At 54.8% G+C, this 354727-nt stretch carries 315 protein-coding genes, 4 tRNA genes, 3 pseudogenes and 1 other annotated feature (1 of these 323 running past the window's edge); of the genes and pseudogenes, 125 read left to right on the forward strand and 197 right to left on the reverse strand.

What is annotated here, in order from left to right; translation table 11 throughout:
• The 3 genes and pseudogenes from AFL22_RS00570 to AFL22_RS24705 form a co-directional block, all read left to right on the forward strand.
• Positions 1–890 carry the 3' portion of a phage tail protein gene (locus tag AFL22_RS00570; RefSeq protein ID WP_052270571.1) on the forward strand. Its footprint begins 250 nt before the window's first position, so 890 of the gene's 1140 nt are visible here — the last part of the coding sequence; its start codon lies beyond the left edge, outside the window; its stop codon occupies positions 888–890.
• A complete protein-coding gene (locus tag AFL22_RS24700; RefSeq protein ID WP_347230929.1) occupies positions 890–1246 on the forward strand; it encodes a hypothetical protein in 357 nt (118 codons plus the stop codon). Before AFL22_RS00570 ends, AFL22_RS24700 begins: the two co-directional genes overlap by 1 nt.
• 23 nt (positions 1247–1269) lie before the next feature.
• Positions 1270–1479, forward strand: a pseudogene (locus AFL22_RS24705) (tail fiber assembly protein); the annotation flags it as partial.
• A 91-nt stretch (positions 1480–1570) separates the two neighbouring features.
• On the opposite strand, the gene AFL22_RS00580 reads toward AFL22_RS24705, so the two are convergent.
• On the reverse strand, positions 1571–2383 hold the full coding sequence (locus AFL22_RS00580; RefSeq protein ID WP_052270572.1) for a hypothetical protein: 813 nt from the start codon (positions 2381–2383) through the stop codon (positions 1571–1573).
• 227 nt (positions 2384–2610) lie between these two features.
• Here AFL22_RS00580 and AFL22_RS00585 point away from each other — a divergent pair, with 227 nt between their 5' ends.
• The 9 genes from AFL22_RS00585 (at position 2611) to AFL22_RS00620 (ending at position 10417) form a co-directional block, all read left to right on the forward strand.
• The gene (locus tag AFL22_RS00585) at positions 2611–3780 is read left to right on the forward strand and encodes a phage tail sheath protein (protein ID WP_052270573.1); all 1170 of its coding nucleotides are present in this window, start codon (positions 2611–2613) and stop codon (positions 3778–3780) included.
• A gap of 12 nt (positions 3781–3792) precedes the next feature.
• A complete protein-coding gene (locus tag AFL22_RS00590) occupies positions 3793–4302 on the forward strand; it encodes a phage major tail tube protein (RefSeq protein WP_010246672.1) in 510 nt (169 codons plus the stop codon).
• A gap of 58 nt (positions 4303–4360) precedes the next feature.
• Positions 4361–4657, forward strand: a complete 297-nt coding sequence (locus AFL22_RS00595) for a phage tail assembly protein (protein ID WP_052270574.1) — start codon at positions 4361–4363, stop codon at positions 4655–4657.
• Between the two features lie 14 nt (positions 4658–4671).
• On the forward strand, positions 4672–4797 hold the full coding sequence (locus AFL22_RS23000; protein WP_072123791.1) for a GpE family phage tail protein: 126 nt from the start codon (positions 4672–4674) through the stop codon (positions 4795–4797).
• Positions 4787–7249, forward strand: coding sequence for a phage tail tape measure protein (locus tag AFL22_RS00600; protein WP_052270575.1), 2463 nt, complete (start codon positions 4787–4789; stop codon positions 7247–7249). The genes AFL22_RS23000 and AFL22_RS00600 overlap by 11 nt, the downstream gene beginning before the upstream one ends.
• Positions 7250–7252: 3 nt before the next feature.
• A complete protein-coding gene (locus AFL22_RS00605; protein ID WP_052270576.1) occupies positions 7253–7780 on the forward strand; it encodes a phage tail protein in 528 nt (175 codons plus the stop codon).
• Positions 7777–8952 carry a phage late control D family protein gene (locus AFL22_RS00610; protein WP_052270577.1) on the forward strand — a complete coding sequence of 392 codons (1176 nt, stop codon included), beginning with the start codon at positions 7777–7779 and terminating at the stop codon, positions 8950–8952. The genes AFL22_RS00605 and AFL22_RS00610 overlap by 4 nt, the downstream gene beginning before the upstream one ends.
• 78 nt (positions 8953–9030) lie before the next feature.
• Entirely contained in the window at positions 9031–9246 is a 216-nt protein-coding gene (locus tag AFL22_RS23005; RefSeq protein WP_072123795.1) for an ogr/Delta-like zinc finger family protein, read from the forward strand.
• Between the two features lie 106 nt (positions 9247–9352).
• Positions 9353–10417, forward strand: coding sequence for a tyrosine-type recombinase/integrase (locus tag AFL22_RS00620; RefSeq protein ID WP_052270579.1), 1065 nt, complete (start codon positions 9353–9355; stop codon positions 10415–10417).
• A gap of 299 nt (positions 10418–10716) precedes the next feature.
• On the opposite strand, the gene AFL22_RS00625 is transcribed toward AFL22_RS00620, so the two are convergent.
• Genes AFL22_RS00625 through copC form a run of 3 tightly spaced genes read right to left on the reverse strand, consistent with a single transcriptional unit; the run spans position 10717 to position 12351 of the window.
• The gene (locus AFL22_RS00625; RefSeq protein WP_010670792.1) at positions 10717–11064 is read right to left on the reverse strand and encodes a YebY family protein; all 348 of its coding nucleotides are present in this window, start codon (positions 11062–11064) and stop codon (positions 10717–10719) included.
• Between the two features lie 28 nt (positions 11065–11092).
• Positions 11093–11968, reverse strand: coding sequence for a copper homeostasis membrane protein CopD (gene copD, locus AFL22_RS00630; protein WP_082239083.1), 876 nt, complete (start codon positions 11966–11968; stop codon positions 11093–11095).
• 5 nt (positions 11969–11973) lie between these two features.
• A complete protein-coding gene (gene copC / locus AFL22_RS00635) occupies positions 11974–12351 on the reverse strand; it encodes a copper homeostasis periplasmic binding protein CopC (RefSeq protein WP_052270580.1) in 378 nt (125 codons plus the stop codon).
• 151 nt (positions 12352–12502) lie between these two features.
• On the opposite strand from copC, the gene AFL22_RS00640 reads away from it, so the two are divergent.
• Positions 12503–12736, forward strand: coding sequence for a DNA polymerase III subunit theta (locus AFL22_RS00640; protein WP_010258692.1), 234 nt, complete (start codon positions 12503–12505; stop codon positions 12734–12736).
• Positions 12733–13404 (forward strand): exodeoxyribonuclease X, encoded by a 672-nt coding sequence (gene exoX / locus AFL22_RS00645; protein ID WP_022625523.1) that lies wholly within the window; start codon positions 12733–12735, stop codon positions 13402–13404. Before AFL22_RS00640 ends, exoX begins: the two co-directional genes overlap by 4 nt.
• On the opposite strand, the gene AFL22_RS00650 is transcribed toward exoX, so the two are convergent.
• Positions 13398–15461: a prolyl oligopeptidase family serine peptidase gene (locus AFL22_RS00650; protein WP_052270581.1), complete on the reverse strand. Its 2064-nt coding sequence runs from the start codon at positions 15459–15461 to the stop codon at positions 13398–13400. The two genes, exoX and AFL22_RS00650, sit on opposite strands and share 7 nt — an antisense overlap.
• 126 nt (positions 15462–15587) lie before the next feature.
• Positions 15588–16244, reverse strand: a complete 657-nt coding sequence (locus AFL22_RS00655; protein WP_010258682.1) for a DUF533 domain-containing protein — start codon at positions 16242–16244, stop codon at positions 15588–15590.
• Between the two features lie 166 nt (positions 16245–16410).
• On the opposite strand from AFL22_RS00655, the gene purT reads away from it, so the two are divergent.
• Positions 16411–17589 carry a formate-dependent phosphoribosylglycinamide formyltransferase gene (purT, locus tag AFL22_RS00660; protein ID WP_052270690.1) on the forward strand — a complete coding sequence of 393 codons (1179 nt, stop codon included), beginning with the start codon at positions 16411–16413 and terminating at the stop codon, positions 17587–17589.
• Positions 17590–17623: 34 nt separating this feature from the next.
• On the opposite strand, the gene AFL22_RS00665 is transcribed toward purT, so the two are convergent.
• Positions 17624–18262: a bifunctional 4-hydroxy-2-oxoglutarate aldolase/2-dehydro-3-deoxy-phosphogluconate aldolase gene (locus AFL22_RS00665; protein ID WP_031591424.1), complete on the reverse strand. Its 639-nt coding sequence runs from the start codon at positions 18260–18262 to the stop codon at positions 17624–17626.
• A 214-nt stretch (positions 18263–18476) separates the two neighbouring features.
• The gene (gene zwf / locus AFL22_RS00670) at positions 18477–19952 is read right to left on the reverse strand and encodes a glucose-6-phosphate dehydrogenase (protein ID WP_010258671.1); all 1476 of its coding nucleotides are present in this window, start codon (positions 19950–19952) and stop codon (positions 18477–18479) included.
• A gap of 364 nt (positions 19953–20316) precedes the next feature.
• Between zwf and AFL22_RS00675 the strand changes: the two genes are divergently transcribed.
• From AFL22_RS00675 to AFL22_RS00685, 3 genes are all read left to right on the forward strand, one after another.
• Positions 20317–21195, forward strand: a complete 879-nt coding sequence (locus AFL22_RS00675; protein WP_197276772.1) for a MurR/RpiR family transcriptional regulator — start codon at positions 20317–20319, stop codon at positions 21193–21195.
• Positions 21196–21302: 107 nt separating this feature from the next.
• The gene (pyk, locus tag AFL22_RS00680; RefSeq protein ID WP_052270582.1) at positions 21303–22745 is read left to right on the forward strand and encodes a pyruvate kinase; all 1443 of its coding nucleotides are present in this window, start codon (positions 21303–21305) and stop codon (positions 22743–22745) included.
• A gap of 84 nt (positions 22746–22829) precedes the next feature.
• Entirely contained in the window at positions 22830–24062 is a 1233-nt protein-coding gene (locus tag AFL22_RS00685; RefSeq protein WP_022625519.1) for an MFS transporter, read from the forward strand.
• A 120-nt stretch (positions 24063–24182) separates the two neighbouring features.
• Here the strand turns inward: AFL22_RS00685 and lpxM are convergent, their stop codons facing one another.
• From lpxM to znuA, 3 genes are all read right to left on the reverse strand, one after another.
• Positions 24183–25157 carry a lauroyl-Kdo(2)-lipid IV(A) myristoyltransferase gene (lpxM, locus tag AFL22_RS00690; RefSeq protein WP_022625518.1) on the reverse strand — a complete coding sequence of 325 codons (975 nt, stop codon included), beginning with the start codon at positions 25155–25157 and terminating at the stop codon, positions 24183–24185.
• A gap of 125 nt (positions 25158–25282) precedes the next feature.
• A complete protein-coding gene (mepM, locus tag AFL22_RS00695) occupies positions 25283–26614 on the reverse strand; it encodes a murein DD-endopeptidase MepM (RefSeq protein WP_010258653.1) in 1332 nt (443 codons plus the stop codon).
• 13 nt (positions 26615–26627) lie between these two features.
• The gene (gene znuA / locus AFL22_RS00700) at positions 26628–27575 is read right to left on the reverse strand and encodes a zinc ABC transporter substrate-binding protein ZnuA (protein WP_010670802.1); all 948 of its coding nucleotides are present in this window, start codon (positions 27573–27575) and stop codon (positions 26628–26630) included.
• A 77-nt stretch (positions 27576–27652) separates the two neighbouring features.
• On the opposite strand from znuA, the gene znuC reads away from it, so the two are divergent.
• Both znuC and znuB read left to right on the forward strand, forming a co-directional pair.
• Positions 27653–28408 carry a zinc ABC transporter ATP-binding protein ZnuC gene (gene znuC / locus AFL22_RS00705; protein WP_033769240.1) on the forward strand — a complete coding sequence of 252 codons (756 nt, stop codon included), beginning with the start codon at positions 27653–27655 and terminating at the stop codon, positions 28406–28408.
• Positions 28405–29190, forward strand: coding sequence for a zinc ABC transporter permease subunit ZnuB (gene znuB / locus AFL22_RS00710; protein WP_010258643.1), 786 nt, complete (start codon positions 28405–28407; stop codon positions 29188–29190). The genes znuC and znuB overlap by 4 nt, the downstream gene beginning before the upstream one ends.
• On the opposite strand, the gene ruvB is transcribed toward znuB, so the two are convergent.
• From ruvB to aspS, 6 genes are all read right to left on the reverse strand, one after another.
• The gene (gene ruvB, locus AFL22_RS00715) at positions 29191–30195 is read right to left on the reverse strand and encodes a Holliday junction branch migration DNA helicase RuvB (protein WP_052270583.1); all 1005 of its coding nucleotides are present in this window, start codon (positions 30193–30195) and stop codon (positions 29191–29193) included. It lies immediately after the preceding gene.
• An 8-nt stretch (positions 30196–30203) separates the two neighbouring features.
• On the reverse strand, positions 30204–30818 hold the full coding sequence (gene ruvA / locus AFL22_RS00720) for a Holliday junction branch migration protein RuvA (RefSeq protein ID WP_003849207.1): 615 nt from the start codon (positions 30816–30818) through the stop codon (positions 30204–30206).
• Between the two features lie 96 nt (positions 30819–30914).
• On the reverse strand, positions 30915–31442 hold the full coding sequence (ruvC, locus tag AFL22_RS00725) for a crossover junction endodeoxyribonuclease RuvC (RefSeq protein ID WP_003849205.1): 528 nt from the start codon (positions 31440–31442) through the stop codon (positions 30915–30917).
• A gap of 37 nt (positions 31443–31479) precedes the next feature.
• Positions 31480–32223 (reverse strand): YebC/PmpR family DNA-binding transcriptional regulator, encoded by a 744-nt coding sequence (locus AFL22_RS00730; RefSeq protein ID WP_010258633.1) that lies wholly within the window; start codon positions 32221–32223, stop codon positions 31480–31482.
• 284 nt (positions 32224–32507) lie between these two features.
• On the reverse strand, positions 32508–32939 hold the full coding sequence (gene nudB / locus AFL22_RS00735; RefSeq protein WP_010258628.1) for a dihydroneopterin triphosphate diphosphatase: 432 nt from the start codon (positions 32937–32939) through the stop codon (positions 32508–32510).
• Positions 32939–34717 carry an aspartate--tRNA ligase gene (gene aspS / locus AFL22_RS00740; protein WP_010670804.1) on the reverse strand — a complete coding sequence of 593 codons (1779 nt, stop codon included), beginning with the start codon at positions 34715–34717 and terminating at the stop codon, positions 32939–32941. The genes nudB and aspS overlap by 1 nt, the downstream gene beginning before the upstream one ends.
• A 211-nt stretch (positions 34718–34928) precedes the next feature.
• Between aspS and AFL22_RS00745 the strand changes: the two genes are divergently transcribed.
• The 4 genes from AFL22_RS00745 (at position 34929) to cmoB (ending at position 37990) form a co-directional block, all read left to right on the forward strand.
• Positions 34929–35750, forward strand: coding sequence for a DUF72 domain-containing protein (locus AFL22_RS00745; protein WP_052270584.1), 822 nt, complete (start codon positions 34929–34931; stop codon positions 35748–35750).
• A 69-nt stretch (positions 35751–35819) separates the two neighbouring features.
• Positions 35820–36215, forward strand: a complete 396-nt coding sequence (locus tag AFL22_RS00750; protein WP_010258617.1) for an MAPEG family protein — start codon at positions 35820–35822, stop codon at positions 36213–36215.
• Between the two features lie 81 nt (positions 36216–36296).
• Positions 36297–37025 carry a carboxy-S-adenosyl-L-methionine synthase CmoA gene (gene cmoA / locus AFL22_RS00755; protein ID WP_010258614.1) on the forward strand — a complete coding sequence of 243 codons (729 nt, stop codon included), beginning with the start codon at positions 36297–36299 and terminating at the stop codon, positions 37023–37025.
• The gene (cmoB, locus tag AFL22_RS00760) at positions 37022–37990 is read left to right on the forward strand and encodes a tRNA 5-methoxyuridine(34)/uridine 5-oxyacetic acid(34) synthase CmoB (RefSeq protein ID WP_010258611.1); all 969 of its coding nucleotides are present in this window, start codon (positions 37022–37024) and stop codon (positions 37988–37990) included. The genes cmoA and cmoB overlap by 4 nt, the downstream gene beginning before the upstream one ends.
• A 4-nt stretch (positions 37991–37994) precedes the next feature.
• Here the strand turns inward: cmoB and AFL22_RS00765 are convergent, their stop codons facing one another.
• Positions 37995–38615, reverse strand: coding sequence for a LysE family translocator (locus tag AFL22_RS00765; protein WP_052270585.1), 621 nt, complete (start codon positions 38613–38615; stop codon positions 37995–37997).
• Positions 38616–38769: 154 nt separating this feature from the next.
• Between AFL22_RS00765 and AFL22_RS00770 the strand changes: the two genes are divergently transcribed.
• Positions 38770–39867, forward strand: a complete 1098-nt coding sequence (locus AFL22_RS00770; RefSeq protein WP_052270586.1) for a glycerol dehydrogenase — start codon at positions 38770–38772, stop codon at positions 39865–39867.
• Positions 39868–39897: 30 nt separating this feature from the next.
• Here AFL22_RS00770 and AFL22_RS00775 read toward each other — a convergent pair whose 3' ends face one another.
• Complete coding sequence (locus AFL22_RS00775; protein WP_052270587.1) at positions 39898–40746, reverse strand: hypothetical protein; 849 nt, start codon at positions 40744–40746, stop codon at positions 39898–39900.
• 422 nt (positions 40747–41168) lie between these two features.
• Positions 41169–41921, reverse strand: coding sequence for a copper homeostasis protein CutC (gene cutC, locus AFL22_RS00780; protein ID WP_010258601.1), 753 nt, complete (start codon positions 41919–41921; stop codon positions 41169–41171).
• Positions 41922–42006: 85 nt separating this feature from the next.
• On the opposite strand from cutC, the gene AFL22_RS00785 reads away from it, so the two are divergent.
• Complete coding sequence (locus AFL22_RS00785; protein ID WP_052270588.1) at positions 42007–43152, forward strand: PatB family C-S lyase; 1146 nt, start codon at positions 42007–42009, stop codon at positions 43150–43152.
• Here the strand turns inward: AFL22_RS00785 and AFL22_RS00790 are convergent.
• Entirely contained in the window at positions 43149–43709 is a 561-nt protein-coding gene (locus tag AFL22_RS00790; RefSeq protein ID WP_010670812.1) for a VOC family protein, read from the reverse strand. The two genes, AFL22_RS00785 and AFL22_RS00790, sit on opposite strands and share 4 nt — an antisense overlap.
• Before the next feature lie 314 nt (positions 43710–44023).
• On the opposite strand from AFL22_RS00790, the gene AFL22_RS24610 reads away from it, so the two are divergent.
• The 6 genes from AFL22_RS24610 to AFL22_RS00815 all read left to right on the forward strand — a co-directional run bounded on the left by AFL22_RS24610 (position 44024) and on the right by AFL22_RS00815 (position 49122).
• Positions 44024–44146, forward strand: coding sequence for a hypothetical protein (locus AFL22_RS24610; protein WP_009089698.1), 123 nt, complete (start codon positions 44024–44026; stop codon positions 44144–44146).
• A 210-nt stretch (positions 44147–44356) separates the two neighbouring features.
• Positions 44357–46087 carry an arginine--tRNA ligase gene (gene argS / locus AFL22_RS00795; protein WP_010258588.1) on the forward strand — a complete coding sequence of 577 codons (1731 nt, stop codon included), beginning with the start codon at positions 44357–44359 and terminating at the stop codon, positions 46085–46087.
• 87 nt (positions 46088–46174) lie between these two features.
• A complete protein-coding gene (locus tag AFL22_RS00800) occupies positions 46175–47098 on the forward strand; it encodes a LysR family transcriptional regulator (protein WP_052270590.1) in 924 nt (307 codons plus the stop codon).
• A 220-nt stretch (positions 47099–47318) separates the two neighbouring features.
• Entirely contained in the window at positions 47319–48317 is a 999-nt protein-coding gene (locus AFL22_RS00805) for an aldo/keto reductase (RefSeq protein ID WP_052270591.1), read from the forward strand.
• Positions 48318–48391: 74 nt separating this feature from the next.
• Positions 48392–48709 (forward strand): type II toxin-antitoxin system RelE/ParE family toxin, encoded by a 318-nt coding sequence (locus tag AFL22_RS00810; RefSeq protein ID WP_052270592.1) that lies wholly within the window; start codon positions 48392–48394, stop codon positions 48707–48709.
• An 80-nt stretch (positions 48710–48789) separates the two neighbouring features.
• Entirely contained in the window at positions 48790–49122 is a 333-nt protein-coding gene (locus tag AFL22_RS00815) for a HigA family addiction module antitoxin (protein WP_039391120.1), read from the forward strand.
• A 162-nt stretch (positions 49123–49284) separates the two neighbouring features.
• Here AFL22_RS00815 and AFL22_RS00820 read toward each other — a convergent pair whose 3' ends face one another.
• The 18 genes from AFL22_RS00820 to otsB form a co-directional block, all read right to left on the reverse strand.
• Positions 49285–49677: a flagellar protein FlhE gene (locus AFL22_RS00820; protein WP_052270593.1), complete on the reverse strand. Its 393-nt coding sequence runs from the start codon at positions 49675–49677 to the stop codon at positions 49285–49287.
• Complete coding sequence (gene flhA / locus AFL22_RS00825; protein ID WP_052270594.1) at positions 49677–51770, reverse strand: flagellar biosynthesis protein FlhA; 2094 nt, start codon at positions 51768–51770, stop codon at positions 49677–49679. Before flhA ends, AFL22_RS00820 begins: the two co-directional genes overlap by 1 nt.
• The gene (gene flhB / locus AFL22_RS00830; RefSeq protein WP_010258565.1) at positions 51763–52914 is read right to left on the reverse strand and encodes a flagellar biosynthesis protein FlhB; all 1152 of its coding nucleotides are present in this window, start codon (positions 52912–52914) and stop codon (positions 51763–51765) included. The genes flhA and flhB overlap by 8 nt, the downstream gene beginning before the upstream one ends.
• A 188-nt stretch (positions 52915–53102) precedes the next feature.
• Entirely contained in the window at positions 53103–53744 is a 642-nt protein-coding gene (cheZ, locus tag AFL22_RS00835; RefSeq protein WP_003849160.1) for a protein phosphatase CheZ, read from the reverse strand.
• 9 nt (positions 53745–53753) lie between these two features.
• On the reverse strand, positions 53754–54143 hold the full coding sequence (gene cheY, locus AFL22_RS00840) for a chemotaxis response regulator CheY (protein ID WP_010258559.1): 390 nt from the start codon (positions 54141–54143) through the stop codon (positions 53754–53756).
• Between the two features lie 39 nt (positions 54144–54182).
• A complete protein-coding gene (locus AFL22_RS00845; protein WP_010258555.1) occupies positions 54183–55232 on the reverse strand; it encodes a chemotaxis response regulator protein-glutamate methylesterase in 1050 nt (349 codons plus the stop codon).
• The gene (gene cheR / locus AFL22_RS00850; RefSeq protein WP_010258551.1) at positions 55232–56104 is read right to left on the reverse strand and encodes a protein-glutamate O-methyltransferase CheR; all 873 of its coding nucleotides are present in this window, start codon (positions 56102–56104) and stop codon (positions 55232–55234) included. Before cheR ends, AFL22_RS00845 begins: the two co-directional genes overlap by 1 nt.
• 80 nt (positions 56105–56184) lie before the next feature.
• The gene (locus AFL22_RS00855; protein WP_010258548.1) at positions 56185–57861 is read right to left on the reverse strand and encodes a methyl-accepting chemotaxis protein; all 1677 of its coding nucleotides are present in this window, start codon (positions 57859–57861) and stop codon (positions 56185–56187) included.
• Positions 57862–57967: 106 nt separating this feature from the next.
• The gene (locus AFL22_RS00860) at positions 57968–59530 is read right to left on the reverse strand and encodes a methyl-accepting chemotaxis protein (RefSeq protein WP_022625501.1); all 1563 of its coding nucleotides are present in this window, start codon (positions 59528–59530) and stop codon (positions 57968–57970) included.
• A 194-nt stretch (positions 59531–59724) separates the two neighbouring features.
• Positions 59725–61398 (reverse strand): methyl-accepting chemotaxis protein, encoded by a 1674-nt coding sequence (locus AFL22_RS00865; RefSeq protein WP_052270595.1) that lies wholly within the window; start codon positions 61396–61398, stop codon positions 59725–59727.
• 161 nt (positions 61399–61559) lie between these two features.
• A complete protein-coding gene (gene cheW / locus AFL22_RS00870; protein WP_010258541.1) occupies positions 61560–62057 on the reverse strand; it encodes a chemotaxis protein CheW in 498 nt (165 codons plus the stop codon).
• A gap of 23 nt (positions 62058–62080) precedes the next feature.
• Positions 62081–64063, reverse strand: coding sequence for a chemotaxis protein CheA (gene cheA / locus AFL22_RS00875; protein ID WP_182504426.1), 1983 nt, complete (start codon positions 64061–64063; stop codon positions 62081–62083).
• 11 nt (positions 64064–64074) lie between these two features.
• Positions 64075–65016 (reverse strand): flagellar motor protein MotB, encoded by a 942-nt coding sequence (motB, locus tag AFL22_RS00880; protein WP_010258536.1) that lies wholly within the window; start codon positions 65014–65016, stop codon positions 64075–64077.
• The gene (gene motA / locus AFL22_RS00885) at positions 65013–65900 is read right to left on the reverse strand and encodes a flagellar motor stator protein MotA (RefSeq protein WP_003849139.1); all 888 of its coding nucleotides are present in this window, start codon (positions 65898–65900) and stop codon (positions 65013–65015) included. The genes motB and motA overlap by 4 nt, the downstream gene beginning before the upstream one ends.
• A 133-nt stretch (positions 65901–66033) precedes the next feature.
• On the reverse strand, positions 66034–66612 hold the full coding sequence (flhC, locus tag AFL22_RS00890) for a flagellar transcriptional regulator FlhC (RefSeq protein ID WP_010258532.1): 579 nt from the start codon (positions 66610–66612) through the stop codon (positions 66034–66036).
• On the reverse strand, positions 66609–66962 hold the full coding sequence (gene flhD / locus AFL22_RS00895) for a flagellar transcriptional regulator FlhD (RefSeq protein ID WP_010258528.1): 354 nt from the start codon (positions 66960–66962) through the stop codon (positions 66609–66611). The genes flhC and flhD overlap by 4 nt, the downstream gene beginning before the upstream one ends.
• Before the next feature lie 1019 nt (positions 66963–67981).
• Positions 67982–69418, reverse strand: a complete 1437-nt coding sequence (otsA, locus tag AFL22_RS00900) for an alpha,alpha-trehalose-phosphate synthase (RefSeq protein ID WP_010258527.1) — start codon at positions 69416–69418, stop codon at positions 67982–67984.
• A complete protein-coding gene (otsB, locus tag AFL22_RS00905; protein ID WP_052270596.1) occupies positions 69415–70203 on the reverse strand; it encodes a trehalose-phosphatase in 789 nt (262 codons plus the stop codon). The genes otsA and otsB overlap by 4 nt, the downstream gene beginning before the upstream one ends.
• A 454-nt stretch (positions 70204–70657) precedes the next feature.
• Between otsB and eptA the strand changes: the two genes are divergently transcribed.
• From eptA to AFL22_RS00935, 6 genes are all read left to right on the forward strand, one after another.
• Positions 70658–72286: a phosphoethanolamine transferase EptA gene (eptA, locus tag AFL22_RS00910; protein ID WP_052270597.1), complete on the forward strand. Its 1629-nt coding sequence runs from the start codon at positions 70658–70660 to the stop codon at positions 72284–72286.
• Positions 72286–72966: a two-component system response regulator PmrA gene (pmrA, locus tag AFL22_RS00915; protein ID WP_010670822.1), complete on the forward strand. Its 681-nt coding sequence runs from the start codon at positions 72286–72288 to the stop codon at positions 72964–72966. The genes eptA and pmrA overlap by 1 nt, the downstream gene beginning before the upstream one ends.
• Positions 72963–74021: a two-component system sensor histidine kinase PmrB gene (gene pmrB, locus AFL22_RS00920; RefSeq protein WP_022625496.1), complete on the forward strand. Its 1059-nt coding sequence runs from the start codon at positions 72963–72965 to the stop codon at positions 74019–74021. Before pmrA ends, pmrB begins: the two co-directional genes overlap by 4 nt.
• 310 nt (positions 74022–74331) lie before the next feature.
• Positions 74332–74898 carry a flavin reductase family protein gene (locus tag AFL22_RS00925; protein ID WP_197276773.1) on the forward strand — a complete coding sequence of 189 codons (567 nt, stop codon included), beginning with the start codon at positions 74332–74334 and terminating at the stop codon, positions 74896–74898.
• Between the two features lie 59 nt (positions 74899–74957).
• A complete protein-coding gene (msrA, locus tag AFL22_RS00930; RefSeq protein WP_031594591.1) occupies positions 74958–75491 on the forward strand; it encodes a peptide-methionine (S)-S-oxide reductase MsrA in 534 nt (177 codons plus the stop codon).
• 264 nt (positions 75492–75755) lie between these two features.
• Positions 75756–75843, forward strand: a tRNA-Ser gene (locus tag AFL22_RS00935).
• A 170-nt stretch (positions 75844–76013) separates the two neighbouring features.
• Here AFL22_RS00935 and phoH read toward each other — a convergent pair.
• The 5 genes from phoH to putP all read right to left on the reverse strand — a co-directional run bounded on the left by phoH (position 76014) and on the right by putP (position 82320).
• Positions 76014–76802 (reverse strand): phosphate starvation-inducible protein PhoH, encoded by a 789-nt coding sequence (phoH, locus tag AFL22_RS00940; protein WP_010258505.1) that lies wholly within the window; start codon positions 76800–76802, stop codon positions 76014–76016.
• Positions 76803–77373: 571 nt separating this feature from the next.
• Positions 77374–78651, reverse strand: a complete 1278-nt coding sequence (gene efeB / locus AFL22_RS00945) for an iron uptake transporter deferrochelatase/peroxidase subunit (protein WP_033778976.1) — start codon at positions 78649–78651, stop codon at positions 77374–77376.
• Positions 78652–78653: 2 nt separating this feature from the next.
• Positions 78654–79769 carry an iron uptake system protein EfeO gene (gene efeO, locus AFL22_RS00950; RefSeq protein ID WP_010670825.1) on the reverse strand — a complete coding sequence of 372 codons (1116 nt, stop codon included), beginning with the start codon at positions 79767–79769 and terminating at the stop codon, positions 78654–78656.
• Positions 79770–79821: 52 nt separating this feature from the next.
• Positions 79822–80646, reverse strand: coding sequence for an iron uptake transporter permease EfeU (efeU, locus tag AFL22_RS00955; RefSeq protein ID WP_010258496.1), 825 nt, complete (start codon positions 80644–80646; stop codon positions 79822–79824).
• Between the two features lie 189 nt (positions 80647–80835).
• Positions 80836–82320 (reverse strand): sodium/proline symporter PutP, encoded by a 1485-nt coding sequence (putP, locus tag AFL22_RS00960; RefSeq protein ID WP_010670826.1) that lies wholly within the window; start codon positions 82318–82320, stop codon positions 80836–80838.
• A 451-nt stretch (positions 82321–82771) separates the two neighbouring features.
• Between putP and putA the strand changes: the two genes are divergently transcribed.
• Complete coding sequence (putA, locus tag AFL22_RS00965; RefSeq protein ID WP_052270598.1) at positions 82772–86719, forward strand: trifunctional transcriptional regulator/proline dehydrogenase/L-glutamate gamma-semialdehyde dehydrogenase; 3948 nt, start codon at positions 82772–82774, stop codon at positions 86717–86719.
• Between the two features lie 1184 nt (positions 86720–87903).
• Here the strand turns inward: putA and AFL22_RS00970 are convergent.
• From AFL22_RS00970 to AFL22_RS01015, 10 genes are all read right to left on the reverse strand, one after another.
• Positions 87904–88989, reverse strand: coding sequence for an acyltransferase family protein (locus tag AFL22_RS00970; RefSeq protein WP_052270599.1), 1086 nt, complete (start codon positions 88987–88989; stop codon positions 87904–87906).
• A 464-nt stretch (positions 88990–89453) separates the two neighbouring features.
• Positions 89454–90206, reverse strand: a complete 753-nt coding sequence (gene tcyN, locus AFL22_RS00975) for an L-cystine ABC transporter ATP-binding protein TcyN (protein WP_010247571.1) — start codon at positions 90204–90206, stop codon at positions 89454–89456.
• Positions 90203–90871, reverse strand: coding sequence for a cystine ABC transporter permease (gene tcyL / locus AFL22_RS00980; RefSeq protein WP_003854540.1), 669 nt, complete (start codon positions 90869–90871; stop codon positions 90203–90205). Before tcyL ends, tcyN begins: the two co-directional genes overlap by 4 nt.
• Positions 90871–91671, reverse strand: coding sequence for a cystine ABC transporter substrate-binding protein (gene tcyJ / locus AFL22_RS00985; protein ID WP_010247584.1), 801 nt, complete (start codon positions 91669–91671; stop codon positions 90871–90873). Before tcyJ ends, tcyL begins: the two co-directional genes overlap by 1 nt.
• Before the next feature lie 113 nt (positions 91672–91784).
• Positions 91785–92771, reverse strand: a complete 987-nt coding sequence (locus AFL22_RS00990) for a D-cysteine desulfhydrase (RefSeq protein WP_010670829.1) — start codon at positions 92769–92771, stop codon at positions 91785–91787.
• Between the two features lie 218 nt (positions 92772–92989).
• Positions 92990–93493, reverse strand: a complete 504-nt coding sequence (fliZ, locus tag AFL22_RS00995) for a flagella biosynthesis regulatory protein FliZ (RefSeq protein WP_010247591.1) — start codon at positions 93491–93493, stop codon at positions 92990–92992.
• Positions 93494–93543: 50 nt separating this feature from the next.
• Positions 93544–94266, reverse strand: a complete 723-nt coding sequence (locus tag AFL22_RS01000) for an RNA polymerase sigma factor FliA (protein WP_003854529.1) — start codon at positions 94264–94266, stop codon at positions 93544–93546.
• Between the two features lie 144 nt (positions 94267–94410).
• Positions 94411–95379, reverse strand: coding sequence for an HNH endonuclease signature motif containing protein (locus AFL22_RS01005; protein ID WP_010247595.1), 969 nt, complete (start codon positions 95377–95379; stop codon positions 94411–94413).
• A 304-nt stretch (positions 95380–95683) separates the two neighbouring features.
• Positions 95684–96886: a flagellin lysine-N-methylase gene (fliB, locus tag AFL22_RS01010; protein ID WP_022625487.1), complete on the reverse strand. Its 1203-nt coding sequence runs from the start codon at positions 96884–96886 to the stop codon at positions 95684–95686.
• 158 nt (positions 96887–97044) lie between these two features.
• Positions 97045–98244, reverse strand: coding sequence for a FliC/FljB family flagellin (locus AFL22_RS01015; RefSeq protein ID WP_022625486.1), 1200 nt, complete (start codon positions 98242–98244; stop codon positions 97045–97047).
• A gap of 335 nt (positions 98245–98579) precedes the next feature.
• Here AFL22_RS01015 and fliD point away from each other — a divergent pair, with 335 nt between their 5' ends.
• The 4 genes from fliD (at position 98580) to amyA (ending at position 102359) form a co-directional block, all read left to right on the forward strand.
• On the forward strand, positions 98580–99992 hold the full coding sequence (gene fliD / locus AFL22_RS01020) for a flagellar filament capping protein FliD (RefSeq protein WP_052270600.1): 1413 nt from the start codon (positions 98580–98582) through the stop codon (positions 99990–99992).
• A gap of 11 nt (positions 99993–100003) precedes the next feature.
• Positions 100004–100411: a flagellar export chaperone FliS gene (fliS, locus tag AFL22_RS01025; protein ID WP_022625484.1), complete on the forward strand. Its 408-nt coding sequence runs from the start codon at positions 100004–100006 to the stop codon at positions 100409–100411.
• The gene (gene fliT / locus AFL22_RS01030) at positions 100411–100776 is read left to right on the forward strand and encodes a flagella biosynthesis regulatory protein FliT (RefSeq protein WP_033758046.1); all 366 of its coding nucleotides are present in this window, start codon (positions 100411–100413) and stop codon (positions 100774–100776) included. The genes fliS and fliT overlap by 1 nt, the downstream gene beginning before the upstream one ends.
• Before the next feature lie 101 nt (positions 100777–100877).
• Positions 100878–102359 (forward strand): alpha-amylase, encoded by a 1482-nt coding sequence (gene amyA, locus AFL22_RS01035; protein WP_033787598.1) that lies wholly within the window; start codon positions 100878–100880, stop codon positions 102357–102359.
• A gap of 100 nt (positions 102360–102459) precedes the next feature.
• Here the strand turns inward: amyA and yedD are convergent, their stop codons facing one another.
• Positions 102460–102933, reverse strand: a complete 474-nt coding sequence (gene yedD / locus AFL22_RS01040; protein WP_010247616.1) for a lipoprotein YedD — start codon at positions 102931–102933, stop codon at positions 102460–102462.
• Between the two features lie 254 nt (positions 102934–103187).
• Here yedD and AFL22_RS01045 point away from each other — a divergent pair, with 254 nt between their 5' ends.
• The gene (locus AFL22_RS01045; protein ID WP_008926858.1) at positions 103188–103511 is read left to right on the forward strand and encodes a DUF6388 family protein; all 324 of its coding nucleotides are present in this window, start codon (positions 103188–103190) and stop codon (positions 103509–103511) included.
• Between the two features lie 202 nt (positions 103512–103713).
• On the opposite strand, the gene iraP is transcribed toward AFL22_RS01045, so the two are convergent.
• A complete protein-coding gene (gene iraP, locus AFL22_RS01050) occupies positions 103714–104013 on the reverse strand; it encodes an anti-adapter protein IraP (protein ID WP_010247621.1) in 300 nt (99 codons plus the stop codon).
• Between the two features lie 174 nt (positions 104014–104187).
• Between iraP and AFL22_RS01055 the strand changes: the two genes are divergently transcribed.
• Positions 104188–104427: a DinI-like family protein gene (locus AFL22_RS01055; protein WP_003854508.1), complete on the forward strand. Its 240-nt coding sequence runs from the start codon at positions 104188–104190 to the stop codon at positions 104425–104427.
• A 38-nt stretch (positions 104428–104465) separates the two neighbouring features.
• Here AFL22_RS01055 and AFL22_RS01060 read toward each other — a convergent pair whose 3' ends face one another.
• The 3 genes from AFL22_RS01060 to AFL22_RS01070 form a co-directional block, all read right to left on the reverse strand.
• Complete coding sequence (locus AFL22_RS01060; RefSeq protein WP_010670837.1) at positions 104466–104732, reverse strand: hypothetical protein; 267 nt, start codon at positions 104730–104732, stop codon at positions 104466–104468.
• Between the two features lie 151 nt (positions 104733–104883).
• Positions 104884–105225 (reverse strand): hypothetical protein, encoded by a 342-nt coding sequence (locus tag AFL22_RS01065; RefSeq protein WP_010670838.1) that lies wholly within the window; start codon positions 105223–105225, stop codon positions 104884–104886.
• Positions 105212–105595, reverse strand: coding sequence for a hypothetical protein (locus AFL22_RS01070; RefSeq protein WP_031593416.1), 384 nt, complete (start codon positions 105593–105595; stop codon positions 105212–105214). Before AFL22_RS01070 ends, AFL22_RS01065 begins: the two co-directional genes overlap by 14 nt.
• Positions 105596–105731: 136 nt before the next feature.
• Between AFL22_RS01070 and AFL22_RS01075 the strand changes: the two genes are divergently transcribed.
• Positions 105732–106364, forward strand: coding sequence for a helix-turn-helix domain-containing protein (locus AFL22_RS01075; protein WP_022625481.1), 633 nt, complete (start codon positions 105732–105734; stop codon positions 106362–106364).
• A 65-nt stretch (positions 106365–106429) separates the two neighbouring features.
• Here AFL22_RS01075 and AFL22_RS01080 read toward each other — a convergent pair whose 3' ends face one another.
• The gene (locus tag AFL22_RS01080) at positions 106430–106678 is read right to left on the reverse strand and encodes a hypothetical protein (RefSeq protein WP_010247633.1); all 249 of its coding nucleotides are present in this window, start codon (positions 106676–106678) and stop codon (positions 106430–106432) included.
• Positions 106679–106997: 319 nt separating this feature from the next.
• Here AFL22_RS01080 and AFL22_RS01085 point away from each other — a divergent pair, with 319 nt between their 5' ends.
• A complete protein-coding gene (locus AFL22_RS01085) occupies positions 106998–107198 on the forward strand; it encodes a hypothetical protein (protein ID WP_010247636.1) in 201 nt (66 codons plus the stop codon).
• A 38-nt stretch (positions 107199–107236) separates the two neighbouring features.
• Here the strand turns inward: AFL22_RS01085 and AFL22_RS01090 are convergent, their stop codons facing one another.
• Positions 107237–108124, reverse strand: a complete 888-nt coding sequence (locus tag AFL22_RS01090; RefSeq protein WP_022625480.1) for a benzoate transporter — start codon at positions 108122–108124, stop codon at positions 107237–107239.
• Between the two features lie 466 nt (positions 108125–108590).
• Here AFL22_RS01090 and AFL22_RS01095 point away from each other — a divergent pair, with 466 nt between their 5' ends.
• Positions 108591–108947: a hypothetical protein gene (locus AFL22_RS01095; RefSeq protein ID WP_052270601.1), complete on the forward strand. Its 357-nt coding sequence runs from the start codon at positions 108591–108593 to the stop codon at positions 108945–108947.
• Positions 108948–109124: 177 nt separating this feature from the next.
• On the opposite strand, the gene AFL22_RS01100 is transcribed toward AFL22_RS01095, so the two are convergent.
• Both AFL22_RS01100 and fliE read right to left on the reverse strand, forming a co-directional pair.
• Positions 109125–109466 carry a hypothetical protein gene (locus AFL22_RS01100; RefSeq protein WP_033758052.1) on the reverse strand — a complete coding sequence of 114 codons (342 nt, stop codon included), beginning with the start codon at positions 109464–109466 and terminating at the stop codon, positions 109125–109127.
• Between the two features lie 223 nt (positions 109467–109689).
• The gene (gene fliE, locus AFL22_RS01105; protein ID WP_003854485.1) at positions 109690–110001 is read right to left on the reverse strand and encodes a flagellar hook-basal body complex protein FliE; all 312 of its coding nucleotides are present in this window, start codon (positions 109999–110001) and stop codon (positions 109690–109692) included.
• Between the two features lie 232 nt (positions 110002–110233).
• On the opposite strand from fliE, the gene fliF reads away from it, so the two are divergent.
• From fliF to AFL22_RS01180, 15 genes are all read left to right on the forward strand, one after another.
• Entirely contained in the window at positions 110234–111973 is a 1740-nt protein-coding gene (fliF, locus tag AFL22_RS01110; protein WP_010247649.1) for a flagellar basal-body MS-ring/collar protein FliF, read from the forward strand.
• Entirely contained in the window at positions 111970–112962 is a 993-nt protein-coding gene (gene fliG / locus AFL22_RS01115) for a flagellar motor switch protein FliG (RefSeq protein WP_010670853.1), read from the forward strand. The genes fliF and fliG overlap by 4 nt, the downstream gene beginning before the upstream one ends.
• A complete protein-coding gene (gene fliH, locus AFL22_RS01120; RefSeq protein WP_010247652.1) occupies positions 112955–113650 on the forward strand; it encodes a flagellar assembly protein FliH in 696 nt (231 codons plus the stop codon). Before fliG ends, fliH begins: the two co-directional genes overlap by 8 nt.
• Positions 113650–115011: a flagellar protein export ATPase FliI gene (gene fliI, locus AFL22_RS01125; RefSeq protein WP_010247655.1), complete on the forward strand. Its 1362-nt coding sequence runs from the start codon at positions 113650–113652 to the stop codon at positions 115009–115011. Before fliH ends, fliI begins: the two co-directional genes overlap by 1 nt.
• A 28-nt stretch (positions 115012–115039) precedes the next feature.
• Complete coding sequence (gene fliJ / locus AFL22_RS01130) at positions 115040–115483, forward strand: flagellar export protein FliJ (RefSeq protein ID WP_003854478.1); 444 nt, start codon at positions 115040–115042, stop codon at positions 115481–115483.
• Positions 115480–116748, forward strand: a complete 1269-nt coding sequence (locus AFL22_RS01135; RefSeq protein WP_052270602.1) for a flagellar hook-length control protein FliK — start codon at positions 115480–115482, stop codon at positions 116746–116748. The genes fliJ and AFL22_RS01135 overlap by 4 nt, the downstream gene beginning before the upstream one ends.
• A 127-nt stretch (positions 116749–116875) precedes the next feature.
• Positions 116876–117364, forward strand: coding sequence for a flagellar basal body-associated protein FliL (gene fliL, locus AFL22_RS01140; protein WP_033778945.1), 489 nt, complete (start codon positions 116876–116878; stop codon positions 117362–117364).
• A gap of 4 nt (positions 117365–117368) precedes the next feature.
• A complete protein-coding gene (gene fliM / locus AFL22_RS01145; RefSeq protein WP_003854473.1) occupies positions 117369–118376 on the forward strand; it encodes a flagellar motor switch protein FliM in 1008 nt (335 codons plus the stop codon).
• Complete coding sequence (gene fliN / locus AFL22_RS01150; protein ID WP_010247669.1) at positions 118369–118776, forward strand: flagellar motor switch protein FliN; 408 nt, start codon at positions 118369–118371, stop codon at positions 118774–118776. Before fliM ends, fliN begins: the two co-directional genes overlap by 8 nt.
• Before the next feature lie 11 nt (positions 118777–118787).
• Positions 118788–119186 (forward strand): flagellar biosynthetic protein FliO, encoded by a 399-nt coding sequence (fliO, locus tag AFL22_RS01155; protein WP_010247672.1) that lies wholly within the window; start codon positions 118788–118790, stop codon positions 119184–119186.
• Positions 119186–119917, forward strand: a complete 732-nt coding sequence (fliP, locus tag AFL22_RS01160) for a flagellar type III secretion system pore protein FliP (RefSeq protein ID WP_010247675.1) — start codon at positions 119186–119188, stop codon at positions 119915–119917. Before fliO ends, fliP begins: the two co-directional genes overlap by 1 nt.
• A gap of 26 nt (positions 119918–119943) precedes the next feature.
• Entirely contained in the window at positions 119944–120213 is a 270-nt protein-coding gene (gene fliQ, locus AFL22_RS01165) for a flagellar biosynthesis protein FliQ (protein WP_003854466.1), read from the forward strand.
• Positions 120213–120998, forward strand: a complete 786-nt coding sequence (gene fliR / locus AFL22_RS01170; RefSeq protein ID WP_010247683.1) for a flagellar biosynthetic protein FliR — start codon at positions 120213–120215, stop codon at positions 120996–120998. Before fliQ ends, fliR begins: the two co-directional genes overlap by 1 nt.
• A gap of 628 nt (positions 120999–121626) precedes the next feature.
• Positions 121627–122262 carry a transcriptional regulator RcsA gene (gene rcsA / locus AFL22_RS01175; RefSeq protein ID WP_010247685.1) on the forward strand — a complete coding sequence of 212 codons (636 nt, stop codon included), beginning with the start codon at positions 121627–121629 and terminating at the stop codon, positions 122260–122262.
• 141 nt (positions 122263–122403) lie between these two features.
• Positions 122404–124110, forward strand: a complete 1707-nt coding sequence (locus AFL22_RS01180) for a methyl-accepting chemotaxis protein (RefSeq protein ID WP_052270603.1) — start codon at positions 122404–122406, stop codon at positions 124108–124110.
• Positions 124111–124217: 107 nt separating this feature from the next.
• Here the strand turns inward: AFL22_RS01180 and dsrB are convergent, their stop codons facing one another.
• Positions 124218–124412 carry a protein DsrB gene (gene dsrB, locus AFL22_RS01185; protein ID WP_010670857.1) on the reverse strand — a complete coding sequence of 65 codons (195 nt, stop codon included), beginning with the start codon at positions 124410–124412 and terminating at the stop codon, positions 124218–124220.
• Positions 124413–124474: 62 nt separating this feature from the next.
• Complete coding sequence (locus AFL22_RS23015; protein WP_010247691.1) at positions 124475–124633, reverse strand: YqaE/Pmp3 family membrane protein; 159 nt, start codon at positions 124631–124633, stop codon at positions 124475–124477.
• A gap of 316 nt (positions 124634–124949) precedes the next feature.
• On the opposite strand from AFL22_RS23015, the gene AFL22_RS01190 reads away from it, so the two are divergent.
• The 3 genes from AFL22_RS01190 to AFL22_RS01200 all read left to right on the forward strand — a co-directional run bounded on the left by AFL22_RS01190 (position 124950) and on the right by AFL22_RS01200 (position 127576).
• Positions 124950–125183, forward strand: coding sequence for a DUF2525 domain-containing protein (locus AFL22_RS01190; protein ID WP_010247694.1), 234 nt, complete (start codon positions 124950–124952; stop codon positions 125181–125183).
• Positions 125184–125533: 350 nt separating this feature from the next.
• On the forward strand, positions 125534–126325 hold the full coding sequence (locus tag AFL22_RS01195) for a mannosyl-3-phosphoglycerate phosphatase-related protein (RefSeq protein ID WP_052270604.1): 792 nt from the start codon (positions 125534–125536) through the stop codon (positions 126323–126325).
• Positions 126326–126355: 30 nt separating this feature from the next.
• The gene (locus AFL22_RS01200) at positions 126356–127576 is read left to right on the forward strand and encodes a glycosyl transferase (protein ID WP_010247700.1); all 1221 of its coding nucleotides are present in this window, start codon (positions 126356–126358) and stop codon (positions 127574–127576) included.
• Positions 127577–127661: 85 nt separating this feature from the next.
• Here the strand turns inward: AFL22_RS01200 and AFL22_RS01205 are convergent, their stop codons facing one another.
• The 5 genes from AFL22_RS01205 to vsr all read right to left on the reverse strand — a co-directional run bounded on the left by AFL22_RS01205 (position 127662) and on the right by vsr (position 129927).
• Positions 127662–127841 carry a hypothetical protein gene (locus AFL22_RS01205; RefSeq protein WP_010247703.1) on the reverse strand — a complete coding sequence of 60 codons (180 nt, stop codon included), beginning with the start codon at positions 127839–127841 and terminating at the stop codon, positions 127662–127664.
• Positions 127842–128032: 191 nt separating this feature from the next.
• Positions 128033–128164, reverse strand: a complete 132-nt coding sequence (locus AFL22_RS24615) for a hypothetical protein (protein ID WP_258995237.1) — start codon at positions 128162–128164, stop codon at positions 128033–128035.
• Positions 128165–128197: 33 nt separating this feature from the next.
• Complete coding sequence (locus tag AFL22_RS01210) at positions 128198–129109, reverse strand: DUF808 domain-containing protein (RefSeq protein ID WP_033758176.1); 912 nt, start codon at positions 129107–129109, stop codon at positions 128198–128200.
• Positions 129110–129119: 10 nt separating this feature from the next.
• The gene (locus tag AFL22_RS01215; protein ID WP_010247711.1) at positions 129120–129395 is read right to left on the reverse strand and encodes a hypothetical protein; all 276 of its coding nucleotides are present in this window, start codon (positions 129393–129395) and stop codon (positions 129120–129122) included.
• A 52-nt stretch (positions 129396–129447) separates the two neighbouring features.
• A complete protein-coding gene (vsr, locus tag AFL22_RS01220; RefSeq protein ID WP_010247714.1) occupies positions 129448–129927 on the reverse strand; it encodes a DNA mismatch endonuclease Vsr in 480 nt (159 codons plus the stop codon).
• A gap of 190 nt (positions 129928–130117) precedes the next feature.
• On the opposite strand from vsr, the gene dcm reads away from it, so the two are divergent.
• The gene (gene dcm / locus AFL22_RS01225) at positions 130118–131494 is read left to right on the forward strand and encodes a DNA (cytosine-5-)-methyltransferase (RefSeq protein ID WP_052270605.1); all 1377 of its coding nucleotides are present in this window, start codon (positions 130118–130120) and stop codon (positions 131492–131494) included.
• 280 nt (positions 131495–131774) lie between these two features.
• Here dcm and AFL22_RS01230 read toward each other — a convergent pair whose 3' ends face one another.
• Both AFL22_RS01230 and AFL22_RS01235 read right to left on the reverse strand, forming a co-directional pair.
• A complete protein-coding gene (locus AFL22_RS01230; protein WP_010247717.1) occupies positions 131775–132056 on the reverse strand; it encodes an Arc family DNA-binding protein in 282 nt (93 codons plus the stop codon).
• Positions 132057–132127: 71 nt separating this feature from the next.
• A complete protein-coding gene (locus AFL22_RS01235) occupies positions 132128–132832 on the reverse strand; it encodes a phosphohydrolase (RefSeq protein WP_010670862.1) in 705 nt (234 codons plus the stop codon).
• Between the two features lie 611 nt (positions 132833–133443).
• Here AFL22_RS01235 and AFL22_RS01240 point away from each other — a divergent pair.
• The 3 genes from AFL22_RS01240 to AFL22_RS01250 all read left to right on the forward strand — a co-directional run bounded on the left by AFL22_RS01240 (position 133444) and on the right by AFL22_RS01250 (position 135255).
• On the forward strand, positions 133444–134121 hold the full coding sequence (locus AFL22_RS01240) for a hypothetical protein (RefSeq protein WP_010247721.1): 678 nt from the start codon (positions 133444–133446) through the stop codon (positions 134119–134121).
• A 178-nt stretch (positions 134122–134299) separates the two neighbouring features.
• Positions 134300–135076 carry a DgsA anti-repressor MtfA gene (mtfA, locus tag AFL22_RS01245; protein ID WP_197276774.1) on the forward strand — a complete coding sequence of 259 codons (777 nt, stop codon included), beginning with the start codon at positions 134300–134302 and terminating at the stop codon, positions 135074–135076.
• A 103-nt stretch (positions 135077–135179) separates the two neighbouring features.
• Positions 135180–135255, forward strand: a tRNA-Asn gene (locus AFL22_RS01250).
• 245 nt (positions 135256–135500) lie between these two features.
• On the opposite strand, the gene AFL22_RS01255 is transcribed toward AFL22_RS01250, so the two are convergent.
• A complete protein-coding gene (locus tag AFL22_RS01255; protein WP_033778939.1) occupies positions 135501–135758 on the reverse strand; it encodes a LysM peptidoglycan-binding domain-containing protein in 258 nt (85 codons plus the stop codon).
• A 157-nt stretch (positions 135759–135915) separates the two neighbouring features.
• On the opposite strand from AFL22_RS01255, the gene AFL22_RS01260 reads away from it, so the two are divergent.
• Positions 135916–136176 (forward strand): GlsB/YeaQ/YmgE family stress response membrane protein, encoded by a 261-nt coding sequence (locus AFL22_RS01260; RefSeq protein WP_010247728.1) that lies wholly within the window; start codon positions 135916–135918, stop codon positions 136174–136176.
• A gap of 26 nt (positions 136177–136202) precedes the next feature.
• Positions 136203–136583, forward strand: coding sequence for a YidB family protein (locus AFL22_RS01265; protein ID WP_010247730.1), 381 nt, complete (start codon positions 136203–136205; stop codon positions 136581–136583).
• A gap of 480 nt (positions 136584–137063) precedes the next feature.
• Here the strand turns inward: AFL22_RS01265 and AFL22_RS01270 are convergent, their stop codons facing one another.
• The 3 genes and pseudogenes from AFL22_RS01270 to AFL22_RS24710 all read right to left on the reverse strand — a co-directional run bounded on the left by AFL22_RS01270 (position 137064) and on the right by AFL22_RS24710 (position 140104).
• A complete protein-coding gene (locus AFL22_RS01270; protein WP_033778936.1) occupies positions 137064–137453 on the reverse strand; it encodes a barstar family protein in 390 nt (129 codons plus the stop codon).
• Positions 137454–137985: 532 nt separating this feature from the next.
• Positions 137986–138447, reverse strand: coding sequence for a hypothetical protein (locus tag AFL22_RS01275; RefSeq protein WP_052270607.1), 462 nt, complete (start codon positions 138445–138447; stop codon positions 137986–137988).
• Positions 138434–140104: pseudogene (locus AFL22_RS24710) on the reverse strand (polymorphic toxin type 25 domain-containing protein). The gene AFL22_RS01275 and the pseudogene AFL22_RS24710 overlap by 14 nt, the downstream one beginning before the upstream one ends.
• Before the next feature lie 535 nt (positions 140105–140639).
• On the opposite strand from AFL22_RS24710, the gene AFL22_RS01285 reads away from it, so the two are divergent.
• Positions 140640–140870 carry a SymE family type I addiction module toxin gene (locus AFL22_RS01285; RefSeq protein ID WP_033769361.1) on the forward strand — a complete coding sequence of 77 codons (231 nt, stop codon included), beginning with the start codon at positions 140640–140642 and terminating at the stop codon, positions 140868–140870.
• A gap of 310 nt (positions 140871–141180) precedes the next feature.
• On the opposite strand, the gene AFL22_RS01290 is transcribed toward AFL22_RS01285, so the two are convergent.
• The 6 genes from AFL22_RS01290 to AFL22_RS01310 all read right to left on the reverse strand — a co-directional run bounded on the left by AFL22_RS01290 (position 141181) and on the right by AFL22_RS01310 (position 159332).
• On the reverse strand, positions 141181–141552 hold the full coding sequence (locus AFL22_RS01290; RefSeq protein ID WP_033758207.1) for a hypothetical protein: 372 nt from the start codon (positions 141550–141552) through the stop codon (positions 141181–141183).
• A gap of 3 nt (positions 141553–141555) precedes the next feature.
• Positions 141556–154215, reverse strand: a complete 12660-nt coding sequence (locus AFL22_RS01295) for a hemagglutinin repeat-containing protein (RefSeq protein ID WP_197276775.1) — start codon at positions 154213–154215, stop codon at positions 141556–141558.
• 15 nt (positions 154216–154230) lie between these two features.
• The gene (locus AFL22_RS01300; protein ID WP_052270609.1) at positions 154231–155898 is read right to left on the reverse strand and encodes a ShlB/FhaC/HecB family hemolysin secretion/activation protein; all 1668 of its coding nucleotides are present in this window, start codon (positions 155896–155898) and stop codon (positions 154231–154233) included.
• A gap of 412 nt (positions 155899–156310) precedes the next feature.
• Entirely contained in the window at positions 156311–156466 is a 156-nt protein-coding gene (locus AFL22_RS24195; protein WP_010670871.1) for a hypothetical protein, read from the reverse strand.
• 147 nt (positions 156467–156613) lie between these two features.
• Positions 156614–157726, reverse strand: a complete 1113-nt coding sequence (locus AFL22_RS01305; protein WP_052270610.1) for a beta-propeller fold lactonase family protein — start codon at positions 157724–157726, stop codon at positions 156614–156616.
• 196 nt (positions 157727–157922) lie between these two features.
• On the reverse strand, positions 157923–159332 hold the full coding sequence (locus tag AFL22_RS01310; protein WP_022625464.1) for an EmmdR/YeeO family multidrug/toxin efflux MATE transporter: 1410 nt from the start codon (positions 159330–159332) through the stop codon (positions 157923–157925).
• Positions 159333–159796: 464 nt separating this feature from the next.
• Between AFL22_RS01310 and AFL22_RS01315 the strand changes: the two genes are divergently transcribed.
• Complete coding sequence (locus tag AFL22_RS01315; protein ID WP_052270611.1) at positions 159797–161251, forward strand: AMP nucleosidase; 1455 nt, start codon at positions 159797–159799, stop codon at positions 161249–161251.
• Positions 161252–161774: 523 nt separating this feature from the next.
• Entirely contained in the window at positions 161775–162128 is a 354-nt protein-coding gene (locus AFL22_RS01320; protein ID WP_052270612.1) for a hypothetical protein, read from the forward strand.
• Between the two features lie 211 nt (positions 162129–162339).
• On the opposite strand, the gene AFL22_RS23895 is transcribed toward AFL22_RS01320, so the two are convergent.
• Positions 162340–162597 (reverse strand): hypothetical protein, encoded by a 258-nt coding sequence (locus AFL22_RS23895; RefSeq protein ID WP_156311568.1) that lies wholly within the window; start codon positions 162595–162597, stop codon positions 162340–162342.
• A 75-nt stretch (positions 162598–162672) separates the two neighbouring features.
• On the opposite strand from AFL22_RS23895, the gene AFL22_RS24345 reads away from it, so the two are divergent.
• Positions 162673–163299, forward strand: coding sequence for a GIY-YIG nuclease family protein (locus AFL22_RS24345; RefSeq protein ID WP_082239088.1), 627 nt, complete (start codon positions 162673–162675; stop codon positions 163297–163299).
• A gap of 578 nt (positions 163300–163877) precedes the next feature.
• Here the strand turns inward: AFL22_RS24345 and AFL22_RS01330 are convergent.
• Positions 163878–165176, reverse strand: coding sequence for an NCS2 family permease (locus tag AFL22_RS01330; RefSeq protein ID WP_212685931.1), 1299 nt, complete (start codon positions 165174–165176; stop codon positions 163878–163880).
• Between the two features lie 422 nt (positions 165177–165598).
• Here AFL22_RS01330 and AFL22_RS01335 point away from each other — a divergent pair, with 422 nt between their 5' ends.
• Positions 165599–166342 carry a response regulator transcription factor gene (locus AFL22_RS01335; protein ID WP_052270614.1) on the forward strand — a complete coding sequence of 248 codons (744 nt, stop codon included), beginning with the start codon at positions 165599–165601 and terminating at the stop codon, positions 166340–166342.
• Here the strand turns inward: AFL22_RS01335 and AFL22_RS01340 are convergent, their stop codons facing one another.
• The 4 genes from AFL22_RS01340 to AFL22_RS01355 form a co-directional block, all read right to left on the reverse strand.
• The gene (locus AFL22_RS01340; protein WP_052270615.1) at positions 166343–167041 is read right to left on the reverse strand and encodes a D-lyxose/D-mannose family sugar isomerase; all 699 of its coding nucleotides are present in this window, start codon (positions 167039–167041) and stop codon (positions 166343–166345) included.
• Positions 167042–167085: 44 nt separating this feature from the next.
• Positions 167086–168024, reverse strand: coding sequence for an ABC transporter substrate-binding protein (locus AFL22_RS01345; protein ID WP_010247755.1), 939 nt, complete (start codon positions 168022–168024; stop codon positions 167086–167088).
• Between the two features lie 90 nt (positions 168025–168114).
• Entirely contained in the window at positions 168115–169095 is a 981-nt protein-coding gene (locus AFL22_RS01350) for a ribose ABC transporter permease (RefSeq protein ID WP_010670880.1), read from the reverse strand.
• A 10-nt stretch (positions 169096–169105) separates the two neighbouring features.
• A complete protein-coding gene (locus tag AFL22_RS01355) occupies positions 169106–170620 on the reverse strand; it encodes a sugar ABC transporter ATP-binding protein (protein ID WP_010247760.1) in 1515 nt (504 codons plus the stop codon).
• A gap of 147 nt (positions 170621–170767) precedes the next feature.
• On the opposite strand from AFL22_RS01355, the gene AFL22_RS01360 reads away from it, so the two are divergent.
• Entirely contained in the window at positions 170768–173383 is a 2616-nt protein-coding gene (locus AFL22_RS01360; protein WP_052270616.1) for an ATP-binding protein, read from the forward strand.
• Here AFL22_RS01360 and phnE (AFL22_RS01365) read toward each other — a convergent pair.
• The 15 genes from phnE (AFL22_RS01365) to fos all read right to left on the reverse strand — a co-directional run bounded on the left by phnE (AFL22_RS01365) (position 173337) and on the right by fos (position 185293).
• Positions 173337–174221 carry a phosphonate ABC transporter, permease protein PhnE gene (gene phnE / locus AFL22_RS01365; protein WP_010247767.1) on the reverse strand — a complete coding sequence of 295 codons (885 nt, stop codon included), beginning with the start codon at positions 174219–174221 and terminating at the stop codon, positions 173337–173339. The genes AFL22_RS01360 and phnE (AFL22_RS01365) overlap by 47 nt on opposite strands.
• Positions 174218–175078, reverse strand: coding sequence for a phosphonate ABC transporter, permease protein PhnE (gene phnE, locus AFL22_RS01370; RefSeq protein ID WP_052270617.1), 861 nt, complete (start codon positions 175076–175078; stop codon positions 174218–174220). Before phnE (AFL22_RS01370) ends, phnE (AFL22_RS01365) begins: the two co-directional genes overlap by 4 nt.
• A gap of 93 nt (positions 175079–175171) precedes the next feature.
• The gene (phnD, locus tag AFL22_RS01375) at positions 175172–176098 is read right to left on the reverse strand and encodes a phosphonate ABC transporter substrate-binding protein (protein WP_010247773.1); all 927 of its coding nucleotides are present in this window, start codon (positions 176096–176098) and stop codon (positions 175172–175174) included.
• A gap of 26 nt (positions 176099–176124) precedes the next feature.
• Positions 176125–176955, reverse strand: a complete 831-nt coding sequence (phnC, locus tag AFL22_RS01380; RefSeq protein WP_010247776.1) for a phosphonate ABC transporter ATP-binding protein — start codon at positions 176953–176955, stop codon at positions 176125–176127.
• A 78-nt stretch (positions 176956–177033) separates the two neighbouring features.
• Positions 177034–177804, reverse strand: a complete 771-nt coding sequence (gene phnP / locus AFL22_RS01385) for a phosphonate metabolism protein PhnP (RefSeq protein WP_052270693.1) — start codon at positions 177802–177804, stop codon at positions 177034–177036.
• Between the two features lie 65 nt (positions 177805–177869).
• A complete protein-coding gene (gene phnN / locus AFL22_RS01390) occupies positions 177870–178406 on the reverse strand; it encodes a ribose 1,5-bisphosphokinase (protein WP_033758248.1) in 537 nt (178 codons plus the stop codon).
• On the reverse strand, positions 178406–179542 hold the full coding sequence (gene phnM, locus AFL22_RS01395) for an alpha-D-ribose 1-methylphosphonate 5-triphosphate diphosphatase (protein ID WP_033778919.1): 1137 nt from the start codon (positions 179540–179542) through the stop codon (positions 178406–178408). Before phnM ends, phnN begins: the two co-directional genes overlap by 1 nt.
• Positions 179539–180252: a phosphonate C-P lyase system protein PhnL gene (gene phnL, locus AFL22_RS01400; RefSeq protein ID WP_022624938.1), complete on the reverse strand. Its 714-nt coding sequence runs from the start codon at positions 180250–180252 to the stop codon at positions 179539–179541. Before phnL ends, phnM begins: the two co-directional genes overlap by 4 nt.
• The gene (gene phnK, locus AFL22_RS01405) at positions 180253–181014 is read right to left on the reverse strand and encodes a phosphonate C-P lyase system protein PhnK (protein ID WP_052270618.1); all 762 of its coding nucleotides are present in this window, start codon (positions 181012–181014) and stop codon (positions 180253–180255) included.
• On the reverse strand, positions 181004–181852 hold the full coding sequence (locus AFL22_RS01410) for an alpha-D-ribose 1-methylphosphonate 5-phosphate C-P-lyase PhnJ (RefSeq protein ID WP_052270619.1): 849 nt from the start codon (positions 181850–181852) through the stop codon (positions 181004–181006). Before AFL22_RS01410 ends, phnK begins: the two co-directional genes overlap by 11 nt.
• Entirely contained in the window at positions 181845–182921 is a 1077-nt protein-coding gene (locus tag AFL22_RS01415; protein ID WP_052270620.1) for a carbon-phosphorus lyase complex subunit PhnI, read from the reverse strand. The genes AFL22_RS01410 and AFL22_RS01415 overlap by 8 nt, the downstream gene beginning before the upstream one ends.
• Positions 182921–183496: a phosphonate C-P lyase system protein PhnH gene (gene phnH, locus AFL22_RS01420; RefSeq protein ID WP_010247799.1), complete on the reverse strand. Its 576-nt coding sequence runs from the start codon at positions 183494–183496 to the stop codon at positions 182921–182923. The genes AFL22_RS01415 and phnH overlap by 1 nt, the downstream gene beginning before the upstream one ends.
• Complete coding sequence (gene phnG / locus AFL22_RS01425; protein WP_010247802.1) at positions 183496–183942, reverse strand: phosphonate C-P lyase system protein PhnG; 447 nt, start codon at positions 183940–183942, stop codon at positions 183496–183498. The genes phnH and phnG overlap by 1 nt, the downstream gene beginning before the upstream one ends.
• Complete coding sequence (gene phnF, locus AFL22_RS01430) at positions 183942–184655, reverse strand: phosphonate metabolism transcriptional regulator PhnF (protein WP_010247805.1); 714 nt, start codon at positions 184653–184655, stop codon at positions 183942–183944. The genes phnG and phnF overlap by 1 nt, the downstream gene beginning before the upstream one ends.
• A 239-nt stretch (positions 184656–184894) precedes the next feature.
• Positions 184895–185293, reverse strand: coding sequence for a fosfomycin resistance glutathione transferase (gene fos / locus AFL22_RS01435; protein ID WP_033772097.1), 399 nt, complete (start codon positions 185291–185293; stop codon positions 184895–184897).
• 256 nt (positions 185294–185549) lie between these two features.
• Between fos and AFL22_RS01440 the strand changes: the two genes are divergently transcribed.
• The 3 genes from AFL22_RS01440 (at position 185550) to AFL22_RS01450 (ending at position 189028) form a co-directional block, all read left to right on the forward strand.
• On the forward strand, positions 185550–186179 hold the full coding sequence (locus AFL22_RS01440; protein ID WP_010670891.1) for a Vat family streptogramin A O-acetyltransferase: 630 nt from the start codon (positions 185550–185552) through the stop codon (positions 186177–186179).
• A gap of 140 nt (positions 186180–186319) precedes the next feature.
• On the forward strand, positions 186320–186817 hold the full coding sequence (locus AFL22_RS01445; protein WP_052270621.1) for an AAA family ATPase: 498 nt from the start codon (positions 186320–186322) through the stop codon (positions 186815–186817).
• A 570-nt stretch (positions 186818–187387) separates the two neighbouring features.
• Positions 187388–189028 carry a methyl-accepting chemotaxis protein gene (locus tag AFL22_RS01450; RefSeq protein ID WP_052270622.1) on the forward strand — a complete coding sequence of 547 codons (1641 nt, stop codon included), beginning with the start codon at positions 187388–187390 and terminating at the stop codon, positions 189026–189028.
• Between the two features lie 184 nt (positions 189029–189212).
• Here AFL22_RS01450 and AFL22_RS01455 read toward each other — a convergent pair whose 3' ends face one another.
• Complete coding sequence (locus AFL22_RS01455) at positions 189213–190304, reverse strand: mechanosensitive ion channel domain-containing protein (protein ID WP_033758264.1); 1092 nt, start codon at positions 190302–190304, stop codon at positions 189213–189215.
• A 413-nt stretch (positions 190305–190717) separates the two neighbouring features.
• Here AFL22_RS01455 and AFL22_RS01460 point away from each other — a divergent pair, with 413 nt between their 5' ends.
• Entirely contained in the window at positions 190718–192904 is a 2187-nt protein-coding gene (locus AFL22_RS01460) for an EAL domain-containing protein (RefSeq protein ID WP_052270623.1), read from the forward strand.
• 108 nt (positions 192905–193012) lie between these two features.
• Here AFL22_RS01460 and AFL22_RS01465 read toward each other — a convergent pair whose 3' ends face one another.
• From AFL22_RS01465 to AFL22_RS01475, 3 genes are read right to left on the reverse strand one after another with little or no spacing between them, the layout of a single operon-like run.
• A complete protein-coding gene (locus AFL22_RS01465) occupies positions 193013–193699 on the reverse strand; it encodes an isochorismatase family cysteine hydrolase (protein WP_052270624.1) in 687 nt (228 codons plus the stop codon).
• A complete protein-coding gene (locus AFL22_RS01470) occupies positions 193680–194996 on the reverse strand; it encodes a cytosine permease (protein ID WP_033778901.1) in 1317 nt (438 codons plus the stop codon). The genes AFL22_RS01465 and AFL22_RS01470 overlap by 20 nt, the downstream gene beginning before the upstream one ends.
• Entirely contained in the window at positions 194993–196429 is a 1437-nt protein-coding gene (locus tag AFL22_RS01475; RefSeq protein WP_052270625.1) for an amidase family protein, read from the reverse strand. The genes AFL22_RS01470 and AFL22_RS01475 overlap by 4 nt, the downstream gene beginning before the upstream one ends.
• A gap of 367 nt (positions 196430–196796) precedes the next feature.
• Between AFL22_RS01475 and AFL22_RS23035 the strand changes: the two genes are divergently transcribed.
• Both AFL22_RS23035 and AFL22_RS01485 read left to right on the forward strand, forming a co-directional pair.
• Complete coding sequence (locus AFL22_RS23035) at positions 196797–197366, forward strand: hypothetical protein (RefSeq protein ID WP_072123792.1); 570 nt, start codon at positions 196797–196799, stop codon at positions 197364–197366.
• Positions 197350–197577: a hypothetical protein gene (locus tag AFL22_RS01485; RefSeq protein WP_029519618.1), complete on the forward strand. Its 228-nt coding sequence runs from the start codon at positions 197350–197352 to the stop codon at positions 197575–197577. The genes AFL22_RS23035 and AFL22_RS01485 overlap by 17 nt, the downstream gene beginning before the upstream one ends.
• Before the next feature lie 87 nt (positions 197578–197664).
• Here AFL22_RS01485 and AFL22_RS01490 read toward each other — a convergent pair whose 3' ends face one another.
• From AFL22_RS01490 to AFL22_RS01625, 27 genes are all read right to left on the reverse strand, one after another.
• Positions 197665–198507 carry an oxidoreductase gene (locus AFL22_RS01490; protein ID WP_033758272.1) on the reverse strand — a complete coding sequence of 281 codons (843 nt, stop codon included), beginning with the start codon at positions 198505–198507 and terminating at the stop codon, positions 197665–197667.
• A 95-nt stretch (positions 198508–198602) separates the two neighbouring features.
• Positions 198603–200384 (reverse strand): thiamine pyrophosphate-requiring protein, encoded by a 1782-nt coding sequence (locus AFL22_RS01495; protein ID WP_033767679.1) that lies wholly within the window; start codon positions 200382–200384, stop codon positions 198603–198605.
• A 62-nt stretch (positions 200385–200446) separates the two neighbouring features.
• Positions 200447–202405, reverse strand: a complete 1959-nt coding sequence (locus tag AFL22_RS01500; RefSeq protein WP_052270627.1) for a hydantoinase B/oxoprolinase family protein — start codon at positions 202403–202405, stop codon at positions 200447–200449.
• Between the two features lies 1 nt (position 202406).
• Positions 202407–204452, reverse strand: a complete 2046-nt coding sequence (locus tag AFL22_RS01505) for a hydantoinase/oxoprolinase family protein (protein ID WP_052270628.1) — start codon at positions 204450–204452, stop codon at positions 202407–202409.
• 18 nt (positions 204453–204470) lie between these two features.
• Positions 204471–204917, reverse strand: a complete 447-nt coding sequence (locus AFL22_RS01510) for a GNAT family N-acetyltransferase (protein ID WP_033772121.1) — start codon at positions 204915–204917, stop codon at positions 204471–204473.
• 270 nt (positions 204918–205187) lie between these two features.
• Positions 205188–205700 carry an Lrp/AsnC family transcriptional regulator gene (locus AFL22_RS01515; RefSeq protein ID WP_010247853.1) on the reverse strand — a complete coding sequence of 171 codons (513 nt, stop codon included), beginning with the start codon at positions 205698–205700 and terminating at the stop codon, positions 205188–205190.
• Between the two features lie 290 nt (positions 205701–205990).
• Positions 205991–207307, reverse strand: a complete 1317-nt coding sequence (gene gabT / locus AFL22_RS01520; protein WP_010670905.1) for a 4-aminobutyrate--2-oxoglutarate transaminase — start codon at positions 207305–207307, stop codon at positions 205991–205993.
• Between the two features lie 113 nt (positions 207308–207420).
• Positions 207421–208554, reverse strand: coding sequence for a M20 aminoacylase family protein (locus AFL22_RS01525; RefSeq protein WP_033767683.1), 1134 nt, complete (start codon positions 208552–208554; stop codon positions 207421–207423).
• Position 208555: 1 nt separating this feature from the next.
• Positions 208556–209482 carry a glyoxylate/hydroxypyruvate reductase A gene (locus AFL22_RS01530; RefSeq protein ID WP_052270629.1) on the reverse strand — a complete coding sequence of 309 codons (927 nt, stop codon included), beginning with the start codon at positions 209480–209482 and terminating at the stop codon, positions 208556–208558.
• Positions 209482–210324: a GNAT family N-acetyltransferase gene (locus tag AFL22_RS01535; RefSeq protein WP_052270630.1), complete on the reverse strand. Its 843-nt coding sequence runs from the start codon at positions 210322–210324 to the stop codon at positions 209482–209484. The genes AFL22_RS01530 and AFL22_RS01535 overlap by 1 nt, the downstream gene beginning before the upstream one ends.
• A gap of 11 nt (positions 210325–210335) precedes the next feature.
• Entirely contained in the window at positions 210336–211667 is a 1332-nt protein-coding gene (locus AFL22_RS01540; protein ID WP_052270631.1) for an FAD-binding oxidoreductase, read from the reverse strand.
• A gap of 135 nt (positions 211668–211802) precedes the next feature.
• Positions 211803–213467 carry an ABC transporter ATP-binding protein gene (locus AFL22_RS01545; protein ID WP_033788375.1) on the reverse strand — a complete coding sequence of 555 codons (1665 nt, stop codon included), beginning with the start codon at positions 213465–213467 and terminating at the stop codon, positions 211803–211805.
• A complete protein-coding gene (locus AFL22_RS01550; RefSeq protein WP_010247873.1) occupies positions 213464–214315 on the reverse strand; it encodes an ABC transporter permease in 852 nt (283 codons plus the stop codon). Before AFL22_RS01550 ends, AFL22_RS01545 begins: the two co-directional genes overlap by 4 nt.
• On the reverse strand, positions 214312–215268 hold the full coding sequence (locus tag AFL22_RS01555) for an ABC transporter permease (protein WP_052270632.1): 957 nt from the start codon (positions 215266–215268) through the stop codon (positions 214312–214314). The genes AFL22_RS01550 and AFL22_RS01555 overlap by 4 nt, the downstream gene beginning before the upstream one ends.
• 27 nt (positions 215269–215295) lie before the next feature.
• The gene (locus AFL22_RS01560; protein ID WP_052270633.1) at positions 215296–216903 is read right to left on the reverse strand and encodes an ABC transporter substrate-binding protein; all 1608 of its coding nucleotides are present in this window, start codon (positions 216901–216903) and stop codon (positions 215296–215298) included.
• An 82-nt stretch (positions 216904–216985) separates the two neighbouring features.
• A complete protein-coding gene (locus tag AFL22_RS01565) occupies positions 216986–218263 on the reverse strand; it encodes an FAD-binding oxidoreductase (RefSeq protein WP_052270634.1) in 1278 nt (425 codons plus the stop codon).
• Positions 218264–218273: 10 nt separating this feature from the next.
• Positions 218274–218942 (reverse strand): haloacid dehalogenase type II, encoded by a 669-nt coding sequence (locus AFL22_RS01570; RefSeq protein ID WP_010247881.1) that lies wholly within the window; start codon positions 218940–218942, stop codon positions 218274–218276.
• A gap of 28 nt (positions 218943–218970) precedes the next feature.
• Positions 218971–220440, reverse strand: coding sequence for an aldehyde dehydrogenase family protein (locus AFL22_RS01575; protein WP_052270635.1), 1470 nt, complete (start codon positions 220438–220440; stop codon positions 218971–218973).
• 443 nt (positions 220441–220883) lie between these two features.
• The gene (locus tag AFL22_RS01585; RefSeq protein ID WP_052270636.1) at positions 220884–222341 is read right to left on the reverse strand and encodes an NAD-dependent succinate-semialdehyde dehydrogenase; all 1458 of its coding nucleotides are present in this window, start codon (positions 222339–222341) and stop codon (positions 220884–220886) included.
• A 160-nt stretch (positions 222342–222501) separates the two neighbouring features.
• Positions 222502–223461 (reverse strand): HTH-type transcriptional regulator Cbl, encoded by a 960-nt coding sequence (gene cbl / locus AFL22_RS01590; protein ID WP_010247887.1) that lies wholly within the window; start codon positions 223459–223461, stop codon positions 222502–222504.
• Positions 223462–223646: 185 nt separating this feature from the next.
• Positions 223647–224099 carry a hypothetical protein gene (locus AFL22_RS01595; protein WP_010670915.1) on the reverse strand — a complete coding sequence of 151 codons (453 nt, stop codon included), beginning with the start codon at positions 224097–224099 and terminating at the stop codon, positions 223647–223649.
• The gene (locus AFL22_RS01600; protein ID WP_010247892.1) at positions 224096–224452 is read right to left on the reverse strand and encodes a tlde1 domain-containing protein; all 357 of its coding nucleotides are present in this window, start codon (positions 224450–224452) and stop codon (positions 224096–224098) included. The genes AFL22_RS01595 and AFL22_RS01600 overlap by 4 nt, the downstream gene beginning before the upstream one ends.
• A 12-nt stretch (positions 224453–224464) precedes the next feature.
• Positions 224465–224956: a type VI secretion system tube protein TssD gene (gene tssD / locus AFL22_RS01605; RefSeq protein ID WP_052270694.1), complete on the reverse strand. Its 492-nt coding sequence runs from the start codon at positions 224954–224956 to the stop codon at positions 224465–224467.
• Between the two features lie 826 nt (positions 224957–225782).
• Positions 225783–226700, reverse strand: coding sequence for a nitrogen assimilation transcriptional regulator NAC (nac, locus tag AFL22_RS01610; RefSeq protein WP_010247899.1), 918 nt, complete (start codon positions 226698–226700; stop codon positions 225783–225785).
• Between the two features lie 454 nt (positions 226701–227154).
• On the reverse strand, positions 227155–228180 hold the full coding sequence (locus AFL22_RS01615; RefSeq protein ID WP_174819610.1) for an ABC transporter permease: 1026 nt from the start codon (positions 228178–228180) through the stop codon (positions 227155–227157).
• Positions 228181–228203: 23 nt separating this feature from the next.
• On the reverse strand, positions 228204–229688 hold the full coding sequence (locus AFL22_RS01620) for a sugar ABC transporter ATP-binding protein (RefSeq protein ID WP_010247905.1): 1485 nt from the start codon (positions 229686–229688) through the stop codon (positions 228204–228206).
• A gap of 32 nt (positions 229689–229720) precedes the next feature.
• Positions 229721–230644, reverse strand: a complete 924-nt coding sequence (locus AFL22_RS01625; protein ID WP_031591254.1) for a sugar ABC transporter substrate-binding protein — start codon at positions 230642–230644, stop codon at positions 229721–229723.
• Positions 230645–231149: 505 nt separating this feature from the next.
• On the opposite strand from AFL22_RS01625, the gene AFL22_RS01630 reads away from it, so the two are divergent.
• Positions 231150–231225, forward strand: a tRNA-Asn gene (locus AFL22_RS01630).
• Between the two features lie 90 nt (positions 231226–231315).
• On the opposite strand, the gene AFL22_RS01635 is transcribed toward AFL22_RS01630, so the two are convergent.
• The 3 genes from AFL22_RS01635 to AFL22_RS01645 all read right to left on the reverse strand — a co-directional run bounded on the left by AFL22_RS01635 (position 231316) and on the right by AFL22_RS01645 (position 233363).
• Positions 231316–231618 (reverse strand): helix-turn-helix domain-containing protein, encoded by a 303-nt coding sequence (locus tag AFL22_RS01635; protein WP_010247918.1) that lies wholly within the window; start codon positions 231616–231618, stop codon positions 231316–231318.
• A gap of 4 nt (positions 231619–231622) precedes the next feature.
• Complete coding sequence (locus tag AFL22_RS01640; protein WP_010670918.1) at positions 231623–231976, reverse strand: type II toxin-antitoxin system RelE/ParE family toxin; 354 nt, start codon at positions 231974–231976, stop codon at positions 231623–231625.
• Positions 231977–232274: 298 nt separating this feature from the next.
• Complete coding sequence (locus AFL22_RS01645) at positions 232275–233363, reverse strand: YncE family protein (RefSeq protein ID WP_052270695.1); 1089 nt, start codon at positions 233361–233363, stop codon at positions 232275–232277.
• A gap of 395 nt (positions 233364–233758) precedes the next feature.
• Between AFL22_RS01645 and fhuE the strand changes: the two genes are divergently transcribed.
• Positions 233759–235921, forward strand: coding sequence for a ferric-rhodotorulic acid/ferric-coprogen receptor FhuE (gene fhuE / locus AFL22_RS01650; RefSeq protein WP_072123793.1), 2163 nt, complete (start codon positions 233759–233761; stop codon positions 235919–235921).
• A 76-nt stretch (positions 235922–235997) separates the two neighbouring features.
• Here the strand turns inward: fhuE and AFL22_RS01655 are convergent, their stop codons facing one another.
• From AFL22_RS01655 to AFL22_RS01670, 4 genes are all read right to left on the reverse strand, one after another.
• On the reverse strand, positions 235998–236399 hold the full coding sequence (locus AFL22_RS01655) for a cell envelope integrity TolA C-terminal domain-containing protein (RefSeq protein WP_052270638.1): 402 nt from the start codon (positions 236397–236399) through the stop codon (positions 235998–236000).
• 98 nt (positions 236400–236497) lie between these two features.
• Entirely contained in the window at positions 236498–236779 is a 282-nt protein-coding gene (locus AFL22_RS01660) for a hypothetical protein (protein WP_052270639.1), read from the reverse strand.
• A gap of 185 nt (positions 236780–236964) precedes the next feature.
• A complete protein-coding gene (locus AFL22_RS01665) occupies positions 236965–238278 on the reverse strand; it encodes an LLM class flavin-dependent oxidoreductase (RefSeq protein WP_052270640.1) in 1314 nt (437 codons plus the stop codon).
• A gap of 47 nt (positions 238279–238325) precedes the next feature.
• Complete coding sequence (locus AFL22_RS01670) at positions 238326–239396, reverse strand: iron-containing alcohol dehydrogenase family protein (protein ID WP_052270641.1); 1071 nt, start codon at positions 239394–239396, stop codon at positions 238326–238328.
• Between the two features lie 252 nt (positions 239397–239648).
• Between AFL22_RS01670 and AFL22_RS01675 the strand changes: the two genes are divergently transcribed.
• Together AFL22_RS01675 and AFL22_RS01680 are read left to right on the forward strand one after the other, a co-directional pair.
• Positions 239649–240194 carry an N-acetyltransferase gene (locus AFL22_RS01675; protein WP_022624974.1) on the forward strand — a complete coding sequence of 182 codons (546 nt, stop codon included), beginning with the start codon at positions 239649–239651 and terminating at the stop codon, positions 240192–240194.
• A 79-nt stretch (positions 240195–240273) separates the two neighbouring features.
• A complete protein-coding gene (locus AFL22_RS01680; RefSeq protein WP_052270642.1) occupies positions 240274–241584 on the forward strand; it encodes an MmgE/PrpD family protein in 1311 nt (436 codons plus the stop codon).
• A gap of 5 nt (positions 241585–241589) precedes the next feature.
• On the opposite strand, the gene AFL22_RS01685 is transcribed toward AFL22_RS01680, so the two are convergent.
• The 4 genes from AFL22_RS01685 to AFL22_RS01700 are packed head-to-tail and all read right to left on the reverse strand — an operon-like array spanning position 241590 to position 246461.
• Positions 241590–243875 carry a molybdopterin-dependent oxidoreductase gene (locus AFL22_RS01685; protein WP_052270643.1) on the reverse strand — a complete coding sequence of 762 codons (2286 nt, stop codon included), beginning with the start codon at positions 243873–243875 and terminating at the stop codon, positions 241590–241592.
• Positions 243876–243908: 33 nt separating this feature from the next.
• The gene (locus AFL22_RS01690) at positions 243909–244670 is read right to left on the reverse strand and encodes an amino acid ABC transporter ATP-binding protein (RefSeq protein WP_010670928.1); all 762 of its coding nucleotides are present in this window, start codon (positions 244668–244670) and stop codon (positions 243909–243911) included.
• Positions 244663–245586 carry an amino acid ABC transporter permease gene (locus AFL22_RS01695; RefSeq protein WP_033767719.1) on the reverse strand — a complete coding sequence of 308 codons (924 nt, stop codon included), beginning with the start codon at positions 245584–245586 and terminating at the stop codon, positions 244663–244665. The genes AFL22_RS01690 and AFL22_RS01695 overlap by 8 nt, the downstream gene beginning before the upstream one ends.
• Positions 245583–246461, reverse strand: coding sequence for an ABC transporter substrate-binding protein (locus AFL22_RS01700; RefSeq protein WP_154210390.1), 879 nt, complete (start codon positions 246459–246461; stop codon positions 245583–245585). The genes AFL22_RS01695 and AFL22_RS01700 overlap by 4 nt, the downstream gene beginning before the upstream one ends.
• Before the next feature lie 713 nt (positions 246462–247174).
• Here AFL22_RS01700 and AFL22_RS24620 point away from each other — a divergent pair.
• The 4 genes and pseudogenes from AFL22_RS24620 to AFL22_RS01725 all read left to right on the forward strand — a co-directional run bounded on the left by AFL22_RS24620 (position 247175) and on the right by AFL22_RS01725 (position 252770).
• Positions 247175–249096: pseudogene (locus AFL22_RS24620) on the forward strand (methyl-accepting chemotaxis protein).
• 953 nt (positions 249097–250049) lie between these two features.
• Positions 250050–251456: a fructose-specific PTS transporter subunit EIIC gene (locus AFL22_RS01715; RefSeq protein WP_052270646.1), complete on the forward strand. Its 1407-nt coding sequence runs from the start codon at positions 250050–250052 to the stop codon at positions 251454–251456.
• A 2-nt stretch (positions 251457–251458) separates the two neighbouring features.
• Positions 251459–252319, forward strand: a complete 861-nt coding sequence (locus AFL22_RS01720; protein WP_052270696.1) for a ketose-bisphosphate aldolase — start codon at positions 251459–251461, stop codon at positions 252317–252319.
• 229 nt (positions 252320–252548) lie between these two features.
• The gene (locus tag AFL22_RS01725; protein ID WP_155740519.1) at positions 252549–252770 is read left to right on the forward strand and encodes a hypothetical protein; all 222 of its coding nucleotides are present in this window, start codon (positions 252549–252551) and stop codon (positions 252768–252770) included.
• A gap of 533 nt (positions 252771–253303) precedes the next feature.
• Here AFL22_RS01725 and AFL22_RS01730 read toward each other — a convergent pair.
• Both AFL22_RS01730 and AFL22_RS23900 read right to left on the reverse strand, forming a co-directional pair.
• Positions 253304–253564, reverse strand: coding sequence for a hypothetical protein (locus tag AFL22_RS01730; RefSeq protein ID WP_010247965.1), 261 nt, complete (start codon positions 253562–253564; stop codon positions 253304–253306).
• Between the two features lie 13 nt (positions 253565–253577).
• A complete protein-coding gene (locus AFL22_RS23900; RefSeq protein ID WP_156311569.1) occupies positions 253578–253982 on the reverse strand; it encodes a hypothetical protein in 405 nt (134 codons plus the stop codon).
• On the opposite strand from AFL22_RS23900, the gene AFL22_RS01740 reads away from it, so the two are divergent.
• Entirely contained in the window at positions 253972–254670 is a 699-nt protein-coding gene (locus AFL22_RS01740) for an RluA family pseudouridine synthase (RefSeq protein WP_052270649.1), read from the forward strand. The genes AFL22_RS23900 and AFL22_RS01740 overlap by 11 nt on opposite strands.
• A gap of 16 nt (positions 254671–254686) precedes the next feature.
• Here the strand turns inward: AFL22_RS01740 and AFL22_RS01745 are convergent, their stop codons facing one another.
• Positions 254687–255226 carry a DUF2058 domain-containing protein gene (locus AFL22_RS01745; RefSeq protein ID WP_010247968.1) on the reverse strand — a complete coding sequence of 180 codons (540 nt, stop codon included), beginning with the start codon at positions 255224–255226 and terminating at the stop codon, positions 254687–254689.
• Positions 255227–255377: 151 nt separating this feature from the next.
• On the opposite strand from AFL22_RS01745, the gene AFL22_RS01750 reads away from it, so the two are divergent.
• The 3 genes from AFL22_RS01750 (at position 255378) to AFL22_RS01760 (ending at position 258319) form a co-directional block, all read left to right on the forward strand.
• Positions 255378–256010, forward strand: a complete 633-nt coding sequence (locus AFL22_RS01750; protein ID WP_010247970.1) for a TetR family transcriptional regulator — start codon at positions 255378–255380, stop codon at positions 256008–256010.
• An 83-nt stretch (positions 256011–256093) separates the two neighbouring features.
• The gene (locus AFL22_RS01755) at positions 256094–257476 is read left to right on the forward strand and encodes a D-arabinono-1,4-lactone oxidase (protein ID WP_052270650.1); all 1383 of its coding nucleotides are present in this window, start codon (positions 256094–256096) and stop codon (positions 257474–257476) included.
• Positions 257477–257488: 12 nt separating this feature from the next.
• Positions 257489–258319 carry a glycosyltransferase family 8 protein gene (locus AFL22_RS01760; RefSeq protein WP_033767728.1) on the forward strand — a complete coding sequence of 277 codons (831 nt, stop codon included), beginning with the start codon at positions 257489–257491 and terminating at the stop codon, positions 258317–258319.
• Between the two features lie 90 nt (positions 258320–258409).
• Here the strand turns inward: AFL22_RS01760 and AFL22_RS01765 are convergent, their stop codons facing one another.
• The gene (locus tag AFL22_RS01765; protein ID WP_052270651.1) at positions 258410–259531 is read right to left on the reverse strand and encodes a Gfo/Idh/MocA family oxidoreductase; all 1122 of its coding nucleotides are present in this window, start codon (positions 259529–259531) and stop codon (positions 258410–258412) included.
• A 333-nt stretch (positions 259532–259864) separates the two neighbouring features.
• Here AFL22_RS01765 and AFL22_RS01770 point away from each other — a divergent pair.
• From AFL22_RS01770 to AFL22_RS01785, 4 genes are all read left to right on the forward strand, one after another.
• Positions 259865–259940: transfer RNA gene (locus AFL22_RS01770), tRNA-Asn, on the forward strand.
• A 367-nt stretch (positions 259941–260307) separates the two neighbouring features.
• Positions 260308–260643 (forward strand): helix-turn-helix transcriptional regulator, encoded by a 336-nt coding sequence (locus AFL22_RS01775; RefSeq protein WP_052270652.1) that lies wholly within the window; start codon positions 260308–260310, stop codon positions 260641–260643.
• Complete coding sequence (locus AFL22_RS01780; RefSeq protein WP_033758331.1) at positions 260628–260939, forward strand: HipA N-terminal domain-containing protein; 312 nt, start codon at positions 260628–260630, stop codon at positions 260937–260939. The genes AFL22_RS01775 and AFL22_RS01780 overlap by 16 nt, the downstream gene beginning before the upstream one ends.
• On the forward strand, positions 260936–261958 hold the full coding sequence (locus tag AFL22_RS01785; RefSeq protein ID WP_052270653.1) for a HipA domain-containing protein: 1023 nt from the start codon (positions 260936–260938) through the stop codon (positions 261956–261958). Before AFL22_RS01780 ends, AFL22_RS01785 begins: the two co-directional genes overlap by 4 nt.
• Before the next feature lie 125 nt (positions 261959–262083).
• Here the strand turns inward: AFL22_RS01785 and katG are convergent, their stop codons facing one another.
• The 4 genes from katG to AFL22_RS01805 all read right to left on the reverse strand — a co-directional run bounded on the left by katG (position 262084) and on the right by AFL22_RS01805 (position 270127).
• Positions 262084–264303: a catalase/peroxidase HPI gene (gene katG, locus AFL22_RS01790; protein ID WP_033772171.1), complete on the reverse strand. Its 2220-nt coding sequence runs from the start codon at positions 264301–264303 to the stop codon at positions 262084–262086.
• 187 nt (positions 264304–264490) lie between these two features.
• On the reverse strand, positions 264491–267586 hold the full coding sequence (locus tag AFL22_RS01795) for an efflux RND transporter permease subunit (protein ID WP_052270654.1): 3096 nt from the start codon (positions 267584–267586) through the stop codon (positions 264491–264493).
• Positions 267583–268680 carry an efflux RND transporter periplasmic adaptor subunit gene (locus AFL22_RS01800; RefSeq protein ID WP_033758337.1) on the reverse strand — a complete coding sequence of 366 codons (1098 nt, stop codon included), beginning with the start codon at positions 268678–268680 and terminating at the stop codon, positions 267583–267585. The genes AFL22_RS01795 and AFL22_RS01800 overlap by 4 nt, the downstream gene beginning before the upstream one ends.
• 424 nt (positions 268681–269104) lie before the next feature.
• Positions 269105–270127 (reverse strand): LLM class flavin-dependent oxidoreductase, encoded by a 1023-nt coding sequence (locus AFL22_RS01805; protein ID WP_052270655.1) that lies wholly within the window; start codon positions 270125–270127, stop codon positions 269105–269107.
• Between the two features lie 208 nt (positions 270128–270335).
• Here AFL22_RS01805 and AFL22_RS01810 point away from each other — a divergent pair, with 208 nt between their 5' ends.
• The 4 genes from AFL22_RS01810 to AFL22_RS01825 all read left to right on the forward strand — a co-directional run bounded on the left by AFL22_RS01810 (position 270336) and on the right by AFL22_RS01825 (position 274355).
• Positions 270336–271298 carry a fatty acid desaturase gene (locus AFL22_RS01810; RefSeq protein WP_052270656.1) on the forward strand — a complete coding sequence of 321 codons (963 nt, stop codon included), beginning with the start codon at positions 270336–270338 and terminating at the stop codon, positions 271296–271298.
• Positions 271291–272064, forward strand: a complete 774-nt coding sequence (locus tag AFL22_RS01815; protein ID WP_052270657.1) for a PhnD/SsuA/transferrin family substrate-binding protein — start codon at positions 271291–271293, stop codon at positions 272062–272064. The genes AFL22_RS01810 and AFL22_RS01815 overlap by 8 nt, the downstream gene beginning before the upstream one ends.
• A gap of 185 nt (positions 272065–272249) precedes the next feature.
• Entirely contained in the window at positions 272250–273164 is a 915-nt protein-coding gene (locus tag AFL22_RS01820; RefSeq protein ID WP_052270658.1) for a ketopantoate reductase family protein, read from the forward strand.
• A gap of 129 nt (positions 273165–273293) precedes the next feature.
• On the forward strand, positions 273294–274355 hold the full coding sequence (locus AFL22_RS01825; protein WP_052270659.1) for a LacI family DNA-binding transcriptional regulator: 1062 nt from the start codon (positions 273294–273296) through the stop codon (positions 274353–274355).
• Positions 274356–274448: 93 nt separating this feature from the next.
• Here the strand turns inward: AFL22_RS01825 and tmaR are convergent, their stop codons facing one another.
• From tmaR to AFL22_RS01845, 4 genes are all read right to left on the reverse strand, one after another.
• Positions 274449–274775: a PTS system regulator TmaR gene (tmaR, locus tag AFL22_RS01830; protein WP_004571340.1), complete on the reverse strand. Its 327-nt coding sequence runs from the start codon at positions 274773–274775 to the stop codon at positions 274449–274451.
• A gap of 160 nt (positions 274776–274935) precedes the next feature.
• The gene (locus AFL22_RS01835; RefSeq protein ID WP_010670945.1) at positions 274936–275994 is read right to left on the reverse strand and encodes an FUSC family protein; all 1059 of its coding nucleotides are present in this window, start codon (positions 275992–275994) and stop codon (positions 274936–274938) included.
• Positions 275995–276258: 264 nt separating this feature from the next.
• Positions 276259–277422 (reverse strand): serine-type D-Ala-D-Ala carboxypeptidase DacD, encoded by a 1164-nt coding sequence (gene dacD / locus AFL22_RS01840; protein ID WP_197276776.1) that lies wholly within the window; start codon positions 277420–277422, stop codon positions 276259–276261.
• Between the two features lie 340 nt (positions 277423–277762).
• On the reverse strand, positions 277763–277999 hold the full coding sequence (locus tag AFL22_RS01845) for a hypothetical protein (RefSeq protein WP_052270661.1): 237 nt from the start codon (positions 277997–277999) through the stop codon (positions 277763–277765).
• Between the two features lie 1007 nt (positions 278000–279006).
• On the opposite strand from AFL22_RS01845, the gene sbcB reads away from it, so the two are divergent.
• A complete protein-coding gene (gene sbcB / locus AFL22_RS01850; RefSeq protein ID WP_033778828.1) occupies positions 279007–280434 on the forward strand; it encodes an exodeoxyribonuclease I in 1428 nt (475 codons plus the stop codon).
• Between the two features lie 58 nt (positions 280435–280492).
• Here sbcB and AFL22_RS01855 read toward each other — a convergent pair whose 3' ends face one another.
• The 5 genes from AFL22_RS01855 to ltnD all read right to left on the reverse strand — a co-directional run bounded on the left by AFL22_RS01855 (position 280493) and on the right by ltnD (position 285563).
• Positions 280493–281848, reverse strand: a complete 1356-nt coding sequence (locus AFL22_RS01855) for a GntP family transporter (RefSeq protein ID WP_052270662.1) — start codon at positions 281846–281848, stop codon at positions 280493–280495.
• Positions 281849–281973: 125 nt separating this feature from the next.
• Entirely contained in the window at positions 281974–282759 is a 786-nt protein-coding gene (locus AFL22_RS01860; protein WP_052270663.1) for an HPr family phosphocarrier protein, read from the reverse strand.
• On the reverse strand, positions 282759–283403 hold the full coding sequence (locus AFL22_RS01865; protein ID WP_010248031.1) for an aldolase: 645 nt from the start codon (positions 283401–283403) through the stop codon (positions 282759–282761). The genes AFL22_RS01860 and AFL22_RS01865 overlap by 1 nt, the downstream gene beginning before the upstream one ends.
• Positions 283396–284658 carry a 3-oxo-tetronate kinase gene (otnK, locus tag AFL22_RS01870; protein ID WP_052270664.1) on the reverse strand — a complete coding sequence of 421 codons (1263 nt, stop codon included), beginning with the start codon at positions 284656–284658 and terminating at the stop codon, positions 283396–283398. Before otnK ends, AFL22_RS01865 begins: the two co-directional genes overlap by 8 nt.
• Positions 284658–285563, reverse strand: coding sequence for an L-threonate dehydrogenase (ltnD, locus tag AFL22_RS01875; protein ID WP_052270665.1), 906 nt, complete (start codon positions 285561–285563; stop codon positions 284658–284660). Before ltnD ends, otnK begins: the two co-directional genes overlap by 1 nt.
• Positions 285564–285830: 267 nt before the next feature.
• On the opposite strand from ltnD, the gene ygbI reads away from it, so the two are divergent.
• Positions 285831–286592, forward strand: coding sequence for a DNA-binding transcriptional repressor YgbI (gene ygbI, locus AFL22_RS01880; RefSeq protein ID WP_045140278.1), 762 nt, complete (start codon positions 285831–285833; stop codon positions 286590–286592).
• Positions 286593–286640: 48 nt separating this feature from the next.
• Here the strand turns inward: ygbI and AFL22_RS01885 are convergent, their stop codons facing one another.
• Complete coding sequence (locus AFL22_RS01885) at positions 286641–287999, reverse strand: APC family permease (protein WP_010248042.1); 1359 nt, start codon at positions 287997–287999, stop codon at positions 286641–286643.
• A 405-nt stretch (positions 288000–288404) separates the two neighbouring features.
• Positions 288405–289823 (reverse strand): glutamine synthetase family protein, encoded by a 1419-nt coding sequence (locus AFL22_RS01890; RefSeq protein ID WP_029519400.1) that lies wholly within the window; start codon positions 289821–289823, stop codon positions 288405–288407.
• A 201-nt stretch (positions 289824–290024) separates the two neighbouring features.
• Here AFL22_RS01890 and puuD point away from each other — a divergent pair, with 201 nt between their 5' ends.
• Genes puuD through AFL22_RS01905 form a run of 3 tightly spaced genes read left to right on the forward strand, consistent with a single transcriptional unit; the run spans position 290025 to position 292638 of the window.
• The gene (gene puuD / locus AFL22_RS01895) at positions 290025–290792 is read left to right on the forward strand and encodes a gamma-glutamyl-gamma-aminobutyrate hydrolase (protein WP_052270666.1); all 768 of its coding nucleotides are present in this window, start codon (positions 290025–290027) and stop codon (positions 290790–290792) included.
• Positions 290785–291342, forward strand: a complete 558-nt coding sequence (puuR, locus tag AFL22_RS01900; RefSeq protein ID WP_010670955.1) for an HTH-type transcriptional regulator PuuR — start codon at positions 290785–290787, stop codon at positions 291340–291342. Before puuD ends, puuR begins: the two co-directional genes overlap by 8 nt.
• Positions 291343–291360: 18 nt before the next feature.
• Positions 291361–292638 carry an FAD-binding oxidoreductase gene (locus AFL22_RS01905; RefSeq protein ID WP_010248052.1) on the forward strand — a complete coding sequence of 426 codons (1278 nt, stop codon included), beginning with the start codon at positions 291361–291363 and terminating at the stop codon, positions 292636–292638.
• A 168-nt stretch (positions 292639–292806) separates the two neighbouring features.
• On the opposite strand, the gene AFL22_RS01910 is transcribed toward AFL22_RS01905, so the two are convergent.
• A complete protein-coding gene (locus AFL22_RS01910) occupies positions 292807–293634 on the reverse strand; it encodes an SDR family oxidoreductase (RefSeq protein WP_022625005.1) in 828 nt (275 codons plus the stop codon).
• Positions 293635–293813: 179 nt separating this feature from the next.
• Between AFL22_RS01910 and hisL the strand changes: the two genes are divergently transcribed.
• From hisL to AFL22_RS01965, 12 genes are all read left to right on the forward strand, one after another.
• Positions 293814–293861: a his operon leader peptide gene (hisL, locus tag AFL22_RS23905; RefSeq protein ID WP_100396937.1), complete on the forward strand. Its 48-nt coding sequence runs from the start codon at positions 293814–293816 to the stop codon at positions 293859–293861.
• Positions 293837–293957: a sequence feature (His leader region), on the forward strand. (Overlaps the previous gene by 25 nt.)
• A gap of 48 nt (positions 293958–294005) precedes the next feature.
• Positions 294006–294905, forward strand: coding sequence for an ATP phosphoribosyltransferase (gene hisG / locus AFL22_RS01915; protein WP_004571317.1), 900 nt, complete (start codon positions 294006–294008; stop codon positions 294903–294905).
• Positions 294906–294908: 3 nt separating this feature from the next.
• A complete protein-coding gene (gene hisD, locus AFL22_RS01920; RefSeq protein WP_010670959.1) occupies positions 294909–296213 on the forward strand; it encodes a histidinol dehydrogenase in 1305 nt (434 codons plus the stop codon).
• Positions 296210–297286 carry a histidinol-phosphate transaminase gene (gene hisC / locus AFL22_RS01925; RefSeq protein WP_052270667.1) on the forward strand — a complete coding sequence of 359 codons (1077 nt, stop codon included), beginning with the start codon at positions 296210–296212 and terminating at the stop codon, positions 297284–297286. The genes hisD and hisC overlap by 4 nt, the downstream gene beginning before the upstream one ends.
• On the forward strand, positions 297283–298350 hold the full coding sequence (hisB, locus tag AFL22_RS01930; protein ID WP_052270668.1) for a bifunctional histidinol-phosphatase/imidazoleglycerol-phosphate dehydratase HisB: 1068 nt from the start codon (positions 297283–297285) through the stop codon (positions 298348–298350). The genes hisC and hisB overlap by 4 nt, the downstream gene beginning before the upstream one ends.
• Entirely contained in the window at positions 298350–298940 is a 591-nt protein-coding gene (hisH, locus tag AFL22_RS01935; RefSeq protein ID WP_008926061.1) for an imidazole glycerol phosphate synthase subunit HisH, read from the forward strand. The genes hisB and hisH overlap by 1 nt, the downstream gene beginning before the upstream one ends.
• Complete coding sequence (gene hisA / locus AFL22_RS01940) at positions 298940–299677, forward strand: 1-(5-phosphoribosyl)-5-[(5-phosphoribosylamino)methylideneamino]imidazole-4-carboxamide isomerase (protein ID WP_052270669.1); 738 nt, start codon at positions 298940–298942, stop codon at positions 299675–299677. The genes hisH and hisA overlap by 1 nt, the downstream gene beginning before the upstream one ends.
• Positions 299659–300435 (forward strand): imidazole glycerol phosphate synthase subunit HisF, encoded by a 777-nt coding sequence (gene hisF, locus AFL22_RS01945; protein WP_010670962.1) that lies wholly within the window; start codon positions 299659–299661, stop codon positions 300433–300435. Before hisA ends, hisF begins: the two co-directional genes overlap by 19 nt.
• Complete coding sequence (gene hisIE / locus AFL22_RS01950) at positions 300429–301040, forward strand: bifunctional phosphoribosyl-AMP cyclohydrolase/phosphoribosyl-ATP diphosphatase HisIE (RefSeq protein ID WP_033778806.1); 612 nt, start codon at positions 300429–300431, stop codon at positions 301038–301040. Before hisF ends, hisIE begins: the two co-directional genes overlap by 7 nt.
• Positions 301041–301154: 114 nt before the next feature.
• On the forward strand, positions 301155–301631 hold the full coding sequence (locus AFL22_RS01955) for a YbaK/prolyl-tRNA synthetase associated domain-containing protein (RefSeq protein WP_022625009.1): 477 nt from the start codon (positions 301155–301157) through the stop codon (positions 301629–301631).
• Between the two features lie 66 nt (positions 301632–301697).
• Entirely contained in the window at positions 301698–302489 is a 792-nt protein-coding gene (locus tag AFL22_RS01960; RefSeq protein ID WP_052270670.1) for an ABC transporter substrate-binding protein, read from the forward strand.
• Positions 302490–302595: 106 nt separating this feature from the next.
• A complete protein-coding gene (locus tag AFL22_RS01965; RefSeq protein ID WP_033758378.1) occupies positions 302596–303894 on the forward strand; it encodes a succinylglutamate desuccinylase/aspartoacylase family protein in 1299 nt (432 codons plus the stop codon).
• A 110-nt stretch (positions 303895–304004) separates the two neighbouring features.
• Here AFL22_RS01965 and AFL22_RS01970 read toward each other — a convergent pair whose 3' ends face one another.
• From AFL22_RS01970 to wbaP, 29 genes are all read right to left on the reverse strand, one after another.
• Positions 304005–304397, reverse strand: coding sequence for a GtrA family protein (locus AFL22_RS01970; protein WP_052270671.1), 393 nt, complete (start codon positions 304395–304397; stop codon positions 304005–304007).
• 48 nt (positions 304398–304445) lie between these two features.
• On the reverse strand, positions 304446–306482 hold the full coding sequence (locus tag AFL22_RS01975; protein ID WP_156311570.1) for a hypothetical protein: 2037 nt from the start codon (positions 306480–306482) through the stop codon (positions 304446–304448).
• Positions 306472–307425: a glycosyltransferase family 2 protein gene (locus AFL22_RS01980; protein ID WP_052270673.1), complete on the reverse strand. Its 954-nt coding sequence runs from the start codon at positions 307423–307425 to the stop codon at positions 306472–306474. The genes AFL22_RS01975 and AFL22_RS01980 overlap by 11 nt, the downstream gene beginning before the upstream one ends.
• 130 nt (positions 307426–307555) lie before the next feature.
• Positions 307556–308965, reverse strand: coding sequence for an NADP-dependent phosphogluconate dehydrogenase (gene gndA, locus AFL22_RS01985; protein WP_045140292.1), 1410 nt, complete (start codon positions 308963–308965; stop codon positions 307556–307558).
• A 135-nt stretch (positions 308966–309100) separates the two neighbouring features.
• Positions 309101–310219: a glycosyltransferase family 4 protein gene (locus AFL22_RS01990; protein WP_052270674.1), complete on the reverse strand. Its 1119-nt coding sequence runs from the start codon at positions 310217–310219 to the stop codon at positions 309101–309103.
• Positions 310216–311364 (reverse strand): glycosyltransferase family 1 protein, encoded by a 1149-nt coding sequence (locus AFL22_RS01995; RefSeq protein ID WP_052270697.1) that lies wholly within the window; start codon positions 311362–311364, stop codon positions 310216–310218. Before AFL22_RS01995 ends, AFL22_RS01990 begins: the two co-directional genes overlap by 4 nt.
• A 40-nt stretch (positions 311365–311404) precedes the next feature.
• Positions 311405–312439 (reverse strand): GDP-mannose 4,6-dehydratase, encoded by a 1035-nt coding sequence (gmd, locus tag AFL22_RS02000; RefSeq protein WP_052270675.1) that lies wholly within the window; start codon positions 312437–312439, stop codon positions 311405–311407.
• Positions 312440–312481: 42 nt separating this feature from the next.
• Positions 312482–313660, reverse strand: a complete 1179-nt coding sequence (locus tag AFL22_RS02005) for an acyltransferase (protein ID WP_082239095.1) — start codon at positions 313658–313660, stop codon at positions 312482–312484.
• 15 nt (positions 313661–313675) lie between these two features.
• On the reverse strand, positions 313676–314575 hold the full coding sequence (locus AFL22_RS02010) for a GDP-mannose 4,6-dehydratase (RefSeq protein WP_082239097.1): 900 nt from the start codon (positions 314573–314575) through the stop codon (positions 313676–313678).
• Positions 314575–317550, reverse strand: a complete 2976-nt coding sequence (locus AFL22_RS02015; protein ID WP_082239098.1) for a glycosyltransferase — start codon at positions 317548–317550, stop codon at positions 314575–314577. The genes AFL22_RS02010 and AFL22_RS02015 overlap by 1 nt, the downstream gene beginning before the upstream one ends.
• 72 nt (positions 317551–317622) lie before the next feature.
• A complete protein-coding gene (locus AFL22_RS02025; protein ID WP_052270680.1) occupies positions 317623–319137 on the reverse strand; it encodes a methyltransferase domain-containing protein in 1515 nt (504 codons plus the stop codon).
• Positions 319134–320423, reverse strand: coding sequence for an ABC transporter ATP-binding protein (locus tag AFL22_RS02030; RefSeq protein WP_052270681.1), 1290 nt, complete (start codon positions 320421–320423; stop codon positions 319134–319136). Before AFL22_RS02030 ends, AFL22_RS02025 begins: the two co-directional genes overlap by 4 nt.
• A complete protein-coding gene (locus tag AFL22_RS02035; protein WP_052270682.1) occupies positions 320420–321214 on the reverse strand; it encodes an ABC transporter permease in 795 nt (264 codons plus the stop codon). The genes AFL22_RS02030 and AFL22_RS02035 overlap by 4 nt, the downstream gene beginning before the upstream one ends.
• The gene (cpsG, locus tag AFL22_RS02040; protein WP_052270683.1) at positions 321215–322594 is read right to left on the reverse strand and encodes a phosphomannomutase CpsG; all 1380 of its coding nucleotides are present in this window, start codon (positions 322592–322594) and stop codon (positions 321215–321217) included. It lies immediately after the preceding gene.
• 14 nt (positions 322595–322608) lie between these two features.
• Positions 322609–324024: a mannose-1-phosphate guanylyltransferase/mannose-6-phosphate isomerase gene (locus AFL22_RS02045; protein WP_052270684.1), complete on the reverse strand. Its 1416-nt coding sequence runs from the start codon at positions 324022–324024 to the stop codon at positions 322609–322611.
• A gap of 592 nt (positions 324025–324616) precedes the next feature.
• Positions 324617–325630 (reverse strand): UDP-glucose 4-epimerase GalE, encoded by a 1014-nt coding sequence (galE, locus tag AFL22_RS02050; RefSeq protein ID WP_010670976.1) that lies wholly within the window; start codon positions 325628–325630, stop codon positions 324617–324619.
• A gap of 42 nt (positions 325631–325672) precedes the next feature.
• Positions 325673–326575: a UTP--glucose-1-phosphate uridylyltransferase GalF gene (galF, locus tag AFL22_RS02055; RefSeq protein WP_010248118.1), complete on the reverse strand. Its 903-nt coding sequence runs from the start codon at positions 326573–326575 to the stop codon at positions 325673–325675.
• 278 nt (positions 326576–326853) lie between these two features.
• Complete coding sequence (locus tag AFL22_RS02060; protein WP_010248120.1) at positions 326854–328194, reverse strand: lipopolysaccharide biosynthesis protein; 1341 nt, start codon at positions 328192–328194, stop codon at positions 326854–326856.
• A complete protein-coding gene (locus AFL22_RS02065) occupies positions 328191–329414 on the reverse strand; it encodes a glycosyltransferase (protein WP_010248122.1) in 1224 nt (407 codons plus the stop codon). Before AFL22_RS02065 ends, AFL22_RS02060 begins: the two co-directional genes overlap by 4 nt.
• A gap of 4 nt (positions 329415–329418) precedes the next feature.
• Positions 329419–330681 carry a colanic acid biosynthesis pyruvyl transferase WcaK gene (wcaK, locus tag AFL22_RS02070; protein ID WP_010248124.1) on the reverse strand — a complete coding sequence of 421 codons (1263 nt, stop codon included), beginning with the start codon at positions 330679–330681 and terminating at the stop codon, positions 329419–329421.
• 159 nt (positions 330682–330840) lie between these two features.
• Positions 330841–333057, reverse strand: a complete 2217-nt coding sequence (locus tag AFL22_RS02075; RefSeq protein ID WP_010248126.1) for a phage tailspike protein — start codon at positions 333055–333057, stop codon at positions 330841–330843.
• An 82-nt stretch (positions 333058–333139) separates the two neighbouring features.
• Positions 333140–334174, reverse strand: coding sequence for a glycosyltransferase (locus tag AFL22_RS02080; RefSeq protein WP_010670977.1), 1035 nt, complete (start codon positions 334172–334174; stop codon positions 333140–333142).
• A 46-nt stretch (positions 334175–334220) separates the two neighbouring features.
• A complete protein-coding gene (locus tag AFL22_RS02085) occupies positions 334221–334973 on the reverse strand; it encodes a glycosyltransferase family 2 protein (protein ID WP_010670978.1) in 753 nt (250 codons plus the stop codon).
• A gap of 69 nt (positions 334974–335042) precedes the next feature.
• Positions 335043–335960 (reverse strand): glycosyltransferase family 2 protein, encoded by a 918-nt coding sequence (locus tag AFL22_RS02090; RefSeq protein WP_052270698.1) that lies wholly within the window; start codon positions 335958–335960, stop codon positions 335043–335045.
• 128 nt (positions 335961–336088) lie between these two features.
• The gene (locus AFL22_RS02095; RefSeq protein WP_010248137.1) at positions 336089–337225 is read right to left on the reverse strand and encodes an EpsG family protein; all 1137 of its coding nucleotides are present in this window, start codon (positions 337223–337225) and stop codon (positions 336089–336091) included.
• Between the two features lie 277 nt (positions 337226–337502).
• Entirely contained in the window at positions 337503–339680 is a 2178-nt protein-coding gene (wzc, locus tag AFL22_RS02100; RefSeq protein ID WP_010248139.1) for a tyrosine-protein kinase Wzc, read from the reverse strand.
• A 12-nt stretch (positions 339681–339692) separates the two neighbouring features.
• A complete protein-coding gene (locus tag AFL22_RS02105) occupies positions 339693–340127 on the reverse strand; it encodes a protein-tyrosine-phosphatase (RefSeq protein ID WP_010248142.1) in 435 nt (144 codons plus the stop codon).
• 9 nt (positions 340128–340136) lie between these two features.
• Positions 340137–341276 carry a polysaccharide export protein gene (locus AFL22_RS02110; protein WP_010248145.1) on the reverse strand — a complete coding sequence of 380 codons (1140 nt, stop codon included), beginning with the start codon at positions 341274–341276 and terminating at the stop codon, positions 340137–340139.
• A 287-nt stretch (positions 341277–341563) separates the two neighbouring features.
• Positions 341564–342997 (reverse strand): undecaprenyl-phosphate galactose phosphotransferase WbaP, encoded by a 1434-nt coding sequence (gene wbaP / locus AFL22_RS02115; RefSeq protein ID WP_010248148.1) that lies wholly within the window; start codon positions 342995–342997, stop codon positions 341564–341566.
• Positions 342998–343792: 795 nt separating this feature from the next.
• Here wbaP and AFL22_RS02120 point away from each other — a divergent pair.
• Positions 343793–345364, forward strand: coding sequence for a TerC family protein (locus tag AFL22_RS02120; protein ID WP_010248151.1), 1572 nt, complete (start codon positions 343793–343795; stop codon positions 345362–345364).
• Between the two features lie 30 nt (positions 345365–345394).
• Here AFL22_RS02120 and asmA read toward each other — a convergent pair whose 3' ends face one another.
• The 3 genes from asmA to udk all read right to left on the reverse strand — a co-directional run bounded on the left by asmA (position 345395) and on the right by udk (position 348532).
• Positions 345395–347215 (reverse strand): outer membrane assembly protein AsmA, encoded by a 1821-nt coding sequence (gene asmA / locus AFL22_RS02125; RefSeq protein WP_052270685.1) that lies wholly within the window; start codon positions 347213–347215, stop codon positions 345395–345397.
• 12 nt (positions 347216–347227) lie between these two features.
• On the reverse strand, positions 347228–347809 hold the full coding sequence (dcd, locus tag AFL22_RS02130; RefSeq protein ID WP_004571280.1) for a dCTP deaminase: 582 nt from the start codon (positions 347807–347809) through the stop codon (positions 347228–347230).
• Positions 347810–347890: 81 nt separating this feature from the next.
• Positions 347891–348532, reverse strand: a complete 642-nt coding sequence (gene udk / locus AFL22_RS02135; protein WP_010670982.1) for a uridine kinase — start codon at positions 348530–348532, stop codon at positions 347891–347893.
• Positions 348533–348815: 283 nt separating this feature from the next.
• On the opposite strand from udk, the gene AFL22_RS02140 reads away from it, so the two are divergent.
• From AFL22_RS02140 to yegD, 3 genes are all read left to right on the forward strand, one after another.
• Positions 348816–349430: a phosphatase PAP2 family protein gene (locus AFL22_RS02140; RefSeq protein WP_010248160.1), complete on the forward strand. Its 615-nt coding sequence runs from the start codon at positions 348816–348818 to the stop codon at positions 349428–349430.
• Between the two features lie 163 nt (positions 349431–349593).
• The gene (locus AFL22_RS02145; RefSeq protein WP_052270686.1) at positions 349594–352929 is read left to right on the forward strand and encodes a diguanylate cyclase; all 3336 of its coding nucleotides are present in this window, start codon (positions 349594–349596) and stop codon (positions 352927–352929) included.
• A 75-nt stretch (positions 352930–353004) separates the two neighbouring features.
• Entirely contained in the window at positions 353005–354357 is a 1353-nt protein-coding gene (gene yegD, locus AFL22_RS02150; protein ID WP_033788265.1) for a molecular chaperone, read from the forward strand.
• Positions 354358–354727: the final 370 nt, after the last annotated feature.

Raw genomic sequence — 354727 nt, forward strand, 5'->3', positions numbered from 1 at the left:
GCGGTTTCTGGATCCGCGAAATCGGCCTGTATGATGCCGACGGCGTACTGATTGCCGTTGCTAACTGCCCGGAAACCTATAAGCCGCAACTGGCTGAAGGCAGCGGCCGGACGCAGACCGTGCGCATGATTTTAATCGTGAACAGCACGACGGCAGTGACGCTGAAAATTGATCCGTCAGTCGTGCTGGCGACGCGCAAGTATGTTGATGACGCTGTGATCGAGGTGAAAGCATACGCTGACAGCGTAATGAAAAAGCATACTGACGCTGATAATCCACACAGCCAGTACCTGCAGATCGCAAATGCCCTGGCAGAAATCAAGGACGCCGGGCTGATTGCAGACCTTCTCAAAAACCTCGGTTTAGGAGAAGGTGCGCCCGTTATCGGTTCACCTTTCCCATGGCCTCACGCAAAAATGCCTAATGAACTTTTTCCCTCAATGGCGGGCATGGTCTTTCTGAAAAGTAACGGGGCGAGTTTTAGCGGCACGCTATACCCAAAACTGGCGCTGGTTTATCCGGTACTGAAGTTGAATGATCTACGTGGTGAGTTTATTCGTGGCTGGGATGACGGGCGAGGCGTGGATACAGGCCGCGCTTTGGGTTCCGCGCAGTTATCAACTGGCCTGCGAACGGCAGCGGTGGATTACCCCGGTATTGATGCAACAACATCAGGCGCAACTATAGGCACGGCATTTAACCAGCCTGATTCAGTCACAAAGATTCAGCCCGGAGATGCGAAAGCACCTGATAACGGTGTTTTGGGCGCGGTACTCAGTGACAATTCAATTCAGGCTACTCAATTGCAGTCTGGCATACAGGGCGGTTCTGCATGGATTACAACGCGCCCGCGTAACGTCGCGTTTAACTACATCGTGAGGGCTGCATAATGGCCAAGGTAACGCTTGATAAAAATGGCCTGGCTAAGTCGGCCGGCACACTGACTATATATAATTTTGATGCGGTAACCGGTGAGTTTACCGGCTCAAGCAATGAGTTTCTGGCGCAGGGTGTCGGCCTGCCTGCTAACGCATGTATCACAGCACCACCCGATGCTGAGGCCGGGCACGTAATGCTTTACCGTGATGAAAGCTGGCTGGCCGTTGCCGATCATCGCGGAAAAACGGTTTATTCAGTCGCAGACGGCGCAGCAATGCTGATTAACGCGCTGGGCGATTATCCGGCAGACACTACGCTACTTAAACCGGCACCGCCTGGGATAAATGGGATGGCACGAAATGGGTAAAAGACGCAGAGGCTGAACGTGAAGCAAAGATAATCGCCGTTGAGAAAGAAAGAAGTACCCGTATTGCAGAAGCTAACTCCGTAAGCGCAGCCTGGCAGGCGCAGTTGCTGCTGGGAATTATTTCAGAGGATGATAAGGAAAGACTGACGGCATGGATGGCTTATGTACAGAAAATCCAGCGTGTAGATGTACTTTCCACACCTTATGTCACTTGGCCAGACCGTCCTGTCTAAAATATGACAAGGTGCAGAAAGTAGCTTTTGCACCTTGCTATCTTAAAAATATTTTATCTGTAAATACAACCCCCTTTTTATATTTAGCTAATCAAAATGAAAGGGATAGGTTTTCATTTTTCACAATAACCCTTTTTTTATTAATGACTAGCAATGAAGTAGCACCTACCCCAGTAAAAAGAGCATCTCCCGTAAAGTAGTTTTGATCCTGATTGGCCGTCAAATGTCTGGCCATTTTCAAATCATCCCCCTGTAACATTACAGTTATATTTGACTTTCTCACTCCTATAAAGGTCATGCCAGCATCACTTAGCACTGGAGCCATGCCAGACAGCAAGAAAAATAAAAAAAATGCTATGCCACAAATTAATGCTGCCATTTTATTTTTTTTCTTCTTCTCTATTCTTTTATCAAAATAAATACTTGGAACAATCGTCATTAAGGAGGCTGTCATAATTACTGACAAAAAAACTGATAAGACATCGATATGCCTTGACCTTACAATTGTAAATAAAGCTATGATTGCTATAACAGATATTATGGCATGCGCCCAAGCGGGTTCGTAAATTTTCATTCTTCTCGCCATTCTCTTTGTTCCTTTAAAGGAGTGAAGTACCTTTGAACTTTTATTTACTTTGGCAAAAAATAAAGCAATCCTTATAAATGCAGCAGACACAATGACGGACATTGAATACCAGCAAAGGATAAAAAAACCCAAAATGAGTGAGAATGATGTTATAACCATCAGGAAAAAAATCGCATCCGATAACGTCAATCCGGTGGGGAAGAATTGTATTCTCATGCAATAGAACATAAAAACAACAACTCCTGCACCAGTCAGGCACAAGTAAATATTTTTTACGACCTCCATCTTTAAAGCACTTCTTAACGAAATCAACTTCATCTCCTTTATCTTATGAAAGAATAATAAAAAATTTACCTAAGCGTTTGAATAGCGAACCTACCCGTAATAATTCATATTATAGGTAAAAGTCTCCTCCGGTACATAGCATCCGAAAGGCAGCGCCAGATTATTAATTCTGTCTGCTGACTGACCAGCAAACCCTCATCAGATGCACTGCTAAACCTGACCTGACACCCTAAGCACACCCACAAAATGGAGTGCATCAGATGTCTGATTATCATCATGGTGTCCGCGTAGTCGAAGTTAACGACGGCACGCGCACCATTACAACCGTATCAACCGCAATCGTGGGCATGGTCTGCACTGCGCAGGATGCGGACGCGGCAACCTTCCCGCTTAATACGCCGGTACTTATCACCAACGTGCAGGCAGCTGTCGGCAAAGCAGGTAAAGAAGGCACGCTCGCCGCTGCGCTGCAGGCTATTGCCGATCAGTCAAAACCCGTGACCGTCGTCGTGCGCGTGGCTGAAGGTGCCGACGAAGCCGAAACCACGTCAAATATCATCGGCGGCACGGATGAAAACGGCCAGTATACCGGTATGAAAGCGCTGCTCGCCGCGCAGACTCAGCTCGATGTTAAGCCGCGCATTCTCGGCGTGCCGGGGCTGGACTCACTGGCAGTGGCGACCGCGCTTGCCAGCATCGCGCAGCAGCTGCGCGCCTTTGCCTACGTCTCAGCGTGGGAATGTAAAACCATTTCCGAAGCCCGCCTGTATCGCCAGAACTTCAGCCAGCGTGAATTGATGGTTATCTGGCCTGATTTCCTTGCGTGGAACACCGCGACCAGTAAATCCGACACGGCCTATGCCACTGCCCGCGCGCTGGGCCTGCGCGCCAAAATCGACAATGACACCGGCTGGCATAAAACCCTGTCTAACGTCGGCGTTAACGGCGTGACCGGCATTTCCGCATCAGTGTTCTGGGATTTGCAGCAGACCGGAACCGACGCCGACATGCTCAACGAGGCCGACGTCACCACGCTGATCCGTAAAGACGGTTTCCGCTTCTGGGGCAACCGCACCTGCAGTGACGATCCGCTGTTCCAGTTTGAGAACTACACCCGCACCGCGCAGGTGCTGGCTGACACGATGGCCGAGGCGCATATGTGGGCGGTTGATAAACCGCTAACGCCAGTTCTCGTTAAGGAAATTATTGCGGGCATTAATGCCAAGTTCCGCGAGCTGGTTAACGCCGGTTATCTGCTGGGTGCATCTGCCTGGTATGACGAAAGCGCCAACGATAAAGACACCCTGAAGGCGGGCAAGCTCTTTATCGATTACGACTATACGCCGGTTCCGCCGCTGGAAGACCTGACGCTGCGCCAGCGCATCACCGACACCTATCTGGCGAACTTCGCCGCATCCGTAAACAGCTGAGGAGCCGGATAAATGGCACTGCCACGCAAACTGAAGGGCATGAACCTTTTTAATAACGCCAACAGCTATCAGGGCGTCGTCACCGCCGTGACCCTGCCGAAGCTGGCGCGCAAGCTCGACCCGTTCCGCGCAGGCGGCATGAGCGGCGCGGCCTTTATCGATAACGGCCTGGAAGATGACGCGCTCGATGTTGAATGGAGCATCGGCGGCATTGATGAGCTGGTTCTCACGCAATGGGGCGCGTCTGACATTCCCCTGCGCTTTACCGGCTCTTACCAGCGCGACGATACCGGCGAGGAAATCGCGGTAGAGATTGAGGTGCGCGGTAAGCATCAGTCGTTTGATTTTGGCGAAGCCAAACAGGGTGAAGATACCGAAACCAAAATCACCTCCAAAAACACCTATTACAAGCTGACCTTTAACGGCAAAGAGCTGATCGAAATCGACACCATCAACATGGTGGAGAAGGTCAACGGTGTTGACCGTCTTGAGCAGCGCCGTAAAAACCTCGGCCTGGTATAAACCCTGACGCCAGCGCACGGCGCTGGCTTTAACTGACTACAGTGAACAGAGAATAATCATGGAAAAGAAAGATAACGTTGTTGAGTTTGAAACCCCGCTGATGCGCGGCGAAACCGAAATCAAAAGCGTGGAGCTGATTAAGCCGAATGCCGGAAGCCTGCGCGGCGTTCGCCTGGCTGATCTGTGCCAGTCGGATGTTGACTCACTCCTGACAGTGCTGCCCCGCATTACCCTGCCAGCACTGACAAAGGCCGAATGTAACGCCCTTGATCCGGTTGACCTGATTGCGCTGGGCGGCAAGGTGATTGGTTTTTTGCAGTCGAAGTCGGACGAATCGACTGGCCGCACGGCCTGACGGTCAACGACCTGATGGCCGACATTGCCACGATATTTCACTGGCAACCTTCCGAGATGTACGACATGCCGCTGGCCGAGCTGATGGGCTGGCGGCATAAAGCCTTTATCCGCAGCGGAGCAACTACGGATGAGCAATAACCTCAAGGTTCAGGTGCTGCTGAATGCTGTAGACAAAGCCTCGCGCCCCTTCAAAGCCGTACAGACCGCTGCCAAAAATCTGTCATCTGACATACGCCAGACGCAGACGACGATTAAGGAGCTGGATGCACAGGCGGGGAAAATTGATGGCTTCCGCAAGGCCAGTGCGCAGCTGGCCGTCACGCAGCAGAGCCTCAAAGATGCAAAACAGGAGGTAGCGGCGCTGGCCGTGCAGTTTAAAAACACGGAGCGCCCGACAACACAGCAGGCCCGCGCACTGGAAAAGGCCCGCCAGGCAGCGTCGGAGCTGCAGACGAAGTCCAACAGCCTGCGCCTTTCGGTGCAGCAGCAGCGCGAGGCGCTTAACGCGGCGGGGATTTCCACTAAAACCCTGAGCAGCGAGCAGCAGCGCCTGAAATCCGCCTCAGCGCAGGCAACCGTCAGTCTGAGTCGGCAGAAAATGGAGCTGCAGCGGCTGAATGCGCAGCAGGAGCGGCTGAACCAGACCAGCGAACGCTATCGCAAAGGGCAGGAGCTGTCAGGCAAGGTGCGGAACATGGGCGCGGCCGGTATCGGTGCTGCCACGGTTGGCGGCATGGCAGCAACCTCGCTGCTGATGCCGGGGTTTGATTTTGCACAGAAAAATTCCGAGCTGCAGGCCGTGCTCGGCGTGGGGAAAGAATCGCCGGAAATGAAAGCCCTGCGTGCGCAGGCGCGTCAGCTGGGTGATACAACCGCCGCCTCTGCCGATGATGCCGCAGGCGCGCAAATCGTTATCGCCAAAGGCGGCGGTGATGCCACTGCCGTACAGGCCGTTACGCCGGTTACGCTCAACATGGCGCTGGCAAACAAGCGCACGATGGAGGAAAACGCCGGGCTGCTGATGGGGATGAAGTCAGCCTTCCAGCTTTCAAACGATAAGGTGGCACACATCGGCGACGTGCTGTCGATGACCATGAATAAAACGGCCGCTGACTTTGACGGGCTCAGCGACTCGCTGACCTACGTCGCCCCGGTAGCGAAAAACGCAGGTGTCAGCATCGAGCAGGCGGCGGCGATGGTCGGCGCTCTGCACGATGCCAAAATAACCGGCTCAATGGCCGGTACGGGAAGCCGCGCCGTACTGAGCAGGCTGCAGGCTCCTACCGGCGAATCATTCAAGGCTATCAAAGAGCTGGGGATTAAAACGGCAGACGGCAAAGGAAATACCCGCCCGATATTCACCATCCTGAAAGAAATGCAGGCGAGTTTTGATAGACACAAGCTGGGAACAGGTCAGCGCGCCGAGTATATGAAAACCATATTCGGCGAGGAGGCCAGCTCATCGGCCGCCGTGCTGATGACCGCCGCCTCAACCGGTAAGCTCGATCAGCTGACCGCCACGTTTAAAGCCTCTGATGGTAAAACGGCCGAGCTGGTCCAGGTCATGCAGGATAATCTCGGCGGCGACCTGAAAGAGCTGCAGTCTGCTTATGAGGCTATTGGCACCGATCTCTTTGATCAGAACGACGGCAGCCTGCGCGCACTTACCCAGGACACGGCGGCACTGCTGCTGACGGTTGATAACTGGATTAAAGCTAACCCTGCGCTGGCAGGCGGTATAGCAAAAGTGGTAATGGGCGGGCTGATGCTGGCCGGGGCGCTGGGCGCAATCGGGCTGGTAGCCTGGCCGTTAATTGCGGGCGTGAATACCCTGATTGCCGGTGCGGGGTTTCTCGGCACGGCATTCAGCATCGCTGGCGGAGCTATTACGGCCGCGCTCGGCGCTATCACGCTGCCGGTGGTGGCCGTTGTGGCGGCAATCGTGGCCGGGGCGCTACTGGTGCGCAAATACTGGGAGCCTATCAGCGCCTTTATAGCAGGCATGGCCGAAGGGTTTACCGCAGCGATGGGGCCGATCAGTGATTCCTTCGGTTCGCTGAAGCCGGTTTTTGAGTGGGTAGGCGGCAAGGTCAAAGAGCTGTGGGACTGGTTCGGCAAGCTGCTGGAGCCGGTGAAATCCACGCAGACCGAACTTGCCGCCGCCGGAGACATGGGTAAGAAGTTCGGCAACATGCTGGCTGAGGCGCTGAAAATCCCGAGCCACGCGCTCGATCAGCTTATGGGCGGCATCAACTGGGTGCTGGCTAAGCTCGGCATTATCGACACGAAATCCGATGGCCTCAAAGACAAAGTCCCGTCCCCGGATCCGGTAGCAACCGGAGGCGCGGGCGCAGATACCGGCGGGCTGCAATACAACATCGCCTATGGTGGCGCGCCTTACCGCCCGGTTTCAGCCCCGTCAGCCGGGGGCGGATTCACTGACCGCAGCCAGAATACTTATCAGTATGAAATCAACATGCATGAGGGTATGACCAAAGACGACGCAATGGCGCTGATGGCGCAGCACCAGGCAAAAGAGCAGCGCAACCGCCAGGCGCAGAACCGCAGCAAAATGGGCTGGGAGGATTAAACGATGATGATGATTTACGGCATGATGCCGTTTATGCGACAGACCCTGCCTTACGGGGATATGCAGCAGAATATCGACTACCGCTGGCCCACTAACAGCCGGTTCGGGCAGCGTCCGGCGGCGCAGTTTATCGGGCCGGGCGATGAAAAAATCACGCTATCCGGGGAGCTGCGCCCGGAAATCACAGGCGGCTCGGTGTCGCTGATGACCGTCCGCCTGATGGCCGACGAGGGGATGGCATGGCCGCTGATTGGCGGCAGCGGCATGATTTACGGCATGTACGTGATCGAGAGTATTTCTAACACCTTCAGCGAGTTTTACCCCAACGGGACGGCCAGTAAAATCATGTTTACTCTGAGCCTGAAGCGCGTTGATGAGTCGCTCACCTCGATGTTCGGCGATCTGAAGAAACAGGCTGACGGGCTTATCAGCGGATCTACGAATCTGCCAGGGCAGCTCACGTCAGCAATCGACGGCGTGAAGTCGGCGGCCGGTAGCCTGCTTTCTTCTGCAGGGGGGCTGTTCGGATGATCGGGATAAGCAGCCTGCCGGTGCAGGCAGGGGCGCAGCTGACGCCTGATTTCATGCTGAAGGTTAACTCTAAGGATGTCACAACCAACATCCGTGATCGCCTTATCTCGATGACGCTGACCGATAATCGCGGCTTTGAGGCTGACCAGCTGGACATTGAGCTGGACGACGCCGACGGCCAGCTGGCTATGCCGGTACGCGGCGCAGTGATAACGCTGTTTCTCGGCTGGAAAGGCCAGACGCTTTTCGGCAAAGGTAATTTCACGGTGGATGAGGTAGAGCACCACGGCGTGCCGGACACCATGACAATCCGCGCCCGCAGTGCTGATTTCCGTGGCTCGCTCAATTCCCGCCGGGAGGTGTCCTATCACGACACCACACTGGGGGAAGTCGTGACGCAGATAGCCGCGCGCAATAACTTAAAGCCCATGCTGGCTGATGGGTTCGCCGGAATTGCCGTGGCTCACATTGACCAGACGCAGGAGACTGACGCTAAATTCCTGACGCGGCTCGCCACGCTTTATGGCGCTGTTGCGGCAGTAAAGGCTGGGCGGCTTCTGTTTATCCGGCCCGGTAACGGCGTCACCGCCAGCGGCAAGCCAATCCCGCAGATGACGATTACGCGGCAGGATGGCGACCGGCACAGCTTCAGCGTTGCCGACCGTGGCGCATACACCGGCGTCTCGGCAAGCTGGCTGCATACCAAAGACCCTAAGCCTAAGAAAGTTAAGATAAAGCGCAAGCCGAAAGAAAAGCATCTGCGCGCGCTGGAGCACCCGGCGGCGAAGAAGAAAAAGGCGACCGCGACCAAGACGCCGGAGGCCAGAGAGGGTGATTATCTGGCTGGCACGGAAGACAACATATTCACCCTGACGACCGTGTATGCGACGAAAGCGGCCGCGATGCGGGCGGCTAAAGCGAAATGGGATAAGCTGCAGCGCGGCGTCGCTGAGTTCTCGCTCACGCTCGCAATGGGCCGCGCCGACCTGTACCCGGAGACGCCGGTCAGGGTGAGCGGCTTTAAATCAGTGATCGATGCGCAGCCGTGGATTATCAGTAAGGTGACGCATAGTCTGAGCGGCAGCGGGTATACAACCACGCTTGAGTTTGAAGTTCTGCTTTCAGATATTGAATATCAGTCAGAAACAGAGGGTGAAACGGAAACTGCTTAATTCGGGTGTAATTTGCAAAACACGATTTGCATATTCAAACTAAGTGGCTCTCCCCTGCCCTTTTTGAGGATATTGATGATGATGCACTGCCCTTTATGCCAGACAGCAGCCCACGCAAAAAGCAGCCGCTATGTTTCAAAAGAAACAAAAGAACGTTATCACCAGTGCCAGAATATTAATTGCAGCTGCACATTCAAAACGCACGAGACCGTGACTGGAATGATTGTCTCGCCTGGGCAAATCAATAAGGTGCCACTCTACACCAGCCAACAGCAAGCTTCCCTTCTGCATTAATTTAGCCCGCTTAGCGGGCTTTTTCATGTTTGAAAATCCATAATCAAACATTGAATACTGTTTTTTATATACAGTAATTTAATCCCCTTTTATCAAGGGGGACTGCATGGCAATAAGGAAATTAAATACAGGTAAGTGGCTCTGCGAGTGCTATCTCAATGGAAGGGATGGTAAACGAGTGAGACGACAGTTCAGGACCCGTGCCGAAGCCATTGCCTTTGAGCAATACACTCAGGACGAAATGAAGGCTAAACCCTGGCTGGCTGAGAAAGAGGATAACCGCAAGCTTAGCGAACTTATCGAGCTATGGTACAAACTGCACGGTTGCTCGCTAAGTGACAGAAAAGGCCGACTCGGCAAACTCAATATTATTTGCAATGGCATGGGGAACCCCATTGCTGCCTCTATCACTTCGAAGGATTGGGCACATTATCGGGATCGGCGTTTACAGGGCCTCATACAGAATGGATACAAAACCAGTGATAAATCGTTAAAGGTCTCACCGGGTACCATTAACTGTGAACATGCATTCCTTCGCGCTCTTTTCAATGAGCTGGAACGGCTTGGCGAAATCAGCTACCCCAACCCACTTAAAAATATACGGGAGTTTGATCAGCCAGAAAAAGAAATGGCATGGTTAACTGAAGCCCAGATACAAAAGCTGTTTGCTGCCTGCAAAGTTCACGATAACCCTGATCTGACGCTGATTATCAAAATCTGCCTTTCAACCGGGTGCCGGTGGAGTGAAGCCGCGAATCTTAAAGCCTCACAATTGTCTCCAAACAAAATCACCTTCATCAATACCAAAGGCAAAAAGAACCGCTCAGTACCCATCGATAACGCCCTGTATAACGAATTAAAAGACAAAGAAGGCCGTTTTTTTGCAGAGTGCTATCGCCAGTTTTATCGGGTCATTCGCCTGGCCGGCATTGAATTACCAGAAGGCCAGATGAGCCATGTACTGCGCCATAGCTTTGCCAGTCACTTTATGATGGCCGGGGGAAATATCATAGTACTGCAGCGTATTCTCGGGCATTCCGACATCAGGGTGACGATGCGTTATGCGCACTTCGCGCCCGACCATCTTGAGGATGCAATTCGTTGTAATCCGCTGGCGTTGATGGCGAAGAAAAGTGGCGACAAAGTGGCGACTCAGAGTCCAGCAGAGTAGAACAGAAGGTAACAGGGTTGGGCTTAAATGATTGATTATATTGTAAGTTACTGTTTTTAAATGCCAACCAAAAAAAGACCGAATACGATTCCTATATTCGGTCCAGGGAAATGGCTCTCAAGGAGCCGTGCGCTAAAAGTTGGCATTTATGAAGGCGATGTCGCCTTGCCATTTAACATTAGAACAGCACGGTGGAATTGCCAGCAAACGGGAGGCGCAGGACCATAAACCGGATCAGTTTGTGATCGCAACGGCAAAAAAGAGGGGTTGGGCGCAGCGCGGTGCTGCACCCGACAGGTTTATTTACCGCACAGCGCCTGGGTGCGCTCAACAATCGGCTGCAGACTCATCATCTGGCCCGGATGCGCTTTGTCTTCGGCCTGAATCACGCTGATCGGCTGCGCTTTCACCTGTTTGTTTTTGAACAGTGTGTCGGCGATATCGTTCAGGGGGTATGTCATCAGCGTGCTCGGATTGATGGCAAACATCGCACCATCTTTCTCGCAGGTCAGCATCACCTCTTCACGGTTAAACGGCCACTTCTCTTTACCGATCTCAAAGCGGCTGACGGTAATGATTTGTGCCGCCAGCGCCTGGCCGCATACGGATAACAACAGGATTGCGGGGATCACTTTCTTCAGCAACATAACTACCCTTTTCTCTCTTAAACCACATTCAGGCTGGCGACAGCGTGGCAAATACGCTGACCAGCCCAACCACTCCACACGCCAGCAGCAGTTCAAGCTGCGTCATGCGAATAAATTTTTGCTGCGTCCCGCTGCCCGCCAGGCGGAATCGCGGCACCAGCCAGTATCGGTTAATCAGCGCCACCAGCACCATCAGGGCAACCAGCAGCACTTTACACAGCAACAATACAATGTAGCGTGAATCGTGCCACGTCAGCGTCCAGCCCGCGATCATCACGCTGTTTATCAGGCCGCTCAGCAGCGTTAACGCCACCGCCAGATGACCATAGCGCGAAAAGCGCATCATGGTGCGGATAGCGTCGGTGCGGCGATCGATCTGGCGCGCCTCCCGCATCAACAGCAACAGAGGCAGTAATCCGCCCGTCCAGAACGCCGCGGCAATCAGATGCAGTGCATGATTGAGCTGCTGAAACAATCCCGGCCAGCCATCGCGCATCGCGGCATGACCAATCAGAGCCATGCAGGCCAGTTGCAGCACGCCCGCCAGCAGTAACACCTGCTGACGCAGCCGCCCGGTCAGTAACAAACCGGCAACGGCCAGCAGGCTAAACAGGATTTCCCACAGCCACACGCCACCGAAGTGCGTGCCAATCACCGCCAGCCAGATATCGACATCGGCCAGATTGGCGCTGTCGCCGCTCATCAACACATTCTGGCAGGCCAGCATCGCCAGCGCACTCAGCAGCGCCAGCCAGGCGCTCCCTTTCACCAGCGGGTTTAATCGTCGCGCCAGCAGGGGTCGATAGCGTCCGGGTGCCAGCAGCGCACTGTAACAGGCGCTGCCGGTCAGCAGCATCACGGCGGCAAAATGCAGCGCGCGTAACAGGATCCAGAGGGTGGTCACCGGCGTTACTTCACGCTAAAGCGATAGCTTCCTGCGGTTTTATGCCCATCCACCGACAGCACATGCCAGTTAACCTGATAGCTGCCCGCTTGCAGCGGCTGAGACAGGCCCACAATCAGCCGGTTTTTCTGGCCAGATTCAACGCGGGCTTTAGCGGTGGCGACAGGCTTCTGTTTACTATCCAGCAGCGTGACGCCGCTGAATGCCGCTTCAATATCTTCACTGAAGTTCAGCGTCAGCGCATCGGTGGATGTCGTTACCTGCGCTTTGGCCGCAGGGATAGAAGACTGGAGATGCGCATGCGCCGCTGCCAGCGAACTGAATGTCATCAGTCCGGCTGCCGCCAGCGCAATAACCATGCGGGAAATCAGTTTTTTATGCATAAGATCATCCTTTTAACCGCCGCCAGGGCGATAAACGTGGCAAAAGGATACGCTGCTGTATTTGCACTGTCGAGGCCAGCGATGCGATCCTTTATCCTTGATTCAGACCGCCGAAAACATTACTTTTGCCCGCTATCGTCAGGAGAATATTATGAGCCATAACCTTGCCCTGCTGTCCCAGGAAGAGAAAGACAAAATTAATGTCGATTTGGCGGCAGCGGGTGTGGCGTTTAAAGAGCGCTATAACATGCCGATCGTCGCCGAAATGGTGGCGCAGGAGCAGCCCGAAGCGCTGCGTGACTGGTTTCGTCAGCGTCTGATGCATTACCGCCAGGCGTCGCTCAGCCTGTCGCGCCTTCCTTATGAACCGAAGATGAAGCAATGATATTTCGCGTTATTGATACCGAAACCTGCGGTCTGCAGGGTGGCGTAGTCGAAGTGGCGTCCGTGGATGTGGTCAACGGTCAGATTGTGAATCCGATGAGCGATCTCACCCTGCCCGATCGCCCTATCAGCCGTCAGGCGATGGCCGTGCATCGCATCACCGAAGCGATGGTCGCCGGTAAGCCGACCATTGAAGAGGCGATCCCGCGCTATCACGGCAGTGCTTTTTACGTGGCGCACAACGCCAGCTTTGATCGCCGGATGCTGCCGGAGATGTACGGAGAGTGGATCTGCACCATGCAGCTGGCGCGTCAGCTCTGGCCGGGCATTAAATATGGCAATCAGGCACTGCGTCATTCGCTGAAGCTGGATGTCACGCCGCCCGCCGACCTGCATGCCCACCGCGCGCTCTATGATTGCTATGTTACGGCGGCGCTGCTGATTCGTATTATGGAGACCTCCGGCTGGAGTGCCTCCGAGATGATTGTGCGGTCACAACCGGCAGCCCAGCGCGACGACGTTCTGCCCTTTGGCAAATACCGCGGCCAGGCGATCGCGGTGGTCGCGCGCAAGGATCCGGGCTATCTGAAGTGGATGCTGGATAACGTCAGCGATCTGCGCCCGCCATTGCGGCAGGCGCTGCGTAAGTACCTGACCGAATCTCAGTAATACTGGGCTGGCGGTAAGGTGCCCTGCGCCAGCCCCAGCAGGAAGGTGTATTCCATCGCGATCCCTTCATAGGCTTTGTAGCGCCCCGACTTGCCGCCGTGACCCGCATCCATGTCGGTGCAGAGCAGCAGCAGGTTATTGTCGGTTTTCATCGATCTCAGCTTCGCCACCCACTTGGCTGGTTCCCAGTATTGCACCTGCGAATCATGCAGGCCGGTGGTGACCAGCAGGTGGGGATAGGCTTTCGCCTCGATGTTGTCATAAGGGCTGTACTGGCGGATATAACGGTAGTACTCAGGATCATTAGGGTTGCCCCACTCGTCATACTCGCCAGTGGTCAGCGGAATCGACTCATCCAGCATCGTGGTCACCACATCCACAAACGGCACCTGGGCAACCACGCCGTGGAACCGCTGCGGTGCCAGGTTAATTACTCCGCCCATGAGCAAGCCACCCGCGCTGCCACCCATGGCATAGAGTCGTTCCGGGTGTCCGATGCCACGCGCCACCAGCGCGTTAGTGACATCGATAAAATCGGTGAAGCTGTTCATTTTGTTCAGCAGGCGACCGCCGTCATACCATTGCTGCCCCAGCTCACCGCCGCCGCGCACCTGTATCAGCGCATAGACAAATCCGCGATCCAGCAGGCTCAGGCGGCTGACGCTGAAATCGGCATCCATACTGCTGCCGTAGGCACCGTAGCCATACACCAGCATCGGATTCTGACCGGGCTGATAGTGTTTGCGGTGATAGACCAGCGATACCGGCACTTCGGTGCCATCGCTGACTTTGATCCAGTGATGTTCGCTTTTGTAATCTTCCGCGTTAAAGCCTTTCACCGCGCTCTGCTTCAGGATGCGGCGTTCGCCGGTATCCATATCCAGTTCAAACAGCGTGGTCGGCGTGGTCATCGATGAATATCCGTAGCGCAGTTTGCTGGTACGCGGCGTCGGATTGTAGGCCAGCCAGGTCACATAGGTCGGGTCGTCAAAGGCGATGCCGCTGGTTTCACCGCTGGCCCAGTTGATCTGCCGCAGGCTGGTTAAGCCGCGCTGGCGCTCCTCGACCACCAGCCAGTCCCGAAACAGCTGAAAATCTTCCATCACTACCTGTTCACGTGCCGGGATCAGGGTTTCCCAGCGTGACTCGTCCAGATAGCGGCTGCGGTAAAGCCCGAAGTTTTCGCCTTCCCGGTTGGATCGAATGAAGAACTGATGATCGTAGTGGTCGATGCTGTACTCATGATCGCGGCGGCGCGGCAGAAACACATGCGGCTGCGCGTCGGGGAAGTTCGCATCAATCAGCTGAATTTCGCTGGTGTTGGTGCTGTAGAGGGCAATCATGATGAACTGCTTGGAGGTGGTCTTATGTACGCTGAGATGATAAGTGTCATCCTGCTCTTCATAGACCAGCTGATCGTCGAACTGCGGCGTGCCCAGTTCGTGTCGCCATACCTGATAAGAAAGCAGCGTCTGCGGGTGTTTTCGCACATAGTAGAGGGTGCGCGAATCATTACCCCACGCGAAGCTGGAAGAGGCGTTGCTCAGCACTTCAGGGTACCAGCTGCCACTCTTCAGGTTACGGAAGCGGATGCCATATTGCCGGCGAGACAGGAAATCTTCAGCCAGCGCCATGACCCGGTTATCCGGACTGATATGCAGCGCGCCCATGGTATAGAAATCACTGTGCGAGGCGCGCTGGTTGGCATCCAGCAGCAGGCTCCACTCGCCAGACTCATCGCTCGCGGCGGGCTGGCGGTAATAGGCCGGGTATTCGTTACCGCTCTGGTAGCGGCTCTGATAACGGTAGCCATTTTTCACATAGGGCACTGAGTGATCTTCAGGCGGCAGCCGATCGATAATCTCTTTTAATACCCGGTCCTGCAGTGGCTGCTGTGACGACATGATTTTTTTGCCGTAGTTGTTTTCGGCACGCAGGTAATCAAGGACCTCGCTGTTTTCGCGCTTGTCGTCGCGCAGCCAGTAGTAGTCGTCAACGCGCGTCTCGCCGTGCAGCGTCATCTCATGGGGTATTTTTTTTGCGATGGGTGCTTTCATCCATCCGTCTCCGTGAACGTAATGATCTGTAAGCGTAACACTTCAGCAGCGGGAAGCCAGGTATAGGTTGAGAAGCAGCCGCTGGCGGATCACATCCTGTGACCCGCCAGCGGAATATCAGAGGGATTAACTGGCGGGTAAACGGGCTTTCTCAGCCTCAAGATCCTGCTGGATGCCGTCGCGAACATCCTGGGGGATTTTCAGCGCGTCGCCCAGCGCGGAGAGATAGCTGCGCTCCATGAAGTGATCAACGTCGATGGCGGCACAGCTCAGGAAGTAGAGCTCAAGCGCCTCCTCCTCGTTTTTCACATCGGCGGCCAGCCACTGCGGATCCAGCGGGCGGTTCATCGCTTTCTGGATCAGCTGTTCCGCTTCCTGACCGTAACCGGACTGATGAATATTCTGCTCAATGGCTGCCCGTTCCTGATCGTCAATGTGCCCGTCGCTTTTGGCGGCAAACACCAGCGCCGTCACCAGACGTTCGGCCCGCAGGTTAACCGGCGTCTGCGCCACGCCAAAGTCAGGTTCATTCTGGTGCGCTTCGCTGACCCGCTGCTTGTATTTGTTCCATAACACCGCGCCCGCAGCCGCACCGCCACCGATAATCAGCGCCTTGCCGCCATATTTTGTCAGCAGTTTTCGCGACGATTTACTGGCAATCAGCATACCGGCCAGGCCGCCCAGCGCACCCGGCGCCAGCATGTCGCTTAAGCCGCCGCCCGATTTGCCCTCACCGCCCTTCTTCGTCAGTACCGACTGAATTTGTTGCAACCAGTTATTCATCATCCACTCCTTTTAAGATGTCAGTCCGCTATCCTGACGAAAAGGATGTCAGGAAACGTCAGAGCGGGAAAAGTAAGGCAAAAGGTCGTGTCAGATGGACGAAAGATGAGAACGCAAACGTTTTCGTTTATACTTGCGCGCGAATTTTGACTGCTTAGGTGAAGAAATGACGACTCTCGGAACAGCGCTGCGTCCGGCAGCAACGCGTGTGATGCTATTGGGTTCAGGTGAACTGGGTAAAGAGGTGGCGCTGGAGTGTCAGCGTCTGGGTGTGGAAGTGATTGCGGTTGATCGTTACGCCGATGCCCCGGCGATGCACGTCGCCCATCGCAGCCATGTGATTAACATGCTGGATGGCGCGGCACTGGCTGCGCTGATTGCTGAAGAGAAGCCTGATTTTGTCGTACCGGAAATCGAAGCTATCGCCACGGAGACACTGGTTGAGCTGGAGCAGCAAGGCCAGCGCGTGGTACCGACTGCCCGTGCCGCGCGGCTGACCATGAACCGCGAAGGCATTCGTCGGCTGGCGGCTGAAGAGCTCTCTCTGCCGACCTCCCGCTATCACTTTGCCGATAGCAAGGCGCGCTTTGATGAGGCGGCTACCGAAATCGGCTTTCCCTGCATTGTGAAGCCGGTGATGAGTTCATCCGGCAAAGGCCAGAGCTTTATCCGCGATGCCAGCCAGCTCGATAACGCCTGGGACTATGCGCAACAGGGTGGCCGCGCGGGTGCCGGACGCGTCATTGTCGAAGGGGTTGTCGACTTCGATTTCGAGATCACCCTGCTGACCATCAGTGCAGTCGATGGCATTCATTTCTGTGCGCCGATTGGTCACCGTCAGGAGGATGGCGATTACCGTGAATCCTGGCAGCCGCAGCAGATGAGTGATGTGGCGCTGCAACGGGCGCAGGATGTTGCCGCGCAGGTGGTTAAGGCGCTGGGTGGCTATGGTTTGTTTGGCGTTGAGCTGTTTGTCTGCGGTGATGAGGTGGTATTCAGCGAAGTTTCGCCGCGTCCTCACGACACCGGCATGGTGACGCTGATTTCGCAGGATCTGTCAGAGTTTGCGCTGCACGTGCGGGCGTTTCTCGGTCTGCCGATTGGCGCGATTCGCCAGTATGGTCCGTCAGCGTCCGCCGTTATTCTGCCGCAACTCACCAGCCAGAATGTGCAGTTTGTGAATGTCGAAGCGGCGCTGGGTGCCGGTCTGCAACTGCGCCTGTTCGGCAAGCCGGAAATCAGCGGTCAGCGTCGTCTGGGCGTGGCGCTCGCCAGCGGTGACAGCACCGATCAGGCGATTGCGCGTGCCGTTGCCAGCGCAGCAGCGGTCACGGTTCAGGGATAAACGTGTGCGGTGAGCAGACGCTCACCGCCATAACTTACTTCGCGCCTTCAACAGCTTCGCGTGCCAGGCGGGTGATGCGATCCCAGTCGCCCGCTTCCAGCGCGTCGTTGGGCACCAGCCAGGAACCGCCGATGCACAGCACGCTTTTCAGCGCCAGATAGTCACGGTAGTTCGCCGGAGAGATGCCGCCGGTCGGGCAGAATCGCACCTGTGGGAAGGGTCCGCCAATCGCCTGCAGCGCTTTAACGCCGCCGTTCGCTTCTGCCGGGAAAAACTTGAACTCGCGCAGACCGTAGTCCATACCGGTCATTAACTCAGAAACGGTGCTGATGCCGGGAATCAACGGCACCGGCCCTTCAACGGCCGCTCTCAGCAGCGACTCGGTGACGCCAGGGCTGATCACAAACTGCGCACCGGCATCGGTCACTTCCTGTAACTGCTGCGGATTAATCACCGTTCCCGCACCAACGATCGCATCCGGCACTTCTTTGATCATCGCACGTAAAGCGTCCATCGCCACTGGCGTGCGCAGCGTCACTTCCAGCACTCTGACACCGCCTGCCACCAGCGCTTTTGCCATCGGCACGGCGTGTTCCAGTTTGTTCACAACGATGACCGGCACGACAGGTCCGGTGGTCAGAATCTGTTCTGCACTCGTTTTCCAGTTTTTCATCAGTTCCCCTTGCTTGATAACACCGGGATTGCGACCCGGTCATGGAGCATCGGCTCCTGCCCTGTAAATTGCGTCACTACCATACATGATCAGCTTCCTGAGCGTCTATCATCCTGCGACCATTTTGAAACGGCAGTTCAATTTTATTCGTGTTGGCTGGCCCGGATTAAGGGCGAAAAAAAAGCCCGCGTTGCGGGCTTCATCATCACTTTCGTTATTCGAACTCGTTCCACGAGCGGCCATCGCGGGTAATCATCGCCACTGAGGCCACCGGGCCCCAGGTGCCCGCCTGATACGGCTTGGAAGAGTCGCCATCCGCAGCCCAGGCGTCGATAATGGAATCGACATAGGTCCACGCGGCTTCCACTTCATCGCGGCGCACAAACAGCGCCTGGATACCGCGCATGCTCTCCAGCAGCAGACGCTCGTAAGCATCGGCAAGGTGCGACTGGTTAAAGGTCTCGGAATAGCTCAGATCCAGCTTGGTGGTCTGCAGTTTGTGCTTGTGATCGAGGCCCGGCACTTTGTTCAGGATCTCAATATCCACCCCTTCGTCTGGCTGCAGACGAATCGTCAGCTTGTTCTGCGGCAGCTCGGAGTAGGAGTCTTTAAACAGGTTCATTTCCGGGTTTTTGAAGTAGACCACGACTTCTGAACACTTGGTCGGCAAACGCTTACCGGTGCGCAGGTAGAACGGCACGCCCGCCCAGCGCCAGTTGTCGATATCGACACGTATTGCCACGAAGGTCTCTGTGGCGCTCGACTTATTGGCACCCTCTTCTTCCAGGTAGCCTGGCACTTTTTTGCCCTGCACAAAGCCAGCGGTGTACTGGCCGCGAACGGTTTTCTCACGCACGTTGGTCTGATCGATGCGGCGCAGCGAGCGCAGCACTTTAACTTTTTCGTCACGGATGCTGTCGGCGCTGAGATCGGACGGCGGCGACATGGCGATCATGGTCAGAATCTGCAGCAGGTGGTTCTGGATCATGTCGCGCATCTGGCCCGCTTTATCGAAGTAACCCCAGCGGCCTTCGATACCCACTTCTTCGGCCACGGTAATCTGGACGTGGTCGATGGTGCGGTTATCCCAGTTATTCACGAAGATAGAGTTAGCAAAGCGCAGCGCCAGCAGGTTAAGCACGGTCTCTTTGCCAAGATAGTGGTCAATACGGAACACCTGGCTCTCATCAAAGTACTCACCAACGCTGTCGTTGATCTCCTGCGAGGTTTCCAGTGAGGTGCCCAGCGGCTTCTCCATCACTACGCGCGCCGGTTTAGCATTCAGCTTCGCGGTGCCCAGACCCTGACAGATGGCGCCAAAGGTGCTGGGTGGCATGGCGAAGTAGTTGATGGTGGTGCGATTTTTCTGGTCCAGCATCTTGCCCAGTTTCGGGAAGTGCGTGGTGTCGTTGACATCGAGGTTGCAGAAGTCGAGACGATTGCTGAGTTTGTCCCACAGCGCTTCGTCAATCTTCTCCTTCATGAAGGTTTCCAGCGCTTCACGTACCACTTTGGTGTATTCCGCTTTATCCCACTCGGCACGGCCGACACCAATAATGCGGGTTTCCTCGTGGATCTGCCCCGCTTTCTCTAACTGGTACAGTGAAGGCAACAGTTTACGGCGTGCAAGATCGCCTTTGGCACCGAAAATCACCAGATCGCATGCCTGGGCTGTTTGTGTTACCGCCATTTTCCTCTCCTCGTTGCAGGATAGTCCGGTGGTGATGCATCCTCTGCCACCGGGTCCAGGTTATTATTTTCTTTGAGCACAATGTACTTTTTTCCCCGCGCCAGGTAAACCGACTCGCCGGGTCAACCGCATTAACTCTGTACCGGATGTGCTAAGCGCGTGTGATGACACGTGCGTATTGCCGGTTTTTTCTGTGTCTGTTGGTGTCAGGAAAATCAGGCACCGGTCAAAGTATCCCAAAAAAAAGGGCAATCGACTTGTCCGCCGTTGCGCCTGGCAGGTGCTGACACGATATAGTCTCTGTTAATCGACTCTGACGACAGGGATAATTGAAATTGGTAAAAGTGATTATGGTCATCGGCTTATGAATATGCTGGAAAAAATTGAGGCGCAGTTCGCCGCGCTCAGCAATGCGGAACAGAAAGTCGCCCGGCAGATTCTGGCTGCGCCGCAGGCGGCGATGCACTCCAGCATTGCGACCCTGGCGCGCGAAGCGTGCGTCAGCGAACCCACGGTGAATCGCTTCTGTCATCGACTGGGCGCGCGCGGCTTTCCCGACTTTAAGCTGCAACTGGCGCAGAGCCTGGTGAAAAGCAGCAACTGGGTCAGCCGGGGCGTGGAGGACGATGACAGTGTGGTGAACTACAGCCACAAAATCTTTGACTCGGCGCTGGCAGGGCTGCAGCGAGTGCGGGATCAACTGGATAGCGCCCAACTGCAGCAGGCCGTCACCCTGATTACTCAGGCTGACAAACTTGCCTTTTTCGGGCTGGGGGCTTCCGCTGTGGTGGCGCATGACGCCTTTACCAAATTTCTGCGCTTTAATCTGCCGGTCATCTGGTCAGACGATATTGTGATCCAGCGCATGAGTTGCATAAATAGTCGAGCCGGTGACGTTTTTGTTCTCATTTCGCATACTGGACGCACAAAAAATATGGTAGAACTGGCTCGCCTGGCCCGTGTAAACGGTTCCACCGTTATAGCCATCACCTCTGCCGATTCTCCCCTTGCCCATGAAGCAGCGATAGCTTTAGTGCTTGATGTACCGGAAGATACGGATATCTATTTGCCGATGGTATCGCGCCTGGCGCAGTTGACCGTGATCGATGTGTTGGCGACCGGTTTTACCCTGGAACGGGGTGCGCCCTTCCGGGAAAACCTGAAACGCGTGAAAGAGGCGTTGAAAGCGTCGCGTTACGAAAAGCACACCATTCGGGAAAAGGATGATCAGCAAAAAAATTAACATCACATTTACAATGTGAGTCGTATCACAACCCGTCGATCATATAGAATAGATAACCATGCTGTGTCCACAGACCAGGGCACGCTTAAATGTTTACGGAGTCCTCGATGTCAAGACGTCTCAGAAGAACCAAAATCGTTACAACCCTCGGCCCGGCCACCGATCGTGATAATAATTTAGAAAGAATCATCGCTGCCGGCGCGAACGTTGTACGACTCAACTTCTCTCACGGCACGCCAGAAGATCACCAGCTACGTGCCGATAAAGTGCGCGAGATTGCCGCAAAACTGGGTCGCCACGTGGCCATCCTCGGTGACCTCCAGGGTCCAAAAATTCGTGTTTCAACCTTCAAAGAAGGCAAAGTTTTCCTGAATATCGGCGACCGCTTCCTGCTGGATGCCAATCTGGGTAAAGGCGAAGGCGATAAAGAACGCGTCGGTATCGACTACAAAGGCCTGCCGGCAGATGTGGTGCCGGGCGATATCCTGCTGCTGGATGATGGTCGCGTGCAGCTGAAAGTGCTGGAAGTTCAGGACATGAAAGTGTTCACAGAAGTCACCGTGGGTGGCCCGCTGTCGAACAACAAAGGCATTAACAAACTGGGCGGCGGACTCTCAGCTGAAGCGCTGACCGAAAAAGATAAAGCGGATATCATCACTGCCGCCAAAATCCGCGTCGACTATCTGGCCGTCTCTTTCCCACGCTGTGGTGAAGATATGAATCTGGCACGTCGTCTGGCGCGCGAAGCGGGTTGTGACGCCAAACTGGTCGCAAAAGTGGAACGTGCTGAAGCGGTCGCCAGCCAGGAAGCGATGGATGACATCATTCTGGCCTCTGATGTGGTGATGGTGGCGCGTGGCGATCTGGGCGTTGAGATTGGCGATCCGGAACTGGTCGGCATTCAGAAAGCATTGATTCGTCGTGCCCGCCAGCTTAACCGCACCATCATTACCGCGACGCAGATGATGGAGTCGATGATCACTAACCCGATGCCGACCCGCGCAGAAGTGATGGACGTGGCGAACGCCGTGCTGGATGGCACCGATGCCGTGATGCTCTCTGCGGAAACCGCAGCGGGTCAGTATCCGGCTGAAACTGTCTCCGCGATGGCGAAGGTCTGCCTGGGCGCGGAGAAGATCCCGAGCGTCAACGTCTCCAAGCATCGTCTGGACGTGCAGTTCGACAATGTCGAAGAAGCGATTGCTATGTCATCCATGTACGCAGCGAACCACCTGCAGGGCGTTACCGCGATCATCACCATGACCGAGTCGGGCCGTACCCCGCTGATGACCTCACGTATCACCTCAGGCCTGCCGATTTTTGCCATGTCACGCCATGAACGCACACTGAATCTCACCGCGCTCTATCGCGGCGTAACGCCGGTGTTCTTCGACAGCAATAACGACGGTGTGGCTGCTGCACACGATGCGGTTAACCTGCTGCGCGACAAAGGCTTCCTGGTCTCTGGCGATCTGGTCATTGTAACGCAGGGCGATGTGATGGGCGCCACTGGCACCACCAATACCACACGTGTGCTGCGCGTGGATTAATTGAGCCCGGGTTTACAATGTCGGTGTAGAATAAACGACGCGACTGCCTGGCAGTCGCGTTTTCTTTTCTGACAAGGAGGCCAGATGGCCCGTTTCCACCCCATCAGCCAGCTTACCGGCCGAATTTTACTCTTTCCTCTGGCGTTAGTGCTGTTCGAGTTTGCCACCTATATTGCTCATGACATGATCCAGCCTGGCATGCTGATCGTCACCAGTGAATTTTCCGTCGGCCCTGAATGGGTCTCTACCTCCCTGACCGCCTACCTGATTGGCGGCGTGGTGCTGCAATGGCTGCTGGGTCCTCTCTCTGATAAGTTTGGCCGGCGACCGGTGATGCTCTTCGGCATCCTATTTTTTGCCGTCGCCTGCATGCTGATGCACTGGGTCAGCTCGATTGAGGAATTTGTCAGCCTGCGCTTTATTCAGGGCATCAGCCTCTGCTTTATCGGCGCGGTCGGTTATGCCGCAATTCAGGAAGCTTTTGATGAGGCGCTGGCGGTGCGCATGATGGCGCTGATGGCCAACGTGGCGCTGCTGGCTCCGCTGGCGGGTCCGCTTGCCGGTGCAGCCTGGCTCACCATTGGCAGCTGGCGCAGCATGTTCTGGCTGTTTGCCGCCTGCAGCCTGGTCGCCTTTGTGGTGCTATGGCGTGTAATGCCTGAGACCGCAGGCGACCGCAGTCACTCCATCGCCCTGCCCAATCTGGCCCGCAACTATGGCCGGCTGATGAAAGACCGGCTGGTGATGTTTGGTTCCTTCGCTATCGGGCTGGTGTTTATCCCGATCCTCACCTGGGTTGCCCTTTCGCCGGTGATCCTGATGCACGACGAAGGTCTGTCACGCATGCAGTACGCCCTGCTGCAGCTGCCGGTGTTTCTGGCGATGATCGCCGGTAACCTGACGCTGAGTAAGCTGGCGGGACGCGTGCCGATTGAACAGCCGGTGAAGTTCGCCGCCTGGCCGATTCTGATTGGTCTGAGCCTGGCGCTGGTGGCGAGCCTGATGAACAGCCACGGTTATCTGCTGATAACCGCTGGCCTGAGTCTCTACGCCTTTGGTGCTGGCATGGTCAATGCCGGACTGTATCGCCTGACGCTCTACGCCAGCAACGAAGGCAAAGGCAGCGTGGCAGCGATGCTGGGAATGATCAGTATTATGACGCTGGCGGTGGGAATTGAGCTGGCGAAAAGTGGCTACTTCAGCGGCGGCACGCTGTGGTTCTGCCTGGTCAACTTTATCAGCGGCGTGCTCTGGTTTGGCCTGGTGATCCTGTTTATGCGCGAGCGCAAACGTCGCAGCAGGCTGGAAGCGTTATAAACAGGCAGCCCAGCCACAGGTTTGCCCTGAGCAGGCCGCTCAGAAGCTCAAAGCGACGGGAGCATACGCCTGTAGCCAGCGATTAAGTGATAAGAAAAGGCCGCTTTCGCGGCCTTTTTGCTATTTGCGCGGATAGAGATCTTTGCGCGAATAGGGCTCGATGTCACCCTCTTTACGGGTCTTCAGCAGCTTGAGGATCCAGGTGTACTGCTCGGGATGCGGGCGGACAAACACTTCCACTTCTGCATTCATCTGGCGAGCCAGCTGGTGATCGTCGGCTTCCAGCAGATCGTCCATCGGCGGACGCACATAAATCTCAAGCTTATGCGTTTTGCTGTTATAAACCGGGAACAGCGGCACCACACGCGCGCGGCAGACTTTCATCAGTCGCCCTACCGCAGGCAGCGTCGCTTTATAGGTAGCAAAGAAATCGACGAACTCACTCTGCTCCGGGCCATGATCCTGATCGGGCAGGTAGTAGCCCCAGTAGCCCTGGCGGATTGAACTGATAAAGGGTTTGATTCCGTCGTTGCGCGCATGCAGCCGTCCGCCATAACCGCGGCGTGCGGTGTTCCACGCATAGTCCATCAGCGGATCGCTCTGGTTATGGAACATCGCCGCCATCTTTTGACCTTCTGACGCCAGCAGCATGGCGGGGATATCCACCGCCCAGCCGTGCGGCACCAGGAAAATCACATTCTGCTGCTCCGCTTTCATCTGGTCGATAATTTCACGACCATGCCACTCTACACGTTCACGGATACGTGCCGGATCGCGCAGCACCAGCTCGGTCATCATTGCCATCGCCTGCGGTGCCGTCGCAAACATCTCATCGACCAGCGTCGCACGCTGCGCCTCGCTGAGTTCCGGCAGACAGTAATAGAGGTTAATCAGCGCACGGCGCCGTGCACCCTTTGCCAGCTTACCGGCGAATTTGCCTAACCGACCCAGCAGAGGATCGCGTACTTTCGGCGGTAGCATCGCCATCGCGGCCAGACCACCAATCGCCAGCCAGCTGCCCCAGTATTTAGGTTTGAGAAAAGAACGTTCAAAAACGGGAATAAATTCAGTGTTATTTTTTTTACGGGTTTCCATGCACTCGCCTCAAGCAATGACCGGCTAATGATAGTGACGACCTGAAAATTTGCAATCATCCTGCGCCATATAGCAAAAAACCGACGGGAAACCCGTCGGTTTTTGCGCGATTTGACGAAATTCGCTTACTTCAGACCCAGCTGAGGCAACCAGGATTTAACCTGTGCCATGTAATCGCTGCGATCTTTACCGGTCAGGCCTTCCATCCGCGGCAGTTTCGCCGTTAATGGGTTGACCGCCTGATTATTGATCCAGATTTCAAAATGCAGATGCGGCCCGGTAGATCGTCCGGTGTTGCCTGACAGTCCAATACGGTCGCCACGCTTCACTTTCTGACCTGGCTTCACCAGCACTTTCTTCATGTGCATATAGCGCGTCATATACTGACGGCCATGACGAATGGCGACGTAGTTACCCGCGGCACCGCCGTTCTTCGCCACCACTATTTCACCATCACCCACTGCCAGCACCGGCGTACCGATCGGCAGCGCAAAGTCGACGCCTTTATGAGGCGCAATGCGGCCAGTAACCGGGTTAAGACGACGCGGATTAAAGTTAGAGGAGACACGATACTGCTTAACCGTCGGGAAGCGCATAAAGCCGCGCGCCAGACCGGAGCCGCTGCGATCGTAGAACTTGCCATCTTCGGCGCGGAAAGCGTAATAGTCTTTACCCCCGCTACGCAGGCGCACACCCAGCAACTGGCTTTGCGCACTCTTGCCATCCAGCATTTCGCGTGACATCAGTACGCTGAACTGGTCACCCGCACGCAGTTTACGGAAGTCCATCTGCCACTGCAGCGCTTTGATCACGGCGCTGGCTTCGGCACTGCTCAGTCCGGCACGCTGGGCGCTGGCGGCAAAACTGCCGCGCACTTCGCCCTGCATCACGCTGTTGCGCCATTCACCCTTCTGCATCTCCGCATCCATCTTAAAGCCACCTTTAGGGGTGCGCTCATAGGTGCGGGTTTCACGGCGGGAAATTTCCCAGCTCAGGGTTTTCAGGCCGCCATCATCATCCAGCGTCCAGCTCAGCTGCTGACCAACCTGCAGATTACGCAGGTCGCGGTCGCTCATCACCAGCGCATTAATGTCACTGATGTCGATGCCATACTGATTCAGGGCACTGCTCAGGGTATCGCCGGATGAAACGGTGTAATCATGAACCCCGGCCGTTTCGGGCACGTCGGTGTCCACATCGTCCGCAGGCAATTCTTCTTCCGGTTCCGGTGTGCTCTGATCGATAGGCTCACTGGCTTCCGGCAACAGCGTGCGGAACGTGTTTTTATCCAGTTCAATGTTTTTGACGATGGGCGTCACATCATCCGAAGGATGATAAACGTAAGGCCGCCAGACAGCGACGGCCAGAGTGACTACAGTTAAAGAACCCAGCATTACGCGGTGGGGGCGCGGCAAATTATTAAATGCGAGGGCGACAGAGCGGGCTATCTGCTGCACTTTTACCTATTCCTCATGCTCCATTCAGGCAGCTTTCATACTGGCTCGACAGTTGTGAGAGGAATTTCACATAGCTGTCTTTGGCTAAGCTGATGTCTGTTCCCAGGGGATCGAGCGTGCCTTTACGCACCTGCGTTCCGCGGGCGACAGCATCGATGACTGCTGGCCTGAATTGTGGCTCAGCAAAGACGCAGACCGCCTTTTGCTCAACCAACTGTGTTCGTATCTGATGTAAACGCTGAGCGCCCGGTTGAATTTCAGGATTGACGGTAAAGTGCCCGGTGGGCGAGAGACCGTATTGTTTTTCAAAGTACGTGTAAGCGTCGTGAAAAACGAAATATCCTTTATTTCTGACCGGAGCGAGTTGTGCGCTAACGCGTTTGTCCGTGTCCGCCAAAGCTACCTCAAACTGCTGGAGGTTGGCGTCAAGTTTGGCTTTATCTTGCGGCATAAGTTCCAATAATTTTCCATGGATTGCAACCGCGGTCTTGCGCGCAATCTCTGGCGACAACCACAGGTGCATATTAAACTCGCCGTGATGATGGTGATGGGCATCGGCGTCCTGTTCTTCGGATTTTTCCGCTGTGTGTTCATCTTCATCTTCACCACCGCTAATCAATAACGGTTTTACCCCGTCGATGTTCACCATCGCGAGGTTTTTTTGGGCCGGAAGTTCAGCCGCAGACTTCGCCATAAAGGCTTCCATTTCAGGCCCGACCCATACAACTAAGTCCGCGTTTTTTAAGCGTTTTGCATCTGAGGGCCGTAGGGAATAGTCGTGTTCAGAGGCACCGTCCGGTAGCAGAACGTCAACCGGTGTGACACCATCGGCAATGGCCGCAGCGATAAACCCTACCGGTTTGAGTGAAGCCACGACATTCGCCTGAGCTGGAAGGGTTAACGAAGCTGTAACGGAGAAAGCAGTTAAGGCGAAAATTGCGCCCTTTTTATTATGTAACATATTGCGTCATTCCATCGTGACCATGAAGTGGAATGTGATATTATAACATTCGAAATTCTGTGCAACCTGTAAATACTATGACCTCACTTGTCACACTCGATAATGTTTCGATAAAGTTTAACCAGCGCAATGTGTTATCCGGTGTCAGCCTGGCATTGCAGCCTGGCCGCATCCTCACCCTGCTGGGTCCTAACGGTGCCGGAAAATCAACGCTGGTGCGTGTGGTGCTGGGACTGCTCGCTCCCACCACCGGTAGCGTTAAGCGTGATCCCGCACTGCGAATTGGCTATGTGCCACAGAAGCTGCACATCGACCCGACCCTGCCGGTGACGGTTGAACGCTTTATGCGTCTGACTCGTGGCAGCAAAAACGCCGAGATCCTGCCGGCACTGAAACGCGTGCAGGCGGGTCACCTGCTCAACGCCCCGCTGCAAAAGCTTTCCGGTGGTGAAACCCAGCGTGTGCTGCTGGCGCGCGCCCTGCTGAATCAGCCTCAGTTGCTGGTACTCGATGAGCCTACCCAGGGTGTCGATGTGAATGGTCAGGTGTCACTCTATGACCTTATCAATCAGTTACGCGTTGAACTGAACTGCGGCGTACTGATGGTCTCCCACGATCTGCATCTGGTGATGGCCAAAACCGACGAAGTGCTCTGCCTTAACCATCACATCTGTTGTTCCGGCACCCCGGAAGCGGTATCGCAGCATCCGGAATTTATCGCCATGTTTGGTCCGCGCGGCGCGGAGGAGCTGGCGATTTATCGTCATCATCATAATCACCGTCACGACCTTCAGGGACGTATCGTTTTACGCAAAGGACAGGGTCCATCATGATTGAGTTGTTATTACCGGGCTGGATAGGCGGTGTGATGTTAGCGCTGGCTGCCGGTCCGCTGGGATCGTTTGTTGTCTGGCGCAAGATGTCCTATTTCGGCGATACCCTGGCGCATGCCTCTCTGCTTGGCGTGGCATTTGGCCTGCTGTTTAACGTGAATCCTTACTACGCGGTGATTCTGGTCACGGTCTGCCTGGCGCTGGGACTGGTCTGGCTGGAGCGTCGTCCACATCTGGCTATCGATACCCTGCTGGGGATTATGGCGCACAGCGCGCTGTCGCTGGGCCTGGTGGTGGTCAGCCTGATGAAGAACGTTCGCGTCGATCTGATGGCTTATCTGTTTGGCGATCTGCTGGCGGTGACGCCAGACGACCTCTGGATGATGGGTGGCGGCGTGGTGATCGTGCTGCTGGTGATGGCGTGGCAGTGGCGGTCGCTGCTGTCGATGACCATCAGCCCGGAACTGGCACAGGTGGACGGCGTCAATATCCAGCGTACCCGACTGATTCTGATGCTGGTCACGGCACTGACTATCGGAGTGGCGATGAAGTTCGTGGGTGCGCTGATTATCACCTCACTGCTGATTATCCCCGCTGCGACCGCTCGTCGCTTTGTGCGTTCACCGGAAGGCATGGCGGCCGTCGCCGTAGTCATCGGGGTGATTGCCGTCACCGGCGGCCTGACCTTCTCCGCCTTCTACGACACCCCTGCCGGGCCGTCAGTGGTGCTCTGCGCCGCCATCCTGTTTATTTTCAGCATGGTCCGGAAACCAGCAGTCTAATTACTCTTCGCGCGTAATGCCGAAGTGACGATAAGCGTGCTGCGTGGCCATCCGGCCACGCGGTGTGCGCTGAATGAAGCCCTGTTGAATCAGGAAGGGTTCAATCACATCTTCGATGGTTTCCCGCTCTTCACCAATGGCCGCAGCCAGGTTATCCAGCCCCACCGGCCCACCCATAAATTTGTCGATGATCGCCAGCAGCAGTTTACGGTCCATATAATCGAACCCTTCGCTATCTACGTTAAGCATATCCAGCGCGCTGCAGGAGACTTCACCGCTCAGGTCACCGTTTGCCCGCACCTCTGCGAAGTCACGAACGCGGCGCAGCAGGCGGTTGGCGATACGCGGTGTGCCGCGGGCGCGACGGGCGATCTCTAACGCCCCTTCGTCACTCAGCGCCAGACCCAGACAGGCGGCGCTGCGGCCCACGATGTGCTGCAAATCTTTAACCTGGTAGAACTCAAGCCGCTGCACAATCCCAAAACGATCGCGCAGCGGCGAGGTCAGCGAGCCAGCACGCGTGGTGGCGCCAATCAGGGTAAACGGCGGCAGATCGAGCTTGATTGAGCGCGCAGCCGGGCCTTCGCCTATCATGATATCCAGCTGATAATCTTCCATCGCCGGGTAGAGTATCTCTTCCACCACCGGTGAGAGACGATGGATTTCATCGATAAACAGGACGTCATGCGGTTCAAGGTTGGTCAGCATCGCCGCCAGGTCGCCCGCCTTTTCCAGCACCGGACCTGAAGTAGTGCGAAGATTAACGCCCATCTCGTTGGCCACGATGTTCGCCAGGGTGGTTTTACCCAGTCCCGGCGGCCCGAAGATCAGCAGATGATCGAGCGCATCGCCGCGCAGTTGCGCTGCCTTGATGAAAATCTCCATCTGCTCACGCACCTGCGGCTGACCGACATACTCGGTCAGCATCTTCGGGCGAATAGCGCGGTCAATAACCTCTTCTTCGCTGATACTGACAGCGGAGATCAGGCGGTCGGCTTCTATCATGAATTACCTCAAATGGCGGCGCGTAGCGCTTCGCGGATCAGGGTTTCGCAATCCGCATCCGGTCGACCGACTTTACTGATCATACGGCTCGCTTCCTGCGGTTTATAACCCAGTGATACCAGCGCTGCAACCGCTTCGGATTCCGCATCATTGGTTTCCGGCTCGGCGCTCGGCGTGGTCAGCGTAAAGGCAGAATCGCCGCCAAACAGGTCGCCGTGCATTCCTTTGAAGCGGTCCTTCATCTCGACCACCAGACGCTCTGCCGTCTTTTTGCCCACGCCTGGCAGTTTCACCAGTGACGCGATCTCCTCTTTCTCGACAGCGGTCACAAACTGCTGCGCCGACATGCCGGAGAGGATCGCCAGCGCCAGCTTGGGTCCGACGCCATTTACTTTAATCAGTTCGCGAAACAGCGCGCGCTCCTGCTTGCTGTTAAAACCAAACAGCAGCTGCGCATCTTCACGCACCACGAAGTGGGTAAAAATCACCGCTTCGTGCTGAAGCTCAGGCAACTCATAAAAACAGGTCATGGGCATATAAATTTCATAGCCGACGCCGTGTGCCTCAAGCAGCACCAGTGGCGGCTGCTTTTCCAGAATATTGCCCCGTAAACGACCTATCACCTGAACGCTTCCTTAACTAACGAATGTGGCGGATTTTATAACATAAAAAAGGCTGGATGAATATCCAGCCTGAGAGTGAGACCTGAGCGATGACGGCTAACCTGAGCGTAACCGTCCGCGCGTCAGCACCAGCTTGCTGTCACTCATGCGAGCTGCATTCTGAGCCACATGACAGTGCGTAATGGCAATCGCCAGCGCATCGGCGGCATCTGCCTGTGGGTTCGCCGGCAGCTTCAGCAGGGTTCGCACCATGTGCTGCACCTGACTTTTCTCGGCGCTGCCGATGCCAACCACGGTCTGTTTTACCTGACGGGCGGCATACTCAAACACCGGCAGATCGTGGTTAACCGCGGCAACAATCGCGGCACCGCGGGCCTGGCCCAGCTTCAGCGCGGAGTCTGCATTCTTCGCCATGAACACCTGTTCAATGGCGAAGAAGTCGGGTGAAAACTGCGTAATGATTTCACAGACGCCCGCATAAATCAGCTTCAGACGGGCGGGCAACTCGGTGGTATTAGTGCGGATACAGCCGCTGCCCAGATAAGTGAGCTGGCGGCCAGTCTGACGAATAACACCATAACCGGTGATGCGTGAGCCGGGATCAATACCCAGGATAATCGACATTACGCCTCTTTGGTTAAAGTGATTACGGTAGACGCCATTACAGCGTTTCCGCTACCTCGTCGGAGATTTCACCGTTGTGATAGACCTCCTGCACATCGTCGCAATCTTCCAGCATGTCGATCAGACGCAGCAGTTTAGGTGCGGTTTCCGCATCCATCTCTGCTTTGGTGGTCGGAATCATGGCCACTTCTGCAGTGTCCGCTTTCAGGCCGAGCGCTTCCAGTGCATCACGCACCGTGCCCATCTCTTCCCATGCGGTGAAGACATCAATCGCGCCGTCGTCATAGCTGACCACATCTTCTGCGCCCGCTTCCAGAGCCGCTTCCATCACCGCATCTTCATCCTGACCCGGCGCATAGGAGATCACGCCTTTTTTGTTGAACAGGTAAGCCACGGAGCCGTCGGTGCCGAGATTCCCGCCGGTTTTGGTGAAGGCGTGACGCACTTCGCCCACGGTACGGTTACGGTTGTCACTCAGGCATTCAATCATGATGGCCGAGCCGCCAGGACCGTAGCCTTCATAGATGATGGTTTCCATGTTGGCATTGTCATCGCCGCCCACACCGCGCGCGATAGCGCGATCCATGGTGTCACGCGTCATATTGTTCGCCAGCGCTTTATCCATTGCTGCACGCAGACGCGGGTTTGAGCCCGGATCGCCGCCGCCCAGCTTGGCCGCCGTCACCAGCTCACGAATGATTTTGGTGAAGATTTTGCCGCGCTTGGCATCCTGCGCCGCTTTACGGTGTTTGGTGTTTGCCCATTTACTGTGTCCTGCCATTTTAAATTTTCTCCGATCTTTTACAGGGTGCAGGCTATCCTGCTTGCGAGCCTGTTTACCGTCCGTACGCATACAGGTGACTGACAACCTGAATGCCCCGAGGGCGAGCTTCGCGAAGCATCCTCACGTACAACCGTACGCTGACGATATCGCGCGGGCGGTGAACAACCTCACGTTGCCGATTACGCCTGACTGTTCAATATGTTGGTGAAGTCCTGTTAAAACTCACCAGATTCATAAAATTTAATCTATCCGCCGCCGGAATACCGGGCGATGGCGAGCATTCAGATAAATTCTTCAATTGCCTGGCGGTTACTCCATGATCGGGTTAATGCTGCAGCGTCAGCGGGTGCCAGCCAGCGAAACGCCAGATGCTCGGTGAGCATCACATCGCGCTCCGTCGGCAGTTGCAGGCGAAACCAGTGCTCGTGATTATGGGTGACATCAGGGGCATAGCGATGGCGGAAATGGGGAAAGATTTCAAAGTCGATCTGACGCTGACAATCCTCCACCTCCAGCCGCTCGGCCAGCACGTCGATGCCGATTTCCTCATTCACTTCACGACACGCGGTCGCCAGCGGTGACTCTCCCGCCTCCAGGCTGCCGGTGACCGACTGCCAGAACGTGGGATCGTCACGCCGCTGCAGCATCAACACCCGGCCAGTATCGCGCGCCGAAATGACGACCAGCACTGAAACCGGGTGTTTATAGCCCATTATTTATTCTCAGGCTTTTCTTTTTTAACGACCTGAATGCCGAGCTCCAGCAGTGAAGCCGGATTGGCTTCGCTTGGCGCTTCGGTCATCATGCAGGCGGCCGCCGTGGTTTTCGGGAACGCAATGACGTCACGAATGTTATCGGTGCCGGTCAGCAGCATGGTCAGACGATCCAGACCAAAGGCCAGGCCCGCATGCGGTGGCGTACCGAACTTCAGCGCATCCAGCAGGAAACCAAACTTCTCACGCTGCTCATGCTCTTCGATACCCAGAATGCTGAACACCGTCTGCTGCATTTTGCCGTTGTGGATACGCACTGAACCACCGCCTACTTCATAACCGTTGATCACCATGTCGTAGGCATTCGCCACGGCACGGGTTGGATCGGCGGCCAGCTCTTCTGCGCTCATCTCTTTTGGCGCCGTGAACGGATGGTGCATCGCAGCCAGACCGCCCTCTTCGTCCTCTTCGAACATCGGGAAGTCGATTACCCACAGCGGTGCCCAGGCTTTCTCATCAGTGATGTTCAGCTCGCGGCCCACTTTCAGACGCAGCGCACCCAGTGCATCCGCGACCACTTTGGCGCGATCGGCACCAAAGAAGATAATGTCGCCATCCTGAGCGCCGGTGCGGCTCAGAATGCCTTCCACGATCTCTGCATTCAGGAATTTGGCAACCGGGCTCTGCACGCCTTCCAGGCCGTCAGCACGGACGTTAACCTTCATCCACGCCAGACCTTTGGCGCCGTAAATCTCCACGAACTTGCCATATTCATCAATCTGCTTACGGCTCAGCTGTGCGCCGGTCGGTACGCGCAGCGCGGCAACACGGCCCTTTTCATCGTTAGCCGGGCCAGAGAAGACCTGGAACTCCACGTTTTTCAGCAGGTCGCCGACGTCCACCAGCTCCATCGGGTTACGCAGATCCGGTTTATCTGAACCGTAGCGATGCATTGCTTCCGCAAAGGTCATTTGCGGGAACTCACCGAGATCAACGCCCTGCACGTCCTGCCACAGATTGCGGATTAAACGCTCCATGATTTCACGCACCTGTGGCGCGGTCATAAAGGAGGTTTCCACGTCGATCTGGGTAAATTCTGGCTGACGATCGGCGCGTAAATCTTCGTCGCGGAAGCATTTAACGATCTGATAGTAGCGGTCAAAACCGGACATCATCAGCAGCTGTTTGAACAGCTGAGGTGACTGCGGCAGCGCATAGAATTTGCCTTTATGTACCCGGCTTGGCACCAGATAGTCACGCGCGCCTTCCGGCGTCGCTTTGGTCAGCATCGGGGTTTCGATATCCAGGAAACCTGCGTCATCCATAAAGCGACGAACGAAGCTGGTGATTTTTGCGCGGGTTTTCAGACGCGTCACCATCTCAGGGCGGCGCAGATCCAGATAGCGGTACTTCAGGCGCGCTTCTTCGCTGTTGGTCTGATTCGAGTCCAGCGGCAGTGGCTCAGAGCGGTTAATAATGGTCAGTGCCTGGGCAAACACTTCCACTTCACCGGTCGCCATGTCGCTGTTTTTGTTCTTCTCATCACGCGCACGTACGGTACCGGTGATCTGGATACAGAATTCGTTACGCAGTTCAGAAGCCAGCTTAAATGCGTCCTGGCGATCGGGATCAAAAAACACCTGCACGATGCCTTCACGGTCGCGCATATCGATAAAAATCAAACTGCCCAGATCGCGACGGCGGTTTACCCAGCCGCAAAGCGTGACTTGCTGACCCACATGAGACAGATTGAGCTGTCCGCAATATTCTGTACGCATAACACTATCCTTTTAACTTCGCCGCTGCATCTGACAGCATCCGGCCGCGTTACCTGTTGCGATGCTGTCGCAAAAATGGCGGTCATTATAATGGAAAAAGCCAGACAGGATAAGCAGATCCGCGCCAAAGCGCCGATTTCCTCTGTGCATTTGCCCCCCAGCCTGACCATAGCGGATAATGGGGTATCTTAATCTGCAGCCAGGAGCGCGCGTGACACTTCGTATTGGCCTGCCCCAGTGGCAGCATTCACACTGGAAACGCTGGGGCATCGAAAGCCTGGCGGACTATGCCCGCTATTTCCATTGTGTAGAGGGAAATACCACGCTCTATGCGCTGCCAAATCCGGAAACGGTGATGCGCTGGCGCGATATGACGCACGATGCGTTTCGCTTCTGCTTTAAGTTTCCCAATACCATCAGCCATCAGGCGGCGCTGCAGCACAGCGATGACCTGCTGACCGATTTCCTGCGCCTGATGGAGCCGCTGGCCGATCGCATCGGTCAGTACTGGCTGCAACTGCCTGCCAGCTTCTCTCCGACGCAGCTCGACGACCTGTGGCGCTTTCTCGACAGCCTGCCGCGCCGTTTTCACTATGGCGTCGAAGTCCGCCATCCTGCTTTCTTCGCTAAAGGGGATGCCGAACGGGCGCTGAATCGCGGCCTGCTGGCGCGCAGCATCAATCGCGTGATGCTCGACAGCCGTCCGGTTCACTCCTCTACCTCGCAAAGTCCGGCCGCGCTGGTGGCCCGCGCGCAAAAACCCCGGGTGCCGCCTCATGCGCTGCGAACCGGCTCACAGCCGATGGTGCGGTTTATCGGCAGCGATAGCGTGGAAGAGAGCGTGCCGCTGTTTCAGATCTGGCGTGACAAACTGACAGAATGGCAGCAACAGGGCGACGCCATGCTGTTTCTGCACACGCCCGATATGGGTCAGGTTTTTCCGCTGGTACAGGCGCTCTGGCCGCAGCTGCAACAGATCGACCCCGGCATAGGTAGCGGACCGGACTGGCCGCAGCAGACGTCACTGTTTTGATTCCTGCCCAGGACAGCGGGCTGTGCGCCCGTTAGAATAGAAGCATTATGGACAGTCGCAGGGGTGGCAATGGTTAGCGCGTTATATGTGGTGATGGGTGCATTACTGGTGATGAAATTCACGCTGGACGTGGTCCGCTATCGCCGATTCTACCGTGTGGCGTATGGCGATGGCGGCTACCACGACCTGAAAATGGCGATTCGCATTCACGGCAACGCCATCGAAACCATTCCGCTGGCGCTGTTTCTGCTGGTAATGATGGAGATGAACGGCGCCGATATCTGGATGGTGCATCTTACGGGTCTGCTGTTCTTTATCAGTCGCCTGCTGCACGCCTGGGGTTTGCGCAGCAGCGCAATGGCAGGCCGCAAATATGGCATGCTGCTGACGCTGTTTTCCCTGTGCGGCATGGTGATTTTTAACCTGATCTATATGCCGTGGGAACTGGTGCTGACGCTGCATTAAGCTGGCCTGGGTTAAGGGGTGCAGCCCGCCCCACTTTCTGCGAGAATAGCGCCCTTTCCGTCGTCTCTTCGGATTTTCGATATGTCTGACCGCGATCAACTCTTCTCAGCGCCCATTGCAAAACTGGGCGACTGGACTTTTGACGAGCGTGTAGCTGAAGTCTTTCCTGACATGATTCAGCGCTCGGTGCCGGGCTACTCCAACATCATTTCGATGATTGGCATGCTGGCAGAACGTTTTGTTACCCCGGACAGCAAGGTTTATGACCTGGGCTGCTCGCTGGGCGCGGCCACCCTGTCGGTGCGCCGCAATATTCAGGTGCCGGGTTGCCAGATCATCGCAGTGGATAACTCCCCGGCGATGGTGGAGCGCTGTCGTCGCCATCTTGATGCGTTTCGCGCAGACACACCGGTAACGGTGCTGGAAGCGGATATCCGCGACATTGAGATTGAGAACGCCTCTCTGGTGGTACTCAACTTTACGCTGCAGTTTCTGGAACCACCTGCGCGTCTGGCGCTGCTGGAAAAGATCTGGCAGGGACTGAAACCGGGCGGCGCGCTGGTGCTGTCAGAAAAATTCAGTTTTGAAGATGCCGAAGTCGGTGAGCTGCTGTTTAACATGCATCACGACTTCAAGCGCGCCAACGGCTACAGCGAACTGGAAATCAGCCAGAAACGCAGCATGCTGGAAAATGTGATGCTGACTGACAGCGTTGAAGCTCATAAAGCCCGTCTGAAACAGGCCGGTTTCTCGCACGCCGAACTCTGGTTCCAGTGCTTTAATTTTGGATCTCTGGTGGCGTTGAAATGATCGACTTTGGCCGTTTTTATCAGCAAATTGCGGTGGGACCGCTGGCGAAGTGGCTGGAAGTGTTACCGGCGCAAATCAGCGAGTGGCAGCGTGAAAACCTGCATGGGCACTTCCGCGACTGGTACAAGTCGCTGGAGTATCTGCCGCTGCTGGAGCCTCAAAAACTTGACCTGCTGCACAGCGTTACTGCCGACCGCGATGACATCAGCGATCGCCATCGTCAGGGTATTGAGAAATTACTGCGCAACCTGATGCCGTGGCGTAAGGGGCCCTATTTCCTTTATGGCACCCACATCAACACCGAATGGCGATCTGACTGGAAGTGGGAGCGCGTACTACCGCACATCTCTCCACTGGCCGGCCGCACAGTGCTCGATGTGGGCTGCGGCAGTGGCTATCACATGTGGCGGATGATTGGCGCGGGTGCCCATCTGGTGGTTGGCATCGATCCAATGCAGCTGTTCCTGGTGCAGTTCGAAGCGGTGCGTAAGCTGCTGAACGACGATCGCCGGGCGCATATGCTGCCGCTGGGCATTGAGCAGTTACCGGTGTTGCAGGCATTCGATACCGTGTTCTCGATGGGCGTGCTCTATCATCGCCGTTCGCCGCTGGATCACCTGTTACAGCTTAAGAATCAGCTGGTCAGCGGTGGCGAACTGGTGCTGGAGACGCTGGTGATTGAGGGCGATGTAAATCAGGTGCTGGTGCCTGGTGAGCGATATGCGCAGATGCGCAATGTCTTCTTTATTCCGTCAGCTGAAGCGCTGAAAAGCTGGCTGGAAAAAAGCGGCTTTGTGGATGTCCGGATTGTCGATTTCGCCCTCACTACCACTGAAGAGCAACGCCGCACCGACTGGATGACCAGCGAGTCTCTGGCTGAATTCCTCGATCCCGATGACCCCAGCAAAACGGTTGAGGGCTATCCGGCGCCTCTGCGCGCCGTGCTGGTCGCCACCAAACCGTAATGCCCTAGCGGCGAGACAATGCCAGTTTCGCCGCAAATCCTATAAACACACAGCCGGTCAGGCGATCCATCACCTTCAGCACCCGCGGTTTGCGCAAATGACCGGCGAAATAGTGGCTGCCGCCAATCAGTACCGCATTCCAGATCAGCCCCAGCAGCATGTGTGCCAGCGCCATCAGACTACACCAGAGCGCCACCGACGCCCCCGCCGGGATAAACTGTGGCAAAAAACTCACATAGAAGATCCCCACTTTGGGGTTTAGCAGATTGCCCAGCAGCCCGCGGCTGAAGCAGGCAAGATAGCCCTGTTGCAGCGCCGGTTGTTGCGTGTCGATTGCTGTCTGACGGGGTTTCAGCAACAATTTCAGCCCCAGATAAAGTAACCAGGCGGCACCCAGCCATTTAAGCAGGTTATAGGCCATTTCGGAGGCCAGCAGCAGCGCGCCTAAACCGAATCCCACCGCAACACCCCAGACCAGACAGCCGAGCGTGATACCCAGTGCCGTCACGCTGGCGCGCTTTGCGCCCTGAGCGACTGCAGAGCGCAGCACCAGCGCGGTATCAAAGCCCGGCGTCAGCGTCAGTATGGTGATGGCAAACAGAAATGAAAACAGCGTGGTGGTCATGGCGTTCTCCCTGGAGGTAACAGCCGGTCAGCAGCGTATGGGTGTCCTGCCAGCGTAACAGGCCCGTCGAATTATCTCACCCTGAACACTCTCCCTGTTCGTCAGCGTGTGCCAGGCTAAGGGCGGTTTAACTTCATATTAAGGAGCTGTGATTATGAGTAAATTTATCTTCTCTTCACCCCGTAAATATGTGCAGGGCGCGGGCGTGCTGGATGAACTGGGTCCCTACGTGGCCGAACTGGGTGATAACGCTTTCCTGGTCGCGGATGATGTCGTCTGGAAATTGATTGGCGAACGCGCCCAACAGGCGCTGCAAAAGGCGGACGTTACCTTCAACTGGCACCAGTTCAACGGCGAGGCGTCGAGCAATGAGATCACCCGCCTTAGCCAGCTGGCAAAAAGTCAGGGCTGTAATGTGGTTGTCGGACTGGGCGGCGGCAAAACGCTGGATACGGTTAAGGCGGTGGCGGATGAGCTGAAGCAGCCGGTAGCCATCGTGCCTACGATCGCCTCCACCGATGCCCCCTGTAGCGCCCTGTCGGTCATCTATTCTGATAGCGGCGTATTTGAGAGCTATCGCTTCTACAGCAAAAATCCTGATTTGGTGCTGGTGGACACCGCAGTCTGCGCCAGTGCGCCAGCACGACTCTTTGCCTCCGGCATTGCCGATGGACTGGCGACCTGGGTTGAAGCGCAGGCGGTGGCGCGTTCGCATTCAAAATCGATGGTCAATGGTGATCCGACAATTGCCGGACTGGCGATTGCCCGTGCCTGTGAAGAAACGCTGCTTACATGGGGTTACAGCGCCTATGTTGCCGTCACCCAAAAACGAGTGACGCCCGCCGTGGAAGCGGTGGTTGAGGCGAATACGCTGCTATCAGGGTTGGGCTTTGAAAACGGAGGGCTGGCAGCTGCGCACGCTATTCATAATGGTTTCACCGCGATTGATGGTGATATCCACCATCTGACCCATGGCGAGAAAGTCGCCTACGGCACACTGACGCAGATGGTGCTTGAGAAGCGTCCGGATGAGGAAATTGCGCGCTATATCCGCTTCTATCGCTCGATCAACATGCCGACCACGCTCCGGGAGCTGCATCTGGAAAATGAGAGCTGGGAGAATCTGGTCAAAGTGGGTGCACTGGCGAACAGTGAGGGCGACACGCTGAAAAACCTTAATCCAAACCTTTCACCGGAAGATATTGCAAACGCGCTGCTGGCGCTGGATGCCTTTAGTCAGACGGTTAAATAACCACCCGACAGGCGATCATCCGATCGCCTTTTACTCCGCCGCCGCTGGCTGGTCCCAGTACTCATATTTGTAGGCGGAACTGAGATGGCGCTCAATAGTGCCGCGCGTGAAGATTTCGGTCTCATGCAGATAACTCAGGGTACAGTTACCTACCTGATCCCAGGACTGACACTCATCTACTGACCGGATGGTGCTCAGCGGTGTGGTCGCCGTGCCGTTGAGCCGCACTTCACGCCATTGAGGATCGTAGGTATAACTGTCGGTGCTGCGGGCCGATGTGGTGCGGGTCACCAGACCCTGCGGATTCCAGTGGTAATGATTTTCACCGTTGGTCAGGGGATCGCTGCCGCGTGCCACGCTCTTCTCCAGCCTGAACTGCCGATCATAACGGTAAGTCGTGTCGGTAAAGCCGCTTTTACCCATGCTGGTAAACCTGTCGGAGGCGCTGGTAATGTTGCCATGCTGACCTTTCTGCCAGTTAATCGTCCCCTGTCGGTTATCGACCACCACCTCTTTGCCCTCTTTCAGCACTTTTACCAGATACGCATATTCCGCCACCCAGCCGCCCTGCACGCGGGCAATGTGTTGCTCCATGCTGAGAATAACGTTGCGCTCACTTTTGTCATAGCTGACGTCGGCAACCGTCAGATCGCCACAGGCGTCAAACTGCCCCAGTACGCGCTTTTGCGAGTTCACATCTTTACCAAACTCGCCCGCAACCACCTGCTTGACCGCGCCTTTCGCATTCCCGCCCAGCAAAATCAGGTTATTGCTGTTAGCCACAGCAATGTTGTTCGGGCTGCATGCGCTGGCCGCAGCGCTGCCACTGCAGAGAGCAGTCAGGATCAGAGTCAGGACAGCAATCGGATTGGGTTTCATAGGATACTTTTCCAGGCGACGTTGCTTTCAGTGTAAACGCTGCGGTGATGAACAGCGGCAATCTGTGAAGATTTCAGCCTGCATCGCCTTTTAAGGTTTTAAGGACCGGAGAGGCGACACGGCATCAGCATAACGAATAAAGCAGGTGATTAAGTTGCTGCCGGGCCTGAAAGTCCTGGATGACATGTAATGATTAATAAGGAGCAGGTGATTTTTATCGAGCCAGGCGAAAGAGTGATAACTTCGCTGCAGCCAGATTTCAGATCCCTCTGACATCAATAATATGCCAGAGAAGCGCAAAACAATTTAACCGGGACGGAGTGTGTTTTGCACAAAAAGAACCCCAGCAAGGATACTGGGGTTTGGTACTTGCAAACACCACGTCAATGATCGGCGTGCTGCGCGGCAAAATCTGTTGTGATTCAGGCGACCCGAACGGTGCTCATCTGCATCACGCTTTTCATCGCCTCAACCACATCGCCGTCTACACAGTAGCGGCTGAACTCGTCAGTCTCGGCTTCTGAACACATGGAGACCCCCGCTTTGCGGTAGCGCATCGGCGACGCGACAAGGCGGCTGGCCGAGCTGTGAACTTCATCAATCCCCATGTCGAGAAACTTTTGCAGGTTGCTGAGACGTACCCCGGCACCCGCCATAATAATAGGACCGGTGCTGGCCTCATTTAGTTCCCTGAGTAATGCAATTCCGTTTTCAGCGCTCTGCTGCTGACCGGATGTCAGAATACGCGCCACTCCCAAATCCGTAAGTTCTTCCAGCGCACGCTTTGGGCTGTGACAGAGATCGAAGGCGCGATGAAAGGTTACGGCCAGGCCGTCACAAAGCGCCATAATCTGCCGCATCTGACCATGATGAATGTGAGCATCTTCATCCAGCATCCCAATCACCAGACCAGGAAAACCAAGTTCACGGATTAACGCCACATCCGATTTCATCGCTTCAAATTCGCGTGCGGTGTAACAAAAATCGCCACCACGTGGCCGGACAATAGGATGAACCGGAATCGAAACTTCTTGCCGGGCGGCATTCAGCATCCCCGCCGACGGGGTCAGGCCGCCTTCACGCGGTGCGGCACAAAGTTCAACCCGATCGGCACCCGCCTGTTGTGCGGTCACAGCGCAATCCACGCCATAGCAGCAAATTTCCAGTGTGGTCATTCTCTTCTCCTTTACATGACTCTGGTTCAAGGCAGATTCATCAGTTAGTCTGGCTGCTGGAATGAGTTTACCGGGAAAGTTAACTATGGCATTCAATTTCGACCAACGGATAGACCGTCGTCACAGCGATAGCCTTAAATGGAACAAATATGCGGACCAGGACATTCTGCCGTTGTGGGTGGCAGACACCGATTTCCGATCGCCTGACTGCGTCATCGATGCGATTAAAACCCGTGCCGAACATGGGATTTTTGGCTATGGCGACACGCCAGTTGAATTTATCGATAGCGCGATAGCCTGGCTCGCCTCGCGCTATCAGTGGCACGTTAATCCGGAATGGATTGTGGTTTTGCCGGGTGTCGTAAGCGGTCTGAATCTGGCAGTGCGCGCTTTCACCGCGCCTGACGAGCTGACGATTGCGCCAACACCCATCTATCCGCCGTTTCGCGGTGCAGCAAAACTGGCAGAGCGCGGTCAGATCACGCTGCCGCTGACGCTGCAACAGGGACGCTGGCTGCTGGATCTGGCTGCGCCGGAAGGTCAGCTGGACGATAAAGCGCGGCTGTTAATGCTGTGCAACCCGCAGAATCCGGGCGGCACCGTCTATCGCCGCGAAGAACTGCAGGCGCAACTGGAATTGGCGCAGAAGCACGATTTGATTGTCTGTTCCGACGAGATCCACAGCGATCTGCTGCTGGAACCCGGCGTTAAGCACATACCCTTTGCTTCACTGAGCGAAGATGCAGCCCAGCGTAGCGTGACGCTGATGTCGCCCTCAAAGTCCTTTAATATTGCCGGTCTTGGAGCTTCCATCGCCATCATTCCCAATGCCGGGCTGCGCGCGCGCTTTAACCGGGTACGACGCGGCATTGTGCCAGATGTTGATATTCTGGCACTCACGGCAGCAGCAGCGGCATGGCGCGAGGGTGAGCCCTGGCTGAATGCGCAGAATGCCTATCTGCGCAGTAACCGTGACTGGCTGGTGTCGCAGGTCAATAAGATGACCGGCCTGTCACTCGCCTCGCCGGAAGCGACCTACCTGGCCTGGATCGACGCCAGCGCGCTGGGTGTGGCCAGTCCGGCGCTCTATTTTGAAAAGCACGGGCTGGGCTTAACCGCCGGACGTGAGTTTGGCAATGACCAGTTTGTCCGGCTCAATTTCGGCTGTACCCGCGCGCTGCTCGACGAAGCTGTTGCGCGCCTGAAGCGTGCGTTAGCCGCCCGCCTTTAGTTCTGTTCGCTGGCGACAATCTCCTCCAGTCGCCACGGATGGAACTTGATTGTCGTCTGCCCATCCGTAACCGCCAGGGTCGGATTGGGCAGGCGCTCATTCTCGCCCTGCGGTGAACTGGTTTTAAATGAAATACCCGGCTGCGTCAGCGCCTCATCTGACAGCAAGGCCATCGCGCGCACGCCCAGCGTCTGATGGTCGCCCCGTAACACCACCTCAATATGCTCCCAGCCTTCATGGCGATAACGCTTTTCACCCGGCCATGGCAGTTCAACCACCTCAATCTGCCTGCCTGCGACAATCAGCGGGTCATGGAGTTTGAACAGACAAATCTGCCTGCCGTTGATCATCGCCGCCGAAAACTGCGTGCCAATCTGCTGCAAACCTTGCTGCCAGCGCATCGCCGTTGTGTCCTGATGGCAACGCACGGCGATATGGTCCACCTCCAGATCGGTAAGACGCAAACCGAGCCGCTGCGCAAAACTTTGCAACGATTCTTCAAAACGTCCTAAATCTGTCTTTAAATCATCCAATTCTGCCGGAAAAGATCTCTTCACTACCCCAGTTCCTCTCAATTTGTTTAGCATTTATAACCCGCCTGGCTTTTGGCGCGCCGCGTGCTGAGCATCACATAATGATAAGATTCATCTTATTTGGCCCGAAATTTAACGCTAATCCTTATAATAACATCTTTCATTTCGGATTTATCTCCTGTTTAGGACCATGAGTTCCTTGATGAAAGCATGTTAAATATATGATTATTATCAACTTCTTTAATACAATAAGATAACTCTCATTTACCTGGCAAACAATTGCAGCCCACCCCGCCTTCCTATAAATTTGACCTAACACAACCAAAAGGAATGGCTCTATGTCTATGCTCATCGTTGTCGCTGTCCTGATCGCACTGATGGGATTTGCAATCTCCCGCCATTGGAAGGTGCGTGAAGATAAAAGCGTAAAGAACCCACGCCGTCATCTGCGACGTCGTTAATGCCTCAGGGAAACATCTTATTCAGCTCTGTTTCCCCGCTTCATCCAACTGCTGACGCCCACTGACATTTCACGTATACTTTTCCCCTCATTTTTTTCCGTTTTGTCTGCCCCATCCGTTTCTGCCTCTCCGTGACGCGATGCGCTCAGGCAAGATGATGACAGCCCGGCTTTCTGGTCCGGGCGTTGCTCAGCACATGAAGGTAACTCGGTGAATATTCAGGCACTTCTTTCCGCAAAAGTCAGTCAGGCAATGGTTTTAGCCGGCGCACCCGCCGATTGCGAACCCCAGGTTCGCCAATCCGCCCGGGTTCAGTTTGGAGACTATCAGGCCAACGGCATTATGGCCGTGGCGAAAAAGCTGGGACAGGCACCGCGACAATTAGCGGAAACGGTGATTCAGCACCTCGACCTGACCGGCATCGCCAGCAAAGTCGAAATTGCCGGGCCGGGCTTCATCAATATCTTCCTTGACCACAACTGGCTGGCCAGCCATGCCCGGGAAGCGCTGCGTCTGCCGCGCCTTGGTGTGCAGCTGGCCGAACCTCAGACTATCGTCGTCGACTACTCCGCGCCTAACGTTGCGAAAGAGATGCATGTGGGCCACGTCCGCTCCACCATCATTGGTGATGCGGCGGTGCGTACGCTGGAGTTTCTCGGCCATAAAGTGATCCGTGCGAACCACGTTGGCGACTGGGGAACACAGTTCGGTATGCTGATCGCGTTCCTGGAAAAGCAGCAGAATGAAGATCATGCAGAGATGGCGCTGGCCGATCTCGAAGGCTTCTACCGTGAAGCCAAGCGCACCTATGATGAAGATCCTGAGTTTGCCGAGCGCGCGCGCAGTTATGTGGTGAAATTACAGGGCGGCGATGACTATTGCCGCCAGATGTGGAAGAAGCTGGTCGACATCACCATGAGTCAGAACCAGAAAATCTATGACCGCATGAACGTCACGCTGACGCGCAACGATGTTATGGGTGAAAGTCTCTATAACGATATGCTGCCTGGTATCGTCTCCGACCTGAAACAGAAAGGCTTAGCGGTAGAGAGTGAAGGTGCGACCGTGGTGTTCCTGGATGAATTCCAGAACAAAGAGGGTGAACCGATGGGCGTCATCATCCAGAAAAAGGATGGCGGCTACCTCTACACCACCACCGATATCGCCTGTGCGAAATATCGTTACGAAACGCTGAAAGCCGATCGTGTACTCTATTACATCGACTCACGTCAGCATCAGCATCTGGTTCAGGCCTGGACTATCGTCCGTAAAGCGGGTTATGTGCCGGAATCTGTTCCGCTGGAGCACCATGCGTTCGGCATGATGCTGGGCAAAGATGGCCGTCCGTTCAAAACCCGCAGCGGCGGCACCATCAAGCTTTCCGATCTGCTGGATGAAGCCTATCAGCGTGCCTACACGCTGGTGCGTGAGAAGAACCCGGAGATGAGCGAAGCGGAAGTGAAAACGCTGGCGGAAGTGGTTGGCATCAGCGCGGTAAAATACGCCGATCTGTCAAAAAGCCGTACCACCGATTACATTTTCGACTGGGACAACATGCTGGCGTTCGAAGGCAATACCGCGCCTTACATGCAGTATGCCTATACCCGCGTACTCTCCGTGTTCCGCAAGGCGGGCATTGATGCCGATTCGCTGGATGCGGAGATTGTGATCAGCGAAGAGCGTGAAGCGCAGCTGGCCACCCGTCTGCTGCAGTTCGAAGAGGTTATTACGCAGGTCGCTCGTGACGGCACGCCACACGTGATGTGTGCCTATCTCTACGATCTGGCCGGTCTGTTCTCCGGATTCTACGAGCACTGCCCGATTCTCACCGCAGAATCAGACACAACCCGTCTGAGCCGACTGCAGCTGGCCGCGCTGACCGCGAAGACGCTGAAGCAGGGTCTGGATACGCTGGGCATCGACACCGTCGAGCGCATGTAACCTCTGAAACGGAGAGGGGTTTCCCTCTCCGTTGCTGAATTCGTATATCCGCTCTGATCCCCCAAATCTTCGCAGCAGGATGGTGTTATGTCTGTAGCCGCGCACCTCATCAGCAGCCACCTTCCCACCATAAAACAGTTACAGTGCTTTCTGGCTGTTGCGCACGAGCTGAATTTTCGCCGGGCCGCAGAACGTCTCAGCATGACGCAACCTCCGCTGACCCGTCAGATTCAGAGTCTGGAAGATCTGCTGGGCCACTCGCTGTTCAGCCGCACGACCCATGAGGTAACGCTCACCGATTCTGGACGTGCGCTGGTCGCGAAGGCGGAAGCGATCCTGACTGCGCTGAATGCCCTGAAGCAGGATGCGCAGCCCGCAGCGGCACGGCTACGCATCGGGCTGACCCGCACGCTGAACTTTGAACTGATTGCGCCACTTAACCGGCTGCTCGCCGCTTTTCATGCCAGCGAAGAGATGGAGATGCCCCGCCTGACCTCCCCTCAGCTTTTGCAAAGCCTGGCCAAAAACAGTCTGGATTTAATACTTACCGGAGAAAAGGGGTCGGATGCGGAAGAGACCGTTCAGTACGCCTGGGTTTACCGTGAGCCGCTGCTGATAGCCATACCGTCGGCGCATCCTGCCAGTGTGGCGGAACGGGTCTCGCTGGAAGCGCTGGCCGATCTGCCGCTGTTCTGGTTTGCCCGCAGCGCCAATCCGCTGTTTTACGATAAATGCGAGCGCTACTTCGCCACGCTCAGCGTCACGTTGAAACGGGTGAGAGAGCCGGACGATTCCCTGCTGATGCTGTCACACATCGCCAGAGGAAAAGGGTTCGCCCTGATGCCGCAGTCAAAATGCACCTTTAATCAGGCAGGTCTCTGTTACCGCCCGCTGACAGAAGATGCGGCACAGCAGCTGGCGATTGATGTTTACGCGGCGATTCGCGCCGATGAAAAAAATGAGGCGGTTCTCAATGCGCTGAGAGAACTCTCTGATCCCGGGATGCGATAAAGTCCGCATGATGCTGCATCGCTGAAACGCAGCGAAGCATCCCCCTCTTCTTACTTGTTAATCCCCGCTCAGCCTGTTGCTGAGATCTTACTGTGTCGGCATGCCGGATGTATGTCTGAAGCGCTTTCATTCGCCTGATACCTTTTTTGCATGACGGAAAGAGCAATTCATTGCTTTCACGCGGAGTGAAACAATCGCGTCTCACATACGAGGAGCGACAATGAAAAAGCGAACGTTAACTCAGGGTCTGGACGTCAGCGCAATCGGCTATGGCGCGATGGGGCTCAGCGAATTTTATGGTCAGACCGATGACCGTCATTCCCTGCAACTGCTCAGCCAGCTGCGCGATCTGGATATCACCTTTATCGATACCGCCGATCTTTACGGTCGCGGTCACAACGAGCAGTTGATAGGTCAGTTTCTTGCCGGGCTCAATCAGGCCGAACGGCTGAAGTTCACCGTGGCCACCAAATGTGGCATTGAACGTCCTGCTGAAGAGGCCTATGCCCGCACCATCAACAATCAGCCGGACTACATTACCCGCTGCTGCCATGCATCACTGAAACGGCTAGGCGTTGAGCGTATCGATCTCTTTTATCTGCACCGGATCAGTCCGGCGACACCGATTGAGGAGAGCATGCAGTGTCTCAGCCGTCTGGTGCAGGAGGGAAAGATTGCCCGGATTGGGCTGTGTGAAGCATCGGCTTCAACACTGAATCGGGCGCAGGCGATCCATCCGCTGGCCGCGCTGCAGACGGAGTATTCACTCTGGACGCGTGACATCGAAGAGGAGATTCTCCCTATGGTGAAAAAGCTCGGTATCGGACTGGTGCCCTATTCGCCGCTGGGCAGAGGATTCCTGACGGGTAAATACCGTAAAAACAGCGATTTTGCCGAGGGTGATTTCCGCAAAAACAATGACCGTTTCCGGCAGGAAAATATCGATCACAATCTCCAGCTTCTTAACGCGGTGACGCCACTGGCTGAGAAATATCACGCCACCACCGGGCAGATTGCGCTGGCCTGGCTACTGGCACAGTATGACAAAATTGTGCCGATACCGGGCACCAAACAGATCGCTTACCTTACTGAAAATGCGCAGGCCGCAGATATCGAGCTGGAAGAGGAAGATATCGGGTTGCTGAACGCTGTGCATCAGCAGATTGAAGTTAAAGGCGGTCGCTACTCTGAGGAGGGAATGAAGGGGGTGAACGCCTGAATACAAACTACGCACTTGCGCACTGTGCATCGGTGCGTTAAATTGTTTTCAGTGTGATACAGGGAGGTAATGAGGTGGCGACGTTAAGGAATATTGAAAGTTTCAGGGATGACTGGCTTAAGGATTATTTTTTATATGGCAAATTTTCCAAAAGAATACCGTCAAGCCTCTCATCAGCGCTGGCGCGAAAGCTCGACATCATCAATGCGGCGATTAGCTATAAGGATTTAAAGTCGCCGCCTGGCAATCGTTATGAGGAGCTAAACCCGCCTCTCGAGGGATATGCTTCAATCAGGGTCAATGAGCAATATCGGCTGATCTTTAAATGGATAGAAGGTAAGGCCGTTGACCTTTATCTGGATGCTCATAGCTATAAAAAGCACAAGCGATGAAAACTGAGCCTGGCTGCATCAGGCGCTGTAAGACAGCATGTAACACATCAACCTCTGTCAGTAATAAAGAGAGCAAGACTATGAACCAGGCGACCCGCAAACCGACCACTGTCGGTGACGTATTACTTTACGAATATCTGGAGCCAACCGGCCTGAAGATTCTCGACTTAGCGGAGATGCTCAAAGTGCACCGCAACACCGTCAGCGCTCTGGTCAACAATAACCGGAAGCTGACGCCGGATATGGCTTTCAGGCTGGCTGCAGCTTTCGAAACCAGCGTTGAGTTCTGGCTTAATCTGCAAAACAGTGTCGATATCTGGGAAGTGATGCATGATGCCAGGGCACAGGAGGAGATCAGTCGCGTAACACCGTTGAAGGATTTTCTGGCGCAGAAAGAGAATCAGCTGGCGTGAAAAGCTTTATAACGCACTGGTCATGACGGGATTTGAAACGGGTCAATTATCTGTCAGCCGCTGGGTCAGGGTTAGCATCGGTTTACAGCCAGGGTCATCACGTAACAAGGGAGCCAGGAGGCGATCTCCGGCTCGCCTTCAGTCAATTCAGCAACGATACCCTTACTCGTAATTGACCATCACTTCACTGCTCACCACCCGTAATCCGGGTGGTAGCGCCCCGCTTCCGGCAAAACCAAACACCATGTGCAGGGTCTCACCGGCGCTCAGATGTGCCAGCCCGCGCGTGGTGCCGCTTGCCCCCTCCAGGGAAGTGCAGCGCTGTTCGCCGCACAAGCGCACCTGCAGGCCGGACGGGGCCGGTCTGCTCAGCTGATAACGCCAGTTAATAACGCTGACCTCCCCGCCAATGTCAGCGGGCGGCGTCAGCGGCTGCGCCCGTTGCCAGCTGCCGCGGTTCGCCAGCAGCGGCCCATTGGCCGAAGCGCTCCAGGCACCACCGGCCGCCTGCGCCATCAGTGGCAGCATCACGAATGCCATCACCAGCCAGCGCATTATTTGCCTCCGATGGTGGCAGTCATGCGGATCTGACGGTTGTCGCTCAGCTCCAGGTTAGAGAGCACCACCAGCTGTGGCAGATTGCGGCGCAGGAAGCGCGCCAGCAGCGCACGCAGCGGATGATTGACCAGCAGTACCGGCGGCGCGCCCAGCATCTCCTGACGTTGCAACGCTGCCTGTGCCTGACTTAACAGCCGATCGGCCAGACCCGGCTCCAGTCCGCCACCGCCCTGCAACGCCTGTAACAGCAGACGCTCCAGCGTGGAATCGAGCCCGATAACCTGCACTTCGTCATTACCCGGGAACCACTGCTGAGTAATCGCACGGCCCAGCGCCACACGCACCACGCTGGTCAGCTCCTGCGGATCGCTCTGTACCGGCGCATGTTCCGCCAGCGTTTCGATAATGGTGCGCATATCGCGAATCGACACCCGCTCCACCAGCAGGTTCTGCAGTACCTTGTGCAGGGTGGTCAGCGAGATCACTCCCGGCACCAGATCTTCGGTCAGCTTCGGCATCTCCTGAGTCACACGCTCCAGCAGCTGCTGTGCTTCCTGACGGCCAAACAGCTCGCTGGCGAACTGGCCAATCAGATGGTTAAGGTGGGTTGCCACCACGGTACTGGCTTCAACCACGGTAAAGCCCTGAATCTGTGCCTGCTCTTTCAGCGCGCTATCAATCCAGACCGCCGCCAGTCCAAAGGCGGGATCAACGGTCGCTTCGCCTGGCAGACTTCCGGCAGCCGTACCCGGGTTAATCGCCATCCAGCGACCAGGATAGGCATCACCGCTGCCAATCTCCACCCCTTTCATCAGGATGCGATAGCGTGCCGGTGGCAGCTCCATGTTGTCGCGGATATGCACTACCGGCGGCAGGAAACCGACATCCTGAGCGACTTTCTTACGGATACTGCGGATACGTCCCAGCAGCTCACCGTTTTGCTGATGATCGACCATCGGAATCAGGCGATAGCCCACTTCCATGCCCAGCGTATCTTCCAGCTGCACATCGGTCCACGACGCTTCGGTGGCGGCTGGCGTGTCCGCCGTTTTGGCGATGCCGCCCGTGACTTCCACTTTCTTCTTCGGCTGCATTTCGCGGCCGCGCAGCCACCAGGCCAGACCCAGTAAGGCGGCGGTGAACAGCAGGAAGACGAAGTTCGGCATGCCCGGCACCAGACCGAGCAGACCAATCACGCCGGCACTCAGCATCAGCACGCGCGGATCTTTGAACAGCTGGGTGACCATCTGCTCGCCGACATCCTGATCGGTGGCAACGCGCGTCACGATAACACCGGCTGCGGTAGAGATAACCAGCGCCGGGATCTGCGCGACCAGACCATCACCGATGGTCAGCAGCGTATAGGTCTCTGCGGCATGACCCACATCCATACCGTGCTGCACCACGCCCACCAGCAGGCCGCCGATGACGTTGATCACCATGATCATAATACCGGCGACGGCATCACCACGAACGAACTTACTGGCACCGTCCATCGAACCGTAGAAGTCCGCTTCCTGGGTCACTTCGGCACGGCGGCGTTTGGCGTCATCTTCACCGATCAGACCGGCGTTGAGGTCGGCATCGATCGCCATCTGCTTACCGGGCATCCCGTCCAGCACAAAGCGCGCGCCCACTTCGGCGATACGGCCGGCACCTTTGGTGATAACCATAAAGTTGATGATGACGAGGATGATAAACACCACGATACCGATGGCGAAGTTACCGCCCACCAGGAAGTGACCGAACGCTTCAACCACCTGTCCTGCCGCGGCGGCACCCGTATGCCCTTCCATCAGGATGATACGGGTTGAGGCCACGTTCAGCGCCAGACGCAGCAAGGTAGAGAACAGCAGAATGGTCGGGAACGCCGCAAACTCCAGGGTCCGCTGGGTGAACATCGCCACCAGCAGGATCATGATCGACAGCGCAATGTTAAAGGTGAACAGCAGATCGAGGATGAACGGCGGTAATGGCAGAACCATCATCGACAGGATCATCAGGATCAGTACCGGCCCGGCCAGCACCTGCCACTGCATATCTTTAAAGTTGCCCGGTAAACGTAGTTTTGCGGCCAGGTTATTAGCCATCGTTTTTGCTCTCTCCTGCAAAGTCCATCTCTGCCGGAACCGGCAGGTTTTTTGGTTTGGTTGGGATCAGGCCGCCTTCGCGCTTCCAGCGACGCGACTGCCAGACCCACGCCAGCACCTCGGCCACGGCGGCATAGAGCGCGCCGGGAATGTGCTGACCAATTTCAGTATGTCGGTATAACGCACGCGCCAGCGGCGGTGCTTCCAGAACCGGGATGCGGTGTTCGGCAGCCAGTTCACGAATTCTCAGGGCGATCTCTCCTGCGCCTTTCGCCACCACTTTCGGCGCACTCATCTTCTTCTCGTTGTACTGCAGTGCCACCGAGTAGTGCGTCGGGTTGGTGACGATGACATCGGCTTTCGGCACATCCGCCATCATTCGGCGTCGCGCTGCGGCCCGCATCTGCTGGCGGATGCGCCCTTTAACGTGCGGGTCACCTTCCTGCTGCTTATGCTCGTCGCGGATCTCCTGCATCGACATCTTCAGCTTTTTAAAGTGGCTGTGCAGCTGCCAGAAGACGTCATATCCGACCATCGGGATCAGCCCCAGCATCACCAGCGAACAGCAGACTGCGATCATCTCCATGCCGTGAATCAGCGCGGTGACGGGCGCTTCGCTGATCAGCCGCAGCATCTCGGGCCAGTGGCTCCAGATGTACCACCAGCCCACCGAGCCTACTAAGATGGTCTTGAGGATGCCTTTAAACAGTTCGGTCCAGGCCTGCGCCGCAAACATTCGCTTGAACCCAGCCATCGGGCTCATCTTCTTCAGGTCGAACTTGATCGATTTACCGCTGAAAACGATACCGCCCAGCAGCATGGGCGCGGCGATTGCCACCAGCACCAGACCGCCCATCAATGGCAGCAGCGCCATCAGTGCCTGCGTGATCAGGCTGCCGATGTGGCTGACGATAATTTTGTCATCTCTGACCATGCCGTGATCAAAACGGAGTCCGGTGGCGACCATCGCCGCCAGCCGGTGCGCCATCATGTTGCCGCCCATCCACAGGATCATGATGCCGGCCAGCAGCATCAGTACGGATGTGAGTTCGCGCGAACGCGGAATCTGGCCCTCTTCACGCGCTTTCTCAAGTCGGTGGGCCGTGGGCGATTCTGTTTTGTCTTCGTCGCTATCTTCAGCCACGACAAACCTCGGTTGGCAGGAATTCTGAGCATAGGATGCCAAATCTGGCTTAAGTTAAAGCGGAGATAAGATGAAGAAAACAGGCGTTCTTTCGGGGATGGGTCTGACAATGCGGAACGGGGCCACCCGAAGGTGACCCTGTTTATTATAACCTGCAGCTGTTTCACACGCCCGCAGGCGGACGAAACCTAGAACCCTAAGCTGTCCAGCAGGTCATCAACCTGATCCTGGTTCGCCACCACGCCCGGTGCATCGGCGTGAATCTGCGGACCGTTCAGCAGGCTGGTGCCTTCCTGACGCTTCTCAGCGCTGACTTCTGGCATATTCTCCAGCAGCACCATTAACAGCTGGCGCTCAATTTCCTGGATCACATCCATCATGCGCTTGATCACCTGACCGGTCAGGTCCTGGAAATCCTGCGCCATCATGATTTCAAGCAGCTGCTTGTTGGTAAAGGCGGTATGCTCTGGCACAGCGGTGAGGAATGCGCGCGTATCCGTCACCAACTCCCGCGCATCACCCAGTTCAATCGGGTTCTCAAACCACTCATCCCAACGCCCTTTCAGCTGGGTTGCCCCGGCTTCCATCTTATCCTGATGGGGTTGTGCTGCTTCAACACAGTTCAACGCACGGTCGGCGGCCTGCGCCGTCATCTGCACAACATAATCCAGACGGTCGCGGGCATCAGGAATGGCTTCAGCCGCATCGGCTATGGCTTTATCCAGCCCCAGCTCGCGCAGGCTGTCGCGCAGCATGCGCGTCAGAGAGCCAATACGTGAAATGATGTCGTGTGCCGCGGCATCCTCAGTTGGTTTCGGAAAGTCGCTCATCACATCCCCTTACATGCCCAGTTTTTCGAAAATTTTACCCAGCTTTTCTTCCAGGGTTGCCGCAGTGAATGGCTTCACGACATATCCGCTGGCACCGGCCTGGGCGGCGGCGATAATGTTCTCTTTCTTCGCTTCCGCGGTCACCATCAACACCGGCAGCGAACTCATTGCCGCGTCGGCACGAATGGTCTGCAGCAGCTGCAGGCCATCCATGTTTGGCATGTTCCAGTCGGAAATCACGAAGTCGAAACCACCCGCTTTCAGTTTGCCGAGGGCATCCACACCATCTTCCGCTTCTTCTACGTTATTGAAGCCCAGCTCTTTCAGCAGGTTACGCACAATACGACGCATCGTATTGAAGTCGTCTACTACCAAAAAGCGCATGTTTTTATCAGCCATATCTACTCCTGAGTTGTCTCGCCCGGCGGGACGGGCCTGTTAAATACGCAATGCCTGTCCGGCGCTAATTTTCGCCAGCATATGCTGGCTGATGTTGCTTAAATCCACGACTTCGCTCACGCCGCCTGTGGCAATGGCCTCACGCGGCATGCCAAATACCACACAGCTGGCTTCGTTCTGGGCGATAGTCCAGGCGCCTGCCCGATGCATTTCCAGCATCCCGGCGGCACCGTCGTTGCCCATGCCGGTGAGGATCACCCCCACCGCATTTCGTCCGGCGTAAGTTGCCACCGATTTAAACAGCACATCCACGGAGGGTTTGTGCCGGTTAACCGGTGGCCCTTCATTCAGTTTCACCACATAGTTGGCGCCACTTCGGGCCAGCTCCATGTGCATTGCGCCTGGCGCGATGTAGGCATGGCCCGGCAGAATACGCTCACCATCTTCAGCTTCCTTCACCGTGATCTGACACAGCTTGTTCAGACGCTCGGCAAAAGAGCGGGTAAAGCCTGGCGGCATATGCTGGGTAATCAGCAGTGCCGGGCTGGTCGCCGGTAACGGCTGCAGCACATGGCGAATCGCCTCGGTGCCGCCGGTGGAGGAGCCAATCGCAATCAGCTTCTCACTACTCAGCAGCGGACCCGCTTTCAGCGTCGCCGGCACCGGCATCGCTGCACGGTTGTGCAGTCGGGCCCGGGAGGCTGCACGAATTTTGTCGCCAATCATCTGGCTGTAAGACAGCATCCCTTCACGGATACCGAGCTGTGGTTTGGTGACGAAATCCACCGCTCCCAGCTCCAGCGCGCGCAGGGTAATTTCAGAGCCTTTCCCGGTCAGCGATGAAACCATCACCACCGGCATTGGCCGTAACCGCATCAGTTTTTCCAGGAAATCGAGGCCATCCATGCGCGGCATTTCCACATCCAGCGTCAGCACCTGCGGATTGAACTGCTTAATCAAATCGCGGGCGACCAGCGGATCGGGCGCCGTAGCGACCATCTCCATATCCGGATGGCTGTTGATGATTTCAGTCATCAACTGCCGCATCAGCGCAGAGTCATCTACGCACATCACGGTGATTTTGCTCATCATCTTTCCTTCGTCAGTCCATAGACGGTTTGCCCGCGCAGCCAGAACTCTTTACTGATCTGACTGAAGTTTTCTGAGTGACCGGCGAACAGAATGCCGCCCGGCTTCAGAAGCGGGACAAACCGACGCAGAATCTTCTCCTGCGTCTCTTTATCGAAATAGATCATCACGTTGCGACAGAAAATAGCGTCGAACTGACCCGGCAGTGCCCAGTCATTGGCCAGCAGGTTAAGCTGCGCGTAAGTGACCATATTGGTCAGCTCGGGACGCGCCCGCACCATACCGGCATGAGGACCGGTGCCGCGCAGGAAGTAGCGCTGCATTTGCGCGGGTGACAGCGTGCGCAGCTCCTCCTGGCGATAAACACCCGCCACCGCTTTTTCCAGCACCTGGGTGTCGATATCGCTGGCATGAACCTGGAACTTGCCCGGTCCGGTGCCCAGCGCTTCCGCCAGCGTCATGGCGATGGAATAAGGCTCTTCGCCGGTTGACGCTGCGGTACTCCAGACGCTGAAGTTGCCCTGTCGCTTACGTGCATGCTCCGCCAGAATCGGGAAGTGATGCGCTTCGCGGAAGAACGCGGTCAGGTTAGTGGTCAGGGCATTGATAAACGCCTGCCACTCGGCACTGTTCGGATCGGATTCCAGCAGCGCCAGGTAGCGACCGAAATCATCGATGTTCAGCGTACGCAGGCGACGAACCAAACGGTTGTAAACCATCTCACGCTTGTGATCGGCCAGTACGATACCGGCACGCTGATAGATCAGCTGGCTGATACGACGAAAATGCGTATCGGAGAGCGGTAAACGCTGCACCATTTGCGACAGCAGCGTTGTCGTCTCATTTTGATCTAAAATTGTCGATTTTTTCATCTCTGCACCTGGCCCGAACTCAATACATTATTTGTCTGCTGCGATGCCCGGCGGCTCAATAGCGGCCGGGCCACGGGCGTTTAAAAGGTTTCCCAGTTGTCGTCGCTGCGGGTAGCAGGCGAACGACCAACGGCTAACGGTGCATCTGACTGGAGAGTTTTCATCGCCGTTGTCTTGTTAACGGCCTGAGCGACAAATTCTTTACCAATATTGAACACTGATACCGCTTGTTTTAAGTGACTTGCCTGATCTTCGAGCGCTGCAGCCGCTGCCGCTGACTCTTCGACCAGTGAGGCGTTCTGCTGGGTGACGCGATCCATCTCGGTCACGGCAAGGCCCACCTGGTCAATGCCACGGCTCTGCTCGTCTGACGCTGAGGCGATCTCACCCATGATGTCGGTGACGCGGGTGACCGCGCTGACGATGTTGCTCATGGTGTCACCGGCGCTCTCTACCAGCACCGAGCCGGTATTAACGCGGCTAACCGAATCTTCAATCAGACCTTTAATCTCTTTGGCGGCCTGGGCGCTGCGCTGCGCCAGGCTGCGCACTTCACCGGCAACGACCGCAAAACCGCGACCCTGTTCACCGGCACGCGCCGCTTCAACGGCCGCATTCAGCGCCAGGATGTTGGTCTGGAAGGCGATGCCATCAATCACACTGGTGATATCGGCAATCTTTTTGGAACTGCCCGCAATTTCTTTCATGGTGGTGACCACGCCATCCACCACTTTGCCGCCCTGCTGCGCGGTTTCAGAGGCGGTCAGCGCCAGCTTGGACGCCTGACGGGCGTTTTCGGCATTCTGCTTCACGGTCGCGGTGAGCTGCTCCATGCTGGCAGCGGTCTGCTCCAGCGAAGCGGCCTGCTGTTCGGTACGCGAAGAGAGATCGTTATTGCCGATGGAGATTTCGCTCGCACCGGTATAGATGGCATCAGAGCCGTCTCGAACGGTTCGCACGGTACGGACCAGCTCCTGCTGCATGTGCTGCAGCGAAGTCAGTAACTCCCCGATTTCGTTACGCACGCTAATCTCAACCGGCTGGGTCAGATCGCCCCGTGCGATGTGCTGGATATGCTCAATGCTCTGACGCAGCGGACGGATCAGCACCGAGCGCATCACGTTCCACACCAGGATAATCATCAGCAAGGTCACTGCCAGCGTGGCGATAACGATAGTGATGGAGCGGGTATACGCGTGCTGGTTAGCTTCCACACCCTGCTGAGACAGCGCTTTATTGTGCTCAAGCCACTCGCTGTAATCTTTCTGGAACTTGTCCTGGTAGCTCTGGGTCGGCTGATCCACAAAACCTTTGAAATTGCCGGCGGTGAAGAAGACCATCAGCTCCGCCAGCGCATCGTGATAGGCCTTGTAGTTCGCCTGTAACGCCCGGACGTTTTCGGCCGTTTTGCCTTCTTCTGACAGGTTATCGTTGAATATCTGATAGCTGACTTCAGCCTGCTTCAGCTCCTCGCCCGCCAGGGCGACCAGCTCTTTCACGCTGGCACCCGAGCCCGACATCTGTGCATCCTGCAGAAAACGGATACCGGCGCGGTTAAGGGTGTTACGCGCCTGAACCAGCGAAACCCATGAGGTGCCCATCGCCTGTTGCAGAGTATTCAGGCGTTGGTTGTAGGCAAAATTCTCTTTATCTGAACTGACAGTTTTGAAAAACATTCCGCCGGAAAACAGCTGCAGCAGCGCAAACAGCGCCAGCACACACAGCAGGCCGGAGACGACTCGTACTCGACTAAACATAAACACCTCATTGGTTGGCGATTCGTGTGTATTTATCGGCGGAGACGGGGGGAACTTTATGCATGGCGACGGCTTTACGCCGCCGCCATGTTGAAAGAGGAAAAAATCAGGCGCGGGAAATTTTGAAAACGGAGACGGCCTGGGTCAGGACGCTGGCCTGCTGCTCCAGTGCGGCCGCAGCGGCGGCAGACTCCTCAACCAGCGAGGCGTTCTGCTGGGTCACGCGATCCATTTCGGTAACGGCCAGACCGACCTGCTCGATACCGCGGCTCTGCTCATCGGAAGCCGAGGCGATCTCACCCATGATGTCGGTAACGCGGGTCACGGCACCCACAATCTCATTCATGGTGCTGCCGGCGCTTTCAACCTGCAGTGAACCGCTGTTGACGCGTGACACCGAGTCTTCAATCAGGCCTTTAATCTCTTTGGCGGCCTGAGCGCTGCGCTGGGCCAGACTGCGCACTTCACCGGCCACCACCGCAAAACCGCGACCCTGTTCACCGGCACGTGCCGCTTCAACCGCCGCATTCAGCGCCAGGATATTAGTCTGGAAGGCGATGCCGTCGATCACGCTGATGATGTCCGCGATTTTCTTTGAGCTGCCGGCGATCTCTTTCATGGTTGTGACCACGCCATTCACCACTTTACCGCCCTGCTGCGCGGTTTCGGAGGCGGTCAGCGCCAGCTGGGATGCCTGACGGGCGTTGTCAGCATTCTGCTTCACCGTGGCAGTGAGCTGCTCCATGCTGGCGGCGGTCTGCTCCAGCGAAGCGGCCTGCTCTTCGGTGCGGGCCGACAGGTCGTTGTTACCGGCAGCGATTTCGCTGGCACCGGTAAAGATGGCATCAGAGCCGTCACGCACATTCCCCACCGTCATCACCAGCGACTGCTGCATCTCATGGATGCCTGCTGCCAGCTGGCTCATCTCATTACGCCCCTCAACCACAATCGGCTGGGTCAAATCGCCGGAGGCAATAGCGCGAATCTGTGCCAGCAGCTGTTGCAGCGGCTGAATCAGCACCTGACGCAGGCCAAACCAGCAGGTAATAATCACCGCAAGCACCGCAACACCAATCGCGGCCAGCAGCCACATCATCTGTTTAAAGGCTTTCTGGTTCTGCGCCATTCCCTGATCGGAAAGCTCAGTCTGACGCGCACGCCATTTGTTGTAACTCTCCTGCATCGCGACCTGTTTCTGCTCAATGTTCTGTTTGAACATCCCTTCCAGGTCGCGCGCCTGCAGGCTTTTTACCATCGCCTTCAGGCCGTTTTCGTAGTTAGCGTAATCGGCTTCAAGCGTGTCGCCCATGGTTTCGTCAAGACCTGACGTGGTTGGCAGATGGTAATAGATTTTAAAGTGGCGATCGGCTTCCGCTAACTGGGTATTGGCTTTGTTGATCAGCTCATCAAGCTGACCACCGTTCATCTGCGAGGCCATGCTGGTCTGTAAGCGCAGCATGCCGCGGTTCAGCGTGGTACGGCTGTTGTTCAGTGAAATATAGGCGTCAGTCATCTCGGTGACATTGCGATTAGAGACCTGCGACAGCGCAAAGGACTCTTTGTCTTTATTGAGGGCTGACCAGAAAAGGCTGCCAGCGACTAGCTGGAGCGCGCCGAAGATGACCAGGACTGCGATTAAACTGGTCACCACTTTTATTTTTTTTAACATCTTGTTCCCCTGCAGGTTAATTTAGGTGCAGCGGCTATATCGGCGATGTAACAGGATTAATTAACGCTATTCAGCGCTTTCAGGAGAGAAGTGGCTTTTGTAATTATTTTTATCAGCATGAGCTGCTGAGTTTGGCTTTACGCAGAGGAATCGCGAGGGGTTGCTGCGCATCCCGCAGGATGCGCAGCGTGACATCAGAAGGTTTCCCAGTGAGTATCACTGACCGGCGCCGTCAGGGCTTTGCGTGGTGCCAGCGCCGCCGTGGCGGGTGCGGCAATCGGCAGATGCTTTGTCAGCGTCTGCTGCAACGCGCCGCGTTTAATTTTGAAGACCGACACTGACTGACTTAACCGGCTGGCCTGATCTTCCAGCGAGGCGGCTGCCGCAGCGGACTCTTCCACCAGCGAGGCGTTCTGCTGGGTAACGCGATCCATCTCAGTGACCGCCTGCCCGACCTGATCGATACCGCGACTCTGCTCGTCCGACGCCGAGGCGATTTCACCCATGATGTCGGTGACGCGCGTAACCGCACTGACGATATCGCTCATGGTTTCCCCGGCGGTGCCGACCAGTTGCGAACCGACATTGACCCGGTTCACTGAGTCATCGATCAACCCTTTGATCTCTTTTGCCGCCTGGGCGCTGCGCTGGGCCAGATTACGCACCTCGCCCGCGACCACGGCAAAACCGCGACCCTGCTCGCCGGCACGCGCCGCTTCAACGGCGGCGTTAAGCGCCAGAATATTAGTCTGGAAAGCAATGCCATCAATCACGCTGGTGATATCGGCAATCTTCTTCGAGCTGCTGGCGATTTCGCTCATGGTTTTCACGACACCCGCCACCACGTTGCCGCCTTTTTCTGCGGTTTCTGAGGCGCTGAGTGCCAGCTGTGACGCCTGGCGGGCGTTTTCGGCGTTCTGTTTCACCGTGGCAGTGAGCTGCTCCATGCTGGCCGCCGTCTGCTCCAGTGACGCAGCCTGCTGTTCTGTGCGGGCAGAAAGATCATTGTTTCCGGCAGAGATCTCGCTGGCACCGGTGAAAATCGCATCCGAGCCGTCACGCACATTGGTCACCGTGCGCACCAGTGACTGCTGCATGTCATGCAGACTGGCCGCGAGCTGAGTCATCTCATTGCGCCCTTCCACCACAATCGGCTGGGTTAAATCGCCCTGGGCGATATGCTGAATGTGATTAATGCTGCTGTTGAGGGGTGTCATCACGATTTTGCGCAGTCCAAACCAGCAGAGCACGATCACCGCGACCACGACGGCCATGATGGTGGAGAGGATCCACATCATACGGCTGTAAGCAGAACTGTTCTCTTCAACACCAAGCGTAGTCAGGCGATTCTGATCGGCTCGCCATTCACGGTAAAGCGTCAGAAACGCACTCTGGCTTGGCGCCACCGGGGCTTTACCGGCCGCAATCAGATCGTTTGCCTGTAGCGCCGTCTGCAACTGATCCAGCGCAGCGCCATAGTCGCTGTAGCGCTGCTCCAGCTGGTTGTTTAACTCACTATTCTGTCCCGGCGTATCGGGTGTCTCTTTAAAGACTTTGAAAAAACCGGCGGCCGCCTGCTGAAAGTTTTTGCTGTCGTCAAACAGCGTGGCGACATCGGCCGTTTTGCCTTCCAGCTTACTGGTGGCGAAACGCAGCTGAATACGGGTCAGCAGCACCCGGCTCTGGTTAAGACTCATATAGGCGTCGTTGAGCGACTGCGTATTTTGCATCGCCAGCTGCGACACGGCGAAGCTTTGCTTGTCGTGGCTTAATGCGGAGTAGAAAACAGAACCGGAGAAGGCCTGTAACAGCCCAAACACCAGCAACACCAGTAACAGGCTGGTGACAACACGGATTTTCGTTAACATGAGTAACCCTGAAGAAAGTAGGTAATTAAAGTGACTGAGGGATTATCGGCAGGTGACAGCGGGAAATTAGAGTGCAATGCGGCTTTATTCTATGAATAGAAAGGAATTATCGCTCAGTGAAACTATCACGGGCCAGCCATAACCGGCCCGTGATGATTCAATTACGCGCTACGCAGGTTATCCACCAGCGCCATCTCGTCGCTGCTCAGCAGCTTCTCAATGTCGACCAGAATCAGCATGCGATCGCCCAGCGCACCCAGACCGGTCAGGTACTCGGTGGACATGGTCACAGCGAACTCAGGTGAAGGACGGATCTGATCCTGGGTCAGCGACAGCACATCAGAGACGCCGTCAACCACGATACCGACCACGCGATTTTCCAGATTCAGCACGATAACCACGGTGTTTTCATTGTACTCAACATCGGGCTGCGCAAACTTCACGCGCAGATCGATAATCGGCACGATAACGCCGCGCAGGTTAGTGACGCCGCGGATAAATTCAGGGGTATTTGCGATACGTGTTACCTGATCGTAACCGCGAATTTCCTGAACTTTGAGGATATCGATGCCGTACTCTTCGTCGCCCAGCGTGAAGACCAGAAACTCCTGACCCACGGTTTCGCCAGCGATTTTTGTCACGGTTGCCATTCCATTCATGTTATTTACCCTTTCGTTATCAATCAGGCGGCAGCGCCAGCCACACGTTTTTCACGGTTAAGTGATTGCAGTGCTGAAACATCAACAATCAGCGCCACGCTACCATCGCCAAGAATGGTGGCGGCAGAGATGCCCGGCACTTTGCGATAGTTACTTTCCAGGTTCTTCACCACCACCTGATGCTGGCCAATCAGCTGATCGACCAGTAGCGCGTAACGTTTGCCCGCGCTTTGCAGGATTACCACAATGCCCTGAGTGGCCTCGGTTTTGGCATCCTGCACATCAAAGACGTTCCACAGCTCGACCAGTGGCAGATATTCGCCACGCACTTCCAGCACGCACTCGCCACCGGCCAGCGGTTTCAGCTCTTCGGCGCGCGGTTGCAGCGACTCCATCACCGCATTCAGCGGCAGAATAAAGACTTCATCGGCCACACGAACGGACATCCCATCAAGGATGGCCAGGGTCAGCGGCAGCAGGATACGAATGGTGGTGCCTTTGCCCTGCTTCGAGGCGATTTCAACGTGACCGCCCATCTCCTGAATATTTCGTTTCACCACGTCCATACCGACGCCGCGTCCTGAAACATCTGTCACCTGCTCTGCGGTGGAGAAGCCCGGTGCGAAGATCAGCATGCCGACCTCTTCGTCGCTCATGTTCTCGTGAACCGGCAGGCCCGATGAGAGGGCTTTAGCCAGAATACGTTCACGGTTCAGACCGGCACCATCATCAGACACTTCAATGCAGATGTTGCCGCCCTGATGTTCCGCTGAAAGCGTCAGGTTACCGGTTGCCACTTTACCGGCCACCAGACGTTTTTCTGGCGTTTCGATACCGTGGTCAAGGCTGTTACGCACCAGGTGCGTTAATGGATCGATGATGCGTTCAATCAGGCTCTTATCGAGTTCGGTTGAGCTGCCCAGCAGCGTCAGTTCGACCTCTTTGCCGAGTTTGCTGGCCAGGTCACGCACCAGACGCGGGAAGCGGCTGAAGACATATTCCATTGGCATCATACGAATCGACATCACCGATTCCTGCAGATCGCGGGCGTTACGCTCCAGCTGACCCATGCTGTTCAGCAGGTCACCGTGCGCGACCGGATCGAGTTCGCCGGAACGCTGAGCGAGCATTGACTGGGTAATCACCAGTTCGCCCACCAGGTTGATCAGCTGATCGACTTTCTCCACCGCAACACGGATGCTGGTGGATTCGCTCGATTTGGCAGGTGCCGCGACGCGCTTACTTTCACGCTTCACTGCGGCCACCGGCAGTTCGGTGACGGTGGCGGTGTGAACGTCTTCCACCACCGGTTCGGCCTCGGCTGCAACAGCAGCTGGCGCGGCAACGGCTTCGTCAGCTGCCGGGAAGCGGATCTGTGCTTCGTCGATGACGAAGCAGAGCACCGCCACGATGTCATCTTTACCGACGCCATCAATGCAGACATCCAGCGTGGTGCTGCCCTTCTGCACGTTGGTCAGGGTGCCGAGATTACTCATCTCTTCCAGCATCAGATCGACCTCTTTCTCTTTGAGATCGATCAGCTGTACACGCAGGCCGCTGGTGCTGGCCGATTCTGCGCTGGCAGTGGCAACACTAACCGGAACATCAACCGGCAGACCTTTGGCCTCTAGCGCCAGCTGGCGCAGCGCTTCACAGATATATTTGAAGCTCTCCGCGTTAGGCTCCTGCGCGGTTTTATAAGCATCGAGCTGTTCCTGCATAATATCTTTGGTTTCCAAAAACAGGTTGATGATGTCGGTGCTGAGCTGCATCTCGCCGCGACGAGCACCATCCAGAATGTTTTCCAGGATATGAGTCGTTTCCTGTAATACCGTAAAACCAAAGGTTCCGGCCCCACCCTTAATGGAGTGAGCGGCACGGAAGATGGCGTTAAGCTGTTCCGAATCTGGCTCCTGCGGGTCTAAGCCCAACAGGTGTTGTTCCATATCCGCTAATAGCTCATCGGCTTCATCAAAAAACGTCTGGTAAAAATCGCTGATGTCCATACTCACGGGAATCACCTCGGCTGTGAGGGGGCTGCTGTATTCACCGCGCCGCCTGGTGTTGCAGGTGCGGTAATCTGTTCAATGGCCGCCGGATCGCTGATCTGGACGGCATCACTTTCTGCGTTCTCTTTTTCTATTGCCGCTTCGGTGTCGTGGTTCAACACCAGCAGGCTGATGCGGCGGTTAACGGCGTCATTACCGCCACGATTTTTCAGGCGCATGGTGTCGGCCATACCCAACACCCGTAAAATTTTTCCGCTGTCTAAGCCGCCCATCACCAGTTCACGGCGTGAGGCGTTAGCACGGTCTGTCGACAGTTCCCAGTTGCTGTAGCCTTTGTCACCGCTGGCATACTGAAAATCATCGGTATGTCCGGCCAGGCTGATGCGGTTCGGAATGTCGTTAAGGACTGGCGCTATCGCACGCAGAATATCGCGCATATAGGGCTCAACCTCGGCCCGACCGGTCTTAAACATCGGGCGATTCTGGCTGTCGATAATCTGAATACGCAGCCCCTCTTCCACCATGTTGATGATCAGATGCGGGCGCAGCGCTTTCAGACGCGGATCCGCTTCAATCAGCTGGTCGAGCTTTTCACGCAGCCGGTTAAGGCGAATCTCATCCAGCTTGCGTTTCTGGGCGTCCATATCGACGACTTTGTTCACTTCGCCAATCTTTTTGGTCGGATCATCACCGCCGCCGGGGATCGGGCTCTCGCTGTCGCTGCTGCGCGCCCCGCCGGTAATCGCTACCTTCAGCGGTGTTTTGAAGTAGTCTGCTATCTGCACCAGCTCCTGCGGGTTGGCGATTGAGAGCAGCCACATCACCATAAAAAAGGCCATCATCGCCGTCATAAAGTCGGCGTAGGCAATCTTCCACGATCCGTGGCTGCCTTCATGGCCTTTATGTTTGCGCTTTTTGATCAGCACAATTGGGCGATTGCCGTGTTTCATGAAGCCTCGTCTGAAGTCTGTTTAGCCGGGTTCTTGGCGTTACGTACGTGCTCTTCCAGTTCGCTGAACGACGGGCGCTCGGCGGAATAGAGTGTCTTACGACCAAATTCCACCGCAATTTGCGGCGCGTAACCATTCAGGCTCGACAGCAATGTCACCTTAATGCACTGCATCATCTTGGTGGTTTCCGCACACTTCTGACGCAGCACTGACGAGAGTGGAGAGACAAACCCGTAGGCCAGCAGGATGCCCAAGAAGGTGCCCACCATCGCATGCGCGACCAGCGCACCGAGTTCAGCGGCTGGACGATCGGCCGAAGCCAGTGCATGGACCACGCCCATTACCGCGGCGACGATACCGAATGCCGGAAGACCATCACCCACTGCAGCAATACTTTGCGCTGGTACGTCACACTCGTGTTCGTAGGTCTCAATCTCTTCATCCATCAACGCTTCGATTTCAAAAGCGTTCATGTTGCCGCTCACCATCAGGCGCAAATAGTCAGTAATAAAATCCACTAACTGTTTATCGGCAAGAATGCGGGGATAATTAGCAAAAATTTCACTCTGGCTGGGATCTTCAATATCGCGTTCCAGCGATAACATACCCTGCTGACGCGACTTCGCCATCAGGCGATAAAGCAGCGCCATCAAATCCATGTAAACCGCTTTGTTGTACTTGGAGCCGCGAAATAACTTAGGCAGCGCCTTCAGCGTTTTTTTAATCGACTTACCGTTGTTGCCGACTAAAAAAGCACCGGCACCGGCACCGCCGATCATTAATAATTCGGCTGGCTGATAAAGCGCGCCCAGATGGCCACCTACCAGCGCATATCCGCCCAACACGGAGCCTAAAACAATCAGGTAACCTATAATTATCAGCACAAAAAAATCCTTACGTCCGTAACGTGTTGGTGGAAGTTAAGCCAGAGAGCCGCAGATGTTATTCCTGAACCGCAAGCAAAAAAAAAGCAGCGGTATTAACCGCTGCTGGATGGCTTCCACAGTGCGAACAAACTTAAACGGCGTGTTTAACCTGTTCATCCAGCAGTTGTGGAAACATATCGGCAGGTTCTGCAGAAAGTTTACGTCTTTTTACTGCCCGTGATGGTGGCTGGCACAGGCTGCAGGTAAAGCTGCCAACCGGCTGATGCGCATGATTAATAAAGCTGCCGTTGCAGCTTTTACAATCTGCCAGTTCCAGCATACCGCTATCAACGAATCGGACCAGGGTCCAGGCACGAGTCAGCGCCAACAGCGGGCCCTCGTCCGATTGAGGACACTGTTCAAGATACAGGCGGTAAGCTTTAATCACGGCATCGACGCCGCTGCACAACCCGGTTTTCAGCAAAAACTTCCAGGCGTTACAGAACATAGAAGCATGAATGTTCTGCTCCCACGTCATAAACCAGTCCGTAGAGAACGGCAGCATACCTTTCGGTGGCGGACTGCCACGTAATTCTTTATAGAGCTTGATGAGACGACCGCGGCTCAGCTGGGTTTCGCTCTCAAGCATCTGTAAGCGGGCACCTAATGTGATGAGCTCCATCGCGAGATGAATATCACGTGCTTCCTGAACAATACTTTTCTCACTCATGACATTGCTCTCTTTTTAGCAGGTGCATCATCTTTAGACGCATTACGCAGTAAACGGCTCGATAATAAAATGCCGGTGTGGATTTGTTGTAAATCATCCACGCGTGATTCCTGCGTCAGGCGATTAATGGTGCTGCTATCGGTAAAACGAAACTGGCAAACCAGTTGATTGGTTTCCGCCATTTTTACCATCTCAGGCAATGTTAATTCAGATAATGCATTCGCCATTTTCTCGTCAATTCCGAGGCGAAACATTGCAGAAGCTTTATCCTGGTTAATTAAACGCTGCGCAAGCAGTAAATAAGACAAGTTGAGATCGTAAATATGTTTCAGTACTTCAGAGGTGCCCATTATTTTTCCATCCTGAGAGATGCGACGTAACTGTATCGCAGAATAAATCTGCGGTTCGAGCTGCTGTTTGTTAAATCAAAAGATGGCAAAAAAAACTTTATGTAACGTTAATGTCACCGTTTTCGCCTTCCATTTTTGTGTGGGTTTCAGACCCACCGAAGGTCGAAAATCCATGCCATTTTATTTTCGAGTTCTGGACATCTTCCGTGACGTCTTCTTACATTTTTTAGGACTATTCCGAAAACAACGCAAATCTATATCGTCTGATTTCGACATACAACGACAGTGATGTGAAATTTTAGATAAAGTGTGACGCAGATCACACTTTTAACGCAAATTTCTTCAGCAACCCTTTACCATTACTTACCGACTGGTCATTTTTTGAGCAAAAAAGCCCGATTTTAAGTCCAATTGGTCCTGAGAAAGGTTTAATAGGGGGTAAAAGCATCGCTATTCGACGCTTTGCGCAGTCCGGAATGAATATCGGGTGTTAATCGTTTTAACACCCTATTTAGAACCACCCAAAGAAAGGTTATCAGCATATTATGCTGCTGCGACCTTCAGGTATTTGCTTTTAAATTAGTTACTTAAGGGGAGTATCGCAGAGGGTGAGTAATGAAAGCGTTAAGGTTTATACGGCAGCAGGTCAGATTTCTGGCAACCTGACGTTAACAGTGGTGGCGGGGTGTACAGACTCTGATTCCCACTGTAACAAGGGGTTATATAAGAAAGTCGAATGAATTAACGAAGGGTTATGCGTTGGCACTATCACTATCGGCAGCCTGAAGAGAAACTTGAGTAAAGAAGGTAAAGAAAGAGGCAGGGGCTGACAGGACGGGGATTTCCGGGCTTACCTGCATTTATCGGGCCACTCCGGGCAGCCACTGACGTTATCAGCGTAGAATCGTAACAAACGGTCATTAACAGATAGCAGGCGAGTTTTCTGTGACCTGGGCCGAAAAAAAAGCAGCGACGCCGTAGAGGCGCCGCTGCTTTCATAACCTGAGTCAGAACAGATATCAGGCGAGTTTTGGGAAGGTCGCGACCTTGTTAACCGTGTTGTGGTCAACGCTGCGCGGTTCAATGCGTTCCAGGTCTTTCAGGAAGCCTTCACGCCAGGCGGTAATATCATTTTTACGCAATACCGCCATCATGTCGTTGTAGCGTGAAATCCTTTCGGTACGCGGCATAGTAATCGCCTTATCCAGCGCGGCGGCCACTTCATCACGGTCATACGGATTCACAATCAGCGCGGAGGTGAGCTCGTTAGCCGCACCCGCAAAGCGCGACAGCACCAGTACACCGGGATCATCAGGGTCCTGCGCAGCCACGTACTCTTTCGCCACCAGGTTCATACCGTCACGCAGCGGCGTAACCAGACCGACATCGGTCAGACGGAAGATTTTCATCAGCAGTCGACGGTCAAAATGCTGGTTAAGGTAGTAGAGCGGGGTCCAGCCCAGCGTACCGTATTTACCATTGATGCGCCCTGCTTCGGTCTCCAGCTGATGACGGATATCCTGATACGCCTGCACATCGCCGCGCGAGGTCGGAGCAATCTGCGAGTAGCGAATTTTGCCGCGATGCTGCGGGAAGTTCTCCAGCAGCGCTTCATAGGCAAGAAAACGCTCAGGCAGACCTTTGGAATAGTCGAGACGTTCGCAGGCAATAATATTGCGTGCATCGCCCAGCTCTTTCTTCATGGCGGCCATTTTCGGTGGCAGCGGCCCTTCGGCCATCTCTTTAATACTGTCTGGCTCAATCCCGATGGGATAAACCTCAGTCATAAAGGTGTTGCCAAAGGCGCGATGTTTTTTGTCGCCCTTATTCTGCAGCTGTGTAAGCTGGCTGACGCTGTCGAGGAAGGCAACCCGATCCGATTCGGTCTGGAAACCCAGCAGGTCATATTCGCACAGCATTTCCAGAAGCTCTTTGTGCGGGGGCAGCGCATTAAATATTTCAGGCGTCGGGAACGGAATATGCAGGAAGAAGCCGATGCGGTTATTAATGCCCGCCCGACGCAGCGCGGCTGCAAACGGTAAAAAGTGATAATCGTGGATCCAGACAATATCATCCGGCTTGATCAGCGGTTTTAAACGCTGTGCCACCGCATCGTTAACGTCGCAATACCCTTCCCAGGCTTCCCGCTGGAACTGAACCAGGTCAAGGCGATAATGGAATGCGGGCCAGATGACAGTGTTTGAGAACTGGCAATAGTAGAGATCGTAATCGTTCTGGCTCAGCGGGAACGAGGCATACTCAATACCCTCATGTTCCTGAACCGTGACTTCTTCTACCTCTTCGCCTGTGTACTCGCTGATTTCACCGTTCCAGCCAAACCACAGTCCACCGGTGCTTTTCAGTGCATCGAGAATACCGACGGCCAAACCGCCAGCGCTGGTTTTTGACCCATCGGGCATGGCGACACGGTTAGATACAACCACTAAACGACTCATAACCTAAACTCCTTACCGACGTTGTCTTGATCTGATAGTAATAATGTTCTTTCCAGCCAGCCGTAAACCGCATCGACATCATGAAGCCGATAATGGGCCTGGGTGGAACCTTCTCCGACTTTGATCGAGACGCCCTGCCGTGCGTTCACGGCCAGAAAGCCCTTCTCATCCGTCAGATCGTCGCCAATAAAGACCGGCGTACGTCCGGCAAAAGGGGGCTGCTGCATAAAGTCGCTAATTGCGGCGCCTTTATCGATACCTGCCGGTTTAATCTCTACCACACATTTCCCCGGCTGAAGCGCCAGTCCGGGAAAACGTTTCACTGACTGTTCAGCCAGTCGCATCACATCCTGCTCATGCTGCATCGCCTGGCGGTAGTGAAGTGCGAAAGCCATGCCTTTTACCTCCAGCTGGGTGCCAGGCCAGGATGCCATGGCATCCTGCAATTCCGCCCTGAGCGTTTGCTCCACCTCGACCGGCAGGCTGATGCGTTGCAGATTACCCTCTGCATCACGGCGCTCAGCACCATGTACGCCCGCAGCCGGGCCGTACCAGGGAGCGGCCAGCGCATCGAGTTGTTCTATGGGTCTGCCGGAGACCAGCGCAAGCGCGCCCTGCGAGAGTGCAGAGAGCTGCTGCAGTTGCGCGATGACCTGCTCAGGAATAAATACCGCTTCGGGACGGGACTGAATCGCTGCCAGCGTGCCGTCGACATCAAAAAAGAAGGCGTACTGCCCGCCGCTTAATGTCGGGTACCTGGCATGGGTGTCTGCCGCTTGGGTCACGTTACTTCTCCTGAAAATCGAATTTTAATAAAACATTGAGTTAAAACAAGAATGTCCTGACGCAGTCAGGTCAGCAAGCGGGAAATTCTGATAAAGCGGTGATTGAGGGATAAAACGCGGTAACGGGATAGGTCACTCTCCTCAAACTTGCAAGCGCATTGCTGACAATACTGGCTAACTGAGAACATCTTCACAGTAAGTGTAGTCATTAACAGGGGTTATGCCAGAAAGATGCAGGTTTCATGCCAGCCGCTGCGGTTAAGTCAGCATAAAAGCACCATTCAATCCTGCTGCGCTTCCGCTGATCAGGCCAGACACGATCCGCTGCTGACTGGAGTCACGCACGTATCGCACCCGGCAGAGTCGGCACTCCTCAAACCTTAAGCTTCTTAAGGTATTCCTAATATTGAAAGCGCATTCTCGTGACACTTTTATTACTCTGGTTCCTGCTCACATGGCGTTTACCCTGAAGAGGCCGCTGATTAGCCGCCTTACGTTGCTGATTCTGGCTGCGGTTTACATCGCGGTTTTCCTTAACGTTGCCTATTACCGTCAGGTGCTGGCGGTGATGCCGCTGAACGACCTGCACACCACGCTGGTCTTTTTATCGATGCCGCTGGTCGCCTTTAGCGTGATCAATATCGTGATTACGCTGGCCTCGTTTATCTGGCTGGATCGGCTGCTGGCCGCGCTGTTTATTCTGCTCTCCGCCTCGGCACAGTTCTTTATTCACACCTATAACATCGTGGTCGATCGCTCGATGATCACCAACATGATGGATACCACCGCCTCGGAATCCTTTGCGCTGATTACGCCACAGCTGCTTGTAACCCTGCTCACTTCAGGCGTGCTGATGACGTTGCTGCTGTTCTGGCCGCGAATCAAAAAACAGCAGTGGCGCGGCGTGCTGGCGCGACTGCTCAGCGTATTGCTGTCAGCGGCGCTGATTGTGCTGATCGCCCTGCTCTTCTATAAAGATTACGCTTCGCTGTTCCGTAACAACCGCGAACTGGTTAAAGCGCTGAGCCCCTCTAACAGCATCGCGGCGACGCTCTCCTGGTATAAGCATGAGCAGTTACAGAACGCGCCGCTGATACGCATCGGTGAAGATGCGCACCTGCAGCCCAGCCGCAGCAGTGGCAAACCTAACCTGACGATTCTGGTGCTGGGCGAAACCTCGCGTGCGCAAAATTTCTCGCTAGGCGGTTACGGTCGTCTGACCAACCCCTTACTGGCCAAAGATGATGTGATCTATTTCCCGCACACCACCTCGTGCGGAACGGCGACGGCGGTTTCCGTGCCCTGCATGTTCTCCAACATGCCGCGCGCCCACTATGATGATGTGCTGGCCGCCCATCAGGAGGGATTGCTGGATATTATTCAGCGCGCCGGGATCAGCGTGTTGTGGAATGAGAACGATGGGGGCTGTAAAGGGGCCTGCGATCGCGTTCCGCATCAGGACATGACCAGCCTGAACCTGCCCGGCATGTGTATTGATGGTGAGTGTTACGACGACGTGCTGTTCCACGGTCTGGATGAGTACATCAGCCAGTTAAAAGGCAACGCGGTGATTGTGCTGCACACCATTGGCAGTCATGGCCCGACTTACAGCCATCGCTATCCGCCACAGTTTCGTCAGTTTGAACCGACCTGCGACACCAACCAGATTCAGGACTGTTCGCAACAACAGTTGATCAACACCTATGACAATACGCTGGTCAATGTGGATCACATCGTCGATAAAGCCATTAACGTACTGCGTGCACATCAGGACCGCTTCACCACCAGCCTGGTCTATCTGTCTGACCATGGTGAATCCCTGGGTGAAAATGGTGCTTACCTGCATGGCCTGCCCTATGCTATCGCGCCGGACACCCAGAAACATGTGCCGTTGCTGATCTGGCTCTCCGATGATTATCAGAAACGTTATGCGGTTAATCGCGGCTGTCTGAATAAACTGGCGGCGACAGACGATTTTTCACAGGATAATCTGTTTTCAACCATGCTGGGATTAACCGGCACCGCGACCCACGAATATGTGCCTGCGGATGATATTTTGACGTCGTGTCGGAGCCAACCTTAATGAAGATACTGATTGTTGAAGATGATGCCCTGCTGCTGCAGGGTCTGATGCTGGCGCTGGAAGGCGAAGGCTACGTCTGTGATGGCGTTACGCGGGTGCGGGATGCTGAAGCGCATTTCGCCAGCGGCCTGTATAGCCTGGTGGTGCTGGATCTTGGCCTGCCGGATGAAGATGGACTGCATTTTCTGATACGACTGCGGCGGCAGAAGAAGATGACGCCGGTGCTGATCCTGACCGCACGCGACACCATCAGCGAACGCATTGCCGGACTCGACGCAGGCGCGGACGACTATCTTATCAAACCGTTCTCGCTGGATGAGTTGCTGGCGCGGATCCGCGCCCTGATCCGCCGCCACGTCAATCAGGGCGACAGTCATGTCAGAGTGGGTGCGCTGGCGCTGGATATGACCCATCGCCAGATTACGCTCAGCGACGTACTGCTGGATCTGACACCCAAAGAGTTTGCGATTCTGTCACGGCTGATGCTCAAGGCCGGGAATCCGGTTCACCGTGAAATTCTCTACCAGGATATCTATAACTGGGAGACCGAGCCTTCTACTAATACCCTGGAAGTGCATATCCATAATCTGCGCGACAAAATCGGCAAAAGCGCTATCCGCACCGTGCGCGGTTTTGGCTATGCGCTGGTGACGCAGGATGGCGTTCGTGAGGCAACATGATAAGACGTTTCGATCATCGCAGTATGCGCTTTCGTCTCATCCTGACCATCGGTCTGATCCTGCTGGTTTTCCAGGTGATCAGCGTGGTCTGGCTGTGGCATGAGAGCAAAGAGCAGATTCAGTTTCTGGTGGAAGCGCAGCTGCAGAAGCGCAACATGGACAGTCACGTTAAGCGTGAAGTGCATGAAGCGGTAGCCAGCCTGGCGGTGCCGAGTCTGGTGATGATTACCCTGACGCTGCTGCTCTGCTATCAGGCGGTGAAGTGGATTACCCGGCCGCTTTATCAGCTGCAGCGTGAACTGGAGAGTCGCAGCGAAGAGAATCTTGATCCCGTCGCCTGCCACAGTCAGGTTCAGGAGATCGATGCGGTGACGCAGGCGATAAACCAGCTGGTCGCGCGTCTGAACAGCAGTCTGGAGCGCGAACGGTTATTCACTGCCGACGTGGCACATGAGCTGCGCACGCCGCTGGCGGGATTGCGGCTGCATCTGGAGTTAATCGAACGTAACAGCGATGTCAAAGTTCAGCCGCTGGTGCAGCGCCTGGATCAGATGACGCACAGTGTGTCGCAACTGCTGAATCTGGCGCGCGCCGGACAGTCCTTTACCTCTGGCACCTATCAGAACGTGGGGCTGATTGAAGATGTGATCCTGCCAATGGAGGCAGAGCTGAGTATCATGCTGGAGGCGCATCAGCAGACGCTGGTGCTCGATCTGCCGCAGGAGCAGTTTGTGCGTGGTGATGCCACGCTGCTGAAGATGTTGCTGCGTAACCTGGTCGAGAACGCCCATCGCTACAGTCCCGATAACAGCACCATCAGTGTGCAGCTGGTGTTAACTCCTCAGCTGATGCTGGTGGTGGAAGATCAGGGTCCGGGAATTGATGAGAGTAAAAGTGGCGAGCTGAGTAAAGCGTTTATCCGGATGGACAGTCGCTACGGCGGTATCGGACTCGGGCTGAGCATCGTCAGCCGCATCGTCCAGTTACACCGGTTTCAGTTTTTCTTAGAGAACCGCCGCGACCGAAGCGGTTGTCGTGCCGTGGTGAAGTTTTAAGCGCTGAACCAGGCGGAGAGGAACAGAACGACCGTAGCTGCGGCAATCAGCAGTGCAGCATATTCACTCATCGGACGCGGAGCAGTCACAGTCAGGGCAACAGGAGCAGTTTTCATAGCATCATCCTCAGTTAAAGCAGGCAGTATCGCGATTGCATATTAAGGAAACCTTAAGCTCGCGACACTGCCGCTAAAAATGTCTGCGCTGCCGGACGCCGCCATCAACCTCGCATTTCTGCCCGCTGACACGCCTGCTGCATCCGCCCGGTGCTCTACACTTAATGGCTACGTTCCGTTTCAGGAGTTACGCCATGAGCCAACGCATGCACAAATATGCTTTTCCGGTCAGCAAAGCCCGCAAATATCTTGAGCCCGGACCGGTGCTACTGCTCAGTTCGCAGTACAAAGATCAACATGACATCATGACGCTCGGCTGGCACACGGTGCTGGAGTTTTCTCCGTCACTGGTCGGCTGCATGATTGCCGGTATGAACCACAGCCATGAGCTGATCCGCAACAGCGGTCAGTGCGTGCTGAACATTCCTTCTGCCTCGCTGATTGAAGAAGTTGTGGCAATCGGCAACAGCCACGGTGACAGCATTGATAAGTTTGAGGCATTTGGCCTGACGCCGGAACCCGCTCAGGTGGTTGGCGCGCCGATGATTGCCGAATGTTTTGCCAGCTTTGAGTGTCAGCTTTATGACGATTCGATGGTCGCTAACTACAACCTGTTTATTTTTGAGATTGTTAAAGCGCACGTTGCCGAGCAGCCGGAATATCCCACTACCCTGCACTACACTGGCGAAGGCCGGTTCAGCGTGATGAGCGACAAAATACTGGATAAGAGCGGCGATTTTAAACCGGAGATGCTGATCTAGTTGAAAGCGGTCTGCCGCGCCCCCATTCACCTCTTTCGACCTGACAGGAGTAAATTATTATGGCAATCGAATACGCAGTTATCGCTGGCGGCTGTTTCTGGTGTACCGAAGCGGTATTTAAGGATGTAATCGGCGTAGAGTCGGTAGAAAGCGGTTATACCGGCGGTGCCCGGCCGAATCCGACTTATGAGCAGGTCTGCAGCGGTGCGACCGGTCATGCGGAAGCGATCCGCATTGGCTTCGACCCGGAGAAAGTCAGCTTTGGCGATCTGCTGGATATCAGCTTTGTGACGCATGATCCGACCCAGCTTAACCGTCAGGGTAATGATATTGGCACCCAGTATCGTTCCGCCATTTTCCCGGCCAATGCAGAGCAGGAAGCGGAAGCACGCGCCGCCATTGCCCGCGCTCAGGCTGACCATGATGTGCCGGTGGTGACCACCATTGAGCCGCTGAAAGAGTGGTATCCCGCTGAAGCTTATCATCAGGATTACTGGGAAGGCGCGGGCCAGCGCAACGGCTACTGCATGGCGGTCATTCCACCGAAATTGCAGAAGCTGCGGAAAAGTTTCGCTAACAGAGTAAAGAGCTGATTCCGGCATCAGTCGGGGCAGCGTCTGACCAGTAACGAGGGTGAGAACGCCGCCCCGGTTTATTTGCTGCCATAAAACTCACCTGACCGGGTTCATCAGTATGGCGGGATGTGGCCGGTAAAACGGCGGGTTTTATGCCGCAGTAAATCGATTCGTTCAGAGCTTAAGCGAATAGATCAAAAGAGAAAAATAGTGCTTGACCGTTTTCAGTCGACTCCCTATAGTACCGCCCCGTTGACCCATCGCGGTCAGCGAAGTAAATCTGGTGAGGTGTCCGAGTGGCTGAAGGAGCACGCCTGGAAAGTGTGTATACGGCAACGTATCGAGGGTTCGAACCCCTCTCTCACCGCCATCTTCAAAGAAGAGCCTGAACTTTTGTTCAGGCTCTTTTTTTTGCATATTTCACTCTGAGAGAGCGTGATAACTCCCGCCGGGGAACGACCACGTGCGCAGCCGCTGCCCCACAATAAGAAAACCCGGCCGGAGCCGGGTTTGGGCGCTACACTTCTACTCAATCAAACGCTAGCTATACGCGTGCAGGGTGCGCTGACACAGCGCAGAACGCACACAATCTTCTTTGCCGAAGCGTACAATGCCAACCATCTCGTCCTCTTCGAAACGCGCCAGCGCGTCTGCGAGACCGGAAGGCACCCCAGCGGGCAAGTCGCACTGGGTAATATCGCCGTTAACAATGACCGTGACGTTTTCGCCCAGTCGGGTCAGGAACATTTTCATCTGCGCGGCGGTGACGTTCTGCGCCTCGTCCAGAATTACCACAGCATTTTCGAAGGTGCGACCACGCATATAGGCGAACGGTGCAATCTCTACCTTGGCAATTTCCGGACGCAGACAATATTGCATAAAGGATGCGCCAAGACGTTTAACCAGAATGTCATAAACCGGGCGGAAATAAGGCGCGAATTTCTCAGAAATATCGCCGGGAAGGAATCCCAGATCCTCATCTGCCTGCAGTACCGGGCGCGTAACGATAATCCTGTCGATATCCTTATTAATCAGGGCCTCAGCCGCTTTTGCGGCACTGATCCAGGTTTTACCGCACCCGGCTTCACCGGTTGCGAAGATCAGCTGTTTTCTCTCTATGGCGTTAAGATAGTGCGCCTGAGCTTCATTACGGGCTTCAATCGGCAACCGGTCACGCGTATCGCGCGCCATGCCAATGGCATCCAGTCCACTCATATGCACCAGCGAAGTGACCGACTCTTCTTCACGCTGACGATGACTTCTTGAGTCACTACGAAGCACTCTTCTTGCTTCACGACGCGCTTTGATCACTGCTTTCTGTCTTCCCATAGTGGCACCTTTCAGTTGGTTTCATTTCCTGCGTCAGGCCGGTGGCCCGTTGCGATAACGTGAACGCTTTAGAGGTTTCAGTTGGCTTCCTTTTGAGCCATGACAGGACAGGATAGTGGGTATGCAGCAGCGCAATAGCGTAGCTGAACACCGGATAAAACAGGATGCGATAAGACAAAAGAGATGGTTGAAGGAAGGAAGAAATAACGAGGCAGAATTGCCCTCGCGGTCAGGCGCAATCTATTTACTGACAGTGACTTTCCATTAAAGACTCGACCCATGCGCGAACTCCAGTGTGATACATCAACACATCCGATTACGCCTGTTTAATAAAGTGCACCATTTTGTTGGGCCTTTGCAATAGTAATTTTACCTGCTGGCAAAAGAATTGCTAATCACGTGTATGTATTTCTTTTAAGGCAAAATGTAAAAGCGTTGTATTACAGCGGATTAGCTTATTTTATATATGCCAGACAACCGCTAAAACTCAGTTTAACCTCAGCCAGCAAAGCACGAAAACCGTAAAACGTGGGCGACCAGAACAGGGACGCCCACAGTGGTTGAATTTTAATCAGGCTTCCAGCAACGACTGCGCTAAATAATGGCTGGCGTCTGGTACACCGGGCAAAACAAAAAAGTAACCGCCACCAAAAGGCCGGATATATTCTTCCAGCGCTTCGCCGTTCAGGCGCCGCTGCACCGTGAGAAAGCCGCGTTCCAGATCGTGCTGATAGCAGACGAATAGTAACCCCATCTCCAGCTGTCCCGATGCAGAGATACCCGCGGAGTAACTGTAGCCGCGCCGCAGCATCAGGCTGCTTGCCGTCTCTGGTGTGCGGGGATTGGCAAGACGGATGTGCGCATCCAGCGCAATCACTTCGCCGTCCGGATCACGGGCGTAATCCGGAACGTCGCGCTCATGCTGCATCCCCAGCGGCGCGCCACTTAATTTCTCGCGACCAAAGATAGTCTGTTGCTCGCCCAGCGGCGTGCGATCCCACATTTCGACGTGAAAGCGGATTAACCGTACAGCCTGATAGCTGCCATTGCGCGCCCAGACCGGTTCGTCCTGATCGTCGGTCACCCACAGCAGCTGATTCATCAGAGCAGGGTTGTGGGTATCCGGATTGGCGGTGCCATCTTTGAAACCCAGCAGGTTGATCGGGGTCTCCTGCCCCTGACTGCGCGCGGCGTGATCGGAGATAAAGCCTTCACGCCGCCAGCGTACGCCAAGCAGGTCAGGCGTATGCTTGATGATATCCCGCAGGGCATGAATCACCGTATCCTGCGTGTTGGCACAGAGCTGCAACAGCAGATCGCCATGACACTGACTGGCATCCAGCGAATCATTGGGAAAGCGAGTCATCGGCTGCAATTTTTTCGGTTTGTGCGGCGCCAGACCAAAGCGTTCATCAAACAGTGAATTGCCGACCGACACGGTAATCGTCAGATTATCAGGCGCGATAGTCGCCCCAAGAATGCCGGAATCCATTGGCGGCAACCGCGGATTGGTGACTACCGGTGCCGGACCGCCCGTGGTCAGGAAAGCGATACGCTGGGTCAGCAACCGGAACAGACGCACCAGCTCCGCTTTATCGCTGCTGAGCAGATCAAACGCCACCAGCATCATCGATGCCTGCTGTGGCGTCGTGATACCCGCCTGATGCTGACCATAAAACGGCTGCATCTGCTGTCGGGCCTGCGGCGTAACCGTCCCCGGCGAAAAGCTGTCGGCGGCGGCTGCATGGAACGGACAGCCGCCGCCCAGCGCTGCCGCGCCACCCAGCAGCCCCAGCCCTTTTAGTAACCGACGACGCGCAGGCTGCGCGTCATCTTCCTTGCGACTCATGATTAATCCAGACCCAGGGTGCCACGAAGTAATGAAAGATCTTCCGCCAGTGCGGTGATCGGTCCTTTCAGCGCGTTACGGTCGGCGCTGGTCAGTTTCTCATAGGATTCAAAACCGGTTTGGGTGCGGTACTTACTCAGGATCGCATCCACTTTTTTGAAGTTGGCGTCAACCTTGGCCAGCAACTGCGGATTGGCTTTGCTTACCATTGGTCGCAGCAGATCGACAATTTTCTGCGCGCCATCAATGTTCGCCTGGAAGTCCCACAGGTCAGTCCGGCTGTAGCGATCTTCTTCACCGGAAATTTTGCTGGAAGCGACCTCTTCAATCAGGCCGGCTGCGCCGCCGACCACTTTGGCTGGCGGGAAGGCCAGTTCGCTGATGCGCACCTGCAAATCTTTCACATCTTTATTCAGCTGCTCAGCGTAGTCCGCCATGCCTTTCGTGCTGTTATCAGCAAACAGCGCTTTCTCCAGACGGTGGAAACCGGTGAACTTTGGATCGGCCGCTTTCTTCTCATAGTCATCTTCACGGGCGTCAATGCTGCCGTCGAGATCGGAGAAGAGCTCAGCAATCGGCTCAATGCGCTCATAATACTGACGGGTCGGAGCAAACAGCGCTTTGGCTTTTTCAACATCACCCGCTTTAACGGCGTCAGTAAAGGCCTGGGTGTTGCTCACCAGCTGGTTCACCTGGTCGGTCACATAGGCTTTGTATTCGGTGATCGGGCCTTCCAGCTGCATACGTGCTGAGGTGCCACTTTTTGCCGCACCCTCACCGGCTTGCACAATCAGCTTGCCTTTTGGATTGCTCAGCAGCCCACAGGTCATCTCATATTCGCCCGCCTCCAGATTGGCGGTCAGTTTCTGACTGAAGCCCGGCGCGATATTCTCACGCTCTTCAACCACCATCACGCCTTTGAGGATCTCCCACTCCAGCGCTTTCTGGCTGTTGTTTTTAATCAGGAACTGGGTCTTACCGGCCTTGACCGTTAAGCTCATCGGCTCGCACTGCTTGTCGGTGACGCTTACGGTAACCTGAGGAACCGCCGCGGCCGCCGTTGCGGAGATTGCCAGCAGAGGAAGCAGCAGTGCCTTGCGGCGGAAACGCATTGTCATCTCTCTTTCCCTATCATGTTGCAGGCGTAAGATGCGCCCGTTAAATGTCAAATTACACAGTGGCCGACGCAGCAGAACGCGCAGGCATAAAGAAAAGAATCAGCGCCGGAATCAGGTAAGCGAAGTAAACGGTCACTTCACTGACGCTTGGGGACTCCTGATAACCCAGCACCCCTTCCAGCAGGGTGCCGAACAGCGAATGGGTCGATAAGGTATTGCTGAGATCGAAGGCGACATCCTGAAAGCGATTCCATAAACCCGCTTCGTGGAAGGCGCGGATGGCGCCCGCTGCCAGACCCGCGGCGACAAACAGGATGAATACGCTGGTCCAGCGGAAGAAATGGGCCATGTTAAGACGGATACCGCCCCAGTAGAGCAGCATGCCCAGCACGACCGCGGTTGCCAGACCCAGCACCGCGCCAATCGGCGGCGCATAACCGACATCCTGGGTAAACGCCGCCAGCAGGAAGAACACCGACTCCAGCCCTTCGCGCGCCACGGCAAGAAACACCATCAGCACCAGTGCCAGACCGCCACGACCTGAGCGTTGCAGCGCCTGATCCACCGCCTGTTCAAGCTCGACCCTGATGTTGCGGGCGACTTTGCGCATCCAGAAAACCATTGAGGTGAGGATCACCACCGCAATCAGCGCCACGATGCCCTCAAACAGCTCCTGCTCTTTCTGCGGGAACTCACCGGTGGTGGCATTGATGAACAGACCCAGGCCCAGACAGAGCCCGGCGGCAATAAACACGCCAGCCCACATCGCGGGAAACCATTGGGTGCGCTGGGTGCGTTTGAGATAGCTGGCTATCAGGCTGACTATCAGCGCGGCTTCAAGCCCTTCGCGCAGCATGATGAGAAAAGGAACAAACATCGCCAACCTCTTGAATGTTAAGCAGCGTCAATAAACAGTAAAATAAGGTAAAGTGTAAACGATACCGATTATCATTATCGCTGAGAAAAAAACAAGTTGCCGGTGGAGATAATTTCATCTTTGAGTGGTTTATCTTTGTAACAAAAAAGCCCGCCCCTTTCGGGACGGGCCAGGCGATTAACGCCTCGCTTATTTTGTCTGGAACTCCGCCTCTGCAGCGGCAAAGCGCTGCTGCGCTTCTGCTGATGGCTCACGGCCCATCAGCGTGAACACTACAATGGCGATGCTGGCGAAAATGAAGCCCGGGATGATTTCATACAGTCCCAGCCAGCCATACTGTTTCCACACCAGCACGGTCAGCGCACCGACGATCATGCCCGCCAGCGCACCGTTGCGGTTCATCCGCTTCCAGCAGACACCAAACAGTACTACCGGACCAAACGCCGCACCGAAGCCCGCCCAGGCGTAGCTCACCAGGCCCAGCACGCGGTTTTCCGGGTTAGCCGCCAGCGCGATCGCAATCAGCGCCACCAGCAGCACCATCAGACGCCCTACCCATACCAGCTCTTTCTGGCTGGCATTTTTACGCAGTAAGCCTTTGTAGAGATCTTCGGTCAGGGCGCTGGAGCAGACCAGCAGCTGACAGCTCAGCGTTGACATCACGGCTGCCAGGATCGCTGACAGCAGAATACCGGCAATCCACGGGTTGAACAGGATACGCGCCAGCTCGATAAAGACCCGCTCCGCATTGGCGTTAACGCCAACCGCCAGCGTCGGGTTGTTCTGGAAGTAGGCAATACCGAAGAAGCCCACCGCCACGGCACCGGCCAGACAGAGCACCATCCAGGTCATACCGATACGGCGAGCGGTACGGATTGAACGATGCGAATCCGCCGCCATAAAGCGCGCCAGAATATGGGGCTGCCCGAAGTAGCCCAGGCCCCAGCCGAGCAGGGAGATCACCGCGACGAAGTTCAGTCCCTTCAGCATGTCGAGGTTTTCCAGGCTCTTCGCTTCAATCACCGCCAGCGAATCAGACCAGCCGCCGACCGCGATAATCACAAACACCGGCGTCAGGATCAGCGCAAAAATCATCAGGCTCGCCTGAACGGTATCGGTCCAGCTCACCGCCAGGAAACCGCCCACCAGCGTATAGAGAATGGTCGCCGCTGCACCCGCCCACAGAGCGGTCTGGTAACTCATACCGAAGGTGCTTTCAAACAGACGCGCACCGGCTACCACGCCTGAGGCGCAATAGATGGTGAAGAACACCAGGATCACAATGGCGGAGATCACGCGCAGGATTTTACTGTGGTCCTCAAAGCGGCTGGTAAAGAAGTCCGGCAGCGTCAGGGCGTTGTTGTGATGTTCAGTCTGAACCCGCAGGCGACCGGCCACGATTTTCCAGTTCAGCCAGGCACCGATCGTCAGGCCAATCGCAATCCAGCTTTCAGAGATACCGGAGATGAAGATCGCACCCGGTAAGCCCATCAGCAGCCAGCCGCTCATATCGGATGCACCGGCAGAGAGTGCCGTGACCACGCTACCCAGACTGCGGCCACCGAGGATGTAATCATCAAAGTTTTTGGTCGAGCGATAAGCCACAAACCCGATTAATACCATCCCAAGAATATAAACCAAAAAGGTCACCAGCAAAGGTGTACTTACACTCATCTGTCTCTCCACTTATTATTTGATATCCCAGAGAAATCGCCAGCTACCCGCCTGCCGGAACGGGGCAAAGCGGGCCGATTTTCTTCGTCAGGGCGTCACTCATTTCCCAGCGGCGCGGTATCCTGCCGGAAAGGCGTTGTGCGCACAATGGATTTAACACAGGCGTTACAGTGATTTCACTAACCGTTTGTGAAAACGTGCTCATAGGTTGCACTCGCTCACAGTTATCCGGTTGCACCATCGTATTACCTGCCTGAAACCCGCTTTTCATCGGGTCTGCCAGACTGGCGAGGATCTTGCAGCAATATCCGTGCCGCATTGCGGGATTTAACAATCGTCGACGTTAAAAGGGTGTTAACTGGCTCACATTTAACACGGTTGCACAAAGTTGCAACTTAAGTGATAGTGCAGCCAACGCCGTATCGAACCACTATCAAGGAGCTCTGGAGTCATGGCTACAACTACCATGGGTGTAAAACTGGATGACGCGACACGCGAGCGCATCAAACTGGCTGCGCAGCGCATTGATCGCACGCCACACTGGCTGATTAAACAGGCGATCTTTAACTACCTGGGCCAGCTGGAAACCGGCGATACCGTGCCGGAGATCCCGCTTTCTGCCCAGGCAGCCGCGGAGTCCGACGACACCCAGCCAGAGGAGACGCACCAGCCGTTCCTTGATTTCGCAGAGCAGATTTTACCTCAGTCAGTGACCCGTTCAGCGGTGACCGCCGCATGGCGTCGTCCGGAGACGGATGCGGTGCCAATGATGCTGGAACAGGCACGTTTACCGGCGGCGCTGGCAGAGAAAACCCATCAGCTGGCTTACCAGCTTGCCGACAAGCTGCGGCACCAGAAAGGGGCAACCGGACGCGCTGGCATGGTGCAGAGCCTGCTGCAGGAGTTCTCACTCTCCTCCCATGAAGGTGTGGCGCTGATGTGTCTGGCTGAAGCGCTACTGCGTATTCCCGACAAGCCAACGCGCGATGCGCTGATCCGCGACAAGATCAGCAACGGCAACTGGCAGTCACATCTGGGACGCAGCCCGTCACTGTTTGTCAACGCGGCGACCTGGGGCCTGCTGTTTACCGGCCGCCTGGTCTCGACCCACAACGAGTCGAATCTCTCAAGCTCGCTTAACCGCATTATCGGTAAGGGTGGCGAACCGCTGATCCGCAAAGGCGTGGATATGGCGATGCGTCTGATGGGCGAGCAGTTCGTCACCGGTGAAACCATTGCCGAAGCGCTGGCTAACGCCCGCAAGCTGGAAGAGAAAGGCTTCCGCTACTCCTATGACATGCTGGGCGAAGCGGCCCTGACGGCAGGCGATGCCAAAGCCTATCTGCTCTCTTATCAGCAGGCGATCCATGCCATTGGTAAAGCGTCGAATGGTCGTGGCATCTATGAAGGTCCCGGCATCTCTATCAAGCTCTCAGCACTGCATCCCCGCTACAGCCGCGCGCAGTATGAGCGCGTGATGGAAGAGCTCTACCCTATTCTGAAATCGCTGACGCTGCTGGCCCGCTCCTATGACATCGGCATCAACATCGATGCAGAAGAGGCGGACCGGCTGGAACTGTCGCTGGATTTACTGGAGAAACTCTGTTTCGAGCCAGAGCTGGAAGGCTGGAACGGCATCGGTTTCGTGATTCAGGCCTACATGAAACGCTGTCCGTTTGTGATTGATGAGCTGATCGATCTGGCGCAGCGCAGCCGCCGTCGCCTGATGATTCGTCTGGTGAAAGGCGCGTACTGGGACAGCGAAATCAAGCGCGCCCAGATGGAAGGACTGGAAGGCTATCCGGTCTACACCCGCAAGGTTTACACCGATATCTCTTATCTGGCCTGTGCCCGCAAACTGCTGGCCGTGCCAAGCCTGATCTATCCGCAGTTCGCTACCCATAATGCCCACACCCTGGCGGCGATTTATCAGCTGGCGGGCAACAACTACTATCCCGGTCAGTATGAGTTCCAGTGCCTGCACGGCATGGGCGAACCGCTCTATGAGCAGGTGGTCGGCAAAGTGGCGGACGGCAAGCTTAACCGTCCCTGCCGTATCTATGCGCCGGTCGGTACCCATGAAACCCTGCTGGCCTATCTGGTGCGCCGCCTGTTAGAAAACGGGGCCAACACCTCGTTTGTTAACCGCATTGCCGATACCTCGCTGCCGATTGATGAACTGGTGGCCGATCCGGTGACTGCCGTCGAGAAACTGGGAGCCAGCGAAGGCGCCATTGGTCTGCCGCATCCGAAAATCCCCCTGCCGCGCGAGCTGTATGGCGATAACCGTGTTAACTCTGCGGGTCTGGATATGGCCAACGAACACCGCCTTGCCTCACTCTCCAGCGCCCTGCTGAGCAGCGCCGCACAGCCCTGCCTGGCCGAGCCGATGATCGACGGTGAAGCGGGTGCCGGCGAGTTGCGCGACATTCTGAACCCGGCAGCGCCTGGCGACCGTGTAGGTCAGGTCCGTGAAGCCACAGAGCAGGAAGTTTCTATGGCGCTGGATGCCGCGGTGAACAGCGGGCCAATCTGGTTTGCCACACCACCGCAGGAGCGTGCCGCCATTCTGGAACGCGCCGCACAGATCATGGAAGGCCAGATGCAGCAGCTGCTCGGCATTCTGGTGCGTGAAGCGGGCAAAACCTACAACAACGCCATCGCGGAAGTGCGCGAAGCAGTTGATTTCCTCTATTACTACGCCGGAATGGTGCGTGACGATTTCGACAACGAAACCCATCGTCCGCTGGGCCCGGTGGTCTGCATCAGTCCGTGGAACTTCCCGCTGGCGATCTTTACCGGTCAGATTGCGGCTGCACTGGCAGCGGGCAACAGCGTGCTGGCCAAACCGGCCGAGCAGACACCGCTGATCGCCGCACAGGCGGTTCAGATCCTGCTGGATGCGGGTGTGCCACCAGGCGTGCTGCAACTGCTGCCAGGTCAGGGTGAAACCGTCGGTGCACAGCTGACCGGTGACGTTCGGGTGCGTGGCGTGATGTTTACCGGTTCAACTGCGGTGGCGACACTGCTGCAGCGTAATCTGGCGGGCCGCCTTGACCAGCACGGTCGTCCTGTGCCGTTGATTGCTGAGACCGGCGGGATGAATGCGATGATCGTCGACTCTTCCGCGCTGACTGAGCAGGTGGTGATCGATATCGTCGCCTCTGCCTTCGACAGTGCCGGACAGCGCTGTTCTGCCCTGCGCCTGCTCTGCATTCAGGAAGATGTCGCCGACCATACCCTGAAGATGCTGCGTGGCGCGATGGCGGAGTGCCGCATGGGCAATCCGGAACGCTTCTCGACCGACATCGGTCCGGTCATTGATGCCGAAGCGAAAGCCAATATCGATCGCCATATTCAGGCGATGCGTAATAAAGGCTTCACGGTCTATCAGGCGGTGCAGGAAAACCCGCAGGACAGCAAAGAGTGGAATAGCGGTACCTTTGTTAAACCGACACTGATTGAGCTGGGTCAGGTCAGCGATCTGGATAAAGAGATTTTTGGCCCGGTGCTGCACGTGGTGCGTTTCACCCGCAATAACCTGCCGCAGCTGGTTGAGCAGATCAATGCGTCCGGCTATGGCCTGACGCTGGGCGTACATACCCGCATCGACGAAACGATTGCACAGGTTACGGCGAACGCCCGAGTCGGCAATCTCTACGTCAACCGCAATATGGTGGGCGCGGTGGTCGGCGTACAGCCGTTTGGTGGCGAGGGTTTATCCGGTACCGGTCCGAAAGCGGGCGGTCCGCTCTATCTTTACCGCTTGCTGGCGCATCGTCCGGATAGTGCGCTGCGTCTGACTTTTGATCGTCAGGATGCAGAACACCCGGCGGACAGCACGCTGCGTCAGTCACTGCTGGCACCGCATCTGGCGCTCAGCAACTGGGCTAAGGATAAGCCTGAACTGGCTGAACTCTGCCAGCACTATGGCGATCTGGCGCAGGCGGGCGTGGTCCGTCTGCTGCCTGGCCCGACAGGCGAGCGCAATACCTTCTCACTGTTGCCGCGTGATCAGGTGCTCTGTCTGGCTGATAACGAGCAGGATGCGTTAATCCAGCTGGCCGCGGTGACCAGCGTCGGCAGTAAAGCATTGTGGCAGGATGATGAGCTGCATCGCGCCCTGCTGGCCTCGATGCCGGATGCAGTGAAAGCGCGCATCACGCTGGCGCGTGACCCGTTAGCGGCAGAGTTTGATGCGGTGATCTATCACGGTGATGCCGATCAGCTGCGTACCCTGTGTGAACAGATTGCCGCACGTGAAGGCGCGATTGTGTCGGTGCAGGGCTTTGCCCGCGGCGAGACCAATCTGCTGCTGGAGCGTCTGCTGATTGAGCGTTCGCTGAGTGTGAATACCGCTGCGGCAGGCGGTAATGCTAGCCTGATGACCATAGGGTAAGGGGCGTTCGCGAGATTGTTCGCTGCGCGAACGGGCTGAGGTGCGGTGCTGAAGCTGGGATGGTTCGCTGCGCGAACGGGCTATGAGAAGGTTTCGTTCGCCTGGTAAGCCAGGCAGTTTCAGATTCGCCTCTGCAGGCGACCGACAAGGGGGCGCCAGTCGCCGCGCCCCCTTGACCCCGGGCTCCGGCCTGCTTCACCGCCGCTTCGCGGTTCCTTCGCTACTTCAGGATTTCTCACGGACCAGCGGGACGCGCCATCCATGGCGCGAACCCGCCTCTTCGCGACATCCCTGTCGCTCGTCCTGAAATCCCTCATCCGCTCAGCGGTTCTGACGGCCTCCCCACCCCCTCGCTGTTATCTTTTCTTTTTATGTTGGGTTCGCTGTCGCTGTGAGTTTGGAAATTGCCTATGACTTTCGGCTCAGTTAACAGAATGGCATTCAACTCGCCCGCTGTTATCTCTGCTTTTATGTTGAGTGCTTTTTCGCTGTAGTTTTTTTGGGATTGCCTCTGAATTTTTGCTCAGCAGACCGAATGTTATTCAACCCACCCGCTGTTATCTCTGCTTTTTATGTTGAGTGCTTTATCGCTGTAATTTTTTGGGATTGCCTCTGAATTTTTGCTCAGCAGACCGAATGTTATTCAACCCACCCGCTGTTATCTCTGCTTTTTATGTTGAGTGCTTTATCGCCGTGGTTTTTTGGGATTGCCTCTGACTTTCGGCTCAGCACATAGAATGGTATTCAACCCTACCCGCTGTTATCTCATTTTCAGGTCACTAAGAGTGTTGCGGTAAGCTTCCGGAATTGAGACTGGCTTTCGGATCACCAGACAACGCTGCACTAAAGAAAACACAAAGAAATCACCGGCAGGGGTTTGCCAGAGGCGTCCGCAGCGCTGAGGAACAACCGGAGGCCAGGATGAGCCGACAGGACGTCGGCGAAAGGACGGCACGAGCCAGGGATGGCGAGTCCGGACGGTCCGTCGGCCGCAGGGCGTGACGAAGGCACCCCGCACAGCGGGGCGCGCAGGCAGCCGGACGCCGGGATTGTTAAGGGGCGGGCGTCCGCCCCTTGACGCGTCCGCCTGCTCGGGCAACCTGAAACTCCTCATCGCCTGGCGGGCGAAACCCGCTCAGTGCTAACCCGCTGCGAAGCGTAATTTCCCCGCTGCCAGGCGTAACTTACCCACCGCTCACGCCGCCAGGCGCTCTTTTCATTAACGTCGGGAACACAAACAGCGACTGCCCGACTCCGCGATTGGTCAGCGACCAGATGGCAACTGAACAGAGCGAGCAGAGACCCACGATGGCCACCGGATAGAAACAGGCCCAGAGAAACGAAAACCACGCCTGCTCGAACAGATGATGCCGCTGCGCGAACAGAATCGCAGACATACCAAAAAACTCGATAAAAATACGATGGATGACATAAATCTGCAGCGTATTGCGGCCAACCCAGTTGAGATAGCGCATGCTGAAGTGCTGATTCAGCCACCGACAGGCCGCGATACTGAATAACACCGCCAGTACACACAGGAACAGACTCTTATCCAGACCGAATAGCACATGAATCCCGGCGGCTGCCGCCAGTAGCGCCCAGGGTATCAGATTCTCACGCCGCCATTCACTCAGGCGCAGCATCGTCTGGCTCCAGAATGCCCCTAACAGGAAGAACACAAAATATTGGGCCAGGCTCTGTGGTCCCCAGAACGGGATCACTTTTTCTGCCGCCAGATAATTCAGCAGGATCGCTACCGCCACCAGGGCCAGCTTATATTGACGGAAAACTTTGGCACAGAGGAAATAGAGTCCCAGCCCATACAGATACCACGAGGTACTCATGGCCATAAAGGTCAGCTTGAGAAACTCGAATAGCGAACCCGCATAGGCGGCATTAAGGTTCTGCGAAATACGCTGGCCGGTAATTTCAGTGGAGATACCGATAATTGACCACCACTGAATAAACCCCCACAGAATATAGAGATAAAAAAGATTGGTGATGCGACTGGTAAATACCTGCTTCCAGGGCCGGTTCAGAATGCCATTGGTCGCCAGTAATCCCGAGACAAAGAAGAAGGCGGGCATGCGCAGCGGCGACAGTACCGTATTAAACTGTATCCATATTTCGGCGGGGATCCATCCGGCAGAGAGATATTTCATCGTCCCTTCAAAGCCGGGTAAAACTGTGTGGTACAGGACCACCAGTAATATGCAGGCGCCCTTCAGGGTATCTACCCACAATATCTGATCTGACTTAGTCTGGTTCATTCAATGACTCCTGCTGTGTAGGTCAGAATGCTGGAAAGTAAAAGCGAGGAAATCAGTATTGCTTTTATGATTATCCGGCAATTATTCGCCATTGAACCGGTGATGAATGTAGCGAAACTCTTAAAAGCCGCTGCGTGGCCCTGTTACCACAGTTATTTACTCAGCAGAACGTTTCCTTACACTTATTAATATCGACGCAATGCGCTAATTAGCAGTGCCTCAGCCTGTTTAAAAGATAATATTGCTTCATAATTCAGAAAATATAATTAAGAGAAAGTGGCAACGGGAAAAGCCAATATATCCCCGATGAAAAGAAAAGATTTGTCAGATGTGCCAAAAGGTTTAACAGCGGCAGAGTTATTTATGATACTGCGCCTGCTAATAGCATGACCTTAGCCAGTTGCAGCTTAAAAAATGAGGGTTTGAAACAGGAGAAAACTGCCTTCCGGGGAAGGCAGTGTAGTTTACTGATTCAGAAATTTATCAAGGAACTGGCGGGTGCGCGGCTGCTGAGGGTTACTGAACAACGCTTTCGCTTCGCCCTGCTCCACAATCCGCCCCTGATCCATAAAAATGGCGCGGTCTGCCACATCGCGGGCAAAGCTCATCTCATGCGTGACGATGACCATGGTGCGTTTCTCTTCGGCCAGCGCGCGAATGGTGCTGAGCACCTCACCTACCAGCTCCGGATCCAGCGCCGAGGTCGGTTCATCGAACAGGATCACTTCCGGCCGCATCGCCAGCGCACGCGCAATCGCCACGCGCTGTTGCTGCCCGCCCGACAGACGGCGCGGATAGCTCTCTTCTTTGCCGTGCAGCCCGACCTTCTCCAGCAGCGTGCGGGCGCGGGCCACCGCATCCGCTTTCGCTTCGCCTTTGACGATAACCGGCCCTTCAATAATGTTCTCCATCACTGAACGATGCGGAAACAGATTGAAGTTCTGGAAGACAAACCCGACCTGCTGACGCAGACGACGCACCTGCTCTTTCTGCTTACTCTGTGCCAGCGCCGCATCAACGGTAATCTCTCCAACGCGGATGGTGCCGCTATCCGGCACTTCCAGCAGATTGATACTGCGCAGCAGCGTGGTTTTACCTGATCCGCTGGGGCCGATAATGGCCACCACTTCACCGGCGGCCACATCAAGGTCGATGTCGTGCAGCACCGTCTGGCCGTTAAAAGACTTCACCAGCTTTCTGACTTCGATGGCGCTCATTTCGACTCCGAATCCTGACGATTAACATGCTGTTCAAGCCGGTTCTGCAACGCAGATAACACCGTTGCCATCACCCAGTAGATCAGCGAGGCTGCCAGATACATGGTAAAGACTTCCAGCGTGCGTGAGGTAATCAACTGCGCCTGACGGAACAGCTCCGGCACCTGAATGGTCGCCGCCAGCGAGGTATCTTTTACCAGGCTGATAAAGCTGTTGCCCAGCGGGGGCAGCGCGGTGCGGGCTGCCTGTGGCAGGATCACCCGGCGCAGGGTTTGCCAGCGCGTCATGCCGATACTTGCCGCCGCTTCCCACTGCCCGCGCTCAATCGATGAAATCGCGCCACGCAGTGACTCTGAGGCATAGGCTGCGGTATTCAGGGAAAGACCAATCATCGCGGAGGGGATCGGATCCAGTTCAATGCCAAACTGCGGCAGGCCGTAATAGATCATAAACAGCTGGGCGATCAGCGGCGTGCCACGAAAGATCGAGACATAGATTCGTGCCAGCCAGCGAACCGGCCAGAAGCGCGACAGACGCATCAGCGCCAGAATAAAGCCCAGCAGCAGGCCAAAGAACATGCCGCCGATGCTGAGCTGCAGCGTAAACAGCGCGCCTTTTAATAAAAAAGGTGCTGAATCCAGCACCAGTTGAAGACTTTCCTGCATTATTTCGTCACGTCCGCGCCAAACCATTTCTGAGACAGCTTGCTCAGCGAGCCATCTTTCTGCATGTCAGCAATGGCCTGGTCGATCGCTTTCAGCAGGTCGTCGTTGCCTTTACGTACCGCCACGCCCGATTCCTGACGAGAGAACGCATCGCCCGCGACCGCCATGGTATCGCCCGTTTTCTTCACCAGATCCAGCGCGGCCAGACGGTCAACCAGAATGGCATTCAGACGGCCAGAGCGCAGATCCTGATATTTCGTCGGGTCATCATCATAGGTACGGATGTCCACGCCCTTCACATTCTCACGCAGCCACTGCTCGTAGTTGGTGCCCAGACCGACGCCCACTTTTTTACCGGCCAGGTCAGCAGGTTTGGTGATGGTGTTCGCATTGGCTTTCATGGTCAGCGCCTGAATGCCGGAGACCGTGTATGGCGTGGAGAAGTCATACTTCTTCTTACGCTCATCAGAGATGGTGACCTGGTTAATGACCACATCGATGCGCTTCGCGTCGAGTGAGGCCAGCATGCCGTCCCACTTGGTCGGTTTCAGGCTCGCCTTGACGCCCATGTGCTGTGCCAGCTGTTCCGCGAATTCCACTTCAAAGCCGGTCAGCTTGCCCTTTTCATCCTGGAAGCTGAATGGCGGATAGGTGCCTTCCAGACCCACCAGCAGCGTGCCGCGCTCTTTAATTTTGTTCAGCAGATTTTCCGCTGCAAAGGTTTTAACGTTGACGCCAGCAATCAGCGCCACGGCCATGACGCCCATCATCATCTGACGACCTGCACGAGAAAAGGACATATTCACCCCATTATTGACAGTATTGTGTGTGTGTTCTTATAAGGGCAGCACGGCTTGTCGCTGCCAGTCCAGAAGGATAACCCTCGGAGTATAAACTGTTTTATTCGCTTGTCTCAGACCGAAGGATGATAAGCAAATAACGCCGGTGCGCCACCCGTATGAATAAACAGCAACGGACCTTCACGGCGGAAACGATTCTGGCTCACGCCATCCAGCAGTCCGGCCATCGCCTTTCCGGTGTAGACCGGGTCCAGCAGGATCCCTTCCAGCCGCGCCAGCAGTTTCACCGCAGCCATGCCTTCATCATTGGGTTCGCCGTAGCGTGGCGCAAAGTAGTCATCCCACAGGGTAATCGGTGCCTTAGCCTGCACTTCCAGCGTCTCCGCCAGCGACTGACGCAGCCGCTCCACCAGCGGCAACTGCGCCTCAACCTGGCGTGAAACGGTAACGCCCACCAGCTCGGTCTCCGGCAGCAGATGCTCCAGACCCACCGCCAGTCCGGCATGGGTGCCGGCACTGCCCGAGGCCACCACCACGGCGGCGAAATCGACCACGCCTTCGCTCTGATGAGCAATCTCCTGCGCGCACTCTACATAGCCTAGTGCACCCAGCGCATTTGAGCCGCCGACCGGCACGATGTAAGGACGATAACCCTGGGCTTCCAGACGCGTGGCCTGTTCAGCCAGCTGTTCCGCAGGGTTATTCAGCGCATCCACCATGATCACTTCAGCGTCCATCAGATCCAGCAACAGACGGTTGCCGTTGCTCAGGTAATTTTCAGCGTGGGTGCCAATCGGGTTTTCCAGCAATGCCACGCACTTCAGGCCAAGCCGGGCCGCGACTGCCGCCGTCTGACGCACATGATTGGACTGGATAGCGCCCGCGGTCAGCAGCACATCGGCGCCTTCACGCAGCGCGTCCGCCGCCAGAAATTCCAGCTTGCGCAGCTTATTGCCGCCCATCGCCACCGGCGTGAAATCATCGCGTTTGATGAAAATATCGCGGCCCAGATAGTCAGAGAGCCGAGGCAGATGTTCTAACGGCGTGGGTGCACCCAGCAGTTCAAGACGTGGGAATTGGTGTAACAGATGTAAAGACAATGCTGCCTCCGTTCGGGCATTCAATTTATCCTTACAGTGTTGCAGAAGATGCGAAAAGGATCACCCTGATTCAGGTGTCAGCAGATGCGGTGAGACAGATGTGTAGTGAAAGTTGCAGGAGAAAGAAGCGCCGTGCTCCCCCTTCCCTTCTACCCGGCTGGCGGGCAAAAGGGGAACGTGCCGCAGGCACGCGGGGGAGCAATCGGTGCAGATCAGGGTTAACCCTGCTGCCAGCCTAAGAACTGATCGTACTTGCGCAGCGCGATGCGGTAATTGTTATTACCGGCATCGGGCAGATCGCTTTCCAGACACTGATGCCAGCTATTTCCCTGAAGCCTGTCGGCCGGGAAATTTCTGGCTTTCAGCATCTCATCCAGACGACGCAGCCGCACCACATATTCACGAATCGTGCTGGGGCTCATCTCTGTCTGTTCAAACAGATACTGTTTAAACGCCATTATGTCGAAGTAATTAGGATGGGTATTACAAAAAATATCACTGCAAAAACGACAAAGCGCGGTCAGTTCGGGCTGAAGTTTCAGCCACAGCTGCTCATCAATCATCTGGTCCATCCGAGCGATGGCCTCTTTATTGATGATCTGGCCACGAAAAACGAGCGCCATTCGATCTAATACCTTGCCACAGTGTGAACAGTTGCTCTGGCTGTGTTTATAGTCTTTAAGATAACGACTTAACGGTCTGGCCTTGGTCTTGGCTCCCATTACTGAGTCCCCGGTTTTTTATAATTTTGAATCGCCAGGAACTGATACTGCTAGCGCGCTCCCGCAAGTCGGGCACGCAGGCGTTTAATCGCCTGACTGTGCAGCTGGCTGACACGGGATTCACCCACATCAAGCACCGCCCCAATCTCTTTCAGGTTCAGTTCTTCCTGGTAGTACAGTGTCAGCACCATCTTTTCACGATCGGGTAATGCTTCGATCGCTTCAATGACGCGCTCACGCAGACTCCCTTCAAGCAACTGATGAAGCGGATTAGCCTCTTCATGGCCTTCCGTCACCAGCTCCGCGCTGTCGCCGTGCTCTTCCCGATACTCGTCGTAGGAGAAAAGTTGACTGTTGTTGGTGTCCAGCAGGATCTGCCGGTACTCCTCCATGGAAACATTCAGCTGCTGCGCCACTTCCTGCTCAGAGGCAGAACGCCCCAGCGACTGTTCCACTCTGTGCATTGCTCCGGCCACCTCGCGTGCATTACGACGCACACTGCGCGGTGCCCAGTCCCGACTACGAAGCTCGTCGAGCATGGCGCCACGAATACGCTGCACGGCATAGGTGGTAAAGGCTGTACCCTGGAGCGCGTCATAACGCTCTACGGCATTTAACAGCCCTATCCCACCCGCCTGCAGCAAGTCGTCAAGCTCAACACTGGCCGGCAGGCGAACCTGCAGACGCAACGCTTCATGGCGCACCAGCGGCACGTAGCGCTGCCAGAGCGAATGCTTGTCCATCACGCCTTCGGCGGTATAGAAATCGTTCACGTTGACTACCCTGCGTTAATGAAGTTATCGGCATGATTATCCAATTCTGTAGCGTTTTCGATTGGCTGAATAGGCGGGGTAAAACGAGGCTATTTCATTTTTGTTACGTCAGAGTGCAGATCCTTCTGCACTCTTCAGTGAAGATTAACGACGGGCACGCAGCCGTTGCCGGGTGGCGGGCGGCACTGCCGCCCACAGGCTGCAGACGCGACCTTCCAGTTCCTGATACCAGGGCGCAAGATGCTGCTGCGCCTCCTCGCCAGGATGCACCAGAATCTCGCCCGATTCACCATCAATGCTAATCAGTCGGTTAATAAACAGCCGCTGCAAATCACTGCGTAAAAACAGGCCGTTATCGATGCTGTTATCTGCCAGTACACCGTCATCCCCTTCCTGCGTGTCGATATGGCAGGCTTCCACCCAGGGCCAGTTATGCCGTTCGGTCAGCTCGGTACCGGTCATCACACAGGCGCCGTAGCGGGCTTTGACACCGGCGCTGAATTCCGCCTGGCTGGCGCGCTGCAGCACCCGGGCTTTAACACGACGCCCGACCTCAGTTCCCGGCATCACCGCCGCCGGGACTTTGTGCTGCGGCGTACTCAGCACCACGATGAACTGAATGCGCTGCGACTGCGGAAAACAGGGATCCGCCTGTGGATTGAAGAGCTGCCAGTAAGCGTCTTCATCATCCTGATGCATCAGCACCAGTTTATAGCCGCGACTGTTAAGCAGATTCTGTGCCGTGGCGGATTGGGGATCGATCATCGCGAAGACCTGGCTGCTGCCCATCACTTTCCACAGGTTGTCGCGCTTCTCGCTATCGCTGCGACGGAAATAGAGGAAGGAGAGATTCTGCTTAAGGTAGTGCTCAAAGCGACGCAGGTAATTTTTACGTTCGTTGTCATGGGAGATGAACAGCAGATCCTCCAGCGGGCTGTTGCTCTCTTCCTGCGCGAACACCGCGCGGATTTTCAGCGTGCGCAGCCCGGTTGACGGACTCAGCAAGGCGCGCGCCGTCAGCTCTTTATCATCAGGGTATTGCAGAGCATAACGCCGGGCGATCTCTTCAAAGGTCAGCCGCTCACCCGGTAACAGGTCATAATTGAAGCGCATAGACACTCCACAAAGTTAAAATCAAAAATGATGTTGTTCTGTGAGGAGTTATCGGCAGTCTGGAGGGGAACTGTAACGGGCTGGGGGATTGCCTGGGATTGAGAGACAGGCAGCCTGCAAGGTTGTGGTCAGGAAACCGGTTTGAAGGAAGCGGGTGTTAAATTGCGTTGCATTGCCTGGCGCTGCTGGCATAAAAATAAGCCAGCACACCAGCCGCAATTCTTTCAGCGATTAGCTAATGCCCGCCCGTAGCTATCAGGAACAAATGGGCGATGCCGATGATGCGAAACTGCATCGCCTCAGATCATTTAAGCAGATAAATCAGCGACAAATCGTCATTGACCTTGACCTTATCAATCTCGGCCAGAAACGCCATCACCGATTGTGGCGTATGTTTTGTTATTGAGTGGTAGCTGTAAATGATATTAATAATATCCTCTTCGCTGACGGTTCCGACCAACTCAACATTGGCCGCAATCAGTGATTTAAGCAGGAACCATTCTGCCGTCAGAAGATATAAGCTCAGTAACGGGCTGCGATTTTCGTTATTAGGGAAGAAATCATCATAAATGCGGTACTGAATATAGTTATTCATTATCCATGGCCGTTCAGCAAGCCAGGGCATAACCTGCTTCTGCCAGACGTTGTCCAGCCGGATCATTGGCTGACTGACGTCATCGGTTTTGGCCCCTTCGGCCTGAATGTAAATCAGCTTATTAACGTAGTGATTCAGGGTAGGAAAGGCGCGCTTATCGGCCATGGTGCTGAACCAGCTTTGCAATCTCAACAGTAAAGACCATTGCAGGTTATAGTCAGGTTTAACCTGATCAAGCTGCAGCCTGATTTCACCCTGTGTCAGGTTGTTGAGTACATCAGAAAAATGATGCTCCATCTGGACCAGCCAGTCTTCTTCAGGGCTTACTCTTTCCGCGCCCAGCAGAAAGCTGGCCAGCGCGTAAAACCCTTCATCAAGATGAATGCCGCTGAATTTAATGATGTTAAGACACATCAGATTCAGCAGTTTCTTTTGTTGATCGAGATCTTTAGCTTTATTGCCGTAAGGTTGTTGCCTGATGCTCTCCCCGAACAGCATCGCGTCAGGTGAGGCTAATAATTGCCGGGTCGCCTCCGGACAGGAGAGCGCCAACGTTTTTTGCTGTTCATATTTAAAGGTGTTCGCCGCTCGGGGATAGGTCGCACAGGTGTTGCTCAGTGCGGCAGCACCCAGCCGGGAATGCACTTTGCACAGGCGATTTTCATCCATAAATGCACAGTTGCCAGAAGCATTAAGCTTCATGGTTCCCCAACTGGCAAAGCTTTTGCGGGTGGTGGTGATGTTTTCAACTGCCAGCGTTTTGATTTCAATCAGCGAGGATTTTAAATAGCGATTGACCGTGGGCTTATCCAGGTGGATATCCCAGCCCTTACAGCAGTGATCGCGACACTCACTGCCAATACATTTGAAGGCGCTGACAAAGAGCGGTTCCACGACAGTAATATTTTTCATTATTTACCTGCTCAACAAAGGCATTTAAAAAAGAGTCTTACTGTGAGAATAAAGGAACGCGGGGAGATTGATTGGCAGAGAAACAGGGCAAAAACAGGCTAATCGCAGGCATAAAAAAACCCCGCCGAAGCGGGGTTTGTCTTTTATAAGTTGGGTGATTAGCCCTGCAGCAGAGACAGAACCTGCTGTGGAACCTGGTTAGCTTTAGCCAACACTGAGTTACCAGCCTGCTGTACGATCTGCGCTTTAGACATGTTTGAAACTTCAGTTGCGTAGTCAGCATCCTGAATACGAGACTGTGCTGCAGACAGGTTAGTCGTGGTGTTGTTCAGGTTAGTCACGGCTGAGTTCAGACGGTTCTGAATCGCACCCAGTGAAGAACGGAACTTATCAACGCTGGCAATCGCTTCGTCCAGCTTTTTCAGTGGATCAGAAGTTGAACCTGAGGTCACGTTAGACAGGCTCATGTTAGCCGTATCCAGTGTGAACGCAGCGGTATCGCCACCAGCAGTTGTTACTGCTGCCTTCGCATCAACTGCAACGTAGAAGTCCTGGTTTGCACCGTTAGCAATGTCAAAACCGTTCGCTTTCAGGCTGTTGGTTTCTGCATCGCTGGCTGATTTCACGTTAACTTTAGCGAACAGGTTGCCGTTGTCATCTTTATACACTTTATCTGCAGTAACAGTGACGTTAGCGGCTGCAACACCCAGGCGAGTCGCCAGGCTATCAGCTGTGCCTTCAGCAACAGTGGCTTTAGATACGTTACTGGTAGAACCGTAAACGCTCTGGAAGTCAGCAGCTGCAGCAGCAGTAGGTGTACCCTGTGGACCATTCACGTTGAAAGTGTTCAGTTTCAGCGTAGAAGAGTCAATTTTCTTCAGGTCGATGGTGATAGTTTCGCCATCGTTAGCGCCAACCTGAATTTTCATTGAGCCATCTTTAGCCAGCACGTTCACGCCGTTGAACTGAGTCTGACCTGATACGCGGTCGATTTCGCTCAGACGGGATTTGATTTCGTCCTGGATTGAAGATTTGTCAGAAGCTGAGTTGGTACCGCTTGAAGCCTGTACAGTCAGTTCACGAACACGCTGTAAGTTGTTGTTGATTTCTGACAGTGCGCCTTCAGTAGTCTGCGCAGCAGAGATACCGTCGTTAGCGTTACGAGCAGCCTGAGTCAGGCCCTTGATGTTAGAGGTGAAACGGTTGGCAATTGCCTGACCAGCAGCGTCATCTTTCGCGCTGTTGATACGTAAACCAGAAGACAGACGCTCCATTGAAGTAGACAGAGCTGACTGGTTCTTGTTGATGTTGTTCTGAGTGATCAGCGAGAGGCTGTTGGTATTAATGACTTGGGCCATGATGAATTTTCCTGTTAATCAAGTCTTTCGGTTAAGGTGTGGGCTTCAACCCGCCGGCTTCAGCGCCGTCAAAGTTGTTATCGTCTGCCGTTTAACAACCTTTAGAATTTTTTTAGTACCAGGCGAATTTTTCTGCTTCAACCTGTCACGTTTTAAGTTATCGCCACCCGCCCGAACTTCTTTAGGCTTAATTCATTAATTTTCTAGCCGCTGAATTACCCTTCTCTATAGTGCTTATTTACCTCATTACCCTAAGGCAAATAACCTTAAACTTTCCTTATTCAAGGCCGATAACCCAGGTATCAATTTTCTGTCGACCTTATAAAGGAATTAATATGGCTAGTATAAGCAACCTCGGTGTGGGTTCCGGCCTGCCACTCAGTACCATGCTTGACAGTTTGACCACCGCTGAAAAAGCTTCACTCAAACCTATTTCTACTCAGCAGACAGCTTATACGGCCAAGCTCAGTGCTTACGCCACCCTGAAAAGTTCACTGACAACTTTCCAGGCTGCTAATACCAAGCTGAACAGTGCTGACCTGTTTACCGCTACGACTGCGGCCAGTAGCTCCACAGCGTTCAGCGCGACCACTTCTGGCAGCACCGTGGCCGGTAAATATGCCATTAACGTCACGCAGCTGGCACAGGCGCAGGTTCTGACCTCAGGAGTACAGAGTAGCAACACCGCCGCGCTGGGCGACAGCTCCGTGGCCAGCCGCAGCATCGCGATTACCTTAAAAGATGGCACCAGCAAAAGCGTCACGCTCTCCAGCGATCAGACTTCGCTGACCGGCATGCGTGACGCCATCAACGGCGCCAATGCCGGCGTCACCGCCAGCATCATTAAGGTATCAGACGGCAGCTTCCGCCTCTCAATGAGCGCCAATAAAACCGGCAGCGACAATGCGGTGGCAACCATCGCCGTCACTGGTGACAGCACGCTACAGGGGATTGTGGGCTTTGACGCCAGCGCCAGCAGCAACGTGATGACCCAGAGCGTCGCTGCGCAGAATGCCAAACTGACGGTCAACAATGTTGCGATTGAAAACAGCAGCAATCAGATTAGCGATGCGCTGGAAGGGATTACTTTAAATCTGACCGCGAAGACAGTTGGCGATGAGACGCTGACGATTACCAAAGACACCTCAAAAGCCTCCAGCGCCATCAGTGCCTGGGTGGATGCCTACAATACGTTGCTGGATCAGTTTAATACCCTGACCAAATACACCAAAGTGGATACCAACAGCGATGCACAGGACTCCAGTAATGGTGCCCTGCTGGGTGACAGTACGTTACGGACGATTGAGACGCAGCTGAAAAGCATGCTCACCAATTCGCAGAGCACATCTACCTTTAAATCACTGAGTCAGATTGGTGTCACCACCGATCCCACCACCGGTTCCTTAAAACTGGATTCAACCAAGCTGAGCAGCGCACTGGATAAAGATGCTGCGGGCGTGAAAGCAATGATCGTAGGTGACGGTAAAACCGGTATCGCCGCTAAAATCGACAGTAAGCTGACTGACTGGCTGGCTACTAAAGGGATTATTCAGTCCGCCACCGATGGCGTGAGTAAAACACTGAATAAGTTAACCACCCTCTATAACACCACCAGCGATCGCATTGATGCCGATATCGCACGCTATAAAACGCAATTTACTCAGCTGGATATGGCCATCAGTAAACTCAACTCGACCAGCACCTATCTGACGCAGCAGTTCGACACGTCCGATTCGTCTAAAAAATAACAGGAGTGACCATGTACAGCGCTACAGGCACCAAAGCCTATGCAAAAATTGGCGTCGAAAGCGCCGTGATGAGCGCCAGCCAGCAGCAGCTGGTTGTGATGCTGTTTGACGGTGCCCTGAGCGCGTTAATCCGCGCCCGCTTGTTTATGCAGGATGGCAATATTGAAGGCAAAGGCAACTCGATCTCCAAAGCGATCAATATTATCGAAGCCGGCCTGAAAGAGGGCCTGACTGAAAACCGTGGTGATGAGCTGGCCGATAATCTGCTGGATCTTTACAACTACATGACGCGTCGCCTGTTGCATGCCAACCTGCACAATGATGTTGCAGCGGTCGAGGAAGTCGAAGGCCTGCTGCGCAATATCGCGGACGCGTGGAAAGAAGTGGTTCAACCTAACCTGATTCAGGACGCCGTTTAATGACTACTGCACCGCATCTGATTACCGTTTACCAACAGTTACTCGATCTCAGCCAGGGAATGCTGCGTCATGCAGCACAAGGCGAATGGGATGAATTGATCAGCAGGGAGATGGAGTATGTCAGTGCGGTGCAGAGCTTAGCCCAATCGACAGAAGCCGTGTCGCCGTCGGCACAGACTCAGGAGCAGTTACGTCCGGTGCTGCGCCGTATTCTCGATAACGAATGTGAAGTGAAACGTCTGCTGCAGGCGCGGATGGATGAGCTGGCCTCACTGGTGGGTCAGAACAGCCGCCAGAAATCGGTGATGTCCGCTTATAGCAATCAAGGCGGCGTTGTTATGGTGCCGCACGAAACCCTCTCCTGATCCCCTGCTCTGTCACGCCGCCAGATTTATTTTTCTGCGCGGCGTCTCTTTTTTGCCGCTTACTCCATACTTGATTTTCATCATCCCCTGGAGTGTGGTACATGCAAAACCCAACGTTATTACAGTTTTTCCATTGGTATTACCCGGATGGCAGCAAACTGTGGCCGGAAGTCGCCGATCGTGCGGCCTGGCTCAGCGAAATCGGTATCACCATGGCGTGGTTGCCACCGTGCTACAAAGGGGATTCGGGGGGCTATTCTGTCGGTTACGACAGCTACGATCTGTTTGACCTGGGTGAATTTGATCAGAAAGGCAGCGTTGCCACCAAATATGGCGACAAACAGCAGTTACTGGCGGCAACAGAAGCCCTGCGTAGTCACAACGTTGGGGTGCTGCTGGATGTGGTGCTCAACCACAAAATGGGTGCCGACGAGAAAGAGGCGATCAGCGTTAACCGCGTCAATCCCGATAACCGCGATGAAATCTACGACGAAGTGGTCGAGTGCGAGGCCTGGACGAAATTCACTTTTCCGGCACGCGCCGGGGAGTTTTCGAAATTTGTCTGGGACCACAAATGCTTTAGCGGCGTAGACCACATCGAAAATCCGGACGAAAACGGCGTATTCAAAATCATCAATGACTACACCGCCGAAGGCTGGAACGACCAGGTTGATAACGAGCTGGGTAATTTCGACTATCTGATGGGCGCCAACATCGATTTCCGCAACAACGCGGTCAGGGAAGAGCTGAAATACTGGGCGCGCTGGGTGATGGAACAGGTGCCCTGCACCGGTTTTCGTCTGGATGCGGTAAAACATATCCCGGCCTGGTTCTACAAAGAGTGGATCGATCATATTCAGGAAGTTGCTGAGGAGCCGATGTTTATCGTCGCGGAATACTGGTCGTTTGAAACGGAGAAGCTGCAGGAGTATGTGCATCAGGTGGAAGGCAAAACCATGCTGTTTGATGCGCCACTGCACATGAACTTCCACCAGGCTTCAACCGCGGGCAGCGCCTACGACATGAGCCAGATCTTTGCTAACTCGCTGGTGGTTGCTGATCCGTGGCATGCCGTGACGATCGTGGCTAACCACGACACCCAGCCGCTGCAGTCGCTGGAAGCGCCGGTAGAAGCCTGGTTTAAACCGCTGGCCTATGCGCTGATCCTGTTGCGTGAGCAGGGTGTGCCTACCATCTTCTATCCTGACCTGTTCGGCGCGACCTATGAAGATGAAGGCGGCGACGGCGAGAAGCACAAAATTGAGATGCCGGTGATCCCTGAACTGGAAGGATTGATCCGGGCGCGCCAGCAGTATGGCTGGGGCGTGCAGACCGACTATTTTGATCACCCAAACTGCGTGGCCTTCAGCCGCAGCGGCACCGAAACACAGCCAGGCTGTGTGGTGATCATGTCGAACGGCGATGCCGGTGAGAAAAGCGTGCCGATGGGTGAAGGTTTTGCCGGTAAGGTCTGGCGCGATCATCTGGGGAATCGGGAAGAGACCATTACTGCCGACGAGCACGGCACGGCGGTCTTTGTCTGTAACGGTGGCAGTGTCAGCGTCTGGGTGGTTGCAGAATAAGGTCGTTGCCGAAGAAATGACTCAAAACTAAACCCGCCCCGGCAGGCAGAAGCGTGAAGTGCGCTCTGCCCGTCGGGGCGGTTTTGTTATGGTCCGGCTGTTATGACTTCGCGTTGTTTTCTGTAATCGGTGTGCGCAGCAGTTGCGGTTCGATGTTCTGAATCACGGCGGCTTTCGGCTGTTTCGCCACCTCTTCCAGCGCCTGCTGACACTCAACGGTCGGACGCGCCACTTTACGCAGAGTCATCCTGTCATAGCTCAGCTCGCCATTCTCCACGACCAGCGGCATCACCCGTACCTGACGCGTGACGTTGACATAATCGCCGCTTAACCGGGTCAGTTTGCCCGGCTTCGCAATCACCCGCATCCACTGGCGGCAGTCCAGCGTGCTGCCATCCGCATTGATGATCACACTGGCTATCGCCTTATCGCTGATCAGGCTGCTCTGTGGACCGACGGTTTGCCAGGTTCCCTGCAGATCAGCGGGCGCCGGCGTTTGCACCGCATTTTCATAATCGTTGATTTGTGCACAGCCACTCAGTGCCAGCGCGGCAATCAGCATCCACTTTTTCATGTTTAATCCCTAAGATCCCATCAATGGCGGCTACGTTATAATTTTTCCACCGCGTTGCGCAAGGTATCTGGGTGTTCAAACACTACGCAGACCCTGATTGCGCCAGAATTTATCCCGCAATGAGCTCCACGGTCAGGTTTTTGACCGGAAGTTCAGAGGCTGAACTGATGCAAACTCCGGCCTTTGTCACGCCTGACAAGCGGAAGACAACCCGCTACACTGACGCGCTGCAACAGACTTTCAGGAATATGAATATGAAAACGCCAGAAGCCTACTATGCCCAGGCGCGCGAGATGTTTTTTACCGCGCATCCCGACTTTCAGTCTGCACTTGATGAATTAACGGAGAGCGATGCCCGTGCGGCTAACCTGTCACTGCGACAGCTGCGCGAATGGCATGCCGAACGCATCTATGCGGCCTTTTTGCGGCAGAAGAATCTGGATGGAATGATCTTTTCTATTCAGCTCGCTGAGCCGGATAAAGCGGTGGCGGCTGAAGCTATCGAGACTTATCTCAAATCTCATGCTGAGTCGCTGGGGATGAGCTGGGAAGAGTTTTGCATCAAAAACGAGCTCTAATCAGGGCCGCGCTGAAGTTGTATATTGCAAACACCTCCAACCAGTTCCGGCACTGCAGATTAAATTGTACTAACCGGGGGAAAGTGTATAACTTCGGCGTGCGACTCAGGTCGTGATTGTCCTTTAACGAATAGTGCTGATGCACTGCCTCTGCAGGTGTTGTCTCAATTCCACCTCCAGAGGCGAATTTTTTTATCCGCCCCTACCCTTCACCTTCCGTCGCTTTACCCTTTACTTCAACATAACTCGCTACCGCCAGCAGACGATTAATATGCGTCAGCAGCAGATCCACATCAGACTGCAGAAACTCGGTCGAAGATTGCGAAGCGGTAACAATGGCATCCTGCACCGTTTCTGAAATAGTCAGCGAGTTGTCCTGTTTCGCCTGCACCAGCAGCGCCGCAACCAGCAGGGACTGCGCTTCAAGTTGCGCCGTCAACTCTTTTGCATCGACGTCCATCTTTGCCAGTTTTAGCAGAATATCAATTACCAGTTGTCGCATCGCGGACCTCCTAAAAGTAAGCCGCCATTATGTCGCGATGCGTGCGCATTTTGCTAGTCGAAGATTGAGGTTTATGCGAGATAAAAATTTACACGAAATCAGGCGCGCTGCCTTGCTACTGTTTTTATTTACAGTATTATATGTCAGCGATTTTGCCCTGAATGGATTGCCATCATGTTTGTTGAGTTGATTTATGACAAGCGCAACGTTGCCGGTTTACCGGGTGCTCGCGAGATGATTCGTGAGGAGCTGGAAAAGCGGGTGCATCGGGTGTTTCCTGACATTGAAGTTAAGGTCAAGCCGATGGAACGTAACGCGATTGATACTGATTTGAGTAAGAACGATAAAGCGACGGTTGCGCGGATTGTTGAAGAGATGTTCGACGAAGCGGAAATGTGGCTGGTGGCCGATTAATCCCTTAACGGCCACCACATCAGTTAGCGGGAGATGACTTAGCTCTCCTGCTCGCTGTGATTAACTTCAATCTCGATGTCCTGAATCGCGGCATCCAGATCTTCCAGCAGTTTACCCTGCTTATTAAGCAACGCATCGATTCGGTCGGCGTTGGTCTTGTCTTTATACTCACCCGCATCAAACGCTAACCATTGGCTGGAAAGGGTTTCGGTGTTGGTCTGAGCATAGTGACGCATCTCTTTTAGCTGAGAAGTCACGTCACGCAGATATTCAGTTTTGGTCTTGGTTTCTGTTGAATCGCTCATGCTAAATTTCCTTCTGGTCATCTATCCAAAGTGAGTAGGCTTAGCGGTTCATCAACCGGCCAATCAGCGGGCCTGCATTCAGGTACAAAATGTTGCCCGGATATTTAAAACTAGTCGATAATAGCGAAGCCGCATTAAGAATAATCGGAAGTTATGGTTTATGACCGGATTTCACGGCTGGCACCTCACTCTCAGTGACGACCTCTTTGACTTTTATGACCGTTTTGTCGGCTATGCGATCCGGTATTGCATCCAGCTTATGCTGTATTGCTGCAACCTGATCGGTCAGCAGCTCCACTCTGTCATCACGCCGCGCCGCAATTAAGCGGTAATCCGCCCGAATCTCCTCGACCCGCTTGTTTGCGGTGTTACTGACGTAGAGAAAAATGATCGTCATCAGGATGCAAATCATCGAACAGCTCAGCAATACGCAGCCGAGGATAACTTTGCGCCGGTAAGACATAGGTGCCTTAGTGCTATTAATCGTGGCCATCACTGCGATCCTCCAGAGTTGAGATAAGCCGATCAATCTCATTACGAAATTTATCGTTCTGATCGGTTTCGGTCATTGCCAGTAAAATCCCTACCGCATTCTTGATTAACCGAAGATCCGTTTCGAGTGTCGAGATACGCCGCAGATTCCTGTCGTGCCGTTCGCGTAATTCATCGTTCTCCTCCCGTATCAGCACGTTGCTCTCTTTCAGCAACACCACCTGCTCTTTGTAGCTGGTAATAATTTCGCCGCCGGCTCGATTACTGGTAACGATTGACGCAATTCCCGCCAATAACGGTTTCCAGAACAGTGCTGCTGCCCCCCCACCCAGAACTAACGCACCCATACTGGTAATCAGACTACTTTCCATGCCACACCCCTTTGTACGGTAAGGTCTCTGGAACTTACTGCGTGCTGCTTAGCCACGTCCCCCGCATGAAATTTAAGATTGCTTAAATACCAGGCTTAAGTATACTTAAGTCACTCTCAACCAAAAAGTCAAGCTTATGAAAAACGAAACGCTGGGTGACCGCATCCGACTCCGACGTAAATCGCTGCAGTTAACGCAGAAGCAATTGGCGCAACAGGTAAAAGTGTCCCATGTGGCGATTTCGCAATGGGAAAAAGAGGAGACGCTGCCGCGCGGTGAGAACCTGCTGCGGCTCGCCGAAGCGCTGGGCTGCGCACCGGCTTTTCTGATAGATGGGGATGGTCCTGTTTTCAGCGAAAGCGCCTGGAGTGGTCTGCACCAGATCCCACTGCTTGCACAGCGCGACGTGCCGCGATGGCTGAGCGAGGCCGGTTCCGTCCGGCATGAACTGCTGATGCACAACGACATGGCGCTTTCACAGCAGAGCTTTGCCTTCCGGGTAGAAGAACAGGCGATGACGCCCGCGATTCTGCGGAATGATGTGGTGATCATCGATCCCACGCAGTCACCTCAGCCCGGCGACTGCGTGCTGGCATTGCAGCAGCAGGTCGTGCTGCTACGCACCTGGCGTCAGCGCGGCAGTGAAAATGGCGTCATGCAGTTTGAACTGGCACCGGTCAATATCAACTTCCCTGAGCTGCAATCCAGCCGGGACAGCCTGAAGCTGATTGGTACGCTGGTGGAACTGCGACGCTATCGCCAGCCATAAAAAAACCCGCCGGGCGCGGGTTCACTTTTCATCGTACAACAGTGGCTGAGATTATAGCCGGGCAACTACAGGGCATCGGTCAGTTGATCTACCACCACTTTGCCCTGCAGATCGGTCTGCATAATGCGGTAATTGACGGGCCATGAGCGGCGGGTACTGAGTTTATCGAACAGGGTTACGCCGCCTTTTTTAACACCCTGGCTATTTACAATAATCCATTCGGTGACCTCTTCCTGACCACGATTTTTCAGGCTCAGCGAGCGTTGTTCGATTAACTGATCTTCAGCTTCAATCTTTAAATAGTCTCTTAACATAATTTCTATCTCCTGGTAACGCAGGCCACTATATGCCTTTTACTAATCCGTTCAATCGAATTTATTTATCGATCTGTTTATCGACGGGAATGTGACCTGCCGCAAGCGACATGGCAGGTTTGTCCATTACTGCATCAGGGATTCCCGGTTAGCATGAACCTGCTGTACACACCCAAACATCGAAAAATGACGTGTTCAGTATGAGAGAAACTCCGATTAGCCCGCCGCTGGCGGGCTTTTTTTTCTTCTTTAATCCGCTGCGCATGCGGGATGTCAGTGCTGGTCTAAACTTAAGAGACTGGAATAAAAGGAGAGAGTTATGTTTAAGCACAATACGAATGAAGAACGTAAGAAAGAAGGTGATGTCAGCAAAAGCCTGCCGGAAGCCGCGCCAAACGCTGGTAATGCTTACGAGGAAGATGATCATCCCGCCACTGATGCGCCGAAAGATCATGGCGAAGTGCCGCGCAAAAATGATGACAGCCAGGATGACAAAAAAGATCCTTACAAGGCAAGCTGATGTGCGAGAGGCGCGCCCGCTGGGCGCGCTGGTCAGCGTTAAGATTTAATGAGATCGGCAAGCTGGTACTGATTTTCAACCAGCCAGGCTGGAAAATGTTCGGATGTTACCGGCACTATCTCCATCCTTCGCGGACGATTCCAGATATCAATATTGTTCTCAACGCAGCGCCGTATGTGATCCGGATTATTAAATTCGGGACAGTTACGTTCGGTATGAGAAATCGAAGACATTTTTTCACTGATGCGCTCATCGCTCATTACCCAGGAAAAATGCCACCCTGCGTTCTTAATGGTTTTCGTCCGGAAATTTAGCCACTTCCAGCGCAACCAGTTCTCGCGTATCGGTGTTCCACGACGCTTAACATTGCGAAGCAATTCCGGTTGTCCCATAAAAAAGTTTCGCAGCGTTTTACAGGTCACCATTTTTGCCAGGGTGGCACAGCGCGGTGTGCCGTCGTCATTTAAAACCCGGACATTAAATTTAAAATTGAAATATTGCTGATGCAGCGTCGTGCAAAGATGCTGATGACTGAATGCTTTTATCGCCTCGGGTCGGGGAATTTCATCGACGTCTGACACAATAACAATATCATCATCCTGCGCGCCGGCCAGCCCCTGCATAATCTGATTACGTGCAGTGGCTTCATTTTCCCAGGGATCAGTCTCACCCGCATTAACCAGAGAACTATTCGATTTAAAGGCTTCCTGATAAAATCTGGGCGCAATATCGTTAACAATATAAATAATTTTATCGCGGAAACGATCGAACTTCTCAATATCAAAATGAAGCTTTTCCCGGCGTTTTCCGGTAAAGGTATAGCGCGATTCCACAATGACAAACCGATCAACAACATGCTCAAGCGTGTTCAGACGCATCTCAAGCAAGATATCTTCATCGTAGTACAAAAAACAGTCATAAATCATAATATTCAGAGGTACTTAAGTAGTAAGGATTTTTATCAGGACACCTCAACATGCGTAACACAACAGAGGTATAACGCCTTTTACTGGGTTGTTTTTTAGTGAACCTGATGTGTGTGTAATGTACTGCGTAAAACTTTCCGTGTTTATAATAAGTTAGCTAACAAAGGCTGCAGGCAATGATTTTCGGGCATCCACCTCAAAGCAGACTAACGATATGATGAGCAACCATTCAGAGTGATATTTACCTGACATTCACCTGACAACGGTTAACACCAGCAGACAGCATGAGTCACCTGATGCGGGCTACTGAGTTCCTGTCCGTTGCTTACATCATAATGCGTTGCGCAGAATGTTACATATAGTCCGTAACGCCAGCAATATTAAGCGCAGATTTTTGATTAAAATGAGCGATACGATCAATATCCGGATATTATTGGTCAACAAAATAACTATGATGGTTTAGTTAATGAAGAAGATCATTATTGCCCTGAGCATAAGTCTGATGGGCGGATGCGTAGATATGGGACGGGTTGGATTACATCCGACAACAAAAACCACTTATTTCGACGGTCATCCTTTTCAGGTTGAATCCTGCCTTAGCGTAGCGGCACAGGATCAAAGACTCTATCTGGAGCAGGATGAACCTCTGCCGGATGGCACGAAGCGATATAATCTTGAGCAGGATGATGAAACCGTGGCCTGGGTTGAAATTGCAAAGTTCAGCCATCATCAGACCAGTGCGACATTTTACTATGCTCCAAAAGCATCAGATATCAGCACAGCAGTTTCAGCGATGATTGCGCGGTGCAAAACATCGAGTTAAATGCCGCGTCGGCATGGATGTGATGCAGGATGGACGACCAGAAGACAGAATAAGTTGTCAGACCAGCCCGAGCACAAGCGCTGGCCTGACAATCTTTCGCACTCTTCTATTCTAAGGCTTTTATCACGCCCGCTTCCGGGCTATGCCATGTTCAGGAGTGGGCAGTCAAAGCTCAGCCTATTTAGCCGGTTCGCAATCATAGGCACCTCGTATGCGGATCTGACTCTGGCTGGTGCGGACGATTTCAGCTCTTAACAGCCCTTTGCCCTCACGGTTCGTCAGCTCCATATCCACCATCCCCGGCGCTTTGCTGTTTTTCACCAGCAGTTTGACGGTCGCGTTGTCGTAATCGCCCTTCTCTTTCGCAAAAGTGACTTTCTGCGTTTTTGCGCGTTCTCCATTCACTGAGAACCAGCCGCTCTTGTCAGGTTTAAGATAGAACGGCCCGCACTGCGTGGCAGCAAAGGCTGGAACCGATAAGCTGATTAACGATGCGATAAGGATAAGTTTTTTTAGCATTGGGCTGGCGTCCTGCTGATAGGTGATGAGGGGTCGGGTCGTCTGCACCGAAGAGTGAGTTCCCTGCTGCACGGCTCGTAATAAAGAGCAGTATAGTCAATGACACCTGTATTATCGCCAGTACAGGGTCATAGACTCAGCAAAGGGATCGGCCTTGATGCTGGCAACCCATTACCCTAATCCACTTCCACGCAGGCGTGCCTTGTTCAGCGGAATCAGCTCACTAAACCTGCATATTCATAATTTCGCTATACGCCGACACCAGCTTGTTCCTGACCTGAATACCCATCTGCATTGAGATTGATGATTTCTGCAGATCGACCATCACATCATTAAGCGCGATACCGGGTTTACCCATCTCAAAATCCTGCGCCTGGGTGCGGGCGGTGGTCTGCGTCTCGCTGATCTTATCCAGCGCCGCTTTCATAGTTGCACCGAAATCGATCTGATTAGGGGCTTCACTGCTGCGGTTGCTGGCCTGCAGTGAGGTCGCCTGAAGCTGCTGCAGTACGCCGTCAATTGCCTGAATGGACATGAACGATACCTTATAAAGGAGGATGATATTCTTTCTGTGGGGAAAAGTTAGCACGTTGTCAATGAGACAAAGCCGCTAAATGACATCAAAAACCCTACCTTATCCAGCCATCGAATTTTCCTTATCACCTAATAATGCCTGGCATTGAAGTGGAAATTTTATCTACGCAGGTCAGGGAGTCTGTTTTGCCATCTCAACTTACCCGGTCAATTACGTCAGGCAGGAATCGGTCATGAATGCGAGTACAGCCGCCACAACAGAACAAGAAAAGAAAGGCTTCGGTGACCTGCTCGCTCGCCTGCGCGCAAATCCGCGTATTCCTTTAATCGTCGCTGCCGCCGCCGTTGTGGCGATAGTGATCGCGATGGTGCTCTGGGCGAAGCAGCCCAGCTATAGCGTCCTTTATAACAACCTTACAGATGAAGATGGCGGTGCCATCGTCACGCAGCTGACGCAGATGAACATCCCTTATCGCTTCGCCGAAAATGGCGGCGCGCTGATGGTGCCGGAAGCGAACGTGCATGAGCTGCGTCTGCGTCTGGCTCAGCAGGGTCTGCCGAAAGGCGGCTCGGTGGGTTTTGAGCTGCTCGATAAAGAGAAGTTCGGTATCAGCCAGTTCAGCGAGCAGGTTAACTACCAGCGCGCGCTGGAAGGCGAACTGGCTCGTACCATCGAATCACTCGGCCCGGTTAAAAGCGCCCGTGTTCATCTGGCGATGCCAAAACCCACCTTATTTGTGCGTGAGCAGAAAGCGCCATCCGCCTCTGTCACCTTAACCCTGCAGCCTGGCCGTGCGCTGGATGAAGGCCAGATTCAGGCCATCGCCCACATGGTCTCAAGCAGCGTCGCCGGTTTACCGCCGGGCAACGTCACCGTGGTCGATCAGACCGGTCGCCTGCTGACCCGCTCTGATTCCGCCGGTCGCGACCTGAATGATGCACAGCTTAAGTATGCCTCTGAAGTTGAAGCACGCTACCAGCAACGTATCGAAGCGATCCTGAATCCGATTCTCGGTCAGGGCAATGTGCATGCGCAGGTTACCGCGCAGATTAACTTCGACACCGCCGAGCAAACCGACGAGAAATATCAGCCTAACGCTAACCCGTCGAACTCAGCGATTCGTTCGCGTCAGACCAGCACCAGCGACCAGTCAGGCAGCCCTTATCCGGGCGGCGTGCCGGGCGCGCTCTCTAACCAGCCTGCGCCAGCTAACACTGCGCCGGTGACGACGCCGAACAACAATGCCGCCAATGGCCAGAACGCCAATGGTCAGAATGCTAACGGTCAGAACAACGCGGCGAATAACGCTAACCAGACCACCAGCACCGCAGCGGCCAGTGCCGGACCGACCAACTCGCGTCGTGACGACACGGTGAACTACGAGCTGGATCGCACCATTCGTCATACCAAGGTCAACGTTGGCGACGTACAGCGCCTGTCAGTTGCGGTCGTGGTGAACTTCCGTGCAGATGATAAAGGCAAAGCAGTTGCGCTGAACGAACAGCAGCTGAAGCAGATTGAAGATCTGACCCGCGAAGCGATGGGCTACTCCCAGAACCGTGGCGACAGCATCAACGTGGTGAACTCGCAGTTCAACACCACTGAACCGGTGACCACCGATCTGCCCTTCTGGCAACAGCAGTCGTTCTTTGATCAGCTGATGAACGCCGGTAAGTGGCTGTTGATTGCCCTGGTCGCTTTCATCCTCTACCGCAAACTGGTTCGTCCGCATCTGGTTCGCAAGCAGGCCGCAGAGAAAGCCGCCGCGGAAGCCGTTGCCGCCCGAGCGACTGAGCAGCCGGAAGAAGAAGCCTTTAATGTGCAGCTCAGCAAAGATGAGCTGGATCAGGAACGTAAGTCTAACAACCGCATGAGCGCAGAAGTGATGAGTCAACGCATCCGCGACATGTCAGAAAACGATCCGCGCGTTGTAGCGCTGGTAATTCGCGAATGGATGAGTAAAGAGCTATGAGTCTGACCGGAACCGAAAAAAGCGCCATCCTGATGATGACCATTGGCGAAGAGCGCGCCGCGGAAGTTTTCAAACACCTGAACCAGCGTGAGGTCCAGCACCTGAGCGGCGCGATGGCCAACATGCGTCAGGTGTCGCATAAACAGCTGACTGAAGTGTTGCGTGAGTTCGAAGCGGATGCTGAGCAGTTCGCGGCGCTGAGCCTGAACTCCAACGAATACCTGCGTTCGGTGCTGACCCGGGCACTGGGCGAAGAGCGCGCCTCCAGCCTGCTGGAGGACATTCTCGAAACGCGCGACACCACCAGCGGCATGGAAACGCTCAACTTTATGGAGCCGCAGGCTGCTGCCGACCTTATTCGCGACGAGCATCCACAGATCATCGCCACCATCCTGGTCCACCTCAAGCGTGCCCAGGCCGCCGATATTGTGGCGCTGTTCGACGAACGTCTGCGTCACGACGTGATGCTGCGTATCGCCACTTTCGGTGGTGTCCAGCCAGCCGCGCTGGCCGAACTGACAGAAGTACTGAACGGCCTGCTGGATGGCACCAACCTCAAGCGTGCGAAGATGGGCGGCGTGAGAACCGCAGCCGAGATTATCAACCTGATGAAAACGCAGCAGGAAGAGGCGGTTATCGAAGCCGTACGCGACTTCGATGGCGAACTGGCGCAGAAAATTATCGACGAGATGTTCCTGTTCGAAAACCTGGTGGCAGTGGACGACCGCAGCATCCAGCGTCTGTTGCAGGAAGTGGAGTCCGAACAGCTGCTGGTTGCACTGAAAGGTGCCGAACAGCCACTGCGCGAGAAGTTCCTCAAAAACATGTCAGCCCGTGCGGCGGATATCCTGCGCGACGATCTGGCCAACCGTGGTCCGGTGCGTATGTCCGCAGTGGAAAACGAACAGAAAGCGATCCTGCTGGTGGTACGCCGCCTGGCCGAGTCAGGCGAGATGGTGATTGGTGGTGGCGAGGAAACTTATGTCTGATGCATTTTCTGCGCGCCCCTGGCAGCTGTGGCAGCCCACGGATTTAGGCCGTTTCGATGAGCCTGCTGAACCGGAGCTGCAGCCAGAAATTTACGAAGCTGAAGATGGCGTTGATGAGCAGCAACAGCAGCTCGAACGCCTGCAGCAGCAGATGCGTAAAGAGGCACAGGGTCAGGGTTACAACGAAGGCTATCAGCAGGGTGTGACCGAAGGCCAGAAAGCCGGTTACGACGCTGGTTTTCAGCAGGGTCTGGCCGATGCCCAGCAGCAGCAGGCGCCACTTCAGGCGCGTATGCAGCAGCTGGTAACCGAGTTCCAGAACACGCTGGAATCCCTGGACAGCGTGATTGCGGCGCGTCTGATGCAGCTGGCGCTGGAAGCGGCACGTTCGGTGATTGGTCAGGCGACCACGGTGGATGGCACCGCCCTGCTGCGCCAGATTCAGGGTTTACTGCAGCAGGAACCGATGTTCAGCGGCAAACCGCAACTGCGCGTTCACCCGGATGACTTACAACGCATTGAGCAGACCCTGGGTCCGACGCTGGATCTGCACGGCTGGCGGCTGATCGCTGACAGCACCCTGCATCCTGGCGGCTGTAAACTCAGCGCAGAAGATGGTGACCTGGATGCCAGCGTCGCGACGCGCTGGCAGGAACTCTGCCGTCTTGCCGCACCGGGAGAATTGTAATGACCACTCGTCTGAATCGCTGGCTCGGCTCGCTCGATGCCTTTGAGAAACGCATCGCCCAGGTGCAGCCGGTGCGCCGTTATGGCCGCCTGACTCGCGCCACCGGCCTGGTGCTGGAAGCGACCGGCTTACAGCTGCCGCTGGGTGCGACCTGCGTAATCGAACGCAACGATGGCAAAACCATCAGTGAAATTGAAAGCGAAGTGGTGGGATTCAACGGTCAGAAGCTGCTGATGATGCCACTGGAAGAAGTGGACGGCATTTTACCGGGTGCGCGGGTCTATGCGCGCCAGAACGGAGAGAACCCGCAGGCAGGCAAACAGATGATGCTGGGGCCGGAACTGCTGGGCCGCGTACTCGATGGCAGCGGGCGACCGCTGGACGGCCTGCCGTCTCCGGATACCGGTTATCGCGCGCCGCTGAACACCCCGCCGTTTAACCCGCTGCAGCGTACGCCGATCACCGACGTGCTGGATACCGGCGTGCGGGCGATCAACGCCCTGCTGACGGTCGGTCGCGGGCAGCGTATGGGCCTGTTCGCCGGTTCGGGTGTGGGTAAAAGCGTGCTGCTTGGCATGATGGCGCGTTACACCAAAGCGGACGTTATCGTGGTCGGTCTGATTGGCGAACGTGGCCGCGAAGTAAAAGATTTTATCGAGAACATTCTCGGCGCTGAAGGCCGCGCCCGTTCGGTGGTGATCGCCGCCCCGGCCGATGTTTCGCCGCTGCTGCGTATGCAGGGTGCCGCTTACGCCACGCGTATCGCAGAAGATTTTCGCGACCGCGGCCAGCATGTGTTGCTGATTATGGATTCCCTGACCCGCTACGCCATGGCGCAGCGTGAGATCGCGCTGGCGATTGGTGAGCCGCCGGCCACCAAAGGCTATCCGCCTTCCGTCTTCGCCAAACTGCCAGCGCTGGTTGAGCGTGCCGGTAACGGCATCGATGGCGGCGGCTCGATCACCGCCTTCTATACCGTCCTGACCGAAGGCGACGATCAGCAGGACCCGATCGCCGACTCCGCGCGCGCCATTCTCGACGGCCACATTGTGCTGTCGCGTCGGCTGGGCGAAGCGGGTCACTATCCGGCCATTGATATAGAAGCCTCGATCAGCCGAGCGATGACCTCGCTGATCGATGAGAACCACTATGCGCGGGTGCGCCAGTTTAAGCAGTTGCTCTCCAGCTTCCAGCGTAACCGCGATCTGGTCAGCGTCGGTGCTTATGCCGCGGGCAGTGATCCGATGCTTGATAAAGCGATCACGCTCTATCCGCAGATGGAAGCCTTCCTGCAACAGGGCATCTTTGAGCGCAGTGATTACGACGACGCCAGCCTGCATCTGCATGCGCTGTTTGGCTAGTCACACGAATTAACGCGAGGTAACGGCAATGAAAACTGCAAATGCCATCGATACGCTGCGCGACTTAGCGGAGCAGGATCTCGAACGCGCTGCCATCTATTTAGGCGATATGCGTCGCGGCCAGCACGCCGCGAACGAGCAGCTGACGATGCTGCTCGACTATCAGGACGAATATCGCAACAAGCTCAACGATGACATGTCGTCGGGCATCGCCAGCACCCGCTGGACCAACTATCACCAGTTTATTCAGACGCTGGAAAAAGCGATTGAGCAACACCGCAACCAGCTTAATAACTGGAATCAGCGGCTGGAACAGGCGCTGATCAACTGGCGTGACAAACAGCAACGGCTGAACGCCTATCAGACGCTGATTACGCGCGCAGCGGAAAATGCATTACGACAGGAAAACCGTCTCGATCAGAAACGGATGGACGAATTTGCCCAACGGGCCGCATCGAGGAGAGGTGAATGATTACGCTGCCAAACATTGCTATGAAAGCGACGGTAAAAACCGACGCAGAACCCACAGTCTCAACTGACCTTGCTGCGGGTGCCGATGCCCTGCCGCAGGACTTTCTGACCGCACTGGGAAACCAGTTACTCGGCCTGGCTAAACAGCAGGGAAAAGCGGCGCAATCCGCTGACGTTAAAGCAGAAACTGCCGATGACGCCCGTCCGAAGGCCCCGCTGAATGCCCTGATGGCAGCACTGGAAAATCCTGCTGCGCTGACCGCTCTGTTTAAGCCGGAAAATATTAAAGGTGGGTCAAAATCAGCCGATGATAAAGACAAGCCGGACGTTGCCCCTTTAAGCGCCAGCGATATGCAGAATATGCAGGCACTGTTCGTCATGTTACCGGGTGTAGCGGCTGTTACAGCCACCACGTCGACCCCGGTCAGCAGTGAAGCGGGCGAGATGATCGCCCAGACCGATACCGGCCGGAAAAGCCAGAGCTCGCTGACGCAACTGCTAAACAGCGCGCAGCAGAGCCACGCACCGGGCGAAGATGAGAAGTCTGACGCCAGAAGCGACGCACAGAGCAAACCTGCCGTCACCACTGCCGCCAGCCAGAGCAACAACGCCGCGCAGAGTGCGACCAGCAGCGGCCTGACGCTCGACAGCAGTTTCCAGCAGGCGCTGAGCAACATGGTTAAGCAGGATGATCAGGCTGCAATTAAAGCCAGCATCAGCGATAACGCGATCAATGCTACGCCAATCGCCACCGCCAGCAGCCTGCCTGCGCCGGTGACCGCCTCCGCGACCACCAGCACACCGTCAACGCCGATGCTGAACTCACAGCTGGGCAGCGACGAGTGGCAGCAGGCGCTGAGTCAGCAGATTGTGATGTTCAGCCGCAACGGCCAGCAGAACGCGGAGTTGCGTTTACATCCGGAAGACCTTGGCGCTATCCAGATCAGCCTGAAACTGGATAACGACCAGGCGCAAATAAATCTGGTTTCCAGCCATAGCCACGTCAGAGCAGCACTGGAAGCCGCGATACCGCAGCTGCGCAGCGCGCTGGCAGAGAGCGGTATCAACCTGGGCGAGAGTCAGGTGAGCAGTGACAGTTCCGCGCAGGGCCAGCAATTCCAGCAGCAGCAGGAGGCGCGCCGCGATGGACAACATGGCCGCTTCTCCCTCACCCAGGACAGTGACACCGACATTACGCCGATCGCCGTTCCCGCCGCCCTTCAGGCTCGCGTTAACGGCAACAGCGCCGTCGACACTTTCGCCTGACAGCGGCAAACGCTGAAGGTAAGCGTAAAACCCGCGTCTTTTCTACCCATTGGTTTGACTTAAGACGCGGATAATCTGTCTCGTGAGCCGAGAGGCTTGCCCATAATTCACAGGAAGTAACTGCACCATGTCTGATAACGCGAAAGCAAAAAAAGGCAGCAAACGTAAACTCTTAATACCAGTGCTGCTCATTTTGACGCTGGCCGCTTGCAGCGTGGCAGGCTATGCAGTCTGGCGAATGATGAACAAACATGAGGGCGATAAGCCTGAGGTGGCGAAAGTTGAACCGCCTCCCGCTCCGGTCTTTTTTGCACTTGATACATTTACGGTTAACCTGGTCAATCCCGACAACGATCCCGACCGCGTGCTTTACGTAGGCTTTACCCTGCGTCTGGCCGATGAGGATACCCGGCGTCGGATGAATGACTATCTGCCTGAGGTGCGCAGCCGTTTGCTGCTGCTGCTCTCGCGTCAGAGCGCTGCGGCGCTGGCGACAGAGCAAGGAAAGCAGGCGCTTGTTGAACAAGTCAAACAGGCGCTGACACCCCCGCTGGTAAAAGGTCAACCTCCGCAGGCTGTAAACGATGTGCTGTTTACTGCCTTCATTTTGAGGTGAATCAATGGGCGATAGCATTCTCTCCCAGGCTGAAATTGACGCCCTTTTAAACGGCGACAGCGGCAGTGCGGAAGAAGAAAAGAAACAAAACGGACCGGAAGGCGATATTCGTCCTTACGATCCGAACACCCAGCGCCGTGTGGTTCGCGAGCGTTTGCAGGCGCTGGAGATTATTAATGAGCGTTTTGCCCGTAGTTTCCGTATGGCGCTGTTTAACCTGCTGCGCCGTAGCCCGGATATCAGCGTCGGGGCGATCAAGATTCAGCCGTATCACGAGTTTGCCCGCAATCTGCCGGTGCCAACCAACCTGAACCTGATCCACCTGAAGCCGCTGCGCGGCACCGCGCTGGTGGTGTTCTCACCGAGCCTGGTGTTTATCGCTGTCGACAACCTGTTTGGTGGCGACGGACGTTTTCCGACCAAAGTCGAAGGCCGTGAGTTTACCCATACCGAGCAGCGCGTTATTCGCCGCATGCTGAAGCTGGCGCTGGATGGTTACAGCGACGCATGGAAGGCCATTTATCCACTGGACGTCGAGTATGTACGTTCAGAGATGCAGGTAAAGTTCACCAACATTACCACTTCACCGAACGACATCGTGGTTAACACGCCGTTCCAGGTGGAGATTGGTAACCTGGTGGGTGAGTTTAATATCTGCATCCCGTTTTCAATGATTGAACCGCTGCGCGAGTTGCTGGTGAACCCACCGCTCGAAAACTCACGTCAGGAAGATAACCACTGGCGCGATAACCTGGTCAAACAGGTGCAGCACTCTGAGCTGGAACTGATCGCGCACTTTGCCGAAACCTCACTGCGTCTGTCACGGATTTTGCAGCTGAAACCCGGTGATGTGCTGCCGATTGAGAAGCCGGAACGCATTATCGCCCATGTCGATAGCGTCCCGGTCTTAACCAGCCAATATGGCACGATGAATGGTCAGTACGCGCTCCGTGTCGAACACCTGATTAACCCGATTTTGAATTCGCTGAACGAGGAACAGCCCCATGACTGACAGTAATAAACCGTCTGACGATATCTCTGCGGACGATCTGTGGGCTGAAGCGATGAATGAGCAGGTCGGCAGCGGCAGTGCGCCGCAGACCGACGAAGTCTTTAAATCATTCGACAGCGGCAACGTCGCTGGATCGCTGCAGGATATCGATCTGATTATGGATATCCCGGTGAAACTCACCGTGGAACTGGGTCGCACCAAAATGACCATCAAAGAGCTGCTGCGTCTGGCGCAGGGTTCAGTGGTGGCACTGGATGGCCTGGCGGGTGAGCCGCTGGATATCCTGATCAACGGTTACCTGATTGCTCAGGGTGAAGTGGTAGTGGTGAACGACAAATATGGCGTGCGCATCACTGACATCATCACCCCATCTGAACGTATGCGTCGCCTGAGTCGCTAAAGAGTTACATTATGAATAGCCAGAATCAAACGCTGCAACCGGCTGCACCGCACGCTCAGGCGATCTCGACCGGCTCCATGCTGGCCCAGGTCAGCAGCGTGTTAGCCGTGATTATCTTATTGATTCTGGCCTGCGCCTGGCTGGCACGCCGTGTCGGCTTCGCGCCGAAAAAGGTCAGCGGCCAGGAGCTTAAACTTACAGCCAGCGTCTCAGTGGGCCAGCGCGAGCGGGTGGTGATTGTCGATACCGCTGATGCGCGTCTGGTGCTGGGCGTAACCGCACAGCAGATTACCCATCTGCATACTTTGCCGCCGGGTGAACCGGTCTCTGTGACGCCGGTTAACAGTGCGCCACAGGATTTTCGTCAGCTGTTACAGAACCTGGTTAAACGTCCCGGAAAACCACAATGATGCGTCGACTGCTTCCTTTATTGCCACTGTTGTTACTGGCACCGGTTGCCCATGCCCAGTTGCCGGGTCTGGTGAGTCACTCGCTGCCGAATGGCGGTCAGAGCTGGTCACTGCCGGTACAGACGCTGGTCTTTATCACTGCGCTGACCTTTATTCCGGCCGTGCTGCTGATGATGACCAGCTTCACCCGTATCATCATTGTGTTTGGTTTGCTGCGTAACGCCCTGGGCACGCCCTCTGCGCCGCCTAACCAGGTGCTGCTCGGACTGTCGCTGTTTCTGACCTTCTTTATTATGGCGCCGACCTTCGACAAGATTTATCAGGATGCTTATCTGCCGTTCAGCCAGGACAAGATCAGCATGGAAGTGGCGATTGATAAAGGTGCCCAGCCGCTGCGCGAGTTTATGCTGCGTCAGACCCGTGAAGCGGATTTAGCCCTGTTTGCCCGTCTGGCGAATACCGCGCCGATTGCCGGTCCTGAAGCGGTGCCAATGCGTATTCTGCTGCCCGCCTATGTTACCAGCGAGCTGAAGACGGCTTTCCAGATTGGCTTTACCGTCTTTATCCCGTTCCTGATCATCGACCTGGTGGTTGCCAGCGTGCTGATGGCGCTGGGGATGATGATGGTCCCGCCAGCGTCCATCGCGCTGCCGTTTAAACTGATGCTGTTTGTTCTGGTCGATGGCTGGCAACTGCTGGTCGGTTCACTGGCGCAAAGCTTCTACTCCTGATCCCCCTTTTCTTACCGGAGCAACACATGACACCCGAATCAGTAATGGTAATGGGACAGGAAGCGATGCGCGTCGCCCTGATGCTGGCCGCCCCGCTGCTGCTGGCCGCACTGGTCAGCGGTTTGCTGATCAGCCTGATCCAGGCCGCGACCCAGGTCAACGAACAGACCTTATCCTTTATTCCTAAGATTCTGGCGGTTGCCACCACCGGTATCATTGCCGGCCCGTGGATGCTGAATCTGCTGCTGGACTATATCCGCACCGTCTTTACCAACCTGCCTTACATCATCGGCTGATGATTACTCTCGACAGCAGCCAGCTGGTTCAGTGGGTCAGCCAGTTCTTCTGGCCTCTGGTGCGCATCATGGCGCTATTCGCCACCGCACCGATCCTCAATGAACGATCCGTCAGCAAACGTGTCAAAATCGGTCTGGCGGTAATGATCACCTGGCTGCTGATGCCGCTGTTACCTGCGGTCAATGTCACCCTGTTTTCCCCTGAAGGCTTCCTGCTGCTGATTCAGCAGATGCTGATTGGTATTGCACTCGGCTTCACCATGCAGTTCGCTTTTGCTGCCGTGCGCCTTGCCGGGGAAGTGATTGGTCTGCAGATGGGCATCTCGTTCGCCACCTTTTTCGATCCTGGCAGCCGTCTTAACATGCCGGTGCTGGCCCGTTTTCTCGACATGCTGGCGATGTTGCTGTTCCTGACCTTTAACGGACACCTGTGGCTGATCTCGCTGCTGGCGGACAGTTTTCATACGCTGCCGATTGGCGGTCAGCCGCTAAATGCCAATGCGTTTATGGCGCTGGTGAAATCTGGCGGATTAATTTTCCTTAATGGCATGATGTTAGCGCTGCCCTTAATCGTTTTGTTACTCATGGTAAATCTGGTACTGGGTTTGTTAAACCGTGTTTCACCACAGTTATCAATCTTCGCAATTGGCTTCCCGATTACCTTATCAGTCGGAATTTTAACCATCAGCTTGCTGATGCCTCTGCTAGCCCCGTTCTGTGAGCATTTGTTCGGTGAAGTATTTGATTTACTCGCCGTGTTCCTGACAGAACTATCCCGTCCCTGAACATTAAGTTTCTAACTATCTTTGCATAACGATACTTAAGTATCGCAAAACCATCCGTGCATTTTCCGAACCATGTTTTCCAGAATGCAACTAAGGAAATTCTGATAAACGTGCGGAGAGTCTGAAAATAATTCTTATTAAACCGGGCTTCGCGTATTTTAGTGGGGTGGTTCACAGGAGCGGTCAGACTGTGAATGTGCAGGCAAAATCGACAAGACACTGAATTTACAAGAAAAAAATCTTTAAGTGATTTTTCTTGTTAAAAAATGTTTTTTCCGGCATTGTCAACGCACGCTGAGACATCACACTTTCGTAAAACAAATGTTTTTGAGAATTGTCCTATCAGAAAACTCCTCGTTTTCAAGGATAGTGACCTGGCTCCCAAAAAAATGAGTCTTACTTAACCTCCGACATTTCACTGGCATTCCCCGCCATGGCCGGAGAATGTGTGACGTCATGGCAGCACAAATTTTTTGCAGAACGGGTCAGGGATGAAGACTTTTACGGGCGTTTGCCTGTTGCCAAACTGCACGAGCAGAATAAAAAAGTACCTAAGAAATCTCTCTCGTACCGCAACGCGTATTCATCGTTGATTTAAACGGATAACAAATTGGTGAGGGTCGCTATTATGCCAACTATTATTATGGATTCCTGCAACTACACACGCCTGGGATTATCAGACTACATGTCTTTAAAAGGAGTTAAGAAGAAGAATATCTCTTCTGTCTCCGATATTGAGCAACTACAGCAAAAATGTGAGCAATTAAACCCTGGTGTCGTCTTTATTAATGAAGATTGCTTCATTCATGAATCCGATTCCAGTGAACGTATCCGCAGCATTATTACGCAGCATCCTGATACGCTGTTCTTTATATTCATGGCGATTAGCAATATCCATTTTGAGGAATATCTCTACGTTCGTAAGAACCTGATTATTACATCAAAATCGATGAAGACATCGACCTTGGACTCCTTACTCAGCACCTATTTGCAGAAGAAGCTTAACCAGTCTGCGCGTATCTCTTCGGGCATGGATGTACATCCATTAACGCTGAGCCAGACTGAGTCAAACATGCTGAAGATGTGGATGTCAGGTCATGATACCATCCAGATCTCAGATAAAATGCAAATTAAGGCCAAAACGGTATCGTCACACAAAGGTAATATTAAACGCAAAATCAAAACCCATAATAAGCAGGTTATTTATCATGTGGTGCGTTTAACGGATAATGTGACTTCAGGTATTTACGTTAATATCCGCTGATCATAACAGCTGAAGAACCGGCCTCTCTGGCCGGTTTTTTTTTGCCCTGAATTGCGATCCAGGTCTCACTCTTACTGCTAAGCCTTTACGCTCTTTTGCCGATGTTATGCCTTATAACAACAGCCTCAAGAGAGCAAGGATATGAACACTGCACGAGATAATAATGGACAAAAAAGCGCAGGCATCTGGCAGAATCTCCGCCTGGTGCCGCTGTTTAGCCTGATCTTCGGCGGCATTTTGCTGCTGTTCGCACTCTGTATTGGTGTCGCCAGTTACTTTCTGATTTCCGGCAATCACTCCCTCGATGATGCCACGGACGAAATTCAGGTTCGTATGGGCCTCTCTAACAGTTCAAACCACCTGCGTACTGCGCGCCTGACCATTATTCAGGCCGGTGCCGCCGCGCGTATTGGTGAAATGGACGAGTTTCGCGCCAATATTGCCGCCGCCGAAAAACGGATCCAGCAGGCAAAAGCTGGCTTCGCGATTTATCAGGCTCGTGAAGTTAAGACGCCCGCGGATATGGAACTGGATGCCACGCTGCAGGCTCGCTTCAACGATTACATTACCAAAGGCCTGATACCGATGATTGAATCCGGTAAACAGGGCAGCTTTGAGGGCATCATCGCTCAGGAGACCGATGTAACCCGCAAACTGGATGACGACTATAACGCGGTGTTGCTGAAGGCGATCAAGATCCGAACTGATCGCGCCAATGCCATTACCGCCCAGGCCGATCAACAGTCGCGCATCGGCTTTATCTCCATGGCCGTGGCATTCAGTGCCGCCCTGGTGCTGGTGCTGTTGACCTTTGTCTTCCTGCGCCGCGTGGTGATTAATCCGCTGCGTCAGTCGGTGCTGCGTATCGAACGCATTGCGCAGGGTGATCTGACCTCCGCTCCCCTGCCCCATGGCCGCAGCGAGATTGGTACGCTCATCCATAACCTGCAACTGATGCAGCAGGCGCTGGTAACCACCGTTGGTACGGTGCGTGAAGGCGCCGTCGCGATTTATCAGGGCTCCAGCGAAATTTCAGCCGGCAACACCGATCTCTCTTCACGCACCGAGCAGCAGGCTGCGGCACTGGAGCAGACCGCAGCCAGCATGGAACAGCTTACCGCTACGGTGAAGCAGAACGCCGAGAATGCGCATCACGCCAGCCAGCTGGCCGCGGATGCCTCGGGTAAAGCGCGCAGCGGTGGCGAGCTGGTGAACAGCGTCGTGAAAACCATGACCAATATTTCCGGCAGCTCGAAAAAAATCGCTGAGATCACCAACGTCATTAACAGTATTGCGTTTCAGACCAACATCCTGGCGCTGAATGCGGCGGTAGAAGCGGCGCGTGCCGGTGAGCAGGGTCGTGGCTTTGCGGTGGTGGCCAGCGAAGTGCGTAATCTGGCCCAGCGCAGTGCACAGGCGGCGAAAGAGATTGAATCGCTGATTGCTGAGTCCGTCACGCTGATCAATGACGGTTCGCATCAGGTTGGCGCAGCCGGTAGCACCATGGGTGAGATTGTCGAAGCCGTACGTCGCGTTACCGATATTATGTCGGAGATCGCGGCGGCGTCAGACGAGCAGAGCCGTGGTATACAGCAGGTGAGCCAGGCGGTCACCGAAATGGATAACGTCACCCAGCAGAACGCCTCGCTGGTGGAAGAAGCCTCCGCCGCAGCGGCCTCGCTGGAAGATCAGGCGGGTAAACTGACGCAGGCGGTCGCGGCATTCCGCCTGCAGGATGCCCCTGCAACCACAGGAGTGGCTGCTCGCGTCTCTTCACCCTTAAAGACACCGGCTCTGGCACCCCGTCCGGCGCTGGCAGGCGGCAGCGATAACTGGGAAACCTTCTGAAGTCATACCGGTAAACGTCAGCGGCTGATGTCAGCCGCGTAATCTCCGACAGCAAAAAGCCGCCTTTCCGGCAAACGGAAAGGCGGCTTTTTTATTGCGCGTCAGGCTCAGGCTTCGTGGTAAGGCTCCACGAAAATGCCATCCGGCTGGTGGGTCTCGTTAAAAAACCAGATGCCCAGCGGATAATCTTCCAGCGCCACCAGGAACATGGTGCCTTCATTAAACGGCTCCATAGCCAGAATGGTGCCAACACGACGCGGGCCGCCATCGGTTTTGACGCTGACGCGGTCATTTACCTTCATTTCGGTTCTCCAGATTATTGACTGAGTACAGTCTAAACGAAGAACCGTGGTGATGCAGCGCGTTAGCGACGGGCAATGACCCAGACGGCGTGGATGATACCGGGGATATAACCACAGAGTGTCAGCAGGATATTCAGCCAGAAGGCGCCGCCAAAACCGACCTGCATAAACACGCCCAGTGGTGGCAGCAGAATAGCGATAATAATTCGTAAGATGTCCATAACCATTCCTTTAGGTATTGATAAAAATCAGCTTTATCGCTAACTATAGCTGATTCTGCTCTGTTTAGTCGAAAAGTCAGGTAAATCTGAGTAAGGAGAAACTTTTGCAATTCCTTAACATTTCACCGCAAGACTTCTTACGCGTCAGACCTTTAAACTCTTCTCACTGCACCACCCCATAGGTGCAGCCAACCTGAAAGTAACAAGGATTTTGCCCGCGCAGCGCGGGCTTTTTTTTTGCCTGCGATCTCTTCGCTCCCGCCTTTCTGCCCTGCGTTCTATACTGATTACTCTGTTTGCTCTCAGGAGTCAGAAAATGACAGACGAAAAACAGCACGGCGATGCTCAGCCATCCGATCTGCAGATTGATGTCGAAGGTTTACTGGCGGCGATTCAGGCCAGAACGTCGGGAGAGGTACGGGAGTATATGGAGCAGGATCAGACGCCACGGCTGGAAGTAGAAGGCCGGGTTTTCCACTCCTATAGCGAACTGGCGGAGGCGTTTGAAATTGATATTTGTGATTATCGCGCCTATGAAGCGAACCGCTGAAATCGATTTCAAAAAAACCCGGCGGGAAGGCCGGGTAAAAATTCAATTCGTTACACCAGGGAATTCTTAACACCTCTGCAGATTACCCTTTCCCGACTCCGAAACAAGCATCAGATATGCACGTTTCTGCAACCGATCGGGTAATTATGGAGCGGCTGTTACCAAAAACACCGCGCCCGCCAGTCACTTAGCCCTGCACACTTCTTGCATACTCACTTTTACTGCGGTTTCGTTTTAAGAATTATCCTGGATTTCCAGCCAGCGTGGCAGGAAAAAAAGTGTGAGCCATATTCAACTATAATATTGAAAAATCGCCGCTTTAGCCGCGAATGTGTGAAAGGAGCCTGTAAATGCCCGATCTCCACCAGCCGTTAATGATAATTACCGATCTGGATGGTTCGTTACTCGACCATCATACCTATCGCTGGGATGCGGCCACCGAATGGCTCACCACGCTCAGGCAGTACGCTGTTCCGCTGGTGATCTGTTCCAGTAAAACGGCAGCCGAGATTATTCCGCTGCAAAAAAGGCTTGGCATCAGCGGTTCACCGTTTATTGCTGAAAACGGAGCCGTGGTGCAAACGCACGATCAGCAGCGTATCCGCCTGCCCGATAACACCCTGACCTATGACGCTATCTGCCAGCGGCTGGCTGCCTTGAAAACAGCGTACCGTTTTACCGGCTTTCGTGACTTCTCTGATCCGGAAGTGGCCGCAATGACCGGCCTGAGTGAGGCGGATGCAGAACTGTCGCGTCAGCGCGATGCGTCAGAAGTGATTGTCTGGCGCGACAGTGACGAGGCGTTTGACCAGTTCCATGATGCGTTGCGTGCAGAGGGCCTGGCCCTGACCCAGGGCGGGCGTTTCTGGCATGTGATGCCTGCGGGCAGCGGCAAAGGCGAAGCCCTGCGCTGGCTGCTGGCGCATTCACCCGGTGAGGCACGCGTGACCATCGGACTGGGTGACGGCCCTAACGATGCGCCGATGCTGGATGCGGTTGATTATGCGGTCGTAATTAAGGGCTACAGTAAAACACCGGTGACACTCAGCCGGTCCGATCAGCAGCAGATCTATCACACGGCTCACCATGGCCCAGAGGGCTGGCGTGAAGGGCTGGACTATTTTTTGACTCAACCTCAATGAGCTGCCCACGGGCATTAAAAGGATGATGCGATGAGTGACTTTTATCAGAATGGCGTAATCACCAACTTTCACAACCTCACCCACCGTAGCGTGGAGTCGCTGGAAAAAGAGATGGTACGCTTTGCCCGCAAACGCAAAATGGGGCTGATCCTGCCATCGCTGTTTTCCGAACTTGAAGGCCCGGCGCTGACGAAAATCGTCGATGAGCTGGCTAAAGTGCCCTATCTGGATGAAATTGTGATTGGTCTGGATCGCGCCGACCGCGACCAGTTCCTGTTTGCCCGCGAGTTTTTCTCCCGTCTGCCGCAACGGCATCGCATTCTGTGGAACGATGGCCCGCGTCTGAAGGCGATTGATGCCGAGCTGGATAAAGAGGGTCTGTCACCCACCAATCCCGGCAAAGGTCGCAACGTCTGGTTCTGCACCGGCTATACGCTGGCGTCAGACCGTACCAGCTGTGTGGCTCTGCATGACTGCGATATCGTCACCTATGAGCGCGGAATGCTGGCACGCCTGCTCTACCCGGTGGCGAACCCGGCATTTCAGTATGAATTCTGTAAGGGGTTCTACGCGCGCGTAGCGGATGGCAAGCTTAATGGCCGCGTGGGACGTCTGCTGGTCGGGCCGCTGCTGCGATCGCTGCAGAAAGTTTATGGCCATTCAGAATATCTGGAATATCTGTCGAGCTTCCGCTATCCGCTCTCCGGGGAGTTCGCCATGCGGACGCATGTGCTGAACGGGATTAAAATCCCCGGCGACTGGGGGCTGGAGATTGGCGTGCTGTCGGAGATTTACCGTAACTACACCACCCGCCAGTCGTGCCAGGTTGAGATCGCCGATAACTACGATCACAAGCATCAGCCGCTGGCTGAAGATGATGGCACCGGCGGCCTGAAGCGCATGAGCAGCGATATCGTCCAGTCACTGCTGCGTAAGCTCGCCACCATGGGTGTGCCGCTGACCAGCGACTCGTTCCGGGTGCTGAAAGCAACCTATTATCGTAATGCGCTGGATATGATGGAGACCTATAACCACGAGGCGGCGATGAACGGGCTGAAGTTTGATCAGCATGTGGAAGAGGCAGCGGTAGAGATGTTTACCCAGTCGATTCTGGAAGCGGGTCAGGCGTTTATTGAGCGTCCTAACGATAAGCCGTTTATACCGAGCTGGAGTCGCGTCCAGTCAGCCTTCCCGGATGTGCTGCAGCGGATCTATCAGGCGGTTGAAGAAGATAACGACGGTAACGTCTGAAAACAGGGCGGCACAGGGAGTGTGCCGGGCCAGAAAAAGCAGAAACCGGGCCTGGCGGGTCGCAGAACCCACAGGCCTGATGCTGTCAGCCCGCCAGTTGCTGCGCGGGATTCAGAGCGCAGAGCTCATCGCTGCGAAAGGCTTCACTGCGCACGGCATAGCCATCATACCAGCGGCACTCCACCATGCCACTCGCGTAGCCGGTCACCACCATCGTCTGCCCCTCTTCCTTATGCTGTACTTCTTCACTGATTGCGAAAACCATGATGCGCTCCTTTTATTAACCTGAGTGTTATTAACCTGAGTGATTATTTTCTTTATAGCAGGCGAATAACGTTCCTGCCTGTTAAGGCACGCAAAAAAAGGGCAAATTCGGAATTAATCAGCTGGATATGCGGAAAATAAAAAAAGCGGATAAAAAAACTTATCCGCTTTGATGAAGTATTGACGCTGACGTCAGATTTTACAGCCTTCGCAATCGGCTTCGTCGCCGAGATCATCCGGCACTTCGCTGGCTTTTTTCTTTGCTTTCGCTTCAGCCTGCTCCAGTTGTGCGTCGATATCAAATTCAAACATGTCGTCGTTCATCGTCATTCTCCTGACCGTAAATCACAGTGCGCTTTATACCGATTTTCCGCGCACTCTGGCAATAAGGTTGACCACTAACAGCACGATCGACCCAATGATAAAGCCGAGCACCAGGTTGGCGCCGTTGCTGAGCAGCATGGCGATCCAGCCGCTGAAGCCACTGCTGACTTCCTCGATCAGATGATGCAGCGGTGCGATGCCGTGTACCACAATACCGCCGCCGACCAGGAACATGGCGATGGTGCCGACTACCGAGAGGATCTTCATCAGCCAGGGCGCGGCAGTCAGCAGCACGCTACCCAACCCCTGCGCAAGGCGTGAAGGTTTTTCACGCAGCCAGAATCCGAAGTCATCAATTTTGACGATGGCCGCCACGATGCCGTAAACGCCTACCGTAACCAGAATAGCGATGCCCGCCAGGATAATCACCTGGTTGAGCAGCGGTGATTCCGACACGATGCCTAAGGTAATCGCAACAATTTCGGCTGACAGAATGAAATCGGTGCGCACCGCGCCTTTGATCTTCTTCTTCTCAAACTCTGCCGCATTCTGATTCGCCAGCGAATCGAGTCGCTGCTGACGCGCTTCCGGTGATTTGCTCTGCTTGTCATGCTGCAGACTGTGCATCACCTTCTCCACGCCTTCGTAGCAGAGATAGGCACCGCCAATCATCAGCAGCGGCGTAATCAGCCAGGGCGCAAACGCGGAGATAATCAGCGCCAGTGGCACCAGGATCAGTTTGTTAAGAAACGATCCTTTGGCAACGCCCCATACTACCGGCAGCTCACGGTTGGCTTTTACGCCGCTGACCTGCTGAGCATTCAGCGACAGATCGTCGCCCAGTACGCCAGCGGTTTTTTTCGCCGCCACTTTCCCCATGACGGAAATATCGTCCAGAAGTGTTGCAATATCATCAAGTAAAGTCAGTAAACTGGTTCCCGCCAAAATCTTATCCTTAGTCTGGTTCGTTATGTTGACAACATGGGCAGCGCTCAATTTCCGTAACGGTCATCTCGGCGATGCCCTCACAATCCCACTCTACCCGCACCGTCTCGCCTGCTGCTCCTTCAGCATGCAGATATTTGCTGACCGGGCTTTCGGTCATGCCGGTGATCTCCTCCGTGGCGACAAGCCTGTCACCGCAGTAAACCCGCGCGGTCGCTTTGGTATTCACCATCCGCTCGTCACGAATCTGGTAAAGGCGTTTTACCGTCAGTTTTATGCTGCTCATTTCAGGCTCCTGGCCACGGAGAAAGCGCAGATCTAACCAATTATGTCTGTGATTAGCAATCGGCGTTGTAATGATGAATGCCCTGATGGTCGACTTCGGCACTCTCCGGCATCGCCAGCAGCCACTCCTCCAGCCGTTCCAGCAGGTCCTGATCCGTCAGGCGCAGTTTGCCACGTAGCGCACACTCCCAGATGATCAGCACTTTCCAGCCGCTCTCCTGCAGCTGGCGCACATAACGCCGATCACGTTCAACGTTGCTGTTGATTTTTCCGGTCCAGAATTCTGTGCGCGTCGCTGGCAGTTTAAACAGATAGCAGTGATGACGATGCCAGAAGCAGCCATGAACAAAAATAATTGCCTGATGTTCTGTCAGAACGAAATCGGGCCGTCCCGGCAGGTTTTTATCCTGCACGCGAAAGCTGAACCCCCGATCTTTCAGCAGCAGCGCAATACGTTGCTCAATGGCCGTATCCTGAGCGCGAATGGCACGCATATTTTTGCTGCGTATTTCGCTGGAGTGAACATCAGCCATAACCTCTCCTTTTTTGCTGGTCCTTCAACTTTAGCCTGCGCCACGAAAAGTGAAAGCCGCCGCCCGACGACTTCACACAGTGCGCCGCAAAAACAGAACATTCCGGGGGGCTGGCACAGGGCACATCCAGGCAATTTCCTCACAGCGTCTGGAGTGATAGCATAGGCGCCTTACTGTTAAGGAAAAACGCATGCATCCCGCCGCCCTCGCTGAACCACTCTCTGCTGCACTTTCATCTGCTGATGCGTCTGAACTCTTTCAGCAGGTGCTGGCAATCTATTCGGTTCGTGATCTCACGGCCCGCCTGCAGCAGGCAGGATTTTCCTGCTGGACGCCGGCACTCCTGAACCGGATTCGTCAGGGTAAAACCGCCCTGCCACCGCTGTGTGAGGCGGAACTGTCGCTGTTACAGGGGCTGCTGCCGGCCCGCCCCGCCCATTATGATAATCCTGAATTTCGTTTTATCGATCTCTTTGCCGGTATTGGCGGCATTCGTAAGGGATTCGAGGCGATCGGCGGCAAGTGCGTGTTTACCAGTGAATGGAATAAAGAGGCGGTCCGCACTTACAAAGCCAACCACTATAGCGATCCGCTTGAGCATCACTTCAATACCGATATCCGCCAGGTCACCCAGCCGGAAGGTCTGACCGACGATGAAGCGATATACCGCGCGATTGATGCGGCGATCCCCGATCATCAGGTGCTGCTGGCCGGTTTTCCCTGCCAGCCCTTTTCGCTGGCGGGCGTCAGCAAGAAAAATGCGCTAGGCCGTGCACATGGCTTTGAGTGTCAGGTACAGGGCACGCTTTTTTTCGATGTGGCCCGTATCCTGGCTGCCAAGAAGCCGCCGTTCTTTGTGCTGGAGAATGTGAAAAACCTCAAGAGTCACGACAAGGGCCGCACCTTCGCCATTATCATGGAGACGCTGGATGAGCTGGGGTATGACGTTGCGGATGCGGGTGCCAGCAGCCCGGATGCCAAAGTGATCGATGCGCGTCACTTCCTGCCGCAACATCGCGAACGCATTGTGCTGGTGGGTATTCGCCGTGACCTGAAAAAGCAGGATTTTACGCTGCGCGATATCCGCCGTTTCTACCCGGCGCAGGTACCCAGCCTGCAGAGCCTGCTGGAGAGCGCGCCGGACGACAAATATATCCTGTCACCGGTCCTGTGGCGCTACCTCTACCAGTATGCGAAAAAACATAAAGCCAAAGGCAATGGCTTTGGCTTTGGCCTCAACGATCCGCGTAATCCTGACTGCTGCGTGCGTACGCTGTCAGCACGTTACTACAAAGATGGCTCAGAGATTCTGATCGATCGCGGCTGGGACAGTGCGCTGGGCGAAGCGGAGTTTCAGGATGCCGATAACATGGCGCGTCGGCCACGCCGCCTTTCCCCGCGAGAGTGCGCCCGCCTGATGGGCTTTGATGTGCCAGGACGCGAGCCGTTCCGCATTCCGGTTTCGGATACCCAGGCTTATAAGCAGTTTGGTAACTCGGTGGTAGTGCCTGTGTTTGCAGCGGTGGCTCAGCTGTTACTGCCACATATCCGTCAGCTGAAGTCGTAATCACCGTGAAATGAAAAAACCCGTCTGGCGACGGGTTTCAGGTTCCTGTAAAAACCTGGCCAGATTAGCGGTGAGATCGAGCCTGCTCAGGGAACAGGGTCAGATCGGAAAGACGCAAAAACTGTCATCCATGACCGCTCGGCCCGCGCCGTCCCTGGCGCGGGACGCTTTCCTTCTCTGACCCTGTTCCCTGCGCGCTGAGGTATTGAGTTGCGGCCAGATTTAGCCGGTTTCAGCAAACCCTGAAATGAAAAAACCCGTCTGGCGACGGGTTTCTGTTTTATTTCTTCTTCTTGCTCTGCTTCTTCAGCAGCAGCCGAATCTGCTTCAGCTCTGTTGCACTTAATGCATCGGTCTTCACGTCAGCGGCACTGGATCCCTCAGTCCCCTCTTCAGTGATATCCTGGTTATCAATCGCCGGATGTGGATGCGTTTCCAGACTGGCCTGCAAACGTTGCACAATCTCCTGGCTCATCGAAATCTGATTTTCCAGCGCCAGCTGTTTAATCGTTTCTTTCAGCTCAGGATCAATTTTAATTGTTAAATTAACAGTTTCAGTCATCGGGCAGCTCCTTTTTGTTATTGCTACAAGCTACCGGATGACCGTTTCGATTAACATACTGTCACAAAAATTTAATATTCGGTTTGTAAAGGTGTGAAGTCCCGCAGCACACCCTCATCCATACCCACCAGATTGCCCTGTAGTTCGGCATAAAGCTTCGCCATATAGCGCACCAGGAAATCGGCGTTATGTTCAGCCAGCATGCGGCCGGTTTCGGTGTGCATGGTTTCCGGCAGACGCAGCAGCTTCTTCTGGAAATGATCCAGCGTCCACTTAACATCATTCAGTTCGCGATCTTTACCCAGCGGGTCCTGGCTGTCGAATAATGGCCGATTCAGCGCACCGGCGGTATAGAAGACCCGCGCCAGCCCGATCGCGCCCAGCGACTCCAGCCGATCAGCATCCTGTACAATTTTAGCTTCCAGCGTCTGAGGCGGTATGCCGGCGCTGAAACTGTGGGTTTTAACGGCATGCATCACGGCATCAATCTTTTCAGCCGGGAAATCGAGAAAATCCTGCTGCAGAATGCGCTGGGTTTCCGTCGCGGCATAGGTAGAGGCGAGATGACGTTCCGGATGATTCTTCGGCAGGTTCACCACATCGTGAAAATAGCAGGCGGTCAGCACCACCAGCGGATCAGCGGGCGTGCCGTTCATGATTCGCTGTGCGCTCATCCAGACACGCCGCAGATGGGCGATATCGTGCGCGCCGTCGTCGTGGATCCAGTTCGCCTGAAACCAGCTTTCATAGCGAGATTGCCAGAGTGTAAGTGACATAATCTATCTCCCTGTAGTGATCGACAGCAGTTTTTCTGTCGCGATCAGTGCGCAAACGGCAAGCCATCATAGCGACTGGCTAATGACACTTTTTTTACAGTGCAGTTGATAAGAGCAGCGCTGCCAGCAATTCCGGGCAGAAAAATGAGATCTGGATCATCTGTATAGCATCTCTGTTACACAATAACCGCAATTTAGGCTGTTTTCAGTCTTTCCTCAGTGAATTGCTGCTAAGAAAATTAGTTTAACAGGCGTAATGTTTGGTTCGATCTTAACCAACTTCCTGCCTCATGCTCAGCGTTTTTTTGTCACGCGATTAAGTGTAAAACTGCACGTTATGACAGGTGAAAAAGTCTGAAAAGGTTCCTATTTTTACGGTTATAACGTACTGTATCCGGGCTATTCGTCGTTTTTTGCCAGTTGCGTGATAAGCTTTGGTGCGCTTTTTGCATTTTGCTGGTTTTTAACTACTAAAGTGACAATTATACAGTGACAGTCAGCCTACAAATTATTAAGCAAAATGATTTAAAGCTTTTATGATAACTCTCAGATGTGAAGCAAATGGACTTTTACAGCAGTAACCGGGTTCTACTAATAAAAAGAGGTAATCCATGAAAGAACGGCCGATTCTTTTTTCCGAACAGCGTGTTCGTGCCCTGTTGGTTGGCCAGCAAACGCAAACCCGGCGCATTATGAAAACTCAGGCTTTCGGTCCGGGACAGGATCATCACGAGGGCGTACACGCTTTCGATGTGAGTGCTAATCATCTGCATGGTTATAAAATGATGTCGATGACGGACATCAGCTATCAGTGTCCTTACGGTAAACCGGGTGACGTGCTCTGGGTGCGTGAAACCTGGCGTGGCCCGATGGTACCCGAGCAGTATCTGGCCGATTATGAACGCGACCCGACGCCCTTCCGCCAGCCAGAATATTGCCAGTATCGTGCAGACAGCAACGAGCTGGGCCAGCATGCACTGAGCACGCCGGAAGCGGAACAGTTTGGCTGGCAGACTGCCATTCATATGCCGCGCTGGGCCAGCCGCATCAATCTGGAGATTACCGGCGTGCGAGCCGAGAAAATTCAGGACATCAGTGAAGATGACATTATGGCGGAAGGTGTGCAGACCGATTCGCACTTCCTCAACAACTTCTTCACCATGAACGTCAATTCTGAATCGCCTAAAGAGGCGTACCGCAAAGCCTGGGAAAAACAGTATGGTGCGACCAGCTGGGAAGTGAATCCCTGGGTGTGGGTGATTGAGTTTCATCGTATTGAGCGCAACTGACGCTCCGGCCCCACGCTTTGCGGGCTGAATCACAGACAACGACCGTGCTAACGGGTTGAATAGACGGCCCTTAGCCCTGTCGCCAGATGAACAGTGCCAGCATGGTGTTTCGATGCTGGCATTTTTATGTCTGGCGCGTCAGGATAGCGAAATAGTCCGGTTCTGTGCGGGAGTTGCGATGTTTAAATGGCCCTGGAAAACGCATAACGACGCCACCCTGGCCGCGCTGCCATGGCAGCACGGGCTGGCGCAGCCGATATTCAGCCAGCTGGATGAGGCTGAACAGCAGGCGCTGGTTGAGCTGGCGCAGCGCTTTCTGCAACAGAAAAAACTGGTGCCGCTCGACGGTGTTCAGCTGGATGAACTGCGCAGTGTGCGGATCGCCCTGCTGTTCTGCCTGCCGGTACTGAAACTGGGCCTGGAGTGGCTGGACGGTTTCCACGATGTGCTGATCTATCCCGAGCCGTTCGAGGTCGACGATCAGTGGCAGGATGACGATGGGCTGGTTCACAGTGCGCCTGCGGTTCATGCCGGACAGAGCTGGACGCAGGGGCCGGTCGTACTCAACTTGCTCGATATTCAGGACTCGTTCGATCTCTCCGGCTTTAATCTGGTGATCCACGAAGTTGCGCACAAGCTGGATGCCCGCGGCAGCGGTTACACCAGCGGTATTCCGGTCATGTCGCTGCGTGACGTCGCACTCTGGGAAAAGGATTTGCGTGCCGCGATGGCGGAGATTGAGAGTGAAGTTGAACTGGTGGGTGAGCAGGCCGCTACGATTGATCCCTACGCCGCCAGCGATCCTGCTGAGTGCTTCGCCGTGCTCTCTGAATATTTCTTTACGGCTCCGGTTCTGCTGGCCGAACGCTTTCCCGCCATGTATCAGCATCTGCGCCAGTTTTACCAGCAGGATCCCCTGCCCAGAATCGCCGCTGACACTGCGCAAACTGCTTAAATCACGATCGCTTTGCGTTAAAGCTAGCCAGTTGAATGATAATGTATTTTTTGCTGTTGACACCTTAGAGCGACGCCGTTAATATTCGCCTCGTTCACACGATTCCTCTGTAGTTCAGTCGGTAGAACGGCGGACTGTTAATCCGTATGTCACTGGTTCGAGTCCAGTCAGAGGAGCCAGATTAGAAAAACCCGCTCAGGGAAACCTGAGCGGTTTTTTTGCTTTTCAGCGATCCCAGTATTCTCTTCCTGTCTGACTGTTCATCTCAGCTCGTCTGCGGCTGCTATTACCGAGACCACCGTTAAGTCTGGATAAACGCAGGCTGTCTGGCACAACCCTGTCATGGTGTAATGACAAGCTGGCTTTAAATAAAAAACCAGCCGGGCAATATTTGCACCAGCTGGCTCATACTATTGACGAATTATTACTCAGGAATGGTCAGTACCTGACCCGGTGCAATTTTATCCGGGCTGCTGAGAATGCTTTTATTCGCCTCAAAGATTTTCATGTATTGGGATGCATCATTGTAAAACTGCTTTGCGATGGCGCTGAGCGTGTCGCCTGATTTAACCGTATATGTACGATTACTCCCTGCGGCGGTGACAGACTTATCTTCAACATTTTTATCTACAGCATGTAACAACTCATCGCCTATATTTTTAATATTATCCAGAATGCTCATATTTACTCCCCTATCGTTTCTGATACGTTTAGTTTAATAAAGAAAACAGGATTGCCAGGCAAACACTACGCGGCGTACGATACACCCGCTTTTAATTCATGGGTTAAACCACTGCTAAACGTTGCTGTAAATAATATAAAAACAGAGGATATAAATGATGGGCATATTGTCATGGGTTGTATTTGGATTACTTGCCGGCATTATCGCCAGATGTATTATGCCAGGTAAAGAACATATGGGCATTTTCATGACCATTATTCTGGGTATTATCGGTGCGCTGATTGGCGGTGTCGTCAGTACCGCTCTGGGTTTTGGCAAGGTCGATGGCTTCAATATTTACAGCATTGCTATTGCCACCGTGGGTTCAATTATTGTGCTGTTTGTCATTCATAAAATCAGAGCGTGTAAACAGTCTTAACAGATTACGTTAAAGGGGATAACAGAATGAGTTTACTGGAAACAGTACTGGCCATGTGCGGCCTGAATAATCAGACCAGCCAGGAAGTGAAAGGTGTGCTGGAGTGGGTTGAGCAGCAAGGTGGTTTACATACTATCGTGAGTCATCTGCAGAGCGGCGAGTACAGTGAGGTGGTTAACTCCTGGCTGGGTGATGAGCAGAACGTTGCGCTGAGCAGCGACCTGGTGCAGAAGATGATTAACTCTGAGGCGATTGAGCAGCTGGCTGCGCGGATGGGCATCAACACCAGCGATGCACTGAACCTGCTGGCAAAATATCTGCCGCAGCTGGTTGATAAAGCGTCTACGGCGGGCGTCGTGGATAAAAAGGCTGATCTTACCGGACTGGTGAGTCAGTTAATGCACTAAGCATGACGTAATTGAAAGATAAAAGCCTGCTGCGAAAGTATGAGGCTTTTATCTTTTAGATTCAGGAGAAGTGAGAAAGTTGTTCAACGCATAGACTAAATATTAAAAAGAGGTTATTTAAGCCGGTATCAAATTTAACTTACCAAGAAAATTTTATATCATGCCACCTTACTATTCGAAATCTTGATTATTCTACCAAAACCCTCCCTAGGAATTTTCTTAATAATTTTGAGTGATACCTGGTTTTTTTATTGGTTTACAACATCTTTACTCAGGCGTTCGCAGAGAGCATCCCCATTTCTGCCGTAATATTGACCAAAGTCCATCAACTCAGCCAGAATGCGATGGAATCAGACTCTGTACGTATATCACGACCATCTATATCTATGTTTCTATTGCTGGTTTTATTTATCTACTAATAAAGGTAACCGCACTCAACTCTACATGATCTGGCCTAAGATCATATGCGGGACGTCAGAGTTAGTTGATAATATTAGAAGATGGTAGTAATCTTTCTATTTCACCCTGATCTTTTTCATTGAAATAAACTTCAAGTTGATGTTTTTCATCATTAACCCAATCTAGGATGCAATCTTTTAAAACTTCTAAATATATACGTAAATCAGAGTCCGGAATGCAGGGCAAAGACTCATGCACAATCATTACTTTATGTTCACTAATCCAATCCAAATCGCGTAAACAATCATAGAGGGCGTTCCAATTGAAGCCAAAATACCCGGGAAACCAAAGTAAATAATAGAGGGATCTTAGCAACTCGTCAGTGTCAGCGATGTTTGGATCGATCCTGGCTAAAAATACAGCACCCTTTCCATAACACACTGATTTATCTTCATATTTAAACACACTCATTACGTAACCACCTGATTTTTATGAACGTTTTATAATGATCATTTGTATAATAAGCCTCACCATTTTGTCCAACAATAATTCGTTGAGGCCCTGGTCCTGATATGTTCGGAGTTGGATGAACATATTCTTAATAGTATCCATTAGGTTGCTTGGGCAAGCCAGATATTCCTGTCGTGCGATCAGGATAGTTTCTGAATACTGAAAAATTATTTTTATGTGGATACTTTCCGCCACTAGTAATTCAATCAGGTGTAGTTTTAAATAAAAATCCTAAGTAAATATTCTCCATAATATATCTACTTTATTATTAATATTTATTAAAAATAGCAGACTCTTGATTTGTATTGACTGGTTTTGTCGATCCTTTACTACTGCCAGCAACAATGCCGCTTGCTCCCATCACATTCCTTTCATCATCCATAACACCAGGCTTTATTGCATTTAATGCAATGAATTATGCCGGGCGATTGCCATGTTAATGGCTGCAACTCAATATAATCACTTCCCAGAATATTATTTCCTATTACATTGTTTAATTGCTAATAAATACAATTAGCCATGTTATATACGCCAGTCTTGATAGCCAAAGAAAAATCGAGCCAAAGGATAGGTCTGACTTTGTCAAAAAAACCTTAAGAAAATAAAATGGTTTTTCATCATCAGTTAATCCTTGGTGAAAATACTTTCCATAGAGTGCAAAGAGAAGAAATGAAAAGCCTCCGGACAAATTAGATATTAACAATAAGTTATCGGCCACCCTTCTATATTCAGCTATCGCTGCCGCCATATATCCAAGAACAAGAAAAACCAATGCGCAATTTGATAAAACATCTCGTTTAAAAAACATATAATTGAAATAGAGCAAGGAATCCTTACCTACCTTAGCGCCACCAAGATTCCTATAAACAAAAATAAAAAAACACCCACCCCATAAAAATAAAAAAAACAATAACATAAATGATGATGCATTTAAAATAATATCATTTGAAATCATAGTGATATATTTCCTTAGTAGAGTCACCGTTCAGATCTAATTTTTCGTCATGAGAACCAGTGGCAGAACCTGTAAAACCAATACTTGGTCCAATAGAAAAGGAAATACCAATTCCATCTTTTCAGCCAGACATTCCTACAGAACCGGGACCAAAACCTATGCTAGTTGAATAATCACGATTTAAGTCTCCAAACAATCCTGGGAAATATGGGCCAAAGTCAATACCGATCGAAGCTCCAGCCTTAATACCAAATTCTTTAGTGTATCCTGAAGAAATAGATAAGTAATCATTATTAATCTCAGATCCTCCTTTCAAAGCAAGTCCCACACCACCTGAAACCTCAACTTTTCCATTAGGTTTAACCTTATACTCAGTACCCCAGGAAGGCCCTTCGCCAACAGCAATACGATTCAGCCCTGCCTGTTTCTGCTCCGGCGTAAGACCATTAACTTCCGCATACTGGTTCCAGGATTTTACTGCCGCACCGTAGCTGTTCATACCCGTACCAAAGCTCAGCGCGTTATTCTCAACCGCATTTTTACCCGCAACCGCGCCCTGAATCCCACCTTCAACAGAACCAGAAGCCACTCCCGCGGACAGTTGCGCAGCCAGCTGGCCGAGTGCGCTGACAACCTGCTTCTCTTCCTGCGTCAGTTCGCTGGCCTGCTTGCCGGGATACATTGAGCTGAGGATAGCTCTGGCCATCAGCTCGCCACCCGCAGCACCGGCTGCACCCGCTGTTGCGTTGTTGCCCGCCAGCTGCGCCAGTACGGCACCCGCAACCGCGTGCGCCATGGTGTTAGCCAGGACGTTAGTCTGCTCCTGTCCGTCGACAACTTTGCTGGTAGCTTGCTTAATTTTATTGGCGATGTAAGGCGCCATTCCACCTGCTGCAGCAGCACCGAGGTTACTTGCGCCAAGGCCACCCAGCACACCAGTTACCGCTGCTGCTGCCATGGAATAGCTGCCACCAGTGCCCCACTTTTCTGCCACGGCCTTATAGCCCGCATCATTTACAATGAGATTGTTTAATTCTGCTTTGGAATAACTGGCATATTGCGGGTTTGCTTTCAGCAACCTTTCTCTGGTTTCATCTTCAGCAGCCTGCATTTTGTAGCTGCTGACATCGCCTGCTACACGCTGACCCAGCTCCTGCATTCCCTGTGCAAACTCAAGCTTGCGTGCGACCTTATCCTTGTCGAATATCTTGTCGATATGGCCGTTGGCGTTGTCGGTATCTCTGCTCAGGTCTGCGACGTTCTGTGTCTGAGCCTGACCGTTACGTACCGTGATGGTACCGTCCGCCACGGCTGAACGGGTGGTGCCAGATGCACTGCCATGGGTATTAGCAGAGGTTGGTATCGCACCGCCTGACATTTTATTATCTTCGTTACCTCCACCCATGCTGATGGATGAGCTACTGGCTTTGTAAGAAGCGTGGTTGTCGATGTCAGACCAGCCCAGCGTACCGGTGGAGAGCGCATTGTTCGCGGACTGCGCCGTTGAGGCGATCACCGCGCCATTCAGCTGGGTGTGGTTGCCAACATAGATGTCATAGCCACCATTCCCTGCAAACAGGCCGCTCTGATCGCCGACGCTGGCATACTCACTGTTCACTTTGCTCTGGCTCAGACTGAGGCCAGCGGAGCCGGTCATGCTGCCGAACGTGAAGCTGAAGCCGCCGCTGGCGGTGATGCATGTTCCGGCATCAGTCTTCTGTGTGCCATCTGGCGGCGTGACGGTCTGATTAACAAATCGCGGATCGATCCCGCACAGATAGTAGCTGTCACTTCCGGGCTACCGCTGACGGAAGCGCTCATTGCAGCCGCTATCTTCACCAGCAGGGAAATCTTTTCGTTATCATTTTCGGCGGCGATACGTGCGTAATCAGGAAGACAGACTGAAGACAGGTTAACGCGGATTTACAGCATGAAAGCCCACCCACAACTGATATTTCAGAAGGCTACAGGACGAAGGAATAAGTGAATTGCAGACCGGGAAAAAGAATCCATTTTTCAGAGGCGACTCGCATTTTATGTCTTAGCTTTCAGCGAGTTTTCCCGGCATAAGGTGTATCTTTAAACAGGTAAAAACGGAACAGGAAGAGCCCAAGAAGAGATTTTTAGCGCGGCTGAAGCGGGGGGCAACCCGCAGCAGCCGCTGACCACAACTAACTATACGGGAGTTAATTATGGCTGATAAGCATCATAAGTCAGGAACACGCACGGCCACAACCGCTGCGCATTATTACAGAGTCGGATATCGGCCTAATAGGGGCCAGCCGAATCCCCTGCCCCAACTCACTATTAAGGGCCGCTGGCTGGAGCCGCTGGGCTTTACCACTGGCCAGCGGATCGAGGTGATCACCGAGCCGGGTCAGTTGATCATTCGCATCACGTCCGACACGGAGGGAACCGCATGAACATCACCTTTACCCCTAAGCCGATACTGGCAGGCGGCGCGTTGGCCGCATTGGGATTTACCACCGGCACTCCGATACAACAGACGCTTTAGCAGCACACTCTATGGATCTCTATCGTTACCAACAACGCCACTTAGGAAGCACTGTGCGGAACCAGCCAGGACTGACAGGATTTGGGTAGTGACTGGCTCATCGAGTCCGGCATTACCAGTGCTGAACAGTTTGAGTTGACCGCTGCTCCCAATGCGCTCCAGTTACAACGGCGAGAAGTGGATGTTTTTAAGGTATTAACGCCAAAATCCCCGGCTAATTAGCCGGGGCTCCTATCTTCACTTTGTTGTTGATAACGTTCATCTTGTTGAATTAATGGCTCTATCTCTTCTTCCCATATACGTTTTTGGTATAACTGCCCTTCACTGGTTTCCTTGCGAGCTGCTAAGTATTCTCTAATAACCTTAATAGATGTATTGAATTCAGACTTATTCAACTCATTGAAATTTATCTGGTCAAGAACCTGAACTTCCATGATTTTTTGATGTATTACAGGATAATTATCCTGTAATACTTCATCAAGTAACGCCTCCAATACATCGGATGCTTGACGATTTAGCACTACACTTAAATTTCGCTCACCATAGTTATTATTTAGGGCTCTATAACCAATACCAAAATAAGCACCCATGACTCACCTCATAATAATGATTTTATCTTGTTGTGATTTAGGCAATGTCTTTATGAAATCCATAAAGATCGCTTGGTTTTTTTGAGTCAGTACACTGAAGTCTACAGGGACTAAATCTGCTTTCTTCAGATGTTGTAAGATCTGATCCTGTCCATGAGGTATGTCTCCTGGCGATTTCGATGTTGTCATATTCTTTTCGTAAAACTTATTGATCCCATCAATTTCTTTTTGAGATAGATTTTTAGTTGTATACATTAAGTCTATTGTTTTTCCTGCGTTCGGCCCGCTTGTAATAATGAAGTCAGCATTCTTATCAGTCGAAGAGTTCGTTATCCTGTCAAGTTTACCTATAGCGGTTTCCAACCTTGCAGCCGCCGCCGCTTCTGCAGGATTATACTTCCCATTACCCAGTAAATCTGGCGTATTCAGGCGGTCATGGCCTTCCAAAGGCGTTAAATTTATTTTTACCTCATAAATTCCATCAGCATTCTTAACAAGTGAACTTGCTGCCCCTGAAGCCGAAGCTTTATTGTTGAGCGCTACATCCTTTCCAAACTGCTTCGCCAGTGCACCAGACGCGACTACAGCACTCACTCCACTCGCGATGTACATGGAACCAACATAAGCTCCTGCTCTCGCTTTGGCCTCATCCTCCGTGTACCCAAACGACATGAATGCCTGAGTATACCCTTCCAGAATATTGAATACTTCCTTCGCATTCGGATCTGTAGAGTTCAGCAAGTTCACTATCTGCTGATAACCCGCCTGAGCCTCTTTCGGATTCTGGTAAGTCTGGTTGAAGTAGGTATCTTGCGCGGCTTTCGCTTTTTCTCTTTCTGCCTGACAGCCAGCTCCTGTGCCATTACAGGCCGCATAAACCGCCATATCGCTTTCCAGATCCTTACGATTTAACCTCTCCTTATCTTTCTGCTCTTCTGGCGTCAGGTTCTGTTTGTTGTTGAGATATGTCTGGCGGCTCTTCTCCGTGCTGCTCAGATAGTTATTCTCAACCTCAGTTCTACCGGCAGATGCCCCGCTACCCACCCCAGCGCTGCCATCAACCGCACCGCCCGCTGCTGCGCCTGCCAGCGTTACAATGTTGGCAATCAGCATCTTGTCATCGGCTGACAGTTCCGAAGCATCCTTGCCGTATAGCAGGTGGCTGAGCGCGTTGTTATAGCTGAGCATTCCTGCAGTCAGTCCACCCGCTGCGCCGCCAATGGCGCTGCCACCCTGCGCTTTAGCAATCAGCCCTGACGCCAGCGTGTGCAACAGCACGCGCATAGGTTCGTTACCCTGCGATACCTGCTTGACCATCTGCGCCAGCAATGGAGCTGCGCCTGCCGCCACCGCGCCGCTGACGTTACCGCCCGACAGCCCGGCAAACAGCCCGCTGATGGCCTGTGCCGCAATCTGCAGGTCTGACCCGATGCCGTACTTCTCTTCAACATTCTGATCGATTTTATCGAGTGCTTTTTTCTGATCCGCCTCTGAAAGCTTATTGAACGCAGCATCGTTTTTAAGCTTGTTTCTCTCCTGCTCCTTCTCCTGCTTCTTCAACGCATCAAAGGTCTGCTGAATCGCCTGCTGTCCGAGTACGGCCATTTCACGCTGGATGGCAAGGCTGCCTTCTGCTTTTTGCACATCAAACTTATCTTTCAGCACATTCTCCGCCGCGGCGGTTTCGCGGCTGATTTGGGACACATCCTGCTTCTGCGCATCCGGATTGCGGATCTCAATCGTTCCCGGTGAGATGGCGCTGTAGGTGGTAGAACTTGCCCTGTCTTTCGTCTGCTGCAGCGTGCCCATGGGCAGCGAGTTATCGCCCGACTGCTGGGAATGACCAGATTTTGATGTGTCGTTCCCTGAACTGTCAGATGTATGAGTAGTGTTTTTTCCCATGCTGCCGCTGACAGCTGCGCTGAAGCCGCTGCCGCCCGCATTGGCGTGGTTTTCAATATCCGTCCAGCCCAGCGTCCCGGTGCTGAGGTGATTTTTGTCCGGCGTTGCAGATGAGGCGATGATCGCGCCATCAAGCTGGGTATGGTTGCCGACGTAAATTTTGTAGCCGCCATCACCCGCGCTGATCCCGCTCTGCTGCTGTACAGAATCAAAATCATTGTAAATTTTGCTGCCGCTCATGCTGGCACTGCCCTGCACCGGTACGCCCGCACAGATAGGCGGTATGCAGATACTGGCGCTGAAGCCTGATGAGCTCTGATGGCTGGCGTAGCTTGCGCGATCCTGCTGGCTGGCACTTTCCAGGTTACGGCCCGCGTTGAGGTCAACGTGATTGCCGTTGAGGTTTGCTCCGTTCAGCTTGACGTCCTGACCCGCTTTGACCGTCAGATCGCCCGCTGCGGACACTTCGCTGTTGTGATGAGTAATGCTGCTGCCATTTCCGTTTGCACTGTTCTGGCTGGCAGCCAGCTCAAGGGATAAGCCGTTCTGGCTGCCGCCAAGACCGAAGCCAACACCGACGCCGTATTTGCTGCCACCGCTGCTTGACTGCTGGCTGCTGCTGTCCTCGGCGCTGTTCAGGGCGATATCGCGCCCCGCATTCAGCGAGACGTTATCACCGCTGATTTTTACGCCTTCGCCTGTGATGTCCTGCTTAGCCGTGACTGCTACGTCGCCGCCCGCCTTAAGCACACTGCCGCTCTGCTGCGTGCTTTTCTGTTCCACGGACTGATGGCTGCTACCCACGGTGGCGCTCACGGTGACTTTGACGGCTGCGGTGTTCTGGTTGTAAGCCGACAGCGCGGTCATGGCCGCCTGCGCGGCATAAATGGCCTGCAGGCGCGGATCATCACTCTGTTTGTGCGACTGAGCCACCTTGTCCGCCGCCTGCGCCATGCTCACGCCGTAGCCGGAGACCTGCGCGGTGATGCCATACTGCGAGGATTTACTGCTGCTGCTGCCTTCGTGCGTGTCTTTTGACGGATCGAGGTGGATGTTCTCACCGTTGACGCTCAGCGAATTGCCTGCATAAACGTCAGCCCCCTGCAGGTTAACGTCTTTGCCTGCATTAATCGAAACGTTACCCAGCGTACTGACGATACCGCTGCGCACTGTGTTCTGCTGCGTGCCCGTGCTGGCGTTTTTCCAGCTGTTATGACCCACGCCAACCGTTCCGCTGTAACCATCGCCGCCCAGATCGCCTATAGCGTGGTCAGACCCGGAGGTCGATGCCTGCTGGCGGTCTTCGCCTGCTACAACGCTGATCTTACCCTGCTCCGCGTTAAGCGAGACGCCGGTGGTGCCGGTCAGGGTTGAACCGCTGATTGCGATATCACCTTTATGGCTGGTGACATCAATACTGCCGGCGGTTATCGCAGAAGTGTGTTGCGCGAGCATGCTGCTATCACCGCTCATCTGGTTGTTTTTCGAGCCGTAATTAGTCCCTGCCGAACCATTGTTCGGCGACCCGCCGCCGCTACGTGCCAGCGCACCAATTGAGGCTGATGTTGTTGCCGACCAGCTTTTACTACTACTGCTGCTGGCAGCCTTCTGGCTGTCAGAGGCTGTGGTGATATCAATATTACGCGTAGCGTCCAGCGAGGCTCTGGCACCAGCGTTCAGGCTGCTGCCCTCAACCAGAATGTTGCCAGTGTGAGTATCTGAATCGCCGCGGGCCTTCAGTAGCAGATTTCCGGTGGTATTGAGCGTGCTGCCGCTCTGATAGATGCTCTCGCTGTTCTGGCTGACTTTACTGCCTGAACGGCCATAGGTCAGTCCCGGCGCCGGGGAATCCAGCGAACTGGCGCCCAACTCATTGCCAGTCTGCTTCATCTGCTCGTACACCGAACTGGTGTTATTCATGATGTCACGCAGATTGCGCACGGTGTCCAGTGGCGTTAAGTTCAGACTCAGACCAAACCCGCTGCTTTTCGACGCCTGCTTCGCGGTTTCGCGCACCTGGTCCTGACCGGCCACGATGGCGATGTTTTTCGCCGTCACGCTGATCTCGCCGTTCTGGCCGCCCGCAATAACGTCGCTTCCCTTAATCAGCGCGTTGTTACCCGCCGTCATGCTGACCACACCGTTGCCTGCACCCACCAGGCTTCGCGCATCGCTCTGCGTGACCTGGTCGCCGTTACGCTCGCTTTTAGCAGTCTGCTTACCGTAACTGAGACCGAGTCCGCCACCCATCAGGCCGCTTTTCTTCTTCTCTTTCAGACTGTAGGTAGATTGAGTATTGGTGGCGGTAACAATATTCAGGTCATTGCCTGCACTCAGTGCGACGCCTTTGTCACCAGCCACAGACGAGCCCTGAACGGTCAGGTCGTTTCCGACAATGACAGACACGGTGTTGCCGCTCAGTTGTGAAGCCTTTTCACGGGTGTCGCTGTTTTCCTGAATGGTGTGCGTAGTGGTCTTTTTCAGGAAACCTTTCTTGGTTTTGGTCTCTTCACGGTAGGCATAATCACTCTCCGTCGCAGTGGTGATATTGACGTCGTGTCCAGCCTGCAGCGCCAGATCCTTATTGGCTGTGACTGTTGCGGCCTGGCTTGTGATGTCTTTGCCCGCCAGTAGCCTGGTACTCCCGCCGCTGGCAATTTCAGTGCCCTGCTGGCGTACCGACTCATTAATCTCAACCTTCTTGCCGGATTTGTAGCTATTACCAGAACTGGTTTCAGCCGCCAGCAGATTGACATCACGCCCCGCCTGCAAGGTGACGTCTTTGTCTGCGGCAATGCCTGCCGCCTGGCTATTGAGATCGCGTCCGGCCTGAAGTGCTAAATCGCCTCCGCTGGTCAGCGTCGTGCGATCCAGCCCGGTTGAATGGGTTTCACGTTTACCCTTAACATCATTCTGGCTGGTCGTCGCGCTATTGAGATTAAGATCGTTACCGGCTGCCAGCGCCGCGTTTTTACCTGCGCTGATGTTGCTGGCGGTAACAGTCAGATCGTGGCCCGCCTGCATCGCCATATTGCCGCCTGCGGCGATCTGGCTGCCGACTGTGGTGACGGTGGTTGTGCTGGTTGGGTCAACTTTTTGCCAGCGGTTTCCGAAGCCGGATTGTGCGCTGCCAGTGACGTTCTGGTTCCCGGTGATAGCAATATCATTCCAGGCGTTCAGCAGCAGATCGCCACCCGCTTTGAGGTTAGCGCCGGTGACGGTAATATCGTTGCCCGCCTTAAGGCTCAGAGAATCCAGTGACGTGATGCTCGCCGTTGGCCCGCTCAGGGTTTCGGTATAGGATTTCTTCGCACCCTTACCGTTATCTGCATCCAGATGCCAGAGCTGTGATGTGGTCAGGTTGTTGATGTCACCGTTAACACTCTCCAGTGCCACCTTTTTACCGCTGATGGTCGCGCTGACGTTGTTGATATCGTTCAACGCGCTAAGCTGCAGATCGCCCCCCGCATGGAGCAGACCGGCGTTGAGGTTACTGAGCGTGTTCTGACTGTCGATGGTCAGATCGTTTTTAGCCATCACGCTACTACCGGTATTGGTGATGTTCCCGCCTTTCAGCGTCACGTTGTTACCGGCAATTACGCTGCCATCGCGCATCTCCACATCTTTTGTCGACAGATAGAGCTTCGGCACCATCACCGTTTCACCGTTGATGGTGGTGGCTTCCCACCAGACCATACTCTTGTCTAAAGAGGCGAGTTGCCCGGCAGAGAGTGAGACACCAAACTCCAGTCCCAGCGACTTTTGCGCCGCCGCAGCGTTGTCCATCAGATAGCGCATCTGGGCGAGATCGGATCCCAGGCCATTGATGTAGCGATTACCGGTCTGATTTAGTACCGCATTACTGACGTAGCGGGTATCAAACGCCGCATCACCGAGAAAACGATAATCATAATCTGGCTTCAGATTAAGGCGACTCAGCATGTATGAGGAGCCGAGGAAGGCGTTCTCGTCTGTGTATTGAGGGCGCGTTTCCTGTAATGGCGTGGTGGCAGGCTGTTTGCCCAGTTTTGCATTCAGCTCGCCGAACAGGCTCTGATCCAGCTGGCCCAGGCCATTAAGTTTGGGGTTAACGGTAATCAGATAGCGGCTATTGGTGTTCGACGCAACAAAGTAGCCGTTTTCGCCAGAAGGTAATGGATAGGCGCTGATATCAACCTCAGCGGCCTTATAGTTTTGCAGCGACGCAGGACCCTGAGCAGCGTTCGTCAGGTTAATGGCTTTACCCAGCGCTGCGTTGTTTTTACCCGCAGTTGCATATTGCGTCAGCGATGCGCTGCCCTGTGATGCGGTCTCCAGCGCACCTGCGCCATTGACCTGCTGCAACGCATTCTGGAGCTGATCACGCCATTGCGGCGTATTGATTGCGGCTTTATCAGCGGTTACCAGTTGCTGATGTGACTGCGCGCCAGCAGTGCCTGCAACGGTTAAGCCGCGTAAATTTGGGGCAGAAAGCGTATTACCGCCCCAGCCGGCATTCGCTGTGGTGTTAGTGTTGCTGATATCGCCGCTGAAGTTAGCTGAGACATTGCCTCCGGCCTGGATAACCGACCGGTATAGCTCTCCCGGTGTGAAACTCGTCCCTTGATCGGAAAGTTTATATGTTATTGATTTTACTTTAGGCTTATTGCGAGAGCCGGTAGTAGCATAAGTATTTTGATAACCGTTTTCACTAGTACTTGTATATAGGTGTGCGTAATCAAACAGTATCCCTTCATGCTTATAAGTAAAATAAGTACTTTGTGTCCCAGCCTGCCAGGATTGGTTGTTCAATTGATTTCCGGATAGAGAGATATCTCTTTGCGCCAGAACATTACTGGCCTGATTATCAAACGAACCAGCCCTTATATTAATATTACGTCCTGCGGCTATGCGAGCTGCACCACCATTACTAGTGACGTTTATAGTGGTGCTAGATAATGAAAAATTCTTAATCGCGGCTTCTTTTGTTGGCACGTAGTAATATACTGTTGAAGTTTTACAACCTTGCCCATTTTTTCCCCATGAATCGCATGTTTTCCTTGAGTTTACGAATACTCCATATTCCTCTGGTTTAAATTCCGAGATTGGAACATTTATTAGGTCTACGCCTAGTCCCGTCTGGTTTGAAGCGCTATGCGTTTCAGAAAAACTCAACCCATCCCTTGTATTCAGCAAATGTCCCGTATTAACCGTAATATCGCCGTTCTGCGTTTCGATGGTGCCGGAGTTATTAACGACCTCGCCGTTGGCGTTCCCCGCCGCATCGCCCTGCAGCCACATACTGCCGCCTGCAAGCATATCGGCACGCTGATTGCGAATACTGTTGGCAAAAAGAGAGAGATTGCCGGCCGCATAGAGCAGCGCATTGTTAACGATGCTGCCAGGCGCACTGAGCACCAGGTTGCCGCGGGTACCGGTAAATCCGTCCAGGACAATATCGCTGCGGCTGGCTAAGTTGATATTCCCGCCGCCCTGCAGACTGCCATTCCCGTTCATGGCGATGCGGTTGCCGCTTAACGTACTGTCACCCGAACCGGTAGTGAGCTGACCATTATTAGTGAGATCGCCGCCTGCACTCAGCGTCAGCGCGCCGCCCTGCATCGTGCCCTGGTTGTCTATCGCGCCATTACTGCTGACAGAGAGTCGCCCGCCCGCAGCCAACACATCGCGACCGGTAAAACCATTCGCGATCTCCAGCGTGGCATCACCCAGCGCCACCACCTGACCGGTCTGGTCAAAGCCATTGCTGTGAACCAGCAAACTGCCGCCACTGAACAGGCGACCACTGCTTTGCTGATTAACCTGAGCGCCCATTACGCTCAGCCGGTTGTTACCCAGCAGCGTGCCGCTGTTGTTTACCTGCTGATAATTGACCTCAAGGTTGCCGCCCTGGGCTGTGCCCTGGTTGCTGAAGCCATTGCCGGTCAGCGTACCCTGGCCGTCGGCCAGCAGCGTACCGTTGTTGCTGGCATTGGTGGCATTGAGAATCAGCTGCGACGCCTGTAACCAGCCGTTGTTATTCAGCTGCGGCGTATTCAGTGTCTGCGCGCCACCCGAGAGCCACCGGCCATCGTTTTGCGTTAAACCGGTTATTGTCGCGACACCGTTGCCATTGCCCTGAATCAGGCCATAGTTGAACAGTTCAGGCCCGGTCAGGGTCAGGGCGTTTTGCGTGATCATGGCGCCATTGCCGCCGTTGGTGATGCGCCCACCGGCATTGACCAGCAGGCTGTTGTCACCCTGTAAGCGCCCGTTGTTATCAACAGCGCCCGTGGTGATCTGCAGATCGCCGCCCTGCACGCGTCCGGCATTATTAAGCGAGGATGACTGAAGCGTCAGCCTGCCTGCGCTGAGCAGCGTTTTATCCTGCTGCTGAGTCAGTGCACCGTTAAGGCCAACAGTCAGCGCCTCCACACCGGTCACGGCGCCGTTATTGTTTAACGTGTCGCCCCGGAGCGTCAGGTTTCTGGCAATCCATTCACCCTGATTGGTCAGCGTCAGTGCCTGCAGTGCCGCTGTGCCATTCGCTGAAATCTTACTGCCAGCGCCCGTATCAAGGCGATCCGCCAGAATCAGTTGCAGCGCATCCGCACTCTGGATCGCGCCATTATTGGTCAGTTGCCGGGCATTCAGCAGGATCTGCTGTCCCTGCCAGCTACCGTTATTCACAACGTCCCCGCCGTTAATGTTCAGCGTGCCCTGCGTCAGCAGCGATCCGCCCTGATTATTGATCAACTGACGTGATGGCGCGGCCAGCGCCCTGAGCAGCATTCGCCCGGCCACCTGTGGCGCAGCGGCAAACGTTAATGCCTGCAGACCAATCAGGCTGCCCTGATTAATGACGCTGGCGGGTGAAATGGTCAGGGTTTTGCCCTGCACCGATCCGCTGTTATTCAGCGCGACACCGTTCAGCACCATCGCCCCTTCGCTGAGCAGTGAGCCGCTGTTGTTCAGCGTGTTCGCCGTAACCTGTGCGGTGTTCTGACTCATCAACGAGCCGCTGTTATGCAGTTCATTGCTGATGCTGGCGTTCAGATCTTTGCTGCCCAGCAGCGATCCCTGATGCAGCCAGTTATCAGCGTTAACCGTTGCCTGCTCGCCCTGCAGCGTTCCCTGGGTGTTGAGCTGACCCGCGGTCAGCGTCAGTGTTCCGCCGCTCAGCGTTTTGCCACCGGCAGATTGCGTGATGTTATCAGCCTGAGCAGTCAGCGCCGTGTTGCCCTGTAACAGACCGTCGTTGTTCAGGCTGGAGCCCTGCAACCCCAGGCGGTCCGCCATTATTTTGCCGCTGTTGCGCAGCGTGGTGGCATTAAGGTCGCTCTCTCCCTGGCTGACCAGCGTGCCGCTGTTGATTAGATCGCTGGCGATATTACCGCGCAAGGCGCTGATGCCATTGATGCTGCCGCGATTGTCGAGAGAATCCAGCGTAACGTCGAGTTGCTGGCCCTGCCAGCTGCCATCATTGATCGCGTTACCGCCCTTGACGATCAGTCGATCGCCGCTCAGCAGTTGCCCATTGTTGTGGTTGAGGGTCTGAGCAAATCCGAGATCCAGCAGCGTGTCGCCCTGAAGCAGCCCGCTGTTTTCCAGCGTATTACCGCTGGCGCTGAGTTGCTGTGCCGCAATCTGGCCGCTGTTACTGAGCGTTTGGGCATGCAGGTCGGCCTGCTGGCCGGTCACGATCTGTCCCGTACTGCTGTTATTCAGCGTATCGGCAATCTGAAGATCGAGGTCATCGCTCAGCAGGCGTCCGCTGTTGTTGAGACGGTTGCCGTTGACTGAAAGCTTACCGTTAACCTGCAGCAGCCCGTCGTTATCCAGTTGATCTAACGTCAGCGTCAGCGGTCCTCCGGCGATTAACTGGCCGCCCTGGAGGTTGTGGAGTTGCTGATGATCCAGCGTTAAGGTGCTGTTGCCCTGCAGCAGACCGCCGTTACTGAGCACTGGCGCACCGAGGCTGAGGTTATCCGCCGCCAGTGTGCCTTTGTTATCGATCTCCCCAGCCTGTAAATTCATCTGCTGCTGGCTGATCAGACTTCCGCTGTTATCCAGCACACCCCCGACCTGGGCTGTCAGTGCTTTTCCGGCGCGAACAGTGCCACTGTTCTGCAACGCCTTCGCGTTTAACGCTATCTGATCGGCCTGCATTGCGCCGTGGTTATTCAGTGAAGTGATGTTGCCATTCAGGGTGCCGTCACTCAGCAACTGTCCGCCCTGCTGATTATCCAGCTGGTCGCCTGCCAGGGTAATCTGCTGATTACCCTGAATCAGGCCACTGTTAATCAGGTCGCCACGCAGCGTCAGCGCCTGAGCAATCAGCCAGCCGCTGTTGTCAGTGTGATTCGCTTTTAGCGCGATGCCCTGTTGTCCCAGAATCTTGCCGCTATTGACCAGCGTGTCGCTTTGCAGGTCGGCGTCGGCTTCACTGAGGGCATTGCCGCTGTTCTGCCAGCGATCAGCATTCAGTGTCAGCTGTTTGCCCTGCATCAGTCCGCTGTTGTCCAGCGTCTGCTGTTGTACATTCAGCTGGCCTGCGCTGAGCAGCGTGCCGCTGTTGGTTAACCCGCTGCCCTGCAACGATAGTGCCTTGTCGCCCTGGAGTGTTCCGCTGTTATTGACCTGGCTGACATCGCTATTCAACGTTGCGGCGGCGATGATGCCCTGATTAGTCAGTACATCGCCGTGCAGCTGGAGTGGATCACTGGCCAGCAGTTTGCCACCCAGCTGATTATCCAGATGCCCGTACCGGGCGCTGAGGCTGGCAGCGTTGATTTCCCCGCTGTTGTTCAGCTGGTCGCCGCTGACAACCAGTGTTTTGCCGCTGGTGATCAATCCGCTGTTATTAAGCTGTGGCAAATCGAGCGCAAAATCGTTGTCGGAACTGATCGTCCCCGCAGCCAGGTTATCCAGCTGTCCGGCATGTAAAGAGAGCTGATTAGAGCCCTGAAGCAGCCCGCCGTTACTGATTTGCCCGGCGATCAGCGTCAGATTCGGTGCGGTTAACGAGCCCATGTTACGCAGTTGTGCACTGTTCAGGATGAGTGCGTTCTGACTGCTGATGGCCCCCTGATTTTCCAGCCTGCCACGACCGGTCAGTTGCGCGTCACCGCCTGCAGTGATGGAGCCGTTTTGTTGCAGCGTATCGCTGTTAATCACAGCATCGCCATGACTCACCATCTCGCCACTGTTATTCAGGGTCGGGGCATCGATTTGCAGACGCTGACTGACCAGATTGCCGCTGTTGCTGAAGGTATCCGCAACACTAAACAGTGCGTTGCCCTGTGCGGAGAAGATTCCGTCCTGATTCAGTCGATTAGCCGTGATCGTAGCATCACCCGTACTGATCAGTTTGCCGCTGTTATCAAGAGTGCCGCTTTGAATGTTCAGGCTGCTGCCGCTGATTTCATCGCGGTTAGTCAGCTGTCCGCTAACAGCCAAAGTGTTTTTACCCTGAGCCAGCAGCTTACCGTTCTGTTGCAGAGTATTAGTGCGAACCTGCACGTCACCATTACTGGCCAGGCTGCCACGGTTAGCGATCTGTGCAGCCTGAATATCGAGTGTTTTTGCGGCGGCGAGCTGACCGGTATTGTCCAGCTGAGAGGTGGCAGAGAGCTGCAGCGCGTCTACCGCACTACCGCTGCTGCTGTTATCAACACTCAGGTTAGCACCGCTGAGACGCACATTCTGGCCTGCTTTAACGCTGCTGCCTTTGAGCGTGATATTGCCCTGAGTGTTGAGATCCAGCGAGGCGTCGCTGCCCAGCGAGGCCCCATTTAAGGCGATATCCTGCTGCGCTGTCAGCGCGACGTTGCCCCCGGCTTTATGTTCGCCTTGTAAGGTGATGCTGCTGCCTTTTGCAGTCAGGGCGCCGCTGGTCAGGCTATTGTTGATGCTTAACCGACCCTGCGCATCCAGCACCATATCGCCCTGACGGGCATTAAGATTGCCGAGATTGACGCCAACGCCGTTTTCGCTGGAAACCAGATGGATGCGGTTGGCGTACATGCCGCCCAGCGCGCCGGTATCTACGGCGACCGATGGCGCAGCACCTTCGCCCGCGATGGGTGTCACGCTGCCATCAGCGCCGACCCGGTTTGCGCCCAGCGTCACATTAAGATCTTTGGCATGGATGCCCGCGTTGATTTCGGTTGCGCGCGCGATGATCGAGACAGCATCTGCCTGGCTGCCATCCAGTCCTTTTCCCTCAATGCTGATTGCGCCTTTCGTCACCTCCAGCGATTGCAGATTGCCCTGCGCATCAAGCTGCGGTTTACCGGTGGTCAGCGTAACGTTGGGCGTATTGATAAAACCACAGCCGTTACAGGTAATGCCATAAGGGTTAGCGACCATCACGTTGGCCGCTTTACCCGCTACCTCGGTATAGCCCTGCAGCTGTGAACGGTTAGCACCCACCACCTCATTGATAATGGCCCGGGCTTCCTGCCCTGCTTTGAGATTCGGGTTGTTCTGGACAAGTCCACCCAGCTGGGTCTGCGTCAACCGGCCGGTTGCGTTGTTCAGAATCAGCCCTTCCTGACCCACGTTGTAATTCTGATACTGGTTATGCGACAGGCCCGCCGCATTCGGCGTCGCGATATTAATGACCGGCACGCCATTCCCGGCAGCATCGACGTTGGTACCTGGTGTGACGGGCGCTATCGCCGCAGAAAAGGCGGGCAGCAGTGGCTGAAACGCGATCAGCGAGCAGATGAGATAGCTCAGCAGACGACGCGGTAGTGAAAGCTTTAATTGATCATCCATAATCGGGGCCTTTGTTTAAAAAACGAGTCCAACACGCGCGTAAACGCTGAGGCGATCGGGCGCAAGATAATTGGGGTAGCTGACAGGGATACCCAGCGACAGCTGAGTAGAGACATGCGCGTTACGGGTCCCAAGTCCCAGCGAACTGCCCCACAGCGTGCCTGCTGCGTAGCGATCCTGTTTGTCGCTCTGGAGCCACCCGCCGTCCAGCGCCAGGGTGGTGCTGACCTCGCCGATTGCAGGCAGGGTAAACAGCGAGTAATTCAGTTCGTTACGCAGATAGCCGCCAACATCGCCGGAAAGGTATTGCTCCTTGTAGCCGCGAACCGAGTTCTCGCCACCAATCGTCAGGCGTTCGCTGCCATAGAGGCGATCCGGCGACCACTGAGCGTAAAAGCTGCTGAGCCACCACATTTTCTGAGTGACAGGCCGCTGATAGCTGCTGCTGACGCTCCATTTGCGGAATTCAGCTTTCGGAAAATCGTCGCTTTTACCCTTGTCGCTTTCCGCATCGAACCATGGCATCCCGCGGCTCAGCATCGGGTTCAGGGTGGCCACCCCACCTGCAATTTTTTGCGTATGGTTAAAACCGATCTGCAGACTGGTCAGTTTGCGGCTACTGCTTTCAAGCAGGGTCTCATTCAGCCAGTTATGGCTGACGTAATGGTTCAGCCCAAGCTGAAGGCCGGTTTTGATTTGCCCGTTGCGAAACAGCACCCACGAGCCGCTGAGGCGGTTAGAGATGTTGTCACCGTTGCTATACCAGTCGAAACTATTGGCGTTAAAGCGGCTGTGATAGTTGCTCCAGCTATAGCTGTAATCCAGCAGCCCATAGCCATAAGGTACGCTGACGCCCGCCTGGAAATTTTGCGCATCGCGCCAGTCGCTGAAAGCGCTGCTGCGACCACCGCTGACAAACCAGCGATCGGCAACACCCAGCAGGTCGTTACCCACCAGCGAGCCGGAAAGCTGACCGACGCCGGTGCTTCGCTGGCCACTATTGTCCATATTCAGCCCCAGCGTCAGAGGAAACTCGGGGGTGCTGGTCAGGTTAACAATGGAATAGCCCGGCTGAGTCGATGGGATGATTTCAATCTGAACCGGCGTAGTACGAAGCCGGTTTATCTGCTCCATTCCCTGTTCAATGTCGCGTAAATTTAAAATACGACCTGCACGGGTCGGGAACGCCATGTTCAGCTGACGTGCACTGGCACCCTGCAAATGAATCGCCTCAAGCTTTCCTTCCAGTACGGTGATATTTAATGTCCCGTGGGAAAGATTCTGTTCTGTCAGGAAGGCCCGGCTGGTGATATAGCCGCGCTGGACATACCACTCTGAAATAGCGCGTACCAGCTGATTAATACGGTCCAGACTCAGGCACTGATTGATATAGGGAGCGACAAGTCTCTTCTGTGTATCAGGCGTGATTAAGCTCGCCTGTTGCAGTGAAATCTGGTTGATTTCAAAACAGGGGCCGCTGGCTGGTGCCGATTCGGTTTTTTGCAGCTCAACCTGATGCGCCTGTGTTAATGCGTCACGCTGCTGCTGATCCTGCTGCAACCGCTGCTGCTGCTGATTTTGAATAACGTCAAGATCGCCCGGCGTGACTGGTGCAGCCATGACATTGCTGATAAACAAACTGGCTCCGAAAACCAGCCACTTCCCTGTTTCAGGCATTTTCATCGAAGGATTAACAACGCTTATTGTAAGTTTTGTGTAAGCACAGGCGTGCAGATTACCACCTTAACAATCGGAAGTTCCTTATTGACTTAAAATAATGATGTGGCATTACAAAAAGTAAAATTAGCGGTGATAAAACGTTTTCTAAGCCAAATTTGTAATGACTTAGCCACTTTCTATGTACGGAGGTCATTTATGAGTGTTAAGGGAATGGATGTTAAGACGTGCGCTGATGAATATAGATCCGTGCCGGATTACTCATTCATATAACGGCGCTGGTGTTTTAAGTGGGATAAAAAATAATGATGTTGCTGTTTTTCGTGGTGAAGCCTGCTGGCTGAAATGACTCGCGCACTACATATGCAAAAAGGCCCGCAACGTAGCGGGCCTTTAACCAGACAACATACAACAACCATTATTTTTCATGGTAGCGATGCACTGCCGGATAATATTCCAGTCCATACAGCTGGCTTAGCGGCAGCAGCAGTTCCACGTTAATATCATGCACACGTTCACTCGCCACAGGGCCGCTCAGCAGCTGTTCAAACCAGGCTATCAGTTTCTGTTTCATCTCAGGCTCTCCGCATCAGTTGATGCCCTGAGTAAACCCGCTTACACGCCCGATCAGAACCAAAAATTTCTGCGCTGCTTATGCCGGAAATGGCATAAGCAGCCCCCATCTGTTTAGCCAGTGCCAGACACCGGCTGCTCAAAACGGTTACTGCGTTATCAGCGTCACCCAGTTCGCGCCTTTACCAGCCGGGGCTTCAGCAACCCGTTTGAGTTCGCCGCTGGCGGGATCGATGGCGTAACTGCCAATCACCGCGCTCTTCTCCCCGCTGACGATCAGCCATTTACCCTGCGCATCAATCGCAATACTGCGCGGCTGTTTTTCAACCGGCCAGCTGCCGATAAGTGTTAGTTCACCCGACTGTTTATCAACCCGGTAGCCACTGACGGTGCTGGAAGTGCGCTCGGTGACATAGATAAATTTGCCGTCCGGGGTGATTTTGATGTCTGCTGCCCAGATGCGCGGCGTGGGATCGCTGTAGCCCGCCGGGCGCTGCTCGCCATGCTGCAGGTTATATTTCTTCGCCACCGCATTCGGCCAGGTTTTCAGCTCCGTCAGCGACCCATCCGCCGCGCGACGGAACTGTGTAATGGTGCCGCTCATCTCCGCGAGGTTATAGAGAAAACGATTATCGGGCGAAATCACCGAATGTCGTGCGCCGCTGTTTTTCTCGCCCTGAACAAAACCGGTTCCCAGCGGCGTTATCGCGCCGTTATCGGCAAAGGCATATTGCAGCACGCGATCTGCGCCAAGGTTGCCGACGTAGAGGGAATGATTGCTGACGTCGGTGATCACTGAATGGGCATGCGGCCCGGTTTTCACCTCGCCCGTGACCTGGGGTGTCACAATGCCTTTCTCATCAATCCGGTTACTGGTGACGATATCGCTGTCATAGGAGGCAGCCAGCAGATAGCGCCCACTTCTGTCGGTGGTGATCCACGGAAAGCTGGCTGCAACCGGTGTCACCGCCAGTTTCTGCAAATCACCGTGCAAACCCGAGATGCGCCAGCTGATGATCGAGTAAGGCGGACTCCGCAGCGCACCATAGAGCCGTTTACCATCCGGGCTGGCCGCCAGCGGCATAATCTTTTTACCGGCAGGCGTATCGCCACGCCATTGCAGGCTGCCATTCGCCTCGCTGAGCTGATAGCGGGAAACGGTGCCGGATTCAGCATTGGAGACATAGACAAAGGTTGTCGCCCATAACGGGGCGCTACACAGCAGCGGCAGGAGTGCCAGCGCCGTTTTCAGACGGATCATAGGGTCACCTTGATAAGTAGTGTCTGCATCATTGCGCAGCAGGCATTACGCTAACCCTGTCTGAGAAGACTGGCTTTGTGCAACTGTCTGAAATTCGGTTCGAAAGTCTGGAGATGTGACGGAGATGTTATTTTTAATGGTGCTGAAAGAGGTATGACGCCTTTCCCCACGGCGGGGGAAAGGCGTTAACAACGCGCTAACCGGTTTTCGCGATCATTTTTCGATAGCGGTTGAGCCACTTGCCGCTGTTAAGTCGCCACCAGAAGAAGATGCCACGCACCGTCCAGTCGAGGAACATCCCCAGCCAGACGCCGGTCACGCCCATCCCCAGTTCAATCCCGAGCAGGTAGCCGACCACCACGCGGGCGCCCCACATGCTGAACATCGACACATACATGGTGTAACGTGCATCGCGTGCGCCCTTGAGTCCGGCAGGCAGTACCCAGGAAGCGGCCCATAACGGCATAAACAGCGCGTTAAGCCAGATCAGCTGCTTCGTCACGTTAATCACTTCCGGATCGCTGGTATAAAACCGCGCCAGTAATCCGGCCAGCGGCACCGTCAGCAGGGCCATCACGGTCAGGCAGACCGTCGCCAGCCAGAAGACGTGCCGCACCTGGCGTTCCGCCTGGAACACCTGATTCCTGCCCAGACGGGTACCGGTGATAATCGTTGAAGCCGAACCCAGCGCATTGCCTGGCAGGTTGATCAGTGAGGCGATAGAAAAAGCGATAAAATTACCGGCAATCTCGCTGGTGCCCATTCCGGCAACAAACACCTGTGTCAGTAGTTTGCCGCCGTTGAACAGCACCGACTCGATACTGGCAGGCACGCCTATTCCTAAAACTTCCATCAGAATGCTGCTGTTCCAGCGCCGGAAATAGCTCGACAGCGTAATTTTCAGTGAGGCGTTAAAGCCGATCATCAGCACGTAAATCACCGCGATCGCCCCGATATAGCGGGTGATGGTCAGTCCGAGCCCGGCACCGATAAACCCTAAACCGTCCCACGAGAAGCAGCCATAAATCAGCACGCTACTGATGATGATGTTGAGGATGTTCATGCCGCCGTTAATCAGCATCGGAATTTTGGTATTACCTGCACCGCGCAGCGCCCCGCTGCCAATCAGGGTGATGGCGGCGGCCGGATAGCTCCAGGCGGAAGTCTGCAGATAGCTCAGCGCCAGCGCTTTGACTTTTGGATCGGCGGCACCGGCAATCGCATCGACGATCAGATGGCCCCAGAACTCAATGGCGATCACCAGCACAAAGGCGAGTATCGTCATCATGGCCAGCGACTGACGCGTGGCGGCACGGGCGCGCTTGCCGTTGCGTTTTGCCAGACTGAACGCCACCACCACCGTGGTACCAAGATCGATGGCAGCAAAGAACGAGATGATCACCATGTTGAAGCTGTCGGCCAGGCCGACGCCCGCCATCGCCTCTTTACCCAGCCAGCTGACCAGGAAGGTGCTCAGTACGCCCATCAATAGCACACAGGCGTTCTCGAAAAAGATAGGCACTGCTAATGGCGATATCTCACGCCAGTAGAGCGTGCGATACGAACGGCGTTTCGGGTACCACGCCGTGCGCTTGATCGCCTGCATCACTGCTACGCCGGGATTTTGCAAAGGATTACCAAATCAGAAGAGACTGGACAGGAGTTCTAATGATGATAGTGGGCAGGGAAATATGCAAAGTCTTTCCGGTGCAAATTAATCATGGTTACAAACTTTTTAATGCCGCCACGGCACAATCTGCCTCACTGCCCCGCCCGCTGTAGCAAACCTGATTATTTCCCTGACGTTATGATCGGTTGGCCATGCTTTGCTGCTGGCGGTTTTTCCGCCCTATCCTCATCGGTAACGCATTTAAAAGTGGCGGATCACCCCTTCTTATCGTAAAGATTTTCTTAATGGATTTCAGTGCAGCGAATCCTCATTTAAAACAGCACTGCTCAGAATTCGCGCTTCGCTGGCGCAAAAAAACGGCGATCACAGATTCTTCACCAATCTCCGCAACAAACCCGCTAAGCTTGGGGCAAATTGCGAAAAAAATGGAAGGAGAAACCATGCCGGCACTACGGAAAAACCTGACCAGCCAGCAGGCGCTGGATGAACTCGAACACCTGTACGATGGCGCCGTTGATGCGCTGCGCGAGGCGATTAAAGCCTTTACCGAAAACGGCACGCTGCCCGATGCCACCGCGCGGGCGCAGGGACTATTTGTTTACCCGGAGCTGCGCATCACCTGGCGCGGCGACGGTCCGCAGCAGAACCGCACGCGTGCCTGGGGACGCTTCACCCACACTGGCAGTTACAGCACCACCATCACCCGCCCGGCGTTGCTGCGCCACTATATTTCGGAACAGCTTCAGATGCTGGAGAAGGAGTATCAGCTGGAGATCGACGTGGGGCCCTCCAGCCAGGAGATCCCCTACCCTTACGTGATCGACGGTTCCGACCTGTCACTGGATCGCACCATGAGCGCCGGTATTGCGCGCCACTTCCCGACCACCGAGCTGTCACAGATTGGTGATGAGACAGCCGATGGCCTGTTCCATGCCGATGCAAAATCCCCTCTGTCGCACTTCGACGCGCTGCGAACCGACTTCTCGCTGGCCCGCCTGCGCCACTACACTGGCACCAGCGTAGAGCACTTCCAGCCGTTTGTGCTGTTCACCAACTACACCCGTTATGTTGATGAGTTTGTGCGCTGGGCGATCGAGCAGGTGCGCGATCCCAGTACCCCTTACGACAGCCTGGCCTGCGCGGGCGATGTGGTGCTGACCGCCGACACCGCTGACAGTGAGTCGATGCTCTCGGATCTGGCGTGGAAGAAGCACCAGATGCCCGCCTGGCATCTCACCTCGCCGAATCGTCGCGGTATTACGCTGATTAATATTGGTGTTGGCCCGTCGAATGCCAAAACCATCTGCGATCATCTGGCGGTGATGCGTCCACATGCGTGGCTGATGATTGGTCACTGTGGCGGTCTGCGCGAGAGCCAGCGGATTGGTGATTATGTGCTGGCCCATGCCTATCTGCGCGACGATCACGTGCTGGACAGCGTGCTGCCGCCTGATATCCCGGTACCCAGCATTGCCGAAGTGCAGCGCGCGCTGTATGACGCCACCAAATCAGTGAGCGGCATGCCAGGCGAAGAGGTGAAGCAGCGGTTGCGTACCGGCACCGTGGTGACCACGGACGACCGCAACTGGGAACTGCGCTACTCCGCTTCGGCACTGCGCTTTAACCTGAGCCGTGCGGTGGCGGTCGATATGGAAAGCGCCACTATTGCCGCACAGGGTTATCGTTTCCGGGTGCCATATGGCACGCTGCTGTGCGTTTCAGACAAGCCGCTGCACGGTGAGATTAAGCTGCCCGGTCAGGCGAACCGTTTCTATGAAGGGGCGATTTCGGAGCATCTGCAGATTGGTATTCACGCTGTTGAGCTGCTGCGCGCCGAGGGCGATAAGCTGCATTCGCGTAAGTTGCGTACCTTTAATGAGCCGCCTTTCAGGTAAGCGTTTAACCGCCTGATGCGGGGGTTGTTCGCTGCGCGAACGGGCTATGAGAAGGTTTCGTTCGCCTGGTAAGCCGGGCAGTTTCAGATTCGCCTCTGCAGGCGACCGACAAGGGGCGCCAGTCGCCGCGCCCCCTTGACCCCGGGCTCCGGCCTGCTTCACCGCCGCTTCGCGGTTCCTTCGCTACTTCAGGATTTCTCACGGACCAGCGGGACGCGCCATCCATGGCGCGAACCCGCCTCTTCGCGACATCCCTGTCGCTCGTCCTGAAATCCCTCATCCGCTCAGCGGTTCTGACGGCCTCCCCACCCCCTCGCTGTTATCTCTGCTTTTTATGTCAGGTACTTTATCGCTGTGGGTTTTGGGATTGTCTTTGCGATCAGACCATCAGACAGCACGGCAACAGCGAAATGAAAAGATAATTACAGGCGGGGATTTGTGCGAGGCGTCCGAAGCGCTGAGGAACAACCGAAGGCAAGGATGAGCCCACAGGAAGTCGGCGAAAGGACGGCACGAGCCAAGGATGGCGAGTCCGGACGGTCCGTCGGCCGCAGCGAATGACGAAGGCACCCCGCGAAGCGTGGCGCGCAGGCAGCCGGGCGCCGGGATTCATGCGACCTTCGAATCTCCCTCATCCGTATTTAGCGAAAAAGAATGGGAGGTGGTATATCTGCTGGTCCGCGGAATGAAAATCAAACAAATAAGCAGCATTCCGGCAATCTCAGTTGATGCCGTTAACGGCAGGCTCCGAAGCTGTTACCTAAAAGCGGGTCTCAACGCCGTTTCCGCCCTCACTGACTATTGTCCTCAAAGCCAATTTGATAACTATATACCGGCGCTCTTTCTGAAGAAGGGACATATCGTAATCAGAGGCTAAGCTGATGAATCAAGAACCGAATCCTCTCAGATACTATTTTGACCACTCCCTGTTTGGCTGGGCAATAAAGGACAGCGCTTCACGCTATGTTTATAGTTTTTTTGTTGCCTGAAATCCAGCCTATTTATAATCAACCATCTAGATCACACCTTGGACGCCAGTGGCGACAAAATGGCGACAGAGCCTTTGCAGTGGGGCGTAATTTGTTGTTCTATGCCGTTTCAATTGCATACAACAATTCAACCAAAGCAACCGCGCCGACATCATCCCAGCGCAAATAACTAGCCAAAGAACTTGTTCCCGAATCCCTTCCTAAAACTTTATGACAGATAGCCTGATGATCCGCAGATGCTGAAACCCAAACAGTTCCACCATGTTGGCAAAAGTAGGTCGAACCTTTCAAACCATCTCGCTGAATACGTTTTTTCCAGGTATCCACCTGCTGCTGCGTAACTCTTAAACTCATCATTCCCCCTTAGTAAATCAAACATTCCCAGGCAATGATCTCATAAAATACCAGCATGAATCAGAGCGGAGAATATGTGTGTTTAATTTTTATCCTGAAAAAACATTCAGCAGAGCAGAGGTCATGTGCCGTCCCACGCCTGTTCCTGCGGTGAATGGTATCTATTTCTGGTGGTTCAAAGAGATTCCCCCAGGCGTTCCGACTGAAGGTTGCATCACAAAGGATGGATACACATTGCTCTACGTCGGTATTTCGCCTGATAAGAAGGGAAAACCTAATAGCTGCGCCAATCTCAGACAGCGCATTAAAACCCACTATAGCGGTAATGCCGAAGGGTCAACGCTAAGGCGCACGTTGGGGGTATTGCTTGCGACGGAAAGTAATTTTCCGCTCCGTCGGGTTGGCTCGGGTAAAAGAACAACGTTTACCCATCCTGGTGAACAATGGTTAGATCGATGGATGGAAAAGAATGCAAAGGTGTACTGGGTAGCAGATGAAGAACCATGGGTTGTTGAAGAAACGTTAATTGCCAGCATTTCGCTGCCATTAAACCTTCAGGGAAATAACCATGCCTTTAAACCCGTCCTTTCAGCAATGCGTAGCAAAGCTATGGCAGAGGCCAAAGTAATGGAAATCGCGGATGAAACAGGTTTTAGCAGAAGTGTCGTTGCAGAAATGATAAAGCAGGCTGTGCAAGTAAACTGAGCCACATATGATATCTGCCACTACGCAATCTCCCAGGTCACCAGGTACCGAATCACGTTTGTAAGGACCAAAGGTAAAAAGAAACCTTATGAATCTTTCCCCGCTTTCAGCGGCCTGAGCCCAGCCAGTCCGGGTGACAAACCCACCGGCAGGGGTTTGCCAGAGGCGTCCGCAGCGCTGAGGAACAACCTGAGGCCAGGATGAGCCGACAGGACGTCGGCGAAAGGACGGCACGAGCCAGGGATGGCGAGTCCGGACGGTCCGTCGGCCGCAGGGCGTGACGAAGGCACCCCGCTACGCGGGGCGCGCAGGCAGCCGGACGCCGGGATTGTTAAGGGGCGGGCGTACGCCCCTTGACGCGTCCGCCTGCATAGGCAATCTGAAACTCCCATACGTCTGGCGGGCGAAACCCGCTCAGTGCTAACGCGCGGCTAAGTGATCTGAAACCCCCATCGCCTGGGCAGGCGTAACCTGCTCATAGCCAGCCCGCTGCTAAGCGAAACTTACTCAGTGTGCCAGCCCGCTGCACAGCGAAATCCGCTCGCTGCTAAGCGCCCCCCCCTGCCGCCAGGCAACAACTAAGCACTCAACCATCCCAGCTTAATCACAAACAGAATCGACAGGATCACCAGCGCCGCATTCACCTCTTTCGCGCGTCCGCTCAGCAGCTTCACCAGCGTCCAGGTAATAAAACCAAACGCGATACCGTTAGCGATCGAATAGGTCAGCGGCATGGTCAGCGCGGTGACGGTGACCGGCGCGGCGGTGGTGATATCTTTCCAGTCAATCTCTGCCAGGCCCGATGCCATCAGCACCGCTACAAACAGCAACGCAGGCGCGGTGGCATAAACCGGAACACTGGAGGCCAGCGGCGAGAAAAACAGGGCCAGCAGGAACAGCACGGCGACCACAATCGCGGTCAGGCCGGTACGGCCACCGGCACTCACGCCCGCCGCCGATTCCACATAACTGGTAGTGGTCGAGGTGCCGAGCAGCGAACCAAACAGCGCAGCCGCACTGTCAGCAATCAGTGCACGGCCCATCTTCGGCACGTTACCCTGCTCATCCGCCAGACCGGCGCGTTTGGTCACACCCAGCAGCGTGCCCGTGTTATCAAACACATCAACAAACAGGAAGGCAAAAATCACGCTGATCAGGCCGACGTTAAACGCGCCGGCAATATCCAGCTGCATAAAGGTCGGTGCAATCGACGGCGGTGCAGAGAAGACCCCGGCAAAGGGCGACAGACCAATGCCCATGGAGATAAAGGTCACCAGCAGAATACCGATCAGCACTGCGCCCGTCACCCGACGCGCTTCCAGTACTACGATAACCACAAAGCCGAGCATCGCCAGCAGCGGACCCGGTTTAGTCAGATCGCCAATGCCCACCAGCGTCGCCGGGTTATCGACCACAATGCCTGCCCCTTCCAGCGCAATCAGCGCCAGAAAAAGCCCGATACCGGCACCAATCCCGGCGCGCAGCGGCAGCGGAATACTGGCAATAATCCATTCACGAATCTTAAATAGCGACATCGCGAAGAAAATCACCGCCGAGAGAAACACCGCGCCCAGCGCAATCTGCCACGTATAGCCCATGTGCAGCACAACGGTGTAGGTGAAAAAGGCGTTCAGTCCCATACCCGGCGCCAGCGCAATCGGATAGTTGGCGATCAGCCCCATCAGCACGCAGCCAATCGCCGCCGCCAGACAGGTGGCGACAAATACCGCGCCCTTGTCCATGCCGGTTGCGCCCAGAATGCTTGGGTTCACAAACAGAATATAAGCCATCGCCAGGAAGGTGGTGATCCCGGCGATAATCTCAGTACGAACCGTCGTATTATGCGCTTTGAGTTTGAATAGTTTTTCTAACATCATCATCTCTCGATACAGGAGACATCAGTCTCACTTGCCAAAGGGGTTTGCATGCTGATTATTCTGTTTCCGGGACACTGATGCCGGCCGCTGCATACTTGCGTGCCAGAATCGCCTGAAATCCCTGACTTACCCACTGCCCAAAGCAATTGCCATGCCAGCTACCGACGCAATCGATTACCTGGCAGAGCCGGGTACGCCTAAGAGAATTCCGAACCAAAACGAGGCGCGATTATGGTGCAATGCACCGATGCCGCGCAATCGTTTTCCTGCGGCAAACAGGCAGCCCCGAAAAACTCTGCGCCAGCGCACGCTTCCGCACTCTCACAGGCGAAGCTGGTCACGTTTCAGCATGCTGCCTCAGCAAGCTTTTCTGGCCTGTGTAGACTCCTGAATTAACTCTTTCGTAACACTGAGGCCGCGCAATGAAGCCAGCAATTTTGGTGGTGGATGATGATCCTGCAGTCTGCGACGTCTTGCAGGATGCGTTAAGTGAACATCTGTTAACGGTCTACCGCTGTCATCAGGGACGCGAGGCGCTATCGATGCTCAGCGAACACCCGGAAATCTCGCTGGTGATGCTGGATATGATGCTGCCCGATACCAACGGGCTACTGGTATTGCAGCAGCTTCAGCGTCAGCGACCCGAAGTGCTGGTGATTATGCTGACCGGTATGGGTTCTGAAGCGGAGATGGTGGTGGGCCTTGAGATGGGCGCAGATGATTACATCGCCAAACCCTTTAATCCACGCGTGGTAGTAGCGAGAACCCGGGCGGCCCTGCGTCGCAGCGGACGCATAGCGCAGGCCGACCCTGAACAGGAGGGCTGGCGTTTTGGCGGCTGGCAACTGGATGATGGCCGCTGCCAGCTGTTTAATCCGCAGCGCGAGCTGGTGCCGCTGACCCAGGGGGAATATAGCCTGTTACGCGCGCTGGTTCGCCACGCCCGAAAAGTGCTGACCCGCGATCAGCTGCTGGAGCTGACCCATAGCGAAAGTCTCGACGTGTTTGACCGCACCATCGATGTGCTGATCATGCGGCTGCGCCGTAAAATCGAAATCAACCCGCACCAGCCCGACCTGATCCGCACCATTCGCGGACTGGGTTATGTCTTTTCGGCCGATGTGGTGAAACCCGATTCGACAACGCGTGCCAGTCAGATTGCCTGATTACGCCTGCCGCGCGCAGGATAACCAGTGCGCGTAATCGTTGCACAGAAGCCAGCGCGGCGCTTCATCCTCCTCAGGCGGGTTGAAACGAGCCAGCGGCGTCAGAAACACGTTGTCGTTTTCATCATCGTTGGGCATCGATACCTCGCCCACCAGCACGTCGCCGAGGCCACTTTCACCCCAGAAACTGTGCCAGATGCCCGCCTCCAGCGTCACGCTTTCACCCGGTGAGAGCCGCAGCTGTGAACCGGCGGCATGGGTCTGGCGCAGGCCATCCAGCGACACCGCCACCAGCGAGTCAGCCAGCCCGTCACCGTTGCGGTTATGCAGTTCGACAATCAGATTTCCGCCGCCGCGATTAATGATGTCTTCCATCTTGCGCGGATGGTAGTGCATGGGCGTCTGCTGCCCTTCCCGCACGTGCATTATTTTCTCGGCGTAGGGTTTATGCCACGGCTGCCCGTTTGGTGAACCGTTGCGCAGGGTAAACAGTGTCAGCCCGGTCTGCAGAAAATCAGTCGCGCCAAAACTGGTGAGATCCCAGCCCAGTCGCAACGCCAGAATCTCCTGCGCGACCTCACGATCCTGAGCCCGCCACTGGCTCACATCGAAATCGGCCCACGGCGGCAGATGCACATCCTGCTGTCGGAAAAACTCGCGCGTATGTTGCAGGTAATAATTAACCTCTGAACGTTGCATGGTGGCCTCCTGAGAGCGGCACCCTTAAGGTGCCGCACTAAAGCTTATTTCACCGTCCAGCCCTGGTAGCTGCCGATATTATTACGATCGATCAGTTTCACCGGGATCAGCACCGGTTTGTCCGGTGCCGGTTTGCCCTGCAGAATGTCATAACCAATCTCGACCGCTTTGGCGGCCATGACCTGTGGATCCTGCGCAGGCGTCGCGACGAACAGTGAATTCTTGCGCTTCAGCGCCTCTTCACCGTCCGGCGAGCCATCGACGCCAACGATAAAGAACTCACTGCGCTGCGCCTGTTTCGCCGCTAAGTCTGCACCAATCGCTGTCGGGTCGTTGATGGCAAACACCGCATCAATTTTTGGATTGGCAGAAAGCAGACCGGTCATGACTTCCAGTCCGCCTTCACGACTGCCTTTGGCGTTCTGGTTGTAAGAGAGCAGCTTGATGTCAGGATGGGTTTTCAGCTCGGTCATGCAGCCTTCAACGCGGTTTTGCACCGCAGAGACCGGTGGTCCGTTAATGATCACCACGTTGCCTTTGTTCTTCAGCCGGTCAGCAATATATTTACAGGCCATCGCGCCCGCCTCGGTGTTATCGGAGGTGATGGTCGCATTCGCGCCATCGGCCGCCACGTCGACCGCCACCACGACGATACCGGCATCACGCGCCCGCTTCACCGCCGGGGCGATCCCTTTGGAGTCGGCGGCGTTGAGAATAATCATGTCGACTTTGGCCGCAATAAAGTTATCAATCTGGCCCACCTGCTGACCGAGATCGTAGCCGCTGGAGACCAGCGTCACATTCACTTTATCGCCCGCCAGCTGACGCGCCTTCATCTCAGCGCCTTTGGTGATCTGCACGAAGAAGGGGTTTGCCAGATCGCCGACCGTTACGCCGATAGATTTGAGTTCTTTTGCCTGAGCCAGGCCGGTACTGAACAGCGTCGCCGCCAGCAGCCCGGTTACAATCGGATTAAAACGCATAGACCTTCTCCTGCTGTTTTCAAGGTGCCAACCACTTAATGGCGTTTTTTAGGTGGCGGAGGTGAAATGGCACAGCCGCCCTTATAAGACTCAACTCACATGATGACGGGTACGGTATTTGTCGATCAGCACCGCGATGATGATGACCGCGCCCTTGATCACCAGCTGCCAGAAATAGGAGACCCCCATCAGCGTCATGCCGTTATTCAGCGTGGCGATAATCAGTGCGCCAATCAGGGTGCCGGTGATGGTGCCGATGCCGCCGACAAAGCTGGTGCCGCCGAGGATCACCGCCGCAATCGCATCCAGCTCATAGCCAACCCCAAGGTTGCCGTTGGCGCTGTAAAGCCGCGAGGCGCTCATCAGTCCCCCCAGCCCCGACAGCAGACCGCTCATGCCGTAGACAAACAGCAGCACCATTCCGACCTTGATACCGGTGAGACGCGCCGCCTGGATATTGCCGCCGACTGCGTAGATATGGACGCCCAGCGTGGTGCGGCGCAGGATGAACCAGCAGATGGCGATCACCGCAAAGGCAATCACAATAAGCCACGGCACCGGCCCGAGATAGCCGTTACCGATCCACTCAAAGTTAATATCGGAGTTGATTACTGTGGTGCCATCCGCCAGCAGGTAAGCGGCTCCGCGCAGTGCGGTGTAGGTGCCAAGCGTGACGATAAAGGGCGGCAACCCGGCCCAGGCGACCAGGATGCCGTTGAACAGCCCCATCACCAGGCCTGCGCCCAGCGCCATCGGAATGGTCATGGAAGCGAGCATCGGATCCAGCGACGCTACCAGCGCCACCACCGCGGTGGTCCCCAGCATTGACCCCACCGACAGGTCGATCCCGCCGGTGAGGATCACAAAGGTCATGCCCGCCGCCAGCACGATGTTAATCGACGCCTGACGGGTGATGTTGAGCAGGTTTGCTTCGGTAAAGAAGTTCGGCGTGACGAAACCAAATACTGCCACGATCAGGATCAGAATCGGCAGGATACCCACCGTTTGCAGCAGATCGCCCATCAGGGCGCGTTTCAGCGTCGGTGCTTTGGTGCGGGCCAGTTGTGTCATGGTGGTCTCCTTAGATTTCGCCTGCTGACGCGCTGTGCGCACCGGTTGCCAGCGTCATAATATTTTCCTGACTGATGTGGCTGCCCTCCAGCTCACCGACGATGGTGCCTTCGTGCATCACGTATACGCGGTCGCTCATCCCGACCACTTCCGGCAGTTCGCTGGATATCATCAGAATCGCCACGCCCTGCCGCGCCATCTCCTGCATCATCCGGTAGATCTCGCTTTTCGCACCGACATCGACGCCGCGTGTCGGCTCATCGAGGATCAGAATGCGCGGACCAATCGCCACCCAGCGTGAAATCAGCAACTTCTGCTGGTTACCGCCCGACAGACCGCCCGCCCGGACCTGAGCGTGAGGAACGCGAATATTGAGTGAAGCGATCGCCTCATTGGCGATGGTCTGCCCTTTGCGGCGGTTCAGCATCCCGTAACTGGCGTCACGTTCCAGCGTCGCCATCACGATGTTCTCCTGCGCCGCCATCTCCAGAAACAGTCCCTGCTCTTTGCGGTTTTCGGTGAGGAAACCGATGCCGCGTGCAATCGCATCGCGCGGTGAATGGATGGTGACCTTTTCGCCATCGATCCAGATCTCGCCCTCTTTCGGCTTGTGCACGCCGAAGATCAGCTGTGCCAGTTCGCTGCGACCTGCGCCCACCAGACCGGCCAGGCCGACAATCTCGCCGGCCCGCACTTCAAGACTGCTGGGATGCACTTTGCCGCCGTCGGTAAGGTGATTGACCGCCAGCCGGATATCACCCAGCGGGATAGCACGGTCTTTGTTAAACAGGTCGCTGAGCGGCCGTCCGACCATCATCCGCACCAGTTCGCTGGCGTTGAGCTGGTCACGGGTCAGGCTGCCCACATACTCCCCGTCGCGCAGCACGCTGACGCGATCGGACAGCTCATACACCTCCGCCATGCGGTGGCTGATATAGATGATCGCCATGCCTTCGCTGCGCAGCCGTTTGATCAGCGCGAACAGCTGTTCGGTTTCGCGGTTGGAGAGCGCGGCGGTCGGCTCATCCATCACCAGAATGCGGCTGTTGCGCTGCAGCGCGCGGGCGATCTCCACCTGCTGCTGCTCGGCGATGCTCAGACGGCTGACCAGATCCCAGGCGCTGAACTGCGCGCCGAGCCGGTCAATGACCCGCTGCGCCTCTTCGGCCATCTGCCGCCGCTTCACCAGCCCGCCGGGCGCGATTTCGCTGCCGAGAAAAATGTTCTCCGCCACCGTCAGGTTAGGTGCCAGGTTGATCTCCTGATAAATCAGGGTGATCCCGGCGGCCAGTGCCTCTTTCGGCCCTTTCAGCGCCCAGGGCTTGCCTTCAATTAAAATTTCCCCGCTGCTGGCGGTATAGGCACCGGCCAGAATCTTCATCAGTGTGCTTTTACCCGCGCCGTTCTCCCCCATCAGCGCGTGGACCTCACCGGGATAAACCGTGAGATCGACGCCCTTCAGGGCATAAAAGCTGCCGAAGCGCCGGGTAATTCCCCGCATTTCCAGTATCGGTGTGGCTGTCATCGCCTCGCTCCTGCGGACTGTGGATAGCCGTCAGTAAAGCAACGCCAGATAAACGGAAAATGTCAGCGCCCGTTCATATTTGTCATAAACGCCCGCCTGCACGCTCCTATACTCGGCCCATCGTTGCAGTGATTAAGAGGTCGTGGGATGCAGCGCACTTATCCGTGGCAGGCCGGGGCACGTGGACGCCTGTTGCTGTTCAATCTGCTGGTGGTGTCGGTCACGCTGATGGTCAGCGTGGTGGCGATCTTGGGCTTTCGTCATGCCGGGGCGATTCAGGAGCAGGCGCAGGCGCAGACCCTGGCCGACATGAACGGCAGCCTGGCGCTGGCGCGGGATACCGCCAACGTGGCGACAGCGGCAGTACGGCTGTCACAGGTGGTGGGCGCGCTGGAGTATCAGAGCGAATCACAGCGGCTGCAGCAGAATCAGCAGGCGTTGCAGCAGTCGCTGAGCCTGCTGGCCAGTGCGCCGCTGGCGGCACGTCAGCCGGAGCGCATCGCCCGGATCCGCGCCCGCAGCCTGATGCTGGAACAGACGATTAACAGCCTGCTGCTGACCGGCCACCAGCGTCATCTGCAGCGCAACAACATGCTGAGCGACCTGTGGCAGACGCAGATTCTGCTCAGCCATATCGACCAGCTGGTGCAGCGGGAACAGCGGACGCTGCCGGATGCCGCGCTGCGGGAGCAAACCGAACGGCTGATCACCATCGCGATCCGCACACCCTCGCCCATCGCCGTCATCGAACAGCTCCAGCAGGTGATGGCGCAGTGGCGCAACGTGCCGCTGACGGGCGTGACCGGCGAAAACGTGCAGCGACTGCTGGCTACCCAGCAGCGCCTGCTGCCGCTGGCAGAGGCGCTGGAGCAGAGCGACCTGGCGATCGCCTATGCCACCTACCGGATTAAAGCGCTGGTGGCGATGCTGAATGAAGATATCAGCGCCTCGGTGCAGCAGGTGGCGTTACAGAGTGAGGCGCGCACCCTGGCGACCCACCGTGAGCTGGATTCCATCATCGGCTTTATCGCGCTGTTTGCGCTGCTGGCGCTGGCAATCACCGGCTATGCCGGTATCTACATCTATCGCAATCTCGGGTCGAGCCTGACGGCGATTGCCGGAGCCATGACGCGGCTGGCGCAGGGCGAGCAGAACGTCAGCGTGCCAGGGCTGCAACGCCGCGACGAGCTGGGCGAGCTGGCGCGGGCGTTTAACGTCTTTGCGCGTAATACCGCCTCGCTGGCTCACACCTCACGACTGCTGAAAGAGAAGAGTAATCAGCTGGAGTCCACCTTTCTGGCGATGCGCGACGGCTTTGCGCTGTTTGATAACAACGGGCAGCTGGTGGTGTGGAATGCCCAGTATGCGGAGCTGCTCGGCATCGCGCCGCATGAGCTGCATCGTGGCGTTCCCTGGCAGCAACTGCTGGCGCCGCTGGCGGTGGATCTGCACGATCCCGGTGAACCGCAGGAGATCCGGCTGGCCGATGGTCGTACGCTTGAGCTGCGCTTCAGCCCAATCCCGCGGCGCGGCATGGTCAATACCGTGCTGGACCGGACCTCGCGTAAAACGCTGGAGGAGGCGCTGCAGCACAGCCAGAAAATGAAGGCGGTCGGCCAGCTGACCGGCGGACTGGCACACGACTTTAACAATCTGCTGGCGGTGATTATCGGCAGTCTGGCACTGACCGAAGGCCAGCTGACGCCCGGCCCGCTGGCCAGCCGGATTGATCGGGCGCGACAGGCGGCCGACCGCGCTGCCCAACTGACCCAGCGGCTGCTGGCGTTCTCACGCAAGCAGGCACTCTATCCCCGTGCGGTGTCGGTGGTGACGCTGGTGGATAACCTGCAGGGGCTGCTGCAGCACTCGCTGCTGCCCGGTCAGCAGCTGATTATTGATGCGCAGCGTCCCGGCTGGCCCGCCTGGATTGATGCCAGCCAGCTGGAAAATGCGCTGATGAATCTTGTGGTGAATGCCCGCGATGCAATGCATCAGCAAAGCGGCGAAATCCGGCTGCGCATCTGGAATCAGCGTCGTCTGGAGGGCGATGAGAAGCGTGACAGGGTCACAATTGAGGTGATAGACCACGGCTGCGGCATGTCGGCCGGGGTTCGTGAGCAGGTGTTTGAGCCTTTTTTCACTACCAAGGCTACCGGCAGCGGCAGCGGGCTGGGCCTGTCGATGGTCTATGGCTTTGTAAGGCAGTCTGGCGGCCAGATCGAGCTGGAAACCGCGCCAGGCCAGGGCACCACGGTGCGGCTGCTGTTGCCACGCGCGCCGGAAGCCGCCGTCGCCGTAGTGATCGCCCCGCCATCGCCTGTGCACATTGAGACGGACATTGCGGCGGCCAGTAACCGGCTGGTGCTGGTGCTGGATGATGAACCGGCGGTGCGCCAGACGCTCTGTGAGCATCTGCATCAGCTGGGTTATCTGACGCTGGAGTGTGGTGACGGTGAAGAGGCGCTGGCGCTGCTGCGCCAGACACCTGATATCGACCTGCTGATCAGCGACCTGATGCTACCCGGCGAGATTAACGGCGCGGAGGTGATCCGCCAGGCGCAGCAGAACTGGCCGCAGCTGGCGACGCTGCTCATCAGCGGTCAGGACCTGCGCCACCAGCCGGTGACGCTGCCGCTGTGCGAACGGCTGGCGAAGCCCTGGCAGCAGGCACAGCTGGTGCAGGCGTTACAGCGGGCCTGGCAGCGCAGCGAACGGCTTAATCGCGCGCAGCAGGCTGCCACAACGGCACCGGCTTCCCACTGATGTAGCGCTTGCGCAGGCGGCTGGAGATCACATCCATCACCATCACTACCACCACCAGAATCAGCGTCAGGAACATCACCACATCCCAGTTCCACAGGCGCATATTCTCAGCGTAAACCAGACCGACGCCCCCGGCGCCGACAAAGCCCAGCACCGCCGCTGAGCGGGTATTGGACTCTATCTGGTAAAGGCTCAGCGCCAGAAACTGCGGGAATGACTGGGTGAAGATGCCGAAGCGGTGTTTCTGCAGGCTGTTGGCGCCGACTGCGCCCAGTCCGCGACCCGGTGAACGCTCCACCGCTTCGTGCCCTTCGGCGTAGAGTTTGCCGAGCAGACCGACATCCTGCAGGATAATCGCCAGCACCCCGGCCAGCGGCCCCATGCCGACCGCCCGGACGAAGATCAGCCCCCAGATCGCCATGTCGATACCGCGCAACACGTCAAACAGACGTCGCATCAGAAACGCCAGCGGTTTCGCAGTTCGGCTGTGCATCACGTTGCGCGCCGCCAGAAACGACAGCGGCAGCGCCAGCAGCGAGGCAGTCAGCGTGCCGGCAAAGACAATCCCTAAGGTGATGCCGACCTGCGACAGATAGTAGCCAAACGGCCAGTTCAGGAAGTCGTGCCAGACAAACATCCGCAGGAAATAGCGCCCCAGCTGCTGACAGCCCATCAGCAGGCGCGACCACTCCAGACCAAACACCGAAAAGAAAAAGAGGTAATAGAGCAGCACCGCCAGTGTCATCAGCGCCAGGCGACGCAGATAGCGCGGCTGTGCGGCGAAGAGTTCACGATGCTGCTGCTTCATTAGCGCGATATCGGGAACGGTGCTTATCATGTCCTGTCTCCTGTCACACGGCGACGAAGCTGGCCGGAGAGCGTATCCAGCAGCGACACCACAATCAGGATCAGCAGCAGCGTCATACTGACCTGATCGTAGCGGTCCAGTTTGATGTTGGTCATCAGCTCCTGGCCGATGCCGCCTGCGCCAACCAGCCCAAGGATGGTTGAGGAGCGGAAGTTAATTTCCAGTCGCATAAAGCTGTAGGAGAGAAAGACCGGCTTAACCTGTGGCCAGAAAGCGAAGCGCATCCGCTGCAGTTTGCTGGCTCCGCAGGCCGCCAGGCCGCGTACCGGCTTATCTGACGCCGACTCAATCGCCTCGTAAAACAGCTTGGTCAGGCTGCCCACGGTGTGCAGCGCCAGCGCCAGAAAACCGGGGATCGCCCCGATGCCAAACGCCATCACAAACATCACCGCCCACGCCAGCTCCGGCATGGTGCGCAGGAAGGCGACAAAGGCGCGAATCGTCATCCGCACGCTGACCGGCGTCTGAGTGTTGTCGGCGGCGAAAAAGGCCAGCATCGCGGCCAGTGCCACCGCCACCAGCGTCGAAGCCAGCGCCAGTTGTAGTGTTTCCCAGATCAGCGGCAGCTGGATCGGCAGACGGTAGCCCCAGTAAGCCAGCGAGCCTTCGGTCTTGCCGTCGGCAAACAGCAGCGGCAGATGCAGCACAGGCAGGATTTCGTGCAGGTAGTCAAAGAAGTGCGGCAGCGACTGCCAGACGGTGAGCAGATTAAATTCTGCCACCCTGCCCGCCGCCAGGTAGAGTGCCACCAGCAGCAGTGACCAGAGCAGCGTGTCTCGTTTCTGCTGGCGACGGATGCGTTGGTAGTAGTGTTCGAATTCGGTCAAAGGGGATCTCCGGCGCTAAAGCAGCGGGACGCAGGCGAGTTTGCTGCGTCCCGCTTTCCCCGCCTGAGCGGAGAAGATAAGAAGTAGCTGGATTTAGCCGCGGCTGCCTTTCATCAGGTCGCGCTTCATATCGATGATGTTCTGATAATCGGCAACCGTCGCCTGACCGATGTGCTGCTCGCCGCCCACCGCTTTCACGAAGCAGGCGTGATCTTCCTTATCCAGCTTTTTAATCGCCGACACCACTTTCGCTTTAAAGTCAGCGGGCAGCTTGTTGCTGACCAGCACCGGACCGTTGGGGATCAGCGGTGACTGCCAGATAATGCGGATCTGCTTCATCAGATCAGGATGGTCCATGCGGATCAGACGGCCAAACGCGCCAGAGGTATAGCCGCTGTTGTAGTCACCGACCAGTGAGGTCCAGGTCACTGCGCCATCAAACTGGTTGTTCAGCACGCCCAGAATGTCCTGCTCATGGCCGCCGGAGAAGGTGACGCTGGAGAAGGTGTTGTTATATTTGTCATCCACTGAGCCGCCGAACATCTTCTTAAACGCCTGGTTCGGCATCAGGAAGCCGGAAGTCGAGTCGGGATCGGCCATACCGAAAGATTTCCCTTTCAGGTCTTCCAGCTTTTTGTACGGGCTGTCCGCTTTGACGATCACCACCGAGTGGTAGCCGCGTGACTGATCTTTGTCATCCACCACAATGCCAACCACATCGACCGCTTTCGGGTCCTGAATGTAGACCGACGCAAACGAGGCTGGCGACATGCTCAGCACCATATCGATCTTGCCGCCCAGCAGACCCTGAATCACGCCAGAGTAGTCGGAGGCGTTGCGCATCTGGGTATCCACACCCAGCTCTTTATCAAAGAAGGTCTTCACACACTGATTATCGCCAATCTGCTGGGTGGCGTTCTGACCGCCCAGAATCCCCAGGTTAAGCTGTTTCGGCGCATCCGCTGCGCTGACACCAAACGCCATTACACTGGTCAGGAGTGCTAAAGAAGTCAGTTTCATTCGGGGTTGTTCTCTTGCTGTGGAAGTTAATGGATTTGGTTAAGTTCATCGCCGTACAGCTGGTGCAGCAGGCTGTCGGTCAGTCCTGAAGGATGGCCGTCAAACAGCACCACGCCGCGCTGAATGCCAATCACCCTGGTGCAGTAGCTTTTCACCAGCTCAATCGAGTGCAGGTTGACCATCACGCTGATGCCCTGCTCGCTGACCTGACGCAGCACATCCATGATGCGCTTGGTATTTTTGGGATCGAGTGACGCCACCGGCTCATCGGCCAGCAGGATTTTGGGGTTCTGCATCAGGGCACGGCAGATCGCCACACGCTGCATCTGACCGCCAGAGAGGTTTTCCGCCCGCTGCAGCGCCTGCGGCAGCATGTTCATCCACTGCAGCAGTTCGATGGCGTGCGCCCGGTCATTGTCGGAGAAGATTTTAAAGAAGGATTTCAGCGTGCCGGTCTGGCTCAGACGGCCCAGCAGCACGTTGGTCAGCACGTCGAGGCGTGGCACCAGACAGAAATCCTGAAAGATCATGCCGCACTGGCTGCGCCATTCGCGCAGCTGGCGGCTGTTGAGCGTAACCACGTTACGATCCGCTTCGCCATGATGCAGACTTATAATCGCGCCGGAAGTCGCTTCAATCGTGCCGTTGAGCATGTGCAGCAGGGTCGATTTACCCGCGCCAGAGCGGCCAATCACCGCCACCAGCTCACCGGCGTGCAGGTCGAAACTGACCTGATCCAGCACCTGAGTGTCGCCGTAGGCTTTGCTCAGTTTCTGCACCGACAACACTTTTTGTCCGCTGAGGCTGGCCGGTGGCAGGTCGTTGTCGACCACCGTTTTCAGAAGTGCCTGTGCCATGGTTTCTCCGTCATCGCTGATTGCGTTCTGCGGGTTATTAAGGCGTGACGCGATGAACACGAGATGACAGTCAGATGATCAAACCGTGACAGGCCAGTGCGCGCCGCACAGCAATGTCTGGCCGTCACGGGCAGCCAGCACACCGTCCGGCAACGGGTTCTCAGCTAACCAGTTATCCATCTCATGACTGAGATGGGTGAGCCAGGTCTGACGCGGCTGGAGCATCTCTGCTATCGCCAGCGCCTGGGTCACATCATTATGGTTACGCGGTTCTGCTTGCGGCGGATCGTTGCAGTCAATCACCAGCTGGTCCAGCGGCTGACCGCGCAGGAAGTCGGCGGTGTCGGGTGGCAATCCGCAGGTATCACACAGCCAGGCGAGCCGGGTGCCGTGCCAGTCGAACAGATAGCCATGCGTCAGCTTCGAGTGCTGCAACGGCAGCGGCGTAACCTGCAGTTCACCAAAGGCGTGTGCTACAAACGGCGTTAAGGCGGGACGGAAATCGAGCAGGCCTGGATGTTTATAGAGATCGTCACAGCCTCGCGGATCGGGTGGACCCCAGACCGGAATCGGCGCGCCCACTCCCCAGCGCAGTGCAAAAAGCCCCTGCACATGATCCATGTGGTAGTGAGTCAGTAGAATGCGCGTCAGCGTGCCGGGCGGGAAGCGCGACGCCAGCAGCGGCAGACCGGCATCCAGCAGGATGCGCTCGCGACCAAACTCAATCAGCGCGCTGCAGGGTGCACGCGCGTAGCCACTGTTGAGCTGCGCCCGCTGACAGGCGCGACAGGCGCAGCCCGACAGCGGTGCGGCAGTGACCCCGCCAGTACCCAGAAAAGTGAGTTTCATTGATGCACCTTTGGTAGCGGATGTCGATGCCGGACTGTCTCCGCCGGTGCCAGGATAAGAGAGTTTCATTGATGCGCCTCCAGTATCTGACGCAGCAGGCACACGGTATCCGCCAGCGCGCCGTCGTTGTTGAGGATAAGGCAGCCATCGGGCTGTGGCTGTGCGGCGCGCGCCAGCCGCCGGGCGATCTCCGCCTCATCTTCCCGTCCGCGCTGGCGCAGCCGCGCTGCCAGCACGGCGGGTGTGACCTGCAGACAGACCGGCAGCAGCTGCGAGCCGAAACGGGCCTGCGCCTGCGCCAGATGCAGCCGCGAACCATTCACCACCACATTCTGCCCGCGCAGCAGCCACTGCTCCGTCTCACAGCCAATACCATAGCTGAAACCGTGCGCCTGCCAGCTCACCGCGAACAGTCCCAGCGCGGCGCGGCGGGCAAACTCCGCCTCGGTCAGTGCCACATGGTTTTCGCCGCCCGCATCGGCGGCGCGGGTAATGTAGCGATGGGCGATCAGCAGCCGTGGCGGAGGTGCCGCCCGCAGCGCATCCAGCAGGCTGTCTTTACCCGAACCCGAAGGACCGGTGAGCCAGATCAGCCGCACCATCAGTACACCTGCCGGCCTTTGCTCCAGACGTGCCGCACGTGCGGGTAGCCGTGTGCGGTGTGCGCCAGCACCAGATCGGCGCGGCAGCCTTCGGCGATCACCCCGCGATCTTCGAGCCCTAAGGCGCGCGCCGGGTTACAGGTGACCAGCGCGATCGCCTGCGCCATGCCGAGGCTGTTGCGCTCATCATCTGCCAGCCGGAACGCTGCATCCAGCAGGCTCGCCGGATAGTAATCGGAGGAGAGAATATTCAGCAGGCCGTGTGACGCCAGCTCCCAGGCAGCGACGTTGCCGGAGTGCGAGCCGCCGCGCACGATGTTAGGCGCGCCCATCAGCACCTGCATATTGCGATAACGCGAGGCGCGTGCCGCCTCCAGCGTAGTAGGAAACTCCGCGATGCGGCTGCCCGCGGCATGAGACTCTTCAACGTGCGCCGCGGTGGCATCATCGTGGCTGGCAATGGCGATGCCATGTTCCCGGCAGAGTCCGGCAATCGCCTGACGGTTGGGCTGTGACCATTCTGCTGCCAGGGTGAGCTGGTCATGCTCGAACTGATCCATCTCCGTGTCGTTGAGCTGATATTTGCCCTGATAATATTCGCGATACTTCGTCAGGGACGCGTACTGACGCTGTCCCGGTGAATGGTCCATCAGCGACACCAGCGCCAGCTCCGGCGTGCCCATCAGCGCTTCAAACAGCGGCGCAGTGGTGGGATGCGGCAGTTCACAGCGCAGATGCAGCAGATGCTCGGCCCGGTTCAGTCCTTTGCGGTTGCTGTCGCGGATGGCGTCGATCATCTTGCTGAGGTTATCCAGCCGGTGCCCGCCGTCGCGCACATCCCCGACACCAATCGCATCCAGCACCGTGGTAATGCCGCTGGAAACCATCAGCGCATCGTGGCTGCTCATCGCCGAGTGTGCCGGCCAGTCCACTTTTGGTCGCGGCGTGAAAAACTTGTCGAGGTTATCAGTGTGCAGCTCCACCAGACCCGGCATCAGCCAGGCGCCTTCGCCATCCAGCGCGCCCGGCTGCTGGCTGGTGGTTTCGCTGAAGCTGCTGATGCGCTCGTCGCGAAACTCCAGCGATCCGGTTACCACTTCGTTTTCCAGCACCAGTCTGACGTTATTGATGATCATGCCTGCGCTCCTGTCTCGATTGGGTGCATCAGGTGCAGCCGGTCAGCTACCCGCTCGCGCACCGCCCGATCGTGAAAAATACCGACGATGGCGGCACCACGGGCGCGCGCCTGTTCAATTAAGCTCACTACCGCCTCGCTGTTTACACTGTCGAGCGAGGCGGTGGGTTCATCCAGCAGCAGCACCGGATAGTCGGCGATAAAGCCGCGGGCGATATTCACGCGCTGCTGCTCTCCGCCAGAGAAAGTGGACGGGGCCAGCGACCAGAGACGCTGCGGCACGTTGAGCCGGGTCAGCAGTTCGGCGGCACGTGCTTCACAGAAGGCGCGCTCGACGCCGCGCTCCAGCAGCGGCTGCATCACAATCTCCAGCGTCGGCACGCGCGGGATCACCCGCAGAAACTGGCTGACCCAGCCCAGCGTGTCGCGGCGCAGGGCGATAATCTGGCGCGCCGATGCCTGCGCCATGTCGATCCACTCGCCCTGATGCGCGACCCGGATATGGCCGCTGTCGGGCTGATAGTTGCCGTAAAGCGCGCGCAGCAGTGTGGATTTACCGCTGCCGGAGTGACCGTGCAGCACCACGCATTCGCCCTCGCCTGCCGTCAGGCTGGCGTTGTGCAGCACCGGCAGCGCCGCGCCGTTCTGGTTATGCAGCACAAAGGTTTTACACAAATTCTCTACCCGCAGGCGCGGAGTGATAGTTGTCATTTAATTGAGCACCGAAGAGACCAGCAGTTGAGTGTAAGGATGATGAGGGTCGTCCAGCACGCGGTCAGTCAGACCGCTCTCCACCACCCGCCCCTGCTTCATCACCAGCAGGCGATGCGCCAGCAGTCGCGCCACGCCGAGATCGTGGGTGACAATCACCACCGCCAGATTCAGTTCGCGTACCAGCGTCCGCAGCAGATCCAGCAGTCGCGCCTGCACCGACACATCCAGTCCGCCGGTAGGCTCATCCATAAACATCAGCTGCGGCTGCGTCACCAGGTTCCGGGCGATCTGCAGCCGTTGCTGCATGCCGCCGGAAAAGGTGGTGGGCAAATCGTCGATGCGACCGGCATTAATCTCCACCGCCTGCAGCCAGCGGCTCGCTTCGGCGCGGATATCGCCATAGTGGCGCTGTCCGGTCGCCATCAGCCGTTCGCCGATGTTGCCGCCCGCGCTGACCTGCGAACGCAGCCCGTCCATGGGATGCTGATGCACCACGCCCCATTCGGTGCGCAGCAGGCGACGGCGATCGCTTTCACTCATCTGATAGAGGTCGCGGTTCTGATAAAGAATGCTGCCCTGCTGCGGCGTCAGACGCGCTGACAGGCTCTGCAGCAGCGTGGTTTTACCGGAGCCGGACTCGCCGACAATGCCCAGCACTTCGCCGGGAAAGAGATCAAAACTGACCTGCTCAAACCCTTTGCCCGGCGCATAAAGATGGGTGAGCTGGTTCACCGCAAGCAGCGGCTGTTCACTGTGCATGTTGCTGTTCCTGCTGCTGATGGCAAAAGTCGGTGTCGGAGCAGACAAACATCCGCGTTCCCTGATCGTCCATCACCACCTCATCGAGATAGCTGTGGTGCGAGCCGCACAGCGCGCAGGGTTCATCCCACTGCTGCACGGTGAACGGATGATCGTCGAAGTCCAGGCTTTCCACACGGGTGTAAGGCGGCAAGGCGTAGATGCGCTTTTCACGCCCGGCACCAAACAGCTGCAGCGCGGGCATCATGTGCATCTTCGGGTTGTCGAATTTGGGAATGGGCGAAGGATCCATCACGTAGCGATCGTTGACCCGGACCGGATAGGCGTAAGTCGTCGCGATGTGGCCGTAGCGGGCAATATCTTCATACAGCTTCACCTGCATGATGCCGTACTCCTCCAGCGCATGCATGGTGCGGGTTTCGGTTTCACGCGGCTCGATAAAGCGCAGCGGCTCCGGAATCGGCACCTGGAAAATCAGGATCTGATCCTCTTCCAGCGGCGTTTCCGGGATGCGGTGACGGGTCTGGATCAGGGTGGCATCGGCGGTGCGCTCGGTGGTGGCAGCATTGCTGACCCGCTTAAAGAACTGGCGGATCGACACCGCATTGGTGGTGTCATCTGCGCCCTGATCGATCACCTTCAGCACATCCTGATCGCCAATCACGCTGGCGGTGATCTGGATGCCGCCGGTGCCCCAGCCGTAGGGCATCGGCATCTCACGTCCGGCGAACGGCACCTGATAGCCGGGGATCGCCACCGCTTTCAGGATGGCGCGGCGGATAGTGCGTTTGGTCTGCTCGTCGAGATAGCCGTTGTTATAGCCGGTGAGTTCAGCCATGGGTGCGCTCCTGATAATCGTGCTGCAGCTGTTTCAGCAGTTCCAGTTCCGCCTGGAAATCGACGTAGTGCGGCAGCTTGAGATGCGAGACAAAGCCTGCGGCTTCCACGTTATCGGCGTGCGACAGCACAAACTCTTCGTCCTGCGCCGGGCTGGTAACACGCTCATGCTGTTCGCGGCTTTGCAGCGCCCGGTCCACCAGCGCCATCGCCATCGCTTTGCGTTCGGCGCGGCCAAACACCAGCCCATAGCCCCGGGTAAAGTGCGGCGCCGTGTCGTCGCTGTGGGCAACGCCGTTGACCATTTCACACTCTGTCAGTAGCAGCTCACCGATCTCCAGCTCAAAACCCAGCTCTTCGGGACAGATACTGACGCTGAGATAGCCGGTGCGAATCTCGCCGGCAAACGGATGGGTGCGGCCATAGCCGCGCTGGGTCGAGTAGCCGAGCGCCAGCAGAAAGCCTTCGTCGCCACGCACCAGCTGTTGCAGGCGCGCGGCGCGTGAGGCGGGAAAGCTCATCGGCTCGCGGGTGATATCGACAGGCTCGCTGCCGTCATCCATCTCGGCGGCGGCCAGCCCTTCATTGCTCATCATGCTGAACATGTGCGGGCACTGGTCAGGCACCGAACGATCGTCACGCGGCGCGGCAGGCGTTTCGCCATTGGCCAGCAGCGTGAAGTCGAGCAGCCGGTGGCTGTAGTCGTAAGTTGGTCCCAGCACCTGGCCGCCCGGCAGATCTTTATAGACCGCCGAGATGCGGCGTTCGATGCGCATCGCACCGGTCGCCAGTGGCGTGCTCTCCGCCAGGCGTGGCAGCGTGGTGCGATAGGCGCGCAGCAGAAAGATCGCCTCGACCAGATCGCCGCTGGCCTGCTTAATCGCCAGCGCCGCCAGCTCAGGATCGTAAATTCCTCCTTCGGTCATCACCCGATCCACCGCCAGTCCCAGTTGCTGCGCCACCTGATCGCAGCCGAGTTCGGCTAACGCCCGATCGCCGCGCCGCAGATCGGCCTGCAACTGATGGGCGTTCGCAATGGCTTTTTCGCCCCCTTTTACCGCGACATACATCAGCACACCTCCACAACGGTGGTGCGCGGCACGGCCATAATCGCTTCGCCACAGGTGAAGATCAGGTCCACGCCCTGTGGAAACGGATGTGGACGAGTGCGCAGATATTCCAGCACGCTTTCGGGCAGCTGTGGCGCGATGGCGCGGGTTTCGCGCAGGCCAGGGCCGGAGAGGCGCAGCGTCAGGCCGCCATTCAGCGACGGCACTTCGATAATCAGCGTGGTGCTTTTTTCTGGTGACATGTTGTCACCGGCCGCGAACTGCGTCGGGTCGGGCTGCGCCGCCGCATGGCTCAGGGCAAAAGGCGCATCCTGCTGCGTGGTGATCGGCGCACCGGTATGGAAGCGCAGATTGTTGCGCAGCTGTTCGTTGTCGATTTCCGCATCCAGCCAGACCGGGCTTTCCTGATCGACCAGCGTCAGCAGCAGCGCCGTGGCCGCCGGTGACAGTGCGCCCCAGCCCTGTTGCAGCGGCAGCGAGACCATCACGCCCGGTTCGCTCATCGCTTTCAGAATGCGGCGAAACGCGCGCTGCGCATCCGCCACCGGATGGTTAAAACTTGCCAGTAAAGTCATCAGTTATCTCCGCGAACCAGCGTAAAGAAATCCACTTTGCTGCTGGCGATCTCGCGGGCGCGCAGCTGTCGCTGCTCATCGCGCCACGCCGCCAGCGGGGTAATAATCTTCTCTTCCAGCAGTTGCCGGGTTTCCGGCTGCTGTAAAAGCGCATCCAGCAGGGCACAGCGTTCGGCATGGGCTTTGTCGCGCCCTAACAGGTAGCTGTAACCCAGAGTGCCGTCGCTGAGCTGCACCACCGCGCGCGTCACCGTGGCATCACCCATCACAAAGCGTTTGCCGGTGGCCCCCATCCGCGCCTGCAACCGCGTCAGCCCGATCTCTGCCGGACGGATCAGGGTAAAGGCGGGCTGGAGGTTAAGCGCCTGCCAGTGCGTCTCAAGCAAGGCGGCGCTGCTGTGCGCCAGCACCGACAGCCAGCGCTGGCGATCCGTTTGCTGTTCCATTAGTGCTCCAGAGTCAGTTCAATCATGTCGCCGCGCGTCAGGCTGACGGAGTATTCCGCCACCGCACCATCACTGGTTTTGTTCAGGGTCCGCACGCAGAGCAGCGGCGAATGCAGCGCGATGTCGAGCTGCCGACACTCTTTGGCCTGCGCCCGGCGGGTGCTGATGCGGGTCTGGGTGCGCACCAGCTGCTTGCCGGTGTGCTCCACTAAGAAGTCGTGCAGCGATCCACTGTTAAATTGCTGAAGCTGTGGCCACCAGCTGAGGTCGGCGAGGAAATGGTTGATCAGGCAGAGCGGCACGCCGTTGGCGCGACGCAGGGTGCGCAGATGAATGACGTTGTCGCCCTCTTTCACACCCAGCGCATTGGCAACGTCGTTGCTGGCCGGACGCAGCACCGCCAGCAGCCGTTCGCTGGTGGGATGACTGCCCTGCTCCAGCAGGTTCTGGCTGAATCGCGCCTGGGCATGCAGCGGATAGTCATAAGGGCGCATCAAAACCAGGATGCCGACGCCGTGACGGCGCTGCAGCAGCCCTTTGTGCACCAGCTCATCCACCGCCCGACGCAGCGTGTGGCGATTCACCTCATAGTGATCGGCCAGCTGTTGCTCGGAAGGAAGATAGTCGCCGCAGCGGTAGCGCTCTTTGAGCGCCTGCTCCAGTTGTGCGGCAACAGCCTGATAGACAGTGGTCGGATGTCTGGATAACTCCATCACGATGAAATCCTCACGGGTTACAGAGTGGGAACGCAGTGAAAAGACGCTGCGGGATGGTGTTAGCTTGAGGGGATCAGATGACAGAACCGTGACGCGGGGGTGAAGGAGAGGTGAATGTGGTGGCTGAAAAATGAGGAGTGCTTGTCAGGGTGAGTGACTGGCAGGAAACCGCCGGGCATGGGGTGATAGCCCCCGCTTAAGCGATCATTTCCTCTGCCGGGCCGGGAGTCAATCAATCAGAAGAACGTCATTCCCTGATAAGGCTGAGCAAGGCAGGCTCTGATACGGCTCTCAAGATCGCCATCGTGGATTTCAAGCTTGTGGCCATCGGGGTCCAGAAAGTAGAAGGAGTTCCCCTCGCTTTTATTGCGCTTCCATTCTGTCACACCCGCCGCTCTCAATCGCTCAACGAACGCATCAAATTCGTCACCAGCAATAGTGAATGCATAGTGTGTGTAATCATTTCCAGCAGAGACAGTATCCACAGAGAGACAGAGCCAGAGTTCACCCAGCGAAAGATAAGCGCCGTGATCCCATGCCGCTTTGGGGATGAATCCCAGGGTCTCCGTATAAAAATTCAGGCTACTGGCCAGGTTGCTAACTGCGAGGGTGAGGTGATTGAGTCCGGTCAGCATGTAAAACTCTTTATCAGAATGCAGAAAAATTTAATTTACAGGAATCAGATTTCTTTGCACACAAAGAGAATTAACAGCCGTTTGTATATCAGCCGAATCTCTGCCGGACCCACCCCGGAAAGAGGAAACTGGAGCCGGCAATACAGCCGGGACCGGCGCGCGATGAGCAGATAATGAAGACCGGGCTTGCACGAAAGGAACGACGGGTTTCATGGTGTACACTGGAACGAACTAACGTTGCGCTTAAGGAGAGAATATGTACGGACCGGATCCCACCAATCCCCATCCAATGGAAGGTTTCCCACAGGTTTGTTTTATCAAAAATACGGTGAAAAACCCCAACATCATAATCGGGGATTTTACTTATTATGATGATCCTGAAGACTCAGAAAACTTCGAGCGCAATGTCCTTTATCACTTCCCCTTTATTGGTGACAAACTGATCATGGGTAAATTCTGCGCGATAGCCAGAGGCGTTCAGTTCATCATGAACGGGGCAAACCATAACATGGCAGGTTTCTCCACTTTTCCGTTTTACATTTTCGGAAATGGATGGGAAACAGCCCAGCCTCAGGCCGGCGATCTGCCCTATAAAGGCGATACGGTGATTGGTAATGATGTATGGGTGGGTTATCAGGCGCTGATTATGCCAGGCGTTAAAATCGGCAACGGCGCAATAATCTCGTCACGTTCTGTTGTGACGTCGGATGTCCCGGCCTATTCGATTGTGGGTGGCAACCCGGCCAGAGTGATCAGGCAGCGTTTTACCGATGAAACCATATCCCGACTAGAGAAGCTGGCCTGGTGGGACTGGCCGGTAGAAAAGATTACTCAAAACCTACCGGCAATTATCTCCGCAGACCTTGAAGCACTGCCAGATGAATAGCCGGGCAGAAGTGGAATAAACACTGTCCGCTGCTGACATAGGGCGGCGATCATCCGACACGGGTTCGCATAATTTCGCGCAGATTGATGTATCAATGTGTCTGCTTTAGCACTGGAGCGCAGGTTAAAACAGGAGTTGTTATGCTCTACATCTTTAGTGGCCTTCCGGGTTGCGGAAAAAGCACTATCGCTAAAATGTTATCTGAAAAATTAAAAGCGGTGTATTTACGCGTCGACACAGTTGAACAGGCTCTGCGTAATAGTTCAGCAACTTTCAGGGATATTGGCCCTGAAGGCTACTTCATCCTTTATGAGCTTGCGCGGGACAATCTCAGACTGGGATTACCTGTTATCACTGACTCGGTGAATGACCTTAACCTGGTACGTGATAGTTTTCGTGATATCGCACTATCATCAGGTGTTTCCTTTCTGGAAATTGAAATCCTCTGTTCGGATCCCGAACAGCATCGTGCGCGTGTAGAGAACAGAATCTCAGATATCCCTGGCTTAAAAGTGCCTGACTGGCAAGCCGTTGTGCATCGTGTTTATGAACCGTGGAGCAGAGAACATCTGAAGCTGGATACGGCTGAATTATCGCCTGCTGAGTGTGTTGATATCATCCTCCAGACGAGCATTTAGCCCTGACCGCGTTTAGCCCGCACCCTTAACGGCAAAATGTTTTAATCCCTGAGGCTGCCTACCCTCAGGGATTAAAACCGGTAAAACAGAAGTAGCCACGCTATTCCCTCAGCTTAAGCGGCAATATCAGCACGTTCTGGAGAGGATTAATGAGGTAACCAGGGTCAGGTACTCAATGAGAGAAAACGGACGTAATTCCTGAACAGTTGATCATGTCCCAAAGGCTTTTTCAAAAACTGAAAAAGAGTAGAAGTCGCAGATAATTGAATCAAAAAGCATCCCGGCTGGCAAAATTCTGATGCCCTTTTGATGGTATTCCATCATTCCCTCTCAAATTAACATTGTAATTTTCCACTATTTTTTAAGTTAATCTGAATATTCAAAACCTTAAAAAATAAATAAACCATCTGATTCAACATCATAATTTTAAATTGTCATTTTATTTTTACTGAAGCCTGCCTTCTTAAATTTATGCGCGATTTTTGCACTGCCGTTGGTTAATAACCGTGAGTAATCTCTGGCTGCTCCAGGCCGATAATCGTAAGACATCTTACCTGGAGCTTTACTGCCATGCTGAAAAATACACGTCTCACCACGATCCTGACGTTATCCGGACTGTTTCTGTTTTTTGTCTTTCTTGCTTCTTCATTGCTGAGTGTGATCTATCTGAATCGCAGTGCGGAATCTCTCAAAAATCTCAACCATGAAGTTTCTGCAACCCTTGGCGTCGCTGACACGACGAACTGGATACGTGCCGCTCGCACCACACTGCTGGCCGCTGTTCCTTATGCTGACGGCAGCAATCCAGAGGCGTTTAATGCCGCGCTGGCCCAGGCCAGATTTTACTATGATGGCGGCTTGCGCTTTATGCAGGCCTATCAGGCTGCACCAAAAATGGCCGGTGAAGCGGAACTGTCACGGGAGCTGGCCGCACGCTACAACGATTACACTCAGCAAGGCGTTGGTGCCCTTTTCACCGCGCTGCAGAAAAGGGATGTACCCGCTTTTCTGATGCTTGCTGGTACAAAAGTCGTGGCACTTGATGAGGCTTACCGCGTTCCGCTGGACAAGGTTATTGCCATACATAAACAGTCAGCCGTAAACATCACCCAACAGGCCGATACCGATACGCACATTGCTTATGTTGCTGCGGGTGTGTCGGTCATACTCTTTATCCTGGCTTCAGTCATTGTGGCGGTGGTACTGAAAAATGTGCTGATCAAGCCCCTGCGTCGTGCTGGCGAAGTAACGGCAGCCATTGGTGCCGGCGATCTGACATCGGAGTTCCACAATCTCCGCAACGATGAAATGGGCAGGCTTCTGCAGGGGCTTGAAAATATGCAGCTTGGCCTGAAAACGATGGTCAGTGAAATCGTCAATGGCGTAAGCGAAGTGGCTCGCGTTACCACGCAGATAAGCGACGGCAACCACAGTCTTTCCAGCCGCACGGAGCAACAGGCGGCAGCGCTCGAAGAGACCGCGGCGAGCATGGAGGAGCTCTCGTCTACTGTCTCACTCAACGCCGGTAATGCCTCAGTCGCCAGCGACTCGGCCTCTGCGGCTTCCGGAACCGCTTCGGAATGCGGCGCGGCAATGCGGGAAGTGGTGCGCACGATGGCAGACATCAAAACCAGCGCAATGGCCATCAGTGAAATTACCTCCGTAATAAACAGCATTGCCTTTCAGACAAACATTCTGGCACTGAACGCAGCGGTAGAAGCAGCACGTGCAGGCGACCAGGGTCGCGGTTTTGCTGTGGTTGCTAACGAAGTTCGCACGCTTGCACAACGCAGCACACAGTCTGCGCGGGAAATTGAAAAGTTAATTGCTGAATCCAATCTGAACGTCGGTCTGGGTGAGCAGAAAGTGGCTCAGGTTTCGCTGACAACAGAAAAAATTATCAGCGATGTGACCGGCGTGACCTCGCTGCTGGGAGAGATTGCAGCAGCGTCTTCTGAACAGAGTAAGGGAATAAATCAGATCGGCACGGCTGTAACCGAAATGGACAGTGTGACCCAACAGAACGCCACGCTGGTTCAGGCTTCTGCTGCTGCTACGGGTGTACTGGAGGAACAGGTTAAATCGTTAAGTGCGATTACCAGCCGGTTCAGGTTGCAGACTGGTGCGGTCGTGACAGACTTACGCTCCCCGGCCATACCGTCTGTTCAGGTAAAAGAAAAAGTTTCAAGCGATCCGTGGGTGAGCTTTTAACTGAGTCAGGCTGATGTCTGCAGCTTCTTCTGCAGACATCGGGTTTACCAGAAGATGGCCAAAACAATTATGTCCGCTTCAGACACCATGCGGACAAAGACACCATCGCCTGCCCTGAAAGAACAACGGAGCAACAGCCATCAGGATGCACACACCCACGCAGACTGCCGCTCCCAGCTTGCCCCTATTCTGCCGTCCCTATTCCCACCTTCTCACGCCCGGTATCCGTCAGTGATGCTCTCACCTGCGGCAGGCTTTCCGGGTAATTCTGCTGAATAAACTCAATCATCTTCTCACGCACATAACAGCGTAAATCAAAGGCGATCGGCGAGTTCTGCGCGGTCATCAGCATCCTGATGGTCATGGTTTTCTCGGTGGTGTCGGTCACCTGAAGCACAGAGGTTTCCTGATCCCAGAGCTTGGTTTCACTCAGCACTTTTTCAAAGTGCTTGCGCAGCGGCTCCAGCGGCATGGAGTAATCCACGTAAAGAAACACCGAGCCTAAGATCTGGGCGTTATTGCGCGTCCAGTTCTGAAACGGGTTTTCGGTAAAGTAGGTGATCGGCAACACCAGCCGACGCAAATCCCAGATGCGCACCACCACATAGGTCAGGTTGATCTCCTCAATCCAGCCCCACTCTTTTTCTACCACTACCGCATCATCAATTTTAATAGGCTGGGTAAAGGCGATCTGAATACCGGCGAACAGATTGACCAGCGACTTTTGCAGCGCAAAACCAATAATGATACCGGCAACACCCGCACCGGCCAGAATGGTGGTGCCGAATTTCCGGACGCCAGGGAAGCTGAGCAGAATCAGCGAAACACAGAACAGAACCAGGATGACAATAACCACTTTTTTGACATAGATAATCTGCGTGCGAATTTTACGCGCACGAAGGTTATTGGAAATATTAATGTCATAGCGGATATAAAGCATATCCTGCGCCACGTTGGTCAGCCGGATTAAGACCGAGCAAAATGACATAATAATAAAGACATTGATGATATTGGTGATTAAAGAGAGAGATTCCGGTTGAAAATCGATGTAGTTAACGCCGACATTAATCATTAATAACGGAATAAAAAAGAACATCGAGCCGCTAAGATGCTTCTCAAGGGATTTGAACAGTTTTCTGTCACGAATCTGCCAGTAGCGGATGAACCGGAGCAGGATAAGGCGGGCCAGAAATCCCAGCACAAAAGAGAGCGAGACGAGTAATACAACAGGCACCCATGACGGGAAACCAGATAACTCACCGAATAACAATGGCATTATTTTCCCTTATAGTAAGCTGACAACCTCAGGCTGTCAGATAAGTGACAAACTCAGTAACCGTTGTCTTCACGGCTATCCGTTCGTAACACAATCAGCGCACATGAGTATGAACCATCGCGGCGAAGTTAACAGTAAATGCGCGGTGATGTGTCCAGAGAGGCTGTCGCGCGCCAGCCTTATGCTACTGACAGGGATGCAGAATGCAGCCCTCATGTCACCGTCCGGCCAGTCCAACATCATTAAAATATCTGATACAACACAGCCACTTTTTCACTCCCCTTTTTTAGCCTGCCCTGGCCATCCGGCAACAAAAAATTGACAGAATCACTAAGCGTAAGGCTTTGCGTGGACGTTTTTGTGCAATCTGCTAATTTTTAAGCTGTTCCCCTGCTGCTGAGAAAAACAACAATATGATTAACACCCTTAAACTTTCCTCTGATTTTCGTCGCAGTTTCCTGCGTGAAGTCCTGGTGCCGCTCGTGGCTATCTTACTGCTGACGTTTGTAGGTGCAGGCGCTGCGCTCTTTGTTGGTACCTCACTCACCAATACAGAGGCCCGGCATCAGCAGCAACGGATGATTGAAGCCTCTTTTTCACAGAGTCTGAATGAGCATCTGCGCCAGCTGCGTAGCCTGTCGCGCTGGGGACCCTTTGAGCAGCATCTGGCAGAGGGCAACAGCAGCAGGTGGCTGGATGAGAACATTGGGCTGTGGCTGTATGAGATGTTCGGCCATCAGCTGATTCTGGTGCTGGACCAGCAAAATCAAAACGTCAGAGTCTGGCGCGAAGGCCAGCCGGTCTCTGCACCTGAAGATGACCCGCTGATTGGTGAGGTGCTGCAAAGCCCGCTGGTCAACGATCCGGTGCGCCAGGATAACGCCGATTATGCCCGTGTGACAAACCGTGCCGCCGCGCTGGCAGTGGGTAACATCCAGAGGGATGATAATGCCCTGCCGCGTTTCCGGCTGGTGAGCCTGAAATTTCTTGATGACGGCTATCTGGCGGGCCTGGCGGAACGCAATCAGCTGCAGGGACTGCACTTCTCCGACGGCACGCCACAGCCGGGAACCGGCGCGCGCTATCTGCTGATCGCCCAGGCGGGTGAAGCGGTTGGCTATCTGAACTGGATCCCCTCCCGTCCCGGTGCGCAGATGCTGCGCACCATCGGGCCATCTACCGGGCTGGCGGTACTGGCGATATCCCTGCTGTGCCTTTATATGGTGCGGCGACTCTGGAACTCGTCGGTGAACCTCTCGCAATCCATGCTCAGGCTCGGCGCGTCGGAGGCTCAGGCACAGCATCTGGCGTTTCATGATGTGCTGACCGGCCTGCCAAACCGCGCACTGGTCGAAGACCGCTTAACCCAGGCGCTGGCTCTGGCGACGCGCCACGATCAGCGGGTGGCGCTGCTGCTGATCGATCTCGACCGCTTTAAAACCATCAACGATACCCACGGTCATCACGCCGGAGATGAACTGATCATCGCGGTCGCACAGCGCCTGAGCCGTATTGTGCGGGCCAGCGATACGGTAGGACGCATCGGCGGTGATGAATTTATCGTGGTGATGCCAGATGTCGATAATATCGGCCAGGTGCATAGCCTGGCGCAGCGCATTATCGATGAACTGAGTGAGCCTTTTACGCTGTTTGGCAGCGATGTCTGGAGTGGTGCCAGTATCGGACTGGCGCTGGCACCCAAAGATGGGGTTGATCGGCTGGAACTGATGCGCAAAGCGGATATTGCGCTGTATGAGGCCAAAAGCGGCGGGCGCGGCACGTATCGTCAGTTTGAACGGGCGATGGATGAGTCGGTGCGGACCCGACAGACTATCGCTGCCGACCTGCGTACGGCGCTGCATACCCATCAGGGGCTGGAGGTGTGGTATCAGCCACTGATGGATATTGGCGGTCAGCAGATGGTGGGCATCGAAGCGCTGTTGCGCTGGCACCATCCGACCCGCGGCCTGATTGCGCCCGCTGAATTTATCGCGATTGCCGAAGAGACCGGCCTGATTATTCCGCTGGGCGAATGGGTGCTGGCTGAAGCCTGCGTCACTCAGCAGCGTTTTCCCGAACTGCTGGTGGCGGTCAACGTCTCGCCGGTGCAGTTTCGCTCTACAGGCTTTGTTGAGCGGGTGATGGCGATTGTCAGTCAGAACGGCGGCGATCCGGAGCGTCTGGAACTGGAGATCACCGAAGGGGTGTTAATCGAAGATGAACGTGAAGCACGCGCCATTATTGTGGAGCTGCGTGACGCGGGCTTCCGGATTGCGCTGGATGACTTTGGCACCGGTTACTCCAGTCTTAACTATCTCAGTAACTTTCCGGTGGATAAAATCAAAATCGATCGCTCATTCACCCAGTCACTGGGCGTAGCGGAAAATTCAGTGGCAATTGTTGAATCGGTGGTGAAACTGGGTCATGCCATGGGCCTGATGGTGACAGCAGAAGGCGTCGAGACGCCAGGGCAGATGTCTGCGCTGGCAGATGCAGGCTGTAATCAGCTGCAGGGCTATCTGTTCAGTCAGGCGGTGCCCGCCGATCAGCTCGCAGCACTGATGAAAACTATTGCGCCAGACAACGCGCAGCACGAGTGATCGCTGATGTGGAAAGCCTGAGCGCAACGTTGTGCTCAGGCTTTCCGGCTGCGTGATGCATCTGAGATCAGAAGATCAACATCACCCTTCACCCGTTGTTGCGGGAAATTAAACCCCCAGGCTATCCAGCAGCGCGGCAGAATGGGCGACCGCGCCAAAGATGCCGCCCTGCATATGGATCATGCTCAGCGCCGCCTCATGATGACGCTGCTCGGTCGCAGCACAGCAATCAGACAGCACAAGGCACTCAAAGCCGCGATCGTTGGCTTCGCGCAGCGTGGTGTGGACGCAGACGTCGGTGGTAATGCCGGTGAGGATCAGATTACGGATGCCGCGACTGCGCAATATCAGCTCCAGATCGGTGGCATAAAACGATCCCTTACCCGGCTTATCAATCACCACTTCACCCGGCAGCGGTGCCAGCTCCGGGATAATCTCCCAGCCCGGTTCACCGCGCACCAGAATACGGCCGCACGGTCCCTCATCCCCAATCCCGGCGTTCATTCGCCGCGAGCGCCAGCGTTTGTTGGCGGGCAAATCACTGAGATCGGGCCGGTGCCCTTCGCGGGTATGAATAACCGGAAACTGCCGGACGCGCATCGCCGCCAGCACCTGCTGCAACGGCGCGATGGGCGCGCGGGTCAGACTCACGTCATAGCCCATGCTGTCGACATAGCCGCCCACGCCGCAGAAGTCGGTCTGCATATCAATCACGATCAGCGCGGTATCAGCCGGCGTAAAAGTGCCGTCAAACGGCCAGGCATAGGGGGTTGAATTAACGCTGTAGTCGGGCATTGCTGTTCTCCATTACCGGGCGCGGCATGCGCATTCTGCTGATCACGCTGTAGCTGATGGCGGCGGTTACCAGACCAATAACCGCTTCACCAAATTGAGGGAAAGCGACGTGGGCGATCACCGCACACAGGCTGCCAATCGCCCAGGCGGCAAACGCAGTACCACGAAAACGCTGCGCCGGACGCTGCTCGCTGATGCGCGCCATAAAAATTAAATCCACGATCATCACCGCACCAAACGGCGGCACCACAATGCCAAGCAGGCTGAGCCACTCCAGGAAGTAAGACCAGACACCCGCCAGCGCCAGTACGCCGCCAATGGCACCCAGGATCAGCGTCCAGAGTCGCATTTTGCTGCTGAACAGATGACTGAAGCCCACCGCCCCGTTGTAGAGGCAGTGTGTGCAGACCGATCCGAGATTGATAAAGACAAACAGGCAGGCCACTACCGACAAAAAGGCGCTGTGCCCCATCAGCATCGGCAGGAAGTTGCCGCCATTGGTCAGCGGATCAACTGCTGCGCCCACGGCCACAATCACCACACCGAACAGGTAAGAGATGACGTTAGCGACCGGGAAGGCAGAGAACGCGGCGATCACCGCCGAGCGGCCATTCTTCGACCAGCGGGTAAAGTCAGCGGTCATGGTGCCGGAGTCAGCAAAACCGGCCACCACCATGGTGACGGCCGTGCCCATACTCATTGCACCGGCTGCGCTGGCGCTGCCCTTCCACTGCGTCACCACGGAGAAGTCGTGCTGCTTGCTAATCAGCCACAGCGCCACCATTCCCAGCACCACAAACAGCGGCGCGGCGATCATCCCCAGCACCGACAGCGCCCGCACGCCCAGGAACGTGATGCCGGTATAGAGGATCATGGCAAAGGCCGTCACCGCCAGCGCATTCCAGCCAAAGGTCTGATTAATGACCGTGCCAGTGAGGCCGGTCTGGAAGGCATACCAGCCGATCACCACCGTCGAGAGAAAACCCGAGACCAGGATGTAGCCTTTGCTGCCAAAAGTGCGTCTGGCCTGCAGGGCGAAATTCATTCCGCTGTTACCGGCGTACCAGCTCAGCGCGCCGACATAGGCGAACAGCACCAGGTTTCCCAGCAGAATGGCGATCAGCGCAGGCCAGAACCCCAGATGCCAGGTGATGATGCCGCCAAACAGTGCATTGGTGAGGATCATCGGAAATCCAAACCAGACGGCCGAGACGGAGCGGGTAGAATGACGGTGCGACAGCGGTACCGGCTCATGTTCAAACTCCTGCTCCAGCGCAGGCGTAGTAGACGTTTTCATTGGGCGATTCCGGGTTGAAGGTGATTCCACGGCTGAATGCGCTCGAAAGCGGCACTGGCAGCCAGCACTAAGGCATCATCAAGATGACGTCCGACAATCTGCAGACCGACGGGCAAGCCGCTGGCAGTAAAACCGGCGGGAACGGACGCGGCGGGCTGACCGGTGAAGTTGAACGGGTAGCAGAACGAGAGCCAGTGATCGCTGCGGACCATGCGGCCATCAATGATCTCCGGTCCCTGCATCCCCAGCGGAAACGGCGGCACCGCCAGCGTTGGGGTAATCAGCAGGTCAAAGCGCTGCATAAAGCGCCACAGGCAGTTGCTGACCGCTTTTCGGGTGGTGATGGCATCGGTGAAGTTTTCCGCCCGCCAGTCGCGCTGCAGCATGGCGACCAGATGCGGCGACATCTCGCTGCCCTGCTCCGCCAGCATCCGGCGCATACCGGTGAGATCGCTCTCCATCGCCACCAGCGCGCCAAAGGCCGCCGACGGATCAGGGAAGCCCGGATCGGCCAGTTCCAGTTCAGCACCGATTTCAGCGGCAAAACGCTGCACCGCCGCGCTGACCACTGCCCGCACTTCCGGGTCAACGGCCACATAGCCAAAATCCGCGCTGAAGGCGATGCGCAGTTTGCCTGGCAGATGGTGTGGCGCACCCAGCCAGTCGACATCGCTGCAGGGAATCGAGTGGCGATCGCGCATATCTGGTCCGGCCATCAGTGACATCATCAACGCGGCATCGCGCACGCTGCGCGTCATCGGACCGATGTGCTCCAGTGACTCCCAGCTCGACACGCCGGGGTAGCGTTCATCACGACAGCCGGGCCAGAGCGGCACCCGGCCCATCGACGCCTTGAAGCCGAAAATACCGCAGTGCGCCGCCGGAATGCGTACCGACCCGCCGCCGTCGCTGCCCAGTGCAATCGGGCAGAGCCGCGCCGCCACCGCCGCACCCGAACCAGCGCTGGACCCTCCTGGCGTCATGCTCAAATCCCAGGGATTCCGTGGCGACGGAAACAGCGGATTGTGCCCGACCCCGCTGTAGCCAAACTCCGGTGCGGTGGTTTTGCCAAGCAGAATGGCGTCGGCGGCCAGCAACCGTTCCACCGTGATGTCATCATCTTCCGGCACGAAATCTTTGTACGCCACCGAACCGGAGGTGGTTCTGACGTTTGCGGTGCAGATTAAATCCTTCACCGCCAGCGGTACGCCCGCCAGCGCGCCCAGTGTTTCTCCGCGTGCCCGTCGGGCATCCACGGCTCTGGCCTGTGCCATCGCCAGTTCAGGCGTCGGGGTACAAAAAGCCTGTATCGCCGGTTCCCGCTGTTCCATCCGCGCCAGCGCCGCCACGGTCAGCTCGCACGCCGACACGTCCCCGCTGCGAATCAGAGCGGCCATCGTGGTGGCATCTTCGTCTAATAAGGAGTCAAACATGGGTTACCTCGCCAAAAGTGTACCTGTCAGCTAGTGCATGAAGCGTGCCAGTTAGCGGTGAATCAACCGGTCTGAGGTGGGGATGCCAGATGGAATACGGGCTGGGATACAAGATCGAATTCTTATGATGCCAGGTGCAGGCGGCTGTTTATTTTTCCAGCACGATGATGGCGCAGGGCTGCGCGATAAGGGGGCGTAATAGCTGAATGGTTTGCGGGCTGGTTTATAAAACGATGTCGGTTATCAGCAACAGCGGCCGATATGCTGGAATGAATAACCACATTTTTACCAGGGATGTTTGACCGGTCTGAGCAGGCACTAAAAAATCACGGCTTAAAAATTCACATGCAGCCTGCAGGGATGATAAGTGCGCATTGAAGAAGATATTTATCTCGAAAACTACGAAATCAGACGAAAAAGATTCATTTATGATCGTCAGGTTTATCACAGCTACGTGTTTGTTGTCGGTAATGAGACTTACACCGTCATCGTTGGCGACCGGATAGATGAACAGACCTTTAACCGCATCGGATACCGGATGCCACCCGGTATCGCCTTTCCGGTTAACGGGCTGGCTGAAGTCTGTTTTGACGTGTTCGATGGTCTGGAGTGCCTGGGCGATTTCCGCCATATCAGCTTTGCAGGATTAGGCAGTGCTGTCGTTTTCAAAAGCGTACTCCTGGCGTTAATGGCACACCATGAAAGCTTCTTTATAGGCGGTTTTGTTTTCCAGGCTGCATCAGGAGAGATCGTTGACCGCAATCGCCCGACACCCCTTGAGGAGATCTACGATGCTTTGCTTGGGTTAAAAAATGAACTACGCTACAATCGCCGGACAGGGTTGCCAAAGAAAGCGCCGCAACCTTTAATCCCGGACTGTTTCCGGGCTTATAAAGTAGTGACTACAGGGAGAGCTTACTATGTCGTTTTACAATAAACACGATGAAACAACCCCTTTGGCTCCGGTCGAAACCAGGTATAAGGAGTTAAGGGCACTATTGATTGCTGAATGGCTGGCCAGACCCGATCTGCCCGCCATTAAAGCCCAGTTAGCTCAGAGGAAAAAACGCTCGTCGTCTGCCCTGTTACGCCGCAAGTTGAAAGAGCTGAATGCGCGCGAAATGCAGAAAGCTAAGATCAGCGCTTAACGCTTAAAGGCCCGATAACGGGCCTTTCGTATTTTTATCAACTTCTGGCTCACTCGCGGACGGCTTTCCGCCACCCGCAACTCACCTCTACTCCGGAAAATCCGTCTCCACCGACGTCTGTTTCCACGCTTCGATCTCAGCCAGCCGCTCTTTAAGCTTACTGGTTACGGCATCATGGCCCCAGGCACCCATCACCAGATGGCGTGGCGGGTTATCATGCTCAGTGATGGCAATCATCGCCGTGGCGGCCCGCGCCGGATCGCCCTTCTGCGTGCCGCTGTACTCGGCGGTGGCTTTCATGCGCGCGGCTGCGGTCTCTGCATAGTCCGGCAGCGTGCTCGGCGTCTGATGCAGTGAGCGTCCGGCCCAGTCGGTGCGGAACGGACCTGGCTCGACACAGGTGACGCGAATGCCCAGCGGTCCCGCTTCCAGCGCCAGCGAATCTGACCAGCCTTCCACCGCATGTTTGCTGGCAGAGTAGTAGCCTGAGCTGGCAAAGCCAATTAAGCCTGCCACCGAGGTAATGTTGATAACGTGGCCGCTGCGCGCCTTTCTCATCGCGGGCAGCACGGCGCGGGTCAGGGCAAACAGGCCAAAGACGTTGGCGTCAAACTGCGCGCGGATTTCGCTTTCCACACCCTCTTCCACCGAGCTCTGATAGCCGTAACCGGCGTTGTTTACCAGCACATCAATGGTGCCGAACCTGTCCAGTGCCACTTTGACGGCCTGGTCGATGCTCGCCTGGTGGGTCACATCCAGCGCTACTGCCAGCGCGTTGTCGTGTCCCTCAACCAGATCGGCAATGGAAGAGGTATCACGTGCCGTCACGACGACCTTAAAACCACGCGCGATGGTCTGCTGCGCCAGTTCACGACCAAATCCGGTCGAACATCCCGATATTAACCAGACAGGGCTGGAGTGAGCAGTCATGGTAAGACTCCCGTTGATGATGAAGTGACTGGAGACCCGGACGCGAGTGCATCCGGGATTTAAGGTTAGCGAGGCGCGACCGCCCCACTTAGCCCTTAATGCTTTTTATTGAACAGCTGGCTGGCGGTGTCGCTGATGATCTGTGCCGCACCGCGATCGCCTTTCACCATCGACGCCATAAAGGCTTTCGCCTGTTTAAAGGTGATGTGCGGCGGTAACGGGGCAACTTCCGGATCGGTTTTCACCTCCAGCAATACCGGGCGATCGGCGCTGAGCGCACGCTGCCAGGCCGCCGCCAGATCGTCAGGATTATCGACAAAAATACCGACCATCCCCAGCGACTGCGCAAACTCGGCATACTTCACGTCCGGCAGTTGCTGCGAGGCGTCAAAGCGGGGATTGCCCTCCATGACCCGCTGCTCCCAGGTGACCTGATTGAGATCCTGGTTGTTGAACACGCAGACGATCAGGCGTGGATCGGCCCACTGCTGCCAGTATTTCTGGATGGTGATCAGCTCCGCCATATTGTTCATCTGCATCGCACCGTCACCCACCAGCGCCACTACCGGTTTATCGGGATGGGCAAATTTTGCGGCAATCGCATAAGGCACCGCCGCGCCCATACAGGCCAGGCCACCGGAGAGCGAGGCGCGCTGACCCTGCTTAACCCGATAGTCGCGGGCGAACCAGTTGGCACAGGAACCAGAGTCCGAGGTGACAATGGCGTTATCCGGCAGTTGTGGCGACATCTCCCACACCACCCGCTGCGGGTTGACCGGATTAGCCGGTGCCATGGCGCGCTCTTCCATCAGCGTCCACCAGTCGCGCACCTGAAGCGCAATATCTTCCTGCCAGCTGCGATCCTCTTTATGCTCCAGCAGCGGCAGCAGGGCGCGCAGGGTTTCAGCCGCATCGCCATGCAGGTTCACTTCGCTAGGATAGCGCAGGCCGAGCATGGCGGGATCGATGTCTATCTGCACCGCACGCGCCTTGCCCTCTTCCGGCAGGAACTCCGTCCACGGGAAGCCGCTGCCGATCATCAGCAGGGTGTCGCAGTTCTGCATTAAATCGGATGAGGGCTTCGTGCCCAGCAGGCCAATCGAACCGGTCACAAACGGCGCATCGTCCGGCAGCACATCTTTGCCCAGCAGCGCTTTTGCCACGCCCGCACCCAGCACATTGGCGACCTGTACCACCTCGACGGCGGCGTTACGTGCGCCTGCGCCAATCAGAATCGCCACTTTTTTGCCGGCGTTCAGCACCTCAGCGGCGCGTTGCAGATCCGCTTCATAAGGGATCACTTTGGGACGCTGATAGCCGCTGCCGGAATGGGTAAAACCGTGCAGATGCTGCGGCGGCTGCCACTCTTCATCCTGAATATCTTTAGGGATGATGATCACCGCCACGCCGTTTTGCGCTTTGGCGATGCGCACGCCCCGGTCGAGCAGATGGCGAACCTGGGTTGAAGTCGAAGCTTCCTGAACGAAGTTGGCAACGTCCGAGAAGATGCGATCCAGGTTCATCTCCTGCTGATAACTGGAGCCGCGCGCGGTCGCTTCCGCCTGTCCGGCAATCGCCAGCACCGGGGCATGATCCATTTTGGCGTCATAGAGTCCCGTCAGCAGATGGGTCGCGCCGGGCCCGCCGGTAGAGAGGCAGACGCCCAGCTCACCGGTGAATTTGGCGTGTCCGGCCGCCATAAAGGCCGCCATCTCTTCGTGGCGTACCTGAATAAATTCGATGCCGTCGCCTTTGGCGTTAGCACGCTGAATGGCGCCCAGCACCCCATTGATGCCATCTCCCGGATAGCCATAGATGCGTGTGACGCCCCACTCTTTCAGGCGCTGGACAAAAAAATCACTGGTTTTCATGCTCATCGTCGCGTTTCCCCTTGTAGTCCATGCAGACTTAAAGCGTAGTAGACGATGGGCAATCGCCGTTAATTGTTCGCCATTGCCGGGTATCGCTGACGCAAATCACTGAATATTTGTGCCATATCCGCCGTTTCGCCTATCTCTGCCACCGCCCGGAATACCTGGGTTTTCAGGAAGTGACGCCAGCTCACCGGCGCGCTTGCCAGAAAGGCGGTCAGTAACTGATAACGCTGTGGCGTCCAGAGCGTTTCGAAGCGACTCCGTGCTTCGCCGTGCTCAAAATGGTGCGCAGCCTGCTGCGGCATCGTGGTGCGCAGGTACTCCGTTGCTGCCCGATCCACGTGGTGATCAACCACCACCACGCCATACTGCGTCCTGGCTGCCGCGACGCTGAGATAACCGCAGCGCACATCCTGCATCACCGCATCGGCATCGCGCTGTGTCGGCAGGCCATAACCGCCCGCGCCGGGTCCGCGCACTTCAACCACATCACCCGGCAGGCATTGGATCACATCAGTGTTGCCGTGATTGATGACCTCACCGTCGCGCCGGGTACGGAAGTAAGAGAGCGCCCCACTCTGGCCGCCGACGACGCCCGCCGAGGCAAACACCGATCGGTTACGGTTGCGCGCGGTAATGGTGGTATTGGGCGAGAAAATCTCAAATGCCATTTCGGTGGCTAAACCGCCGCGATAGCGACCGGCTCCGGCGCTGTCCTGGGCCAGTCCGTAGCGATGAAAGCGGATCGGCACTTCCGCTTCGTTGATCTCAATTGGGGTGTTTTTCAGAAAGGCTGAAAGACCGCCGGAGCCGTCAGGCCCGTCGTGACGCGGCGTGCCGCCCGCGCCGCCGCCCACCGGACCCAGCGAGGCAACCACGCTGCGATTCTGCGTCTGGGTACGGATGTTCATGATTGAGTTGCCGCCCGGTGAATTCGCGGGCAAACGCTCCGGCATCGCCAGCGAGAAGACGCCGATAGTGGCAATCTGCGACAGTGCACAGGTCAGCGAGCGCATCCCTACCGCTGCGGGCGCTTCACAGTTCATGACCGTGCCAGGCGGCAGGATTGCCCGGGTGGGTCGCAGCGTACCGGCGTTAAGCAGCAGTGAACGGTCCAGCGTAGAGAGCACATAGGTAACACCCACCAGCGCCAGCGGATGCCGCTCACGTCCGCCAGTCGGCATATTCAGCGACGAGGCCAGCTGCGGATCGCTGCCGGTGTAGTCCAGCTCCAGCTGATCGCCCTGCACCCGCAGAGTAATGGCGATACGGCAGGGATAACCGCCCTCGCCATCTTCATCGGCGTAGTCGGCATAGAAGTATTCCCCGTCGGGAATGGTTTTGATAATGCTGCGCGCCTGCGCTTCGGCGTAATCGAGAATGCCCTCAATGCCCTGCAAAAAATCGGCGATGCCAAAGCGGGCAATAATGTCGTGGATTTTACGCTCGCCGACGTTCACCGACGCCAGCTGGGCTTTGAAATCGCCCCAGTTCTGATCCGGCACCCGCACATTGAGCCGCATGATGCTGGCGACCTCTTCGTTGAGCTGACCCTGCCGCATGATCTTCAGCGGCGGGATGCGAATCCCCTCCTGCACGATATCGGTCAGCGAGCGCGACAGCGAGGCAGGCACCGCGCCGCCGACGTCGGTGTTATGAATGTGGCCCACCACGAAGCAGACAATTTCACCCTGGTGGAACACCGGTTTCCAGATGTGGATATCGGGCGAGTGGGTCGCCACGTTGCCGGCGTAGGCGTCGTTGGTAATGCAGATGTCGCCGTCAGCATACTCTTCAATCAGCGCCAGTACCGGCGCATAGTCGATGCCGCTGTACCAGGGGGCGCCGAAGCTGCGCGGCGAGGCGAACGCCAGGCCGCTGCGGCTGACAATCTGGCAGGAGAAATCTTCCGTCTCTTTCACAAAGGTGGAGTGCGCCGTGCGCATCAGGGTAAAGGCCATCGCATCGGCAGCCGCGGCGCAGTAGTTCGCCAGGATCTGTAAGTTACGTCCATCAATCGCCATGTTATGCCTCGTTCGCCGTGATCAGCAGATTACCGAATGAATCGACCGTGACGCCCATGCCGGGCGGCACGCAGGTGGTGCAGTCATCCTGGGCGATGATGACCGGGCCACTGAGCTGATGTCCGGCACGCAGCACTGAACGCAGCACTAAATCAACCTGATGCCAGCCGCCGTCGATCCACGCCCTGGTCTGTTTCAGTACCGGCACCGGTTCCGTGGCCGGAGCCAGTGGGTTAATCACCGGTTTCGGCGTCGGTGAGGCAATCACCAGCCGCAGGTTGATCAACTGCACCAGCGCCTGCGGGTCAAAGTGACCAAACAGCTGCTGGTGCTGGCGATCAAAGGCGTCATGCAGCGCAGTGAAATCCGCCTGCGCCAGCCAGTTCGCCTCCAGCGGTACGTCGATCTCAAACGACTGACCGCGATAGCGCATATCCGCGCTGAACTGCAGGCTGTAAGGCATGTCGCTGCCGTGCTCCTGTGCCAGCCAGCCACAGGCGCGCTGCTGTAATGCTTCGGCTTCACTGGCCAGGGTGTCGGCCAGGGCGGGCGTCAGATCGCCGTAGAGTGTGCGGATAAAGTCGTTACGAATGTCCGCCACCAGCCCGCCCAGCGCGGACAGCACGCCCGGCGTCGGCGGCACAATCACCCCTTTCATATTCAGTTCGCGGGCCAGAAAGCAGCCCATCATCGGACCCGCTCCGCCAAAGGCGAGGAACCAGAATTCACGCGGATCGAGACCAAAGCGCGACAGCAGCCCGCTGGTGTCGCTGTACATGCTGGAGATCGCCAGCTGGATGGCGGTTTCTGCCGTTTCCTGCACCGTGACGCCAAGCGCATCCGCCAGCGGCTGCCAGGCCGCACAGGCGGCGTCCACATCAACAGTGACGGCGTTATAACCCAGCGCGCCATGGCCCATCATGCCGCAGGCGGCGAACGCATCGGTGGCAGTGGGTTGCGTGCCGCCGCGCTGGAAGCAGACCGGGCCAGGCAGCGATCCGGCACTGTCCGGGCCCATCTGCAGCACGCCCTGACCATCGATCCACGCCAGCGAGCCGCCGCCCTGACCCACCGAAGTGACGGCGACAGAAGGAATAAAGATCGGGAAATCCCCGATGATTTCGCCGTTGCCCTGTGCCACTTTGCCGTCGATGATCACCGCCACGTCGGCGCTGGTGCCACCGATATCCAGGCTGAGGATTTTGTCAAAACCACAGGCGCTGGCGAGATAGCTGGCACCAATCACCCCGGATGCGGTGCCGGAGAGCACCATCTGCACGCATTCGCGTTTCGCCTGATCGACGCCCATCACCCCGCCGTTGGATTTGGTGATGCGTGGCGGCGGCCTGACGCCGAGCCGTTGCAGCGCCTGCTCAAAGGATTCCAGGTAGTGGATCACCATCGGCTGCACGTAGGCATTAATGGTGGCGGTAATGGTGCGTTCATATTCACGGATGATCGGCCAGATGTCAGCGGAACAGGAGGTCAGCAGCTCGGGTGCCACCTCGTCGATAATCGCCTTCACCGCCGCTTCATTGTGCCGGTTGCGATAGCTGTGCAGCAGCGACACCACAATGCCCTGACAGCCTGCGGCGCGTGCCTGAGCGATTGCGTCGAGCACGCTCTGACGATCAGGCGGTTGCAACACGTTGCCGTGCGCGTCGCTGCGTTCACGGATGGCAAACACCCGATCGCGGGTGATCAGCGGAGCAGGACGCCGGGAGAAAAGATCGTGGATATGCGGAATTTTAAGCCGGGCCAGCTCCAGGACATCGCAGAAGCCCTCCGTGGCGAACAGTGCCAGCCGCACGCCGCGCCGCTGGATCACCGCGTTAATACCTACCGTGGTGCCGTGGGTGAAGTAGCCAATCTCAGCGGGGTCAATACCCTGATGCTGCTGAAACTGCGCCAGCCCGGTAACGATTTCGCTGCCTGGCTGATCCGGTCGTGACAGGACTTTCAGGGTGTGAATCTGGTTCGTTTGCTGATCGAGCACGGCGAAATCGGTAAAGGATCCGCCAATATCCACGCCAACGCGGTATCGCATATCGGGGTAACTCCAGTGTCAGGAAGGGGGAAATTCCATCAGTGCCTCGGGATGCTGCACCACACGCCAGCCGAGCCGCTGATAGACCTGATGGGCATCCTGGGTTGAGAGCATCCAGCGATGCACCGTTTGCAGCTCCGGGTGTTCACGGACGCAGGTTGCCAGCCAGCTGCCCAGCCCGTGACCGCGCCAGTTTTCATCAATCATCACGTCGCACAGCCAGCCAAACCGGGTGTAGTCGGTGATGAGGCGGGCAAAACCAATCTGTCTCTGCTGGTGATAGAGGCCAAACGGCAGCGAACCGGCAATCGCCCGCACGGTTTTGGCCAGCGGCTGGCCTTTGGCCCAGTAGGACTTCTCCGCCAGCTGGATGTGGATCCACGCCAGGTCGAGCCGCTGGCGGCTGGTGGAGACAGTGAACGCCTCGCGCTGCCACTGCTGGTCAGCAATCTGTAATGAGTCCATGACAACTCCTTGTATCGGTTGAAAACAGTGTAAAAGGGTTCGCCCAACGGTTGAGGCTGTAGCGCGCTACAGAACCGGTTGTTGCGACTGAATTTTGCGTCATGAAGAAATTTTATGCTGAGGGGGCATCTTGCAGATTAACGGGAGAAGTGAAGCGGATGGGCGAACATAAGTGCGGCTGGTGTGAATCGCGAAAGAGCAGACAGATACAGGCAGGTGACGGCCCTCTCTCCACCGGTAAACATGGCGAGGGCGACGCCTGGCCGCCCGTTACACGCCGAACTCCACCGAATTGTGCTTGCCGATCAGCGATCGCAACGGCACGCTGCTTTTCATGATCGGGGATTTGATCACGATATAGCTGAAGTATTTATCGATGCCGATCTGAGCGTCGAGCATCTTCTCAATCACTTCCTGGTAATGTTCAATGCTGCGGGTAATAAAGCGCAGCAAATAGTCATAGCCGCCGGTAATCAGATGGCACTCCATCAGCTCATCGACGTCGCGCATCGCACTTTCAAATTTCATAAAGTCTTCGCGGCGATGGCCTGACAGAGTGACTTCGGTAAAGACCGTCACCGAATCGGTAATGCGGGTGAGATTAATGTGCGCTTCATAACCGGTGATAAAACCAGCCTGTTCCAGACGTTTGACCCGTTGCAGACAGGGACTGGGCGAAAGGCCTACGGCGTCGGCGAGGTTAACGTTGCTGATACGGCCATCTTTCTGGAGTTGCACCAGGATGTTGATGTCGATGCGGTCGAGTTTCATTAAGCCGTTCATAGCACCCCCCTCATTGTCAGAGCCTGTCCCGCCAGGCGTCATTGTTGCAGGCAGTCTGGAGACGGACAGCGCGCAACAACCGGCGCGTACATGGCGTACGTGAGGATTGTAAGCACTGACCAGGTTCAGACTGACAAATGAAATAGCCTGATGGGATAGACGCTTAATTAAATGTGCAGAACCTCCCGAAGGTATATCACGCTTTACCGTAAACGCGCCAGCGCTTCGCAGTGGTTATACCAGCGGGAGATTTTCAAATTACTTTAACAATATCAATGAGGAATCGCACTTTACCCCAACCGGCCTGTGGCGCGGGCCAGCGCAATATCGAAGATATGCAGAGCCTCTTCCAGCTGTGAGTCGGTAGTGACCAGCGGCGCCAGGAAACGGATGGTGTTGCGATGCAGGCCGCATTTGATCAGCAGCAATCCTTCCTGACAGGCGCTGTCGAGGATCTTCTGGGTTAAGGCCGCATCCGGGCGACCGGTTTCGAAATCGAGGATCTCCACCGCCTGCATAAAGCCCACGCCGCGGACGTCACCGATGCAGGCATATTTATCCGCCAGTTGCCGCAGTCGTGCATTGAGTTGCTCACCAAGCTGGCAGGAGCGCTGCAACAGGTTTTCCTGCTCAAACAGATCCAGTACCGCCAGCGCCGCCGCACAGGCCAGTGCGTTGCCGCCATAAGTACCGCCTAACCCGCCAGGCGTCGGTGCATCCATGATCTCTGCACGCCCCACCACGCCGGAAATCGGCAGACCGCCGCCAAGGCTTTTCGCCAGCGTGACTAAATCGGGTTTAATACCCAGTTGCTGGAAGGCGAACATCGTGCCGGTACGCCCGAAGCCGGACTGGATTTCATCACAAATCAGCAGAATACCGTGCTGGCTGGTGATGCGACGCAGCGCCTGCATAAATGCCGGGCCAGCGGGCAGGAAGCCGCCGTCACCCTGAACCGGCTCAATGATAATCGCCGCGACCCGCTCCGGCAGGATCTGCACCGCAAACAGCTGATCCAGCGCTTTCAGGCAGTCCGCTTCAGTAATACCGTGCAGCGGGTTCGGGAAGGGCAGACGGTAAATATCGCCGGGGAACGGGCCAAAATTCTGTTTGTAAGGCGCGGACATGCCGGTCAGGGTGATACCCAGCAGGGTGCGGCCATGAAACGCACCATCAAAAGCGATAATGCCAGAGCGCTGGGTGTGTGAGCGGGCAATCTTCACCGCATTTTCCACCGCTTCGGCGCCGCTGGTAAAGAAGACGCTTTTGTACGCCTCATCGCCGCCCACCAGTTTGTTCAGCCGCTGCGCCAGCTCGATGTAGCCCGGATAGGCCACCACCTGAAAGCAGGCATGAGACACCAGACCGAGCTGGCGGGTCACCGCATTGACCACCGCCGGGTGATTGTGGCCGACATTCAGCACCCCGATGCCGCCGACAAAGTCGAGATAGCGATTGCCCTCCACGTCCCACACTTCACTGCCTCTGGCGCGTTCGATCACCAGCGGATGGGCGGTAACTACGCCGCGCGGCACGTTCTGCTCGCGTGCATCCAGTAACAGGCTGTTATCGGAGTATGCTTGCTGCTCTGCCATGACATTCTGCATTTTAAACCCTCATCCACGTAACGTTCGGTTGGCTCAAGTATCGCAACCCGCTGGTTTGTCACGCTGCCGTAATTCCTCAGACAGCGGCATTTCCTGTCAAAATCCTGCGGCATTCAGCAGGGAAATTTCTCTGCCAGCGCCTGACGAATCAGCGTGACAAAAACGTTAACGCCATGCGGGATCAGCGCATCGTTGAAGTCGTATGCAGCATGATGCAGCGGCTTGCAGGGTGCCGACCCCAGCCACAGATAGGCACCGGGCCGCGCCTGCAGCATAAAAGCAAAATCTTCTGAGGTAAGTGCGGGCTGGGGCGCGGCCTCAGCCTTAATGCCCGCCTGCGTCAGCGCCTGCAGGCAAAACTGCGCTTCAGCATTACTGTTCAGGGTCGCCGGGTAGTAGCGCAGATAGCTGACCTCTGCGTGCAAACCGTGGGCGGCGGTGATGTGCTCCGCCATCTGACGCAGTCGTGCTTCAATCGTCGCCTGCGCTGCAGGGCTGAAAGTGCGCACCGTGCCGGTGATGTTCGCCTCCGCCGGGATCATGTTGTGCGAAAAGCCGCCCTGCATCCGGGTGACGGTGAGCAGCGCCGTTTCGCACGGATCCAGCGCGCGTGAGACCAGAGTATTCAGCTGCACCACCAGCTCGCTGGTCGCCAGCAGAGTATCGCGCGTCAGATGCGGCTGCGCGGCATGACCGCCTCCGCCCAGTACCCGGATATCAAAACGGTCAGCCGCTGCCATGATCGCGCCAGGGCGGGTCTGTACCTGGCCGAGCGGCAGTTCCGGCCAGTTGTGAATGGCGTAGACCGCCTCGCAGGGAAAGCGGCTGAAGAGGCCATCGTCAATCATCGCCTTTGCGCCCGCCAGCCCCTCTTCGGCGGGCTGGAAGATAAAGCAGACGCTGCCATCAAAGCTGACGTCGCGCGCCAGTTTTTCTGCGGCTCCCAGCAGCATCACGGTGTGACCATCGTGGCCGCAGGCGTGGCTCACCTGCTCCGCGCGGCTTTGCCAGTCGGTGCCGCTCTGATCCTGCATCGGCAGCGCATCCATATCAGCCCGCAGGCCAATCATGCGTTCACTGCTGCCCTTTTTCAGTATCCCGACCACGCCGGTTTTACCGATGCCGCGATGCACCTCAATGCCCAGCTGTTGCAGAAAGTTCGCCACGATGTCGCTGGTGCGCTGCTCCTGAAAGCCCAGTTCCGGGTGCGCATGCAGGTCGCGGCGCAATGCCACCAGATGTTCCATCTTAATATCCTCGCGAACGGTCAATCTCACCGTGCAGCGGCTCGCCACGCTGATAGCGCCGCAGATTTTCCAGCAGTGCCGCAATGGCGCTCTCATTCTGCGTCTGGCTGGCGATGTGGGGTGTGAGCCAGATGGCGGGATGGTGCCAGAAGGGATGATCCGGCGGTAACGGCTCCGGGTCGGTCACATCTATCACGGCGGCACGGAGCTGCCCGCTCTCCAGCGCCTGCAGCAGATCGTCCTGATTCAGCTGGGGGCCGCGCCCGGCCTGCACCAGCGCCGCGCCCTGTGGTAGCTGATTAAACAGGGTGCGGTTAAGCAAACCCTGTGTGGTGTCAGTCAGCGGCAGCAGGCAGACCAGAATCTCGCTGTGCGCCAGAAACGCCCCGAGCTGATCGTCACCGTGCCAGCAGCGGACGCCGGGAATCTGGCGCGGTGTGCGGCTCCAGCCAGCGCAGTCAAAGCCCAGCGCCACCAGCTGTTGCAATGCGGCCTGGCCCAGTTCGCCCAGCCCCATGACGCCTACCCGACGCTGCGCGGCAGGTAATACCGCGTGTGTCAGCCACTGCTGCTGGCGTTGCTGATGAAAATAGCGCGGCATGTCGCGATGCAGGCCGAGTACCGCGAAGGTGACATACTCCACCATGCCCTGGGTCAGGCCTGGCTCGATCATCCTGATCACCGGCAGGTCGGGCGGCAGCGCGCCAAGGTCAAACTGATCGGCCCCGGCACCCACGGAGAACAGTAGTTTCAGCCGGGGGAAAAGCACGGTGATGTCAGCCGGTGGCTGCCAGGCGACCAGCGCCTCAACCTGCTCTGGATCGCCGGTCTCAGGCCAGATATGCAGCTGAATGTCAGGCGCATGCGCTGCCAGCCAGCGCTGCCAGATGCGGCCACGTTCCGGCTCCGATTTATAGACGATATGCATCAGGCCATCGCCTGCGTCATCAGTCCAAACGCCTGCATACCCTGCGGCGTCCAGGGCGTGCCGCGCACCATAGTCGCAGGCGCATCGACCTGAGGGATGCCGAGGCTTTGTAGCCAGGCGGCCATCGGCAGAGAGGCATCGGTGTCAATGCGCAGAAATTCCCCCTGCAGCGACTGCATCAGCGAGGCGACCAGCGCCTGGGCTACCGCGAAGTCTCCCGCGATGATCGGGCCTATCGCCCAGCCGTGACCAAAGCGGCGCAGGCTGGCGAAGCCCTGAATTTGCTGATGGTCATCCTGCAACAGCACCGTCTGGCAGTCGCGCAGCAGGTGGTCGAACAGTGCCGGACGATGCATGCCGTGCGCCTGCTGATCCAGCGTCACCAGTGTGGCGTGATCGGCCAGTATTGCCGGACGCAGCTGCAGTCCCGCCGGGATCACGACGTCTGGAAGGGTGGTCACTTCGCGGGTCTGGTGCTGGCGAATTTCACCGCAACTGACAAACCCAAGTTTTTCATACAAACCTTTGCCCATTTCGGTGGCGTGCAGACGCACGTTACAGTCGGGTAATTTTTCCAGTTGCGCCAGCATCAGCTGTTTGCCCAGGCCGCGCCCCTGCTGCTGGTTATCGACGATTACCAGTCCCAGCGTGGCGGCGTGCTCGCCCCAGCGCCAGAGCACCGCGCTCGCTATCAGCTTGCCCTGCTCTTCAATCACCGTACCCTCGCCCAGCTGCAGCGCCAGCTGCCAGTCTTCACGTCGGTGGGGCCATTTCAGTGCCTGCGTTAAGGTGAAACAGTGGTCGATATCGTCCGGCGTCATTGCGCGTATTTTCAGGCTCATTGCAGGTCTCCTTACATCATGCCTGGCGTTTCAAGTCCGCTGCCGTCAACCAGACGGCTGTAGCGATAAGGGGTGGGATCAACAACTGGCGTGGCTTCGGTCGTCAGATCGGCTGCCAGTCGTCCGGCACCCGGTCCGATACCGAAGCCGTGGGCGCTGTAGCCCGCCGAGAGCACCAGCCCCGGCAGTTTCGCCACGGTGGAGATCACCGGAATCGCGTCCGGGGTGCTGTCAATCATGCCGCCCCAGGACTGCGCCAGCCGCAGGTTCGCCAGCGCCGGGTATTCACGCCGCATCGCCGCCAGTCCCTCTTCCACGATCGTTGCATCGGCTGCCGGATCGAGAATGCGCATGCGCTCAAACGGCGACTCGCAGTCAAATGCCCAGCCACCCATCGCTTCCGGGCCATTGAAGAACGGCGACAGGCCAAGATTCAGGGTGAGATTCTTGCGGCGGCTTTTAAAGGTCGGATAGAACTGGCGGGCATAGCGCAGCCCCTGCGCGCCAGGTTCCAGCCGACCGCGACCCGAGACGGAGACGGTGTAACTGCCGTCCATTTGTGGCCGACAGGCAAATCCAGGTGTGTAGAGTGGCATGGCAATCGCCTGCTCAATGGGCTGCGTGCGGAAGGCGGTACCAATCACGTTGCCCAGCGGCAGATCGATACCGTGACGACGGCAGAACATGGAGGTCCAGGCCCCGGCGGCACAGATCACCCGGCTGGTTTTGATCAGGCCGCGCTCGGTCCAGACGCCGCTGACCCGTCCGGCGGCGATATCCAGCCCGCGCACCGCGCACTGCTGAAACAGCAGTGCGCCTTTTTTCAGCGCGCCCGCCACCAGCCCGGGCGCGGCCAGCCGTGGTTCGGCGTGACCGTCGGTAGGCGCTGAGAGACCGCCCCGCCAGCTTGTGGTGCTGCCGGGCGTCATCGCTTTGGCCTGCTCCGCCGTGAGAATCGAACTGCGCACGCCATAGCCTTTTGCCATCTGGATCCACTTATCCCAGGCCGCGATGTCCGACTCTTCCTGCGTGGCGTAAACCAGCCCGCTGCGGCGGAAACCCAGCTCTTCGCCGGTTTCATCGTTAAGCTCACCCCAGCGTTGCAGCGCATAAATAATCAGCGGCAATTCACGTTCATCGCGGTTCTGCTGGCGACACCAGCCCCAGTTACGGCTCGACTGCTCCGCTCCTACCAGGCCTTTTTCGATTAGCACGACCTTCAGTCCCTGCTTCGCCAGCTCCCAGGTGGCGGCGGCTCCGGCGATACCGGCGCCAATCACCACTACATCGGCGGAATCGGGAAAATTCGCACTGTCCTGTACATAACGAATCGGTGCAGGCATAACAAGACTACCTCTGTTGTCAGTATCTGGTCTGGCACAGGGCGATATCGCCGCGGTGCCTTGACCCGTGCCGCCCGCGCAGTACATCAGTGCTGTGCAGGCGGATTAATCAGGGTGCCCGTTGCTTCAGGCAACTCACTCTGCTTTTAAAATCTCTTCATGCTCATCCAGCCAGCCCTGACGCAGCTCCGGCACCGCGCGTTTCAGCCGCTCGAAATACAACTCGCTGGTCGGCTTGTCGTAGTCGCTGCGCGCCAGCTGGGTGACGATACGACCGCTCTTCATCACTACGATTTCATCACATACCGCGCGTACCGCATGCATGTCGTGGCTGATGAAGATCACCGAGAGTCCCAGTTCGCGGCGCAGTTCGCTGATTAAGTCGAGGACGGCAGCGGCAACCACTGTATCCAGCGCCGAGGTCACTTCATCACACAGAATCAGATCCGGCTCAGCCGCCAGTGCGCGCGCCAGATTGACGCGCTGCTTCTGCCCGCCGGAGAGCGCCCAGGGACGCCGCCACAGCACGCTGCGCGGGAGCTGCACCAGATCCAGCAGCTGATAAAGCCGCTGCTGTCGGGCCGCACCGCTCAGACCGTGAAACAGCGTCAACGGACGCGACAGGATGCGTTCAACGCTGTGGGCCGGGTTCAGCGCGGTGTCTGCCATCTGGAACACATACTGAATGCGGCGCAGCTCATTGTCAGGCCGTTTTTGCATATCGCCCGAGATGTAGTGGCCGTTAAACAGAATATGGCCGTGGCTTGGAGCGTTGAGTCCGGCTATGGCATGCGCCAGAGTGGTTTTGCCTGAGCCTGACTCACCGATGATGCCAATCGCCTGCCCTTTCCACAGCCTGAGATTGATATCCTCCAGAATGCGTATTTTCGGGTAGCCATCGCTGCCACGCGGACCATAACCTGCGCTGAGGTCGCGCACCTCAAGCAGCGGCTGAATATCGGCGGCAACCGGGCACCAGTTGCTGGGCCGCTCTTTCTGCCGCGCCGCCTCCATCAGTAAGCGGGTGTACTCCGCCTGCGGTGCGCCGATCAGATGCGCGGTGCTGCCATACTCCGCCATTTTGCCGCGCAGTAGCACCAGTATCCGGTCTGCCATCTGCGCCACCACGGCTAAATCGTGACTGACGTAAATCGCCGTGACGCCGCGCTGCACCACCACGCGGCGAAACGCCTTCAGCACTTCCACCTGCGTGGTCACATCCAGCGCGGTAGTAGGTTCATCAAGGATTACCACGTCAGGATCGCCAATCAGCGCCATCGCCGTCATCAGACGCTGCAACTGACCGCCCGACACCTGGTGCGGGAAGCGGTCACCAATGGTCTCGGGGTTGGGCAGCGCCAGTTCGCGGAACAGCTCAATCGCTTTGGCTTTTGCCGCTTTGCGGGTCAGGGTGCCGTGGATAACCACCGGCTCAATCACCTGGTCGAGGATCTTCATGCCCGGATTAAACGACGCTGCCGCGCTCTGGGCGATATAGGCGACTTTGTTGCCACGGAAAGCGCGCAACTGCCCCGGCGTCAGGCTGTTAACGTCGGTGCCGGCAACGTGAATGTTGCCGTCGGCGATGCGACACCCGCTGCGGGCGTAACCCATCAGCGCCATCGCGATAGTGGTTTTACCTGAGCCGGATTCGCCAATCAGCGCCAGCACTTCGCCCTTCTGCACGGTAAAGTGAATGTCGGAAACCAGGTCGATCTCTTCGCCGCGATCGGTCTGCGCAGTGACGCGCAGTTTATCCACCGAAATCACCGGCATGGCGGTATGTGGTGTCACGTTCATGCTCCCTCCTTCGCCAGCGTCATCGGACGCATCGCCTGCAGGCTGTCAATAAACAGGTTGGCGCCAATGGTCAGGCTGGCAATCGCCAGCGCGGGCATCAGCACCGCAGGCGAGCCGTCAAACAGCCCCTGCATATTTTCACGCACCAGCGTGCCCCAGTCGGCGTAGGGCGGCTGAACACCCAGACCGAGGAAGCTCAGGCCGCTCAGCAGCAGCACGATGTAGACAAAGCGCAGACCAAAGTCAGTCAGCATCGGGTGCACCATATTGGGCAGGATATCGTGAATGGCGATATACCAGCGGCTTTCGCCCCGCAGCCGTGACGCCCGGACGTAGTCCATGCTGCGTAGCGAGCTGGCCATGGCAAACGCGATACGGAATGCGCCCGGCCAGTAGGTGAAGACCGCCGTGAGGATCAGCATTGGCAGTGAGGAGCCAAATACCGCGACTATCATCAGCGACAGCACTTTACCCGGCAGTACCAGCAGCGCGTCGTTGACGCGGCCCAGTACCTCCTCCAGCCAGCGCCCCGCCACCGCTGCCAGCAGCGCCAGCAGCGTGCCGATCAGGCTGGCCAGCAGCGCCGCACTCAGCGCCAGACCGATAGAGAACTTCGCGCCATAGAGAATGCGGCTCAGCATGTCGCGCCCAAGGTAGTCGGTGCCTAACAGGTTATCGGACGTCAGGCCGCCCATCAGCGGGCCGCCGCCGATGTCATCAATGCTGTGCGGGGCCAGCGGGGTGCCGAATACCGCCATCAGCAGCCAGAACAGCGACATGATCAGACCCAGCCGTCCCGACCAGGAGAGCGACTGTAAGAAACGCCAGGGCAACGAGAGAATATTCATGCGCTTCTCCATTTCGGGTTAAAGGCGATAGTCAGAATGTCTGCCGCCAGCAGCAGGACCAGATAGCAGGCGGCGAACAGCATCACGCAGAGCTGCACCACCGGCAGGTCGCGGTTACTGACCGCATCCACCAGCTGGCTGGCGAGACCGGGATAGCTGAAGATGGTTTCGATGATGATTACCCCGCCAAACAGATAGGAGAGGCTGAGTGAAATGGCATTGGCGATGGGGCCGACCGCGTTAGGCAGTGCGTGACGCAGCACCGCTCTCAGCGGTGAAACCCCTTTCAGCAGCGCCATCTCCAGATAAGGACTGTCGAGCTGGTTGATAATGGCTGCCCGCGTCATACGTGCCATCTGCGCCACCAGCACGCAGCAGAGTGTCAGCACCGGCAGCGCATAGGCTTTGAGGTAACTCAGCAGGTCGCTATCCGGGCTGCCGAACGACATCGCCGAGACCCAGTGCAGCTTGACGGCAAAAATCAGCACCGCCACCGTCGCCACCAGAAACTCCGGCACGGCAACCGTCGCCATGGTGCCGATGACCAGCGCCCGATCGAGCCGGGAACCGCGATTCATCGCCGCAATAATGCCGATAATCAGCGCCAGCGGCACGCAGATCAGCGTGGTGATACCCGCCAGTTCAAAGGTGGCGGGAATGCGCTGCGCCACCAGCTGCGCGACCGGCAAATGGCTGGCAAACGAGGTGCCAAAGTCGCCCTGCACCATGCCTGTCAGCCAGTGGAAGTAGCGCATCAGCAAAGGCTGATCGAGACCCAGCTGCTGCCGTAACGCCGCCACCGTTTCCGGCGTGGCGTTCTGGCCGAGGATCATCTGCGCTGCGTCGCCCGGCAGCAGGCTGGTGATGAAAAACACCACCGCCGAGACGATAAGCAAAGTCAGGATGCCGGCGCCAATTCGCCGGGCAATCAGGAACAGCATGTATCGGTTCATCGGCGTACTCCTTCCTCAAATAACGTATCAGGCACTCAGCCACGCAAACTCATGGAAGCGATAGCCCATCATCATGCCCGACGGCCAGGCCTCCACCCCTTTGACCTTTTTGTTGTAGCCATCCGTGGAGCTGATAAAGGTCGGGATAAGGGTGCCGCAGTGGTCATAAATCAGCGTCTGCATGTCGCCATACATCTGCTTGCGTTTCGCCTGATCGCGCTCACCGCGTGCCGCGACCACCAGCTGATCAAACTGAGGGTTTTTCCAGCCCGATTCGTTATTCGGTGCGGTAGAGAGATAAAACTGTGAGAAGAGCATGTCGAGCGTCGGACGCGGATTTATCGAGCCATATCCCACCGGATCTTTCATCCAGTGCGAAGACCAGTAACCGTCATACGGCACACGTCGCACTTTGATGTTCAGCCCTGCCCCGCGCGCCATCTGCTGGATCATCTGACCGCCTTCATTTGCCCCTTCGATATTCGGCGTGGTGATAATCTCCACCGTGGAGCCCACCATGCCCGCTTTTTTGATGTGGAACTTCGCTTTTTCAATGTCCAGCGCACGCGGTTTGAGATCGGCGTTATAGAGCGGATGCCACGGCGGCACCGGGGTGTCATTACTGACGTCGCCGTAACCCTGCAGCACCGTTTTCACCAGCATTTCACGTGGTTGCAGATATTTCATCGCCAGCACGAAATCTTCGTTGTTACCCGGCTTTACATCGGTGCGGATAATCAGGTTGGTGTACATGCCCGATTTACTCTCCAGCACGCCAAATTCGCTGCTGGCTTTGATGCGCTTGCAGTCGGCAGCGGTCAGCGTGGAGACCATCTGCAGATCGCCCGACATCAGGGCATTAACGCGCGCGGCGCCGTCGGTGACGCCAATCAGCTCTACCTCATCCAGATGTGGCAGACCAGGCTTGTAGTAGTTGGGATTTTTGGTACCGATGGTGCGCACACCCGGCATAAAGGCTTTGCAGACAAAAGGACCAGTGCCGATGCCTTTGCTGAAATCTTTGGTGCCGTCCGGCACGATCAGAAACGGCGGCGTCGCCAGCATATAAGGGACGTCGAAGTTGGCGCTGCTCAGCTCCAGCTGCACCTCATTATCATTGACCGCGCTGAAGGTTTTGAACTGATCGGCCAGCTTAAAGGCGATAGAGGCGATGGCCGGATCTTTGTGACGGCTGAGCGAGTAGATGACATCTTTGGCGGTCAGCGGTTTGCCATCATGGAAAGTGACCCCCTTACGCAGTTTGATATGCCAGGTAATGCCGTCGCTGGATTCCAGCGATTCGGCCAGCGCGGGTTGCGCCATCAGGTTTTTATCCAGCTCGGTCAGGCCGCTATAGAACATGAACTGGCGGGTGTAATCCGCACTGTTGTTACTTTTGGCCGGATCAAGTGTATCGGTGGCCGAGGCATTCGACATCGCCGCCCGCAGTTTACCGCCCCTGACCGGCTTGTCGTCCGCCAGTGCCGCCCCTGAAAAAGTGATCAGGCCGCTGCTCATCACCGCACCGGCTGAGAGCATTTTCATCAGGCTGCGGCGTGAAAGTGAGCCTTCGGTGATCATGCGCGTCAGTGCCGGATTTACCGCATCAGCGTCGTTATTATCAAATTTACTCATCTCTGTACCCTCAATAGTCAGGCGAACCGGGGATCATGTTCTGGCGGTGCTGATAACCTGGCGGTCAGCACCCGACGGGACGTTATGAAAGGCGATCCTTTGCTTTGTAATAGAGTCCTGCGAGCGGTAAAAACCATGGCTTGCCGTGATAGCCGGGCAACGCGGGCCATGTGTCGCGCTGCCAGGGATTTTCAGTGCGCTTTTCAGCCAGCAGACTGGCCATGACGCGTCCCATCCACACCGACATCTGGGTACCGTGACCGCTGTAGCCCAGTGAATAGAAGAGGCCATCCTGTTCACCCGCGTGCGGCAGACGGTCGGCGGTCATGTCGACCATACCGCCCCAGCAGTAATCCACCTGCGACTGGCCGAGCTGTGGCAGCATCTGTGTCATCGCCCTGCGCAGGATCTCACCGCTACGCGAGTCCGACGTCGGGTTGCTGACGGCAAACCGCGCCCGCCCGCCAAACACCAAACGGCGATCGGCCGTGGTACGGAAGTAGTTGCCGATATTCAGTGAGGTGACGTAGGTGCGATCGTTTGGCAGCACCTGGCGCAGCAGCGCCGGGTCGAGCGCCTCCGTCACCACGATAAAGCTGCCAACCGGCACAATGCGGCGCTGAAACCAGGGAAAAGGGCCGACGTTGGAGCAGCCGGTCGCCATCAGCACTTTATCCGCCAGAATGGTGCCCTGCGCGGTCTCTACCCGATGCTGATAACCCTTCAGGCGTTCTAACTTCGTCACGGCGTGGTGCGGGAAAATCTTCGCGCCGCTGCGGGCGGCGGCCTCAGCCAGCCCGACGCCGAACTTGCCCATGTGCATCTGACCGCCCCGTTTCTGCAGCAGGCCGCCATGAAAGTTATCGCTGGCGATCTCGTCGCGTACCGCCGTTTTGTCGAGCAGTTCGATCTCCGGGTCAACGGTACGGCGCATCAGCTCATACGCTTCCTGCAGCCCGGCCACATGCGACGCTTTGCTGGCGAGCTTGAGTTTGCCGCACAGCCGGAAGTCGCAGTCGATCGCTTCATCCTGGATCAGTTGCTGGACATAGCTCACCGCCTCATCAAACGCCCGGTAGAAGCGGCTGGCCTGCTCCAGACCCTGGCTCGCCACCAGCGAGGCGAAGTTCTGCGCCACACCGGTGTTGCAGTGGCCGCCGTTGCGCGCCGAGGCCTGACTCATCACGTCGCCACTCTCAAGCAGCACCACGCTGATGCCGCTGCGCGCCAGGTTCAGGGCCGCCGAGATGCCGGTGAAGCCACCGCCAATCACCACCACGTCCGCCTGTGCGGGCAGCGGTTCGCGTGCGGCACCGGTAAAGGCCGGAGCGGTGGCCTGCCAGAACGATTCCAGTTTCATGGAGTATTCCTCAGAGTCCGACGACGCCAGGCAGGCCGCCGATATCGTTGATTTCGGTGTACTGGTAATACGGATTCGCCGGTTCATGACCGCGATTGACCCAGACTTTGTTTTTGATGCCGAGATCGTGGGCAGTCATCAGGTCATAGCGGAAGCTGGAGGAGACGTGCAGGATCTCCTCCGGGCCGCAGCCGAGCTTATCCAGCATGTACTCGAAGCCCTTCATCTGTGGTTTGTAGGCTCCCGTCTCTTCTGCCGTGATAGCCATATAGATTGGTGCGCCCAGACGCGGTTCGTGATGCGGGATCAGGTCTTTCATCGAGTTGGTCAGCAGCACCAGCGGAAACTCCTTAGCCACCTTTGCCAGCCCGGCGGGCACGTCGGGATGCGGACCCCAGCTGGCGCAGTCGGTGTAGATAAAGTCGCTGTCGGCTTTGTCCCAGCGGACGCCCCACTTTTTGCAGGTGCGCTGCAGGGCATTACTCACCACGTCGTAATAGGGTTTCCACGCGCCGAGCACCTCATCCAGCCGGTAGCTGGAAAAGTCGGTGGTAAATGCGTGCATTGCGTCCGGGTCGACGCGGTCGCTGAAACAGCGCTGCGCGGCACCCGCCATATCGAAGCGAATCAGCGTGCCGTAACAGTCAAACGTGATGAATTTCGGTTTAAACAGTGCCATGTAACACCCTCGTCATTGTCATTTGCGCTTAGAAATCGATGAGTACACTCTTCTGGCGCTGGCAGGCCTGAAACGCCTGGCGGCCTAAATCTTTACCAATGCCGGAGCCGAGAAAGCCACCGGTCGGAATGATGAAGTCGCCGGAGCGTCCATAGCGGTTGATCCAGACGGTGCCCGCGTCAATGGCGCGCATTGCCCGCAGCGCGCGCGGCAGACTCAGGGTGTGAACACCGGCGCAGAGGCCATAGGTGTCATGGGCGGCCATCGCCAGTCCCTGCTCTTCATCATCAAACGTCTGCACCGTCAGCACCGGACCAAAAATCTCCTGCTGGACCGCCGGGTTATCCTGCGTCACGTGACTCAGCAGCGTGGGCTGCCAGAACCAGCCGTCGTCGGTGTCGGCAAAACGCTCACCGCCCACCAGCACTTCTGCGCCCTGCGCTTTTGCCGCCTCAATAACCGAGCAGACTTTGTTGCCCTGTCGTTCGTCGATCAGCGGCGCGTAGCGGCTGCCCTCCTGCCAGGTGACGCCCGGTTTAACCTCCCGGCAGAGCTGAGCCAGCCGCTCAACCAGCGGATCGGCAATGTTGCGCTGCACAATAAGACGGGTGCCCGCCACGCAGGCCTGACCGCCGTTGGCGGTGAAGCCGCGCAGAATCCGCTGGGCCAGCACCTCAAGGTCACCCGCGTCATCAAACACCAGTTGCGGACTTTTGCCGCCCAGCTCCAGCGTCACCGGCTTCATGCCGTTTTGCGCGGCATCGCTCATGATGCGCGCGCCAGTCAGGGTCGAGCCGGTAAACGAGACTTTGCGCACCAGCGGATGTTTTACCAGTGCACTGCCGGTCACCGCGCCACTGCCCTGGACAATGTTCAGCACGCCGGCCGGCAAGCCCGCCTGAATGGCCAGTTCGGCCATGCGTACGGTAGAAAACGGGGTCAGTTCAGAGGGTTTAAGCACCACCGCATTGCCCGCCGCCAGCGCCGGTCCGCATTTCCACGACGCCATCGACAGCGGGAAATTCCACGGGGTAATCGCGGCGATAACGCCATAAGGTTCGGCAATCAGCATGCCCAGGCTGCTGTCGCGGGTGGGAAAGAGATCCCCGCTGTATTTGTCAGCGCATTCGGCATAGAAGCGAATCGCTTCGGCGGTAAAAGGAATTTCGTGCAGCACCACGTCATTGATCGGCCGGGTGGAGCCCAGCGCCTCCAGCTGTGCCAGCAGCGCGTCCTGCTCAATCAGATCGGCCCAGCGGCGCAGTATCCGTCCGCGTTCGCGCGGCGGACAACCGGACCAGCCGCTGCTTTTCAGCGCCTGATGCGCCACAGTCACGGCACGATCGACATCCTGCGGCGTGGCGTCCTGCAGCGTGGCATAAACCCTGCCATCCGAGGGACGTTTAACCTCAAAGGATGCGCCCTGGCTCTGGCAGTGCTGGCCGCCAATATAATGGCCAGTCGGGAGAGAAACTTTTTCCGGGTCGAAACTTAACATGGAAGAATTCCTTATTTGTTACACCCATCAGTTGCTGGTTTATTAGCGTTTAAAACTGCCGGTTTCTGCGCTGTTAATAAGCTAATGCAGAAAGTATGCCAGCCGGGCAAAAAATAAAAATGCGTTTAAAACAGTGCAAAAAAATTTTCTGCCGTATTGGCGGGGGATTTTTTGCGGAATTGCCGAACAATTAAACAGATGATTTACTTCACAAAATTTATGCGCCCTGCTGGTGCAACCTGCACGGAAATTGCACCAAAGCGGATATTTCGGGTCAGGCGGCTCAATCCGGTTCACATGATCCGCCGATTTAACGACCCGCTTCACATCCCTGATAAATTCTTTAATTTTTCAGAACAATTATTTGACGCCGGTAAGTTTTTACGGAGCCTCAGGCAAAAAAAAGCCAGCCGGATTATCCGGCTGGCTCTTTTCATTTTTAGTTACAGACTGCCAATGTGAAATGTTTTCTGTTCCAGATATTCATCAATTCCGTAGCGGGAACCCTCCCGGCCAATACCGGAGAGTTTCACGCCGCCAAACGGCGCGACCTCCAGGGAAATTGCGCCGGTATTAAAGCCGACCATGCCAAACTCCAGCGCCTCCGCTACCCGCCATGCGCGCCGGATGTTCTCGGTAAAGAAATAGGCACCCAGGCCGTAGGGCGTGTCATTTGCCATCGCGATCGCCTCCTCTTCATCATCGAAGATAAACAGCGGCGCGACCGGACCAAACGTCTCTTCATGGGCGATGCGCATGGTGACGGTGACCTCACCGAGCACCGTGGGCTGCACAAAGGTCCCGTTGCCCTGGCTGATGCCGCCGGTCAGCAGCGTTGCACCCTGACTGAGCGCATCATCAATATGACCGTTCACTTTCTCCACCGCGCGGCTGTTGATCAAGGGACCAATAGTGCTGTCGGGCGCAAAACCATCCCCCACTTTCAGGGTGGCGACCGCCTCCAGCAACCGGGCGGTGAAACGCGGATAGATACTTCGCTGCACCAGGATGCGGTTAGCGCAGACGCAGGTTTGTCCTGCGTTGCGGAACTTGCTGAGCATGACCCCCGCGACGGCAATCTCAATATCGGCATCATCAAACACGATCAGCGGCGCGTTGCCACCCAGCTCCAGACTCAGGCGCTTGATGCTGTCGGCGCTCTGTTGCATCAGTAACTGTCCGATGCGGGTTGAACCGGTAAAGGAGATTTTACGTACCGTGCGGCTTTCAGTCAGCGTCGCGCCAATCTCCGTGGGCAGGCCGGTCAGCACCTGCAGCACGCCGGACGGGAAGCCCGCGCGCTCTGCCAGCACCGCCAGTGCCAGCGCCGACAGCGGTGTTAACTCGGAAGGCTTAACAATAATCGGGCATCCGGCGGCCAGCGCGGGCGCCACCTTGCGGGTGATCATCGCAATCGGGAAGTTCCACGGCGTGATCGCGGCGGCAACGCCTACCGGCTGTTTCAGCACCAGGATTCGCCGGTCCTCGCTGGGCGCGGGAATGGTGTCGCCATAGATGCGGCGTGCCTCTTCCGCGAACCATTTCACGAAGCTGGCTCCATAGAGCACTTCGCCTCTGGCTTCCGCCAGCGGTTTGCCCTGCTCGGCGGTCATGATAATCGCCAGGTCGTCAGCGTGTTCAATAATCAGTTGATGCCACTTTTCCAGCAGCGCGGCACGGCTGGCATTGGTGGTTTTGCCCCAGCTGATGCGCACCGTTTCCGCATAAGCTATCGCCTGCCCGGTTTCTGCCCGACCCAGTGCCGGAATCGTCGCCAGGGTTTCGCCCGTGGCGGGATCGGTAACCGGCAGCGTGGCGCCCTGATGCGCATCCTGCCAGCGTCCATTAAACAGCGCCTGCTGGCGCAGCAGATCGCTATCGTTAAGTTGTAGTCGCGACATATCATCCCCTTGTGGTCAGCTGATTCCACTTTATCGCGCCGGGTCAGCGCAGGATGTTGTTGTGCGGGGTGAGAAAGGTCGATAGGGGAGATTTTCGCAATGATTTGAAATTTTATGCCGTGCGGAAACAGGCGCGCATCCGGGTGGATGCGCCGTGTGCTTAAATCTGGAAGTCGATAACCGGTTCGTCGTCATTGCTGTAGGAGAGCGCCTGACGCTTGATCTCTTCCAGCGACAGGTTGGCGTTGCAGAGTTCCAGGAACTGCCAGACGTAGTTGCGTTGCAGCTGGCCGCGCTTGAGGCCGAGCCATACGGTGCTGGCATCGAACAGATGCGTGGCATCGAGGCGCACCAGCTCTTCACTCTCTTCAGTTTCACACGCCTGATCGGCCAGTATCCCCACGCCTAAACCGAGTTTGACGTAGGTTTTCACCACATCGGAGTCCTGAGCGCTGAGCACGATATCTGGTTTTAAACCGGCCGTCTGGAATGCACGGTCAACCCGCGAACGTCCGGTGATACCCTGCCGGTAGGTGATCAGCGGATAGCGGCTGAGCGTGCTCAGTGAAACCGGCTGGTTCTGCACCAGTTCATGTCCTTTCGGCACCAGTAAGGCGTGATGCCAGCTGAACCAGGGGAACGCCGCCAGGCTGCTGTTGTTGACCAGTAATTCACTGGCGATGCCAATGTCCGCCTCACCCGCCAGCAGCATGGTGACAATTTCCTGCGGCGAACCCTGATTGAGTTCAAGCCGGACGTTAGGATAGAGCTGACGAAACGCTTTGATGACTTTCGGCAGGCTGTAGCGCGCCTGAGTATGGGTAGTGGCTATGGTCAGGATGCCGCTGGTTTCATTGGTAAAGACATCGGCCAGACGTCGCACTTTGCCCGCTTCATCCAGGATACGCTCAGCGATGGTCAGCAGCGCTTTGCCCGGCTCGGTCATCCCCAGCAGGCGCTTGCCGCGACGAATAAAGATCTCAACCCCGAGTTCATCTTCCAGGTCGCGGATGTGCCGACTTACTCCCGACTGGGAGGTAAACAGCGTGTTAGCGACTTCCGTTAAGTTAAACTCACAGCGGGCCGCCTCGCGGATGATTTTAAGCTGCTGGAAATTCACGGTATTTACCTCCCTTTACATAATCTGATTATCTGATGGTAAGAACTATTATTGATAACCGGAAATACTAAAAAATTCGCATTTATGACTTTAGGGAATAACGGGGTGGGTTTTGGGGGTACAGAGAGGTTTGAGATGGGCGGCCGGACTTCAGAATTTGACTGAAACCCGGTCTGGGGGAGAGGCTATTTTACAGAAGGCGATAGATTACGCATTCTGGCGCTCTCTGCTTTCATCTCTTCATAGCTTGCTTCCAGGATCCACAGACAGGTCGCACCCTGGTCAGTTGCCAGTAGCGCCAGACGGGTTTGTTGATAAAAATCCTCTATAAAGGCTGTAGGTTGCTCAGCCGGAACGCTGCAGACAATGTCTGTACCTGCCATATGGGGCCAGGATCTGGCGTCAATAACCCGGAGCGTCTCCAGCACGCCCGGGGTATTCTTTGCTAACGCCGAGGCAAGGGCATCCTCCATCCGGGTTGCCTGCTGAACATCAGCCGTAGCTGCCAGTTGGGGCACTTTTGCAAGCCAGGCTTGCTCTCCTGACGCGATGCCCTTCAGCGAATTTTCCCAGTCGGATGTATTCGCTCCAGCCCAGACCGCGAAGGGCAGAAGGCCAATCAATATCAGATATTTCATCGGACCACCTCCAGCGTCCCGCCTTCACGCAGCACGCGTCGCCGGGTTGCAAGTGACATAATGATGCAGCCTTCTGAGGCGAAGCCCGCTGGCTTATTGACCCTTTCGCCATGAATGCGAAATGCCGAACGGCCAAAAGACTCTCCGGAAGTCTGCACCAGAATAATGGTCAGGGGTCCTTTTGATGTGGAGTGCCCTGCAATTCTGTACGTTCCCTGAGGAAGGGGCCCCATCCCTCTTACATGCTGGCGATCGGGATTATTTTTGTTAGTCAGACTACCTGAGTAGCCGGCCTCAATAAATTCACTGTTGTGGTATAAGTGACCCGTGCTTTGCTCATATGTCCATGTCATCGTTATATTCCTTTATGCTGTCACTCGATCATTCCAGCTGTCCGAGTGGACGATATTTCCGTCTGCATATCGCCAGGTAATTTTTTCGTAAATCAGCTCTACAGTTTCCAGATGATCCCGCGCCTCACCATAGCGGGATTTAACGTCATACATCATCGGGCCCACACAGATAACGGTTACGCCTTCCATCAAAGTAATGAAATATTCCACCTCCTGCCCCGCGTCATTTATCCGGTAAAATCTTATTTCCGCTGAGCAAAGCTTTTGACCTGAGGTCACAGCCCTGTAAAGGCAGGGACTGGACTTATCGATCTCTTTATCAAAACTGTAAGAAGCGTGTTCGCGGACAGCGGTTGTTTTACCCGTCACGTTGTCTGTGGAGAGCATGACGCCGTGATTCAGGTCGAGGACTTCAATAGCGCCTTCACGACCTGCCACGTCGACTGATCCGACAATAATGTTGTTACCGTCATCTTTAAGCCAGAGATAAGCTGGAATAGCCATCGTTTTAAACTCCATTTTAAAAAGAGAAAGCCAGCCTGTTTACTGCTGACAGGCCCACTGCTTTCACAGCCTGATTAAACTATCTTCCGGCAAACATCAGATCAATTTTCATACAGCGTGAAATCAACCTGATTGAAGTTTTATTGTTTCAGATATAGAGATCGCGGAATAACCCGGTATCAGAGAAAAAAAACGTGCCCAAAAGCTATTCAGAATAATTTAAAAGTCGCATCAGCAATTCTTCACGCCAACATGGATTTATCATTCGTGCTATGAAGTTCACATTGTGTCGAAATGGAAAGATAGAACCTCTTCCTGTCCAGCCAGTAAACAGCTCTGTGCAGCAAATAAATACAGAAATTACAGACGAAGGTTTACCAGAGGCGTCCGCAGCGCTGAGGAACAACCGGAGGCAAGGATGAGCCGACAGGACGTCGGCGAAAGGACGTCGGCGAAAGGACGGTACGAGCCAGGGATGGCGAGTCCGGACGGTCCGTCGGCCGCAGGGCGTGACGAAGGCACCCCGCACAGCGGGGCGCGCAGGCAGCCGGACGCCGGGATTGTTAAGGGGCGGGCGTCCGCCCCTTGACGCGTCCGCCTGCACAGGCAACCTGAAACTCCTCATCGCCTGGCGGGCGAAACTTCCTCCGTGCATACCCGCTGCTAAAGGCTCACAGCCTCCATCGCCTGGCGGGCGTAAACCGCTCAGTGCTAACGCGCGGCTAAGTGACCTGAAACTCCCGAACGCCTGGCGGGCGTAACCCGCTCAGTACGAGCCCGCTGCAAAGCGAAACCGGCTGGTTGCCAGCCCGCTGCAAGCGCCCTCTTAACTCACTAACATCAACTCCCGCTCCTCACTCAGCGGCTTATTCAGCAGCGACAGCAGGATGTTCTTCACTGCCTGCGCTGAAGGTGACAGCGGCAACCGGGCGGAGACGTTAAGTGACAGCGGCAGACTCAATGACGGACTGTTGATGCGTGACATCCAGGCATCGGTGGAACCCACCAGCGAACGGGCGGCGGACTCAGGTAATACGGTCACGCCCATGCCGCTGGAAATGGCTGCGGTCAGGGTTGAAATCGATTCGATCTCACCGATGATGCGTGCACTCAGACGACGCAGCGAAAAGGCCTCATCGACCCGCTTGCGCACTGCGCTGTAATCACGCGGTAAGAACAGACTCATCTGCGCCACATCGGCCAGATCGACGCTGGCTCCCGGGTAATCGGTGGCGCCTACCAGAAACAGATCCTCTTTCATCAGCGGCATGCTGGTGATCCCAGCAGTGGGCGCGCGATCGTACAACACCGCCATATCCAGCTGACCGTTCATCACTTTCTCATTCAGCACGCTGCCGCTATTTTCGTGCAGGTAAACCAGCACTTCCGGAAATTGATCGCGCACGGTCTGCAACAGCGGCATGGTCAGCGATGAAGCCGCCGTCCCTGGGGCCAGCCCAATCGATACCTGTCCACTCAGCACCTGACCGGCGTTAATTACCGCAGTCTGGGCCTGCTCACACTGGCGCAGAATGGTGCGCGCATGACCATAGAGAATCTTACCCGCCTCAGTTGGCGTAACGCCGCGCTTGGTACGAATCAGCAACTGCTGATCAAGTTCATTTTCCAGCGTCGCGACCTGCTGACTGAGTGCAGGCTGGGCGATGTGCAACACTTCTGCTGCCTGCGTCAGACTGCCGATATCGACGATTTTCACAAAGTACTTCAGTCGTCTTAAATTCATCTTGCCTCCGTCACTCACCCCGAATAGCGAAATGGGTCTGATCCCATCGCCCTGATAACAGAGATTTTGCAAGATGCAGGCCAGGTTTAAAAAACTCAGGCCATCAAGCAGCCAGATTTTTCCTAACGGCCCGGAAAATAAGCGTTTCTGATTACCTCTTATGGGTTAATAAGGATCAGGAATGGCTGAGAAGAGAGAGTAAAGCCGTCAGGCGCACTGTGACAGTGCAGACGCTGCGAGTCAGACGTGCAGAAAAGTGATGACAGGCTGTACAGTTTGAGTGCAGTGGAAACGCATTGCACCTGATGAAGGCTTGCAGGGCCTGAACAGAGGCGTGAAAAACAGGGAGTGAATGTAACCGCTATCAGCGGGATTTCTTATCGCTGGCGAATGCCGGATGATAAAAAGCAGCCGTTGCCCTCTCCCGCATCCGGAAGAAGGCAACGCCTGCTGATTAACGTTTTTTGCGGTTACGGTGCATGTCGATAGAGACCGCAGCCACAATAATCATCCCTTTGATGATGTCCTGAATGTACGCATCGACACCGACGAAGGTGAATCCGCTTTTAATCAGGCCAAGGATCACTGCGCCAATTAATGTTCCGGTGATACGGCCCACGCCACCCATCAGGCTGCTGCCACCGATAACGGCTGCGGCAATCGCATCCAGCTCGTACGACATCCCCATGCTTGACTGACCGCTGCTGACGCGCGCCGCCAGTACCACACCCGCCAGGCCAGAGAGCGCGCCTGCAATGGTGTAGACGATAATCAGATACTTATTAACGTTGATACCGGAGACTTTCGCCGATGTCATGTTGCCGCCGATGGCGTAAACATATTTACCGTAGCGGGTATGCTTCAGGGCGATATGGAACAGCAGCGCCACCACCAGGAAAATGACTACCGGCATGGCACCCTGTCCGATTGAGGTGAAGCCATCGGAAAGGAAGCTGATCGGATTGCCCTGGGTGTAATACTGCGCCAGACCACGTGCCGACACCATCATGCCCAGCGTGGCAATAAAGGGCGGAATGCCGGTGCGGGTAATCAGTACACCATTGACCACGCCCGCCAGCAAACCGACGCCGATACCGGCCGCAATAGGGATCACCGCAGGCATATTCACCAGCGACGGATACATTGGCGACAGGCTGTCAGAGGTCTGCGCCAGGCTCGCGGCCACCACCGCCGCTAGGGCAATAATGGATCCGGAGGAGAGATCGATACCGGTGGTGATGATGACCTGAGTCACGCCGACGGCGATAATCCCGATAATCGCCACCTGCAATACAATCAGGATCAGACGGTTGGTGTTGAGCAGGAAAGACTGGTCACGCACGTACCAGCCGAACATTTCAAAAATTAACGCAATCCCCACCATCACCACGAAAATGCCGGTATCTTTCGGCAATTTATGACGCAGGCTGGCAAAAAAAGAGGGTTGCTGCGGGGCTGCCGGGGTGGCAGTAGCTTTCATATTGCTCATAGTGGTCTCGCGCCTCACTCGGATGCCAACGACAGAATGGTTTCCTGATCGGCTTCTTCTTTATCGAGGATGCCGGTTATACGCCCGCCGTGCATAACCATCACCCGGTCGCTCATGCCAAGAATTTCCGGCAGTTCAGAGGAGACCATGATGATAGCCACGCCACGGTTGGCAAGTTCACTGATTAAGCGGTAAATCTCCGCTTTCGCGCCGACGTCAATGCCGCGCGTCGGTTCGTCCAGAATCAGAATCTTCGGTTGCGCCAGCAGCCAGCGGGCAATCAGGACTTTCTGCTGATTACCGCCGCTGAGGTTATTGATGATTTGATCCATGGTTGGCGTTTTAATGTTGAGACGACGGATTTGATCCATGCAGTCCTGCGCCATCTTCACATGGCTGACAAACCCGCTTTTGCCGCTGTACTCCGGCATGTTAACGATGCTCATGTTCTCCATTACCGATAGCACCAGAAACAGGCCGGACTTTTTACGGTCTTCGGTGAGGAACGCCATGCCCTTTTCAATCGCGGTTGAGGGTGAGTCGATTGTCACCGGCACGCCATCAATCAGGATCTCGCCGCTGTCGAAGCTCTCCATGCCGAACAGGCTCTCCATCACCTCGCTGCGACCCGCACCCACCAGTCCGGCGACGCCGAGGATCTCCCCCCGGCGCACACTGAAACTGACGTCGGTGAAACGATCTTTGCAGGTGAGATTGCGCACCGTCAGCACCTCTTCACCAATTGCGCTGTTGAATTTCGGGAACAGCTGGGTCAGTTCGCGTCCCACCATCTGGGTAATCAGCGACTGGCGGGTATATTTCGACGTCTGATCGCTGGCGATCCAACTGCCGTCACGGAAGATACTGACTTCGTCGGTGATGGTGAAAATTTCATCCATCTTATGGCTGATGTAGATGATCGCTTTGCCCTGCTCCCGCAGGTCACGAATGATGGTAAACAGATGCGCCACTTCGGTTTCTGTCAGCGCGGAGGTGGGCTCATCCATGATCACGATGTCTGAATCCCATGAAACTGCTTTGGCAATCTCAACCATCTGCTGCGACGCGATGCTCAGCTCGCCCACCATCCGATCGGCTTTCAGGCGGATATTCAGGCGGTTGAGCAGTTCCTGCGTCATCTGATTAAGTCGGGCGTGATCGACAAAGCCAAATCTCATCGGCTCGCGACCCAGCCAGATATTCTCGGCGACGGTCATGTAAGGCACCAGGTTGAGTTCCTGGTGGATCATTGAAATGCCGGAACGCAACGCGTCCATGGTGTCCTGAAACTGCACCGGCTCCCCTTTAATTTTGATGGTGCCCTGATCGGGACGATACATCCCGATCAGACACTTCATTAAAGTGGATTTGCCCGCGCCATTTTCGCCCATCAAGGCATGTACCGTTCCCGGACGCACCCGCAACGAGACGTTGTCGAGGGCTTTTACGCCGGGGAAGAACTTGCTGATGCCTTCGGCTTCAAGCGCAAAAGCGTTCATACATCACCTCCGTACTGCTGGGTCGGGAACGACTATTTCAGGTTACGCTTGGTAAACTGTTCCATGTTGTCTTTGGTAATCAGCTGGTAGGGGATATTGATGACTTTCTGGACTTTTTCGCCATTTACCAGTTTGACCGCGGTCTGCACCGCACCTTCACCCTGGCCCTGCGCATCCTGGAATACCGTGGCGACCATCTTGCCCTGCTTCAGCATCTGCAGCGCATCGGGTGTGCCATCGACGCCAGCGATCAGGATTTTGTCCGGGTTTTTACCCAGTGCCTGCAGCGCACCGATTGCCATTTCATCGTTGTTAGAAGCGATGGCATTGATCTCATCACCGGCGGTCATCCAGTTACTGACTACGTCTACCGCATCGTTACGGGTAAATTTGGCGGTCTGTTTCTGAACAATTTTGATGCCAGGGAATTTAGCCGCAACCTCTTCCACACCTTTGGTACGGTCACGGGTCGCTTCATTCGCCAGGTCACCCATCAGGATGGCAACGTTGCCTTTGCCGTTCATCGCTTTAGCCAGCGCTTCCATCTGTAAGCGTCCGGCCAGTTCCGAATCGGACCCGACGTAGGCCATTTTGCCGGTCAGCTCAGCCTGTGGACGGCGGTTGACAAAGATCAGCGGGATACCCGCTTTGCTCGCCTGGTCCATAATCGGTTTCACCGCATTGGTATCGACCGGGTTGACGATCAGCGCATCAACACCCTGACCGATAAAGTTCTGAACCTGCTGCAGCTGCTGTGAAACGTCGCCTTTTGCATCCTCAACCTGCCCTTTAACGCCATCTTTCTGCATCTCTTTCTGCATAGAGGTACGCAGAATGGTGAGGAAGTTGTCATCAAACAGCGCCATGGAGACGCCAACTGAGATATCTTTTGCCATAACCGCGGCAGGTAACATGCAGGCTAACAGTGAGGCGACAATCGTTTTTTTAATGTTCATAGGGACCCTTCTTATTTGTTAACTTGCTCAGCGGCTGTGACCGCGAATGAAAAATATCTTTTACATTCACCCAGCCTGTCTGGCGTCTGTTTCGGGAAATTTGAGGTAAGACTTCAGGTTCTGACTATTTTTGTGATCGACCACTCCTTTTCACAATCACTTGATCTGCAAACAGTTAACTTCAAAATAGCGTTTCACTTTCAGACGATAATGACGACCGTGATGATAAGCAGTTTATTTATTCCATATAATCACGTTTTGAAATTTTTATCATAAAAGCACTGAAACGGTTGTTTTAACATCGGCAAACAACAAAACTTTGACATGCCTCTAACATCTGCGGAGAAATGCCCGCAAAGTGAGATCCTGTTGGCAGTTTGAAAATCCAGCAGAATCGGGTAAAAATCGCCAATCCGCTGCTTTTACGAGCATCTGAACGCAATTCGGTAAACAGGGCTTTGACAAGCGGGATCTGCGCCGCTAATATTCGCCCCGTTCAAGCGATTCCTCTGTAGTTCAGTCGGTAGAACGGCGGACTGTTAATCCGTATGTCACTGGTTCGAGTCCAGTCAGAGGAGCCAGAATTAGAAAAGCCCGCTCAGGGAAACCTGAGCGGGCTTTTTGCTTTTATGTTTTCGGTCAAGGCGGCATGACATCCCCGCCTGAATGGCTTACACCTCAAACCCGTAGTGCGAGCCGTCCGGCAGTTCCACCACCAGCCGCAGCTTACCCCCTGCCGCATCGATATAGCGCTTGAGCGTGGAGAGCTTCAGATCGCGGCCCGGCTTCTCCATACCCGCCACGGTAGGCTGTGTAATGCCCAGCGCCTTTGCCATTTCGACCTGTGTTTTCTGCACTTTCTCGCGCAGCTCGGCAAGGTGAATGTTGAGCAGGATATCCGTCGCCATCGCCTGTGCATCGGCAACGACTTCCGGTTTTTCATCCGCAATAAGCTGTTCAAGCGTTCTGCCCATCTGGTTACTCCTCATCTTTAAAACTATTCAGCCAGTGTGTAAATTCCCGATCGGCAACCGGAAGCATCTCCTGATAAAAACGCTTTTCATTGCCCACCTTATTTCCGGCACAAAGCACAATCGCCGTTCGGTTTGGGTCAAAAGCAAAGAAAGCCCTTATCGGATCGCCGCGACTCTGAATACGCAGCTCTTTCATGTTGATATAAACAGAGCCTTTTAGCGTATCCGCGTATGGCCTGGACAACCCCGGCCCTTTTTCGCGCAACACCATTAATGCTGCCAGTACGCAGGCGCGATCGCTCTCATTAAGCAAGGTAAACCAGCGATCAAACCTCTCCGTCGTTTTAATCATCCACACGGGATCTCCTTATTAATATAGGTTAAATACTATATAGGTGTAAAGCGATAATCGAGTGTGGTGCAGGGGGATTTCAGATGCCTGTGCTTTTAGTGCAAAGTGAGAGAAGCGTTCAGCCGGGTCAGTGATGAATCCACACAACCTTCATCGTTTTGCGAGCTGTACCGGATTGGTTATGGGGTGAGATGATGTGAGGCGTTGTTCTCAATAAGAAAGCCCGCTCAGGCTTCCCTGAGCGGGCTTTCACTTTGTTCGCATCGCTTCCCTGCCAATGCAGAGTGACGCTTTTAGCGCGTGATTACGGCAGCGCGATACGGGCAATCTCGTCAGTGCCTTTGGTGGAGGAATCTTTGTTAAATTCCGCCTTAAGCGTGACATAGAGCGTGTTGTTGTCCGGGCCAATCAGCAGGCTGTTTGGGTTCTTGTCAAACGACCAGCTGTTTTTCACCGCGTAGGTGGTGGCATCCAGTTGCAGCACTTTCTTCGATTCGCGCTGGCTGATGTAAAGCTCATTGCGTTTATTGTTGAACTTGATGCCCATCGCATCACCTTCGATACGCTTGATCACTTTGCCGGTGCGCTCATCAAAGATCAGCGTGGTTTTGCCTTTGGAGTCGTCAGTAACAAACAGGCGACCGGTAGCAGGATCTTCCGCCATGTTCAGGAACAGATACTCTTTGCCATCGCCTGCGGTCCAGCGCTTCTCGATTTTATGGCTGCGTGGATTGATCACCAGAATTTCACCCGAGCCGTTAGCCGCATAAATGCGCTCAGTCAGCGGGGAATAGATGATACCGGTGACCCATTTCCCGGCGTTTTTAATCTCGGTTTTCAGCTTAAAGGTTCGGGTATCCACGACGGAGATATAGCCCGGTTCGGCTACGCGACCGACATAAAGCTCGTTGCCGTGCCACAGGACTTCACGCGCACCCGCCGGATAGCCTTCTTTACTGATCTTGCCCGGGAACACCAGACGCTGCAGCACTTTGCCACTCTGGGCGTCCACTTTTGAGATCGCGCCATCCAGTGAGTTGGTGGTGTAGAACACCTGACCGTTTTCATCGATAGCGGTACCGAAGTTTTTCATGTCGGTATGCGTTTCGCCTTTGGTCGTCAGCGTGGCCGGATCGAGACGATAGATCATGCCGCCGTTCACATCCTTAAACGCCTGCGCGCTGGCGACAAACAACGCTTTGGACGCAGGGGAGTAAGCCATTTCGTACAGACCATCACCCAGAGCGCGTTGTGTCACTGCGGTATTAACCGGTTTTGGGGCTTCAGCGGCAGGCGCATCGGCTTTTTTAGCTGGTGCCTGACACGCTGTCAGGCTAAAGGCAGCGGCAACTGCCATGGCAACAGCGGCTTTGCGCGGGCTTAACGATTTCATGCTGAACTCCGTCAGGAAATAAAGAATGAGAATCATACGCATTAACAGCCAGTAATCAAATGACGACGCTGCTATGCATGCCTGTCCGGTCATTTTACCCGCGTTAAACCGCTTAACCGCCCCGTTAAATTCCACCTGAATGCCCTTTTTCTGCTTTCAAATCTGATAAACACCAGCAACTAAAAGGCTTTATATCTGCCTATCACACTGAATTATAAATAATTAACATAAGGTTACACTTTCGATTGAATCCTTTGAAGAATATATAAAGCAAATGATTATCATTGGCGTTCTCATAACTGGCTGAGCGTCTTTTTCCAGAAGATGAGTGGATAAAAAATAACAACCAAAGACACAACGGTTTAACTCAATACCAATTTTTAATGGAAAATTTTATGGCTCGTAGTGGCAGGGAATCAGGTTTCAGAAACAGCTTTAGCGTCTCATTACTGACACTGGCGATACACGCCCTCTTCCACCCCGCCCTGGCGGCGGAGGAGACATCGCAGGATATGGTGGTCAGCGCCACGACTGACGAAACCAGTGACAGCGGTAAGCAGAATTACGCGGTGCAGACCACCCGCGCGGGCACCAAATTAATGCTGACACCGCGAGATGTGCCTCAGTCACTCAGCGTGGTGACGCAGCAGCGAATGCAGGATCAGGATCTGCAATCGGTTAATGATGTGCTGACCAACGCCACCGGTATCTCCACCAATCTTATCGACAGTGAACGCTCCGAGTACTATTCACGCGGCTTCAAAGTCAGCAACTTCACTTTCGATGGCATTCCGACCTCGGTTAACGATAACTGGAATTACGGCGACGCGGCGTCCGACACGGCAATCTATGACCGTATTGAAATCGTGCGCGGTGCGACCGGCCTGATGACCGGAGCGGGCAGCCCTTCGGCCTCGATCAATATGGTGCGTAAACATGCTGACAGCAAAACCGCGACCGGCACGCTGAGTGCCAGCTATGGCAGTTGGAACAAGCAGCGCTACTTGGCGGATCTTTCTGCCCCGCTTAACAGCGATGGCAGCCTGCGCGGCCGTGTGGTGACGGGTTATACCGATCAGGAGAGCTGGCTGGATCGCTATCAAAAAACCAAAAAATTCATCTACGGCGTGATTGATGCGGACCTTACCGATAAGACGACGCTGTCACTGGGCTACGACTATGAAGATGACAACACCGGCAATCCAACCTGGGGCGGCCTGCCGATGTTTTACAGTAATAACGCCACGACACATTACGACCGCAGCCTGAATTCATCAGCTAACTGGGCGCGTTACAACACTAATTCGCGCAAAGTCTTTGCGGATATCGACCATAACTTCGATAACGGCTGGAATATTCATATTAATGGCACGCACGCCGAGAATACCTTCAGCGATAAGCTGCTCTATGTGATGGGCAATCCCGATCAGGAGAGCGGTGAAGGCACTACCGGTTATGGCAGTATGGATCGCGGCAAGCGTAAAATGGATTCAATCGATGGCTTTGCCAGCGGCCCGTTTGAACTGCTGGGTCGTCAGCACCTGTTGATGGCCGGGGCAAGCTACAGCCGCCAGCATAATGCCGCCTACAGCCAGGATGGATTCAGCGATGCGGAGGCGGGTGAAATCACTGCCGCCGATATGGGAATTTTCAATAACAGCTGGAGCGGTAACGTTGCGGAGCCTGAATGGCAGGGCTGGTATCTCAACGATGATGACACTGTTCGTCAGAAATCAGTCTATAGCGCTGCACGTCTGTCGCTGGCCGATCCGCTGTCGCTGATTATTGGCGCTCGCTATACCCAATGGAGCACCCATGGCAGCAGCGGAGAGATGACCAAAAATAACACCACGCCTTATGCAGGGCTGGTGTATGACATTAATGACACCTGGTCCGCCTATGGCAGCTACACCGCCATTTTCCTGCCGCAGACTTATCGCGATACTCACGGCAGTTACCTCTCACCGGTGACAGGTAAAAGTTACGAGACCGGTCTGAAATCCGCCTGGAACGATGGCCTGCTGACCGCCAGCGTAGCAATTTTCCGCATCGAGCAGGATAACGTCGGACAGGCGATTGATGGCGTTTATCTGAGCGGCAATGAGCAGGCCTATGACGCCGCCAAAGGTGCAGTGAGTAAGGGTGCCGAGTTCGAGCTGAATGGCGCGCTGACCGATAATCTGCAGCTGACCTTTGGCGCAACCCGCTATGTGGCACGCGATAAAAGTGGCCGGTTCAACAGCTATCAGCCGCAAACCTCATTCAAGCTTTTCACCCGTTATCAGTTAGCCGCGATCCCCGAGCTCTCCGTTGGGGGCGGAATTAACTGGCAGAACCGGGTGTTTAAAGATGTGACCAATGCCAGCGGCGACAGCGTACGGGTATATCAGGGCAGCTACCCGCTGGCCTCGTTGTTTGCCCGCTATCAGGTGAATAAGCAGGTTGCCGTACAGGCCAACGTCGATAATCTCTTTGACCGTGAATATTACAGCTATATGAACAGCTACGTTTACGGTGAGCCACGTAACGTGAATATCAGCGTGTCTTATCAGTTCTGATAATGGTGAGCTGAGAGGCCAGACAGCCCGCGATTGCGGGCTGTCTGGTGGGCTGATTTAACGGGCATGATGCGTGTCAGGGCTGTCCTTCCATATTCCAGCGCGCTGATCCCATCACATCGAAAACATGCTGGTCTGTGAAAGCCGGAAATCTGGCGCGTTTTGCCGCCACTTTGAGCGCGTTGCAATAATCTTTATCGCCCCCTTTGATAATAAAATTATCCAGGGTGCCATCAATTTTGAAATCCAGATGGGCATTACAGCGTTTCCCCTTCCAGGCGTGCGGCTCTGATAGTGCAGCATCCAGCGCTTTTTTTATGCCAGATGCCTGCTGACCATAGATATCGTTGTCCCCGACTTTTCCTGAACGGTTATAGCTGCAGGTTTCGAGTGCGCTTTTTTTAATGCATTCGTGTGGAGTGAGAGGTACACAACCGGCTAACAGGGCACAGCAGAAAATGGGAATGATCTTTTTCATGGATAAGTCCTTTTAGGTGGAAAGGGAACGGCGTCCTGCTCCCTGGTTATTCTGATATCAGGCTAAGCTAAACCCATACAAAGTGAATCAACACAGGGTTATTTTCCCGTTTTTTTTCGCCAGAAGAGAGAGAAAGCAATCGCTGTTAATACGCCAATCAGGGGCATCGTGGCCGCACCCGCCATAAAGTTGTGCTGGTCGATGCGTTTGTCCCTGCGGATATCCGCGAAGCGTGCGAGTGCCTGTTTTTCATCTGAGGCACGAACTTCCTCGAACTGTTTTTTATAACCCTGCTCTGTCAGATCGAAAGCCCGGCTTACGTCCGATCTTTCAAGTGCAACAGTGTATTTGCCTTTGGTATAAAACCTGTATTCTGACATTCAGCGAGCTCACAGCCAGGAGGATAGATTTGCACTATATCGGGTATAAATGGGTTTGCAGAACGCTTTTGGAAAATAGTTCGACACAATACAGATTCCAGCCTCCCTGCTGAATTAACCGCATCTCCTTTTCCGGCAAACTGCGTGCGGTAGTGCGTTAATACTTCCCGTGATGACCGTGGCTGTTAACTCTCTTCGGTTATCACTTCAAGCCCCAGATTCTCCCGCAGCGTGGCAAACTCATACTCATCGCGAAACAGTCCGCGACGGCGCAGTTCAGGGATCACCAGCTCCACAAACAGATCCAGCTGTTCCGGCATAATGGCTGGCATAATGTTAAAGCCGTCCGCCCCGCCCTGCTCCAGCCACTGCTGGAAGTCGTCGGCGATATCTTCAGCGGTACCGACAATCACGCGGTGTCCGCGTGAACCGGCGGCGACGGCGGCCAGCTCACGCAGCGTCAGATTCTCGCGCTTTGCCATATCGGTCATCAGCTTAACGCGGCTCTGATTACCTTCGCCCAGCGGAACCTCCGGTACCGGGCCATCCAGTGGATATTGGCTGAGATCCATACTGAACCGCAGTGAGAGCTGACGAAGCCCGTTCTCAATATCCACCAGCGTATTCAGCTTTTTCCACAGCGCCTTCGCCTCCTCACGCGTGCGGCCAATAATCGGCATGACACCGGGCATGATCACGACATGATCCGGGTTACGCCCGGCGGTAATGACCTGCTCCTTTTGAGTGCGATAGAACGCTTGCGCTTCCTCCAGACTGGCGGAGGCGGTAAAGATCACTTCCGCTGTCTCAGCCGCCAGCTTCTGACCATCAGCAGAAGAACCTGCTTCGATAATCACCGGACGTCCCTGCGGCGAACGCGTGATGTTCAGGGGGCCTTGTACCTGAAAATGCTCGCCCTGATGGTTGATCGGCTTGATCTTCTCATCAACAAAATAGTCCCCGGTCGCTTTGTCGGGCTGTACTGCCCCCGCTTCCCAGCCCTGCCACAATTTGTCTGCCACCTCAAGGAACTCCCGCGCACGGGCATAGCGGGAAGCGTGGTCGGGCATATCGCTGCGGCTGAAGTTACGTGCAACGTCAGTGGAAAACGAGGTCACGACGTTCCACGCGGCCCGGCCACGGCTGATGTGATCCAGTGACGAGAAACTGCGCGCCAGTGTAAAGGGATCGCTGAAGGTGGTAGAGGCGGTTGCGGCCAGGCCAATACGTCTGGTGTTGACCGCCAGCGCCGCCAGCATCGTCAGCGGTTCAAGGCGTGCCATGGTCGACGGCAGACGATACATGCTGGTTGCCAGTGCATCACCCACAAAGAACAGGTCGAACTTACCCGCTTCGGCTTTTTTAGCCAGCGTGATCAGCCAGTCGATATCAGTGGGATCGCCCAGCTGTTCCGTCAGACGCCAGCCGCTCACGTGCTGACCCACCGGTTGAACAAACAGGCCGAGCCGCAGGCGACGTGATGGAGTGAAATGATTCATGAACGATTCCTGGTCTGTAAGGTGTAAAGGCGCGCCGCAGCGCGCGCTTAAAAAAGGGTGTCCGTCGCCAGCAGCGCCTGCTCCAGCGCGCGGGCGGAGACGCTAAACGGCAGCCGTTCTGCGCAGGCCTGGGGGAATTTAATCTGCTGCGCGATGTTGCGCAGCGCGCTATGGCGATCGCCGCGTAACACCGGCAGCTTCAGCGGCATATCGTAGTGTCGCAGCAGCGCAAGGAGTTCCGCATCAGCGACGCCGTCATTTTCCATCAGCGACTGCACCAGCAGGCTGAAGCCGACTTTCTCACCGTGCAGCCAGTGATGCAGCTCCGGCAGGTGCGTCAGTCGATTGTGAATGGCGTGCGCAAAGCCCGGCGTCGGCAGCAGGTCGCGCACACTGTTCGCCAGTCCGGCGAGCACGATAGTGGCATCAATGACTCTGACCAGTTCAGGCGTGACCCGCTGCTGCTGGCAGGCCAGGATCGCGGCGTCTCCCTGCTGCCGGAAAGTGTCAAGCGCCTGCCGCGCGGTCATCACCTTAAGATCCAAAGCCAGATCATCAGGGTTGTGCTGCTGGTAAGGCCGGAATTCATAATATTTGGCCAGCGCATCCACAATACCCGCTTTCAGGTAGCGCACGTCGCTCCGGGCGATTACTTCACTGTCCACCAGCACCAGCTCCGGCATTTTCCCCAGCGGCTGGCTGCGCAGATGGCCGCCTTGCTCGTTATAGATGATGGCAATCGGTGACCAGGCCGCGCAGGTTGCCGCCTGGGTCGCAAAGTTAACCAGCGTGACCGTCGGCAACTGGCTGGCAGCGGCTTTAGCCGCATCCAGTACGCGTCCGCCCCCAATCGCCAGCAGCAGTTCTGCGCCCTGCTGTGCGATATGATGTTTTAAGCTGGCGATGGCCTGTTCGGTACATTCGCCCTCTAAATAGTCGAGCTGCCAGCGGATGCCATTTTCTTCAAGACTCTGGCTTAATTCCGGATTAATCGCCTGCCACGCCTGAGGAGAGGTAAAAATACGAATATGGGTGGCATAGGGTTTAATAAACTGACCGGCGCGGATGCGCAGGCCCGCCTCATGCGCATAGGCTCGCGGAGATGTAATGGCTAACACAGCAGCATCCTGATTATATAAAATAGAAAAAGACTTTTATTACAATGAGTTAATAGTGTCTCATGGAATTTAATTTCTTTTCTGAATACTACGACAAATAACAATTTAAGCAATCAAAAACCGGCCATTTCATATTCACAAATCCGCATTAGGTTAGTTATTTTTCACACATAGCGACCCGGCTTTTACTGTTAATCTCTCATTCTGGCTGAATGAATTAACTGCCTGCCTGGCAGTTTTCCGGGAAATATTATGCAACTCGATTTTCGTCAGGTCAGAGAAGATGAGGTAGATGTTTATCTGGCACTGATGCATGCCGCCTATGCACCCGTTAAAGCACTGGGCATTAAATTTGATGCCGCCACGGCTGACCGCGCTACAGCATTACGCCATCTGCAGAATCATGGTGTGTATGCGCTCTACATGCGTAACCAGATGGTTTCATCAGTGACCGTTCGCTATCCCTGGGGGCCGCTGCCCGGCCCGTTTGGGCTGCCGCATATCGGCTGGTTTGGCGCGCATCCCGACTATCCCGGCCACCATTTTGGTCGCCAGGTTCAGGATCGGTTAGAGCAGGAAATCCTGATCGATCAGTTGCATGCCCCTGCGGTCTCGCTGGGCACCGCCACCCATCACCCCTGGCTGAAAGAGATGTATCTGAAACGTGGCTTCCAGCCGATGCATACCCGCGATCTCGGTAAAGGTCACATCACCCTCTATATGAAAAAAGTACTGGACCCGGCGGCACATGATGCCTGGCTGAGCCGCCAGACAGCAGCAGAAGGAAACCCGCTATGAGCAGCGATAATCCCGCATCACTGGGCGAACAGCCGATCGCGTTTCGCCACGAACTACACCATTTTCCGGAGCGACCGCAATGAACCTGAGCGCAATGCTGGCTGAACATATCCTTTATAGTCAGCCGGATGAGTCAGCGCACCAGCACGCGCGTGAAGGTGTGCGGGACTTCCTGGCGGTGAGCTGGCCGGTGTTACAGGGCAAGGTGCCAGATAGCGGCTTACCGGCACTGCGCACAATCTACCGCGACGGCAGCGTGCGCTCGCAGGCGCTGCTGCTGGGCTATGCCGGACATGCGCTGGACTACGATGATTTTCATGCCGATTTTCGCGGTCACCCCAGCGTAGTGATCCTGCCCGCCCTGCTCGCCTGGCAGCAATATCAGCCAAAGCGCCTGAACCGTTTTCTGGATGCTTACGTCACGGGTGTGGAAATGGCTGGTCGTCTGGGACTGGCTGTCAGCCAGCAACATTACGCGCTGGGCTATCACAACACGGCAACGCTGGGCACCCTGGCAGCGGCGGCGGCACTGGCGCGTTTGCTGGCGCTGGAAGGTGATGCAACCGCGACCCTGCTGGGGATCGCTGCCACACAGGCCAGTGGGCTACGCGCGCAGTTTGGTTCGGCGGTGAAACCACTGCACGCTGGTTTTGCCGCAGAACGTGCGGTGTCAGCGGCTCTGCTGACACTGGCCGGAATAGATGGCCGTCAGGCGGGTGTGATTGAGGCTTTTCTGGCAGCCAGCAGTTCGGGTCAGGCGCAGCCGGAGAAATTGCTGGAAAACTGGGGCCGCCCCTGGCGGATTAGCGCGCCCGGACTGGAGTTCAAACCTTTCCCAACCTGCGCGGGCACCCACAGCGCAGCGGAAGCGGCACAAATGCTGCGCCAGCAGTGGCTGGCAGCCGGCAAACCTCTTGATGCGCTGCTGAGCCAGATTGTCGATATCACCGTCGCCTTCCCGCCAGGCGGTGACATCGCCGCTTCCATATCAGTTCCGACGCACGGCATTGAAGCGCGTTTCAGCCTGGAATATGTGATTGCTGCGATGCTGATCTACGGCGATCTGCGTTTGCAGGATTTCGCCGAAGGCGATCTTAATCATCAGATTATGCCGCTGGCCGCCCGCGTCCGTCGTACTCCTGTTAACAGCGCGCCACCCGATGCGATCAATCCCGCCCTGCGCTTCCATGACGTCACGCTGACGCTGAGTGATAGCACAAAGCTGCATCAGCGCCGCACGCGCCAGCAGTCACTGGCAGAGAGTGTGGATGTAAACAGGAAACTGCAGCTGGCGCTGAAGGCGTCGTCGCCCGATCTGCTGGCAGCCAGTGAGCTGCGTTCAACGGCAGATTTGCAGGCGCTGGGGCGCGCAGTGCTGAGCGCCCTGTAACCGACTCATAACGGGGGAATAAAGGCCTGCACCGGCGTGACTTCCCCGGCAAATTTACGCACCTGTACCACCGTAATCTGCCCGCTACATCCCTGCGCCAGAGATGACGTCCCGATATCCAGCGTCAGCACATTGGGATTACCGTGACGACAAAGCGGACGGGCGGCAGTGGCGTCGACCGGATCGTACCAGGCACCGGTTGGCAGCTGTACCACGCCAGGCATAACCGTGTCGGTGAGACGTGCGCTGGCGAGCACATGGCCCCGATCGTTATAAAGCTCAATGATGTCGCCATCCGCGATAGCCCGGGCTGCCGCATCCTCGCTGTTGAGGCTGCAGACTTCACGCCCGCCACGCTTGCCACTCTGACTGAAATCACCAAAATCGAGCTGACTGTGCAGACGCGTCGCGGGCTGATTGGCAATCAGCCAGAATGGGTAGTCGGCGCTGGGTTTTTGCTGCGGTTCACGCCATACCGGATGGCCGGGACAGTTGTCATAACCAAAGCTGGCGATAGTGGCGGAGAAGATCTCAATTTTGCCGCCTGCTGTGGGCAGCGGTGCGGCGTCAGGGTCAGCGCGAAACGCATTGATCATCCGTCCACCATCCTTCACCTGCGGCAACGCCAGAATGCCCTGCTGCCAGAACTGATTGAAATCCGGTGTCTGCACCTGATGCGCCGCCAGTTTTTCCTGAAACTGATGGTAAAGATGCTGCAACCAGCCACGCGCATCGCGCCCTTCGCTAAACGCTTCTTCCCGGCCAAGTTGCCGGGCCAGCTCACGGAAAATCGTGTAATCGTCCCTGGCTTCGGCGTAAGGCTGTGCCACTGGCTGCATGGCGATTAAATGGCGATCGGTCGGCGCACCGCCGATATCCTCACGCTCCAGGGTCATGGTGGCGGGCAGGACAATATCAGCATGACGCGCACTGGCGGTCCAGACGCTCTCATGCACGATGAACGTATCCAGTTGGCAGAACGCCTGACGCAGTCGGGCCAGATCCTGATGGTGGTGAAACGGATTGCCACCCGCCCAGTAAGCCAGCCGGATATGAGGATAAGTAAGCTGACGGCCATTGTAGTCAAACCTGGTGCCAGGATTGAGCAGCATATCGGCAATACGGGCTACCGGAATAAAGCGGTCGATGCCATTTTTGCCCTGCGGCAGGGACGGAAAGCTGACCAGATTGTGATGTTTGCCATAATGGCCCAGCGCACCCAGTGCATAGGTATAGCCGCCGCCGGGCAGCCCGGGCTGTCCGAGTGCCGCCGCCAGCACCAGGCCAAGCCACACCGGTTGTTCGCCATGCTCGGCGCGTTGTAAGGCATGGGCGACCGTCACCAGTACGCGCTTGCCGTGCAGCTGTCGGGCGAACTGCCTGATCAGGTCGCTGCTGACGCCACAGATCGCGGCCGCCCACGGCGCGTCACGCACCACGCCATCCTCTTCACCCCGGATGTAGGCCACCATCTGAGGCCAGCCGACACAGTAGCGCGCCAGAAATGCCTCATCGGTTAACCCTTCGGTGATTAATACCGCCAGCAGGCCGAGTATAAACGCCGCATCCGTTCCGGGTCGCAGCGCCAGCCACTCACCCTGTGCTTCCTCTGGCAAATCGCTTTTCAGTGGGCTTACCGAGATAAAACGGGTGCCGCGCTGTGCCGCACGCTGCATAAAACCGCGCTCGGTATGCTCACTCAGGCCGCCGCTGGCCACCTGGGCATTTTTCAGCGCCAGCCCGCCAAACGCCAGCACCACCTCGCTGTGACCGGCAATCTCTTCCCAGCTCACGCCACGCCGGGCGACTTCATTCATGTCGCCCACAATATGCGGCAGCAAAACTGATGCCGCGCCGGAGCTGTAGCTGTTAACTGAGCGAACATAGCCGCCCAGTGTGGTGTTCAGGAAACGGTGCACCTGACTTTGGGCGTGATGGAAACGGCCTGCGCTTGACCATCCGTAAGATCCGCCAAAAATCCCCGCCGGGCCGTAAGCCTCACCGACCCGCTTAAGCTCCAGTGCAACCCGATGACTGGCTTCCTCCCAGCTAACCGCGACATATTCATCTGCCCCACGACGCCGATCCGGGCCAGGCCCGTTTTCCAGCCAGCCACGCCGTATCATCGGCCGTGCGACGCGTGCCGGGTGATTAAGTGCATGACGGAAGTTTTGCAACAGCGGACTGGGGTCGGGATCGACCCCGAACGGCTCAATAAGCAGTTGATCGCCGCTGCGCTCAGCGTGAAAAGCGCCCCAGTGGGCGCTGTGCATTACCGGTTTTTGCGTCATCCTGCTTCCTGGCTATCACAAAAGAAACGGTGCTCAGAGCACCGTTGCGATAAAGTTTCTGACGCGTCCGTTGTCCGGATCGTCGAGTACCTGCTGCGTCGGGCCAGCCGCCACAATTTTGCCGCTCTCCATAAAGACGATGTTATCGGCGACCTCGCGGGCAAATCCGATTTCATGGGTGACAACCACCATGGTGATACCGGAATGCGCCAGCTGTTTAATGACCTGCAGCACTTCACCCACCAGTTCCGGGTCAAGCGCCGAGGTCGGTTCATCAAACAGCATAACGCCAGGATCCATCGCCAGTGCGCGGGCAATCGCAACGCGCTGCTGCTGACCACCGGAAAGGTTTTGCGGCCACTCATCTTCGCGACCAGACAGCCCCACCTGTTTCAGCAGCGCCAGTGCTTTGCTGGTCGCCTGATGGCGACTCTGCTTTTTCACCCGCATCGGCGCATCCGTGATGTTCTGCAACACTGTACGGTGCGGGAACAGGTTAAATTGCTGAAACACCATGCCGATTTCCGCCCGCTGGCGTGCAATGGCACTGCTGTTGAGTTCGTGCAGCGCCTGGCCTTTTTGTCGGTATCCCACCATCTGGCCGCCGATACGGATGGTGCCACCATCCAGCTTCTCAAGGTGATTAATGCAGCGCAGCAGCGTGGATTTACCGGAGCCGGATGGCCCCAGAATCACCGTGACCGACCCGGCAGGTATATCCAGGTTAACGTCGTCGAGGATGGTTACGCCAGAGAAGCGCTTGGTGACCCTGCGCAGTGCAATTGCTTCAGCCATTGCTCACACTCCTTTGGGTTTTCGGCAGCGAAAAGCGCGGCAACGACGGCCAGAGGCTGCGCTTTTCACGCCGCGTGACACCGCGGCCAAAATAACGCTCCACGTAATACTGGCCCACCGACAGCACTGAGGTCATCAGCAGATACCACAGGGTGGCGACCAGCAGCAGCGGGATCACTTCATAGGTGCGCTGATAGATAATCTGCGCCGAAAACAGCACATCCTGCAGAGAAATCACTGACACCACTGCCGTGGTTTTCAACTGGCCAATGATCTCGTTACCCGCTGGCGGCATAATGGCGCGCATCGCCTGCGGTAAAACGGTATGACGGAAAATCTGAGCCGGGCGATATCCAAGCGCGCGTGCCGCTTCAATCTGCCCATTACCCACGCTCTGGATACCCGCGCGCACAATTTCTGCGGCATAGGCGGACTGATGCATGACCAGCGCGATCACTGCCGCACTAAACGGGCTAACCAGCGCGTTGGACTGTGCACTCCAGATCTCACCTAAACCGGGAATCGACAGCGCTATTCTGGGATAGAGCGCCGCGATGTTGTACCAGAGAAACAGCTGCACCAGCATCGGCACGCCACGGAAAAACCAGGTGTAGGCCCAGCTCACCGCAACCAGAACCGGGTTTGATGAGAGACGCATCAGCGCCAGCACCGTGCCGAAGGCAAAGCCCAGCACCACTGAAATGGCGGTGAGCTGCAGCGTCATTAACACCCCCTGCAGAATGGAGGGCGCAGTGAAGTTGTCTGCGATGATCCCCCACTCAAAGCGCGGATTGTTAATCATCGAATGTGCCATCGCCACCACGCACAACAGCACCACCAGCGCACTCAGCCAGCGTCCGTAGTAGCGTTTACTGACGATTTTCAGATCGTCAGTGTGGTTCTGAATCTCACTCATTTAAAAATCTCTTCGTTGCGTCGGGCTTCGGTCACAGCACCAAATCCGATTCCCCAGTTATCGAGGATTTTCCGGTAGCTGCCATCTTTGATTAATGAGTTCAGCGCGGCCTGCACGGCAGGTTCAAGTGGAGAGGCTTTTGGGAAAGCGACAGAGACCGGTGCATCGTTAACGGTGATTTCGCCGCTCATGGTCAGCGGTTTGATTACCTTAACCTGCCACAGCAGCCCCTCATAGGGACCCAGGAACAGCGGTACGCGACCGCTGACCACCGCCTGCACGCCAGCCGGACGATCCGGGAATATCGCTACCTTGATGGGCTGTTTACCTGCGGCCTCACAGTCTTTACTGGCTTCTTCCAGCCGCGTAACCTGGGTGGTACCGGAACCGGCGCCGACCTCTTTGCCGCAAACGTCACTGAGTGATTTAAACGGGGCGATACTGGCGTCTTTTCGGGAAATAATTCCCAGCAGGCTGGCGTTGTAGTAGCCGACAAAGTCGATCTGTTTCAGGCGGGTCGGTGTGGCGTTGATGTTCGACAGCGCCACATCGTAACGTCCGGTTTTCAGACCGGGAATGATGTTGTCGAAGCCGCCCGTGTCGCGCCACTCTACCGCGATACCCAGACGTTCACCCACCGCATTCATGATGTCGATTTCGCGACCGGCCAGCGTCTTATTATCTTCTTTATAAAAGGTAGTTGGCGGCGTATTCGGGTTTGTTCCTGCCACAATGTAGCCACGCTTGAGGATATCCGCAGGAATCAGCGTTTTCAGCGCCGGATCGGCTTTGACATGTATGCTGCTGTCAGCAGGCACTGAGGGTTCTGCCGCAAAGCTGACGGATGCGTTGAGCACGAGTGTGAAAAGGGTCATTCTTTTTATCAATTTCACCGGAACCTTTCTCCTGATATTTAAAATGTTCCCCCAGAGGGAAAAGCGATCGTGACCTGTTGTCAGCGCTGAAAGAAAGCCAGATAAGCGGCGGGCTCCAGAGCTTTTATCATCCTCGTAACGTTCTGTTGTCATTCTCAGTGAAGACCGGCGACGATCACAAATGCTAAAACCGGGAATATTTTGCTGGAATATGGCAATGGCGCGCCTTGCCAGCCTGTTGAACAGGCGCTGGCATCCTGTGACCGAAGAGATGAACAGTTTGGTAAGGATTGGCGAGGCGAGAAAACGTCATACTGCGGTTAATTAATTGGCACAGCCAGGCTCTGATGATTAATGAAAATATAATTTCATTGATAAGTATTTATTGGAAAATCATCCCTCTGCGCCTGACTGACGCTTTTTTACGGGACTTATTTGATCAAAATCAATAACTATTTATTCAGGTAATGTAAAGGCTGCAGTCGGCACGGGAACCATAATTTTAATTATAATTATCAATACATTACTCGAAGTAAATTAAAGATTAGCAGGCAGATAGTTTCCATTGAAAATAATGAAAGCCTCATTAATCAGATCATTGAGCAACTATAAATAATATTAAAGCTTCGTCTGGCGCTGACGATAGGAAGATCATCTTTGAATTATTTCACAGCCTCTTTTCTGCTTCTGATATCTCACTAAAGGTGAACCTTATGGGCCTTGCTCAACGCATCTCCGATATTAAAATTGGGAAAAACTGGGCGTCGGTTTTATCGTCGTCATTGCTGCCTCCCTCGCCATTACTTTTATCGCTTTCGATTGTTTTCGCAGTATTAAAGACAACTCCGCCCGGCGCACGATTACCGTGGAGATGGTAAACACGTTAAGCAAGGCACGCCTTAACCGCACCCTCTATCAGTACACCAAAGATCCCAAATTTGCCACGCAGAACGTTCAGGCCCTGAAGGAGTTAGATGCACTTTATAAACGGCTGGATGGATTTAAATGGGATGAGATGGGCCAGCAGAAAGTCGCGCTGATGGGGCAGTTACTTAACGATTATCAGAATCAGCGGCAGACATTCGTGACTGCTGCGCAGGCGACAAGCGACGCCTTTGATGCCATTAAACCGGGTGCCCTGATTGCGCTTGCTCATCAGTTTGAATCACTCGATATGGCTCTGACACCCGATGCGGCGCTGCCGGTCATGCACCTGGCCGCAGCGCTGTTTGATGCGGCCAATGTTGAAAAAGCGTTTCTCGATAAGCCGTCTGAGGCTAGCAGAGATGGGGTTCTTGAAGAATACACCGCTATCAACACCCTGAGCGAGCAACTGGATATTTTCGCCCAGCCGAATATTAATGAGGTAACGCGAAATGTGCTCAGCACTCTGGCGCAGCAACGCCAGGCTTTGACGCGCTATGTCGATGCGACAGAGAAAGAAAAGAGCGAATCGGCGGGCCTGACCACCACCGCAGAGCGGCTCAATGCGGCGGTCTCTGATACCTTTGCCTATCAGTCCCAGCTCTCCTCTGAATTTATCAAACAGGCGGAGTGGCGCATTGCTTTTGCCGCGCTGATTTGTGTGGTTCTGAGTCTGCTGATTGCCTGGCGGATCACCCGCAACATTACGCTGCCATTGAAAGAGACTCTGAACGCTGCGCAACGTATTGCCGCGGGTGATTTAACAACCTCACTGAAAACCACACGTGGTGACGAGTTAGGTCAGCTGATGCAGGCGGTAGATGCAATGAACATCAGCCTGCAGAACATCATCACCAACGTGCGTGATGGCGTCAGCAGCGTGGCGCGTGCCTCGGCGGAAATCGCGGCAGGTAATACCGATCTTTCATCCCGCACAGAACAGCAGTCTGCCGCAGTGGTTCAGACCGCTGCCAGCATGGAAGAGCTCTCTTCAACGGTGAAACAGAATGCGGAGAACGCTCACCATGCGAGTCAGCTGGCGACAGACGCGTCGGTTAATGCCGGACGCGGTGGCGAGATTATCCGTGACGTTATCGAAACCATGAACAACATCAGCCAGAGTTCGGGCAAAATCGGCGAGATCATTCACGTCATCAACAGCATCTCCTTCCAGACCAATATTCTGGCCCTTAACGCCGCAGTCGAAGCGGCACGAGCCGGAGAGCAGGGTCGCGGATTTGCGGTGGTTGCCGGTGAAGTCAGAAATCTGGCCCAGCGCAGTTCACTGGCCGCCAAAGAGATTGAAACGCTGATACGTGAGTCACTTGATCGGGTTCATGATGGTTCTGAGTTTGTTGAACGCGCTGGTACCACCATGGATGACATCGTCCGCTCTGTCAGTCAGGTTAAAGACATTATGGGTGAAATTGCTGCCGCATCTGACGAGCAAAACCGCGGCATTTCGCAGATCGCCACGGCAATGGCCGAGATGGATACCACGACGCAACAGAACGCCGCACTGGTTGAAGAGTCCTCCGCCGCAGCCAGCTCACTGGAATCTCAGGCAGACGAACTGGAAAAAACAGTGGCCGTATTCCGTCTCTCTCCCGGACAAAACAGCGTCAGCCGGGGCGCACCTGCCCTGTCACCGCGTTTAGTACCCGCTGCGCCCGTTAATGCATCCGCAGACTCAAGCTGGGAAAGCTTTTAATCGTCACCCGCTGTTTTAATGCTGCCGTAATCATGCTGCGAGCAGCCAGCCTTACATGTATAAGGCTGGCTGCCTTGCCTGCGGATCCACGCTGTGCGCTGTCGTTTCAGTTACGGCCGATTTGCGGTCATCGGGCGTCACGCTCTTCGGCCGGCTAACGGAACCCCGGCCCGAAAGCCTCCCGCACTGATAATCAGTAATGTCGTTGTTATCCAGCTTTGCTCAATCAACGCCCGTGAAACTGCGTCTGATTTCCGTCGGTGATATCGCGCCCTGACACCTCTGAACGCAAACGCAATAATAAGCCCGGATGGGCTGACGACTTGCTATTCGGGCTCAACTTTCAGCCGTCTTAATTCTCTGCTGGCCCCACCCCGAGCCACGCAGATTGGTGTCATTCACGTCTCATCACTCCGTTAATCCCTGCATCTGGTTCGCCAGCGGCATACGCCTTTCCGCAATGACATCTTAATACCAATATTCCCCCCTGCTATGAAGGCGCAACGTCATCATCCGGTACGCCTCCCCCTCCGCTATTCTTTCTGACGCTGAATAAATGGTTTCCGTTTGGGATTCATTTATCTTTTGGATTTTCCTGTGAATAGATATCGTCAATAAATTAACAGCACGATCAGCCTGATAATATTTTCCTCCAAAATCACTATTGTTCTGTTTTTTAATTTGCTCAAAGGTACGTTTATTGACAAATATGCCCATATAATACCGACATCGCCTGACATAGGAATCTTCTTTAATAAGTATCACATCCCTTATCAGTCACCTTTTTAAAATAACACAGTGACCAATAAAAACGCGTTGTCTGGATTTTTATCTATCGGCATGACAATGACATGACGTCCCGACATGTACTCGCGGGTCAGAACGCAATGTTTCCGCCTCTTTTCTGTTTAATTATAAGCAGTTGCGAATAGTTTCTTTATAAGGAAAGCATTATGAAAATAATTGCAATTACCGCCTGCCCGACAGGCGTTGCGCATACTTACCTGGCGGAAGCCATGCTTAAAAAGAATGCCAGTAAGAAAGGAATTGATTTACGGGTTGAAACACAGGGTGCTACTGAAAGTGAATATACATTCACCGATAAAGACATTCTGGAAGCCGATGTGGTTTTGATTGCTGCTGATAAAGTTATCGACCTCTCGCGCTTTCATAATAAGAACATCATTCAGGTTTCTGTGTCACGCGCCGTCAGGGATACTGCAGGATTACTTGATGACATCCTTTCCGGAGCATTAAAACCGACACTTCATCGCGATGTCAGTCCGGAAGAGGCGCAACCTGTCATCAATACGGAAAAATCACCGTTTTCTCAGATTTATGTCCACCTCATCACAGGCGTTAATTTAATGATTCCGTTTGTCGTGGCGGGCGGAATTTTAATTGCTCTCAGTTTCTCTTTCGGGATAACGGCGGCGACACCCGGCGATCCTGATTTTAACCCTGTTGCGAAGATGCTGTCTGATATTGGCGGCGGGGCGGCGTTTGCCCTGATGTTACCCATTCTGGCGCTGGGGATCAGTAAATCGATCAGTGGCAACATGGGAATGGTCGCTGGAGCCGTTGGCGGGATGCTGGCTATCCAGACAGAGTCGGGCTTTTTAGGCGCTCTGCTGGCGGGATTCCTGGCGGGGTATACCACGTTGCTCATCATCCGCTATGTCAACCTTCCCAAAGCCGTTGCCGGTCTGAAGCCTATCCTGATTGTCCCGCTGCTCAGCGTTCTGATCACCGGCACGCTGATGCTGCTGGTGGTCGGCGCGCCGATTAAGCTGCTGCTCGATACCCTCACATCATTTCTTGAAAATCTGGGTAACACCCATGCCGCCATTATGGGTTTGTTGATTGGGATGATGGTGGCTTTCGATATGGGTGGGCCGCTAAATAAAACCGTCTGTATGTTTGCCATCGGTCTGATGTCGACCGGTATTTATGAGCCGATTGCCGCCTGTATGGCAGCCGGTATGGTGCCGCCATTGGGTATCGCGCTCGCCACCACTCTGTTTAAACGCAAATTTACCGCACTGGAGCGCGATACCGGCAAAGTCACCTATGTGCTGGGATTCTCATTTATTACTGAAGGTGCGATTCCCTACGCCGTCACCGATCCACTGCGTGTTATCCCGGCGATTGTTGCGGGATCCGGCCTGGCAGGCGCGCTCTCAATGGCATGGGGATGCGCATCCAGAGCGCCACACGGCGGCATATTTGTGATGTTCATTCCTAATGTTATCACCAATATTCTGGGCTACCTGGTCGCCATCGCTGCCGGCGCCCTGCTGACCGCCTTTATTCTTCGTTTTATTAAGAAAGACACTACTGAAACAGCACAGGAGATTTAATGATGTTGATGAATATGAAAGAGGTCCTGGCCGTTGCACAGAAACATCAGTTTGGTGTGGGTGCATTTAATATCGCGTCGGCAGAATTCGCCCGGGTTGTCATTGATGTCGCGGAAGCGCTCCGTTCGCCGGTGATTCTGGAAGTCCACCCTGATGAGCACGCCTTCATTGGTGACGCATTCATCGGCTATCTCCGTGAGCTTGCCTTAAGAGCTACGGTGCCGGTGGTTATCCATTTGGATCATGGGCAAACCCTGGCGCAGGTGATGCGCGCCATTCAGACCGGTTACACGTCTGTGATGATCGATGCATCCGCCCTTTCACTGGCTGATAATATCGCCGTTACCCGCCGCATAACGGAAATTGCACATGCTGCCGGCATTTCCGTTGAGGCCGAACTGGGCACCATCGGCATTGCAGAAGGGAGTGGTGAAGGGGGACATGCAGAGATTCTTTACACCGATCCCCAACAGGCGCTGCAGTTTGTTAACGAAACGGGCGTCGATTCGCTGGCCATCGCGATTGGTACCTCGCACGGGTTGTACCCACCAGGAAAACAACCCCAGCTGGATATTGAACGGCTGAAAGCCATCAGGCAGTTAATCTCAATCCCGTTAGTCTTACATGGGGGTTCAGGTAACAAGGATACTGAAGTTGCAGAGTCTATCCTGTATGGCGTCGCCAAGATCAACATCTCCAGCGACATTAAGAAGGCGTTTTTTGTTGCCCTGGAAGCGGGGCTGAATTCAGGAAGCCACGAACCCAATGTCCTCTATATCAGGCCAATGGAAGCGGTAAAAACGGTCGTGACGCACAAAATGCAGTTGTTCTCCTCGGTGGGAAAAGCTGCGCTTTATAATTGACAGCAGGGCGATGACAAGGGGAGCCTTTTACGCTCCCCGTTTTCAGTACCTCTGCAGGCATTACCTCTTCCGCTCGTTTATAAGCTGTCACCACATGACGTTCACTTGCCACGCAGCCACAACAGCAGCAGCGCAATCAGGCAGGCGGTGACCCGATATCATCGTGGTGGAACGCCAGCTCGTGGCGTCAGGCACTCGCGTCGGTGTGGTCATCAGTGACGAGTATTCTATGTCTTCCCTGAGTGGCTTGCCGGACAGTGCAACTGCCCTCTCCAGCGCTAATCTCTTCCTCGGCGGCGCCAGTGAGTCCGCGGGGGAGAGATCGGGCAAAAAGTCAGGAGCGGAGGTGATCGCCGCTTACCGGCAATGGGTATTGTGCACGACGCAAGAGAGTGAAACAGCGTTCTCTGCACTGGCGAATCGTGAAGCGCAGATTATCACCCTGACTTAGGGGGGAAACGGAATTTGCCAGCCCCCGGTAAACGGATCTGTCGCTGATCATTGCCAGTCAACAACATCATTACTCTGGTGCAGGTCTTACAGTATCAGACTCTGCGCAGGCTGTTCAGGCCCGCTGTCTACGTCAGGTTACTGCATACGCCTTCTGAGAACAGCACCCACTCAGCCGTGATGCATAATTCCGCGGACAAGGAGGTTCATCGCCTGTTTATAGCGACCAGGCTCACGTTTTCTGGTAACCGATGAAGCAGTGTTTAACTTTTCAGAATCGGCCACGCTGAGATAACCTTTGGTTTCTCAGGATTTTTGGTGAACACATTTATGACAGAATGTCTGTGAAGAAGGCAAAACATAAGAGAGGCGGCCGGAGAGCCATGCCCCCTGTTCCACAGGATGACTGGAGGAAGTGTCGTCCCTGACAATCTCTCCGGCCGGTATACGCTTTCGCGCAACCGATGAGGTCGTCCGCTTCGTCGTTTTCCGGCCGGAGCCGGACTACGTCCATTGGCATCAGTTCCGTTACTGCTAGTTCAGCTCTTCGTTCAGGCTTGCAAGCGTCTGCAGGTACGGCACCTGCTGTTGAGCAATCGCCGGTGACTCAAAACTACTCAGCCAGCTTCTGGCTTCGGCGATTTTCGTCAGCCGATCCGCGTTGCTTTCAGATTTCGCCATATAACCCAGTTGGGTAAAGAGTGTTGCGATACTGATTTCTTTTTCACCCAGGGCAAGGCTTAGTGCCGCTTCGCCAATAATGACGTGGCCTTTCTCGTCGTTTTGAAATAACACAGAAAATCCTCCATTAGATACGAATTGATGACAACCTCACCAGAGACTGTAGTCGTAAAAGAGAGAACTGCCCGAATTTATCACTAAAAATCGCGCAACTTGCTGAACAAATGTTCTTAATGTTTTTTTCCGGATTGTTCTGTTTGTCTCTGCCGCCCTTCCTGTCAGACTTGCTTTTAAATTTACGATGGGATGTCACCATGAAACTTTCCATTCTCCTTACGCTGCTGGCTGCGACGGTCTGTTCCGTTTTTGCTGCCCATGGCAAATTTGAAACGCAGCAGGCTGGCCAGTCACTCTTCACGCAAAGCGGGGAAACGATCAGCGAAGAATAATGGCTGCGCGCGGCATCGTCAGTGACCGGCCGATCGGTTATGATCCGTTGCCACTTACCTGCCGGTTGCCCGATGTCTGCCATTATCGATACGTTTATCGCCCCGCCCTGCTTTGATGAGATAACCCTCCTCTTTCAGGACGACCATCTGCTGGTGATCAATAAACCCAGCGGTTTGCTGAGCCTGTCAGGCAAAAATCCGCAAAACCTCGATTCGGTGCATCATCGGCTGGTGAAGCTTTTTCCTGGCTGCACGCTGGTTCATCGGCTCGATTTTGGCACCTCCGGGCTGATGGTCGTCGCACGCAGCAAAACGATTAACGCGGCACTCTGCCAGCAATTCAGCCAGCGCAGCGTGCGTAAAACTTATCAGGCGCTGCTGTGCGGGCACCTTGCCGATGACGAAGGCGTTATTGATGCCGCGATAGCGAAAGATCCGGCGCAGTTTCCCCGGATGGTGATTTGCCCGATCCAGGGGAAACCTGCGCGCTCATGCTACCGGGTCATAGAACGCGGTTATTATCAGGAAAAAAAGGGAAAGGGATTGCCGGTCACGCGGGTTGAACTGATGCCGGAAACCGGGCGCACCCATCAGCTGCGCATTCACTGTCAGCAGCTGGGGCACCCGATTCTGGGCTGTGATCTCTACGGCGGGCTTTTGCTGCCTGGCGCGGATCAGGCAGAGAGACTGATGCTGCACGCCAGCGGATTGAAGTTTGTTCATCCTGTCAGCGGCAGCACGCTGCAACTCTCTGCCGACAGCCCGTTCTGAATGCGTCAGCGCGCTGTTACCACATCAAATCATCGGGCACTTTGAAATCAGCATAAGGATCATCTTCGTCCTGTGCTTCTTCGCTTAATGCACTGTTTAATACGATGGCACTGGCATCACGCTGCGCAATTTTATCCGCTACGCTGGCCGGGATGATAGCGTACTGGCTCTCGCCATTATTGTCAGCCGCCAGGCGGGCAATGGCGAGACGCCCATTGATCAGCTGAGTCTGCGTCAGCTTATCCACCATAATCTTTTTGATCAGGTTATTGTCGGTGAAATTGAAGCTGATGTTGCCTCTTGCCACGTCAATTTTGTTCATTTCGATCAGCTGTTTGACCTGCGCTTTGTACTCTTTAGACAGCACAGCCAGCTTCTGCTGCTCGTTCAGCTGCTTATCCCGCTCAAGCTGCGCTTTTTTGTTATCTTCCACCGCCGCTCTGGCTTCGCGTGCCTGAACCCTGGATTTCTTCGCTGTCCGCTGAACCTTGTCCATTTTTTTGCTGGATACTAATCCCGCTTTCAGCATCTGCTCTTGCAAGGTGAGTTTTGTCATTGTCGTCTCTGAACCCGTGAAATAATGTCCGGGATTATACCTGTAATCATCCGGGCTGTACCAGGTTGCCGCACCTGCCACGCCCGCGATTGCGGGCAGCCTCTCAACACTGTGCTAACATTCCCCGGTCAAAATCACCTTATTGAGCACCATGTCAGAGCTAACAAAACGTAAAAATGACCCTGAAGGGCTGAAAAAACGCATCATCGCAGGCGCACTGAAAACCTTCGCGGAGTTTGGTATGCAGGGTGCCAGGCTGGAGCAGATTGCTGAGCATGCGCAAACCACTAAACGCATGGTGGTCTATCACTTTGGCAGTAAAGAGCAGCTTTATATCCACGTGCTGGAGCAGGTTTATCAGCAGATACGTCAGCATGAAACCGGCCTGAACCTGGCGGCGATGGAGCCGGAACTGGCCATGACCCGCCTGGTGGAAGCCAGTTTTGATTACCATGTCGAGCATCCCGATTTTATCCGGCTGGTCTGCAGTGAGAACCTGTTGCGCGGGCGCTACATCACCCAGTCGCCGCAGATTAAAGCCCTTAATCGCAGCGCGCTGGATCTGCTGGATGACATTCTGGCACGCGGTCAGCAACAGGGCGTGTTCACTGCCGATGTGCAGACCATCGATGTCCATCGCCTGATCAGCAGTATCTGCGTTCATCACGTCTCAAACCGCTACACCTTCAACGCCCTTTTCAGCCCGGACAATAGCGAAGCAGAGAGTATCCGCCGCAATCGTCAGCTGGCTGTAACCGCAACGTTACGCTATATCCGCAAATAATTGCCCGCAGGCCGGGCTGCGCTTAGCCATAGTCTACGCTTACTGATACTTGTCACTAAAATGCAATAATAAGGAATGCTGTTGTGAGCAGAGATGCACGCCTCTATCCGCTTCGTCAGACCCATGTTGAACCCGATGATGATGCGCTGTGGAACTGGGCGCAGAACACGCAAATCGGCAGCCGTCACCAGGTTCAGCGTCCCGCCAGTGAAGCGGAATTACAGAGACTTATCCGGGAGTCACACGGCCAGATTCGGGTGATTGGCAGCAAGCTGTCGCCTGGTCGTATGCTGCATGTCAGTGATGACGATGTGCTGCTCGATCTCAGCGCCCTGAGCGGCCAGCTTGCCAGTGATGAACAGAGCGTGACCTTTGGTGGCGCGACCCCGCTTGAGCAGGTCTATCGCAGCCTGACCGAAATGAACCGCATGCTGGCTTCATCGCCAGGCGTGATTGCGATTCAGACGCTGGCGGGCGCGATGGCGACCGGAACGCACGGCCAGGGATTGCAGCAGAGTTCGATTGCCGACGAAGCGCTGGCAATCAGAATGGTGCTAGCCGATGGCAGCGTGCGCGAATTTGTTCGTGGCGAAGCTGATTTCCCGGCAGCGCAGGTCTCACTGGGCGCACTAGGCATTGTTACCGCGGTAACCCTGCGTACCCAGCCGTTTAGCATCTTCACCTGCCACAAATATGCCGTCTCTGCCGATACCCTTGAAGAGGATCTGCTGCGCTGGAACAACGACTATCCGCTGAGCAAAGCCTGGTGGTTTGTCGATGACAACCTGATGCACGTCTGGAACGCCCATGAGGCGAGTGACGAAGAGCGTCAGCGCTACGAAGCGCAGGGTCGTCAGGTGGTGGAACATGAGGGCGATGTTGACGAAAGCCTCAACGACACCATCGACCAGACGCTGGCGCATATGCACCGCGATACGCAGATTGAGGGCAAAGGGGGAAAACAGTTTCGCACCGTCACCCGTTTTCGCGATTTCACCGATGTTACCGGTGACATTTACCAGCTCTTCTGCCGCGGCATTGCGGTGCCGCAGATCAATGTGGAAATCGGCGTGCCGCTGGCAAAAACCCCGGCCATCATTCGCCGCATCAAGCAGTGGTATGCCGAGAACCGTCCGCATATGCACTACCCGATTATCCTGCGCTGCACCGGTGCATCATCGGCCTGGCTCAGTCCGGCCGCTGACCAGCCAACCTGCTTTTTCGGCTTCGTGGTCTATTACGCCGACGATGGTTCGCTGTCACAGGAAGGCCTGCACTTCCTGACGGAAGTGGAAAAACTGCTGGCCGAAGAGGGCGGACGCCCGCACTGGGGCAAATATTACGATGAAGAACGCTACAACTGGCGTGAGATCTATCCGCAGTGGGACGCCTTCCGCGCCCTGCGCAGCCAGCTCGACCCACAGGGCCGACTGGGTAACGACTACATCACGCCACTTTTTGACTGATTGAGGAAAGTTATGTTTGCCTGGGTAACGCTGTTAACACAACCCGATTATCTGGTGGGCGTGAAAGCGCTGCACCGTTCGCTGCAACAGAGCCAGAGCCAGTGGCCGCTGGTGGTGATGACCACGCCGGCGATTTCAGCGTCTGACTGTCAGATTTTGCAGGATGAGGGCTGTGTGATTAAACCGGTCGAGCCCCTCTATCCGCGCGACGATCTGGATCAGCACTACGCATCGGCGCAGTTCGGCGAAGTCTGGACCAAGCTGCGCGCCTGGCAGCTCACCGATTATGAGCGCGTCGTGTTTCTGGATGCCGATATGCTGGTCCTTCAAAACATGGATGAGCTTTTTACCCTGGATCTGGGCGATAACCCGCTCGCCGCCTGCCACGCCTGCCGCTGTAATCCCAACCAGATTGCCTCTTATCCGGCAGAGTGGCAGCCCGAGCAGTGCCACTATACCTGGCAGGCGCGCGGTGAAAAGGCGCCAGAGAGTGTGGATCTTTACCTGAACGGCGGTTTTCTGGTGCTGAAGCCCGATAATGCGATGTTCGACGCACTGGAAAAGCGTATTGCCGCCATCGATGATCTCAGTAATTATCCCTTCTCCGAGCAGGATCTGCTGAACGAAGTGTTTGCCGATCGCTGGAAGCCGCTCTCTTACATCTACAATGCCTTGAAAACGCTGCCGTTTCAGCATAGCGGTCTCTGGCACGATGATGAGGTGAAGAACCTGCACTATATTCTGGCAAAACCGTGGAAACGCGATCTCAGCCAGCCCGAGAGTCAGCGCGATCGCTTTTATGCGCTGGATAAATTGTGGTGGGAAAAAAGCGGTCTGATCTGATCGGCTGTGGGCGGGAAGCCAACGTTTCCCGCCCTGCCCGCCTGGGTTAATCAACACATCGGCAATCCCCTCTATCCCTCTGATTCTGCCCTATACCTCAATCCAGCGGCGTTGCACTGCTGAGTGAGCAATCGCTTCCAGCACCTTCTGAACCTGCAATCCCTCTGCAAAATCGGGCCACATGCGATCGCCCGCTGCGATGCCGTTGATCAGGTCGCGAATCTCCACCGTTTTCTGATCGTTAAAGCCGATGCCGTGTCCGGCAGAAACACAGAAATTTGCGTAGTCAGGGTGTGCTGGTCCGGTCAGGATAGTTTTAAATCCCTGACGCCCGGCCGGTTCATCATGCAGATAGAGTTCCAGCTCCGCCATGCGCTCCTGGGTGTAGCGCAGTGTGCCTTTGGTGCCGGTGACGATATAGGTCAGGCCCATCTTTGCGCCACAGGCGATGCGTGAGGTTTCAATCACGCCGTGCGCACCGTTATGGAAGCGTAGCAGCGCGCTGGCCTGATCTTCGTTTTCTACCGGTAACTGCCGCGAAGGCTCTTTCGGGTCAGGCCGTGAGGCGATCACCGTCATCATATCGCCGCTGACCTCAGCAATGTCACCAACCAGGTAGTGCGCCATATTAACGATATGCGCCGCCAGATCGCCAAGCGCACCGAGGCCTGCCAGCGCTTTCTGACAGTGCCAGTCGAGCGGCGTTTCCGGTCTGGCGAGATAATCCTCGTTATGGGTGCCGTAGAAATGCACCACGTCGCCTATCTCACCATTGGCAATGATCTCTTTCGCCAGCTGGCTGGTAGGGTTTTTCATATAGTTGAAGCCCACCAGCGTTTTGACTCCGGCCGCATCGGCTGCCGCCACCATCTCCTGCGCATCCGCCACGCTTAATGACAGCGGCTTTTCTGAATAAACGTGTTTGCCATGGCGTATCGCCTCCAGCGCCATCTCTTTATGCAGGAAGTTGGGGGCGCAGATATCCACGACATCAATCGCCGGGTCGCTGACCAGCGCGCGCCAGTCCCCCGTCGAGCGCGCGAAACCAAAGGTCGCCGCCTGACGGGCGGCCAGCTCGGGGTTCACTTCAGCCAGCATCTCCCGCACGATTTCGCCTTTCAGCGCAAATACGGTGGGAGCCTGCGCATAAGCAATCGCGTGGCAGCGTCCGATATAGCCGCTGCCAATCATGCCGATTCTGACTTTGTTCATTTCAACTCCAGAGATTCAGTTCAGGGTTGAAATGGAATCTACGTTTCGTTTTTATTGCTGACAAAGCCAGAATCCACGCTTTGTGACGCCCGTAAAAAACTATCCGGTTAAATCACGCGCCTGGCCGCCTGACAAGGGCTAGACAGCGCCATAACACCTCATAAAAACCTCAGTTTTACACGTGCCGTTTTGCCGGATGAGTCAGCCGCACAGGCCGCTCTTTCAGTGCTTAAAACGCCATAGTGGCGACTATTTCAGCAGTCGCGCTAATTTATGAAAAAGAGCTTTGACATGGCCCGGCGTGGCCGTTACTATGCGCCCCGTTCAAACGATTCCTCTGTAGTTCAGTCGGTAGAACGGCGGACTGTTAATCCGTATGTCACTGGTTCGAGTCCAGTCAGAGGAGCCAAATTAGAAAAGCCTGCTTAGGAAACTAAGCGGGCTTTTTGCTTTTCATACTTCTGATAAAATTTCTGCGTCTTACTCAGTCTGTTTCCTCTTCAAATTCCCGGTTCTTTTCGTTATTGCCTGATACTTAGACATTCGGTTCCGCCCTGCCTTAAAGGTTCATTTCTGACCCTACATCTCCTACTCTCTTTAACAAATATATTAACAGTGGCTTAAAGTGTCATAAATGACCTTTCATCAGCATATTTCGCATTCTGGCGGTAAGATGAGAAGATGCTGCCGTTAATAGGTTCAAAAATGACCCTATTAGCACTATAGTCGGACCATATCGTTTCAAAAACGTACTGAAATTGCAAAAAAGGTCAAAAATGAACCTTGATGAGATTAAATCTTCGCTGCTAAGCCTTTCTGAGTCAGATCGGCAAAAGGTATTGGCGGGGTTCGCTTTGAGTAGAGAAGCCACAACAGAAGCGGACGAACCGGACACCCGATCGGAGCTGAGTGCTCTGACGTTTCCGACACTGCCACAACTACTGGCCAATGAACTCAAACGACAAAACATCACCTATGAAGAGATGGCGATTCAGATTGGTGTATCACTCTCAACATTTAAACGACTGATTGCTAAACCATCTTCTGCAAAGGCAATAAATCTTCACGCCTTGCTTAAAGAACTGGGTATAAAAGTATGGCTCGAAAAATAGAGGTATGGCTTTACAACACGCTGGCAGGAACGCTGAGTGAAGGGCAAAGCGGTTATACTTTCTGCTACCTGCCCACTTATGTCGGCTGTGCGATATCTCTCAGCATGCCGGTAAGACCTGAGCCCTATTTAAGTGAAGAGCTACATCCCTTCTTTAAAGGTTTAGCGCCGGAAGGCTGGTTGCGAAAACGCTATTCTGAAATTCAAAAAATTGATGATAAAGATCTGTTCGGCTTACTGATGGAAAATGGCAACGATTTGCTTGGGGCAGTCGTCTTTAAAGAGATAACATCATGAATTCAGAACGCTGCCTGATCACATTAAAACGGCTTAAAGAATCTGAGCTAAAAACCGGCTACTCAACAAAAGGCATCCGGCATCTGCTGGGTAGTCTGAATGTGGCTCTTAGCCTGCCGTTTACGCGTAGTCAGTTTATTCAGGAACTCCCTGAACGTCAGAAAGGCATGAGCATTTCAGGCTATCAACCCAAACTGTCGCTTCGCCTGGAAAAGGGAGAACTGGTGGTTGTCAGCAATGATGGCACCTATATCCTGAAACCCTCTCCGGAAGAATATCCACACCTGGCAGAAAACGAGCATGCCACTATGTGCGTTATGCAGCGTCTGAAATTTGACGTCCCCCCGTTCGGGCTGATGCCATTCAGACACGATGAAAATCGGCCAGAAGAACTGGCGTTTGTCATTAAAAGGTATGACCGGACAGCGTCAGATAACGCGAGATTACATCAGGAACAGCTGGATGGCGCGATGGGTCTCGGCGATAAATATGGCAGGATTGATAATCATAAGGCCATCAGTTACGAGAAAGCCGCTAAATTCCTGAATACCAGAGTGAACAGCAGTTTAAAGAGTAAACGTGACCTCTTTTTGCGCATCGTGTATGCCTATGTGCTGGGAAACAATGATTTTCATCTGCGTAATATCGGGATTATCCTGCCTCCGCAGGGTTCACCCTGGCTGGCCCCGGTTTATGACTTTATCAGCGTTGTGCCCTACCCTGCAGCGTTTGGTGAGTATTTAGCTTTGCCCCTGCTGGAACGTGAAGAAAATGATGCAGGAAACGCACCGGGGATGAATTCAGAGTACGGAGAATATCTGGGTGCAGACTTTATCCTGCTTGCCCAGGGTATGGATATTAATCCGACACTGGCACGAAAATGGCTTTCCGAGGTGGTGAGTCATCATCAGCTTATTATCGATACTTATAATGAAAGTCATATGCCTGAATCGCAGCGGGAAGCCGTACTTGACTACGTGGCCCGAAGAATCACGTTACTGGCAGTGACCGAAATTTAAATGATGCCATTAACCTGTTGTACCTGGGTTGTAAAAGGATAGTTAAGCGGTCGAATCACTCACCTGCTCTCATAAAAAAACCCGCTAATATCAGCGGGTTTCAGGTTTTACAACGTCAACAGCAATCAGAGTTCAAACCGATCCAGATTCATCACTTTGGTCCAGGCGGCAACAAAGTCTTTGACGAATTTTTCACGGGCGTCGCTGCTGGCGTAGACTTCCGCCGAGGCGCGTAACACCGCATTGGAGCCAAACACCAGATCGGCACGCGTGGCGGTGAAACGGGTTTCGCCAGTGACGCGATCCCGTCCAATGAATTTCTCATTGGTCGAATCGGCGGCTTTCCACTCGGTGCGCATATCCAGCAGATTCACGAAGAAGTCTGTGTTCAGCGTCCCTGTGTGGTGCGTGAAGATGCCGTGCTGGCTGCCATCAAAGTTAGCACCCAGCGCACGCATTCCGCCAACCAGCACCGTTAACTCCGGCACGGTCAGGGTCAGCTGCTGCGCTTTATCGATCAGCAGATTTTCGGTGGTGGTTTTGCCGAAGCCAGTACCGTAGTTACGGAAACCATCTGCACGCGGTTTCAGCAGATCGAACGACTCGATATCGGTCTGATCCTGACGCGCATCAACACGGCCCGGAGTAAATGGCACGTCAATTTCAACGCCAGCTGCTTTCGCCGCCTGCTCAACGCCGACCACACCCGCCAGCACAATCACATCTGCCAGTGAAGCCTTGTGCGCTTCACGCTGCACCGCTTCCAGCGTTGGCAGCACGCGTGCTGCGACGGCATTGACGTCCCACTCACGCTGCGGCAGCAACGCCAGGCGGGCACCGTTGGCACCACCACGTTTGTCGCCGCCACGGAAGGTTGATGCCGAGGCCCAGGCAACCGAAACCAGCTCGCTGACGCTGAGGCCGGTTGCAGCGATCTTCTCTTTCAACTGCGCGATATCCGCCACGGTTGGATGATAAACCGGTGCAGGCAGCGGATCCTGCCAGATCAGATCTTCCTGCGGGACTTCAGGTCCGATGTAGCGCGCTTTTGGCCCCATATCACGGTGAGTCAGTTTAAACCAGGCACGGGCAAAGGCTTCGTTGAACGCCTGCGGATCGTTGTGGAAACGACGCGAAATCTTTTCAAATTCCGGGTCAAAACGCAGCGTCAGGTCGGTGACCAGCATGGTCGGCTTGTGTTTCTTCGCGGCGTCAAACGCATCCGGGATAATGTCCGGGGCATCAGCTGCCACGAACTGGATGGCACCCGCCGGGCTGCGCGTCTGAACCCACTCATATTTGAACAGGTTCTCGAAGAAGTAGTTACTCCACTGGGTTGGCGTCTGAGACCAGATTACTTCCAGACCAGAGGTAATCGCATCTGCGCCAACGCCCGTGCCATGGCTGTTGACCCAGCCCAGGCCCTGCGCCTCAATCGGTGCAGTTTCCGGATCGACACCGACGTGGCTGGCCGGTGCGGCACCGTGGGTTTTACCCAGCGTATGTCCACCGGCAATCAATGCCACGATCTCTTCGTCGTTCATGCCCATGTTGCCGAAAGTGGCGCGAATAGCCGGGGCCGCAGAGGCAGGATCGCCGCTGTGTTCCGGCCCTTCCGGGTTCACGTAGATCAGACCCATTTCGGTAGCGCCCAGTGGCGACTGCGCCAGGGATTCCGGGTGACGGTGTTCCAGCCAGGCGGCTTCTTCGCCCCAGTTCACATCCATATCCGGTTCCCAGACATCTTCACGTCCGGCACCAAAGCCAAAGGTACGGAATCCGGAGTTTTCCAGCGCGACGTTGCCCGCCAGAATGTAGAGGTCGGCCCAGGAGATCTTCTGACCATATTTCTGTTTAACCGGCCACAGTAAGCGGCGCGCTTTATCCAGACTAACGTTGTCTGGCCAGGAGTTTAGGGGTGCGAAGCGTTGCTGACCACGACCTGAACCACCGCGTCCGTCCACGGAGCGATAGGTTCCGGCGCTGTGCCAGGCCATACGAATAAACAGGCCGATATAGCTGCCCCAGTCAGCGGGCCACCAGGCTTGTGACTCGGTGAGCAACCCTTTGATGTCAGCTTTCAGCGCTGAGTAATCTAATTTGGCAAATTCTTTACGGTAATCGAAGGATTCATCAAGCGGATTCGAACGGGATGAGTGCTGGTTCAGCAGGTCAACCCGAAGTTGATTAGGCCACCAGTCGCGGTTGGTTGTTCCGCCGCCCGGCGCCTGATTTTCCTGAGAAGGCTTACCGGCATGAAAAGGACATTTGCCTTCGGGCGCTTCGCGATCGGCTTCGACAATAGGCTTTGCATCTTTTGCATCTTCATCAATGGAATTGCTCATGGTCACACCTCTTTTTTGTATTTTCATCGCTACTCTATAGAGGATTTTCAGGATCGCACACCTGTCTCACCCTATCTGTTTGATAGCTTTTACCTTTTTATACACCTTCTTCAAAAGCTTAAAACAATGAATTGACGGTTGCTGCCAGGCTGCAGAGAGCAGCGAAGCGGCAACCGTCACCCTGAGACTATTCCGACAGCGCCGGTTTCACAACTGCCGTTTTGCTGCCCGGCAGGCGGATGCGGAACCAGATGGCGTACATTGCGGGCAGGAAAACCAGCGTGATCAGGGTGCCGCCCAGCGTGCCACCAATCAGGGTATAGGCCAGCGTTCCCCAGAACACCGAGTGGGTCAGTGGAATAAACGCCAGAATCGCCGCCATTGCCGTCAGCAGCACCGGACGGGCACGCTGCACTGTCGCTTCGACCACTGCATCAAAGGGTGCCAGACCCTCCTGTTCATTGTGGTGGATCTGCCCTATCAGAATCAGCGTGTTACGCATCAGGATGCCCGACAGGGCAATCAGCCCGACCAGTGCATTAATACCAAAAGGCTGACTGAACAGCAGCAGCGTCGGCACGACGCCAATCAGCCCGAGAGGCGCAGTCAGAAAGACCATGATCATCGCCGACAGAGAACGCACCTGCAGAATGATGATCAGCAGAGTGATCGCAATCATGATCGGGAACAGCGGGGCCATCGCCTGGGTCGCTTTACCGGACTCCTCTATTGAACCGGCCAGTTCAATGCGGTAGCCCGCGGGCAGCGTCGCGATGATCGGTTGCAAGGCTTTGTTCAGCGCCGTCGAGACGTCAGGCGGCTCCAGGGAATCGGCGATATCACCCCGAACGGTGATGGTCGGCGTGCGGTCGCGCCGCCGCAGCACGGGATCTTCCATTTTCACCTGCACATCACCAATCTGCGATAAGGGGATACGCTGACCCGCGGCGCCCACCAGCGTGAAGTCGGCGATTTTAGCCGGATCGAGGCGGGCTTCTCCGGCCGCACGCCCAACCACCTGGACCGCGCGGATATCTTCCCGCACGGTAGTGACAGGCACGCCCGACAGCAGAAACTGTAATTGCCGGGCGACGTCACTGGATGTCAGCCCCACTGCCTGCAGCCGGTTCTGATCCAGTGAGAAATGCAGCGTCGGCACGGGGGCGCCCCAGTCGGTGTTCACCGTCCTCATCATCGGGCTGGCCCGCAGGACCGCTTCCACCCGATCGGCAATCGCGCGCAGATGGGCCGGATCAGGCCCCATCACCCGCCACGCCACCGGATAAGGGGAGTATGGGCCAAACACCAGCTGCGTCACACGAACCTGCGCTTCAGGCACCAGACCGCTGGCAATGGCGGCGCGCAGCTGCGTTTTCAGTGCCTCACGCGCGTCCTGACTGTCGGTCAGTACCACCAGCTTAGCAAAGGCCGGATCGGGCAGTTCCGGTGCCATCGCCAGATAAAAACGCGGTGGCCCCTGACCAATATAGGTGGTGACGATTTTTGCCTGCTGCTGCTGTTTAAGCCAGGTCTCAACCTTTTCAGCCGCTGCGCGGGTCTGTTCTATGGCGCTGCCGTAGGGGAGCTGAACTTCAACCAGCACTTCAGGCCGGTCTGAGGTCGGGAAAAACTGTTTTTTCACCAGCGCCATACCGAGCACAGCGGCGATAAACAGGGCAATCACCACGCCTGCCACCCAGCCTTTACGGGCAATCACGCGGGTCAGCAGGCGGCGAAAGCGGTTGTAGTGGCGGGTGTTGTAGATCGCTGCGTGGCCGCCTTCTACCGTTTTGATGGCTGGCAGCAGCTTTACGCCAAGATAAGGGGTGAACACCACCGCGACGATCCAGGAGGCGATCAACGCGATGCCGACTATCCAGAACATATTGCTGGTGTACTCGCCCGCCGTGGACTGCGCAAACCCATTGGGCATAAACCCGACGGCCGTAACCAGGGTGCCTGCCAGCATTGGTGCCGCCGTATGACTCCAGGCATAGGCAGAAGCCTTAATGCGGTCGTAGCCCTCTTCCATTTTCACTACCATCATCTCAATGGCGATAATGGCGTCGTCCACCAGCAGGCCCAGCGCCAGAATCAGCGAACCGAGCGTGATGCGGTCAAAGTTTTTGCCGGAAGCCTCCATCACCACAAACACCACCGCCAGGGTGAGCGGCACCGCAGCCGCGACCACTACCCCAACGCGCCAGCCCATGCTGACAAAGCAGACCACCATCACCACCAGCAACGCCACGACGAACTTAACCATAAATTCATCAACCGCCGAGCGGATATTGACGGACTGATCGGTGACCTGAGTCAGTGAGAGCCCCAGCGGCATCGCCTGATTAATGCGGGCGGTTTCAGCCGCCAGTGCCTTGCCGAGTTCCAGACCGTTCCAGCCTTCACGCATTACGATACCCAGCAGCAGCGCTGGTTCGCCCTGATTGCGCACCATAAAGGTGGCGGGATCTTCGTAACCCCGGGTCACCGTAGCCACGTCCGCCAGCTTCAGGCTTCTCCCCTGCGCCACAATCGGCGTCTCACGGATTTTTTCCAGTTTATCGAACGCGCCATCCAGGCGGATAAAGACCTGCGGCCCCTGCGTATCAATCGATCCCGCTGGCGTCAGGACATTCTGATCGTTCAGCGCAGCAAAAATTGCCTGCGGGGTGATGCCGAGTGTCGCCAGTCTATCGTGTGAAAATGACACATAGATGCGTTCACTCTGCTCACCGATGATATTGACCTTTTTCACGCCAGGCAGATGCAGCAGTCGCTGACGCAGTGATTCCGCTTCACGAACCAGCAGGCGCTGCGGCTCCCCTTTTGCCTTCAGCGCCAGCAGTGCAAAGGTCACGTCGGAGAACTCGTCGTTGATCATCGGCCCGATGACCCCGGCAGGCAGATTTCTGCTCTCATCACCCAGCTTCTTACGCGCCTGGTAAAACTCCTCCTGAACCTGGGAAGGCGGCGTTTTGTCCTGCAGGGATAACATAGTGAAAGCCAGACCGGGGCGCGTGTACGTCTCGCTACGGTCATACCACCTCAGCTCCTGCAGACGCTTTTCCAGCGGCTCGGCCACCTGATCCTGCATCTCCTGAGCCGTCGCACCTGGCCAGGCGGAGATAATCGTCATCTGTTTTACGGTGAACGGCGGATCTTCTGCCCGTCCCAGTTCGAAAAAGGACAAGACGCCCGCCACGGTAATCAGGATGATCAGAAACAGCGTAATAGCGCGCTCGCGCACGGCCAGCGCTGACAGATTAAAGCGTCCCTGGCTCATGGCTGGCTCCCGGCAACGGCAGCGTCATCGGGGCGCACGCGCTCCCCCTGCTGCAACAGATGCGCGCCCAGCGCCACTATCTGATCGCCAGCATTAAGCTGACCCGTGACGGTGGCCGCCTCGTCACTTATCGACACCACCGTCACCGGCCGCCAGGCAACGGTAGCGGGCTGGCCGGTAATATCCCAGACGCCTGGCCCTTTACCGGCATCGTAGATCGCCGCCAGCGGAACCTGCAGCAGCGGTTGCGACGGTTTATTCGGCAGCGTGATTGTGACGGTGGCTCCCAGCGGTGCGCTGGCCAGTGCGCCCTCCAGCACATATCTCGCCTCAAAGGTGCGCGTCATCGGATCGGCCACATCAGCCAGTTGACGCAGCCGGGCGGAAACCGGCGCACTGTCCGCACCATACAGCGTTGCCTTTGCCTCACTTCCCACTGCCGGGCGCAGGGTCTCTGGCAACTGAACACTTGCCTCGCGCTGTCCGGCTCTGGCCAGTCTGATGACGGCCTCACCGGCACTCACAACCTGACCCGGCTCCGCCAGCGTTGCCATCACCACGCCATCGTCATCAGCCAGGAGTAGCGCATATCCGCTGGCGTTACCTGCCACGCTGGCCTGCGCCTGGGCGGCTTTCAGCTCAGCCTGAGCGGTGGCCGCAGCGGCCCGAATCTGGTCGTATGCCGACGCAGAAACTGCCCCGGTTGCCACCAGAGTGCGGTAACGCGCCTGATCGGCGCTGGCCTGTCTGACGCGTGCCTGCGCGGCGGCAACGGCCTGCTGCTGAGCCTGGGCCTGCAGCCGGAGATCTGCCGGGTCGAGCCGCATCAGCGGCTGACCGCGCTTCACCCGCTGGCCGCTATCCACCAGCCGTTCGAGGATTTTTCCTGAGACCCGAAAGCCGAGGTCGCTCTGAACCCGGGCAACCACGACGCCACTAAACGCACGGCTGCCATCGGTGGCGCTGATGACCTTTGTGACCCTGACCAGCGGCGGCTGCGTGCGCGGATCGTCTTTGGGTGAATTATCCCGGCAACCCGCCAGCGCCAGTGGCAGCAGACAAACAACCAGAATGGCAGGATTGAACCTGAGCATAGATTACCTTCAACAGTAAGCAGGAGAGTGCCGCCATTCTCTTATCATGTGACCAATACTGTCAATAGTCACAAATTGCGTAAAGGCATTGTCCGTTCATACAGGATATGAAAACACGTTAAACCAGGGAAATGCGTTGATGAAGGGTTCAGACCCACCCTGAGCAGAGGAAACATCCCATTCAGCAACAAGTGACGAAATAAATCATAAGTCACAAAATCTGCATATTCCGTACACTGGAAACAGAGTGTCGAAAAGGCTCTGTCAGGGCCTGGAATGGCTCGTCAGAGAGAAGTTCAGAGAGGATAAAGCAGAAAAAGCGGGGAGTGATGACGCGCGTTTACAGCAGAATCACCGCAGGCGCTTTGTCATCTGCGCCTGCGGTGGATCTCACAGCGCCCTGCTCTTCAGGGCGCTCTGTCACTTAACGCCAGCCGAGTTCCGGGGCGACATACTTCAGGATCGCCTCAATCACATGGGCGTTGTAGGCGACACCAAGCTGGTTTGGCACGGTGAGCAGCAGGGTGTCGGCTTCGGCAATCGCCTCATCCTGCGCAAGCTGCTTAATTAACGCCTCTGGCTCTGCGGCATAGCTGCGGCCAAAGATAGCGCGGGTTTTCTCATCGAGAAAGCCCACGGAATCCTGGTCGTTACCGCTGCGGCCAAAGTACGCGCGGTCCATATCATTCACCAGCGCAAAGATGCTGCGACTGACCGAGACGCGTGGCGCATGCTGATGCCCCGCTGCTTTCCAGGCCTCACGGTAGGCGCGGATCTGTTTAGCCTGCTGAATGTGGAACGGCTCGCCGGTTTCATCATCTTTCAGGGTTGAACTTTGCAGGTTCATGCCCATTTTTGCCGCCCATTCTGCGGTGGCGTTGGAGCCGGATCCCCACCAGATGCGGTCGCGCAGACCTTCAGAGAGCGGCTCAGGACGCAGCAGGCCAGGCGGATTCGGGAACATGGGCTGTGGATTTGGCTTAGCAAAACCTTCGCCGCGCAGCGCCTCCAGAAACTCTTCGGTGTGACGACGGCCCATATCCGCATCACTTTCTCCCGCTTTCGGTTCAAAGCCGAAGTAACGCCAGCCATCGATTACCTGCTCAGGTGAACCGCGGCTCAGACCCAGTTGCAGACGACCATTGGAGATCAGGTCTGCCGCGCTGGCGTCTTCCACCATGTAGAGTGGGTTTTCGTAGCGCATGTCGATGACACCGGTGCCGATCTCAATCGTTTTGGTGCGCGCTGCAACGGCAGCCAGCAGCGGAAACGGCGAGCTGAGCTGGCGGGCAAAATGGTGGACGCGGAAGTAAGCGCCATCTGCGCCCAGCTCTTCGGCGGCGACCGCTAAGTCGATCGATTGCAGTAACACATCCTGCGCGGTGCGGGTGGCGGACTGAGACGAAGGCGTCCAGTGACCAAAGGATAAGAAGCCAATATTTTTCATCTGTATTTCTCCTGACAGGCGGTAAACGCCCGTGGATGCAAGGCGATTTCTGATAGAGAAAGGTTACGCCCCCGGAGCCGCCACTGATAGTCAATATCTTTCAGCGCCATATTCAGGAATTTCGACATAGCTAAGCAGATTATCCACTTTGCCTTTGCCCGCCCTTTCTTTCACTGTTCAGATTCCCGCTTCCGCTGTCAGGTGAATCATGCACACCGGTTATCTCTCTCTACAGCAGCGCGCCTGGCTTAAAGCGCGCGCACGCAGCTGGCTCTGGCGCAGCGAACTGCCGACCTGGCTGCTAATCGGTGTGATCTATGGCGGCTGGTTTGCGGTGATGCTGAACGCGCAGATGCTGGGACGGCTGCCCGCCACCCTGCTGCTGATCGTCTTTACTGGCTGGTATATGTCGCTGCAGCATGAGCTGATTCACGGGCATCCCACACGCTGGCCGCGGGTGAATCAGCTATTTGGCACCCTGCCGCTGGCGGTCTGGTATCCCTACGGACTCTATCGCGATTCTCATCTGGCCCATCATCGCAATCACACCCTGACTGAGCCGGATGAGGATCCGGAAACCTACTACCTCTCCGCTGCTCGCTGGGCGAAGTTACCGCGCTGGCAGCAGCAGCTGATTCATCTGCGTAACACTTTTTTGGGACGGTTGCTGCTCGGCCCGCTGCTGGATGTAGCGGCAACCTTCGGCGGGATGTGGCAGGCACTGCGCCGCGGCGATCGGCCCGCGATAGCGATGTGGCTGCTGCACGGGACGCTGCTGGCACTGCTGTTTTTCTGGATGGCGCGGCAGGGATTTTCACCGCTGTGGTATCTGCTGGCGGTGAGTTATCCGGCGCTGGCGCTGACCAAAGTGCGATCTTTCTATGAGCATCGTGCGGCGGACGATCCGCTGGCACGGTCAGTGAATAATGAAGCGGCGTGGCCGTGGCGCATGCTATTCCTGAATCTGAACTACCATTCAGTGCATCACGACCTCCCCGGCGTCCCCTGGTATGGCCTGCGTCGCCTCTATCTGCGCGATCGCGAGCATTACTACCACCGCAATCACGGCTTTCGCGTGGCGGGCTATCGGGTCTGGCTGCGTCAGTTCTGGGTCAGACCGGTCGGGGTCAATGTCCATCCGGGACGATCAGCGGAGAAAACGCATGAATAACCTGCTCGCCTTGCCGATGTATGCGATTCACCCGCCCGCCACACGGGCACTGATGCAGGCTGTGGTTGCCCTGCTGACGCAGCACGGCATCGCTACGCAGCCGGTCTGGCCTGAGGATCTGCTGACACACTGGCAGGATAACCGATTGCTGCTGAGCCAGACCTGCGGCTATCCGCTGGTCAGCCAGCTTCCTGCGGTTCAGCTGGTCGGCACCTTTCACTATCAGGCCCCAGGCTGCACCGGCCGTGACTATCGCAGCTGGCTGGTGGCGCGGGACAAACAGGCGACGCTGGCCGATTTTAACGGCCAGCGGGCCGTAGCTAACAGCCTGGACTCTCACTCCGGCTATAACGCGCTGCGGTTTGTGGCTGCGCTTCAGGGCGTGAGATTTTCGCAGCTGCTGCTGAGCGGCGGGCATCGTCAGTCGCTGGCGGCGCTGCGCGATTCACAGGCGGATATCGCGGCTATCGACTGCGTCAGCTGGGCGCTGCTGGCGCGCTATGAGCCGGATGCGCTGCGCGGCCTGCATATCATCGGTGAAACGCCAGCCGCACCCGGATTGCCGTTGATTACGGCAGCCCCGACGTCAGTGGACCGGCTGGAGAGACTCCGCTCGGCGCTGCATCAGCTGGTGAACGATCCCACCTGGCGCACCGTCTGCGACGATAACCTGATCGGCGGGTTTAGCCCGGTGCAGCGAGACGATTATCAGGGCGTGCTGGCGTGGGAACTGCAGGCTGCCGCGCTGGGCCTCACCCGGCTGTAACACACCCCTCTGTTTCGCCCTGCTGACCGGGCAGGGAAAATCTGATTTCTCTGCATCGTCCCCTCCCTGCCCGCGCTTTCCCGGCCTCTCATTTCATGCTCCCCGATGCGCTCTGACCGAGGCTAAGACTGGTAAGCCCGGTCACGGCGTTCTAAGGTAGAGGTTTTCAGCAGAGAGAGAGTGGGATGCGCATTCTGATGGCAGGCGCCGGCGCGACCGGTGGATATTTTGGTGCACGGCTGGCTCAGGCGGGCCAGGACGTGACTTTTCTGGTCCGTGAACGGCGTTATCAGCAGCTTCAGGCCAGCGGTCTGGTGTTGCAGACGCCACAGGGCACTGAAACGCTACAGCCGCAGCTGGCTCAGGCGAGCAGCCTGACGGGCCACTATGATCTGATTATCGTGACGGTGAAGAGCTTTGCCCTTGATCAGGTGATGGAGGATATTGCACCTGCAGTAGGTCCGGAAACGCTGATCATGCCGATTCTGAACGGATTGCGGCACATCGCGACGCTGCAACAGCGTTTCGGCGAAGATAAGGTGATTGGCGGCCTGTGCAAAATCAACGCGACGCTGGGTGACAATGGCGAAGTTATCCAGATGACGCCGCTGCATCAGCTCTATTATGGCGCGCTGGACGGTAACAACGATGCGCGACTGCAGCGGGTTGATGCGGCGCTGCGTGACTGTCAGGTCGATACCCGATTCAGCGATAACATCATGGATGAGCTGTGGGAGAAGTGGCTGCTGCTGAGCACACTCGGCGCGGTTTGCTGCCTGGCGCGCGGAAATACCCAACAGATACTCACCTCGCGCGGCGGCGAAGCGCTGTTACAGGGTATTTTCTCGGAGATTCTGTCAGTCATTACTGCCGAAGGCTATCAGACGCGTCCGGCGGCCACTGCCCGCATTCTTGAGCTGTTAAGCGATCCGGCCACCCCGATGACCTCCTCAATGTACCGCGATTTAACCCAGGGCTTTGATATCGAAGCCGATCAGGTGATAGGTGACCTGCTGCTGCGGGCGAAACGCCATAGTCTCGCCACGCCACTGCTTAACGCGGTGGATGTGAACCTTCAGGTCTATCTGCAGCAGCGTTAATGGCCCTGCCAGATACCGTGACCGGGTGCCGCAACGGACCCGGTTTTTGTGGTCGTGAAAGTGTGGTGTGCAGCAGCAGTGCGGCAGGAAAATTTGCTACACTCGTCGCTTCATCTTTTGGAGAGTTCAATGACTTCCCGCTCCGTGACCCTCGATGATGTCGCTCAACTTGCCGGCGTCTCATATCAAACCGTTTCACGTGTTTTAAACCGTTCTGAACAGGTGTCAGCCCGCACGCGGGAAAGGGTTGAGGCGGCGATGCTGCAGCTCAATTATGTGCCCAATCGTGTGGCGCAGCAGCTGGCCGGTAAGGCGACGCGCACGCTAGGTCTGGCCACCAGCGACCTGGCCCTGATGGCTCCTGCGCAGATCGCCTCGGCGATCCAGCAGCGCGCCGCCGGGGCGGGTTATCATCTGGTGATCGCCATGGACAGTGGTAACGATGCGGCAGCAACGGTGAATGAACTGCTGGCACAGCGGGTCGATGGACTGCTGATCAACCTGCCACTGGAGGCAGATGAGGCGCAACAGATCCAGTTGCTCTGCGGCAGCAAACCGGTGCTGTTTCTGGATGTCGAACCCCAGGCGGCGGTAGCGCAGTGTCAGTATCCGAATGAGTCTGGTGCACGTGCCGCCGTTGAACATCTGGTGGCGCTGGGTCATCGTCAGATTGGTTTGTTAAACGGGCCGCTTCGCTCGGTCTCGGCCCGTCAGCGTGAAAATGCATGGCGTAAGACGCTGGCCGATCATCAGCTGACACCGCACTGTTCTTTACGCGGCGACTGGAGCGCGCAGTCGGGTTACCAGGCGCTGCTGGCGCAGCTTCCCGACGATCTGCCGCAGGCGCTGCTGGTGGCGAACGATCAGATGGCGTTGGGTGCGATGCGGGCGCTGCATCAGTATGGCGTAGCCATTCCTGGCGAGATATCGGTGATTGGATATGATGACACCGCCGAGAGTGCGTGGTATCAGCCGCCGCTGACCACGGTGCGGCAGGATTTGCACGCTCTTGGCGCGCAGAGCGTCGAGCGGATGCTGGCCCGGCTTCAGGGAGCAGAGGCGTCAGACAACGCGCTGGAAACCACCCTGGTGATCCGGGAGACCACCGCCCCGCCTGCTGATGAGCGGATCAATTTAGTGGCGCTGTCACAGCAGTTACAGGTGATCGCCCGCAGGCTGGCGGGAAAATAACCCTGCGCTGACGCAGGCAATAAAAAACCCGCCCCACCGGAGTGGATGCGGGTTGGCATAGGACGTCTGGCGCTTGCGCGCTGCTGTCTGCCCTTACGCTTTCGGGTGTTCGCCCACGCCCATCGCTTTGATCTTTTTCGACAGCTCGCGACGCTCTTTAGACAGGTCGGCGTTTTTGATGATGTACTCATCCACGCGATCTTCATAATCCACACGCATGCTGGCGATGATTTCCTGAATAGCCTCAACGCTCATGCCGGGTTTGATATATTCGCTCAGGTTGTCGAGCAGCAGTACGCGCTTCTGGTTGTCGCGAATTTTCTTCTCGTTGTCGACAATTTCACGCTGCAGTTTGTTTTTGCGGCGGAACATACGCACGAACTCCAGTACGTCCTGAAATGATTGCTTGGCATTTTCCATGATGGCACCTTTCTTTGAGCCTGCTGACGCAGGGAGAGAGTCAAAACGATCAGCTTAGCGGCTAGCCCGCCAGGTAAGCAATTTTCACAGCTAAATTCAGACTGGCTCTTATCTTAGCGCAAAGAAACCCTGTTTCACATTAAGTCATTGTCTGAGGTGATTATTTGCGCAGCGCCATTCGCATCAGGTCGGTCATCCGCTCCAGCTGTTTTGCCAGTTCCAGTGTCAGCCAGACGTAGCCGTAGATCGGCGTCTCCTCCAGACCTTCGCTGCCCGCTTCCGCGATCAGTCGCCGCAGTTCGCCACTGATTTCGGTCAGCTCGTGACTGTTAGCCACCACCTCTTCCGTTTCCCCTTCAATCGCCATGACCGACAGCGCCCGCAGCGTGTTCTCAGTCATCTGCTGGGTGCGGCGCAATGCAGGCGCGTTAAGCATAATCAGATGGCTCTCGCGCGATGCCCACCAGGCATTAATCTGCATCTCAATGGTGTAAACCATATTACGGTTGATGGTCTGGATCGCTTCAAGCACTGATTTTGGAATGCGCGTCTCTTTGCTTGACGGCTCCAGCAGCGCCCGCATTTTGATCACGCTGCTCAGCAATTTGCCCAGCGGCTTGTTAAGACGCGGCTTTTCAACCAGGTTGGGTGAGAAGCCGGCGTGATAGATTTTTGCCATTTCCGCCAGCGCGTCGGAGAGTTGAATGCGCCAGTGTGTATAGGCACGCTGCGCCCAGATAGCGGTAAACAGCAGCGCCATCAGCGAGCCCAGAATCACATCACCGCCGCGCCACAGTGCCATCGTGAAATCGCCGGTTGGTGCGCCCACGACCACGCTCAGCGTAATCCCGATCAACAACGCCATGTAGGGATGTTTGCCCAGCGTCAGGTAGCCGCTGATCATCATGATGATGCCGCACCAGGCCAGCATCATCGGCATCGAAATCAGCTCCAGCTTCAGGGCAATCAGACCGGATATTGACCCGGCGACCGTGCCGCTGATGCGCTGCAGTGCGCGCGGAAAGACATTCCCCCAGGTGGAGATGGGCCCCATCACCACCACCAGCGTAATCAGCGGCCAGGTGCCTTCAGGGATATCGGTCGCCCGCACAAAGATAAAGCAGAGCAAAAAGGCGATGGCAATACGCACACCGTGGACGGAGCGATAATGGCGATAAAACCAGAACTCCAGTTTTGATATGGGCTTATCGGGACGCAAAATGACTTTCCGGTTGCGGGAACATGGTGTGGCTATCTTAACGCTGAACGCGGCTCAGGCTTAGCACGGGCCGGATATTTAAAACAGTTTTGACGTTCGCTTACAATTATCAACATCCGCCTCACATACTTTCCCGGTAGTTAAAAACAACTTAATGCGATTTTTAACCTTTATCTGCTCTCAGTAACACATTCAGGGCAGCCAGCGTGCAAGTAAAAACGGGCAGCCAGCAGGCTACCCGTTTTAGTGCTGACAATCGGCTAATCAGAACTTCTGCTTGAGATAATCCGTCAGGCGGGTAATCACGCCTGCAGGTTCAACCCCACTCAGCGCCACCAGCGGATAGTGGGCAATCTGCTGATCTTTATCCATCACCTGAATTTCACCAATGACTTCGTTGGCTTTCAGTGGGGCTTCCAGATCTTTACGATCGATGACGTACTTCGCCTTCACGCTCTGCACTTCACTGCGCGGCAGTGACAGATAAACATCTTCTGCGGTACCCACATCCACCTGATGAGGATTGCCATACCAGACGTTTTCGCTGCCAATTTTCTTACCGGCATGGAACAGCTGAACGGTATCAAAGGTGTTCTGGCCCCAGACCAGCAGTTTACGCGCCTGCTCTTCGCGGCCTTTCGGGCTTTTACCGCCCATGACGACGGCGATCAGGCGATGCTTGCCCACCACATTCGAGGCGATGATGTTAAAGCCCGCGGTCTCAGTGTGACCGGTTTTCAGCCCATCAACGTGGAGATTATTATCCCACAACAGGCCATTACGGTTGTTCTGGGTAATGCCATTCCAGGTCAGGGTCTTCTCACTGTACATGGCATAAAAATCAGGCTCACCATCAATAATGGCGCGTGACAGTTTCGCCATATCCAGCGCGCTGGAGAACTGACCCGGCGCATCCAGACCATGAACCGTTTCAAAATGGGTATTCTGCAGGCCGAGCTTCTCAACGTAGTGATTCATCATGCCGACGAAGTTCGCTTCGCTGCCCGCCACATAATCAGCCAGGGCAACGCAGGCGTCGTTACCGGAGTCGATGATGACGCCACGGCTTAAATCCCGGACGCTCAGCTTATCGCCTGGCTTCAGGAACATCAGCGAGGAGCCTTTGAACACCGGATTACCCGCCGCCCAGGCATCTTTTCCGACCGTAACCATGTCGTCACGGCTGATTTTCTTCTGGTCAATGGCGCGATCAACCACGTAACCGGTCATCAGTTTGGTCAGGCTGGCGGGATTACGGCGTTCATCGGGATTGCCAGCAGTCAGAACCTGTCCTGTGGTGGCATCCATCAGCACCCAGGAAGCCGCATCAATCGCTGGTGGCGTCACAGGAAAGGGAATCGCATCAGCCTGTGCCAGCGAGGCCCAAAAAACAGTAGCGGTAACGGTGAACAGCAGACGCCTTTTCAACACTTCATCCTTAATTGCACGGGAGAGAAAATTTCTAAAACGAAACGGAAACAGCCGCACGTTTTACGGCAAAAGCGTTGTGAAGGTTTGAATAAATTGAAAAAAAGTATGAACTGGCTCTGCGGATTGAGGCTCAAAACCGGCGCTTTGCCGTCCTGTAAACATAGCCATAGCGGTTTGGAGCGTTTTTTGGCTCATCGACAACTCGCTAACGATGTTCCTGTGTCAATCCTCTGGATTGGTTGAGTGGGTTTTTATGTTTGCCGTCCAGGTGGCATGATACCCGACCACTACGCTATATATAGAAAAGCCCACCGGGGCGGGCTTTACATTCAGTCACTCAGGCTTTTGATAAAATCGCCTTAAAAAAGTCAGCCACCCTTTTGCTTATGACCAAAGTCCCGATAAAACTGGTCAGGTACAATGCGTATCCTGAAACATTTTCAGGAATATCAAAATACCCCCAATCCAGTATGCCGGCACTATGCAAAAAAGAGACATTTAATATCAGACATAAGCCCATGACAGCTAACTCTACCAAGCAGGTGCATATCTTTGACTTTTTTTCTAATTGCATACGCCCCCTATTCCTCCAGAGCAACTTCCGGAACCGGATTGCGCTGCATTGCCACCAGAACCATTATTTGCGCTACCAATACAGGTGCCATATCCGTTTGACAGGACACCGGTTAGTGCTCCCAGCGGCCCACCTTTTATACCGCCCAGAGCACCTAACCCAATGGATATAACACAGCTATCCGTCCCTGCATAAATATCGTGGCTTCCATTACTGCCGCTGCTACCATGGTTACCTCCATGCTGGCTTTGACGGGCGCCAGCGCCAGCATAAGCCGGATCATAGGCACCGCTTGCACCCGCCACGCTTTTTAACTTCACATGGTTCACTATTTCCATAATTTATTCTCCCATTAGTTTTCATCCTGAAATAACAATGTTTTGCGCGCGCTTATTATTTATATCATTCAGTGCTGGAGCCTTCAAAATCATCATTAACAAACCAAACCTCAAAAAAGCAAAATACAAACAATCAGTTGCACTCTATAAGCACAGGCACTGAAAAACCTTCATGATAAAATTGCACTAATCGTCCTCAAAAAAACATATTCCTGTAATGATTCGCACAGTACTTTTATATTCCTGAAAAGGAGATGTTAAATCGTACTTTATTTTAACAGTTTCGTTTGATCACCAAACTGCTTCAGGTAAACCGCGTAACCTTACCGCCAGATTTTTTCGGTAACCAATGAGCGTGGCGAGGCCTTTAACGCGCCAGACTGTAGCGGAAGTGAAACACGATCATTATCCGGAGATATGCGAAGACTCAGGCCACAGCGCCTGAAATTTTTGTCGTACCGGAATATGGTTTACCATACAGGAATGGCGTCAGCCGCTGCGCGGAGCCGCTATAATGGCTCTGTACGGCTGAACCCGCAGTCAGCGCGCATCAGACATAATGATCAGAGCTAAATTCTGCCTGCGCGCACAGGGATACAGAGCGAACAGAAAGCCGTTTTATCGCTTTCTGTTCATTAAGTCAGTGAACGCAATGAACGGATATGAAATTTGAATAACGACCGCGTACAGCCCACTTTCCTCTTTCACGATTACGAGACCTTCGGCACCAGCCCCTCTCGTGACCGGCCAGCCCAGTTTGCCGGCCTGCGCACCGACAGTGAGTTTAATCCGGTCGGCGAACCCGAAGTGTTTTACTGCCGTCCGCCTGATGACTATCTGCCACAGCCCGAAGCGGTGATGATCACCGGCATTACTCCGCAGATAGCGATGAGTCGCGGCGTGATCGAAGCTGAGTTCGCTGAACGCATCCACGCGTTGTTCACCACGGAGCAAACCTGTGTGGTGGGCTACAACAACGTGCGTTTCGATGATGAAGTGACGCGCAATATCTTCTATCGCAACTTTTACGATCCCTATGGCTGGGCCTGGCAAAACGGCAACTCACGCTGGGACCTGCTCGACGTGATGCGTGCCTGCTACGCGTTACGGCCAGAAGGGATCAACTGGCCTGAGAATGAAGAAGGTTTTCCCAGCTTCCGGCTGGAGCATCTGACCAAAGCAAACGGCGTCTCCCATGAAAATGCGCACGATGCCATGTCCGACGTTTACGCCACGCTGGCGATGGCGAAGCTGGTGAAGGAGAAGCAGCCAAAACTGTTTGAGTTTTTGTTTACCCATCGTAACAAAAACAAGCTGATGAACCTGATTGATATCCCGCAGATGAAACCGCTGGTTCATGTCTCCGGTATGTTCGGTGCCGCGCGCGGTAACACCAGCTGGATCGTACCGCTGGCCTGGCATCCCGATAACCGCAATGCGCTGATCGTGGTGGATCTGGCGGGCGATATGTCACCGCTGCTGCAACTGGATGCCGACACGCTGCGTGAGCGTCTTTACACGCCGAAAAACGATCTCGGCGATCTGCCCGCGGTGCCGGTCAAACTGGTGCATATCAATAAGTGTCCGGTGCTGGCGCCTGCCAGTACGCTGCGGCCGGAAGATGCGGCCCGGCTGAATATTGATCGTCAGCACTGCCTGGCGAATCTGGCGCTGCTGCGTCAGCAGCCCGACGTGCGGGAAAAACTGGTCACGCTATTTGCCGAAGCGGAGCCGTTTACGCCGTCAGATGATGTGGACACACAACTCTATGATGGCTTCTTCAGTGATGCCGACCGGGCGGGGATGAATATTATCCGCCAGACCGCGCCCGCGAATCTGCCTGCGCTGGACCTGAGCTTTGAGAGTGCACGGGTAGCGAAACTGCTGTTCCGCTATCGGGCGCGTAACTTCCCCGGCACGCTGGACGATGCCGAGCAGCAACGCTGGTTGCAGCACCGTCGTGACGTGCTTAATGCCGATCGGGTGCAGGCGTTTATGCAGGAACTGGAAGCTCTGGCGAATCTGCATGAAGCGGATGCAGAAAAGGTTGGGCAGCTTAAAGCGCTCTATCTCTATGCGCAGGAGTTGGTTTCCTGAAGCACTAAGAGTCTGACCCGGTATCGCCTGCCGGGTCAGACTTTCTGATGCTGCTTAATCAGAGCACGGTCCACGCCAGCCAGGTCAGCGCAAAGCCGCTCAGCCCCATTAGTGTTGTCAGCACCGTCCAGGTGCGTAAACCGTCGGCCACCGAAAGTCCCAGATAACGGGTCACCACCCAGAATCCCGCATCATTGACATGCGACAATCCCAGACCACCAAAACAGGCCGCCAGGGTGACCAGTACCCGTTGCATATCCGTCACGCCGGTCACCGCCTGCGTCAGCAGCCCGCTGGTGGTCAGGATCGCCACCGTGGCGGAACCCTGTGATGCACGCAGCGCCAGCGACAGGATAAATGCTGCGGGCACCAGCGGCAGATGCAGCGTTTCAAGGGTGACCGCCAGCGCTTTACCCACGCCCGACTCCACCAAGACTTTGCCGAATGCACCACCGGCCCCGGCCACCAGAATCACGCTGGCAGAGGTGGGAATGGCCCGGCCGGTCAGATCTTCCAGCTTATCTTTGCTCCAGCCACGCCGTACGCCCAGCAGCCAGGCCGCCAGCCCTAAGGCAATCAGCAGGGCAATCGGCGGTGTGCCGATCACGGTCATCACACTACGCAGCAGACTCCCTTCAGCCAGCAGTGTGTGTGACAGAGTTCCCAGCACGATCAATACAATCGGGACCACAATCAGGCCGCTGATGGTGAGCGCACCGGGTGGTGCCGGTTCATTCTTCTTTTCCTGCCCTTCCGGCCTGGCCATCTGCAACTGTTCCAGCACCTCCACCGACAGAGGGTAGTGGCGACGGTTCATGAATTTCGCTACGTAGTAGCCGATGATCCCGACCGGCACGGAAATCGCGATTCCCAGTATCATCAGCCATCCCATGTCGGTGTGCAGGATCCCGGCTGCCGCCGCTGCGCCCGGATGGGTCGGCAATGCCACATGTACCGTCAGCATCACACCCGCCATCGGCAGGCCAAACTTCAGCGGCGAGACCCGCGCCACTTTGGTAAAGCCATAAATCAGCGGAATAACAATGATAAAACCGACTTCAAAAAATACCGGGATGCCAAGGATAAAGGCCGCCATGGTCAATGCCGCAACGGTACGCTTCAGCCCCAGCGTTTTACTGAAACGCTGCGCCAGCGACTCGGCACCGCCCGAGGCTTCAATGATCGCCCCAAGCATGGCACCAAGAACGATGATGATGGTGATGTGCCCGAGCAGCCCGCCCATCCCCGTGATAATCGTCTCCATGATTTTTTCAGCCGGAATGCCGGTGGCGATGGCCACCAGCAGACTGACAATTAACAGGGCGACAAAGGGATGAACTTTGACTTTGATGACCAGCAGCAGCAGGATCACGATGCTGGCGGTCGCTATGGCTAACAGCAGTGCGGTGGACATAGTAAACCTCAGAAATTGTTATATTTTTTAGGTTATCGGCGTACAGAATAAACAGGTGCAGGGTCAGAAAAAGGACGAAAAAATCTCAACCGGTGCCGAAACACCGGTTTTTTTAGCCCGTTAAATCAGGTTTTTCTCGCCCAGGGCGCAAACCAGCCAAGGCCCGCAGTAGTGCTGCCGCGCGGGATATATTCGCAGCCCACCCAGCCGGAATAGCCGACCTCATCCAGCAGTGAGTAAAGATAGGGGTAGTTGATTTCACCCTCATCCGGTTCATGACGATCCGGTGCCGAAGCAATCTGCACGTGCCGATAGCGTCCGGCATAGTGGCGAATCAAATGGCTGAGGTTGCCATCCACCCGTTGCGCATGGAACAGGTCGAGCTGAGTGAAGACATTGGGTCGATCAATCTGTTCGACCATCTCCAGCGTCTGATACTGGCTGGCATAAAGATAGTTGGGTTTGGTGGTGGGATTAAGCGCCTCAATCAGCAGGATAATGCCGTGCGGCGCAAAGCGCTCAGCCGCATAACGCATATTGCTGATAAAGGTCTCAACGTAGCGCTGACGGTCAGCGTCGGGCGGCACCGTCGCCGCCATGATGTGCACCTGCGGGCAGTTCAGCGCCAGCGCATAGTTCAGGGCGCGATCGATATCCGCCTTTGCTTCCGCTTCCCGTCCAGGGATGGCCGAAACGCCCCACTCACCCGCTGCGACGTTGCCGGGTGCGGTATTGAACAGCACCAAGTCCAGCTGGTTATCATCAAGCCACTGCTTGATCTGCGTGGCGGGATAGTCATAAGGAAACAGAAATTCGACGGCGGTGAAACCGGCTTCTGCCGCTGCAGCGAAGCGTTCAGCAAACGGCAATTCAGTAAATTGCGTCGAAAGGTTAGCAGCAAACTTCGGCATTATCGGCTCCTTAATTCCGCCACTTCGGCATCATTGAGATAACGGATCGGGCGGTCTCCCAGGGTAAAGATCAGCCGGGCGGTCTCCTCCAGCTCTTCAGTGTTGTCTGCCGCTTCCTGCAACGATTTCCCCACTACTACCGGGCCATGATTCGCCAGCAGGAAGGCACGGTAACGTGGAGCCAGCGCCGCGAGATCCTCAGCCAGTCGCCCATCACCCGGCTTGTAGTAAGGCACAACCGGCACATCACCGACACGCATCACCACATAGGGGGTAAACGGGCGGATGCAGTTGTCCGTGTCCAGCCCCTGTAAGCAGGAGAGCGCCGTCAGGTAGTGGCTATGCAGATGCACCACCGCCCTGCAGTCGGGATTATTCAGATAGAGCGCGCGGTGAAACGCAATTTCTTTGGAGGGTTTATCGCCTGAGATCCATTCGCCGTCAGGCGTGACTTTTGCCAGCCGGTCACCCTGTAATTCACCCAGGCATGAACCGGTGGGTGTCGCCAGCAGATTGCCATCCTCCAGCAACATTGAGAGGTTGCCCGCCGAGCCGGTGGCATAGCCGCGCTGAAAGAACGAAGCGCCAAGACGCACCATCTCGTCACGCGCCTGCTGTTCCGTTAAAGAGAAAGATTCAGACATCAGTAAACTCCCTTTGCGCGCGGCGGAAGAAATCTTCATCGCCAAAATTGCCCGACTTCAGTGCCAGAGAGAGCGGCTGATGAATGTCGCGCACCCAGGGCACGCCGGGCGAAATCGTCGGACCGATGTGAAAGGCCGTCACACCCAGGCTCTGCGCGACCACGCCGGAGGTTTCGCCACCCGCCACGATAAAGCGCTGCCATCCGCGCCGTTTCAGCTCGCGGGTGACGGCAGCAAACAGTTGCTCAACCGCTTCGCTGCTGCGCTGAGCACCATAACGCTGTTGAATCGCCTGCAATTGTTGCGCGTCAGCGGTGGCAAACAGCAGGGGTGCCAGCGTCTGATCGCTGTTCGCTTCCACCCAGTCGCATAACTGCCGGGCATAAGCCCCGGCATCGTCCAGGCAGCGTTCAGTCTCAACTTCGCAGGCCGGTGCCAGCTGGCGGTACGCGGCGACCTGACGATTGGTCATCTGCGAACAGGAGCCGGAAAGCACCACGGCGCGATCGCCCTGCGGACGGCCTGCCTGCTCCGCTTTTGCATCACTCTGAGCCGTCGCCCACTGCCGTGCCAGACCGATGGCCAGCCCGGAACCGCCGGTGAACAGGCGCAGATCGCTCAGTGCTTCGCCCAGGGTCAACAGATGTTCCTGATGCAGGACGTCAGTTACGACGTAGTTGATCCCCTGCACCGCCAGCTGACCCAGCGCCTGCCGTACTGACTCAGCGCCCTGATCGACCTGTGCCGCAGCGATCAGCCCGGCTTTGCCCGTCGCCTGTGATGTCATCAGGCGCAGCAGGTTACTGTCGTGCATCGGTGTGACGGGATGATGCCGCATACCGGAATCTGACAGCAGCTGATCGCCGACAAACAGGTAGCCCTGATAAACGGTGCGGCCATTCACCGGCAGCGCCGGACAGATTACCGTCTGCGTTTCACCCAGCGCCTGCAGCAGAGCGTCGGTTACCGGACCGATATTGCCCTGCGCGGTGCTGTCGAAGGTGGAACAATATTTGAAGTAGAAACGCTCACAGCCCTGCGTCTGCAGCCAGGCCAGCGCAGCCAGCGACTGAGCAACCGCCTGGTCTGCCGGACAGGAGCGGCTCTTCAGGCTGACCACAATCGCCTGCGCCTCTGTGATTTCCTCGCTGTCAGGAATGCCGTTGAACTGAATAGTGGTCAGCCCGTTCTGCACCAGAAAACTGGCGATGTCAGTCGCACCGGTAAAATCGTCCGCTATCACGCCAAGCCGCATCAGATTTTCTCCTCTGCCTGCGGCAGCGTGATGCCGCTGAAGATTTTAATCACTGCACTGTCATCTTCCCGGCCGTAACCGGCGTTGCTGGCTTCGGTGAACATATTGAGGGCGGTTGAGGCCAGCGGCAGCGGGAAGTGCAGGGATTTCGCGGTATCGGCCACCAGGTTGAGATCTTTAACAAAGATATCGACCGCCGATTTCGGGCTATAGTCGCCGTCCACCACATGCCGCATGCGGTTTTCGAACATCCATGAATTGCCTGCGGCGTTGGTGACCACTTCATACATGGTTTCCAGCGGGATGCCGGCACGCGCCGCCAGCGCCATCGCTTCTGCCCCGACCGCGATGTGAACACCTGCCAGCAGCTGATGGATAATTTTGACGGTTGACCCGAGGCCGATCTCACTGCCCACGCGATATACTTTGGCTGCGACGGCATCCAGTACAGATTGCAGTTGTGCAAAGGCCGCGTCGCTGCCGGACGCCATCACCGTCATCTCACCGCTGGCCGCCTTAGCGGCACCGCCGGAGACCGGTGCATCCAGCATCAGCAGCTGATATTGCGCCAGCTGTTGTTCAATCTGCTGCGCATCCAGGGCGGACAATGTGGATGAGACCATGACCACGGTGCCGGGACGCAGTTTTGCGGCCAGGCCCTCTTCACCGAACAGAATGGCGTTAACCTGCTGCGCATTAACCACCAGCAGCAAAACGGCATCAAGCTGTTCTGCAAAGGCGGATGCTGAAGGCTGCGCATCACGCGCGCCTGCCTGGCGTAAGTTCTCAAGCGCGGCGGGATTCAAATCGACACCCCAGGTATTGAGACCGGCACGCAGGCAGGATTTCGCGGCACCCATGCCCATGGAACCTAACCCGATAACGCAGATATTTTCAGCTGGCACGATACGCCTCCACTGTTAATTTAAGTGATTATTTGTTTGTTACTGTTAATCCTGCCAGTTTACTGCCGCCAAAAATGTGTTACCGCTCACAAAAAAATATTCCCGATGTGAACCAGAACAATTTTTAACATTACCACATTGGCAGCAGTGGCCCTGCCGCAGTGCAGTTAGCGCCGCCGTTGCCGGGATTAAAGCTGTTATTATTTGTTCTGGTTAACCGGCAGATCCTTTATAATGTGAAAAAATGATAATTATCAGGGAGCCGATATGATTCCGGTTGAACGTCATCAACAGATTCTTGCGCTGGTGGCCGATCGTGGCGTGGTGAGCATTGCAGAACTCACTGAACGGCTGGGTGTGTCACACATGACCATACGCCGTGATGTGCAGAAACTGGAGGAGCAAGGGGCCGTGCTGTCGGTCTCCGGCGGCGTGCGCTCAGCCGAGCGGCTGGCCGCTGAGCCGTCACACCTGACGAAAAGCACCCTCTACAACGAGGAGAAGCGCGCCATTGGCCGCACCGCCGCCCGACAGATCCCCCGTAACAGCTGCATCTACCTGGATGCCGGCACCACAACGTTAGCGCTGGCAAGAGAAGTGGTGGATCGCGATGATTTGCTGGTGGTAACCAATGATTTTATGGTGGCGAATCTGCTGATGGAGGCCAGTCAGTGCCGGGTTATTCACACGGGCGGCACCGTTTGCCGGGAGAACCGCTCCTGTGTCGGCGAGTCGGCGGCACGCAGCCTGCGTCATCTGGCCATTGATATTGCCTTTATTTCCGCCTCCTGCTGGGGGCCGCGTGGCTTGTTTACGCCGGATGAAGATAAAGTGATGGTGAAGCAGGCGGTGAGTGAGGTGAGCAGTAAGCGGGTATTGCTGAGTGACAGTTCGAAGTACAACAGGATCGCGACGTTTCTGGCTTTACCTCTGGAGAGCTTTGATCGGGTAGTGACAGACACGCATCTGAGTGAGTCGGCGCGGGAGCTGTTAAGTGCGGGGAGCTGTGAACTGGTACTGGCTGGTTAAGCTGTCGCCGCCTTCCCTGAGACCGGGAAGGCGGCAACGTGAGCGTGATTAAACTTCTTCGCTGAACTGCGGCACCGGATTACGGAAGCTGCGGGTTACGAACGCCAGGTAGATAATCCCGATGGCGGCCCAGATCAGGCCCAGCTCCATAGAACTCTCTTCCAGATTTACCCACAGCGCTCCCACCGTCAGCGCGCCAAGCAGCGGCAGCAGCAGATACTGAACGTGATCTTTCAGCGTGCGGTTACGCTTCTCACGGACCCAGAACTGCGCAATCACCGACAGGTTAACGAAGGTAAACGCCACCAGCGCACCAAAGTTAATCAGCGCGGTTGCGGTCACCAGGTCGAAGTTAATCGCCATCAGCGCAATCGCACCCACCAGCAGCACGTTGAGCGACGGAGTACGCCATTTCGGATGGATGTAACCGAAGAAACGCTCCGGGAACACACCATCACGGCCCATCACATACATCAGACGCGAGACGCCAGCGTGCGCCGCCATACCGGATGCCAGCACCGTGACCACCGAGAAGATCAGGATGCCGACCTGCAACGCTTTACCGGCCACGAACAGCATGATTTCAGGCTGCGATGAGTCCGGATGCTGGAAGCGTGTGATGTCCGGGAAGTAGAGCTGCAGGAAGTAAGATGCCGCGATAAAGATCACACCACCAATCAGCGCGGTCAGGAAAATAGCGCGCGGAATGGTGCGTTCTGCATCTTTGGTCTCTTCGGACAGCGAACTGATGCCATCAAAGCCGAGGAACGAGAAGCAGAGTATCGTCGCACCGGTAATCATCGGCACCACATGCGCATTCTCAGACCAGAATGGACGGCTGCTCACCAGCGTGCCGGAACCCACGCCGCTTGCCACACCGTAGATTACCATCGCGGTAATCCCGACCATGACAACCACCTGCAGCACCACAATCACACTGTTGAAGTTGGCGACGGTTTTGATGCCCTTGAGGTTAGAGAGCGTCATAAACCCGACCAGCAACACCACAAAAATCCACGACGGGATGCCCGGCACCAGCGATTCGAAATAGTTTTTAGCCAGCAGGATGTTGATCATCGGCATGAACAGGTAGTCCAGCAGTGATGACCAGCCGACCATAAAGCCGACGTGCGGACTGATCGCCTTCTGAGCGTAGGTATAAGCGGAGCCCGCAGAGGGGAAGCGGCGTACCAGCTTACCGTAACTCACGGCAGTGAACAGAATCGCAATCAGCGCGAAAGCATAAGCGGTGGCGACGTGACCTTCGGTCAGCCCGGAAACGATGCCAAAGGTATCGAACAGGGTCATAGGCTGCATGTAGGCTAAGCCCATCATGACGACCGGAAGTAACGTGAGTGTTTTTTTGAGTTGCGCACGCTGCGGTGCGGCGGAGGTATTAAGCGACATGCTTCAGTCCCCCATGTGCGACAACCTGGCTGGGCTGGGTCACAGGGCAACTGCGCATTAAGCGACAGGGAGTAAGGTTAGCGGTTAACGCGGCGCCGTAGTCATCACGAAAACGCGTACCAGCGTTGGCTGGCAGAGTGTAAAACATCCCCATCTTTGTAATCCTCAATCTCACGCTTATGCGTGTTTTCAGTGTTTATCTATCCGGGTGCGTGCCCGGCCTCGGTTAAGTCAGCAAAAAACGCTCTAATAAAACTGGATGCAAAAAAATAACCGGCGCGGTTAGCGTCGGTTATCATCTGATTTTGCAGGCCGCGTATTCTGCCCTAACCCGTGGCAGGAATACAAGCCATCGGGGCATCTTATGCAAAAAAAAGCGCGTCAGATGACAGGTAAAAAAACCTGTCAGGCATTTTTCAGCATCCAGTCGATCTCGGTAGACGTAATCAGCCGTTCAAACTGCATCAGTTCATGATGCTTACAGCTGTGCCAGACACTGGCAAAGCGTTCGCCCAGTAACTTCTGCAGCGGATAGCTGTTGTCAAACTCATACAGCGCATCGCTCTGGCGGATCGGCAGTGCCAGACCCTCGGCATGGTGACCGTTGCCGGTAACCGGATGCGGCAACGGCAACTGGGTATCCAGCCCATGCAGCATCCCGGCAAGGATCGCCGACACCACCAGGTAGGGATTAGCATCCGCACCCGCAACCCGGTACTCAATACGATGATTGTCGATATCCCCGCACGGCACCCGCAGCGCAACGGTCCGGTTGTTATGGCCCCACGATGCCTGCAACGGCACATAGGCGTCCGGAACAAAACGGCGATAGGCATTCACATTGGGTGCCAGCAGCGCCATTGAGGCGGGCATCAGATCGATCATCCCGGCCAGCGCCCGTTTCATCAGCGGCGAATCACTGCCGTCATCGCAGGCGAAGGCGTTGTGATCGGCGGCATCCAGCATGCTGATATGCACATGCATGCCGCTGCCCGCATACTCCTCATAGGGCTTCGCCATAAACGTGGCGGTCATACCGTGGTTTTCTGCCACCTGACGAATCAGGCGTTTCAGCTGCACCGCATGGTCACAGGCCCGCAGCACGTCGCGGGTATGATGCAGGTTAATTTCAAACTGTCCGGGCGAGGCTTCCGCCAGCGCACCATCGGCCGGGATGCCCTGCTGACGGGCCAGATCGTCGATGTCACGCAGCACATCGGCGAAATGATCGAGGTTATCTACCGAGTAGACCTGGCTCTGCATATTGCGTTCATCACTGCCGGGCGAACACGGCGGCTGGATAAAGCCTTCGGCATCGCGCTTTTTGTCCACCAGATAGAACTCCAGCTCTACCGCTACCACCGGAAACAGACCTCGGTTACGCAGCTGTTGCCACAGCCGGTTAAGGACATTTCGGGGTTCAACGTCAAAGGGAGTGCCATCTTGGTTGCACATGGTTAACAGCAGTTGCGCAATGTGCTGAGGGTCAGACGCGGAGGGAACTAAAGTACCGGTGACGGGCAGACAGAGATTATCGGGTTCGCCCAGTGACTGGCCGAGTCCCGCTTCTTCTACTGTGTTGCCGAGGATATCCATGGCAAACACCGAGGCGGGGAAATAACACCCTTTTTCCAGCTTAGGCAGCGCAGAGACCGGAATACGCTTGCCGCGGAACACACCATTTAAATCATTTAACAGGATGTCGACATACTGCGTGTCAGGATGGCGCTCCAGCCAGGTTTTCACCTCAAGCTGGAACGCGCTGGTTCGTTTCTCTTCACTGTGAAGCGTGAAGTCTTCCACTTCTACCAGGTTAGTCATGATCTCACCCGCCCCTATTAGGTTTGCGTAATGCTCAAAATAACAGCCACACCACTAACATAGCGCCAACATAAAAAGTGTGCAAATGTAACAAATCTGTTTGAAGAACAAACAGCAGATTGCTAGATTGAAAAAATATTGCACACTTAACCGCCAGACGTGCCCTTTCGGTAGATATTTCGAACAGCGATGCGAGGACGTGAGATGGGCATTATTTTTGACAAGCCGTTGATTGGCGTAGTGATGTGCCAGAAGGATCTGGGCGGCCATCCGAGCCAGACGGTTCACAATAAGTATACCGATGCGGTTGTCCTTGCGGGTGGCGTACCGCTGGCCCTGCCCCACAGTCTGATGAATGCGCCTCATCTATTAGAAAACGCTATGGCTGTTCTGGATGGCCTGCTGCTGACTGGCAGCCCCAGCAATATCGAACCCTGGCATTATGGCGAGGCGGGCGAAGAGCTGCATGCCGATCCGGGCCGTGACCATCTCGCCTTTCAGCTGATCACCTGGGCCACCAGCTACAAGATGCCGATGTTCGGGATCTGCCGTGGGCTGCAGGAGCTGGTGGTGGCGAATGGTGGCGCGCTGTGGCGAGAGCTCAGCGGGCAGCCGTCGTTTCAGCGTCACCATGAAGATGAGACGCTGCCGCTGGAGCAGCAGTATGCTCAGGTGCATCCAATCACTATTGAACCCGACGGCCTGCTGGCGACGCTGCTGGACAGCAACAGTCCGCTGGCGGTCAATTCACTGCATCATCAGGGGGTACGCGAACCGGGCCCGCAGTTGCGCGTTGAAGCGCGCGCGCCGGATGGCCTGATTGAGGCGGTGAGTCTGCGCCATCATCCCTTCGCCCTGGCGGTGCAGTGGCATCCCGAGTGGCAGCCGGAACACACGGCGGGATCGCAGGCGCTCTTCAGTGGCTTTATTCAGGCCGCCATTCGTTATCACAAGGAAAAAGAAAATGAGTGATGCCACGCTGGCGCCGGGACGACGGCTGGCGCAGATCCGGCAGACACTGGGGCTGTCGCAACGCCGTGTCGCCGAACTGGCCGGACTGACCCATAGCGCCATCAGCACCATTGAACAGGATAAGGTCAGCCCGGCGGTCAGCACCCTGCAGAAGCTGCTGAAAGTCTATGGGCTCTCGCTGTCAGAGTTCTTCTCGGAACCCAAACCGGACGCGGAACCTAAGGTCATTGTCCGCGCCAGCGACCTGCTGGAGATTGGCAGTCAGGGGGTTTCGCTGAAGCTTATCGACAATGGCCGTGCACAGCGCACGCTGGGCATGCTGCTGGAAACTTATCAACCCGGTGCCAGCACTGGCGAGAAGCTGCGTCATCCGGGCGAAGAGACCGGCACGCTGCTGGAAGGAGAGATTACGCTGGTCATCAACGGAGAGCACTATCATCTCTCCGCCGGAGAGAGCTACGTCATTGATACGGGCTTACCACACAGTTTCACCAACCGTGCTGAAATCCCCTGCCGCATTGTCAGTGCCCATACGCCAGCCAACTTTTAGGCGCTTCCGGAGGTTGTTATGAATTACGTGGAGAGTTATTACGCAGCGACCGCCAATCCGCATGCGCCCTGGCCGACATTACAGGAGAGCATTCAGTGTGACGTCTGCATTATTGGTGGCGGTTTCACCGGTCTTTCGGCGGCGCTGCATCTGACCGAGGTAGGCTATGACGTGGTCGTGCTGGAAGCGGCGCGGGTCGGCTTTGGTGCCAGCGGGCGTAACGGCGGTCAGGTGGTGAACTCCTACAGCCGCGACGTGGATGTGATTGAGCAGCGCTACGGTAAAGAGAGCGCCCGTATGCTGGGCAGCATGATGTTTGAAGGCGCTGAAATCATCCGCGATCGCATTAAGCGGTACGCGATTGACTGCGATTACCGGCCTGGCGGCGTTTTTGCGGCCCTGAATGCGCGCCAGATGGCGCATCTGCGAAAACAGAAAGCGTTATGGCAGCAGTATGGGAATCATGATCTGGAACTGCTGGATGAGCGAGCCATCCGCCGTGAAGTCGCCACCGAACGCTACGTTGGCGGGCTGCTGGATCGGCGCGGCGGCCATCTGCATCCGCTGAACCTGGCGCTGGGTGAAGCGGAGGCGATCCGTCGACATGGCGGACGCATCTATGAACAGTCCGCGGCGACCAGTGTGGTTTATGGCACACCAAACCGGGTGAAAACCGCCCAGGGCGAGGTCAGCGCGACCTTTGTGATCTTCGCCGGGAATGCCTATCTGGCCCCGCAGCTGGAACCGCGACTGAGCAGGAAAAGCATGCCGTGCGGATCGCAGATTGTGGCAACCGAACCGCTGTCAACCGACCAGGCGTTGTCGCTGATGCCGAACAACTACTGTGTGGAAGATTGTAACTATCTGCTGGATTACTTCCGTCTGACTGCGGATAACCGGCTGCTCTATGGCGGCGGCGTGGTTTATGGCGCACGGGAACCGGCCGATATTGAAGCGTTGATCCGGCCCAAGCTGCGCCGCACTTTCCCGCAGTTGCAGAACGTGAAGCTGGACTTCAGCTGGAGCGGCAATTTCCTCCTGACGCTGTCGCGCATGCCGCAGTTTGGCCGGCTGGAGAAGAATGTCTATTTTATGCAGGGTGACAGCGGTCATGGCGTAACCAGTACGCATCTTTCCGGCAAGCTGATCAGCGAAGTGTTACGCGGCGATGCCGAGCGTTTTGATGCCTTCGCCCGCCTGCCTCACCTGCCGTTTCCCGGTGGGCGACGGTTTAAGGTGCCGCTGACGGCGATGGGCGCGGTGTGGTATGCGTTGAGGGATCGGTTAGGGGTGTGAGGCTGAGGGCCAGACCTGGCTGTCTGGCCTGATGAAAACAGGTCTTTCAGCAGGGCACATTCTGCCCAGTAGTTTAAACTGTTTTAGTATGTTGTAACTATGAAAAGAGCAGAACCCTCACCTATCAGAGCGGGAGCACTCAGCCCCCGCAACAGCGCCAGCCGCGTATCACTCCAGCGGCATTTTAATCGGGTCGTCATAGCGGTACTCAAAACCGAGCTCGCTACAGATGCGGGAACCATCAATCAGCTTGCCGCTATTCTTTTCCGCCTCGGGTGCGAACTGCGGCGGCTGCAGCCCAAGCTGGTGCGTGACCGCAGGATAGAAGGTGTCACGCGAGGGATGTTTCGAGGCACACAGATTGTAGACCCGGCCCCCTTTGGGCGACTGCAGCAGCAGCGTGATCGCCTCAACGACATCATCCAGATGCACCAGATTCACGCCCTGCGAGCCATTGGCCACATCCTGCTTGCCGGCGAGGAAGCGTCCCGGATGGCGCTTTGGCCCGACCAGACCGGCCAGCCGCACAATATCTACGCTGGTGCCTGGCAGATCGTGCAGCCAGTTCTCCAGTTTAACCAGCGTCTTTCCGGCCACCGTTTCTGCGTCCAGCGGGCTGTTTTCCCGCTTAGCGCCGGCGCTGCTGCCATAGACTGAGGTGGAACTGGTAAAGATAATACGCGGTACCTTATAAACCAGCGCCGTATCGACCACATTCTGCACCGCCTGCAGATAGGCTTCGCCCCCTTCCGCTGTGCGGCTGGCGGGCAGTGTAACGATCAGCGCATCGACGTTGAATAACGGCTCAATATCGGCGGCATCACAGAGCAGTTCCGGGGTCAGTTCCAGCTGGAACGCCTCAATGCCGCAGCGGCGTGCCGCGTCTACACCGTCTGGCGTGGTTTTGCTGCCGGTGACCTGCCAGCCTCGCGCCGTTAACGCCGTGGCCAGCGGCATGCCTAACCAGCCCAGTCCCACAATCGCGACCTTCTTCATTTTGACTCCTGACGTGAAACATCAACCCTGACTTCACCGTAGTTTGCCCCCGGATTGCAAACCAGAACAACCTGTTTCAGCGCTTTCCGAACCGCCCGTTTAAAAAAGTGTTGCCAAGCGCAGCCATCTTCGCTAGGTTAAACCCCACAAATGAATACTCATTCATCGACGAGATTATTATGACACGCGTTCAGTTCAACCATCACCACCACCATCATCCTGACTAGTCTTTCAGGCGATTGGTGCTGGAAGACTTTCAAGATCTTCCAGTGGTGTGAACGCAAGAGAACCCCCGGAAGATCGTCTTCCGGGGGTTTTTTTATGGGCTGACGTAACCACACATTCAGGACCGAATTAAGAGGACAGGCACCATGTTAGATAACACCCGTTTACGCATAGCTATGCAGAAATCTGGCCGTTTAAGTGATGATTCACGCGAACTGCTGGCGCGCTGCGGCGTTAAAATCAACCTTCAGCAACAGCGCCTGATTGCGTTTGCGGAGAACATGCCGATCGACATCCTGCGCGTGCGCGATGACGATATTCCTGGCCTGGTGATGGATGGTGTGGTCGATTTAGGCATCATCGGCGAGAACGTACTGGAAGAAGAGCTGCTGTCGCGCCGTGCCCAGGGTGAAGATCCGCGCTACTTTACGCTGCGCCGCCTCGACTTCGGCGGTTGCCGTCTGTCACTGGCGATGGCGACAGATGCCGAGTACACCGGCCCAGAATGCCTGGATAAATCCCGTATCGCCACCTCCTATCCGCACCTGTTAAAACAATACCTCGACAAAAAAGGCGTCAGCTTTAAAACCTGTTTACTGAACGGTTCCGTAGAAGTGGCGACCCGCGCCGGTCTGGCTGACGCCATCTGCGATCTGGTCTCTACCGGTGCTACGCTGGAAGCCAATGGCCTGCGCGAAGTTGAAGTAATCTATCGTTCAAAAGCGGTGCTGATCCAGCGTGACGGCGAGATGCCTGCCGCCAAGCAGGAGCTGATCGACAAAATGATGACCCGTATTCAGGGCGTGATTAAAGCGCGTGAATCGAAGTACATCATGCTGCACGCGCCGAGTGAGCGTCTGGAAGAAGTGATCAGCCTGCTGCCTGGCGCAGAGCGCCCGACCGTGCTGCCGCTGGCAGGCGATGTCAGCCGCGTGGCGATGCACATGGTCAGCAGCGAAACCCTGTTCTGGGAAACCATGGAAAAACTGAAAGCGCTGGGTGCCAGTTCGATTCTGGTGCTGCCTATTGAGAAGATGATGGAGTAAGCCATGGCCTTTTCTACCCCGATTGAGTGGCAGCAGTGCACCCCCGAACAGCAGCAGGCGCTGCTGTTACGTCCTGCTATCGCCGCCTCTGAAAACGTGACGCTGACGGTGCGCGATGTACTGGAGCAGGTAAAGCTGAACGGTGATGACGCCCTGCGCCAGTTCAGCGCCCGCTTCGACAAAGCGCAGGTGGATAACCTGCGTGTTACCGCGCAGCAAATCGCAGAAGCCAGCTTACGTCTGAGTGACGAGCTGAAGCAGGCGATGGCCGTCGCGGTGGGCAATATCGAAACCTTCCACAACGCGCAGATCCTGCCGCCGGTGGATGTGGAAACCCAGCCAGGCGTACGCTGCCAGCAGATTACCCGTCCGGTGAAATCGGTCGGACTCTATATTCCTGGTGGTTCCGCCCCGCTCTTCTCCACCGTGCTGATGCTGGCGACCCCGGCCCGTATCGCTGGCTGTGGCCGCGTGGTGCTCTGTTCGCCGCCGCCGATTGCCGATGAGATCCTGTATGCCGCCCAGCTGTGCGGCGTAGAAGAGGTGTTCCAGGTAGGCGGCGCGCAGGCCATCGCCGCGATGGCCTTCGGCACCGAAACCGTGCCACGCGTGGATAAGATTTTTGGCCCGGGCAACGCCTGGGTGACAGAAGCGAAACGTCAGGTAAGTCAGCGACTCGATGGCGCGGCGATTGATATGCCAGCGGGTCCTTCTGAAGTGCTGGTGATTGCGGATGAAGGCGCCACGCCCGCGTTTGTCGCGTCTGATTTGCTTTCACAGGCAGAGCATGGTCCCGACTCGCAGGTGATTCTGCTGACGCCTTCATTAAAGCTGGCCGAGGCGGTCGCGGTCGCGGTTGAGCAGCAGCTGGCGCAGTTGCCGCGGGCTGCCACAGCGCGTCAGGCGCTGGAAAGCAGCCGCCTGATTGTGGCGCGCGACCTTGAGCAGTGTGTCGCGATCTCTAATCTCTACGGCCCGGAGCACCTGATTCTGCAAACGCGCCAGCCGCGCGATCTGGTTGAGTCGATCACCAGCGCCGGTTCGGTATTTTTAGGCGACTGGTCGCCGGAGTCCGCGGGCGATTACGCCTCTGGCACCAATCACGTGTTACCGACCTACGGTTACACCTCGACCTGTTCCAGCCTGGGCCTGGCCGATTTCCAGAAACGCATGACGGTGCAGGAGCTGACGCCGCAGGGCTTCCTGAACCTGGCCGCCACCATTGAAACCCTGGCCGCCGCCGAGCAGCTGGATGCCCATAAGAATGCCGTCACCCTGCGCGTTGCCGCACTGAAGGAGCAAGCATGAGTCAGGATATTGAGCAGCTGGCGCGCGCCAATGTGCGCGCCCTGACGCCCTATATGTCGGCGCGTCGTCTGGGTGGCAACGGAGATGTCTGGCTCAATGCCAACGAGTTTCCGCTGCCGGTGCCGTTTGAGCTGTCGCAGCAGACGCTGAACCGCTATCCGGAGTGTCAGCCCAAACTGGTGATTGAGCGCTACGCTGCTTATGCGGGCTTAACGCCGGAGCAGGTGCTGGTGAGCCGTGGCGCGGATGAAGCAATCGAACTGATCATGCGTGCCTTCTGTGAACCGGGTCAGGATGCGATTCTGTTCTGTCCACCGACCTATGGCATGTACAGCGTCAGCGCCGAAACCATCGGCATTGAATACCGCACCGTCCCGGCCCTGAGCGACTGGCAGCTGAACCTGCCTGCCATTGCAGAGCAGCTGGATGGCGTCAAAGTGGTTTACCTCTGCAGCCCGAACAACCCGACCGGCAACCTGATCAATCAGGACGACATCCGTCAGCTGCTGGCGATGACCGCCGGTAAAGCGCTGGTAGTCGCAGATGAAGCCTATATTGAGTTCTGCCCGCAGGCGACCCTGACCGGCTGGCTGAAGGATTATCCGCATCTGGTAATCCTGCGTACGCTTTCTAAAGCCTTTGCGCTGGCTGGCCTGCGTTGCGGCTTTGCGCTGGCGAATAAGCCGGTCATCGACCTGCTGATGAAGGTGATCGCGCCCTACCCGCTGGCGACACCGGTGGCCGATGTCGCCGGTCAGGCACTGAGCGACCAGGGAATTGCGCTGATGCGTGAGCATGTGGCACAGCTGAATGAGAACCGTAGCTGGCTGCAGGCTGAACTGGCCCAGCTGGCCTGCGTTGAGCAGGTTTTCTCCAGTGAAACCAACTATGTGCTGGCGCGCTTTACCGATTCACCAAAAGTCTTCAAAACCTTATGGGATCAGGGCATTATCCTGCGTGATCAGAACAAAAATCCGGGCCTGTCGGGATGCCTGCGCATCTCCATCGGCACGCGTGAAGAGTGCGAACGAGTGATCGCCGCGCTGCAAGCCTTTTCTGTGGAGCAAGCATGAGCCAGAAGACCCTTTTTATTGACCGCGACGGTACGTTAATCTCTGAGCCGCCTGAAGATTATCAGGTGGACCGCATGGATAAGCTGGCGTTTGAGCCAGACGTTATCCCGGCGCTGCTGGCACTGCAGGCCGCCGGTTATCGCCTGGTCATGATCACTAACCAGGATGGTCTTGGCACCCCGGGTTTCCCGCAGGCCGATTTCGATGGTCCGCACAATCTGATGATGCAGATCCTGACCTCGCAGGGCATTGCGTTTGACGATGTGCTGATCTGCCCGCACATGCCGGACGATCACTGCGACTGTCGCAAGCCAAAAACCCGAATGGTGGAAGCCTGGCTGGCCGAAGGCGCGCTGGATACCGCCAACAGCTACGTGATTGGTGATCGCCTGACCGATGTCCAGCTGGCAGAGAACATGGGCATCCAGCCTATCCGCTACGGTGCTGACGGCCAGAACTGGCAGACTATCCAGCAGCGTCTGACCCAGCGTGACCGCCATTCGCTGGTGCAGCGCAACACCAAAGAGACACAGGTGCGGGTAGAACTGTGGCTGGATCGCGAAGGCGGCAGCAAGATTAATACCGGCGTGGGTTTCTTCGACCACATGCTGGACCAGATCGCCGTGCACGGCGGGTTCCGCATGAATATCGAAGTGAAAGGCGATCTCTATATTGACGATCACCACACGGTGGAAGATACCGGTCTGGCACTGGGCGAAGCGCTGCTGAAAGCGCTGGGTGACAAGCGTGGCATTGGCCGTTTTGGCTTTGTGCTGCCGATGGATGAATGTCTGGCGCGCTGCGCGCTGGATATCTCCGGCCGTCCGCACATCGAGTTCAAAGCGGAGTTCAACTATCAGCGCGTGGGCGACCTCAGCACCGAGATGGTCGAGCACTTCTTCAGCTCACTCTCCTACGCCATGATGAGCACCCTGCATCTTAAAACCAAAGGCAAGAATGACCATCACCGCGTCGAGAGCCTGTTTAAAGCTTTTGGCCGTACGCTGCGTCAGGCGATCCGCGTTGAGGGCAATACGCTGCCGAGCTCGAAGGGAGTGCTGTGATGAACGTGGTGATCATGGATACCGGTTGCGCCAACCTGTCGTCGGTGAAATGGGCGATTGAACGTCTGGGCTACACCCCGGAAGTAAGCCGCGATCCCGATGTGGTGCTGCGTGCCGACAAACTGTTTCTGCCCGGCGTCGGCACCGCACAGGCGGCAATGAATCAGCTGGAAGAGCGTGACCTGATCGATCTGGTGAAAGCCTGTACCCAGCCGGTGCTGGGGATCTGCCTGGGTATGCAGCTGCTGGGACGCGGCAGCGATGAAAACGGCGGCGTGCCGACGCTGGGGATTATCGATGAGCCGGTGTCGTTAATGGACACGCACGGCCTGCCGCTGCCACACATGGGCTGGAATCAGATTACCGCGCAGGCGGGCAATCATCTGTTCCGTGGCATCGACGAAGGCTGCTATTTCTACTTCGTCCACAGCTATGCCATGCCGGTCAACGCCAGCACTATCGCCCAGTGTCACTACGGTGAAGCTTTCACCGCCGCGGTGCAGAAAGATAACTTCTTTGGCGTCCAGTTCCACCCGGAACGCTCGGGCAAAGCGGGCGCGCAGCTGCTGAAAAACTTCCTGGAGATGTAATGATTATCCCCGCGTTAGATTTAATTGACGGCAAAGTGGTTCGTCTGCATCAGGGCGATTATGGACAGCAGCGCGATTACGGCAGCGATCCGCTGCCGCGTCTGCAGGATTACGTTCGCCAGGGCGCGACCGTGCTGCATCTGGTGGATTTAACCGGCGCGAAAGATCCGGCGAAACGCCAGATCGCGCTGCTGAAAACCCTGCTGGATGGCGTTGATGTGACGGTGCAGGTCGGTGGCGGCATTCGCAGCCGTGACGATGTTCATGCGCTGCTTGAAGCCGGAGCGAGTCGTGTGGTGGTCGGTTCCACCACGGTGAAACAGCCTGAAGAGGTAAAACGGTGGTTTGCGGAATTTGGCGCAGAGGCGATTGTGCTCGCGTTAGATGTGCGCATTGATGCCAGTAACCGCAAAGAAGTGGCAATCAGTGGCTGGCAGGAAGCGGCGGGTGTCACGCTGGAAGAGGTGATTACCGACTTTCAGCAGGTGGGCCTGAAGCACGTGCTGTGCACCGACATTTCTCGCGACGGCACCCTGAGCGGCTCCAATGTTGCGCTCTATCAGGAAGTGACGGCGCGCTTCCCGACGATTGCTTTTCAGTCCTCGGGTGGCATTGGCGACCTCAATGATATCGCCGCCCTGCGCGGCAGCGGCGTTCAGGGCGTGATTGTCGGACGTGCGCTGCTGGAAGATAAATTCACTGTTTCGGAGGCGATCGCATGCTGGCAAAACGGATAATTCCCTGCCTGGACGTACGTGACGGCCAGGTGGTCAAAGGCGTACAGTTTCGCAATCACGAAATCATCGGCGACATCGTGCCGCTGGCGCAGCGCTATGCCGCCGAAGGTGCCGACGAGCTGGTGTTCTATGATATCACCGCCTCATCCGATGGCCGGGTCGTCGACAAAAGCTGGGTCTCGCGGGTTGCGGAAGTAATCGATATCCCGTTCTGCGTCGCGGGCGGCATTAAAACCCCGGAAGACGCAGCGCGCATTCTGGAGTTTGGCGCAGATAAGATTTCGATTAACTCGCCGGCGCTGGCCGACCCCACGCTGATCACCCGCCTCGCGGACCGTTTTGGCGTGCAGTGTATTGTGGTCGGGATCGATACCTGGTTTGATGAAGCCAGCGGTAAATATCAGGTGAATCAGTATACCGGCGACGAAGCGCGCACCCGCGTGACGCAGTGGGAAACGCTGGAGTGGGTGCAGGAAGTGCAGAAGCTGGGCGCAGGCGAGATCGTACTGAACATGATGAATCAGGATGGCGTGCGTAACGGCTATGACCTGGTGCAGCTGAAGAAAATGCGTGAAGTCTGCAACGTCCCCCTGATCGCCTCTGGCGGTGCAGGCACCATGCAGCACTTCCTGGATGCGTTTACTGAAGCTAACGTGGATGGTGCTTTAGCCGCCTCGGTATTCCATAAGCAGATTATTAATATTGGTGAGCTGAAGAGCTTTCTGATCGACAACGGAGTGGAGATTCGCGCGTGCTAACTGAACAACAACTGGCCCTTCTCGACTGGGATAAAACACAGGGCATGATGCCGGTCATTGTCCAGCACTTCGTCTCAGGCGAAGTGCTGATGCATGGCTACATGAACCCGGCCGCGCTGGAGAAAACGCTGGCAGAAAGCAAGGTCACCTTTTTCTCCCGCACCAAAAATCGCTTGTGGACCAAAGGCGAAACCTCCGGCAACTTTTTGCAGGTCGTGAGCATCACGCCTGACTGCGACAATGACACCCTGTTAGTGCTGGCGGATCCTATTGGCCCGACCTGCCATCTGGGCACCACCAGCTGCTTCTCACCGGCGGTCCCTGAGTGGACGTTCCTCTATCAGCTTGAGCAGTTGCTGGCTTCGCGCAAAACCGCCGATCCTGAAAGCTCCTACACCGCACGACTCTACGCCAGCGGCACCAAACGCATCGCGCAGAAAGTGGGTGAAGAAGGCGTTGAAACCGCACTGGCCGCCACGGTCAACGATCGGGATGAACTCACCAACGAAGCTTCTGACCTGGTCTATCACCTGATGGTGCTGTTGCAGGATCAGGATCTCGACTTCCGCGCCGTGATTAACAACCTGCGTGACCGCCATAAGTAACTATGCAATATGCTGCTCAGAATGCCGTTTTTATGCGGATTCTGAGCAGTCTTCAGCTCATTCCTCACGTCCATCCGGCACAATGACGGCAACTCAAACCTCAGGGAGAGAACCGTGACCACCCATGAGAAATTAATCGCCCTGCTCGACCAGCACCAGGCACGCTATCGCCTGATGGAGCATGAGGCGACCGGTAAATGTGAAGCGGTCGCGGCGATACGCGGCACCGAAATCGGCCAGGGTGCTAAAGCGCTGGTCTGTCATGTGAAAGGCAACGGCGTTAAACAGCATGTACTGGCGGTTTTACCTGCCGATCATCAGGCCGATCTGGGCAAAGTCGCGGCAGCAGTCGGAGGAAGACGCGCCTCACTCGCCAGTCCGGCGGAAACCGATCTGCTGACCGGCTGCGTATTCGGGGCGATACCACCGTTCAGCTTTCATCCCGACCTCAGACTGGTTGTTGACCCCGCGCTGTTTGAACGTTATCCGGAGATCGCGTTTAACGCTGGTCTGCTGGAACGTTCAGTGATCCTGAATACCGAAGATTATCGCGCGTTATGCGCGGCTGACGTGGTGAAGATTACGCAGTAATTGCCATCCCGGCAGCCCGGCGATACTCTGCATAATCACTCATCACGACAGAATAAGAGCAAAATCATGAACATTTTCACTCAACGCCTGCGTCAGACGCTGGCTGTGGCGGTTATGGCAGGCTGCGCTTTTGGCGCGCAGGCAAAAATCGAACAGGTGCGTTTCGCGGTCGATCCGACCTATCCGCCCTTCGAATCGAAAACGCCACAGGGCAAGCTGGTCGGCTTTGATATTGATCTGGGCAACGCGCTCTGTACTCAGATGCAGGCAAAATGTGTCTGGGTTGAAAGCCAGTTTGACGGCATGATCCCGGCCCTTAAAGCGCGTAAATTTGATGCCATTCTGTCCGACATGGGCATTACCGAAGAGCGCCTGAAGCAGATTGATTTCACCGCGCCGCTCTATGACACCCACACCCAGCTGATTGCCCGTAAAGGTGCTGGCATACTGCCCACCGTTGAATCCCTGAAAGGAAAAACGGTCGGCGTAGAACAGGGAACGGTTCAGGAGCGCTATGCGCTGGCGAAATGGCAGCCTCACGGTGTGACCGTGGTGCCTTATGGCGATCAGGCACAGGTTGAAAGCGATCTGGTTTCAGGCCGACTGGATGCGGTATTCACTGATGCGGCACAGGCGGCCGTCGGCTTCCTGAAGCATCCGCAGGGCAAAGATTTTGAACTGGCTGGCCCGATTATACAGGATCCGATCATCGGCCCCGGCACGGCGATTGGCCTGCGTAAAGGCGATACCGAGCTGAAAACCGCACTGGATAACGCCTTCGTCGAAATCAAAAAGAATGGCACCTTTGACCAGATTCAGAAGCGCTACTTCGCCACGGATATCTCTATCCAGCCTTAACCTCGCGGTCGCCCTTTTTCATCCTCACCGCGATCCGGCACTATACTCTAACTATTTCGGGACGGCGCGCTGTCGTCCTTTGCCGATTAAAGGACATTAACACGGTATGCATCAACAACATCATCCACTGTTAAGCGCCTCTTTAGGCACCCAGCGTGAAATCATCAGTTTCCATTTCGCGGAAGACAACGAGCGTCAGGTCTACATCCAGGCTGCGCTGCATGGCGACGAACTGCCCGGTATGGCGGTGGCGTGGTTTTTAAAGCAGCGACTACAGGCGCTGGAGTCCGCCGGTCAACTTAAAGCCGCCTTTACCCTGGTGCCGGTTGCCAATCCCCTGGCGCTGGGACAGCACTGGCATGGCACCCATCTTGGCCGATTCCATACGCTCTCTGGCCAGGACTTCAACCGCCGTTTCCCGTCACTGGGCGCAACCCTGGCGGCCGGGCTGGCTGAGAGTCTGACCCAAAGTGAAACGCAAAATAAGAGCCTGATCCGCGAGGCGATTGATCGTCACTATCGTGATACCGTGCCAAAAACCGAGCTGGATGCGCAACGCCACACGCTGATGCGGATGGCCAGTCAGGCCGATCTGATGATTGATCTGCACTGTGACTGGGAAGCCGTGCCTCACCTCTACACCACGCCGCACGCCTGGCCGGACATTGAGCCGCTGGCGCGCTGGTTAGGCAGTGAGGTGCAGCTGCTGGCGCAGATCTCTGGCGGTGAGCCGTTTGATGAAGCCTGTTGCGAACCCTGGCTGACGCTGGCGGAACGGTTTGGCAAAGATTATCCGATGCCACGCGGATTGCTGCCGGTGACGCTGGAGTTGCGTGGCGTGCGTGATGTGTCGCCTGAACAGGCGGAGAAAGACGCGGAGGCGATTATTTCAGCGCTACAGGAAGGCGGTTATATCGGCTACAGCGAGCCTGCGATTTCCGTGGAGGTGGCGGCACCCGTGATTGGCGGCGACGAACTTGTCCCGGCGAGCGCGGGCGGAGACGATATCGTGGCTATCAATGACGGCCCGATTGGTTTAAACGTGCCAGATATCGCTGAAGCACCTGGAGAGGCTGGCGTCATCAAAGAGCGTCACAGCGAAGGATCGGCGGCGGCCTCCCCTGCCCTGAAAAATCCACCTACGCCGTTAGCGGGCTGTGAATATATTCATTCACCGGTATCCGGTCTGATCCTGCATCGTAAGCCGCTGGGCGCAAAGATTCGGCCGGGAGAAGTGGTGGCGGAGATTGTTGACCCGATAACTGACCAGATTACGCCGCTGGTGACGGAACATGGCGGTATTCTCTATGCGAGACACTGGGCTAAGTTTGCGACGGCAGGCATGCTGGTGGTGAGGCTGGCAGGTGAGCGAGAGATTCGGAGCGGGGATTTGCTGGTAGGATAAATTCATAAAAGGCCGCAGTAAGATGCGGCCAAGATGATTTTTTATTATATAACTCGGCTAATACTGATGATTTATTATGTAAAGTTCTAATCATTAACGGATCAATAAAATTAGTCGATAATTTTGGCGTTTTTAAATAAAAAATATTTAGAAGTAAGGTAATTAACAAACAAACCTGCCAGACTTCCTAAAGCCACAGCAATTACAGGATAACCTTGTATTATGACAGATAAAGATATTGCTGCTGCATATGCACAATAATTCACACAACCGCCAATTAGCATAAGCTTCAAATAATGAAGAAACTCATGCCATACAGGTAAACCAGAATGCATATTTTTAAAAGTAATTAATTTATTTAAACCCCAGGTTGTTATTACCGCAAAGAAAAAAGATATACCTCTTGAGATATAGAGTCCAAATTCATTTTTCAAAATATAAAGCAATGAAGAATCCACAACAAAGCCTATAACACCTACAAATACAAAAAGGAAAAAGCTCATAAATGAATCCAGTTATAGCAAGGGAAAGGGCATGCCCTTTCCCTTACATCAGAATTTAACGACAACAGGTTTTGCACCCAGCCAATCAAACCATGCTACACCTTCTTCAAGTAATGAAACTGAAATGTAGTCATCCGGTTTGAAATCATCTGGCAACTTAATATCCATACTCACTTCTTTTTTGCCAACTGATAACTGAGGGACATCTAAATGCATATAGTCATGGTTTTTTAACTTTCCATCGGAATTATATAATTTTATTCCCACCTTGAGGGGTCGGTAGCTACCCTCTCCTAAATTAAAGTCTGAGTTGTTAGTGAGCATTACAGTTATGCCATAATTTTTTCTTACCGCCTGATTTATGACGATACCTGAAGCCTTAATGTCGACTTTGTCGAATATTTTAGAAGTGATCCCTAAAGGTTGATGAGGTTTGAACTCTGTCCATTTAAGATTTTCAAGATCAAACTCACACATTCCATTAGCAATATTGTTATTATTTATGTAATTTTGTACTCTTGCCATGTATGACTGAAGTGGATTTAACGCAAAGTCCCATCCAGGAGGATTAAATGTTGAGAAACCATTAATTGTTCTGAGATTATAAACTTCAGAAATCAACATGGCATCAACATTATGTGGGTAATAGGAAATAGTTATATTATCAGTAACGATAGGAAATTCACCTTTCCGTTGACCTACTACATAAAAAGCTTTACAGCCCTTAGGTGGGACAGGTACTGAATTTATAAAACGTTTATTGTCTTCCCTATTAAACGCAGCGTTATGGGCAAAATTCACCTGTTCAAGTATTAATAGTATGGAAAGAGCAGAAAATAACACCCATCCCCGCTTGCTAGCGATTTTATCTAAGAACCATGTTGAAACTAGTACCACAGGAAAAATCAGGAACAGGAAATATCGACCGGTCACCCTCATTCCTTTAGCGCCAGGAAAATACTGCCAAATAAACTTCCAGAGAAAAATATCCCCGAATTTTATTGCAAACAGAGCGGTAACCACAGTCGTCAGACATACTGAAAAAATAAAAATTTCGAAAGTAGATTTGATTTTTTTAAATGAAAGACAGGCCAATGTTATTAACAAGATTAATAAACTGATAGGCGCCAATCCAATACTAAATTCGCCAACACGATTAAGATTATCGATATTACTGAAAAAAGCATTAGTTAATTTACCAAAAATTAAATTGTATTCTCCAGGATCAATAACATTGTAAGGAACAGGTGCATAGTATTCTACCGCATATAATGACTGGCCTCCTGTCTCACTTGCTTTTGGTAAATAAACCTTCAAAAAAGGCATCAAAAAAAACATTAAAACAACAATAGGAACAATCAATACCTTAAGGGAAACCTTAATCTTTAAGTTATTACGATATTCTTTATTACTAACGCAAAAAAACATGAAGATAAAAGAGCACACCACAAAAAAAAGAATAAAGCACCAAGCCATATAATAGCTTGTAAAAAGCCAAAGTGATAAAAGTAAAGAAGCAAAGCAACCATTAATGAGAGTTTTTTTAGAATCGTTAAATTTCAAAGACTGGAAATATCTTAAAACAAAAATAGTTAATAATGGCGCAAATGCGATACTCAATAATTGAGCATGACGCATGTGCACTGCCATTAAATTACCGAGCGTAAACGCAGTTGCACCAATCAATGACACCCAAAAACTAAATTTAAATACTTTTTTTGCTAAAAAATAAAAACTAAAAAAACCAATTATTTTTAATGATATATTAACCAAATCTGTCGAAATAAATAAATCAAAGCCTAACAATCTAAAAATAGAGTAAAAAACACCATATAAGAAATAGCCATCATTGTATCCAAGCGTATTAGTAAAAGGATAAAAATAACCAACCGTATCCCATTTTGATTTGCCTTGTATTACATTATACCAATGCTGAAGTAAGTTAGTTTCAATTAAAGCGTCAAAGCGATCGCCGAGTAATATATTGAAGGTTGAGAAAAACAAATTATGAAACAGCACTACTATTGATGCAATGCAAGCCAATAATAAAAAACATAAACGTAGAGCTCTGTTATTATTCAACACGGCCATTCCCTCGCGGTAATAATGAGCATGAAAGATATGCTAATCTTTTTATTTCTCTCCGCGCCAGCGTGACATTTTCAAGAATTAACCCAGCTAAAAAAGAAAAAGAAGACACGATTACCAAACCAGTCGATAGTAACGCCGTGGGCAACCGGGGAACTAATCCGGTTTCAAAATAATATGAAGCAAGCGGAAGAGCAAGTATAAAGCTAACAATAAATAGTATAGCTGCAATAATACCAAAGAATGCAAGTGGCCTTTCTGATGAATAAAGTTTGATAATCATTTTCAAGATCTTCAAACCATCTTTATAAGTACTCAATTTGCTAGAAGACCCTTCCATTCTCGCACCATAAGGTGTGAGGAATTCCCCGTAAGGCATTCTGAGCTCAAGAGCATGGACAGTTAACTCAGTTTCCGTTTCAAATCCTCGCGCCATAGCGGGGAATGATTTAGCATAACGAGATGAAAACACTCTATATCCTGATAACATATCAGAAAAATTTCCACCAAATATACTTTTAACACAACCTGTTAACATTTTATTGCCAAATGTATGCCCAGGTCTATAAGCCTGTTCATCATCATGTTTGCGAACACCGACTACCATATCCAGACGTTCAGCAATAAGTTTATCAATCATCATTGGTGAGCAAGACGCATCATAAGTTGCATCACCATCGACCATGACATAAATATCCGCATTTACATTCGCGAACATTCTTCTAACAACATTACCCTTACCTTGTTCTTTGACCGAGTAAACTTGAGCACCCGCTTTTTTCGCTTCAGCTATAGTGTTATCTCGTGAATTATTGTCAAAAACAAATATAGCTGCTTCAGGCAACGCATTTCTGAAATCAGAAATAACTTTACTAATGGATACGCCTTCGTTATAGCAAGGTATAACAACTGCAATACTAGGATTTTCTTTGCTGTTCATTTTTTAATCAAGATTGTTTGGTTGAGATTATTCTTCCCTGATTTTTAATATCAGAACCCAGAATGTATATTTTTCATATCAAAGTAATATCTATAATCAGCCCGACATATAGTCGGGCTGATAAATTGACTTAATCTAACCACTCAGTATGGAACACACCGTCTTTATCAATGCGCTTGTAGGTATGCGCACCGAAGTAGTCACGCTGCGCCTGAATCAGGTTAGCAGGGAGCACTTCTGAACGGTAGCTGTCGTAGTAAGCGATCGCCGCAGAGAAGGTTGGCGTCGGGATACCGTTCTGAATCGCGTAGGAAACTACATCACGCAATGCCTGCTGATACTGATCAGCGATATCTTTGAAGTACGGAGCCAGAAGCAGGTTAGCGATGCCTGCATCTTCTGCGTATGCATCAGTAATCTTCTGCAGGAACTGGGCACGGATAATGCAGCCAGCGCGGAAGATCTTCGCGATTTCGCCGTAGTGCAGATCCCAGTTGTTCTCTTCAGACGCGGCACGCAGCTGTGAGAAGCCCTGAGCATAAGAAACGATTTTACCCAGATACAGAGCGCGACGAACTTTTTCGATGAATTCCGCTTTATCACCGGTGAAGGCCTTCGCCTGTGGACCGCTCAGTACTTTAGAGGCTGCCACACGCTGGGTTTTCAGCGAGGAGAGGTATCGAGCGAACACAGACTCAGTGATCAGTGACAGAGGTTCGCCGAGATCCAGTGAGCTCTGGCTGGTCCATTTACCGGTGCCTTTGTTCGCTGCTTCATCCAGAATCACATCAACCAGGTATTTACCTTCTTCGTCTTTCTTGGTGAAGATATCTTTGGTGATGTCGATCAGGTAGCTGCTCAGTTCGCCGTTGTTCCAATCAGTGAAGGTCTCAGCCAGCTCTTCGTTGTTCAGACCCAGCGCGCCTTTCAGCAGAGCATAGGCTTCAGCGATCAGCTGCATGTCGCCATACTCGATGCCGTTGTGAACCATCTTCACATAGTGGCCCGCGCCGTCCGGACCGATGTAAGCCACACAGGCTTCGCCATCTTCTGCACGTGCAGCAATTTTATCCAGAATCGGTGCAACCAGCTCGTAGGCTTCTTTTTGACCGCCAGGCATGATAGATGGGCCTTTCAGTGCGCCCTCTTCACCACCGGAGACACCGGTACCGATGAAGTTGAAGCCCTGGTCAGAAAGCTCTTTGTTACGACGGATAGTATCTTTATAGAAGGTGTTACCGCCATCGATCAGGATGTCGCCTTTATCCAGGTGTGGAGTCAGGGAGGCGATTGTCTTATCGGTCGCTTCACCCGCCTGAACCATCAGCAGGATACGACGAGGTTTTTCCAGCGATTCGACAAACTCTTCAACGGTGTAAAAAGGAGCAAGTTTCTTGCCCTGGTTCTCGGCGATGACTTCATCAGTCTTTTCGCGTGAACGGTTAAAGATAGAAACAGTGTAACCGCGGCTCTCAATGTTAAGAGCCAAATTGCGGCCCATTACTGCCATACCTACAACGCCGATCTGTTGCTTGGACATTACATACTCCTGTCTGTGGTCTCGCATGGTGTTACCCGTAACACCACTTTGTAAGTGATCAGTATGTTAACTCAGGATAGCGGATTAAAGGTAATGAATGGTGCGGTCGCGCAGATGAAATTATCTGAAAATAAATCACACACTTAACAAGGATTTATAAAGCTTGGTATAGCTTTGAATCATTCTATCTGCTGTGAAAAGGGCTTCAAAGCGTGCCAGCGCCGCAGCACCATAGGTCGTTGCCAGCTCTGGGTTCTGCCAGATTTCATCCATCGCCCGTCGTAATGCTGCGGGATCAGATGGAGGGACGACTAATCCTGTGACCCTATCAATATTGATAAAGGTTGTTCCCGTTCCGATCTCGCTGGAGATTAGTGGTTTTGAATAGAGAGCTCCTTCCAGCAAAGAGATTCCGAAAGCTTCTGAACGTAAATGAGACGGGAAAACCAGGCAGGTACATAACTGTAGCAAGGCAGATTTTTCGCTGTCTTTAAGCGCACCCAGGAAATGAATATTGTTAACGCCTAACTGCTGCGCCTGCGATTTCAGCTCAGCCTCAATAGGTCCTGCACCAACCACAACGATTGGATAATGGCTGTTCTTTGCCGCCTCGATTAAGATATGCAGGCCTTTATAATAACGAAACGTTCCAATAAAGAGAAAGAAACCATCCGGAAATCTTGCCTGCCATTTTTGCAGAACGGCAGGATCGTTATTTTGATAAAACTGTTTATCAAGACCGTAAGGAATAACTTCAACTTTATCTTTGAACTGCTGCAGGACCGGGCTACTTTCAACATAGTTAGGCGACGCGGCAACGATGCGGTCTACACTGGAGAGAAAGCGGTTCATCAATGGAGTGTAGAGCTTCAACAATGACTTTTGCTTGACGATGTCTGAGTGATAGCTCACAACAGAAGGTTTTTTCTTTGCCAGTGAAAAATGCAGCACATCCATAAACGGATAGGGAAAATGATAATGGATAATATCTGCGTCTTTAGCGAGTTCTTTAAAGCAACGGAATGAGTCCAGCGAAAAGGGAGTCGAAGCAATTTCGAAAAACGTCTTGCTCCTGACGCATTTATGATGATCCAGTTTAAACGCATCAGCTTTATCAGGATTAGGGCTATGTGTATAAACCGTAGAAGCGATATTTTCTTTGACACCTCCCTCTGAAAGCTGATAGATGACTTGCTCAATACCACCAAATGTGTCGGGATAGTACGTTTTATAACAATGCAGGACTTTTATCATTCTTGTAAATTAACCAATTTATATGCTTTGATAGTCTCACGGGCACAATTTACCCAAGAGAATTTTGCATTTTGCAAAAAGCCACGATCAATAAGTTCAGCACGCAGTGAATCGTTGAGAATGATATCACTGATGTATTGAGCAAGTTGATCGACATCATCTGGATCTACCATTAACCCGGCATCGCCTGCAACTTCTGGTAATGATGAGACGTTAGAGGTAATAACAGGAGTGCCTGCGGCCATCGCTTCAAGGACAGGTAAACCAAAGCCTTCATATCTCGAAGGAAATAAGAACGCACGACAGGCGGAGAAAAGAACTGATAAGCTTTGTTGATCGGTATATCCCAGGTATTTTATCCAGCCTCGCTGCGAACCTATATCAAACAGGCGGTGCAGCTCTTCACTTTCCCACCCCTGATAACCAGAGATAACCAGTGGAAAGCGCAAACTCATCTCTAGCGGTAATTTTTGATAAGCTAATAACAGGTTTTTTATGTTTTTACGGGGTTCAATTGTGCCCGCAAAAAAAGTGAACTGCCCATAGGCCAAATCATATCTCTCAAGCACCTGCTGACACTGATTCTCTTTACGAGGTAAAAAATCACCGCTACTGGCCAAAGGAGCAACCACAATTCGTTCAGGATCAAAGTTAAAAAAGTCTGAAACTTCATTTTTGGTAAAATTTGAGTCAGTAATCAAAAATTTTGCGCGGCTGACGGAGCTATGAAGCTCCTTTTTCATTAAATGAACGCGACCCTTGGGGTGATATTCCGGGAAATGAAAAATAGAGAGATCGTGAAAAGTGGCACATGATTTTTTATGCCCTGGCGGAATATAGTAATTAGGGCTATGAAAAATATAATCTGTATAGGATTTTAGCGCATAGCTTTTTAGAGCAGGCACGGTAAGTCGATAAATATCGGAAACAAGACGGCTATTTCTAAGCTGTTTTTTTAATTTACTGGCGGAGATTGAAGGAGAGTTAACCAAGGCAGGCAGGTCATCAACAACCTTGAATCCTGATAAATATTTTATTGCATCTATTTCAGGATTTGCTTTGAGGTTATTGATAAGCTCCAGAGCATAACGTCCAATACCAGTGACAGGGAATTTTATCGAATCGGTTGAAATAATTATTTTCACGCCAAAATCCAAATAGCCCCTTGCGGGGCTAAATTTTATATCAGAAAGAGAAACCAGCTTTATTGCGACGTAGATCTGCTTCTACCATCATTTCACAAAGTTTTTCAAGCGATGTTTCAGGTTTCCATCCTAACTCTGCATAAGCTTTTTCAGGATTACCAATCAACAACTCAACTTCAGCAGGACGATAGAATTTTGGATTGATCTTGACCAGTACATTACCTGTGTCAGCATCTTTACCAATTTCACCTTCATCTTTACCAGAAAACACAATATTGATGCCAGCTGCTTTAAACGCCATAGTAACGAAATCACGGACCGTTTCAGTTCGATTAGTCGCTAATACATAGGTTTCTGGCTTGTCTGCCTGCAACATGCGCCACATACCTTCAACGTATTCTTTCGCAAAGCCCCAATCGCGTTTAGCATCAAGATTGCCTAATTCTAATACGTCAGTTAAGCCTAACTTAATTTTTGCAACGGTGTCTGTAATTTTACGGGTTACGAATTCGCGGCCACGCAGTGGAGATTCATGGTTGAAGAGAATGCCGCTGGACGCAAAAATATCATAGCTTTCGCGATAGTTAACGGTAATCCAGTGCGCATAGAGTTTAGCCACACCATAGGGACTGCGTGGATAAAATGGCGTGCTCTCAATCTGTGGGATTGCCTGCACTTTACCAAACATTTCTGAAGTAGAAGCCTGGTAAAAACGAATTTTAGGATTAACAATACGAATGGCTTCAAGCAGATTCAACGGTCCAATACCGGTAATCTCAGCGGTGGTGACCGGCTGGTCAAAAGATACGCCAACAAAGCTTTGGGCAGCTAGGTTGTAGACTTCTGAAGCATCAGTGTCTTTGAGCAAGCGAATACTCGCTGCAAGATCGGTAAGATCGTATTCAACAAGATGTAAATTCTGGTGTTTCGCAATACCTAACTCTTCAATACGCCAAAAATTTACAGAACTGGTACGACGGTAAGTACCGAATACTTTGTACCCTTTTTCAAGTAAAAGCTCAGCTAAGTAAGCGCCGTCCTGACCTGTGATACCAGTTACTACTGCAGTTTTCATGCTATGACCTCAACAATTGCTAAGCTAATTGCTTATAATTAATCATCCCTGTTGGATGACTTTTCGGTGAGACTTCTTCAGGAAGTACTCTTCGACATATTTGAAAGAAAATATGGATATAGTTAATCCGATAAACATCATCACCGCACAGATTGAGCCAAAACTTAAAAGCGCCTGCGGATTTTTGATGATTTTATTTGCCAACGTGATTACATAAAAATTAACACTCAGATGCCAAAGGTAAAACGAATAACTAATTTTACCCATCAACTGAGCTGGACTCCAGCTAATAAATTTATTGAAGTGATATTTATTAATTACGAAGAAAAGAAATACCGGGAAGACTGTCACAATCAATACCGGTACCCGGACATTCTTTTGAGTTAAAGGCACCTGGAATAAATAGCTGAATGTCAATATGACGCCTGCCAGCAGGACTATATATCCTGCTCCGCGGGTAAAGATAGCTTTAAGCACCCCAGTTCTGAGCCTTTCTATTTCAACACACAAGGCACCGAGCCAAAAAGCCATAATAAAGACAATGTCTGTAGTTCCTGTCATTATCTGGAAAGGCTGCATGAAAAGTATGATAATGAAGACTGAAAACAGCGTCACCCATACAAATCGCTTAAGTGTAGCAACCAGTGGCAATACAAAATAGAAAAGCCATTCCCAGCGCAACGTCCAGATGTTGTTAATGCGCAGGTACATATCTTTATGGAAAACATCGTTGACATTGCCAATGCTATTTATAACCGTGCCAAATCCAAAGCCATAATTGCGGATTAATGCCAGCAACTGTTCTTTATTTGGTAATACAAAGCCCGCTGTTGCCCAGTCCAGAAACATGACACCAGTGATCATGACGAACATAGCGGGAACCAGGCGGCACGCGCGCTTGTAGAAAAAAGTGTCAGCCTTGAAAGCACCCGCTCTTATCTGTCCCCAAAATAGGTGGCCGGTGAGCATAAAAAAGAGCAGTACACCTATCTCCCCCATTGCAGCAGCAATGACCTGAGCTTTGGCATAGCCAAAATACATGGTTGAATGAGCGCCAAAAACAAGGAATGCGGCAATACCCCTTAATACCTCTAACGAATATGAAAATCCGGGATTCTCTTTTGATTCAACACCAACCCGACGCGCCATCGATGAAACATACAGGCAGTCGATGATATACAAAATAACAACCAAAAAAACATAAAAAAGTTCTCGCCGCATCCTGTCACACTCAACTTAATTCGCGTTATACATCGACGTTAATATTTGTTTCAAATCGAGAAGATTAGGCGTATGACCCAGGTATTTATGAAGCTGGTCCGGATTGCCGACCAGACGCCAGACTTCATTACTCCGTACATAGTTGTTAACGATCTCTACGCGTGGACGGAAACCACTGATTTCAGCCAAAGTATCCAGTACGTCGTGGCCGGTCCAACCCCGACCAGTACAAAGGTTAAGTGTGAAAGGATCACGATGCTCCTGTGAAATAAGCTGCGAAATCATTGCGGCGCAACCTTTCGCCTCAACGTAGTCGCGAACAGAGTCAATATTCCCTAACTGCAACAGTTCTTTTTTCTCACGGAAATGTTTAACAATTTTAGGCACCAGGAATGACTCAGCCTGCCCTGTTCCGATAACATTAAAAGGACGGACAATGTGGATTTTCAGCTTGTCATTGTAGCTCCGCGTCAACATTTCCATAATCATTTTGCTATAGGAATAATGATTACTAGGATTATAAGGTAATGATTCAGAAAGATACTCATCTTCCTGATTACCGTAGACACCTGCGGTACTGGCTAATAACATTGTCGGTGACTTAATCTGAGCATCAACGACTGCGTTAATAAGATTTTCTGATCCCAGAACATTTACGGCATATATTTGCTCTACATTTCCATGAGTCACCAGAGCGATAGCGGCCAAATGAACAATCCAGGTTGGCTGAAACTCTTCGATAATTTCCGTTAGTTTTTTACGGTCAAAAAGAGTCACTGACACAAAGTCTTCACTGGGTGCAGGTCCGACACAAGTGCCCAGTACGGTAGCACCACGGCCTCTCAGTTCGCTCATAAGATAACGGCCGATAAAACCTGATCCTCCGGTTACCAACACACGTTGTTTTTCCATCATTATTCTCCTTTTGCCGCTTTTAAACCGAGAAGGTTTTGATACACATTATTGGCACAGTTTTGCCAGGTTATGGTGTCCCACTCTTCCTGAATGCGTTTTTCAAAATTCTTCACCTCTGCAGGGTGTTGAATATAATGCTGCATTTTTTCTGCCCAGCCTGTTACGTCCCACGGATCAACATAGTCGACCAGGTCTCTGCCGGTTTCCATTAATGGGTCAACTGCAGAAGTCAGACAAAATTTACCATACCCCAGACTCTCAGGCAGAGTTAAGCTCCAGCCTTCATACAGACTAGGAAGCAGGGTAAATAAGCAGTTACGATAAAGAACATCAAGTTCCTGGTCGGACGTTCTCAGCATCAGAATTTTACCTCTGACACGACTGTCACGCTGAATGATTTCAAATAGATCTTTCGCTTTCCAGCCCGGGCCACCCACGAATACCATCTGTGGTAGTTCACAATCTGGATCTTTCAATAACTCCAGGTAAGCTTTGTAGATAACTTCGTGGTTTTTACGTATCTCCAGTGTTCCCACAGAGAGCATATAATTACCCGTTATTCCCAGGCGTTTAAGGATCTCTTCATCCTGTGAATGATCCTGTGCCGGCGCAATGTCAGAGCCAAATTTGATCGCAATACCGTTGGTCACCGGCCAGCCAAAACGACGCTGCCACGCCTGACCGTCACGTTTCGCCGTTTCACCACCGTACATGATGGTGTTGCTTGCCAAAGAAGCGAGATAGTAAAAACGGTTATACCAGTCAAAGGCTTCACGTGCGTGAAGTTGTGGCGTAATAAGCGGTGTCATATCGTAGATAATCTGCGAATAGATAAACCCGATTTGTTGCTTAGCTTTGATGATTTCGATGAGCGGACGCTCATCCCAGTTAATGCCCGCTGAGAAAACAATGTCATCTTTGCGGAACGGGAGATCAAGAGCCTGCCCTTTAATTTTATGAGCCACGGCCTTCATCATGGCTTCATTTCTTTCTTCAATGGTCAACTCAGCCTGTGTTGCTATCATTGCTGGTGAAGCTGTAGCCGGAATCAGCCCTTTTTTATCAGCATAAGATATCGCTTTTTTTCTTAACGATCCGGGCAGAGCACTAATGAAGTAAGCACCTGCCTTAGAATAATGGCTTAGTAAAGAAGGTGACGGTGCCGCTTTAACTTCTTGTCTCTTAACTTCTGTGGTTACCAGCGGATTTCGGATCATCTCATCGAAAGGCAAGCGGTGCCCACGCCCCTGCTGCTCTGCCTCTCCCCAGAATTGCTGGAAATCGGCATACTGCGATGTAACATCCGCAGAATCAAAGAGCCACAATAATTTTTCTTTCGGCACTTCGAAAAAAGCATCTTCATGGAAAGCGTAAAAACGTAAACCACGGAATATTTTTGAAAGATGATGAGCAAGGATTAGTTCCGTGCGGATGATACCAGTCACGCCACCTCTCCACATGCCATAGGATAGCGTCAGATCGTACCAGATATTTTGCTGTTCTGATTTATCGCCAATCTGATCATTCAGCGTTTCAACCGCGGCTAAAACATTCTGACCACACTCTGTCCAGGTAGTAGAATGCCATTCCTGACGAATACGCTCTTCAGCCTGCGCCAGGGCAGTTGGATGAGATATATACTCTTTAATTCCCTCAACCCATGCATTGACGTCAAAAGGCTTAACAAACTTAGGAAAGTCTTTACCAATCTCGTGCAATGGTTCGATATCAGATGCAATGCAAGGTTTACCATAGCTAAAACTTTCCGGCATCGGTAAAGCCCAGCCCTCATAGAGAGAAGGTAATAATGTGAATTTGCAATTACGGTATAAAACGTCTAATTCTTCATCGCTTGGCGCTGTAATAATAATGTTATTACCTATGCGCGGATCGCGTTTAATAGAATCAATAAGATCTTCAGTTCGCCAGCCCGGACGACCAACAAAGACTATCTGAGGCAAAGGAGTGAAGCCTGATTCAGATAATCTCGCCATCGCCTTGTAGAGCACATCGTGATTTTTACGCACCTCAATTGTGCCAACAGTGATAAGGAAATCACGCTCCACACCAAGGCGTGCGAGAATTTCGGCATCACGTGAGCTATCTTTAATACGAACTGGATCTGTTCCGCCGTAGGGCACAGATATACTTGGAGGCGAATTCCATCCATTTTTCTTCTGATAGGCAATACCGTCCTTCTGAGGACTGTTACCACCATAGACAATAAAATCGCAGTTCTCAGAAATCCAGTGAAAGTACTTTCTGAAATTCTCTTCTAAATCTTGCCGGTAAAGATGATGAGTAGTTTCACCCACCAGTATGGTGTCATAAACCATATAGCCAATCTTGATTTTAGGCTTCTGGTTTTTAAGTTTAGTGAAATACTGCTCTTTTCCACTGTCAGACCATCCCACACTCAAAATAATATCGTCTTCACCGTATGGATGCGTAAAACCAGCATCCTTCTGGACTTTAACTTCAGCACCCGACGATGCATACGCGACTTTGTTACGATTGCGCAGGATATTATAATTAATTAAACCACCTACAACTTTACCCGGCAGCCATGAAATAACGCGCATCGGCATTTTAAGTTTCGGCGGTGAATGTTCAACCGCTAAAGCTAGTGAGTGCTGAAAACGCCGCCCCCGGCTTGGTAATTCTTTTTCAAGCGACTTGAGAAAAAGATCCACTTTCTTTTCTGATTCGTCAGGTTGATTTGCTCTTTTATCGTTATCAGGTTGATACTTTCTATTTTTGAGATAAATATCAGCAACGTTTGAATCAGTATAAATCCATGGGATGTCATTGCGGTTAATTTCAACGAATTTTCCATGATCAAACATACTAAATTTAACATTTGGATATAATCTTGCCAGCGCTGCACCAACTTCAAGCTCAGCACGGACGATACCCACGACTCCACCGGTCCACTGCATAGAAGTTGTTAAATCAAACCAGAAATTATTTTTCATTTTACAATCCTACAAAAATATTCATTATCTATTCAGCATCCAGGCTAAAAACAGAGAATCAGCCCTCTTTTCTTATTTTGTTGATTCAGAGATGCGATTAATCATGTTCATAATTTCATTTTGTTTTTCAAGAACATCTGATAGTTCACGAGTCCTTGATTCATTGATCAGCGTCTCAGTAGTGAACATCCATAGCGCAACATTTTCAGCGGGAATATTTACGTTAAATTCTCCTGCATCCTGAGTTTCACTGCGTTTGAGCAGCTCCACAAACAATTTGTAGCTCCACTCATTGTGTCCTGTTGACCAAATCAATGAAAGAAAACTGGCAAGCTTAGGGGTTTTCGCCCAGAAAGGTGAAAACATAGGCGTGCGGGAAGGCACCAATTGATAATTATTACCAATATTGAGCTCATTAATTAATATAATGAAACCCAAAAAGTTGTTATAGGGCCATAGTACATCTGTCTTTTTGGAACTGATGGCACCAAAGTCAATCAGATTAAACTTCCCATCATGCTGCAAAATGTTCCAGATTCGTACATCATTATGATATAGCTGATGAGATTCCAGCTCAGCCAGTGCCATAACTAACTGCTTCACAACATTGAACTCATCAATTGCTTCATTTTTAGCCAAAGATGCACTCAGTCGTGTACCAATGATCTTCGATGTCAGGACAATTGCCCGATCAGCATCCATTTCGTCATGAAGAAGTTCAGGTATCGTGAGATATGACATCCGCAGCGTGCTTAGCTTCTGAAGAGATGAAATCTCGCTTTTATAATCTTTTGCATTAAGCTCAGACAGTGCGCCTTTCAGGGAATAACGCTTTAAAAACTTTGTTTCTGAAAAATAGTACCGACGTGAACCCTGATGCACATCACTTGCAAACTCATGCGATTGCTTCATCCACGAAATAATGGCTTCAAGCTCATTATTCAGATACCAGAATTTACTGCTGGCAAATAAAAGAGGACGATTAACATCAGACAAGTGAGTTGGGTACTCACCGAGGATTTCGAAGTAGCCAATATCATCAACAATATCCAGCGGTTGGTCTGGAAGATTTCTTCCCCAATACAAACCTTCCTCTTTCACTGCCAGTTCTAGCAGAACGATCTGTGCAATATTAGCTAATTTATTAATTTTTTCCTTGGTTGGATAATAGCCATCTGCATCACAAATATGATGAAAAACACTAAAGCCAAGGATAATATCATATTCATCATGTTCTAATGCATCGACAACGTTTTGTATTTTATCTTCTCTGAACGTTACGTGTTCTAACTCTTGCTCATCGCGAAGCGCGTTACACAGTTCAATGTTTTTATCGAGAAAATCAATACCAGTGACTTTGCTACAGTGCTTAGCGAGGTTAAAGGAAAAGAAACCCTGAGCACAGCCCAGATCGAGTAAGCGCAGCGGGCGACCTAATTGCTCTTTTAAAAGAACAAAGATATTTTCAATTTTGCTTAATCGATCGTTACAATTACGAGATGAACTCACAACCATTTCTGGATGACCATAAATCGGCTGATAACATTCTGGTAATGCATGCACTAAATCTTGAATACTGGAGTTCATTTCTCTACCTCTATTACACATTCGGTTTCAGCATCTACCAGACCAATAAATTTTTTCTTATTATCGATATTGATCATTATCGCATCGTAACGTCGATCAAGAGGCTCATCATTACCCGACTCATCAATGTGAGTCAGTCCTATTGAAAGCAAAATTGGTCCGGTATTAAAATGCATTTTAAGCTTAAAGGTAAAATCAACCACCGAACCGGCGTCTACGCTGCTAATCGAATCGGGCATTAATTCCCTTGAACTAGCACCATACAGACTTATTCCATCAGGCGTCTTCAAAAGTAGGCCAAAAATAGGAGATTTAATCGCTTCGTGAAATACGCAACGGAATTTAATCTCAATTTCTTCGCTGCCATTCAATGTAGAAGGATAAGTTTCATCTTTACTTTTAATGATGAAATCAGTAATTTCTGCAGCGCGAGTTCCCCAGCGATGCTCAATCTTCTGATAGAGAGGTTTAGTGTGGAAGATATCTTGTCGCGATAACTGCCATTCATCAGCAGTAGTAATATTCGTACTGCTGCTACTCTCTATTTTTTTGGATTTTCCAAACATGCGGTCACGAAACTCATTTACTACAGCTCGTGGTTCACCACTCATAACAATACTTCCCGCATCCAGCAGGATGGCGCGATGGCAATGTTTTACAATATCGTCAAGAGCATGTGTCACGAACAGAATTGTGGTGCCATGCTCTTTAAAATCATTAATGCGTCTAAAACATTTAGCCTGAAAAGCAACATCCCCTACCGACAACGCTTCGTCAACAATAAGGATGTCTGGTCGAACTGCAGTGGCAATACTAAATGCCAGGCGCACCTGCATACCACTGGAATAAACTCGGGTCGGCATATCCACGTACTCACCGATGTCAGCAAAAGAGAGTATTTCATTCATCAATGCCGAAATTGTATCGGTATTCAGGCCCAACAGTTGCCCAGCCATGTAGACATTCTGCCTGCCGGTAAAATCCGGATGGAAGCCCATACCCAGTTCAAGTAATGCCGCAATACGACCATTACAGACGACTTCCCCTTCGCTCGGCTGAGTCGTGCCTGTGATGATTTTCAATAAAGTACTTTTGCCAGCGCCATTTACACCGACAATGCCAATTGTTTCACCTTTCTTAATGTCAAAAGAGATATTTCTGATGACCCATTTTTTGGTATGCCTGATACCCAAAAAAGGGAATACCCATTCAATAAGTCTGGAGAACTTTGAGGGATACTGTTTATATGATTTACCGAGATTCCGTAGCGTTAAGATATCACTCATAATTCGTCTACCATATCTCCTGAATGACGTCTGAAAAGATATAAACCCAGTATCATCAATAAAAAACCAACCAGTGAAACATTCAGCAGTGGGGTCCACTCGGGTGCCTGATTATTAACAAAAATATCATGCATACTGCCGACTGTTATGGCCATCGGATTCATTTCCACTACGCCTCTTGCCCATTGAGGAATAATCTGTAATGGATAGACAATTGGGGTAAACCAGAACCAGAACTGCAACACAATCGTAAAAAGTTGTCCGATATCGCGGAAAAAAACGTTCAGGACAGCCAGTACCATCGTTAATCCGGCGGCTAAGGCCAAAGTTGTTAAAACAACGGGCACCATTAGCAGCAATTGCATAAATCTGAAGTCACCAATCAGCACTAAAAAGATTAAAAACAGGCCAAATATAATGGCAAAGTTAATCAGTGATGTTAAAACCAGAATCACGGGTAATGTAATCCGGGGAAAACTTACCTTTTTCAACAAGTTAGCATTATCGATGAAAAGAGAGGATCCTTTACCGCAGATCTCAGCAAAAAAACCCCATAACAATAGGCCTGAACAGATATAAATGCTGTATGAGTACTGCCCGGCAACGCCAGGCAGTTTTGACTTCATGACTTCAGCAAAGATCAGTGTATAAACTGTAATCATTGCCAGCGGCTGAATGACCAGCCAGACCGCGCCTAACATACTGGTGCGGTAGCGTGCCTGAAAATCTCTTTTTACCGCACCGCTGATAAAGCCACGGTAGCGAATTATTGCCATTAATAGAGAAAGCACTTAATCCTCCGCACGAAGAATATTGAGAATTTCTTCAGTATTAGAGATGACTAAGTCAGTATCATGGCGACCTTCAACATTAAGGCGTACCAGCGGTTCAGTATTTGAGCTTCGCAGATTAAATCGCCATTGATCGAATTCAAAACTAATGCCGTCTGTCATGTCCGTGACAGCATGTTGGTTTTGATAGATACCTTTGATTTTTTCAATCTTAGCGGCAGCATTTTTAATTTTTGAGTTAATCTCACCACTGCAGGGAAACGCCTTCATTCTTTCCGAAACCAGTCCGGAAAGCGTCTCTCCTTTCACTGCCAGCAACTCTGCCACCAGCAGCCATGGAATCATGCCGCTGTCGCAGTAAGCGAAGTCACGGAAATAGTGGTGCGCACTCATCTCACCACCGTAAACCGCGTCTTCTTCACGCATGCGCTCTTTGATAAACGCATGACCGGTTTTAGACATCACCGGAATACCACCCGCTTTGGTCACCACATCAATGGTGTTCCAGGTCAGACGCGGATCGTGAATGATTTTCGCTCCTGGCTCTTTCTTGAGGAACGCTTCGGCTAACAACCCAACGATGTAGTAACCCTCAATAAACTCTGCATTCTCATCAAACAGGAAGCAGCGATCAAAGTCACCGTCGAAGGCGATACCCATATCGGCCTGATGCTCACGCACCGCATCAGAAGTGTCTTTGCGACACTCCGGCAGCAGCGGATTTGGAATACCATTCGGGAAGTTACCGTCAGCTTCATGATGTACTTTGATGAACGTTACTGGCGCATTCGCCTGCTTAAAGCGTTTTTCAATTTCATCAATGATATGACCTGCTGCACCGTTACCGGAGTTGATCACCAGCTTCATTGGTTTAGTGAAGTTGCTCAGGTCGATGTAACCCATCAGGTGATCGACATAGGCATCCAGCACAGAAATCTGTTTAAAGCTGCCGCGCTTACTCTCTTCTACCGGAGCAAAGTCATTCGCTTCAGCCAGGCGCTGCACGTCACGCAGACCGGTATCACCACTGACCGGGCGAGCACCTTCCCGTACCAGTTTCATCCCGTTGTAGTTCATCGGGTTGTGGCTGGCAGTCACTTCAATGCCGCCATCAATGCCTAAATGAAACGTGGCGAAATAGATCTCTTCTGTTCCGCTCATACCAATGTCGAGCACATCGGTGCCCGCATCCCGCAGTCCATTTGCCAGTGCCAGCTTTAACGACTCGCTAGTCAGTCGGACATCGCCGCCCACCACGATCGTTTTTGGCCGGATAAATTCACCATAGGCGCGGCCAATGCGGTAAGCGATGTCTTCATTCAGTTCAGTGCCTAACTCGCCGCGGATGTCATAAGCTTTAAAACAGGTCAGTGCTGCCATGATCGTGTCTGTCCTTACTTACTTGCAAACTGTTGTTTAATCAAAATGAGGTCGTCATCACCAAGGTAAGAACCCGACTGGATTTCCAGAAGCTCCAGAGGAATTTTGCCCGGATTTTCTAAGGTATGCGGGTGACCAATTGGAATAAAGGTTGACTGGTTTTCTGTCAGCAGCAGGGTTTTATCCTGAATAGTGACTTTCGCCGTCCCTGAGAGGATCACCCAGTGTTCGGTGCGGTGATAGTGCATCTGCAGTTCAAAGGCTTCACCCGGCTTAACCGTAATGCGGTTAACGTTGAAGCGGCCAGTATTGACCACCAGATCGCAACGTCCCCATGGCCAGTAAGTTTCACGATGGCGGCGATATTCGCTGCGGCACTCGCTTTTCAGGAACTCAACCACTCGCTTAACGTCCTGTACCTGGTCTTTACGTGCAACCAGCACAGCATCTTTGGTTTTCACAATGACCAGGTTTTCAACGCCAATGGCGGCAACCAGCTGATCTTCACTGTTGATATAGCAGTTTTTGGTGTTGTGCAGGAAGGTATCGCCCTTCAGGGAGTTGCCGTGAGCGTCTTTGTCGTTTACTTCCCACAGTGCAGACCATGAACCGACATCACTCCATCCGGCTGCAAGCGGGACGACCACTGCGGCATCGGTCTGTTCCATTACTGCGTAATCCACTGACTCGTCAGGACAGGCGATAAAATCATCTTTATCAATACTGATGAAATCATTCCCTTCTTTCACGTTAGCCATGGCGCGACGGCAGGCTTCCAGAATATCCGGACGAAATTTCTCCAGTTCCTGCAGATAGCGTTTAGCCCGGAACATGAACATGCCACTGTTCCAGTAGTATTCACCGGACTCAAGATACTGCTCAGCGGTGCTCTGATTCGGTTTTTCAACAAAGCGCTGAACCTGATAAGGGCCGCTTTCTGCGCCTGGCAGTGCTTCGCCACGCTGAATGTAGCCATAGCCGGTTTCCGGACCGGTTGGCACAATACCAAAAGTCACCAGCTTGCCCTGTTTTGCATATGCGGTGGCGACTTTGATAGCCTGATGAAACGCAGCACGGTCTTCAATTACGTGATCGGCGGCCAGCACCAGCAGAACCGGATCATCACCCTGCTCTACGGCGTTCAGCGCAGCCAGCGCGATGGCCGGAGCAGTGTTACGCCCTACCGGTTCGAGAATGATGTTATGGGACAGCTTGTTAATTTGTCGCAACTGCTCGGCAACCAGGAAACGATGCTCCTCGTTACAGATGACCATCGGTGCGCGCGCTTCGACGCCGCTCAGACGATTAACCGTCTCCTGCAGCATGGAGTGCTCACCGTGCAGACAGATGAACTGTTTTGGGTAAAGTTCGCGGGAAAGGGGCCATAAGCGGCTGCCGGTTCCTCCGGCCATGATTACGGGAAGTAACATTCCACATCCTCTAACAAATTTAAACATGCTATGCATATAAGCGGGTCAATTTTTATTCATTATGAATAAACAGCCACGCTACCGCCCCTGGCTTGCAGCAACCAATGCGCTGTGTGATAGGAATCTTACCTTCACAGGTTAGCTTGTCGATGCGCTGTGTGATAGGAATCTTACCTTCACAGGTTAGCTTGTCGATGCGCTGATTATATTTTATTCAATCGCATACGGGTTCCGGGATAACACCAAATAGTACATTTTGTGCGGCAAAAATAATATGCCTAATCTTTCATTGCCACTGACAAAACTTAAGAGTGACTAAACATTGATCTCATCCTGCATGAGTAAATGTAATCACTGGCAAAACAGCATAGTAGCGTATGAGGAATCGCGCTTTGCGCCTCTTCACACAGTCGGATTAGCCGCTATTGTGATTAAACGCTACAGAAGCCAGACCAGGATAATTCCGTATTGAGTCATCAGTCAGTCACAATCTGGCATTGAGGTGAGGAGAGTGAGCAGAAATATGCAATTTCTCTTAACGCAGGCACAAAAAAACCCGGCCTGAGCCGGGTTTTTTGAATTTCATCGCAGACTACCTGAACCCATCCGGGTTCTTGCTCTGCCAGTTCCACGTATCGCGCATCATCTCATCGATGCCGCGCGTCACGCGCCAGTCGAGCGTGGTGTTAGCCAGTGACGCATCGGCCCAGAACGCAGGCAGGTCGCCATCGCGACGTGGCTTGATCTCAAACGGGATTGCCTTGCCGGATGCCTTCTCAAACGCTTTGATCATCTCCAGCACCGAGAAGCCTTTGCCGCCACCCAGGTTAAAGGCGGTGTAGCCCTCAACTTTGCTCAGATAATCCAGCGCTTTCAGGTGCCCTTCCGCCAGGTCAACGACATGGATGTAGTCACGCAGACAGGTACCGTCTGGCGTATCGTAATCACCGCCAAACACGCCCAGCTTCTCCAGACGGCCAATCGCGACCTGTGCAATGTACGGCAGCAGGTTGTTTGGGATGCCCGCCGGATCTTCACCGATTTCGCCTGACTCATGCGCGCCAACCGGATTGAAGTAACGCAGCGCAATCGCCTTGAACTTCGGCTCAGCTTTGGCGAAGTCGCGCATCACGAATTCGGTCATCAGCTTAGAGGTGCCGTATGGACTGGTGGTGCCGCCAATCGGCGTGGTCTCAACGTAAGGAACCGGGGCATCTGCGCCATAAACGGTTGCTGATGAGCTGAAGATAAAGTTCCAGACGCCGGCATCACGCATCTCTTCCAGCAGCACCACGGTGCCCGCGACGTTGTTCTCGTAGTACTCCAGCGGCATACGCGTAGATTCACCGACGGCTTTAAGCGCAGCGAAGTGGATTACGGCTGAAATGCTGTTGGATGCAAACAGGTCACGCAGACAGGCGCGATCACGGATATCACCTTCAACGAAGGTCGCTTTTTTACCTGCCAGTTTCTCAACGCGGTTAATCGCTTCGCGTGAGGCATTGCAGAGGTTATCCAGAACCACAACATCATCACCACGCTGCAACAGCGCCAGTACCGTATGGGAGCCGATATACCCTGCTCCGCCCGTGACTAAAATTGCCATGTGAGCTCCTTTCAATCTGCCGCGCAGGACGCGGCAAATAAATTACTGTTGTTTTGCGAGGATGGTCTGGATAGCTTCGCGGAAATCGCGACCCTGCGCGTTGCTGCGCAGGCCGTAAGAGACAAACGCCTGCATGTAACCGAGCTTACGACCGCAGTCAAAACTGTGACCGGTCAGCAGCGAAACATCAACGGTTTTATGTTTGCTCAGGCTGGCAATCGCATCGGTCAGCTGGATACGGCCCCACGCGCCTGGCTCAGTGCGCTCCAGTTCGGCCCAGATATCAGCAGAGAGGACATAGCGGCCTACCGCAGCCAGGTCAGAGTTCAGTCCGGCGGTATCTTCAGGCTTCTCAACGAAATCGGTAATGGTGCTGATGTCGCCAGGGTGATCAATCGGCTCAGCAGTGGTGATTACCGAGTACTCAGTGAGATTGGACGCGGGCATATGCTGCGCCAGGACCTGGCTGTGGCCGGTCTCTTCAAAACGGGCAACCATCGCCGCAAGGTTATAACGCATGTGGTCAGCGGTAGAATCATCCAGCAGCACGTCAGGCAGCACGACCACGAACGGATTATCACCGATCATCGGACGGGCACAGAGAATCGAGTGGCCCAGACCCAGCGGCTGCGCCTGGCGCACGTTCATGATAGTCACGCCTGGCGGGCAGATAGACTGCACTTCGCTCAGCAGCTGACGCTTCACGCGCGCTTCCAGCAGCGCTTCGAGCTCATAGGTAGTGTCAAAGTGGTTTTCTACGGCATTTTTCGATGCATGCGTGACCAGCACAATCTCTTTAATACCCGCGGCAACACACTCGTCAATGATGTACTGGATCATCGGTTTGTCGACGACAGGCAGCATCTCTTTCGGAATGGCTTTAGTCGCAGGGAGCATATGCATACCGAGGCCCGCAACCGGGATTACTGCTTTAAGCTTGGTCATATTTATTCCGTTTAATAAAATGAAGATGTGGGTCGATTATGCAGGATCGGCCGGAAGAGCAAGTATAATCTTTATCTGAAAATCGGACAGTAACTCTCTGTCATAACTTGGAAATTCGGCATTTTGCCCATTGCCAGCAACGGCATAAACTGAATAAAGACAATCAGTAATCGAATATCGCCTCTGTTATTTCCACCCCTGGTCGCCGCGCGGCTGAGACCAGCCATAAATGAAAACGGGCGACCCTGAGGCCGCCCGTTGATATAACGTAATTGTGATTACAACCAGCCTTCAAACCACTCTGGCATCACAAACAGATTAAAGTGATTCACCAGCAACATTATGCCGACAAATACCACCGACACCGCCACCCACTGTCGGGCATAAGGGATAAACCGAATGCCAATCACCGGCTTGATAAAGAATGGATGAGCCAGTGCCGAGATCAGAATCTGCGAGATGGAAAGCGTCAGCGCCACATAGAGCACGTTCGGCCAGATAAAGGTGGTTGCCAGCACCGCCAGAACCACAATACTCGCCACGATGTTCCAGTAGAACTCAACGTTGGTCCGTCCGTTGGCCTGGGAAATTGCCCCGGTCAGTCCGCCCATCGGCCGCAGCATACCAAACAGCAGCATCAGCGGAATCAGATGATAGACCTGCTCGTGGGATGCGCCGTAGAGCACACGAACGATAACCGGCGAGAAGATGCCAATCACCAGGTACATCGCGCTGCTGAACAGCATGATCCCCAGCGTGCCTTTGAGGAACAGCTTCTTCAACTGCTCGGCATCGTGCTGCTTCTCTGCAAAGCGCGGCAGTGCCAGACGGTTAATCACCGGCGTCACCAGCTTCAGCGGTTGCAGCACCAGCTCTTTCGCCAGCGAGTAAACACCCAGCATCTCGGCACCCATCACTTTACCCACTACCAGTGCATCGGCCTGGGTTCGCAGCTGGTTAATGGTCTGCGAGCCGAGCTGATAACTGCCGTAGCGAATCGCTCCGATAAAGGTCGCTTTATCGAACTCCCAGGTCGGACGCCACGACTTCTCACCCAGCGCAATCATGCAGAGGATGCGGGTAAAGGCGTTGATAAACAGACCGAGAATCGCCGCTGCTACGGTGAGCGAGGTGAACTCCAGCATCGCCACCACACAGAGGAAGGCAAACAGCTTGGTGCCCATCTCAATCTTTGCCAGCGAAACCATCCGCTTGGTTTTGATGTAGTGCGCCTGATACTGCGACAGATGCCCCAGCACCAGGAAGTTGAGGCTGGTCAGCATGATCAGACCCACCAGCTCCGGCAGATGATAGAACCAGGAGACCGGGAAGGCGATCAGCAGCATGATCAGGCCAGTACACAAGCTGAGTGAGACGTTCACCCAGTAGATAGTGCTCTGCTCACGACGGGTAATGTTCTGGCGATGCACCAGATAACTGCTCATCCCCATATCCTGCAGCACACCCGCCACCGCCAGGATGGCGTTGATGATGGCTAACAGACCCAGCTCGTGGGTTTCCAGTTTGCGGGCGAGAAAGCTTAGCTGTGCAACCTGCAGCACCGCAGAAAAGCAGGTGCTGCCGAACAGCCAAATCGCCTGTGACTTAAATCCACTCACACCAGTCGCTCCAGAATCTGTGCCAGTTCGCCGTAGGCGATATGCTGATTAAATTCAGTCTCAACTTTGTGACGGGCGGCCGCAACCACGGGCGCCACATCCACTTCACCCTGAGAGAGCTTCAGCAGCGTCTCCGCCAGCGCCTCAGGATCGTCCTCTTCCACCAGCCAGCCAGAAACGTTGTTTTCGATCAGCTCCGGAATGCCGCTGTGGAAGGTTGAGACCACCGGCAGGCCGACCGCCATCGCCTCCATCAGTGCAACCGGAATACCTTCCATATCGCCATCTGCGGCGGTTTTGGAGGGCAGCAGGAAGATGTCAGCCTCACTCAGCGCGCGACGGATCTCCTCCTGCGGTTTAAAGCCCGGCATGCTGACGCAATCTTCCATCCCCTCGCGGGCGATGAAATCACGCATCATCTCATCCTGATCGCCGTTACCGATAATGGTGTACTGAAACTGACCGCCACGCTGCTTCAGGATGGCGCTGGCTTTGACCGCCACATCCAGCCCTTTCTTCTCGGTCAGACGTGCCACCGAAACGATACGCAGCGGCGTCTGAAACGCCTGGCGCGGCTGGAAGTTAAACTTTTCCGGCTCAATGCCCATACGCGTAACATGAATTTTTTCCGGCGGGCAGCCCATCTCAATCAGCTTGTTCTTCCACAGATTGCTGATAGGCAGCATCAGCTCACTCTGGCGGAACAGATTCACATAGTCGAGTTTGTGCTCTTCCAGAATGTGACGACGGGAAATATCGGCGCCGTGAAACACGGTCGCCTGTTTACCCTTGAGCACGCCCAGCTCACGCAGCTTGTTCGCCAGGGCACCGGCATAGCCGAAATGCACCAGGAACACATCTGCGGTGAAGGTCTGCTTTGCATTCGCCACAATCGACGGCAGCAGCAGTTTGCTGGACTGTGCGCCATAACGGCGCACATTCAGCGAACGCAGCAGCGACGGCTTCGTCACTTTTGGCAGCACCAGCTTGATGCGCTGGTTCAGCTTATCGACAATCGAGATCTTCTCTTCCGGCAGCAGATAATGCGTCTTCGCCGCCAGACCATACTCATCAAAAGCGGCATGCCGGTTCACTAAATCGCCGGGAAAGACTGAAATAATCTCCACCTCGTAACCGGCATCAATAAAGTGGGTTACCTGATTTAATACGAATGTCTCAGAGGCAACCGGGAAACGCATGGTGAAAAAAGTCAGTTTCATCACATTACCCTAATACTTTGAGAATCTCTTCAGTGATCCGGTTGCCAATTTCCCTTTCATTCGCAACGGCCGTGTCGACCTTGAGCTTGATGTTGTCGTAATCGGCAAGCACAGTTTTCACCTTGTCGATTAGCGAGCCATCCATCAGGCTTTTCACATCGGTTGCCATCTGCGGCAGACCAAGCTGGTTCATCACACCCATCGACTTGTGCTCGTAGTTGATCGCCACAGCCGGGGTGCCAAAGTTCATGGAGATAATCGCCGAGTGCAGGCGGGTACCAATGGTCAGATGACAATGATTCAGCAGGATGCCCAGTTCCAGGTCATTAAACTCATCCATAATGACATGGTAATGTTCAGGCTGCGTCACGTGGTCACGCAGGGTCAGTGCAACCATGCGGTCATCTTTGGCATAGCTGTCGATGCCGGTACAGGTTGAGAACGCCACAACCTGATAGCCTTCAGCAATCATGGCATTGATCACCCGGCCAAATGCCGCTTCATACTCTTTCTGCGTCACACCCAGACGTTTATCAAACGGTGCCAGTTCACGCACGGTGATCGCGATGGTTTTACGTCCATCGATAATGCCCTGCCAGTAGAGCAGGTTATGGCTCGGATTTTCGACTTCGCGTGCCCGCACCAGGAAAGCGGTATCAACGCCAGACGCGACTTTAGAACTGGTCACGCCATCGCGCTTCATCAGGTCAAGACTGACCGATTCACGCAGCACCAGGCTGTCGACCCGATCAAAGACAAAGTTTGCCAGCGCATTGACGCGCGGGTTCTGGAACGGCCCCACCGAGTGACCGATCAGGTAGATCGGTTTTTTCGCCATCAGTGCACAGAGGGCATGGTCAAACTGGGTCACACCATAGAGGTCAACGAAGAACGATCCGCCAACCTGAATAATCGCATCATATTTTGCCAGACTGTCAGTAAACGCCTTCAGGTGCGGGGGTACAGCGAACGACTTAAAGATCCCGCCCTTGCCCAGATGCGCCATCATGATATCAGGCATCAGGCGGTTCGCGACTTTACGCTTGAACGAACCGACCAGACCTTTACCTGATTTGCTGTTGTGCAGATACAGCGCATCCTGCTTAATATCCTGCTGAAGCAGATAACCGGAGCTGGTTGGATAACGGCTTATCACATCAATTTCTAAATCACTGCGTGCAGACTTCATTGAATCAATCAGTCCACGAAGAATCGCGCCATCCCCGCGATTTCCACACGTATGGTTACCCACCAATAAAATTTTCATAACAACTCCGAATGAATTTTTTTAATTCTGTAAGCCGCCCAGATCCGCAATGGGCAAAATGAACTCTATTTAAAGTAATGCTTTACGGGATAACGCACCCAAAGGTAGTGCTCCTGTTAAAACCGGCCGCCTCCATTGTGGCGGCCGTGATGCAAGGGATTACGACTTGATTGCGAAGTAAGGCAGTGCGACCTGTTTGCCGTTGATCACGACGGAAACAAAGCCTTCCGGCTTGCTGGTATCGACCTGATCGGCGGAGAGCGGACGGGAAGCCATCAGCAGGTCGCCCTGCTCATTAGCGCCCACGCCCGCTTTGCCGTTGTGCAGGCTGAAGCGCTGCGGCGCGCGTTTAGTCGCGTCGCCCGCCGGAGGATTGCCCTTCTCCATCTTCGCGTTAACGCGCGCACAGCGACCGGTGACAAAGCGATCTTTACCGGTGGTTTTCACCAGCACGGCCACCGACGGCGTCCAGCCCGCCAGTTTGACGAAGATGCGGACATCGGTGTCATGCTCAGCCACATAGCGCACATCGACAATCGGGCTGCTGCCTTCGGCCGACCAGCTCGCTTCAGAGCGATCTTTTTTGCGCTGTACGTGGATCATCGCGCGGCCACCGGTGGTCTTGTCACCGATCAGGTCCATCAGCGGCTTATCGCCACTGCCGTTACTGAACTGCGACTGACCAAAAATTTCGATCTCCCACGAATCACCCACGGTCGGGGAGTAGAGACTGCCGAGATCAAACCAGGTTTCCTGATTCGTGTTGTTCTCTAAACGCCAGCGCGAGGTGATGTAGTTGTACTTCAGGCTGCCATCGAGCGCTACGCCATAGGACTCCACACGGGTCGATCCCATCTCCCAGATGCTGAGCAGACGGTCGCCCTGCATGGAGTTGTCGATCCAGCTGCCCGACTGCAGGCTGGTCTGGCGCATATTCAGGCGCGTGTTATGCGCGATCAGCGGATTCTTACAATCCTCCAGGCTCAGCGCATCGACAATCCACTGACCGTTGGAGAGATCGCCCGGGTTATCACAGTGCTCAATCCAGCCGTTATGGATAATCGACTGGCCGCAGCGCGGCAGATTGAGGACTTTGCCACCACGACAGTACTGCGCATTAAAGTTCGACAGCTCAATCGCGGTGCTGTGGTCCCATTTGCCCTGCTTCTGACCTGACCAGCCCGATTTGATCACATCGCCGCTGCAGCGTGAGGCGTACCACTGGTCGATTTTACAATCGAGGGTATCCTGCAGGCTGATGGCGGTGCCGCCAACTGCGTTAAAGCGCAGGCAGGCACCACGGAAATATTGTCCGCCAGGGCAGTTGTTATGGAAAAAGCCCTGCTTGTTGGGGCTTTTATCGCTGTTGCCGTTAAAGTTCAGGTTGGAAAGCTCAACCCGACGGGCATTCATCTCAAAGACGAACTCTGACTTACCATCCGAGACAATCGTGGTCGCCGGGAAGTAGCCGAAGTTTACCATCGCACCGGACATGCGGAAGAAGTTGAGATACTTATCGCCAAGGTTACAGGCTGAGACCATGAAGGTACCGGCCGGGAACTGGACACAGATCTGCTGGTTTGCCTGCTGTGACCACTGGAACATCGCCATAATGGCGGGTGCCGTATCGGTTTTGCCATCGGCAATCGCACCGAAATCAAACAGGGTCAGGCGGTTAAAATCGTCTACCACGCGACGCCAGGAAAAGCCCTCACCGGCAAAGTTTACGCCGCCATCATTCTGAGCGGGCTGGAAGCTGCCGACAAACTCGCCGCCGCCGACTTCCCGTCCTTCATGCCAGCTTTTCAGCTTAACCTTGGCCCCTTCAAACAGCGGACGGGTTTTGCGTAACTCCGCTACGGACGGGATCTCACCAATCAGCTGATAACCCGCTGGCTGTGCCAGACGCTGGCTGAAATCTGCAGCGCCCGGACGGCTGACATCCGCGATGTTGAACAGCGTCTGACCGCTGCTGTCCTCGACTGCCATCGAATGCGACGGATTGGCAATCAGCGCAGCATTGTCCTGAATAAACTGGGCAAAGTTACCTTTGTTCAGCGCGATAGGCTGAGCAATCTCCGACACTTTGCCGCTGGCATCACGCAGGAAGACCGGGATCTGGTTGCCCGGTTTGCTGGCATCTGCACCCGCTTTACCAATCCAGAGTTTGCCTTCAAAGCCCTGCCAGAACTGCGGCGGCATGGCGTAGACATTTTCCGGGGTCAGAATTGGCACGTCGCCTTTAGGCACGTCAGTGGCATCGACCGGCTTCAGGGCGATACCGTTACTTTTTGCAGCGTAGCTGGAAAAGGTGCTCACGGAGAGAGCCCCCACCAGAGCGGAGGCGGCGGTCTGTAAAACTTCTCTTCTTTTCATGCATCAATTCCCGTAGTCAATAAGGCCATTGGCCATGGCGGTGTCCCTGAGGCACGTCGCAAGTGAGCTTTTCCAGCTCCGGTTAAACCAGTGACAGCCAGCTTTGCTTAATCTGATTACCGTCGAATTTCAGCGCGGTCTGTTTCGTTTTTTCGCTCATGGCATAGAACAGCGCGTCATCGCTGGCGAGCTGCTCCATTCGGGCCAGAAACGTGGCTTTGTCGTTCATCGGAACCAGGAAACCATCTTCCCCGTGATTGATGATCTCCTGTGGACCGGTCGGGCAGTCATATGCCACTACCGGCAGTGACCAGGATTTTGCTTCCAGCAGCACCAGTGGCAATCCTTCATAGCGCGAGGTCATCAGCGCCATATCGCTGTCGCGATAGTAGTCGTTGATATTGCTGACCTTACCGACAAACTTCACGCTGTCGGTGATGCCCAGCACCGCCGCCTGGTCATGCAGTTGCTGACGCAGTTCACCGTCACCGGCAATCACCAGCGTCCAGTCAGGATGGCTGCGGGCGAAGTCGCGCCAGATATCCAGCATCAGGTCAAAGCCCTTCTGGTTATCCAGACGGCCTACGGCCAGCGCCTGGCGATGACGGGTCTGGCGCTGATAGTCTTTGTAAACCACCGGGTTGGGGATTTGCTTGCTGGGAATGCGCCAGCGGCTGAACACCTGATGATCTTTGTCGGTCAGAACAATCACGCGGTCGTAGTAGCGCAGCAGCAGAAACTTGAGGAACTTAATCGGTTTGCTGAAGGAGTTAATGGCGATGTGTTCGCAGGCGTAGGCTTTGCCCCGCTTCTTCTTCATCGCCAGCAGATTCCAGAAAGCGAACATCACGCTCAGGCGACCCATGCTGATCAGGAAGACGGTATCGAAACCCTCTTCGTGAATCCGGGCAACCGCGCTTTTGATCGGATTGCTCTGCCCTTCAAAGCTGACGATCTGTTTGACGTGCTCAAACGGGTAAAAGGTTTTTCCACTGCCTTCCAGCGAGTAGATGGTGACTTCATGGGTCTCGCCAAGACACTCTGACATGAAGTTACAGATGTTCTCGGTGCCCGCATACGAATAAGCATCTTTGATCACCAGGACAATTTTTTTCATGAAACGCTATCCACCTCAAATTTTAAAGACAATCCTGCCGACAGGCTTAACGATGCTTAAGGGTAAACAGCACACCATTCACCATATACCAGGCGTAATAGTAATAGATTTTTAAAGGATTGTTTTTATAGATAATTCTTAATAATTCAAGGTGCCACTGGGCCGCTTTGTTCTTATTACGGGAAAGGGAATCGCCTAATTCGTAATAGTTGACCAGAATCGTCTGAATTACGCGTGCCTGCTTATAGCGGGTGAATAATTCATACAAAAACAGGAAATCTTCGTGGCCTTTGCGCTGGAAGAAAAGCCCCTGCGGCGGACGGCGGAAACAGACGGAGGAGAAGCAGACGCGATACTGCTTCTTCACAAAGTTTTCCTGCTGCAGGTAAGGTTTGCCGTAGGTAATGTCGTGCTCAGCCTTGCGGGTTTTATAGTGATATTCGGTAATCACAAAATCATCACCGGCCGCGATGGCAGCGACCTGCTGGGTCAGCTTATCCGCATGCCACTCATCGTCGCTGTCGAGAAAGGCGATAATCTCTTCAGTGGCCGCGCGCAGCCCGACATTTCGGGTCTCTGCTGCGCCCATGTTGACCGCGTTATCCAGAATAGTAATGCGCGGATCCTGACAATGCTCACGCACAAATTCCAGCGAGTCATCGGTCGATTTATCGTTGACCAGATAGAGATGCCAGTCGGTATAGTGCTGATTGATAACCGATTGCACCGCGCGTAACACCGTCTGACGTGCATTATACATAGGCATGACAATGCCAACGGTTCCAACAGAAGTATTCATCTTCAACCCTGAATTGATCGTAAAAAGAGTCGCTCCTGGCATCAGGAGCAGAGCGAGGCGCGGCGCGCGTCAGGAGATCGCTTTCTCACCGCCTAAACGTGCTTTGACCTTGTCTTTTACCCGGTTCATAAAGTAAGCACGGTTGTCTTTGTTGGTGAGGAAGAAGTAGCGCGCAAAGCTCAGGCTCGCCATCAGCGACTTACCATCCATCTTGTAGCGCAGCGGCAGCTTAAAAGCTTTGTAGGTGTGGATGTCACGCGGGGTCAGATGCGGCTTCATGCTATCGAGCCAGAACATCGAGTAGTTCACCGATTCGCCTTTGTGTTTCGAGCCAAACTTAGTGACCAGATGGTAGTTCGCCAGCGGCGCGGCGATCATCACAAAGTCATAGCCCATGCGGTCGGCACGTATGCAGAAATCGTAGTCCTGATGACGGATGTAGCGGGTATCGAACTGAATTTTCGCCGCGTCTTCCCGCTTCAGCACAATGGTGCTGGTCTGGATAAAGCCGTAGCAGCCGAACAGATACTCCGCGACCGTTTCATTTTTGCCTGGCGGCTGCATCGGCATCACTTTCAGGAACGTGCCATCCTGATAGATATTCACCTGGCTGAAAATGACGAAATTCTTTTTGCCCTGCGCGTCCAGCTGAGCAATTTTTTCGCTCACCTGCTGCAGTTTGTCCGCCGCCCACTCATCATCGGCGTCAAGGAAGCTGACGTAGTCACCGGTCGCCAGCTCAATGCCTTTGTTACGCGCACCGGCTCCGTTGAGTTTGACCTCAGAGAGCACCAGATTGATATCGAGATCCCGGTAGCGTTCGCTGCGCACCACATCCGCCAGCGCGGCGGCATCCGCAGATTTATCATCAACGATGATGACTTCGAAATTGCGATACGTTTGTGCTTTAACGCAATCCAGCGTCGTGACAATCGATTCTGACGCGTTATAAGCCGGAATTACGATGGAGAAACGAATGTCCTTCATTGCCAGCACCTCATTAAAGTAGTTCAAAAATAAACAGTTCATTCGACAACGGTCGATGAAAAACCTGTGTTCTGACCGACGACCGCCCCTGGGTGAAACTCGTCATCCAGAGGCGGTCGTCAGATTGATTAGTGGATCAGCCAAAACTCCCGCGCCACTTCATAACCGGTAACGGCCTGTTTGGTTGAAATGGTGTTGTAGTAGAGGTAATAGAGCAGGAAGAACACCAGCATGGCATACAGCGCTGGCTTCCAGGATCGCCTTGCCTGATAAATCAGCGAGGTCAGGATGATCGGCTCAACCTGCTGCAGATAGTTGGACAGGCGCGAACCTGATGGGAAGTTGTACAGGAAGATCCTGATCGCCCCGCCGATGGCAAAACTTAAAATCAGCAGATAGTTAAGGCGATACTGGGCGTAATTCTCGCGCTTCAGCTTATCGGTCAGCATGAAATAGAAGAAGACGAACACCAGCATGATGTTTTTCAGGTTCGATACGGCCAGGATGCTGCCACCCATTGCATAGGAGGGGTCATTGTTATAGCCCGATGCCCTCTCTCCCAGCGATCCCAGATGACCGGCAATCAGGGCAATAAAGCCCGAGCCACCCACAACCGATAGCGGCAGACTGGCAACGATGATAATGACCGGCCACCAGCGCCAGTCCCGGATAAACAGGAACGGCACAAGCGTCACCACCATGACACCGGTGTTATGGCTCGTGAACGACAGAATAAAGAAGGCAAATGCCCACCAGTAGCGCTTGAGATAGATCGACCAGAGAACGCCAAGGAACAGCGCAGAACTCAGGCCAAAGCGAATCTGGTTAATGTCTTTGTTGATAAAGATGTGCGCCGAATAGAGCACCAGCGCCAGCACCGGATACGGAGACATCTTCCTGAAAAACCAGGTATTGATGGAAACGGCAATGGCGCAGAAGACAAACAGGAAGATGCTGGCATTGTGCGAAAACAGGCTGGTGAGCCAGGCCATCGCAAAAATCAGCGGTTCGTAACGGAAAAACGCAACGGTATTAAAGAAGCCATTAATCTCAATACGTCTTACAAAGTCTTCGAAGAAGCTCCGGTACTGAAAGTCATCCATGCCGGTACCAAGACCGCGTATTCCCCCGAAAATAATCAAAGTCACGGCGGCAAAACAGAGTAGCCAGGTCAGAATATAATTTGTGCGTTCGTCTTTTTTTAGCGCTATTTCAAACAGCGAAAGCAGCAGTAAAAAGCCTGATACATACCAATATGGAGCCATGGTGTGATTCCTTAATTCCACAAGTTCTCATGCCAGCAATAATCACGCTTCGCCTTCCCGACTGGCTTTACAGCGAGTCTGATTGCACGGTCACAAATTGCGTGCGGGCGATGCCTGCTGGTGATGAATTCTGTTGAGTGACGCTCGCCATGCGATTTATAGATGTATCGCTTTTGTGGGTTTGGACAGAATAACCTGTGTAAATTGATGCGTGTCGTCATTCAAAGGGACGATAAAAAGGGGCGGTCAGACCGCCCCCTGTTTTATTGCTCAATGATCAGCTTTTGTTCGTCTTGCCGTAGTCATAGGCGTAGTAGTCATACCCATAGCCATACGCATTAGCGGCTTTGCGCACCACGGCGTTGAGGATCACACCTTTAATCTCAATACCGTTCTGGGCAAAGCGTTTGAAGCTGACGTCCACTTCTTTGGTGGTGTTGGCTTCGAAACGCGCCACCATCAGTGAGGTGCCGGCCAGCTTACCGATGATAGAGGCATCGGTGACGGCCAGGATTGGCGGCGTATCGATTAACACCAGGTCGTAGTTCTTGCTCGCCCACTCCAGCAGCTCACCCATGCGACGATGCATCAGCAGCTCAGACGGGTTCGGCGGAACCTGACCACGTGGCAGGAAGTCGAAACCGTACACGCCCTGCTGAATCAGCGCCGGGCTGAACTCAGTTTTACCGGACAGCACGTTGGACAGACCTGATTTGTTATCTGCGCCCAGCAGTTCGTGGGTGTAACCACGACGCATGTCGCCATCGATAAACAGAACACGCTGACCCGCTTTCGCGACCAGGGTCGCCAGGTTGGCACAGATAAAGGTTTTACCAATACCCGGGCTGGCACCGGTGATCATCAGGATGTTGTTTTTCGCTTCCATCATCGCGAAGTGCAGGCTGGTACGCAGGCTACGAATCGCTTCGATGGAGAGGTCAGTCGGGTTACCCAGCGCCAGCAGCGTTTCGTGCGGATCGGTTTTCACCTTGCTGCCACGACGCGCCAGGGCTTCGGTATCTTTCTTACGCTGCCAGTCTGACAGTGGAACGCTGGCATAGACATTCATGCCCAGCTCTTCCAGCTGATCCGGGTTCTCGATGCCGTGATGCAGCAGCGCTTTCAGCAGAACCAGACCCACTGACACGAACAGACCGAAAATCAGGCTCGCGGCGATGATCAGCAGCTTCTTCGGTGCAACAGGCGAGTTAGCAGTCTGCGCGCCATCGATGATGCGGACATCACCCACGGTGCTCGCTTTACTGATACCCAGCTCCTGCTGACGGTTCAGCAGCTGCATGTAGATCTCCTGACCAGACTGAACGTCACGGGTCAGACGCAGGATTTCCTGCTGAGTCTGTGGCATGCCAGCAATTTTCTTATTCAGCTGAGCCTGCTCACCTTCCAGCGTTTTGCGTTTTTCAAGCAGCGCGCGATACGTCGGGTGATCTTTGGTAAACAGCTGAGAGACTTCAGCTTCACGGAAGGTCAGTTCGTTCAGCTGACTCTGCACGCTGACAGAGGAGTCCAGAGCGGATTTCGCTTCCAGTGACAGGTCAACAGATTCGTTCTGACGACGGAAGGTGTTCAGCTTGTCTTCCGCTTCATCCAGCTTGCTGCGCACGGCAGGCAACTGAGTGCGTAAGAACTCCAGGCTTTTCTCTGCCTGCGCTGACTTGCGCTCAACGTTCTGTAACAGATAGTTATTCACAATCTGGTTCAGCACTTTGCTGATCTGCTCTGGATCTTCACCCAGATACTCCAGACCCAGCACGCCGGTATCTTTACCTTTGTCTGCCACGGTCAGGTTAGAGAGCACTGAACGGATCGCCTGCAGGTTATTCAGCTTGGTCACGGTGAAGCTGGTGCCTTCATCAGCGTGAATCTCGCTGACCAGCATGCTGATGTCGCCGTGCGACTCCAGCTGGCCGACTTTACCTTTGAACAGCTCATCGCCATCTTTTGAGACGGTGTAGCTATCCGGACCGGTCACTTCCAGTTCAACGTTACGTTTGTCGATAGTGCGTGGGATTTCCAGGCGCGAAATCGCGATACTGGCGGGTTTGTTGCCCATCAGGCGCGACAGACCTTTACCGATAACCGGGAAATAGTTCTGCTCAACGACGGTATCCAGACCCAGATCGTCAACGGTTTTGCCGATGACCATACGGGATTCCAGAATCTCGATTTCCGTATCAGAGGCTGGTGTCGGTGGCAGAATGCTGTCAATTTCGTTCAGAACGGTGCTGGCATTCTTCTGCTCAACCTGAACTAACGCATCTGCGCTATAAATGGGTGTTGCAAACAGTGTGTAGAGTGTTCCCGCCAGCATGAAAAAAGCGGTAACGGCAACAATGATCCAGCGATGATCAATTAGCTGTCCCACAAGATGCGCCAGATCCCATCCATTCGAATCCTCTCCCGGCGCGGTTCTGACCTTATTTTTTATATTCATGGATAATCCCAACTATCGGCTTAATACGTTCACCCACTTCTGGGTAGCGTTTTCCAGTAATCCGTAAATCTCTTCAAAGGCCTCACGGCTTTTTCTGTACGGATCCGCAATTTCTTTCTGATTGAGCCAGTGCCCAAGCAGCATGGTTTTGCCACGCGCGGCCGGGTCGATGCGATTCACCTGTTCAATATGTCGCTTTTCCATCACCAGAATCAGGTCAACGTTGCGGCACATCTCTGCCGTCAACTGTTGCGCCTCATGTCCTTCCAGCGACAGACCCTGCGCAGCAGCGACTTCAGACGCCGTCTTGTCGGCCGGGTGGCCGACCAGCGCCCCCAGGCCGGCAGAGCGAACGTCTAAATCAGGCAGCGCACGTTTAAACAGGCGCTCTCCGGTAGGAGAGCGGCAGATGTTGCCAACGCAAACGACTAACACGGACTTAATCATGACGGGACCTTAATTACCCCAGGTACGGATACGCGATGCGGCCTGTGTTGCATCGTTGATACCTGCGATGGTCGGTATCAACTGTCCAATCACACGGTTCCAGCGCGTCAGCGGCGTAGAGGTGACATAAACGATGTCGTAAGGCTGGAGCTGGAAATCGGTTCCCATCACCATGGATGCCGCATCTTTGGTGTTCAACTGATAGATGTTGGCAATCTTGTTGCGATCGGTGCCGTGCAGTGGACGGATAACGAATACACCGGTGGCGTCAGAGGTGGTTTGATCCATCCCGGCCGCATTGCCCAGTGCTTCCGCCAGCGTCATGCCGCTACGGTCCATTTTCAGGGTAGTCTGCTGCTTCACTTCACCCATCACGAAGATTTTCAGATCATCGTTACGCGGAACGTAAAGGATATCGCCTGGATAGAGGAGGTGGTTCTGGCTCAGGTCACCATTCTGCATCAGTGCCTGCAGAGAGATGCGCTGTTCACGACCGTTGTGCGTCAGCACCACGTTGCGCCAGTCAGCATCAGCGGCCAGGCCGCCAGCGGCGTTGATCGCATCCAGCACCGTCAATGGAACGTTGGTGATGGGCTGCTGACCAGAAGTGGTCACTGAACCCGTCACATAGGTTTTCTGTGATTTGAACGAGGCGATGCTGACATCAACCTGTGGGCTTTCAATGTACTGAGCCAGACGACGTGACACTTCGTCACGTACTTCGCCGACGGTACGGCCCGCTACACGCACACGACCGATGTAGGGATAGAAAATGGTGCCGTCAGAATGCACCCAGTTACCGGTGTCGCTGGCGCTACGGTACTGACCCGCTGGGGTGGTCAGTTCCGGGTGATCCCAGACCGTTACGGTCAGGACATCGCCCACACCGATACGGTATTCGTAGTTCTGAATTTCGTTCTGCAGGGCAGGATTCGTCTGAGCCACCAGTGGCTTCGGACGCATCCTTTCAACCAGTGAAGGCGTTAACGGGAAGACGTTGACATATTTATCGATGTCAAAGTTGCTATCCTGCTGTTCAACAACATCTTTTCCTGATGTAGAAAGGTGAGAACCTGGTTCGATCGTACACCCGCTAAGGAATGTGGCGGATACCAGCAAGGGTATCAATTTCATTTTGATTGTAATCATTTAGATCTTCGCTATCAGTTATTTATTGATAGAGGCGAAACCGCCGCTGTGTAAGCGTCCAACAAAAAGTAAATCCTACCTGACTTAAGCACTGAACCTGTCGTTCATTATCCTTGCTCCACTTGTTATAAGTAGCGGCCATCTACCAGGGTGTACCCTGAACGCCACGCATCATAGCGGACTATGGATGCACAGCGATATCCCTGATGATGGCCACTATCAACGACACGCCTGACAACGGCAAAACACCTCTGAGCGCGCATTAACGCGCTCATTCCGACTCACGATTAATAGGCACCATCGCGTTTCAACACCACGCCCACTGTTTTAAACAGAATCGCGATGTCGTTCCACAGTGACCAGTTTTTCACGTACCACGAGTCGAAATAGACGCGGGTTTCATAGTCAACATCATTACGACCGCTGACCTGCCACAATCCCGTCATGCCTGGCTTTGCCATCAGGTAATAATCAACATCACCGGCATAACGACAGAGTTCATCTTCAATGACCGGACGCGGTCCGACCAGACTCATATCACCGCGCACCACGTTCCAGAGCTGAGGGAGCTCATCGAGGCTTGTTTTACGGATGAAGTGGCCCACTTTAGTAATACGTGGATCATTTTTGAGTTTGAAATCTTTATCCCATTCCGCACGGGCAATCGGATCAGTGCGCAGCACCTCTTCCAGCACTTCTTTTGAATTAATGACCATCGAGCGGAATTTCAGACATTTGAATTTACGGCCATTCATTCCCACACGCTCGTGACCATAAATCGGTGGTCCACCGTCACGACCCACCAGGAAGCCCAGTACCAGCAGCGCTGGCATCAGCATCAGGATAATCGAGAGCGCACCCACGATATCGAATGCCCGTTTCAGGAAGCGCGACGTGCGTTTAGCCAGGTTGTTCTGAACCCGCAGGATCATCACTTCATGGCTGAAGATATAGGCCATGTCGGTACCGTAGAGCGGTACACCACGCAGGGTTGGGATCACTGACACTGAACGGCAGTTGTGCATCGCCAGCGATTTAAGCCAGACATCACGGTACTGACTCTGCTCATACTCAACCGCGACGATAAACTGCGTTTCGCTGTTGGTGAGGCTCCAGAGCTCCTGCTCGTCGCGCAGCACCGGCACGCCATTCATGATCTCCTGCGGACAGGTTCCATCAACGTCATAGAAGGCGATAACGTCAAAACCCATGACCTCTTCGCTTTGCAGCGCCTGCCAGGCTTCGTGCGCATTTTTGCTGCTGCCGATAATAATGGTCTGTTTTTTCCACAAGCCATTTTTATTCAGCAGACGTTTAGAAAGCGCGCGGCAGGTCGGAATTAAAATCAGCGCCAGGATCCAGGTCAGTAACCAGACGAAACGCGACATCTGCCACTGCGACAGGGCGGTAATCGACAGGTCGATAACAGAAAATATAAGAATGGTACGAAAAACTTCTTTTAATTCGAACCAGAAAGGTTTGCGGTAAGTGTAGTGACGCAGCCTTACCCAGAACCAGCCAATACAAATTACCGACAGACAAATGTGTGTGGCAATTTTTAAATTCATTTCTTTTTCAGAAATATCTGCCAGCGGCGAATCTGACTGCAAATTAATTAGCATCATCGCCAAAAAGAACGCTGCGTTGAAACAAATTAAGTCTGAACATGCCAGCATTAATTTGGTAATAAGACTTTTAAACGTAAATTCTGTATCGCGCATATTTAACTCTTTATTTTATTTCCTTAAACCCGCAACGGCTATCGCCTGTTTAATCATTAAGCGACGAAACCTCTCCAGAGTGAGCCGTTTCTAAGGGGAGCTCCTGCGGCGTTTACGCCAATGATCTTAACCATGAAACCAATAATATCGTGATGAATACCAACAGATTACTCTGACTTAACCACCGCCAGCGCTGCTCACTTTATCAACAAAAACGCGATTCGGGCACGCTACCGCCCTTGGCTGTCGCTGCCAATATCGCTGTCATCATTCATAATGCTCCCCGTAATGTGTTAGCGTTACCGCAACGCATCATACAGACGTTCACAGGCGAATTACTCATTCGTGACATTGCGATTAATGTCGAATAGGTACGCAGATTACGACTCTGGGGCAGAGTTTGCTAACTTGTTGCTATACTAGTTATTACTGGCTTGTTTACAAGCAGGTCCCGCCATCCCTGGACTATTTTAGGAAAAAGACTACCAGCAATTAGTATTGAGGCCTGACGGGCAGTGCAATCCTTTCTTCACAATTCGGATTAATGCCATACTCCCGATGAGATAAATCGCATAAGCCCGACAGGTGAATATCTCTTTCCTGTCAGCCAATGACTAAGAATTATCTCTACTGCGCCCTGTGAAGTTAATCAAAGCGTCACACTATTATGTTCATATTTTGCACGATATAGCGCGGTTATCTGAGAACATGCCCCCTGCCCTGCCATTTGTACGTGGCTTCGCACTCCACTATCATCAGAGAAAACTCAATTTAAGACATTCAGGTGAACAACGCATGCTGGAGGTAATTGCAGATCCCTCGCTATGGGCGGGATTAGTAACGCTAATCGTTCTGGAACTGGTTTTAGGCATCGACAATCTGATCTTCATCGCCATCCTGGTGGAGAAGCTTCCAGGGCCGCTTCGCGACCGCGCGCGCGTGATTGGACTGCTGCTGGCGTTATTGTGCCGATTATTGCTGCTGGCATCGCTTTCCTGGCTGGTTACGCTGAAAGAACCCTGGATTACGCTTATGGGCCATCCCTTCAGTGCGCGCGATTTACTGCTGCTGACAGGCGGGATTTTCCTGCTATTTAAAGCCACCACAGAGTTGAATGAGCGTCTTGAAGGGGATGATGAGGCGTCCGGTCAACAAAAAGGCGGCGCTAAATTCTGGCCGGTGGTGGCGCAAATCGTGGTGCTGGATGCCATCTTCTCGCTGGATGCGGTGATTACTGCCGTCGGCATGGTTAATGACTTACCGGTCATGATGATTGCGGTCACCATCGCCATTCTGCTGATGCTGCTCGCCAGCAAGCCGTTAACCCGCTTCGTGAACAACCATCCGACGATTGTGATCCTCTGCTTAAGCTTTCTGCTGATGATCGGCTTCAGCCTGGTGGCAGAAGGCTTTGGCTTTGTGATCCCCAAAGGCTACCTCTATGCGGCAATCGGCTTCTCGGTGGTCATTGAGGCACTGAACCAGCTGGCGCACTTTAATCGTCGTCGGGTGCTGTCGGCCGGTCGTCCGCTACGCCAGCGCACGGCGGAAGCGGTGTTACGGCTGCTGCGCGGCGCGGCAGAACCGGCGGAACTGGATGCGAAAACTTCGTCACTGATTGCTGACAGCGATGACAGCATGCTGTTTAACCGGCAGGAACGGGTGATGATTGCCCGCGTACTGGGCATGGGTCAGCGCCACATTAACAGCATCATGACCTCTCGCCACGACGTCGAACATATCGATCTCAGTGATGATCCGGCAGAGATTATGTCGCGCCTCGACCGCAACCAGCACACGCGAATACTGATTACGGATCACTCCAGCGAACCGCTGGGCGTGGTTCACGTTATCGATCTGCTGCACCAGTCACTGCACCACAATTCCCTGGATTTACGCGCCCTGATTCGACAGCCGCTGGTCTTTCCTGAGCGGCTGACGGTGCTGCAGGCGCTTGAACAGTTTCGTCAGGCCCATACTCACTTCGCCTTTGTGGTTGATGAGTTTGGTTCGGTGGAAGGCGTGGTGACGCTGAGCGATGTAATGGAGACCATCGCCGGCAATCTGCCGAATGAGGCGGGTGAAATCGATGCTCGCTACGATATTCAGATTCAGGATGAAGGTCACTGGATTGCTAACGGTCATATGCCGCTGGAAGATCTGGCGCTCTATGTGAAATTGCCGCTCGATGAGCAGGGTGACTATCATACGCTGGCGGGATTACTGATGGATAAGCTGCAACACATCCCTCAGGAAGGCGAAGTGTTGCAACTGGGTGACTATCTGCTGCGAACGCTGCAGGTCGAAAATCATCGGGTGCAGAAAGTCGAGATCCTGCTGCAGCCCGATATCAGTTACGAGGTCTGAGTGGTTAGCTGGCAGAAGGGAATGCGCCCGCTACGGGCGCATGATTTTCTTCAGGTTCTCTTTGTTCTCGCCCTCTTTCTGGCGATCGATCCACTGATTCAGCCGTGATTTCGCCTCACTCTGCAGCCGGTTACGCAGAACGTCATCCACCGGCAGAGAGTATTGCAGGCTGTCCCAGCGACCATACATGCGCAGCGGAACCGGCTGACTGGAGAGCGCCTTCACCAGCGCATCATCGCCACGCCAGCCGCTGATTTTCAGCCCCAGGGTCATATCCAGCTGTTGCTGCACCATGTCAACTTTGCCCGCACCCTGCAGGCCCAGACTCTGGCCGTTGCCATTGATATCGCTGAAGCTGAGTACGCCCTTATTCAGCGCCACCTGTGCGCTAATCGACTCAATCCCCTCATCCACCGCCTGATCGCTGCTGACCTTATCGCTGACCCGCGCCACGGCACGCTGCACCATCTGCTGCAGATTCAGCTCTGCCAGCTTCAGGTTGCTGGCGCTGATGGTCGCCCTGCCCTGCCAGCGACGTTTGGCTGCTTCGACCGTCAGCGTATCGCCCGACAGGTCGCCATCCAGACTCAGGTTCCCCTGCACACTTTCCGGCAGTTCAAACGCTTTAAGCAGCGGCTGAATCGCAATTAAACGGAGTTGGGGTTTAAGGCTGACCCGCGTCTCTGGCTGACGGATATCGATACTGCCGGGAATGGAGAAGCTGCCATTGCCCAGCTTGCCGCTGAGCGTCTTCAGCGTCATCACTCCCTGCTGATTGCTGGCGTTCACCGAAAGACTGGTCAGAGAGAGTCCGCGCCATACCGCATTGTCAGCCTGTAACTTCAGCGCCAGATCCAGATCATTCAGCGGAGAGTCGGCGTTGCTGCGTTCCCGCGGCGCAGCTATTACCGGCGAACGGGCCACGGTGGCGTGCTGCACGCCAGGTGCGTCAGAGACGGGCGCACTGGTGAGTAAATTATCGACGTTAAGGTTGCTGGCTTTCAGATCCAGCGCCAGCTGCTGCGGCGCAATATGGCCACTGCCCTGCCCGGTCAGGGTGCTGTCATTGGCGGTGAGCTGCAGATTACTGAAGGAGAGCTGCTGGCGGTCGCCATCCCACTCGCCCTGCAGGCTCAGCGAGCCTTTGATCCCCTGTGCCGGAATATCGGCGCCGGACAAGGTGTAATCAAGCTGCTGCAACTGGCCGCTGAGGCGATGGGGATATTGCGCGGCATCCAGCTGGCCTTTGAGATTCAGTGTGGCGTTGCGCTGGTTGCGCATCAGCGTGGTGCTCAGCGACAGGGTCGCCAGCTTGTTCGCGTCCTGTTCCATATTAATGTTGAGGTCGCGAAAATTATATTCGTCGCCGCCTGGCTGCTGCCAGATCAACAGACTGTCTGCTACCCGCAGTTTAGCGATATCAAATGACCAGCCGCTGGAAGGCGAAGCCGGCTCCGCATCACGCGGACCCTGGGGCGCATTTCTGGCACGCTGCGCGCGGCTATCTGGCGTCACCCGCACTATCGCATTTTTCAGCATCACCTGGCTGACGCTGAGCTGATGGGATAACAGTGGCCAGAGATCAACATCCAGCCGCATGTTTTCCGCCGAGACCATTGGCTGGCTGGCACCCGGCGCGGTCAGGCTCATCCGGCCGGCCAGAATGCTGAGCTGAGGCCAGACGTGCCAGCGCAGATCGCTGCTGACCTCAAGGCGATAACCACTGCGTTGTTCGACCTGCTGCACCATATAGGCACGAAAGTCGTTGGGATTGACCAGCAGCACCAGCGCGCTCATTCCCGTTACGACCACCACTAACAGGATGGCCAGCGTGGTTATCACTCTTTTCATTACATCCTCAGATCAGTCTTTGTCGATACGGCTGGCATCAGCGCCCTGCTGACCGCGATATTTCGCATCTTCACGCCGGTTGTAGGGACGCGCAGCCGGGCCTGAAAGCGGTTCAAAACTCAGCGCGCCGATCAACATGCCGGGACGCAGAGCCAGCGGCAGTTTACCTGAATTGTAGAACTCCAGCACGATACGGCCCTGCCAGCCAGGATCGATGCGGTGAGCCGTAACGTGTACCATTAACCCAAGTCGCGCCAGCGATGAACGGCCATCCAGCCAGCCGACCAGATCGTCAGGCAGCGTCACGGACTCCAGCGTCACCGCCAGCGCCAGCTCTCCCGGATGAAGGAAAAAGGCTTCGCCATCAGGCAACACGATCTCATCGCTCATGACCCGATCCAGTGCCGCGCTCACTTCCTGTTTCGGGCCGCTCAGATCGATAAAGGCCGCGGTATGACCGCTGAAGGTGCGGAACTGATTACCCAGACGCACATCGACGGTCGCCCCGTTAATGCGCTCGACCGGCGGGCGTGGCTCAATGGCCAGTTTGCCATTGTCCAGCCAGGCTTCAATATCGCGATCGCATAATCTCATTGCGGTAACTCCATGGCATAAGTGTAGCAAACCGGCATGCGTGCCTGCCGCCGGTCTGCACCACGTCCGGACGGACGTGCGTTATTCAAAAAACTGGTTGATTTTCGCCTTGAGGATATCGATGGCGATACGGTTTTTTCCGCCGCGCGGCACAATGATATCGGCGTACTGTTTTGATGGCTCGATAAACTGCAGGAACATCGGACGCACGGTCTTCTGATACTGACTCATTACCGAATCCATTGAGCGGCCACGCTCATTGACGTCACGTTTCATACGACGCATCAGACAGATGTCGAGCGGCGTGTCCACGAAGATAGAGAAGTTGAGTTCCTGGCGCAGACGGGCATCGGTTAACAGCAGAATGCCTTCAAGGATAATGACCTTTTTTGCGCTCAGATGATGCGTTTGCTGGGTGCGGGTGTGCTCAACGTAGCTGTAGACCGGCAGCTCAATATCCTGACCGGCTTTGACCGCCTGCAGATGCTGCAACAGCAAATCATGATCCATCGCGCTCGGATGGTCATAATTGGTTTTAACCCTCTCTTCCATGGTGAGGTGACTTTGATCTTTGTAATAAGCATCTTCCGGGATGACCCCGATGTGCTCGCCACCTACCTGATCACGGATTTCACGATAGAGCGTGCTGGCAATTAAACTTTTACCGGATGCGGAAGCGCCGGCAATGCCTACAATCACGCACTGATGAGACTTGTCAGTCATACTTTTTTAAGACCTGATAACTGGAGCCTGCCACTGGTCACACATTACGCGGGCAGCGGACGGGCCGAAATGGAGAGGGTGTGTTCGCGCTAAGTATAGGGATTTCGGCCTTTTGATGCCAGAGAAATGGCGTCGGCGACTTTTCAGACTTTCTCCTTTGGACGCCACTCATTTCACCGATAAACTAGCGGCACACCATACTATAAAAAAAATGGCCTGCGCGGCGCGCTGTTCAGACAACGCGTGTCGCTAACGTGACGACCGAAGATGCATCAGGAGTGGTATGCACTGGAAGACTTTGACCTATTTTGGCGACAGCATGCTGTTGATTCCAACAGCCGTGATTATTGCGCTGATTTTGCCGTGGAAGAGTGATAATCGTCATACGGTCTTTTACTGGATTGTGGCATTCGGCCTGGCTGGCCTGACCGTCAGCATCTCTAAAATTCTGTTTCTGGGGTTTGGCATCGGCAGCGCCCGCTTTAATTTTACCGGTTTCAGCGGCCACAGCGCCATGTCCGCCACGCTGTGGCCGGTCATGCTATGGCTGATTTCCGGGCGCTGGTCCGCGATGTGGCGCATTGCGGCGATTGGGGTTGGCTATCTGATTCCCCTGATGGTCGGTTTCTCCCGCCTGGTCATCCACGCACACTCAAAAAGTGAGGTGGTCACCGGGCTGCTGCTGGGCTTCACGCTGAGCACGGCGTTTCTGATCTCCCAGCGTCGCACCTCGCTCAAAGGCTTCAGCTGGCCCCAGGTCGGTGCTGCGCTGTTAGTGCCGTTTGTATTGATGAGTCACGGTCGTGTCGCCACCACGCAGCAGTTCCTGGAGCGTTTCGCCGCCAGCCTTGCGGGCATGGAGAAACCCTATACCCGCGCCGATCTTTTCCGCCAGTAATCAACGTGCTGGCAATCAATCTTAGCGTGCCCGTCAATTCGCCGAATAACGGGCAATATTGATTTCACCCCTTTTTTCTTTGCCGGATGTGCTAGCATGCAGTGAGAGAATGACTGGTGCCTGATACGCCATTGTGGAGCGCTGCACCCTGCCGGAAGTCCGCATGACGATAGAGATCCTGTCCCCGCAAAATAGCACGCCAAACCGCTGGCTCTCGGCGCTGCTCCTTGGCTGCGTGGTGTTTGTCCTGACACTCTTCTGTCTGGAACTGATCGTCGTCAGCGGCAAAATCTCCCCGCTCTGGTTTCCGACTACGTTAATGACCGTCGTGGTTTTCCGCTGCCCGTCACGCCAGCTCCCGCTGCTGCTGACAGCCTGCGTGCTTGGCACCGCCGGGGCTAACGCCATCATCATCGGGCCTGCCCTCTCGAACATTAAATTCGCCCTGCTCAATCTTATCCAGGCCGGTGTGGGTGGCATGCTGCTGCGCGCCCTGCTGGATCGGCGCGCGCCGCTGGATTCACTGCATGACTGGGCACGGATGGTACTGTCGGTGGGCATCGTGACGCCGGTGCTCGGCGGCCTGCTGGCACTCTGGACGCTACAGGTCAGCGGCCACGCCTCGTTTCCCTTCTTTTATACCTGGGTGATCTCCGAAATCATCGGCATGCTGGTGTTAGGCCCGATGCTGTTACTTCTGCCGTGGCCGCTGCGTCGCACGGGGTTCAGCAATCTGCGCCTGGCCGAAGCTCTGCTGACGCTTCTTCTCACCCTCGGGGCCAGTTATCTGGCGCTGCGCTTTTTGCCGTGGCCCTTTACCTTTATCGTGGTGATCCTCTTCTGGTGCGCGGTCCGCCTGCCCAAGCTGCAGGCGTTCGTGCTGTTCTTCCTGAACGCCAGTTTTATCTCGATACTGCTCGCCTTTGATCTGGTCAGCGTGGTGAACAACAACAGCGCGCTGGGCCCGGTCTCCAGCTGGCTGCCGTTCCTGCTGGTGCTAATCCCCAGTCACATTATGTCGCTGGTGATGGATGCGTTCCGGCGCGAAAAGCTCCATATCACTGACAGTGAAACCCGCTTCCGTCACGCCATGGAGTACTCCGCCATCGGGATGGCGCTGGTGGCGCCCCACGGCAGCTGGTTGCAGGTCAACCGCTCGTTGTGCCAGATCCTGGGCTATCCGGCTGAGGAGCTGAAACGGCTGACTTTTCAGCAGATCACCCATCCCGACGATCTCAGCCTGGATTTGCAACAGGTGAGCCGACTGCTGGCGGGTGAGATTGATACCTACACCCTGGAAAAGCGTTATTTCCGCAAAGATGGTGAGATTGTCTGGGCGCGGCTGACGGTATCGCTGGTGCGCGACAGCAGCTATGCCCCGCTCTACTTTATTGCGCAGATTATCGATATCTCTGAGCTGAAGCAGAGTGAACAGGTGAATCGCCGGCTGATGGAGCGTATTACGCTGGCCAACGAAGCGGGTGGCATCGGCGTATGGGAGTGGAACCTGCTGACCGGCGAGATGTTATGGGACAAGCGCATGTACGCGCTGTTTGGTCTTGCCCCGCATGAGTCGCCCAGCTACGACCTCTGGATCCATCTGCTGCATCCCGCCGATCGCGAGTATGCCGCACTGACGGTGCAACAGGCGATTGAGCTTCGCAGCGCGTTTCACATGGAGTACCGCGTGGTCGATGACCAGGGACATCGCTGGGTGCGCACTCAGGCCAACCGGCTGCTGAGTAAAGAAGGCCGCATTGAGCGCATGCTGGGCATCTGTCAGGACATCACGCCGCTACGCAATCTTAATGAGGCGCTGTTTCAGGAGAAAGAGCGCATGGCGATCACCCTGGATTCGATCGGCGAAGCGGTCATCAGCACCGATAAAGAGATGCGCGTTGCCTTTATGAACCCGGTGGCGGAGAAAATGAGTGGCTGGTCGCAGGAGCAGGCCGCCGGTCAGCCGCTGAGTGAGCTGCTGCATATCACGCAGGGACGTAACGGCCCTGAGGTAGAGAGTTTGCTGTTATGCCAGCTGCCGCCGGAAAAAGTCACCCCCGGTCTCGCTGAAGATCTGGTGCTGCATACCCCGGACGGCGGCCATATCGATATTCACTACAGCATCACGCCGCTGCGTTCGGAAGCGGGTCTGGAACAGGGGGCGGTGATGGTCATTCAGGATGTGAGTGAGTCACGCAAACTGATGAAGCGCCTGAGCTACAGCGCGCTGCATGACACCCTGACCCGTCTGCCTAACCGCGCCAGCTTCGAACTTCAGCTTAAACGTCTGCTGTTTGATGCCGCTGAACATCAGCATCAGCATGTGCTGGTGTTTATCGACCTTGATAAGTTTAAAGCGGTCAATGACAGCGCCGGGCATGCTGCAGGCGATGCGTTACTGCGCGAACTCTCCGATCTGATGCAGCACCCTTTGCGCAGTAGCGATTTCCTTGCGCGACTGGGCGGTGATGAGTTTGCACTACTGATGCCCGATTGCGATATCGCACAGGCTCATGATGTGGTGCAGCGCATTGTCGCCGCGGTAAATGATTACCGGTTCCAGTGGCTGGGACGCCTCTATCAGGTCGGTGCCAGCGCGGGCGTGACGCAGATTTCAGCAGAAAACTGTCAGAGCAGCGACGTGCTTTCGCAGGCGGACATCGCCTGTTACAACGCCAAACGCAGCGGGCGTGGACGGCTGGTGGTCTACGAACAGCATCGCTTACCGCTGTCGGGCAACCATCAGGGCATGGATGCGGCGATGATTGATGCGCTGCAGATCGCACTGCCCGCCTGGGCCGTTGCCCCGCCAAAAACGCCGCAGGCTGCCTTTATCTGGCTGCTTGAAGTGCAGCTGTTAACCGCTGACGGGTTGCTGCTGGATGAGACACTGTTACGCAATAACCTGCCTGATGAAACGCTGCGTCGCCGGCTGGATAACAATATTCTTGAGGCTTTTTTCCGCCACGACGTGCAGCGGCTCAATAACAAAGGCATTCCGGTGATTCTGCCGCTTAATGCCCAGGTGCTGAGTGATGCCGCCTTTGTGCAGCAACTCTGTCAGCGCTTTGTCGCCGCCGGACTCTCCAGCAGCGGCTGTGGTTTTGCTTTCCCTGCCGCCAGTGTGCTGAGCCAGGGCGATCAGCTCTATGCCGCGCTGCTGCAACTGCGGCAGTGCGGCTGCCGCATCGTATTGCAGCATTTTGGCCGTAATCTGGATGCTTTCAATCTGCTGAGTGACGAGGTGGTCGATTATCTGGTGCTGGCACCTGAACTGGTTGCCAACGTTCACAATAATCTGATGGATGAGATGCTGCTGACCATCATTCAGGGCCAGGCAACACAGCGCAATATCTCGGTGCTGGCCGGTCCGGTTTCGGTACCGGCCCTGCTCAGCACCCTGGCTAACCTTGATGTTAATGGCGTCTGGGGCAGTGCCGTGGCGGAGCGCCAGCCGTTGCGTTCACTGGCTGAAGATCACATCTTCGCTATTCGTTAATTCCGGCGCTGCCCGCTTGCCACCCTGCTGAAGCTGCGCTAAAGTCGCCCCCTTTTTTCCGGCATGGGGGCGAAAATGTTCATAGGATTCGATTACGGCACGGCTAACTGCTCTATTGCAGTCAGCGAAAATGGCACGCCACGTCTGTTAACGCTGGAAAATGATCAGCGCCTGCTGCCGTCGATGATCTGTGCGCCGACCCGCGAGTCGATCAGCGAATGGCTCTATCGTCATCATCAGGTCGCGACACCTGACAGCGAAACCACGGCGCTGCTGCAGCGCGCGCTGCGATATAACCGCGAAGAAGATATCGATGTCCAGCCCAATAGCGTGCAGTTTGGCCTCACCGCGCTGCAGCATTATATGGTCGATCCCGAAGATGTCTGGTTCGTTAAATCCCCCAAATCGTTCCTCGGTGCTACTGGCCTGAAGCCACAGCAGATTGCCCTGTTTGAAGATCTGGTCTGCGCCATGATGCTGCACATCCGCAAGCAGGGTGAAAGCCAGCTTGATCAGGTTATCGATCAGGCGGTGATCGGACGCCCGGTCAACTTCCAGGGTTTAGGCAGTGAAGAGTCTAACCAGCAGGCTGAAGGTATTTTGCTGCGCGCCGCCCACCGCGCCGGTTTCCGCGACGTGGAGTTTCAGTTCGAACCGGTGGCGGCCGGACTCGATTTCGAAGCCACGCTACAGCAGGAGACGCGGGTACTGGTGGTGGATATTGGCGGTGGTACTACCGACTGCTCAATGTTGCTGATGGGGCCGAAGTGGCGTGATAAAGCTGACCGCCGTGAAAGTCTGCTGGGCCACAGCGGTTGCCGCGTCGGCGGTAACGACCTGGACATCATGCTGACGTTTAAGACCCTGATGCCGCTACTCGGTCTGGGCGGTAACACCCAGAAAGGCACCGCCCTGCCTGCGCTGCCGTGGTGGAATGCGATCGCCATCAATGATGTGCCGGCACAAAGTGACTTTTACAGTCCCGCCTGCGGAAAGTGGCTGCGGGATTTAGTGCGTGATGCGGAACAGGGTGACGTAGTGGCTCGCCTGCTGAAAGTGTGGCAGCAGAAGCTCAGTTATCGCCTGGTGCGCGCAGCGGAAGAGAGCAAGATTGCGCTGTCAGCCAGCCCGGCGCATACCGCTTCCCTGGACTTTATTGCCGCAGCATTAGAGACAGAGATTGGCGTGGATCAGCTGCAGGACGCCATCAGTCAGCCGCTGGAGAAAATTCTGGAACAGGTGCAGCTGGCATTAGCCACCAGCCAGATTAAGCCTGATGTGATTTACCTGACCGGCGGCAGTGCGCGTTCGCCGTTGCTGCGCGCGGCGCTGCAGCAGACGCTGCCGGATACACCGATTGCGGGCGGCGATGATTTCGCCTCCGTCACCGCAGGGCTGGCCCGCTGGGCGGAAGTGATGTTCCGCTAGGCTTGCACTGCAATAACAAAGACGGCACCTGAGGGTGTAATGCCAGTCAGTTAAGCGACAGGTGATAACGCAGTCTGGTGCCGGGCCCCGGCCTGCTCTGAAGCTTGAGTGCATGTTGTCAGAAAGGGCACGAGAGTGGAGGCCTGAGCGCCTCTGCTGCTGAAAGGGCTATCCGCAGCGCTGAGGCGTGACGCCGGGCCAGAAGTCCACGCCGGGAAGCGTGGAGAGTTCGGGGCCGGCCAGGGAGGGCCGATCCCCGAACGGTTCGTCGGCACGACGTCAAAGCCGAAGGTACCGCGTGAGCGGCGCGAGGACGGCCCGGCAGGAGAAGAGGTGCGCAGGCCCGCACTGCGGCTCGCCCGCACGGAAG

The organism is Pantoea sp. CFSAN033090, from assembly GCF_001264395.1.
Classification (GTDB): Bacteria; Pseudomonadota; Gammaproteobacteria; order Enterobacterales; family Enterobacteriaceae; genus Pantoea; species Pantoea agglomerans.

Bases quoted from the DNA above. Each gene is read 5' to 3' on its own strand.
- AFL22_RS24700 (WP_347230929.1), top strand. From the start codon at position 890: ATGGCCAAGGTAACGCTTGATAAAAATGGCCTGGCTAAGTCGGCCGGC.
- AFL22_RS00580 (WP_052270572.1), bottom strand. From the start codon at position 2,383: ATGAAGTTGATTTCGTTAAGAAGTGCTTTAAAGATGGAGGTCGTAAAA.
- AFL22_RS00585 (WP_052270573.1), top strand. From the start codon at position 2,611: ATGTCTGATTATCATCATGGTGTCCGCGTAGTCGAAGTTAACGACGGC.
- AFL22_RS00590 (WP_010246672.1), top strand. From the start codon at position 3,793: ATGGCACTGCCACGCAAACTGAAGGGCATGAACCTTTTTAATAACGCC.
- AFL22_RS00595 (WP_052270574.1), top strand. From the start codon at position 4,361: ATGGAAAAGAAAGATAACGTTGTTGAGTTTGAAACCCCGCTGATGCGC.
- AFL22_RS23000 (WP_072123791.1), top strand. From the start codon at position 4,672: ATGGCCGACATTGCCACGATATTTCACTGGCAACCTTCCGAGATGTAC.
- AFL22_RS00600 (WP_052270575.1), top strand. From the start codon at position 4,787: ATGAGCAATAACCTCAAGGTTCAGGTGCTGCTGAATGCTGTAGACAAA.
- AFL22_RS00605 (WP_052270576.1), top strand. From the start codon at position 7,253: ATGATGATGATTTACGGCATGATGCCGTTTATGCGACAGACCCTGCCT.
- AFL22_RS00610 (WP_052270577.1), top strand. From the start codon at position 7,777: ATGATCGGGATAAGCAGCCTGCCGGTGCAGGCAGGGGCGCAGCTGACG.
- AFL22_RS23005 (WP_072123795.1), top strand. From the start codon at position 9,031: ATGATGCACTGCCCTTTATGCCAGACAGCAGCCCACGCAAAAAGCAGC.
- AFL22_RS00620 (WP_052270579.1), top strand. From the start codon at position 9,353: ATGGCAATAAGGAAATTAAATACAGGTAAGTGGCTCTGCGAGTGCTAT.
- AFL22_RS00625 (WP_010670792.1), bottom strand. From the start codon at position 11,064: ATGTTGCTGAAGAAAGTGATCCCCGCAATCCTGTTGTTATCCGTATGC.
- copC (WP_052270580.1), bottom strand. From the start codon at position 12,351: ATGCATAAAAAACTGATTTCCCGCATGGTTATTGCGCTGGCGGCAGCC.
- AFL22_RS00640 (WP_010258692.1), top strand. From the start codon at position 12,503: ATGAGCCATAACCTTGCCCTGCTGTCCCAGGAAGAGAAAGACAAAATT.
- exoX (WP_022625523.1), top strand. From the start codon at position 12,733: ATGATATTTCGCGTTATTGATACCGAAACCTGCGGTCTGCAGGGTGGC.
- AFL22_RS00650 (WP_052270581.1), bottom strand. From the start codon at position 15,461: ATGAAAGCACCCATCGCAAAAAAAATACCCCATGAGATGACGCTGCAC.
- AFL22_RS00655 (WP_010258682.1), bottom strand. From the start codon at position 16,244: ATGAATAACTGGTTGCAACAAATTCAGTCGGTACTGACGAAGAAGGGC.
- purT (WP_052270690.1), top strand. From the start codon at position 16,411: ATGACGACTCTCGGAACAGCGCTGCGTCCGGCAGCAACGCGTGTGATG.
- AFL22_RS00665 (WP_031591424.1), bottom strand. From the start codon at position 18,262: ATGAAAAACTGGAAAACGAGTGCAGAACAGATTCTGACCACCGGACCT.
- zwf (WP_010258671.1), bottom strand. From the start codon at position 19,952: ATGGCGGTAACACAAACAGCCCAGGCATGCGATCTGGTGATTTTCGGT.
- AFL22_RS00675 (WP_197276772.1), top strand. From the start codon at position 20,317: ATGAATATGCTGGAAAAAATTGAGGCGCAGTTCGCCGCGCTCAGCAAT.
- pyk (WP_052270582.1), top strand. From the start codon at position 21,303: ATGTCAAGACGTCTCAGAAGAACCAAAATCGTTACAACCCTCGGCCCG.
- AFL22_RS00685 (WP_022625519.1), top strand. From the start codon at position 22,830: ATGGCCCGTTTCCACCCCATCAGCCAGCTTACCGGCCGAATTTTACTC.
- lpxM (WP_022625518.1), bottom strand. From the start codon at position 25,157: ATGGAAACCCGTAAAAAAAATAACACTGAATTTATTCCCGTTTTTGAA.
- znuA (WP_010670802.1), bottom strand. From the start codon at position 27,575: ATGTTACATAATAAAAAGGGCGCAATTTTCGCCTTAACTGCTTTCTCC.
- znuC (WP_033769240.1), top strand. From the start codon at position 27,653: ATGACCTCACTTGTCACACTCGATAATGTTTCGATAAAGTTTAACCAG.
- znuB (WP_010258643.1), top strand. From the start codon at position 28,405: ATGATTGAGTTGTTATTACCGGGCTGGATAGGCGGTGTGATGTTAGCG.
- ruvB (WP_052270583.1), bottom strand. From the start codon at position 30,195: ATGATAGAAGCCGACCGCCTGATCTCCGCTGTCAGTATCAGCGAAGAA.
- ruvC (WP_003849205.1), bottom strand. From the start codon at position 31,442: ATGTCGATTATCCTGGGTATTGATCCCGGCTCACGCATCACCGGTTAT.
- AFL22_RS00730 (WP_010258633.1), bottom strand. From the start codon at position 32,223: ATGGCAGGACACAGTAAATGGGCAAACACCAAACACCGTAAAGCGGCG.
- nudB (WP_010258628.1), bottom strand. From the start codon at position 32,939: ATGGGCTATAAACACCCGGTTTCAGTGCTGGTCGTCATTTCGGCGCGC.
- aspS (WP_010670804.1), bottom strand. From the start codon at position 34,717: ATGCGTACAGAATATTGCGGACAGCTCAATCTGTCTCATGTGGGTCAG.
- AFL22_RS00750 (WP_010258617.1), top strand. From the start codon at position 35,820: ATGGTTAGCGCGTTATATGTGGTGATGGGTGCATTACTGGTGATGAAA.
- cmoA (WP_010258614.1), top strand. From the start codon at position 36,297: ATGTCTGACCGCGATCAACTCTTCTCAGCGCCCATTGCAAAACTGGGC.
- cmoB (WP_010258611.1), top strand. From the start codon at position 37,022: ATGATCGACTTTGGCCGTTTTTATCAGCAAATTGCGGTGGGACCGCTG.
- AFL22_RS00765 (WP_052270585.1), bottom strand. From the start codon at position 38,615: ATGACCACCACGCTGTTTTCATTTCTGTTTGCCATCACCATACTGACG.
- AFL22_RS00770 (WP_052270586.1), top strand. From the start codon at position 38,770: ATGAGTAAATTTATCTTCTCTTCACCCCGTAAATATGTGCAGGGCGCG.
- AFL22_RS00775 (WP_052270587.1), bottom strand. From the start codon at position 40,746: ATGAAACCCAATCCGATTGCTGTCCTGACTCTGATCCTGACTGCTCTC.
- cutC (WP_010258601.1), bottom strand. From the start codon at position 41,921: ATGACCACACTGGAAATTTGCTGCTATGGCGTGGATTGCGCTGTGACC.
- AFL22_RS00785 (WP_052270588.1), top strand. From the start codon at position 42,007: ATGGCATTCAATTTCGACCAACGGATAGACCGTCGTCACAGCGATAGC.
- AFL22_RS24610 (WP_009089698.1), top strand. From the start codon at position 44,024: ATGTCTATGCTCATCGTTGTCGCTGTCCTGATCGCACTGATGGGATTT.
- AFL22_RS00800 (WP_052270590.1), top strand. From the start codon at position 46,175: ATGTCTGTAGCCGCGCACCTCATCAGCAGCCACCTTCCCACCATAAAA.
- AFL22_RS00805 (WP_052270591.1), top strand. From the start codon at position 47,319: ATGAAAAAGCGAACGTTAACTCAGGGTCTGGACGTCAGCGCAATCGGC.
- AFL22_RS00815 (WP_039391120.1), top strand. From the start codon at position 48,790: ATGAACCAGGCGACCCGCAAACCGACCACTGTCGGTGACGTATTACTT.
- AFL22_RS00820 (WP_052270593.1), bottom strand. From the start codon at position 49,677: ATGCGCTGGCTGGTGATGGCATTCGTGATGCTGCCACTGATGGCGCAG.
- flhA (WP_052270594.1), bottom strand. From the start codon at position 51,770: ATGGCTAATAACCTGGCCGCAAAACTACGTTTACCGGGCAACTTTAAA.
- cheZ (WP_003849160.1), bottom strand. From the start codon at position 53,744: ATGAGCGACTTTCCGAAACCAACTGAGGATGCCGCGGCACACGACATC.
- cheY (WP_010258559.1), bottom strand. From the start codon at position 54,143: ATGGCTGATAAAAACATGCGCTTTTTGGTAGTAGACGACTTCAATACG.
- AFL22_RS00845 (WP_010258555.1), bottom strand. From the start codon at position 55,232: ATGAGCAAAATCACCGTGATGTGCGTAGATGACTCTGCGCTGATGCGG.
- cheR (WP_010258551.1), bottom strand. From the start codon at position 56,104: ATGAAAAAATCGACAATTTTAGATCAAAATGAGACGACAACGCTGCTG.
- AFL22_RS00855 (WP_010258548.1), bottom strand. From the start codon at position 57,861: ATGTTTAGTCGAGTACGAGTCGTCTCCGGCCTGCTGTGTGTGCTGGCG.
- AFL22_RS00860 (WP_022625501.1), bottom strand. From the start codon at position 59,530: ATGTTAAAAAAAATAAAAGTGGTGACCAGTTTAATCGCAGTCCTGGTC.
- AFL22_RS00865 (WP_052270595.1), bottom strand. From the start codon at position 61,398: ATGTTAACGAAAATCCGTGTTGTCACCAGCCTGTTACTGGTGTTGCTG.
- cheW (WP_010258541.1), bottom strand. From the start codon at position 62,057: ATGAATGGAATGGCAACCGTGACAAAAATCGCTGGCGAAACCGTGGGT.
- cheA (WP_182504426.1), bottom strand. From the start codon at position 64,063: ATGGACATCAGCGATTTTTACCAGACGTTTTTTGATGAAGCCGATGAG.
- motB (WP_010258536.1), bottom strand. From the start codon at position 65,016: ATGAAACACGGCAATCGCCCAATTGTGCTGATCAAAAAGCGCAAACAT.
- flhC (WP_010258532.1), bottom strand. From the start codon at position 66,612: ATGAGTGAGAAAAGTATTGTTCAGGAAGCACGTGATATTCATCTCGCG.
- flhD (WP_010258528.1), bottom strand. From the start codon at position 66,962: ATGGGCACCTCTGAAGTACTGAAACATATTTACGATCTCAACTTGTCT.
- otsA (WP_010258527.1), bottom strand. From the start codon at position 69,418: ATGAGTCGTTTAGTGGTTGTATCTAACCGTGTCGCCATGCCCGATGGG.
- eptA (WP_052270597.1), top strand. From the start codon at position 70,658: ATGGCGTTTACCCTGAAGAGGCCGCTGATTAGCCGCCTTACGTTGCTG.
- pmrA (WP_010670822.1), top strand. From the start codon at position 72,286: ATGAAGATACTGATTGTTGAAGATGATGCCCTGCTGCTGCAGGGTCTG.
- pmrB (WP_022625496.1), top strand. From the start codon at position 72,963: ATGATAAGACGTTTCGATCATCGCAGTATGCGCTTTCGTCTCATCCTG.
- AFL22_RS00925 (WP_197276773.1), top strand. From the start codon at position 74,332: ATGAGCCAACGCATGCACAAATATGCTTTTCCGGTCAGCAAAGCCCGC.
- msrA (WP_031594591.1), top strand. From the start codon at position 74,958: ATGGCAATCGAATACGCAGTTATCGCTGGCGGCTGTTTCTGGTGTACC.
- phoH (WP_010258505.1), bottom strand. From the start codon at position 76,802: ATGGGAAGACAGAAAGCAGTGATCAAAGCGCGTCGTGAAGCAAGAAGA.
- efeB (WP_033778976.1), bottom strand. From the start codon at position 78,651: ATGAGTCGCAAGGAAGATGACGCGCAGCCTGCGCGTCGTCGGTTACTA.
- efeO (WP_010670825.1), bottom strand. From the start codon at position 79,769: ATGACAATGCGTTTCCGCCGCAAGGCACTGCTGCTTCCTCTGCTGGCA.
- efeU (WP_010258496.1), bottom strand. From the start codon at position 80,646: ATGTTTGTTCCTTTTCTCATCATGCTGCGCGAAGGGCTTGAAGCCGCG.
- putP (WP_010670826.1), bottom strand. From the start codon at position 82,320: ATGAGTGTAAGTACACCTTTGCTGGTGACCTTTTTGGTTTATATTCTT.
- putA (WP_052270598.1), top strand. From the start codon at position 82,772: ATGGCTACAACTACCATGGGTGTAAAACTGGATGACGCGACACGCGAG.
- AFL22_RS00970 (WP_052270599.1), bottom strand. From the start codon at position 88,989: ATGAACCAGACTAAGTCAGATCAGATATTGTGGGTAGATACCCTGAAG.
- tcyN (WP_010247571.1), bottom strand. From the start codon at position 90,206: ATGAGCGCCATCGAAGTCAGAAAGCTGGTGAAGTCTTTTAACGGCCAG.
- tcyL (WP_003854540.1), bottom strand. From the start codon at position 90,871: ATGCAGGAAAGTCTTCAACTGGTGCTGGATTCAGCACCTTTTTTATTA.
- tcyJ (WP_010247584.1), bottom strand. From the start codon at position 91,671: ATGTCCTTTTCTCGTGCAGGTCGTCAGATGATGATGGGCGTCATGGCC.
- fliZ (WP_010247591.1), bottom strand. From the start codon at position 93,493: ATGGGAGCCAAGACCAAGGCCAGACCGTTAAGTCGTTATCTTAAAGAC.
- AFL22_RS01005 (WP_010247595.1), bottom strand. From the start codon at position 95,379: ATGCGCTTCAATTATGACCTGTTACCGGGTGAGCGGCTGACCTTTGAA.
- fliB (WP_022625487.1), bottom strand. From the start codon at position 96,886: ATGAAAAATATTACTGTCGTGGAACCGCTCTTTGTCAGCGCCTTCAAA.
- AFL22_RS01015 (WP_022625486.1), bottom strand. From the start codon at position 98,244: ATGGCCCAAGTCATTAATACCAACAGCCTCTCGCTGATCACTCAGAAC.
- fliD (WP_052270600.1), top strand. From the start codon at position 98,580: ATGGCTAGTATAAGCAACCTCGGTGTGGGTTCCGGCCTGCCACTCAGT.
- fliS (WP_022625484.1), top strand. From the start codon at position 100,004: ATGTACAGCGCTACAGGCACCAAAGCCTATGCAAAAATTGGCGTCGAA.
- fliT (WP_033758046.1), top strand. From the start codon at position 100,411: ATGACTACTGCACCGCATCTGATTACCGTTTACCAACAGTTACTCGAT.
- amyA (WP_033787598.1), top strand. From the start codon at position 100,878: ATGCAAAACCCAACGTTATTACAGTTTTTCCATTGGTATTACCCGGAT.
- yedD (WP_010247616.1), bottom strand. From the start codon at position 102,933: ATGAAAAAGTGGATGCTGATTGCCGCGCTGGCACTGAGTGGCTGTGCA.
- AFL22_RS01045 (WP_008926858.1), top strand. From the start codon at position 103,188: ATGAAAACGCCAGAAGCCTACTATGCCCAGGCGCGCGAGATGTTTTTT.
- iraP (WP_010247621.1), bottom strand. From the start codon at position 104,013: ATGCGACAACTGGTAATTGATATTCTGCTAAAACTGGCAAAGATGGAC.
- AFL22_RS01055 (WP_003854508.1), top strand. From the start codon at position 104,188: ATGTTTGTTGAGTTGATTTATGACAAGCGCAACGTTGCCGGTTTACCG.
- AFL22_RS01060 (WP_010670837.1), bottom strand. From the start codon at position 104,732: ATGAGCGATTCAACAGAAACCAAGACCAAAACTGAATATCTGCGTGAC.
- AFL22_RS01065 (WP_010670838.1), bottom strand. From the start codon at position 105,225: ATGGCCACGATTAATAGCACTAAGGCACCTATGTCTTACCGGCGCAAA.
- AFL22_RS01070 (WP_031593416.1), bottom strand. From the start codon at position 105,595: ATGGAAAGTAGTCTGATTACCAGTATGGGTGCGTTAGTTCTGGGTGGG.
- AFL22_RS01075 (WP_022625481.1), top strand. From the start codon at position 105,732: ATGAAAAACGAAACGCTGGGTGACCGCATCCGACTCCGACGTAAATCG.
- AFL22_RS01080 (WP_010247633.1), bottom strand. From the start codon at position 106,678: ATGTTAAGAGACTATTTAAAGATTGAAGCTGAAGATCAGTTAATCGAA.
- AFL22_RS01085 (WP_010247636.1), top strand. From the start codon at position 106,998: ATGTTTAAGCACAATACGAATGAAGAACGTAAGAAAGAAGGTGATGTC.
- AFL22_RS01090 (WP_022625480.1), bottom strand. From the start codon at position 108,124: ATGATTTATGACTGTTTTTTGTACTACGATGAAGATATCTTGCTTGAG.
- AFL22_RS01095 (WP_052270601.1), top strand. From the start codon at position 108,591: ATGAAGAAGATCATTATTGCCCTGAGCATAAGTCTGATGGGCGGATGC.
- AFL22_RS01100 (WP_033758052.1), bottom strand. From the start codon at position 109,466: ATGCTAAAAAAACTTATCCTTATCGCATCGTTAATCAGCTTATCGGTT.
- fliE (WP_003854485.1), bottom strand. From the start codon at position 110,001: ATGTCCATTCAGGCAATTGACGGCGTACTGCAGCAGCTTCAGGCGACC.
- fliF (WP_010247649.1), top strand. From the start codon at position 110,234: ATGAATGCGAGTACAGCCGCCACAACAGAACAAGAAAAGAAAGGCTTC.
- fliG (WP_010670853.1), top strand. From the start codon at position 111,970: ATGAGTCTGACCGGAACCGAAAAAAGCGCCATCCTGATGATGACCATT.
- fliH (WP_010247652.1), top strand. From the start codon at position 112,955: ATGTCTGATGCATTTTCTGCGCGCCCCTGGCAGCTGTGGCAGCCCACG.
- fliI (WP_010247655.1), top strand. From the start codon at position 113,650: ATGACCACTCGTCTGAATCGCTGGCTCGGCTCGCTCGATGCCTTTGAG.
- fliJ (WP_003854478.1), top strand. From the start codon at position 115,040: ATGAAAACTGCAAATGCCATCGATACGCTGCGCGACTTAGCGGAGCAG.
- AFL22_RS01135 (WP_052270602.1), top strand. From the start codon at position 115,480: ATGATTACGCTGCCAAACATTGCTATGAAAGCGACGGTAAAAACCGAC.
- fliL (WP_033778945.1), top strand. From the start codon at position 116,876: ATGTCTGATAACGCGAAAGCAAAAAAAGGCAGCAAACGTAAACTCTTA.
- fliM (WP_003854473.1), top strand. From the start codon at position 117,369: ATGGGCGATAGCATTCTCTCCCAGGCTGAAATTGACGCCCTTTTAAAC.
- fliN (WP_010247669.1), top strand. From the start codon at position 118,369: ATGACTGACAGTAATAAACCGTCTGACGATATCTCTGCGGACGATCTG.
- fliO (WP_010247672.1), top strand. From the start codon at position 118,788: ATGAATAGCCAGAATCAAACGCTGCAACCGGCTGCACCGCACGCTCAG.
- fliP (WP_010247675.1), top strand. From the start codon at position 119,186: ATGCGTCGACTGCTTCCTTTATTGCCACTGTTGTTACTGGCACCGGTT.
- fliQ (WP_003854466.1), top strand. From the start codon at position 119,944: ATGACACCCGAATCAGTAATGGTAATGGGACAGGAAGCGATGCGCGTC.
- fliR (WP_010247683.1), top strand. From the start codon at position 120,213: ATGATTACTCTCGACAGCAGCCAGCTGGTTCAGTGGGTCAGCCAGTTC.
- rcsA (WP_010247685.1), top strand. From the start codon at position 121,627: ATGCCAACTATTATTATGGATTCCTGCAACTACACACGCCTGGGATTA.
- AFL22_RS01180 (WP_052270603.1), top strand. From the start codon at position 122,404: ATGAACACTGCACGAGATAATAATGGACAAAAAAGCGCAGGCATCTGG.
- dsrB (WP_010670857.1), bottom strand. From the start codon at position 124,412: ATGAAGGTAAATGACCGCGTCAGCGTCAAAACCGATGGCGGCCCGCGT.
- AFL22_RS23015 (WP_010247691.1), bottom strand. From the start codon at position 124,633: ATGGACATCTTACGAATTATTATCGCTATTCTGCTGCCACCACTGGGC.
- AFL22_RS01190 (WP_010247694.1), top strand. From the start codon at position 124,950: ATGACAGACGAAAAACAGCACGGCGATGCTCAGCCATCCGATCTGCAG.
- AFL22_RS01195 (WP_052270604.1), top strand. From the start codon at position 125,534: ATGCCCGATCTCCACCAGCCGTTAATGATAATTACCGATCTGGATGGT.
- AFL22_RS01200 (WP_010247700.1), top strand. From the start codon at position 126,356: ATGAGTGACTTTTATCAGAATGGCGTAATCACCAACTTTCACAACCTC.
- AFL22_RS01205 (WP_010247703.1), bottom strand. From the start codon at position 127,841: ATGGTTTTCGCAATCAGTGAAGAAGTACAGCATAAGGAAGAGGGGCAG.
- AFL22_RS24615 (WP_258995237.1), bottom strand. From the start codon at position 128,164: ATGAACGACGACATGTTTGAATTTGATATCGACGCACAACTGGAGCAG.
- AFL22_RS01215 (WP_010247711.1), bottom strand. From the start codon at position 129,395: ATGAGCAGCATAAAACTGACGGTAAAACGCCTTTACCAGATTCGTGAC.
- vsr (WP_010247714.1), bottom strand. From the start codon at position 129,927: ATGGCTGATGTTCACTCCAGCGAAATACGCAGCAAAAATATGCGTGCC.
- dcm (WP_052270605.1), top strand. From the start codon at position 130,118: ATGCATCCCGCCGCCCTCGCTGAACCACTCTCTGCTGCACTTTCATCT.
- AFL22_RS01230 (WP_010247717.1), bottom strand. From the start codon at position 132,056: ATGACTGAAACTGTTAATTTAACAATTAAAATTGATCCTGAGCTGAAA.
- AFL22_RS01235 (WP_010670862.1), bottom strand. From the start codon at position 132,832: ATGTCACTTACACTCTGGCAATCTCGCTATGAAAGCTGGTTTCAGGCG.
- AFL22_RS01240 (WP_010247721.1), top strand. From the start codon at position 133,444: ATGAAAGAACGGCCGATTCTTTTTTCCGAACAGCGTGTTCGTGCCCTG.
- mtfA (WP_197276774.1), top strand. From the start codon at position 134,300: ATGTTTAAATGGCCCTGGAAAACGCATAACGACGCCACCCTGGCCGCG.
- AFL22_RS01255 (WP_033778939.1), bottom strand. From the start codon at position 135,758: ATGAGCATTCTGGATAATATTAAAAATATAGGCGATGAGTTGTTACAT.
- AFL22_RS01260 (WP_010247728.1), top strand. From the start codon at position 135,916: ATGGGCATATTGTCATGGGTTGTATTTGGATTACTTGCCGGCATTATC.
- AFL22_RS01265 (WP_010247730.1), top strand. From the start codon at position 136,203: ATGAGTTTACTGGAAACAGTACTGGCCATGTGCGGCCTGAATAATCAG.
- AFL22_RS01270 (WP_033778936.1), bottom strand. From the start codon at position 137,453: ATGAGTGTGTTTAAATATGAAGATAAATCAGTGTGTTATGGAAAGGGT.
- AFL22_RS01275 (WP_052270607.1), bottom strand. From the start codon at position 138,447: ATGATTTCAAATGATATTATTTTAAATGCATCATCATTTATGTTATTG.
- AFL22_RS01285 (WP_033769361.1), top strand. From the start codon at position 140,640: ATGGCTGATAAGCATCATAAGTCAGGAACACGCACGGCCACAACCGCT.
- AFL22_RS01290 (WP_033758207.1), bottom strand. From the start codon at position 141,552: ATGGGTGCTTATTTTGGTATTGGTTATAGAGCCCTAAATAATAACTAT.
- AFL22_RS01295 (WP_197276775.1), bottom strand. From the start codon at position 154,215: ATGGATGATCAATTAAAGCTTTCACTACCGCGTCGTCTGCTGAGCTAT.
- AFL22_RS01300 (WP_052270609.1), bottom strand. From the start codon at position 155,898: ATGAAAATGCCTGAAACAGGGAAGTGGCTGGTTTTCGGAGCCAGTTTG.
- AFL22_RS24195 (WP_010670871.1), bottom strand. From the start codon at position 156,466: ATGAAACAGAAACTGATAGCCTGGTTTGAACAGCTGCTGAGCGGCCCT.
- AFL22_RS01305 (WP_052270610.1), bottom strand. From the start codon at position 157,726: ATGATCCGTCTGAAAACGGCGCTGGCACTCCTGCCGCTGCTGTGTAGC.
- AFL22_RS01310 (WP_022625464.1), bottom strand. From the start codon at position 159,332: ATGCAGGCGATCAAGCGCACGGCGTGGTACCCGAAACGCCGTTCGTAT.
- AFL22_RS01315 (WP_052270611.1), top strand. From the start codon at position 159,797: ATGCCGGCACTACGGAAAAACCTGACCAGCCAGCAGGCGCTGGATGAA.
- AFL22_RS01320 (WP_052270612.1), top strand. From the start codon at position 161,775: ATGGCGAGTCCGGACGGTCCGTCGGCCGCAGCGAATGACGAAGGCACC.
- AFL22_RS23895 (WP_156311568.1), bottom strand. From the start codon at position 162,597: ATGATGAGTTTAAGAGTTACGCAGCAGCAGGTGGATACCTGGAAAAAA.
- AFL22_RS01330 (WP_212685931.1), bottom strand. From the start codon at position 165,176: ATGATGTTAGAAAAACTATTCAAACTCAAAGCGCATAATACGACGGTT.
- AFL22_RS01335 (WP_052270614.1), top strand. From the start codon at position 165,599: ATGAAGCCAGCAATTTTGGTGGTGGATGATGATCCTGCAGTCTGCGAC.
- AFL22_RS01340 (WP_052270615.1), bottom strand. From the start codon at position 167,041: ATGCAACGTTCAGAGGTTAATTATTACCTGCAACATACGCGCGAGTTT.
- AFL22_RS01345 (WP_010247755.1), bottom strand. From the start codon at position 168,024: ATGCGTTTTAATCCGATTGTAACCGGGCTGCTGGCGGCGACGCTGTTC.
- AFL22_RS01350 (WP_010670880.1), bottom strand. From the start codon at position 169,095: ATGACACAACTGGCCCGCACCAAAGCACCGACGCTGAAACGCGCCCTG.
- AFL22_RS01355 (WP_010247760.1), bottom strand. From the start codon at position 170,620: ATGACAGCCACACCGATACTGGAAATGCGGGGAATTACCCGGCGCTTC.
- AFL22_RS01360 (WP_052270616.1), top strand. From the start codon at position 170,768: ATGCAGCGCACTTATCCGTGGCAGGCCGGGGCACGTGGACGCCTGTTG.
- phnE (WP_010247767.1), bottom strand. From the start codon at position 174,221: ATGATAAGCACCGTTCCCGATATCGCGCTAATGAAGCAGCAGCATCGT.
- phnD (WP_010247773.1), bottom strand. From the start codon at position 176,098: ATGAAACTGACTTCTTTAGCACTCCTGACCAGTGTAATGGCGTTTGGT.
- phnC (WP_010247776.1), bottom strand. From the start codon at position 176,955: ATGGCACAGGCACTTCTGAAAACGGTGGTCGACAACGACCTGCCACCG.
- phnP (WP_052270693.1), bottom strand. From the start codon at position 177,804: ATGAAACTCACTTTTCTGGGTACTGGCGGGGTCACTGCCGCACCGCTG.
- phnN (WP_033758248.1), bottom strand. From the start codon at position 178,406: ATGGTGCGGCTGATCTGGCTCACCGGTCCTTCGGGTTCGGGTAAAGAC.
- phnM (WP_033778919.1), bottom strand. From the start codon at position 179,542: ATGATCATCAATAACGTCAGACTGGTGCTGGAAAACGAAGTGGTAACC.
- phnL (WP_022624938.1), bottom strand. From the start codon at position 180,252: ATGACAACTATCACTCCGCGCCTGCGGGTAGAGAATTTGTGTAAAACC.
- phnK (WP_052270618.1), bottom strand. From the start codon at position 181,014: ATGCACAGTGAACAGCCGCTGCTTGCGGTGAACCAGCTCACCCATCTT.
- AFL22_RS01410 (WP_052270619.1), bottom strand. From the start codon at position 181,852: ATGGCTGAACTCACCGGCTATAACAACGGCTATCTCGACGAGCAGACC.
- AFL22_RS01415 (WP_052270620.1), bottom strand. From the start codon at position 182,921: ATGTATGTCGCGGTAAAAGGGGGCGAAAAAGCCATTGCGAACGCCCAT.
- phnH (WP_010247799.1), bottom strand. From the start codon at position 183,496: ATGACTTTACTGGCAAGTTTTAACCATCCGGTGGCGGATGCGCAGCGC.
- phnG (WP_010247802.1), bottom strand. From the start codon at position 183,942: ATGGAACAGCAAACGGATCGCCAGCGCTGGCTGTCGGTGCTGGCGCAC.
- phnF (WP_010247805.1), bottom strand. From the start codon at position 184,655: ATGGAGTTATCCAGACATCCGACCACTGTCTATCAGGCTGTTGCCGCA.
- fos (WP_033772097.1), bottom strand. From the start codon at position 185,293: ATGCTGACCGGACTCAATCACCTCACCCTCGCAGTTAGCAACCTGGCC.
- AFL22_RS01440 (WP_010670891.1), top strand. From the start codon at position 185,550: ATGTACGGACCGGATCCCACCAATCCCCATCCAATGGAAGGTTTCCCA.
- AFL22_RS01445 (WP_052270621.1), top strand. From the start codon at position 186,320: ATGCTCTACATCTTTAGTGGCCTTCCGGGTTGCGGAAAAAGCACTATC.
- AFL22_RS01450 (WP_052270622.1), top strand. From the start codon at position 187,388: ATGCTGAAAAATACACGTCTCACCACGATCCTGACGTTATCCGGACTG.
- AFL22_RS01455 (WP_033758264.1), bottom strand. From the start codon at position 190,304: ATGCCATTGTTATTCGGTGAGTTATCTGGTTTCCCGTCATGGGTGCCT.
- AFL22_RS01460 (WP_052270623.1), top strand. From the start codon at position 190,718: ATGATTAACACCCTTAAACTTTCCTCTGATTTTCGTCGCAGTTTCCTG.
- AFL22_RS01465 (WP_052270624.1), bottom strand. From the start codon at position 193,699: ATGCCCGACTACAGCGTTAATTCAACCCCCTATGCCTGGCCGTTTGAC.
- AFL22_RS01470 (WP_033778901.1), bottom strand. From the start codon at position 194,996: ATGAAAACGTCTACTACGCCTGCGCTGGAGCAGGAGTTTGAACATGAG.
- AFL22_RS01475 (WP_052270625.1), bottom strand. From the start codon at position 196,429: ATGTTTGACTCCTTATTAGACGAAGATGCCACCACGATGGCCGCTCTG.
- AFL22_RS01485 (WP_029519618.1), top strand. From the start codon at position 197,350: ATGTCGTTTTACAATAAACACGATGAAACAACCCCTTTGGCTCCGGTC.
- AFL22_RS01490 (WP_033758272.1), bottom strand. From the start codon at position 198,507: ATGACTGCTCACTCCAGCCCTGTCTGGTTAATATCGGGATGTTCGACC.
- AFL22_RS01495 (WP_033767679.1), bottom strand. From the start codon at position 200,384: ATGAGCATGAAAACCAGTGATTTTTTTGTCCAGCGCCTGAAAGAGTGG.
- AFL22_RS01500 (WP_052270627.1), bottom strand. From the start codon at position 202,405: ATGGCGATTGATGGACGTAACTTACAGATCCTGGCGAACTACTGCGCC.
- AFL22_RS01505 (WP_052270628.1), bottom strand. From the start codon at position 204,452: ATGCGATACCGCGTTGGCGTGGATATTGGCGGATCCTTTACCGATTTC.
- AFL22_RS01510 (WP_033772121.1), bottom strand. From the start codon at position 204,917: ATGGACTCATTACAGATTGCTGACCAGCAGTGGCAGCGCGAGGCGTTC.
- AFL22_RS01515 (WP_010247853.1), bottom strand. From the start codon at position 205,700: ATGAACGGCTTAATGAAACTCGACCGCATCGACATCAACATCCTGGTG.
- gabT (WP_010670905.1), bottom strand. From the start codon at position 207,307: ATGCAGAATGTCATGGCAGAGCAGCAAGCATACTCCGATAACAGCCTG.
- AFL22_RS01525 (WP_033767683.1), bottom strand. From the start codon at position 208,554: ATGGAACATCTGGTGGCATTGCGCCGCGACCTGCATGCGCACCCGGAA.
- AFL22_RS01530 (WP_052270629.1), bottom strand. From the start codon at position 209,482: ATGCATATCGTCTATAAATCGGAGCCGGAACGTGGCCGCATCTGGCAG.
- AFL22_RS01535 (WP_052270630.1), bottom strand. From the start codon at position 210,324: ATGAGCCTGAAAATACGCGCAATGACGCCGGACGATATCGACCACTGT.
- AFL22_RS01540 (WP_052270631.1), bottom strand. From the start codon at position 211,667: ATGCCTGCACCGATTCGTTATGTACAGGACAGTGCGAATTTTCCCGAT.
- AFL22_RS01545 (WP_033788375.1), bottom strand. From the start codon at position 213,467: ATGAACGTGACACCACATACCGCCATGCCGGTGATTTCGGTGGATAAA.
- AFL22_RS01550 (WP_010247873.1), bottom strand. From the start codon at position 214,315: ATGAATATTCTCTCGTTGCCCTGGCGTTTCTTACAGTCGCTCTCCTGG.
- AFL22_RS01555 (WP_052270632.1), bottom strand. From the start codon at position 215,268: ATGAACCGATACATGCTGTTCCTGATTGCCCGGCGAATTGGCGCCGGC.
- AFL22_RS01560 (WP_052270633.1), bottom strand. From the start codon at position 216,903: ATGAGTAAATTTGATAATAACGACGCTGATGCGGTAAATCCGGCACTG.
- AFL22_RS01565 (WP_052270634.1), bottom strand. From the start codon at position 218,263: ATGAAACTGGAATCGTTCTGGCAGGCCACCGCTCCGGCCTTTACCGGT.
- AFL22_RS01570 (WP_010247881.1), bottom strand. From the start codon at position 218,942: ATGGCACTGTTTAAACCGAAATTCATCACGTTTGACTGTTACGGCACG.
- AFL22_RS01575 (WP_052270635.1), bottom strand. From the start codon at position 220,440: ATGTTAAGTTTCGACCCGGAAAAAGTTTCTCTCCCGACTGGCCATTAT.
- AFL22_RS01585 (WP_052270636.1), bottom strand. From the start codon at position 222,341: ATGTCGCGACTACAACTTAACGATAGCGATCTGCTGCGCCAGCAGGCG.
- AFL22_RS01595 (WP_010670915.1), bottom strand. From the start codon at position 224,099: ATGAAATATCTGATATTGATTGGCCTTCTGCCCTTCGCGGTCTGGGCT.
- AFL22_RS01600 (WP_010247892.1), bottom strand. From the start codon at position 224,452: ATGACATGGACATATGAGCAAAGCACGGGTCACTTATACCACAACAGT.
- tssD (WP_052270694.1), bottom strand. From the start codon at position 224,956: ATGGCTATTCCAGCTTATCTCTGGCTTAAAGATGACGGTAACAACATT.
- nac (WP_010247899.1), bottom strand. From the start codon at position 226,700: ATGAATTTAAGACGACTGAAGTACTTTGTGAAAATCGTCGATATCGGC.
- AFL22_RS01615 (WP_174819610.1), bottom strand. From the start codon at position 228,180: ATGAAAGCTACTGCCACCCCGGCAGCCCCGCAGCAACCCTCTTTTTTT.
- AFL22_RS01620 (WP_010247905.1), bottom strand. From the start codon at position 229,688: ATGAACGCTTTTGCGCTTGAAGCCGAAGGCATCAGCAAGTTCTTCCCC.
- AFL22_RS01625 (WP_031591254.1), bottom strand. From the start codon at position 230,644: ATGAACATTAAAAAAACGATTGTCGCCTCACTGTTAGCCTGCATGTTA.
- AFL22_RS01635 (WP_010247918.1), bottom strand. From the start codon at position 231,618: ATGGGCAGAACGCTTGAACAGCTTATTGCGGATGAAAAACCGGAAGTC.
- AFL22_RS01645 (WP_052270695.1), bottom strand. From the start codon at position 233,363: ATGAAATCGTTAAGCCCGCGCAAAGCCGCTGTTGCCATGGCAGTTGCC.
- fhuE (WP_072123793.1), top strand. From the start codon at position 233,759: ATGGCTCGTAGTGGCAGGGAATCAGGTTTCAGAAACAGCTTTAGCGTC.
- AFL22_RS01655 (WP_052270638.1), bottom strand. From the start codon at position 236,399: ATGAAAAAGATCATTCCCATTTTCTGCTGTGCCCTGTTAGCCGGTTGT.
- AFL22_RS01660 (WP_052270639.1), bottom strand. From the start codon at position 236,779: ATGTCAGAATACAGGTTTTATACCAAAGGCAAATACACTGTTGCACTT.
- AFL22_RS01665 (WP_052270640.1), bottom strand. From the start codon at position 238,278: ATGAATCATTTCACTCCATCACGTCGCCTGCGGCTCGGCCTGTTTGTT.
- AFL22_RS01675 (WP_022624974.1), top strand. From the start codon at position 239,649: ATGCAACTCGATTTTCGTCAGGTCAGAGAAGATGAGGTAGATGTTTAT.
- AFL22_RS01680 (WP_052270642.1), top strand. From the start codon at position 240,274: ATGAACCTGAGCGCAATGCTGGCTGAACATATCCTTTATAGTCAGCCG.
- AFL22_RS01685 (WP_052270643.1), bottom strand. From the start codon at position 243,875: ATGACGCAAAAACCGGTAATGCACAGCGCCCACTGGGGCGCTTTTCAC.
- AFL22_RS01690 (WP_010670928.1), bottom strand. From the start codon at position 244,670: ATGGCTGAAGCAATTGCACTGCGCAGGGTCACCAAGCGCTTCTCTGGC.
- AFL22_RS01695 (WP_033767719.1), bottom strand. From the start codon at position 245,586: ATGAGTGAGATTCAGAACCACACTGACGATCTGAAAATCGTCAGTAAA.
- AFL22_RS01700 (WP_154210390.1), bottom strand. From the start codon at position 246,461: ATGACCCTTTTCACACTCGTGCTCAACGCATCCGTCAGCTTTGCGGCA.
- AFL22_RS01715 (WP_052270646.1), top strand. From the start codon at position 250,050: ATGAAAATAATTGCAATTACCGCCTGCCCGACAGGCGTTGCGCATACT.
- AFL22_RS01720 (WP_052270696.1), top strand. From the start codon at position 251,459: ATGTTGATGAATATGAAAGAGGTCCTGGCCGTTGCACAGAAACATCAG.
- AFL22_RS01725 (WP_155740519.1), top strand. From the start codon at position 252,549: ATGTCTTCCCTGAGTGGCTTGCCGGACAGTGCAACTGCCCTCTCCAGC.
- AFL22_RS01740 (WP_052270649.1), top strand. From the start codon at position 253,972: ATGTCTGCCATTATCGATACGTTTATCGCCCCGCCCTGCTTTGATGAG.
- AFL22_RS23900 (WP_156311569.1), bottom strand. From the start codon at position 253,982: ATGGCAGACATCGGGCAACCGGCAGGTAAGTGGCAACGGATCATAACC.
- AFL22_RS01745 (WP_010247968.1), bottom strand. From the start codon at position 255,226: ATGACAAAACTCACCTTGCAAGAGCAGATGCTGAAAGCGGGATTAGTA.
- AFL22_RS01750 (WP_010247970.1), top strand. From the start codon at position 255,378: ATGTCAGAGCTAACAAAACGTAAAAATGACCCTGAAGGGCTGAAAAAA.
- AFL22_RS01760 (WP_033767728.1), top strand. From the start codon at position 257,489: ATGTTTGCCTGGGTAACGCTGTTAACACAACCCGATTATCTGGTGGGC.
- AFL22_RS01765 (WP_052270651.1), bottom strand. From the start codon at position 259,531: ATGAACAAAGTCAGAATCGGCATGATTGGCAGCGGCTATATCGGACGC.
- AFL22_RS01775 (WP_052270652.1), top strand. From the start codon at position 260,308: ATGAACCTTGATGAGATTAAATCTTCGCTGCTAAGCCTTTCTGAGTCA.
- AFL22_RS01780 (WP_033758331.1), top strand. From the start codon at position 260,628: ATGGCTCGAAAAATAGAGGTATGGCTTTACAACACGCTGGCAGGAACG.
- AFL22_RS01785 (WP_052270653.1), top strand. From the start codon at position 260,936: ATGAATTCAGAACGCTGCCTGATCACATTAAAACGGCTTAAAGAATCT.
- katG (WP_033772171.1), bottom strand. From the start codon at position 264,303: ATGAGCAATTCCATTGATGAAGATGCAAAAGATGCAAAGCCTATTGTC.
- AFL22_RS01795 (WP_052270654.1), bottom strand. From the start codon at position 267,586: ATGAGCCAGGGACGCTTTAATCTGTCAGCGCTGGCCGTGCGCGAGCGC.
- AFL22_RS01800 (WP_033758337.1), bottom strand. From the start codon at position 268,680: ATGCTCAGGTTCAATCCTGCCATTCTGGTTGTTTGTCTGCTGCCACTG.
- AFL22_RS01805 (WP_052270655.1), bottom strand. From the start codon at position 270,127: ATGAAAAATATTGGCTTCTTATCCTTTGGTCACTGGACGCCTTCGTCT.
- AFL22_RS01810 (WP_052270656.1), top strand. From the start codon at position 270,336: ATGCACACCGGTTATCTCTCTCTACAGCAGCGCGCCTGGCTTAAAGCG.
- AFL22_RS01815 (WP_052270657.1), top strand. From the start codon at position 271,291: ATGAATAACCTGCTCGCCTTGCCGATGTATGCGATTCACCCGCCCGCC.
- AFL22_RS01820 (WP_052270658.1), top strand. From the start codon at position 272,250: ATGCGCATTCTGATGGCAGGCGCCGGCGCGACCGGTGGATATTTTGGT.
- AFL22_RS01825 (WP_052270659.1), top strand. From the start codon at position 273,294: ATGACTTCCCGCTCCGTGACCCTCGATGATGTCGCTCAACTTGCCGGC.
- tmaR (WP_004571340.1), bottom strand. From the start codon at position 274,775: ATGGAAAATGCCAAGCAATCATTTCAGGACGTACTGGAGTTCGTGCGT.
- AFL22_RS01845 (WP_052270661.1), bottom strand. From the start codon at position 277,999: ATGCAATTAGAAAAAAAGTCAAAGATATGCACCTGCTTGGTAGAGTTA.
- AFL22_RS01855 (WP_052270662.1), bottom strand. From the start codon at position 281,848: ATGTCCACCGCACTGCTGTTAGCCATAGCGACCGCCAGCATCGTGATC.
- AFL22_RS01860 (WP_052270663.1), bottom strand. From the start codon at position 282,759: ATGCCGAAGTTTGCTGCTAACCTTTCGACGCAATTTACTGAATTGCCG.
- AFL22_RS01865 (WP_010248031.1), bottom strand. From the start codon at position 283,403: ATGTCTGAATCTTTCTCTTTAACGGAACAGCAGGCGCGTGACGAGATG.
- otnK (WP_052270664.1), bottom strand. From the start codon at position 284,658: ATGCGGCTTGGCGTGATAGCGGACGATTTTACCGGTGCGACTGACATC.
- ygbI (WP_045140278.1), top strand. From the start codon at position 285,831: ATGATTCCGGTTGAACGTCATCAACAGATTCTTGCGCTGGTGGCCGAT.
- AFL22_RS01885 (WP_010248042.1), bottom strand. From the start codon at position 287,999: ATGTCGCTTAATACCTCCGCCGCACCGCAGCGTGCGCAACTCAAAAAA.
- puuD (WP_052270666.1), top strand. From the start codon at position 290,025: ATGGGCATTATTTTTGACAAGCCGTTGATTGGCGTAGTGATGTGCCAG.
- puuR (WP_010670955.1), top strand. From the start codon at position 290,785: ATGAGTGATGCCACGCTGGCGCCGGGACGACGGCTGGCGCAGATCCGG.
- AFL22_RS01905 (WP_010248052.1), top strand. From the start codon at position 291,361: ATGAATTACGTGGAGAGTTATTACGCAGCGACCGCCAATCCGCATGCG.
- AFL22_RS01910 (WP_022625005.1), bottom strand. From the start codon at position 293,634: ATGAAGAAGGTCGCGATTGTGGGACTGGGCTGGTTAGGCATGCCGCTG.
- hisG (WP_004571317.1), top strand. From the start codon at position 294,006: ATGTTAGATAACACCCGTTTACGCATAGCTATGCAGAAATCTGGCCGT.
- hisD (WP_010670959.1), top strand. From the start codon at position 294,909: ATGGCCTTTTCTACCCCGATTGAGTGGCAGCAGTGCACCCCCGAACAG.
- hisC (WP_052270667.1), top strand. From the start codon at position 296,210: ATGAGTCAGGATATTGAGCAGCTGGCGCGCGCCAATGTGCGCGCCCTG.
- hisB (WP_052270668.1), top strand. From the start codon at position 297,283: ATGAGCCAGAAGACCCTTTTTATTGACCGCGACGGTACGTTAATCTCT.
- hisH (WP_008926061.1), top strand. From the start codon at position 298,350: ATGAACGTGGTGATCATGGATACCGGTTGCGCCAACCTGTCGTCGGTG.
- hisA (WP_052270669.1), top strand. From the start codon at position 298,940: ATGATTATCCCCGCGTTAGATTTAATTGACGGCAAAGTGGTTCGTCTG.
- hisF (WP_010670962.1), top strand. From the start codon at position 299,659: ATGCTGGCAAAACGGATAATTCCCTGCCTGGACGTACGTGACGGCCAG.
- AFL22_RS01960 (WP_052270670.1), top strand. From the start codon at position 301,698: ATGAACATTTTCACTCAACGCCTGCGTCAGACGCTGGCTGTGGCGGTT.
- AFL22_RS01965 (WP_033758378.1), top strand. From the start codon at position 302,596: ATGCATCAACAACATCATCCACTGTTAAGCGCCTCTTTAGGCACCCAG.
- AFL22_RS01970 (WP_052270671.1), bottom strand. From the start codon at position 304,397: ATGAGCTTTTTCCTTTTTGTATTTGTAGGTGTTATAGGCTTTGTTGTG.
- AFL22_RS01980 (WP_052270673.1), bottom strand. From the start codon at position 307,425: ATGAACAGCAAAGAAAATCCTAGTATTGCAGTTGTTATACCTTGCTAT.
- gndA (WP_045140292.1), bottom strand. From the start codon at position 308,965: ATGTCCAAGCAACAGATCGGCGTTGTAGGTATGGCAGTAATGGGCCGC.
- AFL22_RS01990 (WP_052270674.1), bottom strand. From the start codon at position 310,219: ATGATAAAAGTCCTGCATTGTTATAAAACGTACTATCCCGACACATTT.
- gmd (WP_052270675.1), bottom strand. From the start codon at position 312,439: ATGAAAACTGCAGTAGTAACTGGTATCACAGGTCAGGACGGCGCTTAC.
- AFL22_RS02005 (WP_082239095.1), bottom strand. From the start codon at position 313,660: ATGCGGCGAGAACTTTTTTATGTTTTTTTGGTTGTTATTTTGTATATC.
- AFL22_RS02010 (WP_082239097.1), bottom strand. From the start codon at position 314,575: ATGATGGAAAAACAACGTGTGTTGGTAACCGGAGGATCAGGTTTTATC.
- AFL22_RS02015 (WP_082239098.1), bottom strand. From the start codon at position 317,550: ATGAAAAATAATTTCTGGTTTGATTTAACAACTTCTATGCAGTGGACC.
- AFL22_RS02025 (WP_052270680.1), bottom strand. From the start codon at position 319,137: ATGAACTCCAGTATTCAAGATTTAGTGCATGCATTACCAGAATGTTAT.
- AFL22_RS02030 (WP_052270681.1), bottom strand. From the start codon at position 320,423: ATGAGTGATATCTTAACGCTACGGAATCTCGGTAAATCATATAAACAG.
- cpsG (WP_052270683.1), bottom strand. From the start codon at position 322,594: ATGGCAGCACTGACCTGTTTTAAAGCTTATGACATCCGCGGCGAGTTA.
- AFL22_RS02045 (WP_052270684.1), bottom strand. From the start codon at position 324,024: ATGTTACTTCCCGTAATCATGGCCGGAGGAACCGGCAGCCGCTTATGG.
- galE (WP_010670976.1), bottom strand. From the start codon at position 325,630: ATGGCAATTTTAGTCACGGGCGGAGCAGGGTATATCGGCTCCCATACG.
- galF (WP_010248118.1), bottom strand. From the start codon at position 326,575: ATGACCAAGCTTAAAGCAGTAATCCCGGTTGCGGGCCTCGGTATGCAT.
- AFL22_RS02065 (WP_010248122.1), bottom strand. From the start codon at position 329,414: ATGAAACTGACTTTTTTCACCATGCGTTTCCCGGTTGCCTCTGAGACA.
- wcaK (WP_010248124.1), bottom strand. From the start codon at position 330,681: ATGAAAATTTTATTGGTGGGTAACCATACGTGTGGAAATCGCGGGGAT.
- AFL22_RS02075 (WP_010248126.1), bottom strand. From the start codon at position 333,057: ATGAAAAGAAGAGAAGTTTTACAGACCGCCGCCTCCGCTCTGGTGGGG.
- AFL22_RS02080 (WP_010670977.1), bottom strand. From the start codon at position 334,174: ATGAAAAAAATTGTCCTGGTGATCAAAGATGCTTATTCGTATGCGGGC.
- AFL22_RS02085 (WP_010670978.1), bottom strand. From the start codon at position 334,973: ATGAATACTTCTGTTGGAACCGTTGGCATTGTCATGCCTATGTATAAT.
- AFL22_RS02090 (WP_052270698.1), bottom strand. From the start codon at position 335,960: ATGAAGGACATTCGTTTCTCCATCGTAATTCCGGCTTATAACGCGTCA.
- AFL22_RS02095 (WP_010248137.1), bottom strand. From the start codon at position 337,225: ATGGCTCCATATTGGTATGTATCAGGCTTTTTACTGCTGCTTTCGCTG.
- wzc (WP_010248139.1), bottom strand. From the start codon at position 339,680: ATGAATATAAAAAATAAGGTCAGAACCGCGCCGGGAGAGGATTCGAAT.
- AFL22_RS02105 (WP_010248142.1), bottom strand. From the start codon at position 340,127: ATGATTAAGTCCGTGTTAGTCGTTTGCGTTGGCAACATCTGCCGCTCT.
- AFL22_RS02110 (WP_010248145.1), bottom strand. From the start codon at position 341,276: ATGATTACAATCAAAATGAAATTGATACCCTTGCTGGTATCCGCCACA.
- wbaP (WP_010248148.1), bottom strand. From the start codon at position 342,997: ATGCGCGATACAGAATTTACGTTTAAAAGTCTTATTACCAAATTAATG.
- AFL22_RS02120 (WP_010248151.1), top strand. From the start codon at position 343,793: ATGCTGGAGGTAATTGCAGATCCCTCGCTATGGGCGGGATTAGTAACG.
- asmA (WP_052270685.1), bottom strand. From the start codon at position 347,215: ATGAAAAGAGTGATAACCACGCTGGCCATCCTGTTAGTGGTGGTCGTA.
- dcd (WP_004571280.1), bottom strand. From the start codon at position 347,809: ATGAGATTATGCGATCGCGATATTGAAGCCTGGCTGGACAATGGCAAA.
- udk (WP_010670982.1), bottom strand. From the start codon at position 348,532: ATGACTGACAAGTCTCATCAGTGCGTGATTGTAGGCATTGCCGGCGCT.
- AFL22_RS02140 (WP_010248160.1), top strand. From the start codon at position 348,816: ATGCACTGGAAGACTTTGACCTATTTTGGCGACAGCATGCTGTTGATT.
- AFL22_RS02145 (WP_052270686.1), top strand. From the start codon at position 349,594: ATGACGATAGAGATCCTGTCCCCGCAAAATAGCACGCCAAACCGCTGG.
- yegD (WP_033788265.1), top strand. From the start codon at position 353,005: ATGTTCATAGGATTCGATTACGGCACGGCTAACTGCTCTATTGCAGTC.